At 65.0% G+C, this 450,869-nt stretch carries 439 protein-coding genes, 7 tRNA genes, 1 other RNA gene and 1 pseudogene (2 of these 448 cut by a window edge); 164 read left to right on the forward strand and 284 right to left on the reverse strand.

Features of this window, described 5'->3' with window-relative positions:
* Positions 1-888, reverse strand: the 5' portion of a protein-coding gene (locus ACX0GZ_RS00850) for an efflux RND transporter periplasmic adaptor subunit (protein WP_458812277.1). Its footprint begins 330 nt before the window's first position; 888 of the gene's 1,218 nt are visible here — the first part of the coding sequence; it begins with the start codon at positions 886-888; the stop codon falls past the left edge of the window.
* A 151-nt stretch (positions 889-1,039) separates the two neighbouring features.
* Here ACX0GZ_RS00850 and ACX0GZ_RS00855 point away from each other — a divergent pair, with 151 nt between their 5' ends.
* The gene (locus tag ACX0GZ_RS00855; protein ID WP_458812280.1) at positions 1,040-1,621 is read left to right on the forward strand and encodes a TetR/AcrR family transcriptional regulator; all 582 of its coding nucleotides are present in this window, start codon (positions 1,040-1,042) and stop codon (positions 1,619-1,621) included.
* Between the two features lie 110 nt (positions 1,622-1,731).
* On the opposite strand, the gene ACX0GZ_RS00860 is transcribed toward ACX0GZ_RS00855, so the two are convergent.
* Positions 1,732-2,214, reverse strand: coding sequence for an EF-hand domain-containing protein (locus ACX0GZ_RS00860; RefSeq protein ID WP_458812283.1), 483 nt, complete (start codon positions 2,212-2,214; stop codon positions 1,732-1,734).
* Positions 2,215-2,279: 65 nt separating this feature from the next.
* Positions 2,280-2,945 (reverse strand): squalene/phytoene synthase family protein, encoded by a 666-nt coding sequence (locus ACX0GZ_RS00865; RefSeq protein WP_458812286.1) that lies wholly within the window; start codon positions 2,943-2,945, stop codon positions 2,280-2,282.
* 131 nt (positions 2,946-3,076) lie between these two features.
* Here ACX0GZ_RS00865 and ACX0GZ_RS00870 point away from each other — a divergent pair, with 131 nt between their 5' ends.
* From ACX0GZ_RS00870 to ACX0GZ_RS00880, 3 genes are read left to right on the forward strand one after another with little or no spacing between them, the layout of a single operon-like run.
* Positions 3,077-4,936 (forward strand): pilus assembly protein TadG-related protein, encoded by a 1,860-nt coding sequence (locus ACX0GZ_RS00870; RefSeq protein WP_458812289.1) that lies wholly within the window; start codon positions 3,077-3,079, stop codon positions 4,934-4,936.
* On the forward strand, positions 4,933-5,526 hold the full coding sequence (locus tag ACX0GZ_RS00875; RefSeq protein ID WP_458812292.1) for a TadE/TadG family type IV pilus assembly protein: 594 nt from the start codon (positions 4,933-4,935) through the stop codon (positions 5,524-5,526). Before ACX0GZ_RS00870 ends, ACX0GZ_RS00875 begins: the two co-directional genes overlap by 4 nt.
* The gene (locus tag ACX0GZ_RS00880; RefSeq protein ID WP_458812294.1) at positions 5,523-6,230 is read left to right on the forward strand and encodes a TadE/TadG family type IV pilus assembly protein; all 708 of its coding nucleotides are present in this window, start codon (positions 5,523-5,525) and stop codon (positions 6,228-6,230) included. The genes ACX0GZ_RS00875 and ACX0GZ_RS00880 overlap by 4 nt, the downstream gene beginning before the upstream one ends.
* 42 nt (positions 6,231-6,272) lie before the next feature.
* Here ACX0GZ_RS00880 and ACX0GZ_RS00885 read toward each other — a convergent pair whose 3' ends face one another.
* From ACX0GZ_RS00885 to ACX0GZ_RS00895, 3 genes are all read right to left on the reverse strand, one after another.
* A complete protein-coding gene (locus tag ACX0GZ_RS00885) occupies positions 6,273-7,676 on the reverse strand; it encodes a pyruvate dehydrogenase complex E1 component subunit beta (RefSeq protein ID WP_458812296.1) in 1,404 nt (467 codons plus the stop codon).
* 1 nt (position 7,677) lies between these two features.
* On the reverse strand, positions 7,678-8,727 hold the full coding sequence (gene pdhA / locus ACX0GZ_RS00890; RefSeq protein ID WP_458812300.1) for a pyruvate dehydrogenase (acetyl-transferring) E1 component subunit alpha: 1,050 nt from the start codon (positions 8,725-8,727) through the stop codon (positions 7,678-7,680).
* A gap of 226 nt (positions 8,728-8,953) precedes the next feature.
* Complete coding sequence (locus tag ACX0GZ_RS00895) at positions 8,954-9,271, reverse strand: FtsB family cell division protein (protein ID WP_458812303.1); 318 nt, start codon at positions 9,269-9,271, stop codon at positions 8,954-8,956.
* 71 nt (positions 9,272-9,342) lie between these two features.
* Between ACX0GZ_RS00895 and ACX0GZ_RS00900 the strand changes: the two genes are divergently transcribed.
* Entirely contained in the window at positions 9,343-9,714 is a 372-nt protein-coding gene (locus ACX0GZ_RS00900; RefSeq protein ID WP_458812306.1) for a tRNA-binding protein, read from the forward strand.
* 138 nt (positions 9,715-9,852) lie between these two features.
* On the opposite strand, the gene eno is transcribed toward ACX0GZ_RS00900, so the two are convergent.
* On the reverse strand, positions 9,853-11,127 hold the full coding sequence (eno, locus tag ACX0GZ_RS00905; protein WP_458812309.1) for a phosphopyruvate hydratase: 1,275 nt from the start codon (positions 11,125-11,127) through the stop codon (positions 9,853-9,855).
* Positions 11,128-11,276: 149 nt separating this feature from the next.
* Here eno and ACX0GZ_RS00910 point away from each other — a divergent pair, with 149 nt between their 5' ends.
* From ACX0GZ_RS00910 to ACX0GZ_RS00930, 5 genes are all read left to right on the forward strand, one after another.
* Positions 11,277-11,762, forward strand: a complete 486-nt coding sequence (locus tag ACX0GZ_RS00910) for a hypothetical protein (protein WP_458812312.1) — start codon at positions 11,277-11,279, stop codon at positions 11,760-11,762.
* 20 nt (positions 11,763-11,782) lie between these two features.
* Positions 11,783-12,151, forward strand: a complete 369-nt coding sequence (locus ACX0GZ_RS00915; RefSeq protein WP_458812315.1) for a phage holin family protein — start codon at positions 11,783-11,785, stop codon at positions 12,149-12,151.
* The gene (locus tag ACX0GZ_RS00920; protein ID WP_458812318.1) at positions 12,148-12,459 is read left to right on the forward strand and encodes a DUF3618 domain-containing protein; all 312 of its coding nucleotides are present in this window, start codon (positions 12,148-12,150) and stop codon (positions 12,457-12,459) included. The genes ACX0GZ_RS00915 and ACX0GZ_RS00920 overlap by 4 nt, the downstream gene beginning before the upstream one ends.
* A 32-nt stretch (positions 12,460-12,491) precedes the next feature.
* Entirely contained in the window at positions 12,492-12,887 is a 396-nt protein-coding gene (locus ACX0GZ_RS00925) for a hypothetical protein (protein WP_458812321.1), read from the forward strand.
* Between the two features lie 85 nt (positions 12,888-12,972).
* Entirely contained in the window at positions 12,973-13,200 is a 228-nt protein-coding gene (locus ACX0GZ_RS00930) for a DUF4170 domain-containing protein (RefSeq protein WP_458812324.1), read from the forward strand.
* 246 nt (positions 13,201-13,446) lie between these two features.
* Here ACX0GZ_RS00930 and ACX0GZ_RS00935 read toward each other — a convergent pair whose 3' ends face one another.
* The 5 genes from ACX0GZ_RS00935 to carA form a co-directional block, all read right to left on the reverse strand.
* Complete coding sequence (locus tag ACX0GZ_RS00935; protein ID WP_458812327.1) at positions 13,447-14,085, reverse strand: rhomboid family intramembrane serine protease; 639 nt, start codon at positions 14,083-14,085, stop codon at positions 13,447-13,449.
* Between the two features lie 114 nt (positions 14,086-14,199).
* Positions 14,200-14,676: a transcription elongation factor GreA gene (greA, locus tag ACX0GZ_RS00940; RefSeq protein ID WP_458812329.1), complete on the reverse strand. Its 477-nt coding sequence runs from the start codon at positions 14,674-14,676 to the stop codon at positions 14,200-14,202.
* Between the two features lie 79 nt (positions 14,677-14,755).
* On the reverse strand, positions 14,756-18,115 hold the full coding sequence (gene carB, locus ACX0GZ_RS00945; RefSeq protein ID WP_458812332.1) for a carbamoyl-phosphate synthase large subunit: 3,360 nt from the start codon (positions 18,113-18,115) through the stop codon (positions 14,756-14,758).
* Positions 18,115-18,558, reverse strand: coding sequence for a hypothetical protein (locus ACX0GZ_RS00950; RefSeq protein ID WP_458812335.1), 444 nt, complete (start codon positions 18,556-18,558; stop codon positions 18,115-18,117). The genes carB and ACX0GZ_RS00950 overlap by 1 nt, the downstream gene beginning before the upstream one ends.
* Positions 18,555-19,823 carry a glutamine-hydrolyzing carbamoyl-phosphate synthase small subunit gene (carA, locus tag ACX0GZ_RS00955; RefSeq protein WP_458812338.1) on the reverse strand — a complete coding sequence of 423 codons (1,269 nt, stop codon included), beginning with the start codon at positions 19,821-19,823 and terminating at the stop codon, positions 18,555-18,557. The genes ACX0GZ_RS00950 and carA overlap by 4 nt, the downstream gene beginning before the upstream one ends.
* Before the next feature lie 139 nt (positions 19,824-19,962).
* Here carA and ACX0GZ_RS00960 point away from each other — a divergent pair, with 139 nt between their 5' ends.
* The 4 genes from ACX0GZ_RS00960 (at position 19,963) to rpoD (ending at position 24,874) form a co-directional block, all read left to right on the forward strand.
* Positions 19,963-20,415 carry a GatB/YqeY domain-containing protein gene (locus ACX0GZ_RS00960; protein WP_458812341.1) on the forward strand — a complete coding sequence of 151 codons (453 nt, stop codon included), beginning with the start codon at positions 19,963-19,965 and terminating at the stop codon, positions 20,413-20,415.
* 115 nt (positions 20,416-20,530) lie between these two features.
* A complete protein-coding gene (locus tag ACX0GZ_RS00965; protein WP_458812344.1) occupies positions 20,531-20,914 on the forward strand; it encodes a GIY-YIG nuclease family protein in 384 nt (127 codons plus the stop codon).
* Positions 20,911-22,803 (forward strand): DNA primase, encoded by a 1,893-nt coding sequence (gene dnaG, locus ACX0GZ_RS00970; protein WP_458812347.1) that lies wholly within the window; start codon positions 20,911-20,913, stop codon positions 22,801-22,803. Before ACX0GZ_RS00965 ends, dnaG begins: the two co-directional genes overlap by 4 nt.
* 31 nt (positions 22,804-22,834) lie before the next feature.
* Positions 22,835-24,874, forward strand: a complete 2,040-nt coding sequence (rpoD, locus tag ACX0GZ_RS00975) for an RNA polymerase sigma factor RpoD (RefSeq protein ID WP_458812350.1) — start codon at positions 22,835-22,837, stop codon at positions 24,872-24,874.
* Between the two features lie 58 nt (positions 24,875-24,932).
* Here rpoD and ACX0GZ_RS00980 read toward each other — a convergent pair whose 3' ends face one another.
* Positions 24,933-25,319 carry a hypothetical protein gene (locus ACX0GZ_RS00980; RefSeq protein ID WP_458812353.1) on the reverse strand — a complete coding sequence of 129 codons (387 nt, stop codon included), beginning with the start codon at positions 25,317-25,319 and terminating at the stop codon, positions 24,933-24,935.
* A gap of 337 nt (positions 25,320-25,656) precedes the next feature.
* Positions 25,657-26,787: a YadA-like family protein gene (locus ACX0GZ_RS00985; RefSeq protein WP_458812356.1), complete on the reverse strand. Its 1,131-nt coding sequence runs from the start codon at positions 26,785-26,787 to the stop codon at positions 25,657-25,659.
* A gap of 263 nt (positions 26,788-27,050) precedes the next feature.
* Here ACX0GZ_RS00985 and ACX0GZ_RS00990 point away from each other — a divergent pair, with 263 nt between their 5' ends.
* The 3 genes from ACX0GZ_RS00990 to ACX0GZ_RS01000 all read left to right on the forward strand — a co-directional run bounded on the left by ACX0GZ_RS00990 (position 27,051) and on the right by ACX0GZ_RS01000 (position 29,671).
* Positions 27,051-27,965, forward strand: coding sequence for a hypothetical protein (locus tag ACX0GZ_RS00990; protein ID WP_458812359.1), 915 nt, complete (start codon positions 27,051-27,053; stop codon positions 27,963-27,965).
* A gap of 114 nt (positions 27,966-28,079) precedes the next feature.
* Entirely contained in the window at positions 28,080-28,745 is a 666-nt protein-coding gene (locus ACX0GZ_RS00995) for a DUF6975 family protein (RefSeq protein WP_458812362.1), read from the forward strand.
* Positions 28,746-28,822: 77 nt separating this feature from the next.
* The gene (locus ACX0GZ_RS01000; protein WP_458813268.1) at positions 28,823-29,671 is read left to right on the forward strand and encodes an AAA family ATPase; all 849 of its coding nucleotides are present in this window, start codon (positions 28,823-28,825) and stop codon (positions 29,669-29,671) included.
* Between the two features lie 4 nt (positions 29,672-29,675).
* Here the strand turns inward: ACX0GZ_RS01000 and ACX0GZ_RS01005 are convergent, their stop codons facing one another.
* From ACX0GZ_RS01005 to ACX0GZ_RS01015, 3 genes are all read right to left on the reverse strand, one after another.
* Positions 29,676-29,918 (reverse strand): helix-turn-helix domain-containing protein, encoded by a 243-nt coding sequence (locus ACX0GZ_RS01005; RefSeq protein ID WP_458812365.1) that lies wholly within the window; start codon positions 29,916-29,918, stop codon positions 29,676-29,678.
* Positions 29,918-30,388, reverse strand: coding sequence for a DUF2975 domain-containing protein (locus ACX0GZ_RS01010; RefSeq protein ID WP_458812368.1), 471 nt, complete (start codon positions 30,386-30,388; stop codon positions 29,918-29,920). The genes ACX0GZ_RS01005 and ACX0GZ_RS01010 overlap by 1 nt, the downstream gene beginning before the upstream one ends.
* 109 nt (positions 30,389-30,497) lie before the next feature.
* Positions 30,498-31,781, reverse strand: a complete 1,284-nt coding sequence (locus ACX0GZ_RS01015) for a Y-family DNA polymerase (RefSeq protein WP_458812371.1) — start codon at positions 31,779-31,781, stop codon at positions 30,498-30,500.
* A gap of 156 nt (positions 31,782-31,937) precedes the next feature.
* On the opposite strand from ACX0GZ_RS01015, the gene ACX0GZ_RS01020 reads away from it, so the two are divergent.
* Both ACX0GZ_RS01020 and ACX0GZ_RS01025 read left to right on the forward strand, forming a co-directional pair.
* The gene (locus tag ACX0GZ_RS01020; RefSeq protein ID WP_458812374.1) at positions 31,938-32,501 is read left to right on the forward strand and encodes a CHAP domain-containing protein; all 564 of its coding nucleotides are present in this window, start codon (positions 31,938-31,940) and stop codon (positions 32,499-32,501) included.
* Between the two features lie 38 nt (positions 32,502-32,539).
* Entirely contained in the window at positions 32,540-33,718 is a 1,179-nt protein-coding gene (locus ACX0GZ_RS01025) for a vWA domain-containing protein (RefSeq protein ID WP_458812377.1), read from the forward strand.
* Positions 33,719-33,820: 102 nt separating this feature from the next.
* On the opposite strand, the gene ACX0GZ_RS01030 is transcribed toward ACX0GZ_RS01025, so the two are convergent.
* The gene (locus ACX0GZ_RS01030) at positions 33,821-34,114 is read right to left on the reverse strand and encodes an Hpt domain-containing protein (protein WP_458813270.1); all 294 of its coding nucleotides are present in this window, start codon (positions 34,112-34,114) and stop codon (positions 33,821-33,823) included.
* Between the two features lie 135 nt (positions 34,115-34,249).
* Between ACX0GZ_RS01030 and ACX0GZ_RS01035 the strand changes: the two genes are divergently transcribed.
* Positions 34,250-36,508, forward strand: a complete 2,259-nt coding sequence (locus ACX0GZ_RS01035; protein WP_458812380.1) for a coiled-coil domain-containing protein — start codon at positions 34,250-34,252, stop codon at positions 36,506-36,508.
* Between the two features lie 201 nt (positions 36,509-36,709).
* Here ACX0GZ_RS01035 and ACX0GZ_RS01040 read toward each other — a convergent pair whose 3' ends face one another.
* The 33 genes from ACX0GZ_RS01040 to tkt form a co-directional block, all read right to left on the reverse strand.
* Complete coding sequence (locus ACX0GZ_RS01040; RefSeq protein WP_458812383.1) at positions 36,710-36,970, reverse strand: DUF1467 family protein; 261 nt, start codon at positions 36,968-36,970, stop codon at positions 36,710-36,712.
* A gap of 4 nt (positions 36,971-36,974) precedes the next feature.
* Complete coding sequence (locus tag ACX0GZ_RS01045) at positions 36,975-38,612, reverse strand: ribonuclease J (RefSeq protein WP_458812386.1); 1,638 nt, start codon at positions 38,610-38,612, stop codon at positions 36,975-36,977.
* Between the two features lie 93 nt (positions 38,613-38,705).
* The gene (locus ACX0GZ_RS01050; protein WP_458812389.1) at positions 38,706-39,494 is read right to left on the reverse strand and encodes a type III pantothenate kinase; all 789 of its coding nucleotides are present in this window, start codon (positions 39,492-39,494) and stop codon (positions 38,706-38,708) included.
* A gap of 19 nt (positions 39,495-39,513) precedes the next feature.
* Positions 39,514-40,266 carry a biotin--[acetyl-CoA-carboxylase] ligase gene (locus ACX0GZ_RS01055; protein WP_458813272.1) on the reverse strand — a complete coding sequence of 251 codons (753 nt, stop codon included), beginning with the start codon at positions 40,264-40,266 and terminating at the stop codon, positions 39,514-39,516.
* 44 nt (positions 40,267-40,310) lie between these two features.
* Positions 40,311-41,771: an NADH-quinone oxidoreductase subunit NuoN gene (nuoN, locus tag ACX0GZ_RS01060; protein ID WP_458812392.1), complete on the reverse strand. Its 1,461-nt coding sequence runs from the start codon at positions 41,769-41,771 to the stop codon at positions 40,311-40,313.
* The gene (locus tag ACX0GZ_RS01065) at positions 41,771-43,342 is read right to left on the reverse strand and encodes an NADH-quinone oxidoreductase subunit M (RefSeq protein ID WP_458812395.1); all 1,572 of its coding nucleotides are present in this window, start codon (positions 43,340-43,342) and stop codon (positions 41,771-41,773) included. Before ACX0GZ_RS01065 ends, nuoN begins: the two co-directional genes overlap by 1 nt.
* Before the next feature lie 7 nt (positions 43,343-43,349).
* The gene (gene nuoL / locus ACX0GZ_RS01070) at positions 43,350-45,449 is read right to left on the reverse strand and encodes an NADH-quinone oxidoreductase subunit L (protein ID WP_458812398.1); all 2,100 of its coding nucleotides are present in this window, start codon (positions 45,447-45,449) and stop codon (positions 43,350-43,352) included.
* A gap of 7 nt (positions 45,450-45,456) precedes the next feature.
* Positions 45,457-45,762, reverse strand: coding sequence for an NADH-quinone oxidoreductase subunit NuoK (gene nuoK / locus ACX0GZ_RS01075; RefSeq protein ID WP_458812401.1), 306 nt, complete (start codon positions 45,760-45,762; stop codon positions 45,457-45,459).
* 109 nt (positions 45,763-45,871) lie between these two features.
* Positions 45,872-46,483 carry an NADH-quinone oxidoreductase subunit J gene (locus tag ACX0GZ_RS01080; RefSeq protein ID WP_458812404.1) on the reverse strand — a complete coding sequence of 204 codons (612 nt, stop codon included), beginning with the start codon at positions 46,481-46,483 and terminating at the stop codon, positions 45,872-45,874.
* A gap of 126 nt (positions 46,484-46,609) precedes the next feature.
* Positions 46,610-47,095 carry an NADH-quinone oxidoreductase subunit NuoI gene (nuoI, locus tag ACX0GZ_RS01085; RefSeq protein ID WP_458812407.1) on the reverse strand — a complete coding sequence of 162 codons (486 nt, stop codon included), beginning with the start codon at positions 47,093-47,095 and terminating at the stop codon, positions 46,610-46,612.
* 3 nt (positions 47,096-47,098) lie between these two features.
* Complete coding sequence (gene nuoH, locus ACX0GZ_RS01090; RefSeq protein WP_458812410.1) at positions 47,099-48,145, reverse strand: NADH-quinone oxidoreductase subunit NuoH; 1,047 nt, start codon at positions 48,143-48,145, stop codon at positions 47,099-47,101.
* 157 nt (positions 48,146-48,302) lie between these two features.
* Entirely contained in the window at positions 48,303-50,318 is a 2,016-nt protein-coding gene (gene nuoG / locus ACX0GZ_RS01095) for an NADH-quinone oxidoreductase subunit NuoG (RefSeq protein WP_458812413.1), read from the reverse strand.
* A gap of 10 nt (positions 50,319-50,328) precedes the next feature.
* On the reverse strand, positions 50,329-50,937 hold the full coding sequence (locus tag ACX0GZ_RS01100; protein WP_458812416.1) for a hypothetical protein: 609 nt from the start codon (positions 50,935-50,937) through the stop codon (positions 50,329-50,331).
* Entirely contained in the window at positions 50,934-52,241 is a 1,308-nt protein-coding gene (nuoF, locus tag ACX0GZ_RS01105; protein ID WP_458812419.1) for an NADH-quinone oxidoreductase subunit NuoF, read from the reverse strand. The genes ACX0GZ_RS01100 and nuoF overlap by 4 nt, the downstream gene beginning before the upstream one ends.
* Positions 52,238-52,411, reverse strand: coding sequence for a hypothetical protein (locus tag ACX0GZ_RS01110; RefSeq protein WP_201296390.1), 174 nt, complete (start codon positions 52,409-52,411; stop codon positions 52,238-52,240). Before ACX0GZ_RS01110 ends, nuoF begins: the two co-directional genes overlap by 4 nt.
* Positions 52,408-53,085 carry a complex I 24 kDa subunit family protein gene (locus ACX0GZ_RS01115; protein ID WP_458812423.1) on the reverse strand — a complete coding sequence of 226 codons (678 nt, stop codon included), beginning with the start codon at positions 53,083-53,085 and terminating at the stop codon, positions 52,408-52,410. Before ACX0GZ_RS01115 ends, ACX0GZ_RS01110 begins: the two co-directional genes overlap by 4 nt.
* Before the next feature lie 192 nt (positions 53,086-53,277).
* Positions 53,278-54,492 carry an NADH-quinone oxidoreductase subunit D gene (locus tag ACX0GZ_RS01120; protein ID WP_458813274.1) on the reverse strand — a complete coding sequence of 405 codons (1,215 nt, stop codon included), beginning with the start codon at positions 54,490-54,492 and terminating at the stop codon, positions 53,278-53,280.
* Between the two features lie 20 nt (positions 54,493-54,512).
* Positions 54,513-55,502: an NADH-quinone oxidoreductase subunit C gene (locus tag ACX0GZ_RS01125; RefSeq protein ID WP_458813276.1), complete on the reverse strand. Its 990-nt coding sequence runs from the start codon at positions 55,500-55,502 to the stop codon at positions 54,513-54,515.
* Positions 55,503-55,504: 2 nt separating this feature from the next.
* Positions 55,505-56,047, reverse strand: coding sequence for a NuoB/complex I 20 kDa subunit family protein (locus ACX0GZ_RS01130; protein WP_458812426.1), 543 nt, complete (start codon positions 56,045-56,047; stop codon positions 55,505-55,507).
* Between the two features lie 3 nt (positions 56,048-56,050).
* On the reverse strand, positions 56,051-56,425 hold the full coding sequence (gene ndhC, locus ACX0GZ_RS01135; protein WP_458812429.1) for an NADH-quinone oxidoreductase subunit A: 375 nt from the start codon (positions 56,423-56,425) through the stop codon (positions 56,051-56,053).
* A gap of 229 nt (positions 56,426-56,654) precedes the next feature.
* Positions 56,655-57,470 carry an inositol monophosphatase family protein gene (locus ACX0GZ_RS01140; protein WP_458812432.1) on the reverse strand — a complete coding sequence of 272 codons (816 nt, stop codon included), beginning with the start codon at positions 57,468-57,470 and terminating at the stop codon, positions 56,655-56,657.
* A gap of 116 nt (positions 57,471-57,586) precedes the next feature.
* The gene (gene efp / locus ACX0GZ_RS01145; protein WP_458812434.1) at positions 57,587-58,150 is read right to left on the reverse strand and encodes an elongation factor P; all 564 of its coding nucleotides are present in this window, start codon (positions 58,148-58,150) and stop codon (positions 57,587-57,589) included.
* A gap of 42 nt (positions 58,151-58,192) precedes the next feature.
* Entirely contained in the window at positions 58,193-58,810 is a 618-nt protein-coding gene (locus ACX0GZ_RS01150; protein WP_458812437.1) for a M23 family metallopeptidase, read from the reverse strand.
* Positions 58,811-58,813: 3 nt separating this feature from the next.
* Entirely contained in the window at positions 58,814-59,857 is a 1,044-nt protein-coding gene (locus ACX0GZ_RS01155) for a L,D-transpeptidase family protein (protein WP_458812440.1), read from the reverse strand.
* Positions 59,850-60,011 carry a hypothetical protein gene (locus ACX0GZ_RS01160; protein ID WP_458812443.1) on the reverse strand — a complete coding sequence of 54 codons (162 nt, stop codon included), beginning with the start codon at positions 60,009-60,011 and terminating at the stop codon, positions 59,850-59,852. Before ACX0GZ_RS01160 ends, ACX0GZ_RS01155 begins: the two co-directional genes overlap by 8 nt.
* A gap of 108 nt (positions 60,012-60,119) precedes the next feature.
* Positions 60,120-60,818, reverse strand: coding sequence for a thiamine phosphate synthase (gene thiE, locus ACX0GZ_RS01165; RefSeq protein ID WP_458812446.1), 699 nt, complete (start codon positions 60,816-60,818; stop codon positions 60,120-60,122).
* A gap of 142 nt (positions 60,819-60,960) precedes the next feature.
* Complete coding sequence (locus ACX0GZ_RS01170; protein WP_458813278.1) at positions 60,961-61,863, reverse strand: fructose bisphosphate aldolase; 903 nt, start codon at positions 61,861-61,863, stop codon at positions 60,961-60,963.
* A gap of 17 nt (positions 61,864-61,880) precedes the next feature.
* A complete protein-coding gene (locus ACX0GZ_RS01175; RefSeq protein ID WP_458812449.1) occupies positions 61,881-62,213 on the reverse strand; it encodes a type II toxin-antitoxin system PemK/MazF family toxin in 333 nt (110 codons plus the stop codon).
* Positions 62,204-62,440: a ribbon-helix-helix protein, CopG family gene (locus tag ACX0GZ_RS01180; RefSeq protein WP_458812452.1), complete on the reverse strand. Its 237-nt coding sequence runs from the start codon at positions 62,438-62,440 to the stop codon at positions 62,204-62,206. The genes ACX0GZ_RS01175 and ACX0GZ_RS01180 overlap by 10 nt, the downstream gene beginning before the upstream one ends.
* Positions 62,441-62,566: 126 nt before the next feature.
* On the reverse strand, positions 62,567-63,757 hold the full coding sequence (locus ACX0GZ_RS01185) for a phosphoglycerate kinase (RefSeq protein ID WP_458812455.1): 1,191 nt from the start codon (positions 63,755-63,757) through the stop codon (positions 62,567-62,569).
* Between the two features lies 1 nt (position 63,758).
* Positions 63,759-64,226: an MOSC domain-containing protein gene (locus ACX0GZ_RS01190; protein WP_458812458.1), complete on the reverse strand. Its 468-nt coding sequence runs from the start codon at positions 64,224-64,226 to the stop codon at positions 63,759-63,761.
* Positions 64,227-64,376: 150 nt separating this feature from the next.
* Complete coding sequence (gene gap / locus ACX0GZ_RS01195) at positions 64,377-65,384, reverse strand: type I glyceraldehyde-3-phosphate dehydrogenase (protein WP_458812461.1); 1,008 nt, start codon at positions 65,382-65,384, stop codon at positions 64,377-64,379.
* 103 nt (positions 65,385-65,487) lie between these two features.
* Positions 65,488-67,464, reverse strand: coding sequence for a transketolase (gene tkt / locus ACX0GZ_RS01200; protein WP_458812464.1), 1,977 nt, complete (start codon positions 67,462-67,464; stop codon positions 65,488-65,490).
* A gap of 155 nt (positions 67,465-67,619) precedes the next feature.
* On the opposite strand from tkt, the gene ACX0GZ_RS01205 reads away from it, so the two are divergent.
* The 4 genes from ACX0GZ_RS01205 (at position 67,620) to ACX0GZ_RS01220 (ending at position 69,351) form a co-directional block, all read left to right on the forward strand.
* On the forward strand, positions 67,620-67,814 hold the full coding sequence (locus tag ACX0GZ_RS01205; RefSeq protein WP_458812467.1) for a hypothetical protein: 195 nt from the start codon (positions 67,620-67,622) through the stop codon (positions 67,812-67,814).
* Positions 67,814-68,197: a cell division protein ZapA gene (locus tag ACX0GZ_RS01210; protein ID WP_458812470.1), complete on the forward strand. Its 384-nt coding sequence runs from the start codon at positions 67,814-67,816 to the stop codon at positions 68,195-68,197. Before ACX0GZ_RS01205 ends, ACX0GZ_RS01210 begins: the two co-directional genes overlap by 1 nt.
* Positions 68,198-68,584: 387 nt before the next feature.
* Positions 68,585-69,142: a 5-formyltetrahydrofolate cyclo-ligase gene (locus tag ACX0GZ_RS01215; protein WP_458812472.1), complete on the forward strand. Its 558-nt coding sequence runs from the start codon at positions 68,585-68,587 to the stop codon at positions 69,140-69,142.
* Positions 69,139-69,351 (forward strand): DUF2842 domain-containing protein, encoded by a 213-nt coding sequence (locus tag ACX0GZ_RS01220; protein WP_458812475.1) that lies wholly within the window; start codon positions 69,139-69,141, stop codon positions 69,349-69,351. Before ACX0GZ_RS01215 ends, ACX0GZ_RS01220 begins: the two co-directional genes overlap by 4 nt.
* Before the next feature lie 152 nt (positions 69,352-69,503).
* Here the strand turns inward: ACX0GZ_RS01220 and ACX0GZ_RS01225 are convergent.
* A tRNA-Asp gene (locus ACX0GZ_RS01225) sits at positions 69,504-69,580 on the reverse strand.
* Between the two features lie 67 nt (positions 69,581-69,647).
* Positions 69,648-70,817 carry an AI-2E family transporter gene (locus ACX0GZ_RS01230; RefSeq protein WP_458813280.1) on the reverse strand — a complete coding sequence of 390 codons (1,170 nt, stop codon included), beginning with the start codon at positions 70,815-70,817 and terminating at the stop codon, positions 69,648-69,650.
* Between the two features lie 175 nt (positions 70,818-70,992).
* Between ACX0GZ_RS01230 and ACX0GZ_RS01235 the strand changes: the two genes are divergently transcribed.
* Together ACX0GZ_RS01235 and ACX0GZ_RS01240 are read left to right on the forward strand one after the other, a co-directional pair.
* Positions 70,993-72,480, forward strand: coding sequence for an FGGY family carbohydrate kinase (locus ACX0GZ_RS01235; protein WP_458812478.1), 1,488 nt, complete (start codon positions 70,993-70,995; stop codon positions 72,478-72,480).
* A 138-nt stretch (positions 72,481-72,618) separates the two neighbouring features.
* Positions 72,619-73,686 carry a phytanoyl-CoA dioxygenase family protein gene (locus tag ACX0GZ_RS01240; protein WP_458812480.1) on the forward strand — a complete coding sequence of 356 codons (1,068 nt, stop codon included), beginning with the start codon at positions 72,619-72,621 and terminating at the stop codon, positions 73,684-73,686.
* Here ACX0GZ_RS01240 and tpiA read toward each other — a convergent pair.
* Complete coding sequence (tpiA, locus tag ACX0GZ_RS01245; protein ID WP_458812482.1) at positions 73,658-74,413, reverse strand: triose-phosphate isomerase; 756 nt, start codon at positions 74,411-74,413, stop codon at positions 73,658-73,660. The two genes, ACX0GZ_RS01240 and tpiA, sit on opposite strands and share 29 nt — an antisense overlap.
* A gap of 129 nt (positions 74,414-74,542) precedes the next feature.
* Between tpiA and ACX0GZ_RS01250 the strand changes: the two genes are divergently transcribed.
* Positions 74,543-76,483: a peptidylprolyl isomerase gene (locus ACX0GZ_RS01250; protein ID WP_458812485.1), complete on the forward strand. Its 1,941-nt coding sequence runs from the start codon at positions 74,543-74,545 to the stop codon at positions 76,481-76,483.
* A 7-nt stretch (positions 76,484-76,490) separates the two neighbouring features.
* A complete protein-coding gene (gene trpE, locus ACX0GZ_RS01255; RefSeq protein WP_458812488.1) occupies positions 76,491-77,987 on the forward strand; it encodes an anthranilate synthase component I in 1,497 nt (498 codons plus the stop codon).
* A gap of 136 nt (positions 77,988-78,123) precedes the next feature.
* Here trpE and ACX0GZ_RS01260 read toward each other — a convergent pair whose 3' ends face one another.
* Positions 78,124-78,522 (reverse strand): hypothetical protein, encoded by a 399-nt coding sequence (locus ACX0GZ_RS01260; protein ID WP_458812491.1) that lies wholly within the window; start codon positions 78,520-78,522, stop codon positions 78,124-78,126.
* A gap of 121 nt (positions 78,523-78,643) precedes the next feature.
* Between ACX0GZ_RS01260 and ACX0GZ_RS01265 the strand changes: the two genes are divergently transcribed.
* The 6 genes from ACX0GZ_RS01265 (at position 78,644) to lexA (ending at position 84,235) form a co-directional block, all read left to right on the forward strand.
* Entirely contained in the window at positions 78,644-79,231 is a 588-nt protein-coding gene (locus ACX0GZ_RS01265; RefSeq protein ID WP_458812494.1) for an anthranilate synthase component II, read from the forward strand.
* 154 nt (positions 79,232-79,385) lie between these two features.
* Positions 79,386-80,381 carry an anthranilate phosphoribosyltransferase gene (trpD, locus tag ACX0GZ_RS01270; protein WP_458812497.1) on the forward strand — a complete coding sequence of 332 codons (996 nt, stop codon included), beginning with the start codon at positions 79,386-79,388 and terminating at the stop codon, positions 80,379-80,381.
* Positions 80,378-81,160 (forward strand): indole-3-glycerol phosphate synthase TrpC, encoded by a 783-nt coding sequence (gene trpC / locus ACX0GZ_RS01275; protein WP_458812500.1) that lies wholly within the window; start codon positions 80,378-80,380, stop codon positions 81,158-81,160. The genes trpD and trpC overlap by 4 nt, the downstream gene beginning before the upstream one ends.
* A gap of 106 nt (positions 81,161-81,266) precedes the next feature.
* Positions 81,267-81,743: a cyclic pyranopterin monophosphate synthase MoaC gene (gene moaC / locus ACX0GZ_RS01280; protein WP_458812503.1), complete on the forward strand. Its 477-nt coding sequence runs from the start codon at positions 81,267-81,269 to the stop codon at positions 81,741-81,743.
* Between the two features lie 581 nt (positions 81,744-82,324).
* Positions 82,325-83,515 carry a molybdopterin molybdotransferase MoeA gene (locus tag ACX0GZ_RS01285; RefSeq protein ID WP_458812506.1) on the forward strand — a complete coding sequence of 397 codons (1,191 nt, stop codon included), beginning with the start codon at positions 82,325-82,327 and terminating at the stop codon, positions 83,513-83,515.
* Positions 83,516-83,572: 57 nt separating this feature from the next.
* Positions 83,573-84,235, forward strand: coding sequence for a transcriptional repressor LexA (gene lexA / locus ACX0GZ_RS01290; protein WP_458812508.1), 663 nt, complete (start codon positions 83,573-83,575; stop codon positions 84,233-84,235).
* A 377-nt stretch (positions 84,236-84,612) separates the two neighbouring features.
* On the opposite strand, the gene ACX0GZ_RS01295 is transcribed toward lexA, so the two are convergent.
* Positions 84,613-86,814, reverse strand: coding sequence for a ComEC/Rec2 family competence protein (locus ACX0GZ_RS01295; RefSeq protein ID WP_458812511.1), 2,202 nt, complete (start codon positions 86,812-86,814; stop codon positions 84,613-84,615).
* A 28-nt stretch (positions 86,815-86,842) separates the two neighbouring features.
* Between ACX0GZ_RS01295 and gltX the strand changes: the two genes are divergently transcribed.
* Genes gltX through ACX0GZ_RS01310 form a run of 3 tightly spaced genes read left to right on the forward strand, consistent with a single transcriptional unit; the run spans position 86,843 to position 89,804 of the window.
* Positions 86,843-88,273: a glutamate--tRNA ligase gene (gene gltX / locus ACX0GZ_RS01300; RefSeq protein ID WP_458812514.1), complete on the forward strand. Its 1,431-nt coding sequence runs from the start codon at positions 86,843-86,845 to the stop codon at positions 88,271-88,273.
* Between the two features lie 44 nt (positions 88,274-88,317).
* Positions 88,318-89,601, forward strand: a complete 1,284-nt coding sequence (locus ACX0GZ_RS01305) for a citrate synthase (protein ID WP_458812517.1) — start codon at positions 88,318-88,320, stop codon at positions 89,599-89,601.
* Positions 89,601-89,804: a hypothetical protein gene (locus ACX0GZ_RS01310; protein WP_458812520.1), complete on the forward strand. Its 204-nt coding sequence runs from the start codon at positions 89,601-89,603 to the stop codon at positions 89,802-89,804. Before ACX0GZ_RS01305 ends, ACX0GZ_RS01310 begins: the two co-directional genes overlap by 1 nt.
* A 65-nt stretch (positions 89,805-89,869) precedes the next feature.
* On the opposite strand, the gene ACX0GZ_RS01315 is transcribed toward ACX0GZ_RS01310, so the two are convergent.
* From ACX0GZ_RS01315 to ACX0GZ_RS01335, 5 genes are all read right to left on the reverse strand, one after another.
* Positions 89,870-91,213, reverse strand: coding sequence for a sensor histidine kinase (locus tag ACX0GZ_RS01315; protein WP_458812523.1), 1,344 nt, complete (start codon positions 91,211-91,213; stop codon positions 89,870-89,872).
* Complete coding sequence (locus tag ACX0GZ_RS01320) at positions 91,210-92,307, reverse strand: DUF2336 domain-containing protein (RefSeq protein WP_458812526.1); 1,098 nt, start codon at positions 92,305-92,307, stop codon at positions 91,210-91,212. Before ACX0GZ_RS01320 ends, ACX0GZ_RS01315 begins: the two co-directional genes overlap by 4 nt.
* Before the next feature lie 36 nt (positions 92,308-92,343).
* The gene (locus ACX0GZ_RS01325) at positions 92,344-93,522 is read right to left on the reverse strand and encodes a hypothetical protein (RefSeq protein ID WP_458812529.1); all 1,179 of its coding nucleotides are present in this window, start codon (positions 93,520-93,522) and stop codon (positions 92,344-92,346) included.
* 174 nt (positions 93,523-93,696) lie between these two features.
* Positions 93,697-94,893: an exo-beta-N-acetylmuramidase NamZ family protein gene (locus tag ACX0GZ_RS01330; protein ID WP_458812532.1), complete on the reverse strand. Its 1,197-nt coding sequence runs from the start codon at positions 94,891-94,893 to the stop codon at positions 93,697-93,699.
* Between the two features lie 3 nt (positions 94,894-94,896).
* The gene (locus ACX0GZ_RS01335; RefSeq protein WP_458812535.1) at positions 94,897-95,319 is read right to left on the reverse strand and encodes a DOMON-like domain-containing protein; all 423 of its coding nucleotides are present in this window, start codon (positions 95,317-95,319) and stop codon (positions 94,897-94,899) included.
* 214 nt (positions 95,320-95,533) lie between these two features.
* On the opposite strand from ACX0GZ_RS01335, the gene tyrS reads away from it, so the two are divergent.
* Both tyrS and ACX0GZ_RS01345 read left to right on the forward strand, forming a co-directional pair.
* Positions 95,534-96,760, forward strand: a complete 1,227-nt coding sequence (gene tyrS, locus ACX0GZ_RS01340) for a tyrosine--tRNA ligase (RefSeq protein WP_458812538.1) — start codon at positions 95,534-95,536, stop codon at positions 96,758-96,760.
* Between the two features lie 117 nt (positions 96,761-96,877).
* Positions 96,878-97,195 carry a PilZ domain-containing protein gene (locus ACX0GZ_RS01345; RefSeq protein ID WP_458812541.1) on the forward strand — a complete coding sequence of 106 codons (318 nt, stop codon included), beginning with the start codon at positions 96,878-96,880 and terminating at the stop codon, positions 97,193-97,195.
* 97 nt (positions 97,196-97,292) lie between these two features.
* On the opposite strand, the gene recG is transcribed toward ACX0GZ_RS01345, so the two are convergent.
* Positions 97,293-99,353: an ATP-dependent DNA helicase RecG gene (gene recG / locus ACX0GZ_RS01350; RefSeq protein ID WP_458812544.1), complete on the reverse strand. Its 2,061-nt coding sequence runs from the start codon at positions 99,351-99,353 to the stop codon at positions 97,293-97,295.
* Between the two features lie 192 nt (positions 99,354-99,545).
* Here recG and ACX0GZ_RS01355 point away from each other — a divergent pair, with 192 nt between their 5' ends.
* Both ACX0GZ_RS01355 and mfd read left to right on the forward strand, forming a co-directional pair.
* Positions 99,546-99,812, forward strand: coding sequence for an FAD assembly factor SdhE (locus ACX0GZ_RS01355; RefSeq protein ID WP_458812547.1), 267 nt, complete (start codon positions 99,546-99,548; stop codon positions 99,810-99,812).
* 131 nt (positions 99,813-99,943) lie between these two features.
* Positions 99,944-103,414: a transcription-repair coupling factor gene (gene mfd, locus ACX0GZ_RS01360; protein WP_458812550.1), complete on the forward strand. Its 3,471-nt coding sequence runs from the start codon at positions 99,944-99,946 to the stop codon at positions 103,412-103,414.
* Between the two features lie 129 nt (positions 103,415-103,543).
* Here the strand turns inward: mfd and ACX0GZ_RS01365 are convergent, their stop codons facing one another.
* The 3 genes from ACX0GZ_RS01365 to ACX0GZ_RS01375 all read right to left on the reverse strand — a co-directional run bounded on the left by ACX0GZ_RS01365 (position 103,544) and on the right by ACX0GZ_RS01375 (position 106,974).
* Complete coding sequence (locus ACX0GZ_RS01365) at positions 103,544-104,434, reverse strand: alpha/beta fold hydrolase (protein WP_458812553.1); 891 nt, start codon at positions 104,432-104,434, stop codon at positions 103,544-103,546.
* A 141-nt stretch (positions 104,435-104,575) separates the two neighbouring features.
* On the reverse strand, positions 104,576-104,980 hold the full coding sequence (locus tag ACX0GZ_RS01370) for a hypothetical protein (protein WP_458812556.1): 405 nt from the start codon (positions 104,978-104,980) through the stop codon (positions 104,576-104,578).
* Positions 104,977-106,974: a putative bifunctional diguanylate cyclase/phosphodiesterase gene (locus tag ACX0GZ_RS01375; protein ID WP_458812559.1), complete on the reverse strand. Its 1,998-nt coding sequence runs from the start codon at positions 106,972-106,974 to the stop codon at positions 104,977-104,979. Before ACX0GZ_RS01375 ends, ACX0GZ_RS01370 begins: the two co-directional genes overlap by 4 nt.
* A gap of 226 nt (positions 106,975-107,200) precedes the next feature.
* Between ACX0GZ_RS01375 and moaA the strand changes: the two genes are divergently transcribed.
* The 4 genes from moaA (at position 107,201) to ACX0GZ_RS01395 (ending at position 109,892) form a co-directional block, all read left to right on the forward strand.
* Positions 107,201-108,199: a GTP 3',8-cyclase MoaA gene (gene moaA, locus ACX0GZ_RS01380; protein WP_458812562.1), complete on the forward strand. Its 999-nt coding sequence runs from the start codon at positions 107,201-107,203 to the stop codon at positions 108,197-108,199.
* 14 nt (positions 108,200-108,213) lie between these two features.
* A complete protein-coding gene (locus ACX0GZ_RS01385; RefSeq protein ID WP_458812565.1) occupies positions 108,214-108,966 on the forward strand; it encodes an NAD kinase in 753 nt (250 codons plus the stop codon).
* 51 nt (positions 108,967-109,017) lie between these two features.
* A tRNA-Asn gene (locus ACX0GZ_RS01390) sits at positions 109,018-109,092 on the forward strand.
* A gap of 224 nt (positions 109,093-109,316) precedes the next feature.
* Complete coding sequence (locus tag ACX0GZ_RS01395; protein WP_458812568.1) at positions 109,317-109,892, forward strand: CC0125/CC1285 family lipoprotein; 576 nt, start codon at positions 109,317-109,319, stop codon at positions 109,890-109,892.
* 278 nt (positions 109,893-110,170) lie between these two features.
* Here ACX0GZ_RS01395 and secA read toward each other — a convergent pair whose 3' ends face one another.
* From secA to ACX0GZ_RS01415, 4 genes are all read right to left on the reverse strand, one after another.
* Positions 110,171-112,915, reverse strand: a complete 2,745-nt coding sequence (gene secA / locus ACX0GZ_RS01400; protein ID WP_458812571.1) for a preprotein translocase subunit SecA — start codon at positions 112,913-112,915, stop codon at positions 110,171-110,173.
* Between the two features lie 106 nt (positions 112,916-113,021).
* Positions 113,022-113,288: a hypothetical protein gene (locus ACX0GZ_RS01405; RefSeq protein WP_458812574.1), complete on the reverse strand. Its 267-nt coding sequence runs from the start codon at positions 113,286-113,288 to the stop codon at positions 113,022-113,024.
* Between the two features lie 243 nt (positions 113,289-113,531).
* On the reverse strand, positions 113,532-114,947 hold the full coding sequence (locus tag ACX0GZ_RS01410) for a coniferyl aldehyde dehydrogenase (RefSeq protein ID WP_458812577.1): 1,416 nt from the start codon (positions 114,945-114,947) through the stop codon (positions 113,532-113,534).
* On the reverse strand, positions 114,940-115,230 hold the full coding sequence (locus ACX0GZ_RS01415; protein ID WP_458812580.1) for a hypothetical protein: 291 nt from the start codon (positions 115,228-115,230) through the stop codon (positions 114,940-114,942). Before ACX0GZ_RS01415 ends, ACX0GZ_RS01410 begins: the two co-directional genes overlap by 8 nt.
* A 117-nt stretch (positions 115,231-115,347) precedes the next feature.
* On the opposite strand from ACX0GZ_RS01415, the gene ACX0GZ_RS01420 reads away from it, so the two are divergent.
* On the forward strand, positions 115,348-116,535 hold the full coding sequence (locus ACX0GZ_RS01420; protein ID WP_458812583.1) for an acetyl-CoA C-acyltransferase: 1,188 nt from the start codon (positions 115,348-115,350) through the stop codon (positions 116,533-116,535).
* 13 nt (positions 116,536-116,548) lie between these two features.
* A complete protein-coding gene (locus ACX0GZ_RS01425) occupies positions 116,549-118,291 on the forward strand; it encodes an SLC13 family permease (RefSeq protein ID WP_458812586.1) in 1,743 nt (580 codons plus the stop codon).
* Positions 118,292-118,399: 108 nt separating this feature from the next.
* Here ACX0GZ_RS01425 and ACX0GZ_RS01430 read toward each other — a convergent pair whose 3' ends face one another.
* The gene (locus ACX0GZ_RS01430; protein WP_458812589.1) at positions 118,400-118,888 is read right to left on the reverse strand and encodes an SH3 domain-containing protein; all 489 of its coding nucleotides are present in this window, start codon (positions 118,886-118,888) and stop codon (positions 118,400-118,402) included.
* Between the two features lie 94 nt (positions 118,889-118,982).
* Between ACX0GZ_RS01430 and ACX0GZ_RS01435 the strand changes: the two genes are divergently transcribed.
* Both ACX0GZ_RS01435 and ACX0GZ_RS01440 read left to right on the forward strand, forming a co-directional pair.
* Positions 118,983-119,981 (forward strand): 2-hydroxyacid dehydrogenase, encoded by a 999-nt coding sequence (locus ACX0GZ_RS01435; RefSeq protein WP_458812593.1) that lies wholly within the window; start codon positions 118,983-118,985, stop codon positions 119,979-119,981.
* A gap of 106 nt (positions 119,982-120,087) precedes the next feature.
* Positions 120,088-120,576, forward strand: coding sequence for a PilZ domain-containing protein (locus tag ACX0GZ_RS01440; protein ID WP_458813282.1), 489 nt, complete (start codon positions 120,088-120,090; stop codon positions 120,574-120,576).
* Between the two features lie 65 nt (positions 120,577-120,641).
* On the opposite strand, the gene ACX0GZ_RS01445 is transcribed toward ACX0GZ_RS01440, so the two are convergent.
* The 3 genes from ACX0GZ_RS01445 to ACX0GZ_RS01455 form a co-directional block, all read right to left on the reverse strand.
* Complete coding sequence (locus ACX0GZ_RS01445) at positions 120,642-122,045, reverse strand: NAD(P)H-dependent flavin oxidoreductase (protein WP_458812596.1); 1,404 nt, start codon at positions 122,043-122,045, stop codon at positions 120,642-120,644.
* A gap of 70 nt (positions 122,046-122,115) precedes the next feature.
* A complete protein-coding gene (locus ACX0GZ_RS01450) occupies positions 122,116-123,255 on the reverse strand; it encodes a glycosyltransferase family 4 protein (RefSeq protein ID WP_458812599.1) in 1,140 nt (379 codons plus the stop codon).
* Positions 123,256-123,391: 136 nt separating this feature from the next.
* Positions 123,392-124,291, reverse strand: coding sequence for an alpha/beta fold hydrolase (locus tag ACX0GZ_RS01455; protein ID WP_458812602.1), 900 nt, complete (start codon positions 124,289-124,291; stop codon positions 123,392-123,394).
* A gap of 18 nt (positions 124,292-124,309) precedes the next feature.
* Between ACX0GZ_RS01455 and ACX0GZ_RS01460 the strand changes: the two genes are divergently transcribed.
* The 8 genes from ACX0GZ_RS01460 to ACX0GZ_RS01495 all read left to right on the forward strand — a co-directional run bounded on the left by ACX0GZ_RS01460 (position 124,310) and on the right by ACX0GZ_RS01495 (position 131,472).
* Positions 124,310-125,689, forward strand: coding sequence for a protein adenylyltransferase SelO family protein (locus ACX0GZ_RS01460; RefSeq protein ID WP_458812605.1), 1,380 nt, complete (start codon positions 124,310-124,312; stop codon positions 125,687-125,689).
* A gap of 46 nt (positions 125,690-125,735) precedes the next feature.
* On the forward strand, positions 125,736-127,148 hold the full coding sequence (gene astD, locus ACX0GZ_RS01465) for a succinylglutamate-semialdehyde dehydrogenase (RefSeq protein ID WP_458812608.1): 1,413 nt from the start codon (positions 125,736-125,738) through the stop codon (positions 127,146-127,148).
* Between the two features lie 66 nt (positions 127,149-127,214).
* Positions 127,215-127,415 (forward strand): hypothetical protein, encoded by a 201-nt coding sequence (locus ACX0GZ_RS01470; protein WP_458812611.1) that lies wholly within the window; start codon positions 127,215-127,217, stop codon positions 127,413-127,415.
* A gap of 148 nt (positions 127,416-127,563) precedes the next feature.
* On the forward strand, positions 127,564-128,355 hold the full coding sequence (gene cobA, locus ACX0GZ_RS01475; protein ID WP_458812614.1) for a uroporphyrinogen-III C-methyltransferase: 792 nt from the start codon (positions 127,564-127,566) through the stop codon (positions 128,353-128,355).
* On the forward strand, positions 128,352-128,648 hold the full coding sequence (locus ACX0GZ_RS01480; RefSeq protein WP_458812617.1) for a DUF2849 domain-containing protein: 297 nt from the start codon (positions 128,352-128,354) through the stop codon (positions 128,646-128,648). Before cobA ends, ACX0GZ_RS01480 begins: the two co-directional genes overlap by 4 nt.
* Positions 128,648-130,282: a nitrite/sulfite reductase gene (locus tag ACX0GZ_RS01485; protein ID WP_458812620.1), complete on the forward strand. Its 1,635-nt coding sequence runs from the start codon at positions 128,648-128,650 to the stop codon at positions 130,280-130,282. The genes ACX0GZ_RS01480 and ACX0GZ_RS01485 overlap by 1 nt, the downstream gene beginning before the upstream one ends.
* Positions 130,275-130,700 (forward strand): DUF934 domain-containing protein, encoded by a 426-nt coding sequence (locus ACX0GZ_RS01490; RefSeq protein WP_458812623.1) that lies wholly within the window; start codon positions 130,275-130,277, stop codon positions 130,698-130,700. The genes ACX0GZ_RS01485 and ACX0GZ_RS01490 overlap by 8 nt, the downstream gene beginning before the upstream one ends.
* Entirely contained in the window at positions 130,693-131,472 is a 780-nt protein-coding gene (locus ACX0GZ_RS01495) for a phosphoadenylyl-sulfate reductase (RefSeq protein WP_458812626.1), read from the forward strand. Before ACX0GZ_RS01490 ends, ACX0GZ_RS01495 begins: the two co-directional genes overlap by 8 nt.
* A 134-nt stretch (positions 131,473-131,606) precedes the next feature.
* Here ACX0GZ_RS01495 and ACX0GZ_RS01500 read toward each other — a convergent pair whose 3' ends face one another.
* Entirely contained in the window at positions 131,607-133,118 is a 1,512-nt protein-coding gene (locus ACX0GZ_RS01500) for a replicative DNA helicase (protein ID WP_458812629.1), read from the reverse strand.
* A gap of 111 nt (positions 133,119-133,229) precedes the next feature.
* On the opposite strand from ACX0GZ_RS01500, the gene ACX0GZ_RS01505 reads away from it, so the two are divergent.
* From ACX0GZ_RS01505 to dcd, 4 genes are all read left to right on the forward strand, one after another.
* A complete protein-coding gene (locus ACX0GZ_RS01505; protein ID WP_458812632.1) occupies positions 133,230-133,709 on the forward strand; it encodes a UPF0262 family protein in 480 nt (159 codons plus the stop codon).
* A gap of 4 nt (positions 133,710-133,713) precedes the next feature.
* A complete protein-coding gene (locus ACX0GZ_RS01510; RefSeq protein ID WP_458812635.1) occupies positions 133,714-134,388 on the forward strand; it encodes a GH25 family lysozyme in 675 nt (224 codons plus the stop codon).
* Entirely contained in the window at positions 134,385-134,834 is a 450-nt protein-coding gene (locus ACX0GZ_RS01515; RefSeq protein ID WP_458812637.1) for a cytidine deaminase, read from the forward strand. Before ACX0GZ_RS01510 ends, ACX0GZ_RS01515 begins: the two co-directional genes overlap by 4 nt.
* A 66-nt stretch (positions 134,835-134,900) precedes the next feature.
* Positions 134,901-135,455, forward strand: a complete 555-nt coding sequence (gene dcd, locus ACX0GZ_RS01520) for a dCTP deaminase (RefSeq protein WP_458812639.1) — start codon at positions 134,901-134,903, stop codon at positions 135,453-135,455.
* Positions 135,456-135,471: 16 nt separating this feature from the next.
* On the opposite strand, the gene ACX0GZ_RS01525 is transcribed toward dcd, so the two are convergent.
* Entirely contained in the window at positions 135,472-136,176 is a 705-nt protein-coding gene (locus ACX0GZ_RS01525) for an anti-sigma factor family protein (protein ID WP_458812640.1), read from the reverse strand.
* On the reverse strand, positions 136,173-136,655 hold the full coding sequence (locus ACX0GZ_RS01530) for an RNA polymerase sigma factor (RefSeq protein WP_458813284.1): 483 nt from the start codon (positions 136,653-136,655) through the stop codon (positions 136,173-136,175). Before ACX0GZ_RS01530 ends, ACX0GZ_RS01525 begins: the two co-directional genes overlap by 4 nt.
* Before the next feature lie 94 nt (positions 136,656-136,749).
* Here ACX0GZ_RS01530 and ACX0GZ_RS01535 point away from each other — a divergent pair, with 94 nt between their 5' ends.
* Positions 136,750-138,015, forward strand: a complete 1,266-nt coding sequence (locus ACX0GZ_RS01535) for a S8 family serine peptidase (protein ID WP_458812642.1) — start codon at positions 136,750-136,752, stop codon at positions 138,013-138,015.
* A 328-nt stretch (positions 138,016-138,343) separates the two neighbouring features.
* The gene (locus ACX0GZ_RS01540; protein ID WP_458812644.1) at positions 138,344-139,246 is read left to right on the forward strand and encodes a hypothetical protein; all 903 of its coding nucleotides are present in this window, start codon (positions 138,344-138,346) and stop codon (positions 139,244-139,246) included.
* A gap of 167 nt (positions 139,247-139,413) precedes the next feature.
* Here ACX0GZ_RS01540 and ACX0GZ_RS01545 read toward each other — a convergent pair whose 3' ends face one another.
* The 13 genes from ACX0GZ_RS01545 to rpsB all read right to left on the reverse strand — a co-directional run bounded on the left by ACX0GZ_RS01545 (position 139,414) and on the right by rpsB (position 151,896).
* A complete protein-coding gene (locus ACX0GZ_RS01545; RefSeq protein WP_458812646.1) occupies positions 139,414-139,752 on the reverse strand; it encodes a PilZ domain-containing protein in 339 nt (112 codons plus the stop codon).
* A gap of 131 nt (positions 139,753-139,883) precedes the next feature.
* Positions 139,884-140,123, reverse strand: coding sequence for a 50S ribosomal protein L31 (gene rpmE / locus ACX0GZ_RS01550; protein WP_458812648.1), 240 nt, complete (start codon positions 140,121-140,123; stop codon positions 139,884-139,886).
* 222 nt (positions 140,124-140,345) lie between these two features.
* Complete coding sequence (gene fabZ / locus ACX0GZ_RS01555; protein WP_458812650.1) at positions 140,346-140,828, reverse strand: 3-hydroxyacyl-ACP dehydratase FabZ; 483 nt, start codon at positions 140,826-140,828, stop codon at positions 140,346-140,348.
* On the reverse strand, positions 140,828-141,481 hold the full coding sequence (locus ACX0GZ_RS01560) for an OmpH family outer membrane protein (RefSeq protein WP_458812652.1): 654 nt from the start codon (positions 141,479-141,481) through the stop codon (positions 140,828-140,830). Before ACX0GZ_RS01560 ends, fabZ begins: the two co-directional genes overlap by 1 nt.
* Positions 141,481-144,234: an outer membrane protein assembly factor BamA gene (gene bamA, locus ACX0GZ_RS01565; protein ID WP_458812654.1), complete on the reverse strand. Its 2,754-nt coding sequence runs from the start codon at positions 144,232-144,234 to the stop codon at positions 141,481-141,483. The genes ACX0GZ_RS01560 and bamA overlap by 1 nt, the downstream gene beginning before the upstream one ends.
* A 119-nt stretch (positions 144,235-144,353) precedes the next feature.
* A complete protein-coding gene (locus ACX0GZ_RS01570; RefSeq protein ID WP_458812656.1) occupies positions 144,354-145,487 on the reverse strand; it encodes a M50 family metallopeptidase in 1,134 nt (377 codons plus the stop codon).
* A 12-nt stretch (positions 145,488-145,499) separates the two neighbouring features.
* On the reverse strand, positions 145,500-146,666 hold the full coding sequence (locus ACX0GZ_RS01575; RefSeq protein ID WP_458812658.1) for a 1-deoxy-D-xylulose-5-phosphate reductoisomerase: 1,167 nt from the start codon (positions 146,664-146,666) through the stop codon (positions 145,500-145,502).
* Positions 146,663-147,469: a phosphatidate cytidylyltransferase gene (locus ACX0GZ_RS01580; RefSeq protein ID WP_458812660.1), complete on the reverse strand. Its 807-nt coding sequence runs from the start codon at positions 147,467-147,469 to the stop codon at positions 146,663-146,665. Before ACX0GZ_RS01580 ends, ACX0GZ_RS01575 begins: the two co-directional genes overlap by 4 nt.
* Positions 147,466-148,203 (reverse strand): isoprenyl transferase, encoded by a 738-nt coding sequence (locus ACX0GZ_RS01585; RefSeq protein ID WP_458812662.1) that lies wholly within the window; start codon positions 148,201-148,203, stop codon positions 147,466-147,468. The genes ACX0GZ_RS01580 and ACX0GZ_RS01585 overlap by 4 nt, the downstream gene beginning before the upstream one ends.
* 103 nt (positions 148,204-148,306) lie before the next feature.
* Positions 148,307-148,864 carry a ribosome recycling factor gene (gene frr, locus ACX0GZ_RS01590; RefSeq protein ID WP_458812664.1) on the reverse strand — a complete coding sequence of 186 codons (558 nt, stop codon included), beginning with the start codon at positions 148,862-148,864 and terminating at the stop codon, positions 148,307-148,309.
* A gap of 62 nt (positions 148,865-148,926) precedes the next feature.
* Positions 148,927-149,652, reverse strand: coding sequence for a UMP kinase (pyrH, locus tag ACX0GZ_RS01595; RefSeq protein ID WP_458812666.1), 726 nt, complete (start codon positions 149,650-149,652; stop codon positions 148,927-148,929).
* Between the two features lie 273 nt (positions 149,653-149,925).
* Positions 149,926-150,855, reverse strand: coding sequence for a translation elongation factor Ts (gene tsf / locus ACX0GZ_RS01600; protein WP_458812668.1), 930 nt, complete (start codon positions 150,853-150,855; stop codon positions 149,926-149,928).
* Positions 150,856-151,011: 156 nt separating this feature from the next.
* A complete protein-coding gene (rpsB, locus tag ACX0GZ_RS01605; RefSeq protein ID WP_458812670.1) occupies positions 151,012-151,896 on the reverse strand; it encodes a 30S ribosomal protein S2 in 885 nt (294 codons plus the stop codon).
* A gap of 259 nt (positions 151,897-152,155) precedes the next feature.
* Between rpsB and ACX0GZ_RS01610 the strand changes: the two genes are divergently transcribed.
* On the forward strand, positions 152,156-152,383 hold the full coding sequence (locus ACX0GZ_RS01610) for a hypothetical protein (RefSeq protein WP_458812672.1): 228 nt from the start codon (positions 152,156-152,158) through the stop codon (positions 152,381-152,383).
* Here ACX0GZ_RS01610 and ACX0GZ_RS01615 read toward each other — a convergent pair.
* Positions 152,310-153,113, reverse strand: a complete 804-nt coding sequence (locus ACX0GZ_RS01615) for a CDP-alcohol phosphatidyltransferase family protein (RefSeq protein WP_458812674.1) — start codon at positions 153,111-153,113, stop codon at positions 152,310-152,312. The two genes, ACX0GZ_RS01610 and ACX0GZ_RS01615, sit on opposite strands and share 74 nt — an antisense overlap.
* Positions 153,113-153,844, reverse strand: a complete 732-nt coding sequence (locus ACX0GZ_RS01620) for a phosphatidylserine decarboxylase (protein WP_458812676.1) — start codon at positions 153,842-153,844, stop codon at positions 153,113-153,115. Before ACX0GZ_RS01620 ends, ACX0GZ_RS01615 begins: the two co-directional genes overlap by 1 nt.
* A gap of 148 nt (positions 153,845-153,992) precedes the next feature.
* Between ACX0GZ_RS01620 and ACX0GZ_RS01625 the strand changes: the two genes are divergently transcribed.
* Entirely contained in the window at positions 153,993-155,213 is a 1,221-nt protein-coding gene (locus tag ACX0GZ_RS01625; protein WP_458812678.1) for an NADP-dependent isocitrate dehydrogenase, read from the forward strand.
* A 191-nt stretch (positions 155,214-155,404) separates the two neighbouring features.
* Here the strand turns inward: ACX0GZ_RS01625 and guaA are convergent, their stop codons facing one another.
* The 44 genes from guaA to ACX0GZ_RS01845 form a co-directional block, all read right to left on the reverse strand.
* Positions 155,405-156,961, reverse strand: a complete 1,557-nt coding sequence (gene guaA, locus ACX0GZ_RS01630) for a glutamine-hydrolyzing GMP synthase (RefSeq protein ID WP_458812680.1) — start codon at positions 156,959-156,961, stop codon at positions 155,405-155,407.
* A 51-nt stretch (positions 156,962-157,012) separates the two neighbouring features.
* The gene (locus tag ACX0GZ_RS01635; protein WP_458812682.1) at positions 157,013-157,594 is read right to left on the reverse strand and encodes a hypothetical protein; all 582 of its coding nucleotides are present in this window, start codon (positions 157,592-157,594) and stop codon (positions 157,013-157,015) included.
* Between the two features lie 38 nt (positions 157,595-157,632).
* The gene (locus ACX0GZ_RS01640; protein ID WP_458812684.1) at positions 157,633-159,786 is read right to left on the reverse strand and encodes a prolyl oligopeptidase family serine peptidase; all 2,154 of its coding nucleotides are present in this window, start codon (positions 159,784-159,786) and stop codon (positions 157,633-157,635) included.
* An 83-nt stretch (positions 159,787-159,869) separates the two neighbouring features.
* Positions 159,870-160,292, reverse strand: a complete 423-nt coding sequence (gene rplQ, locus ACX0GZ_RS01645; RefSeq protein ID WP_458812686.1) for a 50S ribosomal protein L17 — start codon at positions 160,290-160,292, stop codon at positions 159,870-159,872.
* A gap of 274 nt (positions 160,293-160,566) precedes the next feature.
* The gene (locus ACX0GZ_RS01650; RefSeq protein ID WP_458812688.1) at positions 160,567-161,634 is read right to left on the reverse strand and encodes a DNA-directed RNA polymerase subunit alpha; all 1,068 of its coding nucleotides are present in this window, start codon (positions 161,632-161,634) and stop codon (positions 160,567-160,569) included.
* Between the two features lie 113 nt (positions 161,635-161,747).
* Positions 161,748-162,137: a 30S ribosomal protein S11 gene (rpsK, locus tag ACX0GZ_RS01655; protein WP_458812690.1), complete on the reverse strand. Its 390-nt coding sequence runs from the start codon at positions 162,135-162,137 to the stop codon at positions 161,748-161,750.
* A 95-nt stretch (positions 162,138-162,232) separates the two neighbouring features.
* On the reverse strand, positions 162,233-162,601 hold the full coding sequence (rpsM, locus tag ACX0GZ_RS01660) for a 30S ribosomal protein S13 (RefSeq protein WP_458812692.1): 369 nt from the start codon (positions 162,599-162,601) through the stop codon (positions 162,233-162,235).
* A 175-nt stretch (positions 162,602-162,776) separates the two neighbouring features.
* Positions 162,777-163,400, reverse strand: a complete 624-nt coding sequence (locus tag ACX0GZ_RS01665; protein WP_458812694.1) for a beta/gamma crystallin-related protein — start codon at positions 163,398-163,400, stop codon at positions 162,777-162,779.
* An 87-nt stretch (positions 163,401-163,487) separates the two neighbouring features.
* On the reverse strand, positions 163,488-164,006 hold the full coding sequence (locus tag ACX0GZ_RS01670; protein ID WP_458812696.1) for an SRPBCC family protein: 519 nt from the start codon (positions 164,004-164,006) through the stop codon (positions 163,488-163,490).
* Positions 164,007-164,292: 286 nt separating this feature from the next.
* Positions 164,293-164,955: an adenylate kinase gene (locus tag ACX0GZ_RS01675; RefSeq protein ID WP_458812698.1), complete on the reverse strand. Its 663-nt coding sequence runs from the start codon at positions 164,953-164,955 to the stop codon at positions 164,293-164,295.
* A 44-nt stretch (positions 164,956-164,999) separates the two neighbouring features.
* Positions 165,000-166,367, reverse strand: coding sequence for a preprotein translocase subunit SecY (gene secY, locus ACX0GZ_RS01680; RefSeq protein ID WP_458812700.1), 1,368 nt, complete (start codon positions 166,365-166,367; stop codon positions 165,000-165,002).
* A gap of 283 nt (positions 166,368-166,650) precedes the next feature.
* Complete coding sequence (gene rplO / locus ACX0GZ_RS01685; protein WP_458812702.1) at positions 166,651-167,208, reverse strand: 50S ribosomal protein L15; 558 nt, start codon at positions 167,206-167,208, stop codon at positions 166,651-166,653.
* Positions 167,209-167,306: 98 nt separating this feature from the next.
* On the reverse strand, positions 167,307-167,501 hold the full coding sequence (rpmD, locus tag ACX0GZ_RS01690) for a 50S ribosomal protein L30 (protein WP_458812704.1): 195 nt from the start codon (positions 167,499-167,501) through the stop codon (positions 167,307-167,309).
* 6 nt (positions 167,502-167,507) lie between these two features.
* On the reverse strand, positions 167,508-168,236 hold the full coding sequence (gene rpsE / locus ACX0GZ_RS01695) for a 30S ribosomal protein S5 (RefSeq protein ID WP_458812706.1): 729 nt from the start codon (positions 168,234-168,236) through the stop codon (positions 167,508-167,510).
* Between the two features lie 3 nt (positions 168,237-168,239).
* On the reverse strand, positions 168,240-168,596 hold the full coding sequence (rplR, locus tag ACX0GZ_RS01700; RefSeq protein ID WP_458812708.1) for a 50S ribosomal protein L18: 357 nt from the start codon (positions 168,594-168,596) through the stop codon (positions 168,240-168,242).
* Entirely contained in the window at positions 168,596-169,129 is a 534-nt protein-coding gene (rplF, locus tag ACX0GZ_RS01705) for a 50S ribosomal protein L6 (protein ID WP_458812710.1), read from the reverse strand. The genes rplR and rplF overlap by 1 nt, the downstream gene beginning before the upstream one ends.
* The gene (rpsH, locus tag ACX0GZ_RS01710) at positions 169,129-169,524 is read right to left on the reverse strand and encodes a 30S ribosomal protein S8 (protein WP_159713851.1); all 396 of its coding nucleotides are present in this window, start codon (positions 169,522-169,524) and stop codon (positions 169,129-169,131) included. Before rpsH ends, rplF begins: the two co-directional genes overlap by 1 nt.
* Before the next feature lie 11 nt (positions 169,525-169,535).
* Entirely contained in the window at positions 169,536-169,841 is a 306-nt protein-coding gene (gene rpsN / locus ACX0GZ_RS01715; protein ID WP_458812713.1) for a 30S ribosomal protein S14, read from the reverse strand.
* Between the two features lie 19 nt (positions 169,842-169,860).
* Complete coding sequence (gene rplE / locus ACX0GZ_RS01720) at positions 169,861-170,448, reverse strand: 50S ribosomal protein L5 (protein WP_458812715.1); 588 nt, start codon at positions 170,446-170,448, stop codon at positions 169,861-169,863.
* On the reverse strand, positions 170,441-170,761 hold the full coding sequence (gene rplX / locus ACX0GZ_RS01725) for a 50S ribosomal protein L24 (protein WP_458812717.1): 321 nt from the start codon (positions 170,759-170,761) through the stop codon (positions 170,441-170,443). The genes rplE and rplX overlap by 8 nt, the downstream gene beginning before the upstream one ends.
* Positions 170,761-171,129 carry a 50S ribosomal protein L14 gene (gene rplN, locus ACX0GZ_RS01730; protein WP_458812719.1) on the reverse strand — a complete coding sequence of 123 codons (369 nt, stop codon included), beginning with the start codon at positions 171,127-171,129 and terminating at the stop codon, positions 170,761-170,763. The genes rplX and rplN overlap by 1 nt, the downstream gene beginning before the upstream one ends.
* An 84-nt stretch (positions 171,130-171,213) precedes the next feature.
* Positions 171,214-171,492 (reverse strand): 30S ribosomal protein S17, encoded by a 279-nt coding sequence (rpsQ, locus tag ACX0GZ_RS01735; protein WP_458812721.1) that lies wholly within the window; start codon positions 171,490-171,492, stop codon positions 171,214-171,216.
* Positions 171,493-171,504: 12 nt separating this feature from the next.
* On the reverse strand, positions 171,505-171,708 hold the full coding sequence (gene rpmC / locus ACX0GZ_RS01740) for a 50S ribosomal protein L29 (RefSeq protein WP_458812723.1): 204 nt from the start codon (positions 171,706-171,708) through the stop codon (positions 171,505-171,507).
* 4 nt (positions 171,709-171,712) lie between these two features.
* The gene (gene rplP / locus ACX0GZ_RS01745) at positions 171,713-172,144 is read right to left on the reverse strand and encodes a 50S ribosomal protein L16 (protein ID WP_458812725.1); all 432 of its coding nucleotides are present in this window, start codon (positions 172,142-172,144) and stop codon (positions 171,713-171,715) included.
* A gap of 25 nt (positions 172,145-172,169) precedes the next feature.
* Positions 172,170-172,877, reverse strand: coding sequence for a 30S ribosomal protein S3 (gene rpsC, locus ACX0GZ_RS01750; RefSeq protein ID WP_458812727.1), 708 nt, complete (start codon positions 172,875-172,877; stop codon positions 172,170-172,172).
* Between the two features lie 3 nt (positions 172,878-172,880).
* Positions 172,881-173,258: a 50S ribosomal protein L22 gene (gene rplV / locus ACX0GZ_RS01755; RefSeq protein WP_458812729.1), complete on the reverse strand. Its 378-nt coding sequence runs from the start codon at positions 173,256-173,258 to the stop codon at positions 172,881-172,883.
* Positions 173,258-173,536 (reverse strand): 30S ribosomal protein S19, encoded by a 279-nt coding sequence (gene rpsS / locus ACX0GZ_RS01760; RefSeq protein WP_458812731.1) that lies wholly within the window; start codon positions 173,534-173,536, stop codon positions 173,258-173,260. The genes rplV and rpsS overlap by 1 nt, the downstream gene beginning before the upstream one ends.
* A complete protein-coding gene (rplB, locus tag ACX0GZ_RS01765) occupies positions 173,536-174,384 on the reverse strand; it encodes a 50S ribosomal protein L2 (protein WP_458812733.1) in 849 nt (282 codons plus the stop codon). The genes rpsS and rplB overlap by 1 nt, the downstream gene beginning before the upstream one ends.
* A gap of 4 nt (positions 174,385-174,388) precedes the next feature.
* On the reverse strand, positions 174,389-174,703 hold the full coding sequence (locus ACX0GZ_RS01770; RefSeq protein WP_458812735.1) for a 50S ribosomal protein L23: 315 nt from the start codon (positions 174,701-174,703) through the stop codon (positions 174,389-174,391).
* Positions 174,696-175,322: a 50S ribosomal protein L4 gene (gene rplD / locus ACX0GZ_RS01775; RefSeq protein WP_458812737.1), complete on the reverse strand. Its 627-nt coding sequence runs from the start codon at positions 175,320-175,322 to the stop codon at positions 174,696-174,698. Before rplD ends, ACX0GZ_RS01770 begins: the two co-directional genes overlap by 8 nt.
* A 2-nt stretch (positions 175,323-175,324) precedes the next feature.
* Positions 175,325-176,182, reverse strand: coding sequence for a 50S ribosomal protein L3 (gene rplC / locus ACX0GZ_RS01780; RefSeq protein WP_458812739.1), 858 nt, complete (start codon positions 176,180-176,182; stop codon positions 175,325-175,327).
* Between the two features lie 304 nt (positions 176,183-176,486).
* A complete protein-coding gene (gene rpsJ, locus ACX0GZ_RS01785; protein ID WP_159713877.1) occupies positions 176,487-176,795 on the reverse strand; it encodes a 30S ribosomal protein S10 in 309 nt (102 codons plus the stop codon).
* 201 nt (positions 176,796-176,996) lie between these two features.
* Complete coding sequence (locus tag ACX0GZ_RS01790) at positions 176,997-177,491, reverse strand: hypothetical protein (protein ID WP_458812741.1); 495 nt, start codon at positions 177,489-177,491, stop codon at positions 176,997-176,999.
* A gap of 234 nt (positions 177,492-177,725) precedes the next feature.
* On the reverse strand, positions 177,726-178,919 hold the full coding sequence (gene tuf / locus ACX0GZ_RS01795) for an elongation factor Tu (protein WP_458812743.1): 1,194 nt from the start codon (positions 178,917-178,919) through the stop codon (positions 177,726-177,728).
* A gap of 94 nt (positions 178,920-179,013) precedes the next feature.
* Positions 179,014-181,107, reverse strand: coding sequence for an elongation factor G (gene fusA / locus ACX0GZ_RS01800; RefSeq protein ID WP_458812745.1), 2,094 nt, complete (start codon positions 181,105-181,107; stop codon positions 179,014-179,016).
* A gap of 172 nt (positions 181,108-181,279) precedes the next feature.
* On the reverse strand, positions 181,280-181,750 hold the full coding sequence (rpsG, locus tag ACX0GZ_RS01805) for a 30S ribosomal protein S7 (RefSeq protein WP_458812747.1): 471 nt from the start codon (positions 181,748-181,750) through the stop codon (positions 181,280-181,282).
* 53 nt (positions 181,751-181,803) lie between these two features.
* Positions 181,804-182,175 (reverse strand): 30S ribosomal protein S12, encoded by a 372-nt coding sequence (gene rpsL, locus ACX0GZ_RS01810; protein ID WP_066476904.1) that lies wholly within the window; start codon positions 182,173-182,175, stop codon positions 181,804-181,806.
* A gap of 288 nt (positions 182,176-182,463) precedes the next feature.
* Positions 182,464-182,667, reverse strand: coding sequence for a hypothetical protein (locus ACX0GZ_RS01815; protein WP_458812750.1), 204 nt, complete (start codon positions 182,665-182,667; stop codon positions 182,464-182,466).
* 1 nt (position 182,668) lies between these two features.
* Positions 182,669-183,223, reverse strand: coding sequence for a hypothetical protein (locus ACX0GZ_RS01820; RefSeq protein WP_458812752.1), 555 nt, complete (start codon positions 183,221-183,223; stop codon positions 182,669-182,671).
* A gap of 27 nt (positions 183,224-183,250) precedes the next feature.
* Positions 183,251-184,663 carry a dihydrolipoyl dehydrogenase gene (lpdA, locus tag ACX0GZ_RS01825; protein ID WP_458812754.1) on the reverse strand — a complete coding sequence of 471 codons (1,413 nt, stop codon included), beginning with the start codon at positions 184,661-184,663 and terminating at the stop codon, positions 183,251-183,253.
* The gene (locus ACX0GZ_RS01830) at positions 184,656-185,051 is read right to left on the reverse strand and encodes an endonuclease domain-containing protein (protein WP_458812756.1); all 396 of its coding nucleotides are present in this window, start codon (positions 185,049-185,051) and stop codon (positions 184,656-184,658) included. The genes lpdA and ACX0GZ_RS01830 overlap by 8 nt, the downstream gene beginning before the upstream one ends.
* Before the next feature lie 94 nt (positions 185,052-185,145).
* The gene (locus tag ACX0GZ_RS01835) at positions 185,146-185,541 is read right to left on the reverse strand and encodes an acyl-CoA thioesterase (RefSeq protein ID WP_458812758.1); all 396 of its coding nucleotides are present in this window, start codon (positions 185,539-185,541) and stop codon (positions 185,146-185,148) included.
* Entirely contained in the window at positions 185,534-185,755 is a 222-nt protein-coding gene (locus ACX0GZ_RS01840) for a hypothetical protein (protein ID WP_458812760.1), read from the reverse strand. Before ACX0GZ_RS01840 ends, ACX0GZ_RS01835 begins: the two co-directional genes overlap by 8 nt.
* A 5-nt stretch (positions 185,756-185,760) precedes the next feature.
* On the reverse strand, positions 185,761-187,086 hold the full coding sequence (locus tag ACX0GZ_RS01845; protein WP_458812762.1) for a pyruvate dehydrogenase complex dihydrolipoamide acetyltransferase: 1,326 nt from the start codon (positions 187,084-187,086) through the stop codon (positions 185,761-185,763).
* 132 nt (positions 187,087-187,218) lie between these two features.
* Here ACX0GZ_RS01845 and ACX0GZ_RS01850 point away from each other — a divergent pair, with 132 nt between their 5' ends.
* On the forward strand, positions 187,219-187,674 hold the full coding sequence (locus tag ACX0GZ_RS01850) for a universal stress protein (RefSeq protein ID WP_458812764.1): 456 nt from the start codon (positions 187,219-187,221) through the stop codon (positions 187,672-187,674).
* Positions 187,675-187,836: 162 nt separating this feature from the next.
* On the forward strand, positions 187,837-189,132 hold the full coding sequence (locus ACX0GZ_RS01855; RefSeq protein ID WP_458812766.1) for a M28 family metallopeptidase: 1,296 nt from the start codon (positions 187,837-187,839) through the stop codon (positions 189,130-189,132).
* A gap of 169 nt (positions 189,133-189,301) precedes the next feature.
* On the opposite strand, the gene ACX0GZ_RS01860 is transcribed toward ACX0GZ_RS01855, so the two are convergent.
* The gene (locus tag ACX0GZ_RS01860; protein ID WP_458812768.1) at positions 189,302-190,477 is read right to left on the reverse strand and encodes an RcnB family protein; all 1,176 of its coding nucleotides are present in this window, start codon (positions 190,475-190,477) and stop codon (positions 189,302-189,304) included.
* A gap of 407 nt (positions 190,478-190,884) precedes the next feature.
* Between ACX0GZ_RS01860 and ACX0GZ_RS01865 the strand changes: the two genes are divergently transcribed.
* Complete coding sequence (locus ACX0GZ_RS01865; RefSeq protein ID WP_458812770.1) at positions 190,885-191,463, forward strand: manganese efflux pump MntP; 579 nt, start codon at positions 190,885-190,887, stop codon at positions 191,461-191,463.
* Here ACX0GZ_RS01865 and ACX0GZ_RS01870 read toward each other — a convergent pair.
* From ACX0GZ_RS01870 to ACX0GZ_RS01890, 5 genes are all read right to left on the reverse strand, one after another.
* Complete coding sequence (locus ACX0GZ_RS01870; protein WP_458812772.1) at positions 191,460-191,942, reverse strand: GAF domain-containing protein; 483 nt, start codon at positions 191,940-191,942, stop codon at positions 191,460-191,462. The two genes, ACX0GZ_RS01865 and ACX0GZ_RS01870, sit on opposite strands and share 4 nt — an antisense overlap.
* Before the next feature lie 134 nt (positions 191,943-192,076).
* Positions 192,077-192,484, reverse strand: coding sequence for an alternative ribosome rescue aminoacyl-tRNA hydrolase ArfB (gene arfB, locus ACX0GZ_RS01875; protein WP_458812774.1), 408 nt, complete (start codon positions 192,482-192,484; stop codon positions 192,077-192,079).
* Positions 192,477-193,199, reverse strand: a complete 723-nt coding sequence (locus ACX0GZ_RS01880) for an RluA family pseudouridine synthase (protein ID WP_458812776.1) — start codon at positions 193,197-193,199, stop codon at positions 192,477-192,479. The genes arfB and ACX0GZ_RS01880 overlap by 8 nt, the downstream gene beginning before the upstream one ends.
* Positions 193,200-193,312: 113 nt before the next feature.
* Complete coding sequence (gene wrbA, locus ACX0GZ_RS01885) at positions 193,313-193,915, reverse strand: NAD(P)H:quinone oxidoreductase (RefSeq protein WP_458812778.1); 603 nt, start codon at positions 193,913-193,915, stop codon at positions 193,313-193,315.
* A 130-nt stretch (positions 193,916-194,045) separates the two neighbouring features.
* Complete coding sequence (locus ACX0GZ_RS01890; protein WP_458812780.1) at positions 194,046-194,744, reverse strand: pirin family protein; 699 nt, start codon at positions 194,742-194,744, stop codon at positions 194,046-194,048.
* A 210-nt stretch (positions 194,745-194,954) separates the two neighbouring features.
* On the opposite strand from ACX0GZ_RS01890, the gene ACX0GZ_RS01895 reads away from it, so the two are divergent.
* Together ACX0GZ_RS01895 and ctrA are read left to right on the forward strand one after the other, a co-directional pair.
* The gene (locus ACX0GZ_RS01895; RefSeq protein WP_458812782.1) at positions 194,955-195,866 is read left to right on the forward strand and encodes a LysR family transcriptional regulator; all 912 of its coding nucleotides are present in this window, start codon (positions 194,955-194,957) and stop codon (positions 195,864-195,866) included.
* Between the two features lie 142 nt (positions 195,867-196,008).
* Positions 196,009-196,716 (forward strand): response regulator transcription factor CtrA, encoded by a 708-nt coding sequence (gene ctrA, locus ACX0GZ_RS01900; RefSeq protein ID WP_458812784.1) that lies wholly within the window; start codon positions 196,009-196,011, stop codon positions 196,714-196,716.
* Between the two features lie 307 nt (positions 196,717-197,023).
* Here the strand turns inward: ctrA and ACX0GZ_RS01905 are convergent, their stop codons facing one another.
* Positions 197,024-198,772 (reverse strand): amidohydrolase, encoded by a 1,749-nt coding sequence (locus ACX0GZ_RS01905; RefSeq protein ID WP_458813286.1) that lies wholly within the window; start codon positions 198,770-198,772, stop codon positions 197,024-197,026.
* Positions 198,773-198,993: 221 nt separating this feature from the next.
* On the opposite strand from ACX0GZ_RS01905, the gene ACX0GZ_RS01910 reads away from it, so the two are divergent.
* From ACX0GZ_RS01910 to ACX0GZ_RS01925, 4 genes are all read left to right on the forward strand, one after another.
* Entirely contained in the window at positions 198,994-200,238 is a 1,245-nt protein-coding gene (locus tag ACX0GZ_RS01910) for a threonine ammonia-lyase (protein ID WP_458812786.1), read from the forward strand.
* Positions 200,239-200,428: 190 nt separating this feature from the next.
* Complete coding sequence (locus ACX0GZ_RS01915) at positions 200,429-201,214, forward strand: arginyltransferase (protein WP_458812788.1); 786 nt, start codon at positions 200,429-200,431, stop codon at positions 201,212-201,214.
* Positions 201,215-201,305: 91 nt separating this feature from the next.
* A complete protein-coding gene (locus tag ACX0GZ_RS01920) occupies positions 201,306-201,707 on the forward strand; it encodes a hypothetical protein (RefSeq protein WP_458812790.1) in 402 nt (133 codons plus the stop codon).
* 71 nt (positions 201,708-201,778) lie between these two features.
* Complete coding sequence (locus ACX0GZ_RS01925; protein ID WP_458812792.1) at positions 201,779-203,089, forward strand: PepSY-associated TM helix domain-containing protein; 1,311 nt, start codon at positions 201,779-201,781, stop codon at positions 203,087-203,089.
* A gap of 325 nt (positions 203,090-203,414) precedes the next feature.
* On the opposite strand, the gene rimM is transcribed toward ACX0GZ_RS01925, so the two are convergent.
* From rimM to ffh, 3 genes are all read right to left on the reverse strand, one after another.
* Positions 203,415-203,909, reverse strand: a complete 495-nt coding sequence (rimM, locus tag ACX0GZ_RS01930; protein WP_458812794.1) for a ribosome maturation factor RimM — start codon at positions 203,907-203,909, stop codon at positions 203,415-203,417.
* A 6-nt stretch (positions 203,910-203,915) separates the two neighbouring features.
* On the reverse strand, positions 203,916-204,395 hold the full coding sequence (gene rpsP, locus ACX0GZ_RS01935) for a 30S ribosomal protein S16 (RefSeq protein WP_458812796.1): 480 nt from the start codon (positions 204,393-204,395) through the stop codon (positions 203,916-203,918).
* 125 nt (positions 204,396-204,520) lie between these two features.
* The gene (ffh, locus tag ACX0GZ_RS01940) at positions 204,521-206,011 is read right to left on the reverse strand and encodes a signal recognition particle protein (protein ID WP_458812798.1); all 1,491 of its coding nucleotides are present in this window, start codon (positions 206,009-206,011) and stop codon (positions 204,521-204,523) included.
* A gap of 228 nt (positions 206,012-206,239) precedes the next feature.
* Between ffh and ACX0GZ_RS01945 the strand changes: the two genes are divergently transcribed.
* A complete protein-coding gene (locus ACX0GZ_RS01945) occupies positions 206,240-207,877 on the forward strand; it encodes a putative bifunctional diguanylate cyclase/phosphodiesterase (RefSeq protein ID WP_458812800.1) in 1,638 nt (545 codons plus the stop codon).
* Here the strand turns inward: ACX0GZ_RS01945 and ACX0GZ_RS01950 are convergent.
* Complete coding sequence (locus ACX0GZ_RS01950; protein ID WP_458812802.1) at positions 207,852-208,502, reverse strand: DUF924 family protein; 651 nt, start codon at positions 208,500-208,502, stop codon at positions 207,852-207,854. The two genes, ACX0GZ_RS01945 and ACX0GZ_RS01950, sit on opposite strands and share 26 nt — an antisense overlap.
* Between ACX0GZ_RS01950 and mtaB the strand changes: the two genes are divergently transcribed.
* From mtaB to ACX0GZ_RS01965, 3 genes are all read left to right on the forward strand, one after another.
* Entirely contained in the window at positions 208,438-209,787 is a 1,350-nt protein-coding gene (gene mtaB / locus ACX0GZ_RS01955; RefSeq protein ID WP_458812804.1) for a tRNA (N(6)-L-threonylcarbamoyladenosine(37)-C(2))-methylthiotransferase MtaB, read from the forward strand. The two genes, ACX0GZ_RS01950 and mtaB, sit on opposite strands and share 65 nt — an antisense overlap.
* A gap of 22 nt (positions 209,788-209,809) precedes the next feature.
* Positions 209,810-210,736: a signal recognition particle-docking protein FtsY gene (gene ftsY / locus ACX0GZ_RS01960; protein WP_458812806.1), complete on the forward strand. Its 927-nt coding sequence runs from the start codon at positions 209,810-209,812 to the stop codon at positions 210,734-210,736.
* Between the two features lie 167 nt (positions 210,737-210,903).
* Positions 210,904-211,539: a septation protein A gene (locus ACX0GZ_RS01965; RefSeq protein WP_458812808.1), complete on the forward strand. Its 636-nt coding sequence runs from the start codon at positions 210,904-210,906 to the stop codon at positions 211,537-211,539.
* A gap of 133 nt (positions 211,540-211,672) precedes the next feature.
* Here ACX0GZ_RS01965 and ACX0GZ_RS01970 read toward each other — a convergent pair whose 3' ends face one another.
* Both ACX0GZ_RS01970 and pspF read right to left on the reverse strand, forming a co-directional pair.
* Positions 211,673-212,293, reverse strand: coding sequence for a superoxide dismutase (locus tag ACX0GZ_RS01970; protein WP_458812810.1), 621 nt, complete (start codon positions 212,291-212,293; stop codon positions 211,673-211,675).
* Positions 212,294-212,468: 175 nt separating this feature from the next.
* Positions 212,469-213,515 (reverse strand): phage shock protein operon transcriptional activator, encoded by a 1,047-nt coding sequence (gene pspF / locus ACX0GZ_RS01975; protein WP_458812812.1) that lies wholly within the window; start codon positions 213,513-213,515, stop codon positions 212,469-212,471.
* 290 nt (positions 213,516-213,805) lie between these two features.
* Between pspF and pspA the strand changes: the two genes are divergently transcribed.
* From pspA to ACX0GZ_RS02025, 10 genes are all read left to right on the forward strand, one after another.
* Positions 213,806-214,474: a phage shock protein PspA gene (gene pspA, locus ACX0GZ_RS01980; protein WP_458812814.1), complete on the forward strand. Its 669-nt coding sequence runs from the start codon at positions 213,806-213,808 to the stop codon at positions 214,472-214,474.
* A gap of 4 nt (positions 214,475-214,478) precedes the next feature.
* Entirely contained in the window at positions 214,479-214,751 is a 273-nt protein-coding gene (gene pspB, locus ACX0GZ_RS01985; RefSeq protein ID WP_458812816.1) for an envelope stress response membrane protein PspB, read from the forward strand.
* A 1-nt stretch (position 214,752) separates the two neighbouring features.
* Positions 214,753-215,130, forward strand: coding sequence for an envelope stress response membrane protein PspC (pspC, locus tag ACX0GZ_RS01990; protein WP_458812818.1), 378 nt, complete (start codon positions 214,753-214,755; stop codon positions 215,128-215,130).
* 28 nt (positions 215,131-215,158) lie between these two features.
* Positions 215,159-215,449 carry a hypothetical protein gene (locus tag ACX0GZ_RS01995; RefSeq protein ID WP_458812820.1) on the forward strand — a complete coding sequence of 97 codons (291 nt, stop codon included), beginning with the start codon at positions 215,159-215,161 and terminating at the stop codon, positions 215,447-215,449.
* A gap of 22 nt (positions 215,450-215,471) precedes the next feature.
* A complete protein-coding gene (locus ACX0GZ_RS02000; protein ID WP_236547884.1) occupies positions 215,472-215,792 on the forward strand; it encodes a hypothetical protein in 321 nt (106 codons plus the stop codon).
* A 12-nt stretch (positions 215,793-215,804) separates the two neighbouring features.
* Positions 215,805-216,071, forward strand: coding sequence for a hypothetical protein (locus ACX0GZ_RS02005; protein WP_458812823.1), 267 nt, complete (start codon positions 215,805-215,807; stop codon positions 216,069-216,071).
* A gap of 11 nt (positions 216,072-216,082) precedes the next feature.
* Positions 216,083-216,211 (forward strand): hypothetical protein, encoded by a 129-nt coding sequence (locus ACX0GZ_RS02010; RefSeq protein ID WP_458812825.1) that lies wholly within the window; start codon positions 216,083-216,085, stop codon positions 216,209-216,211.
* Between the two features lie 29 nt (positions 216,212-216,240).
* Positions 216,241-216,513, forward strand: a complete 273-nt coding sequence (locus ACX0GZ_RS02015) for a hypothetical protein (RefSeq protein ID WP_458812827.1) — start codon at positions 216,241-216,243, stop codon at positions 216,511-216,513.
* Between the two features lie 17 nt (positions 216,514-216,530).
* The gene (locus tag ACX0GZ_RS02020; protein WP_458812829.1) at positions 216,531-216,785 is read left to right on the forward strand and encodes a hypothetical protein; all 255 of its coding nucleotides are present in this window, start codon (positions 216,531-216,533) and stop codon (positions 216,783-216,785) included.
* A gap of 110 nt (positions 216,786-216,895) precedes the next feature.
* A complete protein-coding gene (locus tag ACX0GZ_RS02025) occupies positions 216,896-217,309 on the forward strand; it encodes a SufE family protein (protein WP_458812831.1) in 414 nt (137 codons plus the stop codon).
* A gap of 124 nt (positions 217,310-217,433) precedes the next feature.
* Here ACX0GZ_RS02025 and ACX0GZ_RS02030 read toward each other — a convergent pair whose 3' ends face one another.
* The 3 genes from ACX0GZ_RS02030 to ACX0GZ_RS02040 form a co-directional block, all read right to left on the reverse strand.
* A complete protein-coding gene (locus ACX0GZ_RS02030; protein ID WP_458812833.1) occupies positions 217,434-217,757 on the reverse strand; it encodes a hypothetical protein in 324 nt (107 codons plus the stop codon).
* Positions 217,742-218,278, reverse strand: coding sequence for a J domain-containing protein (locus tag ACX0GZ_RS02035; protein ID WP_458812835.1), 537 nt, complete (start codon positions 218,276-218,278; stop codon positions 217,742-217,744). Before ACX0GZ_RS02035 ends, ACX0GZ_RS02030 begins: the two co-directional genes overlap by 16 nt.
* A gap of 187 nt (positions 218,279-218,465) precedes the next feature.
* Positions 218,466-218,903, reverse strand: coding sequence for a response regulator (locus ACX0GZ_RS02040; protein ID WP_458812837.1), 438 nt, complete (start codon positions 218,901-218,903; stop codon positions 218,466-218,468).
* Between the two features lie 126 nt (positions 218,904-219,029).
* Between ACX0GZ_RS02040 and ACX0GZ_RS02045 the strand changes: the two genes are divergently transcribed.
* The 3 genes from ACX0GZ_RS02045 (at position 219,030) to ACX0GZ_RS02055 (ending at position 222,548) form a co-directional block, all read left to right on the forward strand.
* Positions 219,030-220,541, forward strand: a complete 1,512-nt coding sequence (locus tag ACX0GZ_RS02045; RefSeq protein WP_458812839.1) for a pseudouridine synthase — start codon at positions 219,030-219,032, stop codon at positions 220,539-220,541.
* A complete protein-coding gene (gene rsmD / locus ACX0GZ_RS02050; RefSeq protein WP_458812841.1) occupies positions 220,538-221,095 on the forward strand; it encodes a 16S rRNA (guanine(966)-N(2))-methyltransferase RsmD in 558 nt (185 codons plus the stop codon). The genes ACX0GZ_RS02045 and rsmD overlap by 4 nt, the downstream gene beginning before the upstream one ends.
* 163 nt (positions 221,096-221,258) lie before the next feature.
* Complete coding sequence (locus ACX0GZ_RS02055; protein ID WP_458812843.1) at positions 221,259-222,548, forward strand: amidohydrolase family protein; 1,290 nt, start codon at positions 221,259-221,261, stop codon at positions 222,546-222,548.
* 32 nt (positions 222,549-222,580) lie between these two features.
* On the opposite strand, the gene ACX0GZ_RS02060 is transcribed toward ACX0GZ_RS02055, so the two are convergent.
* Both ACX0GZ_RS02060 and ACX0GZ_RS02065 read right to left on the reverse strand, forming a co-directional pair.
* Positions 222,581-223,873 carry an MFS transporter gene (locus ACX0GZ_RS02060; protein ID WP_458812845.1) on the reverse strand — a complete coding sequence of 431 codons (1,293 nt, stop codon included), beginning with the start codon at positions 223,871-223,873 and terminating at the stop codon, positions 222,581-222,583.
* A 217-nt stretch (positions 223,874-224,090) separates the two neighbouring features.
* Positions 224,091-225,170: a winged helix-turn-helix domain-containing protein gene (locus tag ACX0GZ_RS02065; RefSeq protein WP_458812847.1), complete on the reverse strand. Its 1,080-nt coding sequence runs from the start codon at positions 225,168-225,170 to the stop codon at positions 224,091-224,093.
* A 28-nt stretch (positions 225,171-225,198) separates the two neighbouring features.
* On the opposite strand from ACX0GZ_RS02065, the gene ACX0GZ_RS02070 reads away from it, so the two are divergent.
* Positions 225,199-225,816 (forward strand): hypothetical protein, encoded by a 618-nt coding sequence (locus ACX0GZ_RS02070; protein WP_458812849.1) that lies wholly within the window; start codon positions 225,199-225,201, stop codon positions 225,814-225,816.
* 25 nt (positions 225,817-225,841) lie between these two features.
* On the opposite strand, the gene ACX0GZ_RS02075 is transcribed toward ACX0GZ_RS02070, so the two are convergent.
* The 3 genes from ACX0GZ_RS02075 to ACX0GZ_RS02085 form a co-directional block, all read right to left on the reverse strand.
* On the reverse strand, positions 225,842-227,008 hold the full coding sequence (locus ACX0GZ_RS02075; RefSeq protein ID WP_458812851.1) for a hypothetical protein: 1,167 nt from the start codon (positions 227,006-227,008) through the stop codon (positions 225,842-225,844).
* Positions 227,009-227,016: 8 nt separating this feature from the next.
* Positions 227,017-227,343 (reverse strand): PadR family transcriptional regulator, encoded by a 327-nt coding sequence (locus tag ACX0GZ_RS02080; protein ID WP_458812853.1) that lies wholly within the window; start codon positions 227,341-227,343, stop codon positions 227,017-227,019.
* A 148-nt stretch (positions 227,344-227,491) separates the two neighbouring features.
* Complete coding sequence (locus ACX0GZ_RS02085) at positions 227,492-227,884, reverse strand: GFA family protein (protein WP_458812855.1); 393 nt, start codon at positions 227,882-227,884, stop codon at positions 227,492-227,494.
* A gap of 172 nt (positions 227,885-228,056) precedes the next feature.
* Here ACX0GZ_RS02085 and ACX0GZ_RS02090 point away from each other — a divergent pair, with 172 nt between their 5' ends.
* The 6 genes from ACX0GZ_RS02090 to ACX0GZ_RS02115 all read left to right on the forward strand — a co-directional run bounded on the left by ACX0GZ_RS02090 (position 228,057) and on the right by ACX0GZ_RS02115 (position 233,267).
* Positions 228,057-228,242, forward strand: a complete 186-nt coding sequence (locus tag ACX0GZ_RS02090; RefSeq protein ID WP_458812857.1) for a hypothetical protein — start codon at positions 228,057-228,059, stop codon at positions 228,240-228,242.
* A 61-nt stretch (positions 228,243-228,303) separates the two neighbouring features.
* Entirely contained in the window at positions 228,304-230,580 is a 2,277-nt protein-coding gene (locus ACX0GZ_RS02095; RefSeq protein WP_458812859.1) for an ATP-dependent helicase, read from the forward strand.
* A gap of 208 nt (positions 230,581-230,788) precedes the next feature.
* Entirely contained in the window at positions 230,789-231,649 is an 861-nt protein-coding gene (locus ACX0GZ_RS02100; RefSeq protein WP_458812861.1) for a hypothetical protein, read from the forward strand.
* Between the two features lie 36 nt (positions 231,650-231,685).
* The gene (locus tag ACX0GZ_RS02105; RefSeq protein WP_458812863.1) at positions 231,686-231,928 is read left to right on the forward strand and encodes a type II toxin-antitoxin system Phd/YefM family antitoxin; all 243 of its coding nucleotides are present in this window, start codon (positions 231,686-231,688) and stop codon (positions 231,926-231,928) included.
* Entirely contained in the window at positions 231,925-232,350 is a 426-nt protein-coding gene (locus ACX0GZ_RS02110) for a type II toxin-antitoxin system VapC family toxin (protein ID WP_458812865.1), read from the forward strand. Before ACX0GZ_RS02105 ends, ACX0GZ_RS02110 begins: the two co-directional genes overlap by 4 nt.
* 83 nt (positions 232,351-232,433) lie before the next feature.
* Complete coding sequence (locus ACX0GZ_RS02115; protein WP_458812867.1) at positions 232,434-233,267, forward strand: hypothetical protein; 834 nt, start codon at positions 232,434-232,436, stop codon at positions 233,265-233,267.
* Between the two features lie 4 nt (positions 233,268-233,271).
* On the opposite strand, the gene ACX0GZ_RS02120 is transcribed toward ACX0GZ_RS02115, so the two are convergent.
* Both ACX0GZ_RS02120 and ACX0GZ_RS02125 read right to left on the reverse strand, forming a co-directional pair.
* Positions 233,272-233,940 carry a hypothetical protein gene (locus ACX0GZ_RS02120; protein ID WP_458812869.1) on the reverse strand — a complete coding sequence of 223 codons (669 nt, stop codon included), beginning with the start codon at positions 233,938-233,940 and terminating at the stop codon, positions 233,272-233,274.
* Positions 233,941-234,002: 62 nt separating this feature from the next.
* Positions 234,003-234,305 carry a WYL domain-containing protein gene (locus ACX0GZ_RS02125; RefSeq protein WP_458812871.1) on the reverse strand — a complete coding sequence of 101 codons (303 nt, stop codon included), beginning with the start codon at positions 234,303-234,305 and terminating at the stop codon, positions 234,003-234,005.
* Positions 234,306-234,462: 157 nt separating this feature from the next.
* Between ACX0GZ_RS02125 and ACX0GZ_RS02130 the strand changes: the two genes are divergently transcribed.
* Positions 234,463-236,241 (forward strand): cation:proton antiporter domain-containing protein, encoded by a 1,779-nt coding sequence (locus tag ACX0GZ_RS02130; RefSeq protein WP_458812873.1) that lies wholly within the window; start codon positions 234,463-234,465, stop codon positions 236,239-236,241.
* A 68-nt stretch (positions 236,242-236,309) separates the two neighbouring features.
* Here the strand turns inward: ACX0GZ_RS02130 and alaS are convergent, their stop codons facing one another.
* From alaS to smpB, 10 genes are all read right to left on the reverse strand, one after another.
* Positions 236,310-238,967 carry an alanine--tRNA ligase gene (alaS, locus tag ACX0GZ_RS02135; protein ID WP_458812875.1) on the reverse strand — a complete coding sequence of 886 codons (2,658 nt, stop codon included), beginning with the start codon at positions 238,965-238,967 and terminating at the stop codon, positions 236,310-236,312.
* Between the two features lie 300 nt (positions 238,968-239,267).
* On the reverse strand, positions 239,268-240,515 hold the full coding sequence (locus ACX0GZ_RS02140; RefSeq protein ID WP_458812877.1) for a M24 family metallopeptidase: 1,248 nt from the start codon (positions 240,513-240,515) through the stop codon (positions 239,268-239,270).
* A complete protein-coding gene (locus ACX0GZ_RS02145) occupies positions 240,512-241,846 on the reverse strand; it encodes a dicarboxylate/amino acid:cation symporter (RefSeq protein WP_458812879.1) in 1,335 nt (444 codons plus the stop codon). The genes ACX0GZ_RS02140 and ACX0GZ_RS02145 overlap by 4 nt, the downstream gene beginning before the upstream one ends.
* A 39-nt stretch (positions 241,847-241,885) precedes the next feature.
* Positions 241,886-242,512 (reverse strand): glutathione S-transferase family protein, encoded by a 627-nt coding sequence (locus ACX0GZ_RS02150; protein ID WP_458812881.1) that lies wholly within the window; start codon positions 242,510-242,512, stop codon positions 241,886-241,888.
* A 465-nt stretch (positions 242,513-242,977) separates the two neighbouring features.
* On the reverse strand, positions 242,978-244,051 hold the full coding sequence (recA, locus tag ACX0GZ_RS02155; protein WP_458812883.1) for a recombinase RecA: 1,074 nt from the start codon (positions 244,049-244,051) through the stop codon (positions 242,978-242,980).
* A gap of 121 nt (positions 244,052-244,172) precedes the next feature.
* Positions 244,173-244,523: a response regulator gene (locus ACX0GZ_RS02160; RefSeq protein ID WP_458812885.1), complete on the reverse strand. Its 351-nt coding sequence runs from the start codon at positions 244,521-244,523 to the stop codon at positions 244,173-244,175.
* A 41-nt stretch (positions 244,524-244,564) separates the two neighbouring features.
* Positions 244,565-246,961 carry a hybrid sensor histidine kinase/response regulator gene (locus ACX0GZ_RS02165; protein WP_458812887.1) on the reverse strand — a complete coding sequence of 799 codons (2,397 nt, stop codon included), beginning with the start codon at positions 246,959-246,961 and terminating at the stop codon, positions 244,565-244,567.
* A gap of 183 nt (positions 246,962-247,144) precedes the next feature.
* On the reverse strand, positions 247,145-249,193 hold the full coding sequence (locus ACX0GZ_RS02170; protein ID WP_458812889.1) for a M13 family metallopeptidase: 2,049 nt from the start codon (positions 249,191-249,193) through the stop codon (positions 247,145-247,147).
* Positions 249,194-249,390: 197 nt separating this feature from the next.
* Positions 249,391-249,936 carry a DUF2062 domain-containing protein gene (locus ACX0GZ_RS02175; protein ID WP_458813288.1) on the reverse strand — a complete coding sequence of 182 codons (546 nt, stop codon included), beginning with the start codon at positions 249,934-249,936 and terminating at the stop codon, positions 249,391-249,393.
* A gap of 28 nt (positions 249,937-249,964) precedes the next feature.
* Positions 249,965-250,447, reverse strand: a complete 483-nt coding sequence (gene smpB / locus ACX0GZ_RS02180; protein WP_458812891.1) for an SsrA-binding protein SmpB — start codon at positions 250,445-250,447, stop codon at positions 249,965-249,967.
* Positions 250,448-250,587: 140 nt separating this feature from the next.
* Here smpB and ACX0GZ_RS02185 point away from each other — a divergent pair, with 140 nt between their 5' ends.
* Positions 250,588-252,969 (forward strand): TonB-dependent receptor, encoded by a 2,382-nt coding sequence (locus ACX0GZ_RS02185; protein WP_458813290.1) that lies wholly within the window; start codon positions 250,588-250,590, stop codon positions 252,967-252,969.
* 41 nt (positions 252,970-253,010) lie between these two features.
* On the opposite strand, the gene dapA is transcribed toward ACX0GZ_RS02185, so the two are convergent.
* Positions 253,011-253,889 carry a 4-hydroxy-tetrahydrodipicolinate synthase gene (dapA, locus tag ACX0GZ_RS02190; protein ID WP_458812893.1) on the reverse strand — a complete coding sequence of 293 codons (879 nt, stop codon included), beginning with the start codon at positions 253,887-253,889 and terminating at the stop codon, positions 253,011-253,013.
* 71 nt (positions 253,890-253,960) lie between these two features.
* Here dapA and ACX0GZ_RS02195 point away from each other — a divergent pair, with 71 nt between their 5' ends.
* The 4 genes from ACX0GZ_RS02195 (at position 253,961) to putP (ending at position 259,043) form a co-directional block, all read left to right on the forward strand.
* Complete coding sequence (locus ACX0GZ_RS02195; protein ID WP_458813292.1) at positions 253,961-255,988, forward strand: lytic transglycosylase domain-containing protein; 2,028 nt, start codon at positions 253,961-253,963, stop codon at positions 255,986-255,988.
* A gap of 162 nt (positions 255,989-256,150) precedes the next feature.
* Positions 256,151-256,633 (forward strand): transcription elongation factor GreB, encoded by a 483-nt coding sequence (gene greB, locus ACX0GZ_RS02200; protein ID WP_458813294.1) that lies wholly within the window; start codon positions 256,151-256,153, stop codon positions 256,631-256,633.
* Between the two features lie 52 nt (positions 256,634-256,685).
* The gene (locus tag ACX0GZ_RS02205; protein ID WP_458812895.1) at positions 256,686-257,432 is read left to right on the forward strand and encodes an NYN domain-containing protein; all 747 of its coding nucleotides are present in this window, start codon (positions 256,686-256,688) and stop codon (positions 257,430-257,432) included.
* A 171-nt stretch (positions 257,433-257,603) separates the two neighbouring features.
* Positions 257,604-259,043 (forward strand): sodium/proline symporter PutP, encoded by a 1,440-nt coding sequence (gene putP, locus ACX0GZ_RS02210; protein ID WP_458812897.1) that lies wholly within the window; start codon positions 257,604-257,606, stop codon positions 259,041-259,043.
* Positions 259,044-259,049: 6 nt separating this feature from the next.
* On the opposite strand, the gene ACX0GZ_RS02215 is transcribed toward putP, so the two are convergent.
* Entirely contained in the window at positions 259,050-260,228 is a 1,179-nt protein-coding gene (locus tag ACX0GZ_RS02215; RefSeq protein WP_458812899.1) for a sensor histidine kinase, read from the reverse strand.
* An 11-nt stretch (positions 260,229-260,239) separates the two neighbouring features.
* Complete coding sequence (ettA, locus tag ACX0GZ_RS02220) at positions 260,240-261,919, reverse strand: energy-dependent translational throttle protein EttA (RefSeq protein WP_458812901.1); 1,680 nt, start codon at positions 261,917-261,919, stop codon at positions 260,240-260,242.
* Positions 261,920-262,214: 295 nt separating this feature from the next.
* Here ettA and ACX0GZ_RS02225 point away from each other — a divergent pair, with 295 nt between their 5' ends.
* A complete protein-coding gene (locus tag ACX0GZ_RS02225; RefSeq protein WP_458812903.1) occupies positions 262,215-263,615 on the forward strand; it encodes a M28 family peptidase in 1,401 nt (466 codons plus the stop codon).
* Positions 263,616-263,748: 133 nt separating this feature from the next.
* The gene (locus ACX0GZ_RS02230) at positions 263,749-263,988 is read left to right on the forward strand and encodes a hypothetical protein (RefSeq protein ID WP_458812905.1); all 240 of its coding nucleotides are present in this window, start codon (positions 263,749-263,751) and stop codon (positions 263,986-263,988) included.
* An 83-nt stretch (positions 263,989-264,071) separates the two neighbouring features.
* Here the strand turns inward: ACX0GZ_RS02230 and ACX0GZ_RS02235 are convergent, their stop codons facing one another.
* Complete coding sequence (locus ACX0GZ_RS02235) at positions 264,072-264,857, reverse strand: polyphosphate kinase 2 family protein (RefSeq protein ID WP_458812907.1); 786 nt, start codon at positions 264,855-264,857, stop codon at positions 264,072-264,074.
* A 132-nt stretch (positions 264,858-264,989) separates the two neighbouring features.
* Complete coding sequence (aspS, locus tag ACX0GZ_RS02240) at positions 264,990-266,816, reverse strand: aspartate--tRNA ligase (RefSeq protein ID WP_458812908.1); 1,827 nt, start codon at positions 266,814-266,816, stop codon at positions 264,990-264,992.
* Positions 266,817-266,986: 170 nt separating this feature from the next.
* Between aspS and rnd the strand changes: the two genes are divergently transcribed.
* Together rnd and ACX0GZ_RS02250 are read left to right on the forward strand one after the other, a co-directional pair.
* On the forward strand, positions 266,987-268,162 hold the full coding sequence (gene rnd / locus ACX0GZ_RS02245; RefSeq protein ID WP_458812910.1) for a ribonuclease D: 1,176 nt from the start codon (positions 266,987-266,989) through the stop codon (positions 268,160-268,162).
* On the forward strand, positions 268,159-268,461 hold the full coding sequence (locus ACX0GZ_RS02250; protein ID WP_458812912.1) for an I78 family peptidase inhibitor: 303 nt from the start codon (positions 268,159-268,161) through the stop codon (positions 268,459-268,461). The genes rnd and ACX0GZ_RS02250 overlap by 4 nt, the downstream gene beginning before the upstream one ends.
* 91 nt (positions 268,462-268,552) lie before the next feature.
* Here ACX0GZ_RS02250 and ACX0GZ_RS02255 read toward each other — a convergent pair whose 3' ends face one another.
* The 4 genes from ACX0GZ_RS02255 to ACX0GZ_RS02270 are packed head-to-tail and all read right to left on the reverse strand — an operon-like array spanning position 268,553 to position 274,093.
* A complete protein-coding gene (locus ACX0GZ_RS02255) occupies positions 268,553-270,046 on the reverse strand; it encodes a Ppx/GppA phosphatase family protein (RefSeq protein ID WP_458812914.1) in 1,494 nt (497 codons plus the stop codon).
* Complete coding sequence (locus ACX0GZ_RS02260; RefSeq protein WP_458812916.1) at positions 270,046-272,232, reverse strand: RNA degradosome polyphosphate kinase; 2,187 nt, start codon at positions 272,230-272,232, stop codon at positions 270,046-270,048. The genes ACX0GZ_RS02255 and ACX0GZ_RS02260 overlap by 1 nt, the downstream gene beginning before the upstream one ends.
* A complete protein-coding gene (locus ACX0GZ_RS02265) occupies positions 272,229-272,843 on the reverse strand; it encodes a P-loop NTPase family protein (protein WP_458812918.1) in 615 nt (204 codons plus the stop codon). Before ACX0GZ_RS02265 ends, ACX0GZ_RS02260 begins: the two co-directional genes overlap by 4 nt.
* On the reverse strand, positions 272,840-274,093 hold the full coding sequence (locus ACX0GZ_RS02270) for a heavy-metal-associated domain-containing protein (protein WP_458812920.1): 1,254 nt from the start codon (positions 274,091-274,093) through the stop codon (positions 272,840-272,842). The genes ACX0GZ_RS02265 and ACX0GZ_RS02270 overlap by 4 nt, the downstream gene beginning before the upstream one ends.
* A 65-nt stretch (positions 274,094-274,158) precedes the next feature.
* Here ACX0GZ_RS02270 and purM point away from each other — a divergent pair, with 65 nt between their 5' ends.
* From purM to ACX0GZ_RS02290, 4 genes are read left to right on the forward strand one after another with little or no spacing between them, the layout of a single operon-like run.
* Positions 274,159-275,277, forward strand: coding sequence for a phosphoribosylformylglycinamidine cyclo-ligase (gene purM, locus ACX0GZ_RS02275; RefSeq protein ID WP_458812922.1), 1,119 nt, complete (start codon positions 274,159-274,161; stop codon positions 275,275-275,277).
* Positions 275,270-275,407: a hypothetical protein gene (locus ACX0GZ_RS02280; RefSeq protein WP_458812924.1), complete on the forward strand. Its 138-nt coding sequence runs from the start codon at positions 275,270-275,272 to the stop codon at positions 275,405-275,407. The genes purM and ACX0GZ_RS02280 overlap by 8 nt, the downstream gene beginning before the upstream one ends.
* Positions 275,408-275,442: 35 nt before the next feature.
* Positions 275,443-275,964 carry a phosphoribosylglycinamide formyltransferase gene (gene purN / locus ACX0GZ_RS02285; RefSeq protein ID WP_458813296.1) on the forward strand — a complete coding sequence of 174 codons (522 nt, stop codon included), beginning with the start codon at positions 275,443-275,445 and terminating at the stop codon, positions 275,962-275,964.
* Entirely contained in the window at positions 275,961-276,338 is a 378-nt protein-coding gene (locus tag ACX0GZ_RS02290; RefSeq protein WP_458812926.1) for an MmcQ/YjbR family DNA-binding protein, read from the forward strand. Before purN ends, ACX0GZ_RS02290 begins: the two co-directional genes overlap by 4 nt.
* A 139-nt stretch (positions 276,339-276,477) precedes the next feature.
* On the opposite strand, the gene ndk is transcribed toward ACX0GZ_RS02290, so the two are convergent.
* The 13 genes from ndk to ACX0GZ_RS02355 form a co-directional block, all read right to left on the reverse strand.
* The gene (gene ndk / locus ACX0GZ_RS02295; protein WP_458812928.1) at positions 276,478-276,900 is read right to left on the reverse strand and encodes a nucleoside-diphosphate kinase; all 423 of its coding nucleotides are present in this window, start codon (positions 276,898-276,900) and stop codon (positions 276,478-276,480) included.
* Positions 276,901-276,977: 77 nt separating this feature from the next.
* Positions 276,978-278,858 (reverse strand): XrtA/PEP-CTERM system amidotransferase, encoded by a 1,881-nt coding sequence (locus ACX0GZ_RS02300; protein WP_458812930.1) that lies wholly within the window; start codon positions 278,856-278,858, stop codon positions 276,978-276,980.
* Complete coding sequence (xrtA, locus tag ACX0GZ_RS02305) at positions 278,858-280,393, reverse strand: exosortase A (RefSeq protein WP_458812932.1); 1,536 nt, start codon at positions 280,391-280,393, stop codon at positions 278,858-278,860. The genes ACX0GZ_RS02300 and xrtA overlap by 1 nt, the downstream gene beginning before the upstream one ends.
* Positions 280,390-281,601 (reverse strand): TIGR03087 family PEP-CTERM/XrtA system glycosyltransferase, encoded by a 1,212-nt coding sequence (locus ACX0GZ_RS02310; RefSeq protein ID WP_458812934.1) that lies wholly within the window; start codon positions 281,599-281,601, stop codon positions 280,390-280,392. The genes xrtA and ACX0GZ_RS02310 overlap by 4 nt, the downstream gene beginning before the upstream one ends.
* The gene (locus tag ACX0GZ_RS02315) at positions 281,601-282,677 is read right to left on the reverse strand and encodes a FemAB family XrtA/PEP-CTERM system-associated protein (RefSeq protein WP_458812936.1); all 1,077 of its coding nucleotides are present in this window, start codon (positions 282,675-282,677) and stop codon (positions 281,601-281,603) included. Before ACX0GZ_RS02315 ends, ACX0GZ_RS02310 begins: the two co-directional genes overlap by 1 nt.
* Positions 282,674-283,564: an XrtA system polysaccharide deacetylase gene (locus tag ACX0GZ_RS02320; protein WP_458812938.1), complete on the reverse strand. Its 891-nt coding sequence runs from the start codon at positions 283,562-283,564 to the stop codon at positions 282,674-282,676. The genes ACX0GZ_RS02315 and ACX0GZ_RS02320 overlap by 4 nt, the downstream gene beginning before the upstream one ends.
* Before the next feature lie 23 nt (positions 283,565-283,587).
* Positions 283,588-284,640 carry an XrtA/PEP-CTERM system-associated ATPase gene (locus tag ACX0GZ_RS02325; protein WP_458812940.1) on the reverse strand — a complete coding sequence of 351 codons (1,053 nt, stop codon included), beginning with the start codon at positions 284,638-284,640 and terminating at the stop codon, positions 283,588-283,590.
* 34 nt (positions 284,641-284,674) lie between these two features.
* Positions 284,675-286,270, reverse strand: coding sequence for a hypothetical protein (locus tag ACX0GZ_RS02330; RefSeq protein WP_458812942.1), 1,596 nt, complete (start codon positions 286,268-286,270; stop codon positions 284,675-284,677).
* Entirely contained in the window at positions 286,267-287,199 is a 933-nt protein-coding gene (locus ACX0GZ_RS02335; protein ID WP_458812944.1) for an AAA family ATPase, read from the reverse strand. The genes ACX0GZ_RS02330 and ACX0GZ_RS02335 overlap by 4 nt, the downstream gene beginning before the upstream one ends.
* Positions 287,200-287,209: 10 nt before the next feature.
* Positions 287,210-288,730 (reverse strand): XrtA system polysaccharide chain length determinant, encoded by a 1,521-nt coding sequence (locus ACX0GZ_RS02340; protein ID WP_458812946.1) that lies wholly within the window; start codon positions 288,728-288,730, stop codon positions 287,210-287,212.
* A gap of 13 nt (positions 288,731-288,743) precedes the next feature.
* A complete protein-coding gene (locus ACX0GZ_RS02345) occupies positions 288,744-289,388 on the reverse strand; it encodes an XrtA/PEP-CTERM system exopolysaccharide export protein (RefSeq protein ID WP_458812948.1) in 645 nt (214 codons plus the stop codon).
* Positions 289,389-289,502: 114 nt separating this feature from the next.
* A complete protein-coding gene (locus ACX0GZ_RS02350; RefSeq protein WP_458812950.1) occupies positions 289,503-290,741 on the reverse strand; it encodes a pyridoxal-dependent decarboxylase, exosortase A system-associated in 1,239 nt (412 codons plus the stop codon).
* Entirely contained in the window at positions 290,738-292,243 is a 1,506-nt protein-coding gene (locus ACX0GZ_RS02355; RefSeq protein ID WP_458812952.1) for an acyl-CoA ligase (AMP-forming), exosortase A system-associated, read from the reverse strand. Before ACX0GZ_RS02355 ends, ACX0GZ_RS02350 begins: the two co-directional genes overlap by 4 nt.
* Before the next feature lie 109 nt (positions 292,244-292,352).
* On the opposite strand from ACX0GZ_RS02355, the gene ACX0GZ_RS02360 reads away from it, so the two are divergent.
* The 3 genes from ACX0GZ_RS02360 to ACX0GZ_RS02370 are packed head-to-tail and all read left to right on the forward strand — an operon-like array spanning position 292,353 to position 294,120.
* Positions 292,353-292,625: an acyl carrier protein gene (locus ACX0GZ_RS02360; protein ID WP_458812954.1), complete on the forward strand. Its 273-nt coding sequence runs from the start codon at positions 292,353-292,355 to the stop codon at positions 292,623-292,625.
* Positions 292,622-293,320, forward strand: a complete 699-nt coding sequence (locus ACX0GZ_RS02365; RefSeq protein ID WP_458812956.1) for a hypothetical protein — start codon at positions 292,622-292,624, stop codon at positions 293,318-293,320. Before ACX0GZ_RS02360 ends, ACX0GZ_RS02365 begins: the two co-directional genes overlap by 4 nt.
* The gene (locus tag ACX0GZ_RS02370) at positions 293,308-294,120 is read left to right on the forward strand and encodes a hydrolase 1, exosortase A system-associated (RefSeq protein WP_458812958.1); all 813 of its coding nucleotides are present in this window, start codon (positions 293,308-293,310) and stop codon (positions 294,118-294,120) included. The genes ACX0GZ_RS02365 and ACX0GZ_RS02370 overlap by 13 nt, the downstream gene beginning before the upstream one ends.
* Positions 294,121-294,249: 129 nt before the next feature.
* Here the strand turns inward: ACX0GZ_RS02370 and trxB are convergent, their stop codons facing one another.
* The 10 genes from trxB to ACX0GZ_RS02420 all read right to left on the reverse strand — a co-directional run bounded on the left by trxB (position 294,250) and on the right by ACX0GZ_RS02420 (position 302,783).
* The gene (gene trxB / locus ACX0GZ_RS02375; RefSeq protein WP_458812960.1) at positions 294,250-295,221 is read right to left on the reverse strand and encodes a thioredoxin-disulfide reductase; all 972 of its coding nucleotides are present in this window, start codon (positions 295,219-295,221) and stop codon (positions 294,250-294,252) included.
* A gap of 120 nt (positions 295,222-295,341) precedes the next feature.
* An RNA gene (gene rnpB / locus ACX0GZ_RS02380) (RNase P RNA component class A) lies at positions 295,342-295,707 on the reverse strand.
* 48 nt (positions 295,708-295,755) lie between these two features.
* On the reverse strand, positions 295,756-296,445 hold the full coding sequence (locus tag ACX0GZ_RS02385) for an N-acetylmuramoyl-L-alanine amidase (RefSeq protein WP_458812962.1): 690 nt from the start codon (positions 296,443-296,445) through the stop codon (positions 295,756-295,758).
* 57 nt (positions 296,446-296,502) lie between these two features.
* Positions 296,503-297,342 (reverse strand): CheR family methyltransferase, encoded by an 840-nt coding sequence (locus ACX0GZ_RS02390; RefSeq protein WP_458812964.1) that lies wholly within the window; start codon positions 297,340-297,342, stop codon positions 296,503-296,505.
* Positions 297,339-298,409 carry a chemotaxis-specific protein-glutamate methyltransferase CheB gene (cheB, locus tag ACX0GZ_RS02395; protein WP_458812966.1) on the reverse strand — a complete coding sequence of 357 codons (1,071 nt, stop codon included), beginning with the start codon at positions 298,407-298,409 and terminating at the stop codon, positions 297,339-297,341. The genes ACX0GZ_RS02390 and cheB overlap by 4 nt, the downstream gene beginning before the upstream one ends.
* 8 nt (positions 298,410-298,417) lie before the next feature.
* Complete coding sequence (locus ACX0GZ_RS02400) at positions 298,418-298,783, reverse strand: response regulator (protein ID WP_458812968.1); 366 nt, start codon at positions 298,781-298,783, stop codon at positions 298,418-298,420.
* Positions 298,784-298,849: 66 nt separating this feature from the next.
* Positions 298,850-299,281 (reverse strand): chemotaxis protein CheW, encoded by a 432-nt coding sequence (locus ACX0GZ_RS02405; RefSeq protein WP_458812970.1) that lies wholly within the window; start codon positions 299,279-299,281, stop codon positions 298,850-298,852.
* Entirely contained in the window at positions 299,281-301,611 is a 2,331-nt protein-coding gene (locus ACX0GZ_RS02410; protein WP_458812972.1) for a chemotaxis protein CheA, read from the reverse strand. The genes ACX0GZ_RS02405 and ACX0GZ_RS02410 overlap by 1 nt, the downstream gene beginning before the upstream one ends.
* Positions 301,612-301,666: 55 nt before the next feature.
* Positions 301,667-302,311, reverse strand: coding sequence for a histidine phosphotransferase family protein (locus tag ACX0GZ_RS02415; protein ID WP_458812974.1), 645 nt, complete (start codon positions 302,309-302,311; stop codon positions 301,667-301,669).
* On the reverse strand, positions 302,301-302,783 hold the full coding sequence (locus tag ACX0GZ_RS02420; RefSeq protein WP_458813298.1) for a M67 family metallopeptidase: 483 nt from the start codon (positions 302,781-302,783) through the stop codon (positions 302,301-302,303). The genes ACX0GZ_RS02415 and ACX0GZ_RS02420 overlap by 11 nt, the downstream gene beginning before the upstream one ends.
* 18 nt (positions 302,784-302,801) lie before the next feature.
* Between ACX0GZ_RS02420 and ACX0GZ_RS02425 the strand changes: the two genes are divergently transcribed.
* The 3 genes from ACX0GZ_RS02425 (at position 302,802) to ACX0GZ_RS02435 (ending at position 305,177) form a co-directional block, all read left to right on the forward strand.
* Positions 302,802-303,749: an RluA family pseudouridine synthase gene (locus tag ACX0GZ_RS02425; protein WP_458812976.1), complete on the forward strand. Its 948-nt coding sequence runs from the start codon at positions 302,802-302,804 to the stop codon at positions 303,747-303,749.
* Positions 303,750-303,804: 55 nt separating this feature from the next.
* Complete coding sequence (gene rpoH, locus ACX0GZ_RS02430) at positions 303,805-304,707, forward strand: RNA polymerase sigma factor RpoH (protein ID WP_458812978.1); 903 nt, start codon at positions 303,805-303,807, stop codon at positions 304,705-304,707.
* Between the two features lie 173 nt (positions 304,708-304,880).
* Positions 304,881-305,177 (forward strand): cupin domain-containing protein, encoded by a 297-nt coding sequence (locus ACX0GZ_RS02435; RefSeq protein WP_458812980.1) that lies wholly within the window; start codon positions 304,881-304,883, stop codon positions 305,175-305,177.
* Positions 305,178-305,277: 100 nt separating this feature from the next.
* Here ACX0GZ_RS02435 and ACX0GZ_RS02440 read toward each other — a convergent pair whose 3' ends face one another.
* Both ACX0GZ_RS02440 and ACX0GZ_RS02445 read right to left on the reverse strand, forming a co-directional pair.
* On the reverse strand, positions 305,278-305,538 hold the full coding sequence (locus tag ACX0GZ_RS02440) for a hypothetical protein (RefSeq protein ID WP_458812982.1): 261 nt from the start codon (positions 305,536-305,538) through the stop codon (positions 305,278-305,280).
* A 79-nt stretch (positions 305,539-305,617) separates the two neighbouring features.
* Complete coding sequence (locus tag ACX0GZ_RS02445; RefSeq protein WP_458812984.1) at positions 305,618-305,836, reverse strand: hypervirulence associated TUDOR domain-containing protein; 219 nt, start codon at positions 305,834-305,836, stop codon at positions 305,618-305,620.
* Positions 305,837-305,937: 101 nt separating this feature from the next.
* On the opposite strand from ACX0GZ_RS02445, the gene ACX0GZ_RS02450 reads away from it, so the two are divergent.
* Positions 305,938-307,083: a glycosyltransferase family 4 protein gene (locus ACX0GZ_RS02450; protein ID WP_458812986.1), complete on the forward strand. Its 1,146-nt coding sequence runs from the start codon at positions 305,938-305,940 to the stop codon at positions 307,081-307,083.
* A 116-nt stretch (positions 307,084-307,199) separates the two neighbouring features.
* Here the strand turns inward: ACX0GZ_RS02450 and ACX0GZ_RS02455 are convergent, their stop codons facing one another.
* Together ACX0GZ_RS02455 and ACX0GZ_RS02460 are read right to left on the reverse strand one after the other, a co-directional pair.
* Complete coding sequence (locus ACX0GZ_RS02455; RefSeq protein WP_458812988.1) at positions 307,200-307,517, reverse strand: DUF2218 domain-containing protein; 318 nt, start codon at positions 307,515-307,517, stop codon at positions 307,200-307,202.
* On the reverse strand, positions 307,514-308,107 hold the full coding sequence (locus tag ACX0GZ_RS02460) for a PadR family transcriptional regulator (protein ID WP_458812990.1): 594 nt from the start codon (positions 308,105-308,107) through the stop codon (positions 307,514-307,516). Before ACX0GZ_RS02460 ends, ACX0GZ_RS02455 begins: the two co-directional genes overlap by 4 nt.
* 246 nt (positions 308,108-308,353) lie before the next feature.
* Here ACX0GZ_RS02460 and ACX0GZ_RS02465 point away from each other — a divergent pair, with 246 nt between their 5' ends.
* The 8 genes from ACX0GZ_RS02465 (at position 308,354) to argJ (ending at position 315,465) form a co-directional block, all read left to right on the forward strand.
* Complete coding sequence (locus tag ACX0GZ_RS02465; RefSeq protein WP_458812992.1) at positions 308,354-309,670, forward strand: replication-associated recombination protein A; 1,317 nt, start codon at positions 308,354-308,356, stop codon at positions 309,668-309,670.
* A 42-nt stretch (positions 309,671-309,712) separates the two neighbouring features.
* The gene (locus ACX0GZ_RS02470) at positions 309,713-311,089 is read left to right on the forward strand and encodes a serine hydrolase domain-containing protein (RefSeq protein WP_458812994.1); all 1,377 of its coding nucleotides are present in this window, start codon (positions 309,713-309,715) and stop codon (positions 311,087-311,089) included.
* A gap of 136 nt (positions 311,090-311,225) precedes the next feature.
* Positions 311,226-312,086 carry a hypothetical protein gene (locus tag ACX0GZ_RS02475; protein WP_458813300.1) on the forward strand — a complete coding sequence of 287 codons (861 nt, stop codon included), beginning with the start codon at positions 311,226-311,228 and terminating at the stop codon, positions 312,084-312,086.
* Between the two features lie 19 nt (positions 312,087-312,105).
* A tRNA-Thr gene (locus ACX0GZ_RS02480) sits at positions 312,106-312,181 on the forward strand.
* 9 nt (positions 312,182-312,190) lie between these two features.
* The gene (locus ACX0GZ_RS02485; RefSeq protein WP_458812996.1) at positions 312,191-312,472 is read left to right on the forward strand and encodes a hypothetical protein; all 282 of its coding nucleotides are present in this window, start codon (positions 312,191-312,193) and stop codon (positions 312,470-312,472) included.
* A gap of 66 nt (positions 312,473-312,538) precedes the next feature.
* A complete protein-coding gene (locus tag ACX0GZ_RS02490) occupies positions 312,539-312,805 on the forward strand; it encodes a DUF6356 family protein (RefSeq protein ID WP_458812998.1) in 267 nt (88 codons plus the stop codon).
* A 15-nt stretch (positions 312,806-312,820) separates the two neighbouring features.
* Positions 312,821-314,179, forward strand: a complete 1,359-nt coding sequence (locus ACX0GZ_RS02495; protein ID WP_458813000.1) for an FAD/NAD(P)-binding protein — start codon at positions 312,821-312,823, stop codon at positions 314,177-314,179.
* 56 nt (positions 314,180-314,235) lie between these two features.
* Entirely contained in the window at positions 314,236-315,465 is a 1,230-nt protein-coding gene (gene argJ, locus ACX0GZ_RS02500; protein ID WP_458813002.1) for a bifunctional glutamate N-acetyltransferase/amino-acid acetyltransferase ArgJ, read from the forward strand.
* 40 nt (positions 315,466-315,505) lie between these two features.
* Here the strand turns inward: argJ and ACX0GZ_RS02505 are convergent, their stop codons facing one another.
* Positions 315,506-317,800 carry a spermidine synthase gene (locus ACX0GZ_RS02505; RefSeq protein WP_458813004.1) on the reverse strand — a complete coding sequence of 765 codons (2,295 nt, stop codon included), beginning with the start codon at positions 317,798-317,800 and terminating at the stop codon, positions 315,506-315,508.
* Between the two features lie 124 nt (positions 317,801-317,924).
* Positions 317,925-318,917, reverse strand: coding sequence for a porphobilinogen synthase (gene hemB, locus ACX0GZ_RS02510; protein WP_458813006.1), 993 nt, complete (start codon positions 318,915-318,917; stop codon positions 317,925-317,927).
* 66 nt (positions 318,918-318,983) lie between these two features.
* On the opposite strand from hemB, the gene ACX0GZ_RS02515 reads away from it, so the two are divergent.
* On the forward strand, positions 318,984-319,877 hold the full coding sequence (locus tag ACX0GZ_RS02515; RefSeq protein ID WP_458813008.1) for a diacylglycerol/lipid kinase family protein: 894 nt from the start codon (positions 318,984-318,986) through the stop codon (positions 319,875-319,877).
* A gap of 73 nt (positions 319,878-319,950) precedes the next feature.
* Here the strand turns inward: ACX0GZ_RS02515 and ACX0GZ_RS02520 are convergent, their stop codons facing one another.
* The 5 genes from ACX0GZ_RS02520 to ACX0GZ_RS02540 form a co-directional block, all read right to left on the reverse strand.
* On the reverse strand, positions 319,951-322,740 hold the full coding sequence (locus ACX0GZ_RS02520) for a valine--tRNA ligase (protein WP_458813010.1): 2,790 nt from the start codon (positions 322,738-322,740) through the stop codon (positions 319,951-319,953).
* Between the two features lie 40 nt (positions 322,741-322,780).
* The gene (locus tag ACX0GZ_RS02525) at positions 322,781-324,388 is read right to left on the reverse strand and encodes a histidine kinase famiy protein (protein WP_458813012.1); all 1,608 of its coding nucleotides are present in this window, start codon (positions 324,386-324,388) and stop codon (positions 322,781-322,783) included.
* 52 nt (positions 324,389-324,440) lie between these two features.
* Entirely contained in the window at positions 324,441-324,962 is a 522-nt protein-coding gene (locus ACX0GZ_RS02530; RefSeq protein ID WP_458813014.1) for a DUF2497 domain-containing protein, read from the reverse strand.
* Between the two features lie 79 nt (positions 324,963-325,041).
* The gene (locus tag ACX0GZ_RS02535) at positions 325,042-326,607 is read right to left on the reverse strand and encodes a TolC family outer membrane protein (RefSeq protein WP_458813016.1); all 1,566 of its coding nucleotides are present in this window, start codon (positions 326,605-326,607) and stop codon (positions 325,042-325,044) included.
* A gap of 17 nt (positions 326,608-326,624) precedes the next feature.
* Complete coding sequence (locus ACX0GZ_RS02540) at positions 326,625-327,302, reverse strand: protein-L-isoaspartate O-methyltransferase family protein (RefSeq protein ID WP_458813018.1); 678 nt, start codon at positions 327,300-327,302, stop codon at positions 326,625-326,627.
* A 159-nt stretch (positions 327,303-327,461) separates the two neighbouring features.
* Between ACX0GZ_RS02540 and ACX0GZ_RS02545 the strand changes: the two genes are divergently transcribed.
* Positions 327,462-327,535: transfer RNA gene (locus ACX0GZ_RS02545), tRNA-Cys, on the forward strand.
* A gap of 67 nt (positions 327,536-327,602) precedes the next feature.
* Here the strand turns inward: ACX0GZ_RS02545 and ACX0GZ_RS02550 are convergent.
* The 6 genes and pseudogenes from ACX0GZ_RS02550 to ACX0GZ_RS02575 all read right to left on the reverse strand — a co-directional run bounded on the left by ACX0GZ_RS02550 (position 327,603) and on the right by ACX0GZ_RS02575 (position 334,765).
* Complete coding sequence (locus tag ACX0GZ_RS02550) at positions 327,603-327,857, reverse strand: hypothetical protein (RefSeq protein ID WP_458813020.1); 255 nt, start codon at positions 327,855-327,857, stop codon at positions 327,603-327,605.
* Positions 327,858-327,917: 60 nt separating this feature from the next.
* Complete coding sequence (fghA, locus tag ACX0GZ_RS02555; RefSeq protein WP_458813022.1) at positions 327,918-328,763, reverse strand: S-formylglutathione hydrolase; 846 nt, start codon at positions 328,761-328,763, stop codon at positions 327,918-327,920.
* Positions 328,760-329,614, reverse strand: coding sequence for a formyltetrahydrofolate deformylase (gene purU, locus ACX0GZ_RS02560; protein ID WP_458813024.1), 855 nt, complete (start codon positions 329,612-329,614; stop codon positions 328,760-328,762). Before purU ends, fghA begins: the two co-directional genes overlap by 4 nt.
* On the reverse strand, positions 329,611-329,994 hold the full coding sequence (locus ACX0GZ_RS02565) for a VOC family protein (protein WP_458813026.1): 384 nt from the start codon (positions 329,992-329,994) through the stop codon (positions 329,611-329,613). The genes purU and ACX0GZ_RS02565 overlap by 4 nt, the downstream gene beginning before the upstream one ends.
* Before the next feature lie 112 nt (positions 329,995-330,106).
* The gene (locus ACX0GZ_RS02570; protein ID WP_458813028.1) at positions 330,107-331,219 is read right to left on the reverse strand and encodes an S-(hydroxymethyl)glutathione dehydrogenase/class III alcohol dehydrogenase; all 1,113 of its coding nucleotides are present in this window, start codon (positions 331,217-331,219) and stop codon (positions 330,107-330,109) included.
* A 184-nt stretch (positions 331,220-331,403) separates the two neighbouring features.
* A pseudogene (locus ACX0GZ_RS02575) lies at positions 331,404-334,765 on the reverse strand (amidohydrolase family protein).
* Positions 334,766-334,831: 66 nt separating this feature from the next.
* Between ACX0GZ_RS02575 and ACX0GZ_RS02580 the strand changes: the two are divergent.
* Complete coding sequence (locus tag ACX0GZ_RS02580; RefSeq protein WP_458813030.1) at positions 334,832-335,986, forward strand: AI-2E family transporter; 1,155 nt, start codon at positions 334,832-334,834, stop codon at positions 335,984-335,986.
* Positions 335,987-336,004: 18 nt separating this feature from the next.
* Here the strand turns inward: ACX0GZ_RS02580 and ACX0GZ_RS02585 are convergent, their stop codons facing one another.
* From ACX0GZ_RS02585 to ACX0GZ_RS02610, 6 genes are all read right to left on the reverse strand, one after another.
* Positions 336,005-337,321, reverse strand: coding sequence for a methyl-accepting chemotaxis protein (locus ACX0GZ_RS02585; RefSeq protein WP_458813032.1), 1,317 nt, complete (start codon positions 337,319-337,321; stop codon positions 336,005-336,007).
* Between the two features lie 83 nt (positions 337,322-337,404).
* Entirely contained in the window at positions 337,405-338,223 is an 819-nt protein-coding gene (locus ACX0GZ_RS02590) for an HpcH/HpaI aldolase/citrate lyase family protein (protein ID WP_458813302.1), read from the reverse strand.
* Positions 338,223-338,675 (reverse strand): MaoC family dehydratase, encoded by a 453-nt coding sequence (locus ACX0GZ_RS02595; protein WP_458813034.1) that lies wholly within the window; start codon positions 338,673-338,675, stop codon positions 338,223-338,225. The genes ACX0GZ_RS02590 and ACX0GZ_RS02595 overlap by 1 nt, the downstream gene beginning before the upstream one ends.
* 97 nt (positions 338,676-338,772) lie before the next feature.
* Positions 338,773-340,632 carry an acetyl/propionyl/methylcrotonyl-CoA carboxylase subunit alpha gene (locus tag ACX0GZ_RS02600; RefSeq protein ID WP_458813036.1) on the reverse strand — a complete coding sequence of 620 codons (1,860 nt, stop codon included), beginning with the start codon at positions 340,630-340,632 and terminating at the stop codon, positions 338,773-338,775.
* A gap of 368 nt (positions 340,633-341,000) precedes the next feature.
* Entirely contained in the window at positions 341,001-342,602 is a 1,602-nt protein-coding gene (locus ACX0GZ_RS02605; protein WP_458813038.1) for a carboxyl transferase domain-containing protein, read from the reverse strand.
* Positions 342,599-343,753 (reverse strand): isovaleryl-CoA dehydrogenase, encoded by a 1,155-nt coding sequence (locus ACX0GZ_RS02610; RefSeq protein ID WP_458813040.1) that lies wholly within the window; start codon positions 343,751-343,753, stop codon positions 342,599-342,601. The genes ACX0GZ_RS02605 and ACX0GZ_RS02610 overlap by 4 nt, the downstream gene beginning before the upstream one ends.
* A gap of 177 nt (positions 343,754-343,930) precedes the next feature.
* Here ACX0GZ_RS02610 and ACX0GZ_RS02615 point away from each other — a divergent pair, with 177 nt between their 5' ends.
* Both ACX0GZ_RS02615 and ACX0GZ_RS02620 read left to right on the forward strand, forming a co-directional pair.
* The gene (locus ACX0GZ_RS02615) at positions 343,931-345,157 is read left to right on the forward strand and encodes a GNAT family N-acetyltransferase (RefSeq protein WP_458813042.1); all 1,227 of its coding nucleotides are present in this window, start codon (positions 343,931-343,933) and stop codon (positions 345,155-345,157) included.
* Positions 345,154-346,632, forward strand: a complete 1,479-nt coding sequence (locus ACX0GZ_RS02620; protein ID WP_458813044.1) for a lipopolysaccharide biosynthesis protein — start codon at positions 345,154-345,156, stop codon at positions 346,630-346,632. Before ACX0GZ_RS02615 ends, ACX0GZ_RS02620 begins: the two co-directional genes overlap by 4 nt.
* 91 nt (positions 346,633-346,723) lie before the next feature.
* On the opposite strand, the gene ACX0GZ_RS02625 is transcribed toward ACX0GZ_RS02620, so the two are convergent.
* The 6 genes from ACX0GZ_RS02625 to ACX0GZ_RS02650 form a co-directional block, all read right to left on the reverse strand.
* Positions 346,724-348,115: an alpha,alpha-trehalose-phosphate synthase (UDP-forming) gene (locus ACX0GZ_RS02625; protein WP_458813046.1), complete on the reverse strand. Its 1,392-nt coding sequence runs from the start codon at positions 348,113-348,115 to the stop codon at positions 346,724-346,726.
* Positions 348,112-349,911, reverse strand: a complete 1,800-nt coding sequence (locus ACX0GZ_RS02630; protein WP_458813048.1) for a glycoside hydrolase family 15 protein — start codon at positions 349,909-349,911, stop codon at positions 348,112-348,114. Before ACX0GZ_RS02630 ends, ACX0GZ_RS02625 begins: the two co-directional genes overlap by 4 nt.
* Positions 349,908-350,687 carry a trehalose-phosphatase gene (gene otsB, locus ACX0GZ_RS02635; protein WP_458813050.1) on the reverse strand — a complete coding sequence of 260 codons (780 nt, stop codon included), beginning with the start codon at positions 350,685-350,687 and terminating at the stop codon, positions 349,908-349,910. The genes ACX0GZ_RS02630 and otsB overlap by 4 nt, the downstream gene beginning before the upstream one ends.
* Before the next feature lie 207 nt (positions 350,688-350,894).
* The gene (locus ACX0GZ_RS02640) at positions 350,895-352,364 is read right to left on the reverse strand and encodes a flavin-containing monooxygenase (RefSeq protein WP_458813052.1); all 1,470 of its coding nucleotides are present in this window, start codon (positions 352,362-352,364) and stop codon (positions 350,895-350,897) included.
* Between the two features lie 176 nt (positions 352,365-352,540).
* Positions 352,541-356,776: a translocation/assembly module TamB domain-containing protein gene (locus tag ACX0GZ_RS02645; protein ID WP_458813055.1), complete on the reverse strand. Its 4,236-nt coding sequence runs from the start codon at positions 356,774-356,776 to the stop codon at positions 352,541-352,543.
* Positions 356,776-358,908, reverse strand: a complete 2,133-nt coding sequence (locus ACX0GZ_RS02650; protein WP_458813057.1) for an autotransporter assembly complex protein TamA — start codon at positions 358,906-358,908, stop codon at positions 356,776-356,778. The genes ACX0GZ_RS02645 and ACX0GZ_RS02650 overlap by 1 nt, the downstream gene beginning before the upstream one ends.
* 258 nt (positions 358,909-359,166) lie before the next feature.
* Between ACX0GZ_RS02650 and ACX0GZ_RS02655 the strand changes: the two genes are divergently transcribed.
* A complete protein-coding gene (locus tag ACX0GZ_RS02655) occupies positions 359,167-360,183 on the forward strand; it encodes a YihY/virulence factor BrkB family protein (RefSeq protein WP_458813059.1) in 1,017 nt (338 codons plus the stop codon).
* Here ACX0GZ_RS02655 and ACX0GZ_RS02660 read toward each other — a convergent pair.
* Both ACX0GZ_RS02660 and ACX0GZ_RS02665 read right to left on the reverse strand, forming a co-directional pair.
* Complete coding sequence (locus tag ACX0GZ_RS02660; protein ID WP_458813061.1) at positions 360,177-360,554, reverse strand: Rap1a/Tai family immunity protein; 378 nt, start codon at positions 360,552-360,554, stop codon at positions 360,177-360,179. The genes ACX0GZ_RS02655 and ACX0GZ_RS02660 overlap by 7 nt on opposite strands.
* A gap of 38 nt (positions 360,555-360,592) precedes the next feature.
* A complete protein-coding gene (locus tag ACX0GZ_RS02665) occupies positions 360,593-361,051 on the reverse strand; it encodes a MarR family winged helix-turn-helix transcriptional regulator (protein WP_458813063.1) in 459 nt (152 codons plus the stop codon).
* A 111-nt stretch (positions 361,052-361,162) separates the two neighbouring features.
* Between ACX0GZ_RS02665 and gntA the strand changes: the two genes are divergently transcribed.
* The 7 genes from gntA to ACX0GZ_RS02700 all read left to right on the forward strand — a co-directional run bounded on the left by gntA (position 361,163) and on the right by ACX0GZ_RS02700 (position 368,291).
* Entirely contained in the window at positions 361,163-361,849 is a 687-nt protein-coding gene (gntA, locus tag ACX0GZ_RS02670; protein ID WP_458813065.1) for a guanitoxin biosynthesis heme-dependent pre-guanitoxin N-hydroxylase GntA, read from the forward strand.
* The gene (locus ACX0GZ_RS02675; protein ID WP_458813304.1) at positions 361,846-362,442 is read left to right on the forward strand and encodes a DUF1989 domain-containing protein; all 597 of its coding nucleotides are present in this window, start codon (positions 361,846-361,848) and stop codon (positions 362,440-362,442) included. Before gntA ends, ACX0GZ_RS02675 begins: the two co-directional genes overlap by 4 nt.
* Before the next feature lie 98 nt (positions 362,443-362,540).
* On the forward strand, positions 362,541-363,371 hold the full coding sequence (locus ACX0GZ_RS02680) for a CE1 family esterase (protein ID WP_458813067.1): 831 nt from the start codon (positions 362,541-362,543) through the stop codon (positions 363,369-363,371).
* A gap of 50 nt (positions 363,372-363,421) precedes the next feature.
* Positions 363,422-364,669 carry a putative DNA modification/repair radical SAM protein gene (locus ACX0GZ_RS02685; protein WP_458813069.1) on the forward strand — a complete coding sequence of 416 codons (1,248 nt, stop codon included), beginning with the start codon at positions 363,422-363,424 and terminating at the stop codon, positions 364,667-364,669.
* A 133-nt stretch (positions 364,670-364,802) separates the two neighbouring features.
* Positions 364,803-366,200, forward strand: coding sequence for a UdgX family uracil-DNA binding protein (locus tag ACX0GZ_RS02690; RefSeq protein WP_458813071.1), 1,398 nt, complete (start codon positions 364,803-364,805; stop codon positions 366,198-366,200).
* Between the two features lie 184 nt (positions 366,201-366,384).
* The gene (locus tag ACX0GZ_RS02695) at positions 366,385-367,851 is read left to right on the forward strand and encodes an ABC transporter substrate-binding protein (protein ID WP_458813073.1); all 1,467 of its coding nucleotides are present in this window, start codon (positions 366,385-366,387) and stop codon (positions 367,849-367,851) included.
* Positions 367,852-367,859: 8 nt separating this feature from the next.
* Positions 367,860-368,291 carry a DUF4112 domain-containing protein gene (locus tag ACX0GZ_RS02700; protein ID WP_458813075.1) on the forward strand — a complete coding sequence of 144 codons (432 nt, stop codon included), beginning with the start codon at positions 367,860-367,862 and terminating at the stop codon, positions 368,289-368,291.
* On the opposite strand, the gene ACX0GZ_RS02705 is transcribed toward ACX0GZ_RS02700, so the two are convergent.
* From ACX0GZ_RS02705 to ACX0GZ_RS02825, 25 genes are all read right to left on the reverse strand, one after another.
* Positions 368,292-368,993 (reverse strand): ribonuclease T2 family protein, encoded by a 702-nt coding sequence (locus ACX0GZ_RS02705; protein ID WP_458813077.1) that lies wholly within the window; start codon positions 368,991-368,993, stop codon positions 368,292-368,294. It abuts the gene before it with no gap.
* Entirely contained in the window at positions 368,990-369,415 is a 426-nt protein-coding gene (locus ACX0GZ_RS02710) for a hypothetical protein (protein WP_458813079.1), read from the reverse strand. The genes ACX0GZ_RS02705 and ACX0GZ_RS02710 overlap by 4 nt, the downstream gene beginning before the upstream one ends.
* 38 nt (positions 369,416-369,453) lie before the next feature.
* Positions 369,454-370,308 (reverse strand): carboxylating nicotinate-nucleotide diphosphorylase, encoded by an 855-nt coding sequence (gene nadC, locus ACX0GZ_RS02715; protein WP_458813081.1) that lies wholly within the window; start codon positions 370,306-370,308, stop codon positions 369,454-369,456.
* Between the two features lie 5 nt (positions 370,309-370,313).
* Positions 370,314-371,324, reverse strand: coding sequence for a quinolinate synthase NadA (nadA, locus tag ACX0GZ_RS02720; RefSeq protein ID WP_458813083.1), 1,011 nt, complete (start codon positions 371,322-371,324; stop codon positions 370,314-370,316).
* Positions 371,325-371,390: 66 nt separating this feature from the next.
* On the reverse strand, positions 371,391-372,110 hold the full coding sequence (locus ACX0GZ_RS02725) for a DUF4230 domain-containing protein (protein WP_458813085.1): 720 nt from the start codon (positions 372,108-372,110) through the stop codon (positions 371,391-371,393).
* Entirely contained in the window at positions 372,095-372,949 is an 855-nt protein-coding gene (locus ACX0GZ_RS02730) for an MBL fold metallo-hydrolase (protein WP_458813087.1), read from the reverse strand. The genes ACX0GZ_RS02725 and ACX0GZ_RS02730 overlap by 16 nt, the downstream gene beginning before the upstream one ends.
* A 273-nt stretch (positions 372,950-373,222) precedes the next feature.
* The gene (locus tag ACX0GZ_RS02735; RefSeq protein WP_458813089.1) at positions 373,223-374,809 is read right to left on the reverse strand and encodes a M56 family metallopeptidase; all 1,587 of its coding nucleotides are present in this window, start codon (positions 374,807-374,809) and stop codon (positions 373,223-373,225) included.
* Positions 374,806-375,174, reverse strand: coding sequence for a BlaI/MecI/CopY family transcriptional regulator (locus ACX0GZ_RS02740; RefSeq protein ID WP_458813091.1), 369 nt, complete (start codon positions 375,172-375,174; stop codon positions 374,806-374,808). Before ACX0GZ_RS02740 ends, ACX0GZ_RS02735 begins: the two co-directional genes overlap by 4 nt.
* Before the next feature lie 274 nt (positions 375,175-375,448).
* Positions 375,449-376,720 carry a glycosyltransferase gene (locus ACX0GZ_RS02745; RefSeq protein WP_458813093.1) on the reverse strand — a complete coding sequence of 424 codons (1,272 nt, stop codon included), beginning with the start codon at positions 376,718-376,720 and terminating at the stop codon, positions 375,449-375,451.
* 52 nt (positions 376,721-376,772) lie between these two features.
* Positions 376,773-377,096, reverse strand: coding sequence for a Grx4 family monothiol glutaredoxin (grxD, locus tag ACX0GZ_RS02750; protein ID WP_458813095.1), 324 nt, complete (start codon positions 377,094-377,096; stop codon positions 376,773-376,775).
* Positions 377,097-377,101: 5 nt separating this feature from the next.
* Entirely contained in the window at positions 377,102-377,344 is a 243-nt protein-coding gene (locus ACX0GZ_RS02755) for a BolA/IbaG family iron-sulfur metabolism protein (RefSeq protein WP_458813097.1), read from the reverse strand.
* 4 nt (positions 377,345-377,348) lie between these two features.
* Positions 377,349-377,672, reverse strand: coding sequence for a DUF1476 domain-containing protein (locus ACX0GZ_RS02760; RefSeq protein WP_458813099.1), 324 nt, complete (start codon positions 377,670-377,672; stop codon positions 377,349-377,351).
* A 230-nt stretch (positions 377,673-377,902) separates the two neighbouring features.
* On the reverse strand, positions 377,903-378,904 hold the full coding sequence (locus ACX0GZ_RS02765; protein WP_458813101.1) for an NADPH:quinone oxidoreductase family protein: 1,002 nt from the start codon (positions 378,902-378,904) through the stop codon (positions 377,903-377,905).
* The gene (gene leuD / locus ACX0GZ_RS02770) at positions 378,867-379,496 is read right to left on the reverse strand and encodes a 3-isopropylmalate dehydratase small subunit (protein ID WP_458813103.1); all 630 of its coding nucleotides are present in this window, start codon (positions 379,494-379,496) and stop codon (positions 378,867-378,869) included. Before leuD ends, ACX0GZ_RS02765 begins: the two co-directional genes overlap by 38 nt.
* Positions 379,497-379,646: 150 nt before the next feature.
* Positions 379,647-381,092, reverse strand: coding sequence for a 3-isopropylmalate dehydratase large subunit (gene leuC / locus ACX0GZ_RS02775; protein WP_458813105.1), 1,446 nt, complete (start codon positions 381,090-381,092; stop codon positions 379,647-379,649).
* Positions 381,093-381,285: 193 nt separating this feature from the next.
* Positions 381,286-381,606, reverse strand: a complete 321-nt coding sequence (gene trxA / locus ACX0GZ_RS02780) for a thioredoxin TrxA (protein ID WP_458813107.1) — start codon at positions 381,604-381,606, stop codon at positions 381,286-381,288.
* A 56-nt stretch (positions 381,607-381,662) separates the two neighbouring features.
* On the reverse strand, positions 381,663-385,112 hold the full coding sequence (gene addA, locus ACX0GZ_RS02785; RefSeq protein ID WP_458813109.1) for a double-strand break repair helicase AddA: 3,450 nt from the start codon (positions 385,110-385,112) through the stop codon (positions 381,663-381,665).
* Positions 385,099-388,041: a PD-(D/E)XK nuclease family protein gene (locus ACX0GZ_RS02790; protein ID WP_458813111.1), complete on the reverse strand. Its 2,943-nt coding sequence runs from the start codon at positions 388,039-388,041 to the stop codon at positions 385,099-385,101. The genes addA and ACX0GZ_RS02790 overlap by 14 nt, the downstream gene beginning before the upstream one ends.
* The gene (locus ACX0GZ_RS02795) at positions 388,034-388,783 is read right to left on the reverse strand and encodes a nucleotidyltransferase family protein (protein ID WP_458813113.1); all 750 of its coding nucleotides are present in this window, start codon (positions 388,781-388,783) and stop codon (positions 388,034-388,036) included. The genes ACX0GZ_RS02790 and ACX0GZ_RS02795 overlap by 8 nt, the downstream gene beginning before the upstream one ends.
* Positions 388,780-389,760, reverse strand: coding sequence for an aminoglycoside phosphotransferase family protein (locus ACX0GZ_RS02800; protein ID WP_458813115.1), 981 nt, complete (start codon positions 389,758-389,760; stop codon positions 388,780-388,782). Before ACX0GZ_RS02800 ends, ACX0GZ_RS02795 begins: the two co-directional genes overlap by 4 nt.
* Positions 389,745-390,203: a tRNA (adenosine(37)-N6)-threonylcarbamoyltransferase complex ATPase subunit type 1 TsaE gene (tsaE, locus tag ACX0GZ_RS02805; RefSeq protein ID WP_458813117.1), complete on the reverse strand. Its 459-nt coding sequence runs from the start codon at positions 390,201-390,203 to the stop codon at positions 389,745-389,747. Before tsaE ends, ACX0GZ_RS02800 begins: the two co-directional genes overlap by 16 nt.
* Positions 390,200-392,500: a PAS-domain containing protein gene (locus tag ACX0GZ_RS02810; RefSeq protein ID WP_458813119.1), complete on the reverse strand. Its 2,301-nt coding sequence runs from the start codon at positions 392,498-392,500 to the stop codon at positions 390,200-390,202. The genes tsaE and ACX0GZ_RS02810 overlap by 4 nt, the downstream gene beginning before the upstream one ends.
* A gap of 196 nt (positions 392,501-392,696) precedes the next feature.
* Positions 392,697-395,753 carry a TonB-dependent receptor domain-containing protein gene (locus tag ACX0GZ_RS02815; RefSeq protein WP_458813121.1) on the reverse strand — a complete coding sequence of 1,019 codons (3,057 nt, stop codon included), beginning with the start codon at positions 395,751-395,753 and terminating at the stop codon, positions 392,697-392,699.
* Positions 395,754-395,936: 183 nt separating this feature from the next.
* Positions 395,937-397,358, reverse strand: a complete 1,422-nt coding sequence (ahcY, locus tag ACX0GZ_RS02820; RefSeq protein WP_458813123.1) for an adenosylhomocysteinase — start codon at positions 397,356-397,358, stop codon at positions 395,937-395,939.
* A gap of 241 nt (positions 397,359-397,599) precedes the next feature.
* Positions 397,600-398,169, reverse strand: coding sequence for a YqgE/AlgH family protein (locus ACX0GZ_RS02825; RefSeq protein ID WP_458813125.1), 570 nt, complete (start codon positions 398,167-398,169; stop codon positions 397,600-397,602).
* Between the two features lie 102 nt (positions 398,170-398,271).
* Here ACX0GZ_RS02825 and ACX0GZ_RS02830 point away from each other — a divergent pair, with 102 nt between their 5' ends.
* The 3 genes from ACX0GZ_RS02830 to ACX0GZ_RS02840 all read left to right on the forward strand — a co-directional run bounded on the left by ACX0GZ_RS02830 (position 398,272) and on the right by ACX0GZ_RS02840 (position 400,775).
* Positions 398,272-398,754, forward strand: coding sequence for a redoxin family protein (locus ACX0GZ_RS02830; RefSeq protein ID WP_458813127.1), 483 nt, complete (start codon positions 398,272-398,274; stop codon positions 398,752-398,754).
* A gap of 97 nt (positions 398,755-398,851) precedes the next feature.
* Positions 398,852-399,181 (forward strand): hypothetical protein, encoded by a 330-nt coding sequence (locus ACX0GZ_RS02835; RefSeq protein ID WP_458813129.1) that lies wholly within the window; start codon positions 398,852-398,854, stop codon positions 399,179-399,181.
* A 157-nt stretch (positions 399,182-399,338) separates the two neighbouring features.
* Positions 399,339-400,775 (forward strand): AMP nucleosidase, encoded by a 1,437-nt coding sequence (locus ACX0GZ_RS02840; protein ID WP_458813131.1) that lies wholly within the window; start codon positions 399,339-399,341, stop codon positions 400,773-400,775.
* 55 nt (positions 400,776-400,830) lie between these two features.
* On the opposite strand, the gene ACX0GZ_RS02845 is transcribed toward ACX0GZ_RS02840, so the two are convergent.
* Positions 400,831-401,151, reverse strand: coding sequence for a hypothetical protein (locus ACX0GZ_RS02845; protein ID WP_458813133.1), 321 nt, complete (start codon positions 401,149-401,151; stop codon positions 400,831-400,833).
* Between the two features lie 88 nt (positions 401,152-401,239).
* Here ACX0GZ_RS02845 and ACX0GZ_RS02850 point away from each other — a divergent pair, with 88 nt between their 5' ends.
* On the forward strand, positions 401,240-401,404 hold the full coding sequence (locus ACX0GZ_RS02850) for a hypothetical protein (RefSeq protein ID WP_458813135.1): 165 nt from the start codon (positions 401,240-401,242) through the stop codon (positions 401,402-401,404).
* Between the two features lie 184 nt (positions 401,405-401,588).
* Here the strand turns inward: ACX0GZ_RS02850 and ACX0GZ_RS02855 are convergent, their stop codons facing one another.
* Positions 401,589-403,439: a M2 family metallopeptidase gene (locus tag ACX0GZ_RS02855; RefSeq protein ID WP_458813137.1), complete on the reverse strand. Its 1,851-nt coding sequence runs from the start codon at positions 403,437-403,439 to the stop codon at positions 401,589-401,591.
* 67 nt (positions 403,440-403,506) lie between these two features.
* Positions 403,507-404,283 (reverse strand): alpha/beta fold hydrolase, encoded by a 777-nt coding sequence (locus ACX0GZ_RS02860; protein ID WP_458813139.1) that lies wholly within the window; start codon positions 404,281-404,283, stop codon positions 403,507-403,509.
* Between the two features lie 178 nt (positions 404,284-404,461).
* On the opposite strand from ACX0GZ_RS02860, the gene ACX0GZ_RS02865 reads away from it, so the two are divergent.
* Positions 404,462-405,715 (forward strand): Nramp family divalent metal transporter, encoded by a 1,254-nt coding sequence (locus tag ACX0GZ_RS02865; protein WP_458813141.1) that lies wholly within the window; start codon positions 404,462-404,464, stop codon positions 405,713-405,715.
* 139 nt (positions 405,716-405,854) lie between these two features.
* Here ACX0GZ_RS02865 and ACX0GZ_RS02870 read toward each other — a convergent pair whose 3' ends face one another.
* From ACX0GZ_RS02870 to trmD, 6 genes are all read right to left on the reverse strand, one after another.
* Positions 405,855-406,883 (reverse strand): aspartate-semialdehyde dehydrogenase, encoded by a 1,029-nt coding sequence (locus tag ACX0GZ_RS02870; RefSeq protein WP_458813143.1) that lies wholly within the window; start codon positions 406,881-406,883, stop codon positions 405,855-405,857.
* 198 nt (positions 406,884-407,081) lie between these two features.
* Entirely contained in the window at positions 407,082-408,536 is a 1,455-nt protein-coding gene (locus ACX0GZ_RS02875) for a helicase HerA domain-containing protein (protein ID WP_458813145.1), read from the reverse strand.
* Positions 408,537-408,719: 183 nt separating this feature from the next.
* The gene (locus ACX0GZ_RS02880) at positions 408,720-410,999 is read right to left on the reverse strand and encodes a S9 family peptidase (protein ID WP_458813147.1); all 2,280 of its coding nucleotides are present in this window, start codon (positions 410,997-410,999) and stop codon (positions 408,720-408,722) included.
* A 201-nt stretch (positions 411,000-411,200) separates the two neighbouring features.
* Positions 411,201-412,037: an SAM-dependent methyltransferase gene (locus ACX0GZ_RS02885; RefSeq protein WP_458813149.1), complete on the reverse strand. Its 837-nt coding sequence runs from the start codon at positions 412,035-412,037 to the stop codon at positions 411,201-411,203.
* 241 nt (positions 412,038-412,278) lie between these two features.
* Positions 412,279-412,668 (reverse strand): 50S ribosomal protein L19, encoded by a 390-nt coding sequence (gene rplS, locus ACX0GZ_RS02890; protein WP_458813150.1) that lies wholly within the window; start codon positions 412,666-412,668, stop codon positions 412,279-412,281.
* Between the two features lies 1 nt (position 412,669).
* Positions 412,670-413,401, reverse strand: coding sequence for a tRNA (guanosine(37)-N1)-methyltransferase TrmD (gene trmD, locus ACX0GZ_RS02895; protein ID WP_458813152.1), 732 nt, complete (start codon positions 413,399-413,401; stop codon positions 412,670-412,672).
* A gap of 104 nt (positions 413,402-413,505) precedes the next feature.
* Here trmD and ACX0GZ_RS02900 point away from each other — a divergent pair, with 104 nt between their 5' ends.
* The gene (locus ACX0GZ_RS02900; RefSeq protein ID WP_458813306.1) at positions 413,506-414,414 is read left to right on the forward strand and encodes an NAD(P)/FAD-dependent oxidoreductase; all 909 of its coding nucleotides are present in this window, start codon (positions 413,506-413,508) and stop codon (positions 414,412-414,414) included.
* A 91-nt stretch (positions 414,415-414,505) separates the two neighbouring features.
* Here the strand turns inward: ACX0GZ_RS02900 and ACX0GZ_RS02905 are convergent.
* Positions 414,506-414,582: transfer RNA gene (locus ACX0GZ_RS02905), tRNA-Arg, on the reverse strand.
* A gap of 84 nt (positions 414,583-414,666) precedes the next feature.
* On the opposite strand from ACX0GZ_RS02905, the gene ACX0GZ_RS02910 reads away from it, so the two are divergent.
* Positions 414,667-415,170: a hypothetical protein gene (locus ACX0GZ_RS02910; protein ID WP_458813154.1), complete on the forward strand. Its 504-nt coding sequence runs from the start codon at positions 414,667-414,669 to the stop codon at positions 415,168-415,170.
* Positions 415,171-415,203: 33 nt separating this feature from the next.
* Here ACX0GZ_RS02910 and ACX0GZ_RS02915 read toward each other — a convergent pair whose 3' ends face one another.
* A complete protein-coding gene (locus tag ACX0GZ_RS02915) occupies positions 415,204-415,899 on the reverse strand; it encodes an arylesterase (RefSeq protein ID WP_458813156.1) in 696 nt (231 codons plus the stop codon).
* 17 nt (positions 415,900-415,916) lie between these two features.
* Between ACX0GZ_RS02915 and ACX0GZ_RS02920 the strand changes: the two genes are divergently transcribed.
* Both ACX0GZ_RS02920 and ACX0GZ_RS02925 read left to right on the forward strand, forming a co-directional pair.
* Complete coding sequence (locus ACX0GZ_RS02920; RefSeq protein WP_458813158.1) at positions 415,917-416,618, forward strand: ABC transporter ATP-binding protein; 702 nt, start codon at positions 415,917-415,919, stop codon at positions 416,616-416,618.
* Positions 416,619-416,761: 143 nt separating this feature from the next.
* Positions 416,762-419,278, forward strand: a complete 2,517-nt coding sequence (locus ACX0GZ_RS02925) for an ABC transporter permease (protein WP_458813160.1) — start codon at positions 416,762-416,764, stop codon at positions 419,276-419,278.
* A gap of 121 nt (positions 419,279-419,399) precedes the next feature.
* Here the strand turns inward: ACX0GZ_RS02925 and gatB are convergent, their stop codons facing one another.
* From gatB to gatC, 3 genes are read right to left on the reverse strand one after another with little or no spacing between them, the layout of a single operon-like run.
* A complete protein-coding gene (gene gatB / locus ACX0GZ_RS02930) occupies positions 419,400-420,884 on the reverse strand; it encodes an Asp-tRNA(Asn)/Glu-tRNA(Gln) amidotransferase subunit GatB (protein WP_458813162.1) in 1,485 nt (494 codons plus the stop codon).
* A gap of 11 nt (positions 420,885-420,895) precedes the next feature.
* Positions 420,896-422,380 (reverse strand): Asp-tRNA(Asn)/Glu-tRNA(Gln) amidotransferase subunit GatA, encoded by a 1,485-nt coding sequence (gene gatA / locus ACX0GZ_RS02935; RefSeq protein WP_458813164.1) that lies wholly within the window; start codon positions 422,378-422,380, stop codon positions 420,896-420,898.
* Positions 422,380-422,667 carry an Asp-tRNA(Asn)/Glu-tRNA(Gln) amidotransferase subunit GatC gene (gene gatC, locus ACX0GZ_RS02940; RefSeq protein ID WP_458813166.1) on the reverse strand — a complete coding sequence of 96 codons (288 nt, stop codon included), beginning with the start codon at positions 422,665-422,667 and terminating at the stop codon, positions 422,380-422,382. The genes gatA and gatC overlap by 1 nt, the downstream gene beginning before the upstream one ends.
* Before the next feature lie 123 nt (positions 422,668-422,790).
* On the opposite strand from gatC, the gene ACX0GZ_RS02945 reads away from it, so the two are divergent.
* The 5 genes from ACX0GZ_RS02945 to ACX0GZ_RS02965 all read left to right on the forward strand — a co-directional run bounded on the left by ACX0GZ_RS02945 (position 422,791) and on the right by ACX0GZ_RS02965 (position 427,472).
* Positions 422,791-423,894 carry a DUF3089 domain-containing protein gene (locus ACX0GZ_RS02945; protein WP_458813168.1) on the forward strand — a complete coding sequence of 368 codons (1,104 nt, stop codon included), beginning with the start codon at positions 422,791-422,793 and terminating at the stop codon, positions 423,892-423,894.
* Positions 423,891-424,352, forward strand: a complete 462-nt coding sequence (gene ruvX, locus ACX0GZ_RS02950; RefSeq protein ID WP_458813170.1) for a Holliday junction resolvase RuvX — start codon at positions 423,891-423,893, stop codon at positions 424,350-424,352. Before ACX0GZ_RS02945 ends, ruvX begins: the two co-directional genes overlap by 4 nt.
* A 49-nt stretch (positions 424,353-424,401) precedes the next feature.
* Positions 424,402-425,391 carry an aspartate carbamoyltransferase catalytic subunit gene (locus tag ACX0GZ_RS02955; protein WP_458813172.1) on the forward strand — a complete coding sequence of 330 codons (990 nt, stop codon included), beginning with the start codon at positions 424,402-424,404 and terminating at the stop codon, positions 425,389-425,391.
* Positions 425,388-426,608 carry a dihydroorotase gene (locus ACX0GZ_RS02960; RefSeq protein ID WP_458813174.1) on the forward strand — a complete coding sequence of 407 codons (1,221 nt, stop codon included), beginning with the start codon at positions 425,388-425,390 and terminating at the stop codon, positions 426,606-426,608. The genes ACX0GZ_RS02955 and ACX0GZ_RS02960 overlap by 4 nt, the downstream gene beginning before the upstream one ends.
* Positions 426,609-426,689: 81 nt before the next feature.
* The gene (locus ACX0GZ_RS02965; protein WP_458813176.1) at positions 426,690-427,472 is read left to right on the forward strand and encodes a helix-turn-helix domain-containing protein; all 783 of its coding nucleotides are present in this window, start codon (positions 426,690-426,692) and stop codon (positions 427,470-427,472) included.
* Between the two features lie 19 nt (positions 427,473-427,491).
* On the opposite strand, the gene ACX0GZ_RS02970 is transcribed toward ACX0GZ_RS02965, so the two are convergent.
* From ACX0GZ_RS02970 to ACX0GZ_RS02980, 3 genes are read right to left on the reverse strand one after another with little or no spacing between them, the layout of a single operon-like run.
* Positions 427,492-428,847 carry an SPOR domain-containing protein gene (locus ACX0GZ_RS02970; protein ID WP_458813178.1) on the reverse strand — a complete coding sequence of 452 codons (1,356 nt, stop codon included), beginning with the start codon at positions 428,845-428,847 and terminating at the stop codon, positions 427,492-427,494.
* Between the two features lie 23 nt (positions 428,848-428,870).
* Positions 428,871-429,476 carry a hypothetical protein gene (locus ACX0GZ_RS02975; protein ID WP_458813180.1) on the reverse strand — a complete coding sequence of 202 codons (606 nt, stop codon included), beginning with the start codon at positions 429,474-429,476 and terminating at the stop codon, positions 428,871-428,873.
* A gap of 14 nt (positions 429,477-429,490) precedes the next feature.
* Positions 429,491-430,204: an AAA family ATPase gene (locus ACX0GZ_RS02980; RefSeq protein WP_458813182.1), complete on the reverse strand. Its 714-nt coding sequence runs from the start codon at positions 430,202-430,204 to the stop codon at positions 429,491-429,493.
* A gap of 179 nt (positions 430,205-430,383) precedes the next feature.
* Here ACX0GZ_RS02980 and ACX0GZ_RS02985 point away from each other — a divergent pair, with 179 nt between their 5' ends.
* Complete coding sequence (locus ACX0GZ_RS02985; RefSeq protein ID WP_458813184.1) at positions 430,384-431,325, forward strand: SPOR domain-containing protein; 942 nt, start codon at positions 430,384-430,386, stop codon at positions 431,323-431,325.
* A 183-nt stretch (positions 431,326-431,508) separates the two neighbouring features.
* Here ACX0GZ_RS02985 and serB read toward each other — a convergent pair whose 3' ends face one another.
* Entirely contained in the window at positions 431,509-432,390 is an 882-nt protein-coding gene (gene serB, locus ACX0GZ_RS02990) for a phosphoserine phosphatase SerB (protein WP_458813186.1), read from the reverse strand.
* Here serB and miaA point away from each other — a divergent pair.
* The 4 genes from miaA (at position 432,383) to ilvC (ending at position 436,796) form a co-directional block, all read left to right on the forward strand.
* Positions 432,383-433,318: a tRNA (adenosine(37)-N6)-dimethylallyltransferase MiaA gene (gene miaA / locus ACX0GZ_RS02995; protein WP_458813188.1), complete on the forward strand. Its 936-nt coding sequence runs from the start codon at positions 432,383-432,385 to the stop codon at positions 433,316-433,318. The genes serB and miaA overlap by 8 nt on opposite strands.
* A gap of 78 nt (positions 433,319-433,396) precedes the next feature.
* The gene (locus tag ACX0GZ_RS03000; protein ID WP_458813190.1) at positions 433,397-435,142 is read left to right on the forward strand and encodes an acetolactate synthase 3 large subunit; all 1,746 of its coding nucleotides are present in this window, start codon (positions 433,397-433,399) and stop codon (positions 435,140-435,142) included.
* A gap of 4 nt (positions 435,143-435,146) precedes the next feature.
* A complete protein-coding gene (ilvN, locus tag ACX0GZ_RS03005; protein ID WP_458813192.1) occupies positions 435,147-435,662 on the forward strand; it encodes an acetolactate synthase small subunit in 516 nt (171 codons plus the stop codon).
* 72 nt (positions 435,663-435,734) lie between these two features.
* Positions 435,735-436,796, forward strand: coding sequence for a ketol-acid reductoisomerase (gene ilvC, locus ACX0GZ_RS03010; protein ID WP_458813308.1), 1,062 nt, complete (start codon positions 435,735-435,737; stop codon positions 436,794-436,796).
* A gap of 87 nt (positions 436,797-436,883) precedes the next feature.
* Here the strand turns inward: ilvC and murD are convergent, their stop codons facing one another.
* On the reverse strand, positions 436,884-438,248 hold the full coding sequence (murD, locus tag ACX0GZ_RS03015; RefSeq protein ID WP_458813194.1) for a UDP-N-acetylmuramoyl-L-alanine--D-glutamate ligase: 1,365 nt from the start codon (positions 438,246-438,248) through the stop codon (positions 436,884-436,886).
* Complete coding sequence (locus ACX0GZ_RS03020; protein WP_458813196.1) at positions 438,235-439,536, reverse strand: hypothetical protein; 1,302 nt, start codon at positions 439,534-439,536, stop codon at positions 438,235-438,237. The genes murD and ACX0GZ_RS03020 overlap by 14 nt, the downstream gene beginning before the upstream one ends.
* Before the next feature lie 136 nt (positions 439,537-439,672).
* Between ACX0GZ_RS03020 and ACX0GZ_RS03025 the strand changes: the two genes are divergently transcribed.
* On the forward strand, positions 439,673-440,314 hold the full coding sequence (locus ACX0GZ_RS03025) for a YceI family protein (RefSeq protein WP_458813198.1): 642 nt from the start codon (positions 439,673-439,675) through the stop codon (positions 440,312-440,314).
* Positions 440,315-440,318: 4 nt separating this feature from the next.
* Here ACX0GZ_RS03025 and ACX0GZ_RS03030 read toward each other — a convergent pair whose 3' ends face one another.
* Positions 440,319-440,717 (reverse strand): BLUF domain-containing protein, encoded by a 399-nt coding sequence (locus tag ACX0GZ_RS03030; protein ID WP_458813200.1) that lies wholly within the window; start codon positions 440,715-440,717, stop codon positions 440,319-440,321.
* Between the two features lie 292 nt (positions 440,718-441,009).
* Here ACX0GZ_RS03030 and leuA point away from each other — a divergent pair, with 292 nt between their 5' ends.
* The gene (leuA, locus tag ACX0GZ_RS03035) at positions 441,010-442,680 is read left to right on the forward strand and encodes a 2-isopropylmalate synthase (protein ID WP_458813310.1); all 1,671 of its coding nucleotides are present in this window, start codon (positions 441,010-441,012) and stop codon (positions 442,678-442,680) included.
* 123 nt (positions 442,681-442,803) lie between these two features.
* On the opposite strand, the gene ACX0GZ_RS03040 is transcribed toward leuA, so the two are convergent.
* Both ACX0GZ_RS03040 and folE read right to left on the reverse strand, forming a co-directional pair.
* Positions 442,804-443,559 carry an SDR family oxidoreductase gene (locus ACX0GZ_RS03040; RefSeq protein WP_458813202.1) on the reverse strand — a complete coding sequence of 252 codons (756 nt, stop codon included), beginning with the start codon at positions 443,557-443,559 and terminating at the stop codon, positions 442,804-442,806.
* Entirely contained in the window at positions 443,556-444,179 is a 624-nt protein-coding gene (gene folE, locus ACX0GZ_RS03045) for a GTP cyclohydrolase I FolE (RefSeq protein ID WP_458813204.1), read from the reverse strand. The genes ACX0GZ_RS03040 and folE overlap by 4 nt, the downstream gene beginning before the upstream one ends.
* A 211-nt stretch (positions 444,180-444,390) precedes the next feature.
* On the opposite strand from folE, the gene ACX0GZ_RS03050 reads away from it, so the two are divergent.
* Entirely contained in the window at positions 444,391-447,066 is a 2,676-nt protein-coding gene (locus ACX0GZ_RS03050) for a TonB-dependent receptor (protein ID WP_458813206.1), read from the forward strand.
* A 186-nt stretch (positions 447,067-447,252) separates the two neighbouring features.
* Complete coding sequence (locus ACX0GZ_RS03055) at positions 447,253-447,522, forward strand: SWIB/MDM2 domain-containing protein (protein WP_458813208.1); 270 nt, start codon at positions 447,253-447,255, stop codon at positions 447,520-447,522.
* Between the two features lie 26 nt (positions 447,523-447,548).
* Here the strand turns inward: ACX0GZ_RS03055 and ACX0GZ_RS03060 are convergent.
* From ACX0GZ_RS03060 to ACX0GZ_RS03070, 3 genes are all read right to left on the reverse strand, one after another.
* Positions 447,549-447,625, reverse strand: a tRNA-Arg gene (locus ACX0GZ_RS03060).
* A gap of 79 nt (positions 447,626-447,704) precedes the next feature.
* Positions 447,705-447,779 (reverse strand) — tRNA-Gln (locus tag ACX0GZ_RS03065).
* Positions 447,780-447,840: 61 nt separating this feature from the next.
* Entirely contained in the window at positions 447,841-448,932 is a 1,092-nt protein-coding gene (locus ACX0GZ_RS03070; protein ID WP_458813210.1) for a branched-chain amino acid aminotransferase, read from the reverse strand.
* Positions 448,933-449,011: 79 nt separating this feature from the next.
* On the opposite strand from ACX0GZ_RS03070, the gene ACX0GZ_RS03075 reads away from it, so the two are divergent.
* Entirely contained in the window at positions 449,012-449,521 is a 510-nt protein-coding gene (locus ACX0GZ_RS03075; RefSeq protein WP_458813212.1) for a MarR family winged helix-turn-helix transcriptional regulator, read from the forward strand.
* Between the two features lie 407 nt (positions 449,522-449,928).
* On the opposite strand, the gene ACX0GZ_RS03080 is transcribed toward ACX0GZ_RS03075, so the two are convergent.
* Together ACX0GZ_RS03080 and proC are read right to left on the reverse strand one after the other, a co-directional pair.
* On the reverse strand, positions 449,929-450,540 hold the full coding sequence (locus ACX0GZ_RS03080; protein WP_458813214.1) for a hemerythrin domain-containing protein: 612 nt from the start codon (positions 450,538-450,540) through the stop codon (positions 449,929-449,931).
* 111 nt (positions 450,541-450,651) lie between these two features.
* Positions 450,652-450,869, reverse strand: the end of a protein-coding gene (gene proC / locus ACX0GZ_RS03085; RefSeq protein WP_458813312.1) for a pyrroline-5-carboxylate reductase. It continues 562 nt past the right edge of the window; 218 of the gene's 780 nt are visible here — the last part of the coding sequence; the start codon falls outside the window, past its right edge; it ends in the stop codon at positions 450,652-450,654.

Here is a 450,869-nt window from a genome sequence, read left to right on the forward strand (position 1 = left end):
CGACGCGGCAAGCTGAAGCTGGCCGAACACGCCCGGCCGCAACAGATTGTCCGAATTGGGCACCACCGCACGCACCCGGATCGTCCCCGACCCGCTGCTCAGCGCATTGTCGACGAAATCGATGCGGCCCGTGTAATTATAGTCGTCGCTGCCCTGCAGCTTGATCCGCACCGGCGACCCGACCAGCGTATCGCCGCGGCGTTCATAATCGAGCAGGCTCGCTTCCGACCCCTCGAAGGTGAAATGCAGCGGGCTGACCGACACGATCGTCGTCAGGATGGTCTGGTCGGCGGTCACCGAATTGCCCGGATCGACGAGGCGCTGCGACACCCGGCCCGAAATCGGCGCGGTGACGCGGGTGAAGCCGACATTGAGTTCGGACGCGCGGATCGCGGCGCGCGCGGCGGCGACATCGGCCTCGCCTGCGCGGACCGCAGCGGTGCGGGCTTCGACCTCTTCCTGGCTCGCTGCCTGCGCTGCGGCCAGCGTGCGCGAACGGGCGAGTTCGGTGCGCGCGTTGGTCAGCGTCGCCTGAGCCCGCGCCAGCTGCGCGCGCGCCTGATCGAGCGCCGCCTGGCTGGGCCGCGCGTCGATGGTGAACAGCAATTGCCCCCGGCGCACGAACTGGCCGTCGGTGAAATGCGCGCGCTCCAGGAAACCCGATGCGCGCGGGCGCACCTCGACATTCTCGATCGCTTCGAAGCGTCCGACATAATCGTCCCATTCGGTGACTTCGCGAACCAGTGGATTGGCGACGGTCACGGGAAGCTGCGGCATCCCGCCGGGACCGCCTGCGGCCGAGTCGTCCTCGCCCCCCGAACAGGCCGCCACCATCAGCAGAGCCGCCAGCGCCAGTCCCTTGCGGACGCTTACCTTCTCAAATGCCATCTGTTTTTCGCGCTTTCGAAACCTGTGGGGACCGATGAACATGGCGTGAGCGGCCAAGTCATGCGATCGTCAGCATCGGGCTGCTAGCTGCACCGCAGCATCAAGTCAACGGCTGTTGATTTATGGCCGATTAGGTTTATTGGGGGATGACATGGCACCGGCAATTCCAGCGCGCAGGCGCGACGCAGCGGCAACGCGCGACGCGATCCTATCGGCGGCACATGACCGTTTTTTGAAAGACAGCTACGAAAGCGTCGGATTGCGCGACATTGCGGGCGACGCAGGCGTCGATGTCGCGCTCGTCAGCCGTTATTTCGGCGGCAAGGAAGGGTTGTTCCGCGAAGTGCTGACGCACGAAAAACGCCCCGACACCTTCAGCGAGCCCACCAGTCTAGAACAATTGCCCGGCTTTCTCGCGCACTTGATCGAGGAGGATCAGGACGACGACCGCGCGCGGCGGATGGAGATGTTCATCATCATGCTCCGCTCCGCCTCGTCGCCCAAGGCCGGCGAGATCATCCGCGAGTTGATCCACCGCGACGTGCTCGATCCGATGGCAAAGCTGATCGGCGGGCCAGAGGGTGAAATGCGCGCCAACGTGCTGCTCGCCGTGCTGATGGGGATCAGCGTGCTCAGGACGGTGATGCAGGTCGAGGGGATGTGCGAGGCCGAACCCTGCCAGTTCCGAACCGAACGCTTCCGCTGCCTGTTCGAAGCCGCGATCAACTGTTGAGACGGCGGAGAGCACCGCCTACCCACCCACCGTCATTGCGAGCGTAGCGAAGCAATCCAGAGATGCGCGATGTCAGCTGGATTGATTCGCTATGCTAGAAACGACGCGATCTAATCCTCCGCGTCATCGCCACCCGGCGGCGGACAGATGCACCGTGTCTTGGCGGGCGTCCGGCGCTTCGGTGCCGTCGTCAGGAACTCGGCACGGGTCAGCGCGCCCGATTTGTCGGCATCGGCGGTCGCAAAACGCGTCGTCGTGCGAATCGCCCATTCCTCGAAACTGAGCCTTCCGTCGCCGTTGGTATCGAGCTTCGCGAACGCCTTGCGCCGCGACGCCAGATATTCCTCGCGCGTGATCGCATCGTTGCGGTCCTTGTCGTAGCGATCGAACCGCCGCTCCTCGCGCGTCTTGGCCGGCGCCTTGGGCACCGCCACCTCTTCCAGCACGCCGTATTGCACCGGCTGTTCGGTCGCGAGCCGCGGCGCTGGGGCAGGCGCGATCACCGGATCGTCCGCCGCCCATCCGCGATAGACGACCAGCCCTGCGGTCACCAGCAGCAACGCCGACACCACCCCTGCAAAGAACCGCAACATCGTCGTCCCCATCCGCCGCTGTCGATGAGTGGCAGGCTAACGACTGGTCGCGGCGTGGCAACCCTCTACCGCCCGGTCAGCCGCATCCATGCCAGCCGCGCGACACGCCGGGGCGAGGCGATGGGCGGCTCGCTGCCGATCGGCAAGTCCATGTTCATGCGCGCAATCGCTGCCAGCGCGCCCAATGCGCGCGTCTGCCGCGGCCAGCGGCTGGGTTGCCCCAGATGCTCGATCGCCATTTCCCGCGCCAGCATGGCTTCTTCCTGCGTGGTCAGATGCTTGGCAAGATCGGCCAGCGCCCATCCCTCGCCCGCCCCCTGAGCGGCTTTGGCACCCAGCAATTCCGCACCGATCGCAAACAGTCTTCCCCCACGCTGTTCGGCGAACTGCGACAGCGCATCCCGATCGAGACGTTCGGCCTCGATCAAAATCTCCCACCCCTCGACGATCGCCACCAGTCGGTCGCCAGCGATGCCGCGCGCGACGATTTGTTCCGAAACCGATTGCAGCACCGGCATTGCGGGCGTTGCCGCGCGCCCCAATTCGCTCAGCCGTTCACGCCACCAGGCCAGCCGGATTTGCGCGATCGCCGGTTCGGTCGTCGAGCGAAGCAAAGCCGCCAATGCGTCGTCCAGGCCGAGCAACACCGCCAGCGATGCACGGGCCTCGACCGGCGCATAGGTCAGCGCGAGCGACCGTTCGGGGTCGTCCAGAGCGTCTGAGGGGGACATGGCCTGCCCGTATCACGGAACCGTTTCGGGCCAATGTCTAATCCGTCGTTCATCCTTCGCCTTCAACCCAATTTTATCCTTTTCCACGCATAGCTGCACGCTGGACCGGACTAATTGGCGCGAGACATCGCATGTGGAACGACGAAGCGCGCGGCAAAATGGCATCGCGGGGCACGCTGCGCAGACTGCGCAGCGATACCGGCGGCAATACGCTGGCGATCATGGCCGCCGCGATGATTCCGATGGCGGCACTGGTCGGATCGGGCGTGGATACCGCGCGAACCTATGTCGTCAAAAGCCGATTGCAGCAGGCCTGCGACGCCGGGGTGCTGGCCGGGCGAAAGGCCATGCAGCCAAGCGCGTCGACAACGCTCGAAACCGTCGCCGCCGAGCAGGCCACCGCGTTTTTCGACAATAATTTCGAACGCGGCTGGCTCGGCACGAGCAACGTTACCTTCGTGCCGAGCAAGACGGCCGATCAACAGGTGCTGGGCGTCGCATCGGCAACCGTGCCGATGACGATCATGCGGATGTTCGACGCGAACGATGTGACGCTGACCGTCACCTGCGAAGCGCGATACGACGTCGCCGACAGCGATATCATGTTCGTACTCGACGTGACCGGATCGATGGCCTGTCGTCCGGAAAGCGACTGCACGCCCGGCAATACCAGCTACAACGACAACGGCGTCACGCGCTTTGCGGCAGTCGAATTGGCCGGATCGAGGATGCAGGCATTGCGCGAGGCGGTGGTCGACTTCGAATCCACGGTCCGGACCAACGCCGATGCCTCAACGCGTATCCGATACGGGTTTGTCCCTTATGCGTCGTCGGTCAATGCGGGCGCGGCGATCCCTGCGGCGCACATGGTCCGCACCACCCATAGCTACAATTCCCGCCGGATCATCGGCGACACGCAGATCTCGTCCAGCACCGTAACGCGCAGCGGATACAACAGCACCAATTGCGCGACCAGCGCCAATGGCCGCGTTCCCGCCACCGGCTACAACAGCGACGGCACGGCAACCAGTTACACCGACGCCTTCTGGGACGCACCGAATACCCGGTGTCGTGCGACCCAACGCAACTTGCGTGCAACATGGCGGTTCGAGCCCATCGAATTCGACGTTTCCGGCTATTACGGAACGCTCGCCGCCGGTACGACGATTGCCGATCCAACCCGCCTCGATGGGCGGCGCACGGCGTGGCAGGGTTGTATCGAGGAGCGTAATACCACCACTGCGACCAGCTTCGACATTGCGAACCTGCCGCCCGATCTCAATCCCGACCTGATCCCCACAAACGACGCTACCCGCTGGCGCCCGGCCTGGCCCGACATCACCTGGGGGCGTAATGGCAATACGGCCGTGAACTCCGCCGAAACCGACGCCTGGTTCGAAGCGCGTTCGCTGTGGTCGCCCTATAACGGCGCCTTGCGCCAGCCTGGCGGCTTCGCAGCCTGCCCACCGCCAGTTCGACGCCTGTCCGCGATGACGGCGGCACAGGTATCCGCCTATGTCAACGCGCCGAGTTTCCGGCCGCATGGCGGTACCTACCACGATGCAGGGATGATCTGGGGCGTGCGGTTGCTGTCGCCCAACGGAATCTTCGCCGCCGATACCGCGCCGTTGCCGGGGCGCCCCAGCCCCCGGCGTCACATCGTCTATATGACCGACGGTCAGCTTGCCCCCAATGCCGATATCTACGGCTTGTACGGCATTCAGCGCTACGACAACCGCGTTGGCGGAGGTGCGGGCCTTGCAGCGATGGAGGCGCGCCATGCTGCCCGGTTCCGCGCGGTTTGCCAGTATGCGCGTGAACGCCTGAACATCACCATCTGGGTCGTCGCGTTCAGCACCGGGCTGAACGACGACCTGCGCGACTGCGCGACGCCGGGCAACCATGCCTTCACCGCAGGGAACAAGGCGGAATTGCAAGCCGCCTTCCGCCAGATCGCGCAACAGGTCGCCATGCTGCGGATCGATCGATGATCGGGCTGCCTCGCCTCGCATCCCTTCGCCGCGATACGCGCGGCGTCACGGTCGTCGAATTTGCGATGGTCGCGCCGGTCATGATCCTGTTGATCATGGGCCTGGGCGAGTTGATGTACACCGTCTATGCCCAGTCGGTCCTGAGCGGCGCCGTCCAGAAAGCCGCCCGCGATTCAGCCATCCAGGGCGGCAGTGACCGGGCAGTCGACATCGATGCGCTGGTGATGGAACAGGTCCACGCCGTCGCTCCCCGCGCCACGCATGTATCGTCGCGCGCATCTTATCATAATTTCGCGAGCGTCCGCCCCGAACGCTTTACCGACAGCAACGGCAACGGCGTGCGCGACCCCGGCGAGTGTTTCGACGACATCAACAATAATGGCCGCTGGGATATCGATCCCGGCATCGCCAGCCAGGGCGGCGCGAGCGACGTGACCCGGTATCGCATTCGCGTCACCTATCCCCGTCCGTTTCCGATGGCGCAATTGCTCGGTTGGGAAAAGGACGCGACGATGACGGCGGAAACGCTGATCAAGAACCAGCCCTACGCCACACAGGCTGCACAGGTCGTTCGGACGATATGCACATGACCGCTCAGCGCAACACCATCCTTCAGTCGGCTGGGGCGCTGCGCCGCGACCGCAGCGGTCTTGCTCTGATCGAATTCGCCTTCACGCTTCCCCTGGTGCTGATGCTCGGCGTGTTGGGGATCGAAACCGCCAACCTTGCCGTCACGAACATGCGAGTCAGTCAGATTGCTCTCAACCTTGCCGACAATGCCTCACGCGTCGGCGAACGAACCGCGCTGGCAACCCAGCAGTTGCGCGAAGTCGATATCAACGACGTGCTGCAAGCGGTTCGACTGCAGGGCGAAGCGCTGGAACTGACCGAGCGCGGACGGATCACGCTATCGAGTCTTGAAGCCGATAACAGCGGTACGCAACGCATCCATTGGCAGCGCTGTATCGGCAAACGATCGGGTCCCAATTACGATTCCAGCTACGGCACCGCACCGACCAATGCCGGAACTCAGCCCGGCCCATCGTTTGCGGGGACGGTCATGACCGACGGTATGGGACCGACCGGGCGCCGCGTGCGCGCGCCCAACAATTCGGGCGTCATGTTCGTGGAGATCAATTACGACTATCAGCCGATCATCGATTTTTACGGCATCGTGCCCGGTCGTATCCATTACACCGCATCGTTCATCGTGCGGGACAACCGGGATTTCAGTCAGGTGTTCAACCCGTCGCCGACCGCGCAGCGCGCAACGTGCGATCTCTACACGGCATGAGCAAATGACCGGGGACCGCCCAGACGGCCCCCGACATCTCGATCAATCCCTGTACGTCACCTTCTTCACCGCCGCGACGACGCGCGGAGCATCGACCAGCGCCAGTTTTTCGAGATTGGCGGCATAAGGCAGCGGCACGTCCTCGTTGGTGACGCGCAGCACCGGCGCGTCGAGGTCGTCGAAGCCCTTTTCCATCACCACCGCGGCGATTTCCGACGCGATCGAACAGGTCGGCCAGCCTTCCTCGACCACGACCAGGCGATTGGTCTTTTTCAGGCTTTCGAGCACCGTGTCGGTGTCGAGCGGGCGCAGCGTACGCAAGTCGATGACCTCCGCCTCGATGCCTTGCTCGGCCAGCTTGTCGGCGGCTTCCAATGAGACGCCGACGCCGATCGAATAGCTGACGATGGTCACGTCCTTGCCCTCGCGCATGATCCGCGCCTTGCCGATCGGCAGCACGAAATCGTCGAGCTTGGGCACGTCGAAGCTGCGACCGTACATCAGTTCGTTTTCGAGGAAGACCACCGGGTCTTCGCTGCGGATCGCGGCCTTGAGCAGACCCTTTGCATCCGCCGCGTCATAGGGCGCGATCACGATCAGGCCGGGGACGCTGGCATACCACGGACCGTAGTTCTGGCTGTGCTGCGCGCCGACGCGGCTTGCCGCGCCGTTCGGGCCGCGAAACACGATCGGGCAGCGCATCTGGCCGCCGGACATATAATTGGTCTTGGCCGCCGAATTGATGATGTGGTCGATCGCCTGCATCGCGAAGTTGAACGTCATGAACTCGACGATCGGACGAAGCCCGCCCATCGCCGCGCCCGTGCCGACGCCCGCAAAGCCATATTCGGTGATTGGGGTGTCGATCACGCGGCGCGCGCCGAATTCGTCGAGCAGGCCTTGGGTGACCTTGTACGCGCCCTGATATTCGGCGACTTCCTCGCCCATCACGAACACACGGTCGTCGGCGCGCATTTCCTCGGCCATCGCGTCGCGCAGCGCTTCGCGGACCGTGGTCTTCACCATTTCGGTGCCTTCGGGGATTTCGGGATCGCGCTTGCCGGTTTTCTCGGCATGCTGGGTCAGCTGGGTGGTGCCGGTTTCCTTGGCCTCGGGCTTGTCGTCCGACTTGGCTTCTGCCTTGGGCGCCGCTTCCTGCTTCGGCGCTTCTTCCTTCGCCGAAGCTGCCTCGCTCGCGTCCTCGCCTTCCTCGGCAAGCACCGCGATCACGGTGCCGACCTTCACGTTGTCGGTGCCCTCGGCGACCACGATCTTGGCGATCGTACCTTCATCGACGGCCTCGAATTCCATCGTCGCCTTGTCGGTTTCGATCTCGGCCATGATGTCGCCGGACTTGACCGTGTCGCCTTCCTTGACGAGCCACTTGGCGAGCGTGCCCTCTTCCATCGTGGGCGACAGCGCCGGCATCTTCAGTTCGATCGCCATCTCAGTACGTCTCCACCAGAACTTCGGTGTACAATTCGTTCGGCTCGGGCTCCGGCGCGCTTTCGGCGAAGTCGGCGCTGGCGTTCACGATCTTCTTGATCTCGGCGTCGATCTTCTTGATCTCGTCTTCCTTGACGCCCGCCAGGTCCAGCTCGCGCTTGACCGCCTCGATCGGGTCGGACTTGTCGCGCACGGCCTGAACCTCGTCGCGGCTGCGATATTTCGCCGGGTCGGACATCGAATGCCCGCGATAGCGATAGGTCTTCATCTCAAGGATGATCGGCCCCTTGCCGCCACGCACCCATTCGAGCGCGGTTTCGATCGCTCCGCGGCATGCAAGCACGTCCATCCCGTCGACCTGGATGCCGGGGATGCGGAACGATTCGCCGCGCTTGTAGAGCTGGTCTTCCGACGACGCGCGGTTGACCGACGTGCCCATCGCATATTGGTTGTTCTCGATGACGAAGATGCACGGCAGCTTCCACAGCTCGGCCATGTTGAACGCTTCGTACACCTGGCCCTGGTTCGCAGCACCATCGCCGAAATAGGCAAGGCAGACGCCGCCATCGCCGACATATTTGTGCTTGAAGGCAAGCCCCGCGCCCAGCGACACCTGAGCGCCGACGATGCCGTGGCCGCCATAGAATTTATGCTCGGTCGAGAACATGTGCATCGACCCGCCCTTGCCCTTCGAAATCCCGGCGGCGCGCCCCGTCAGTTCGGCCATGATGACGTTGGGATCGATGCCATAGGCAAGCATGTGGCCGTGATCGCGATAACCGGTGATGACCGAGTCCTTGCCGACCTCAAGCGCCGATTGAAGCCCGACCGCGACCGCTTCCTGACCGATATAGAGGTGGCAGAAACCGCCGATCAGGCCCAGCCCGTACAGCTGCCCCGCCTTTTCCTCGAACCGGCGGATGAGCAGCATCTGGCGATAGAATTCCAGAAGCTCCTCCTTCGATGCCTCGTAACGCTTCGGCTCGGCCGGCCGTTCACGGTTGGTCACGGGAGGTTCGCTTTGACGGCTGCGCGCCGGTGCTTTGGCCACGATATGAATGCCCTCGTCCGGGGAGTGGAAAGGAAGGTGCCTATAGGCCGGTTGGTGCGGAAACTGCAACCGGGATGGCGGAGTTCCGTAGGGGAAGCCATTGATCCCCCACCCCCGTTCGTCCCGAGCGCAGTCGAGGGGCCTTTTCGAGCGAAGCGAGGAGACCTCGGCTACGCTCGGCAATGTCCCTCGACTCCGCTCGGGAGAAACGGACTTGGTCTGACCGTCACTCGATCGGAATGATCACCTCATCGGGGTGAACCACGTTCAGCTCCTTGCGGACCAGTTCGTCCACCATGTCCGGGTTGGCCCGCCGAGGATCGAGCTGCTCCACCCGGTTGCGCAATTCCGACCGCTTCTTGTCCAGCTCGGCATATTCCTTCTGGCGCGCTTCCAGCTGCCGGTCATATTCGCGGTAGGCGAGCACGCCGTTCGGCCCCGCCAGCGCGAAATAGATGAAAAAGCCCATGAAAATGATGCCGAATGCGGGTGGCCCTGCCCGTTTGAGCATCGCGACCATGCGGGACTGGTTGTTCGGGGCCATCGCCTTGCTTAGTGCGCGGGGCATCGCCCGATCAAGCGGGCTGACGAGGATTTCGCCGCGAAAGGACAACGATGCACGTCAATCACGCCGCCAATGCGCCCGCAGGCGATACCATCGGCTTCGACGATTTCCTTAAGGTCGATATCCGGGTGGGGACGATCGTTGCGGTCGAGGGCTTTCCCGAAGCGCGCAAACCGGCCTTCAAACTGCGGATCGATTTCGGCAGCGAAATCGGGGAAAAGAAATCGAGCGCGCAAATCACCGAACATTATGCGGCGGACGAGCTTTTGGGCCGTCAGGTGGCGGCAGTGGTCAATTTCCCGCCGCGTCAGATCGGGCGATTCATGTCGGAGGTGCTGACGCTGGGCTTCCCCGATGCGGAAGGAAGGGTCGTGCTGATCGGACCGAGCGAGAATGTGCCCAATGGCGGGCGGCTGTTCTGATCGCAACAATTCCTCCCCCACCGGGGGAGGGGGACCATCCGCAGCATGGTGGGGGGGCCACGAGCGTTGCGCTTCGTGGCTTGCCCCCTCCGTCAGCACTATGTTCTGCCACCTCCCCCGATGGGGGAGGAATTTAGATTAGCGCAACACGCTCCGCCCCGCATAGCGCGCGGTCGAACCCAGTTCCTCCTCGATGCGGATCAGCTGATTGTATTTCGCCAACCGGTCCGACCGCGCAAGGCTGCCGGTCTTGATCTGGCCGCAGTTCGTAGCGACCGCCAGATCGGCGATCGTCGCATCCTCGGTCTCGCCCGAGCGGTGCGACATGACCGCGGTATAGCCCGAACGCTGCGCCAGCGTGACCGCTTCCAGCGTTTCGGTCAGCGTGCCAATCTGGTTGACCTTGACCAGCAGCGAATTGGCCAGCCCCTTCTCGATCCCCATCGCCAGGCGCTTCGGGTTGGTCACGAACAGATCGTCGCCGACCAGCTGGACCTTGTCGCCGATTGCATCGGTCAGCGCCTTCCAGCCCTCGAAATCATCCTCGCCCATGCCGTCCTCGATCGAGAAGATCGGATAACGACGCGTCAGATCGGCGAGGAACTCGGCGTTCTCAAGTGGGCTGAGCGACTTGCCCTCGCCGACCATCTCGTATTTGCCGTTCTTGAGATATTCGGTCGCCGCGCAGTCGAGCGCCAGCATCACGTCGTCGCCCGGCGTGTAGCCTGCCTTTTCGATCGCCGACATGATGAAGTCGAGCGCATCGGTGGTGCTGGCGAGCGCAGGCGCGAACCCGCCTTCGTCACCGACCGAGGTCGACAGCCCCTTCTCGCTCAGACCCTTTTTCAGTGTGTGGAAGATTTCCGATCCGCAGCGCACCGCCTCTACGATATTCTCCGCGCCGACCGGCACGATCATGAATTCCTGGAAATCGATGGGGTTGTCGGCATGTTCGCCGCCATTGATGATGTTCATCATCGGCACCGGCAGCACCTGCGCCTGAACCCCGCCGATATAGCGATACAGCGGCAGCCCGCGCGCTTCCGCCGCCGCCTTGGCCACCGCGAGGCTCACGCCAAGGATCGCGTTCGCGCCCAGGCGGCTCTTGTTGTCGGTGCCGTCGAGTTCGATCATCGCCGCGTCGATTTCGGCCTGTTCCTCGGCGTCGAGCCCCAGGATCGCTTCGGCAATGTCCGAATTGACCGCCTCGACCGCATCGTCGACGCCCTTGCCCATCCAGCGGCCCTTGTCGCCGTCGCGGCGCTCGACCGCCTCATACGCGCCGGTCGATGCGCCCGAGGGGACCGCCGCGCGACCGAAGCTGCCGTCGTCAAGCAGCACATCGACCTCGACCGTCGGATTGCCGCGACTGTCGAGAATGCGGCGGCCATGAATGTCGATGATTGCGGTCACGTAACGGTCTCCCTAGATCATGGGCGAAAGCGAATGTCGCGGCTGCCTCTAGCCCCGACGGTCGCGAACCGCAAACGAAGTGGCGCGGCGCATGGAACCGCGCGGGCATCGCTTGGTTTGTTGGGATGAGTGAGGAAAGGGCTTTACCCATGAACGATACCACCACCCCCGTCCGTCCGAAACCGATGACCGAGGCGGAGAGCAACGTCGGCGGCTTCAAGGGCGCAACCCAGACGATCCGCGACGAAGCCGGAAAGCTGGGCAAGACCGCCGCCGAGAAGGCACGGCTCTATGCCGACGACGGCAAGGCCAAGGCATCAGGCGCGCTGGGCGAAGTCGCCAAGCTGGTCGACGACGCCGCCAACACCGTCGATGAAAAGCTCGGCGAGCAATACGGCCAATACGCCCATTCGGCGGCGAAGTTCGTCGATGAGTTCGCATCGACGCTCAACACCAAGAATGTCGACGAATTGCTGGAGGATACCCGCCAGTTCGTCCGCAAGAGCCCGGCCGTCGCCGTCGGCATCGCCGCCGCGCTCGGTTTCGTGATCGCCCGCGTCGTGAAGGCCGGGATCGATGGCACCGCCGACGCCGGCGAGCGAGCATCGACGCGCAAGCCGACCAACGACGCCTGATGCCGTCGTTGCGGGAAGAATTGACCGATACACCGGAGGAAAAGCCCGGGATCGGGACGTTGATCGGTCGGCTGGTCGAGGACGGAAAAGGCTATGCCCGTGCCGAAATCGACTATGTGAAGGCACTGGCCGGGGAACGGATGCGCGCGGCAAAGAGCGGCGTCATCTTCCTCGTCGCCGGACTGGTGCTGCTCCACGGCGCGCTGATCGCGCTGTTTGTGGGACTGGTCCTGTCGCTGGCGACGATCATCGGCCCGTTCTGGTCGATGTTGATCGTCGTCGCGGTGGCGAGCGTCATCGGTGGCGTGCTGGCCAAGATCGGCGTGTCGCATTTTCAGCGGGCAAAGGCTGGACCGGACGTGGAGCCTGTGGAGGTGATCGAGCCATGAATGCATCTCCCACCCTGATCGCGGCGATCGCCACGCGGGACGCCGCGCGTTTGCGGTTCCAGTCGACGCTCGATACGCTTCAGCACCGCCTCTCGCCTGCGACGCTGCGCGACGAAGCGGTCGAAACGGTACGGGAAACCGCAGTGTCCGCCGCACGCACCGGCGCGGAAACGGTCCGCAACAATCCGGGCAAGATCGCCGCGGGCATCGGCCTCGTCGGCCTGCTGCTCGCACGCAAGCCGATTGCCCGCGCGATCCGGCAGGGCGACGATGCAACCCCCGACGATACCGACGAGTTTGGAGCATGACGGCGCGCGTTCGCGCCCAGGAAGGACATGACATGAGCGACATCAACGACACCATCGACAAGGCCCAGGCAAAGGCCAGCGACGCCTATCGGTCGAGCAAGCAGAGCGTGAAACAGGCCGCAACCCGCGCCGAAAAGGCCGCCAAGGACAATCCGCTGGCGGTCGTCGCGGGCGGCATCGCGGTCGGAGCGGTGATCGGCGCGCTGCTGCCGAAGACGCAAAAGGAGGACGAATTGCTCGGCACCGTCGGCAAGCGTCTGGCCGAAGGCGCGACTGCCGCCGCAATCGCCGCGCGCGACACCGGCAAGGCCGAATTCGCGTCGCTCAAGCCCGACACGTCGAGCGCCAAGGACAAGGCCGGCTCGATCGCCGCGCACATTTTCGACGCAGCAAAATCGGCCGCGATCGGAACGGGTGAGCGCAAATAACCCGGCGGTAGAGGCTTCACACCCCCTTGAGCGCCGGTCGTTCGGCGCTTAGGGGCGGTGCAGCATTCCTCTCCCCGGAGCCTTTATGAGCAAGCTGCACCTGGTTTTCGGCGGTCGCGTCAGCGATCCGCGTACCCTCGACTATACCGACCTCAAGAATATCGACGTGGTCGGTATCTTCCCCGACTATGAAAGCGCCGAAAAGGCGTGGCGCGCCGCTGCCCAGCGCACCGTCGACGATGCCGAGATGAAATATGTGCTGGTGCATCTGCACCGCCTGCTCGAACCGGAAATCGAAGGTCCGGCGGCTTAAAGCCCTCCCCAAAAAACCGTCCCAGCGAAAGCTGGGGCATCAGGCCATATCGCGAAACGCGAGATAGCCCAGCTTTCGCTGTGATGACGGTTTTGAGGCTGGAATGACGGTCCTTGGAGCGCCAATCGAAATCAGCACGCCCTCCGTTCGTTTCGAGCGAAGTCGAGAAACGCTAACTTGGCGCCACGCTCACGTTTCTCGACTTCGCTCGAAACGAACGGGATCAGGGTTGTCGGAGACCCCGCCTCAGGCCCCCTTCCACCGCCATACGAGCAGCGGTCGCGCCAGCGCCAGCCCCGCAACGAACCCGCCGATATGCGCCGCCGCCGCGATCGGCATCCCGGCCTGTGTGCTCAGAACCCCGATCAGCAGGTTGAGCACCGTCCACGCCGCCGCCAGCCACAGCACATGCACGGTTCGCGCCGACAGCGGCCCGATCGCCTTCGCGCGCGGGCGACCATAGAGCAGCGCATAGGCGCCCACCACCGCCGACACTGCCCCGCTCGCCCCGATCATCGGCACCTCGGACATCGGCTCGACCGCCCATTGCGCCGCCGCAGCGGCATAGGCGCCGACCAAATAAAGTACGACCACCCCGCGCCCGCCCAGCGCGCGTTCGCTCCCCGTCCCGCACACCCACAGCATCAGCATGTTGAAGCCAAGATGGATGAAACCGGCATGGATCAGCGCGGCGCTGAGCGGCGTCAGCAAGGAGGGGACGACCCACAGATCCGAGGGGATGAAGACTTCGACCGACCAGCGGACCGGCATGAAACCGGCGACCACCGCAGCCCAATTCTCGCTGGCGGTAAGCGTGAGTGCGACGCTGACCAGCACCGTCGTAACGGCAATTGCCAAGGTTACCGGCGTGTTAGTGCGCGTCATTCGCCACCAACCCGTTCGTGCTGAGCTTGTCGAAGCACTGCTTTTCTCTTCTTTGGATGAAAGAAGGACAGCGCTTCGGCAAGCTCAGCGCGAACGGATATCAAGGATGGAAAATCAAATGAACTCGATCTTCGACACCAGATAATATTTGTCGCCCGACGGCACGGTCACTTCGACCTCTTCGTCGACCTTGCGCCCGATCAGCGCGCGGCCCAACGGCGAATTATAGCTGATCCGCCCGACATTCGCGTCCGCCTCGGCCTGACCGACGATCTGGTATTTCACCGGCTTGTCGTCCTCGTCGAGCAGCGTGACGGTCGCGCCGAACACGATCTTGTCGCCCGACAGGTCCTTCGGGTCGATGATCTGGGCGCGGCTCAGCTTGTCCTCGATATCGGCAATCGACGCCTCGACCTGGCCCTGACGTTCCTTTGCGGCGTGATATTCGGCGTTTTCGGACAGGTCGCCATGCGCACGCGCTTCCTCGATCGCATCGACGATCGTCGGGCGCTCGGTTTTGAGCCGCTTCAGCTCGGCGCTGAGCTTCTCATAGCCTTCTTGCAGCATCGGCATCTTTTCGACCGTCGCCATCACATCCGTCCCTCAGTTCAAAACGCCCCACCCCGGCGGCCCTTGCCGGGCCACCCGCACATAACGCCAATGTCGGGGATCAATTGTGCGATTGCGAATAATAGGACTGCAAGGGGCGGACTTCAAGGGAGCGGCTGCCCAGCGCCTCGATCGCATACGCTGCCGCGACGCTGGCAGGCGCGGTCGTGAAATAGGGAATTTTCTGCGTCAGCGCGCACGCGCGGATCGACTGCGAATCCTTGAGCGATTGCCAGCCTTCGGTCGTGTTGAAGATCAGCTGCACATCCCCGTCCTGGATGCGATCGACGATATGCGGGCGTCCCTGCGCGACCTTGTTGACGCGCTCGACATTGATCCCCTGCCCGGCCAGGAAATCCGCCGTACCGCCGGTCGCGACGATGTGGAAACCAAGTTCGGCCAGCTTCTGCACACCGGGGAGCACCACCGCCTTGTCGCTGTCCTTGACGCTGACGAATGCGGTGCCCTTGGCGGGAAGCGTCGTGCTCGCACCAAGCTGCGCCTTGGCGAAAGCCATCGGGAAATCGCTATCGATTCCCATGACTTCGCCGGTGGACTTCATTTCGGGAGACAATACCGGATCGACACCGGGAAAGCGGTTGAACGGGAACACCGCTTCCTTGACCGCGATATGATCGATGTGGCGGTCGATCCTCGGCAGATCAGCGAGAAGTTCACCGGCCATCACCCGCGCCGCGATCTTGGCGATGGGCGCGCCGATCGCCTTGGCGACGAAGGGCACGGTGCGCGATGCGCGCGGATTGACCTCGATCAGATAGACCTGATCTTTTGGCTGTTCGGCCTCACGGCCGCTGGCCTTTACCGCGAACTGGATGTTCATCAGCCCCTCGACGCTCAGCGCACGCGCCAGCGCTTCGGTCTGGCGCTCGATTTCGGCAATGATGTCGGCGGGCAGCGAATAGGGCGGGATCGAGCACGCACTGTCGCCCGAATGGACGCCCGCTTCCTCGATATGCTGGAGCACGCCCGCGACCACGACGTCGGTGCCGTCAGCGATGGCATCGACATCGACCTCGATCGCGTCGCGTAAGTACTGGTCGATCAAAACCGGCGTATCCGCAGACACTTGCACCGACGTCCGGATATAATCGTCGAGCTGTTCGGGACCGTCGACAATCTCCATCGCGCGACCGCCCAGTACATAGCTGGGGCGCGTCAGCACCGGGTATCCGATGCGCTCGGCAATCGCGAGCGCCTCTTCGCGGCTGCGCGCCATGCCGTTGGCGGGCTGCTTCAGACCCAGCTTGGAAACGAGCGCGGCGAACCGCTCCCGGTCCTCGGCCAGGTCGATCGCGTCTGGTGAGGTACCGAGGATCGGGATGCCCGCCTCCTCCAGCGCCCGCGCCAGATTGAGCGGCGTTTGCCCACCGAACTGGACGATCACGCCGACAAGCTCACCGCTCGATCTTTCGACTTCCAGGATCTCCAGTACGTCCTCGGCGGTCAGCGGTTCGAAATAGAGCCGGTCCGACGTGTCGTAATCGGTCGACACGGTCTCCGGATTGCAGTTGACCATGATCGTCTCATAGCCTGCATCCGCCAGCGCAAAGCAGGCGTGGCAACAGCAATAATCGAACTCGATCCCCTGCCCGATCCGGTTCGGACCGCCGCCCAGAATGACGATCTTGCGCCGATCACTCGGCATCGCCTCATTCTCAGGCTCGCCGAAGCTCGGGGCTTCATAGGTGGAATACATATAGGGCGTCTTGGCGTCGAATTCCGCGGCGCAGGTGTCGATGCGTTTGAACACCGGGCGCACGCCCAGTTTATGGCGCAGCGCACGCACCTCGCCCTCGGTAACGCCGCCGGTCATCGCCTTGACCGCTTCGTGGATCAGGCCCGATCCGCGCGCAACGCCCGCCGCATTGCCACGCAGATTGGCCGATTGCAGCGCGAGATGCGCGAGCCGCTTGTCCGAAAAGCCCATCGATTTCAGGCGGCGCAACCCTGCCGCATCGCGCGGCAGGCCGTTGGTGCAGACTTCTTCCTCCGCGCGAATGATCTCGGCGATCCGTTCCAGGAACCAGGGGTCGAACTTGGCGATGGCGTGGACTTCACCGACGCTGAACCCTTCGCGCAGTGCTTGCGCCGCGACCAACAACCGGTCGGGAGTCGCCTGCGACAGTGCCGCCTCGATTTCCTCGCGCGGCGCGCCGACCAGCCGGTGCACTTCGTCGAACCCGGTCAGCCCGGTTTCCAGACCGCGCAGCGCCTTTTGCATCGATTCATGGATATTGCGCCCGATCGCCATGACTTCGCCGACCGACTTCATCGCGGTCGACAGCAACGGCTCGGCGCCCTTGAACTTTTCGAACGCGAAACGCGGGATTTTGGTCACGACATAATCGATGGTCGGCTCGAACGACGCCGGCGTCGCGCCGGTGATGTCGTTGTCGATCTCGTCCAGCGTGTATCCGACCGCCAGCTTGGCGGCGACCTTGGCGATCGGGAAGCCGGTGGCCTTGGACGCCAGCGCGGAAGAGCGTGATACGCGCGGGTTCATCTCGATGACGATCAGGCGGCCGTCCTTCGGATTGACGGCGAACTGGACGTTGGAACCGCCCGTTTCGACACCGATTTCGCGCAAGACAGCGATGCTGGCATTGCGCATGATCTGATATTCCTTGTCGGTCAGCGTCAGCGCGGGCGCGACGGTGATCGAATCGCCCGTATGGACGCCCATCGGGTCGATATTCTCAATGGAGCAGACGATGATCGCATTGTCCTTGCGGTCGCGCACCACCTCCATCTCATATTCTTTCCAGCCGAGCAGCGATTCCTCGATCAGGACTTCGGTGGTGGGCGACGCGTCGAGCCCGCCGGTGACGATGCGGACGAACTCGTCCTTGTTATAGGCGACGCCGCCGCCGGTGCCGCCCATCGTGAAGCTGGGACGGATGATCGCGGGCAGCCCGGTATGGTCGAGCGCGGCCAGCGCCTCGTCCAGCGTGTGCGCGATTGCCGAACGGGCGGACTCCAGCCCGATCTTGTCCATCGCGTCGCGGAACTTGATCCGGTCCTCGGCCTTGTCGATCGCTTCGGCATCGGCACCGATCATGATGCAGCCGAATTTTTCGAGCGTGCCGTCGTTCGCCAACGCCAGCGCGGTGTTGAGCGCGGTCTGCCCGCCCATCGTCGGCAGCACCGCGTCGGGCCGCTCCTTCTCGATAATCTTGGCAACGACCGCGGGTGTGATCGGCTCGACATAGGTCGCGTCGGCCAACTCGGGATCGGTCATGATCGTCGCCGGGTTCGAATTGACGAGGACGATCCGGTAACCCTCCTCCTTCAACGCCTTGATCGCCTGCGTGCCCGAATAATCGAACTCGCACGCCTGACCGATAACGATCGGCCCCGCGCCGATCACGAGGATGGAGGAAATGTCGGTGCGTTTGGGCATTAGGTTGTCACGTCCATGCGCGGATTGGGGAAATCGATGGTCAAGGATTGAAGCCGTCCATGGCGGGGTTCCAACGCACAACCTCGTGACACGGCCTCCGCAGCATTGGCGACGGTGCCGCTCTTAAACTTAGCTAACATCTGGTCGCCGTTGATCAGCACTTCGTCGCGATCGATCTTCTTGGCTTTCCACTCTTCGACCATTCGCCCGGATTGGCTTACCGTGGTGATGACCGGCTTCCTCTCCTCGATAACGCTTTGGCGCTCGCTCTCTTCGAGAGCCGACAGGTCAAATCCATAGGTTGCGCTCAGACTGTCGGATTGGACCTGAAGCTGAGCCGATTTTGCGAACCGTTCGGCACAACTTCCAAAAGTCGAGGTGTCGGCCTGACATCCCGCAACCGACAACAATCCGAGGATCGGCAGAGCGCGAATGGAAATCATTGCGGCTTCTCCAAAATCCCCACGAACCGCTCGAACAGATAAAGACTGTCCTGCGGTCCCGGCGAGGCTTCGGGGTGGTATTGCACGCTGAACGCCGGGCGGTCGGTCAATTCCAGCCCCGCATTCGATCCGTCGAACAGCGACACATGGGTTTCGCGGACATTGGCGGGCAGGCTGTCGCGTTCCACCGCGAAGCCGTGGTTCATGCTGGTGATCTCCACCGCGCCGTCCGACAGCCGCTTGACCGGGTGGTTGGCGCCGCGATGGCCCTGGAACATCTTGGTGGTCGTCGCGCCCACCGCGAGGCCGAGCAATTGATGGCCAAGACAGATGCCGAAGATCGGCAGCTTCGTGTCGAGCAGCTGGCGGATGACGGGCACGGCATACTCGCCGGTCGCGGCGGGATCGCCGGGACCGTTCGACAGGAACACGCCTGCGGGGTTAAGGGCCATCACCTCGTCATAAGTCGCGGTGGCGGGGAGGACGCTGACCTTTGCGCCCGCCGCAACCAGATTGCGAAAGATGTTGCGTTTGCTGCCATAGTCGATGGCGACGACATGGGGTTTCTCAAGCCCCTCCCCTTCAGGGGAGGGGTTGGGGTGGGGCTGTGCCCCAGACTCTGTTGCTTGTGGGGAGGCCCCACCCCTGAAGGGGAGGGGTGAAGCGTCGTCACCGAAGCCGAAACCCAGCCGCCAGATGCCGCCCTGCCCGCCTTCTCCCCAGCCATAATGGGTTTGGGTGGTCACATCACGCGCGAGGTCCATGCCCTCCAGCCCCGGCCACGCCCGCGCCTGTGCCAGCAATGCGTCGATGTCGAACTCGCCACTGGGCGAATGCGCGATCACCCCATTGGGCGCGCCGCCCACGCGGATGCGGCGCGTCAAAGCCCGCGTGTCGATGCCCGACAGGCCGATGCGGTTGTGCGCCTTCATCCAGTCGTCCAGCCGCTGGGCGCTGCGGAAATTGCTCGGCTCGGTCACATCCTCGCGCACGATCATGCCCAGCGCATGGGGATCGTCCGCCTCGATATCGTCGGCATTTGTGCCGACATTGCCGATATGGGGGAAAGTAAAATTGATGATCTGCCCGGCAAAGCTCGGGTCGGTCATGATTTCCTGATAGCCGGTCATGGCCGTGTGGAAGCACACCTCACCGACTGCCGAGCCTTCCGCGCCGAAGCCCCGGCCCCACACCACGTCTCCGCTCGCCAACACCAATACGCCCGTCGCACCTTCGGGCATGGGCATGGGTTTGGCGTCGGCCATGAGGCGGGCTTCCTGTCTGGTGTCTGGCGATGTCGCTAAGATGTGGCGGCTAGACCCCATGCGCGCACCCGTCAATCTGTTAATCGGCGCGGGCGCGCGCTAACGGGGTGGTTTGCACATTCAGGGTTGAGAGAAGCCGATGATTCGCGACGATATCAAGTCCGCACTGGTGACCGCGATGAAGGCGGGCGACAAGCAAAGCACCGCGGCGATCCGCCTGATCCAGTCGGCGATCAAGAATCGCGACATCGAAGCGCGTACCGGCAAGGCACCGGAGAATGACGACGATCTGGTGGTCGAGGTCTTGCAGAAAATGGTCAAGCAGCGCCGCGAATCGATCGAGATGTTCGAAAAAGGCGGCCGTCAGGAACTCGCCGACCAGGAAAAGGGCGAAGTCGCGGTCATCGAACGCTTCCTCCCCGCGCAGATGGACGATGCGCAGACGGCTGCGGCGATCGAGGTGATCAAGGTGGAACTGGGCGCAACCGGCATGAAGGACATGGGCCGCGTGATGGCAGAGCTGAAGGCGCGGCACGGGTCCGAGCTGGACATGAGCAAGGCAAGCGCGGCGGTGAAGGCGGCGTTGATCTGAGGGGAGAGAGGTTTCTCGACTTCGCTCGAAACCAACGGATTTTGGTATTATTCACATCCACATCCGTTGGTTTCGAGCGAAGTCGAGAAACGTTTAACAGGACGATCCGCAAGCGATGGCATTCTGGGCTTATCTGATCCGATGTGCCGATGGCCGCTATTATACCGGCCAGACAGATGATCTCGATCGGCGGCTCGCGGAACACAATGCAGGCGGGTTCTGTGATTGCCCCGCGCGCAGGCGACCGCTGGAACTAGTTTGGTCGGAAAGTTTCCAGACGCGTTTGGAAGCGTTGGAAGCCGAGCGCATTGTCGGTGGGTGGTCTCGCGCCAAGAAGGAAGCGCTTATCGCGGGGAATTGGTCGATGGTGTCGCATTTTGCCAAACCGCCCGGAGAACGTTTCTTGATTTCGCTCGAAACGAACGGGGAGTGGAAGGGCGAATTACGGACCACTCCGTTCGTTTTGAGCGAAGTCGAGAAACGCAGCCCCGCACGATGACCCTCACGCCGCAATTTCTCGACGAACTGCGCGCGCGGACCACGCTGTCGACGCTCATCGGACGCACCGTCAAAGTCCAGCGGGCGGGACGGGAGTTCAAGGCCTGCTGCCCGTTCCATAACGAAAAGACGCCGTCCTTCACGATTAACGACGACAAGGGTTTCTACCATTGCTTCGGTTGCGGGGCGCATGGCGACGCGATCCGTTGGATGACCGATCAGCGTGGCCTTCCGTTCATGGATGCGGTGAAGGAACTTGCGGCCGCCGCAGGAATGGACGTCCCCGCCCCCGACAAGCGCTCCGCCGAACGCGCCGAACGGGCGAAGGGGCTGCACGAGGTAATGGCGGATGCCGCCAAATGGTTCACCCAGCAGCTTGACGGGTTGGCGGGCGCGGAGGCGCGTGCCTTGCTTTCCAAGCGCGGGATCAAACCGGAGACCGCGCGCGCATTCGGTATGGGTTATTCCCCCGATGCGCGCGGCGCGTTGCGAACGGCGCTCAAACATTATGGCGACGCGCTGCTGATCGAGGCGGGGCTGCTCATCCAGGTCGAGGGCAAGGAGCCTTACGACCGGTTCCGCGGTCGGCTGATGATCCCGATCAAGGATGCGCGCGGTCGCGTCATCGCCTTTGGTGGCCGCATCATCGGCGAGGGCGAGCCGAAATACCTCAACTCCCCCGACACCCCGCTCTTCGACAAGGGGCGCACGCTCTACAACATCGACCGTGCCCAAACTGCCGCGCGCAAGGTGGGCCGCGTGATCGCGGTTGAAGGCTATATGGACGTGATCGCGCTTGCCCAGGCCGGGTTCGACGAGGTCGTCGCGCCGCTCGGCACCGCGATGACCGAGCATCAGTTGGAACGGATGTGGCGCATGGTCGATGTGCCGATCCTGTGCTTCGACGGCGACTCGGCAGGGCAGAAAGCGGCCTTGCGCGCGGCAGGCCGCGGATTCCCGATGCTGGAGCCGGGCCGCAGCCTGTCCTTCGTGACCTTGCCGGAGGGGATGGACCCCGACGACCTGGTGCGCGCCAAGGGTCCGTCGGCGTTCGAGGCGTTCCTGACCAAGCCGGAAGGGTTGGCGACCCGCGTGTGGAATGCCGAACTCGTCGCCGAGCCGCTGGAGACGCCCGAGGCCCGCGCAGGGCTTCGCAAACGCCTGACCGAACGTGCCCAAGCGATCCAGCACCCGATCGTCCGCGACGAATATATTGCCGAATATCGGCAGCGCTTCGACGAGCAGTTCGGGCGCGGGCGGCCATCGACGCGCTTCGATGGCCCCCGCGGCGGCGGTGGACGCCCCTCCCCGCGCGGCACGTTCAAGAACGGCAAATGGACGCCGCCGGATCGTCCCGTCTCCAACGAGGCGCGCGGCGTTCATACCACCGGCATCGACCCGGTGCTCGCGCGCGCCGTGCTGGCCGGGCTGATCCGTCACCCGGTCGAAATCGCTCGCCATGTGGAGGTGCTTGGATCGCTGCGCATTGGCGGCGGCGCGCTTGCCCGGCTGTTCGAGGCGGTGATCGACGTCGCGCTTGAGGATCAAGCGCTTGATAGCGCGCAAGTCCTCACCATATTGGCGCGGTCCGGGTTCGATTCCGTGGCCTCCGACCTGCTTCGTGCCGACACCTTGCCTTTTTCGTTCACGCAGATCGCGGCCGATCCGGCGCAGGCCCGTTCGGACCTGAACGAAGCGATCGCGATCCTGGCGGCGGGACCGGTGGTGGCTGGCGCGCTGGCCGAAGCGACGGCGCGGCTGGAGACGAGCGGCGAGGCCGGAGACTTTGACGCCCAACAGGCGTTGTTGAAGGAACAAATGGCGCTTCGCGCGCGACTTGCAAATCTGGTCCTTGCGGACGAAGGCGATATTGGCGACAAGGCGGTGTAAAATGCCGCCATCGGGTTATTCGAGGGTATAGATGGCGAAGGCGAATACGGCGGACGCGGCCGACACGAACGAAACCGGCGACGCACCGCTGATCGACCTGAACGAAGGGTCGATCAAGAAGCTGGTCGCGCGCGCGAAAAAGCGTGGCTACATCACCGTCGATCAGCTCAACGAAATGCTGCCGCAGGACCAGATGTCCTCCGAGCAGATCGAAGACGTCATGGCGTCATTGAACGACATGGGCGTCAATGTCGTTGAGAATGAAGAGGCGGGCGAGGACGACACGCCGGAAGAGGAAACGCCCGACGAAATCGACGGCAACGACAATTCGGACGGCTCGGCGCCTGCGTTCGAAGCGCCGAAGAAAAAGGAAACCGTTGATCGCACCGACGATCCGGTCCGCATGTATCTGCGCGAAATGGGCGCGGTCGAACTGCTCAGTCGCGAAGGCGAAATCGCCATCGCCAAGCGGATCGAGGCGGGTCGCGACACGATGATTCTGGGGCTGTGCGAATCGCCGATCACCTTCAACGCGATCATCGGCTGGTCCACCGCGCTCAACGAAGGCACGATGCAGCTGCGCGAGATTCTCGATCTCGACGCGATGCTGTCGAAGGATCCAGCGCCCGAATCGCTGACCGAGGACGGCGAAGAGGACGACGACGGCGAAATTTCGGAAAAGAATGCCGGTCCCTCCTACAAGGAAGAGGAAGAAGTCGAAGAGGAAACCGCGTCGGACGACGACGAGGATTCGATGACCGAACGCCGCGCCAAGCGTCCGTCGGACGACGAGGAAGAGGACAACACCCTCTCCCTCGCGCAGATGGAAGAAACGCTCAAGCCGATGGCGCTTGAGAAGTTCGCCAGCATCACGTCGCTCTACAAGAAATTCTCCAAGGTCCAGCAGCAGCGGCTCGACGCGATGTCGGCGGGCGGCGAGATGTCGGCGGCGGAGGAGCGCAAATATCAGAAATTGCGCGAAGACCTGACCGCAGAAGTCGAAAGCGTCCAGTTTCACAACGCCAAGATCGAATATCTGGTCGACCAGCTCTATTCGTTCAACCGTCGCCTGACGACGCTGGGCGGCCAGATGCTGCGGCTTGCCGAGCGTCACAAGGTGCCGCGCAAGGCGTTCCTCGACGCCTATGTCGGCAACGAACTCGACGAGAATTTCCTCGCCAGCGTCGAGGGCATCGACAAGAAGTGGAAGGCGTTCGCCGAAAACGAAGCCGCGGGCGTCGATCGCATCCGCGCCGAAATCGCCGAGATTTCGCAGGCGACCGGCATGGCGCTGGGCGAGTTCCGCCGCATCGTCAACACGGTGCAAAAGGCCGAACGCGAAGCGCGCATCGCCAAGAAGGAAATGGTCGAGGCGAACCTGCGCCTCGTCATCTCGATCGCCAAGAAATACACCAATCGCGGGCTGCAGTTCCTGGATTTGATCCAGGAAGGCAATATCGGCCTGATGAAGGCGGTCGATAAATTCGAATATCGCCGCGGTTACAAGTTCAGCACCTATGCGACCTGGTGGATTCGCCAGGCGATTACGCGGTCGATCGCCGATCAGGCGCGCACCATCCGCATTCCGGTGCACATGATCGAGACGATCAACAAGCTGGTCCGCACCAGCCGCCAGTTCCTGCACGAACAGGGCCGCGAACCGACGCCGGAGGAAATGGCCGAACGGCTGTCCATGCCGCTCGAAAAGGTCCGCAAGGTGATGAAAATCGCCAAGGAGCCGATCTCGCTCGAAACGCCGATCGGTGACGAGGAGGATTCGCATCTGGGCGATTTCATCGAGGACAAGAACGCGATCATCCCGGTCGATGCCGCGATCCAGGCGAACCTCAAGGAAACGGTCACCCGCGTTCTCGCAAGCCTCACCCCGCGCGAGGAACGCGTGCTGCGGATGCGCTTCGGGATCGGCATGAATACCGATCACACGCTCGAAGAGGTCGGCCAGCAATTCAGCGTGACGCGCGAACGCATCCGTCAGATCGAGGCGAAGGCGCTCCGCAAGCTGAAACACCCCAGCCGCAGCCGCAAGATGCGGTCGTTCCTCGATCAGTAAGTGGAAAGGGCCTCGCTTCGGCGGGCCCTTTTCTTTGATGGCTACGGCCTTGCGCGGTTCAGGAGACTATGCGCTCGCTCGCCTGCCTAACGCTGACTCGAAACAGCGCCGCCGAACTCAGCCACAATGTCAGTAACACGCTCGTTGCGATCACCACCCGCCTCGCGCCTTCGGGCGTGGTCGAGGGCGCGGTCAGGATCACCACCGCCAGCCAGGCCTGAACGACCGCCACCGCCAGCATCGCCCGTGCCATGTCGTGCGCGCGAAACCGCGCCACGAACGCGCACGCCGCCGCGGTCACCACCACGCCGAAAAAGCCCAGATTGGCCGGATCATCCTCTCTGACGATCCCCACCGTGACATTTACCCAGCACACCAGAAAGCCTGCCAGCAGCGCCGCTGCGCCGCCAAGACGATATGATACTGTCCCAGAATTGCTCCTCATGCCCCGCCTCCCTTGCTTGATTTGAAGGCACCACACTGCCCAGGCCAGTGGTGAGCGGCATGAGCACGTTGTGAGGAATCAGCGAGATCCAACGACGTTGGGGCATGACGCTTATCGTCACCTCGGCCCTGCAACCGGGGTGTCGCGATTATCCCCACCCCGCTCCCGCCCCCCCAAACGCAACGCTCCGGCAGTGGTGGGTCACTGCCGGAGCGCGCCGGACGACAATGGGGCGTCGCCCGCTTGGGAAGGTGCCTGTGGGTTTCGGGACGTCAGGCACCCGTTCTTTTCCGGAGGGACTGGACCGGAGCCCCCCCGGAAGAAGATCGGCACATCGTCAGAAGTGGAAGCCGACCCCGGCATTGTAGCTGACCTCGCCGCGCCGAGTGTCCATGGCGGCACCGGCGCGGAACACGGTCGGTCGGTCGCTTTCGGTCGCTTTCGAAACGCCCAGTGCAAATGCGACCTCTCCGCCATGCCCGCCGATCGCGGCACCTGCCATCCCCTTGCCCGGCAAAAAGCTCTGCGGAAGCCCCGACAGCGCCGATCCATTGGCGGCCAGCGCATTCATATCGGCACGCAATATCCGGTTGTTCTCCGCCATCAGCGTCCGGGTCGCGGCCAGGCTGGTGTCGAACATCGCCGCAACCGACTGGTCGGTATAGCCGCGAGCGGCATCCAGGGTGGCAAGCGCCAGTCGCTCGGCTTGGCCGACGCTGGCGGCATCGTTGGATGCGACGCCATCGGCGATACCGGTCAGGCGGCGGTCGCCGTCGGTCCCGGCAAGACTGACCAGCGATCCCCCCGTCTGCGCGCCGACGCTGATGGTGCCGGTTGCAGCGTCCTGACGAACCAGTCCGACGCGCCCTGCCTCGACATCGGCGCGCAGCGTGGTGCTATGGTCGAGCGCCAGTGCGGCGGTCGCCTGGGCGCCGTCGATGCGGGTCGAATGTTCGGCAAGCCGGGCATCCTGCTCGATATCCTTCGCCATCCCTGCGGCGACATCGACCTCCAGCCGTCCCACGCGCCCGTCGAGCCCCGCAATCGCACGTCCATTGGCGTCGATTCGGTTTTCATGGTCCGCCAGGATCACATCCTGTTCGCGATTGCGCTCGACGGCTGCCGCAACGTCAATTTCGACGCCGCCGACGCGCACGTCCAGATCGGCAATCGCCTGAACACTGGCGTCGATCCGCAGATTCGTGTTGGCCAACGCGTTATCAAGCAGGCTGATACGGGCATCGTCATCGACCTGTGCCGCGATCACCGCCGACAGATTGGCGTCGATATCGACCAGCCGCCCCTCGATCAGCGTCAGTCGCCCGGCATTCACCGTCACCCGCGCATCGATATCGAGCAAGGTCGCATCGATCGAGATCAGCTGCGCCGAAGCGGGCGCTGCGATGAAGCTGGCGGCGATGGCCACCAGGCTGGCGGGTATGGGTCGGAGATAGCGTCGACGGGGCATGGGCATCGGCCTTCAACTTGGGTTTCCCCGATATTAGGGATGGGCCGCTTTCGGCCCTTCCCTGCCGCCGCCGATCATCTGTTGCGTAATTCGCGCGATCCTCCGCGCCGCGCGACTTGGTCCAGTTGAGAAAAACTGCTCCGTATCGGATCAACGTAGCCCCGATCGACGCAATCCGCAGCGAATCGGACCCTTTGGTGATCGACGGGAAATGCGCGAACGCGAAAACTTGGCCGGACACGCACCATCGAAGGCGCACCGACATGGCCACGCATTCTTCCACTCCGCACGGCACCGACGATCTAGCCTGCGTCACCGCGTCGAACCTCGTTCGCAATTTCGGCGAGTGGCAGGATCGCGCGCTGGGCGAGCCCGTCTACATTCTCCACCGCGGGCGGCCCAAGCTGGCCCTCGCCTCCATCGACTTCCTCGCACGATTGACGCGAAGCGCAGGGAGCGGAGACAGCGTCGCCGCGCTGATCGACGCCTTCGACGAACCCGTGCTGCTGTTCGACGAAGATGCCCGACTGTCCCGCCGCAACCGCGCGGCCGACAGCTATTTCGGGCTGGCGGGCGGCGTCGGCGGCTTCGGCCTCAGCGCCGATCGCCCTGCGGAAAGCGCGATCCTGCAACTGGCCCGCCGCGTCACCCATCACCGCATTGCGGAGCGGCTGGACGTCGCCATCGCCGCGCAATCCGAACGCCGTGTGGAAATCAGCGCGTCCCCGCTTTCAGGGGGCGCGATGGTCGTGGTCCGCGACGTGTCGCTGCGCGAAGCCCATGCCCGCAGCGCAGCCTTGGTCGAAGCGACGACCGACGCGATCGACGGTCAGCAGGGACTGGCGACCGCGCATCTGAACCAGCGCGGCCATGTCGCATTGCCCTCGCTATCGCTGGCGCGGATGACAGGCGTTCCTGCCGATCAACTGGGCGCCACCCGCTTCGCATCGCTGTTCGCTGTCGGCACGCGTGTCGCGGTGGGCGATGCGGTCGAACGCGTGCTGCGCGGCGGCGACACCGAAAACCTGTCGGCAGAATTGCTGGTCGACGGGTCCAGTCGCTGCGCAGTCACGCTCAGCCTGTCGGCAATCGTCACGCGATTGGGCGTCGAAGGTGCCATCGCGTTGGTCACCACCGATGGCCGTGGCGCCGAAGCGTGCCGAACGAAAGGCGGTTGATGCAAGGTTAAGCGCGGATCAACCACGTCTTTACGTGCTTCGGTATAGAGGTTGGGCGCAACGTCCCTTTCGACCGGCCAATCGGGCCGTCATCGCTCAGGGATCAGGAGACCAATGGCGTTGGATCGCGCACAAACCAACCGTAATGCCGACGCCTCGCTTGCGCTGTTCGCGCTGGTCGATGCCGACGGCACGTGCGCCCATCCCCATGCCGCCGCGCTGGCGCGACAGGGCGCCGACCCGCGCGACCTGGCCGATGCGGTGCATCTCATTTGCAGTCTTCACGGGCGGCATCCCGGACTGGTCGATCATTCGGCCCAGCACCGCAACATCGACGGGGCGAATGGCTGGCTCGATTCGGTCGCGATCGCCTTTGCAGAGGAACGCGCGCGCATCGTCGCGCTCGCGGTCGCGGCGGGTCCCCTGCCATCGACGCCAGGCCAGGCCGAGTCCGAAGCGACCGTGACCGCACAACGCCATGCGCTCGACATGCTGGCAATGTCCGCACGCAGCGGCTGTTCGCTCGGCGCATCGCTTGCCTTGGTGCTCGACTGGACGGCAATCGGCCGCGTGTTGCAATCGGCGGGCGACCGGTTCGGCGTCGAAATGCCGACACCGTCTTTTCCCAGCAAGACCGACACCGAAACGCTGGTTTCCACGCTCACCGGCAATCCCGGCGTCGAACGCGCGGTCCTGTTCGGCGCCCAGCAATTGCTGGCCCAGCATCGCGGGCTGTTCGATCTTCTCCAGGCGAGGGCAGAGGCGCGCGAAGGGCTCTGATCGCCATCGGCGCTTGCGCGGCCGCAGCCTATCCTTCTATTCGCATACCCGACACTCGAAAGATGTGAAGGATGGCCATGCGCTTCGAAGGCACCCAGGACTATGTCGCCACCGACGACCTGAAAGTCGCGGTCAACGCCGCGGTGACGCTGCGCCGTCCGTTGCTGGTGAAGGGCGAGCCCGGTACCGGCAAGACCGTACTCGCGCACGAAATCGCAAAGGCGGTGGGCGCGCCGCTGATCGAATGGAACGTCAAATCGACGACCAAGGCGCAACAGGGCCTCTATGAATATGACGCGGTCGCACGGCTGCGCGACGGCCAGTTGGGCGACGAGCGCGTCCACGACATCGGCAACTACATTCGCCGTGGCAAATTGTGGGAAGCGTTTACCGCGCCCGAACTCCCCGTCCTGCTGATCGACGAGATCGACAAGGCCGACATCGAATTCCCCAACGACCTGCTCCAGGAACTCGATCGCATGGAATTCCATGTGTACGAGACGAAGCAAACGGTGCGTGCCAACGAACGCCCGATCGTCGTCATCACCTCGAACAACGAAAAGGAACTGCCCGACGCGTTCCTCCGCCGCTGTTTCTTCCACTATATCAAATTCCCCGACCGCGAGACGATGCAGGCGATCGTCGACGTTCACTTCCCCGGCATCCAGAACATCCTTGTGAGCAAGGCGATGGATGTCTTCTACGAGATCCGCGACGTGCCGGGTCTGAAGAAGAAGCCCAGCACCAGCGAGTTGCTCGACTGGCTGAAGCTCTTGTTGCACGAAGACATGCCCCTCGACGTCCTGCAATCGCGCGACCCGTCAAAGGCGATCCCTCCCTTGCACGGCGCGCTATTGAAGAACGAGCAGGACGTGATGCTCTTCGAACGCCTGGCGTTCATGTCGCGGCGGCAACCGGGGCGTTGACGACCTAAGGTTTGCCGACCTTGGCATCGGCCATATCGTCAGAGCTTGAGCAATAATCCAGCAGGTCTCCCGGCTTGCAATCGAGCACATGGCACAGCCGCGCGAGCGTGGAAAAGCGGATGCCGCGCACTTTCCCAGAGCGAAACAAAGAGAGTTGCGTCTCGCTAATGCCGACTTGTCGCGCGAGTTCCTTGCCCGTCATCCGCCGGTCGGCAAGGATGCTATCAAGCGTCACCATCATCGGCATCACATGAACTCGTCGAGTTCGGTCCGCATCTCGGCAGCGTGCAGCAGCGGTCTTGACAGCAGAAACAAGAGCAACCCGACAGTCCCAAGGGTGATTGCGGCAATATCGAAATTGGCAACAGGCCAGGGGCGCTGCAACACCAACCTTGTAAGCAACGGCTCTGCGAAAACCCGCAACAATCCACCGACGAACAGCAACGCACCCATCCGCACCAGAAGGCGGGCGACAACCTGTTCGACCGCTCGTCCTTTGGACAACGCCGAAAATGCTTGGCGGATCGTCCAGATTGCACCGAGGTAACATAGCATCGGCAGCATCGTGATCGCCTGAACCGCACGACGCGACTGGCTGAGTTCAGGCGCAACCAGACCGGTTCCATTCAGTATCATGCCAAACACGATGAGAATGATGACAAGCCCGGTCAGATGTCGGGCGACCGTCGCATAGCGCGCATAATTTCCGCGATCCATCGTGCCTCCTTAGCCTTGTAATTTATCCCTTAGTTAAATATCTATTGGTCGATTTAATCAAGAGATAAATTTTTGCGAAGCCCTGCCGCACATCTGAACATCCTATCGCTCAGCATTCGAATTCCGCAGCCTCCGGCACGCGGCTGAACGCGATCTTGACGCCGAGATAATTGAGATCGAGGCCGCGCTGCGATCCCAGCAGGATCTGCTGCCTGCCATAGCGGCGGTTGAGGTCGTCGATGCGACGCCACAGTCCCGCCTGATCGCCGTCGCGGGCATCCTCGTCGCGAGTCACGAACAGGTCGGGCGTCGGCGGATCGGCGCTCAGCTGGTGGAGATAACAGGACACCAGCTTCAGCCGCCCTCGCTCGCCCCCGTGGCACTGCATATGCGCGACCATCTGCGGCCAGAATGCATCGAGTTCGCGCAGGAAACGCCAGCTGTTCTGTGATGGACGGAACACCGCTTCATGCCCCAGCGCACCGCCGCTCTCCAGTTTGGCGCTCAGATGCATCGCGCCGGCGAACAGCCCGTAATAACGCAGCCTGCTCGCCGCTTTCAGGATCAGCGCGCGGGCAACGATGCGCGCGCCTTCGGGCCGGCGATAGGCGCCCGACAGCACCCGGCTGTGCCCGATCATTCGCTTTTCTGCGGGTTCCGCACGGCGGATATCATATCCGTGCAGCCCGTAATAAAAGCGCTCTCCCTCCACCGATCCCCAAAGCGCCCGCGCCCGTTTCGCCTCCAGGCGCCACAAATCGTTGAAATCATTCACGCCCGCTCGCATGAGCTGCCGCTCGACCCCTGCTCCGATCCCCGGTATCGCCCGGAGCGGCAGATCGGCGAGCGCGTGCGGAAGCATGGCGTTGTCGATCAGCGTCAGGCCGTCGGGCTTTTGCAATTCGCTGGCGAGCTTGGCGAGCAAGGGGCTCGCCGCAAGCCCGATCGATGATTTCAATGATACGCCGACATTGCACGCGATGCCCCGTTTGATTTCTCGCGCTTTCGCCAGTGCCGCCGCATGATCGCGTTCAGTCCGATCGAGCGCGCACAGGCACTCGTCGATCGAACAGACCTGGGTCACCGGGATGCACCGTGCAATTTCCGCCATCAGGACGCCATGCATGGCGACGTAACGGTCATGCCGGGCCGGGCGTACGGCGATATCAGGACAGATGCGCCGCGCATCCGACACCGATGTCCCCCGTGTAATACCCAGCGCCTTTGCCTCGTAACTCGCAGCGATCGCACCGCTATGTTCGGAATCGAGCGGCGTGACGATGACAGGCCGGCCTCGCAAAGCCGGATCGTCATGCTGCTCGACGCTCGCGAAGAAGGCGTTGAAGTCGATGAACAGGTAGCGCAGTTCATGCGGATCGGCGCGGCGAAACATGTGGGCGACCTTGTTCCAGGCGAATCGAAAGTTGGAACATGTATAGAACACCCGCGCGTTTCAGCCGACTTCGTTGCGATCGTTTTTCGCAACGAAACCAAATCGTAACCACGATTGCCAACCGATCGTCAGCACGCCGCATGGCATGACGTTGCTATGCGCGGGTTTCTGGCCATTTCATTGTTGGCGCTGACGGCGATGGCGCCCGGTGCGCGCGCCAATTCGATCCTCGATTATCGCGGCGAATGCGTGCCGTTTGCGCGGGCGGTATCGGGCATTCAGATCTGGGGCAATGCCTGGACGTGGTGGGATCAGGCGGCGGGGAAATACGAGCGCGGGTCGCGGCCACAGGTCGGCGCGGTACTGGTGTTCGCCAAGACCAGCCAGCTCCAGTTCGGCCATGTCTCCGTCGTCAGCCGGATCATCGACGACCGGGTCATCATGGTTACCCATGCCAACTGGTCGCGGATCGGCGGGAAGCGGGGTCAGGTCGAGCGCGACGTCACGCTTTACGACGTATCGGCAAAGGGCGACTGGAGCGCGGTCAGGACCTGGTATCACGACAATCGCGGGCTGGGCGGCAGCAGCTATCCGGTTTACGGCTTTATCTACGGAGCGCCCGCCGCAGGCGCGAAGGTGGCCCCGGCCCGTCCGTCTCCCGAGTTGACCAGTGCCGCGCCCGATTTCGTCGGCTCGCTGATCGACGCCTATTCGCGCTGAGCCGCGCTTGCGCTAAGCCGTCCTTCGAAAGGCGGCCCATGTTCCACAGCTTCATCGACGAACTGCGCGCGGCGGGCATATCGGCCAGCCTCAAAGAGCATCTGACCCTGCTCGAAGCGCTGCAACGCGACGTGATCGACCGGACGCCGGAGCAATTCTATTTCCTGGCGCGCGCGACTTTCGTGAAGGACGAAGGGCTGATCGACCGGTTCGATCAGGTGTTCGCCAAGGTGTTTCGCGGCATCGCCACCAGCCACGCCAATCCCAACGCCGAAATTCCCGAGGACTGGCTGCGCGCGGTCGCGGAGAAATATCTGACGGCAGAGGAAATGGCCGCGATCGAATCGCTGGGGTCGTGGGACGAGATCATGGAGACGCTGAAACAGCGGCTCGAGGAACAGCAGGGTCGGCATCAGGGCGGCAACAAATGGATCGGGACCGGGGGCACCTCGCCTTATGGCAACTCCGGCTACAACCCCGAAGGCGTACGGATCGGCGGCGAGTCGAAACACAAGCGCGCGCTGAAAGTCTGGGAAAACCGGGAGTTCAAGAATCTCGACAACACGCGCGAACTGGGCACCCGCAACATCAAAATCGCGCTGCGCCGTCTGCGCCGCTTCGCGCGCGAGGGCGCAGCGGAAGAACTCGATATCGACGCGACGATCGACGGGACGGCCAAACAGGGCTGGCTGGACGTGCGGATGCGGCCCGAACGGCACAATGCGGTCAAACTTCTGCTGTTCCTCGACGTCGGCGGGTCGATGGATCCGTTCGTCAAGCTGTGCGAGGAACTGTTTTCCGCCGCGACCAGCGAGTTCAAGAACCTCGAATTCTACTACTTCCACAATTGCGTTTACGAAGGCGTGTGGAAGGACAATCGGCGGCGCTTTCAGGAGCGGACGCCGACCTTCGACGTGCTCCACAAATTCGGCCATGATTATAAATTGCTGTTCGTCGGCGACGCCGCGATGTCCCCTTACGAAATCACCCATCCGGGCGGATCGGTCGAGCATTTCAACGAGGAATCGGGCGCGGTATGGATGCAGCGGATGATGCACACCTATCCGTCGGCGGCGTGGCTCAATCCGGTGCCTGAGGCGCAATGGGGCTATTCGCAATCGACTCGGATCATCCGCGAATTGATGACCGATCGCATGTATCCGCTGACGATCGCGGGACTGGACGACGCGGCGCGGGAATTGAGTCGGAAGAAATAACGGAATTTGATAGTTCGTCATTGCGAGCGCAGCGAAGCAATCCAGCGCCGCGTATGTTGCCCTGGATTGCTTCGCTGCGCTCGCAATGACGGGCGACCGGAATTAAAGCTGTTCCACCGCCCGGCGCACGCGGCGCAGCGCTTCGCCGTCGCCGAAGTGGCGGTGTGATACCGCATCCGCCGCCGCCATCAGCCGGACCGCACCGAAACTCGCCGCCAATCCTTTCAGGCGCAACGCCGCATGTTCCCATTCGCTCTGCGACTGCGCGCGTTGCAGCGACTCGAGTCCCGCCTGCGCCGAGTCGAGAAAAGCACCGCGCAATTCGGCGATCAGCGCGGGTTCGTCGCCCACTGCTGCCGCCAGCGTCGCATCGATCTGTCCGGGATCATAAGCCATGACCGGCATGATTAACGCCGAAGTGATTAAACGATGGTTTCCATCCCCTGTCCGATCCGCAATTCTCATGTTAGACCTTGACCCATGACCGGGGGACACAGGATCCGCGAGCTGCGCTCCGCGAACGATGGGGATATGGCCTTGAACGACCAGCCCCAGGACGAAACCATCGTCGAAAAGGCGGCGGAGCCCGACTGGCTGGGCGCCGAGATCGCGGACGAGGATATCCCCGCGCCGCCGTCCAACCGTGGCTGGGCGCTGCTGGCCGGATTGATCGTCGTCGCCTGGCTGGGCGGCATGCTCTATCTCGCCTTGCCGCGCCTGATGGCGCCGATCGATCCGATCCAGTTGACCCTGTTCATCGCGGCGCTGTGCGTGCCGCCGGTCCTGATCGGCATCCTCTGGTTGCTGGCGATGCGCACCAGCCAGGCCGAAGCGCGCCGGTTCGGCGCCACCGCCGCGTCGATGCGCGCCGAGGCTGCGAGCCTCGACCGCGTGGTCGAAGCCCTGTCGCGCAAGCTCGAATCGAACCGCGCGATGATCGCGGAGCAGACCAGCGCATTGATGGCGATCGGCGATTCGGCGGCCGAGCGGCTCCAGCTGATCGGCAACGGCATGTCCGAACAGTCGCGGGTGATCGACCAGAATGCGCGCCTGCTTGGCGATGCCGCCGACAGCGCCGAACGCAAATTGAGCGTCGTGCTGTCTTCGCTCCCCAGGGCGCAGGCCGAAGCCGCCGAAATGGCGACGCGGATCGAGACGACGGGCCTTGCCGCCAGCGAGCAGGCCGCCGCACTCGACGCGCAACTGTCGGCGCTGGCCGATCGCGGGCGCGATGCCGACAATATCGCGGGCGGGGCGGCGCAACGGCTCGCCGCGCATATCGCGCGCATGGAATCGACCAGCGAAGCGGCGGGCGCGCGGCTGGAAGTCGTCACCGGAGAGATGTCGGCGACGGTCGACGGCGTGCTCGAACGCGCGGCACAGGCGGTCGAACAGGCGCGTCAGGGCATCACCGCGCAGGGCGATGCGATGATGGCGATGCTCGCCACCAATCAGGCCGCCCTCAATAGCGCGGGCGACGAGGGCGCGGCTGCCCTCCAGGCCCGGATCGATACGATCGGCGCGGCGATCGACGCGCTGGCGGAACGCCTTTCGGAGCAGCAGGCAAAGGGCGATTCGCTGATCGTCAGCCTGACCGATGGCGCGGGTCAGGCCGATCAGCGATTCGAACTGCTGCACACCAATGGGATGCAGCGGTCGCAGGAACTCGCCGCTTCGATCAGCGCGCTGACCGAAACGTCGGAATCGCTGAAAGAGTCGATGGAGAACGGGCAATATAGCGCCCGCCAGGTCATCGGCACCGCCGAGGAACTGCTCACCGCGCTCGACGCCGCCGCCCGCGAGATGGACGACACCATGCCCGAGGCGCTGGCGCGGCTCGACGCGCGGATCGGCGAGAGCCGGTCGATCGTCGCGTCGGCCAAGCCCGAACTGCTCGCGTTGGTCACGGCGGCCGAAAGCACCCATGACGCGATCGAGGCGATTGCGGGCGTGGTCCGACAGCAGCGCGACACGCTGGCGATCGTATCGCAGCAATTGCTCGAAAAGCTCGACATGGGCCGCGACCAGATCAGCGGCGTGAGGGACATCGTCGACGAAACAGTCGAGGGCACCCGCCGCTTCGCCGACGAGACCGCACCGCAGCTGGTCGACGCGCTGGTCAACATCCACAACACCGCCAACGCCGCCGCGATCAAGGCCAAGGAAACGCTGACCGCGATCATCCCGGAAGCGAGCGCCACGCTGGAGCGCGATGCGGCCAAGGCGCTGGGTCGTGCCGTCGAGCGCACGATCGCGGTGCAACTGGCCGACCTGACCACCGCATCGGACGCCGCGGTCGCCGCTGCCGCCGATGCGTCGGAAAAGCTCAGCCGCCAGATGCTCCAGATTTCGGAAGCGACCGAGAGCGTCCGGCGTCAGGTCGCCGATGCGCGGGTCGAAATCGAGGAAGCCGATTCGGATAATTTCGCACGCCGCGTGTCGCTACTGATCGAAGCGCTCAATTCATCGGCGATCGACCTGACCAAGGTGTTCGCGACCGATGTGACCGACAGCGCGTGGGCGGCCTATCTGAAGGGCGATCGCGGCGTCTTCACGCGCCGCGCCGTGCGCCTGCTCGACCACGGCGAAACCCGCGAAATCGTGTCGATGTATGACAATGACGATGCGTTTCGCGATCACGTAAACCGCTACATCCACGATTTCGAAGCGATGCTTCGCCAGATCCTGACGCTGCGCGACGGGTCGCCACTGGGGGTGACGTTGCTGTCGTCGGATATGGGCAAGCTCTACGTCATTCTGGCGCAAGCCATCGAACGGCTGCGGGCCTAACCACCCAGCCCCTTTCGTTTCGAGCGAAGTCGAGAAACGTGGTTTAGGCGCTAGCCAAGCGTTTCTCGACTTCGCTCGAAACGAACGGGTTTGGGAGCGTTTGCTCTGTTTTGACCCATTTGCTCCAGTGTAAACTGGGGCGTCAGAAAAAAGCGCAATTTATACGGCCAGCGCTCCGGCTTTCGCCGGAGCACGCGGGTTTTACCCCCGAAACGCGAACATGTCTGCGGTCAGCCAGCCATAATGCCAGTTGGCGTAGAATAGCGCGAACACCACCGCCGACACGATCGTCGCCCGCCACGCCACCGCGCTCAGGCTGAATTGCGCAGGCGCGCTGTCGGCCTGGCCAGGCACCTTTTCGATCCCGGCCTCGTCCGCCGTCTTCATGCCGAACGGCAGGACGACGAACACGCTCATCACCCAGAACAGGAAATAGATGGCGAGGATCGACTGGATCTGCATCGCGTCAGGCCTCGACGATCAGCACGTCGACGATCGGCTTCTTGCCGGTCCAGCGGGTCGCGGTTCGGCGTACGGCCAGACGGATCGCCTCGCGCAGCCGCTCGTGATCCTTGCCGCCCGCAACCACCGCTTCGGTCGCCGCCTCCATCGCGTCGGCGATGAACGCCGCACGGTCCTCCTCGACAGGGATGCCCTGAATCCGCATGTCGGGATCGCCACGCAAGCCGCCATTCGGCCCCAGCGCAACGGCAATCGAAATCTGGCCGTTCGCCGCCAGCTTGCGCCGCTCGTTGATCGTGCCGCCGTCAGCGGGCAAGATCACGTCGCCGTCGAGCACGAGCCGCCCGACCGGGGCATGGCCCAGCCTCTCCGGGCGTCCCGGCGCCAGACGGATGATGTCGCCGTTCGACTGGAGCACCGCGCCGGGAACCCCGCATTCGATGCCGAAACGGGCATGTTCGGCCATGTGGCGGAACTCGCCATGCACCGGGATCAGGATTTCGGGACGGATCCAATCGTACATCGCCGCCAGTTCGGGGCGACCCGGATGGCCGGAGACGTGGATGAACGCCTGACGATCGGTGACCATCCGCACGCCCTTTTCCGACAGCGCATTCTGAATGCGACCGATCGCGATTTCGTTGCCCGGAATCTGCTTCGATGAAAAGACGACGGTGTCGCCCTGATCGAGCTTGATCTGGTGCGATCCGTCGGCAATGCGCGCCAGCGCGGCGCGCGGCTCGCCCTGCCCGCCGGTGGCGACGATCAGCACCTTGTCGCGTGGCATCCGCATGGCCGTGTCGAAATCGACCGTAGGCGGAAAATCCCGGAGATAGCCATTGGCCCGCGCGACTTTCAGGATTCGGTCGAGCGAACGTCCGGCCACGCAAATCTCGCGGCCGGTATCGCGCGCCACTTCGCCCAAGGTCTGAAGCCGCGCGGCGTTCGACGCAAAGGTCGTGACCAACACGCGACCTTTCTGCGCGCCGATCACTTCGTCAAGCCCGCGCCGCACATCGCCTTCGGACCCCGATGCTTCGGGATTGAACACATTGGTCGAATCGCACGTCATCGCCAGCACGCCCTGGTCACCGATCGCGCGAAGCTCGGGCACGCTTGCCGGTTCGCCCAGCTGCGGCGCATCGTCGAGCTTCCAATCGCCCGTATGAAAAATCCGCCCGTGCGGCGTCTCGATCAGCAACGCATTGCCTTCGGGGATCGAATGCGCAAGCGGGACATAGCGGAACCCGAACGGGCCGACATTGAAGCTGCCTTCGTTGTCGACGACGTTGAGTTTGACGCGGTCGAGAATGCCTTCCTCGTCCAGCTTGCCCGCGATCAGCCCGGCAGTGAACGGCGTGGCGAACAGCGGCACGCCCAGATCGGCGGCGAAATAAGGGAGCGCACCGATATGATCCTCATGCCCATGCGTCAGCACGATGCCGACCAGATCGTCCAGCCGCTCCTCGATGAAGCTCAGGTCGGGCAGCACCACGTCGATGCCGGGATAATAGGGATCGGCAAAGGTAATGCCGCAATCCACCATCACCCATTTGCCCTGGGTGCCATAAAGATTGACGTTCATCCCGATCTCGCCCGATCCGCCGAGCGCGAGGAAAAGCAGTTCGTTGCCTGGGGTCATTATATCTCGATTTATCCACCGCGCTCAGGCTGAGCCTGTCGAAGCCGGTTTTATGGGAAACACCCTTCGACAAGCTCAGGGTGAGCGCAGTTTCTATATATGCCCTCTCGCCCACAGCATCGCCAGCCCCTGAATGGTCAGATCGGGTTCGACATGATCGAAAAGATCGGTGTGCGCTTCGAACAATACCGCCAAACCGCCGGTGGCAATCACCTTCACCGGACGCCCGACTTCGGCCTTCAGCCGCGCGACCAGCCCCTCCATCATCGCGACATAGCCCCAGAAAATGCCGACATGCATCTGATCGACGGTGTTGCGCCCGATGACCGAGCGGTTTTCAGGCGCCTGGATCGCGATGCGCGGCAGCTTGGCGGCGGCGGTGACCAGCGCGTCCAGCGACAGGTTGATGCCCGGCGCGATGATCCCGCCCTTGTAGGCACCCGCAAAATCCACCACGTCGAACGTCGTCGCGGTGCCGAAGTCGACGATGATCAGGTCACCGCCATGATTAGCGTGCCCGGCGATGACATTGAGCGCGCGGTCGGCGCCCAGATTGTCCGGTTCCTCGACATCGAGCGCGAAGCCCCATCCGGCATTGCCCTTGCCCGCGATCACCGCCTCCGTGCCGAAATATTTGGACGACAACACCTGCAAATTGTGAAGGGCGCGCGGGACGACGGTGCCGACGATGACGCCATCGACCACCGATCGGTCGAGCCCTTCCAAGTTGAGCAACTGGCTGAGCCACACCGCATATTCGTCCGCCGTCCGCCGCGGATCGGTCGCGATCCGCCAGCGCGCGCGGATGCTATTCGCAGCCCCTGCATCCTCGATCAGCGCGAAGACGATGTTGGTATTGCCGGCGTCGATCGCGAGCAGCATGCCCGGCCCCTTCTTCAGTTCAGATCAGAAACACGTCGCCCGCGTGCATGACATGGCGACCGCCCCCCGCCAAGCGCAGGATCAGAGCGCCATTGTCGTCGAGGCCGTCGAACAAGCCGTCGATGATGGTCCCGTCGCCGGTTCGCGCGGAAAGTGCGGTGCCCTTGGGATGCGCGCGTTCGATCCAGCGGGCGCGGACGGGAGCGAGGCCTTCGTTGCGCCAGCGGGACAGCCACCGCGCGAATATTTCGGCGAGGGTTTCGAGGAAAGGCTCGGGTGCTACGGTAACGCCATATGCGGCGAGGCAGGTGGTTGGGCGGTCGAGCGCCTCGGGATGATGCGCCAGATTGACGCCCATTCCGATCACCACCGCGTCGGCGGACCGCTCCAACAGGATGCCGGTCAGCTTGGCACCTTCGATGAGCAAGTCGTTCGGCCATTTGATCGAAAGCCTTCCCCCTCCCCCGTTCGTTTCGAGCGAAGTCGAGAAACGCTCTCGCGCTCCAAGTTCGCGTTTCTCGACTTCGCTCGAAACGAACGGGAGGGACAGGTCGGGCGCAAACACCCGCACGGTTTCGTCCAATGCCACCGCCGCGACCAGCGCCAGCGTCGCCGCCTGCGGATCGCCCGGCCGCAACCGCACCAGCGTCGATGCGTATAGATTGCCGAGCGGCGATTCCCACAACCGCCCCTGCCTGCCCCGACCCGCCGTCTGGCGGTCGGCGCGGAGCCAAAGACCCTCTGTCGCGCCTTGCTGCGCCAGCGCCATCACATCGGCGTTGGTCGATCCCGTCTCGGCGACGTGTCGCAAGTCCCTCAGAACAGCGCCTGCGCTGCGAACGCCGTCCATACGCCGAGCGGCGCAAGCAACGCCCATCCGATTGGCGACACCAGGATTGCCGATGCCGTAATCAGCCCGCCTTCGACCATCGGCGTCTTGCCTGCAAAAGGCGGGGCCGGATCGTCGAAATACATCACCTTGACGATCTTGATGTAATAGAAGGCGCCGATCACCGACGCGACTACGCCCGCAACCGCCAGCGGATAGAGACCGGCGTTCACCGCCGCGGTGAACACCGCCAGCTTCGCGTTGAAGCCGAGCAGCGGCGGGATGCCTGCCAGCGAGAACATGAAGATCGCCATCGCCAGCGCGAGGCCGGGCCGCGTGCGCGACATGCCCGCCATGCTGGCGATCGTCTCGACCGGCTGCCCGTCGGCCCCGCGCATCTGAAGCACGACGATGAAGCTGCCCAGCGTCATCACGACATAGACGACGAGGTAGAACAGCACCGCCGCGACGCCTTCGGCCGTTCCCGCCGCAAGGCCGATCAGCACGAAGCCGATATTGTTGATCGACGAATAGGCGAGCAGCCGCTTGATGCTGGTCTGTCCGATTGCGGCGACCGCGCCGAGGATGATCGAGGCAAGCGCGGCGAAGATCACGATCTGGCGCCATTCGATCAGCGCCGGACCCATTGCATCGACCGCGACCCGCACCGCGAGCGCGACCGCCGCGACCTTGGGCGCCGATGCAAAGAACGCGGTTACCGGGGTCGGTGCGCCCTCGTAGACGTCCGGCGTCCACATGTGGAACGGCACCGCCGAAATCTTGAAGGCGAGGCCCGCAAACACGAACACCAGCCCGAACAGCAGGCCCAGATTGCGCTCGTCCGACGCCGCTGCTTCGCCGTAAACGGCGGCGATGGTGCGGAAGTCGGTACTCGCGCTGAACCCGTAAACCAGGCTGATGCCGTAGAGCAGGATGCCGCTGGCGAGCGCGCCCAGCACGAAATATTTGAGGCCCGCTTCCGCCGAGCGATTGTCGCGGCGCATGAAACTGGCGAGCACATAGGCCGCAAGGCTTTGCAGTTCGAGGCCCATATAGAGCGTAATCAGGTCGCCCGCCGACACCATGATCCCCATGCCCGCGGCGGACAACAGGATCAGCACGGGATATTCGGGACGCAGATTCTCGCCGGACGTCTGCTGGAAGAATCGCGGCGCGATGACGATTGCCACCGCCGCGGCGACGAAGATCAACAGCTTGGCAAAGCCCGCAAACGCGTCGGCATTATAGAGGCCATCGAACGCGACGCCCCCGGTCGATGCCGGGCCGATCAGCGCGAGGCTCGCCCCTGCCAGCACGAAGACCGAGGTGATGCTGACCGCGCGGGTCGCGGCTGCACCGCCCCACACGCCGACGATCAGCAGCACCATCGCGCCGACCGACAGAATGATCTCGGGGAGAGTCATCGCAAGATTGGCAGACCAGCTCATCAATGCGCCTCCCCGTGCGCGGCTTGGGTATTTTGGGCGGCCTCGATCCGCTGCGCCTGTGCGGCAACGGCGTCGGCGCGCGCTTCGGTGGGACGCGAATCCCCGGCGGGCTTCGCACGATCGAGCCGTTCGACCAGTGTCGCGATGTCGGCGCGCATCGGCGCCATGAAGCTTTCCGGGTACACGCCCATCCACAGCACGACGGCGGCGATCGGCGCGAGCAGCCACAATTCGCGGCGGTTGAGGTCGGGCATCGCCTTCACATCGTCATGCACCAACTCGCCCATCGCCACACGGCGATAGAGATAGAGCATGTACGCCGCGCCCAGGATAACGCCGGTGCCGCAGATCAGCGCGACCCAGGTCGATACCTGATACGCGCCCATCAGGCTCAGCAATTCGCCGACAAAGCCGGACGTGCCCGGCAGGCCGATCGACGCCATCGTGAACAGCAGGAACAGCACCGCATATTTGGGCATGTTGCTCGACAACCCGCCGTAACGCGCGATTTCGCGGGTGTGGAGCCGGTCGTAGATCACGCCGACGCACAGGAAGAGCGCACCGGAGACGAGGCCGTGCGACAACATGACGATCATCGCGCCTTCCAGCCCCTGCTGGTTGAACGCGAACAGGCCGATGGTCACGATCGCCATGTGCGCGACCGACGAATAGGCGATCAGCTTCTTCATGTCCGACTGCACCAGCGCGACGAGGCTGGTATAGACCACCGCCACCGCCGACAGCGTGAACACCAGCCAGGTAAAGTCCGCCGACGCTTCGGGGAACATCGGCAGCGAGAAACGGATGAACCCGTAACCGCCGAGCTTCAGCAACACCCCCGCCAGGATGACCGAACCTGCGGTCGGCGCCTGGACGTGCGCGTCGGGAAGCCAGGTATGAACCGGCCACATCGGCACCTTGACCGCGAAGGACGCGAAGAAGGCGAGCCACAACCAGGTCTGGACGCCGGCCGGGAAATCATACTCCATCAGCGCCGGAATGCTCGTCGTCCCCGCCGTCACCGCGATGTAGATCATCGCGATCAGCATCAGCACCGAGCCGAGCAACGTGTAGAGGAAGAATTTGTAGCTGGCGTAAATCCGGTTCGCGCCGCCCCAGATGCCGATGATCAGGTACATCGGGATCAGCCCGGCTTCGAAGAACACGTAGAACAGCAACAGGTCCTGCGCCGCGAAGGTGCCGATCATCAGCACTTCGACGATCAGGAACAGCGCCATATATTCGGGCACGCGCTTCTGGATCGCGGTCCAGCTGGCGCCGATGCAGATCGGCATCAGGAACACGCTGAGCATGATGAGCAGCAACGCGATGCCGTCGATGCCGAGCGCCCAGGCGAACTGGCCGAAGATCGGCGCATATTCGGTGAACTGCCATTGCGGCGCCGATGCGGACAGGTCGAAATTTACCCACAGCAGCACGCCCAGCGCGAGGTTCACCAGCGTCGCGCCCAGCGCGATCCAGCGTGCGCGCTCTGCCCCCGAATAGAGACACGCCACCGCCGCCAGCGCGGGCACGGCGAGCATCACGGAAAGGATGGGGAAATCGTTCATTGCCGCATCAACCCGCAATGGCCCAGGTGACCGCGGCGGTCAGCCCGATCAGCATGACAAAGGCATAGCTATAGACATATCCAGATTGCAGACGGCCCGACAGGCGACTGGTCCACCCAACCAGCTTTGCCGATCCGTTCGGCCCGAACCGGTCGATCGTCCCCTCGTCACCCGCTTTCCAGAACAGGCGGCCAAAGGCGAAAGCGGGGCGCACGAACAGCTTGTGATACAGCTCGTCGAAATACCATTTGTTGAGCACGAAGCCGTAGAGCACGCGGAACGTGTCGGTGAACTTCGCGGGCGTCTCCGGCTTGCGGATATAGGCGTACCACGCGCCGAACAGGCCCAGCAGCATGACGATCGACGCGGACAGCTTCACCCACATCGGGACTTCATGCATCGCGACGGCAAGCGGGGCGTCGAAATAGAGGCTGCCCTTCCAGAATTCGGCACCGGCCAGCGGTTCGATGAAGAAATCCTTGAACGCGAAGCCTGCGAACACCGCGCCGACCGACAACAGGATCAGCGGTATCAGGATGGTCAGCGGGCTTTCATGCGGCTTGTAGCCACCGGTGCCGTCGCCGATCTCGTGCGCCGCCGCGTGATCCTCGTGCGGGGTCTGGCCCTTGTCCTCCTGCGCAGGCGGATTGTCCGCATGTGCGACCGCATGACCGTGGGTTTCGCCATGATGGCCATGACCATGCGCGTCGTGGATCGCGTGCTGGATATGCTCGGACTGCGCCCAGCGCGGCTTGCCCCAGAAGGTCAGGAACATCAGACGCCATGAATAGAAGCTGGTGAGCAACGCCGCGAGCACGCCGACCCAGAAGGCGCCATAGCCCTGCTGCCCGGCCGCCCAGGCGCTCTCAAGAATCGCATCCTTCGAATGGAAGCCCGCAAAGCCGAAGCCCAGCCAGTAGATGCCGACCCCTGTGATCGCGAGCGTGCCCGCCATCATGCCCCAGAAGGTGATCGGGATGTGCTTCCGCAGGCCGCCATAGAAACGCATGTCCTGTTCGTGGTGCATCGCGTGGATCACCGAACCCGCGCCCAGGAACAACAGCGCCTTGAAGAAAGCGTGCGTGAACAGGTGGAACATCGCCGCACCATACGCGCCGATGCCCGCCGCGAAGAACATGTAACCGAGCTGCGAGCAGGTCGAATAGGCGATCACCCGCTTGATGTCGGTTTGCGTCGTGCCGATGGTCGCCGCGAAGATGCAGGTCGCCGCCCCGATCGCGGTGACGACCGCCAGCGCATAGGGCGCGACTTCGAACATCGGCGACATGCGGCATACCAGGAACACGCCTGCGGTGACCATCGTCGCGGCATGGATCAGCGCCGACACCGGGGTCGGCCCTTCCATCGCGTCGGGCAACCAGGTGTGAAGGCCAAGCTGCGCCGACTTGCCCATCGCGCCGATGAACAGCAACAGGCACAGGATCGTCATCGTGTCGAGGCGCATCCCCAGAAAGCCGATCGTCGATCCGGCCATGCCGGGCGCGGCCTCGAGGATTTCGGGGATCGAGACGGTGCCGAACACCAGGAAGATGCCGAAGATGCCGAGCATGAAGGCCAGATCGCCGACGCGGTTGACCACGAACGCCTTGATCGCGGCGGCGTTCGCGCTCGGCTTCTTGAACCAGAAACCGATCAGCAGATAGCTGGCGAGGCCGACGCCTTCCCAACCGAAGAACATCTGAACCAGATTGTCGGCGGTCACCAGCATCAGCATCGCAAAGGTGAACAGCGACAGATAGGCGAAGAAGCGCGGCTGATCCGGGTCTTCCTCCATATAGCCCCAGCTATACAAATGAACGAGCGCGGAAACGCTGGTGATGACCACCAGCATGACTGCGGTCAGCGCGTCGACGCGCAGCGCCCAGTCGAACGACAGCGTGCCCGACTGAATCCACAACAGCACCGGCGCGACATAGGCGGTTTCGCTGCCGGTCATGAAGCCGATGAAGATCGGCCAGGACAGTGCGCACGACACGAACAGCGCGCCGGTCGTCAGCAGCTTTGGCAGCGTAGTCCCGAACGACTTGTTCGAAAACCCCGCGACGATCGCCGCGATCAGCGGCAGGAATACGATTAGCTGGATCACCGAATGATCACCCCTTCATCCGGTTGACATCATCGACCGCGATCGACCCGCGACCACGGAAATAGATGACGAGAATGGCAAGCCCGATCGCCGCTTCGCCTGCCGCGACGGTCAGCACGAGCATCGCAAACACCTGACCCACCATGTCGCCCAGATAGGCGGAAAAGGCGACCAGGTTCAGGTTCACCGCGAGCAGAATCAATTCGATCGCCATCAGGATGACGATCAAATTCTTGCGGTTGGCGAAGATGCCGAGCACGCCCAGCGTGAACAGGATCGCCGAGACGACCAGATAGTGGTTGAGACCGATCACGCGAACAGCACTCCCCCACCGTACGTTTCGAGCGAAGTCGAGAAACGTGCGCCAGGCATAGGTTTCTCGACTTCGCTCGAAACCAACGGGATTGGGGTGAATGGAATGATCACAGTTCGACCCCCTGCCCGACCGGCGGTTTGACGTTGCGCGTCGCGTCCATCGACCGGCGCGAAATCTGGTCGGAAATGTTCTGCTTGCGCACCCCGCCACGCTGGCGATGCGTCAGCACGATCGCGCCGACCATCGCGACCAGCAGGATCAGGCCCGCAACCTCGAACGCGTAGATGTAACGCGAGAAGAGCAGCCGCCCGAGCGCCTCGATATTCGGTACGGACGGGTCGATCGGTGCGATCCGGTTGGCCATGTCGATCGCGCCGGCCTGCCATGCGCCGACCGCGATGAACAACTCGGCGACGAGTGCCACCGCGAGCGCCAATCCGATCCAGAAATAGCGCACAAACCCGGCGCGCATCTGCGCAAAATCGATGTCGAGCATCATCACGACGAACAGGAACAGCACCGCGACCGCGCCGACATAAACGATAATCAGCAGCATCGCGATGAACTCGGCGCCGACCAGCAGCATCAGCCCCGCGGCGTTGAAGAACGCCAGGATCAGCCACAGCACCGAATGCACCGGATTGCGCGACGTCACCGTCATCGCACCCGACAGGATCGCGATGGCCGCGAACAGGTAAAAGGCGAAGGTCTGGATCACGTTATTCAGCGGCCCCTGCTGCTGCGTGAACAGGCTTCGACGAGCTCAGCCTGAGCGCGGTTTGGTCTTTGCGCTCACCCTGAGCTTGTCGAAGGGTGGTGGCGGTGGATTCGAATGGCATGCCGCTTACCGATACGGCGCATCGGCGGCAAGGTTCGCGGCGATGGCGCGTTCCCAGCGGTCGCCGTTCGCGAGCAATTTATCCTTGTGATAGATCAGCTCCTCGCGCGTTTCGGTGGCGAATTCGTAATTCGGCCCCTCGACGATGGCGTCCACCGGGCACGCTTCCTGACACAGCCCGCAATAGATGCACTTGGTCATGTCGATGTCGTAGCGCGTGGTGCGGCGGCTGCCGTCCTCGCGCGGTTCGGCTTCGATCGTGATCGCCAGCGCCGGACAAACCGCTTCGCACAATTTGCACGCGATGCAGCGTTCCTCGCCATTGGGATAGCGGCGCAGTGCGTGTTCGCCGCGGAACCGCGACGACACCGGGTTACGCTCGAACGGATAGTTGATCGTCGCCTTGGGCTTGAAGAAATAACGCAGTGTCAGCGCGTGCGCCTTCACGAATTCCCATAGGGTGAACGAACGGACGAGTTGGGCGACGTTCATGACTTACAGACCCACTCTCTGGAACATCAGCCAGCCTGAAATCAGGACGACGAAGATCAGCGACAGCGGCAGGAAAATCTTCCAGCCCAGACGCATCAACTGATCGTAACGGAAGCGCGGCACCGTCGCCTTCACCCAGCTGAAGATGAAGAAGAAGATGAAAATCTTGGCGAATAGCCAGATGATACCGGGCACGGCATAGAGCGGCGCCCAGTCGACCGGGGGCAGATATCCGCCCCAGAACAGCAGCGCGTTGAGCGTCGCCATCAGCAGCACGTTGGCATATTCGCCCAGCCAGAACAGTGCGAAGGCCATCGACGAATATTCGGTCTGATAGCCCGCGACGAGTTCGCTTTCCGCTTCGGTCAGATCGAACGGCGCGCGCGCGGTTTCCGCCAGCGCGCAAATCAGGAACACCACCGCCATCGGAAAGATCAGCGGATTGAAGCCGAAGCCATTGAGAAAGCCCAGCACATGACCCTGCTGCGCCGCGACGATCGCCGACAGGTTGAACGTCCCCGCCCACAGCACGACCGAGATGAGGACGAAGCCGATCGCCACTTCGTAGGACACCATCTGCGCGGCCGCACGCAGCGCCGAATAGAATGGGTATTTCGAGTTGGACGCCCAACCCGCCATGATGACGCCGTACACCCCGAGCGACGACGCCGCGAGGATGTAGAGCAGGCCGACATTGATATCCGCCAGCACTACGCCCGCATCGAACGGGATCACCGCCCATGCGATCAGCGCGATCGTGAAGGTGATGATCGGCGCGAGCAGGAACAGCCCCTTGTTCGCGGCGGTCGGGATGATGGTTTCCTGAAGGAAAACCTTCAGACCGTCCGCGAACGACTGGAGCAGGCCGAACGGTCCGACGACGTTGGGACCGCGACGCAGCGCCATCGACGCCCAGACCTTGCGATCGACATAGATGATCATCGCCACCGCCAGCATCAGCGGCAATGCGATCAGCAGGATACCCGCGACCGTCGCGACACCCCATGCCCATTCATAGGACATGCCCAAAGATTGGAAGAAAGCGGTCATGCCACCTTACTCGTCAAAGAGGCGTTGCCCATAACGGCAAGGTCAGCAGCGCAACGCATATCGATCCCAAAACAACAGTCAGCGTGATCCTCAACCAGCGTCGGTCCGATCCGGCCAGCGAGCGCAACAATTCTTGGATGACTTGATCCATAGACCATCACTCCGCCGCCTCCGCATAATCCTGGCCGTGGACCAGTTCCGCCGAACAGCGCTGCATCGTCGGCGACGCGCGACAGATGGCGTTGGTCAGGTAGAAGTCCGCGATCGGATAGGCGACCGAACCCGACGCATCACGGCCGAGCGCGGGCGGATTCCAATCGAAGCGCACCAGTCCTTCGGTCGCCAGCGCGGGCACCTCCGCAAACATCGCCGCGCGAAGCTGTTCGAAGCTGTCGAACGGCAGCGTGTGGCCCAGCTTTTCCGACAGCGCGCGCAGGATCGTCCAGTCCTCGCGCGCGTCACCGGGCGGGAACACCGCGCGGTCGCCGCGCTGCACGCGACCTTCGAGGTTGACGTAGGTGCCGGGCTTTTCGGCATAGCTCGCACCCGGCAGGATCACGTCGGCCGCGTGCGCGCCCTTGTCGCCGTGATGGCCGATGAACACCTTGAAGCTGTTCTCGAACTTCGCGAAATCGACCTCGTCCGCGCCCAGGAAGAACGCCAGCTTGGGTGCGGCAGCGGCGATATCGGCGATGCCACCCTTTTGCGCGTAGCCCAGCATCAGCCCGCCCATCCGGCTCGCTGCCATGTGCAAGACGTTGAAGCCGTTCCAGGCACTGCCATCTTTCAGCGTGCGGACCAGATTGAGCGATTTGGCGAGCGCCAGCGCCCCGCCATGTCCATTCTTCAACGCCGCGCCGCCGACGATCACCATCGGCCGCTCGGCCTTGTCGAACGCTTTGGCCGCCGCATCGGGCAGGTTGCCGAGCAGCGACAGGTCGTCGCCCAGCCATTCGACCGGATAGGTCAGGTCGGTTTCCGGCCCTACGCCAAACACCTTCGCGCCGCGCTTCACCGCCTTGCGGATGCGCGTGTTCACCAGCGGCGCTTCGTGACGGACGTTCGCCCCGACGATCAGGATCACGTCGGCGTCCTCGGTCCCGGCGATCGTCGTATTGAAATTGACCGCGCCCAGCGCGGTCGCGTCATAATCCATGCCGGTCTGCCGCCCTTCGAGCAGCGACGAGCCCATCGCGGTGACCAGCGCCTTGGCCGCGAACAAGGTTTCGCAATCGACAAGATCGCCGTGGATCGCCGCGACGCTCGACCCGGCCTGAACGGCGGCGATGGCATCGAACGCTTCGTCCCAGCTTGCGGGCACCAGCTTGCCGTCGCGCCGGACATAGGGCTTGTCGAGGCGACGGTGCGACAGGCCGTCGACCGCGTGGCGCGTCTTGTCGTGCGCCCATTCCTCGTTCACGTCCTCGTTGATCCGCGGCAGTGCGCGCAGCACCGCACGGCCCCGGCTGTCGAGGCGGATGTTGGTGCCGACCGCGTCCATCACGTCGATCGCGAGCGTCTTCTTCAGCTCCCACGGACGCGCTTCGAACGCATAGGGTTTCGAGGTCAACGCGCCGACCGGGCACAGATCGACGACGTTACCCGAAAGCTCCGACGTGACCGCCTTTTCCAGATATGACGTGATCTGCATGTTCTCGCCGCGATAGATCGCGCCGATTTCCTCGACCCCGGCGACTTCCTCGGCAAAGCGCACGCAGCGGGTACACTGGATGCAGCGGGTCATGACCGTCTTCACGATCGGACCCATATATTTCTCGGTCACCGCGCGCTTGTTCTCGGTGTAACGCGAATGGCCGCGACCATAGGCGACCGACTGGTCCTGCAAATCGCACTCGCCGCCCTGATCGCAGATCGGGCAATCGAGCGGATGGTTGATGAGCAGAAACTCCATCACCCCTTCGCGCGCGGCCTTCACCATCTGGCTGTCGGTGCGGATTTCCTGACCGTCCGCCGCCGGAAGCGCGCACGACGCCTGCGGCTTGGGCGGCCCCGGCTTCACCTCGACCAGACACATCCGACAATTGCCCGCGATGCTCAGGCGCTCATGGTAGCAGAAACGCGGGATCTCCTTGCCCGCAAGCTCGCACGCCTGCAGCACCGTGGCGCCTTGAGGGACTTCCAGTTCGATCCCGTCGACTTTGACCTTGGGCATTCAGACGTTCCTATGCACCAGCCGCGCGCGCGGCCAGCAAGGCTTCGGCAAGATGTCCGCGCAGCGTATCGCGATTGAAGCCCAGCCGCGCGCCCGTGGGCGTGCAGCCGGAAATGACCGGCATCAGCCGTTGCAGCGCCGTTTTTTCCGCGTCCGAACGCACATCGGCACGGATCAGCATGTCGGCGGCGACCGGATCGCGCGTCGCCGCGCACCGCGCCACGTCATGCGACACGAGCTGCGCGTTGCCGCTGCCGGTAAAGGGAATCGACGTATCCGCCGGGCGGTCAGCGGGCGACTCTGGCACGTCACGCAGATAAAGCTGGCGTGCGATCGCGGCGCGAAGCGCGGGTGTCTGCATCCGCAACTGGCTCCCGCCATTGGTGCGAAGACATCCGTCACGACCCGACGCCATCGCCTTCACGGCGTTTTCCGCTTCCTTGGTTTCAGGGCTGAGCGCGATCAGGCCACGCGCTTCGGCCGGATTTCCGTTTACGACGCATTTGGCGTAATCCTGCATCAACCGATCCGCATCGCCACGGTTTTGTGCGGTCGCCGGTGTCACAGAAAAAAGAGCGGCACCGACCAGCGCGCCCGAAATGCCGAGAACCATCATCATTCCGCTGCCTCCATCATCGGCGCGTTGCCGCTGCCATTACGCTCGGTAATCCGCCGCTCGATTTCGGGACGGAAATGGCGGATCAGGCCCTGGATCGGCCAGGCGGCCGCGTCTCCGAGCGCGCAGATGGTGTGGCCTTCGACCTGTTTGGTGACTTCGTAGAGCGTGTCGATTTCGCTCACATCGGCGTCGCCGGTGCGAAGCCGTTCCATCACGCGCCACATCCAACCAGTGCCTTCGCGGCACGGGGTGCACTGGCCACAGCTTTCATGCTTGTAGAAATAGCTGATACGGCTGATCGCGCGGACGATGTCGGTGGACTTGTCCATGACGATGATCGCCGCGGTCCCCAGGCCCGAGCCCAGCTCCTTCAGCCCGTCGAAATCCATCGGCGCGTCCATAATCTGCGCCGCGGGGACGAGCGGCACCGACGATCCGCCGGGGATTACGGCGAGCAAATTGTCCCACCCGCCGCGTATGCCGCCGCAATGTTTCTCGATCAGTTCGCGGAACGGGATGCTCATCGCTTCCTCGACCACGCAGGGCTTTTCGACATGGCCGCTGATCTGGAACAGCTTGGTCCCGACATTGTTCGGGCGGCCGATACCCGCGAACCACTCCGGCGAGCGACGCAGGATGGTCGGCACCACCGCGATCGATTCGACATTGTTCACCGTCGTCGGGCAGCCATAAAGGCCCGCGCCCGCCGGGAAAGGCGGCTTCAGGCGCGGCTGGCCCTTCTTGCCCTCCAGGCTTTCGAGCATCGCGGTTTCTTCGCCGCAGATATAGGCGCCCGCGCCGCGGTGACAGAACACGTCAAAATCATAGCCCGAACCACAGGCATTCTTGCCGATCAGCCCCTTGGCATAGGCTTCGGCGATCGCCGCGAACAGCACTTCGGCTTCGCGGATATATTCTCCGCGAATGTAAATATAGGCCGCCCGTGCCCGCATCGCGAAGCCCGCGACCAGCGCGCCTTCGATCAGCTTGTGCGGATCGTGGCGGATGATCTCGCGATCCTTGCAACTACCGGGTTCGGATTCGTCGGCGTTGATGACCAGAAAGTTCGGGCGGTCGGGACGCGGCTCCTTGGGCATGAAGCTCCACTTCATGCCGGTCGGAAAGCCCGCGCCGCCGCGACCGCGCAATCCGCTCGCCTTGATCCGGTCGATGATCGTGTCCTGCCCAATGTCGAGCAGCGATTTGGTATCGTCCCAATCGCCGCGCGCTTGCGCCGCGTCCAGGCTCCAAGGCTGGAACCCGTAGAGATTGGTGAAGATGCGGTCCTTGTCAGCGAGCGTCATTGCCGCCCCTTCCCGATCATTTTTTCAGCGATGAAATAGACGCCGACGGCAATCGCCACCGCGATCAAGATGCCGACCAGCTTCAATGCGCCGATGAACAATTCCAGCAACAGCCACAGCGCGATCACGCCAATGGCGATGGCAAGGAGGAGTGAGCCGAGCGCCTTCATGCCCCCTGCCCCCATTCGCCGCGATAATCGTGATTGGCATCCACCATTTCGCGCAAGGTCGTCGGCCCGCCCTCCGGCTCCGACGTATGACGGCCGTTCTGCGGACCGGGCTTCGGCGTCTCGCCCGCTGCCAGCGCGGTCAGGATCGCGGAGGTCTTGTCGTAATCCAGATCTTCGAAATTGTCGTCGTTGATCTGGACCATCGGCGCATTGGCGCAATTGCCCATGCACTCGACCTCGGTCAGCGTGAACAGGCCGTCGGGCGTGGTCTTGCCCTTTTGCAGGCCGTGGTTCTTGCACGCCGACAGCACATCGTCGGACCCGCGCAGCATGCACGGCGTCGTCCCGCACACCTGCACATGATAGCGGCCGACGGGCGCCAGATTGTACATGGTGTAGAAGGTCGCGACCTCGAACACGCGGATATAGGGCAGGCCCAGTTCGCGCGCGACGAACTCGATCACCGGGACCGGAAGCCAGCCCTGCGTATTCGTCTCCGCCCCCACCTGACGCTGGGCGAGGTCGAGCAGCGGCAGCGTCGCCGATTGCTGGCGACCCGGTGGATAGCGCGCGATGATTTCCTTCGCCTTTTCGGCGCTGGCGTCGTTCCAGGCAAACGCGCCCCAGCGCGCGCGGACTTCGGCTTCGTCGGGCATGTTGGGTGCGTCAGCCATTGGGGACTCGCTTCGCGCTGTTTCGCGCCAATAGACCTAGAATGATCATTAGGATGACACCGGCAACAGCGACGGAAAATCCAACAATTTGTAGTGTGTCACCCTGCTCGCCAAAGTCGAATAGCCATGCGCTAGACATCAGCATTCCAACTACAAAAGTGAGCCAAGCTGACCTCTGCTTAGTGAAATACTTCACCGGTCACATTCCCCGAAAACGATATCCATCGCGCCTAGAATAGCCGTGGTATCCGCCAGCATGTGGCCGCGCGACATGAAGTCCATCGCCTGCAAATGGCTGAACGCGGTCGGACGGATCTTGCAGCGATAGGGCTTGTTCGACCCGTCAGCGACGAGATACACGCCGAATTCACCCTTGGGGCTTTCGGTCGCGACATATACGTCGCCCGCGGGGACGTGATAGCCCTCGGTATAGAGTTTGAAGTGATGGATCAGCGCTTCCATCGACTGTTTCATCTCGCCGCGGCTCGGCGGCACCACCTTGCGGTCGAGCGAGGCGATCGGGCCTTCGGGCATTTCGGCCAGGCACTGCTTCATGATGCGGATCGACTGATAGACTTCCTCGACCCGGACCATGAACCGGTCGTAGCAATCGCCCTTGGTCCCGACCGGAATTTCGAAATCCATGCGGTCATATACGTCATAGGGCTGCGATTTGCGCAGATCCCACGGGATGCCCGCCGCGCGGATCATCGGACCCGAAAATCCCCAGGCAATGGCGTCGTCCCGGCTGACCACGGCGATATCGACGTTGCGCTGTTTGAAGATGCGGTTCTCGATGACCAGGCTCATCGCGTCGCCGAACAATTTGGGCAGCCGCGTATCGAGCCAGTCGCCGATATCGGCGAGCAGCTTCAGCGGCGCATCCTGATGGACGCCGCCGACGCGGAAATAGTTGGAGTGCATCCGCGCGCCCGACACGCGCTCGAAGAAGTTGAGGCAATCCTCGCGAATTTCGAACACCCACAGGTTCGGCGTCATCGCGCCGACGTCCATCATGTGCGCGCCCAGATTGAGCATATGGTTCGAAATGCGCGTCAGTTCGGCGAAGAACACGCGCAGATATTGCGCGCGGATCGGCACTTCCAAATCGAGCAGCTTTTCGACCGCCAGCACGAAGCTATGCTCCATACACAGCGGCGAGCAGTAATCGAGCCGGTCGAAATAGGGCAGAGCCTGTTGATAGGTCTTGTATTCGATCAGCTTCTCGGTGCCGCGGTGGAGCAGGCCGACATGCGGATCGATCCGGTCGATGATCTCGCCGTCCAGCTCCATCACCAGACGCAGAACGCCGTGCGCGGCGGGATGCTGCGGTCCGAAATTGATCGTATAGTTCTGGATCTCGACATCGCCGATGGTGGGATCGGCGGCGTCCGTGCGACCCTGCATTTCTTCGATCACGTCAGCCATTATGCTTCACCGTCCTTGGGCGCAGCCTTCTTCGGCGCGGCCTTGCGCTTTGCGGGCGCTTTCTTGGCATCCACCGGCGGCGCAGGCTCGTCCGCGGTGTCGGACACCGGTTTGGCCGATTTCGCGGTCGCGCGCTTCGCCGCGCTTGCCTTGGCCGCAGGCTTCTTCTTCGGTGCGGCCTTCGGCTTGTCCTCGGGCTGGTTGCCGGGGTCCGCCTCGCCCGCGCCGGTCTGCGCCGGGCTCTCGGTCGTCTTGGGCTTGTCGACATTGGCCTTGGCATCGAGCGTCGCGTCGGCTTTTACGATCTGATCGGCCTTGAGCGGCGTCGGCGCACCCTTGGCTTCAGGCGCGGCGGGTGCGGGAGCTGCGGCAGGCGCAGCCTTCTCGTCGCCCGGCAGCACATATTGCGCGCCTTCCCAGGGGCTCATGAAGTCAAACGTGCGGAAATCCTGCGCGAGTTGCACGGGCTCGTACACCACGCGCTTGGCCTCTTCCGAATAGCGCAGCTCGACATAGCCGGTAAGCGGAAAGTCCTTGCGCTGCGGATGGCCGCGAAACCCGTAATCGGTCAGAATGCGGCGCAAGTCGGGATTGCCGTCGAACAGCACCCCGTACATGTCGTAGATCTCACGCTCCAGCCAGCCCGCGACCGGCCAGATGCCCGTCACCGATGGCACGGCCTGCACTTCATCGGTGGAGACATGCACGCGGATGCGATGATTGCGCGTCAGCGAGAGCAGGCAATAGACGATCTCGAACCGCTCGGCGCGTTCCGGGTAATCGACGCCCGCCATTTCCATCAACTGCTGATATTCGAGGCCCGGCGTATCGCGCAGCGCGGTCAGTGCAGGCACGACATCGTCGCGGCTAACGACCAGCGCGACTTCGCCGACCGCATCGCGCGCATCGACCAGCATGGAGCCGAGCGCGGCGCGCGCTGCGTCGATCACGCCGTCATTGGCGGCATAGCGGGGGGCTGCGGTCCGCACGCTCATCGCTCGATCGTCCCCATACGGCGGATTTTCCGCTGCAACTGCATCACCCCATAGAGGAGCGCTTCCGCAGTCGGCGGACAGCCGGGGACATAGATGTCGATCGGCACGATCCGGTCGCATCCGCGCACGACGCTGTAGCTATAGTGGTAATAGCCACCGCCATTGGCGCACGATCCCATCGAGATGACGTATTTCGGCTCCGACATCTGGTCGTAGACGCGGCGCAGCGCCGGGGCCATCTTGTTGCACAGCGTCCCCGCGACGATCATCACGTCCGACTGGCGCGGGGATGCGCGCGGCGCGGCACCGAACCGCTCCATGTCGTAGCGCGGCATGTTGACGTGGATCATCTCGACCGCGCAGCAGGCGAGGCCGAACGTCATCCACCACAGCGAGCCCGTGCGCGCCCATTGGAACAGATCCTCGGTCGAGGTGACGAGGAAGCCCTTGTTGTCCAGCTCCCCGTTCAGGTCGTTGAAGAACGACGGATCGGGCTGGATGATGGGCGAGCCGGGTGCGGCAGGAGAAAGCTGGTTCATGACTTATTCCCAATCCAGCGCGCCGGATTTCCATTCATAGATGAAACCGACGGTCAGGATGCCGAGGAACACCATCATCGCGATCCACGCCGACCAGCCGAGGTCGAACACGCTGACCGCCCAGGGAAACAGGAACGCAGCTTCGAGGTCGAAGATGATGAACAGGATGGCGACGAGGTAGAAGCGGACGTCGAACTGGCTGCGCGACGATTCGAACGCGGGGAAGCCGCATTCATATTCGCTGAGCTTTTCCGGGAAGGGCTGATGCGCGCCGGTCAGTCGCGACACCAGCATCGGCAGCACGACGAACGCCACCGACAGCGCGAGCGCGATGCCCAGAAAGATCAGGATGGGCAGATATTGCGAAAGATCGACCAACTGGGTTCTCGCAAGGGTTCAAGGATTATGGCGGGCTTCTAGGCCCGTCGCCCCGGTGGGGCAAGGCCGGAAACCCGTGAGAATCGCTCGCAATTACTTGCCAATTCCTCCCCCATCGGGGGAGGGGGACCAGCGAAGCTGGTGGAGGGGGTTGGCCGCAAGCGCTACGCTGTGTGGCACCCCATCCGTCAGCACTTCGTGCTGCCACCTCCCCCAATGGGGGAGGAGTTTAGCGCAGCGCGTTGGCCACCAACTTGTGCAGCCGCGAATGCAGTTGGTCGTTCGCGGCAAGGAACTCACTGCGCTCCATCGCCCGGTCGCTCCCCCGGAAATCGGTAACAAACCCGCCCGCTTCGCGCACCAGCAGCATTCCGGCGGCAACGTCCCAGGGCTGCAAATCCGCTTCCCAGAACCCGTCATACCGCCCCGCCGCGACCCAGGCGAGATCGAGCGCCGCCGATCCGAACCGGCGAATGCCCGCCACTTCGGGCGCGACCGCGCCGAAAATGCGGCTCCACTGCGCGAAATTGCCGTGGCCCATATAAGGGATGCCGGTCGCGATAAGCGATTCGGTCAGGTCGCGGCGCGACGACACGCGCAGCCGCTGGTCCTGCAACCACGCGCCGCGGCCCTTCTCGGCCCAGAAGCTCTCGTCGGTCAGCGGCTGATAGATCATGCCGTGGGTGATTTCGGGCTTGCCCTGGCTCCCGCGCGGATCCTCGACCGCGACCGAAATCGCGATGTGCGGGATGCCGTGGAGGAAGTTCGACGTGCCGTCGAGCGGATCGATGATCCAGCGCGGCTTGTCGGGATCGCCCTCGATCGCGCCTCGCTCCTCGACTAGGAACCCCCAGTCGGGTCGTGCCTTGCGCAATTCCTCGATCAGCGTGTCTTCGGCGCGCCGGTCGGCCATCGACACGAAGTCGGCTGGCCCCTTGCGGCTGACCTGCAACTGCTGGACTTCGTTGAAATCGCGGCGCAGTCGCGGTGCCGCCTTGCGGACGGCGCGCTCCATGACGCTGATGAGGCCGGAATGGGATACCATATTCTTCTCCCCCCTCCCGCTGGCGGGAGGGGTCGGGGGAGGGCTTGTCGATCTGGGAGTGCGCTTGCCCTGCACGCCCTCCCCTTAGCCCCTCCCGCAAGCGGGAGGGGAACAGGTCACTCGGCTCTCTTGACGTACTCTTGCGCATACACGTCCACCACGATCCGCGTGCCGCTGGCGATGTGCGGCGGGACCATGATGCGGACGCCGTTGTCGAGGATTGCGGGCTTGTAGGACGACGATGCGGTCTGACCCTTCACCACCGCGTCGGCCTCGACGATGGTCGCTTCGATCATGTCGGGAAGCTGGACGTTGATCGCCTCTTCCTCATACATTTCCATCACAACATCCATGCCGTCCTGAAGGAAGGCGGCGGCGTCGCCCAGCAGGTCGCGCGGCAGGTTGATCTGGTCATAGCTGTCCTTGTCCATGAAGGTCAGCATGTCGCCGTCGGCGAACAGAAACTGGAAATCCTTGGTATCCAGCCGCACGCGCTCGACCGTTTCCGCCGAACGGAAGCGGACATTGTTCTTTCGCCCGTCGCGCAGGTTCTTCATCTCGACCTGCATGTACGCCCCGCCCTTGCCGGGCTGGGTGTGCTGAATCTTCACGGCGCGCCAGATGCCGCCTTCATATTCGATGATGTTGCCGGGACGAATGTCCACGCCGCTGATCTTCATGGATCGGACCTGTCTATGCGAAAGAGCGAGAAGGCGTGGCCTTTAGCGAGCCGCCGCCTGCCCGGCAAGCACCGGATGGGGATTGACCGGCGTCCCCTGCCACCAGCGTTCGCCGCGGCCCAGATGGGTGATCCCGAAATGAAGGTGGTCGTTGCCCGCCCCCGCATTGCCGGTATCACCGACATAGCCGATATGGTCGCCCGCCGACACGCGCTGTCCTTCGCGAAGCCCCGGCGCATAGGCGGCGAGGTGCGCGTAATAGAACATCCAGCGCGGATCGCTCGATCGCTGATAGATGGTGATCCCGCCCCCGCCATTGCTGTAATAGAGCTTTTCAATCCGCCCGTCCGCCGCGGCCAGCACGGGCGTGCCATTGGCGGCCATGATGTCCAGCCCGACATGCGCACGCGTTCCCCCGCCGCGTGGGTCGCCCCAGCTGTCATGGAGCTGGTCGCGCCGCACGCCAGCGACGGGGACGATCATCCCGCGAAGCGCGCCCGGCTCGGCGATAACAGTGCGCGTTTCCGCTTCCGCCTGCGCAAGCGTTTCGGGAAGCACCTCCAGATGCTGAACGTTGTCGGGCGCTTCCCAACGCACCGCGAGCAGGAACAGCACGAGCAGCGCCGTTATCAGCCCCAACCCGCCCCAGACGACGCGCATCCCCTACTCGGTGAAGATTGCGGGTGTGCCCGGCCCGACCATCATCGCAACACGCGCGGCGTCCCAGTTGGTCAGGCGGATACACCCGTTGCTTTCGGTGCGCCCGATCTGTTGCGGCTCGGGCGTGCCGTGGATGCCGTAATGTTCCTTGGACAGGTCGATCCACACCACGCCGACGGGATTGTTCGGCCCCGGCGGCACGACCGCCTTGGTCGCATCCGCAGCCGTTCCCGCGATCAGGTCGGGATCGAATCCCCAATCCGGGTTGAACGCGGTGCCCTTCACTTCCCAGGTGCCGATCGGCAATGGATAGGTCGAACTGCCCAGCGTGGCTGTGAACTGGCCGATCAACTGGTCCTGTTCGTCCCACAATTTCAGCGTGCCTTCGGCCTTGGAAATAGTGATTTTCGCCGCCTTGGGGCTGTTGCTGCCGACGTTGAGCGCGGCGGCAGTGCGCTGCCAGTCGGCATTCCAGTTGTCGGGATAGTTGCGCTCGGCGGGCAGCGCGTTGGGCAGCGTCAGCACCGCATTCGGGCCGAACGCCACATCGCGCCCGTTCATGGCGATCAGCACCTGCGGAGTCGTGTGGAACATCTCCGCCAGCTTTTCGAGCGGGGTGCGATAGGGCAGCCCATCGAGCTTCGCCTGTTCGTTGGGATCGTCGGGGATCGGATTGAGGAACGGCCCTTCGAAGATCGCCGGGCTCAGCCGCAGCGTTTTGGTCGGGCGCCAGCCGCGATACTGGTAAAGCTGGACCAGCGTATCCTGGTCGATCTCTCCGGTGATCTCCAGCCCGCGCGCCTCCTGAAACCCTTTGAGCGCATTGGTCAGGCTAAGTCCCTCGCGTCCATCGAGAATACCGGGTCCGAAGCCCAGCTTGTCGAGGATTACCTGAACATGGAGGATGTCGCGGCTGACCGGGATCTGCTCGGGCGCGGTCGAATTCGCCATTGCCACGTTCGCGGGCGCGTCCATCGCATTGTTCTGCGCGACCACCGGCACTGCAAGCACCGCCGCACACGCAGCTCCGACCAACCACTTACGCATCGACAAAACCCCTTTCGTCAGAACCTTTTGCGTTCAACGAAAGAGAGGCGGGTTGTTTCCCAAACAAAACGATCGCCGTGGAGATTCGGATCACAAAAAGGCACGAAGCAAGAAGAGTGGGTTCGCGCAACGCCGCAAAGAGGGCGATGAGCATTTCCGCGCAGCGGCTTTGTCATCCCGCCTGTCACGGCAGGCGTGGCTGACGGGAATGCCCTTTTTTGTTTTTTCTTTGCGCCTTCGCGCCTTTGTGCGAGTAAAAATTTTACTCAGGCCCTGACCCGCTCAGCAACGCATCGAACGCCTTGATCGCCGCGACCTCGTCGCCCCCCCAGATGCTTCCCGACACCGCGAGGAAATCCGCTCCCGCCGCCACCAGCGGCGCGGCGTTGTCAGGCGTGATCCCACCGATCGCAACGCAAGGGATTTCGAACAAGGCGCTCCACCACGACAGGATCACCGGATCGGGTCGATGCGCAGTTTCCTTGGTCGCAGTTGGGTAGAAGGCACCGAACGCGACATAATCGCAACCGCCCTCGCCCGCTTCCATCGCCAGATGGCGGCTGTCGTGACAGGTCACCCCGACTTGCGCCGATGGCCCCAGCACCGAGCGTGCCTCGCGCGGGTCGCCGTCGCCCTGCCCCAGATGGACGCCATCCGCGCCCAGGCGCTTGGCCAGCGAAATGCTGTCGTTGACGATGAACGCGACGTGGCGTTCGGCGCACACGCGCTGGAGCGGTTCGGCCAGCCGCGCGGCTTCATGCTGATCCACGCCCTTGACCCGGAACTGAAACGCCGCGACCGGCCCGGCATCCAGCGCCGCCGCCAGCCGGTCGGCGAACCCTCCGGTCACGTCGAGCGGAGAAATCAGATAGAGCTGGCACGCAGGGCGTCGGTCGTCGCGCACGAACTGGCCTGCGAAATCGGGATCAAGCGGGCCGAGCGGGTCTTCGTCGAGTGTCATTCCGGCCCCCTAGCGCAACCCTGCGACCGCGGCCAGCGTCGGGGCTCCTATCCCTCCGTGTGGGGGCATTGGCGTGAAATATATCGGCAGAGGTGGAAATGCCGGGCGGCGTCGTGCGCCGCCCGGTCCCTCTCCGACTCGCTCAAGCGGCGACCGTCTTTCGGGTCGAGGCCGCGTGGATTTCGTCGATCGCACCGCCCAGCGACGCGTCGAATTCGTCGTCGCTCATCGGCGCGCGCAGATCGGACAGCAAGGCTCGGCTGAAGCTCGCGATCATGCCGCGATTCTTCGCCAGTTCCGCACACGCCTCGGCGCGCGCGAAGCCGCCCGACAGCGCCACGACGCGCAACACGCGCGGGTGATCGACCAGCGCGTCGAACAAGCCGGCTTCCGCAGGGATCGACAGTTTCAGCATCACCCGGTCGTCGCCCGGCATCGCATCCAGCGCCTTCAGGATTTCGTCACGCAGGATCGCGTCGGCCTCGGCGCGTTCGGGCGATTTGATGTTCACTTCGGGCTCGATGATCGGAACCAGACCATGCGCCAGCACCTGGCGCGCGACCTCAAATTGCTGGGCAACGACGGCAGCAATGCCTTCGCGGTTCGCCAGATTGATGACCGAGCGTTCCTTGGTGCCGAATACGCCCAGCGATTTCGCACGGGTCAGCAGCGCGTCGAGTTCGGGCATCGGCTTCATCAACTGGACGCCGTTCGCCTCTTCCTCCAGCCCCTTGTCGATCTTGATGAACGGCACGACGCCCTTGTCGATCAGCGCCTGCGGCGTCGGCTTGCCGCCGACCTCGCCGTCCATCGTGCGTTCGAACAGGATCGCGCCGATCACCTTGTCCCCGGTGAAGCAATTGGCGTTGATGATCCGGCTACGCATCGCGTGGATCAGGCCGAACATCTCCTCGTCGCCATTCCATGCGCCTTCCTCGACGCCGTATCCTTTCAGGGCCTTGGGCGTCGATCCGCCCGACTGGTCGAGCGCCGCGATGAAGCCGTTGCCATCCGCGATCTTCGCCATCATGTCCGTGGTCTGCATCTCGTCCCTCACCATTTTTACAGCGCCAGCCATCGGCGAAGCGCCTGATCCACCTGTTCCATCGACGCAGCACTCGCCTGACCCAGCACCCGGACCACGCGGCTGCGGCGAAGCGTCTTGATCTTGTCCACCTGCGCTTCGCTCTCGACCGGAATGCCGGTGGCGTCCGACGGCGCGAACGGCACGCGGAACAGCGTCTCGCCGCCGGTCAGGCTGGTCATCGGGCAGAGCGTCACGCTGGCATGCGCTTCGTTGAACAAATCCGACTGGACGACCAGGAACGGGCGGCGCTTGTCGCTCAGCCCTTCCGGCCCCTCGACCAGCACGACCATGCCGCGATTTATCTCCATCGGCCGTCCGCCGCTTCGACGCGGTCGAAAAACGCCCAATCGGCTCCGTCGTCGCGCGCGGCGGCGCGTTCGGACTGACGGCGTGCCTCCGCGCGGAATGCCTCGTCGTGGAGATCGACATAGCGACGCACGGCATCGCGGGCGATGTCGCTCTTCGATCGCCCCTGCGACCGCGCGACATTCGCCAGCCGTTCTTCGAGTTCGGTATCGAGCCTGACGCCCAGCATGAGCCATCCGTTTAACGTGTTAAACGGCGCTCTAATGCGGTGTATCGATTCGGTCAAACCCAAAGAAAAACGGCGCCCGTCCGAGTAAACGAGCGCCGCTTGCATCGATTTATCGGGTCCTAAATTTCAGGCGGTCAGCGCCTTTACACCCGGCAGTTCGCGGCCTTCCATCCATTCGAGGAATGCGCCGCCTGCCGTTGAAATAAAGGTGAAATCGTCCGACACGCCCGCCTGATTGAGCGCGGCAACGGTATCGCCACCGCCCGCGACGGATACCAGCGACCCTTCCTTGGTCAGCGCTGCCGCCGTGCGGGCGAGCGCCACCGTCGCGGTGTCGAAGGGCGGGGTCTCGAACGCCCCCATCGGGCCGTTCCACACCAGCGTCCGGCAATTCTTGAGCACATCGGCCAGCGCCTCGGTCGCGGCGGGGCCGACATCGAGGATCATCTCATCAGCGGCCACTTCATGGACGTTGACGGTGCGGGTCGCCGGATTCGGTTTGAACTCGGTCGCGACGACCACGTCATAGGGGAGGTGCACGGTGCAGTTGGCGCGATCGGCGGCGTCGAGGATTTCTTCCGCCGTGCCCGTCAGGTCATGCTCGCACAGCGACTTGCCGACATCGACGCCGCGCGCCGCGAGGAAAGTGTTGGCCATGCCGCCGCCGATGATGAGGTGATCGACCTTGGCGACCATTGCCTTGAGCACATCGAGCTTGGTGGAGACCTTGGCGCCGCCAACGACGGCGGCAACCGGGTGCTCGGGATTGCCCAGCGCCTTGTCGAGCGCGTCGAGTTCGGCCTCCATCTGGCGACCGGCGAAAGCGGGGAGCTTGTGCGCAAGCCCCTCGGTCGATGCGTGCGCGCGATGCGCGGCGGAGAAGGCGTCGTTGACGAACAGATCGCCGAGCGATGCGAAGCGGTCGACCACGGCGGGGTCGTTCCTTTCCTCGCCACCGAAGAAGCGGGTGTTTTCAAGGAGGGCGATGTCGCCGGGCTGGAGCGTGGCAACCCCATCGGCTACGCCTTCCCAGTCGATATAACGCACTTCGCGACCGAGGACCGAGGCGAAGGGCTGCGTGATCTGCGCGGTCGAAAATTCCTTGGAAGGCACGCCTTTGGGCCGACCAAAATGCGCGAGGACGAGCACGATCGCGCCCTTATCGGAAAGCTCGCTGATTGTGGGAACGGCGGCTCGCAAGCGGGTGTCATCGCTGACCTTTCCGTCCGCCATCGGCACATTCAGGTCTTCGCGGACCAGCACGCGTTTGCCTTGAAGGTCGCCGATATCGTCAAGCGTCTTGAAACCGCGCGCCATATCAATCTCCATTTTCGACAACGATCGCGTCGCCGATCGCGATCCGTCCGCCGCTCAGCACCCGCCCCAGCGCGCCGCCGCGCCAGTCGGGCGTCAGCGCCGCCTTCAACCCCGGCAGGATTTCCTCCATGCGGCTGCACGGGTCGCATTCGGTGGTGATTTCGATCACGACATCACCGCCGATCCGCACGCGTGCGCCGGGTCTCTGCGGCAAGTCCAGTCCCTCGACCAACAAGTTCGCGCGGCGTACCCACCAAGGCAGGTCGTGGCCAAGTTCGGCCATCGCCGCCGCCCAATCGCCCGCTTCGATCAGCGAGACCTGACGCTTGCCTTTGCCGCCGGGCTTGACCGCCCCGCGGAAATCGCCCGCAAGACCGGCTTCGACGGTGACATCGACTGCATCGAGGGTCTCGATCGGTCCGCGCGGTCGGGCGTGGCGGGCGATGCCGGTAAGGGTGCCGCTAGTCACTCACCCTCCTCCGTTGGTGTCGAGTAGGCTTCGAGTGCAGTCGAGAAGCCGTATCGAGACATGCCCTCCCTCGATACGCCTTCTCGATACGCGGCTTGCGCCGCTACTCGAACGCTACTCGGGACAAACGGGGATTCCAGCAACGTCCGCTTACCCCAGCTTGGCCATTGCGCCGGCGGTATCGACCATGCGGTTCGAGAAGCCCCATTCATTGTCGTACCAGGTCACGACCCGGACCAGCTTGCCGTCGAGCACGGCGGTCTCCAGGCTGTCCACCGTCGACGATGCCGGCGTGTGGACGATGTCGATCGACACAAGAGGCTCGTCCGAATAGACGAGCACGCCCTTCAGAGGCCCGCTTTCGGCGGCAGCCTTGAGCAGCGAATTGACCTCTTCCTTGGTCGTGTCGCGTTTGGGGGTGAAAGTCAGATCGACGAGGCTGCCGTCCGGCACCGGCACGCGGATCGCGGAGCCGTCGAGCTTGCCCTTCAACTCGGGCAGCACTTCGCCGACCGCGCGGGCGGCGCCGGTGGTGGTCGGGATCATGCTCATCGCCGCCGCACGCGCGCGGCGCAGGTCGGGATGGATCTGGTCGAGGATTTTCTGATCGTTGGTATAGGCGTGGACCGTGGTCATCAGCCCGCGTTCGATCCCGATCGTATCGTTCAGCACCTTGGCGACCGGCGCCAGACAATTGGTGGTGCACGATGCGTTCGAGACGATGGTGTGTCCGGCCTCCAGCTTGTCGTGATTGACGCCGTAAACGACGGTCAGGTCGACGCCTTTTGCCGGAGCCGAGATCAGCACCTTCTTGGCACCGGCGTCGATATGCTTCTGCGCGCCTTCGCGATCGGCGAAGAAGCCGGTGCATTCAAGCACCAGTTCGACGCCGTTTTCGGCGTGCGGAAGCTTGGCGGGATCGCGCTCGGCCGTGACCTTGATTCGCTTGCCGTCGATGATGAGGTCGTTGCCCTCGGCCGAGACTTCGCCCGGATAACGGCCATGCACGCTGTCGCGGCTGAACAGCCAGGCGTTCGACTTGGCGTCCGAGAGATCGTTGATCGTGACGAGTTCCAGCCCGCAATCGGGCCGTTCGAGGATCGCGCGCGCCACCAGTCGACCGATGCGTCCGAACCCGTTGATTGCAATCTTGGTCATCCAAATCCTCCGTTCGTCATCCCGGCGAACGCCGGGATATGGTGCCGCATGACGCGACGCTGATTCTTGCCGCACTAGATGCCAGCTTTCGCTGGCATGACGGTTATCGGCGGATCGCCGCCAACACCTTTGGCGCGATCGCCTCCGCCGTCAGCCCAAAATGCCTGAACAGGTCGGGTGCGGGCGCGGATGCGCCGAAGCCGTCCATGCCGAAGCGCAAGCCCTGCACCATCGTATGGCGTTCCCATCCAAACGTGCTGCCCGCCTCGATCGATACGCGCAGGATCTGCGACGGATCGACGGTCGGCAACACATCCTCGCGATAGGCTTCGTCCTGAGCGGCGAACAATTCCCAGCTCGGCATCGAAACGACATCGGCACCGACCCCTTCGGCTTCGAGCTTGTCGGCGACGCCCAACGCGACTTCGACTTCGGAGCCGGTGGCGATCAGGATCACCCGGCGGTCGCCCTTGGCGGCGCGCAACCGATACGCGCCCCTGGCCGACAGATTTTCCGATTCTTCCAGACGCATTTGCGGCAGGTTCTGACGCGTCAGCGCGAGCACCGACGGGCCGTCCTTCTTGGCCAACGCCAGCGCCCAGCATTCCGCCGTCTCGACCGCATCGGCGGGACGGAACACCTGAAGATTGGGGATCATGCGAAGCGACATGACATGCTCGACCGGCTGGTGCGTCGGACCGTCCTCGCCCAGCCCGATCGAATCATGCGTCATCACGTAGATGACCCGCGTCTGCTGCAACGCCGACAAGCGGATCGCCGGGCGGCAATAATCGCTGAACACCAGGAAGGTGCCGCCATAGGGGATGACCCCGCCGTGCAGCGCCATGCCGTTCATCGCCGCGGCCATGCCGAATTCGCGAATGCCGTAATAGACATAGCGCCCGGCATAATCGTCGCGGGTGAAGGCCGACTGGTCCTTGGTCTTGGTGTTGTTCGAGCCCGTCAGGTCGGCGGAGCCGCCAATGGTTTCGGGCAGCGCCGCGTTGATCGCACCGAGCGCGATTTCGGACGCCTTGCGCGTGGCGATCTTCTGAGGATTGGCGAGCAGCGAGGCGATGTGCGCGGACAGGCCGTCATCGTCGAAGTCTCCCGCCATGCGACGTTCGAAATCGCTGGCTTGCGAATGGCGTGCGAGCCGGTCCTTCCACGCCGCATGATCCTCAGCCCCGCGCTTGCCTGCCTTTGCCCAGGCGTCGGCGATGTCGGCGGGCACGTCGAATGCCGCATGACTCCAGCCCAGCGTCTCGCGCGCCGCCGCGACTTCCTCGGCACCCAGCGCCGCGCCGTGGGTGGCCGACGTGCCCTGCTTGTTGGGCGCGCCCTTGCCGATCACCGTCTTGCAGCGGACCAGCGACGGACGCGGATCGTTCGCCGCCGTTTCCAGCGCCTTGGCAATCGATTCGAAATCATGGCCATCGCATGTCGTGACGTGCCACCCGCTGGCGGCATAGCGCGCGGGGATATCCTCGCAGGTCGAAAGATCGGTCGAGCCGTCGATGGTGATGCGGTTATCGTCCCACAGCACATTCAGACGCCCGAGCCGCAGCTGCCCGGCCAGTCCGATGGCTTCGTGATTGACGCCTTCCATCAGGCACCCGTCGCCGGCGATCACCCAGGTCTTGTGATCGACCAGATCGTCGCCGAACACCGCGTTCAGATGCCGCTCGGCCATTGCCATGCCGACGGCCATCGCCAGCCCCTGGCCCAGCGGGCCGGTGGTGCATTCGACGCCGGGCAACTCGAAATTCTCGGGGTGGCCCGCGCACGGGCTGCCGAGTTTGCGGAAATTGCGGATGTCGTCGATCGTCGGGCGCGCATAGCCGCTCAGGTGGAGCAGGCTGTAGATCAGCATCGAGCCGTGTCCGGCCGACAGCACGAAACGGTCTCGATCGGCCCAATGCGGGTCAGCGGCGTCGTATTTCAGGAACTGTGTCCACAGCACGGTCGCGACATCGGCCATGCCCATCGGCATACCGGGGTGCCCCGAATTGGCGGCCTCCACCGCGTCCATCGACAACGCGCGGATGGCGTTGGCGAGATCGGATTGGGTAACGGCCATGTGTCTCCCCGCAGGTGGCGCGGGAAACCCCGACGGGTCGTCGGCGGCCTGGCCCGCGAATCGCTGGTGGGGAGCCTTTGGGGCGACGACCGGCCTTCGTCAACCGGCGAGCCGTGCTTGCCGAGCCGGACCGCGCGGCCTATCCCTCGGCAGCTATGGATGACCTGGCCAAACCCGCCCTCAATCGCATCGACGCCGCCATCGCGCGGATCGAACGCGCCGCCGCCGCCGCCCGCTCGAATCACGACGCGCTGTCGCGCCGCCACGAACAGCTGCGCGGAGAGATTGCCGACGCCATCGCCGCGCTGGATGCGGTGATCGACCGCAGCGAATCGGCGGAGAACGCCTGATGGCCCAGATCACCATCCATGTCGGCGGCCGCGCGCACGTCATCGCCTGTCGCGACGGCGAAGAGGATCATGTCCGCAAGCTGGGCGCGATGCTCGACGCCCACCACGCCAATGCCGACCGCGCATCGGCGGGCCAGTCGGGCGAACGCACGATGATGTTCGTCGCGCTGTTCCTGGCCGATCAGTTGAACGAGGCGAACAAGGCGCTGTCGGCGCTGCCGCCCCCACCGCCCGCCTATCCGGTCGCGCAGCCGATCGCCAAGGCGGAGGAACTGGACCTGGAGCCGGCCAAGCCCAAGGGGATCGATCCCGCAGTGCTGGACGGGATTGCCGAGCGGCTGGAGGCGTTGGCGGAAAAGCTGGAAGGCGGGATTTCCGTTTAACCCACTTCGTCACCCCGGACTTTTTCCGGCGTCCACTAAGCCGAGTGCGCCGCACGCGAACTTCGTGCGTTGAGGTTGCCGCTGGGTGGACCCCGGAACAAGTCCGGGGTGACGAAAGGATTGAGGCTACCCCTCGTCGCCCATTGCCCAACCTTCCCCCGCCCCCTAGATACATCCACGGCGGGCACTGCCCGGTACGAGCTCACGATTATCCCTGAGGCTATCCAACATCCAAGGGGGCTGTCCCTGCGCGGACCCTGGTCCGTCGTACATGGTCCCCACCTGACGTTCTGGGCGTCGGTGGATATTCGAGCAAACGGCCATGGCGGTCCCGCCACCTGAGTTTACGGTTCGGCTGATCCCGAGCGAAGGGGGACCGCGCCCGCCATGACCTTTCCCGACAAGCAGACGATCCGCCGCGAGGCCCGCGCCGCGCGCGCTGCATTCGTCGCGACCAACCCGATCGCCCTGTCGCCGCCCCCTGCCCTCACCGACCGCTTCGCGCCCGGCGTCACGGTCGCCGCCTATCTTCCCATCGGCAGCGAGGCCGATCCGGCGCCGCTGGTCGCCGCCGCGCGCGCGGCAGGCGCGACGCTCGCGCTTGCTCATGTCGAGGCGCGCAGCGCGCCGATGCGCTTCCTCGAATGGCGCGAAGGGGACGCGCTGGTCACCGGCCCGTTCGGGCTGACTCAGCCCGCCGCCGCCGCTCCAGAGGTCGCGCCCGACATCATCTTGACGCCGCTCGTCGCCTATGACCGGACCCTGCACAGGCTGGGTCAGGGGGCGGGCTTTTACGACCGGGCCTTTGCGCGCTATCCCGACGCCTGGCGAGTCGGCATCGCCTGGTCCGCGCAAGAGGTTGCGGCGGTGCCGACCGATCCGTGGGACGTGCCGCTTCAGGCATTGCTCAACGAACATGAATTTCTGGAACGAGGCGACCGATGAGCGAACCCACCTGGCGCAAGCCCGTCGGCGGCATCGCAATCCTGGTGCTCATTACCTTCTGGGTGGTGCTGATCGCGAGTTTTTCGGCGCAGATCGGGGCGCTGCACTGGGCGTTGCAGGCGGTGATCTATCTGGTCGCGGGCGTCATCTGGATCGCGCCCCTGAAGCCGCTCTTGCGCTGGATGGAACTGGGCCGCTGGCTGGCCTGAGCATCGGTCCGCGATTGCCCGCCATCGCGCTTCCTTAAGCGGGTAGCAGGGTGCAACGCATCGCCTGACAACACGGCTTCGACAGGCTCAGCCTGAGCGCGGAATTAGGGGATATCGTTGAGTGCAAATCGCCACCTTCCGTCTGGGGAAAGTGGCGCGAGTGACGGGGCTCGAACCCGCGACCTCCGGCGTGACAGGCCGGCGCTCTAACCAACTGAGCTACACCCGCGTTCTTGCGAGGAGGCGGGCTCTAGGCGACGGTCTTTGGGGTGTCAACAGCCCCGCGACCGATAATTTCAACTTTGTTTCGAAACCCCTATTTCATCGCGCGGGCGGTCATGGATCAAGGTGCCATGTTCGAACAGGAAACCGGCGATATCCGGCTTTCCCGCGGCCTTTAGCACGGTCTGGATGATGATGAGCAGCGGCACCGCGAGCAGTGCGCCCGGCGCGCCCCACACCCATCCCCAGAAGCTAAGCGAGATCAGGATCAGCACCGGGCTGATCGTCAGGCGGTGGCCGACCACCAGTGGGGTGATGACGTTCGCCTCGATCAGGTGCGCACCGGTCATGATCGCGGCGGGCAGAAGCGCGATCCAGATGTCGTCATAAGTCATCAGCCCGCCGAGCGTCAGCAACGCTGCCGCGAAGATTGGCCCGAGATAGGGGATGAAATTGAGCAGGGCGACGATCCCGCCCCACATCAGCGGCGTCGGCATGTCGATCATCCACAGGAACCCGGCGACGGTCAGGCCGAGCATCGAGTTGATGAGCGTGATCGTGCCCAAATAGGCCGAGGTGTCGTCGACCACATCCTGGATCACCCGCGCGGTCGCCATCGCACCACCGAAACTCGCGCGGTTGCTGATCGCCCCGCGCCGCAGCCGGGTCCACCCCGACAGCAGGAAATAGATGAGCAGGATGGCGAAGAACATTTCGATGACCGCTGCCGGGGCAGAGGTGGAGAACAGGTCCGCGACCGATGCCGGCGGCGCGGTCGGTGCGTCCCCGGCAGGTTGGGCGGGCTGCGACGCCAATTCGCCGAGCAACCGGCTCACAAAACGTTCGAGGTTCGAATAAAGGTCGAGCAGCGGGGCGATGTTCGCCTGAATCCGCTCGATCCGGTCGGGCAGGATGCTGATCCACGACCAGGCGGGCACCACGATCGACGCCAGCGCGACGTTGACGATCGTCAGGAACAGCAGGACGCAGAACAACGCCGCCAGCGGCGAAGGGACGCGCCGCCGTTCCAGCCATTCGAGGATCGGGACGAGCGCGATCGCAATGACCATCGCCGCCGTCGTCGGCAGGAAGAAGGATGCGCCGCCCTTCAAGGCGAAGGGCAGGCCCAGGAACAGCCCGATTCCGCCGATCAGCGCGACGCCTGCGAGCAACCGGTCGCGGCGCAGTTCTTCGTGTTGTCCGGCATCGTGCGAACCGGACGACAAAGCGCCCGTATCGGCGATCGCCACGTCGGTTGCCGGTTCCTGAGTTCGCGCCTGTTCGTCCACGTTCGTCGCCTGCTTCAAAACCGTTCCCCCCGTTGGCGCTCCGGCTGAGCGCGGAAAGGCGGAACCCCTGTCCCTCTTTTACCCCTACGCGCATTCCAACGTCGCGCAATCCCGGTTAGCCTGCCTTCGCATGAGCGAGTTCATCCTGGTCATCGACGAAGGCACCACCTCGGCCCGCGCAATGCTGTTCGCGGCGGACGGCGCGTGCATCGCCAGCCGATCCGCCGACCTGACGCAGCATTACCCCCGCCCCGGATGGGTCGAGCATGATGCGTCGGAAATCTGGACCAAGACGCGGGAATGCGCCGCCGCGATGGTGACGCGCGCAGGCGGGGCGGCGCGTATCGCCGCGATCGGCATCACCAACCAGCGCGAGACCGTGGTGTTCTGGGACAAGGCGACCGGCGAACCGCTCGCCCCCGCCATCGTCTGGCAGGACCGGCGCACTGCCGACATCTGTGCCGACCTTCGCGAACGCGGCGAGGAAGCCGCGGTGCAGGCGCGCACCGGATTGCTGCTCGACCCCTATTTTTCCGGCACCAAGATCGGCTGGGCGCTGGGGCACTGGCCGCAATTGAAGGACGCGGGCGACAATCTGGCGATCGGCACGGTCGAAAGCTGGCTGGTGTGGAAACTGACCGCTGGCGAGAATCCCTCCGGCCTTCACGTCACCGACGCCGCCAACGCGTCGCGCACGCTGCTGATGGGGCTGGGCAGCGGCCAGTGGGACGACGGGCTGATCGACCTGTTCGGCGCGCCGCGCGGCAGCCTTGCCGAAATCATCGACTGCGCGGGCGAATTCGGGCGGACGACGCTGTTCGGCGGGTCGGTCCCCATCTGCGGGATGGCCGGCGATCAGCAAGCCGCGACCATCGGTCAGGCGTGCCTGAAGCGCGGCGATGCCAAGGCGACGTTCGGCACCGGCGCGTTCATCCTCGCCAATGCCGGAACCACCCCGCCCCGCTCGAAGCATCGGCTGCTGGCCACGGTCGGCTGGCAGATCGGCGGCAAACGCACCTACGCCATCGAAGGATCGGTGTTCGTCGCGGGCAGCCTGATCCAGTGGCTGCGCGATTCGGTGGGGATGCTCGGCGATGCCGCGGAAAGCGAAGCGCTCGCCCGGTCGGTCGATGACAATGGCGGCGTCTATCTGGTCCCCGCGCTCTCCGGCATCGGCGCGCCCTGGTGGAAGCCCGAAGCGCGCGCGGCGATCAGCGGCCTCAGCTTTTCCAGTACTCGCGCGCACATCGTCCGCGCCGCGCTGGAGGCGATGGCGCATCAGGCGCATGATTTGAAGACCGCTTTCGCGGCCGACGGCGCCGATTGGGCGAGCCTGCGGATCGATGGCGGCATGGTAAGGAACGACTGGATCGCCCAGGACCTCGCCGACATGCTGGCGATCCCCGTCGAGCGCCCCGCCTTTACCGAGACGACCGCGCTGGGCGCGGCGATGCTGGCAGGCGTCGGCTGCGGCTGGTTCGCCGACCTGGAAGCCGCGAGCGCGATGCGCGGTAAGGTGGAGGCGTTCGCGCCCAACATCGCAGACGATGTTCGCAAAACACGCCTCGACGGCTGGCGCGCGGCGGTCCGGTCGGTCGTGGAAAGTGATGTTCGATGATCGCGCCGATTAACCGGGCGTAGAAATTTTCCTGTCAGTGCAATGACTGGCCCCAAATCCTCCGCTTTGCAACGCATGAACGTGACGATCAACGGCAGGCCAGTCGGAGAATGCCGGATCGTGACAGGGCAGACTGGCATGAACGAATTTCAGGTTTCCAACGACACGTCCGCGTTCGAAGTGGCTGCTGTCTTGGGTGAGGACGGCAAACTCACGAGCGATTGCGTCCGACAAGCCCGAATGATGATGGACAATCACGGTTTCGTCATTTTGACTGATCTTTTGACGGATGAGGAAGCGGATGCAGGGCTGGACCTGATCCGCCAGACGATCGACGATCCGGCTCGCAACCGGGGCGCCTTTGCCAGCGAAACGGACAATCGCTACCGGCGGCGCGACTTCTGCTCGCTTCCGTCCACCCCACCTGTCACCAGCTTTGCTGCCGCATTGTGCCAGCGTCTCGAAGGCCTGATCTCGGAATATTGCGGTCGGTCGCGCCCGCTGCTCGAAGTCACGACGCTGACCAGCTATCTCGGCTCGTCGCATCAATATATCCACCGCGATCCGGCAGGCGTGCTCAGCCTGTTTGCTGCCGTGGAGGACGTATCGGAGCAACAGGGCGGGACCGTGTTCGTTCCCGGCACGCACCTCTATGGCGGCGCCGACAGCAAATTTGACGGCAAGGCTCATGCGCTGGTGGAGCTGTTTCGGATACGGTGCAATTACCGCATCTTTCGCCATAACCTGAAAAAGCTGTGGCGCATGCGCAAGGACACGAAGGACACGCTCGCGCCCGGTGAATTCGTCGACCGGGTGTTTTCGAGCAAATGGGATCAGCACCAGCCCAATCTGATGCGCTTCCTGCTGGGGAAAAATTCCCAGTTCAGCATATATATGCTGAGCCCGGCCAAGCTGTGGAGGCTCCATCGCCACCGCGAAGCCCTCAACACGATGTTCTCGTTGGTACAGACGGCGCCGCGAAAGGGCACGATCATGCTCTACCGCAGCGATCTGCTCCATGCCGGACCCGACAACCGATCGCCGCACCCCCGCCGACTGTTCAGCATGAGCATCGCGCGTGACATCGTCGAACCGAAATTCTGGAATGACGGCTATTCGCCGCACCCCACATTGATCGCGCAGCCCCTTTGCCTTGGCGACCTGCTGGATCGCCCCCTCAATTCACCCGCGCCGCCGCCTCGATGATCGGCACGAACTTCTCGCCGGTCAGGCTCGCGCCGCCGACCAGCGCGCCGTCGACATGGTCGATCGCCAGGATGGTCGCGGCGTTCGATCCGTTGACCGATCCGCCATAAAGGATGCGGATGCCGTCGGCGGCGTCGCCGACCATCTGGCGCAGCTTGGCGCGGGCGATGGCGTGGATCGCGGCGATCTCGTCGGGGGTCGGCGTGCGGCCGGTGCCGATCGCCCAGCGCGGTTCATAGGCCAGCGTGAACCAGTCCCCGCTCGCATCGTCGGGCACCGATTTCTCGATCTGCGACTGGACGATGCGTTCGGCGCGGCCCGCATCGCGTTCGGCCTCCGTCTCGCCGACGCACAGGATCACGTTCAGCCCGCCACGATGCGCTGCTGCCGCCTTTGCCCAGGCATCATGGCTGGTTTCGTGCTGGTCGGCGCGGCGTTCGCTGTGACCGACGATGGTCAGCGTCGCGCCCGAATCGACCAGCATCGCGGCGGAAATGCAGCCGGTATGCGCGCCTTCGGCGTTTTCGTGGACATCCTGCGCGCCGATGGCGAGCGATGGTGCGGCATCGGACGCGGGCGCGATCAGCGTGAACGGCACGCACAACGCGACATCGACGGATGGGTTGCCGGCGGCGGCATCGGCGATCGCGCGCACCTCGCCCAGCGATGCGCGCGTGCCGAACATCTTCCAGTTGCCCGCGACCAGCTTGCGGCGTGAAACGGTCATGATCCCCCCGATGGCAAGTTTTTATGTCTATGCCGTCCGCTTAGCCGAAACGGGGCCGTCCGCAACCTTGAAGCGTGCGCCGCAGCCCCCTAAAGCAACGCCCAACACCCTTTCAGTGATCGGACCCAGATGCTCTCCGGAATTCGCAAGGCCATCAATTCCAAGGTCGGCCTTATTATCACCTTCATTGCGCTCGGCGTCATCGCGCTCGCCTTCGCGCTGACCGACATCAACATGATGTCGCCGGGCGGCACCACGACCCAGCCATCGGGTCAGGTCGCGCAGGTGGGCAACGTCGCGATCACCGAACAGAATCTGCAAGACCGGATGCGCAACGCCGTCGATGCGCTGCGCCGCGAAAATCCGACGCTGACGATGGCGCAGTTCATCGAACAGGGCGGTCTGAATCAGGTGCTGGAACAGATGATCAACGGCATCGCGCTCGAACAGTTCGGGCAACAGACGGGCCTCGTCGTCAGCCAGCGCTATGTCGACGGCCAGATTGCAAGCATCCCCGCCTTTCAGGGCTTTGACGGCCAGTTCAACCAGCAGCAGTTCGAACAGGCGCTGGCGCAGCAAGGCATCACGCCCGACATGCTGCGCGAGGATATCCGCCGCGAAACCATCGCCCAGTGGCTGACCGCCCCGACATTGGGCGCGCGTCAGGTGCCAGCCCAGGTCGCGCTCCCCTATGCCTCGCTCCTGCTTGAGCGTCGCGCAGGCACCGTCGCCTTCGTCCAGACCAAGTCGATGGACCCCGGACCCGCCCCGACCGATCAGCAGCTCCAGCAATATTACGCGCAGAACCGCGCGCGCTATACGGTCTCCGAACGTCGGGTCGCGCGCTATGCGACGATCTCGCCCGAAACCGTCGCCGAACGCGCGACGCCGACCGATGCGGAAATCCAGCAACTCTACCAGAAGGAACGCGCCCGCTTCGCCGCCACCGAACAGCGCACCATCCGCCAGGTCGTCGCGCTCGACCGCAACATCGCCAATCAGGTCGCAGAGAAGGTGCGCGGCGGCACCTCGATCGAGGCTGCGGCCTCCGGCGCGGGTCTGTCGGCGACCACCGTCAGCGACGTCAACCGCACCGCCTATGCCGGCCAGACCAACGCCGCCGTTGCAGAAGCCGCGTTCGGCGCGGCGCAGGGCGCGGTCGTCGGCCCGGTTCAGGGTTCGGGCAGCTTCTTCGTGCTGCAAGTCACCGGCGTCGAACAGATTGCCGGACGCAGTCTGGAACAGGTGCGCGGCGAACTGGTCGAGACGCTGACCGCGCAAAAAACCTCGCATGCGCTTGCCGAGCTTCAGGACCGCATCGACGATGCGATCAACGACGGATCGACCTTCGACGAAACCGTGGCCCAGCTCGGGCTCCAGGGTCAGCGCACACCGCCGTTGTTCGTCAACGGCCGCACGCTTGGCCAGGCCGCCGATGCCGAGGTATCGCCGCTCCTGCGCGCGGTTGCCGAAGCGGTGTTCGGCTTCGAGGAAGGCGACCAGCCGCAAATGGTGCCCGCCGGTCAGTCGGGTGCCTTCGCGCTCGTCGCACTTGAGGGCATCCAGCGCGCCGCGCCTCGTCCGCTGGCCGAAATCCGCGACGGCGTCGCGGGCGATTACCGCATCGACAATGCCAAGCGTCAGGCCCGCGAGCGCGCCGATGCGATCCTGCGCGCGGTGAACGGCGGCACCCCGCTCGCCCAGGCGGCGTCGACCGGCGGCGTCGCCGCACAGGTCCAGTCGCTCAGCGCACGGCGCGGCGAACTCGGTCAGGCTCAGGGCAACGTCCCCTTGCAGACGCTGTTCAGCCTGCGTCAGGGCGCATCGCGTGTGGTTGAGGCACCGGGCAATGCCGGGTTCTTCATCGTCCGGCTGAACGAAGTCGAACCGGGCAATGCGCGCGGCAATGCCGAACTGCTCAACGGCACCCGCGACGCGCTCGGCCAGATCGTCGGCCAGGAATATGCCCAGCAGTTCGCCCAGGCCGTGCGCCGCCGCGTCGGCACCACCCGCAACGAGGCGAGCGTGCAGAATCTGCGCAACACGCTGACCGGCAATATCGCGAACTGATCGGGGCATGAGCGGCGCGGCAGAGGGTCTGGCGGCCGCACGCGCCGCCCGTGACGCGGGGCGCCCTGCGCTGTTATGGCGGCGGCTGATCGCCGACACCGAAACCCCGGTCGCCGCCGCGCTGAAGCTGATCGAGCCGGGACGCGGCGATTTCCTGCTCGAATCGGTCGAAGGCGGCGCGGTGCGTGGGCGCCACAGCCTGATCGGCCTTGCCCCCGACCTCGTCTTTCGTGCCGAGGGGCAGAATGCGGCGATCAATCCGCATTGGCTCAGCGACCGCGATGCGTTTGCGCCGTGCGCGCAACCGACGCTGGCGGCTCTGCGCAATCTGGTCGCGCGGTGCCGGATGGACGTGCCCGATGCGCTTCCGCGCGCGCTAGCCTGTCTGGTCGGCTATTTCGGTTACGAAACGGTCGGACTGGTCGAGCAGCTGCCGCGCCCGCCCGCCAATCCGCTCGGTCTGCCCGACATGATCTTCGTGCGGCCGACGATCCTGCTGGTGTTCGACCGGCTGGCCGATGCGCTGTTCGTCATCGCACCGGTTTGGCCCGACGGGTCAATCGAGGACGCGGTCGAACGCATCGACGCCACGGTCGCGCGGCTGGCGAACGCCGCCCTGCCCGCGCCCGCGCGCGCCGAGGCAGCCGACATCGTGCCCGAACCACAGCTGCCGACGGGCCGCTATGCCGACATGGTCGCGGCGGCCAAGGACTATATCGCGGCGGGCGACATCTTTCAGGTGGTGCTCGCCCAGCGCTTCACCGCGCCGTTCGCGCTGCCGCCGTTCGAACTGTATCGCGCGCTGCGGCGGATCAACCCCTCGCCGTTCCTCTATCATCTCGACCTGCCCGGTTTCGCGCTGACCGGATCGAGCCCCGAAATCCTCGTGCGTGCGCGCGACAGAGAAGTCACCATCCGCCCGATCGCAGGTACCCGCCCGCGCGGACGCACCGCGCAGGAGGACGAGGCCAACCGCACAAGCCTGCTCGCCGATCCCAAGGAACGCGCCGAACATCTGATGCTGCTCGATCTTGGCCGCAACGATGTCGGGCGGGTGGCGACGCAGGGCAGCGTGCGCGTCACCGACAGCTATACGGTCGAACTCTACAGCCACGTCATGCACATCGTGTCGAACGTGGTCGGCGAATTGTCTCCCGACAAGGATGCGCTCGACGCGCTGTTCGCGGGCTTCCCGGCAGGCACCGTCTCTGGCGCGCCCAAGGTTCGCGCGTGCCAGATCATCGCCGAACTCGAACCGGAGACGCGCGGCGCCTATGCGGGCGGCGTCGGCTATTTCTCGCCCGACGGGTCGATGGATTCGTGCATCGTGCTGCGCACCGCCGTGGTGAAGGACGGGGTCATGCATGTGCAGGCAGGCGCGGGCATCGTCGCCGACAGCGACCCGGCGTACGAACAGCGCGAATGCGAGGCCAAAGCGGGCGCCCTGTTCGCGGCAGCGCGGGAGGCCATCGCGCGGGCATCGGAGCCGCAATACGGTCAGTGATTATTGTAAGCGCGTCACCTCCATCACACCCTCGTCATTGCGAGCGCAGCGAAGCAATCCAGAGCAACAAGTGCCCCGACTGGATTGCTTCGCTGCCCTCGCAATGACGGGATAAGTCGATATCTGGCCGCTATTTTTAGGGGATAGCCGCATCCCGTCGCTTCTGGGCGGCTTTCTCCGCCGTCCAGTTGCGCAGCATCTGCATCGTGCATCCGGTCTGCCCGCCCGATCCGATCGGCGAACAGCTGTTGGGCAGTCCGGCGCGGTTGAATTCCATGATCTGGTCGGCATGCATCGCCCAGCTGGTGGCGTCGGGCCGCTCGACCGACTGGCGAAGCTCGCTCGGGATGCGATAAGGGGAATCGTCACCTTGCGCGCAGACCACCACTTCGCCTTCCTCGGTGGGCTTGGGACATTGCTGGTCGCCATAGAGCACCACGCTGCGCACCCGTTCGGGCGGTCCGTCCTGCGCCGCATCCTTTGCGAACGCCGCACCCGGCAGCAGCAGCGCGGCAACGAGTGCATAGCGAAACATGGCAATCCCCAATAACTACCGGCCCACCAAAGGCGTGGGCGCAAGCACCTTAGCCCGACATGAACGCCTAAACATCTCCTATCGTTGCGCGCTCGGCAATCCGCGCTATGGCGGGCGGATCATGATCCTCGTCATCGACAATTACGACAGCTTCACCTGGAACCTGGTCCATTATCTCATGGAGCTGGGCGCGGACGTGCGCGTCGAACGCAACGATGCGATGACCGCAGGAGAGGCGCTGGACAGCGGGGCGCAGGCGATCCTGATCTCCCCCGGCCCCTGCACCCCCAACGAAGCGGGCATTTCGCTGGAACTGGTCGCGGCCTGTGCCGATGCGCGGATGCCGCTGTTGGGGGTATGCCTGGGGCATCAGGCGATCGGCCAGCATTTCGGCGGGCGCGTGGTGCGCGGCGGGCTGATGCACGGCAAGACCTGTCCGGTGACGCATGACGGGACGGGCCTGTTCGCCGGGCTCCCCTCGCCCTTCACCGCCACCCGTTACCACTCGCTGGTGGTCGAGGATGTGCCCGATTGCCTGATCATCAACGCCAGCTCGGACGACGCAAAGATCATGGGCTTCCGCCACCGCGACCTGCCGATCCACGGCGTCCAGTTCCACCCCGAAAGCATCGCGACCGAGCATGGCCATGCGATGCTGGCCAATTTCATGCGCGATGCCGGAGTAACGGTACGGAAGTTGGCGCAATGAAGTCGCCCATAACGAGCCGTTCGTCTCGAGCGAAGTCGAGAAACGCTCGCGCGCGCCAGGTTCACGTTTCTCGACTTCGAGCCTCTGGCTCGAAGTTTATCCTGAGCGCCTGCCTTGGCAGGCAGTCGAAGGGCTCGAAACGAACGGATTTAGGATGACTAACCTGTCCTCCCTTCCCGATCCGGCCACGCCGCTCAGCCACGAAAGCGCGCGCGAAGCCTTCGCCGCGATCCTCGACGGCACCGTATCGGACGACGCCATCGCCGCGTTCCTTATCGCGCTGACCGAACGCGGCGAGACCAGCATCGAGATCGCCGAGGCCGCGCGCTGCCTTCGCGAGCGGATGATTACCGTCCGCGCGCCCGCCAATGCGATCGACGTGTGCGGCACCGGCGGCGACGGACATCACACGCTGAACGTGTCCACCGCGGTCGCGATCGTCGTCGCGGCGTGCGGCATCCCCGTCGCCAAGCACGGCAACCGCGCCGCCTCGTCCAAGGCGGGCGCCGCCGATACGCTCGAAGCGCTGGGCCTGAACCTCGACCGCGCCGCCGAGACGGCAGAGGCGACGCTGAACGAGATCGGCATCGCCTTTCTTTTCGCCGCCAACCACCATCCGGCGATGCGCCGCATCACGCCCATTCGGAAAGCGATTGGGCGGCGCACGATCTTCAACCTGATGGGTCCGCTCGCCAATCCGGCGCGCGTCGGTCGCCAGCTGATCGGCATAGCGCGGCCCGACTATGCGCCCGTCTATGCCCAGGCGCTCGGCCTGCTCGGCACCGAAGCGGCGCTGGTCGTGTCGGGCGAGGACAATCTCGACGAACTCTCCACCGCCGGCCCCAGCGTCGCGGTCAGCGTCGGCAGCCTGAAGATGCCGCCGCGCCTCGCGCCCGAAGATGCGGGCTTGCCCCGCCACCCGCTGTCCGCGATTCGCGGTGGCGAGGCCCCCGAAAATGCCGAAGCGCTGAGGCGTCTGCTGTTGGGGGAAGTCGGCCCGTATCGCGACGCCGTCCTCCTCAACGCCGCCGCCGCGCTGATGGTCGCGGGCCGTGCCGACACGCTGGTCGATGGCGTGGAAGAAGCACGCGAGGCACTCGACAATGGTCTTGCCAAGGCGCTGCTCGATTGCTGGATCGCATACCAATGACGATGCTCGACCGGATCCTCGCGACCAAGCGCAAAGAGGTTGCGGCGGGCAAGGCCGCGCGCAGCCTGTCGGACCTCCAGGCGCTTGCCGGCGAACAGACCCCGCCGCGCGGGTTCAAAGCCGCACTCGATGCGAAAGCGCGCGACCGCTACGCCCTGATCGCCGAGATCAAGAAGGCCAGCCCGTCCAAAGGCCTGATCCGCGCCGATTTCGACCCGCCCGCCCATGCCCGCGCCTATGCGGCGGGGGGTGCCACCTGCCTCTCGGTCCTCACCGACCGCGATTATTTTCAGGGTTCACCCGATTATCTGATCGCCTCCCGCGCCGCCTGTTCGCTGCCTGTGCTCCGCAAGGATTTCATGATCGACCCTTGGCAGGTGCTGGAGGCGCGCGCGATGGGCGCCGACGCCATCCTCATCATCGTCGCCGCGCTCGAAGACGCGCAGATGGCCGAAATCGAGGACGCCGCGCTAGGCCTCGGCATGGACGTGCTGATCGAGGTGCACGGCCCCGGAGAGATGGAGCGCGCCAGCACGCTCCGGTCCAAGCTGATCGGCGTCAACAACCGCAATTTGAAGACGTTCGAGGTCGAGTTCCAGAAAACCCTAGACCTCGTCGCCAGTGCACCCAAAGACTGTACCTTCGTCGCCGAAAGCGGCATCCAGACCCGCGCCGATCTCGACGCGCTGGCCAAACACGACATCCGCTGCTTCCTGATCGGCGAGGCGCTGATGCGGCGGGACGATGTGGAAGCCGCGACGCGCGCGCTGGTAGGCTGAGTGACCCTGTAAACCGCGCTCACCCTGAGCTTGTCGAAGGGTCTTGGTCGATCGGTTGCGTGGCACCCTTCGACAAGCTCAGGGTGAGCGCGGTAAGGAATAGCCCATGCCCAACCTAACCCACCTCACCCCCGACGGCAGCGCGCACATGGTCGATGTCGGCGCCAAGCCCGCAACGCTGCGCGAAGCCACCGCCACCGGCCGCATCGCCATGACCGCCGAAGCCGCCACCGCGATCCGCCAGGCGACGCTCAAGAAAGGCGACGCGCTCGCCGTCGCCCGCATCGCCGGGATCATGGCCGCGAAGAAGACCAGCGACCTCATCCCGCTCTGCCACCCGATCCCCCTCACCAGCGTCACGATCGAACTGACCCCCGACGACACCGGCGTCACCGCAACCGCGACGGTGCGCACCACCGACCGCACCGGCGTCGAAATGGAAGCGCTGACCGCCGTCACCACCGCGCTGCTGACGGTATACGACATGACCAAGGCCATCGACCGCGGCATGACAATCGAGGGCGTGCGTTTGCTTACGAAAAGCGGCGGCAAGTCGGGCGATTGGGTGGCGGAGCCGCAATGACTGCTAACGACCCCTAAGCAGACCCTAGCTCAACCTTCTGATCGGCCATTCGGGGCACGATCCATCCTAGTATCACCGGTACCAAGCTGATGATTGAGCCGCCGATGTTGAAAGTTACATGGTCCGAAAGATGCCACGTTGGCCCTATAGCAAACTGGACGATCATAAAAAGCAGCCATGCACTGGATAGATTCGCATCGCGAAGGCGATGATACGTCATTATCGTCAGGGCAATCGAAGCAGAGACCGCGACGAGAAAAATAAGCCACGCGGGAATGCCGATTTTCACCGACAATAACGCTACGCAAGTGATTGCCTCAAGCACTGCCGAACCAACCCGGTAGCGCGACCTCTCTCCGTAGCGTGTCATATTAATCGGCATCAATGACAGCCTAAGATATGATCCGTCCGCTTACCACCCAAAAGCGGACGGGGTGCTAATCCGGGCCGATGATGCTACCCGGCATCATCATGCCGACCTCAGCCATCATATCGCCTATCTTTCCGCCGCCTGCTTCGAAATCGCCCTGCTGGATAGCGCCGACCTTTAACCGGTGTTTTCCGACTGGAGGCACCCGTCCATGAGCGCTCCCACCCTCCTCCCCGTTCGCGAGGCGCAGGATCGCCTGCTCGCGCTCGCGCCCTCGATCGCCACCGAGCATGTCACGCTGAACGCGGCCGCCAATCGCTGGGCGGCGATCGATGTGATGGCGCTTCGCACCCAGCCTGCTGCCGATCTGTCGGCGATGGATGGCTATGCGGTTCGCTTCGACGACCTGCCTGGACCGCTCGCGGTGATCGGCGAAAGCGCCGCCGGGCGGCCCTTCGCAGGAAAAGTCGATGCCGGGCAGGCCGTCCGAATCTTCACCGGCGCAGCCCTGCCCGAGGGAGCCGACACCGTGCTGATCCAGGAGGACGCGCGCCGCGACGCCGACACGATCACGCTGACCGGCGACGGCCCCGCCGCGCGCGGCGCGCATGTCCGCGAGCGCGGGCGCGACTTCCGCCAGGACGAACGGCTGATCCATGCCGGCGATCACCTCACCCCGTCGCGGATCGCACTCGCCGCGATGGCGGGTCACGGCACCGTTCCCGTCCACCGCCCGATCCGCGTCGCGATCGCCGCGACCGGCGACGAACTCGTGCCGCCGGGCGTGCCGCTGGCCGACGGGCAGCTTCCCGAAAGCAACACCGCGCTGCTCGTCGCGATGCTTGCCAATTTGCCCGCAGAGGCGATCCAGATGGGCATCCTCCCCGACGATCGCGCGATCCTGTCCTCCACCTTCGCTCAGGTCGATGCCGACATCCTGGTCACCACCGGCGGCGCATCGGTCGGCGACCACGACCTCGTCCGCCCCGCGCTTGAGGACATCGGCGCAAAGCCCGATTTCTGGCGGGTAGCGATGCGCCCCGGCAAGCCGATGATGGCCGCGCGCGTGCGCGAAACCGTGGTGCTGGGCCTCCCCGGCAATCCGGTGTCCGCCTTCGTCACCGCAACGCTGTTCCTCGCGCCGCTCGTCCGCCACATGTCGGGGGCCGCCGATCCCTGGCCGCGCACGGTCAAGGCGACGCTGGCCGACGCGATCGGCCCGACGGGCACGCGCGCCGACCATCTGCGCGCGCATCTGAAGGACGGGGTGGCGACACCGCTCGACCAGCAGGATTCGTCGATGCTACGCGCGCTTTCGCATGCCAATTGCCTGATCGTGCGTCAGGCGAACGCGCCGGGGGCCGAAACGGGCGAAACCGTGGAAGTCATACGCATCGCTTGACTTGGGCGCACGCGTTGCCCATAAGTTCCGCGTCTGTTCCGACGGAGGGCTTTGGGCATGCTGACCCGCAAGCAACACGAACTCATCTGCTTCATTTCCGACCGATTGAACGAAACCGGCGTGTCTCCCTCGTTCGAGGAGATGAAGGAGGCGCTCGACCTCAAATCGAAATCGGGCGTTCACCGCCTGATTTCCGCGCTTGAGGAACGCAAGTTCCTGCGCCGCCTGCCCAACCGCGCCCGCGCGCTGGAAGTGCTGCGCATGCCCGAGCGTGCCGAGGCCAAGAAATCGCCCAAGGAACGCACCGCCGTCGCCCGCAGCGTGCCGACGCCCGCCAACGACGTGATCGAGGTGCCTTTGCACGGCCGCATCGCCGCCGGCGTCCCGATCGAGGCGCTGGAGGGCTCGCAGATGCTCCCCGTCCCCGCCGCGCTGCTCGGCTCTGGCGATCATTATGCGCTCGAAGTCGCAGGCGATTCGATGGTCGAGGCCGGGATTCTCGACGGCGACTATGCGCTCATTCGCAAGGCCGAGACCGCGCGCGACGGCGACATCATCGTCGCCCTGATCGACGAGAATGAAGCGACCCTCAAATATTTCCGCCGCGAAGGCGCGATGGTCCGCCTCGACCCCGCCAACCGCAGCTATGACCCCCAACGCTACCGCCCCGATCAGGTGCGTGTTCAGGGCAAGCTGGCGGGGTTGCTGCGGCGCTATTGACGGCCGCATCACCGCGGAAGAGATCGCAAATAACAACCTTCGATAAAGGCGAAGCTGGCTCGCTTTATCCCGCTTCGTCATTGCGAGCGTAGCGAAGCAATCCAGTGACGCGCGTGCCAACACTGGATTGCTTCGCTACGCTCGCAATGACGACATCGGTGTGATGGGTGGCGCGGGTCGATGGCGTGGCGCCCGATCCGTAACCGACCCTCCATCCACCTTGCCAACTTCGGTTGCGTGCCAGAACGCGGGGGCGAGTTCGTCGTGAACGTCTTGGGAACTGCGAAATCAGGTTGAGCATATCGCGGGATACCCTAACCAATGACGGCCCGTTCCTGGGCAGCGACAGTCTGAGCGTCCGTTACTCTGAACCGCCGTTATCCGAAGTTCGATCGTCGCTTCTTGGCTGAGATTCCGCCGACCCCCCGCCGCTCCCGCCACGGCGGCGCGACCTTGGGCGGGTTCAGCCAAGGATGATCGGTCCCCCGCCGCACCGTCGTCACCCGCGGTCCGGCAAAGCTGATCGCGACCCCGCCGGTCTCGCGCAGCGTCCAGCGATCGAGTTTCAGCCAGCGGGGATTGCACGTCCTCGGCAACCGCCGTTCGCTCACCACGATGTCGGCTTCCCGACACACCCGCGCCATGTCGGCAATATCGAGGTGATAGCTGCTGCGCGTCGCCGCGATCCGCCACACCCGGTCGCCGCGCCGGTAATCTGCGATACAGATATCGGGCGAACACGCAGCCCCCGGCAAGGCCGACAGCGCTCCCAATTCCCCATCCCACCCCGCATTCTCGCCCAGCGTCGACCGCACATAATCGCCCGCCCGGTCGCGCAGCAGCGCCATGCCGCCCTCGGGCGACCGCAACGCCAGATGCCGCCCGTCGCCCGTCACAAGCAGATCGGGCTCAGGCGTCGCCAGAGTCCAGATCGCGCCGACAAGGACCGGCACCACCCCCCATTTGCGATGCGCGCCTTTCCACAACGCGATCCACAATCCGCCCGCGACCATGATCGCATAGGCCTCGGCGGGCATGCCGGGGATCAGTGCGATCGACCCTGGCGTGTTGGCGGTGGTGTGGGCGATCCAGATCAGGAAATCGAGGTTGACCCCGACCAGCCACCACAAAGGCGCGCCCAGCCCCGCCACGTCCAGCAGCAACGCCAGCGCCTCCAGCGGCATGATGACGAAGGTCGTCAGCGGGATCGCGACCAGATTGGCGATCACGCCGTAGATCCCGGCCTTGTGGAAATGATACATCGCGATCGGCGTCAGCACGATTTCCACCGCCAGGCTGGTCAGGAACAACGCCAGCAAACCGCGCCCGATCTTGCGCACCCAGTCTTCGTCGCGCCGCATCACCAGCGCGCGCATTCGGGGATGTTCGTTGAGCGCAATGATCGCGGTGACGGCCGCAAAGCTCATCTGGAAACTGGGGCCGAGCAGGCTTTCGGGCCACATCAGCAGCACGACGAACGCACCCGTCGCGACCAGCCTCAGCGTCAGCGCCTCGCGCCCGATGACGAGCGCGGTCAGCACCAGCAACGCGGCGATGCAGGACCGCACGGTCGGCACTTCCGCCCCCGTCAGCCAGGTATAGCCGACCGCCGCCACAGCCCCCGCGCCCGCCGCCAGCACCGGCAACCGAAATCGCAAGGCCAGCCCCGGAAACAGCGCCAGCAGGCGCAGCGTCACCACCATCGCCGCGCCGACCACCGCCGTCACATGCAGCCCGCTGATCGACAACAGATGCGCGAGGCCGGAACGCCGCATCGCCTCGGCATCCTCCTCGCTGATCGCGCCGCGGTCGCCGGTCGCCAGCGTCGCCGCGATCGCGCCTGCCGATCCGCCAACCCGTTCGCGCACATGCGCCGACAGACGCGCTCGCATCGTGCCCCCGTGCTGGTCGGCGGGGCTCAGCACCTCGATCTCTCCAAATGCGCGACCGGTTGCGCCCAGCCCGTCGAACCAGGCCACCCGCTCGAAATCATAGGCGCCGGGGACGGCAGGCGGCGCGGGCGCCATCAACCGCGCGCTCAGCCGCAGCACCGCGCCGCTGGCGATGCCGTCGACCATCGCCCCCTCGGCCACATTGACGCGCACCGTCGGCGGCAGATCGGGCGCATCGATCGGCGCGATCCGCAACCGGACCATCGCCCTCGCGGGCAACGCCTCCACCCGTTCGACCGTGCCGGTGAAATTCGCCACCACCGGGCGCGCCAGCACCGGTTCCGCGACCCGTTCGGCGCGAAACCAGATCAGCGCGCACCCGAACGCCAGCGCCAGTGCGCCGACGCCCAGCGCCCGCATCGCGCGCCCGCCGCGCGGCAGCATCAGCGCTCCGACGCCCAGCGCACATCCGATCAGGATCACCGCGCTCCACGCTGCGGCATGCGGCAATGCGAACCATAGGACCACACCGGTGCCGGTCATCACCGGCAGCCACAGGATCAGTTGATCCCGTTCGACCTCCAGCCAGCGTTCGACGCGTGCGTTCAGACGCTCGGCCCGCCCCCGCAACCCGATTTGAAGCCCCCGTTGCCCCGTGCTAGGGGCCTGACCGGCAGTCCTTGCCATCAATTGCAAATCCTGGGAGCAAAGCCGCTTGGGCGCAACCGATACCGCCGCCGACACCGCCACCGACCCTGGCGTCGTCACCCGTTTCGCGCCCTCGCCGACCGGTTTTCTGCACATCGGCGGCGCACGCACCGCACTGTTCAACTGGCTCTACGCGCGCCATCACGGCGGCAAGTTCCTGCTCAGGATCGAGGATACCGATCGCGCCCGGTCGACCCAGCCCGCCATCGACGCGATCCTCGACGGGATGCGCTGGCTCGGCCTCGACTGGGACGATGACGCGGTGTTCCAGTTCGCGCGGGCCGATCGCCATGCCGAGGTTGTCGCGGAATTGCTCGCGCGCGGCCATGCTTATCGCTGCTATCTCACCTCCGAAGAACTCGCCGACATGCGCAGCACGGCGCAGGCCGAAAAGCGCCCCTTCCGCGTCGAAAGCCCGTGGCGCGACGCCGACCCGGCAACCGCGCCCGACTTGCCGAGCGTCGTCCGCCTGAAGGCGAACCGCGACGGCGCGACCACCATTGCCGACCGGGTTCAGGGCGACGTCACCGTCCAGAATGCCGAGATCGACGATTTCGTGCTGCTGCGCTCCGATGGCACCCCCACCTATATGCTCGCGGTGGTGGTCGACGATCACGATATGGGCGTGACCCACATCATCCGCGGCGACGATCATCTGAACAACGCGTTCCGACAGCTTGGCATCATCCGCGCGATGGGCTGGCTGGTCCCGACCTATGCCCATGTCCCGCTGATCCACGGCAGCGACGGCGCGAAATTGTCGAAGCGTCACGGCGCGCTGGGGGTCGAGGCGTATCGCGACGAAATGGGCGTGCTGCCTGAAGCGCTGAACAATTACCTGCTGCGGCTGGGCTGGGGGCATGGCGACGAGGAATTCGTGCCCCGCGACCGCGCCGTCGAGCTGTTCGATCTGTCGGGCGTCGGGAAATCACCAAGCCGGTTCGATTTCAAGAAGCTCGAAAACCTAAACGGTCACTACATCCGTGAAGCCGACGACGCGCATCTGGCCGCACTCGTCTCCGCCCGGCTCGATTTCGAACCCAGCGAATCGCAAATGGATTTGCTGCGCCGCGCCATGCCCGAACTGAAACCGCGCGCCGCCAATCTGAACGAACTCGCCGACGGGTCGCGTTTTCTTTTTCACGCACGCCCGCTTGAAATGGACGCCGACGCGGCAAAACTAATGGAGGGGAACGCCCCCGCCCTGCTCGCTGCGCTGCACAGCAAACTTGACGCGCTGGACAGGTGGGATACGGAGGCACTCGAAACGGCGGTACGCGAGGTTGCGGAGCGCGAGGCGGTCAAATTGGGGGCAGTGGCACAGCCGCTGCGCGCCGCGCTGACCGGTCGCAAAACCTCACCCGGCATTTTCGACGTTCTGGTCCTCTTGGGCCGCGACGAAAGCCTGGGGCGTATCGCCGACCAGATGGCCGTCTGAACCGGCTACCGGACGAACGAAACAGGGAAAAGGACCACCGCCGCATGACCGACAGCGCGAAGCTAACCGCCGCGGGTAAGGATTTCGACTATCCGGTGCTCCAGGGCACCGTCGGCCCCGAAGTCATCGACATCCGCAAGATGTACGGCCAGACGGGGATGTTCACCTATGACCCCGGCTTCACCTCGACGGCTTCGTGCGAATCCGGGCTGACCTATATCGACGGCGACCAGGGCATCCTGCTCCACCGCGGTTATCCCATCGACCAGCTCGCGGAACAGTCGAGCTTCATGGAAGTCGCCTATCTGCTGCTCAACCACGAGCTGCCGTCGGGCGAGGAACTGGAAAAGTTCAACAACACCATCACGCGCCACACGATGCTGCATGAACAGCTTGCGCAATTCTATCGCGGCTTCCGTCGCGACGCGCATCCGATGGCGATCATGTGCGGCGTGGTCGGCGCGCTCAGCGCCTTCTATCACGATTCAACCGACATTTCGGACCCGCACCAGCGCATGGTCGCCAGCCACCGGCTGATCGCCAAGATGCCGACGATCGCGGCGATGGCGTACAAATACAGCGTCGGCCAGCCCTTCCTCTATCCCGACAATTCGCTGTCCTATACCGGCAATTTCCTGCGCATGACCTTCGGCGTTCCGGCCGAGGAATACGAAGTCGATCCGGTGATCGAATCGGCGATGGACAAGATTTTCATCCTCCACGCCGATCACGAACAGAACGCATCGACCTCGACCGTGCGGCTTGCAGGGTCTTCGGGCGCCAATCCGTTTGCGTGCATCGCAGCCGGAATCGCCTGTCTCTGGGGACCGGCGCATGGCGGCGCGAACGAGGCCGCGCTCAACATGCTGCGTGAGATCGGCACCCCCGACAAGATTCCGGAATATATCGCCCGCGCCAAGAACAAGGACGATCCGTTCCGCCTGATGGGCTTCGGCCACCGCGTGTACAAGAATTTCGACCCCCGCGCGAAGGTGCTGTCCAAGGCCGCGACCGAAGTGCTCGACAAGCTCGGTATCAGCGATCCCGTTCTCGACACCGCGCGCGAACTGGAGCGCATCGCGCTGGAGGACGATTATTTCGTCGAGAAGAAGCTCTATCCCAACGTCGATTTCTATTCGGGCGTCATCCTGTCGGCGATCGGTTTCCCCACCAGCATGTTCACCGCGCTGTTCGCGCTTGCCCGCACCGTCGGCTGGGTCGCGCAATGGAACGAGATGATCAGCGATCCCGCCCAGAAGATCGGCCGTCCGCGCCAGCTCTACACGGGTCCGACCCAGCGCGATTACGTGCCGGTGGGCGAGCGCTGATGCGCTCGCTCAGACCAATTCTGGTCTGGATCGGCATCGCGCTGTTCGCGGTCGGCAGCTTCTTCATGCTCCAGGGGCTGGGGATCATCCCCTGGCCGGCCGACAGCTTCATGGTCGGCGATCAGGTCTGGGTGATGAACGGCGCGCTTCTGGGTGTCGGCGGGCTGGTGCTGATTTTGATCGCGCGGCGGATCAGGGGTTAAACACGCAATCCCCTCTCCGTTCGTGCTGAGCTTGTCGAGGCACGAACGGAGGTTGGGAATGGGTATCAAGCCACCGGCAACGCAAAGACAAACCGAGCCCCCTCGCCCGGCACCGATTCCACCGAAATCTCGCCGCCCATCGCGCGGGCCAGTCGCTGCGATATATACAGACCCAGCCCGCTTCCACCCGGCTCGCTCGGGTCCACCCGCGCGAACTTCTCGAAAATCCGCGCCTGATCCTCGGGCGCGATCCCCTTGCCGCTGTCGGTGACCGATACGCGGACGAACCCTTCCTCGCGCTTGCCGGTCAGCACTACGCTTGATCCTTCGGGCGAATAGCGCACCGCATTGCCGATCAGGTTGACCATCACCTGCAACGCCCGACGAAACTCACCGCTCGCGGGCAGCGCGTCGCCCAGTCCGCTGCGATCGATCGTTACCTTCGCTTCCGCCGCGCGAACCGACAACAGACCGGCAGCGCGTGCCGCGACATCGGCCAGGTCGATTTCCTCGCGCCGCGCTTCGAAATCGGGGCGCTCAATCGCCTGGAGGTCGACCAAATCGTCGACCAACCCCAGCAGATGCCGTCCAGCCGCCGCGATGTCGCTCGCATAATCGGCGTACTGCTCGGCCAGCGGCCCTTCGATCCGTTCGGCGATGCTGTCGGCATTGGCGACGATCCGCCCCAGCGGCAGCCGCAACGCCTTGTCCAGCCGCGCGCCGAAGATGTCGCCGAATCCGTCCACCGGTCGCGCATCCTTCGGCTCGGCCCGGTTATCGCGCGCCGCCCCCAGAAACCCTGCAAAGCGCCCGCCAGCATCGACGATCGGGCTGCCCGACAGCATCACGCGCTGCCCGCCGGGTCGCACCGTCGCCGCCTGTCCCTCGAACCGCGACTGGCTGGCCAGCGCCTCCAGCATCGGCACGTCGCCCGCGTCGTTCTCGGCCAGCGCAAACAACCGGGTGACCGGCGCGCCGATCAGCGCCGCCGCATCCATCCCCTCGACCGGAGACACGAAGCGCAGGCGAAGCTGGGCATCGACTTCCCACAACCAGTCGGCATCGGCGCGCACGAAATCGGCATCGCGCCGCGCGCGCGTCACCAATGCATCGCCGGTCGCGTGCAGCCGCCATCCGGCGACGCTCAGGCGAACCCCGTCGCCTTCCGGCTCGGCGCGTACCAGCAATTCGGCATCCTCGTCGCCGTCGCCGATCGTCACCCGCCGCGCGATGGCAATCCCCAGCCGGTGCGTCAGCCGCACGATCGCGGCAATCGCGGGGACCGCAAAGAGCGCACCCGGCGCGCCCCCGGCCTCCGCGTTCAGCGCGGCCAGCCGGTCGTCGGCATCGATCAGACGCCCCTCGGCGTCGAACCGCGCGGTCGATATCGGAACGGCGTTCGCGCTCATGCAATCCCCCGCTGGCGGAGCAGGTGGATGGCATCGCGATACGCATGCGGCAGCCGCAGCTCGGCGATCGCCGCCGCCGCGTCCGCATGATCCACCGCCATCAGCGCGTCGATCTGGTCGGCAAAACCCTCGACCGAACGCCGCGCATCGGCTTCGCACAGCAGCCACCCGATCCGCGCGATGGTCGGCTTGTCGAAATCGAGCGCCCTCAGCACCAGCCATAGTCGCTCGCCTTCGGGATCCAGCACCGCCTCGCGCACCGCCGAATAATCGGTGCCCAGCGCCCGCGCGATCAGCGCCATCGCCAGCGACAGCCGCCGGTCGCTAAACGCCTCAACGACCAGCAACGGCAATTCCTCTGCATCGGGTGCCAGCGACTTGGCCAGCCGCATCGCGGTCGCCTCCAGCGGATGCACCTCGCCGATCGATCCCACGACCTGAGCCGCGGCATGCGCCAGCGCGGCGTCGCTCATCGCGTCCTGTGGCAATGCCGCGCGCAGGATCGCCACCATCGGCCAGGCAAGATGCGCCCTCAGCGCCGACGGCAGATCGCCGGTCGAGGGTTCGCCATCAATTTCCGCCCGCCGCGCCGCATCGGCCACGAGAAAGGCATGGGCTGCGCCCGACACCTTGGCATCGCGCGACGCCGTCAGCCTCAGCACCAGCCCGCCCGCGCCTTCGTCGCCGGCAAGATCGATCGGCAGCCGTTCAGCGAGCAGCGCTTCGCCGACGCGCCCCAGCACTTCCTCGATCAGCGCGGTTTCGGACAGGATACCGCCATCGGCCAGCTTCGCCGTCATGTCGACCGACAGCGCGGCCAGCGCCGCGCTCGCGTGCTGCGCGCCATGTTCGTCAAGCCAGATCGCGGCGCGCGCCCGGATCATCCGGTCGAGCGCGCCGACGATCGCGTCCAGACAGGCCCCCGTCGCGGTGCGCGTGCGTTCGTCGAGCCGCGCTTCGCTATCCGACAACAGGTCGCGCACCTCCGCCGCCCGCCGCCGCCGCACACGCGACGACGCGCTCGCAGCGCGCGCGAAGATCGGGTTGGCGAACGGATCGTCCCCGTTCGTCCGCTGGGCCGTTGGACCGGACATGGCCCAATTCCTAACGCCGATAGCGTTAAGAACGCGCTAAGCAGCCGGGCGCCGCAACGATTCCACCAGCGTCGCCAATGTCGCGGCGGCATAGGCGGCGGCAACCGCCAGCCCAGCACTGGCATAGCCTGCGGCAACCGGCACCGCGAGCAGCAACAGATACGCCGCCGCCCCGCCATGCCAGCCCTTTCGCGCTACCGGCACCCGCTCGCCGATCGCGGCGAACGCGACCAGCGCGCCGGCGAGGGCCAGCGCCGTCGGGTGCCCGTCGACCAGCGTCACCGCGACTCCCGTCACCAGCACCACAGCTGCCGCAAGCCATGCCACCGCCTGTTCCTGCATCCGCGCGCGGCGATCCTCCCCGCGCAGCCAGCTGAGCAACGCGCCCGTGGAAAAAAGCGCGACGGACAACAGTGAAAACGGAAAGGCGATCTGGACATGCCCCAGCGCGGTGGCGACGATGCTCGCCGCACCAATGACCCCGCCGCCCGCGATCAGCGCCCAATCGGGCACCCCGCGCGACACCAATTTGGGCAGCAGCAACCGGCTGACGGGGGTAAAGAAGAAGCGGTCAGCCCAGCCGCGCCTTTGCCCCGCCAGATTGGCGATTACGGCATTCGACCGGGTGGCCAGCGCCGTTGCCGCACGCTCGATGCCATGCCCGGATTTCAGGGCATCGGCGTGCAACCGCATCTGGCGCGCGCCCGACTGCACCGCGATCCGCAACAGCGTCGACTGGAAATCATATTCTCGCGGCATTGCGGCAATCTCGCCCAGCCGCCCCGCGCCGATCTTGGCAATCCCCGCCCAGCAATGCGCGGCATCGATGCGTTCGACCGCAGGCGCCGATCCGTCATCCTCGGTAATCAGCAGCGTATCCGACGCCGCGCCCGCCATCCGCGCCGCAACCTCGTCGGTCGTCACCAGCGAATCGGCGAAGACGACGACCTCGGCCAGCGGATGCGCCTTGGCCGCAGCCTCTTGCGCGGATCGCACCATATCGACGGTCACCCCGCGCCGCTTGATCCGGCTGACCGCGCCCAGCAAGGCAGGCGTCACCCGCGACACCGCGACCAATATATGCTGCGCGCCCGCCGCAATCAGCAGCCGTGCCTGATATTCGACCAGCGACATGCCCCCGAACGGCAACGTCGCCGCCAGCGTATCGGGGCGGTCGTCGGCATCCTCGGTCGCGAAAATCAGGCCTGCTAGCATGGGCTTGGCGATAGTGGGTTGCGGGTGGGCAGGCAATCGCGGGCACAGCTTCCGATAAAAATACCGCGCAGTGCTCCTGCGAAAGCAGGAGCGTTGGCCACCGCGCTAGCTATTCGCCAACACTCCTGATTTCGCAGGAGCGCGTCGCTTCGTTCGCGAACGAGCCGCGCCAAATCAATACCGCAGATAGGGCGCGCGCGCCGCAACCCACGCCGCCTCATCCGGCACCGTCCGCGCATCCAGATCGGAAGGCGTCGCCCCCGCATCGTCCACCCACTCGCGCAAGCCGGGACCGCCATTGATGACGTCGATCGCCAGCTTGCCGAACTCATATTCATATTCGAAATCGCGCCACAGCGGATAATCGGGATAGAGCGAGCGGATCGCCTTGAACGCCAGCGCCTGCAATCGCCACGGACGGAACGCCTGATGGTCGTAGAATCCGCCCTCGGCATGGATATGCACGCCCGAACACAGCTGATGGACGTGCTTGTGAAAGGTCGGCTCGAAACTGATCTCGCGCAGCGCGCACCCGGTTAGCCATTCGGGCGCGATCCGTCGCATCTCGGCGATCACGTCACGCGCCACGATGTCGGGCGCGCCGAACAACTCCAATGGCCGGGTCGTCCCGCGCCCTTCGGACAGCGTCGTCCCCTCCAGCATCACCGTGCCCGCATAGGCGCGCGCCATGTTGAGGTTCGCCGCATTGGGGCTGGGATTGATCCACACCCGCTCGCTCGGCCAGCCGAATCCCGGCGCGGCATCGGGCGCATATCCGCTCATCTCGACCACCCGGTAATCGACGTCGAGGTTGAACTGATCGACGAACCAGCTTCCCAATTCGCCCAGCGTCAGCCCATGCCGCATCGGCATCGGCCCTGCGCCGACGAAACTCTCCCAACCGGGGATCAGCGTCATCCCCTCGACCGGGCGCCCCGCCGGGTTGGGGCGGTCGAGCACCCAGACGGACTTGCCGTGTTCGGCCGACGCCTCCAGCATGTAGAGCAAAGTCGTGATGAAGGTGTAGATGCGACACCCCAGATCCTGGAGGTCGATCAGCACCACGTCGAACGTGCCCATCGACTGACCCGTCGGACGGCGGACTTCGCCATAGAGGCTGAACACGGGCACGCCGTGAATCGGATCGTCGAAATCCGGCGACTCCATCATGTTGTCCTGCTTGTCGCCGCGCAGCCCGTGCTGCGGCCCGAACGCCGCGGTCACGTTGACGCCTGCGGCGATCAGCGCGTCCAGGCTGTGCGTCAGGTCGGCGGTCACCGACGCCGGATGCGCGACCAGCGCGACGCGCTTGCCCTTGAGTTCCGCCAATAGCTCCGGGCTGGCGAGCAGCCGATCGATACCGAATTGCATGGATCAGGGCGTTGCCGGGAGTTCCAGCACGAAGCAAGCCGCATCATGGAAATCCAGCGCACCCTCGGGGTGTTTCAGCGCCCAATAGGATTTGGTGCCGTCCTTTTCCTCGATCACCGCGCTCAACCCGACATGCCAGTCGGCGTGGGCGAGGTCGGGATAGGCCGACAGGTCCACCGTCACCGACACCCCGTCGTCAGTCCGCTCGATCACCGGCTCGCCCGCCGCCTCCCGCATCCCCGCCCGATGCGAGTCGAAGCTGTAGGACGCCCAATCACCGGACGGCGCGAAATTGAACTCGTGATACCCGATCGCGCTATAGCCGCGCACGAACGCCTCGAAACAGGTCGTCTGCCACAGCCCGTCGCGGCGCTCGCCGTTGCTCGGCGCGGACCATCGTACGTTGTCGATTTCTCCCGTCACCATAAACCGGACGATCAGAAGCGCACCGGAGCGTTTAGCAGTCGCAGAGATGCACAAGGCCGCTCCGGCCAAAGCGTTGGGATGGGGGCGCAGTGCGGACATCGCATCATCCTACGTCATTCCCGCGAAAGCGGAAATCCATTCGCGCCGTCACCGAAATGGATCCCCGCCTTCGCGGGGATGACGTGGGATGCGAGGGGCGATATGGGGAGCCCCCATGACCCAATACACCTCCGACCTGCTCCGCCTGCTCGACAGCCGCGGCTACATCCATCAGATGACCGACGCCGCCGCGCTCGATGCGCTTGCGGCAAAGCAGATCGTGCCCGGCTATATCGGTTTCGACCCCACCGCACCGTCGCTGCATGTCGGCAGCCTCGTGCAGATCATGATGCTGCGCCGGATGCAGCAGTCGGGGCACAAGCCGATCGTGCTGATGGGCGGCGGCACCGGCAAGGTGGGCGACCCCAGCTTCAAGGACGAAGCGCGCCGGCTGATGACCGGCGACACCATCGCGGCGAACATCGCATCGATCAAGACGGTGTTCGAACGCTTCCTGACCTTTGGGGACGGGCCGACCGATGCGGTGATGCTCGACAATGCCGATTGGCTCGACAAGCTCGAATATATCCCCTTCCTGCGCGACATCGGCCAGCATTTCTCGGTCAACCGGATGCTCAGCTTCGACTCGGTGAAGCTGCGGCTCGACCGCGAACAGTCGCTCAGCTTCCTCGAATTCAACTACATGATCCTTCAGGCCTACGACTTCCTGGAACTGTCGCGGCGCAATGGCTGCCGGCTTCAGATGGGCGGGTCGGACCAGTGGGGAAATATCGTCAACGGCGTCGAACTGTCGCGCCGGGTCGACGGGACGGAGGTTTACGGCCTGACCACCCCGCTCATCACCACCGCAGACGGCAACAAGATGGGCAAGACGATGGCGGGCGCGGTGTGGCTCAATGCCGATCAGCTATCGGCTTATGATTACTGGCAATTCTGGCGCAACACCGACGACCGCGATGTCGGGCGCTTCATGCGGCTGTTCACCGATCTGCCGCTGGAAGAGATCGCGCGGCTCGAATCGCTCGAAGGCGCCGAGATCAACGAGGCGAAGAAAATCCTCGCCGACGCCGCGACCGCCCTGTGCCGCGGCGAGGATGCCGCCCGCGAAGCCGCGGAGACCGCGCGCAAGACTTTCGAGGAAGGCACCGGCGGCGATGCCCTGCCCACACACAACGTTGGCGCGGAGTCGATCGGCATCGTCGATGCGCTGATCGCGCTCGGCCTCGCCGCGTCGAAGGGCGAGGCACGCCGCCTCATCACCGGCGGCGGCGCGCGGATCGACGGCGAAAAGGTCGACAGCGACGCCGCGACGGTTAAGCTCGGCGCACATCCGGTAAAGATTTCGGCGGGCAAGAAGAACCACGGCCTGCTGACCCGCTGATATGGTTTCGGCCGCGTAAACCGCCTTGTCTCATAAGGCGTTAGCCGCATTGATTGGCGATCGCTTCACGCAATACCGATTACCATCGCTGCGACTGAAAAGTTTTTCGGGGACGGCATGGCGCATAATCTTGCCCTTGCGGCACAGGAACGACGCGAAGCGGACCGCGACGAGGTCCATTTCCGCGCGCGTGCCTATGGCCCCGATGGGCAGACGCTCGAACTGCTGATCGTCAACATGTCACCGCACGGCCTGATGGCGCGGTGTGAAGCGGAATTGAGCGAAGGCCAGCGGCTGCGCTTGGGCCTGCCGGGCGCAGGCATGCTGACGGCCGAAATCCGCTGGGCGCTGGGCGGGCGGATCGGCTGTCACTTTGCGACCGCGATCGACCGTGCGACTTACTACGAGACGCTGGCCGCGATGCTCCGGCGGTAAAGCAAAAATACCCGTTTGTTTCGAGCGAAGTCGAGAAACGTGGCTTGGCGCCTATGTCGCGTTTCTCGACTTCGCTCGAAACGAACGGGGAGATGAGTTACCCCGCCCGCAACAACCCCACCGCCGCATCCCGCTCGAACAGATAGAGCGCCAGCCGCGCCGCCTGCCCCCGCTCCCCCTGCAACCCGCCGTCGCGGTCGATCAGCAACCGCGCATCGTCGTTCGCCGACTGGAGCAGCGCCGCAAGCGCCTCGGCATCGGCGAGTCGAAACTGCGCCTCCCCCGATTGCCGCGTGCCCAGCAACTCGCCAGCCCCGCGCAGCCGCAGATCCTCCTCGGCGATGCGAAATCCGTCGTTGGTTTCGCGCATCAGCGCCAGCCGCGCCCGCGACGTCTCGCTCAGGTGATTGCCGCGCAGCAACAGACAGATCGACTTGCCCCCGCCCCGCCCCACGCGCCCGCGCAACTGGTGCAACTGGGCCAGCCCGAACCGGTCGGCATGTTCGATCACGATCAGCCGCGCGTTCGGCACGTCCACCCCCACCTCGATCACGGTCGTCGCGACCAGCACGCCGATCGCGCCGCTGGCGAAGCGCGCCATCACCGCGTCCTTCTCCGGCCCCTTCATCCGGCCATGCACCAGCCCCACCCGATCGCCGAACCGCGCGCGCAAGGCCTCGGCGCGAAATTCCGCAGCGGCCAGGTCGCTCTTCTCGCTCTCCTCGACCAGCGGGCATACCCAGTAAGCCTGGCCGTTGTCGGACAGGTGGCGGGCAAGGCCATCGACCACCTCGTCCAGCCGCTCCTCCGACACCACCCGCGTTTCGATCGGCTCGCGACCCGGCGGCATTTCGTCCAGTCGGCTGACATCCATCTCGCCATATTGGGCCAGCGTCAGCGTGCGCGGGATCGGCGTCGCGGTCATCACCAACAGATGCGGCGGCAGCTTCGCCTTGGCTTGCAGCATCATCCGCTGGGCGACGCCGAAGCGGTGCTGTTCATCGACCACCACTAACCCCAGGTCGCGATACTCGACCCCGGCCTGAAAGATCGCATGGGTGCCGATCAGGATATGGATGCTGCCCGCTGCCAGCCCCATCAGCGTGGCCTCACGCGCGCGGCCCTTGTCGCGCCCGGTCAGGATCGCGACCTCGACCCCTGTGCCCGCCAGCTGCCTGGACAACGTGTCGTAATGCTGCCGCGCGAGGATTTCGGTCGGCGCCAGCAACGCGCCCTGCGCCCCGCCCTCTACCGCGACGAGAAGCGCCATCAGCGCCACCAGCGTCTTGCCCGACCCGACATCGCCCTGAAGCAGCCGCAGCATCGGACGCGTCTGTGCCATATCGCCCTCGATCTCGCGCATCGTACGGCTCTGCGCGCCGGTCGGCGAATAGGGCAGCTTCAGCCGACCGCGCAGCCGCCCGTCGCCGGTCAGCGGACGCCCGCGTTTCGACCGCGCCTCTCCCCGTACCAGCAGCAGCGCAAGCTGGTTGGCGAACACTTCGTCATAGGACAATCGCTCGCGTGCCTTGGCGTCCGCCGGATCGGCATGGATGCGGGCAAGCGCATCGCGCCAGTCCGGCCAATCGTGGCGCGCCTTCAATCCCGGCTCGATCCATTCGGGCAAGACCGGTGCTCGTTCGATCGCCTGTGCAGCAAGCTGGGCGACTCGCTTCGACGTGATGCCTTCGGACAGCGGATAGATCGCCTCGCGCTCCGCCTGCCCGCCCGCCTCATCCGGCGGCAATACCTCGGGATGCACGATCTGGAGTTCCTGACCGTACAGGTCGAGCCGCCCCGATACCCAGCGCGTTTCGCCGATCGGCAGCTGTTTGCGCGCCCAGCCCGAATTGCCGCCGAAAAACACGAGGCTGACGATGTTGCCATGCTTATCCGCGGCATGGACGCGCGTGGGTGCGGCGCGGGTGCGGCCGGTCCGAACCTCGGTCGGCGTCAGCAGGATCGCGATGGTGCGCCCGGCATCCGCCATGTCGAGTTCGTCGCGCGGCAACCGGTCGATCCAGCCGCTGGGCAGATGAAACGCCACGTCCACCGCGCGCGACAGCCGCAATTTCTCCAGCGGCTTGGCCAATGCCGGGCCGACGCCTTTCAGCGCGGTGACTTCAGCGAACAGCGGGTTGAGGATTTCGGGGCGCATCGCGAACGGGGTTAGGACATCCCGTGCTCCTGCGAAAGCTGGAGCGTTGGCCGCTGGCGACGGGTTTCATCGCCAACACTCCTGCTTTCGCAGGAGCACTGGCGTTTTGGGGCATCGCCCCTTATCTCGCCCACAGCCTTTCACCGACGGCCGCAAATCCGCGCCCGGCGGCATTTCGCTATGGGAGCCGATATGGACCGCGACATTCGCCTGAAACGCCTGCGCTTTCGCGCCTGGCATCGCGGCACCAAGGAAGCCGACCTGCTGATCGGCGGTTTCTTCGACGCGCATTCGGCCCGCTGGGACGAAGCACAGATCGAATTGTTCGAGCGGCTGCTGGAGGAGCAGGATGTCGACATCATGGCCTGGGCAATGGGCATGCAGCCCGTCCCGCCGCACTATCGCGGCCCGCTGATGGAGGCGCTAGAAGCGCTGAACTACGTGCCCATCGCGCGTTAGCCACAGACAAGCCGTCACCCCGGACTTGTTCCGGGGTCCACCAAGCCACACGCTGAACGCCTGAAAATCATCGACCAACCCCGCCGCACGGTGGACCCCGGCACTTCGGCCGGGGCGACGAAGAGACGGAAATGCCCGACCTGCAGACCATCCTCCGCGCGGAACGCCCGCTGACGCTGTCCGGTGTCCCCACCGGCTTCCTGCCGTCGCTGCTCGCCGATCTGGCGCGCGCTTGCGGCTCGGGCGCGGTCTATATCGCACCGGACGAAGCGGCGATGCGGTCGGTCGGGTCCACCGCGCCTTTCTTCGCGCCCGAACTCGAAATCGTCCAGATACCCGCTTGGGACTGCCTCCCCTACGACCGCGCCTCGCCCACGCTCCGCGTCATGTCCGAACGGCTGGCCGCGCTGCACCAGTTACAGACCCCGGCCAAAAACCCCCGCCTGATCCTTACCACCGTCAACGCCGCGACCCAGCGCACGCTGACCCGGTTCCGTGTGCGGCAACTGGTCGCGCGGCTGGAGCCCGGCGCACGGATCGGCCTCGACAAGCTCGCGAACCTGCTCGCCTCCAACGGCTATGTCCGGGTGAACACGGTCAACGACGCAGGCGAGTTCGCGATTCGCGGCGGGCTGGTCGACCTGTTCCCCAGCGGCTCGGAAAGCGGGCTGCGCCTCGATTTCTTCGGCGACGAGATCGAAAGCGTCCGCACCTTCGACCCCGCCGACCAGCGCACCACCGGGCGCGTGCCCGGCTTCACCCTGCTCCCCGCGTCCGAAGCGCTGCTCGACGAGGAATCGATCAAACGATTCCGCACGCGTTACCGCGAGAAGTTCGGCGCAACCGCCACCGGAGACCCGCTCTATCAGGCGATATCCGACGGCCGCCGCATCGCAGGGATGGAACACTGGCTACCCTTGTTCGAGGAGAAGCTGGAAACGCTGTTCGACCACCTGCCCGACGACGCCGTGGTGATCCGCGACGCGGGCGTCCCCGCCGCGTCCGATGGGCGGTTCGAATCGATCGCCGATTATCAGGCCAATCGCGTCCGCGCGCAGTCGAGCGATCCGGGCAGCTATCGTCCGCTGGGGCAGGACCAGCTTTATCTGCTCGCCGACGAATGGACCAAGCGGCTGGGCGAAGCGGCCGCGCATCTGACCACGCCGTTCCATCAACCCGATGGCGCCGACACGATCGAATTCGGCGTCGAAGGCCCGCGCGATTTCGCGCCCGAACGCGCCTCGGGCGTCAACCTCTACGAAGCCGTCGTCGCGCACATCGCCAGGCTGCGAAAGGACGGCAAGAAGCCGGTCCTCGCCAGCTATTCGTTCGGCGCGCGCGAACGGCTGCTCGGGCTGCTCGCCGATCACGGCCTGCCCGGCGGCAAGGTCGCCGATGACTGGCAGGAAGCGCTGGGCATCGCCGACACCGGCAAATCCGCCGGGACCGCGCTGATCGTCCTGCCGCTCGAACACGGCTTCACCGCGCCCGGCGTCGCGGTGCTGACCGAACAGGACATGCTGGGCGACCGGCTGATCCGCCGGACCAAGCGACGCAAGTCCGCCGACGCCTTCCTGTCCGAACTCGCCACCCTGTCGCCCGGCGATCTGGTGGTCCATTCCGATCACGGCATCGGTCGCTACGAAGGGCTGACCCAGATCCCGGTTGGCCAGAGCCCGCATGATTGCGTCGCGCTGACCTATCTGGGCGGCGACAAGCTCTACGTGCCGGTCGAAAATCTCGAAGTCCTCTCGCGCTACGGATCGGCGGAGGACACGGCGCAACTCGACAAACTGGGCGGCGAGGCGTGGCAGCGGCGCAAGAGCCGGATGAAGGAGCGCATCCGCGAAATCGCGGGCGAACTGATGGCCACCGCCGCCGCACGCGCGCTCCGCCAGGCCGACGTCGCCGAGCCCGATCACGGCGGCTACCCCGCCTTCGTCGATCGCTTCCCCTACAACGAAACCGACGATCAGGATCGCGCGATCGGCGAAGCGCTTGAGGATCTGGCGGCGGGCAAGCCGATGGACCGTCTGATCGTCGGCGATGTCGGCTTCGGCAAGACCGAGGTCGCGCTGCGCGCCGCCTTTGTCGCGGCGATGGCCGGGATGCAGGTCGCGGTGGTGTGCCCCACCACGCTGCTCGCGCGCCAGCATCATATGAATTTCTCGGCACGGTTCGAGGGCTTCCCCCTGAAGGTCGGGCGGCTGTCGCGCCTCGTCCCCGCCAACGAAGCCAAGGCCACCAAGGAAGCCATCGCCGACGGCACGCTCGACATCGTCGTCGGCACCCATGCGCTCTTGTCCAAGGGCATCGACTTCAAACGGCTGGGGCTAGTGATCGTCGACGAGGAACAGCGCTTCGGCGTCACCCACAAGGAACGGCTGAAGGCGCTCAAATCCGACGTCCATGTCCTGACGCTGACCGCGACGCCGATCCCGCGCACGCTTCAGATGGCGATGTCGGGCCTGCGCGAATTGTCGGTGATCCAGACGCCGCCGGTCGATCGGCTGGCGGTCCGCACCTATGTCATGCCCTGGGATCCCGTCGTCCTGCGCGAAGCGTTGCTGCGCGAACATTATCGCGGCGGCCAGAGCTTCGTCGTCACGCCGCGGATCGCCGACCTGCCCGATATCGAGGAGTTTCTGAGGGCTGAAGTCCCCGAAATCCGCTACGTCATCGCCCACGGTCAGATGGCACCGGCGCAAGTCGAGGAGCGGATGAGCGCCTTTTACGACAAGAAGTTCGAGGTGCTGGTCTCCACCTCGATCATCGAATCGGGCATCGACATCCCCAGCGCCAACACGATGATCGTCAACCGCGCCGACCGCTTCGGCCTCGCCCAGCTCTATCAGCTGCGCGGGCGCGTCGGCCGGGCCAAGACACGCGCCTATGCCTATATGGTCACCCCGCCCGAACGGATGATGACCGATGCCGCGGAAAAACGACTGCGGGTGCTGTCCGACCTCGATTCGCTGGGCGCGGGGTTTCAGCTTGCCAGCCACGATCTCGACATTCGCGGGGCGGGCAATCTGCTCGGCGACGAACAGTCGGGGCATATCCGCGAGGTCGGCTACGAACTCTATCAGTCGATGCTCGAAGAGGCGATAATGGACGCCAAGTCGGGCGGGCTGGCGGAGGCGCGCGCCAAGGATTTCTCACCGCAGATCACCGTCGACGCGCCGATCCTGATCCCGGAGGATTACGTCCCCGATCTCGACCTGCGCATGGGCCTCTATCGCCGCCTGAACGAAGTCGAGGACCGCCGCGCGATCGAGGGTTTTGCGGCGGAACTGATCGACCGATTCGGCAAGCTACCCGAACCGACCCAGAATCTGCTGACGCTGATCGAAGCGAAGCTGAACGCGAAGAAAGCCTGCATCGCCAAGCTCGACGTGGGACCAAAGGGCGCGCTCGTCACCTTCCACGACGACAAGTTCCCGAACGTCGAAGGGCTGCTCGCCTATGTCGCCCGCCTCGACGGCACCGCGCGCCTGCGCCCCGACATGAAACTGGTGGTGACCCGCACCTGGGGCGATCCGCAAACGCGGTTGAATGCAGCGCTTCAGATTTCGAGAGGGCTGGCGAAAGCGGCAGGCTGATCCTCCCCGCACGCGGGGAGGTGGCAGTGCGCCAGCGACTTACGGAGGGGGCGGGCCACAAAGCGAAGCGCTTGCGGCCAACCCCCTCCACCATCCTGCGGATGGTCCCCCTCCCCGTGCCGGGGAGGATTATTTCGCCAGAAACGCCTTCACCTCCTGCTGGAACCGCACCGGCTGGTCCCACATGATGAAGTGCGCGGCATCCGGGATTCGCGTCAGCGTCGCGCCCTTCAGCGTCGCATAGGATGCCTGATAATATCCATCCATCTGCGCGTCGCTCAGCGGCACGCCCTTGGGCGTCACGTACAGCACCGTCGTCGGCGCGGTGATCCGCGACAATTCGGGGCGCAGGTCGGTCACCACCAGTTCGCGATACGCGCGCGCCGATACGTCCGTGTCCGACTTCGCCGAATCCTCGAGCGCGCCCGCACGCATCGATTCGGTGTTGATCATGCCCGCGATGGTCGCGTCGCGCTGGGCCTTGCGCGTTGCTTCGTCCGCCTTGGTCATCTGGGCAAAGATATTGTCGGCCATCGGCTTCACGCTTTCCGCCGTCGCGTTCGGCCCGCCGAACATCGCACCGATGAACGGAAACATATCGACCACCATCAGCTTCGACACCGAAGCCGGATGGCGCGCCGCGACCATCATGCCCATCGTCCCGCCCATCGAATGGCCGATCACCGCGGGCGCCTTCAGCTTGTTGACCGCGATATAGCGCGCGATTTCCTCGGCCACGGGTGCTGCGACCGTATCGCCCGTGGCGTTGCCGCCCGCGGGCGCCCCCGCAAAGCCCGCCACCTGCACCAGATGATAGCGATAGCCGGGCACCGCGGCGATCATCTCCTTCCAGACGCGCGGGGAAGACGACAGGCCGGGGATCAGGATCACGTCCCTGCCCTGCCCGGTCGTCGTCACGCTGATCCGGTCCGATGCGAACGCCTGCGCGCTCGCCACGCCGGGCATCAGCGCGGCGGCGGACACCGCCGCCACCAACGAAAGCATCTGCCGTCGAATCATCAATCCCTCCCCAATCCGTCCGCGTGGACTAGCGTGCCCGCCGCGCGAAACCAAAATCCGTCATTGCGAGCGCAGCGAAGCAATCCAGTCCAGCGCTCGCGGCAATGGATTGCTTCGCTGCGCTCGCAATGACGAATCGATTCACCGCGCGTGCACCCCTGCATCCAGCGCAATTCCGCGTTCTTCCGCAAGCAGTTCCTCGTCGAACCGCTCGCGGCGCATCACGAATTGTCCGGCATAGGTCGCGAAACGCCACGCTCCGCTGATCTCGCCGCCCTCGGCGTCGATTGTGCCGCTGTAATCGACCGCGTGGACGCTGTGCGCCGCGCCGTCATATTGTTTTACGAACCAAACCGCCGCCCCTTCGCGCGTGCCGCTCACATAAGCGTGGATCAGATCGACCTCGCCAAGTTCGTCGGGTTCGCTGGTCGTCCCGCTGATCCGCCCGCCGCTTTCATCAAACATCGCGATGAAGCGGTTGGGCGCCACCCCCGGTCCGGCGAAGCTCCCGTACCACACGCCGCTAACGTCGCGCTTGTCGATCATGCCCGCTCGACGAACGCCGCCAGCCCGGCGCTGTCCATCGGCTCCGCGCACAGATAGCCTTGATAATATTGACACCCCTCGGCGGCGAGCAGGTCGAGCTGCACGTCGCTTTCCACCCCCTCGGCGATCACCGCCAGCCCCAGCGAGCGCGCCATTTCGATCACCCCGCGCACCACCACCCGGTCGCGCGGGGATCCGGCGATGTCCTGCGACAATTGCCGGTCGATCTTGAGGTAATCGAGCGGCAGCGCCTTGAGATAGGCGAGGCTGGAATAGCCCGTGCCGAAATCGTCGATCGCGACCCGGCATCCGGCCTGGCGCAGTTCGGACAGCAGCCGCGCGGCGACACCCAGTTCCTCCATCAACCCGCTTTCGGTCACCTCGAACGTCAGGCGGCTGCGCGGAAAACCGCTGGCATCGACCATGTCGAGCAACAGGTCGGCGAACGACGGCCGCGCGATATCCTCCGCGGTGATGTTCACCGACACCCGCAGATGCGCGCAGGATGCGGGCCAGCGCGCCGCCTCGGCCAGCGCGATCCGCTGAATGTGGTCGGACAGCGCGATCGACAGTTCGGCGCGCTCGGCCGCAGCGAGCAGCGTCTGCGCGCCCAGCTCGCCCAGCGCCGGGTGCCGCCAGCGCGCCAGCGCCTCGACTCCGACGATCCGCCCGGTCGCAATCTCGACCTGCGGCTGGAACCGAATCTCGACTTCGCCGGCATCGAGCGCGGCGCGCAGATCGACCGCCAGCTGGTCGAGCGATTGTTCGGCAACGTCTGCGGCATGCGCCGTCCCGCCGGGCGCGCCGCCCGCGGCGGCATCGGCCAGGCTGGCGCTGGCACGGCGCATCAGCGCGGCGGCATCCTCGCCCGTTCGGCTCCACGCGATGGCGAGCGGCGCGCCCACCGGTACGATCCGGCCTTCGATCGCGAAGGGTCGCGCCATCGCTTCCCTCAGCGCCGCCGCCGCCAGTTCGATGCGCGCGGCGTCGCCATCGCCGCTCACCAGAAACTCCGCTCCGCCCAGCCGCGCGATCACCGCCCCGCGTCCGAATGCGCCGCGCGCCACTTCCTCGATCCGCCGCGTCACCGCGCGCAAAAGCGCGTCGCCGGTCGCGCGTCCATAAGCGGTGTTGATCATCTCGAACCGCCGCACGCCGATCAGGATCACGCCGATCGTCGCCTCCAGCCGCACGATCCTGTCGTCGATCCAGCGCCGCGCCGACGCCGCATCGCGCGCGCCGGTCAGCGCGTCGCGCACCGCCACGCCCGCATCGGGCACATCGCCCAACGGCTCGATCAGGGCATGGAGCCGACCGTTATGCGGATCGCGCTGGATATGCTGCACCACGCGCCCCAGCCCCGCGACGTCATGCGCAAAGGCAGTGGACGGCGCCCCGTCGCGCAGCCGCGCGAGCGCCCCGCGCGCCTGAACCCGGTCGCCCCGCCCCAACGCGCGCAGCGCCGCCGTCGGGTGCGGCGCCTCGTCCAGCGCCAGCGCATCGGCCAGCCCCGGCGTCAGTTGCAGCGACCGGGTGCGGTGGTCGTATCGCCAGCCCAGCGGTTCGATCGCCTCGCGTTTCGCGGGCGCGCGATTTTCGTGCCGGTCGGCCTGACGCTGGGCATAGCGTAGCGCCATTGCCAGTTCGGCTTCGCTGACCGGGCTGACCATGAAATGCGTCGCCCCGGCATCGAGCAGGTCGCCCAGCCGCCCGACATCGCCGCGCGACACCATCGCCATCAGCGCCATGCCGTTCGTAGCAGCGGCAGCGCCCAGCAAGCGGACGGCATTCAGCCCTTCCTCGATCGCACCGCGCGCATCGACGATGCCGACCGCGGCGCCGCTCGCCAGCATCCGGCGTTCGGCCCCCTCGGCACGCCGCGCCGCGACTACGCGCCAGCCTGCGGCGGTGGCCGCGCTCGCCAGTTCGTCGCGCTGCCGGAACGACAGGATGAACAGCATCGGATCGCTCGGTGTCGCTGCCTGTGCCGTCATCACCCGAAGCGCCCCTCCCCTACTCCGCAAACGGACAACCCCAATCCGTTCGTGCTGAGCCTGTCGAAGCACTGTCCTTTCTTGCCCAGCCGGGAAGAACAGCATTTCGACACGCTCGATGCGAACGGTTTTAGCGATCGCCAACGGGATGACGATAGCCGTGCCGCTGCTTTCCGCCAACTCCCTGCACTTGTGCCAAAACGACTCAACGCCTAGCTGTTGACGCATGGCCAGCGCCCCCGCCCTGATCGACGGCCAAGGCCGGGCTATCACCTATCTTCGGATATCGGTCACAGATCGCTGCGACCTGCGTTGCCGCTACTGCATGGGCGAGGACATGCGGTTCATGGCGCGCGAGCGGTTGCTGTCGGTGGACGAGATTGCCGGCATCGCCGATGCCTTCATCGCGCGCGGTGTGCGCCGTATCCGACTGACGGGTGGCGAACCGCTGGTGCGCAAGGAAACGATGGCGATCGTCCGTGCGCTGGGCACCCGGATCGGGCACGGCCTCGACGAAGTGACGATGACCACCAACGCCACGCGGCTGGCCGACTATGCGCAGTTTCTCGCGGCGGCGGGCGTGCGGCGGATCAACGTCAGCCTCGACAGCCTTGTTCCCGACACCTTCCGCCACATCACCCGACACGGCGATCTGATGCGGGTCCTGAACGGCATCGCCGCCGCACAGGCGGCTGGAATATCGGTGAAGATCAACATGGTGGCGCTTGCGGGTCTCAACGAAGCCGAAATCCCCGACATGCTTGCCTGGTGCGTCGATCAGGGCCACGACCTCAGCCTGATCGAAACGATGCCGCTGGGCGCCATCTCGGAGGACCGCGCCGACCGGTTCGTGCCGCTGACTCGTGTCTTGGACTCACTTTCCACTCACTTTCCGCTGGTCCGCGACACCCACCGCACCGGCGGTCCGGCGCGCTATTGGCGCGTCGGCGACAGTGGCACGCGGCTGGGGCTCATCTCTCCGCTCACCGCCAATTTCTGCGACGGCTGCAACCGCGTGCGCCTCGATGCCGAAGGACGCTTGCACCTGTGCCTGGGCAATGAAGGCCATGTCGACCTGAAGGCCGCGTGGCGCACCGGCGGCGCGCCTGCGCTCGACGACGCACTCGACGCGGCTATGATCGCCAAGCCTGCCGCCCATGATTTTCACATCGAGCGGGGATCGCGCCCCGCCGTCGCGCGCCACATGAGCGTCACCGGGGGATAGACTTGCGCCGCGCCTTGCTTGCATCACCGACCGGACCGGCCCAGGCCGCCGAACGCGATCTGCGCGATGCCTATCCGTGGGTGCCGCTGGATCAGGCCGAACAGGTCGTCGCGCTGGGCGGCGACGGCTTCATGCTGCAAACGCTCCACACCATGATCGAAGCGCGCAGCAGCGTGCCCGTATTCGGCATGAATCTCGGCACCATCGGCTTCCTGATGAACGACTGGCGGCTGGCCGGCCTCGACGACCGCCTCGCCCGCGCCAAGCCGTTCCGCGTATCTCCGCTTGAAGCGACGATCGAGACGATCGACGGCGAACGCCGCGTCCTTCCCGCGATCAACGAAGTGTCGATGCTGCGCGAAACCCGCCAGACTGCGAAGCTTGAGGTGACCGTCAACGACCGCGTCGTCCTGCCCGAACTGGTGTGCGATGGCATTCTCGTCGCGACCCCAGCCGGATCGACTGCGTATAACCTGTCAGCGCACGGCCCGATCCTGCCGCTTGGCTCGAACCTTCTGGCGCTGACCCCGATCAGCCCGTTTCGCCCCCGCCGGTGGCGCGGGGCAATCCTGCCCGAAAAGGCCCGCATCGGCCTGCGCGTGCTGGAGGCCGACAAGCGCCCGGTCAGCGCGGTCGCCGACCAGCGCGAGATCCGCGACGTTGCCCGCGTCGACATCGCCATCGACCGGATGCGCGCGCTCACCTTATTGTTCGATCCCGAACACGCACTCGACGAACGGATCACGATGGAGCAATTCATCGCGTGAAGGGTATTGCATCGCAGATTTGAGCGGTTATAGACCCGCGCACGGCATCATTCCCTGATAGCTCAGCGGTAGAGCTCTCGACTGTTAATCGAGCGGCCGTAGGTTCGAATCCTACTCAGGGAGCCACTTTTGTGGCCGAAATCGCATCCGTAGCGCGCGAAACGCCGTATTTCCAAACCCGTATCAATCCGAACCTCCGCTTTGTTCATTGGCGGGCAATCGGATTTGTGGCACCTTCCGTCTCAAATGGATCGGTGGCACGATTACGGTCGCCGGACGTTGAATTCGTCATGAGACTATGAAAGCCGGACCGCCGCATTTCCGCCGCGCCCGGCGATGGAGGTAACGACATGCGTACCCATCGCGCCAAGGCATTTGCAGTCGCGCTGCTCGGCAGCGCCGTGCTTGCCGCTTGCGCCACCCCGACGCCGTACCGCCCGCTATCGGGCAGCGGCGCCTATGCCACCGGATATTCGGACACCCGGATCGAATCGAACCGCTACCGCGTCAGCTTCGCGGGTAACAGCCTGACCCAGCGCGAGACGGTCGAGCGTTATCTGCTGTTCCGCGCAGCGCAATTGACGCTCGAACAGGGCGGCGACCATTTCGTGCTGGTCGATCGCGACACCGAACCGCGGACCGACGTCTACACCACGCCATCGGCGTTCGGCGGCGGTCCGTGGGGCGGATGGAGCCCTTACTGGAGCTATTACCGCCCCAGCTTCGGCTGGCGCCGGTGGAGCCCGTTCTGGGGTGACCCCTTCTGGGATCGCGGCGTCGATGTCCGCACCGTGACGCGTTATGACGCGACGGCGGAGATCGTCGTCGGTCGCGGGCCGAAGCCCGCTGGCAACGTCCGCGCCTTCGACGCGCGCGAGGTGATCGAGAATCTGGGGCCGGGAGTCGTGACGCCGCAACCGCGGTAAAACGACCGACCGTTGTGAAATGAAAACCCTCCGTCGGGATGCCGATGGAGGGTTTTTCTTTGTGGCGTAAGTTTTGGCCATCAAACCCGCGCGATCACCCTGAGCTTGTCGAAGGGTGACGAAACCGACCCGGCTTCGACAGGCTCAGCCTGAGCGCGGCAGTTTCGTCAGACCCGCAATGGCTCGGATAACGACCCACAAAACTCTTTCATTCCGTCATTCCCGCGAAGGCGGGAATGACGCAACAGGAGGGGGCGACCCCGCCTCCAAAACGCGGCTCAAGCCCCCTGCAATGCCCCGTGGCAGTGCTTGTATTTGCGCCCCGAACCACACGGACACGGCGCATTGCGTTGAACCCGACCTTCCCACGCCGCCGGGTCTTCGCCCAGATCTTCCGCGCCTTGCGGAATGACCTGCATCGGCGGCAGGCGCGTGCCGATCATGCCGCTGCCACCGTCGAGATCGTCGCTGTTATCCTCGCCCGTGAACGGATCGATATGCGTGGTGATGAAATCGGGCAGCTCGGGCAGCGGGGGCGGTGCCGCCATGCGGAACTGAGCCAGCGCCATCACCCGCGTCACATCCTCGCGGATCGACGACAGCATCCGTTCGAACAGCGCGAATGCCTCGTGCTTATATTCGTTGATCGGCGTCTTCTGGGCATAGGCGCGCAGATGGATGACCGCGCGCAACGCGTCCAGCGTTGCCAGATGCTCCTTCCACTGATGGTCCAGATTCTGGAGCAGGATCGACTTTTCGGTCGCGCGGCGGCTGTCTTCGGGCAGTTCGGACATCTTGCCCTCGACCAGCGCATCGGCCTGTTCCTGAAGGCGCAGTTCGATCGTTTCCGGCTCGATCGCCTCTTCCTGTTCGATCCATTGTTCGATCGGCGCGTCGATGTTGAGCACGTCGAGCGCCTTTTGCTTCAGCGCCGGCACATCCCATTGTTCGGGATAGGTCTCAGGCGGACAGTGATCGGCGACGATCGCGTTGACCGTTTCGTGCCGCATGTCGACCACCACGTCGCTGACGGTATCGGCGTCCATGATCTCGGCGCGTTGTTCGTAGATCACCTTGCGCTGATCGTTCATCACGTCATCATATTCGACGACCTGCTTGCGCGCTTCGTAGTTGCGCGCCTCGACCTTTTTCTGCGCGGTTTCGATCGCCTTGGTCAGCCATTTGCTGCCAATCGCCTCGCCATCGGCGATGTTGTTGCGCATCATCTTGGCGAACAATGTGTCGGGTCCGAAGATGCGAAGCAGATCGTCGTCGAGACTCAGATAGAATCGCGACAGGCCGGGATCGCCCTGACGCCCCGAACGGCCGCGGAGCTGGTTGTCGATACGCCGCGATTCATGGCGTTCGGTGCCCAGCACGAACAGGCCGCCCGCCGCCAGCACCCGCTCGCGTTCCTCGGCGATCTCGCCGCGAATGCGTTCGATCGCGGCGTCGCGTTCCGGCCCTTCCTCCATGTCGCGCAACTCGTCCTCGACCCGGAATTCGAGGTTGCCGCCAAGCTGAATATCGGTGCCGCGCCCGGCCATGTTGGTCGCGATCGTCACCGCGCCCGCACGGCCCGCCTGCGCGACAATATGGGCTTCCTGCTCGTGGAAGCGCGCGTTTAGCACCGCGTGCGGCACGCCTTCCTGTTGCAGATATTCGGACAGCATTTCCGATTTCTCGATCGACACCGTGCCGACCAGCACGGGCTGGCCCTTTTCAGCATGGACCTTGATCGACCGCGCGATGGCGATGAACTTGTCCTGGATCGTCTTGTAGAACTCGTCGTCCTCGTCGATCCGCTTGACCGGCAGGTTGGTCGGGATGGTGACGACGTTCAATTTGTAGATGCTGTGAAATTCGCCCGCTTCGGTCGCCGCCGTGCCGGTCATGCCCGACAGCTTGGGATACATGCGGAAATAATTCTGGAAGGTGATCGACGCGAGCGTCTGGTTCTCGGGCTCGATCTTGACGCCTTCCTTGGCCTCGACCGCCTGATGAAGCCCGTCCGACCAGCGCCGCCCGTCCATCATGCGGCCGGTAAATTCGTCGATGATGACGACCTTGTCGTCCTTGATGATGTAATCGATGTCGCGGCGGAACATCTTGGTTGCACGCAGCGCGTTGTTCACATGGTGAACGACCTGGGTGTTTTCGAAATCATAGAGGTTCGAACCCTGGAGCAGCCCTGCGCCTTCCAGCAGGCGTTCCACCTTTTCAGTGCCGTCTTCGGTCAGGATGATCGATTTGGACTTTTCGTCCTTTTCGTAATCCTCGTCCACCAGTTGCGCGACCAGCGCGTTGACCGACACGTAAAGCTCGCTGCGATCCTCGGTCGGGCCTGAGATAATGAGCGGCGTGCGCGCCTCGTCGATCAGGATCGAATCGATTTCGTCGACGATCGCGAAGTTGAACGGCCGCTGGACCATCGACGCGCGGTCGTACTTCATATTGTCGCGCAGATAGTCGAAGCCGAATTCGTTGTTCGTGCCATAGGTGATGTCGGAGTGATAGGCTTCGCGGCGTTCGTGATCCGATAGGTCAGGGACGATCACGCCGACGGTCATGCCCAAGAACCGGTACACCTGGCCCATCCATTCGGCGTCGCGGCGAGCGAGATAGTCGTTGACGGTGACGACGTGCACGCCCTTGCCCGGCAGCGCGTTCAGATAGACGGCAAGCGTCGCCATCAGCGTCTTGCCCTCACCCGTGCGCATTTCGGCAATTTCGCCGCGCTGGAGGACGAGGCCGCCGATCAGCTGGACGTCGTAATGCCGCTGGCCGAGCACGCGCTTCGAGGTTTCGCGGACCGTGGCGAACGCTTCGGGAATCAACGAGTCCAGCTTCTCGCCATTGGCGAGCCGTTCGCGGAAACGCGCCGTCTGCGCGGCGAGGTCTTCGTTCGACAGGGCAGCGACCTGATCCTCGAACCCGTTGATCTTGTCGACGATCTTTCCGAGCGAAGCGACGTAGCGGTCGTTGGCCGACCCGAACATGGATTTGGCAATGGCGCCGAACATTGGGCGTTTTCCTGATGATATGAGAATATGGACGTGCGACCGCGCCGATGGGGCGGTATGCGACAGAAAATCGGGACGCGCGCGCAGTCAAGCGCGCGCGGGATAGCTATTCGAGCGCGGATTCGACGATCGAACGCACCGGCAGCGTGGGCGCGATGGCGACCAGCGGTGCGGCGAGCGACATCTGCGCCAACGACGGCAACGGGTTGGCGAGCACGCGGTGTCCGATGACCACGGCGGCGGCGGCGCGCTGGACGGCGGCTTCGATGACCGACTGGCTCTGCTGGACTTCCGTCGCCTGAACCCCGCGCGCACCCGCCATCGCGCCGGGCAGGCCCGACAACATGGCTAGCAGGATCAGCAACAGGTTCACGGGTCGATTTCGTCCAGTTCGCAACGCGGCTCGCGCCGGTAACGCCCGACATAGGAAGTCGTTGCCGCCGCGTCCAATGCTAATGCGCGGGAGAAGGCCGTTCGGATACTGCCTTTCGCTAACCCTCCCTCGTTTCGAGCGAAGTCGAGAAACGTGACCGACTCGCCGAGATCGCGTTTCTCGACTTCGCTCGAAACGAACGGTTTGGGCGTGGGACTGATGTCTCGATATTCCGACACCCCCCTATTTCATCAACCGGGCGATCGCCTTTTTGGTCGCGGGACCATAAGGCGGTTTCAGCCCGCCCAGATTGGCCACATCCAGTCTCGATTGCTGGAACACGCTCTTCGCATGGCTGAACGTGCGAAACCCGTCAGCCCCATGATAGCTTCCCATCCCCGAAGGCCCGATCCCGCCGAACGGCAGTTCCTCCTGGCTGACATGGAAAATCACATCGTCCAGCGTCACCCCGCCTGAAATCGTCCGGTCGAGCACGCGGCGGCGCTCGTCCCCATCCGGCCCGAAATAATAAAGCGCGAGCGGGCGGTCGCGGCGGTTCACTTCTCCGATCGCGTCGTCGATCCCGGCATAGGTCCGCACCGGCAGGATGGGGCCGAAGATTTCCTCCTGCATCACCGTCATCTCGTCGGTCGCGCCGCGAACGATCGTCAGCGGCATCTTGCGGCTGTTCGAGCCGGAGAAATCTTCGTTTGCGGGGTTGACGGTGATGACCTCCGCGCCCTTGTTGCGGGCATCGTCGATCCAGTCGGACAGGCGCTGGTGGTGCCGGTCATTGATGATCGCGGTATAGTCGGGATTGCTCAGCAAGGTCGGATACATGGCCGACGCCGCCGATTTCAGCCCCTCGACCGTCGCCGCTTCCTGATCTTCGCGGACCAACATGTAATCAGGGGCGAGGCAGATTTGCCCGGCGTTCAGCATCTTGCCCATCGCCACCCGCTCGGTCGCCTTGGCGATATCCGCGCCTTTGCCGAGAATGACCGGCGATTTGCCGCCCAACTCCAGCGTCACGGGGACCAGATTGTCGGCAGCGGCGTGAAGGATGTGCTTGGCGATCCCGGTCGCACCGGTGAAGATCAGGTGATCGAAGGGCAAAGAGGCGAACGCCTTTCCCACCTCCGGCCCGCCGCTGAAGAAGGCGAGTTCGGTGTCGTCGAAAAATTGCGGCGCGACCTCTTCGAACAAGGCGGCGACCGTCGGGGTAAACTCGCTGGTCTTGACCATCGCCCGGTTGCCCGCAGCGAAGATGCCGGCGAGCGGTCCCATCACCAGATTGACCGGGAAATTCCACGGCGAGATCACGCCCACCACGCCCTTCGGCTGATATTCGACGCGTCCCTTCGCGCCGAGCAGGCCGAGCGGGAACAGCACCGGCCGTTTGTCGGCGCGCATCCATTTGTCGACATGGGCTCGCGCATGTTTGAGCGGGGTGATCGACGCGGCAATGTCGGTAATCATCGACTGTTCGCGGCTGCGGTGGCCGAAATCCTCCGACAGCGCGTCGCAGAAGCGTCCGCCATTGGCCTCGATCATCGCGATCGCGCGGCTGAGGCGATCCTTGCGCGTCGCGGCGGCGACGGGAAGCTCATCCATGAACGCCGAGCGATGGCGTTCCAATATCGCATCAAGATCAGCCATTCGCACTTCTCCCCTGCCCGCCTTCGCCGGGTTCGACCTTGCGGATCAGATACCGGTATACCCCGAAAATATTGATCGCGAACAGCACCGCGTTCTGCGTGCCCAATGCACCGTCGCCCGCCATGATCGACGCCGCGATCCACGCGATCGACGATCCGACGAAGATCACGAACCCCCACCCCGTCACGCGCCGTCCGCTGTCGAGCGACACCATGAATGCCGCGACGACGCCACTAATCGTCGCCGCCCATTTGATACTCTGAACCAGCGGATCGTCTTCCATGTGCCATTCCGTATCGTGGTTGGAACGACCCCAACGCCGCCTTCGTTCGAAGGGTCCGCTTGCAAAACCATGCGCGCTTGGTGAAAGCGGACGAAACATATTCTTGGGGAGCCCGTCATGTCCGCCGATCCGATCGTCATCCTGTCCTATGCCCGCACACCGATGGGCAGCTTCCAGGGATGCCTGTCGGGCGCAAGCGCGACCGAATTGGGCGCAGCGGCGGTCAAGGGCGCGGTAGAGCGTGCGGGCGTCAGCGGCGAGCAGGTCGAGCGCATCTATATGGGCTGCGTCCTTCCCGCCGGTCTCGGCCAGGCTCCTGCGCGGCAGGCCGCACTCGGCGCGGGCCTGCCGCAGCATGTCGAGGCGACCACGCTCAACAAGATGTGCGGTTCGGGCATGCAGGCCGCGATCATGGCGGCAGAAGCGCTGGGTTCCGGCTCGATCGACCTGCTGGTCGCTGGCGGGATGGAGAGCATGACCAACGCGCCCTATCTGTCGATGCGCCACCGTGCGGGCGCGCGGATCGGGCATGACCGGTTGATGGACCACATGTTCCTCGACGGGCTGGAGGACGCCTACGAACCCGGCCGCGCAATGGGCAGCTTCGCCGAGGAAACCGCGGCGGAATATCAGTTCACCCGCGCACAGCAGGACGACTACGCCGTCGCCAGCCTGGAACGTGCGCAAAAGGCGCAGAAATTGGGCGGCTTCGATCGCGAGATCGTCGCGGTCGAGGTGAAGGGCCGCAAGGGCACCGACACCATCACCCTCGACGAACAGCCGCTCAAGGGCGATGTCGCCAAGATCCCGACGCTGAAACCCGCTTTTTCCAAGGACGGCACGATCACTGCCGCCAACGCCTCGTCGATTTCGGACGGCGCGGCGGCGCTGGTGATGACGCGCCAATCAGTCGCCGACCGTCTGGGAATTCAGCCTGTCGCGCGGATCGTGTCGCACGCCGCCCACGCCCACGCCCCCGCCCGCTTCACCACCGCGCCGGTCGCGGCGATGCAAAAGGCGCTGGACAAGGCCAACTGGCAGACCGGCGATGTCGACCTGTTCGAGGTCAACGAGGCCTTTGCCTGCGTCGCGATGATCGCGATGCGCGACCTGTCGCTCGGCCATGACGTGGTCAACGTCCACGGCGGTGCCTGCGCGCTCGGCCACCCCATCGGCGCGTCGGGCGCGCGGATCATGGCGACATTGCTGTCGGCACTGGAGACAAACGGCCAGAAACGCGGGCTCGCCTCCTTGTGCATCGGCGGCGGCGAGGCGACCGCCGTCGCCGTTGAGATGATGCGCTAAAGGCGCGCGGGGGGTGCCGCTTCTTATCGATCCAGCGCTTGCCAGCACATTGATCCTGGTTGGCGCGCTGGCGTTGTTCGTATCCGACCGCGTCCGCCACGATCTGGTCGCGTTGCTCGCGCTCGTCGCGACCATCGCGCTGGGCCTCGTCGCGCCGCGCGATGCCTTTCTGGGCTTTGCTGACCCCGCCGTCATCACGGTCGCCGCAGTTCTCGTGATCGGCCGCGCCATCGAACTGTCGGGGATCGCGGCGGCCGTCGCCCAGCGAATCATTCCAGAACGCGCAGGCTTCACGCTCAGTCTGACCATGTTGCTGGTCGTCGCTGCGTTCCTGTCGGCGTTCATGAACAACATCGCCGCGCTGGTCATCACCATGCCGATCGCGACCGGTATCGCGAGGCGTGCGAAGCTGACGCCTGCTGCGACGCTGATGCCGCTGGCCTTTGCCACGATTCTGGGCGGCACCACGACGCTGATCGGCACGCCCGCCAACCTCATCATCTCGTCCGCCCGGCGAGAGGAACTCGGCGATCCGCTGGGGTTCTTTACGATGACGCCCGTTGCCGCGATCGTCTGCGCGGTCGGCATCCTTTACGTCGTGCTGATCGGCTGGCGTCTTCTTCCGGGTCGCCGGACCGAAGAAAAGGAGATCAAGCCGCCCTGGCGCGTGTTCGAACTGACGGTGCCGGTCGCTGCCAGCGGACGGTCGCTCGGCTATTGGAAGGACGAATTCCGCCTGTTGCCCGCACGGCTGCTGGCGTTTTTCCGATATGGTCGGCGGTTGCCGATGAACCGCGACATGATCTTGGAAACCGGCGACCGGTTGCTGATGCTTTCCCGGCTTCCACAACGGGTTGTCGCCCAGAAGACGGAGCTCGAAGCACCCTTTGCGACCGACAGCGATAGCGAAGTCACCGCGCGCGTCGCCGTCGCCCACGGCTCGTTCCTGATCGGGATCAGCCATGAAGACGTGCGCCTGCGCAGCGATGGCAAGGTCCGCGTGGTCGCGGTCGGTCCCCGCGCCGCGCGGGAAAAGGTGCCGCTGGCGATGATGCGGATCCAGGCCGGGGATCAGTTGTTTGTGCGTGGCGAGCCGAACGATATCGCCGAATTCATCGGCCGCGCGCGGCTGCTCGAAATCGACCGGCTGGACCAGCGATCCTTGTTGTTCGGCAAGGCCGCGCCGATCGTCGGCATTTTCGCTTTCTCGATCGGGCTGGTGGTTGCGGGAATCGTGCCTGCTGCCGTCGCTTTCGTCGGGGCGGCGGTCTTGCTTGCCCTTCTTCGCCTGATTCCGTCCGAGGAAAGCTATTCCGCGATCGACTGGCCGGTTATCATCCTGCTCGGCGCAATGATCCCGGTCGGCCAGAGCTTCGACACCAGCGGCGCGGCAGATATTGTCGCGCGCTGGCTCAGCGATAACATGGTAGGGCAGACCATGTTCGTCGTCCTGGCTGCAATGACGGCGCTTACGATTTTGTTGTCAATGTTCATCAACAACGTCGCGACCGCCGTTATCGTCGCACCTCTGGGTATCGCCGTTGCCCGGACATTGGGGATCGACATCGATGCGATGCTGATCGCGATCCTGATCGGGACCTCGGCCGATTTCCTGACCCCGATCGGCCACCAGAACAACGTGCTGGTGATGGGACCGGGCGGGTACAAGTTCACCGACTATGCCCGAATGGGCGCGCCGCTGGTGGTCATCGTCGTGGCGGGATCCGCGGCGCTGCTCACCGCGTTTTATGGCTAGACCACCACTTCGTCATTGCGAGCGTAGCGAAGCAATCCAGCGACGCACTTGCAGCCCTGGATTGCTTCGCTACGCTCGCAATGACGAGGAAGAACCTCCGTCGTCCCACTAAAACCGCTCGCCCGGATCGACGCCCCACAACCGCGCCTGCTGGACATATCCGGTGCGCCCCTTCACGTCGAACCGGCACCAGCCGCGATCGCATTCGGTGATCCGCCCGACCACGCCGGGCGCGGCGCGCCAGTTGACGCGCGCACCGGTCGCGGGCGAGGCGCGCAGTTCGACGATCTGGCCGACGACGATCGCGGTGCGGCGGTCGGCGAGCAGCCCGACCTGCATCCAGCCTTGCGTCCCGCCGGGATCCTCGACCTTGCGCCAGTCCTTGTAGATATCCACCACCTTGATCGGCAGGTCGGCGCGGCGATATTCCCAGCTGACCGGATAATTCTTGCCCGGCCCGGTGCGCATCCGCGCTTCGCTGGCGGATACCGACGCGTAATAGGGCGGCTTGCGACGCTGGGCATCGGCGGCGTCGATCGCGACCAGCGACAGACAGGCGACCCCGCCCATAATTGCCGTCCACCCGATCGTCCGCATCAAAATCCACTCCCTGTCGTGACTTAGCCCTAACGCCGAACGCGCACGCGGTTCAACCGTTGACTGGGGCGCGGCCACGCCGCATCGATGCGAAATGGAACAGCGTTCGCCCATCGCCCGCCCGAAGGTCGTCGTGACGCGCGGCCTGCCCGACCGGATCGAGGCGCGGATGGCCGAACTGTTCGACGCGACTCTGAACTCGGGCGATACCAGGCTCGACCGCGATGCGCTGCTCGCCGCCGTCTGGGGCTGCGACGTGCTGGTCCCCACCGTCACAGATGCGATCGACGCCGCCCTGATCGCAGCGGCGGGCGACGGGTTGAAGCTGATCGCCAATTACGGCGCGGGCGTGAACCATATCGACCTGAAGGCCGCACGCGCTCGCGGGATCGTCGTCACCAATACGCCCGGCGTCCTGACCGAGGATACCGCCGACATGACCATGGCGCTGATCCTGTCGGTCCCGCGGCGACTGGCCGAGGGCGAAAAGCTGGTCCGATCGGGCGACTGGAAAGGCTGGTCGCCGGGCGGGATGCTGGGCCACCGGATCGGCGGCAAGGCGCTGGGCATCGTCGGCATGGGGCGGATCGGCCAGGCGGTGGCGATGCGCGCCCGCGCCTTCGGTCTGTCGATCCATTACCACAATCGCCACCGCCTGCCCGCGGTGCTCGAGGGCCAGCTCGCCGCGACGTGGCACGAACATCTGGACGAGATGCTGGGCGTCGCCGACATCGTCACCATCCACACGCCGCTCAACGCCGACAGCCGGAACATGATCGACGCCCGCCGCATCGCACTGATGCGACCCCATGTGTTCGTCATCAACGCATCGCGCGGCGGCATCGTCGACGAGGACGCGTTGGTCGCGGCACTGGAAGGCGGACGACTGGCGGGGGCGGGGCTGGACGTGTGGGAGCACGAACCGGCCATCGACCCGCGCCTACTCGCGCTGCCCAATGTCGTCATGACCCCGCATATGGGATCGGCGACGTATGAGGGACGCGAGGCGACCGGCGAAAAGGTGATTGCCAATATCCGCATCTGGGCCGATGGCCACCGCCCGCCCGATCAGGTGCTGGAGGGCTGGGCCTGACTTGACGGTTACCGGCAATTTAACCCTGTCGCGCAACCCCCTGAGATGATTGTCCTGATACCGGTATCGCCAAGCGACCTGTCGTCGCTGGGTTGGAGTAGCGGTCATCCTCAGGAAGCGCGAAGAACGGCGAAAGGTTCTGGTGAACGCGCGGATGCGGGTCGGCAGCGACTGGCGCGACGTGTCGATTCGCAACGTGTCGTCGCGCGGGTTGATGCTGGTGTCTGACGAACCGCCGCCGCCGGGTGCCTATATCGAAATCCGCAAGACCTTCATGACGATCGTCGCGCGCGCCGTCTGGTCGCAGGGCGGGTTCTTCGGCGTCCGCACCCAGGACAAGGTCGACTTCGACGAACTGATGGAAAATGCCAAGGGGCCGCCCGCAGGCTGGAAACCCGGCATGGACCGTCGCACCGCCGACCGCGTGGCACAGCATCGTCCCGCGGATACGGCAGAACGCGGTCGCCAGTTCGCGCGGGCGTTTCAGTTCGTGGCGATCACCGGCGCGGCGGTCGGGGTTGCAGCGCTGCTGGCGCACAGCCTGTGGGAAACGCTGATGCGCTTCGTCGAGCCGGTCACCCGCGCGCTGGGATAACCCCACGCCCGCATTCCGTCCGACCAGCCTGACCCGTTCGTTTCGGGCGAAGTCGGGGCGAATCCTCAGTCCCCGGTCAAAATCCGATCGACCAGCTGCTTCACCGTCGGCACGAACCCGTTCGAATAGAAAGGATCGCGCTGGAAATTATACGCGGAATGGCCCGCGAACATCAGGTTCTGGTCGGTATCGCCGCCATGCGCGATGTCCTGCAACGTCTTTTGAATGCAGAAGCTGCGCGGGTCGGCAAGACGCCCGGTCGAGTTGGTTTCACTGTCCTTCCACGACGAAAACGCACAGTGCGACAGACAGCCCATGCAATCGGCCTGGTCCTTGCGGATTTCGGCCTTTTCTTCCGGCGTGACGAACACGACGGTGTTGTCCGGCGTTTTCAGCGCATCGGTGAAGCCGTGGCCAAACCATTCGCGCGCGCGCAGCAGGTCGCCCTTGGTCACCCAGAAATTCTTGCCCTTCACGCCTACGTCGAGCTGAAACACGTGATCGCCCGCTTCCTGCGTCGAAAAGGCGATCTGGCGCTCCGAACGCGCTTCGAGCGAGCGCAGAAACGGATTGCGGACGGCGGACGAATAGAAACCGGTCGGCGAAAACTGGTGCAGCAGCACATCGCCTTCCTCGATTTCCATCAGCTTCTGTTTCCAGCCATCGGGGATCGGGCTTTCCTGCGTCAGCAACGGCCGGGTGCCGTACTGGAACGCGATCTGGCCGAGTTCGGGGTTGTCGATCCAGTTTTCCCAGTCGCGTAAGTACCAGACGCCGCCCGCCATCACGATCGGCACGTCGTCGGCGATACCGCCTTCGCGCATTGTCTCGCGCAGCGCCTTGACGCGCGGATAGGGGTCTTGCGGTGCGCGCGGATCTTCGGCGTTGGACAGGCCGTTATGACCGCCCGCGAGCCAGGGGTCTTCGTACACCACCGCCGACAGGAACTCCGCCGCCTTCGAATAGGCGCGCTTCCACAGCGCACGAAACGCGCGTCCCGAACTGACGATCGGCAGATAGCTGACATTATACTGCGCGGCGATTTCGCTCAGTTTGTACGGCATCCCCGCACCGCAGGTAACGCCCGCCACCAGCCCGCGAGTGCGTTCCAGCACGCCGTGCAGGATCGGCTGCGCGCCGCCCATTTCCCACAGCACGTTGATGTTGATCGCGCCCTTGCCGCTCGCGATGTCGTAAGCGCGCTTGACCTGTTCGACCGCGCCCTCGATCGCATAGGCGATCAGTTCCTCGTGGCGTTCGCGCCGGGTCAGCGCCTTGTACACCTGGGGGATGATCTTGCCCTCGGCGTCATAGCTGTCGGCGTTGACCGCGCTGACCGTACCGATGCCGCCGGCGGCTGCCCATGCGCCTGCGGACGCGTGGTTGCTGGCCGACACGCCCTTCCCGCCTTCGACGAGGGGCCACACTTCCTGGCCGTTATAGACGATGGGCTTCAGGCCTTTGAACACGCAACCTCCGAACGAACTTTGTTTGAATGGGACCCTAGCGCGATTGCCGGGTCGAATCGAGTTTATTGGCTCAGCCGAGCGCGCCGGGCTTCCCTGCTATATTCGCATAAAGCGCGGCATAGGATGCAATCATCGTCTTTTCGTCGAACAGTGCCGCCGCACGCGCCCGGTTCGCGTCGCCGATGCGGGTTCGCAAATCGGCATTCTTCGCCAGCGCATCGAGCCGATCGCGCAGCCGGACCGCCGTCCAGTCGTTGGACACGAAGGGCCGGTTGTCCTCGGCCACCATCTCGGCGATGTCGCCAACGGCGGGGGCGACGATCGGCAGCCCCGCGGCCATCGCTTCCATCACCGCGATCGGCTGCTGCTCCGATTTGGAGGTCAGCGCGAAAATATCAAAATTGCCGATATAGCGATGCGGTTCGGGCAGGAATCCGGGCATCAGCAATTCGTCCTCGAACCCCATCAACTCCGCTGCCTCGACGATGTTGTCGCGTTCCGGCCCTTCGCCGACAATGACGACGCGCACCTTGGCATTCATGCCTGCCGCGCCGCGCACCAGCATCGGCAAGTCCTTGACCGCGCGAAGACCCGCCACGGTGCCGATCACGATTTCGCCGGGCTTCCGCTTGAAACCGGGGATCGCCTTCGGATCGGCACGCTTGGCATAGAGCCCGGTCGGGATGCCGTTGGAAATCCGGTGAAGCTTTCCCGGTGGCTGTTTCCAGTAACGGGTGGCGATCGCCTCCAGCCGATGGGAGGGCACCACCAGCGCATCCGCCGCGCCCAGCGCCATGCGGCGATAGAGGTTGCGGACATGGCTGAGCCGCACCGCCTCGTCGGCATTGAACCCGTCTTCATGGTGGATCACCGGAGGCAGCGCGCCGGGCTTCGATCCGAATACGCGCTTGGCCATCACCCCGTCGATCGCGCCCCAATTATAGGTCAGCACCAGATCGAAGCGCCGCATGTAGCGTGCGATCGCCTCGTACCGCTTGACCGATGGCTTGCCGGTCAGCGGCGGCGGGTCCATCTCGACTTCCCACTTGATGCCCTTGGCGATCAGGCTGGTCGCGCCGGTTTCCTCGGGAACGCCGGATACGATGGTGTGCCGCGCCTTGTTGCCGAACGCGTTCATCAGCCGGGCGGCACGCGCTTCCTTGCCGCCGCGACCGAAGCTCGAATGAAGGTGGAGGATGTTTAGCGCCATGTTGGCGGCTGCCCTTAACGGGTGATTGGGCGTTCGTCACCTGTCTAGCTGGATGTGCTCCAGCGAAAGCAGGAGCGTTTGCCGCTGGTACACCGCCTGTTGCCAAAGCTCCTGCTTCCGCAGGAGCACGGGGCATTTATCGCGGGTCGGACAACACCTTCCCCAGCAACCGGTCGATCGCCGCGACCGCTTCCGGTTCCTCCAGCGTCGGGGCGTGTCCGACGCGCGGGATCGTCACCAGTTCGGCGTGCGGCGCCCGCGCGATCATCGCCGCGGCGCCCGATGGGTTCAAGATATCCGATGTCTCACCACGCACCACCAGCATGGGCGCGTCGCCGATCGCGTCGAAGGCGCGCCACATGTCCGGCCCGGCCTCGTTCCCCGGCAGACGGAACGGCTCGGCGATCTTCATGTCGTAATCGAGCACGATGCGCCCGGCCGAATTGAGGCGGTGCAGCCGTTTCGCCATCACCAGCCAATCCTCGATTCTGTAGTCGGGATAGATGGCGGCGTTCGCCTCCTGCACCCCGCGTGCGGCGTGCATCCAGGTGGGATAGGTGGCGGGCTTGCCGACATAGGTGCGGATGCGCGCCAGCCCGGCGGGGTCGAGATCGGGTCCGACATCGTTGAGCAGCACGCCCGCAAACCGTTTTTGCGCTGTGCCCGCGAGCAGCATCGTCAGGATACCGCCCAGCGAGGTGCCGAACGCGACGATGCCCGGCAATGCCAGTTCGGCAAGCAGCGCCTCGATATCCTGAAGATAGGTCAGCGGAACATAGGTCATCGGATCCTTGGCGAACGCGCTTTCGCCGCGCCCGCGCAGTTCGACGACGATCACCCGCCACTCGCCCGCCAGCCGTGCCGCCACGCCTTCGTAATCGCGGACGTTGCGCGTCAGACCGGGCAGGCACAGGATCGCGGGGCGATCGGCAGGCCCGGCATAGTCGCGGTAATGCAGCCTCAGCCCATCATTGGACCACCAATAACCATCGTTATGGGCGGAGGCGGAAGCGGGCGGGTTGCGCGTGGACAGCATCGGCACCCATATCGCCGGATGGCCGATATCCCGCAAGCGTTGCCTTCATCCCCGCCCTACACCCCCGAAACGCCGATCCTGTCGCTGGGCGACGGTTTTTACGACGCGGTCGAGGCGGCGGATTTCCCGCAAACGACCTTGCGCTTCCGGAACCAGCGCTGGGCAGAAAAGATCGGCCTTGGCCACTTGTCCGATGCCGACTGGCTTCGTCATTTCGGGCGGTTCGATCCCTTGCCCGGCAACCTGCCGCAACCGCTCGCGCTGCGCTATCACGGGCACCAGTTCCGGGTTTACAATCCCGATATCGGCGACGGACGCGGGTTCCTGTTCGCGCAGATGCGCGACGCGCGCGGTCGGTTGCTCGATCTCGGCACCAAGGGGTCGGGGCAGACGCCCTACAGCCGCTTCGGCGACGGCCGCCTGACGCTGAAGGGCGGCGTCCGGGAGGTGCTGGCGACCGAAATGCTGGAGGCGCTGGGCGTCAACACCTCCAAGAGCTTTTCGCTGATCGAAACCGGCGAAGCGCTGGAGCGGAACGACGAACCCTCCCCCACAAGGTCCGCCGTGCTAGTGCGCCTCAGCCACAGTCATATCCGCATCGGCATGTTCCAACGTCTGGCCTATTTCCGCGACGAGGACGGCTTGCGCAAACTGGTCGATTACACGCTGACGCATCTGTTCGACGAGACGCCCGGCGACGACGCGCCTGTGCGATTGCTGTCGCTGGTGGTCGAGCGAACGGCGAAGCTCGCCGCGTCTTACATGGCCGCAGGGTTTGTCCACGGCGTGCTCAACAGCGACAACATCAACGTTACCGGCGAGAGTTTCGATTACGGGCCGTGGCGCTTCGCCAGGACCTGGGATCCGGCCTTCACCGCCGCTTATTTCGACCATGCCGGGCTGTATGCGTTCGGGCGCCAGCCAGAGGCGATCCATTGGGATGCGATGCAACTGGCGGTCAGCTTGCGCCAGTTGGTCGAGGCCGAACCGCTGATCGCCGCGCTCGATAATTTCGGCGACCATTACCAGCCCGCCATCGCCGACGCGCTGCTCTGGCGGCTTGGCGTCATTCCGCGAGAAATCGAGCAAAACCGCGCACTTGTTCAGGCGATCGAACGCGGCCTCAGAACCAGCGGCTTCACCCTCGACCGCTTCTTTCACGACAGTTTCGGCGGACAAGTTCCCGATAGTTTGGAAGGGTTCGACGAGGCCCGATCGATCCTGACCGACTATCAACCGCGCAAGGGCCGCGCGCACCCTCACTGGGCGGGCGAGCCCTGTGATCTCCACATCGAGACCGTCGAATCCATCTGGGCAGCGATCGACGCGCACGACGACTGGGGACCGTTCGAGGCAAAGATCGCGCAAATCCGCGCGCTGGGAGAGGCGCTGGCATGACGCCAGTGCTTTCATCGCCCCGAATTTCGTGCAATTGCGGGGATCTATGAGCGGACAGGAACTGATCTCCACCGAACCGGCGACCGGCGCGATCCTCTGGCGCGGTGTCGCGGGCAATCCCGATGCCGAAGTTGCCGCCGCGCGGGCGGGATGGGTCGAATGGGCTGCCAAGCCGCTGGCCTTCCGCATCGAAACGCTGCGCCGCTTCGCCAATGTCGTCCGCTCCAGGACCGACGCCTTCGCCGACCTCATCGCCCGCGAAACCGGCAAGCCGTTATGGGAAGCGCGCACCGAGGTCGAAACGGTGATCGCCAAGGTCGACATCTCGGTCACCGCCTATTCCGAACGCACCGGACAGCGGCGGCAGGAAGCCGCGGGCGGTCGCCTGTCGCTGCGGCACAAGCCGCACGGCGTGCTTGCGGTGCTCGGCCCCTATAATTTCCCCGCGCATCTGCCCAACGGCCACATCGTCCCCGCCCTGCTCGCAGGCAACGCGGTGGTGTTCAAACCGAGCGAGAAAACACCTGCAAGTGGCCAATTTCTGGTCGAATGCTATCGTCAGGCGGGGGTGCCTGACAATTGCGTCCGGCTGCTGCTCGGCGGAGTCGAGCAGGGCAAGGGGCTGGCCGCGCACCCCGATATCGACGGGCTGCTGTTCACCGGATCGGCACGCACCGGTATCGCGCTCAACCGCCAGTTCGCGGCCCAGCCCGAAAAAATCCTCGCGCTGGAGATGGGCGGCAACAACCCGATCCTGGTGTGGGACACGCCCGATCTTTACACCGCCGCGGTGCTGGTGGTCCAATCGGCCTTCACCTCGGCGGGCCAGCGCTGCACTGCCGCCAGCCGCTTGATCGTCGATCAGAAGCTCGCCGATCCCTTGCTCGCCGAGATCGACAAGATCGTCTCGCGCATCATCATCGGTGAGCCCCATGCCGATCCTCAGCCCTTCATGGGCCCGGTGATCGACAACGACACCGCCGACATGCTGACCGAAAGTTTCCTGACGCTTTCGACGCGTGGCGGACGACCGATCAGGCACATGCGCCGCCTGATCGACGATCGCCCGTTTCTGACCCCCGGCCTGATCGACATGACCGACGCCAGCGAGCGCCCGGACATCGAACTGTTCGGCCCGCTGCTCCAGGTGATCCGCACCGACGATTTCGACGAAGCCATCGCGATCGCCAACGATACCCGCTACGGCCTGTCGGCAAGCCTCATCAGCCAGACGCCGCAGCTCTACGACCGGTTCTGGGCGAACATCCGCGCGGGCATCGTCAACTGGAACAAGCCGACCAACGGGGCGTCCTCCTCCGCGCCGTTCGGCGGCATCGGCTGGTCGGGCAACCACCGGCCCAGCGCTTATTACGCCGCCGATTACTGCGCCTATCCGGTGGTGTCGTCGGAAGCCGAACAGGCGCGCGCGGCGATCGGCATCGGCCTGCGCGACGCGTGATCGGTCTTCGCACGGAATTTGCGATGAGCGGCGGAACGGATTGAGGTCGCAGGCTTTATCGGCGGCGTGAAACAGATTTTGAGAAATCGTGCCGCCGTCCGATCCGCCCGCCTCCAGCAAGAAGCCAGCAATTGCATCGCCATCGCCGTCGGGAAAACCGGCGGCTTTACCGCCGACCTGATCGACGAGGCCGTGCGACTGAATGCGCGTGCCCGCGAACTTGCGCGGGGCGATGAACGCAAATCGCGCGTGTCCGCCGACGCTTAGTCAGAGATACTTCTGGGTACGAAACGGAGCGGCATACGCCAATCTGAACCCCTCCCACCTGGTTTTTCATCCATCACCCAAGTTTGCCTAGTCCGACCCCAAGCAACCATCATTTGAGGTTGCGAGCGGTAGAGCCCATTTCCCCGCAATGGCTAGTCTCCTCGATCCCGACGCGCGTGGTCGCGTCATTCTGGTCGGTGCCGGTCCCGGCGATCCCGGCCTGCTCACCGTCCGCGCCGTCGAAGCGCTCAAATCCGCAGACGTCGTCGTCCATGACGGGCTGGTCGATCCGCGCGTGCTCGATCTCGCCCCCGCCGATGCGCTGCGCATTTCGGTCGCCAAGAAGCGTGCGCGCCACACCGTGCCGCAGGACGGCATCAACGCGCTGATCGTCGCGCATGTGAAGCTGGGCCAGCGCGTCATCCGGCTGAAGGGCGGCGATCCGTTCATCTTCGGGCGCGGCGGCGAGGAAGTCGAGGCGGTGCGCGCGGCGGGCCTTCCGGTCGAAGTCGTTCCCGGCGTGTCGGCAGCACTCGGTTGCGCGGCACAGGCGATGCTTCCCCTCACTCACCGCGACTGGTCGAGTGCGGTCAGCTTCGTCGCGGGCCAGTGCAAGGGCTTGTCCGACCAGGACTGGTCGGGGCTCGCGGGCAAGGGACGCACGCTCGTCATCTATATGGGCGTCGCGACCGCATCCGAGATCGCCGACAAGTTGATCGCCGACGGCGTCGCGCCCGACATGCCGGTCGCGGTGCTGGAAAAGGGCACTTGCGAAGGCGCGCGCGCCTTGCGAACTTTGCTTGCCGATCTTGGCCCGATGGTGGCACGCGAAGCGGTCGAAAGCCCCGCGATCATCGTCGTCGGCGAGGTGGCGATGCTGGCGGATGCCGAAAACAAGCTCGCTCGCTGGGCACACGCAGCCGAGGCGATGGCATCATGAAAATCCTGACCGGAAACGATCTGGGCACCGGTGACGTCGTGTGGTGGACCGGCCAGGGCTGGTCGCGCCATGTCGAGGACGCGGTAGATGTCGGTGAAGGCGGCGAACGCATTGCCCGCGCCGAGGAAGGCGCGCGCCGCGTCAACGTGCCTTACGTGATCGATGCGACCGACACGCCCGAGGGGCCGCGACCCGCGCATATCAAGGATCGCGTGCGGGCGCTTGGTCCGACCGTGCGCCCCGACCTGACGCTGAAACCTGCCGACCCCACCGCAGGCACCTGGGTGATTTGATGTATAAATACGACCAGTACGACCAGAGCATCGTCGATGCCCGCGTCGCCGAATTTCGCGATCAGGTGGAACGCCGCCTGTCGGGCGCGCTGTCCGAGGATCAGTTCAAGCCGCTGCGGCTGATGAACGGCCTCTATTTGCAACTCCATGCCTATATGCTGCGCGTCGCGGTCCCCTATGGCACGCTCGACAGCCGACAGATGCGGATGCTCGGCCATATCGCCCGCAAGTACGACCGTGGATACGGGCATTTCACCACGCGCCAGAATATCCAGTACAACTGGATCAAGCTGGACGACGCGCCCGATATTCTCGCCGATCTGGCGAGCGTCGAGATGCACGCGATTCAAACCAGCGGCAATTGCATCCGCAACATCTCGTCCGACCAATATGCAGGCGCGGCCGCCGACGAGATCACCGACCCGCGCCCCTGGGCCGAACTGATCCGCCAATGGAGCAGCTTTCACCCGGAATTCAGCTATTTGCCGCGCAAGTTCAAGATCGCCGTGATCGCCAGCGCAGAGGATCGCGCGGCGATGCGGCTCCACGATATCGGCATCGAGATCGTGCGAAACGCAAATGGCGAGCACGGCGCACGAATCTTCGTGGGCGGCGGCATGGGTCGCACGCCGATGATAGCACCCGAAATCAACGGCTTCGTGCCACTTGCTGATTTGCTGTCTTATCTCGAGGCCTGCCTGCGCGTCTATAATCGCCACGGTCGCCGCGACAATATCTACAAGGCGCGGATCAAGATTCTGGTCGGCGATCTGGGGCCGGAGGAATATGCTCGTCAGGTCGCTGAGGAGTTTGCCGCGGTAACGGCGCTCGGAATCGACCCGCCAAAGGCCGAGTTCGACCGAATCGCCGCCTATTTCGCCGATCCGGCGTTCGAGGCGGATGCACCGATCGATATCGACCGCAGCGACCCCGATTTCGCGGTGTGGGTCGACCAGAATGTCGTCGAGCACAAGGCGCCCGGCTATTCGATCGTCAACATCTCGCTCAAGCCAGTCGGCGGGATTCCGGGCGACGCGTCTGCCGATCAGATCGACGTGATGGCGGACCTGGCGGAGCGATACAGCTTCGACGAACTGCGCGTGACGCACGCCCAGAACATCGTCCTGCCGCATGTCCGCACCGCCGATCTCCACGCGCTATGGCAGGCGCTGCGCGAGGCCGAACTGGCCGACGCCAATCTCGACCTGATCAGCGACATCATCGCCTGCCCCGGCCTCGATTATTGCAGCCTGGCCAATGCGCGTTCGATCCCCGTCGCGCAGAAGATCGCGACGCGCTTCGCCGATCTCGGCCGCCAGCGCGAACTTGGCGAGCTGAAGCTCAAGATCTCGGGCTGCATCAACGCCTGCGGCCACCATCATGCCGGGCATATCGGCATCTTGGGCGTCGATCGGAAAGGCGTCGAGAATTACCAGCTGCTGCTCGGCGGATCGGGCGCGGAGGATGTCAGCCTTGCCAAGATCACCGGGCCGGGCTTCTCCGAGGAGGGGATCGTCGATGCCGTCGAAAAGGCGACCGACGTTTACCTGCGCGAGCGCGCCGATGGCGAGCGCTTCGTCGATACCTATCGCCGGGTCGGGATGCAGCCATTCAAGGAGGCGATTTATGGGTGATTTCCTCCGCTATCGCGACGATGCCCCGCATGAAGAGCCCGCGGTCACGCTCGATGCGTTTCTCACCCAGGACGACGCCCGCGCGGTTCGGCTTGAGGCGGGCGAGGATGCGCGGGCGTTGCTCCCGCATCTGGACCGGCTCGAACTGATCGAGGTCGCCTTTCCCGTTTATCGTGACGGGCGTGGGTATACCGCGGCGCGCTTGCTGCGCGAGGCGGGCTACGCCGGCGAACTGCGCGCGCAGGGCGATGTGCTGGTCGACCAGATCCCGTTCATGCGCCGCTGTGGCTTCGACAGTTTCGCGCCCGAGGCCCCGATCGACGAAACCGTGCTGGCGCGCGCACTCCAGCGATACGAATACGCCTATCAGCCCGCCGCGGACGGCGTCGTGCCGGTATGGAAGCTGCGGCATGGCTGACACCACCGCGCGCCGCATCGATGTGATCGACACGCGTCCCCGCTTCACCGCGGCGGACGCGCACCGGCTGAACAACATGTTTCGCGGGGTCGATACGCAGGAGATGCTGCGCGCGGTGCTGGGGGACAATATGCTCGGTGATGTGGCGGTGGTGTCGTCCTTCGGAGTCGAATCGGCGGTGCTCCTCCACCTGATCGCATCGGTCGATCCCAGCGTGCCGGTGCTGTTCCTGGAAACCGGCAAGCATTTCCCGGAAACGCTTGCGTATCGCGATGTGCTGGTCGATCGGCTGGGACTGACGGCGTTGCGTAACCTCTATCCCGACCCGGCATTGCTGGCGAAGAAGGACGAAAGCGGCCTGCGCTGGTCCTATGATCCCGATGGCTGCTGCGAAATCCGCAAGGTGCTGCCGCTGGAGGCGGCGCTTGCCGGGTTCGACGCGACCTTCACCGGACGCAAGGCATTTCAGGCCGCGACCCGCGCAACCTTGCCCCGGTTCGAACTCGATAGCTCGGATGCCGCCGGGCGGCTGAAGGTCAATCCGATCGTCACCTGGTCGCGCGAACAGCTCGACGCCTATTTCACCGAACACGACCTGCCCCGCCATCCGCTGGAGGCGATGGGATACCCCTCGGTCGGCTGCGCGCCATGCACCAGCAAGGTTGCACCGGGTGAGGATCCCCGCTCAGGCCGTTGGCGCGGCTGGGAAAAAACCGAATGCGGCATTCATGCGCCGGTCGCGGATGGTGATCCAGAGCAGCCCGGTTTTTGATTGCCGATCCCCCCGGGCGGGGAGGTGGCAGCGCGCAGCGCTGACGGAGGGGGAGCGCCACGAAGCGCAACGGCTCGCGGCCAGCCCCCTCCACCACCGCTTCGCGGCGGTCCCCCTCCCCGTGCCGGGGAGGATTATTCGTAACTCGGGCTCTGATAATCCCCGACATAATCGCTGAACCGCGTGATTTCCGGCTCGAAGCGCAGCGTCACCTTGCCCGTAGCGCCGTGGCGCTGTTTGGCGACGATCAGTTCGGCGAGTCCGAACACCCGCTCCATTTCCATCGCCCATTTGGCGTGGTCTTCGAACACCTTGGCGTCGTCGCCTTCTGTCGCGCGCTTTGGCTCCTTGGCGGCGATGTAATAATCCTCGCGATACACGAACAGCACCATGTCGGCGTCCTGCTCGATCGACCCCGATTCGCGAAGGTCGGAGAGCTGCGGGCGCTTGTCCTCACGCTGTTCGACCGCGCGGCTCAGCTGCGACAGCGCCAGCACGGGGACGTTCATATCCTTTGCCAATGTCTTCAACCCGCGCGAGATTTCGGAAATTTCCTGAACGCGGCCGTCGCCCGACGATTTGGCCGACCCTGACAGCAATTGCAGGTAATCGACGACGACGAAGCCCAGCTGGTTTCCAAGCCGCCGCTGCAAGCGACGCACGCGCGTGTGCAGCGCGCTGATCGAAAGCCCCGCCGTGTCGTCGATATAGAGCGGCAAATTCTGGAGGTCCGACGCGGCCTCCGCCAACTGGCGAAACTCCTGCTTGCTGATCTTGCCCATGCGGAGCGCTTCGGAACTGATCCGTGACTGTTCGGCCAGGATACGCGTCGCGAGCTGATCCGCGGACATTTCGAGGCTGAAGAACGCGACCTTCGCGCCCACCGACTTTTCGGGCGCGATCCCCGCGTTCATGTCATCCATCCAGCGCCGCGCGGCGTTGAACGCGATGTTGGTCGCCAGCGACGTCTTGCCCATGCCGGGACGCCCGGCGAGGATCAGCAAATCGGACCGGTGAAGCCCGCCGATCTTGGCGTTGACCGAATCGAGTCCCGTGGTGATCCCCGACAAATGTCCGCCCGAATTGAGCGCGCGGTCGGCCATCTGGATCGCCAGCGTCGTGGCTTCGCCAAAGGATTTGACCGCGTTTTCGCTGTCGCCGTCGGCGGCGACGCGAAACAATTCTTCCTCGGCAATCTCGATCTGCTTGCGCGGGTCGATCGCCTCACTCGTGTCGGTCGCGCGTTCGACCAGCGTTCGGCCGACCGTGACCAACGAGCGGAGCATGGCGAGGTCGTAGATCTGCTGCGCGAACTGCTTCGCCCCGATCAGACCCGCGCCCGATCCGGTCAACTGCGCGAGATAGGCGGGACCGCCCAGCTCCTTCATCCCCGCATCCTCGACGAACATCGGACGCAGCGTCACCGGGTTTGCGAGCATGTCCTGCGCGCGCAGGATGCGGATCTTCTCGAAAATGCGGCCATGCACCGGTTCGTAGAAATGATCGGGCTCCAGCCGTTCAAGCATGTCGTCGGCGAGCCGGTTGTCGATCATCATCGCGCCCAGCAGCGCGGCCTCCGCCTCGATATTCTGGGGCAGGCGGACTTCGCCCTCGACAGGCGGCGAGAAATTGATCTGGGTGGCCATCACGGCCTTGTCCCAGAGCCGACCGATTCCGGCAAGGTGCGATGCTGTGGATTACGGGCACGGCGCGCCCGGTTGCATTTGGCGACCGAAAGCCGCATCGCAGGCGCCGAAATGTCCGATCCCCGCATCATCGACGTCGCGCTCGACGAACGCACGATCCTGTGGCGATCGGCGGACATCGAACAGGAACGGCGCATCGCCATTTACGACCTGGTCGAGGACAATTATTTCGAGCCCCAACGGCTCGCCGCCGCCGATCCCGGTCCGTACCGCGTCAAATTGCGGGTAGAGGAAGGGCGGCTCGCGATCGACATCGCCAACGAAGGCGACGTACATCTCGAAACGCTGGTACTGGGGCTTGCCAGGCTGAGGCGTCCGATCCGCGATTATTTCGCGATCTGCGACAGTTACTATCAGGCGATCCGGTCGGCCACACCGCAACAGATCGAGACGATCGACATGGCCCGGCGCGGCATCCACAACCAGGCCGCCGAACTGCTCAAGGAGCGGCTGGAGGGCAAGGTGGAGATCGATTTCGACACCGCACGGCGGCTGTTCACGCTGATCTGCGTGCTGCATATCAAGGGCTGACGGCATGAGGATCTGGCACGTCATTGCACTTGTCGCCATCGCCTGCGCGCTGATCGCTACGGCGGGCTGGACCTATGCCAGCGGATGGGAGCCCGATCGCACCCGCTTTCCGGTGCAGGGGGTCGATGTGTCGGCGACGAACGGCGCGGTCGCATGGGATGCGGTGCGCGCGGGCGGCGCGACCTTTGCCTATATCGCTGCGACCAGCGGTGCGAAGAAACGCGACGCGGCGTTTCAGGCCAATTGGGACGGCGCCTATATGGCGCGGCTGCGGCGCGGTGCGATCCACCGCTATGCGCTGTGCGATCATCCGCGCGGGCAGGCGACCAATTTCATCGCGACCGTGCCGCGCACCACCGACCAGCTGCCCGCCATCGTCGAGTTCGATTTCGACGCGACATGCGCCGCGCGCCCGGATCGTGAGACGCTTCTCGATGGCGTCGCCGCGTTCCTGAGCGCGGCCGAAGCGCATCTGGGCAAGCCGATGCTGATCGCCCCGTCGAGCGCGTTCGAGGATCATTACGCGCTAAGCGAGGGCATCGCGCGACCGATCCGCGCGTCATCGACCTGGCTGGAACCCGACTATCTTCCGCGCGCCTGGACATTATGGCGCGCATCCACTCTGCGGCGTATCGACGGTGTCGACGGCCCGCTCAACTGGAATGCCGTCGCGCAATGACCGATCCCGACCAAGCCCGCCTGCTCATCGACCGCGCCCGCGAAGCCGCCCGCAACGCGCACGCGCCTTATTCCAATTTCGCGGTCGGCGCGGCGGTGCTGCTGACCGACGGGACGATCGTTACGGGCGCGAATTTCGAGAATGCGAGCTATGGCCTGTCGCTCTGCGCGGAGACGGTCGCGATCGCCAGCCTGTCGGCGGCGGGGCGCTTGCGCGACGTGGTCGCGATCGGGGTCATCGGCGGCATGATGGCGGATGGCGTGGCACAAGGCGACACGCCCGTACGCCCCTGCGGCCGTTGTCGCCAGGTGCTGAACGAAGCCGCCCAGATGGGCCGCCGCGACCTGACCGTCCATTGCGGCGGCGCGGAGGGCGACAGGGTCGAAACGCACCGGCTCTCCGACCTGCTACCCCATGCCTTCGGCCCAGCCGATCTGGGGCTATAGCGTCATCCCCCTTGCCGCCGCGGCCATTCCCCGCGAAAGCTGTCGCTGACCAAACAAGGGGGAATCATGGCCATCCTGTCCGACATCTGGATTCGCGACGCCGCGCTCAATCAGAATATGATCGAGCCGTTCGTCGAGGGGCAGCGTCGTGAGGGCTGCATCAGCTACGGCCTGTCGTCCTACGGCTATGACGCGCGCGTGGCGGACGAGTTCAAGATTTTCACCAATGTCGATTCGGCGGTGGTGGACCCCAAGGATTTCGCCGCGAACAGTTTTGTCGATCGGAAGACGGACGTATGCATCATCCCGCCCAACAGCTTCGCGCTCGCCCGCACGGTCGAATATTTCCGCATCCCGCGCGACGTGCTGACGATCTGTCTGGGCAAATCGACCTATGCCCGGTGCGGGATCATCGTCAACGTGACCCCGCTTGAGCCCGAATGGGAAGGGCATGTCACGCTCGAATTTTCGAACACCACGCCGCTTCCGGCCAAGATCTACGCCAACGAAGGCGCGTGCCAGTTCCTGTTCCTAAAGGGCGACCAGCCTTGCGAGACGAGCTACGCCGACCGCGCGGGCAAATATATGGGCCAGCGCGGGGTCACCTTGCCTCGGCTTTGACCTGAGGAGCGCCTGGTTACCGCACGGCGAGCGCCGCCGCTTCCCCGGCCGCGTCCAGCGGCTCGCCCACCATCATCGCCTGAGCATCCGCCATCATCGCGGCACCTGCCGATCCGGCCTGGCGGAACTCGGTCGATTGTGCCTCGCCCCCGCCGTACAGCCGCGCCATACGCCAGTCCCCACCGTCCGAACAGGCGATGCCGCCGACCGCGCCGTGCTCGAAGGTCCGGCACAGATCGCCGCCCACAGCGCGGAACGTCACCCCGACCCGCACCGGCGCATCGGCGGCTTGGGTCGAGGCCAGTTGCGTGTCGAGCGCGCGCGCCACGTCGCCGCGCGCGATCATCTGCCCCGCATCCATCGCGATCCCGCTTTCGCTCGCCATGCGTGGCAGGGTCTGACCGACGACCAGACCGATCACCAGACTGGCGGCGATCGCGCCCAGCCATTTGGGGCTCACCGACACACGACGCGGTGCAAGCGGCGTGACCTGAGCGGCATTGCGCAACAGCGTCTCGACTTCCGACGGCACGCCTGCATCGGCGATCGGCGCGTACGCCCCGCGCAAACGCGCGCCAAACGCCCAGTGTCGCTCGACCACCGCCGCCAGCGTCGGATCCGCCGCCACCGCGCGTTCGACGCGCTTCGCCTCGATCGGTCCCAGCTCGCCATCGGCAAAGGCCATCAGCGTTTCGGGCCGTATTTCGGACGTGCCAGTCATGCCGCTTCTCCCAGTTTCGCCATCAGCGCCTCGCGCCCGCGCACCAGCCGCGACGTCAGCGTGCCGATCGGCACGTCGAGGATTTCGGCGGCTTCCTTATAGGCGAACCCCTCAATCACCACGAGCGCGACCGCTTCGCGCTGTTCGGGCGGCAGCGCCTGCATCGCGCGCCCGACATTGCCGAGTTCGACCGCGGCCTCCTGCTCGCCCGCCATGCCGATGCGCTCGCCTTCGTCGGGCGCGACGAAGGTTTCGCCGCGTCGCTGTTCGCTCCTGACTGTGTCGATCCACAGATTTCGCATAAGCCGATACATCCAACTGTCGAGCCGGGTTCCCGGCTGCCACTGGTCGCGGCGCAGCAGTGCGCGCTCGACCGACGCCTGGAGCAGATCGTCCGCGTCCGCCGAATGCCGGGCAAGCGCATGCGCGAACCGGCGCAGGCGCGGCACATGGCCCAGCAATTCGTCCTCGAAACGCAAAACGTCGTTCGCTCCCTTGTGATGGATGAAACGGGTGCCGCCGCCCGTTTCATCCAGCATGACAGAAAAAAATCGCCTGTATAGAAACCGGCAGATGACCGCCGCCCGTTCGCGCCACCTTCTTGCCCGCCTTGCGATCGGCTTGCTCGGATTGCTGGCCGCTTTGGTGGCCCCCGTGGCGGCACGCGCGCAGCTGGTGCCGTCGTTGCCCGGCACGATCGACCGGACGCTGGGCGGGGTGCGCGATACGCTCCAGCCACTCGATCGCACGGTCGATGACGTTCGCGCACTTGCCCGCGACCAGCTGCGACGGACGCGCGATCTGGCGCGGCAATATCCCGAGCGAATCGCGATCGATCCCGACGGCAATGCGGTGCGCGCGGGTGAGGTCACCGTGCTCGACGCCGACGCCGCGGTCATCCGCGCGGCGGAAGCACGCGGGTTCCGGCTGATCGAGACGGTCGATCTGGATGGGCTCAGCATTGGCTATGCGCGATTTTCGGCACCGCAGGGCATGTCGATCGGACGCGCGCTGTCGCGGATGCGCCGCGTATCGGGAGGACGCGACGTCAGCGCCGATCCGCTGCATTTCGCCAGCGGCACCCTGGGCGACGAAGCGGTGGCGACCGGCGCGCCCGCCGCTCAGCGGGCACGCGGCCGCATTGGCATCATCGACGGCGGCGTGCCGCGCGGGACGGCGGGGCTGGCGCAGCAACAGGGTTTTGCGACCGGCGGCCCGCGCCCGCACGATCACGCCGCGGCCATCGCATCGCTGCTGACCGGCGGCGGCGGGATTCGCGCAAGCGCGGGCGAGTCATCGCTCTATGTCGCCGATGTCTATGGGACCGATCCGGCAGGCGGCAACGCCACCGCGATCGCCAAGGCATTGGCATGGATGACGCGCGAGCGCGTTCCGGTCGTCGTCGTCAGCCTCGTCGGCCCCTCCAACCCGCTGCTCGCGCGCGTGGTCGCGGCGGCGCGGCAACGCGGGACGCTGGTCGTCGCGGCAGTCGGCAATGACGGCCCCGCCGCCCCGCCCGCCTATCCGGCCTCCTATCCGCAGGCGATTGCAGTAACCGGCGTCGATGGACGCGGGCGACCGCTGATCGAAGCGGGGCGCGCGCGGCACCTCCATTATGCGGCACCGGGCGCCGACATGCTGGCGCTGGGCGCCAACGGCCGCACGCGATCCGTACGCGGCACCTCCTTCGCCGCGCCGTTCGTCGCGGCACGACTTTCGGCGCACATGGCAGGCGGAAATGACAAGGCGATCGCGGCGGTCGATGACGAAGCGAAGCGCGGGCCGCGTGGCACGGGTCGGGGGATCGTCTGCGGGGACTGTCGGACGGCGGTGCGCTGACGGAAATTCGTTCACACGAAGGCGCAAAGGCACAAAGAGATTGGTTCACGCGGAGACGCGGAGGATGTCATATTCTGCTGCCGCGTAGCGTCTTTCAAACTAGACGAACTTTCATGATCCGGGGTGAATGCCAGCCGCTTCGCGGCAAGCACCTCCGCGTCTCCGCGCCTCCGCGTGGGCCCCTTATTCCTTTTTCTTCGCGCCTTGGCGCATTTGCATGAACCCGCTTCCTCCTCCCCCAAAAAATCATGGATTAAACCAGAACCCGCATCCGTTCCCCATCCGAAGCACGCTGCAACCGGCGTGCGACACGAAGAGGAGAAGTGAGATGAAGGCTCTATTCCTGGCGAGCGCCACCTTGGCGATGATCGCGGCGACCCCGGCTTCGGCGCAGCTGCTCGGCGGCAGCGGCGGCGGTGGATTGACCGGCGGACTGGGTGGCACTCTTGGGGGCGGCAGCATCGGCGGATCGTCGCTCGGCAGCCCGCTCGGCTCCAGCCTCGACCGCGTGCGCGACATGACGCGCAGCACCAGCCGGATCGACCGCGACCTGCGCGGCGATGTCCGCACCGAACGCAATGTCGATCGCCGTCGCGGTCGGGTCAGCGCAGGCGGTGACGCCAATGGCAGCGCAGCAGGCGGCATCGCCAACGAAACTAACGTACTGGGCGTGCCGCTTTCGGGATCGGGCAATGCGCAAGGATCGGGCAGCGCATCGGGCAATGTCGACGCGCAACTGATCGGCACCGACGCGGTGCGCGACACCACCGGCCGGGTCCGCGAACAGGCACGCGGCGCGATCGATAACACCCGCGACCGCGCGGGCAACGCCGTGGGCCGCGTCCGCGATACGGCAGGCAATGCCGTCGACACCGCGCGCGGAGCCGCCGGATCGGCGACCGCAAGCGGCGAAGGCAACGGATCGGCCAGCGGTTCGATCGGCGGCGGCAATGCCTCCGGTTCGGCAGGTGGTTCGGGATCGGGCATGGTGTCGCTAGACGGCGCAGCGCTCCCCGCGCTCGATCCCGGCGCCCGCATCGAGGATGCCCGTGGCCGTCTGGTCGGGCGCGTCCAGGATGTCCAGCGCAACGCACAGGGACAGGTCGAATCGGTTCGCGTCGCGGTCGGACGGCGCGTCGCCACCCTTCCCGCCAGCAATTTCAGCGCCGACGGCGACGTGCTGGTGTCGGCAATGGGCCGCGGCGACGTGAAAGACGCGGCGGGCGAGTAACGTCCATACCCCCTGTCCCGCTGCGTCTCAGAGGGGCGTTCGACCGATGGTCGGGCGCCCCTCGCTCGTTGGGAGCAGTACAGGAACGGGATTGTGATGCACCCGCTCCCCCACCTTAATCTTGTAGGTTTCGTTCAAACCGAACGGGATAGGGTGCAAAGCGCCCCTTAACGCTCGACCAGATTGTCGAAATCATCCTCAGTGATCGGGGTTTCGAACTCCACCCCGGCCTCGAACTCGTCGACGCGCATCACGCGGGCGATACGCGGGCCGACTTCGGGCAGCGTCAGCCAGATTTCCTGACCGCGCTTCAGCGGTGAATAGGTAATCAGCCGCGCGCCATGCAGCGACAGGTCGGTCACGCGGCACAAGGCGCGGTCCAGCCCGCCACGCCCCACGCGCGCATCGAACGACACCGGCGCGCGCCGCGATTTGCGATGCGTCGCGGGGATGGCAGGTTCGAACTCTGCCGAAAAGGACGGAGCCGAAAACGAACGAGGCTGCACGTAATTCATACGCGCAGCCTACGATTCGATGCCTAACAGCGCGTTAACGCTGTGTAGCTTACAGATGCCGAAGCGGGCATCTTCAAAAACGGTTCCGGAATGCGCGCCGGCGCATTCTCGAAAGAAAGCCCTCAGCCTTCCTTCTTGCGAAGCGAAATGCCGCCACCGAAACGCTTGTTGAAGCGGGCGACCTGACCCCCTGCGTCGAGCAGGCGCTGGTTGCCGCCGGTCCATGCCGGATGCGCCAGCGGATCGATTTCCAGCGTCATCGTGTCGCCTTCCTTGCCCCAGGTGGAGCGGGTTTCGTACACGGTGCCGTCGGTCATCTGGACCTTGATCATGTGGTAATCGGGGTGGGTATCGGCTTTCACGGTCTATGCTCCTTGCGCGGCTGGTTCCGACCAGCCTGGAATCGGGAAGGCGCGCGCCTAGCAGAGCGCGGGGGGCGGTGCAAGATTCGCAGCACCACCCATGTTCGTCACCCCCGCGAAGGCGGGGGCCCATCTCCTGCTCTATCCAATCCCTCGACAGTCGAGATCATGGCACGTCCGGGAGATGGGCTACCGCCTGCGCGGAACCGACGTAAATTTCGGTCAGGCGCTCGGCGGATCGGCGATCATCGCGGTGAATTCGCATTCCGCCGCCAGTTCGCCGTCGATCTTCGCCTTGCCGGCAAACTTGCAGACGCGCGCGCGTTTCTGGACGAATTCGACCTCAAGGCTCAGCAACACGCCGGGTTCGACGGGCTTTCTGAACTTCACCCCGTCGATCGACATGAAATAGACGAGCTTGCCGCTGCCCGCCAGGTCCAGGCTTTCGACCGCGAGCACGCCCGCGGCCTGCGCCAGCGCCTCGACGATCAGCACGCCCGGCATGATCGGGCGACCGGGGAAATGCCCCTGGAAGAACTGCTCGTTGATCGTCACGGCCTTGATGGCGCGGATCGACCGGTCGGGGATCAGTTCCTCGACCCGGTCGACCAGCAGCATCGGGTAACGATGCGGGAGCGCCGCCATGACGCGTCCGATGTCGAACGGGCCGATATTGGCCGCCCCCGTGTCGCTGGCGTCCGTCATTAACGGCCCGTCGGTGCCGGGGTCGGCGTCGCGGCAGGAGCAGCGGCGGGCGCTGCGCCAGCCTGCTGCTGGCCGGGCTGCCAGCCTGCGGGCGGCGTGGTGGTGACGCTGGGGACCAGACGGTTCAGCTCGGTGGTGATCGCCGCGGTCACGTCGGTCGCCTGACCTGCGTAGAGCAATGCTTCGGGACGCAACAGAAGCTGGAGCTTGCGCGAGGTGATCACCGCCTGCGACGCCGGGCCGAGCTGGCGGTTGATCTGTTCGAACGCATAGGCGCGCGCGAGCTGTGCAGGCTGGGTCAGCCGTGCGATTTCGGCCTGGGCTGCCTGTTCCTTCTGCTGGATGGCAGCCGCCTGAGTCTGGAGCTGCTGCTGGTTGGCGTTCGGCTGCTGGCTGGCGGTCTGGAGCTGCTGAACGAGCGGGTTCAGTTCGGCCTGAACCGCCTGTGCGCGTGCGTTGGCCTGATCGAGTGCCGCCTTGTGCGTGGTCTGGATCTGCGAAATCGCGGTCTTCCACGCGTTGCTGTTCTGGATCGCGGCTTCGGGATCGGCGACGGCGACGCCGGCCACCTGTGCGCTCGCCGGAACGGCAGTCGCAGCGACGATCGGGGTAGCGGCGACAGCCGCCAGCATAAGCGATTTGAAAATGGTCATCAGAATGCGGTTCCTACGTTGAAAGTGAAGAGCTTGGTATCGTCGCCCTCTTCGCGCAGCAGTGCGCGCGCCAGGTCGATGCGAAGCGGGCCGAACGGCGAGTTCCAGTTGACGCCGACGCCGACCGAAAGACGCGGCTTGGCCGAATTGCCCAGGAATCGTTCGAAGAAGGGCGGCGTCGACAGGATCGACGGAGCGTTCGTTTCCGTCCCCACACAGGGATCGCCGATATTGGCGGCGAAGCCGACCGCGCAGGTGGTGCGGCGCGTGGCCGGATCCGTCTGTCCTTCAGGGACGAACGTGTTGAGGAACACCGGCGTCCCGTCCGCCAGCAATTCGGGGGTCTGCAACGGCAGCAGCGACAGAGACCCATCGGCGTTGCGCAGCGGTTGTCCGTTCGCGTCGGTGCCCGCAATCGGGAATGTCCGGTTGATCAGCGGCGCCTTCAGCCCGAACAGCGCGCCTGCCTGAATGAAGATCGAGGGGCGCAGGCCGAGTTCACGCGCGCCTTCGCCCAGCGGGATTTCGAGTTCGAGCTTGCCGAGATAATAGGCCTTGCCGCCCAACGGGTCGTCGACGATCTGGTCGCGTTCGGTGATGACCGCCTGATTGCCCTCTGCCACCGTGCCGGTGTAGGTCAGCCGCTGCACGCGCGGGCCGACCCCGCGAATGTCGAAGCCGCGGAATTGCGGTTCACCGAGGAAGAAGCGGTCGGTGATGCGGACGCTGTCGATCCCCTCGCCGCGATCGGCCTCCAGCGAGTGGATATAGCCACCCTCGGCCTGGGCCGAGAGGATGAAGCCGCTGCCCACGCTCCAGAACTTGCGCGCATCGCCGCGCGCCCGAACATAGCGGACATCGCCGCCAAGCCCGGCAAAATCGACGCCGAGTTGCAGACGCTCGCCGCGCGTCGGACGCAGGTTGCTGTTGAGCGTGCTGTAGTTGAGCGTCAGGCCCACCAGCGACGTCAGGCGGTTGCCGATCGAATCGCACAGATAGCGACCGGCCTTGAGCGGGTCGCAGACGCCGTTGGTGAAGAACTGGTTTTCATCCAGCGACACGTCGTCCTGCGTCAGGCTGTAGCGGCCCGACAGCGACCAATATTCGGTCAGCGGCACGGCGGCGACGACCTGACCACCGGTCGACACCTGTTCGTAAGTCGTGTTGCGTTCGTTGTTCAGGCCGAAGCGGAACGAGTTATAGTCGCGGCGGAAGATCGTCGCACCCAGCGCGACGTTTTGGTTGAACAGATACGGCTCGGTAAAGCCCAGTTCGATCGACTTGCTGAAGGTCGAATAATCGACCTGCGCGCGCAGGTCCTGACCCTTGCCGCGGAAGTTGCGCTGGCGGATCGCCGCCTGCACCAGGAAGCGTTCGAGGCTGGAGAAGCCCGCCGACAAAGACAGTTCGCCGGTCGCGCGTTCCTCGACATTGGCGTTCAGGATGACGCGGTCGGGAGCGGAGCCCTGAACCTGTTCGATCTCGAACTTCTCGCCGAAATAACCGAGCGAATTGATGCGGTCCTGCGAACGGCGCACCAGCAGCGTGTTGAACGCGTCCCCTTCGGCCACGCGCATTTCGCGGCGGATGACCTTGTCCTGGGTCTGGGTGTTGCCGGTGATGTTGATCCGCTCGACATAGCTGCGCTGCGCCTCGGAGATGACGAAGTCGATCGACATCGACAGGTCTTCGCGGCTGCGACGGAATTGGGGGCTCACATCGGCAAAGGCATAGCCGAACAGCCCCGCCGTCTGGCTGAGCGATTCGATCGAATCCTCGACCATCTTGGCGTTGTACCAGTCGCCTTCCTTGAACGGCAGGCTGGCGGCCAGCTGCTCGTTGTTGAAATCGCGAATGCCCGAATCGACCGTGACGGGCCCGAATTTGTAGCGCTGCCCTTCTTCCACCACATAGGTGATAATGAAGTCTTCGCGGTCGGGCGTCAGTTCGGCGACGGCGGACACGACGCGGAAATCGGCATAGCCCTGGGTCAGATAGAATTGACGCAGCAACTGCTGGTCGTAGGCCAGACGATCCTGGTCATAGGTCGTGTTCGACGACAGGATGCGGAACCAGCGCGACTGTTTGGTCGCCATTTCGCTGCGCAGGTCATCGTCGGAAAACTGCTCGTTGCCGATGATGTTGATCTGGCGAACGCTCGACTTCGGGCCTTCGCTGATTTCGAACACCACATCGACCCGGTTCTGGTCGAGCGTGACCATCTGCGGGTTGACCACGGCGGCAAAGCGCCCCTGGCGGCGATACAGCTCGACGATGCGCGCAACGTCGGCGCGAACCGCGGTGCGCGTGAAAATCTGGCGCGGGGCGAGTTTGACCTCGGGCTGGATCTTGTCGGTCTTGAGCCGGCGATTGCCTTCGAAGATCACCCGATTGATGACCGGGTTTTCGGTTACCCGAATGATGATGTCGCCGGTCTCGACGCCCTCGATCTGCACGTCCGCCAGAAAATCGCTGGCAAGCAAGTCGCGCAGCGCCTGGTCGATCGTCGCGTTGGTATAGGTGCCACCCGCGCGCAGCTGGGTATAGGCGATGATCGTTTCCGCCTCGATCCGCTGGTTGCCCGCGACACGGATCGATTTGATCGTGCGTTCGGCCTGAGGCGCAATGACCGGCACGATCGGTTGCGGCGCGGCTTGCGCTGCGGGCGCCGCTGGCGGCTGCGCGGGCGGCTGTTGCGCCGGAGCAGGCGCGCCCTGGGCATGGGCAACGCCCGCCAGCACAGTGGTCGCCATCAGCGCCACGGCTGCCTTCGAGCCGATCTTGGAAAGCTTGTTCGCCGTCACATCCCACCCCAATCGAGGAAAAATCAAATACTGGTGCCAAAGGGCCGTACGCCCCTGCCCCAACCGCGTCAGCCGATCAACCCGGCCAGATTGCTCCACAGCCCGAACGCGCCGAGATCGTTGACCGTGACGAGCAGCATCAGCGCAAGCAACGCCGCCAGCCCACCGCGAAATGCCCAGTCGAGCACCTTGGGGTCGACCGGCTTCCGCCGCACCGCTTCGATCGCATAGAAAAACAAATGTCCGCCATCCAGCATCGGAACTGGCAACAGGTTGATGAACCCCAAATTAATCGAGACGAGCGCGATCAGCGTGATAAAGGCGGGCCAGCCCAACGTCATCGTCTCGCCCGACACTTTGGCGATCCGCAAGGGGCCACCCAATTCATCGAGCGGACGCCGCCCGGTGACGATCTGGCCGATCGTCGCGACCATCATCTTGACGATATCGACCGTGCGCTCGACCCCGACGACCGGTGCGCGAAACAGGCTGACGGGCTCGAACACCGCCGACGCATTGCCGATCCCGACGAGGCCAGTGCGGTATTCGTTGCCGAAGCGGTCGACTTCTCGCTGAGTGGCGATCGTCAGGTCGGCGGTCTGGATTGCCCCTGCACGGTCATAGGTGACGCGCACCCGCTCATTGGGGCGGATCTGGGCATAATTGCGGATGTCGTCGAACGTATCGATCCGGGTGCCGCCCATCGCGACGATGCGGTCGCCGGGCTGCAATCCCGCGCCCGCCGCAGCGCCGCCCGCGACCACGCTCTCGACCAGCGGCGGGGTGCGGCTTTCGCCATAGACGACCGCAAACCCACCCAGGATCAGGATGGCGAGCAGGAAATTGGTGATCGGCCCCGCCGCGACGATGATCGCGCGTTGCCATAGCTTCTTGGCTTGGAAGGTCTGCGCGCGCTCTTCGGGCGGGAGCGACAGCCATTGTGCATCAGGCTGACTGGCCGGGTTCATGTCGCCCGCAAAGCGCACATAGCCGCCCAGCGGCATCCAGCCGAATTTCCACCGGGTCCCGCGCCGATCGGTGAAGCCTGCGATTTCGCGACCGAATCCGACCGAAAACGCCTCCGCCTTCACCCCGAACCAGCGTCCGGCGAGATAATGTCCCATTTCGTGAAGGAACACGAGCGGACCGATCACCAGCGCAAACGCCAGGACCGTCAGCAGAAACCCAGGACTTTCGATCAATCCAAGCCGTCCTCAAACCGGGCCTAAACGCAAGGCCTTTACACGCTCGCCCGCGATTCGTCGCGCTTCGGCATCGATCGCCAATACGGCATCGAGGCTGTCGGGCGCCAGCGGATCATAGCGCTCAAGCGTATCGGCGACGATTGCGGCGATTTCGAGGAAGCCCGCGCGTCCCGCCAGAAACGCCGCGACCGCGACTTCGTTGGCCGCATTCAGGATCGCGGGCCGCGCGCCCCCTGCGCGCAACGCCTCGCACGCCAGCCCGATCGCCGGGAAGCGCACCGGGTCCGCCACCTCGAAATCGAGCCGTGCGACCTTGGCCAGGTCCAGCCGCTCGCACGGCGTCGCCATCCGCTCGGGCCAGGCCAGCGCATAGGCGATGGGCGTGCGCATATCGGGCGACCCCATCTGCGCCAGCACCGATCCGTCGATATATTCGACCATCGAATGCACCACCGACTGGCGGTGAACGAGGATGTCGAGCTGATCGGCGGCGACGGGGAACAGGTGAAACGCCTCGATCAGTTCCAAACCCTTGTTCATCATCGTCGCCGAATCGACCGAGATCTTGGCACCCATCGACCAGTTGGGATGCGCGACCGCCTGTTCGGGCGTGATCCCGCGCATCTCGTCGAGCGTCCGTGTCCGAAACGGCCCGCCACTCGCGGTCAGGATGATCCGCGCGACGCCCTTCGGCGCGGTGCGGTCGAGGCATTGGAACACCGCATTATGTTCCGAATCGACCGGCAGCAGCGTGATTCCGTGCGCTTCGACCGCGCGGGTCATCACCTCGCCAGCGGACACCAGTGATTCCTTGTTGGCAAGCGCCAGCGTGCCGCCATTCTCGATCGCGGCCATCACGGGTTTCAGCCCCGCGCAGCCGACGATCGCCGCCATCGTCCAGTCCGCCCCCATCCGCGCGGCGTCGCACACCGCATCCGCCCCGGCGGCAGCTTCGATCCCCGATCCGGCAAGCGCGTCTTTCAGCGCGTCATGGCGGCTGGCATCGGCCACGACCGCGCGCTTCGCCCCGACGCGCTTGGCCGCCGCGGCCAGCCCATCGACATCGCTGTTGGCGGTCAGCGCCAGCACCTCGAATCCGTCGGGATCGCGTTGGATCAGGTCGAGGGTCGAGGTGCCGATCGACCCGGTCGCGCCAAGGATGGTGATCCGCTTCACAACAGCCTCGGCAATGCGATCAGGAACGCGATGACGGGCGCGACCGGCACCAGCCCGTCGAGCCGGTCGAGCACGCCCCCATGCCCCGGCAGGATCGATCCCGAATCCTTGACGCCCGCGCGGCGTTTCAGCCCGCTTTCATACAGGTCACCCAGTTGCGCCAGCACCGCCAGCGCGGGCGTGGCGATAACGAACGTCGTGGGGATGCCCCAGCGCATCATGACGCCGCTGTAAATCGTCGCCAGCACCACCCCGCCGATCAGCCCGGCCCAGGTCTTGTTGGGGCTGAGCGCAGGCGCGAGCTTCGGCCCGCCGATCGTCCGCCCGGCAAAGAACGCGCCGATATCGGTCGCCCAGACCAGACCCATCGCCCACAAGGTGATGACGAAACCGTTCGGCTGGTCGCGCAGCAGGATCAGCGCCAGCGCGGGCAGTCCGACATAGAGGATACCGCGCAGCAGCGACGTGCGGCGCGTGACGATGACGATGAAGAATGCCGCGCCTGCGATCAGCCCCAGTGCAAAGAATCCCGGCCCGGCGGCAAGCGGCGACAGGATCGCCAGCGGCACCGAAATCGCGAACATCGCCAGCCGCTTCTGCCGGGCATCGACCTTATGCAGATCGGCCCACTCCGCCATCATCAACAGCGCGATCACCGACACCAGCACCCAGAATGCCAGTTCGCCGAACCACAGGGCGGCGGTCGCGATCGCGATCATGCCGATGCTGGCGAATATCCGCAGCCGAACGTCCGAAGCCGATTTCGGGCCGTCGCGCGGGGGAATCGGGGGGGCGTCGGTCACAGCCCGCCGAACCGGCGCTGGCGACGGCCGTAATCGGCAATGGCGTCGCGGATCACACCCTCATCCACATCGGGCCAGAGCGTGTCGATGAACATCAGCTCCGCATAGGCCGCCTGCCACAGCAGGAAATTCGACAGCCGCACTTCGCCCGAGGTGCGGATCATCAGGTCGAGCGGCGGCAAGTCGCGCGTCGCCAGTTCGCGTTCGATCGCCGCTTCGTCGATCGCGTCTGCGGTCATGGCGCCGTTCGCGACCTTCACCGCCAGCGCGCGCGCCGCGCCGACCAGTTCGGCCTGGGCACCGTAATTGAGCGCGATCACCAGAATCGGCCCCGTATTGCCCGCGGTCCGTGCGATCGCGTCGTCGATCATCGCGACGATATCGGATTTGAGCACCCGGTAATCGCCGATCACCCGCAACCGCACATTCTCGGCAATCAGGTCGTTGACCTCCGACGACAGGAAATGCCGCAGCAGCCCCATCAGATCGGCGACTTCATCCTCGGGCCGCCGCCAGTTCTCGGACGAAAAGGCATAGAGCGTCAGGACCTCGATGCCCAGATCGCGCGCCGCACGCGTCGCCTTGCGAACTGCCTCGACGCCCTTCTTGTGCCCGGCGATGCGCGGCAACCGCCGGGCCTTCGCCCAGCGACCGTTGCCGTCCATGATGATGGCGACGTGACGCGGGATGGTGGTCTCGCCCGCATTTTCGACAGGCACAGGTTCGCTTGCCATGATCTGGCCCCTCAGCGCTCGCACTGAGCCTGTCGAAGGGCGTCGAGACACCCCTCGACAGGCTCAGGGTGAGCGCGGACGGAACCGAAAGCTGGGCGATGAATCACTGACCCAGGATTTCCTTTTCCTTCGACGCCGCCGCCGCGTCGATGTCGGCAATGGTCGAATCGGTCAGCTTCTGGACTTCGGTTTCGAGCTTCTTGCGCTCGTCCTCCGAAATCTCGCCCTTCTTCTCGTCGGTCTTCAGCATGTCCATCCCGTCGCGGCGCACGTTGCGCGCGGCGATGCGGGCTTTTTCCGCATATTGACCGGCGAGCTTCGCCAGTTCCTTGCGGCGCTCTTCGGTCAGGTCGGGGATCGGCAGGCGGATATTCTGCCCGTCGACGATCGGGTTGAGGCCAAGCCCCGCCGAACGGATCGCCTTGTCCACGGGACCGACATTCGACTTGTCCCACACCTGCACCGACAGCATTCGCGGCTCGGGCGCCGACACCGTCGCGACCTGGTTCAGCGGCATGTTCGCACCGTAAACCTCGACCGTTACCGGATCGAGCAGGCTGACCGACGCGCGCCCGGTGCGCAGCCCGCTCAGATCGCCTTTCAACGATTCGACCGAACCCGCCATGCGGCGTTCCAGATCGGCCTTGTTGTAAGCGGCCATGATGCAATCCTCTCTGTCTTCAAATTAGCTTACTGCGCTCAGCCTGAGCGCAAGGAATGGGTTCAACTCGCGTCGTTCCGCACGATCGTCGAAATGCCCTCGCCACGCAGGACGGCGGTCAGATTGCCCTCGTCGCGAATATTGAACACCACGATCGGAATGTCGTTGTCGCGGCACAGCGCCACCGCGCTCGCGTCCATCACCTTCAGGTCGTCGGCAAGCACCCGGTTGAACGACAATTCGTAGTAACGGGTGGCGGTCGGCACCTTTTTCGGGTCGGCATCGTACACGCCATCGACGCTGGTGCCCTTGAACAGCGCGTCGCAATTCATCTCCGCCGCGCGCAGCGCCGCGGTGGTGTCGGTGGTGAAGAACGGCAGGCCGGTGCCCGCCGCGAACAGCACCACGCGCCCCTTCTGCATATGCCGTTCCGCCTTGCGCCGGATATAGGGTTCGCAGACGCTCGCCATCGGGATCGCCGACTGGACGCGGGTTTCGACCCCCGCCTTTTCCAGCGCGTTCTGCATGGCAAGCGCGTTCATCACGGTTGCGAGCATGCCCATATAATCGGCGCTCGCCCGGTCGAAGCCCTGTGCGGCGCCAGCCAGCCCGCGAAAGATATTGCCGCCGCCGACGACCATGCAGATCTCAAGCCCCGCCTCCTTCGCCGCCTTCACCTCGCGCGCCACGCGTTCGCAGGTTGCGGGATCGATGCCGAACTGGCCCGACCCCATCAGGACTTCGCCCGAGAGTTTCAGAAGGATGCGTTTGAATTTCGTGGCGGGCATGGAGTCACTTGTGTTGCGGGCGGGAGATTGAAGCGCGCGGACCTTAGAAGCGGCGCGCGGCGATGCCAAGCGGGGATGCGCGCGACTCTCTCTCCAAACCGTCGCCCCAGCGAACGCTGTAGCATCCGGTCGCAAGGTTGATGCATCCGGCACGATATCCCAGCTTTCGCTGGGATGACGGATTTTTTTACGGAGGCGGATAGCGCGTCAACGAAAAAGGGCGGCCCCAATGGAGCCACCCTTTCCTGTCTCACGAACCAATCCGCAATCGGATCAGTTCTTGATCCCTGCGGTCGCCGCCACTTCGGCTGCGAAGTCGCTTTCTTCCTTCTCGATGCCTTCGCCAAGCTGGAAGCGGACATAGTCCTTGAGCACGATGGTCGTGCCCGCGTCCTTCGCTGCCTTCGCGACGACGTCGGCGACCGGGGTCTTGCCGTCCATCACGATCGGCTGGCTGAGCAGCGCGTTTTCCTTGGCGAATTTCTTCACCGATCCTTCGACCATCTTGGCGATGATGTCGGCGGGCTTGCCCGATTCAGCTGCCTTTTCGGTCGCGATCTGGCGCTCGCGCTCCAGCACGTCCTGGTCGAGACCGGTTTCGTCGAGCGCCAGCGGGAAGGCCGCCGCGATGTGCATCGCCAGCTGCTTGCCGAGCGGTTCGAGCACATCGACGCCCGCATCCGATTCAAGCGCGACGAGCACGCCGATCTTGCCGAGACCGGGCGATGCCGCATTGTGGACGTAGGGGATCACCGCGCCCTTCGACACTTCGAGGCGCTTTGCACGGCGCAGCGACTGGTTTTCACCGATCGTCGCGACATTGTTGGTCAGCGCTTCCTCGACGGTCTTGCCCGACGGCATCGCCTGGCCCTTGAGCGCTTCGATATCGTCGCCCGATTCGAGCGCGATCGCGGTTACCTCGCGGACGAACGACTGGAACTGGTCGTTCTTGGCGACGAAATCGGTTTCGGAATTCACCTCGACCGCCGCACCCTTGGTGCCGGCGACGGCGACGCCGACCAGACCTTCGGCGGCAGTCCGGCTCGACTTCTTCGCAGCGGCCGCAAGGCCCTTGGTGCGCAGCCAGTCCATCGCCGCTTCCATGTCGCCGCCATTTTCGCTCAGCGCCTTCTTGCAGTCCATCATGCCGGCGCCCGAACGCTCGCGCAGTTCCTTCACCGCTGCTGCCGTGATCTCGGCCATGTTCAATTCCTTTGTCTAACGGCCCGAAGGCCCTGAATATCAAAACCCGCTCGCACTGAGCTTGTCGAAGTGCCGTCCTTCTTCCTTGTGACAAGGGAAAGACAGTGCTTCGACAGGCTCAGCACGAACGGGAAAGAACGTGTCGAAGCGGACGCCTTACGCGTCGATCTGGCGCTCGCCCTCGGCGGCCGTTTCCGGCTCGGTCGATGCGGCGGGTGCTTCCGGCTCGGCGGCAGCGGGTGCTGCTTCCGCTTCGGCAGGCGCTGCTTCGGCAGCGGGCGCTTCCGGCTCGCTCAGCGCCTCTTCCTTCGGCGGCTCGACCATCGCGCCCAGATCCTTGCCGGACTTCTGCATGGCTTCCTGGCCACCGCGGGTCGCGGCGATCGCCACGGCTTCGCAATACAGGCGGATCGCGCGCGCCGCGTCGTCATTCGCCGGAACCGGAAAGGCGATGCCGTCGGGCGAGACGTTCGAATCGAGGATCGCGACGACGGGAATGCCCAGCGTGTTGGCTTCCTTGATCGCCAGTTCTTCCTTGTTCGCGTCGATCACGAACATGATGTCGGGAATGCCGTTCAGGTCGCGGATACCGCCCAGCGACAGCTCGAGCTTGTCGCGCTCGCGGGTCAGGTTCAGCACTTCCTTCTTGGTCAGGCCGTGGGTGTCGCCCGACAGCTGTTCTTCCAGCGTCTTGAGGCGCTTGATCGAACCCGAAATCGTCTTCCAGTTGGTGAGCATCCCGCCCAGCCAGCGATGGTTGACGAAATGCTGGCCCGAACGGCGTGCGGCGTCCGCGATCGGCTCCTGCGCCTGGCGCTTGGTGCCGACGAACAGCACCTTGCCGCCCGATGCGACCGACGAGCTGATGAATTCGAGCGCGCGCGCGAACAGCGGCACGGTCTGCGACAGGTCGATGATGTGGACGCCGTTGCGATCGCCGAAAATGTACGGCTTCATCTTCGGGTTCCAGCGGTGCGTCTGGTGGCCGAAATGGGCGCCAGCTTCGAGCAGCTGGTGCATGGAGACGACGGGTGCCGCCATAGGATCAGTTCCTTTTCCGGTTATGCCTCTGGGAAGCGGGAACCGAAATCAGGCTTCCAAAGCCCTGTCCGGCACCGGTCTATGTGCTTCCCATGCGGGGTTGAGGGCGCGCCAATAGCCGAGCGGCGCCACGAAATCAACCGTTGACACGAGGAACGAATATAGAACATACCATGTTCAACAGCGGTTCGTGGAACCAGATGGTTACCGGACTGTTACCCGCCCCGACTCTCCGGGGCGGGAATCGATGGAGCCGAACATGGCAGTCACGGTCGCAATTCTGGTTTTCGCAGGCGCACTGGCCTTCACGCTGTGGGCGATCCACGCCACGCTTTCCGAGAAAAGCGCCGTCATCGTCGCGCTGTTGCGCGGCCAGCCCGATCCCCGTTTCGTGACGCAGCCCGTGCCGCGAGTCAGCCTTCGCCCGTCCCCGGTTCGGGTGCGCTACGCGACGCCGCAGGCGACGCACTGGCGCGCTGCCGCTTGATCCGACCATAAGCCCGGATCGAGAACGGGATCGACAGCAGGTACAGGATCGCGATTACCGACAGCGCGGGCCAGGGCGCGGAAATCACCGCCGCCGCAATCGCCGCGACGATCACGATCGCCTCGAACCGGATATTCTGGCGCAGTTTCACCGACGATGGCGACCAGGTGGCGATGCTTGAGACCAGCAATATCGCACAGAGCAGCAGCCACGGGCCGACCAGATAGGGCGACTGGAAGATCGGCTCGCCGGTCCAGATCCACAGATAAAGCGGCAGGAACGCGAGGATCGCACCCGCTGGTGCCGGAACCCCGGTCAGAAAGCCCGCCGATTTGTGCGGCTGTTCCGCCAGATCGATCCGCGCGTTGAAGCGTGCAAGGCGAAGCGCAGCGAACACCGCATAGACCAGCGCGATCGCCCACCCCCAGCGCGGCACGGTGACCAGCGACCAGAGATAGATGATCAGCGCAGGCGCGACCCCGAACGCCAGGCTGTCCGACAGCGAATCGAGTTCCGCACCGAATTTGCTCTCGCCGCGTAATGCCCGCGCTACGCGACCATCGAGACCATCGAGCAGCCCCGCGATCAGGATCATGACGATCGAGCGCTCCCATTCGCCCGAAATCGCAAAGCGGATGCCGGAAAGCCCGAAACACATCGCCGCCGCGGTAATCGCGTTGGGGGCAAGCGCCCGCAGCGGAATACCGCGGCTTGGCCGGGGCGCACGCATTATTGCGCGACGCCGGTAGCGGGCGTTGCACCGCGACGACCGATGACCGTTTCACCCGCGATCGCGCGCTGGCCGAGCGCGACTTGCGGCGCGACATCATCGGGCAACCACACATCGACACGGCTGCCGAAGCGGATGAGGCCGAAGCGCTGGCCCGCAACCACCATGTCGCCGGGTTTAACGAAGGTCAGGATGCGCCGCGCAAGCAGGCCCGCGATCTGGGTCACGCCGATCCGTTCGCCGCGAACGCCCTCGATCACCATGTGCTGGCGCTCATTCTCTTCGCTCGCCTTGTCGAGTTCGGCGTTCAGGAACTTGCCCGAAATATAGACGACGTCGCGCACGGTGCCGGGGATCGGCGCGCGGTTGATGTGGACGTCGAACACCGACATGAAGATCGACACGCGCACCAGCGGCTTGCTGCCCAAGGCGTTATCGCCTGCGAGTTCGGGCGGCAGCGGCACCCGCTCGATCATCGATACCAGCCCGTCGGCGGGCGATACGATCAGGTCGTCGCCCTGCGGCGTGGTCCGCACCGGATCGCGAAAGAACGCCGCGACCCATAAAGTGAAACCGGCGAGCGGCCACGCCACGAACCATCCGCCCAGCCACAGGCCGAGCAGCGTCGCGGCACCGGAAATCGCCAGATATTTGCGTCCTTCGGGATGGACGCCGGGGAAACGCCACTTTGCGGTCACGGTGCCGACCGGCGGCTTTTCGAGTGATGTCATGGTCGCGGTCTAACTACGGGGTTCCCGCAATACAATGCCGCTTTGGTCGAAGCGTTCCTCGAGGTGCCCCGTCCACGCCGGTTGATCCCGGCCACGCCTGCCCCTAGGACGCCTGCCAAACCTCCCTCAGACAAGAAGCGAGAGATAGATGGCGAAGATCAAGGTAAAGAATCCGGTCGTCGAGATCGACGGCGACGAAATGACCCGGATCATTTGGGAATGGATCCGCGAACGGCTGATCCTCCCCTATCTCGACATCGACCTCAAATATTACGATCTCGGCGTCGAAAAGCGCGACGAGACGAACGACCAGATCACGATCGACAGCGCCAACGCGATCCGCGAGCACGGCGTCGGCGTCAAATGCGCGACCATCACCCCCGACGAAGCGCGGGTCGAGGAATTCGGCCTGAAGAAGATGTGGCGGTCGCCCAACGGCACGATCCGCAACATCCTGGGCGGCGTCGTGTTTCGCGAACCGATCGTCATCAACAACGTGCCGCGCCTGATCCCCGGCTGGACCAAGCCGATCGTCGTCGGCCGTCATGCGTTCGGCGACCAGTATAAGGCGACCGATTTCAAGGTGCCCGGCGCGGGCAAGCTGACCATGAAGTGGGAAGGCGAAAACGGCGAAAAGATCGAAGAGGAAGTGTTCAACTTCCCCGCCGCCGGCGTCGCGATGGGCATGTACAATCTCGACGATTCGATCCGTGATTTCGCGCGCGCGTCGATGAATTACGGCCTCAACCGCAACTGGCCGGTCTATCTCTCGACCAAGAACACGATTCTCAAGGCTTATGACGGGCGCTTCAAGGACATCTTCCAGGAAGTGTTCGAAACCGAGTTCGAAGCGAAGTTCAAGGAAGCGAACATCGTCTACGAACACCGCCTGATCGACGACATGGTCGCATCGGCACTCAAATGGCACGGCGAATTCGTCTGGGCCTGCAAGAATTACGACGGCGACGTGCAGTCGGATCAGGTCGCGCAGGGCTTCGGCTCGCTCGGCCTGATGACCTCGGTGCTGATGACGCCCGACGGCAAGACGGTCGAGGCGGAAGCTGCGCACGGCACCGTCACGCGCCACTATCGCCAGCACCAGCAGGGCAAGGCGACCTCTACCAACCCGATCGCGTCGATCTTTGCCTGGACCGGCGGCCTGAAATATCGCGGCAAATTCGACGAGACGCCCGAGGTCGTGCGCTTCGCCGAAACGCTGGAAGCGGTCTGCGTCAAGACCGTCGAAAGCGGCGCGATGACCAAGGATCTCGCGATCCTGATCGGACCGGACCAGCCCTGGATGACCACCGAACAGTTCTTCGAAGCGATCCGTGCCAACCTCGAAACCGAAATGGGCAGCTGGCAGTAAGCCGCTCGCTCTAGCTCAAAGAAAGCCGCCGGAAGTCCATGCTTCCGGCGGCTTTTTTATTGTCCCTCACCCACCACAACCCCGTCATTCCCGCGAAGGCGGGAATGACGGGGATCAACTTACTTACTGCCGCCCCGGCGCGTTGCCGCGCCGGATAAATCGGGTGAACGCGCCCCACGCGTTCACCCGATTTATTCCCACTCGATCGTTCCGGGCGGCTTCGACGTATAGTCATAAGTCACCCGGTTCACGCCGCGCACCTCGTTGACGATCCGCGTCGCCACCCGCGGTAGGAAATCGCCCGGAAACCCAAACACTTCTGCCGTCATCCCGTCAGTCGACGTCACCGCGCGCAATGCCAGCACGCTGTCATAGGTGCGGCCGTCGCCCATCACCCCGACGCTGCGCACCGGCAGCAGCACCGCAAATGCCTGCCAGATCGCGTCGTACAGCCCGGCATTCCTAATTTCTTCCAGATAGATGGCGTCGGCTTTTCGCAGGATATCGCAGCGTTCCTTGGTCACCTCGCCCGGAATGCGGATTGCCAGGCCCGGCCCCGGAAACGGATGCCGCCCGACGAAAATCTCCGGCAAACCAAGCTCGCGGCCCAGCGCACGGACCTCGTCCTTGAACAATTCGCGCAAGGGTTCGACGAGTTGCATATTCATGCGCTCAGGCAGGCCGCCGACATTGTGGTGGCTCTTGATCGTGACACTCGGCCCGCCGGTAAAGCTGACGCTTTCGATCACGTCCGGGTAGAGCGTCCCTTGCGCGAGGAAGGCCGCACCGCCGATCTTTTTGGCTTCGTCCTCAAACACATCGATGAAGGTCTTGCCGATGAATTTGCGCTTCGCTTCGGGGTCGGTCAGACCGGCCAGTCCGTTCAGGAACAGCGCCTCGGCGTTCACATGGACGAGCGGGATGTTGTACGCCCCACGAAACAGGCTGACGACCTGATCGGCCTCCCCTGCCCGCATCAGTCCGTGATCGACGAACACGCAGGTCAGCTGGTCGCCGATCGCCTCATGGATAAGAACCGCGGCTACGGCCGAATCGACTCCGCCCGACAGACCGCAAATGACTTTTCCGTCGCCCACCTGCGCGCGGATTTCGGCGATCTTGGCGTCGCGAAACTCGGCCATCGTCCAGTCGCCCGCCAGGCCGCAGACATGCCGCGCGAAATTGGCGATCAGCCGTCCGCCATCGGGGGTGTGGACGACCTCGGGATGGAACTGCATCGCGTAATAGCGCTTCGCATCGTTCGCGATCACGGCATAGGGTGCGCCGGGGCTGGATGCGACCGGGCGGAATCCTTCGGCCAGCGCCGTCACCTTGTCGCCGTGGCTCATCCACACCTGATGCGTTTCGCCTTCGGCCCACAGCCCGTCGAACAGCTCGCAACCATCGGCGATCTCGATAAAGGCCCGCCCGAACTCGCCCGAATCGCCCAGCGTCACCTGGCCGCCCAACTGGTGCATCATCACCTGTTGCCCGTAACAGATGCCCAGCACCGGCAAACCGCTATCGAAGATGGCGTCGGGCACCCGCGGCGACCCGTCGTCCAGCACCGATGCGGGGCTGCCCGACAGGATGACGCCCGCCGGCTTCAACCGCTCGAACGCCTCGGCGGCAGTCGTGAACGGCGCAATTTCGGAATAGACCCCCGCTTCGCGCACGCGGCGCGCGATCAGCTGGGTGACCTGGCTGCCGAAATCGACGATGAGGATGTTCTGCGTGGGGCTGTCCATGCGCGCCCGCTTAGCCAGAAGCGCGCCGAGGGGAAAGGGGCGATCCCCAGATCAGGGTCCGCAGGTCCATAACCCCTGATAGCGCCGCTCGGCCCCGTCGGCACGCTGGGCCAGCAAGGTCGCGGCATAGTCGGGCGATTCGCCGCCCGACCTGCGTTCGCCGCGATCGATCGTTACGGTCATGCCGCGCCCGCCGAATGTAATGCCAGGCTCCATCGCGCCGAAGCCCCCATCGGATCGCGCCATCAGCCGTTCGGCATAACCGCCATTGCGGATCACCGCGACGCCGCGTGCGTCATCGCCGACATCGGCGCGCGCGATCATCAAGGACTGTCGCGCGTCTGCGAGCCGGAAGCTACACGCAAGTTCGCCAGGCAAGTCGGCTGCGTCGTCGGGCTGAAGCGGGGCGAGCGCGATGTCCGACCCGTCCCCGCCCCGGGTTTCGCCGATCGCGGGTTCTGCGGCGTCGGCGACCGGATCTTCGGCTGGCGGCGGCGGTGCTTCCGTCGGCATTTCCTCAGGCGCACCCACGTTCGTCGATGCCACCACATTGTTATCGGCATCGTTCGATACCGGCGCGTCCGAACAGGCGATCAGCGCCAGCGGCGCGGCAAACAGGAGCATGGTTTTCATACCCCTGCCAACGACCGCGCCGCTCCGCGCGTTCCCGCTTACTCGACGTTGGTCACCGTCATCCCCGTCCATTTGGCCGCAAAGGCCCACAGGTCGGCGGTTTCCTCGATCACCTTGTCGGTCGGTTTGCCCGACCCGTGCCCGGCGCGGGTTTCAATCCGCACCAGGTGCGGCTTCGGGCCAATATCCGCCGCCTGGATCGCGGCGGTATATTTGAAGGTGTGGCCCGGCACCACGCGGTCGTCGGTGTCCGCCGTCGTCGCCAGGATCGCCGGATAGACTTTACCGCTCGCGATGTTGTGATAGGGCGAATAGGCATAGAGCGTCCTGAAATCGGCTTCCTTCGACGGATAGCCGTAATCGTCGACCCAGTAGCGCCCGGCTGTGAACTTGTCGAAACGCGTCATGTCCATCACGCCGACCGCGGGCAGCGCCGCCGCGAACAGCTCGGGGCGCTGGTTGACCACCGCGCCGACCAGCAACCCGCCGTTCGATCCGCCCTGGATCGCCAGCCTGTCGGCCGTCGTCACGCCTTGCGCGATCAGGTCCTCGGCCGCGCCGATGAAATCGTCGAACACGTTCTGCTTGTTCTGGAGGCGTCCGCCATCGTGCCACGCCTTGCCATATTCGCCGCCGCCGCGAATGTTGGCGACCGCAAGCACGCCGCCCTGCTCCATCCACGCGACGCGCGACGAAGCGAAGCTCGGCAGCACCGAAATGTTGAACCCGCCATAGGCATAGAGTAACGTCGGCGCCGGGCCGGTCGCGCCCTTTTTCCGGACGATGAACATCGGCACCCGCGTTCCGTCCTTCGAACTGTAGAAACGCTGGGTCACATCATATTGCGCGGGGTCGAAATCGACCTTGGGCTGTGCCCACACCTCCGCCTTTCCGCTCGCCACGTCATAGCGATAGATGGTCGCGGGCGTGGCATAGCTGGTGAAGACGTAAAAGGTTTCGTTCTGGTCCTGCGCGCCGCCAAAGCCGCCCGCCGTGCCGATGCCGGGCAGGGTGACGGTGCCGTCGGGCTTGCCGTCGAGGGTAAAGCGCCGCACCTCGGTCTTGGCATCGACCAGATAGGACAGGATCAACCGGTTGCCGACCACCGACGCACCCGACAACACGGCGTCGTCCTGCGCCACCAGATCGCTGATCCGCACCTGATTGCCCGACACGTCGATCTTCACGACCTTTTCGCGCGGCGCGTCCTTGTTGGTGGTGAAGAAGAAGGTTTCGCCGACATTGCCGATCGCGGTCCAGTCATTCTCCAGACCCTTGATGATCGTGCGCGGCTGGAGCCTGGCGGCGCTCAGGTCGACCAGCGTGATCTCGTAACGGTTGTCGGTGCCTTCGGTGGTGGTGATGACCAGCCAGCGTCCGTCATCCGTCACCTGCGCCGAATGGCCCAGCGTCGGGCGATCGGGGGTCGCATAGACCAGCGTGTCCGCGGATTGCGGCGTGCCGAGGCGGTGGAAATAGACTTTCTGGTTTTCGTTCAGCGCCTGGAATTCCTGCCCCGCGGCGGGCTGTTCGAAGCGCGAATAATAGAAACCCGATCCGTCCTTCGCCCAGGCGAGGTTGGAGAACTTCACCCATTCCACCGTGTCGCTCGTTTCCTTGCCGGTCGCGACATCCAGCACCTTGACCGTGCGCCAGTCCGAGCCGCCGTCCTGAATGGTATAGAGCAGCTTGCTGCCATCTTCGCTGGGCACCCATTCGCCAAGCGCGGTCGCGCCATCGGCCGACCAGCTGTTGGGATCGATCAGTACCCTTCCCTGCCCGTTAAGCTGCTCACGGACGTAGAGCACCTCCTGGTTCTGCAAGCCCGAATTATGGCTGTAGAAATAGCGATGGCCCTTGTGCGTCGGGATGCCGAACCGCTCATAATCGAACAAGGCGGTCAGCCGCTGTTTGAACACGTCGCGGCCCGGCAGCGTCGCCAGATAGGCATCGGTCACCTTGTTCTGCGCGGCGACCCAGCTTGCGACCTCCTTGTCCTCGCGCACGTCGTTTTCCAGCCAGCGATACGGATCGGCGACCTTCACCCCGAATTGTTCGTCGACCACGTTCACGCGGCGCGTTTCGGGATAGTTGATGGGCGCGGTCATGCCGGTGGTGGTCTCCGATGCGGGTTGGGAAAAAGCGGGGGCTGCGAACAGCAGCGGCAGGGCAAGCAGCGACGCGCGGCGCATGAAACAATGTCTCCGATACGAGAAAGAGGCCGCACCCTAGAAAGGGGCGACCTCTTGCTCAAGTATCGAATGATACGGACGAATTACGCCGCTTCGTCAAAATCCTCGTCGCCCATTACCGGACCCGAATCCTGGCCCTTGGCCGACACGTCGCGATCGACGAATTCGATGATCGCCATCGGCGATGCGTCCGACATGCGCGGCCCCATCTTGATGACGCGGGTATAGCCGCCGTTGCGGTCCTTGTAGCGCTCGGCCAGAACGTCGAACAGCTTGCTGAGCTGAGCATCGTCGAGCAGCCGCGCGTGCGCAAGACGGCGGTTCGAAAGACCGCCCTTCTTCGCCAGCGTCACCAGCTTTTCGATATACGGGCGCAGTTCCTTCGCCTTGGCGACGGTGGTGGTGATCTGTTCGTGCTTGATCAGCGCTGCCGACATGTTGCGGAACAGGGCAATGCGGTGGGCCGAGGTCCGCTGAAGCTTACGGCCGCCTACGCGATGACGCATGGTATTTCCTTCTTCGTTCGTTAAGGGGCCGTTTTACGGAACCCCAGACCAGGTGGGGACGGATAGCCCACCAAATATTTCCGTCATTCCCGCCCTTCGACTGCCTGCCAAGGCAGGCGCTCAGGATAAACTTCGACAAAGTCGAAGGCGGGAATCCATATTCTCCGAAGCAGGCCCGACGCGGCAAAGCCGGGTCGTCGGACGGAGCCTTGCGGCTCCGCCGGCCGACGTAATCGCCAAGGCGTCGGATAGCGCGAACGCTATCCGCCTGCGATTACCCCAAAATCTCCTGCTCGAGCTTCTTCGCCATTTCCTCGATATTCTCCGGCGGCCATCCCGGGATTTCCATCCCCAGACGCAGGCCCATCGACGACAGCACTTCCTTGATTTCATTGAGCGACTTGCGCCCGAAATTGGGGGTGCGCAACATTTCGGCTTCGGTCTTCTGAACCAGATCGCCGATATAGATGATGTTGTCGTTCTTCAGGCAGTTGGCCGAACGCACCGACAGTTCCAGCTCGTCGACCTTCTTCAGAAGGTAACGGTTGATCTGCGCGGTATCGCCTGCCGTCTCGCCACCGGCTGCCGCCGCAGGTGCGCCGCTGACCGGAGCCGAACGCGCAACCGCCGAATCGTCGAAGTGGACGAACAGCGCCAGCTGGTCCTGAAGGATGCGCGCCGCGTACGCGATCGCGTCTTCGGGGGCGACGGTGCCGTCGGTTTCGACCGAGAGCGTCAGCTTGTCGTAATCGAGGTCCTGGCCGACGCGGGTCGGATCGACCTTGTAGCTGACCTGACGGACCGGCGAATAGAGCGCATCGACCGGGATCAGGCCGATCGGCGCATCGGCCGGACGGTTTTGAACCGCGGGGACATAACCCTTGCCGGTGTCGGCGGTCAGTTCCATGTTCAGCGTCGCGCCATCGTCGAGGTGACAGATGACCAGATCGGGGTTCATCACCTCGATATCGCCCGACACCGCGATGTCGCCCGCCTTGACTTCCGCCGGGCCGGTTGCCGACAGCTGGAGCCGCTTGGGGCCTTCGCCCTGCATCTTCAGCGCGATCTGCTTCACGTTCAGGACGATGTCGGTGACGTCTTCACGCACACCGGCCAGCGACGAGAATTCGTGCAGCACGTTTTCGATCTTGATCGACGTGACGGCCGCGCCCTGAAGCGACGACAACAGCACGCGACGCAGCGCATTGCCGAGCGTCAGGCCGAAACCACGCTCCAGCGGCTCGGCGACGAACGTCGACTTGCGCTTGGGATCCCCGCCAGCCTTCTTTTCGAGACCGTTGGGCTTCTTGAGTTCCTGCCAGTTCTTAGCATTGACAGACACGGGCTTCCCCTAGGTTGGGCAGGATTTAGGGGCCATCCTGCCGGAAACAGCCAAACCGGCCCGCGCAACACCCCGTCCATTGGGCATGCGCGCGCCGGCTTCGAAGACGAAAATCAGACGCGGCGACGCTTGGACGGGCGAACGCCGTTGTGCGGGATCGAGGTGACGTCGCGGATCGACGTGATCTGAAAACCGACCGCCTGAAGCGCGCGGAGCGCCGATTCGCGGCCCGAACCCGGACCCTTCACTTCGACTTCCAGCGTGCGGACGCCGTGCTCGGCGGCCTTCTTGCCGGCGTCTTCGGCGGCGACCTGAGCGGCATAAGGCGTCGACTTGCGCGAACCCTTGAAGCCCATCATGCCGGCCGACGACCACGAAATGGCGTTGCCCTGGGCGTCGGTGATCGTGATCATCGTATTGTTGAAGCTGGCGTTCACATGCGCGACGCCAGAGGTGATGTTCTTGCGTTCGCGACGGCGAAGACGCTGCGGTGCTTGTGCCATTGGATTCTATCCTGACCTGAAATCTCGTTGACGGAGAGCGGCGGGCTGTCAGCCTCAAGCCTGTCTCCGACGGAGTAATTAGCGCCCCGCGCTAATTACTTCTTCTTGCCTGCGATCGGCTTCGCCTTGCCCTTGCGGGTGCGCGCATTGGTGTGCGTGCGCTGGCCGCGAACCGGCAGGCCCTTGCGATGACGCAGGCCGCGATAGCTGGCGAGGTCCATCAGACGCTTGATGTTCATCGCGGTCTGGCGACGCAGATCGCCTTCCACGGTGTGGTCCGAATCGATGGTTTCGCGGATCTGGAGGACTTCCTGGTCCGTCAGGTCCTGGACGCGGGCAGTGTCCGCGATCCCCAGCTTCGTGATGATTTCCTTGGCTTTGGTCTGGCCGATGCCGTGGATATACTGAAGCGCGATCAATACGCGCTTGTTGGTCGGGATGTTTACACCCGCAATACGTGCCATGAGCTATGTTTCTCCCAGCTCCACGGGGCGGCATGGCAGCACACCCCATCTCGTCGCGTTGAACTTCCGAAACGCACGACACCGGCGCGCGCGAAAACAGCGCCGCCGGCCAACCGGGTTTCGGAATAAGGGGCAGATAGGCCCGCGAGCGGGGCGAGTCAAGCGGTGCGCGGGCTTAATAGCCCGATCGCACGCACAACGTATCTGCAAGATAGACACGCTGCCCCACCGTCTCAAGCGCCTGTCGCGCCGAACCGTTCCAACCGGCCTGGCGGCAGAACTGGTCAGCGCTCTGCTTCGCACAAGCCGAAGTCGGCGATCCACGCCGACACCCGAGCACCCGCCCCTCACCGCGCATCGACGGCGCCGGGTAGAATTCCGACGCCATCCCGCGCAGCGACCGGAAATCGCCCGGTGCCTGGCCACCACCGCCGCCGCTCCCGCCCAGCGGCCGCATCGACTGAAGCCGCCTCAGCAACCCCAGACGCAGGCCCAGATCGGGGGTGTCGCGATCGACGATGATGCAGTTGCCGCGATAATTGGCCTCCGGGCATAATTGCCAGGTGCCGCTGCGCACGCGGATCGACCGCACGCCCCAGGCCAGCCGCAGATCGGGCTGCTCGCGCTCCACCGCGACTGCCGGGCCGCGATAGTTGCTGTCGCGATAGATGGTTGCTTCGGCCCGCTGACCCCCCGTAGGCCAGCGGCGCTCGTCCTGATCCTGCGCGACCGCAGCACCCGCCGCCAGCACCACGCCGCCCGCCACAACCAACGCCCACCGTGCAGAAGCCGAAACCATCCTCGCCTCCCTTGCCAGCACGAGACCGGCTGGTCCCCCGCCTATATCGCGCGAAGGGTCTACCGATCGGGCGAGTCGGTCAAGCGATCAATCCCCCGCCTCTGCGGCACGCTTCAACCCCGCCGCCTGCTCGCCGATGACGCCGTCGACCAGCGGCGCGAGCTTGGCCGCATCCATGCCGGTATAGCCGCTGACGACATAGCGCACGACCAGCGCGGTGCCCTGTCCTGCGCCCATCATCTCGAAACTCAGCGTGCCCGTCACCGCCCCCTGTTGCAGCGGTCCCAGCGCACCCGACAGCCGGAGCAGCCGGTTCGGCGCGGCATGGATCACCCGCGCATGCTCCGCCCCGCCCCCATCGGGCAACGCCTCGCAGAAACATCCGCCGGGCAGCATCGCCATCGACAGATTGGCCGCATCCCCCGACCAGCTGTGCGCCTTAGACCACCAGCGCGAAGGTTCCGACAGCGCCCGCCACACCGCATCGGGAGTGGTGGCCACGGTCAGCTTGTGTTCGACGACGAAGGTCGATCCCTCGACCTTGACGACCTCGGCGGACGCCGGTGCGGTTGCGAGCAATGCCGGGATCAGGAGTGCAAGGCGCATGGGAACCTCTCGAACGAAATGCCGCGATCCTATCACCGGCGCGCTGCCCCGACACCCGTTCGTTTCGAACGCCGTCGAGAAACCTGTTCCGGTCAGTGGGATACGTTTCTCGACTACGCTCGAAACGAACGGGATTTGGATTCTTACAGGCAGAGCCTTCTCGCGCTCCGTGCTCCCGCGCAGGCGGAGTCCACAGCAATCGAGCGCCGACATCCGCCACCCTGGGCTCCCGCCGTCGCGGGAGCACTATCCCTCTCTCAGCGATATATGCTTTTCGCGAAGCCCCTTAAGCCGGGCGGGGTTCGCGTTCCAGGATCGCTTCGATCGCGCCCGATACATGGTCGATGTCCGCCATGCCGTCGACATGCTGGACGATTCCGCGCGCTTCGTAGATCGGCAGGATCGGCGCGGTCTTGGCACGATATTCGGCCATGCGCGTGCGGACGGTTTCGGCATTGTCGTCGGGCCGGCGCTTGAATTCGCCATGCCCGCATTTATCGCACACGCCCTCGACCTTGGGCAGCTTGTAGCGATCGTGATAGCCCGCGCCGCAATGGGCGCAGGTGAAGCGCCCGGTCACGCGATCGACCAGCGCCTCCTCATCGACCACCAGTTCGATGACGTGATGCAGGCTGCGTCCGCGCTCGGACAGCAGGCCGTCGAGCGATACCGCTTGCGCTTCGGTGCGCGGATAGCCGTCGAAGATCACGCCGGTCTCCGGCCCCAGCGCGTCGAGCGCTTCGCCGATGATCCCCGACACGATCTCGTCGGACACGAGTTGCCCCGCCTCCATCACCGCCTTGGCCTTTTGCCCGGTCGGCGTGCCTGCCTTCACCGCCGCGCGCAGCATGTCGCCGGTGGACAGCTGCACCATGCCGCGTTCGCTGACCAGACGGCTGGCCTGGGTGCCCTTGCCCGCACCCGGCGGTCCCAGCAGGATGATGTTCAAAGCACAGCCCCTCTTCGCCCTGGCCGATCGTACGACCGCTCAAATCAGCGGACGCGACCGCCCTTCAGCTTCGCCTTCTTGATCAGGTCGCCATACTGGTGCGCCAGCAGATGCGACTGGATCTGCGTCACGGTGTCCATCGTTACGTTCACCACGATCAGAAGGCTAGTGCCGCCGAGGTAGAACGGGATCGACATCGCCGACACCAGATATTCGGGCAGCAGACAGATCAGCGTCAGATAGGCCGCACCGACGACGGTGATCCGCGTCAGTACGTAATCGAGATAATTTTCGGTATTCTTGCCCGGACGGATGCCGGGGATGAACCCGCCATGCTTTTTCAGGTTTTCCGCGGTTTCTTCCGGGTTGAACACGACCGCGGTGTAGAAGAAGCAGAAGAAGATGATGCCCGCGCCATAGAGCGCCATGTAGAGCGGCTGGCCGTGCGCCAGATACTGGTTCATCCCGATCAGGAAGCTGCCCCAGGTCGAATCCGCCTGGCTGGCGTCCTGTCCGGCGAACTGGCTGATCGTCAGCGGCATCAGCAGCAGCGAGGATGCGAAGATCGGCGGAATCACGCCAGCGGTATTGATCTTGAGCGGCAGATGGCTGCGCTCGGCCTGTACCCCGCGCTGGGTCTGGCGCTTGGGATACTGGATCAGGATGCGGCGCTGGGCGCGCTCCATGAAGCAGATGAACAGGATCAGGCCGACCACCGCAACGCCGATCAGCGCCAGGCTGATCGCGCTGATGCCGCCCGAACGGCCACTTTCGAACAACTGCACCAGCGTCGTCGGCAGATGCGCGACGATACCCGCCATGATGATGAGGCTGATCCCGTTGCCGACGCCGCGGCTGGTGATCTGCTCGCCCAGCCACATCAGGAACATCGTGCCGCCGACGAGCGAAATGACGCAGCCGATGCGGAACAGCATCCCCGGCTGGATCACCGCCTGCGCACCTGCGGATGCGCCGAACGCTTCGAGGCCGACGGCGATGAAATAACCCTGGATCGCGGTCAGCCCGACCGTGCCGTAGCGGGTATATTGGTTGAGCTTCTTGCGCCCCGCTTCGCCTTCCTTCTTGATGGCGGCAAGCTGGGGGGACAGGCTGGTCGCGAGCTGAACCACGATCGACGCGGTGATGTACGGCATCACGCCCAGCGCGATCACCGACATCCGCTCGAGCGCACCGCCCGAGAAGGTGTTGAAGAAATCGAGGACGCCGCCCTGCGTCTGCTGCGCGAGCAGGTTCAGCTGGGTCGGATCGATGCCGGGCAGCGGCACATAGCTGAGCAACCGGAAGATAACGAGCGCGCCCAGCGTGAACCAAAGGCGCTTTTTCAGCTCGGTCGCCTTGCCGAATTTCGACAAGTTGAGGTTGGTTGCCATATTATCGGCTGCGGATGCCATGTGCGTAATCGTCCCGGAAACAAAAGCGGCGGAGATGCGTTACCCGCGCCCCCCGCCGCCCATATAGGGGTCTTGCCCAGCTTGTCTAAGGGGCTTTTGAACAAAGCCCCTCCCGTCCCCCAAATCCGTTCGTGTCGAGTAGGGTTCGAGCTTGTCGAGAACCCGTATCGAGACAGACCCCCTTTGGGGCGCTCCCTCGATATGCCTTCTCGATACGCGGCTGACGCCGCTACTCGAAAGCTACTCGGGACGAACGGTTAGGATCGGGCGCGAAGCCTCAGCCTCAGGCCTTCTTGGCGGCCTTCTGCTTGGCTTCCTTGTCGGCGATGCGCGCTTCGCGGGTCTTGCCCTTCTTGGCTGCCGCCTTTTCAGCCGCCGGGGTCACCTTGATGACCTCGACCGAACCGCCGGCCTTTTCGACCGCCTCGATCGCGCCCTTCGACGCGCCGGCCACGACGAACTTCAGCTTGGCCGAAATCTCACCCTTGCCGAGCAGACGGACGCCGTCCTTGCCGCCGCGTGCGACGCCAGCAGCCTTCAGCGCCGCGTGATCGATCGTCGCGCCCTTGTCGAGCGTGCCGGCATCGACCAGCTTCTGGATCGCGCCGAGATTTACTTCGGCATAATCCTTGGCAAAGATGTTGTTGAAGCCGCGCTTCGGCAGCCGCATGTGGAGCGGCATCTGGCCGCCTTCGAAGCCGTTGATGGCGACGCCGCCACGGCTCTTTTGACCCTTTTGGCCGCGCCCTGCGGTCTTGCCCAGGCCCGAGCCGATGCCGCGTCCGACGCGCACCCGGCCTTTGCGGGCGCCATCATTGTCGCGGATTTCGTTGAGTTTCATGGTCTGCACTCGCTTTCGCTTTGTTCGCGCTGATAAAATGAGGAAGGGGGCCGCATAGCCCCCTCCCCCGTGTCTGTCACCTGATAAGTCGAAAGGGCTTAACCCTCGACCGATACCATGTGTGCAACCTTACGGATCATGCCGCGCACCTCGGGGGTGTCCTTCAGCTCGACCGTCTTGTGCATCTTGTTGAGGCCCAGGCCGATCAGCGTCGCGCGCTGATCTTCGGTGCGGCGAATGGGCGAACCCGTCTGGGTCACCTTCACCGTGCCGGCTGCTTCTTTCTTAGCCATTGTCGCTTACTCCGCAATCGCAGCCGCATCCGCCTCGGCGGTCTGCGAACCACCGCGGCCGAGCAGATCGGCGATCTTCTTGCCACGACGCTGCGCGACCGACTTGGGCGAGGTCTGCTCGCCCAGCGCTTCGAAGGTCGCACGGATCATGTTGTAGGGGTTCGAGGTACCGACCGACTTGGTCACCACGTCCGCGACGCCCAGCGATTCGAAGATGGCGCGCATCGGGCCGCCCGCGATGATGCCGGTGCCGGGAGGCGCCGTGCGGACGGTCACGCGACCCGCACCGAAATGGCCGTTGCCATCGTGATGCAGCGTGCGGCCTTCCTTCAGGGGAATGCGGACCATCGCCTTCTTGGCAGCCGCCGTCGCCTTCGAAATGGCTTCCGGCACTTCGCGCGCCTTGCCATGACCGAAGCCTGCACGGCCCTTGCCGTCGCCCACGACGACCAGAGCTGCAAAGCCGAAGCGCTTGCCGCCCTTCACCGTCTTCGAAACGCGGTTGATGTGGACCAGCTTTTCGATCAGCTCTTCGCCGCCATCGTCCGGGCCGCCGCGACGATTGTCGCGTCCGCCACGATTGTCGCGACCGCCGCGACCGCGATTGTCGCCGCCGGGGCCGCCACGACCGCGGCCACCACGCGGGCCACGGCCCTGTGGAGCGCCCGCATCGGGTGCGCCCGCTGCTGCACCGGTGTTTTCCGCAGGCGCGGTCTGGTTGTTTTCGTCAGCCATGCCTTAAAACTCCAATCCGCCTTCGCGCGCGGCATCCGCCAGCGCCTTGACGCGTCCGTGGAACAGGAAACCGCCACGATCGAACACGACCTGCGTCACGCCGGCCTTCTTCGCGGCTTCCGCCACGCGCTTGCCGACTTCGGCGGCTGCTTCCTTGTTCGCGCCCGCCTTGCCGCGCACGTCCTTGTCCAGCGTCGATGCGGCGGCAAGCGTCTTGCCTTCCGCGTCGTCGATCACCTGGGCATAGATGTGCTGGCCCGAACGGTGCACCGAAAGCCGCGGACGGCCCGATCCACGCGCACGCAGCGCGGTACGATTGCGGCGACGCCGCTTCTCGAAGAGTGAGAGACCCTTGGTCATTACTTCTTCTTCCCTTCCTTACGGAAGATGAACTCGCCGTCATACTTGATGCCCTTGCCCTTATAGGGTTCGGGCTTGCGCCAACGACGGATCTCCGCGGCCATCTGGCCGACCTTCTGCTTGTCCATGCCCGAGATTTCGACCGTGGTCTGGTCGGGCGTCTTCACGTCGATGCCTTCCGGCACGTCCATATCGACATCATGGCTGTAACCGAGCTGCAGCTTCAGCTTGCGACCCTGTGCGCTGGCACGATAGCCGACGCCGGTGATCAGCAGCTTCTTGGAAAAGCCTTCGGTCACCCCGGTCACGAGGTTCTGAACCATCGTGCGCTGCATGCCCCAGAACGCGCGAGCGCGCTTGGTGTCGTTTGCTGGCGTCACCAGGATTCCACCATCGACGGTTTCATATTTGATGTCGTCGAACACCGGCATGGTCAGCGTGCCCTTGGGGCCTTTTACGCTGACGATCCCGTTTTCGATCGTCGCCGTCACGTTCGCGGGAACGGTGACCGGCTTCTTACCGATGCGGCTCATCAGAACACCTCCGCGAGCACTTCGCCACCGACATTCTGTTCGCGCGCTTCGGCGTCGGACAGAACGCCACGCGGCGTCGATACGATGGTGATGCCGAGGCCGTTGCGGACGATCGGCAGCTCTTTCGAAGCCGAATAGACGCGACGACCAGGCTTCGAGACGCGCGCGACATGCTTGATCGCAGGCTGGCCTTCGAAATACTTAAGCTCGATGCGGATGCCGGCGGCGGGTCCCATCTGCTCTTCGGAATAACCGCGGATATAGCCTTCGCGCTGCAACACGTCGAGGACGCGGGCACGCAGCTTCGACGCGGGCGTCAGGACACTGTCCTTGCGCGCGCGCTGGCCGTTGCGGATGCGGGTGAGCATATCACCCAGGGGATCGGTCAAAGCCATCTATCAGATCCTTACCAGCTCGACTTCACGACACCGGGGATCATGCCGCGATTGGCAAGATCGCGCAGCATCACGCGTGCGAGACGGAATTTGCGATAATAACCGCGCGGACGCCCGGTCAGTTCGCAACGGTTGCGGATGCGCGTCGGATTGCCGTTGCGTGGCAGTTCCGCCATCTTCAGACGAGCGATCAGACGCTCGGTCTCATCCAGGCTTTCGTCGTTCGCGATCGCCTTCAGCTTCGCATATTTGGGCGCGTATTTCGCGACCATCTTGCGACGCTTCTCGTTCTTGTTGATCGAACTCAGTTTCGCCATGACTTAAGTTCTTCCTTCCTTACGCAGCTTGCTTCGCTTCACCGTCCGCAGTTTCCTGCGGGAACGGGAAGCCGAAGAGACGCAGAAGCTCGCGGGCTTCCTCGTCGGTCTTAGCCGAAGTGGTGACGATCACGTCCATGCCGCGCACCTGATCGATGCGGTCATAATTGATCTCGGGGAAAATCAGCTGTTCCTTGATGCCGCACGCATAGTTGCCACGGCCATCGAACGACTTGGGGTTCAGGCCACGAAAGTCGCGAACGCGGGGAAGCGCGATCGTGATGAACCGGTCGAGGAATTCGTACATGCGTTCGCGGCGCAGGGTGACCTTGCAACCGATCGCCATGCCTTCGCGCAGCTTGAACTGTGCGATCGACTTCTTCGCCTTGGTCACGACAGGCTTCTGGCCGGCGATCAGCTCCATTTCGGACGCTGCCTGGTCGACCTTCTTCTTGTCCTGCGTTGCCTCGCCGACGCCCATGTTCAGGACGATCTTTTCGATGCGCGGCACTTCCATGACGTTCTTGTAACCGAACTTCTCGGTCATCGCCTTGGCGATCTTGTCGTCATAAAGCGACTTCATCCGCGGCGTGTATTGATCAGCCATTGATGACCTCCCCCGACTTCACGGCCACACGGACCTTCTTGCCGTCGCGCTCTTCGAAGCGGACGCGAGTGGGCTTGCCGTCCTTGGGATCGGCGAGTGCCACCTTCGAGATGTGCAGCGGCGCTTCCGAGCGCTCCAGGCCACCCTGCGGGTTCGCTTGGCTCGGCTTGCGGTGACGTACGGCAACGTTGACGCCGGCGACGAGGACCTTGCCGTCCTTCGGCATGGCCTTGGTGACTTCACCGGTGCGGCCCTTGTCCTTGCCGGACAGGACGACGACCGTGTCACCCTTCTTGATACGAGCGGACGCCATTACAGCACCTCCGGCGCAAGGCTGATGATCTTCATATAGCCGCGGCCACGCAGTTCGCGGACCACCGGGCCAAAGATACGGGTGCCGATCGGCTCCTCGTTCTTGTTGACGAGAACGGCGGCGTTGCCGTCAAACCGGATCACCGAACCGTCGGCGCGACGGATGTCCTTGCGCGTACGGACGATGACGGCGCGGTGCACGTCGCCCTTCTTGACCTTGCCACGGGGTGCCGCTTCCTTGATGCTGACGACGATGACGTCGCCCACACCGGCCGTGCGACGCTTCGAGCCGCCCAGCACCTTGATGCACTGCACCCGCTTCGCGCCGCTGTTGTCAGCGACGTCGAGATTGGATTGCATCTGGATCATCGATCCAATTCCTTCTCATATGGGTCCGATTTCTGACCGGAACCCGCCTTCTACACCCCCGCGAACGGAGGCCGTTCGGATGGCTCAGGCTTCCGCCGCGGCCGCAACCTCTTCGGGCGTCGCATGGGTGTTGACCCGTGCGATGACCTTCCAGGTCTTCAGCTTGGAGATCGGCGCGGTCTCTTCGATCCGCACGGTTTCGCCAGCCTTGTACTCGTTACCCTCGTCATGGGCATGATATTTCTTCGAACGACGGATGATCTTGCCATAGAGCGGATGTTTAACCTTCCGCTCCACCAGCACGACCACGGTCTTGTCGCCCTTGTCGGAAACCACGTTCCCGGTCAGCACGCGCTTCGGCATGGTTTCGTCCTCTTACTTTGCTTCCGAGCGCGAACGCTCGGCTTGCAGCGTCTTGATACGGGCGATGTCGCGACGGACTTCCTTTACCCGGCTCGACTTTTCGAGCTGGCTGGTCGCCGCCTGAAAACGCAGGTTGAATGCCTCGCGCTTCAGGTTGCCCAGGTCTTCCGACAACTGGTCGTCCGACTTGACCCGCAGATCACTTGCTTTGGTCATCGCTTTAACCCTCCAGGTGCGTCGTATCGCCGAGGCGAGCGACGACCTTGACCTTGATCGGCAGCTTCATCGCCGCACGCTCGAACGCTTCCGCCGCGAGCGGACCGGCAACGCCGTCCAGCTCGAACAGGATGCGGCCGGGCTTGACGCGGGCTGCCCAATATTCGGGCGAGCCCTTGCCCTTGCCCATGCGGACTTCGGCGGGCTTCGACGACACCGGCACGTCCGGGAACACGCGGATCCACAACCGCCCCTGACGCTTGATGTGACGCGTGATCGCGCGGCGGGCCGCCTCGATCTGGCGTGCGGTGATCCGGTCCGGCTCCATCGCCTTCAGGCCGTACGACCCGAAGTTCAGGCTGGTGCCACCCTTGGCTTCGCCATGGATGCGGCCTTTGAAGGCCTTGCGGAATTTGGTGCGCTTCGGTTGCAGCATTTCTCTATTTCCTTAGCGGCGCCAATTAACGGCGGTCTTCGCGCGCGGGACGCACGCCGGAGGTCTGAGCCTCCATCATCAGCCGGTCCTGCGCCATCGGATCATGACCCAGGATCTCACCCTTGAAGATCCAGACCTTGATGCCGCAGACGCCATAGGCGGTGTGCGCTTCGGCTTCGGCATAATCGACGTTGGCGCGCAGCGTGTGCAGCGGCACGCGGCCTTCGCGATACCATTCGGTACGCGCGATTTCCGCACCGCCCAAACGACCGGCGCAGGTGATCCGGATGCCTTCGGCACCCAGACGGAGCGCCGACTGGACCGCACGCTTCATCGCCCGGCGGAACGCGATGCGGCGTTCCAGCTGGTCCGCGATGCCCTGGGCGACGAGCTTGGCGTCGACTTCGGGCTTGCGGATTTCGACGATGTTCAGCGACACGTCCGACGAGGTCATCGACGCCAGCTTCTTGCGAAGCTTTTCGATGTCCGCGCCCTTCTTGCCGATGATGACGCCCGGACGGGCGGCATAGATCGAGATGCGGCACAGCTTGGCCGGACGCTCGATCACGACCTTCGAGATCGCGGCCTGCTTTAGCGTTTCGGTGATGAACTTGCGGATCTTCAGATCCTCAAGCAGCAGACGGCCATAGTCCGCGCCTTCGGCGAACCAGCGGCTGTCCCAGGTGCGGTTGATCTGGAGACGCAGACCGATCGGATTGCTCTTCTGACCCATGACTTACGCCTCTTCCTGCTCGCGAACGACGATCCGAAGGCGCGAGAACGGCTTCAGGATGCGAGTCGATTTGCCGCGACCGCGCGTTGCGAACCGCTTCATCGTGATCGACTTGCCGACCGACGCCTCGGCGACGACGAGCGCGTCGACGTCGAGATTGTGGTTGTTTTCCGCGTTGGCGATGGCCGAAGCCAGAACCTTGCGCGCGTCGATTGCCATCGCCTTCGTCGAAAACGACAGGATGTTCATCGCGTCGCCCGCCTTCTTGCCACGGATCAGGCCCGCGACCAGATTCAGCTTCTGGGCCGAACCACGGATCTGGGTGCCGACCGACAGCGCCTCGTTATCGGCGACGCGGCGCGGAGCTTTCTGCTTGCTCATCAGCGCTTGCCCTTCTTGTCGGCGGCGTGACCGGGGAAGTAGCGCGTGGGCGCGAATTCACCGAGCTTCATGCCGACCATTTCCTCGTTCACCGACACCGGCACGAACTTGCGGCCGTTATAGACGTTGAACGTCAGACCAACGAACTGCGGCAGGATCGTCGAGCGGCGCGACCAGGTCTTGATCGGTCCTGCGCGGTTGCCCGCATCCTGAGCGACTTCTGCCTTCTTCAGAAGGTGCAGGTCCACGAACGGACCCTTCCATACCGAGCGAGCCATTACTTCTTCCTCGCGTGACGGCTACGGATGATCATCTTGTCCGTCGCCTTGTTGTGGCGGGTGCGCGCACCCTTGGTCGGCTTGCCCCAGGGGGTGACCGGATGACGGCCGCCCGAGGTCCGGCCTTCGCCACCGCCGTGCGGATGGTCGACCGGGTTCTTGGCGACGCCGCGGGTCAGCGGACGCTTGCCCAGCCAGCGGTTGCGACCGGCCTTGCCCAGATTCTGGTTCTGGTTGTCCGGGTTCGACACCGCGCCGACCGTGCCCATGCAATTGGCATGGATATAACGCTGCTCGCCCGAGTTCAGTCGAACGATGACCATGCCGCGATCGCGGCCGACGACCTGCACATAAGTGCCTGCCGAACGTGCGATCTGACCGCCCTTGCCCGGCTTCATCTCCACATTGTGGACGATCGTGCCGACGGGCACCTGGCCCAGTTCCATCGCGTTGCCCGGCTTCACGTCGGTCTTCTTCGCCGCGATCACCTTGTCGCCGACGCCCAGACGCTGCGGCGCGATGATGTAGGCCAGACGATCCTTGCCAGCATCATCGGCGCCATAGTTGACGAGCGCGATGAACGCGGTGCGGTTGGGATCATATTCGATCCGCTCAACCGTGCCCTCGACATCCCACAGGCGGCGCTTGAAATCGACGATGCGATAACGCTGCTTGTGGCCACCCGCGATACCGCGGCTGGTGACGTGGCCCTTGTTGTTGCGGCCGCCGGTCTTGCGCTTGCCTTCGGTCAGCGCCTTGACGGGGCCTCCCTTGTGCAGGCCCGAGCGGTCGATGAGGACGAGCGCGCGGCGGGCCGGCGACGTCGGATTAAAATGCTTGAGTGCCATTGCCTCAGACCCCCGTCGTGACGTCGATCGAATCGCCGTCCTTCAGCGTCACGATCGCTTTCTTCATGTCCGAACGCTTGTAGGGAGCACCCTTCCAGCGCTTGGTCTTGCCCTTCTGGACGATCGTGTTCACGCCCGTGACCGAGACGTTGAACAGCGCTTCGACGGCTGCCTTGATCTCGGGCTTGGTCGCGGTGTTCGCGACCCTGAACACCACCGCGTTCTGCTCGCTGACGAGCGTCGACTTTTCGGTGATGTGGGGCGCGAGCACCACGTCGTAATGGCGGATATCGACCGCCTTGGTCGGCTTTTTAGCCATTGAAACGCGCCTCCAGCTTTTCGACAGCGGCGCGGGTCAGCACCAGCGTGTCATGCTTCAGGATATCATAGACGTTGGCGCCGACGACCGGCATCACGCTGATTTCCGACAGATTGCCGGCGGCCAGTGCGAAGCTGTTTTCGACCATGTCGCCATCGATGACGAGCGCTGTCTTGCCGAAGCCCAGCTTGGCCAGATCGCCCTTCAGCGCCTTGGTCTTGGCGTCCTTCAGCGTCAGCGAGTCCATGACGATCAGCGAACCCGCCTTGGCATGGCTCGACAGCGCCATCTTCAGGCCCAGCGCGCGAATCTTCTTGTTCAGCGACGGGTTGAAGTCACGGACGCGGGCGCCGTGCGCCTTACCACCGCCGATGAACACCGGAGCGCGACGATCGCCGTGACGCGCCGTGCCTCCGCCCTTCTGGCGACCGAACTTCTTGCCGGTGCGCGCAACGTCCGAACGCTCGCGGGTGCCGCGTGCGGTCGCACGACGCTTCTCAAGCTGCCAGGTGACGACGCGGTGCAGGATGTCCGCACGCGGGTCGAGACCGAAGACGTCATCGTTCAATTCGATGTCGCCCTTGCCCTTAGCGTCGAGGGTTTGAACCTTGATCTTCACGCTCAGCCCTCCTTGCCGGTTTCGGTGGCGCCATCGGCTTCACCCGCATCGGGATCGACCTTGCCTGCACCTGCATCATCGGCAGCGACGACGCCTGCAGCGACTTCTTCATCGCTCGGCAGCGCCGGAATTTCATGAACCGCACCTTCGTCCACCGAAGCGACGACGGGTTCGAGTTCCACGTTACGGTCGAGCAGACCCGCCGGATACGGCGCGTCGGCGTGACGATCGACCTTCACCGCGTCCTTGACGATCAGCCAGCCACCCTTCGAGCCGGGCACCGAGCCCTTGACGAAGATCAGGCCGCGCGCGGCGTCGGTCGACACGATTTCCAGGTTCTGCTGGGTGCGATTGCGTGCGCCCATGTGACCGGCCATCTTCTTGTTCTTGAAGACGCGACCCGGATCCTGGCGCTGACCGGTCGAACCATGCGCACGGTGCGAAACCGAAACGCCGTGGGTCGCACGCATACCGCCGAAGCCCCAGCGCTTCATGGCACCGGCAAAGCCCTTACCCTGGGTCACGCCCTGGATATCGACCATCTGGCCAGCGACATAATGGTCGGCGGCGATTTCCGCGCCAACCTCAAGCACCGCATCGTCGGCGACGCGGAATTCCACCAGCTTCGCCTTGGGCTCCACTTCGGCCTTGCCGAACTGGCCCCGCTGCGGCTTGGCGACATTCTTGGACTTGGCCGATCCAGCACCGAGCTGGACGGCGACATAGCCATCACGATCTTTTTCGCGAACCGAGACGACCTGCAACCCGTCCAACTGAAGCACGGTAACCGGCACATGCCGACCATCGTCCTGGAACAGGCGGGTCATCCCCATCTTCTTCGCGATCACGCCAGTACGCATGATCCATTCACTCCTATAACAGAGGCCCACGAGAACCCCATGTCCCCGCGGGCGTGACCGGGACCCCATCGAAGCATTACTTCAATGGGAACCCACCAACCCTGATTTCGTTACGAGCCCCCGTCCGGGCTGAATGTCCCGGCCAAAGCCGGAACAAGACGGGGGACGCAGGCCCGAGGCGAACCCCGGCGGTATCCCTAACTTGTCTCTGAGGTGTTACCCTCGCGGCTCACCCGGTTCGGGGAGCCTGTTTCCGGCCAAGCGGCGCGAAAACGAATCTCGTCGTGTTCGAGAAGCGGCGTCCTTACGCCAGCTTGATCTCAACATCAACACCCGCTGCGAGATCGAGCTTCATCAGCGCATCGACCGTCTGCGGAGTCGGCTGAACGATGTCGAGCATCCGCTTGTAGGTGCGGGTCTCGAACTGCTCGCGCGACTTCTTGTCGATGTGCGGGCCACGATTGACCGTGAATTTGTCGATATGGGTCGGCAGCGGAATGGGGCCACGGATCAAAGCGCCGGTGCGGCGCGCGGTGTCGGCGATGTCGCCGGCAGCCTGGTCGAGCACGCGATGGTCGAACGCCTTCAGGCGAATGCGGATATTGTTGTCCATGTCCCTACCGATGCGAAAGAGCGGGGCTGCTCTTCATTCGTCAACCCGGCGAATACCGGGGTGACGGCCGAAGGCCGCCTCTTGCTGGTTCAAACGAAAACTGAAGGCGGGCCATTACAGCGGTGGACCGCGGGGATCAACCCTGGATTTCGGATTTTCTTCGGAAACGGGGATATTCTACGCCGAACCAGTCCGGCAGGCTTACCAGCAATGCCCGGTCGCCTGCCCCCGCTCCGGAATGATCCGCAAGCGACGGTTGCCCCAATAGGTGATGTCGATCGAGATTCGCACCGGCGAGCCCGCCCTGGTCAGGATGCGCTGGTCGCCGCGATCCTCCTCGCCGGTCCGGCATTCCTGCCATCCGTCAGCCACCATCGCATTTCCGACCCGCGACAGCGCCGACTGGTCGGTCTCGCTCCACAGGCTCAATTCGTGGAACCCGCTCGCGCCGTCGCGCCCAATTGCATCCACCGCGGCGTGATAGGGTCCCCCTCCCCCAAACTCCACGCCCTCCCGTCGACAGCGCAGATACCGGCCCAGCTCCATGCAGCGCGCAAATCCGGCGCTGCGGGCGAAATCCAGATCGCCGGTGACGGGCAGGCCTTCGAACGACAGGTTGGCGGGCGGAGGCGCGTCCGGTTCACGGTCACAGGCGGTGAGCAGACCCAACGCCAGAAAGATCATCAGATATCGCATTGGCCTCACCCTACCCCTTCGTTTCGAGCGAAGTCGAGAAACACATCACGACCGCCAGGATCGCGTTTCTCGCCTTCGCTTGAAACGAACGGATGATGTTGTGACATGCCCGATGGCGAGCGTCGCTGAACCCGGTACAGTTCCAAACCAGTCCATATCGTCAACGAAAAAGCCCGGCCTCCCTCACGGGAAGCCGGGCCTTCTTGTCTCCAACCCCTAAGCGGGGTCGAATACTTACTTGTCGATCGCGCTCACGACGCCCGCGCCGACGGTACGACCGCCTTCACGGATGGTGAAGCGCTGGCCGACGTCCATTGCGATCGGCGCGATCAGCTTGATGCCGAGCGCGACGTTGTCGCCGGGCATGACCATTTCCGTGCCCTCGGGCAGTTCGACGGTGCCGGTCACGTCGGTCGTGCGGAAGTAGAACTGCGGACGATAGTTCGCGAAGAACGGCGTGTGACGGCCGCCTTCTTCCTTCGACAGCACATACACTTCCGACTTGAATTCGGTGTGCGGCTTGATCGAACCGGGCTTGCAGAGCACCTGACCACGCTCGACTTCGTCGCGAGCGACGCCGCGGATCAGCGCGCCGACGTTATCGCCAGCCTGGCCCTGGTCGAGCAGCTTACGGAACATTTCGACGCCCGTAACGGTGGTCTTGCGGACTTCCGGGTGGATGCCGACGATTTCGACTTCTTCGCCAACCTTGACGATGCCGGTTTCGACGCGGCCGGTGACGACCGTGCCGCGACCCGAGATCGAGAACACGTCTTCGATCGGCATCATGAACGGCTTGTCGAGCGGACGCTCGGGCTGCGGGATATATTCGTCGACGGCCTTCATCAGTTCCAGAACCGCGTCCTGGCCCAGCTTCTGGTCCGAACCCGACAGCGCGCAGGTTGCCGAACCCTTGATGATCGGAATGTCGTCACCGGGGAATTCGTACGCGCTCAGCAGCTCGCGGACTTCCATTTCGACGAGTTCGAGGATTTCCTCGTCATCGACCAGATCGACCTTGTTCAGGAACACGACCATTGCGGGCACGCCGACCTGGCGCGCGAGCAGGATGTGCTCGCGGGTCTGCGGCATCGGGCCGTCGGTTGCCGACACGACCAAGATCGCGCCGTCCATCTGCGCCGCGCCGGTGATCATGTTCTTCACATAGTCGGCGTGGCCGGGGCAGTCGACGTGCGCATAGTGGCGGTTTTCGGTTTCATATTCGACGTGTGCGGTCGAAATGGTGATGCCGCGCTCACGCTCTTCCGGTGCCTTGTCGATGTTGGCGAAATCAACAGCGGTGCCGCCCGAAGTTTCTGCCAGCACCTTGGTGATCGCTGCGGTCAGCGAGGTCTTGCCGTGGTCGACGTGACCGATGGTGCCGATGTTGAGATGCGGTTTGGTCCGCTCGAATTTTGCCTTGGCCATTGTTTCCTACCTTCTCAAGTCTTGATCCGCGCCGCATGGGGAATCGCTGGAACGCGGCCCCATAGCGGTTGGGTTTCGATAATGCCAGCCCTGGTTAAGCCAGCTTAGCCTTCACTTCGTCGGCCACATTCTGCGGCACTTCGTCATAGTGCGAGAACTGCATCGAGTATTGCGCGCGGCCCTGGGTGAAGGACCGAAGCGAGTTCACGTAACCGAACATGTTCGCCAGCGGGACCATCGCTTCGACAACCTGTGCGTTGCCGCGGCTGTCGGTGCCCTGGATCTGGCCGCGACGGCTGTTCATGTCGCCGATGACGTCGCCCAGATAGTCTTCCGGGGTGACGACTTCCACCTTCATGATCGGCTCGAGCAGCGTGATGCCCGACTTCTGGGCCGCTTCGCGCATGGCGCCGCGGGCACAGATTTCGAACGCCAGGGCCGACGAGTCGACGTCGTGATACGCGCCGTCATACAACAGGATTTCGAAATCGATGATCGGGAAGCCGACCAGCGAGCCCGTTGCCGCCGTTTCGCGGAAGCCCTTTTCGATCGCCGGGATATATTCCTTCGGAATGTTACCGCCCTTGATCTCGTCCTTGAAGATGATGCCCGCGCCGCGCTCGCCCGGCGTCAGCTTCACCTTCACGCGGCCGAACTGGCCGGTGCCGCCCGACTGCTTCTTGTGGGTGTAGTCGAGGTCGACCGGCTTCTTCAGATACTCGCGATACGCCACCTGCGGCGCGCCGACATTGGCCTCGACCTTGAACTCGCGCTTCATGCGATCGACCAGGATTTCCAGGTGAAGTTCACCCATGCCCTTGATGATCGTCTGGCCCGATTCATGGTCGGTGGTCACGCGGAACGAGGGATCCTCGGCAGCCAGACGATTGAGCGCGACGCCCATCTTTTCCTGGTCGGCCTTGGTCTTGGGTTCCACCGACAGCTCGATCACGGGTTCCGGGAACTCCATGCGTTCCAGGATGATCGGCTTGGCGGTGTCGCACAGCGTGTCGCCGGTCGTCGTTTCCTTCAGACCCGCAATCGCGACGATGTCGCCCGCGCGCGCTTCCTCGATGTCCTCACGGCTGTTCGCATGCATCAGGAGCATACGGCCGATCTTTTCCTTCTTGTCCTTCACCGAGTTCAGATACTGACCCTTGGTGAGCGTGCCCGAATAGATGCGCGCGAAGGTGAGCGAACCGACGAACGGATCGTTCATGATCTTGAACGCGAGCAGCGACATCGGCGCATCGTCGGCGGGCGGACGCGAATCCGGGGTTTCGCCGTCGAGCTTCACGCCCTGAACGTCGGGAATGTCGAGCGGCGAGGGCAGATAGTCGACCACCGCGTCGAGCAGCGGCTGAACGCCCTTGTTCTTGAACGCCGAGCCGCACAGGATCGGCACGAACGCCATCTCAAGCGTGCCCTTGCGGATCAGCTTCTTCAGGTCGGCGACCGAAGGCTCGTTGCCTTCGAGATACGCTTCCATCAGCGCGTCGTCCTGCTCGACGGCCATTTCGATCAGGTCGCTGCGATATTTGGCGGCCTTTTCCTTCAGGTCGTCGGGGATGTCCTGATATTCGAACTTCGCGCCCAGCGACTCTTCGAGCCAGATGATCGCGCGGTTCTCGACCAGATCGACCAGGCCCTTGAAGCCGCCTTCCATGCCGATCGGCAGATACAGGACCGCCGGACGCGCGCCCAGGCGCTCGACGATCGTGTCGACGCAGTAATAGAAGTCCGCACCGGTGCGATCGAGCTTGTTGACGAAGCACATCCGCGGCACGCCGTACTTGTCGGCCTGACGCCACACGGTTTCCGACTGCGGCTCGACGCCGGCAACGCCGTCGAAACACGCGACCGCACCGTCGAGCACGCGCAGCGAACGCTCGACTTCGATCGTGAAGTCGACGTGGCCGGGGGTGTCGATGATGTTGATCAGATGCTCTTCACCCTTGCCCTCTTCGGCGCGCCACTTGCAGGTGGTTGCTGCCGAGGTGATGGTGATGCCGCGCTCCTGCTCCTGCTCCATCCAGTCCATCGTCGCGGTGCCTTCGTGCACTTCGCCGATCTTGTACGACTTGCCGGTGTAGTAGAGGATGCGCTCGGTGGTCGTGGTCTTACCGGCGTCGATATGCGCCATGATGCCGATATTGCGATAGCGCTCGAGCGGATGGCTGCGGGCCATGATCGTAACTCCTGTGCCTTGCGGCGTTCGAAAAAGAGACTGCACTCAATTCCGTTCGGGCTGAGCTTGTCGAAGCCCTGTCCTTTCTTCCGAGGAAGAAGTGCAGCCCTTCGACAAGCTCAGGGCGAACGGTGATTGGAGGTGGGCCGCACGGCCCACCCCCATATAGGTCTTACCAGCGATAATGCGAGAATGCGCGGTTCGCTTCCGCCATGCGGTGCGTGTCTTCGCGCTTCTTCACGGCATTGCCGCGGTTGTTGGCCGCATCCATCAGCTCGCCCGACAGGCGCGCGGCCATCGTGTTCTCGCTGCGCGCGCGCGCGGCGGTGATCAGCCAGCGGATCGCCAGTGCCTGGGCGCGCTCGGGGCGCACTTCGACCGGAACCTGATAGGTCGCACCGCCGACGCGCCGCGAACGGACTTCGATGCCCGGCGCGATGTTGTTCAGCGCGTCATGGAACACGCCCACCGGCTCGCGCTTCGCGCGCTGCTCGACGGTTTCGAGCGCGCCATAGACGATCTTTTCGGCAACGGCCTTCTTGCCGTCCAGCATGACCGAATTCATGAACTTCGAAAGGACCACATCCCCGAACTTGGGATCCGGCAGAATTTCCCGCTTCTCGGGACGACGACGACGAGCCATCAGATATTCCTTCTTAAAACTTCAGCCCTTGAATGATCGCAACAGCGATCGGCTTACTTCGGACGCTTGGCGCCGTACTTCGAACGGGACTGCTTGCGGTCCTTGACACCCTGGGTATCGAGAACGCCGCGCAGGACGTGATAGCGCACGCCGGGAAGATCGCGCACACGACCGCCACGGATCAGCACGACGCTGTGTTCCTGGAGGTTGTGGCCTTCGCCCGGAATGTAGCTGATGACTTCGCGCTGGTTCGTCAGGCGAACCTTGGCGACCTTGCGAAGCGCCGAGTTCGGCTTCTTCGGGGTCGTCGTATAGACGCGGGTGCAGACGCCGCGCTTTTGCGGGTTCTGGTCCATCGCAGGGACCTTCGACTTGGCCTTCTGCGGGTCGCGGCCCTTGCGGACCAACTGGTTGATCGTTGGCATGAAGCCCTTCACCTTTTTGTTGCCGGAAAACCCGGCGGTTACTCTGCTGGAGCCCCTGGTCGTGCAATACAAGAAGGCCTGGCAGGCAACGCCCCCCGGCCCTCGTCTCCAACAACGTTCAGCTCTTGCGCCCCAAACGCACGACCGGAAGGTCGCGGGAATCGGCATCGCCGACCGCTTGGGAACGGCGGGCCTATACGCGCGAGGGGTGAGAGCGTCAACAGCGCGGGAGGTGAGTACGGGCGGCGGGGAGGACGATTGCCGCACCGCCAGTTCGGCACCGTCCGGTCAGTCTGTTGTGTTCAGCCCAAACAACCTGGCGAGCGCATCCGACACGGTTTTGGCGTCACGCTCGCCCAGCCGCGTGGCACACCAAGCAACATCAAGCCGCCCCTGCCCGACAATCAGCATGAGCATTCGGTCGGCATCGGCTAGCCAGCCCCTCTGCACGCCGATGGCAACACGCACGAACAGCAGCAGCAGCGCCGCCACGTCAAAACGGCGATACGTAGCGGTTGATTGATACCGCAGGCAAATAGCGGGCAACGTAGACCATAAACCGTTCGTCGGCACCGTCAGCGACATCGACCGGTTCAACCCGAACTAGTGGCCTGCGCCAGAACCCGCGGCCTTGATGCAGGCGAATCTCCAATCGCTTTCCAAGCTGAAGGCCGCTCGATCGCATTGGGACTATACTGATCGATTCGATCTGATCCCAGTCGATCCGACCCCGCAAAATTGCCGGATGAACGCCGATCCCGCGCGGCCCGGCAACAGCGGCGACCGGATCCATCACCCGCCTAAACATCGCGAACGCCAGCAGTCCAAAAGCCAGCGTTGCCAATGCCGCTCCGAGCGAGATGCCAAACATCACCGTGTCCTGCACAAAGCTCTTGAACAAATGTGCGTTACGTAGGCCCGATGGCGGCAATTCCTCATGATTGACGGCAAGATAGAGCATCCAGGACGTAAGCGGCACGGCGAAAATGCCGACGCAGCCGAGCGGAACCGTTGCGAAGCGAAGTTCGGCGATCACCGGTTCGCTCAAGGCCCTATCTCCGCTCACCGCTCACGCTCAGATATGCAACGCCCGCCCATAAGCCGCGAGGACGCTTTCGTGCATCATCTCGCTCAGCGTCGGGTGCGGGAAGACCGTGTTCATCAACTCGGCCTCGGTCGTCTCCAGCGTCTTGCCGACGGTATAGCCCTGAATCAGTTCGGTCACTTCCGCGCCGACCATGTGCGCGCCAAGCAATTCGCCGGTCTTGGCGTCGAACACCGTCTTGATGAAGCCTTCCGCCTCTCCGAGCGCGATTGCCTTGCCGTTGCCGATAAACGGGAAGGTGCCAGCCTTGACCTCATAACCCGCTTCCTTGGCCTTGGCTTCGGTAAGCCCGACCGAGGCGACCTGCGGGTGGCAATAGGTGCAGCCGGGAATGTTGAGAACGTCCATCGCGTGCGGGTTCACATCCTTGTTGCCCAACGCCTGAGCGATGGCCTCCGCCGCGATTACCCCTTCGTGGCTGGCCTTGTGCGCGAGCCAGGGCGGCGCGGTGACATCACCGATCGCCCACAGGCCATCGACATTGGTGCGGCACCGCCCATCGGTCTTGATATGCCCGCGCTCGGTTTCGACCTTCAGCGCCTCCAGGCCGATATTCTCGGTATTGGGGACGATACCGATCGCGACGATGACGTGGCTGAACTCTGAGGGGGTGACCTTGCCGTCCTTGGCCTTGATCGCCGCCTTCACGCCCTTGTCGGTCACGTCGATCTTGTCCACGCCCGCGCCGGTCAGGATCGTCATGCCCTGCTTCTTGAACGATTTCTCCAGGAATGCCGACACGTCCGCATCCTCGACCGGCACGATCCGGTCGAGCATTTCCACCACGGTCACGTCCGCGCCCATGTCGTTGTAGAAGCTGGCGAACTCGATGCCGATCGCGCCCGATCCGATGACCAGCAGCTTGCTCGGCATTTCGGTCGGCACCATCGCATGGCGGTACGTCCAGACGCGCTTGCCGTCGGCCTTGGCGAACGGCAGGTCGCGGGCACGGGCACCGGTCGCGACGATGATGTGCTTGGCGGTCAGCGTCTCGCTGCCCTTTTCGCCCTTCACCTCAAGCTTGCCTTTGCCGACCAGCTTCCCCTCGCCCATATGCACGGCGATCTTGTTCTTCTTCATCAGGTGGCCGATGCCCTGATTGAGCTGCTTGGCCACCCCGCGCGACCGCTTCACCACCGCGTCCAGATCGGCGCTGATCTTCTCGGCAGCGAGGCCATAATCCTTGGCGTGCTGCATATAGTGGAAGATTTCCGCCGATCGCAGCAGCGCCTTGGTCGGAATGCACCCCCAGTTGAGGCAGATGCCCCCCAGATTCTCGCGCTCGACGATCGCGGTCTTCAGCCCCAGCTGCGCCGCGCGGATCGCCGCGACATAGCCGCCAGGTCCGGAGCCGAGGACGATGAGGTCGTAGGTGTCAGCCATTCAAAGATGCTCCATCTTCTCCCTCCCCCCTTGCGGGGGAGGGCCGGGGAGAGGGGTGCGGCGGGGTCGGCTCGATGCCGACACCGTCGCTTTCAAGCGCAGCGAGAATCGCCATCGCAACACCCTCGGGGTTGCTCAAAATATCGTTGTTCCAGAATCGCAGCAGCCGAAAGCCTTGCGACTTTAGCCAGGCATCCCGCGCCGCGTCATAATCGCTGTTCGCATGTTGCGAGCCGTCTGCCTCGACGATCAGGCGCGCGCCGAAGCAGACGAAATCCGGAATGTATTCGCCAAGTTTCTGCTGCCGTTTCCATTTCCAGCCTGCAAGGCGTTTGGCGCGAAGGATATGCCACAATGCGCGTTCGGCTTCGGTGGGGGCTTTCCGCATCGCGCGTGCTCTGGGGAGCGCGCGCCCTCTCCCTCCCACCGCTTCGCGGCGGGCCCCTCCCTCTCCCGCAAGGGGAGAGGGGTTGGAAAGCGCGTCAGCCCGCATCGATCACCCGCGGCTTTCGCGTCTCGTCGATCGCGACGAATACAAAGCGCGCCTTGGTCACCCGGCATTGCTCCTCGACATGGCGGTCGCGGCGCCATGCTTCGACCTCGATCGTCATCGACGTGCGCCCGGTCTTGACCAGTTCGGCATAGACCGACACTTCGTCGCCCACCGCGACCGGGGCCAGGAACTGCATCGCATCGACCGCGATCGTCACCGCGCGGCCTTTCGAATGACGCGACGCGACCAGCCCGGCAGCCATGTCCATCTGGCTCATCAGCCAGCCGCCGAAAATGTCGCCATAGGGATTGGCGTCGGCGGGCATGGTCGTCACCCGGATCGCGGGCGCGCCCGAAGGCGGGGTTTCGGCGAGCGTGTCAGCCATGCGCGCCATCGACTGGCGCGCGATCGGCAGCCATCGCCCGCCGGATCTGCCCGGCATTCAGCACGACCACGACCCCCATCGAAACCCAGGTCACCAGCCAGATATTGTCGCGCCCGAGCGGATAGGCCCAGGCCGAGATCGAACCGATCATGAACGCCGCCGCCAGCCCCGTCGCACAAGCGAGCAGTTCGACCGCGGTTCGCTTGCCGATCATCGCGTTCAGGCCAGCAGCCCCATCGGGCTTTCGATCAGTTCCTTGAGCAGCTTCATCAGTTCCGCCCCGTCCGCGCCGTCGATCGCGCGGTGGTCGAAGCTGCCGGTCGCCGACATGACGGTGGCGACGCCCAGCGCGTCATCGACGATATAGGGCCGTTTCTCGCCCGCGCCGATCGCGAGGATCATGCCCTGCGGCGGGTTGATGACCGCATCGAACTGCTTGATCCCGAACATGCCCATATTCGAGATGCTGGCGGTGCCGCCCTGATATTGCTCGGGCTTCAGCTTGTTGTCCTTGGCCAGCCCGGCCAGTTCCTTCATCTCGGTCGAAATCTTGGCCAGACCCTTGTTCGCGGCATCGCGGATGATCGGCGTGATCAGGCCAGACGGCGTCGATACCGCCACAGAAACATCGGCGCGGCTGTAGCTGACCAGCGTATCGCCCGCGAAGGTCACGTTGCACTTGGGCGTCGCCTCCAGCGCCACGCCCAGCGCCTTGATCAGCATATCGTTGACCGACAGTTTCACGCCGCGCGATTCGAGCGACTTGTTGAGGTCGCCGCGCAGCTTGAGCAGGGCGTCGAGGCGGATATCGACGGTCAGATAGATGTGCGGGATCGTCTGCTTCGCCTCGGTCAGGCGGCGGGCAATCGTCTTGCGGATGTTCGACAGCTTGTCGACCGAATGCGGGATGCTCTCGTCGTACCAGACCGCCTTGGCTTCGGTCGGCGCGGCGGCAGGTGCGGGCGCGGCGGACGGGGCTGCCGAAGCGGTCGATGCGGAAGCAACGGCACCCGGCTTGGCACCCTCGACATCGGCCTTCACCACGCGACCATTCGGCCCCGAACCCGACAGCGACGCCAGGTCGATCTTCTTTTCCGCAGCGATGCGGCGCGCCAGCGGGCTGGCCTTCACCCGATCGCCCGACGAAGCAGACGCGGGCGCGGGTGCCGCGGCCTTGGGCGCTTCTGCCCCGGATTGATCCTTCGGCGCCTCGTCCTTGGGCGCTTCGGCCTTCGCCGATTCCTTCGGCGCCTCGGCCTTTGCCTCGCTACCCGACGATGCGGCGGCATCGGACGCATCCTCGCCCTCTTCAGCCAGGATCGCGATCACGGTCCCGACCTTCACATTGTCCGTCCCCTCGGCGACCAGGATCTTGACGATCGTGCCTTCGTCCACCGCCTCGAATTCCATCGTCGCCTTGTCGGTCTCGATCTCCGCCATCAGGTCGCCCGACGACACGGTGTCGCCTTCCTTGACCAGCCATTTGGCGAGCGTGCCCTCTTCCATCGTCGGCGACAGCGCGGGCATCTTGATTTCGATCGGCATGCGATTCCTGCTCTGGTATCCCTGGGGACGCCCTCTCTCGCCGCCCCTTTCCCCTAGGTCAAGGGTGCGACGACTTGCGCAAAGCGTGCTTCCGCGCCACCTACACATAAGGTCTTGGGGGATTGGACGGGGATGCGCACTTATCTGGTCGTGATCGACGAAAGCCCGGAAGCGGAAATCGCCCTCCGCTTCGCCGCACGCCGCGCGGTAAAGACCGGCGGCAATGTCGAAATCCTGGCGCTGATCCCCAAGCCCGATTTTGTCCAGTGGGGCGGCGTCCAGGCGACGATCGAGGAAGAAGCCCGCACCCGCGCGGAGGCTCTGGTTACGGGGGCTGCTGGCACATTGCTCCAGGAATCGGGCATCAAGCCCTCGCTCACCGTCCGCGAAGGCGATGGCGCCAAGATCGTGCGCGAGATGATCGAGGCGAACCCCGAAATCGCCGCGCTGGTGCTGGGCGCGGCCGCCACCGGCGCGCCGGGCCCGCTGGTCACGCATTTCTCCGGCACCGATGCGGGCAAGCTGAGCGTGCCGGTGATGATCATCCCTGGCAGCCTGGACCGCGAAGGCATCGACCGGTTGAGTTGAAGGCTCTCCCGTCATTCCCGCGAAGGCGGGAATCCATAACCTCAACCCCATTGATAGAATCGCGCGCTATCGGAGTTTATGGATCCCGGCCTTCGCGGGAATGACGGGAGAGCCTATGCACCCCCTTGCCAACCGCACGCCCGCCCGCCAGCATCCGCGCCCATGAAGCATCTCCTCGCGCTCGCCGCCCTCCCGCTCCTCTTCGCAACGCCGGCAAAGGCCCAGGACAGGATCGACCCCGCCGCGCTCAAGGCTACGGTCGAAAAGCTGGTCAGCTTCGGCACGCGCCACACCCTGTCGGACCCCGATCACCCGACCCGCGGCATCGGCGCCGCCCGCCGCTGGACCGCAAATGAGTTCGAACGGATCAGCGTAGCCTGTGGCGGCTGCATCCAGGTCGCGAACCTCGCGCGCACCTTCGAAGGGCCGCGCGCCCCGAATGGCGTCAACGTCGTCAACGTGCTGGGCTTTCAGAAGGGCCGTGATCCGAACCGTGTTGTCATCGTCATGGGCCATATCGACAGCCGCGTGTCCGACGTGATGAACTTCACCGCGGATTCGCCCGGCGCGAACGACGACGCATCGGGCGTGGCGCTGGTGATCGAGGCCGCCCGCATCCTGTCGAAAGAGCAGTTCGACGCGACCATCGTCTATGCCGCGCTGTCGGGCGAGGAACAGGGTTTGTGGGGCGCGACGCTGCTGGCGGAAACCGCGAAGGAACGCGGCTGGGTCGTCTCCGCCGCGCTGAACAACGACATGGTCGGCAACACTGTCGGCCAGAACGGCAAGCGCATTTCCGACCGCGTCCGCGTCTTTTCCGAAGGCATCCGCGCGGTCGAAACGCTGGAGCAACACAGGAAGCGCCGCGGTGACGGCGGCGAGGATGACGGCCCCAGCCGCGCGCTGGCCAAGGCGATCGCAAAGGTGTCCCGCGACACCAAGGGTATCGAGGTCTTCGTCAACCGCCGCCCCGACCGATTCGGCCGTGGCGGCGATCACGAAGCGTTTCTCCGGCTCGGCTATCCCGCCGTTCGCTTCACGGTCGCGGCGGAGAATTACGACCAACAGCATCAGGATCTGCGGACCGAGAATGGCCGGGTTTACGGCGACACGGTCGACAAGATGGACTTCCCCTACATGGCGCGGATCGTCCAGCTGAACCTCAACGCCATCCGTCGCTTCGCGAACGCGCCTGCGGTGCCGAACAATGTGCGGATGGACGGTGCGGTATCGACCGATACCACCGTCAAATGGGAAGCCGCCCCGGGTGCGGCGGGATACCGCATCCACTGGCGCCGCAACGACGCACAAAACTGGACCGACCACCGCGACGTGCCCGCGGGCACGACCGAACTGGTGCTGAAGGACATCGTCGTCGACGATCATTTCGTCGGCGTGTCGTCGCTGTCGAAGGACGGCGCGGAATCGATCGTCGCGTTCGCGGGACGGGGGCAGTAACGACCGTCCTTTCCTGCCGTTCGTTTTGAGCGACGTCGAGAAACGTCACCGGGCGCATACTTCGCGTTTTTTCTCGACTACGCTCGAAACGAACGGGGAAGATGGAAGCCAGTCACTCGAACGGCAAGGCTCCCCCCAGAGCCCTGCCGTCCGCCCCCCGGTCAACCGCTCAGCAGTTGCACTTCTTCGTCAGCACCCGGCGATAGGGTTTCCCGCCCTTGCCGCGCGTCGTCACCACTTCTTCGGTGACATAGGTTCGGCTGGTCACCACCGGTTCGCTGTCGATGCGGATGGTGTGGGTGACGGCGGGCGGATAATAATATCCGTTCGCGATATATCCGCCCGCAGGGTAGCCGGGCGGGGCGTAATCCGCGCCGTATTCCCCGGCATAATCGTCACGATAGCCGTCGCGGTCGTCGGCATGGTAAGTTCCGCCCGCCACGTTCCAGTCGACGCCCTCGACCCAGTCGATCACGTCGCCGTGCCGGTCGACCAGCACCGCATCGTCATAATAGCGGACCCAGCGATCGCCCTGCATCGGCGGCGCAAGATCATAGGTCCAGTAATCGACCACGACGAACTCCGGCGCCCACCAGTAGCGCGGCAGGCTCCAGCCCTGGGCCGGGCGACGATACGCGCCCCAGCCGCCGGGCGCGTTCCAGCCGCCCTCCCATCGCCCCTCGCGATGCGCGCCCCAGCGATGTTTGGGCGCGCGATGCGGCCTGGCATCGGTATGAGCGGCACGCGCATGATGCGGCATCGGGTGCGCGTCGGCAGGGTGGCCGGGCTTGTGATGCGCGCGTGGCGGCGGCGGCGGTGCGTCCGCGCGGCGTGCCGGCGCGCGCTGCGGCTTGGGCGGTGGCGGGGGTGCGTCGGCCCGGCGCACCGGCGGCAGCGGCTTGGCGGGCGGCGCATAGGTCGCGCCCGGCGGGGGCGGCACTGGCGCTTCGGCGCGAGCGACTGGGGCGGCGGGGGGCGGAGGAGGCATGGCCCCCGCTTCGCCCGGCGCGGGCGCTGGCGGTGGCGGCGGTGCGGCTGCGGCTGCGGCACGCGCCATCGGCGGCTTGGGCGCTGGTGGCAAGGGCTGCACCACCTCGGCGCGCGGCGCGAATTGCGGCGCGGGGGCGGCGGGCGGTGCCGCGATCGGCGCATCGGGAACGGTGGCCGGCGCAGGCGCGACCGGCGCGGCTTGCTCGACCGGAGCAGGCGGTGGCGGGGGGGGAGTCGGCGCGGGCTTCGGCTTGCCGGTTACCCAGCGGCCGTCCTGAATGACGCTCTGGGCATCGGCGGGTGCGGCAAGCGCCAGCGGCGAGGCTGCCAGCGTTAGGACGATCACGGCGCGCATTGTCTTTTGCTCCTCGGCGAAACCGGGCCGCGAACGGCACGGGCGGTCTCTGGTTCACAACAGCTTAACGCACCCGCCCTCGATTCGCCGACGGCGCTCTATGGTTAAACGATGTCCCGATTTGACGCACGCGGTCCCGGACCTCTTGCTTTCGTCCTGTGCAGGTACGCACCTTGCGTCGCAGCATCTTGCTCGCTAGTGCTCCGAATGTTGGGGAGTAGCCTCCGGCGACTTGATACAAGTCGGGACCGCGTCAACACACTCGCAACGCCGCCAGGAACGCCTGTCGGCACGCGTGGCGCGATCAGCGGATCATCCGCTTGGCGAGACCAGCGCACTTTGCACGGGGCACCACCGGCCACCCCGTCTGCGAAGGCGCTAGGTCTTGGGTCCGGTGGAGTGTTGCAATGTCCCCCGTTTCGATCGCCATCCTGTCGCTGTCGATGTCCGCCGACGCCTTTGCCGCGTCGGTCGGGCGCGGCGCGGCGGAGCGCCCCAATTGGTCGAGCGCGCTGAAAGGCGGTGCCGTCTTCGGCATTATCGAGGCGATCACCCCGGTCATCGGCTGGAGTTTAGGACTCGTCGCGGCGAGCGCGGTGGAAAAGGTCGATCACTGGATTGCCTTCATCTTGCTCGTCGCTGTCGGCGGGCGGATGATCTGGGAAGCGGCGCGTCGCGACACGGACGAAATCCCCAAACCGGGATCAACGACGCGCAAAGCGGGGATCGTTGCGCTTGTCGCCACCGCGATCGGCACCAGCATCGACGCCGCGGCCGTCGGAGTGGGTTTGGCATTTATCGGCGTGGATATCTGGCTGATCGCCGCTGCGATCGGTTTTACCACCTTCGTGCTGACCACCATTGGCCTCGGAATTGGCCGTTATGTCGGCGTGCGCTTCGGCTCTGCGGTCGAAGTAGTCGGCGGCTTGCTGTTAATCGGTATCGGGAGTGCGATCCTTGCCGACCACACCGGCATTTTCGGTTAGATCCGGTCCGACAGCAACGCGGCAATCGCCTCGACCCCGCGCGCATCCTCGGCATCGAACCGTGCCGGGCTTGGGCTGTCGAGATCGATCACCGCGATCACGGCGCCTTCGCGCACCACCGGCACGACCAGTTCGGAACGGCTGTCGGCATCGCAGGCAATGTGTACGGGAAAGGCGTGGACATCCTCGACCAACTGCGTCTCACCGCTCGCCGCCGCCGCGCCGCAGACGCCGCGCCCGAACGGGATGCGGATGCACGCCGCCTTGCCCTGAAACGGGCCGAGCACCAGCTCGTCCGCGCCGACCGTACGATAGAAACCCGCCCAGTTCAGGTCGGGCAGGAATTGCCACAGGAGCGCGGCGACATTGGCCATGTTGGCGATGCCATCGGGTTCGCCCGTGGTGATGGCGTCCACCGCTTCCGTCAGGTTGCGATAGAGCGTCGGCTTGTCGTCGGTGGCGATATCGAACGCGTACATGGGGTGACCTCAAGGCTTATCCGATGCCGCCCTTACCCGTTCGTTTCGAGCAAAGTCGAGAAACCTGATCTTGGGGCGCCAAAGCGTTTCTCGACTACGCTCGAAACGAACGGGAGAAGGGCAATGATAATCCCTCAATCGAACGAAACCCTGCCCCGCCCCGCCTTCACCGCCGACCGGCTCTTTTTCGCATCCACCCGTCGCGCTTTCGCCGCCTTGCTCACCTTGGTCTTCACCCGCCGCGCGTCGCGTTCATGGGCCTTGGCGACAAGGTCGCCTGCCCGCGCGCGCGCATCGCTGCGGTTGGCGTCCTGGGTGCGAAACCGTCGCGCGGTGATGATGAGTTCGCCCGCCGCCGTCATCCGGCTGCCCGCAAGCTCTTTCAACTTGGCGTAGGCATAGGGTGCCAGCCCCAACCGATAGACATCGATCCGCAACTGCACCGCGGTCGCCACCTTATTGACGTTCTGCCCCCCCGGTCCCGATGCGGCGAGGAAACGTTCCTCGACGATCGCCGCGTCCGGAATGACGTAATCAGCCATCGCTCGGTTCGGGTGCCGCAGGAACCTTAGTGTCGACCGCATCCTCAGATGGGAAAATTTTGGCTTCCGCCTCGGTAAAGCCCGCCTCGACAAACCGGCGCGGCAGGGGCGCAATCGCCTCGACCGGCGGCTTGCCCGCGCGCGGCACCGACAGGAATGCCGAATGCAGCAGCATCGGTCGCCCACCGCGACCATAGACGGGATCGCCCACCACCGGCACGCCCAGCCCCTCGGCGGCATGAACCCGGATCTGATGCGTGCGCCCGGTCTCGGGATAGAAGGCGACCAGCGCCCCGCCGTCGCGCTCCGCCAGTTTTTCCCAACGGGTCACCGCCGACTTGCCGTGCGGGTCGCCGGTCATCCGCCAGCCTTCCTCGCGACTGCTGATCTTCGACAGCGCGAGTTCGATCGTGCCGGCCTCGCCCTCGGGAATCCCGTCGAGCACCGCGACATAGCGTTTGGAGACCTGCCCGGCCTCGAACACTTGCTGGAATTTCTTGTGCGCCTTGGGATTGCGCGCGAGCAGCAGGCATCCCGACGTGTCGCGGTCCAGTCGGTGAACCGGCAGCGGCTCGCGCATGAATCCGAAGGTCAGATCGCCCAGCATATCCTCGGCGCTGCGCGACCCGTCGCGCGGACGATCGACCGGCAGCCCCGAAGGCTTGTCGATGATGATGGCCTCGCCATCGATGAACAGGACCAGATCGGTGAGCATGGCGGGTCCATGCCATCCGCGCGCAGCTTTTGCCAGCATCCCCCTCCGTTCGGTCGATATGAGTTGCGCCGCCGCCCCTTTGAGGGAGGGGACAGGAGCGGCGGCGCGCCGCGTCAGCCATGAAGCTTGGCGGCAACCTCTGCAACGCGCTTGCCCTGATAGCGCGCACCGTCGAGATCGGTCTGCGACGGCATCCGGCTACCATCGCCATCGGCGATCGTGGTCGCGCCATAGGGCGACCCGCCTTTGACCTCATCGACGCCCATCTGCCCGGCAAAGCCATAGTCGAGCCCGACGATCGTCATACCGAAATGCAGCAAATTGGTGATGACCGAGAACAGGGTCGTCTCCTGTCCGCCATGCTGGCTGGCAGTCGAGGTAAAGGCCGCGCCAACCTTGCCGTTCAGCGCGCCTCGGAACCACAGCCCGCCCGCCTGGTCGAGGAAGCTCGCCATCTGGCTCGGCATCCGCCCGAACCGGGTCGGCGCACCGATAACGATCGCGTCGTAATCGGCCAGCGCCTCGACGCCGGAGATCAGCGCGTGGGTGTGATCCGACTTGAACCCGGCCGCCGCAGCGACCTCGGCAGGCGCGGTTTCGGGCACGCGCAGCACATCGACCTCGGCACCCGCAGACCGCGCGCCGTCGGCGACGGCATCGGCCATCTGCGAGAGGTGCCCATAGGAGGAGTAATAGAGGACAAGCACTTTGGTCATGAGGGAACTCCAGTCGAAAAGAGAGACCGTCACCCCTGCGAAAGCAGGGGTCTCAGGCGGCATATAAATCCGGCATGAGATGCCAGCCTGCGCTGGCATGACGATATTGGGGGAAGCAGGCGGTCGGGCGTTACTCCGAATCCACCAGCACGATTTCGGCTTCGTCGATCGCGGTAATCGTCACCGTCTGACCGCCCGAGAGCGCCGCACCATCACGCGCGTCGAAACGGACGCCGTCGATGTCGAGCGCACCGGTCGCTGGGACAAGATAGACATGCCGCCCCTCGCCCACCGCATAATCGACGCTTTCGCCCGCTTTCAGCGTCGCGCCCATCACCCGCGCATCGGCACGAATGGGCAGCGCATCGCTGTCTTCGGCAAAGCCGCTGGCCAGCGTCACGAACTTGCCCGACCGCTCGCCCTTGGGGAACGGCTTGGCGCCCCAGGACGGCGAACCGCCAGTCCGCTTGGGCTCGATCCAGATCTGGAACAGCGTCGTCTGCTCCGCTTCCAGATTATATTCGGCGTGGCGCACGCCGGTCCCCGCCGATATCACCTGAACGTCGCCCGCGCCGGTGCGGCCCTGATTGCCCATCGAATCCTGATGGGTGATCGCGCCCGAACGGACATAGGTGATGATCTCCATGTCGCGGTGCGGATGCGGCGGGAAACCGCTGTTCGCGGCGATCTCGTCGTCGTTCCACACCCGGATCGCGCCCCAGCCCATGCGGGCCGGATCATAATAATTGGCAAAGCTGAAATGATGCCGCGCGTTCAGCCACCCATGATCGGCATGGCCCAGCGATTCAAATGCACGTTTCTCGATCATGTCCGAGAACTCCTATTTGGTGTTGTCGCCAAGATAGGAAATCGAGGGCACTCGTAAACGGAAACGTTGGAAACGGATTGTTTCGCGAACAGCATGAAGCTAAACCATTTCCGCCATTGCGAGCGCAGCGAAGCAATCCAGTCGGGACAGTCATCGCATTCTGGATTGCTTCGCTCCGCTCGCGATGACGCCTGATCCCGGAGGCCGCGCATGAACCTTCCCGATTTCGAAGCCTGGGCCTTGTTCGCCCGCGTCGTCGAGCACCGCTCGTTCAGCGAAGCCGCCACCGCGACCGGCGTGTCCAAGGCCACCGTATCCAAAGCGATCAAGCGGCTGGAGGAGCGGCTTGGCACCGATCTGTTCCACCGTACCTCGCGCCGCATCTCCCTGACCGAAGCGGGGCAGAGCCTGCACGAACGCGCCCAGCGCATTCTCGCCGAGGCGGAAGCCGCGGAGGAAGCCGCGCGCGACAGCGCGGGCGCATTGTCGGGCCGCATCCGCGTCGCCGCCCCGCTCACCTTTGGCATCCGCCATGTCGGCGTCGCCGTCGCCGACTTCCTCACCGCCAATCCCGATGTCGAGATCGACCTGACCCTGTCGGACGCAAAGGTCGATATCGTCGCCGATCGCATCGACATCGCGCTGCGCATCGCCGACCTGCCTGACAGCAGCCTGCGCGCGCGCACCCTGTCGCCGGTCCGCGCGCATCTGGTCGCATCGCCCGCCTATCTCGACGCGCACGGCCGCCCGCGACACCCGGCGGACCTCGGCCACCATCGCTGCTTCGCCTACACCAACCTCGCCAATCCCGACCTGTGGCGATTCACCGGACCGGGTGGCGAGGAAGCCGCGGTGCGCCTGTCGGGACCGCTTCGCGCCGACAATGGCGACGCGATGGTGCCTGCGCTCGTCGCCGGTCTCGGCATCGCCTATCTGCCCGACTTCATCATCGACCGCGAACTCGCCAATGGCTCGCTGGAGGCGATCCTGCCCGACTGGACCGCGCGCCCGGTCTCGCTCCACCTGCTGACCCCGCCGGGCACGCTCCGTCCCGCCCGCGTCGAGGCGCTGATCGACCATTTCGCGAAAGCGTTCCGATCGATCTGTCCGACTTCGGTCTGACCCGTAATCGCGCGACTCGTGGAGTCAGGCCGGTTAGGAAGAAATTAACCTTTTGCCTTCAGACGGGGTTAGGTTAATGAATCGTCCATAAGCAGGCAGGCCATAGGGGGCCAGGGGCTGCTAAGGGGGACAGGGGACTGCCATGCGCGTGCTGCTGATCGAAGACGAACCGACGACTGCCAAGGCGATCGAGCTGATGCTCTCGACCGAGGGGTTCAATGTTTACACCACCGATTTGGGCGAAGAGGGCTTGGACCTCGGCAAGCTCTATGATTACGACATCATCTGCCTCGACCTGAACCTGCCGGACATGCACGGCTATGACGTGCTGAAAAAGCTCCGCACCGCCCGCGTCCAGACGCCGGTGCTGATCCTCAGCGGCATTTCGGAAATGGATTCGAAGGTCCGCTCGTTCGGCTTCGGTGCCGACGATTACGTGACCAAGCCGTTCCACCGCGAGGAACTGGTCGCGCGCATCCACGCCGTCGTCCGCCGTTCGAAGGGCCACAGCCAGTCGGTCATCAAGACCGGCAAGCTCGCGGTCAATCTCGACGCAAAGACGGTCGAAGTCGACGGCGCACGCGTGCATCTGACCGGCAAGGAATATGCGATGCTCGAGCTGCTCAGCTTGCGCAAGGGCACCACGCTGACCAAGGAAATGTTCCTCAACCACCTCTATGGCGGGATGGACGAACCCGAACTCAAGATCATCGACGTGTTCATCTGCAAGCTCCGCAAGAAGCTGTCGATGGCAACCGATGGCGAAAACTATATCGAAACCGTCTGGGGCCGCGGCTATGTGCTGCGCGATCCCGACGAAGTGACGCTGCCAGAGGCGGCAGTCGCCTGACGAACTTCTACGCGGGGGCGTAACAGGCCGCGGTTTCCGACGAGGAAGCCGCGGCCTTTTCTTTTTTTACGTCGCCCCTGCGAAAGCAGGGGCATCAGGCGGCATTCAATCCGGCTTGAGATGCCAGTCTTCGCTGGCATGACGAGAGACTGGGCGGGCGAAACGCAACCACCTCCACTCGTCACCCCGGACTTGTTCCGGGGTCCACTAAGCCGCGCGCGCAGCGCATGATGCTTCATTGAAACGCCAGCCGCCCGGTGGACCCCGGAACAAGTCCGGGGTGACGAGAACAGCGCGCAACCCGGTCCTACCGCCCCCGTTCCTGCGTAGCCTCCCGCGCCGCCGGATCGACCTGCTGCTTGCCCCGCTGGAACATCGGCCGCCCGCCGATCCAGGTTTCCAGCACCTGAGTCTGCCGCAACTGCTCCGGCGTCGCGGCCAGCGGATCGCGGTCGATGATGATGAAATCGGCCTGCATTCCGACCGCCAGCGTCCCAAATTTCTTCTCCGCAAACCCGGCATAGGCCGCATCCGTCGTGAACGCCTTCCACGCCTGCTCCCGCGTCAGTGCTTCCTGCGGACGCCAGCCGCCGACCGGCTGGCCGGTCGCGTCGGTGCGGGTGAACGCCGCGGCCCAGCCGACAAACGGATTGGGGCTTTCGACCGGATAGTCGCTGCCGAACGCCAGTTTCGTCCCCTGTCCCAGCAAGGTCCGCCACGCATAGGCACCGCCCAGCCGGTTCGGTCCCAGTCGCGCCTCCGCCATTTCGCGGTCCGACGTCTGGTGCACCGGCTGCATCGACGCGATGATGCCGAAGCTGCGGAAAGCGGGCAGGTCGGTGGTGTCGATGATCTGCGCATGTTCGATCCGCCAGCGCCGGTCTCCGGTATAGGTTTCCGACATCTGCGCGATCGCGTCGATCGCCTGGCGGTTGGCGCGGTCGCCGATCGCGTGGATCGCGAACTGGAAGCCGTCCATCGACCCCCGGCTCATCAGATTCCACAGCCGTTCGTCCTGCAGGAAACCCAGTCCGGTTTCCTGCGGCGCATCGGCGTATGGCGCCTTCAGCCACGCGCCGCGCGATCCCAGCGCACCGTCGAGATACATCTTGATCCCACCCATCCTGAGCTTGTCCCAGTAGAGCCACGGCGTCGGCCCGTGCCCCCCTACGGCAAGCGCGGTATCGACGCTGTTGGCATAGGACATGATGCGGATCTTGAGCAGGTTAAGGTCCGCCATCCGGCGATAGGTGTTCCAGTCCTCAAGCGTGGTGCCCATGTCGGCGGTCGCGGTGATGCCCTGTTCGAGCAGCATGTCCTGCGCGCGCAGGAACGCGGAATTGCGGTCGCGCGGTGTCGGTTTGGGCACGCTGTTCTCGACCAGCGCCATCGCCGCGTCGATGAACACGCCCGAAGGCTGGCCGTTCGGCAGCGTCTCGATGCGTCCACCGGCAGGCGATTTGGACGCCGCGGTCACCCCTGCCGCCTTTAGCGCCGCGCTGTTCGCCCAGGCGGCATGCCCGTCGGCGCGCTGCAGCCACACCGGCTGGTTGGGAATGATCGCGTCGAGATCGGCGGCGGTCGGAAACCGCCCCAGCCCCCAGGCTTCGTGATTCCACCCGCCGCCCACGATCCACGGACGGTTGGGATTGGCGCGCGCATATTCCGCGATCTTGGCCTGCGCTTCCTGAAGGCTGCGCGTGTCCGACAGGTCGAGCGTCAGCGTGCGGAAGCCCAGATCCATGACATGGCCATGCCCGTCGACCATGCCGGGGATCAGCACGCGTCCCTGCATGTCCGCGCGCCAGGTCGGACGCCGCGGCCGCCGGTCGCGTTCGCCCAGCAACTGCGTCACCTTGCCCTGTTCGTCGACGAGGATACCGGTGAAGCGCACCACCTGGCCGTTGGCGTCGAGCGCCATGCCCTTCACATTATCGACCACGCCCTGCGCGAGGGCGGAGGTGGACACGAGCAGCGCCGCCGTAATTGCCAGGGTGCGCGCCAAAGGACGCCGAAACGCAGACTTCACTCGCCATTCTCCCGATACGCGAAGCATTTGTGCGGCTGGCATAGGCGGCGCGGGGCGCGGCGGCAACACACCCCCCGTTCGTTTCGAGCGACGTCGAGAAACGCTTTCGCTCGCTCCGGTCACGTTTCTCGACGTCGCTCGAAACGAACGGCTGGAATGGATGCGCGCGCCCACACAATCCGGTTCCCCCCCGCCCCCCGATCCGCTAGGCGGTCACGCTTCCGTGCAATTCAGGAAAGCGTGCACTCATGGCCTCCCCGGCAACCGACATCACCCCCGCCCTTCCCGTCTCGATTGACGATGTGCGCGCGGCGGCGATGCGGATCGAGGGTGCGGTGGTCCGCACGCCGACGCTGATTTCGAAAACGCTGTCCGACCTGACCGGCGCGACCGTCTATCTCAAGTTCGAAAATCTTCAGTTCACCGCCGCCTATAAGGAGCGCGGCGCGCTCAACACGCTGCTCCAGCTCGACGAGGCGGCACGCAGCAAGGGCGTGATCGCCGCCTCCGCCGGCAACCATGCCCAGGGCCTCGCCTATCACGCGACCCGGCTCGGCATCCCCTCGACCATCGTGATGCCCAAGCACACACCGACCATCAAGGTCACCCAGACGATGGGCCACGGGGCGAACGTGGTGCTTGAGGGCGAGACCTTCGACGACGCCTATGCCCATGCGAGGAAGCTTGAGGGCGAATGCGGCTATACCTTCGTCCATCCGTTCGACGACCCCCGCGTGGTCGCGGGACAGGGCACGGTCGCGCTCGAAATGCTGGCCGACGCGCCCGACATCGACACGCTGGTGGTGCCGCTGGGCGGCGGCGGTCTGATCTCCGGCATCGCCACCGTCGCCAAGGCGCAGGATCGCGACATCGAAGTGATCGGCGTCGAGGCCGAGCTTTACCCCTCCATGTACAACCGCATCAACGGCACCGACCTGCCCTGTCAGGGCGACACGCTGGCGGAAGGGATCGCGGTCAAGGAACCCGGCGTCATCACCGCCGACATCGTCCGCGCGCTGGTCGACGACATCGTGCTGGTCAGCGAACGGCGGCTGGAGGAAGCGGTCAGCCTGCTCCTCCAAATCGAAAAGACCGTGGTCGAGGGTGCCGGTTCTGCAGGTCTCGCCGCGCTGCTCGCGCATCCCGAAAAGTTCAAAGGCAAGGTGGTCGGCACGGTGCTGTGCGGCGGCAATATCGACACCCGCCTGCTCGCCAACGTGCTGCTGCGCGACCTTGCCCGTTCGGGCCGCCTCGCACGCCTGCGCATCCGCCTCCAGGACCGCCCCGGCGCGCTGTTCAATGTCGCCAAGATCTTCCACGAACAGGGCGTCAACATCATCGAGGTCTATCACCAGCGCGTGTTCACCACTCTGCCTGCCAAGGGCCTGATCACCGACATCGAATGCGAAACCCGCGACCGCGACCATCTCGACCGCCTGATCGCGGCGCTGAAGGAAGCGCAGTACGAAGTCGGCCTGGTGGAGCTGGCCTAAGCGCAACGGGTATCGCGACTGTTCGTGCCGGGAGTTTGGCTTCCGCCGCGAAACGCAGGCGTCCCCCACCCCACCACAAATCCTTACCCGTTAACTTTCTTTGTTGGTAAACGCCCTTTTCACGACGGACCTTTGGATTCATAGTCGGCGTCAAGACATTCACGCCGCGTCTGAAGAGGACCACCCCCAGGTGACCGCACCGTTCCGCTTTCCCCGCTTCTTCGTGACCTCGCCGTCACCCTGCCCCTATTTGCCCGGACGGCAGGAGCGGAAGGTGTTTACCGAACTCAACGGGCCGCATGCGGGCGAACTGAACGACGCGCTGGGCCGCATCGGTTTCCGTCGCAGCCAGTCGGTCGCCTATCGCCCCAGTTGCGCGGGGTGCAACGCGTGCATGTCGGTGCGCGTCGTCACCGACGAATTCAAACCCAATGCCAGCCAGCGCAAATTGCTCAAACGCTACGGCGATCTCGACATCACCGCGTGCCGTCCCTGGGCCACCGACGAGCAATATCGCCTGCTACGCCGCTATCTTTCGACCCGGCATCCGACCGGCGGCATGTCGAACATGGACGATGCCGATTACGCCGACATGGTCGAACAATCGCCTGTCTCCTCCTATGTCATCGAATATCGCGAACCGCGCGATGCGAGTGGAAAGCTCGGCAAGCTGATCGGCGCGTGCATCACCGACCAGCAGCTCGACGGCTTGTCGATGATCTACAGCTTCTTCGCCGCCGACGACGCGACGCGGCCCGGCCTCGGCAACTTCATCATCCTCGACCATATCCGGCGCGCCCACCGCGCCGGCCTCCCTTATGTCTATCTGGGTTATTGGGTGAAGGGGTCCGCGCGGATGGAATACAAGACCCGCTATCGCCCGATCGAGGCGCTCGGCCCCAATGGCTGGATGCGGCTGGGCGACGACGACGAGCCGACCGTGGTCATGACCCCGCGCGAGACGGTCGAGGCCTGATTCCGCCGCCGTTCTTTTCGAACGATATGGTGATGTGAAAGCGTAGCTGTCGCTTCCTTTTGCCCCCAACCCTCGCTATTCCCACCCGCAAATGGGGACGCTTCGCACTTTCATCGGCAACCGCCGCGCCGCAATCGCGCTGCTGCTGGCTTGCGTCCTCGCGCTCAAACTGCTTGTCCCTGCGGGTTACATGCCCGCGCCCGGCCAGTTTTCGATCCAGCTCTGCACCGGCGAAGGCGTACGCACCGTCCTGATCGACCGTGACGGCCAGCGGATTCCCGATGGCCAACCGCATCAGGCGTCGAAAGCGATGCCGTGCGCCTATGCCGGTCTCGTTACACCGATATTGTCGGCCACGCCGCCGTCGCTGCTGGTCGTCGCCATCCTGTTCGTGCTGGCGAACGGAGTCCGCCCGGCCACCGCGGCGACGCGCCAGCGCCCCGTCCCTCCGCGCCCGCCCGGCCGCGCACCGCCCGTTGCCCTCCTGACCTGATTCGACGGACGCAGCCGCGTCCCCGCTTCCCGGCGCGCAAGTTCGTGCGCCCACAGGACAAGACTTTCGACATGCATGCTCCCTCGACCGGAGGCGCCGCGCAGCGCGCGTCGCTTCTCCACCGCGCCGTATGGCGTTGGCACTTTTTCGCCGGGCTGGTGATTCTGCCCTTTCTCGCCTGGCTCGCGATCACCGGCGGGCTCTACCTCTACAAGCCCGAGATCGAGCGCGCGGTTTATGCCGACTGGATTGCCGCATCGCCCGGCGAACCACTCGCTCCCACCCGATTGATCGCGCAAGCCGAACGCCAGACGGGCGCGCGCGTGCTTGACCTGACCAGCGCTCCGCAGGGCGATAGCTGGCGCATGACCATCGACCGCTCGGGCGAACGGCGCACCGCCTTTATCGATCCCGCCACCGGTCGCGTGCTCGGCACCACGGCGCAAGGCGGCGTAATGGAAACGGTCAAGACGCTCCACAGCCTGTCGATCACCGGGCCCGTCGGCAACGCGATGATCGAAATCGTCGCGGGCTGGGCGATCGTGCTGGTGCTGACCGGCTTCGTCCTGTGGTTGCCGCGCCGCGCGACCGCCGCATTCCGCAACAATGGCGCACGCGGCAAATGGCGGCGCGTTCACGCCTGGACCGGCGCGACCGTCGGGATCGTTTTGCTATTCCTCGCGGCGAGCGGATTGTCCTGGTCGGTGGTCTGGGGCGCGGCGATGCAGACCGTTATCGCCAAAACCGAAAGCGGTCGCCCGCGCCCGCCCGGCGTCGCGCCGGTCGATCACCACGCCCCCGATCGTGCGGCGGGGAAAGACGACCCCGCCCTCCCCTGGTCGATGCAACGCGCCGCGATACCTCACGCCGGTCATGCCAAGCTGATCGACGCCGACGCAGCACTTGCCATCGCCCAGTCGCGCGGACTGGCAGCACCCTACACCCTGCGTCCGCCGAGCGAACCCGGTCGCCCCTGGCTGATCTCCGCCGCCGTCACCAACGCGAGCGACGCGCATGTCGTCTATGTCGATCCGCAGGACGGCGCGGTGCTGCTCGACGCGCGATCGAAGGACTTCGGCGTCGGCGCGCGGATATTCGAATGGGGGCTCTACACCCATATGGGCCAGCAATATGGCGAGCCGAACCGCCTGCTCATGCTGGCGGGCGCGATCGGCACGCTGATCCTGTGCGTCACCGCGCCTGTGCTTTGGTGGAAACGTCGCGGCAGCCGTCGACTGGCCCCCGCGCCGCTCGCCCCCCCCTCATCGTCGCGGCGCGTGGCGATGGTGATGCTGGTCGTGGGACTGGCGCTGCCGCTGACCGGGCTGACGATGCTCGCCGCGCTCGTGGGCGAATGGTTATGGGGGAAGCGCCAAACCTAACCCATCGTCACCCCGGCCAACGTGCCGGCGGTCCACCGGGCGGCAAACGGCAGCGCAAGAGACTTTAGATTGACGCTATCGGCTTAATGGCCCCCGGCACGTTGGCCGGGGTGACCATGGGGTCCGGATGCTAGGGTCCAAACTCAATCAGGAGATCGACGTGACGGAGCCGATTATGGTGTCAGGCAAGGCGCGAGGAAGGCGCGATGCTTGAGCATTGTGCCCGACGAGCAACGCTGCCTGGCGCCAAAATCGGCCCGCCGCAAAGCGGTCGCCCGGAGCGGCGGGTGGGCGATCACGTCGACCTCCTGATTGAGTTTGGACCCTAAGCCTCGACATACCCCGCGGCGACGACCAGCCGCTCGGCATCCCACTCCGGCACCGCTTCGGCCCGCATCGGCACCATGAAGCGCTTGCCGCGCTTGCCGTCATCGGACGCGGGGCGCTCGATTTCGATCACGTCGCCCGCGCCGAAATTCTCGACGGCGACGACGTGGCCGACCTCGAGCCCAGCCTCGTCGACGACGCGCAGGCCGATCAGGTCGGCGTGATAATATTCGCCGTCGTCCAGCGGCGGCAATTCGGAGCGCGCGACCGTCAATTCGGTCCCGCGCATTGCCTCTGCCGCGTTGCGGTCAGCAATCTCGGCGAAGCGGGCGATCGCGCCGTTATTCCCGGCGCGCAGCGATTTCAGCGTCAGCTTGCCGCCGTTGAACGAACGATAATTCGCCAGATCGTCGGCAAAGCTCTTCAAGCGAACTTCGCCCGCCACGCCATGCGCGCCGATGATGACGGCAAGGGTGACGGGCGTTTCGCGCATTCGGCTTTACTCGGCCTTGGCTTCTTCGGTCGCAGCTTCTTCCGCCGGTGCTTCGGCAGCCGCTTCCTCAGCAGGCGCTTCTTCAGCCGCCGGTTCTTCCTTCGCTGCCGCGGCAGCTGCCTTGGCTTCCGCTTCGGCTTCTTCTGCTGCCTTCAGCTTCTCGGCGCGTTCCTCGGCGCGTTCGGTGGCCTTTTCGCCCGGCTTCGCCTTGTTCGGATTGTTGCGCGCCGCACGTTCGCGAACGCCTGCCGCGTCGAGGAAGCGCGCGACGCGGTCGGTCGGCTGCGCACCGACGCTCAGCCAATGCTTGGCGCGGTCGCTGTCGAGCACGACGCGCTTTTCGTCGTCCTTGCCCAGCAGCGGGTTATAGGTGCCGATTTTCTCGATGAACTTACCGTCACGAGGGCTCCGCACGTCGGCGACGACGATGCGGTAATAAGGGCGCTTCTTCGAGCCGCCACGCGACAGGCGAATGCTGGTTGCCATAGTAATCTAGTCCTTTTTTCTTCAAATTATCATCCCGGCGAAAGCCCGGATATCGTGGTTTCAAATTCCGCCCCTGCCGACTGATACCCCTGCTTTCGCATGGGTGACGGACGTAGGCGGCTGGCTCACTTCTTCTTCAACATATCCTCGAGGCCCGGCGGCAGTTGCGGCATCCCGCCCTTGCCGCCCGGTCCGCCAAGTCCGGGAAGCCCGCCCCCGGCCTGTTTCATCATCTCGCCCATTTGCGGACCGCCCAGCGCATTGCCCAGGCCACCCATGCCGCCCTTGCCAAGCATACCGAGCATGCCCTTGAGGCCGCCCATCTTCTTGATCTTCTTCATGGCGTTCTGCATTTCGAGATGCATCTTCATCAGCTTGTTTACGTCCTGAACGGTCGTGCCCGAGCCCTTGGCGATGCGGATCTTGCGCTTGGCGTTGATGAGCGCGGGGTTGGCGCGCTCCTTGGGCGTCATCGACGTGATCATCGCGTCCATGCGCAGCAGGATGCGTTCATCGACATTGCCGGCCGCCATTGCCGCCTGCGCCTTTTTCATGCCCGGCATCATCCCGGCGAGCGCACCGATACCGCCCATCCGGCGCATCTGCGACAATTGCCCGCGCAGGTCGTTCATGTCGAACTTGCCCTTGGACAGCCGCTCGGCCATCCGTTCGGCATCGTCGGCCTCGATCGCCTGCGCGGCCTTCTCGACCAGCGACACGACGTCGCCCATGCCCAATATGCGCCCCGCGACGCGCTTGGGATGGAAGGGTTCGATCTGATCGAGCTTTTCGCCCATCCCAGCGAACTTGATCGGCTTGCCGGTGACTTCGCGCATCGACAGCGCCGCACCGCCGCGCGCATCGCCGTCCATCCGCGTCAGGATCACGCCGGTCAGCGGCACCTGATCCGAGAAGTTCTGCGCGACGTTGACCGCGTCCTGGCCGGTCAGCGAGTCGACGACGAGCAGGATTTCCTGCGGCGTCGCGATGTCGGCCACCGCCTTCATCTCGTCCATCAACGCCTGATCGACGTGCAGACGACCGGCGGTGTCGAGCATCAGGACATCATGGCCCTGCAACTTGGCGGACTGGAGCGCACGCCGCGCGATATCGACCGGCGCCTGACCCTTGACGATCGGCAGCGTCGCGACCTCGGTCTGGGTGCCCAGCACCGCCAGCTGTTCCTGCGCCGCCGGGCGATTGACGTCGAGCGACGCCATCATCACCTTCTTGCCCTGCTTCTTGAGCAGCTTGGCGAGTTTTGCGGTGGTCGTGGTCTTGCCCGACCCTTGCAGACCGACGAGCATGATGACTGCGGGCGGCGTCGTGTCGATCTCAAGCTCGGCGGTGTCGGGGCCAAGCATGTCGACCAGCGCGTCGTGGACGATCTTGACGACCTGCTGCCCCGGCGTGATCGACCGCAGCACTTCGTGCCCGACCGCTTTTTCGGTGACGCGATCGACGAACGCGCGCGCCACCGGCAGCGCGACATCGGCTTCCAGCAGCGCGATGCGGACTTCGCGCATCGCAGTCCGCACATCGGCTTCGTTCAGTGCGCCGCGACCGCGCAGGCGATCGAATACGCCGCCCAACCGATCGCTAAGAGACTCGAACATCGTCACTCCAATTCTCGTTGCCCAGGCCAAACGCAAAACGAGCCGGCGGACGAAACCTCGTCGGCCGGCCTACCCCGTGGGGCTTTGCCTTTGTCGTTCGTCGGGAACGAATATGGGCGCGCGTTAGCCGTATCCCAGCCCGAAGGCAAGGCATTCGCGCCTTAACCTATCGGCAACCGCGTTCGTGCGACCATCGGCGAAGCAGTTTTGCCAGCGAAAGACGCGACCATGCCAGCCGACCTACTGAACGATTTGCCCGAACAAGGCAGCGTCGCGCCCCGCAGCCTGTTGACCGCGGGCATCAGCGCAGCCGCCATCCTGCTGTTCATCGGCACCGCAGGGGCAGTGATGATCGGGATGTCCGACTGGTGGCGCCACGGCGCAACACCGGTCGAACCGCTGCTGGTCACCGCCCTCCTGCTCAATATCGCGCTCATCCTGCTCGGCTGGCGGCGTCACCACGCGCTGCGCCACGAAATCTCCGTCCGAACCGCCGCCGAAGCACGCGCGCACCTGCTCGCCAGCCGCGACTCGCTGACCGGCTTCCTCAACCGCCGCTCGATCGCCGACGAAGGCGGCGCCATGTATGCGCACGCCGAACGCCGGGGCAAGGCGATGGCGCTGATGCTGATCGACCTCGATCACTTCAAGACGGTCAACGACATGCACGGCCATGCCGTCGGCGATGCGCTGCTCCGCGCCGCCGCGCAGAAGATCGCGACCGCGCTTCCCGACAATGCGGTTATCGCCCGGCTTGGCGGTGACGAATTCGCGTGCGGCATGACGTTCGCCCCCGAGCACCCGGAAACCGTCGAATGGGTCGCCCAGGCCCTCGTCTCGCACCTCGCCCAGCCCCTCGACGCCGAAGGAGTGCGCTGTCACGTCAGCGCGTCGATCGGCATCGCACGCTCCGATTTCGAATGCCCGTCGATGGACGCGCTGCTGCGTTCGGCCGACATCGCCATGTATGCCGCCAAGAAAGCGGGGAAGAACCGCTATGCCTGGTTCGACGCGTCGATGGAGCGCGAGTTGAAGGCGCGCAACGACCTCGAACTCGGCCTGCGCACCGCGATCCCCAAGGGCCAGATCGTTCCCTATTTCGAACAACAGGTCGATCTCGACACCGGCAGGCTGACCGGGTTCGAGGTGCTCGCCCGCTGGGAACATCCCTTGCGCGGTCTGATTCAGCCCGACGCCTTTATCGGCATTGCCGAGGATTCGGGCATGATCGGCGACCTGTCGCTCTCGATCATGCGCCAGTCCTTTGCCGCCGCGCGCGACTGGGATCCGTCGCTGTCGCTGTCGATCAACATCTCGCCGACCCAGCTTCGCGATCCGTGGCTCGCACAAAAGATCATCAAGGCGCTGGTCGAGACCGGCTTCCCCGCCAACCGGCTGGAGATCGAGATCACCGAAAGCGCGCTTTTCGAAAATCTCGCGCTCGCACAATCGATCGTCGGCAGCCTCAAGAATCAGGGCATCGCCGTCGCGCTCGACGATTTCGGCACCGGCTATTCCAGCCTCGCGCATCTGCGCGCGCTGCCGTTCGACCGGATCAAGGTCGACAAGAGCTTCATCACCTCGATCAACGACAGCGCCGACTCGGCCGCGATCGTCACCGCCATCGTCCGGCTGGGCGAGAGCCTGAACCTTCCCGTCACCGCAGAGGGCGTCGAGGATGCAGAAGTTCAGGAGCGGCTGCGCTCGATCGGCTGCATGAAAGGTCAAGGCTGGTATTACGGCAAGCCCGTCTCGGTCGCAGGCGCTCGCCGCATGCTTGCCGAACGCGGGCTCATCCGCGTCGGCGCGCCCGATGCGCCACGCCCGCAGGCCGACGACCTCACCAGCCAGCGTCAGGTCGGCTGAGATATTCCTTTTCGGCCGGGGTGCTTTTGCGCCCGAGCGCCTTGTTGCGTGACGGGAACCGGCCATGGTCCGCGATGACGGCGGCATGGTCGCGCGCGAATTTGACCTGCACGTCGAGCCCCGCCTCAGCAAACAGCGCGATCGCATAGTTCTGCAGCCCCATATTCTCGGCGTGCATCAACGGCATGTAGAAAAAGGCGCGCTTCTCCGGCGTCACTTCCAGATCGAACCCGGCGCGAATGCCCTCCAGCGTCAACTGCACGGCCAGCGGATCGGCGGCATAGGCTTCCGCCGAGCCTCGGTTCAAATTGCGCGAAAACTGGTCGAGCACGATGATCGCCGCCAGCATCCGTTCGGCATCGCCGCGCCACCCATCGGCATCGGTCGCCAACAGATGATCGCGCAAGGCACCGAAGCGCTTGGCGATCTTGGCGTCCAGTTTGTCGTCCTTGGCGAATTGCTGTTCGGTGGTCAGCGCGAACCAGAATTCGATCACCTCGCGTGCGCTCGCCACCGGGCTTGCGTGGACTTCGCGCTCGCTCGCCCCTAAGTCAGCCGCCATGTCGTCCCCCTCTTCGTCCTTGCCAGCGGCCGAAATCGTCAGCCTGGGCTGTCGATTGAACATCGCCGAAAGCGAAACGATCCGTGCGCTGGTTGGACACCGTGACATGGTGGTCGTCAATAGCTGTGCGGTGACCAACGAAGCGGTGCGCTCGACGCGCCAGGCGATCCGCCGCGCCAAACGCGCGCGTCCGGGTGCGGAGATCGTCGTGACGGGTTGCGCCGCACAAATCGACCCCGCCAGCTTCGCCGCCATGCCAGAGGTTGCGCGCGTCGTCGGCAATGCCGAAAAACTCGACCCCGCCGTCTGGGCCGCAAGCGACCGGATGGCGGTGAGCGACATCATGGCCGTCCGCGAGACCGCCCCGCACCTTGCCCATGTCTTTACCGGACATGCCCGCGCATTTGTCGAAGTCCAGAATGGCTGCGACCATCGCTGCACCTTCTGCGCGATTCCCTATGGCCGCGGCAACAGCCGCTCGGTTCCCGCAGGTGCGGTGATCGACCATATCGCGGCGGTCGTCGCGCAGGGGCATAGCGAAGTCGTGCTGACCGGCGTCGACCTCACCAGCTATGGCCACGACTTGCCCGGCAAGCCCGATCTCGGCGCGCTGGTCGAACGCATCCTGCGCCATGTCCCGGACCTGAAGCGCCTGCGCCTGTCGTCGCTCGATTCGATCGAGATCGACGACCGCCTGTTCGCGCTGCTGACCCAGGAACCGCGCGTCATGCCACACGTCCACCTGTCGCTTCAGGCAGGTGACGACATGATCCTGAAACGGATGAAACGCCGCCACGCGCGCGCCGAAGCGGTGGCATTGGTGGAACGCCTGAAGACGGCTCGCCCTGAAATCGCGATCGGTGCCGACATCATCGCTGGGTTCCCGACGGAAACGCACGAAATGTTCGCCAACAGCCTCGCGCTCATCGCCGATTGCGACATCGTCCACGCCCATATCTTCCCCTTCAGCCCCCGCACCGGCACCCCGGCTGCCCGCATGCCGCAAGTCGCGCCTCCTGAGGTGAAAGCCCGCGCCGCTACCTTGCGCACCCGCGCCGCCGAACACCGCACCGCATGGCTGCAATCGCTAGTCGGGACCGAGCAGGACATTTTGGTCGAACGCCCCGGCGACCGCGGCCACGCAGGCAACTTCGCGGAGGTGCGGCTGGCGGACACGCACGCCGTCGGCAGCGTCGTCCGCACCACCATCACCGGCGTAGAGGGCAACACACTAACCTCTTCCATCCGTCACCCCGGACCTGTTCCGGGGTCCACTCCTCACCTCGCGCAACTCCATCGGTCGGGCGTCATCCGCCGCCCGGTGGATGCAGGAACAAGTCCGGCATGACGAACAGAGAAACGACCTCCGCATGACCTCCTGGCACGACCGCCTCCTCGGCGGCTTCAAGAAAACCTCCGACCGCCTGATCGGCAACCTCGCCGGGCTCGGCGCGGCGCGGCTCGACGACGATCAGCTCGACGAGATCGAGGAAGCGCTGATCGCCTCCGACCTTGGCCCCGACACCGCCGCGCGCGTCCGCAAGCGCCTGTCCGAAGGCCAGTATGAGCGCAACATGGAGGAACTCGGCATCCGCCTGGTGGTCGCCGAGGAAATCGAAAAGAGCCTCGCCAAAGTCGCCAAACCGCTCGAGATCGAAGCCTTTCCGCGCCCCCAGGTCATCCTCGTCATCGGCGTCAACGGATCGGGCAAGACGACAACGATCGCCAAGCTCGCGCACTTGCTGGTCGAGCAGGATTACGGCGTGATGCTGGCCGCGGGCGACACGTTCCGCGCCGCGGCGATCGGTCAGCTCAAGACCTGGGCGGAACGCATCGGCGTGCCCATCGTCACCGGTCCCGAAGGCGGCGACGCGGCGGGCATCGTCTATGAAGCTGTCAAACAGGCGACCGCGACCGGCATCGACGTGCTGATCGTCGACACCGCCGGACGCCTCCAGAACAAGCGCGAACTGATGGACGAACTGGCGAAGATCCGCCGCGTCCTCGGCCGCATCAACCCCGCCAGCCCGCATGACGTGGTCCTCGTCCTCGACGCGACCACCGGCCAGAATGCGCTGTCACAGATCGAGGTGTTCAAGGAAGTCGCAGGCGTGACCGGCCTCGTCATGACCAAGCTCGACGGCACCGCGCGCGGCGGCGTACTGGTCGCGGCGGCGGAAAAATTCGCCCTCCCCATCCACGCGATCGGCGTCGGCGAACAGGTCGACGACCTCCGTCCCTTCGACGCCAACGAAGTTTCGCGCATCATCGCGGGGGTTGAGACGGTGCGGAAATAAGCGAGTTCGTCCCCCACCCTCTCTCCGTTCGTCCCGAGTAGCCTTCGAGCTTGTCGAGAAGGCATATCGAGGGAGCACCTATCTCGATACTGGTTCTCGACAAGCTCGAACCCTACTCGATACCAACGGTTGGGATGAGATGGGCCAGTAGAAAATTTGGAAATGATATGACCGAAGCCCACCCCGCCCCGCCATCAAAACCCGCCACTGGCCCGGGTTTCCGCATGCTGGTCGATTTCGGCCCGCTCGCCGTCTTCTTCCTGGTCAACACCTTCGCCCCCGGTCCGCAGCTAAGCAGAGTGCTCGCCGCGACCGCCGCGTTCATGGTCGCCATCGCCGTCGCGATGGTCGCCTCGCGGGTCAAGAGCGGTCACATCTCCCCGATGTTGTGGGTGTCGGGCGTGCTGGTTCTCGTGTTCGGCGCGCTGACGCTCTATTTCCACAACGACACCTTCATCAAGGTCAAGCCGACCATCGTCTATTCGATGTTCGCCGCCGTCCTTGCCTTCGGCCTCATCACCAAACGCCCGATGCTGCAAATGGTGCTGGAAACCGCGTATCCGGGCTTGTCCCCGCGCGGCTGGCACCTGCTGACCATCAACTGGACGATCTTCTTCGTCGCGATGGCGGTGCTCAACGAAGTCGTCTGGCGCACGCAGAGCTGGGATTTCTGGGTCGGGTTCAAACTGTGGGGCGTGGTGCCCCTGACCTTCGTCTTCGCGATGCTCAACGTCCCGATGCTGATGAAGCACGGCCTGAACGCCGAAAAGCCGACCGACGCGCCCCTGCCGCCGGAGGGCTGAAATTCCTCCCCCGCCGGGGGAGGTGACAGCGCGAAGCACTGACGTAGGGGGTGCCAAACAGCGTAGCGCTCACGGCCAACCCCCTCCACCAGCTTCGCTGGCCCCCTCCCCCGGCGGGGGAGGAATTAGTGGGTTATCCCTGATCGGCGCGGCTGACGCCATCACCGTCAAGATTCTGCGCGACGAAATCCCAGTTGATCAGGTTCGCCGTGACCGCGTCGAGATAGCTCGGCCGCGCGTTGCGGTAATCGATGTAATAGGCGTGCTCCCACACGTCGATCGTCAGCAGCGGGCGCATCCCTTCATACACCACCGGCGTGTCGGCATCGTGCAGCGACGTCACCTTCAGCTTGCCGCCGTCGAGCACCAGCCAGCCCCAGCCGTTGGAGAAATGCGCCGTCGATTCCTCGACGAGCTTCTTGATCAGCGCATCGGCCGAGCCGAATTCCTCGGAAATCATGTCGGCCAGCTTGCCGCCCGGCTTCTGGTTGTCGGGCGACAGCCCCTGCCAGAAAAAGCTGTGGTTCCAGATCTGCGCGGAATTGTTGAACAGCCCCTTGTCGCCCTTGTCCTTGGCGGACTGGATCACCTCGGTCAGCTTGCGCCCTTCGAGGCCCTTCTCGGCGAGCATGCCATTGGTCTTGTCGACATAGGCCTTGTGATGCTTGCCATGATGGAATTCGAGCGTCTCTGCCGACATATGCGGCGCCAGCGCGTTCTTGTCGAAAGGAAGGGCGGGAAGTTCGAAAGCCATGACGGCGTCCTCCTGTTTGGGTGATCGGATACGCTGCGCCTAACGCATCACCCGCGGAAAAGCGCCATGAGAATCGTTCGCGTAACGAGTCGAGGGAAGCGATCAGTGGGTGCGTCCTCCCTGCGTCACCCCGGACCGACAAGTCCGGCATGACGATTGGGTTGGGGGTTGGGCCTTATCCCCCCAGCATCCCATGCCGCCGCAGCGCATGCCGCAACTGGTCGTACGTCAGCCCCAGCCCTTCCGCCGTCGCGCGCTGGTTGAAGCGGTGTTCGGCCATTGCACGCTGGAGCAGCGTCTTTTCGAACTGCGACACCCGCGTCTTGAAATCCGCGCCGTCGAATACCGGGGCCGCCTCCTCGGCGCGCGGCTCGTGCGCCTCCGGTTCCGCCACCGACTGCGCTGCGTTCGGCTGCGCGTTCATCGACCCCGCGCCCTTGCCCCTTGGCCGGAACGGCGAATCGAACGGGTCGATCTGGATCGCTTCGATCGGCCCGTCGCGTTCCCAGCGATACACGGCGCGCTCCACCACGTTGCGCAACTCGCGCACATTGCCCGGCCAGCGATATTGGGTCAGCGCGTCGGTCGCCTCAGGTCCGAAGCCCGGCCAGTCGTCCCAGCCGATCTCGGACGCCATCCGCCGCCCGAAATGCTCGGCCAGCACCATCACGTCGCCCGGTCGCGCGCGCAAGGGGGGTAGCGTCACCACTTCGAAGCTCAGCCGGTCGAGCAAATCGGCGCGAAACTGATGCCGGTCGACCTTGTCGGGCAGATGCTCGTTGGTCGCCGCCACGATCCGCACATCGACGCGGATCGGTCGCGACGAACCGATCCGCGTGATCTCGCCATATTCGACCGCGCGCAGCAGCCGGTCCTGCGCCGCCATCGACAGCGTGCCGAGTTCGTCGAGGAACAACGTCCCCTTGTCCGCTTCCTCAAACCTGCCTGCCCGCGCCCGCGTCGCGCCGGTGAACGCGCCCGCTTCGTGCCCGAACAATTCGGCCTCGATCAGCGTCTCGGGCAGCGCCGCGCAGTTCATGATGACCAACGGCTGGTCCCAGCGAGGGGAGAGCCGGTGGAGGCGCTCCGCAACCAGTTCCTTGCCCGTCCCACGCTCGCCGATCACCAGCACCGGACGGTCGAGCGCGGCTGCGCGACTGGCGCGTTCCAGCGTGTCGAGAAAGGCCGAGGACTGGCCGATAACCTGGGTCGTGCGTTCCATGCGCAAGGGTTGGCGCATTTTCCCAACACTTGGCAAGTCACATTTCTGCGCGATGAACGAAAGCCCCGCGACATGGGCGAAACGCAAATTGGCACGCCCCCTGCAATGCTAAGCGCAACCACCCGACAAGCGGTGGAAAGACAAGGGTTCAGGGAGGACCCGCGTTGACGAACTTGACCGCCGGACCGTCTTTCAGACGCGATGGCATCGACCGGGGCGGGACGCCCCATCCTGCCCCGGCCGCCTTATTGTTCAGTAATCTGCGTTTCGCACGAAGGAGTTGACTTCAAATGGGCATTTTCTCGCGAACCCGCGACATCATCGCCGCCAACATGACCGACTTGCTCGACAAGGCGGAAGACCCGGCAAAGATGATCCGTATGATCATCCTCGAAATGGAGGAAACCCTGGTCGAAGTCCGCGCATCCGCCGCGCGCACCATCGCCGACCAGAAGGAAATGCGTCGCCACATCGCGAAGCTCGAAAAACTTCAGGAAAGCTGGACCGAAAAGGCCGAACTGGCGCTGTCGAAGGACCGCGAGGATCTGGCCAAGGCTGCGCTGGTCGAACGCCAGAAGGCCGCCGATATGGCCGATCAACTGAGCGCGGAGATCACGGTCCTCGACGATGCGCTGCGCGCGTCGGAAGGCGACATCGCCAAGCTCCAGAAGAAGCTGTCGGAAGCCCGCACCCGCCAGAATTCGATCAACACTCGGCTCGAATCGGCGAACAACCGCTTCCGGATGCGCGAAGTGCTGGGGGGCGCGAAAACCGAAGACGCGTTCAGCCGCTTCGATGTCCTCGAACGCCGCGTCGATTTCGCCGAAGGCCGCGCCGACGCGCTGTCGCTGGGCGCCCCGCCCAAGACGCTGGAAGAGGAAATCGCCGAGCTGAAATCGTCCGAAAAGGTCGATGCCGAACTCGAAGCGCTAAAGGCGCGGATGAACAAGGAGGGCTGACGCGATGGAAGACGTCTTTCTCCCCATCGTCATCGTCGGGATGCTGTTCATCGGCCTCCCCTGGGTGATCTTCCACTATATCACCAAGTGGAAGCAGGCGCCCTCGATGACCGGCGAAGACGAGCAATTGCTCGATGAGCTGCACCACATGGCCCGTCGTCTCGACGACCGGCTCGACACGATCGAACGCATCGTCGCCGCCGACAACCCCGATTACCGCGCACAGGTCAGCCAGACCCCCGTCCGCGGCGAACTCGACTATACCCGGAGGAGCTGACATGTCCGCGACCCGCACCAAATTCTACCTCGACAAGCAGAACGCCAAATGGATGGGCGTGTGTTCGGGGATCGCCGATTATACCGGCATCGACACGACCTGGGTCCGCGTGGGCATGGTCGTCCTGGCCTTTGCCACCAGCGGTTGGGCAGCGCTCGCCTATGTTGCCACCGGTCTGATCGCGCCGAAAAAGCCGATCGGCCTGTACGACAGCGAAGAGGACGAGAAATTCTGGCAGCGCACCCGGTCGAACCCGAAGCGCACGACGGCGGAAGTCCGCTCGAAACTGCGCGACATCGACCGCCGCCTGGCCAACATGGAAACCTTCTACACCAGCCGCAACACCCAGCTCGCCGACGAGATCGAGCGCCTGCGCTGAGCGCAGAGAATAAAGGGAGGAATTTGAGATGAATTTCGGTGGACCCGCTTTCGTCATCGCCATCGTCGCGGTCTGCATGGGTGGCTGGCTGATCAGCACCTGGATCCGCGCCAAGCACGGCTATCCGATCGAAAACGAATGGGGCGGCACCGTCGCCCGCGCCGATCCGGACGCCGATCGCAAGGTCAACCTGCTGGCCAGCGAAAACGAAAAGCTCCACGGCAAGGTGTCGCGGCTCGAAGAACGCATCGCCGTGCTCGAACGCATCGCCACCGACCCGGCGACCCGTACCGCGCGCGAAATCGACGAACTGCGCTGAGCCGCAAGAAGGAACCGAGACGATGGAAAAAGTCGCAATCCTCCAGGTGATCGGACCGATGGTCGCGATCGTCGGCGTCGCCGGGATGGTCGGCTGGGTGCTTACCACCTGGATGCGGATCAAGAACGGCTATCCGCTCGACGGCGCCTGGGGCCAGGCGGTCTATCCCAAGAACAGCGGCGAAACGCTGGAACGCGTCAAACTGCTCAGCCAGGAAAACGCCCAGCTCCGCGCCGAACTCGGCTCGGTCAAGGATCGCCTTGCAAACGTCGAACGCATCGTCACCGACAGCAGCCACCTGCTCGATCGCGAGATCGAACAGCTGCGCGGCCCGGCCAACTGAGGAGCGCCCGCCATGCCCGGTTACATCTGGTTTTTTCTGATCGTCGTCGGCATCCCGGTTATCGCCGGTGTCCTCGGCGACGCCTACAAACGGCACATCAAGTTCAAGGAAAAGCAGCTTGAACTGATGAGCGCCCAGACCGCCGAAAAGGCCGCACAATACGCGGCGCATACCGAACGCCTCGAACAGCGCATGCAAGTGCTGGAGCGTATCATCACCGACCGCGGCCTCGAACTCTCCGACGAGATCGAACGGCTGCGCGACCGCCCGCTCAACTAAGGACCAGGCCCATGTTCATCGGTTTCCTCGTCGTCATGACCGTCCTCACCGCCGGCGGCGTGTTCATCGCCGAAAAGCGCGACCGCCCGGTTCGCCGCGCCGAACGCCTGGCGCGCGACGCCGAAAACGCCGCCGCCTGACTCGCCACTCGTAATCAGGGAGCCGCCCCATGAACCCCTTCGAAATGGTCGTCGCGATCGTCTTCCTCGTCACCATCGGCAGCGTGTTGCGCGCCAAATACGGGATGCGGAAGGACAAGCACGGCAACGAATTTTTCGACCGTCAGGATGCCGCCGTCGCCGCCGACAACAAGCGGCTGACCGACGAGGTCCGCACATTGAAGGACCGCGTCGCCGTGCTCGAACGCGTCGTTACCGACAATGAAGGCAGCCTGCGCCTCGACCATGAGATCGAGCGGCTGCGCGACAAGAACCGCAGCTGATGCCGGGAGTAGAGATGATGAACAGCCCCGATTTCTACATGATCATGGCAGCGGCCGGATTGGCGGCGCTGGGCATGGTAATCGCCGCCGCCCTCGCCGGATGGCGCGGATGGCTCGCCCTCAAACGCCAGCAATTGTCGCTGGTCGGCCCCTCGCACGACGGCCACGCCGACCCGGTCCCGACCGGCAACGCCAGCGCCCGGATCGAGATCGCCGACCTCAAGGAACGCATCCGCAAGCTGGAAGCGATCGCAGCGGGCGTGGACCTTTAAGCGGCCACGCCCGCTCCAGGGAGCGTCATCCCTGTTTTCGCAGGGATGACGATGAAAGCGGGCAAGGCGCAAAGCCTTCCCTTCACTCGCCACCGCGCTATAGCGCCGCCATGCAGACCATCGCGACCCTTGCCGACGAATACGCGTTCCTCGAACCCGACGATCGCTATCGCCTGCTGATCGATCTGGGCCGCGCGCTTGAGGACATGCCCGATCCGCTGAAGACCGATGCGACGCTGGTGCGGGGATGTTCGGCCGCCGTATGGGTCTATCCGACCGTCACCGACGACGGACGCCTGCATTTCCTCGCCGACAGCAACGCCGCGATCACCAAGGGGATCATCGCGCTGGTGCTGCTGACCGTGCAGGACAAGTCGCCGGAAGAGATCCTCGCCACCGACATCGAAGGCGAACTGGCGCCGTTCGACCTCAAGAACCAGCTCAGTTCCAACCGGACCCAGGGCATCCCCAACATGATCGCCCTGATCCGTGCCACCGCGGAACGATATGCGGCCGCGGGATAACGCGGGCTCCCGCGACACACCATCCTAGCGTCATTGCGAGCGCAGCGAAGCAATCCAGTACGGCGCGCGCTGACCTGGATTGCTTCGCTGCGCTCGCAATGACAGTCGGACTACCCGATCATCCTCATCTGCATCCCTGCACCAACCCCAATTCCACGGCCACCGCGCCGACATCCGCCCCCTCCGGCACCAGCACCCACTCGCGGGGGCGCGCGCCGTCAATGACGGTAACCGCGCGCTTCGGGCATACGCCCAGGCATTTGACCTCGACGATCCCGACCGGCGACTTGCGACCGTTCTTCGCGCCGACTTGCTTACGCAGCGCCTTGGCAAGCGCCGTCTTGCCCTTCGGCCCGAAGCCGCCGCCCATCTTTTTCGAACATTTCGCGCAGACCAAGACTGTTTGCGCCCAGTCCGACCGCACCCGCGTCTTCAATCGGGCCGCCATTCGCGGCGATCCTCGGCCGCCTTCAGCACGTCATAGGCCGCCTGGATCGCGTGGAAGCGCTTGGCCGCTTCGGCATCGCCGGGGCGAACATCGGGGTGGTTGGCCTTGGCCTGACGCCGATAGGCCGCCTTCACGCTTTCAAAATCGGCGTCGACCTCAAGTTCCAGCACATCAAGCGCACGCATCTCGTCGCGCGACCGCGTTCCGTCGCCGGGGCCAGCCCAGGCCTGATGCTTCGACTGGGCGAAACCACCCGCATCGCGCCGCTCCTCCGCTTCGCGTTGCGCCGCTTCTTCCGCCGACAGGCCCTCGAAATAATTCCAGCCCTTATTGTATTCGGCGGCGTGCGCTTCGCAGAAATACCAGCGATCGGGGCTGTTGGGCGATTTGGGCGCAGGCCGGTCGCCGACTTCCTCGCAGCCATGCCGGTCGCACAGCCGCACCGTCGTCGCCGCGCGCTCGGATTCATAGCCCCGCCAGCGGGGAAATCCCCAGTCATTCGATCGTGTGGAACGCGCCATGTTCAGCCAGATAGGCGGGGAAAGCGGGGGATGCCAGCCTCTGCCGCGCGCGAATTTCCGATCACCGCGATCGGCTCCGATCGCCAACCCCCGTTCGTTTCGAGCGAAGTCGAGAAACGTGACACCAGCGCCTGGCCCGCGTTTCTCGACTTCGCTCGAAACGAACGGGCGGGGGTTGGATCGCTACTCAAGCAGCAGCAGGCGCGAACAAGGTGAAACTTGCGGGCAGCCGCTTGACGGTCTTGCCCTCGGTCACTTTTTCGACCGCGTTGATGACGGCGATCAGGTCGCGCTGCTGATAGGGTTTGGACAGGCACCCCAGCGCCAGCCCCTCGATATTGCCCGGACACGCGCCGGTCACGAACACGACATGGATGCCCTTTTCGTTCGCGGCTCGCGCCACGTCGATGCCGTTGCCGTCGGCCAGTCCGATATCGACCAGCAACAGGTGGATCGCCTCCTCGACTTCCTCGATACAACGCAGCGCATCGGCGACGCTGTCGACCGTCGCGACGATGTCGAAGCCTTCGCCTTGCAGAAAATGCTCGTTGTCGAACGCGACCAGCGGCTCGTCCTCGACGATCAGGATGCGTTCGATCCGCCGCTTTTTCTTCCCGAACAACATGCCCGCAATCCGCTCACTTTCACGGGCAGCCAAACCGCCCTATAGCCCTGCACCACTGAACCGCCGACCGCGTGCTTTGTTGCATGACCGGCCGATCCTTTCGCATTCGAAAAGAACCATAGCATCGTGTCCGACCCCACGTCCAAGCCCGCCGACGGCCAACGCATCGCCAAATTGCTCGCCCGTGCCGGAATCGCGTCGCGGCGAGAAATCGAGCGCATGATCGCCGACGGTCGTATTGCGCTGAACGGCGTGGTGCTCGACACGCCCGCCACGATCCTGACCTCGCTCACCGGCGTCACCGTCGATGGCCAGCCGGTCGCCGCACCCGCACCCACCCGCCTGTTCGCGTTCCACAAGCCGCCGGGCTGCCTGACCACCGAATACGACCCCGATGGCCGCAAGACGATCTACGATCACCTCCCCAGCGAATTGCCGCGGGTGATCCCGGTCGGGCGGCTCGACATGAATACCGAAGGGCTGTTGCTGCTGACCACCGACGGCGAATTGAAGCGCCAGCTCGAACTCCCCGCCACCGGGGTCGAGCGCAGCTACCGCGCGCGCGCCTACGGCGACGTGACGCAGGAGCAGCTCGAAGAATTGATGATGGGCGTCGAGATCGAGGGGATGCGCTACGGCCCGATCAACGCCAATCTGGAACGCCGCACCGGCGCCAATGCGTGGATCGAACTGACGCTGACCGAGGGCAAGAACCGCGAGGTCCGCCGCGTGCTCGAACATCTGGGGCTGGAGGTCAGCCGCCTGATCCGCACCCGATACGGCCCGTTCATGCTCGACGATCTGCCCGTCGGCCAGGTCACCGAAATCCGCGCGCACGACCTGATCGCGTTCCGCAAGTCGCTCGACCTCCCCGCCGACAAGCGCCGTGAACTGCGCGCCGAACCGGGCATTGCGGTTGCGAAACCGCGCCCGGCGGCGGCGGTCGAACCGGAGGGCAATCTGCGCAAGAATCCGCGCGCGCCTCGCCCCACTCCCGTCCGCACCGACACCGCGCCACCGCGTCAGCCGCGCGCCGCGCCAAACCCTGCCGATCCGAAAAAGCCGATCGGCTTCGGCGCTCGCCAGCGCGCCCGCTTCAAACCCCGCGAGGATCGCCCCGCCGATCCCAGCGCCGAACCGTTCCAGCGCAACGCTCGCCCCGGCCCGGTCGCGCGCGCCGGTGCCCGCGTCCGCCCCAGGGGCGAGGAACTCGAAACGCGCCGCCCCGCCCGCGATGAACGAAAGCCCGGTGCTCGTGCAGAGCGAACCGACCGCCGCCCGCCCCCGCGCGCCATCGGCCGTCAGCAAAGCGGCGATCACCCCGATTACGACCCGCGAACCGCGCGCGGCGACCACCGCTCGCCTTGGGAAGGTCCAGGCCGTGACAAGCACCCCGCGCGCACGCCCGACACCGATCGCCCGGCCAAGTCCTACGGCGCAAAGCCGTTCGCGCGAACCGACCGCGCAGCGCGACCGGTTGGCGACGATCGTCCGCACCGCCCCGACTCTCACCGCTCGGACTCCGCCCGCCCCGACTCAAGCCGCCCCGAACGCCCGACGCGCGGCAAGGGTTGGGCCAAACCCAAACCACCCGGCTCCAGACCCGGCGGTCCCCGCAAGGGAGGCCCCCGCAAATGAGGATCGTCGCCGGACAGTGGCGCGGTCGCCCGCTGGTCACGCCGAAGGGCGACGCCACCCGCCCCACCGCCGACCGCACCCGCGAAGGCCTGTTCTCGATGCTGGTCAGCCGCGTCGGCAGCTTCGACGGATTGAGCGTCGGCGATTTCTTCGCAGGCTCGGGCGCGCTGGGCTTCGAAGCCCTGTCGCGCGGTGCCGCGAGTTGCCTGTTCGTCGAACAGGACCGCGCCGCGACCGACGCCATCAAAGCCAACGCCGACAAACTCGGCATCCGCCCCGACATCCGCGCCACCTCGGTCATGGCCCTCGGCCCGGCACGCGAACCGCTCGACCTGATCCTGATGGACCCCCCCTACGCCACCGGCGCCGGCATCGTCGCCCTCGACAAACTCGCGCGCCTGGGCTGGACCGGCCCCGCCACCATCGTCTCGATCGAAACCGGCGCGAAGGAAGTGGTCGCGGCCAAGGGCTTCGAGATCGACGCGGAGCGGGTGTACGGAAAGGCGAAAATTACGCTGCTGCGGCCGATCGCAAGCGCGATCGACGAGGAGTGATCCCTCGACACGCCATGCCAGACTGATCAACCCCTCCGACATCGGTCAGTGCCTGCGCAAAAATTCGGCGTCGGCGCCACCGACCCCCAACCATCTTGACCACCACCTCCACCACTGTATTGCATCGGCAACACAGCAGGAGAATGTTCTGAAACACCATGTCTTGATCGCCGGCGCATTCGCACTGTCTCTTGGCGGTTGCGCCACACTTCCCCCCACCACCGCGCCCGCCACAGCCACGCCGCTCCCGGCTGCCGAAAACGCCGAACAGCGCAGCCTGCACCTTGTCGGCGGACGCTGGTTCGATGGCGAGCGGTTCGTCACCGGCGACTGGTATGTGGTCGATGGCCGCTTCACCGCCGCTCGCCCGGCGCGAATCGACGCGACGCTGAACCTCGCCGATCGCTACATCCTCCCCCCCTTCGCGGAGGCACATAACCACGACCTTCAAAACGCCTTCACCGCCTCGATGAACGCACAGGCCTATCTCGACCGCGGTGTCTTCTACAGCGCCCAGCTCTGCTCGATGCCCGAGGAAACGCGCGGTTATCGCGGCCTGCTGGCGAACACCGCCAATGTTGATGTGCTGTTCGCGGGCGGCTGCATCTCGGCATCGGACGGGCATCCGCTCGGCATCGCGCTCGCCAGTTACAAGGCCGAAGGCATGCCGGTCGAACCCGACGCGATCCGCAACAAGGGTTATTGGTCGATCGATACCCGCGCCGAACTCGACGCGCGCTGGGACGCCATCGCTGCCGACAAGCCGAAACTGATCAAGATCATCCTGATCGATTCCGCCAACCACGCTGCCAATCGCAAGCGCCCCGAACTGTTCGGCTATAACGGCCTCGACCCCGCGCTCGTCCCCGAACTCGTCGCGCGCGCAAAGGCGATCGGCGCGCGCGTCGCCGCCCATGTCGATACCGCGCCCGATTTCGACGCGGCGATGCGCGGCGGGGTCGACATCATCGCCCACCTCCCCGGCTACCGCATCGCAAAAGGTCATGTGATCGCCGAGTATCGGCTGAGCGACGCCGCCATCGCGGAGGCCGCTCGGCGCGGCGTGTTCGTCACGCCGACGGTCGCGGTCGCGCGACATCATCTGCGCGCCAATCCCGGCGACAGCGACGCGATCATGGCCAACCACGCCGACAATATCCGCCGCCTGCGCGCGGCGGGCGTAAAGCTGATCCTCGGCTCAGACCTGTTCGGCGGATCGGTGCTCGACGAGGTCGAGGCGATCGACGCGCTCGGCATCATGCCGCGCGCCGAATTGCTCCGCATCGCCACGCGCGATACCGCCCGCGCGATCTTTCCCGACCGCCGTATCGGCTTGATCGAGGAGGGCGCGGAGGCCAGCTTCATCGCGCTAGACGGCGATCCGCTGACCGACCTCACCGCCATCCGCCGCATCCGCGCGGCGGTGAAACAGGGGAATGTGCTGGCGCGCTGACTTTCGCCGGGGGGAAGTGCCCGCGCCTCCCCCTAACGCGCCCGCGGCACCAGCCACAAGCCGCCCAGGCTCAACACGCCCGCCACCGCCAGATACACCCCGACATAGCCGATCCCGCCGATATCGGTCAGCGCCTGCGCAAAGATTGGCGTCAGCGCGCCGCCGATCACCCCGCCGACATTGAACGCCATCGACGCACCGGTGTAGCGCACCCGCGCCGGAAACAGCCCCGGCAACCACGCCCCGAGAGGCCCATAGACGAAGCCCATCGCCAGCAGCGCGACGCCCAGCCACAGGCCGATCATCGTCAGGTCGCCGCCGCCCATCATCGGCAGCATCAGCGCTCCGCTCGCGATCACCATCGCGCATCCCCAGGCCAGCACATGGCCCGGCGTGGTTCGATCCGCCCACCACCCGGACAATATGATCCCCAGCGCCATGAACAGGATCGCGACCAGTTGGACCGACAGAAACGCCGACCGCGAAAAGCCGAGCGTCGTCGTTCCGTATCCCAGCACGAACGCGGTCGCGATGTAATAGAGCGCGAAGCACGCCACCACGCCGAACGTCCCCGCCAGCGTCGCGCGCAGATGGGCGCGGAACAGCTCCGCGATCGGCACCGAAGCCGGCGGATCGCGCTCCATCGCCTCTCGAAACGCGGGCGTCTCGTGCAGCTTCAACCGCACCCACAGCCCCAGCACGACCAGAATCGCCGACAGCAGAAACGGCACCCGCCAGCCCCAGGACACGAACTGCGCGTCGGAAAGCACCAATGCCAATATCAAAAACAATCCGTTGGCGGCGATGAACCCGATCGGCGCGCCAAGCTGCGGCACCATGCCGAACCGTCCGGCCCAGCCCTTTGGCGCATTCTCCATCGCCAATAGGGCCGCGCCGCCCCATTCGCCGCCCAGCCCCAGCCCCTGGCTGAACCGCAGGATGCACAGCAGCAGCGGCGCGATCCACCCGACCATCGCATAGGTCGGCAGGAATGCGATCAGGAACGTCGCGCCGCCCATCAGCATCAGCGACGCGACCAGCGTCGATTTGCGCCCCACCCGGTCGCCGAAATGCCCGAACACCAGCGCGCCCAGCGGTCGCGCGACGAACGCCAGCCCCAGCGACGCATACGCCGCCATCAACTGCGCCGACGCGCTTTCGGCCGGAAAGAATAACGGCCCGAACACGAGTGCCGCGGCGGTCGCATAGATATAGAAATCGTAAAACTCGACCGACGTCCCGACCAGGCTCGCCCCCAGCACCCGCCGGTTCGCCACCATCGGATGCCGCGTGTCCGCCGTCCCGATCACGTGTTCGCCCGCCATGCGCGCTCTCCCCAGAAACCTGACGCTTCCTTGCCCCTCGGAACGGGACTGGCAAGCGGGCAATTGTTCAGGATGATGACGGGCAGTCCCGGCGGAACTGTTTTGGGAAAACGCCCTCACCCCGTTCGTTTCGAGCGAAGTCGAGAAACGCGCACGAGCACCAAGTTCACGTTTATCGACTTCGCTCGAACGAAAATGGCTGTACTGCGGTCGCAGTTCATTTCCCCACCAACACGCCCTTCCGCGCCAGCCACATTCCCCCGATGATGCACGCCGCAAACAATCCGCCCTCGACGGCGCCGGTCGCGACCCGACTGATCGCCCCGAACCCGGCTTCACCGAACGCTCCCCCGATCGCATCCAGCCGCAAGCGTGATCCCGGCATCGACCGCACGAGCAGGTCCAGGCTCCCGCCCATCAACCGCCCGCCGAGCAGCGCAATCGCGACCCCGCTTGCCGCGCCGCACGAGGCCGCGACCGCCACCGCGCGCCTCAGCGAAGTCGCCCGCCCGCCGAGCCAGCTCCCCAGCCCGACCGCCGCGCCCAGCGCAATGCCCTCCGCCGCGCCGGTCATGTCGCCCGGCGACTGGCCCAGCAGCAATTCGAACGCATCCATCCCGAACAGTTTGACCACCGCCCCGACCAGCATCCCGCCCGCCGCACCGCCCGCAATCGTCCAGGCCGATCCGCGCCCGGCCACTAAACCGACGCCCGCGATTCCCGTCGCCACGCCTGCACCGCCCAGCACCGCAACCAACGCCGTCACTACGGTCATCACCAGCAGCATCGATAGCGCGCTCGCCCCCGCCCCGGCCGTCGCGGCAAAGCCGTAGGCTACGCCGCCGATCGCGCCCGCCACCCCGGCCCCCAACGTGCCCGCCATCGCCAGTCGCCAGATATCGTCGCGCGCATGCCGTTCGACCGGCCCGGAAATTGCAGCAGGGTCAACAGCACCGCTATCGGCCACCGACCGCTCCTCCGCTCCCTCCACGGCGGCGACGAAGCGATAGCCATATTTGGGCACCGTCTCGATGAACCGGGGCCGCGTGGCATCGTCGCCCAGCAGCCGGCGAAGCGTACGGATGCACTGGGTCAGCGCCTCGTCGGTCACCGGCACGCCGCGCCACACCTGATCCATGAACGCGTCCTTCGACACCAGCGCGCCGCGCCCGCGCACCAGCAGCAGCAGCGCGTCGAGATAGCGCGCATTGACCGCCACCCCCTCGCCCCCGCGCATCAGCCGCCGGTCGCCCGCGTCGAGCACGAAGTCGCCGAACCGATACCGCCCCTCGTCCATCGTTTCAGCGAAGCCTCAGTTTTTGCTCATGCCGATCACGGGTCGGCTGCGTCACATCGCTGTTTCCCGCAATCGCAAAGGCAAGGCAATGGCAGCAGCATCGACCCCGACCGGAACACCGTCCCCCACTCCACCCCCGGCCTTCTGGAACGGCTGGCGCATCGCGCGCTGGACCGTGGTCGCCGGACTGCTCCTGCTCCCGGCCGTCGCGATGCGGTTCACGAGCGAGGTGAACTGGACCCCACGCGATTTCATATTCGCAAGCGTCATGATCGGCGGCACCGCCCTGCTCTACGACATCGCCGTGCTGACCCGCACGACCTTCGCCTATCGCGGCGGCGTGGCCCTCGCGCTCGCCGCATCGTTCCTGCTCATCTGGATCAACGGCGCGGTCGGCATCATCGGCAACGAAGACAACCCCGCCAACCTGATGTTCGGCGGCCCGCTCGCCATCGCGTTTTTGGGCGCCCTCCTAAGCCGCTTCCGCCCCCGCGGCATGGCCTGCACCATGACCACCGCCGCCATCGCCCAGATCGCGGTCGGCGTGGCCGCGCTGGCAATGGGCATCCTCATCCCCTTCGTGACGCTGTTCTTCACGGCGCTATGGTGGACGAGCAGCATGCTGTTTCGGAGGGCCTTGATGTGACAGCGGCAGGCGGGCCGGGCGCGAGTCAGACGAGTTTGGGAATATGCGACCCGACAATGTCCTGTTCGGCACGGACTCTAGCAGCAGACACCGTCCCACCTTCGTCTGCGCCGACAGCCGATCGTCCAGCGTTCGGCAACAAGGCGACGCCGAGCAGGTAACCAAGGACCGCGCTTCCGCTGTAGCCAACCAGCGGTGTGGGATAATTGCCAAGCGCGGCTGCAGCCACCACGCCCGCCCAGGAGGCGCCGAACGCCATCATCACGGACCGCTGATCGCCGCTGTGCATCGCCCCGGCCAGCGCGGGCAAGACAAGAATAAGGCATCCCGTGACAACGGCCAGACCGGCCAGCACATGGACGCCGAACGCCGTGTAGAGGATCCGATCGACAAAGGGCACCGCCGGAGATGCATCAGCTCGGATGAGCGTCGCGGCAAATGCCGCAATGGCGATTGCGAGGCCCAACGCGGGAAGGCGCTCGCGCTTTGCCAGCGCGATTGCGCCCAGTCCGGCTGCCAGCACGCCAGCCATTGCGCGGTCGGGCTGAATCGCCAGAGCAATCGCGGCGATTGCCATGCCGATCGTTCCGATCGCATCCGCTCGCCTCGCATACAGAACGACCATCGCCGGCAGGACGATCAGGCTGACCTGGATGCTCAGCGGACCGACAATGACCCAGCGAGATACCCCATCGGCCGCTGCGCCGAACACAGCGGTCGCGAGCAGCAGCAATGCCAAAGCGAGCGCCGCATTCCCGCTCTCCACTAGCCGCACCGTTGCCGTCCGCCTGAGCGCCAGCCACGCCGATGCGCCCAGCACGAGTGCCGCCACGTTGACCAGCAGATAATTTGCCGGAGCGCCCGCTGCGGTCATATATGCCAAGCCGAGGCAGACAGCCGTAACGGCGCATATCAGGCCAAGATTTCGCGGACGATCGACCAAGCGGTTCATTATCGGGGTGCTCCTGGATGAAGTTATGGCGGTATCGACAAAGCGGCTTCGTAGCGTCGCAATCCATGTGCCCACCGCCAGCATGATCGCAGCCCGAAGACAGCCGACGGCAAACGCCAGAGCTGCGCGATCATGCCGGATTTCCGCAAGCTCGCGCGCCATCGCGCGGGACCAGCAGGAAAGATGGTCAGGAAACACATTTTCCGCCGCCCACATGATCCGTTGCGCGGCCCGACGCATCAACCCACTCACGACATCGCCTCGCCGTTGCGCCACGCGACGGTCAGTGTCGCGGTTTCAGACATATTTGCCTCCAGATGCGCCAGCCTTACCCCCGCGGCGGTCAAACGATAGGCGTGACGTGGCGGGCGACCACGGGCGGCAGGCGGCTGCCATTCCGCTTCGAGATAGCCTTGCGACTCCAGACGGATCAGCAGCGGGTATAACGTGCCCGACTTCAAACCGGTCAGCGCTGCCAAGTCATAACCATGACGCCATTGGCCCTGCGCATCCAACAGGATTCTCAGCAGCGCGCGGGCATGGCTGGACAGGGCGCGTTTCCGGGTCACACCCATTAACTCTACCTATATAGAATATTCGTCAAGTGGAATTCCGTTCTGAGCCGGCGACGCGCTAGGCTCGTCAATAATTTGGCCCCATGCTTTCGATTTCGGTTCAGCACGCATCAACGATCGCGCTGTTTCCGTCAGCGGGCCTCGGACCCTACCCCGGATACCGCTCGAACACCGGCAATTCATGCGCCGTCTCCATCCAGCGTACCCGCTCGGCCACGTGAATGTTCGCCTCCGGCGGCATCGCATCGGGATCGTCCAGCGTCCCGGTCTGCACGTCGATCAGCCCCGGCAGCATGTCCTCATTCACATAGAACAGCCCCGTCCCGCACTCACCGCAGAAATGCCGTCGCCCATGCTCCGAAGACGCATAGACCTTCACCTCTCCCGATACCGTCAACTGTCCTGCGGGCACCATCGCCCATCCGACCATCGGCGCGCCGGAATGCCGCCTGCAATCGCTGCAATGGCACAGCGCATGGTGCAGCACCGGCAATTCAAGCTCATAGGAAATCGCCCCGCAGTGGCATCGACCCGCAACCATCGCATCCTCCCGACTCGACTGTTCGTGGGATGTTCTCACGCCTTGTGGTCGCGTACAACCGGGCGCGGCCATTGCGCACCGCCACCCGGCACGCCATATCGGCCCTTCAACCAGCGCCACAGGATGGCGCGCTGAGCGCCCTTCGGCTCCCAGTCCGAATGGAGCCGCCCTTATGGACCGCCAGACTCTCGCCTATGTTCTGCTCGCCGCCCTGATCGTCGCGGTCGTCGCGATCGCTTTCTACCGCCGTCATCACGGCCATACCCAGACCTACAAGCGCCAGGAAGCGCGCCAGCGCGAGAAATATCGCGCCGCCTCCGCCAAGCGCGCAGAGGCCCGCGACCAGTCCGTCCTCTAACCCACAGCACCGGGCGAACCCGTGCTTGCCCCGCGCGCCCACGTTCCCTAACTGTTCACGCGTGACTCTCCCCGCCCCCTCTCCCAACGATCCGCCCTATCTGCGCGGCCTGAACACGCCCCAGCGCGAAGCCGTGCTTACTACCGACGGCCCCGTGCTCGTGCTGGCAGGCGCAGGCACCGGAAAGACCGCCGCGCTCACCGCCCGCCTGGCGCATCTGCTGTTCACGCGGAAAGCATGGCCGAGCGAAATCCTCAGCGTGACCTTCACCAACAAGGCCGCCCGCGAAATGCGCGAGCGTGTCGGGCGACTGGTCGGCGATGTGGTGGAGGGGATGCCCTGGCTCGGCACTTTCCACGCGATCGGCGCCAAGATGCTGCGCCGCCACGCCGAACTGGTCGGCCTGCAATCCAACTTCACCATCCTCGACACCGACGACCAGCTCCGCCTGCTCAAACAGCTCATCTCGGCGGCCGATCTGGACGAGAAACGCTGGCCCGCCCGGTCGCTCGCCGGACTGATCGATGGGTGGAAGAACAAGGGGCTGACCCCGTCCGACCTCGATGCCGGGGAATCCGAACTCTACGCCAATGGCCGCGGCCAGGAACTCTACGCGGCTTACCAGACCCGCCTCAAAGCCCTCAACGCCTGCGATTTCGGCGATCTGCTGCTCCACATGCTGGTCATTCTGAAGACCCACCGCGACGTGCTGGAACACTATCAGCAACGCTTCAAATACATCATGGTGGACGAATATCAGGACACCAACAGCGTCCAGTATCTCTGGCTCCGCCTGCTGGCGCAGGAGCGCAAGAACATCGCCTGTGTCGGCGACGACGACCAGTCGATCTATTCCTGGCGCGGCGCTCAGGTCGAGAACATCCTGAAATTCGAGCGCGACTTTCCGGGCGCAAAGGTCATCCGCCTCGAACAGAATTACCGCTCCACCCCCCACATCCTCGGCGCGGCGAGCGGGGTCATCGCCAATAATGGCGGCCGCCTGGGCAAGACGCTGTGGACCGAACTCGACGCCGGAGAGAAAGTCCGCGTCATCGGCGTGTGGGACGGCCCGGAAGAAGCCCGCCGCGTCAGCGACGAAATCGAAACCGCACGCGCCCGCGGCAAATCCTACGACGAAATCGCCATCCTGGTGCGCGCCCAGCACCAGACGCGCGAGTTCGAGGATCGCTTCATTTCGATCGGCCTTCCCTACCGCATCGTCGGCGGTTTCCGCTTCTACGAACGCGCCGAAATCCGCGACGCGCTCGCGTATCTGCGCATCGTCCACCAGCCCGCCGACGACCTGGCGTTCGAACGTATCGTCAACACTCCCAAGCGCGGGCTGGGGGACAAGGCGGTGGCAAAGCTCCACATGCTCGCCCGGGCGACCGGCACCCCTTTGTCGATCGCCGCCGCCCGCATCCTCGATACCGACGAACTGACCCCGCAGGCCCGCCGCGCGCTCGGCAATTTCGTCGGCGACCTCGCTCGCTGGCGCGACATGGCGAGCACGCTGCCCCATCCCGAACTCGCGCGGCAATTGCTCGACGAAAGCGGCTACACCGCGATGTGGCAGAACGAGAAGTCGGCGGAGGCCGCCGGTCGCCTCGAAAACCTGTCCGAACTCGTCCGCGCGATGGAGGAATATGAAACGCTCGGTGCGTTTCTCGAACATGTCAGCCTGGTGATGGACAATGACGCCAACGCCGACGAGGCAAAGGTCACCATCATGACCATCCACGCGGCGAAAGGCCTGGAATACGACACCGTCTTTCTGGTCGGTTGGGAAGAAGGGCTGTTCCCCTCGCAACGCGCGCTGGACGAAGGCGGCAATGCCAGCCTGGAGGAGGAACGCCGCCTGGCCTATGTCGCGATCACGCGCGCGCGGGCGAGCGCGACCATCCTCCACGCCGCCAACCGCCGCATTTACGGCCAATGGACCAGCAGCCTGCCCAGCCGCTTCGTCGCCGAATTGCCGGGCGATCATGTCGAGGCGGAAACCACCATGTCGGGCGGCGAAAGCCTGTGGCGCGCCAACTGGACCGACCGCGCCGATCCCTTCGCCGATGTCGCCAGAGGCACCGGCAGAGGCCCCGGCTGGCAACGCGCCGCAGGCAGCGGCAGCTTCACCCGCGAACCCGCCCGCGTGGTGGAGGCTCGCACCAGCGCCGTCAGCCTGGGCAACAAGGGCCGCGACGACCTGAGCGTCGGCCTACGCGTCTTCCACCAGAAGTTCGGCTACGGTCGCATCGAGGAAATCGAAGGCAACAAGCTGGAGATCGAATTCGAACAGGCCGGGCGGAAAAGGGTGATGGATAGCTTTGTGACGTTGGGGTGAGTAAGCTTAACTGTATTTTTTTTCGGTACACGCTATCGTTCAGAAATGTCTGGCACCCAACCCGTCGATAAGGCGCTCGACGCCGCTGTTCGCCGCGCGTCACGCGCGATTGGCCGATCCCGGATTATAGCGGGAAGCCTTGACGACACGCTAAAAAAAATTGATGAGGTTAAATCAAGAACAGAAAGCGCCCGAAAGGAAATCAAGGATGGAGTTAGAGCTCGAGAAGGCCGATTCCGTCTTTGATATTCTGTATGCGGACGAACGAAGGATCGCATCGCTACTTTCACAAATGGGAAGTGATGGGGTTCTACGTGAATTGACCAGGCTCACCGAAGTCACCTCAGGCGCCAGCCGTGGGTTGGACGCCAAGCTTCTCAAGCTAGATTCGAATGATGGGGAAAAGACAAGCCTCAGCCGCACGTTCGATCCTAGATGGCTTATACCGTTGTTGTTCCTGGATGAGGCAGCGGATCGCATCGTACGAAATGCCGACGATGCAGTTGTCGGCGGCCTAATTCTGGTCAAGGGCCGACTTGTCGTTACCGACGTGAAGCTTTTACAGGAGCTCTGGAAAGCACCTGCCATGAAGAAGGTTATGCTCAACTCGATTGCTGACGGGGAGAGTGACGCCACTCAAAGCAATCGACAGGAACGACGATCCTCCCAACGTGCTCATAAAAAGAGAGATACGACGCAGCAGGAAGCCTTGTTGGAATTCATTCCCCACATGCCTCATTCACCTCAAATAAATATTGTGAGCGGTGACGAAGCTTTTTGGGCAACTATAGACCCCAGCAATCTTGTAGGTTCAGTTCAGGACTTAATTTTGAAGCATGGTGCTCGAGTTGCGGGTGACTGGTCTATGGTTGGAATTTATGACGCTCGACCCTTTTCAGATGAGGATCACGGGCTCCTTGATACTAACGATTACATCTCGATCGGTGCGTTGCAAGACAGCATCTGGAAAGTTGCGTTAGATTTAGCAACACCTATCAGGCAAGCAATGGGCCGACCGTTTCTATCGCATGGGGTAACCCCTCTTATAATTTTCCGGGAAGTCGCGTAATTTCGAGTTGTTGCTCATGTTTTGAAGGAGCCACGCATGGAACGCATCACTCTCGACGACGCCCGAGCGCATTTGCACGAGATCATTGACCGCGTCGAGGCGGGCGAGACGGTGGAGATCACCCGCGAAGGAAAGCTCGCCGCGCGGCTCGTTCCTGCCACTTCCACACCGAAACGCAAGGTCGATATCGAGGCATTGCAGGCACTCGACAAGATCATTCCCTATCAGCAGGAATCGTCAGCCGATCTGGTGCGCCGGATGCGCGATAGCGGCTATTGAGCCACTATCTCGACACCTCCGTGCTGGTAGCGGCACTGGTTCACGAACCCCACAGCGCAGCCATTCGCGAATGGCTGCGCGATCGACCAGCAAACAGCCTCTTCATCGGCTATTGGGCCGTCACCGAAGTCCATAGTGCGCTCTCGGTCCGGGTTCGCACCGGCACGCTGACGGAAGCAGATAAATCGCAAGTGTTGGATGCGTGGCAAACGCTCCTGTCGGACAGCCTGACCATTATCGCCATCGATCCGTTTCATTTCGATCGTGCTGCAATGATGGCCGACCATCATTCGCTGGGTATTCGCGCCGGAGACGCGTTGCATCTGGCCGTCGCCGAGCACGCCGCACTGACACTCGTCACGTTCGACAAGACTATGTCCAAGGCCGCTGGTCACTTCTCGATCGCGGTAGAGCCAATCTAACTCGACACGCCCGCCACCCCGCAACCTTCCGTCCCTCCCCGCGTTTCGGCCACGGCGCACCCAGCGCCGATGGAGGGTGTATCATGATCGTCCGCCTACCTGTCCTGCTCGCCACGTCGAGCCTTGCATTTGCAACCCCCGCCTTTGCCCAATCCGCCCCCGATGTCGCCGATCTGGTCGGCGCGCGCGCGGCGGGTGGGGAGACTCAGTTGGAGGCGCGCGGTTATCGCAACGTGCCCGCGTCCACCTCCACCGTGCGCGACTCGCGCTTTACCTTCTGGTGGCATCCCGAACGCCGCCAATGCCTGTCGGTCGCGACCAATGAGGGGCGCTATGCCACGCTGAACATCGTCCCCCCCGGCAATTGCGGCCCCGCCGCCACTGCCGACAACCGCCCGGCGATCCGCGACGACCGCTATGACCGCAACCCCGCCTTCGGTCGCCCGCCGCCGCCGCGCCCCGGCGATGACGAACGCCCCTCGACCCTGCCCGGCAACGCACCTTCCGACACGATGGTGCTGGTCTGTTATGGAGAGGGCAACAAGCCGACGCTGCGCAACGAACCGCGCTACGAATGGAACCGCGATCGCAACCGCTACGAATGGGCGCCGGGGCTGGTGTCCGGCAATCAGCGGTTCAGCGCCGATGTTCAGGTCGAACTCTACGGCGATCACGGCCGCATCCACCTGTCCCGCGAAATGATTCCGCCCATCAATTCGGGCGGCAGCAACGGCTGGTGGGACATTACCGACCTGCGCGTCACCCGCGACCGCATCACCGGGCGCTATCGCCTCAACGGGATGAACAGGCCGACGATCGACATCGATCGCCGATCGGGCCGCATCTTCCTCGACGGGATAGAGGATTTCCGCGGCACCTGTGACAGCGGCAATTGGGGCGGCGGTCGGCGCTTCTGACGGTTCAGGACACCAGCGGCGTCACCAGTGCCAGCGCGCCCAGCGACAGGAGATAGGATATCAGCGCCACGGCAAAGGCCTTGCCCAGTCCCGATTCCAGGTGACGCCGGAACCAGAGGGTCTGCACGACCAGATAGACGGGGATCGCGGTCAGCACGATCACGGACCCCACCAGCGTGGTCGCATCCCAATGCAGGCGGATCAGCGTTGCCGAAAAGCTGAATACCAGCGCGAACGCCGCCGCCGCATAGCATTGTGCGTAGAACGGCATTTTCAGCGAGCTGCGGTTGATCTTGGTCCCTTTCGCGACCAGCAGCGCGGTTGCCGTCACCAGCGGAAACGCCGCGAAGCACACCAGCCGGAACAGCACCAGATTGGTATCGGTCTGCAACAGCCGCGACAGGCCGTTATCCGCCGGGATCGGCGGCGCGCTGCCGAACACCGCCAGCTCGATTCCGTGCGCCAGCAGCACCGACAGCAACAGGAACAGCGGTGGGCTGAGCACATCGGGATATTGCTGCTCGGGCGCGTCCGACAATTCGCTGTCGGCATAATCCATCATCCTGACCGGATGCCGCACCACCCGCCCCAGCGTGACCGGATAAAACACGCCCCAGCTCATCACTTCATAGAGCAGGTCGTCCAACTGCCGGAAGAATTGCAGAAATATCATGCCGCCCCCCGCTTCGAAGCCCGAAGCCTAACCCGACGGCGGATAAAGTATAGGGGGGTGCTTCAGTCCTCGACCGCCATCAGCACCTGGCCCGCAAAGCGTTCGTCGCCGGGGTTCCACACGCTGCTGGTGAAGAAATCCTGCTCGGTCGGCGCCAGATCGACCAGTCCGTCGAGCTTGAACGCCCCGATCTTTTCCTCGCGCGGCTTTACGCCGTCGCGGGTGATGGTCGCCGCCGCGACATAATAGGATTCGTGCCGCTGGAACAGCGCATGCGGGGCAAGCACCACCGTTCCGCCATTGTAGGTCGCGGTCACACAGCGCTTCTTGACGATGGCTTCCAGAACAATCGGGGCGGCGCTCATGGTTCGGGTCGATGCTTTCGGTCTGGCGGAATGTCTGCCAATATAGCGCCGATGCTGCATCGCAACAAGCGAGAGCCGCTCGGCGTCCGCCGCATCGCTCATTTTTCTCCGCCGCACCGCATGACAAGTTCGCGCGGCTGTGCCTATGCTCGCCGTCATGGCGCTCGACATCACCAATACGGCCCTCAGCGACACGCTCGTCATCCTCGGCGCGGCGGGGCTCGTCATCCCCGCCTTTGCCCGGTTCAAGATTTCGCCGGTGATCGGGTTCATCCTTGTCGGCGCGCTGGTCGGGCCGTTCGGATTGGGTGCCATGATCGACGAGCTTCCCTGGCTCTATTACGTGACCATCACCGAGCCGGAATCGATCGCGCCCTTCGCCGAATTCGGCATCGTCCTGCTGCTGTTCACGGTCGGGCTCGAATTGTCGTTCCGGCGATTATGGACGATGCGAACCCTGGTGTTCGGGGTAGGCGCGGCGCAACTTATAAGCGGTGCGGTGTTGCTGGCACTAGGATTGTGGGCGATCGGCCAGCCGCTTGCAGGCGCGGTCGGGCTCGGCCTCGCGCTTACCCTGTCCTCTACCGGACTGGTGCTGCCGATGACCGGTACGACCAGCGCAATCGGACGCCCGACCTTTGCGATGCTGCTGGCGGAGGATCTTGCGCTGGTGCCTATCATCATCCTGCTCGGCGCACTGGCCCCGTCGGCCAGCGATGCGGGGTGGGAGGGGCTGGCCGGCATCCTGTTGCGCGGCGGCATCGTCATCGCCCTGCTGCTGGTGGCGGGCCGGTTCGTGCTGCCCCGCCTGTTCGCCCAGGCCGCGCGGACCAAGAGCCCGGAGCTGTTCATGGCCGCCGCGCTGCTGGTGGTGATCGTCGCCAGCCTCGCCACCGCCGCTGCGGGCCTGTCGCCGATCGTCGGCGCGCTGATCGCGGGCATCGTCATCGCCGAAACCGAATATGGCAGCGAGGTCGAAGCGACGATCGAACCGTTCAAGGGGCTGGCGCTCGGCATCTTCCTGTTGTCGGTCGGCATGATGCTCGATCTGCGCATGATCCTCGAATATTGGCCGCAATTGCTGGGCGCGGTGCTGGCCGTCATCGCGATCAAGACCCTGGTGGTGTTCCTGCTGCTGCGCGCGACCGGCGTGCGGCGCGGTATGGCGGCGGAAATCGGCGTGCTGATGTCCAGTCCGTCCGAACTGACCATCGTCGTGCTGGGCACCGCCGCTGCCGCGCAGCTCATCATGCCGTCGACCGCCGCCTTCTGGACGACCGTCACCGCGATCGGCCTGACGATCACCCCGCTGCTTGCCAAGGCCGGCCGGATCATCGCCCGCCGGATCGAGGGACAGGCGATGGCGGACGACCATCACGCGCTCCCCGACAGCGACGGCCCCGGCACGGTCATCATCGGCTTTGGCCGGGTCGGGCGGCTGGTCGCCGACATGCTGCGCGCGCACGACAAGCCGTTCGTGGCGGTCGATGCCGATCCCGATACCGTGGCAGAGGCGCGGGCACAGGGCTATCCGATCCGCTTCGGCGACATCGCGCGGCCCGACGTGATCGACCATCTGCGGCTGGGCCACGCCGATGCGCTGATCCTGACGATGGACGATCCGGTGCTGAGCATTCGCGTCACCCGCCGCGTCCGCAACTGGGTGCCCGCACTGCCCATCGTCGCGCGCGCCCGCGACAGTCGCCACGCCGCCGAACTCTATCGCGCGGGCGCGACCGATGCCGTCCCCGAAACACTCGAAAGCTCGCTGCAATTGTCGGAGGCCGTGCTGGTCGATCTAGGCGTCGCGATGGGTCCGGTCATCGCCTCGATCCACGAAAAGCGCGACGAAATGCGCCGGCAGATCAAGGCGGACGCCGAAATGGAACGCGAACCGAGATTGCGGCGGTTGAGGAAAGCGGAAGCGGAGGGGTAAAGCCGAGCGTTAGGGTTGGGCAGCTTCCTGCCTTGCCCAAAAACCGTCATCCCCTCATCGGGGAAGGCTCAGGCCTCTGCCGTCACCCCCGCCAGCACCCCACGAACCGCGTCGATCGCCGCGGCACCCTGGTCACCATCCGGCCCGCCGCCCTGCGCCATGTCCGGCCGACCGCCGCCGCCCTGCCCGCCAAGCGCGGCTACGCCGGCCTTGACCAGATCGACCGCGCTCACCCGCTCGACCAGATCGCCGGTCACGCCGACCGCCACCGAAGCGCGACCTTCGTTGACCGCGACCAACGCCGCAACCCCCGACCCGACCCGCTGCTTCATCTCGTCGACCGCACCGCGCAGCCCCTTGGGGTCCAGCCCGTCCACGACCTGCCCCAGAAACGCGACGCCGCCGACATCCTCCGGCCCGGCGGCAGGCGCAGAACCTCCGCCGCCCATCGCCAGTGCCTTCTTCGCCTCGGCCAGTTCGCGCTCCAGCCGACGCCGTTCTTCGACCAGTTGGATCACACGAGCAGGCACTTCGTCCGGCGCCGATTTCAGCGCCGCCGCCGCCTCGCGCAGCCGTTCGTCGCGCTGGTTCAGCCATTGCCGCGCCGCCTCTCCGGTCAGCGCCTCGATCCGGCGCACGCCCGACGACACTGCGCTTTCCGACACGATCTTGAACAGCGCAATGTCGCCCAGCGCGTTGACATGGGTGCCGCCGCACAGTTCGACCGAGTAATGCTTGTCGGTCAGCGCGCCCATCGACAGCACGCGGACCTCATCGCCATATTTCTCGCCGAACAGCGCCAGCGCGCCCGCCGCGACCGCATCGTCGGGCGTCATCAGCCGTGTCGTCACATCCTCGTTGCCGCGGATTTCGCGGTTCACATCGGCCTCGATTCCGGCGATCTCGTCGGCGGTCAGCGCCGACGGATGCGAGAAGTCGAACCGCAAGCGGTCGGGTGCGACCAGGCTGCCCTTCTGGCTGACATGCGCGCCCAGCCGCTCGCGCAGCGCCGCGTGCAGCAAGTGCGTGGCGCTATGGTTGGCGCGCACTTGGTCGCGCCGCGCGACGTCGATCGCCAGATGCACGGTATCGCCCACCGCAATCGAGCCGCTCTCGATCCGGGCATGGTGCGCGTGCAGCCGCCCCAGCGGCTTCGACGTATCTTCGACGGCCGCGCGCAGCCCCTTGTCGGTGGAAATCACGCCCGCGTCGCCCATCTGGCCGCCGCTTTCGCCGTAGAAGGGCGTCTGGTTGGTCAGCACGATCACCTCGCCGCCGTCCACGCTGTCGACCCGCACGCCGTCCTTGACCAAAGCGACCACCTGGCCCTCGCCCTCGGACGCGGTATAGCCGGTGAATTCGGTGCCGCCGACCGCATCGGCGATGTCGAACCACACATCGTCGGACGCCTTCGCCCCCGACCCTTTCCACGCCGCGCGCGCCGCCGCCTTCTGCTCGGCCATCGCCGCGTCGAAGCCTTCGCGATCGACCGACAGGCCCTGCGCCCGCAACGCATCCTCGGTCAGGTCATAGGGAAAGCCGAACGTGTCATAGAGTTTGAACGCGGTCGCACCCGGCAGGGTCGCGCCCTCGCCCATCCCCGCCGTCGCTTCGTCCAGCAGGCGAAGCCCGTTCGACAGCGTCTGGCGGAACCGCGTTTCCTCTTGCAGCAACGTCGCCTCGATCAGCGGCTGCGCGCGGACCAGATCGGGATAGGCCCCGCCCATCTCGGCGACCAGTGCAGGCACCATCCGGTGCATCAACGGGTCTTTCGCCCCCAGCAGATGCGCGTGCCGCATCGCCCGGCGCATGATCCGCCGCAGCACGTAACCGCGCCCTTCATTGGCGGGCAGCACGCCGTCGGCGACCAGAAACCCTGCCGAACGCAGATGGTCGGCGATCACGCGGTGGCTCGCCTGATTGTCGCCTGTGGTCGCCGATCCGGTCAGCGCGCCGCTTTCGGCAATCAGCGCCTTGAACGTATCGGTATCGTAATTGTCGTGCACGCCCTGCAGCACCGCCGCGACCCGCTCCAGTCCCATGCCGGTGTCGATGCTGGGGCGCGGCAGGTCGCCGACGATCTCGTCCGCTTCCTGCAGGAACTGCATGAAGACGAGGTTCCAGATCTCGACGAAACGGTCGCCATCCTCGTCCGGCGAACCCGGCGGGCCACCAAAGATGTGGTCGCCATGATCGTAGAAGATTTCCGAACATGGTCCGCACGGTCCGTCCGACCCCATCGCCCAGAAATTGTCCTTGGTCGCGATGCGGATGATGCGCGCTTCGGGCAGCCCGGCAATCTTCTTCCACAGATCGAACGCCTGATCGTCGGTGTGATAGACCGTCGCGGTCAGCTTGTTCGGGTCGAGCCCCCATTCCCTGGTCAGCAGCGTCCAGGCATGGGTGATCGCCTGTTCCTTGAAATAATCGCCGAACGAGAAATTGCCGAGCATCTCGAAAAAGGTATGATGCCGCGCGGTATAGCCGACATTGTCGAGATCGTTGTGCTTGCCCCCGGCGCGCACGCATTTCTGGCTCGATGTCGCGGTGGTATAGGGACGGCTTTCGAGCCCGGTGAAGACGTTCTTGAACGGCACCATCCCCGCATTGACGAACATCAGCGTCGGATCATTGTGCGGCACCAGCGGCGCGGACGGCACGCGCGCATGGCCCTGGCCTTCGAAATAATCGAGGAAGCTGCGGCGAATGTCGTTGGTCGATGTCATATCCGCGATCTAGTGCGGCGGCGGCGCTGGCTCAAGCGGAATGGCGTGGATGGGGCGTTGAAGAAGACTTGCTCGCACGAAGGCGCAAAGGCGCGAAGCAGAGTCGGTTCACGCGGAGGCGCGTAAACGCGGTCGTTTCGCTTTTTGCCGCGTAGCGGCTGAACATACTCCGAGCATTTTGCGCGCGATATGAAGGCCGCTATCGCGGCAGAACAAACTTCCTCCGCTTCTCCGCGCGGCCGCATGAACTGCAACTTTCGTCTACTGTCTCTTTGTGCCTTTGTGCGAGCGAATCCATCTTCAAACCGCATCCATCGCGGGCTGCGGCTGCGAGAAATAGCGCGCCCCCGCGTCGGTCATGTAGAAACAATCCTCGATCCGCACCCCGAACTTGCCCGGCAGATACAGCCCCGGTTCGTTGGAAAAACACATGCCCGGCGCCAGCGGCGTCGTCTCTCCGCGCACCAGGTTGATCGGCTCATGCCCGTCTAGGCCGATGCCGTGGCCGGTGCGGTGCGACAGGCCGGGCAAATCATAGTCGGGGCCATAGCCGATCGATTCGTAATAGGCGCGCACCGCATCATCCACCGCCCCCGCCGGCATCCCGACCTTCGCCGCCGCGAAGGCCACCGCCTGCCCCTGCCTCATCTGCTGCCAGACGCGCGCGACTTCGGGCTTCGGTCGCCCGACGACGAAGGTCCGCGACACATCGGCCTGATACCCCTCGACCGTGCAGCCGCAGTCCATCAGCACCACCCCGCCCTCGACCACCTTTTGCGGCTGGTCGCTGCCATGCGGGTAAGCGGCGGCCTCGTTCAGCAGCACCAGCGCGAACTGCGGAACGCCGCCCAGCGTCCGCGTCGCGTCGTTCATGATGCCCTGGATTTCGTTCGCCTCCATCCCGACGCGTATCCGCGACAGGGTGTGGCGATAGGCGGCGATCGTCACGTCGGTCGCATGTTGCATCAGCGCGATTTCGGACGCCGACTTGATCATGCGTTGCGCGCGGACGACGGGATCGGCGGAGACGATCTGCGCGCCCGGCATCGCCTGGCGCAGGCCATCGGCGATGAAAAAGCGGACGGTTTCCTCGATGCCGATGCGCCCCCCGGTGATGCCCCGCTCTTTCAGGAAAGCCGCAACAACGGCGAAGGGATTTTCATGTTCCTGCCAGACGCGGACCTCGGCCTTGATCCCCAGCCGTTCGAGCGCGGTGGGCCGCTCGAAGAACGGGGTGATGACGGCGGGCGCGCCGGTCGCCGGGATGACCAGCCCGGTCAGTCGCTCGCTGCGGCCCCAGCGCATCCCGGCATAATAGATCAGGCTGGTCCCCGCCTCGACCAGCACCGCGGCGATGCCGTTCGCCCGCATCAGCGCCTGCGCACGGGTGATGCGGGCCAGACGCTCGGCAGGCGTGATCGGCACCGCATCGCCGGTGATGCGGCGTAGCGGCACGTCCTGCGCCACCGCCGCTACCGACTTGGCCAGCAACGGCAGCGCGACGCCCGCGCCGAGCCCCGCACCGATCAGGGTCCGTCTTGCGATCATGCCCGCGGCGGCGGTCCTTCGACCGCAACCGCCTCTGCCGTGCGATATTCGGGCTCGCCCGCCGACACGACGGTCGCCAGCACAAGGTCGCCACTGACGTTCAGCGTCGTGCGGCACATATCGAGAAAGCGGTCGACGCCCAGCACCAGGCCGATGGCCTCCGGCGGCACCCCCACCATGCCCAGGATCAGTGCGACCACCGGCAGCGACCCGGCTGGCACGCCAGCGGTGCCGATGCCCCCCAGGATGCAGACCAGCATCACCGTGAACTGCTGCGCCAGCGTCAATTCGATTCCGAAGAACTGCGCCAGGAACAGCACCGTCACCCCTTCGAACATCGCAGTACCGTTCTGGTTCGCAGTCGCGCCGATGGTGAGCACAAAGCGCGCGACCTTCGGCGGCAGCTTCAGCTCGCGGTCGGCGACGCGCAGCGCGGTCGGCAATGTGGCGTTCGACGACGCGGTCGAAAACGCCATCACGGTCGCTTCCTGCGTCTGGCGGAAAAACGCGATCGGCGATTTCTTCGCAAAGAAAATGAGCATCAGCGGAAAGATGATGAACATCTGCGCACCCAGCGCCGCCAGCACCACCCCGACAAAGGCCGACAGCCGGATCAGCAGATCCCAGCCGAACAGCGCCGACAGGTTGAACATGAAACAGAATACCGCGACCGGCGCCATTTTGATGACGATGCCGATCAGCTTCATCGACACTTCGAACACGCCTTCGATCCCGCGCTTCAACAGGTCGACCTCGGGGCGGTCGGTCAGGACGATGCCGATGCCGAAGAACAGGGCGAAGAACATGACGGCGAGAATGTCGTTGTTCGACATCGCCGCGAACACATTGTTGGGGACGATCGCGAGCAGCGCGTCCATGCCGCTCGGCGTATCGGCGCTGCGCGACAGGATCGCACCCGCGCCTTCGCGCGCGTCGGCCAGCATCGCCTGAGCCATTGCCGGATCGACCCCATCGCCGGGCCGCAGGATGTTCACGAAGAACAGCGAGATCGCGACCGCGATGGTGGAGGCAAAGATGGTGAGCGCCAGCGTGCGAAGCCCGACGCGCTTCAACGACCGGATTTCGCCCATCTCGGCGATGCCCACGACCAGCGCGGAGAACAGCAGCGGGATCACCAGCATGAACAGCAGGCGCAGGAACAGCTGACCGATGGGGCCGGTGACGTTGGAGGTCACCCATTCGACCCAGGGCGCATCGGCGACGCTGGCATGAACGATAAGCCCTGCGATCAGCCCTAGCGCGAAGCCGATCAGCATCTGCATTTGCAGCGTCAGACCGCGCCTTTCCGTCGCCTTTTCAATCCCGTCCATTCACGTCCCCCGACTCGCGCTCACCGGCGCTTCGACCCCTCACGCATAGGCATAGGGCCCACCCTTGGCGAGGGCCGCCTGATAGGCTGCGCGCGCATGGATTTTCTCCAGCCAGGCGATGGTCGCGGGACGTGTTTCGTCGAGGCCGCCACGCGCGCACGCGGCCTCGAGCGGAAAGCTCATCATGATGTCGGCCGCCGTCATCTCGTCGCCAGCGAACCACGGGCGCTGCGACAATTCGGATTCGATATAGTCGAGATGGACGTCGATCATCGGTTGCAGCTTTTTTTGCGCCGCCTTGCCCAGAATCGGGATGCGCGCGAGCACCAGCTTCACCAGCAACGGCGGCATCAGCGATCCTTCGGCATAATGCAGCCAGAAGCGCCAGCGCCGGGCATTGTCGCGGTGCGACGGGGGGCCGAGGCGTCCATTGCCGCGCTCGACCAGATATTCGACGATCGCGCCCGTCTCGGCGATCACCGCGCCGTCATCCTCGATCACCGGCGATTTGCCGAGCGGATGGACGCGGCGAAGTTCGGACGGCGCGAGCATCGTGACCTTGTTCCGCTCATAGCGCTTGACCGTATAGGGCAGCCCCAGTTCCTCGAGCATCCACAGCACGCGCTGCGACCGCGAATTTTCGAGATGGTGGACGGTGATCGTCATGCGAATGCTCCCCAAAGGCGTCGTTGTTGCCGGGATGACATATTCGTGCGCGGCGGGCGAGTGGGTTGGTGAGGCGAAAGGCAGGAAGATAGTTCGCGCAAAGACGCGAAGGCGCGAAGCGGGTGGTTCATGCGGAGGTGCTGCGCGCGGACGAGGAGCAGGAGGGGTTTTCACATAGAGGCGCAGAGAGAAGAATGCTGTCGTGAAACGGCTTTCCCGATGCGAGTCCTGTGCTGGTGAGCGAAGATTCTCGAAGCCGCTCCGCGCTCCGCGCTCCGCAGCAACATAATCAACTTTCTCTGCGCCTCATTCATGTCCTGCGCCTCCGCGCAAAAACCCCTTCCCCTTACTCTTCGCGCCTTCGCGTGAACGACGCTTTTCCTATCCCGAAAAACAAGAAAGGCGGGAAGAGCCGTCGCTCTCCCCGCCTGTTCCAACTTCTTCGCTTCGAACGACGACCAGCGCTTACGCGTCGTCGTCCTCCGCATCCGGTCCGGTCATCATTTCCTCGGCGACCTTCTCGGTGCGTGCGCGGATCGCCTTTTCGAGCTTGTCGCACAGCTCGGTATTTTCCTTGAGGAACGTCTTGGCGTTCTCGCGGCCCTGACCGATGCGGATGCTGTCATAGGAGAACCAGGCGCCGGCCTTTTCGACCAGGCCAGCCTTGACGCCCAGGTCGAGGATTTCGCCGATCTTCGACACGCCTTCGCCGTACATGATGTCGAATTCGACCTGTTTGAACGGCGGGGCGACCTTGTTCTTCACCACCTTCACGCGCGTCGAATTGCCGACCACATCGTCGCGGTCCTTGATCGCGCCGGTGCGACGGATGTCGAGGCGAACCGAGGCGTAGAATTTGAGCGCGTTCCCACCGGTCGTGGTTTCCGGATTGCCATACATCACGCCGATCTTCATGCGGAGCTGGTTGATGAAGATCACCATGCAGCGCGAGCGGCTGATCGACCCGGTCAGCTTGCGCAAGCTCTGCGACATCAGGCGCGCCTGCAAGCCCACATGGCTGTCGCCCATTTCACCCTCGATTTCGGCGCGGGGCACGAGGGCGGCGACCGAATCGACGACCAGCACGTCGATCGCGTTCGAGCGCACCAGCGTATCGACGATCTCCAGCGCCTGTTCGCCGGTATCGGGCTGCGACACGATCAGCTCGTCGATGTTGACGCCCAGTTTCTTGGCATAGACGGGATCGAGCGCATGTTCGGCATCGACGAACGCCGCCGTGCCGCCGGTCTTTTGCGCCTCGGCGATGACGTGCAGCGCCAGCGTCGTCTTGCCCGAGCTTTCGGGGCCGTAGATTTCGATCACGCGACCGCGCGGCAGACCGCCGACCCCGAGCGCGATGTCGAGCCCGAGCGAGCCGGTCGAGATCGCCTCGACCTGCATGGTTTCCTTCGAACCCAGCTTCATCGCCGAGCCCTTGCCGAACGCGCGGTCGATCTGCGCGAGTGCGGCGTCGAGCGCCTTTTGCCGGTCGGTGGTCGCTGCCATTTGTCCGTCGATTACCTTTAGGGATGCCGCCATTTTGTGTCTCCGGATGCGTAGAGGAAGACGATCACGCGTTCAACGTGATTGGCGGTGTATATGATTTGTTCTTGCGGAACAAGAGGGGAACTTTACGCCCGCTCTTTTCCTCTTCGGGAGCCTAAAGCGACCCGAGCGCCTTTTCGACCGCGTCCATCGTGAACGGCTTGGCGAGCGTCGGGCGGTCGCGGTGATCGGCGGCGATGGTGTCGCCCGATCCGCCGGTCGCGAACACGAACGGCACACCTGCCTCGGCCAGCTTGTCGGCGATCGGGAAGCTCTGCTCGCCGCCGCGCAGATTGACGTCGAGGATCGCGGCATCGATGCCGCCGGCCTCGATCACTGACAATGCGCCATCGACGCTGTCGGCGGAGCCGGCAACCTTGTGGCCGAGGATGTCGATGAAATCTTCGAGCATCATCGCGATCAGGGGTTCGTCCTCAACGATGAGGATATTCTGCTGGTTACTCATGCGCGGCGGTATTTGGCACGAAGCGGAACCTTCGCCAAGCCTCATTTCGCGTTCAGAACGTCTCGCGCGGCTTCGGCAAGTTGCTGGACCGAAAAGGGTTTCGGCAGAAATTCGACATTGTCGAGGTCGATCGAGCGGCGCAACTGCTCCTCGGCATAGCCCGACATGAACAGGACCGGCAGGTCGGGATAGCGTTTCCTTACCTGCGCGACCATCGTCGGGCCGTCCATGATCGGCATGACCACGTCCGAAATGAGCAGGTCGGGCCGCGTCCCCTGCTCCAGCCATTCGAGTGCGGCCTCGCCATGTTCGGCGGTGACTACGCTATACCCCTGACGCGACAGCGCGCGTTCGGCAACGGCACGCACCATATCCTCGTCCTCGACCAGCAGGATCGTGCCGGTGCCCCAGACCGCACCCGTCGCCACGCGAACGGTGTGGACGGGCTTTACCGGGGTGTCGACCGCCGAATGGACGGGGAAATAGATGGTGAAGCGCGCGCCGCCCCCGTTCACGTTTTCGGCAAAGATGTATCCGCCCGACTGTTTGACGATGCCATAGACGGTGGAAAGCCCCAACCCGGTGCCCTTTCCGACTTCCTTGGTGGTATAGAAGGGCTCGAAAATCTTGGGCAGCGCGTCGGGCGGAATGCCGGTGCCGGTGTCGGTCACGATCAGCGCGGTGTAATCGCCCAGCGGCAGCACGTCGTCGGCCATGTCGCGCACCGTGGTCGCTGCCAGCGAACAGGTTTCGATCGTCAGCGTGCCGCCGCCGCTGGGGTTCTTGGTCAGCATCGCATCGCGCGCATTGACCGACAGATTGACGATCACCTGTTCGAGCTGCCCCGGATCGGCGCGAACCGACCCCAGCCCGCGGCCATGCTTGACCTCCAGCTTGACGGTTTCGCCGAGCAGGCGTTTCAGCAGGTTCGACACTTCGGAAATCACGTCGGGCAATTGCAGCACTTGCGGGCGCAAGGTCTGTTGCCGCGAAAAGGCGAGCAATTGCCGGGTCAGGCTGGCGGCGCGATTCGAATTGGCGCGGATCTGCTGGATGTCGTCATAATCGCTGTCGCCGGGCGAATGGCGCATCAGCATCAGGTCGCAATGCCCGATGATCGCGGTCAGGATGTTGTTGAAGTCGTGCGCGACCCCGCCCGCAAGCTGGCCGACCGCCTGCATCTTGGTGGCCTGCGCGACCTGGCGCTTCAGTCGGGTTTCCTCGCCCTTGTCATGGATCGACAGCAGCACGGCGGCTTCGCCCAAGCCCCGCGCGCCCGCGATCGTCACGTTGACGGTCTCGTCCGGGTGATGCTTCAGCCGGATCGCCATGTCGGCGGCATGCGCGGCGCCATTGGCGAAGCGGCGGATCGCATCGCTCAACGCCGCCTTGTCCTCGCGCACCACCAGATCGCCGGGATAGAGCGGCGGACGCTTCGCATCGATCGTCGCCGCGCGGAAGAACGCGTCGTTCATGTGCAGGAACCGGCCTTCGCGATCGACCAGCGCGAGCGGCGCGGGCAGCAGCGAGATCAGCCCGCGGACATGCGCGGCGGCATCGCTGTCCAGCACCGGGGCGGCGACGCGTTCCTCGTCGTCGATCAGCGCGACCAGCATCGGCGCGGTGTCGCCCGCGACGAACGGAAGTTGCAGCAGGCGCAGCGGATTGCCCGCATCGCCTTCGCGATCGAAGCGGATCAGCCCGGCGCTGTCGGTGCGCAGGAACTGGCCGAACTCGCGGCCCTCCATCGCCGCTTCGCTGTGGCCCATCGCGCGCGTGCGGAACACGCGATTGGCGGCGCGGATGCGTCCGTCGGGGGTCAGCGTCACCGCCATCACCCCCGCGCCGCCCAGCCGGTCGCCGGTCTCCGCGCCGATCAGCCGCTCGACCTCGGCCGCGACATCGACCGTCTCGCGCGTCTCGAATCGCCAGACGAGCATCTCGTCGCCCGCGCGCGCGATCGTCACGGCCAGCGTACGGCCATTATGGTCGATGCTCCCGGCGTCCCCCTCACCGTCGCGCCACGCCGCGCGGCCCGCACGCGCCAGCGCCGCCGCCGCGACATCGCCGACCGGCAGGCCGGGCGGCGCGGGATAGCCCGGAAACAGCCGCGCGAACGCATCGTTGGCGCACACGAACCGCCCGGCGCGGTCGGTCACCGCCAGCGCGTGCGGGCTCGCCTGCGCCAGCGCGCGGGCGACCGACCAGTCGACCTCGACCGGTTCGGCATCGCGGGCAGCGCCGATCCGCGCATAGAGAAAGAACGCCACCCCAATCAGCAGCCCCGCGCCGACGAACCCGGTCGCCACCGCCCGGTCGCCGATCAGCAGCAACACCGCCAGCGCGACCGCCAGCCCCACCGACCCGGCGATCATCACCGGCGCATGGGCGTTGGTCCGTGCAAGGCGCGTCAGCGTTGAATCGGGAGCGGAAGCCATCGCGCGGTGGTGGAACCCGGCGCGGGCGGCGTCAAGGCGGAGGGGATGTCATGCACCTCAAGCTGCGCCATCAAGCCGTCCGTCCTGAAGAGGGGCTTCGGCTTCGCCAAATGGCTACTCAGGACAAACGGATGCGATTAAAACAGGAGCGAGCAGCCCGACCGGACCGCCCGCCCCCATGCCTTACCAGATGCGGATGCGGTCCGCGGGCGCGAGGTACAGCGGCGCGCCCTGTTCGATGTCGAAGCCTTCATACCAGGGATCGAGGTTGCGAACGATCCACGCACGCTGGCGCGACGGCGAGTGCGGCGCGGTCAGCATCCGCTGGCGCAAATCCGCCTCGCGATAGTTGCGGCGCCAGATCTGCGCCCAGCCGAGGTAGAAACGCTGCTGCGCGTTGAAGCCATCGATCACCGGCGCCGGACGCCCGCCGAGCGAGGTCTGATACGCATCCCACGCCGCGGTCAGCCCGGCAAGGTCGGCGATGTTTTCACCCAGCGCGCGCTGGCCATCGACGTTCAGACCCGGCAGGCCTTCATAGGCGTTATACTGATCCACAAGCTGCTTGGTGCGGGCGTTGAACCGCTCCATGTCCTGCGGCGTCCACCAGTCGGCCAGCCGCCCGGTGGGATCGTATTTGCTGCCTTGATCGTCGAAATGATGGCTGATCTCGTGTCCGATCACCGCGCCGATGCCGCCATAGTTGATCGCATCGTCGGCATTGGGATCGAAGAAGGGCGGCTGCAGGATCGCCGCCGGGAACACGATTTCGTTCGCGGGCGGATAGGCATAGGCGTTGACCGTCATCGGGGTCATCAGCCATTCCCATTGGTAGATGGGCTTGCCGAGCTTGGCGAGGTTGTAGGCATGTTCCCACTGGTTGGCGCGCAGCGCGTTTCCAAACGCATCGTCGCGGCGCATTTCCAGCGTCGAATAATCGCGCCACTGGTCGGGATAGCCGATCTTGGCGGTAAAGGCGGCGAGCTTGGTGCGCGCCTTCGCCTTGGTTTCCGGCGCCATCCAGTCGAGATTATCGATCCGCCGGCCCATCGCGTCGGTGACGTTCTTGACCAGCCGGTCGGCCGCCGCCTTGGTTTCGGGCGGGAAATATTTGGCGACGTAGCGCTTCGACACTTCGTCGGCGACCGCGCCCGAGGTGAAGTTCGCGGCGCGCTTCCAGCGTTCCTCCTGCTGCGGGGTGCCCGACAGGGTGGTGCCGTAGAAGGCGAAATTCTCCTGGTCGAACGCAGTCGGCAGGACCGAGGCATAGCTGCGCAGCGAACGCAGCAGCATCTGGTCGCGCAGCACCGCGACGGGTGCGGCCTGAATCGCGGCCGCGGTGCCGGTGAAGGCGGACGGCTGGGCGACGATCACGTCGGTCACATTCGCGCCCGACGCGCGCAGCATCGTCGCGAAGTCGAAGCCGGGGGCGAGCTTCTGGAGCTGCGCCACCGTCATCTTGTTATAGGTCTTGTTGGCGTCGCGGCTTTCGGTGCGAGTCCAGTGCGCACGGGCAATCCGGGTTTCGTAATCGAGAACGGCTCTGGCCCGCGCTTCGGCATTGGGTTCGCCCGCCAGCGTCAGCATCCGCGCCATGTGCGCGACATAGGCGTTCTTGGTCTCGACCATCTTGGCGTCGGTCGACAGATAATAATCGCGGTCGGGCAGGCCCAGCCCCGACTGGCCCATCTGCAACGCATATTGATCGGGCTGCTTGTCGTCGATCGAGACATAGGCGCCGAACGGCCCGCCGACGCCATTCTTCGCCGCTTCGGCGACCAGCGCGGCATAGCCGGACTTGTCGTTCAGCCCCTTCACGCGGTTCAGCCAGGGCTGGACGGGCGCAAGCCCCTTCGCCTCGATCGCCGCCGTGTCGAGATAGGCGGCATAGGCGTTGCCGATCTGCGAATTGGGGTTGGCGCGTTCGGCCTCAAGGATGCCGCGCGTGCGTTCCAGCGACAGGTCGGCGAGCACGGTGAACATGCCGTAATTCGACTTGTCGTCGGGGATCGGCGTGTTCCGTTCCCACGCGCCGTTGGCGTAATTGTAGAAATCGGTGCCCGGCGCGACCGATTTGTCCATGCCGGCCGTGTCGAAGCCGAAGCTGCCGATTTCCGGCGTGCCACGGCTGGCGGGCGCTTCGGCGGTTTCGGTGCCCATCGGTGCCGTCGCGCACCCGGCGACCAGCCCGGTGCCCGCCAGCAAGGCGGATAGAAGGATCGAACGACGCATGTTTGCCCACTCCTGAAACGATTGATCGCCGCTGTCTTAGCGCGATCATACGCCGGATCAAGGCCGGGCGACACGGTATCGGCTCACGACGAACGACAAACAACACTCGTCCCGCTGATCCCGCGAAGGCGGGAATGACGAGATTCGTGGCTCAAGCGCGTTTCCACGCGCCTATGGAGGCCCACAAGCCGCCGCCATCAGCCCTTCGGTCGGTGCATTCGCTTGTTTCGGCGCCGCCATTTGTTGGCGATAAACAGCCGCCAGCCGATCGCGCTGACCGCATAGCCGAGCGCCGCGCCGACGACCGCCAGGAACAGCAGCCCGACGATGGTCGCCGGACCGGCTTCGGCCATGAACCAGTGGACCCAGTTGGGGTCGCTCGCGACCTGGGTCATCGGCTGGCCGGGGATTTCCGCATCCCAGCGCAGCAGCCACCGCCCGACCCGATAGGCGATCACCCAGACGATCGGCGTCGTCGCCGGATTGGTGATGAAGGTGGTCGCCGCCGCCGCCGGAATATTGGCGCGCAGCGGCAGCGCAAAGGCGGCGGCTGCCGGAATCTGTGCGATCGGGATGATGACGCCCGCCACCATGCCAAGCGCGACGCCGCGCGGCACCGAGCGGCGGGTAAAGCGCCATAATTCGGGCGCGAGCACGCGGTGCGCGATCGGGCGGAGCCATTTGTTCCGCTCCATCTGCTCGCGCGTCGGCATCTGCCGCTGGATCCAGCGGATGACGCGCATGCCGAATTGCTTGTCGTCCGCCACGCGCTCAGCCGCGATCGCGCAGGAGCCGCTGCTTGTCGCGGTTCCAGTCGCGTTCCTTGATCGTGTCGCGCTTGTCATGGACCTTCTTGCCCTTGGCGAGTGCGAGTTCGACCTTGGCCCGCCCGCGACCGTTGAAATAAATCGACAGCGGCACCAGCGTCATCCCCTCGCGCGCGACCGCACCGTGGAGCTTGTTTATCTCACGCGCATGAAGGAGCAGTTTACGCGGCCTTTTGGGTTCGTGGTTGAACCGGTTGCCGTGGCTGAATTCGGGTATGTTGGCATTGACCAGCCACACCGCCTCGTCGCGCACCTCGGCATAGGCCTCGGCGATCGACCCTTCGCCGAAGCGCAGCGACTTCACTTCGGTCCCCGACAACGCGATCCCCGCTTCGAATTTCTGTTCGATGAAATAATCGAAACGCGCGCGCCGGTTTTCGGCGACGGTCTTCACTTTGTCGAAGGTTTCGGGGCGCGGACGGGACATTGTTCCGCGCGAGATAGGGGTTGCGGGCGCGAAAGGGAAGCACCCGCCTTTGTCATACCTCCGCAATATTTTTGCAGCGCGGCAGACTTTTGTGCGGCGCATTGGCCGTGCGACTCGAACCGGGGACAACGACAATGAAGATGACACCGATCGCCGCCGCCCTGCTAGCCAGCACCGCCTTTGCCGCCCCCGCCCTCGCCCAGTCTGCGGCGCAGGAAAACGATCAGGGCGCCGGCGTCGCCGACGTCACCGAAATCGTCGTGACCGCGCAGAAGATCGAACAGCGCCTGGTCGATGTGCCGATCACCATTTCGGCGGTCACGGGTGCGCGCATTGCCGAACTCGGCGTGTCCGATCTGGACGAGCTGTCCAACTATATCCCCGGCCTCAACATCCAGGAACAGAGCGCCAACAACCCCGGCGTCGTCATTCGCGGCATCACGTCGGATTCGGGATCGGCCCAGCAAGGCGCGCGCGTCTCGCTCTATTATAACGGCGTCGACATCTCGCGCTCGCGTGGTTCCTATCAGGCGATCTACGATCTGGAACGCGTCGAGGTCATCAAGGGGCCGCAGGCGACCCTGTTCGGCACCGCAAGCGCCGTCGGCGCGATCAGCCTGACCTCGGCCCGCCCGCGCGAAGGCTTTTCGGGCGCGCTCACCGGTGGCTACGGCAATTTCGACCAGACGCTTGTATCGGGTTTCCTGAACGCAGGCAGCGACACGCTGGCAGGCCGCGTCGCATTCGAATGGCGCCAGCGCGACGGCTATGTCGAGAATCTCTCGAACGTTCAGGACGACCTCTACGCACAGGACCAGTTGGGCGTGCGCGCGTCGCTTCGCTGGACGCCCACCGACGCGATCATGGTCGATCTGATCGGCACCTATGACCGCCAGCGCAACAGCGGCACGCCGTTCATCTCGCGCGCGCTGGGCACCGAGGATGGCCCCGGCAATCCGTTCGGGCGCGCGCATCTGGGCGGGTCGCCGCTCTCGGCCAGCGTGTTGGGCAAGGAAAAACTCGGGCTGGACCGCGACGTTTACGACATCAACCTGACCGCATCCTATGAATTCGCGCCGGGCCTGACCTTCACCACCGTCAACGGCTATCGCGAGTTCGACAGTCTGGAGACGTTCGACGCCGACGGGTCGGCCGCCTGGTATCTGGAATTCGCCGAACTCGCGACCGGCTGGCAGGCCAGCCACGAAGGCCGTTTTGACTATTCCGACCCCAATTGGCGCGCGTCGTTCGGGTGGAACGTGTTCGTCGAAGAGGGCAGGCAGAACGTGCCCTTCTCCTCGGAGGAAGGCATTTTCATCCAGTGCCTGACCAATGCCTTCGCGGGAGCTGGAATCGTTCCCCCCGGCTGCATCAATGCCGCCGGGGTGGTCACCGCGGCACAGGTCACGCCCGCCATCACTGGCGGCGCGCTCGCCGCAATCCCGTATCAATCGGTGTTCGAGAATCAGGGCGAGAATGACAGCTATTCGATGTTCGCCGACGCGACCTGGATTCCGACGCCTGCGGTCGAAATCACCGGCGGCGTTCGCTTCCTGATCGAACAGCGCAAATCGGGCTATTTTGCCGACGTCCCGGTGCCCGTTCTGCCGGGCCTGCTGCCCGCCGAGTTCCGGGCACCGTTGCTGGCCGCCCTCCCCAACCTCGCGTTATCGCTGATTCCCGGCCAGATCGACACCGGCGGTCGTACCTTCACGGCGCAGCGCAGCTATCAGGCGATACTGCCACGCTTCAACATCCTCTATCGCCTAACCCCTTCGACCAACGTCTTCGCGACCGTCTCCAAGGGCCGCCGCTCGCCGGTCGTATCGCTCAACGCCGCGCGCGTCGGCGGGGTGACGGTGCCCAACCGCAGCCTGATCGACGAGGAAACCGTCTGGAACTACGAAGTCGGACTGAAGGGCGCGACCGGCATCCTGTCGGGGTCGCTGGGTGTCTATTACCAGAAATATGACGGGTTTCAGGTAACGGTGGTCGGATCGGACGGCGTCGCCCGCACCCAGAGCGCGGGCACCGCCAGCAATCTGGGCGTCGAGGCCGAACTGACACTGCGCCCGACCGACTGGCTGAGCATCTTCGGCAATGTCGGCTATATCGACGGCGGCATCGACGAAGACAACAGCTTCGCCCCGCAATTCTCGGGCGCGCGCTTCCGTCTGCAACCCGAATGGCAGGCGGCGGCAGGCTTCACCATCGACGCGCCGCTGGGTGGCGGCGCGCGCTTCTTCGCCACCCCCAGCGTCACGCATCGCAGCCGCATCTTCTTCGAAGTGCCCAACAACAACGCGATCTCGCAAGGCCCGGTGACCTTGGTCAACGCCCGCGCGGGCGTCAGCTTCGCCGACGAGGCGTTCGAAGTCGCAGGCTTCATCCGCAACGCCTTCGACGAGGATTATTTGCTGGACGCAGGCAATACCGGCGGCGGCTTCGGCATCCCGACCTTCATCCCCGGCGAACCGCGTTTCTACGGCGTGACCGCGACGATGCGCTTCGGGAACCGGTAAGGGGCACCGGGCGGGCGTGGCGCTTGCCACGCCCACCGACCTCAGATCAGAGTCGCCCGCCCCATCGCCGCATCCACCGCAGCCCGGCTGGGCTCCCCCGCCGCCGTCATCGGCAAACGTAGGTCGGTCGGGAAACCCTCAAGCACCTTGCCCACCGCATATTTGACCGGCCCCGGCGAGGCGTCGGTGAACAGCGCGATGTGCAGCGCGAACAGGCGATCATGGAGGTCGAGCGCCTTTGCCCAGTCGCCACTCGCGCACGCCGCCTGGAAATCGGCGCACAGACGCGGCGCGACGTTCGCGGTGACCGAGATGCACCCCACCCCGCCGGTCGCGTTGAAGGCGAGCGCCAGTTCGTCATTGCCCGATAGCTGCACGAAATCCGGCCCGCATTCGGCGCGCGTGGCGGACACGCGGTGGATCTGGCCGGTTGCGTCCTTGATGCCGATGACGCTGGGGAATGCCTTGGCGATGCGGGCTACCGTCTCCACCGCCATGTCGGTGACCGTGCGGCCGGGGACGTTGTAGAGGACGATCGGCAAGTCGCTCGCGGCGACCACGGCTTCGAAATGGCGGAAGATGCCTTCCTGATTGGGTCGGTTGTAATAGGGCGGGACCATCAGCGCGGCCGACGCCCCGGCATCCTTGGCCGCACGGATGTTGTCGCACGCGACGCGCGTATCGTTCGACCCTGCCCCCGCGATCACCGGCACGCGGCCCTCGGCCTGTTCGACGGCGACCCGCACGACACGGAAATGCTCGTCCGCCGACAGCGTCGCCGCCTCCCCGGTCGTGCCGCACGCGACCAATGCCGACGATCCCTGTTCGATCTGCCAGTCGACGAATTTGCGGAAATCGCTCTCCGCAAACGCGCCGTTACGGAACGGCGTAATCAGCGCCGGGATCGAACCAGAGAACATGCCCTTAAAAAACTCCAGAAAAGCCGCAATCGGGACTAGCAGATAGGGGGGGATTCCGTATCATGTCCAGCATGGCAGTCTCCACGATCAAAATCGGCCTGTTGTTCGCCGGCGTATCCGGACTCGCGGTACTTACGCCCCCAGGACAGCAGACAGTCGCAACCCTTGCGACGGCAATGCCCGCCTTGACGCCCGCGCCGCAGGAGGTGGTTCAGGCCATCCCGCAAGCGTCGAGCGACTATGCGATCGGCAATGCCGTCACCGAATGGCGGCGCATCCGCCAGTCGGACAACCTGCCTTTCTCCGCTTACGCCAATTTCCTGCTCGCCAATCCCGGCTGGCCTGGGGAGACCGGACGGCGATCGGCAGCGGAGACGTCGCTTGGCTCGGGCGCGGAGAACCCCGCACTGGTGGCGCGCTTCTTCGGACAATTCCCGCCGCTGACCGCCGCGGGCAAGCTGCGCTATGCCGAGGCGCTGATGGCGACCGGCCGACGCAACGAAGCCGTCACCCAGGCGCGCGCCGCCTGGACGATGGGAGCGCTGCGCCCGCAGGACGAAGCGACGCTCATTAGCTTTTACGGCCCCAGCCTGACGCCTGCCGATCATGACGAGCGGATGGACGCGCTGTTGTGGCAGGGCGGGACGACGGCGGCCAGCCGCCAGCTCTCCTATGTGTCGTCCGCGCGCCGTCCGGTATTCGCGGCGCGCCTCGCGATGCGGACGCGCGCCCCCGACGCCGCGAGCCTTGCCGCTTCGGCAGAGGCGATGGGTCGCGGCGACGCGGGCTATATCGCCGACCGCGCCAGCTGGCTGCGCGACACCGGCAACAGCATCGCCGCGCGCAACTATCTCGCCCAGCCGCGCAGCGGGCTAACCCATCGCCCGAGCGACCCCGAGAAATGGTATGAAGTGCTGCTCGCCAACGCGCGCGGCGCGGCCAACGACCGGCAATATGCTGTCGCCTATAACATCGCGCGTCAGGTCGACGACGCGTTTCCGGCCGGCGCCGACATCTCGGCGATGTCGCTGGGCATCCGCGACGATTATACCAGCCTGACCTGGCTCGCGGGCCAGATGGCGCATCGTCATATGGGCCGCCCGGCCGATGCGATCGGCATGTATTCGCGCTATGGCAACGGATCGCGCACCGCCCAGACCCGGTCGAAGGGGCTGTATTGGGCGGGCCGCGCGGCGGAACTCGCCGGGCAGCGCGACGTCGCCGCAAATTATTACCGCCAGGCGAGCGAATATCCGCAGCTATTCTACGGCATGTTGGCGATGGAGCAGAGCGGCCAGCCGCTGCGTCCACCCCCGCCCACGCCCGCGCTGAACGTCGCGCCCAATCTGCGCCAGGCTTATTTCCAGCAGGGCGTGGTCCGCGCCGCGCAATATCTCGGGGCGCAGGGCGATCGACGCGATCAGGCGCTGTTCCTGCGCCAGATCGCCGCCGACGCCACCAGCGAAGCCGATCATGCGCTGGGCATCGAATTGTCGCGGATGATGGGTCGCCCCGAAATGGCGGTCTGGGTCGGCAAGTCGGCGCTCAACAACCGGTTGCAGCAATTTGTCGGCGCGGGCTTCCCGACCGTCCCGGTGCCCACCCAATATGCCAGCAGCTGGACGATGATCCATTCGATCGCGCGTCAGGAAAGCGAATTTGATCGCGGCGCGGTCAGCCATGCGGGTGCGCGCGGCCTGATGCAGCTGATGCCCGGCACCGCGCGCGACGTCGCACGGACACTGGGCATGAGCTACCAGCCCGCCTCGCTCACCAGCGATACCAATTACAACATCCAGCTGGGGTCGAGCTACTTCCAGCGGCGGCTGGACCAGAACGGCAACCATGTGCTCGCGCTTGCCGCCTATAATGCGGGCCAGGGCAACATGAACAAATGGCTGGCGTCGAACGGCGACCCGCGCAGCGGCAATGTCGATATGCTCAACTGGATCGAGGATATTCCGTTCTTCGAAACCAAGAATTACGTCCAGCGCGTGGTCGAGAATGCGGTGGTGTACGACTTGATGAACCCGACGCGCGCCAAATCGCGCGGGCCGTATCACGTCAGCTGGTATCTGGGGCGGCGCCCGCCGCGGTAAGGGCAGAACACGCCCAATCAACCGTCACCCCGGACTTGTTCCGGGGTCCACCAAGCCGCCCGCGCATCGCACAAACCTCTTGCGCTTTAGCCTGCCGCCCGGTGGACCCCGGAACAAGTCCGGGGTGACGAAATGAGTGAGGTTGGGTTAGAACTCAACCTGATGGACCGCCCGAACTACATCACCCCAACAGGCTATGCCGCGCTGCGCCGCGAATATGAATCGCTGTTCGCAACCGAACGCCCTGCTCTGGTCGAGGTGATTTCCTGGGCGGCGGGCAATGGCGACCGGTCGGAAAACGGCGATTACATCTATGGTCGCAAGCGGCTGCGCGAGATCGACCGTCGGCTGGGCTGGCTGTCGCGGCGGATGAAGGCGGCCAGGATCGTCGATCCGGCTGCGCAGCCCGATACGTCCAAAATCTGGTTCGGCGCGACCGTCACCATCGCCGACGAAGACGACCATCACCGCACGCTGAGCCTGGTCGGCGACGACGAGGCCGATGCGGGCGCAGGGCGCGTCGGGTGGAACTCCCCCATCGCGCGCGCGCTGCGTGGCGCGGCGGTGGGCGATGTGCGGCGGGTCGAACTGCCCGCAGGCGCGATTTACTATGAGGTCATGGCGATAGACTATCCGGCGTCCTGACGCCCGGTTAAGGGAGGGACAGACGAACGACGCGACATTCGAAAGGCCCATCATGAACGGCGAAAACGGCTCCACCCGCCCCGGCAACATCGCGCTGCTGATCGACGCCGACAATGCGTCGCCCGCCGCGATCGATCCGGCGCTGACGGTTCTCGCCGAACTGGGCACGGTCAATATCCGGCGCGTGTACGGCAACTGGAAGAAACCGGCGCTAAAAGGCTGGGCCGACCTTGCGCTCAAACACGCGCTCGAACCCTTCCAGCAATTCGACATCACGAAGGGGAAGAACGCGACCGACATGCGGATGACCATCGACGCGATGGACCTGCTGTTTCGCGGTCGCGTCACCGGGTTCGGCCTCATGTCGTCGGACAGCGATTTCATGCCGCTCGCGATGCGGATTCGCCAGGAAGGCGTGCCCGTCTATGGCTTCGGCACCGACCGCACGCCCGAGGGGTTTCGCGAAGCCTGCACCCGCTTCATCGACGTCGGCGCGCTGGTAAAGGCGCATGAAAGCGAGCGCGTTGAAACCAAGGCCGCTGCGGCCGAGACAAAGGCCAGCGGATCGCCGCTCGACCCCGATGTGCTGGCGGTGCTGATCGACGCCTACAACGCATCGAAGCGCGACGAGAAAGGCTATGCCAGCGTCTCCGAAGTCGGCCAGCGCGCGGGCAATCGGTCGAGCTTCGACGCGCGCAATTACGGCGTGCGGCGATTGTCCGACCTGATCGAGAAGATTCCGAATTTCCAGACCGAACGTCGCGAAGGCGGGCGGCTATACGTGAAGCGGTTGCGGTAGGACCAGCCCAAGCCAAAACCTCTCCGTTCGTTTCGAGCGAAGTCGAGGAACGCTCGCGAGCGCCAAGTTCGCGTTTCTCGACTTCGCTCGAAACGAACGGATGGGGATTGTTTGCAGTGATCCGGGGCACGGGGTGGCCAGCCCCCTCCCCGATTGTTACACCCCCGCGCCATGAGAACCGGCGAAATCGTAGCGCTCACCCTTTATTTCATCCTGATGCTGGGCATCGGCGTCTATGCCTGGCGCAAATCGACCAGCGATATCGATGGCTATGTGCTCGGCGGCCGGTCGCTCGGCCCCGGCGTCACGGCGCTTAGCGCGGGCGCCTCCGATATGTCCGGCTGGCTGATGCTGGGGTTGCCGGGGGCGATGTTCGCCAGCGGCTTGTCTGCCGCGTGGATCGGGATCGGGCTGGCGCTGGGCGCATTTGCAAACTGGATGCTGGTCGCGCCGCGCCTGCGCGAACGCACCGTCGCGGTGGGCGACGCGCTGACCATCCCCGATTATCTCGGCAAGCGTTTTCCCAAGGGCGACGTGCTGCGTGTCGTTTCCTCCGCCGTCATCATCGTGTTTTTCACCGTCTATACCGCCTCGGGCCTCGTCGCCGGCGGCAAGCTGTTCGATTCCGCGCTCGGCCAGTCCTACACACTTGGTCTGTGGGTCACGGCGGGGGTGGTCGTCGCCTACACGCTGTTCGGCGGGTTTCTGGCGGTCAGCCTGACCGATTTCGTCCAGGGCTGCGTCATGTTCGTCGCGATGATTATCGTGCCGATCGTGGCGCTTCAGATGGCGGGCGGCTGGGACGTGTCGATGGACCTGGTCCGCTCGGTCGATCCCAGCCGGCTCGACTGGTTCGAAGGAGTCGGCCTGCTCGGCCTGATCTCCGCACTCGCATGGGGTCTGGGCTATTTCGGCCAGCCGCATATCATCGTCCGCTTCATGGCGATCCGCTCGGTCGCCGACGTACCCACCGCGCGCAACATCGGCATGGGCTGGATGCTGGTGACGCTGGTCGGCGCGCTGGGGACGGGCTTTGCGGGCCTCGCCTACATGACCGCGCAGGGCCAGACGCTCTCCGATCCCGAGACGATCTTCATTGTCCTGACCAAGATACTGTTCAACGACTGGGTCTCGGGCTTCCTGCTCGCGGCGATCCTGGCCGCGATCATGTCGACGATCAGTTCGCAGCTGCTGGTGTCGTCCAGCTCAATCACCGAGGATTATTACCGCCGCTTCTTCCGCCGCGAGGCGAGCCAGAGCGAACTGGTTCTGACCGGGCGCCTGTCGGTGCTGGCGGTGGCGCTCGTCGCGATCTTCATGGCGCGCGATCCCGACAGTTCGGTGCTGTCGATCGTCTCCAACGCCTGGGCCGGGTTCGGCGCCGCGTTCGGCCCGCTGATCCTGCTCAGCCTGATGTGGGAGAAAACCACGCGCAACGGAGCGCTCGCAGGCATCCTCTCGGGCGCGGCGACCGTCGGCGTCTGGATTTTCGCAGGTCTCAGCGAAACGCTCTACGAAATCGTGCCGGGCTTTGCGGTGTCCTTCGCCGCGATCGTCATTGTCAGCTTGATGGAGAGCGGGAAAGACAGGCTGGCAAACACGCCCGCCTGATGCCGCTCACCCCTCGCGCGGGTCGGGCATCGTCACGCGCGCGCGGGTGCCGGGGGCGGCGTCTTCGTATGCGACCTCGCCGCGCAGCTGGCGAGTGAGGCTGGTAATCATCCGCGTGCCCAGGCTGGTGCGCGCCGCCGCCTTGGGATCGAAATCGGCGGGGATGCCGTGGCCATGGTCGGTGACGGTCAGGATCAGTTGGCCGTCCTTCGCTTCGATCCGCACCTCGATCTCGCCGCCGGCCTCATCATAGGCGTATTTGATGGCGTTGGTCAGCAGCTCGGTCAGGATCAGGCCGATCGGGATTGCCGCGTCGGCGCTGATGACCACCGGATCGGCATGGCAATGCACGGCGTGGGCAGGCGCGGTTTCGGCCAGCGTTTCCGCAAGGCCACATGCCAGATCGCTCAGATCGACCAGCCCGACCTGTTCGCCGCGCCACAGCCGGTCGTGCGTCTGCGCGATCGCGGTGATGCGCGCCTGCGCGTCGCCCAGCAGCCGCTGGATGCGCGGATCGTCGTCCTCGCGCATCTGAAGCTCCAGCATCGACGACACCATCGCCAGGCTGTTCTTGACCCGGTGCGACGCCTCGCGCGTCAGCATTTCCTGATATTCGATCGCCGCAGACAGCTTCGCCTCGGCCTGCTGCCGCTCGATCGCGACACCGATCAGATTGGCGAAGCCCTGCATGAAGGCCAGGTCGTCCTCGTCGAACTTGCCGTCATTGGGGCTGTCGACTTCCAGTACGCCATAGCGTTTGCCGTCGGCGTCGACGAGCACGTTGATCGCGCGGCGGATCGAATGCTCGGCCATCAGATCCGGCGTGCGGAAGCGTTCTTCCTGCTCCAGATGGTTTGAAATCACCGCTTCGCCGGTCTTGAACGCAAAGCCTGCGGGCGACGCCGCATCCGCGCCAAGTGTCGCGGTGCCGACCATGCCCGGTTCCCAGCCCACGCCCGCAACCATTTTCATCCGCTCGTCGTCATCGGGCGCGTCGAGGAATTTGCAGTGGGTCGCCGCCATGCCCTGCGCGCACAATTCGGTCGCACGTTGCAGGAGCGCGCCGATATCGCGCGACCGCAGCGCGACCATGCCGAATTCGGCAAGGATGCGCTGCTGTCTCAGGCGATATTCGATCGCATCCCCGCCGGGTGGCGGTGCGTCGCTGGGTGCTTCCTCGACCACGGCCACCCGCGTTACCGGGTCAGCTTCTTGTAGGCGAGGCGCGTCGGGCGATCGGCGGCGTCGCCCAGACGGCGGCGCTTGTCCTCTTCATAGGCTTCGAAATTGCCTTCGAACCATTCGACATGGCTGTCGCCCTCGAACGCCAGGATGTGGGTCGCCAGACGATCGAGAAAGAAGCGATCGTGGCTGATGATGACCGCGCAGCCCGCGAAATTCTCGATCGCCTCTTCCAGCGCACCCAGCGTTTCGACGTCCAGATCGTTGGTCGGTTCGTCGAGCAGCAGGACGTTGCCGCCCTTTTTCAGCATCTTGGCGATGTGGACGCGGTTGCGCTCGCCGCCCGACAGCTTGCCGACATTCTTCTGCTGGTCCTGGCCCTTGAAATTGAACGCGCCGACATAAGCGCGCGTCGACATGTCGTGGCCGTTGACCTTCACGAAATCGAGCCCGTCCGAGATTTCGGCCCAGACATTGTTGGCGGGATTCAGGTGGTCGCGGCTCTGATCGACATAGCCCAGCCGCACGGTCGATCCGATGTCGATCGTGCCTTCATCGGGCTGTTCCTGACCCGTCAGCAGCTTGAACAGCGTCGACTTGCCCGCGCCGTTCGGGCCGATCACCCCGACGATGCCGCCCGCGGGCAGCGAGAAGGACAGGTTTTCGAACAGCAATTTGTCGCCATACGCCTTGGTGACGTTTTCGACCTCGATCACCTTGCCGCCCAGGCGCTCGGGCACCTGGATGACGATCTGGGCCTTGCCGGGGGTGCGGTTTTCCTGTGCGGCGACCAGCTGGTCGAACTTGGCGATACGCGCCTTGGACTTGGTCTGGCGCGCCTTGGCGCCCTGCCGGATCCATTCCAGCTCGTTGCGGATCGCGGTCTGGCGGCCCGATTCCTCGCGCTCTTCCTGTTCCAGACGCTTCGCCTTCTTTTCCAGATAGGTCGAATAATTGCCTTCGTACGGGAAATATTTGCCGCGATCGATTTCGAGGATCCAGCCGACCACATTGTCGAGGAAATAGCGGTCGTGGGTGATCATCAGCACCGCGCCGGGATATTCCTTCAGATGGTTTTCCAGCCAGTTGACGCTTTCGGCGTCGAGATGGTTGGTCGGTTCGTCGAGCAGCAGGATCGACGGTTTTTGCAGCAGCAAGCGGGTCAGCGCGATGCGGCGCTTTTCACCGCCCGACAGATTCTCGACCGACCAGTCGGACGGCGGGCAGCGCAACGCCTCCATCGCGACTTCGAGCTGATTGTCGAGCGTCCAGCCGTCGACCGCGTCGATCTTGCCCTGAAGCTCGCCCATTTCCTCCATCAGCGCGTCGAAATCGGTATCCTCCTTGGGATCGCCCATTTCGGCCGAGATCGCGTTGAACCGGTCGACCATATCGGCGACTTCGCGCGCGCCGTCCTTGACGTTTTCGAGCACGTTCTTGGTCGGATCGAGCTGCGGTTCCTGCGGCAGATAGCCGACGGTGATGTTCTCGCCCGGCCAGGCTTCGCCAGTGATGTCGGTGTCGATTCCCGCCATGATCTTCATCAGCGTCGACTTGCCCGCGCCGTTGGGGCCGACAATGCCGATCTTGGCGCCGTGATAGAATTGCAGGTTGATGTTCGACAGCACCGGCTTCGGCGCGCCGGGGAAGGTCTTGGTCATGTCCTTCATGACATAGGCGTATGAGGCGGCCACGCGGGTCTCCGTTGGATTGCGAAAAGTCTGGAAAGGGTCGTGCGCGCATGTAGCGACGCGGGCGCGCGAAGGCAATGTCGGCGGGGTGGGATGCGGATCGCACCCTCGCCAACACCACCCGTCACCCCGGACGTGTTCCGGGGTCCACTAAGCCGCTTGCGCCAGCGTCGGTCACTTAAGGATGCATTCGCCACCCGGTGGACCCCGGAACACGTCCGGGGTGACAGCTGAGAGCGACCGCTTGCTCGCGGCTCATCCCCTGCCTATCCCGCCCCCAAGAAACGGGAGGAAATTCATGCGTCTGTTCGCCACCGCGCTGCTTTGTGCCACTGCCCTGCCCCTGACCAGCCTTCCCCTCCCCGCAATGGCCCAGGACACAACCGACGCCGCCCGCGTCGCCGCGCTGCGCGATGCGGCGCTGACCGACACCATCGCCTGGGACATTACCGAGGGGCTGACCACCGAAGTCGGCCCGCGCATGGCGGGCACCGAGGCCGAGGCGCGCGCCCGCGCCTGGAGCGTCGCCAAGCTCAAGGCGATGGGCTTTTCCAATGTCCGCATCGAACCCTTCACCATGCCCGTCTGGGAACGCGGCGAAGAAAAGGCAGAGATCGTCGCCCCCTTTCCCCAACCGCTGATGCTGACTGCACTCGGCAATTCGGGCGCGACGCCTGCTCGCGGGCTCACTGCGGAGGTAATCCGGTTCGCGAATGTCGCCGACCTCGAGGCCGCCCCAGACAGCGCGGTGCGCGGCAAGATCGTCTATGTCACCCATAATATGACCGCGACGCAGGACGGCTCGCAATATGGCCAGTTCGGCGCGGCGCGGCGTCAGGGACCGACCATCGCCAGCCGCAAGGGCGCGGCGGCCATCGTCATCCGCTCGATCGGCACCGACTATAACCGCAACCCGCATACCGGTGTGCAGAGCTTCGCTCAGGGCGTGAAGCCGATCCCGGCCGCCGCGCTCTCGATCCCCGACGCCGAACAGCTCGACCGCATCTTCCTGCGCGGCCTGCCGGTGCGGATCAAGCTGACGCTCACTCCGCGCCAGACCGGCAACCACGAATCGGGCAACGTCATCGCCGAAGTGCCAGGCAGCGATCCGAACGCGGGCATGGTGCTGATCGCCTGCCACCTCGACAGCTGGGACCAGGGCACCGGCGCGTTCGACGATGCGGCAGGCTGCGGCATCGTTGCCGCTGCCGCCAAGCGGATCATGGACGCCGGCCAGCCCCGCCGCACCATCCGCATCTTGTGGGCGGGCGCCGAGGAAGTCGGCATCTTCGGCGGCGAGGATTATGCCCGGCGCCATGCCGGCGAACGCCATGCGGTGGCGGCCGAATCGGATTTCGGCGCAGACCGCATCTGGCGATTCTCGACCAGCTTCGATGCGGCGTCGAAGCCGGTCGCCGACCGGCTCGCGGTCGCGCTCGCCCCCCTGGGCATCGGCTACAGCCCGGCACGCGCGGGCGGCGGCGCGGACATTGGCCCCGTCATCCGCGCGAGCAACGTCGCCGCGATCGACCTGTCGCAGGACGGCACCCGATATTTCGATCTGCACCACACGCCCAACGATACGCTCGACAAGGTTGACCCCGTCCAATTGCGGCAAAATGTGGCAGCCTGGACCGCGATGCTCGCCATAACTACCGCCGCACCCGAGGAAATGCGGGCCTCACCCCGCCCCAATTAATGGCAAAAATGTGGCCGGATCGTTGCCAGGCGGTGAAGTTTGCGGTTGACGTGGCCGCTCCGGGCGCTATTGCGGCAACTTCGCGACGGCAATTTGTCCGGCGCGACCATGAATTATGCTTGGGAGCATCCACATGAAGAAGATCGTTTTCGCAGCGGCAGCCGCTGGCCTGATGTCGCTCGCAGCCTGCAACAACGCAGCAGTCGAAGAAAACGCCGTCGTCCAGAACCTGGAAGACACCGCGGACAACTATGACGCGATGGCGGACATGACCTCGAACGAAGTCGCTTCGGACATGTATGAAAACATGGCCGACAACGCAGAAGCAATGGCCGAAAACGACGAAGACGCGATCGTCGCCAACCAGATGTAATCTGGTCCCGGTCGCCCCAGGGCGACCGGACTACCGGTTATCCGGTTACGAAGGGCATTCCGAGCGATCGGGGTGCCCTTTTGCTATGCTTGACGCGCGGGCGATAGCGTTCGACGCGCCTCCGCCTCCAGCGCGGGATCGAGTTCGGGCATCGTCATGTCGACGTTGCGTTCGAGCGCATCGGCAATGACGGTCAGCGCCGCGATCCGCGCCGCCTTGCGATCGTTGCCGTCGATCGCGATCCAGGGGGCATGCGGCGTGTCGGTACGCGCGAACATATCGTGCATCGCGTCCAGATACTCGGCCCGCCGCGCGCGGTTGCGCAGATCGTCGGCCGCAAATTTCCAGCGCTTGTGCGGGGTATCGACGCGCTCCAGCAATTCGCGGTCCTGCACCTCCTGCGTTACATGGACGAACAGTTTGAGGACGGTCGCGCCATTCGCGACCTGCTCCGCCTCGAACGCGTTGATCTCGTCATAGGAGCGCTGCCATTCGGGCGTGGTCGCAAAGCCTTCGACACGCTCGACCAGCACGCGCCCGTACCAGCTCCGGTCGAAGATCGCGATTTCACCCGCTGCGGGCAGGCGCGTCCAGAAACGCCACAGATAATGCCGCGCCTGTTCCTCCGCGTTCGGGGCTGCGATCGGGTGGACGTTGAACCAGCGCGGATCCCAATCGGCGGTCAGCCGCTTGATAATCCCGCCCTTCCCGGCCGCATCCCAGCCTTCGAAGACCAGGATCGCGGGACGTTTGTGGACGATATGCGCGACCTGAATGCGCTCCAGCCGCGACTGGAGTTTTTCGATGGCCTTGCGATAATCGCCGTCGAACGGCTGGCCGCGTTCATAGTCGCCGAGGTTAATCGTCACCGCATCACTCCCACTCGTCACCCCGGCCGGAGTGCCGGGGTCCGGTCCACCTGGCGGCAGGCGCCGCAGATGCAGGGTGTGCGGCACAGTGGACCCCGGAACAAGTCCGGGACGACGGGTGTGGGCGCGTGGTTACTCCGGCGCGGCCACCTGCGCTGGCGCTTCCTTCGTCATTCCCGGCCCGTCGATGATGCGGATCGACAATTCGCGAAGCTGCTTCATCGACACGGTCGATGGCGCGCCCATCATCAGGTCTTCGGCCTTCTGGTTCATCGGGAACAGCACGACCTCGCGGATATTGGGTTCGCCCGCCAGCAGCATGACCATCCGGTCGATGCCGGGGGCCGAGCCGCCATGCGGCGGCGCGCCGCATTTAAACGCGTTGATCATGCCGGCGAAATTCTCGTCGACGTCGGCCTGCGAATAGCCGGCGATCTCGAACGCCTTGTACATGATCTCGGGCTTGTGGTTTCGGATCGCGCCCGACGACAGCTCGACGCCGTTGCAGACGATGTCGTATTGATAGGCGAGAATATCGAGCGGGTCCTTCGTTTCCAGCGCGTCCATCTCGCCCTGCGGCATCGAGAAGGGATTGTGGCTGAAATCGATCTTCTTGGCGTCCTCGTCATATTCGAACATCGGGAAATCGACGATCCAGCAGAACTCGAAGCGGTTCTCGTCGATCAGGCCGAGTTGCTCCCCGACCCGCGTACGCGCCGCGCCCGCCAGCTTGGCTGCCGCCAGTTCCTTGCCCGCCGCGAAGAAGATACCATCGTCCGGACCAAGGCCGAGTTCGGCGATCAGCTTGCGGGTCGCTTCCTCGCCGTGGTTCTTGGCGATCGGGCCGCCCAGTTCGCCGCCCTTCTGGGTGATGTAGCCCAGTCCCGCATGGCCTTCGCCGCGTGCCCAGTCGTTCATTTCGTCGAAGAATTTGCGGCTCTTTTCCGCGGTCTTGGGCGCGGGGATCGCGCGGACCACGCCGCCGCCTTCGACAATGCGGTCGAACAGGCCGAAGCCCGAACCCCGGAAATGCTCGCTCACGTCCGAAATCAGGATCGGGTTGCGAAGGTCGGGCTTGTCCGACCCGTATTTCAGCATCGATTCGCGGTAGGGGATGCGCTTGAACGGCAGCGGCGACACCTGACGCCCGCGACCCTGCCAGTCGGCGAACTCCTCGAACACGCCGTGCAGCACCGGCTCGATCGCCTGGAACACGTCCTCCTGGGTGACGAAGCTCATTTCGAAATCGAGCTGATAAAACTCACCCGGCGACCGATCGGCGCGCGCATCCTCGTCGCGGAAACAGGGCGCGATCTGGAAATATTTGTCGAAACCCGCGACCATCAGCAGCTGCTTGAACATCTGAGGCGCCTGCGGCAGCGCGTAGAATTTGCCGGGATGGACGCGGCTGGGGACCAGATAGTCGCGCGCGCCCTCAGGGCTGCTCGCGGTCAGGATCGGGGTCTGGAATTCGGTGAAGCCCTGATCGTTCATCCGGCGACGCAAGCTCGCGATCACGTTGGAGCGCAGCATGATGTTCTGGTGGATGCGCTCGCGTCGGAGATCGACGAAACGGTAACGCAGACGCACATCCTCGGGGTAGTCGGCCTCGGCCGCGACGGGCAACGGCAAGTCGCCCGCCATGCTTTGCACGGTCGCCTCCAGCGCGCGGATTTCGACGTCGCCGGTCGGCAAATTGGCGTTCTTCGCCTCCGCCGATCGCGCGACGACCTTGCCGGTGATCGTCACGACCGATTCGTTACGCAACGATTCGATCACCTTGAACACCGGGCCGTCGACTTCGGTGACGATCTGGGTGATGCCATAATGGTCGCGCAGGTCGATGAAGACCAGGTCGCCATGGTCGCGCTTTTTATGCACCCAGCCCGATACGCGGACGGTGTTGCCGACATCGCTTTCGCGAAGCGCGGCGCAGTTGTGGGTGCGATAGGCGTGCATTCTCGTATCCCTATAACGTCGTCATCCCCGCAGAGGCGGGGATCCATAACCTCGAACGTCAGAGAATATGGATTCCCGCCTACGCGGGAATGACGCCTTAAATTCAGGCCCGCGCGAATCCGCGTCACGGAGCGCTTTGTCAAGGCGCGCGGGCGCGTTATGGGGGCGCGATGAAGATTCATCCGCTGATCGAGGACTCGAAAAGCCTCGCCGAGTTGTGCGCCCGCCTGTCCACCGCCGATTTCGTCACGGTCGACACCGAATTCATGCGCGAGAACAGCTATTATCCCGAACTCTGCCTGATCCAGATTGCCGACGCGCACGAAGCCGCCGCGATCGACCCGATGGCACCGGGCATCGACCTGAAACCCCTGCTCGATCTGCTGACCGAGAATGAGGATGTGCTGAAGGTCATCCACGCCGGCGGGCAGGATCTGGAGATCATCTATAATCTGACCGGCAAGACGCCGCACCCGATGTTCGATACCCAGATCGCGGCGATGGCGCTGGGTCAGGGCGAACAGGTCGGTTATTCAAACCTCGTCGAGAGCTATCTGGGGATCGCGGTCGACAAGGGCGCGCGCTTTACCGACTGGTCGCGGCGTCCGCTCGACACGCGTCAGATCGATTACGCCATCACCGATGTCACTCATCTGGCGACGATTTTCCCGCGGATGCTTGAAAAGCTCCGCAAGACCGGGCGCGGGCTGTGGCTGAACGAGGAGATGGAGCGGATCGGCAATGCCGACAATTACCGCGTCGATCTCGATCAGGTATGGCAGCGCATCCGCATCAACAGCCGCAAGGCCGACGTGCTGGGTCGGCTGAAATCGCTTGCCCGCTGGCGCGAACTGGAGGCGCAGAACAAGAATCTGCCGCGCGGGCGCATCGTCAAGGACGAAACGCTGGCCGATATCGCGTCGCACCCGCCCAAAAAGCAGAGCGACTTGTCCAAGGTACGCGGGCTGTCCGCAGCCTGGGCGGGGAACGATATCGGCGGCCGGATGATGGCCGCCCTGGAGGCGGCGACGCCAATGCCGTCGTCGGAAATGCCGGGCCGCGACGAACGCAAGCCGTCGCTGGGCAAGGACGGCGCGCTGGTCGCCGATCTGTTGAAATTGCTGCTGAAAATCCGTGCCAAGGAAATCAACGTCGCGTCTAAACTGCTGGCACGCACCGACGATCTGGAAGCGCTGGCGGCGGGCGTCAGGGATCAAATGCCCATCCTTGAGGGTTGGCGCTACGAACAGTTCGGACGCGACGCATTGGCCCTGGTCGAAGGGCGCATGGCGTTCGCGGTGCTGGACGGCAAGTTGAAGATGACCCGAACGGAGGAAACCGCATGATCCGCCTAGCCCCCGCCCTGTCGGCAATGGTCGCCCTGCCGCTCGTCGCCTGTGCACAGGTGCCGCCCGTCGACGAAACCCCCGTGATGGGCGCGGGTGACTGCGATGCGTCGAAGCTGTCCGACATCATCGGCAAGACCGCGACCGATACGCTGGTCGCCGATGCACAGAAGCGCGCCGGCGCCCGCACCACCCGCGTCATCAAGCCGGGGCAGCCGGTGACGATGGATTATCGTACCGACCGCCTGAACATCGAGGTGACGGAGCGCAATGTCGTGACCGCGACGCGCTGCGGCTAAGCCCCTGTCCGCTATCCCAGTGAAAGCTGGGATATCAGGCCGTATCGCGCAAACGCATGATATCCCGGCTTTCGCCGGAATGACGATTGGGTCACGCCCGCTCCGGCTTCAACCCCATCGCGCCCGCCAGCGTCTTGTGCCGCTTGGCCACCGCTTCGCCGTACAGCGCGGCGTCGCGCGGCTCCAGGTTCAGCGCGAGTCCCTCGCCTTCGATCCCTACGCTCGACCGCTTGAGCGGTCCGGCAACGCCACCGCTAAGTCGTTGGCCCAGCCGGATCGCCAGTCCCCACTGCGCGGCGCGCGCCAGTTCGCTCCAGTCGGCCAGCGCGGTCAGCGGTTCGGGCGCATCCATGTCGCCGCCCAGCGCCGTGTGCAGCGCCTGCGCCACCATCGCCCGCCCGCGCGCGTCGATCGCCACCCAGTTGCCGTGGAGCGCAATCTCCCGCCCCCGTTCGTCGCGAAATTCGGGATTGGCCTGCCACCCGACATCGGCGAGCAGGCAGGCCGCGTGGCGCAGCCGCTCGTCCCCTGGCGGATCGTCGAACAACGGCGCGATCCAGCGCGCGATCAGGTCGCCATGTTCGGTGAACCGGCCCAGTCGCGCGCCCTCGTCGCGCGCCGCCTCGATCAGCGGGTCGAGCGCGCGTTCCTCCGCCGACAGGCGTTCGTAGAGCAGCCCTTCGCGCAAGCCGTAAGCCGATGCGATGGTGGTCGAACAGCCGAGTTGCCGCAGGAGGATCGACAGCAGCGCCGATGCATCGACCAAAGTCGGGATACGCCCGCCCGACAGATTGGGCACCGCCTTCAGCCGACCGCGCGACATGCGCCCGACGCTGCGCGCGATGCGCGACACGGCGGCGGGGTCCATCGGATAGGCATGAATGACCGGCAGCGGATAACCCGACAAATGCATTTCCAGCCGCGCAAGCGCGCGCCACGAGCCGCCGACCATGTACAGCGGCAGGCCCTTGCCGCGTCCGCTCCATCCGGCATCGCGGATCAGCTTGGCCACGCGGCGTTCGAACGTCGCCTTGCCCGCGCCGCGCATCTGCGGGATGCGCAGCACGCCCAAGGGAAAGGATGCGCGGTCGAGCACCTCGCCGCCCTTCACCCGCACCAGTTCCAGGCTCCCGCCGCCCAGATCGCCGACGATGCCGTCGGCATCGGGAATGGCGGACAGCACGCCCAGCCCTGCGCCGATCGCCTCGTCCTCGCCCGACAATAGTTCGACGTCGAGGCCCAGCAGCCGTGCCGTTTCGATCAGTTCGTGCCCGTTCGACGCATCGCGGACGGCTGCGGTGGCGACGGTGCGCAGCTCGCTCACCTCCATCTCGCGCGCGAGCAGCGCGAAGCGGGCCAGCGCGGTGCGCGCGACGGCCAGCGCTTCGGGATCGATGCTGCCGTTTTTCGCCAGCGACTTGCCGAGCCCCGCCAGCACCTTTTCGTTGAACAGCGGCGCGGGCAGGCGACGCGGGCCTTCATAGACGACCAGCCGGATCGAGTTCGACCCGATATCGATGATCGCGCTGCGGTTTTTGCCCGCTGGCGTCGCCTCGGGCCGGCGCTTGAACAGGCGCGTTGCCATCAGGGTTCGCGGTGGATCGCGCGTCGCCTGCGCAGCGACAGTTTCTGCGGCATCGATTCGCGCGATTCGAGCGCCGCACCGCGCCCGGACAGCGACGGATTGGTCATGAAATAGCGGTGCAGGTTGAACGGGTTCGATCCCGGCTCGATCCGGGTGTAGCTGCCGTCCGGCTGCAATTCCCAGCTTTGTTCGCTGTCGATCAGATTGGCGACCATGACCTGATCCAGAATCTGGTCATGTACCGTCGGGTTCAGGATCGGCAGCATATATTCGACCCGCCGGTCCAGGTTGCGCGGCATCCAGTCCGCAGACGAGATGAAGACGTGCGCGCCGTCATTGGGCAGCGCCTTGCCATTGCCGAAGCACCAGATGCGACTGTGCTCCAGAAACCGCCCGACGACCGACTTGACGCGGATATTCTCCGACATGCCCGGAATACCGGGGCGCAGACAACAGATGCCGCGAATGATCAGCTCGACCTCGACACCCGCTTCGCTTGCCTCGTAAAGCTTTTCGATCAGTGCCGGATCGACCAGCGAATTCATCTTCGCCCAGACCGCAGCCGGTCGACCGGCCTTGGCATGCGCCATTTCCGCATCGATCGACTTCAGAATGTCATCACGCAGGTCGCGCGGTGAGAGCGAGAGCAGTTCCAGCGCCTCGGGCTGAACATAGCCGGTGATGTAATTGAACAGCTGTGCCGCATCGCGCCCCAGCCGCGGGTCGGCGGTGAAGAAGCTGAGGTCGGTATAGATGCGTGCGGTGACCGGATGGTAATTGCCGGTCCCGAAGTGGCAGTAGGTGCGGTACTGGCCGCCTTCGCGACGCACCACCATCGATACCTTGGCGTGCGTCTTCCAGTCGATGAAGCCATAGACGACCTGCACGCCCGCCCGCTCCAGCGCGGAGGCCCAGAGCAGATTCTGCTCCTCGTCGAACCGCGCCTTCAGCTCGACCACCGCAGTCACCGACTTGCCCGCCTCGGCCGCGGCGATCAGCGCATTGACGACGGCGGACTGCTTGCCGGCGCGGTATAGCGTCTGTTTGATCGCGACCACATCGGGGTCGGCGGCGGCCTGCTTCAGAAACGCCAGCACGACGTCGAACGTCTCATACGGATGATGAACGACGATGTCCTTGGCGCGGATCGCTGCGAAGCAATCGCCGCCATATTCGCGAACCCGCTCCGGGAAACGCGGGCTAAACGAGGTGAATTTCAGGTCGGGTCGATCCTCTTCGACCATGAACGCCAGGTCCGCGATCCCGATCAGTCCGCCTCGTTCGGACAGCACCGCGTCGCCGCCGCCCAGTTCCTCCTGCAATACCGCTTCCAGTTCGGCGAAGATGTCGTCCTCAACTTCCATGCGGATGACCCGGCCCCGGCGGCGGCGTTTGATCGCCGAGCGGAAATAGAGGACGAGATCCTCGGCCTCCTCCTCGATCTCGATATCGCTGTCGCGCAGCACCCGGAATGCCGATGCGCCGCGCACGCGGTAGCCAGGGAACAGGATCGCCGAGAATCGCTCGATCAGCCGTTCGACCGCGACATAGCGTGCGGGTTCGCCGGGCATCCGCACGAACCGCGGCAAGGACGGCGGCAGCAACACCAGCTCGCGAATGCGCTCGCCGTCCGATTCGCGCACCAGATCGAAGATGACGCTCAACCCCCGGTTGGGGATGAACGGAAACGGATGCGCGGGGTCGAGCGCCTGGGGGGTGAGCACGGGATAAAGCTGCTCGCGGAAATATTGCGACAGCCAGTCCTCGATCTCGCCGGTGATGTCGCTTTCGACCAGCACCTCGATCCGTTCGGCGGCGAGTTCGCGGCGCAGATCGTTCCACACCGCCTGCTGATCGTCGACCAGCGCGGCTGCTTCGCGCACGATGGCCGCAAGCTGCTGGCCGGGGGTCAGCCCGTCCGACGAGCGCTGCTCGACATCCTGGAGCTGCTGCCCCTTCAGCCCGGCAACGCGCACCATGAAAAATTCGTCGAGGTTAGACGCCGAAATCGACAGGAAGCGCACGCGCTCCAACAGGGGATGCGCGGCGTTGCACGCCTCTTCCAGCACCCGGCGGTTGAAGGCCAGCCACGACAATTCGCGGTTGAACAGCCGCACCGAGCCGCTGTTGGATACGAAAGGATCGTCGTCTTCGTCGTTCAGATTGGCGGCGGGTCGGGTGGTCATGGAACCTCGATAAGCAGCTTGTGTGCCATTAATGTGGCTTTTGCGACGGGAATCGACAATCGACCCGAACCCCTGCGCCAGCTTTCCTGTTCCAAAGCCTCGACCACCATCAGGATCGCGACATAGCTGCGCTCGATCCTTCGCGCGAGCCAGCGGATGACCTCTGGTCGCGCATCCAGTCGGCGACGCTCGAGCAAATGTGCGAGCAGGTCATGCACCAACACATCGTCGGGAAGGTCGATCCGAAGCACGGGCGTCGCCCCCAGCCGCGACCGGAGATCGGGCAGCCGCACCGGCCATTCGGGCGGGGCAGCGTCCGCGACGATCACCAGCGGCTTGTGCAGCGCCTGCGCCTGGTTCCACGCGTGGAATATCTCGGCTTCGGCGACGCTTTCGGCATTGTCGATGATCGCGGCGCGGGTCTTGGCCGAGAAGACGCGCGCCAGCAACGTGCGTCCCGATTTGCGCGGACCGACGATCAGCGCGGCCATGACCGGCCAGGTTGCCCAGCGCTCCAGTTGCTGGACCGCCTGCGCATTGGCGGAGGACACCAGAAAATCGTCGTCGCCCAATTCTTCCGGCCAGCCGAGCGGCAGGTCGAATTGGGTCATTCGCCGTTGGGCTCCGTGTCCTCCGCCGGCGCGGCGGGAGCCGCAGCGGCGCGGCGGATGCGCAGCGTCCCCGGCCCTTCCTGAACCTGCCAGCCGCGCGCCTCAAGCTGTTGGCGCAGCGCCGACAACGATCCCGAATAGGTCACGCTCATCACCGACACGCCGCCCAGCGCCAGGCTGCTGGTATTGGCCGCCGACACGCCGGGGATCGCGCGCAGCGCCGCTTCGGACGACGACACCGCGCCGACGCCGGGGCTGTCATACTGGATCGCAAAGCTTTGTCCCGGCGTGGTCGTCGGGCTTGGCGTAACCGCGACCGGCACGTCTTCGGTGGGAAGTTCGACGGGCACGACCTCCTCGGGCTGTTCGGACGGCGGCACGAAGCTGAGCAGCGCGTCGGGACGGAGGATGCCGCTCGCGAGGCCGCGCTGATAGGCCGCGTCGATACGGCGTATGCCTTCGTCGAGCAGCGCAGGGATGCCGTCGGCGTCGCGAACGCGCAGCGAGAAGCGCTCCAGCTCGATATTGTCGGGGCCGTATCCGGCGGTGAACACGCCCACCACCGGACCGCCAGGCCATTGGCGATACAGCTCCACCTGCGGGATCACCATGTCGCGCGCGCCATATTGGTTCAGGATCTGCCGCCACCATCCGCGCCCGCGCCGCCCGGTCTGCCCCTGATTGAGCAACAGCGCATCGGGGCCGGTGCCGGTCAGCCGGACATAATCGATCGTGGAGCCCGCGGTGCGATAGCGATTCCACGCCTGATTCCATTCGGTATCGCGCTCGTAAACGGTCGCCGCGCCGCCCGAAATCTGCACCGGCACGACCAGCATCGGCGGCGAGCGCGGCACGGTCACGGCAACGCCCAGAAGCTGCCCGGCGCGCGCGCGGCTGAAATTGACGCCCAGCCGCGCCACGTAGCGGTTCGGGCCGATCTGTTCGTTTTCGACGACGATGCCGGTGACGAGGCCATTCAATGCCGAATCGGGCAGCGACGACGGGCTGCCGCGCAGCCGCTGCGACAATTGCTGCCAGCCCTTGCGCTGCGCCAGCCGCCAGCCATTCTGGCGCGCCTGATCCGCGGTTTCGCCGCGCACATCGACGACGATGCCGGTGACCTCGAAGCTGCCCGACGAATCGACGCGGTCGCCTGCTTCGTCCATCTGCGCGACAACGGCCGTGCCGGTCGCGACCAGCGCGAGCGCGGACAGGGAAGCGGCGATGCGGAAAATGTTACGACTGGCCATGTGCGCCGCCCTTTTGACGCGGTGTGAGTGGAAATCCAAGCACGATGTGGCTAACGCGCATGGCCATGAGCGACGAAGCGAAGGGTTCAGCCCCACAGTCCGGCCCCTACACCTATGCCCAGGCGGGTGTTTCGATCGATGCGGGCAACGCATTGGTCCGTGCGATCGGGCCATTGGCGCGGTCCACGCGGCGTCCGGGCGCAGATGCCGATCTGGGCGGGTTCGGCGGCGTGTTCGATCCGAAAGCCGCCGGATACAGCGATCCGCTGCTGGTCGCGGCCAATGACGGCGTCGGCACCAAGCTGAAACTGGCGATCGAACATGACGCGCATGACGGGGTGGGCATCGATCTGGTCGCCATGTGCGCCAACGACCTGATCGTCCAGGCGGCCGAGCCGCTGTTCTTCCTCGATTATTACGCCAGCGGAAAGCTCGACAACGCGGTCGCGACGCGCGTGATCGCGGGAATCGCGGAAGGGTGTCGCCAGGCGGGCTGCGCGCTGATCGGTGGCGAGACGGCGGAGATGCCCGGCATGTACGCCGATGCGGATTACGACTTGGCGGGCTTCTGCGTCGGCGCGGTCGAACGCGACCGGTTGCTCACCGGAGACAAGGTAGCCGCTGGCGACGTGATCCTCGGTCTGGCGTCGAACGGCGTCCATTCCAACGGCTTCTCGCTGGTTCGTCGGCTGGCGGCAGACAAGGGCTGGGCGCTGGACGCCCCTGCCCCCTTCGACGGCTCGCAAAGCCTGCTCGATGCGCTGATGGCGCCGACGCGGATTTACGTGAAGGCGCTGCTGCCGCTGGTGCAGGCCGGTCGCATCCACGCACTGGCGCACATCACCGGCGGCGGTCTGCTGGAGAATATCCCCCGCGTGATGCCCGCCGGATGCCACGCGGTGGTCGACGCCGGGACGTGGGAATTGCCCGCGCTGATGGGCTTCCTGCAATCCGAAGGCGCGATCGTGCCCGAGGAAATGGCGCGCACCTTCAACTGCGGGATCGGCATGGTCGTGGTGCTGGCCGAGGACGTGGTTGCGGGCGTGACGCAGGCTCTGGAAGCAGCGGGCGAACGCGTGTTCCGCATCGGCCAAGTCGAGGCCGGAGAGAAGGGCTGCACGGTTCGCGGACCGGCTGGTTCTTTCGCGAGCGCCGCCGACTGGACCGCCACGCACCATGCATAACCCCACCCCGTTCGTTTCGAGCGAAGTCGAGAAACGTGAGCCGGGCGCGCGCGAGCGTTTTTCGACTTCGCTCGAAACGACCGGAGGGGTATGGTCCGAACGAACGGATGATGTGTGGCGGATCGCGTAAAAGTCGGCATCCTGATCTCAGGTCGCGGCTCCAACATGATGGCGCTGGTGGAGGCTTCCCGCGATCCCATCTGCCCCTATGAGATCGCTGTGGTCGCATCCGACAAGCCGGACGCCCCCGGCCTAACCTTCGCGCGCGACCACAGTATCTCGACCTTCGCGCTATCGCCCAAGGGCATCGGCAAACCAGCCTACGAAGCCGAAATCGACCGCGCGCTCCGAGAGGCAGGCGTCGAGCTGATCGCCCTCGCCGGCTACATGCGCCTGCTCTCCGACGATTTCGTCGGAAAATGGCGCGGGCGGATCGTCAACATCCATCCCTCGCTGCTCCCCAAATACAAGGGCCTGGACACGCACGCGCGCGCGATCGAAGCAGGTGACGCAGAGGCAGGCTGTTCGGTCCATCTCGTGACCGAGGAACTCGATGGCGGCGAGGTACTGGGTCAGGCACGCGTGCCGATTTTGCCGGGCGACACGCCGGAAAGCCTTGCCGCCCGCGTGCTGGTGGAGGAACATCGCCTCTATCCCAAGACCCTTGCGGAGTTCGTGCAGCGATGAGTCCAGACCCCGAAGCCGATATCGCCAAATTGCGCGCCATCGCGCTCGCGCTGCCCGAGACAGCGGAGAAAATCTCGCACGGCGCGCCGATGTTCTACATCGAAAAGGGCAAGGCCTTCGCCTATTTCAGCCACGATCGCCATGCGAACGGCGAAACCGCGGTGCTGGTAAAGACCAGCGGCGTCGAGGAACAGGCGATGCTGATCGAACGCGACCCCGATCTTTATTACAAGCCGCCCTATCTCGGCCCATCGGGCTGGGTCGCGATCCGCGTGGGCGGGCCGGATACCGACTGGGATCATATCGGCGACCGCGTGGCGATCAGCTGGGAACTGGTCGCGCCGCGCCGCTTGCTGGAGGCGGGCGGCAGATAATTCCTCCCCCATCGGGGGAGGTGGCAGTCGCGAATGCGACTGACGGAGGGGGCGCCACGCATCGCTGCGCTCGCGGCTTTCCCCCTCCACCATCCTGCGGATGGTCCCCCTCCCCCGATGGGGGAGGGGTTAATCAGGTTCAGCCGACGATTTCTTCGGGCTTGAAGAAGTAATCGATCTCGATCTTCGCATTCTCTTCCGAATCCGAACCGTGGACCGAATTGGCTTCGATCGATTCGGCCAGTTCCTTGCGGATCGTGCCGGCATCTGCGTTTTCAGGGTTGGTCGCGCCCATGATGTCGCGGTTGCGCTGCACGGCGTTTTCGCCTTCCAGCACCTGCACGACGACCGGCCCCGAAATCATGAACGACACCAGGTCGTTGAAGAACGGGCGCTCCTTGTGGACCGCATAGAAGCCTTCGGCCTGTTCCTTGGTCATCTGGATACGCTTGGACGCGACGACGCGCAGGCCGGCTTCCTCGAGCATTTTGGTGACCGCACCGGTCAGGTTGCGGCGGGTGGCATCGGGCTTGATGATCGAAAAGGTACGGGTGGCGGCCATGTCGGTCGCAGCTCCTGAAATAGGGGTTGGGAAAGTGGCGCTCCCCTAGTCGGCGAGCCGCCCAAAGGCAAGCGCGGTCAGCCGAACAGCCGCTTGGCGGCGCGTTCGAGCATCAGCAATTGCCACAGCGTCCGGCCATGTTCGGCGCGGCCCGACTGGTGATCGGCGGCGATCGTCTGGATCGCGTGCGGATCGAACCACACGCCCAGCACGGGCGATTTGGCGAGCGCCATCGCCTCACCGGCAAGACTCCCCCGAAACCACGCGCTGATCGGCGTCACGAAGCCCATTTTGGGGCGATACAGGATCGATTTGGGCAGATAGGGCTCCATACCCTTCTTCATCAACCATTTGCCCTCGCCGCCGCTGATCCGCATCGACGGCGGCAGCGTGGCGGCGAATTCGATCAGCCGGTGGTCGAGCAGCGGCTCGCGCGCTTCCAGGCTGACGGCCATGCTGGTCCGATCGACCTTGGTCAGGATGTCGCCGGGCAGCCAATGCTTGAAATCGGCATATTGCGCCCGGTCCAGCCAATCGCGCGCAGGCGCGTCGCGCATCGTCTCGATGATCCGCGTCTCGCCGCGATGGTCGCCCAGCGCGCGGCGCATCGCGTCGGAATAGAGACGCTGGCGGTTGGCGAAGGTCGTCACCCCGACCGCATCGGCATAGGCCTGACCACTGGTCGCCGCGAGCGCCAGCAACGTCGATTTGGCGCGCAACGGACGCGGCGCCCAGTCGGCTTTCGGGTATAGAGCGCCCAACTTGCCGAACCATTTCGCGCGCTGGGCATCGGGGATCAGCCCGCGCACGCGTTCTTCGGCTGCGAAGAATTTATGGCGACGGTATCCGGCCATCGCCTCGTCCGCACCATCCCCCGACAGCGCCACCGTCACCTGCTCGCGCGCCAACTGGCAAACGCGATAGGTGGCAAGCGCCGAGGCATCGGCGAACGGCTCGTCGAACGCGGTCGTCAGCGTATCGATCAGTCCGAAATCGTCGGCGTCCACCGTCCGCGTGCGGTGATCGGTGGCGAAGCGTTCGGCGACCAGCGCGGCATGCGCGCGTTCGTCATGCCCCGCTTCGTCGAAACCGATGGTGCAGGTCTTGACCGGCGACCGGCTCGCCTCCGCCATCAGCGCGACGACGGCAGAGCTATCGACGCCCCCAGACAGAAACGCGCCCAGCGGTACGTCCGCCACCATCCGCGACCGCACCCCCGCGCGCAGATGCTCGGTCAACTCCGCCATCAGGTCGGCCGCCGATCCCTTGGCCCGTCTCGAAAAATCGATGTCCCACCACTGCGTCGGGCGCGGCACCGGCTTGCCGCGTTCGATCATCAGGAAATGCCCGGCGGGCAGCTTCTCGACGCCCGCGACGATGCACGCATCGTCGGGGACATAGCCCAGCGTCAGATAATCCTCGATCGCGCTGACATCGGGCGAGCGCCGCACCAACGGATGCGCGAGCAGCCCTTTCAGTTCCGACGCAAAGGCGATGCCGCCATCCGACAGGGTAACGAGGTGAAGCGGCTTCACCCCCATCCGGTCGCGCGCAAGGAACAGGGTCTGACGCTCGCCGTCGTAGAGCGCAAAGGCGAACATGCCGTTCAGCCGCGCCAGCAAATCCGGGCCCCAGGCGCGCCAGCCGTGGAGCAGCACTTCGGTATCGCTCTTGGTGCGGAACCGCGCGCCCTTGGCCTTCAATTCGTCGCGGACTTCGCGGAAATTATAGATTTCGCCGTTATAGCTGACCGCCAGCGCATCGTCGGTCATCGGCTGCGCGCCGCCGCCCAGATCGATGATCGACAGGCGGCGATGACCAAGGCCGATGCCCGGCGCGGTCCACACCCCCGACCCGTCGGGGCCGCGATGCTCCATCGCGTCGGTCATCATGGCGATGCGCGCAGGGTCGACCGGCTTGGGAGTGGCGGGGTAGAAAATCCCCGCGATGCCGCACATCAGTCGGCACGTCCGGCAGCGGTGTCGGCAAGCGTATCGAGTGGTCCGAGCGCGGCCAGAAACGCCTCGATCTCATCACGCGCGCTCCCGTCGGTCCGCTCGGCGGAGACGAGGATCGCGACGCCCGACTGGGGGCCGCCCAACATGCGGTTTTTCAGGGTTTCGAGCTTCACGGCGTTTGCGCTACTGGAGAGGACATTGCCGACGCGATACCACGTCACCGCGTCGCGCTCCACCAGTCCCGGTCGTGTCATCCGCACCGCCGATCCGCCCGCGATGTCGGCCAAGTCCTGAACGCGGATCCACTCGCCTTCCTCGCGGATCGCGCCCTGACCGAAGGCGATCAGTTCCTTGCCCTCGCGCTGGCTGTCATAGACGGCGATGGCGAGGTCGACTGCCCTGCCCTGACCGTCGCCATAGCGTCCGATCAGGAAATGGTCGGCATTGGGATAATAGGGTGTCCACGGCGCGCGCGCGTTCATCGGCACCCGCTGCCATCCCGGCACGTCGGGAAGCGCGATTTGCGAAGGCAGCGTATCCGCGCGCGCGGCGATCACGCTCGCCCAGATCGCGAACAGCACCGGAATGCCAAGGATCGCACCGGTTGCCGTCACCGCATCGATCCGCCGCGTTACGGGCTTGTCAAGCGCAGCCGCATCGAACCACGGCGCGTCGGGATCGCGATCGAACCAGCGCCAGCCGATCGCCAGCACCGCCGCCATGACAAGGGCGAAGAACACCCAGCCATAGACGATATGATCCATCCCCGTGGCCTGCTCGATTGAGGTCCACCACGCGGCATAGATCGTCCCCCAGGCGCGCAAGCCATTGGCGATCATCGGCACAACGAACGCCATCGCCAGAAACGCTGCGCGACGGCGCCACGACACATAGCAGACGTTGGCGACGAGCGCGCCGTACGCGATCATCGCAATCACGAACTTCGACCCCGAACACGCCTCCGCCACCTCGAACACGCCGCTGGGGGTGTAGATCAGCACGCCGTCCACCGTCGCAGGCACGCCGAATGCATGGAGCAACGGCATAATCATTGCGACCGTCAGGTCTTGCAGCGGTTTTTCAAGGAAATCGCCGAACGGCACGAGAAAACTCAGATAGAACAGCGGGAACAACATGCCCCGTGCGACCTGCGGCCCCAGCAGCGTCACCACCGCGCCCTGCAGCATCAGCACCAGCCCGGCATGGCGGAACAGCCCGACCGCCGCCGCGTCGCCGATCAGCCAGCCGAATCCGCCCGCACCGACCAGCGCCAGTCCCGGCCACCACGCCGTCGGCGTCAGCTTCGCCAGGTCGTCCCTGCGCTGCCACACCAGCCAGCCGACCACCGGCAGCACGAACAGACAATGGCCATAGGTCGTGCTGTTCCAGTAGATGCCCGCCAGATCGGCGACGTCGCCGTGGAAGATCGCAAGCAACGCCGCCCAGCTCGCCGCCAGCAGGATCAGGTGCCGACGCCAGCGCATCGCGTGCGCGTCGTCTTTCGCCGCGAACTCGGGGTGGAATGCGACCGTCACGCCGCGTCGCGCAAGCGTGCCGATTGCGGTCGCCCCTGCCCCACCAGATCGTCGAGCGCCGCCAGCCGCGCATCCCAGCCATAGCGGGCAATCACCCGCTCGCGCGCCGCCTTGCCCCTGGCACGCGCGCCCTTGCGGTCGGACAGCAACGCCGCGACCTGTTCGGCGAAGTCGCCTGCGTCACCGCCGACCAGGATCGTGCCGTCATGGTCGATCCCTTCCGCCGCCGATGGCGTCGCAACCACCGGCAAGGCCATCGCCATCGCCTCCAGCACCTTGTTCTGGATGCCGCGCGCCAGTTTCAGCGGCGCGACCGCCACGCTGGCCGCGGCCAGCCACCCGCGCACGTCATCGACCTCGCCGGTGACGATCACGCTGTCGGACGCGAGTGCCTTCACCGCCTCGGTCGGGTTGCGCCCGACGATCGCGAAGCGCGCCTTCTTATGGCGTTCGCGGATGCGCGGCAAAATGTCGTTCGCGAACCAGCACACCGCCTCCACATTCGGCGGATAATCCATCTGGCCGGTGAAGACGATCAGCGGCTCCGCCTCCTCCACCGGCTGAAACGCCGCGCGCGGATCGAAATGGCCGGTGTCGATGCCGTTTTCCACCGCCATCACCCGCTCAGCGCCGCTGCGACGACGAAACAGCTCTGCCTCCGCTTCGCTGACGAATAGGCTGGCGCGAGCGCGGCTGGCGATGCCACGCTCATAGGCAGCGAGCAGCCGCGCCTCGCGCTTCATCATCAGCTTTTTGGGGAGCGCTTCAGTCCTGGCATAGTCGGCGAACTTGGCCGAATCGACATCGCAGAAATCCATGATGAACCGTCCGCGCGGTCTGAACGGCACATATTGCGCCATCTGGCCGGAGAAGCAGTAGATGGTGTCGATGTCCGAATGCTCGAACAGCCGGTCGACCGCCGATTGCAGCGCGCGATTTTCGAACGCGGTCAGCGACACCGGCTTGCGGCGAATGAGCGCCTCCAGCGCCGCCGCTTCGTCGCTCTTGCCGCGCCAGACGACCGACTGGCTGGCGGTGTAGCGGGCAAGTGCCGCCTTATGCTCCATATCCCGGCATTCGTCGGCAAAGGTGACGAGGTGAACACGGCGCTTTTTCGACAGATATTTCAGGATGTTGAACGCGCGGATCTTGTCGCCGCGATTGGGCGGATACGGCATCCGGTGGCAGAGAAAGAGGATGTCGCCCATCAGCCGAGCCCCTTTGCGATCCAGGGGCCGATGCGGTTGGCGAGTGGCAGCGGCAGTTTCTGCCAGGCGGCGACCTGCAACCGGTATTTCGGGTCGAGCGGGTTGATCTCGCGCGGGGCCGCACCATCAGCGGCGCGCTTGGCATAGGCGAGCGGTTCGCCAGTGAACCCCCAATTGCGTTTGAAGGCGGCGGCCCCCGTGCCGACCTTCGAACGCCCGAAATCGAACCGCGTGCAGCCGCGCGCGCGGGCATCGCACATCAGCGCATAATACATCCGGTCGTTGGCGCGCAGCGCGCGTGCTTGCGCCGTGCCGCCGCCCCAATAGGGATAGACGGTGCCGCGCCAGTAAAGGCTCAGCACGCTCGCCACTGCGCGGCCCTGATGCCGGACCGTCAGAATGTCGGCACGGTCGCCGAACGCGTCGAGCACTTCGGCGAACAGCCGCTTGGGAAATACCGGCGTCCCCAGATTGCGAACCGATTCGGCATAGACAGCGTAGTGCGCATCACGTTGTGTCTGATCGCTGCCGGTTTCGACCGTCAAGTCGAAGCCCAGCGACCGTCGCACTTCCGCCCGCTGCTTGCGCGGGATCGCCAGAAGCTCGGCCTCGTCATCCCCGGCCAGGTCGCGCGCAAAGCCCAGATAGCTGGTCGTATCGCGGTGCCAGCCCTCACCTTGCGGCAAGGCCCCGCCGCGCAACTCCAGCGTGGGGCAGGACAGCCGCTCCGCCAGCACCCATGCCGCATCGACCAGTGGCGCAACCGCGCCCGGATCGGTCGACAGCACACCGCCTCCGACCGCAAAACCGCTCGATACCAGCGCGCTGCCGAACAGCGGCGAATGCACCTCGGTCAGCGGCAGCACACCGGCCAGTTCGCCATCGCCGCGCTCGGCGATCAGGGAATGCGCCACCTGCCCGCAACCGCGGGCCACCGCCACTCCCCATTCTGGCAAGTGGAATGGCGTTGCTGCGTCATGCGCATCGACGAACGCGGCAATGCGCGCGCGTTCGCTCGCGTCGCCCGGATCGACGGCGCGGACCGTCACGGTGGACAGGGCAAAGGGCGCGTTCACGGCGTCCGCGCGGCCTCGATCGCGGCAACCCGGTCGGTGCGCCCCCACGCATGGTCGCGCATCAGCGCCTCCAGCCTGCCTTCCATCGCGCCCAGTCGCGGATAGTGACGCAGCTTCGACCGCAGCGGCGCATTGGCGACCCTCGGCTGATCGGGGTCCATGTCCCAAGGGTGGAAATAGAAGATTGCGGGCCGCTGGTCGGCATTGACCGTCCGTACCGCATGGGTGGTGAGCGCACGTGGCAGCAGGCGAAAAAAGCCGCCGCCCGTCGCGATCCGTTTCGGCCCGATCGCGGTCACCGTCACCGGCAGCTCGATCATCGCCGCGCCCTTTACCGGACGCCAGGCGAAGCGCGGGCTATCCGCCCAGCCATAATGGTCGTGCCTGAGGGGGGCGACGCTTGAGGAATAGGCATAGCCCTCCGCCGCCAATGTCTCGTGCGCCCAGGGGGTGCGCTGGTCGATCGAAAAACTCGGCGCGCGGTATCCCGTCACCGCCTGCCCGCTGGCGTCTTCCAGGATTGCGCGCGTGCGGGCGATGTCGGCGCGGAACGCTTGCGGGCTCATCGTAAACACGCGCACGTGATCGTAACCGTGGCTCGCCAGCTCATGCCCCGCCTCGACGATCCGGCGCATCAGCTTGGGATAGCGTTCGCCAACCCAGCCAAGCGTGAAAAACGTCGCTTTCACACCGCACCGCTCGAACAGCGCGATCACCGCGTCGGCGTTCGCCTCGACCCGGTGTTCCAGCCCGTCCCAATCGGCGCGGCGGATGGTGTTTTCGAACGCCCCGACCTGAAACCAGTCCTCGACATCGACCGACATGGCGTTGAGCACAGGCGCGTTTACAGAGGCGTCACCCTCGGTCGCGATCCGCGAATGAAACATGCCGTGCCCCCTTGCCCGCCGCGTCAGGCCGCGTCGGACTGATAATCGTGGCGACGCTGGTCGTTTTCCACCCAGTCGACAAGCAGCGTCAGCACGCGGCGCAGCGCGCGGTCCTGCTCGGTCAATCGCGCTTCGATCTCGGCAAGTTGCTCGGCGAAGGCGGTCAGGTCCGGCTGAGGCGTGGCGACGGTTTCCGCGACCGGTTCGACGGGCGCGCTGTCATCGACCCAGTTCGGCATCGTGCCGTCGCGCGCGGCGCTGTGCATGTCGCCGTCGATGTCGGAGACGACCTGCGCGACATCCTCGCCGGTGAATTCCTCGATCCCCTCGATCGCGCCGAACAGCATTACCCGGTTGGCGATCTGGTTCAGCTTGCGCGGGATGCCACCCGACCAACGGTGCATTTCCGCAATCGCCTCCGCCCCGAAGCGCGGCTGCCCGTTCCAGCCGACAACCGTAAGGCGATGCGCCAGATACGCCTCGACCTCCTCGACTGCCATCGGGTCGAGGTGATGCATGGCGATGACGCGCTGGCGCAACTGCTCCAGCTTGTCGCTGCCCTGAAGCAGCACGCGAAACTCCGGCTGGCCCAGCAGGAAAATCTGAAGCAGCGGATGCCCGCCCAGCTGGAAGTTCGACAGCATCCGCAGCTCTTCCAGGCTGCCGACCAGCAACGACTGCGCCTCATCGACGATCAGCAGCGTGCGCTTGCCCGTCCGTGCGATCGCGTGCAGCCCGCGTTCGATCGCGGCGAGCAGGTCGGCCTTGGCCAGCCCCGTCGCGTTCACGCCCAGCCCCTGCGCGACCATACGGATCAGGTCGTCGGCGGCAACCTGCGTGGTCACGATCTTGATGACGTGCAGCCGCTCGGCATCGATCTGGCCCATGACATGGCCGACCAACGTCGTCTTGCCCGCACCGGGTTCGCCGGTGATGACGATGAAGCCTTCGCCCTGGCTCAATCCATAGCCCAGATAGGCCATCGCCTTGCGATGCGTCGCGGTTTCGAACCAGAATTCGGGATCGGGGGTCAGCTGGAACGGGCGACCCGTCAGCCCGTAATGGCTGTCATACATTCATCGTCTCCACGCGGATTCTCTTGGATCCGGTTCAGAAGCGGTATCCCAGGCCCAGAAAGGCCTGGAACGAAGCGTCGTTGGCGATATTTTCGATCTCGGACCCGTAAATGCCCGCCGAAGCCTGGGCGCGCAGGCGTCCGAAACTGCGGTTATAGCTGCCCTGCGCGCCCCAGTTCCACACATCGGGCGACAGCGGCAGGCTGGTCGCATAGCGGTTCAGGAACAGCGTGCCGTTGACCGCCGACACCCGGTCGATCTGGTACGAGCCGAAGGCCTGGGCATAGAATGCCTCGTCATCCAGGCCCGTCACGACGATGCCGGGGATGTTGTCGGGGGCGTAGAAGCTGCGATTGGCATAGCCCGCACCAACGCCAAGCCGCGTCGGACCATAGCTGACGGCATAGACCGCATCGACGCCGCGCGCGCGAAAGCTGCTGGTGGTCGCGGCTTGCAACACCCCGTTCAGGCAGCCGCCGACGCCGGTCGAGCCGGTCGAAAACACGCAGCCGTTGAAATTGTCGCTGAACGGATCGCTCGATCCGCCATCGAATTCGAGCGGGATTTGACGCAGGCCGTTGAGCAGCGACCGGCCGTAAGTCTGCACCGCGTCGTACACGCCGACCTGAACACCCGAACCGGGACCGGTCTGGTGGCTGGCCGATCCGATATAGGTCCAGCTGTCGTAACGCCGCCCGACCCGTGCCTCGACCGTGGTGCGGGGCGATGGCCGCCACAGCACGCCTGCGTCCCAGAACACGCCGTCGGTCTCGAACGCGTTTCGCCGCGGCGAAGCCGGATCGGTGACGAAGCGGCCATTTTCATCGCGGACGATGTTGCCGACGCCATCGACCAGTGCATCGCGCTGCGAAATCTCGATTCTCTCGTAACCGACACCCGCGACCGCCGCGAGTTCGGGGGTCAGCGGCTGGACGATGTCGAACCGCACGAACTGCCCTTCGTACCGCTGGTCCAGCTGTCCGGCATATTCGCGGGCGATGGCCCCCGACAGCGTCATCCCGAACGGCGCGTAAGTCCCGGCGCGCGTTCCCACGCTGGCGGTCGCGAGATGCGAGGTCGCATCGTCATAATAATCGAGCGGTTGCTGCCCTGGCAGAAAGCCGGGCACGTCGGGCACCTCGACCTTAACATAGCCCAGGCCGTAACTCGCCTTCACGTCCAGATCGCCGAAGCGGCGCGCATAGCTGGGGCCGACATAGGCGGCGTAAAGCTGGCTGACATTGGCCGCGTTGCCACCCAGCAGGCCGGGCGCGTCGCCGCGAATGTCGGCGCGGGTGCGGGTCGCGAGCGCGCCGCCTTCGACCGACAGGCCGGGCGCGACCAGCGCGGTGCCGCGGACGATGCCGCTCACCACGTCGCTGTCGGCCAAATCGTCGTTCCACGCGATGCGGCGTTCATATTCGGCGCTGGCGCTGACGGTCACGCGGCGCGTCGACACGCTTGCATCGACGCCGACCGCCGCGCTGGAATAGGTCAGCGTGTCGCCGTCGTTCAGATCGACGGTCAGCACCTGGCCGAGTTCGATATAGGGTGAGATCTGCACGCGCTGGGCGTGCGCGGGCGATGCCAGCGCGACCGCAGCCGCGGCGATTAGGGTTCGGCGCATCATGCCGCCTGTCCTTCCTGATAATAGCTGCCGAACCGGTCCTTGCCGGTGTCGAGCGATACGGCGTTCAGCATCAGTTGCAGATGCTCGCACGCATCGAGCAAGGCGACCGCACCGCGCAGATCGCCCTCGGTCGTCTTGTCGGCGCGCACCACCATCAGCACCTGTCCGACCAGACCGGCGAGCACCGAAGCGGGCGACGCGGCGAGCGCGGGCGGCGTGTCGAAAATCACGATCCGGTTCGGATTGTCGGCGACCAGTGCGGCGATCAGGTCGCGGGCGCGCTGACTGGCGAGCAATTCGGTGTCGGCATGGGTGCGCGCCCCCGCCGACAGCACGGTCAGATGCGGCACGTCGGTCTCGACGATCAGCGATTCGACATCGATCGAACCATCCGCCAGCGCATCGAGCAGGCCGGGTCCGTCGGCGATGCCCAATGTCGCCAGCACATCGGGCTTGGCGAAATCGGCATCGACCAGCAGGACTTCGTAATCGCGTTCCGCCGCCAGCGACAGCGCCAGGTTTATCGCACAGAATGTCTTGCCGTCATTGGGCCGCGCGGAGCCGACCAATATGGTGCGCGCGCGATTCGCATCGTCGCTGGCGATGTCGCGCATCGTCCCCAGCAGCGCGCGCTTCACCAGCCGGAATTCCTCGGCAAGGATGGTGATCGCGCCGCCGGGCTGGATCATGCCCCGTTCGGCCAGCGCCTCGCGATCGACCGACGCATGGCGGCGAACCGGCACGAAGCGCGGTACAGGTGCTTGCCCGACCGGCGCGCCATCGGCCACCGGCGTTTCCACGACCGGAGCGGGCGCCGGTCCGGCGGCCCGCGGCGGTGACGGCGCATAGGCGTAGAAATCGACCGCGCGTTCGAGCAGCGATCCTGAGAATTTGCGGCCGGAAAAGGCATTGGGCGTGTGATCGTTCATCGTCTCTTCCTCACGCCACCATGCCGCGCTGGACCATTTCGACGGCCAGCAGGATCAGCCATGCGCCGCCCAATGCCCCGGCCGCTCCAGCGAATTGCTTGAGCCGCTGGCGGCGCAGCGCACGCGTCGCGTCGTTCACGATTTCGCCGATCGACCCGATCACCGGGATACCCGCCGCCTTTTCGAGCTTGCCCGCGCTGGCAAAGGTCGATTGCAACTGGCTGAGCGCAAACGCCGCACCGATCCCCGCTGCGAGCCCCACGAACAGCACCCCCGACAGCAGCAGCGGACGGCTGGGCGCAGCGGGCGCGGTCGGTTGTGCGGGCGGATCGATGACGCTGAACTTCACAGCGTCCGTCTCGGTCTGCACCTGCGATTGCAGGCGCGCGCCCTCACGGCTGGTCAGCAGCTTGGCATATTCGTCCTTCATGACCTGCAAGTCGCGGTCGATCCGCGCCTGTTCGGCGGCCGCCGCCGGATCGGCGTTAATCTGCGCCTGAAGCGTGGACAGGTCCGCCTGCAACTGCACGCGGCGCTGGTTGAGTTCGGCGACGCGCGCAGACCGTTCGGCCTGCATCGAACGCAACTGAAGATAGAGCGGATTGTTCGCACCCGCCGCTCCCCCGCCATAGGTCGGCTCGCCCTGCGCGGCGGCGCGGGCCTGCGACAACTGGCTTTGCAGCGCCTGCACATCGGGATGCGAATCGGTCCAGCCGCGACCGCGTGCCTCCGCCAACTGCCCCTCGATCGTCGCGACGCGTGCCCGCGCCGGGCCTGCCACGGGTGCTCCCGCCATGCCGGGAACGGTCGCGGGCGTGCCCGCCATCTGGCTGTTCACCGCCGACAGGCTGCTTTGCGCGGCGAGCAATTCGCCCTCGATCTGGCTCAACTGGGTGCGCGCGGTGCCGACGCGCTCGTCGAGCGACCCGGTGCCGGGCAGCGATCCCAGAAACCGCGCGTAGAATGCCGCGCTGCGCGCCTCGGCCTCTTGCAGCGCCCGCTGGCGCGTCTCGATTTGCTGGTCGAGGAAACGGAGCGATTGCCCCGATTCGTCGCGCTGGTTGGCGATATTGTCCTCAACGAAGATGTCGATCAGCTTCTGGACGATCTGCTGCGACTGGCGCGGGCTGTCGGTCGTCGCCGAAATTTCGAACAGGTTTTCCTGGGTTGCGACCACGGTGATCCTGGATGCCAGCCCCGCGGCACGCGCCGCGACCTGCGCGTCGGTCGTCGCGGTCTGGGCAAGATCGGTGCCGCGCACCACCTTTTGCAGATTGACCTGGCTGGTCAGCGTCTGGCGCACGCGCTCGATATCCTTGGCGCGTTCCATCTGCTGGAAACTCGAATCCTGGCTGGGCAGGATGGTGCGGAGTTGCACGAACACCCGCGCTGTCGAGACATATTGATTGGGGATCAGCGACACGACCAGCCAGCCGAGCACGCACACGCCCCATGCCACCGCCAGCGCGATCCAGCGCCGCTGCCACACCTGATGCGCGATGCCGCGCGCTTCCTCGTAAAGACTACCCATCGATCCGCGCCCCTCAGAACATGCTGGTCGGGATGATGATGACGTCGCCCGGCTCCAGCCGCACGTTGGCGCGGGTGTCGCCGTCCTTCAGCAGGCTGGACAGGCGCAGCGCATATTCGACCTGTTTCCCGCTCTCTCGGTCGAAACGAACCAGCCGCGCGCGGTTGCCTGCGGCAAATTCGTTCAATCCCCCGACCGAGATCATGGCATCGAGCAGGGTCATGTTGGCGCGAAACGGGATCGCGGCGGGTTTTTCGGTCGCCCCCACGATCCGCACCTGCTGGTTGAACGTGCCGGAGAAATTCTCGACGATCACCGACACCAGCGGGTTCTGGATATATTCGGTCAGCGCGATCTTGATGTCGTCGGCCAGCATCGCCGGGGTTTTCCCCACGGCGGGCATGTCGCTGATCAGCGGCGTGGTGATGCGGCCGTCGGGGCGCACCTGGACCTTTGCCGACAGTTCCGGGTTTCGCCAGACGAAGATCTGAAGCGAATCGAGCGGGCCGATCAGATATTGTTCGGTGGTCGCGTCCTTGGTCGATGTCATCGACGCCGGCGGCAATTCGGGCCGTCCGCCACTCGAGGCGCAGGACGCAAGCACGACCCCCAGCCCCAGCGGCAACAGGACTCGGATACCGGAATTGACCACGCGCATTGCCTTGAACCTCCCGATCGGTGCGGGGTCTCACGCGGCGTGACGCCACATTTCCCGCACAGATTGGGCAAAGCTATGCCAATCAGAGGTTAAGTTAGGGTTAGGGCTGATGGCTCAGCGCAAACCTGGGGCACCGATCAGCAATTCCGTTGGCGCCGGGTGGCCCAGAAAGGCCTCGGGGCTGGCGGTGCGGCCATAGGCGCCCGCCAGGAACACCGCGATGACGTCACCCACCTCGGCATGCGGCAGCGCCACCCTGTCCGCCAGCCGGTCGAGCGGCGTGCACAGGCACCCGACCACACTGACCGTCTCGACCGCGGCCTCGCCCATCGCGCCCGCAACTGCGACCGGATAGTTGCGGCGAACCACCGTCCCGAAATTGCCGCTGGCGGCCAACTGATGGTGCAGCCCGCCATCGACGATCAGAAACACCTCCCCCTGGCTGATCTTGCGATCGATCACGCGGGTCAGATAGACGCCGCTTTCGCCCACCAGCCAGCGCCCCAGCTCGATCGCGAATTTGCTGTCTGCCAGACTGTCGGGACGCGTTAGCATCGCGTGCGACAACGCTTCACCGATATGCTCAAGATCGACCGGCAAATCATTGGCGAAATACGGTATTCCGAACCCACCACCCAGATTGACGAGTGAAGGCGATGCCCCCGTCTCGTCCGCCAGTCGCGCGGCAAGCGCCAGTGTCTGCGCCTGCGTCTCGATGATTGCGTCGCTGTCCAATGCCTGCGATCCGGCAAAGATGTGAAAGCCGCGCCATTCCGCGCCCTCGCTCAACACCCGCCGGACCAGTGCCGCCGCCTCGCCTGCATCGACGCCGAAGGGGCTGGCGCGTCCGCCCATCTTCATCCCCGACCCCCGCAGCTCGAAATCGGGGTTCACCCGCACCGCCAGCCGCGGGGTGAAGCCGATGCGGTGACCGATCGCGAAAGCGCGGGTCGCTTCGCCGTCGGATTCCAGATTGATCGTCGCCCCCTCGCGGATCGCGCGTTCGAGTTCGGCGTCGCGCTTCCCCGGCCCGGCAAAGCTGATATGCGCCGCGTCCATCGCCTCGCGCGCCTTTGCCAACTCCCCCGCCGATGCCACGTCCAGTCCATCGACCAGCGGCGCGATCGCCGCAATCAGCGCAGGCATCGGATTGGCCTTGATCGCATAATGCAGCGCGATCTCGGGTCCGAACGCCTCACGAAACCGCCGAACGCGCGCCACGATCACAGTGAAGTCATAGACGAATACGGGCGTTCCACCCGCCTTCTCGATCAGCGCTTCGGCGTCGATGCCGCCGATCGTCAACGCATCCCGCCCGGCAAATTCCGGCGGGATCGGCCCCATCGGCTTCATGACGTCACTTCCTCTTTCAACCGCGCACGATCGAGCTTTCCGTTCGCATTACGCGGCAATTCATCTCGCCAGACATAATCCCTGGGTTGCATGAAGGCGGGCAAGTCGCGGCGCAAGCGCGTGCGCAGCGCTTCCTCCGCCGCTTGCCGGTCGGCGGCGCTGGCGATCACCAGGATCGCCTGCCCCAGCCGTGCGTCGGCCACCCCGAACACCGCCGCCTCGCGAACCTCGCCGCCCGCCAAAACCGCTTCCTCGATCTCGGTGGGACTGATGCGGTTTCCGGAAGATTTGATCATCTCGTCATCGCGCCCGACGAAGCGGAGCAGGCCGTCCGCACCTGCGACCACGGTGTCGCCCGACCACACCGCCATGCCACCATATTCGGAGAAAGCGGGCGCGGTGCGGAAGCGCTCGGCGGTCCGCTCGGCATCCTGCCAATAGCCTTGCGCGACCAGCGGCCCGGCATGGACCAGCTCGCCCGGCTCCCCGGCATCGGCGCGGCTGCCATCAGGCCGCACCACCATGACCTCGGCAAAAGGGATTGCCCGCCCCATCGAATCGGGATGCGCATCGACCAGTCCGGGCGGCAGATAGGTCGAACGGAACGCCTCGGTCAGCCCGTACATCGGATAGAGATCGGCGTTCGGGAACCGCTCACGCAGCGCCCGCACCATGCGCGGGGTCAGCGCACCGCCGGAATTGGTGAGCCGCCGCAACCGCGCGGCGACATCATCCGGCCACGCCGCTTCCAGCACTTGCGTCCACATCGGCGGCACCCCCGCCAGCGTGGTGATGTCATGCCGCTCAACCGCGCGCACCACATCTTTCGCGGTCAGGTAATCGAGCGGCCATACGCTCGCCCCCGCCGCCCAGGTCGAGAAGAGCTGGTTTTGCCCGTAATCGAAGCTCAGCGGCAGCACGCCGAGCACCCGATCGCCGGGCGCGAGGTTCAGATAATGCGCGACGCTGATCGCCCCGAGCCAGAGATTGGCGTGGCTGAGCATCACCCCCTTCGGCCGCCCGGTCGAACCCGATGTGTAAAGAATCGCCGCCAAGGTATTTGGATCACAGGATGATTTGGCAAGTTCTGCGCCATCGCGAACTTCGCGCTCGTCGGCGGTCGCACAGTCTGTCGGGACGTCGCCCGGCGCCAGCGTCGCCAACCGCGCCGCCTGAGTCAGCAGCAGCGACGCAGCGCTATCGGCCAGGATATGCGCCACCTGTGCGCGTTTCAGCGCCGGGTTGACCGGCACATGCACCAGCCCGGAGCGCGCCGCGGCCAGCGGCATCAGGCAGGCGATTCGCGTCTTGGGCAACCAGCTCGCCACCCGCGCGCCGTGTTCGAAGCCGAACCCGGCCAGCCACCCCGCCAGCCGCGCGACTTCGCCCTCCAGTTCGGCATAGGTCATGACGCCATGCCGGTCGCCCCATGCGACGGCATCGGGCGCGCCAAAGCCGGTCAGATGGTCGAGTGGACGGGGAACTGGGTCGAGCGGCTCCATAGCCTCTCTGATAGCCGCGCTTGATGCGCCGCACAAAGCCGCTCTTGGCAGCGCCCGTCCCAATGGCTAACGCCGTTTCCCTGTCACGGACGGGTCATTGGGGGTCGCGTTGGTTCCGGAAGGTGTCGATCAGGTCGAATTGGCGGTCCGCGCGGTGTTGCGCGACGCGCTGGGCATCAGCGCCGAACGCGTGGCGGCATTCGATGCGACGACGCCCCTGTTCGGATCGCTGCCCGAACTCGATTCGATGGCAGTCGCGGGGCTGCTGACCGAACTTGAAGACCGGCTGGGCATCCTGATCGAGGACGACGATATCGACGGGGAAACGCTGGAGACGTTCGGCGCGCTCGTCCGCTTCGCCAGCGACAAGGCGCTGCGTTGAACGGTCACTACGCCTGGGCCGGTGGGACCGAGGCGTGGGTTAGACATGGCAAGGCAGGGCAACCGCTGGCAATCGCCGCGCTGCCGCCATTCGAGGAAGCCAACCGCACCCGCGCGCTGATGATGCGCGTCCTGATGCAACTTACCGTCCACGGCATATCGGTGGCGCTCCCCGACCTGCCCGGCACCGGCGAGAGCTTGGTCGCGACCGAGGACGCCCGGCTGGCCGACTGGCAGGCCGCCTACGCCGCCGCCGCCTGGGAAGCGCGCCGCGATCATCCGGAAATTCACGGTATCGCCATCCGGGGCGGTGCACTGATCGACGCCCAGGCCGATGTCGCCAGCCGCTGGTGGTTGAGCCCGCAGGACGGCCCCTCGCTGCACCGCGAACTCGGTCGCATCGCCAAGGCGGCAGCGCTGGAGGATGGCGAGCCGATCGTGTGGCCGCCAACATCGGTGACGTCCGAAATTGCGGGTAATAATATTTCCAATAACTTGCTGGCCCAACTTCATGGCGCCACTCTGACGCCGCGCGATCCCATTCGCGTCGTTCGCTTGACCGGCGACGCCGCCTCCGCCGATCGCTACCTCGATGGCGCGCCACTGTGGCGACGCGCCGAGCCCACTCAGGATCTCGACCTAGCCGACGCGCTTGCCGACGACATCGCCGACTGGATTGCGCGATGCGCGAAGTGATCGGCTTCGATTGCGGCGGCGACCGGCTCGCCGCAACGCTCGATCATGCGAAGGGTCGCTCCGGCTTGCTGATCGTGTCGGGCGGCAACGAAATCCGCGTCGGCGCGCATCGCGGCATGGCCCGCCTTGCCCAGCGGATCGCGGCGGCGGGCTATCCGGTGCTCCGCTACGACCGACGCGGCATCGGCGATTCCGACGGCGACAATCGTGGCTTTCTGAACGGCGCGGACGATATGGCGGCGGCGGCACGCATGTTTCGCCAGGCATTGCCAGTCGAACGCATCGTCGGTTTCGGCAATTGCGACGCCGCCACCGCGCTGGCGCTGTTTCACCAGCGCGCCGGGATCGACGCCCTGCTGCTCGCCAACCCTTGGGTAGTCGAGGGCGACACCGACCTCCCCCCACCCGCCGCCATCCGCGCCCGCTATGCTGAACGACTGCGCGACCCACGCCAATGGCTGAGGTTGGCGCGCGGCGGCGTGAATATCGGCAAAATTGTCAAAGGATTGGCGAAGTCAGTTAAACCGTCGGGCGAGAGCGGTTCGCTTGCCGACGACCTGGCCAGGGCACTAGCATCCTCGAATATACCTACGACGATCCTGCTCGCCAAACGCGACAACACCGCGATCGCCTTTCGCGCAGCGTTTCAGCAATCCGGTTTTGCGGCACTTCATGGGCGCGCCGAAACAGCAGTCCGCGATACCGCCAGCCACAGCTTCGCGCGTGAAGGCGATGCCGATTGGCTGTTCGATCGGGTGATCGAAACGCTCGCGGCAACATCCGAACGTATCCGTCGATAGGCCTCCGCGACGCTGTCGCAGCCCCTTACGCCATTGCGAGCGCTGCGAAGCAATCCAGTGCAGGATGCAGAGAGGCTGGATTGCTTCGCTTCGCTCGCAATGACGAGCGCGCGAGAGCCCGCCACCAACCTACTCCGCCGCCTCGGCGACCTGCTCGAAGTCCACTTCCGCCAGAAACCGCTCGGCGTCCAGCGCCGCCATGCAGCCGGTACCCGCTGCGGTCACGGCCTGACGGTAGATCTTGTCCATCACGTCGCCGCACGCAAATACGCCGGGGACATTGGTCCGGGTCGTGCCGGTTTCGACCTTGATGTAATGATCCTCGTCCAGTTCGACATGGCCTCGGAACAATTCGGTCGCGGGGTGGTGGCCGATCGCGACGAAGCCGCCTTCGACGTCCAGCGTGGATGTTTCGCCCGTCACCGTGTCGCGCAGTTCGAGCGCGACGAGGCCCTCGGGCTGGCCGCCGCCGACGAACTTGTCGACTGCCTTGTTCCATAGAACCGTGATGCGCTCGTTGGCGAACAAACGATCCTGCAGGATCTTTTCGGCGCGCAGCGAATCGCGGCGGTGGATCAGCGTCACGTCATGGCTGTGGTTGGTCAGGTACAGTGCTTCCTCGACCGCCGTATTGCCGCCGCCGATCACCGCGACCTTCTTTCCGCGATAGAAGAAACCGTCGCAAGTGGCGCAGGCGGAAACGCCTTTTCCCTTCAACGCCTCTTCTGACTCCATCCCCAGCCACTTGGCCTGCGCGCCGGTCGCGATCACCAGCACATCGCCATAGTAAACGGTGCCACCGTCGCCGGTCAGCTTGAACGGGCGCTGCGACAGATCAACGTCGACGATGGTGTCGTACATCATCGTCGTCCCGACATGCTCTGCCTGCGCGGTCATTTCCTCCATCAACCACGGGCCCTGGATAACGTCGCGGAAGCCCGGATAATTCTCGACATCGGTCGTTGTGGTCAGCTGGCCGCCCGGCTGGATGCCCTGCACGACGATCGGCGCCATCCCGGCGCGCGCGCCGTAAATCGCGGCGGACAGCCCGGCAGGGCCGGAGCCGAGGATCAGCATACGGGTGGAATGGGTGGCGGTCATGAAGGGTGCTTCTCGTCGAAATGAAAGTGGCGGTGCCACATCTAGGGGAACGGCACCGCCTGACGCAACATGGGGTGCTTTCGCGCGAGAGGGAAGCCAAGCGAAACTTGTGGAAGGAATAGTGCCAGAGGGTCTGTAAGCCGGGTTCTGTCCACCCCGAAGGGCTGTGCGACCATTCCTCTAGGACGACGCTCGCACGCCGCCTCAAGCAACCAACCCGGACGACGGACCGAAACCAGCCCATGCGCCGTCCCTATTCGGTCTTGCTCCCGGTGGGGTTTGCCATGCCGCGCCTGTTACCAGCCGCGCGGTGCGCTCTTACCGCACCCTTTCACCGTAACCGGGCATGAAGCCAGGCCGTCTGCTCTCTGTGGCACTTTCCCTGAGGTCACCCTCGCCGGGCGTTACCCGGCACCGTTATTTCGTGGAGCCCGGACTTTCCTCGGTGCGAGCACAAACTCGCAACGCGGTCGCCCGACCCTCTGGCGTCGCTGCCTTAGCGCGCGGACAAGCGGCGCGATAGCCCGCACCGGATCAATCTTCGCCCTGAGGTTTGGGGAGCAGCAGCGCGAGCAGCAGCATCCGGCATTCGGCGTCAATGATCCCGTCCACCATTTCGGGCCGGAACCGGCGCTGAAATGCGGTCACCGCCGCCGGACCGTCCTCGACATCATAGCCGAAGCGTTCGAGCGCGAGCAGGAAACCGCTATCGGTCCAGCCGGGGTCCATCAGATTTTTCGTTGGGCGTGGCAGTGCCAGTCGCAACCGCGCCAGCTTCCCCCAGGGGAACAGCTCGCCGGGGTCCTGTTTGCGGGCAGGCGCGATGTCCGAATGGCCGACGACGTTGCCGCGGGTGATGTCGTAGCGGTCCTTGATGTCATGGACCAGCCGGATCACCGCCGCGACCTGTTCGTCGGGGAAGGGGCGATAGCCCCATTCATGGCCGGGATTGACGATCTCGATCCCGACGCTGGCCGAATTGATGTCCTTGACGCCCCGCCAGTGCGAGCGTCCGGCGTGCCAGGCGCGCTTGTCCTCCTCGACCAGCCGCAGCACGGTGCCGTCCTCGGCGACCAGATAATGCGACGACACCCTGGCGGCGGGATCGCGCAGCCGCTCGATCGCCGCCTCGCCGGTTTCCATGCCCGTGTAATGCAGCACAATCATCGAGATCGGCAGCGACCGGTCGTCGAAATTGGGCGAAGGCGCGTCGATCACTTGCATAAGCGGTCCCGAACATCAGGTCCGCCCAGCTTTGCGGGTTTCCGAGAATGATTTCAATCAGTCCGCGCGTTCGTAGAATCCACGGTGCGCCGCCGACGGCTTGAGCAGCCGGGTCTGGCCGATCACCGTCTCCCCGGCGCCCAGCGCCAGCAGCCCGCCGGGACGGAGCACCTCGGCGATCCTGCCAAAAGCCCGCGCCCGCACCTCGGCGGAAAAATAGAACAGCACGTTGCGGCACAGGATCAGGTCGAACTGACCGATCGGCGGATCGTCGAGCAGGCTTGCACGGCGATAGGTGATGCGACGGATCAGCTCGGCCTTTGCGCTCCATACCTCGTCATTGCCGTCGAACCAGGTAATCATGCGGCGGATCGGCATGCCGCGCTGGATCTCGAATTGCGAATAACGCCCGGCCTGCGCGCGCGCGATCGCCGATTCGGACACGTCGGTCGCCTGAATCTCGGGAAACACGCCCGATTTCTGCGACAGCCGTTCGGACAACAGGATGGCAAGCGACAGCGGCTCCTGTCCCGTGGAACAGCCCGCGGACCAGATGCGTGCACGCCGCCGCATGGTGCCGAAATCCATCGCCAGCACCGCATCGACGGCCTCTTCGAGAACGCCGCCATCGCGAAAGAAGCTGGTTTCCTGGTTGAGCAGCGCGTCGATCACTTGGCCGATCAGTCGCGCGTCGCGCCCCTCGGCCAGCCGGTTCGCCAGGGCGTCGAGCGAGCACAGCCCGTGTTCCCTCAGCAACGGCTTCAACGATGTTTCCACCCGCCACATCCTGTTCTGGGCGATGCGCTGGCCGGTATGCGCCTCCAGCGTCGCCGCGATCACCTCGATCGAGCGGCTGGCAGGCTCGGCGGCGGGCGCGATCGGTGCCTGATAGCTCACAGGCTGCGTCCCGTCGCCAGCAGGCGACCGATCACGTCGGGCGGCAGGATCGCGCGCGCAATGCCCGCCTGCGCAACCGCGCCGGGCATTCCCCAGACCACCGATGTCGCCTTGTCCTGAGCCACCACGGCGCCTCCTGCATTCGAAAGTATACGTGCGCCATCGAGCCCGTCCCGGCCCATGCCGCTCAACACCACGCCGCACGCACGTTCGCCGAAGATCTGCGCAACCGATTCGAACATCGGATCGACCGACGGCATGCAGCCGCTTGCCGCGCGCGCGCGGTCCAGCCGGATCGCGGTGCCGTCGCTGGTCCTGACCACGCGGATATGGGCATCGCCCGGTGCGATGATGACCCGCCCCGCGCGAACCCGCATGCTGTCGGCGGCAACGTCGCACGGACGCCCGGCAAGCACCGCCACCTGGGCCGCGAAATAGGGCATGAACGTGCCCGGCAAGTGCTGGGTGATCAGGATCGGCGCGTCAAAGCTGCCCGGCAAGGCCCTGAGCAATTGCCCCAGGGCGTGGATGCCGCCGGTCGAGGCGCCGATCGCGAGCAGGTCGATCTTTCCGAACGGCTGGGCGTTGGTAACGGGACTGCGCTCGCCACGCACTTCGACGGCGTCGCCATCGCCGGTCAGTCGCGCCAGCCGATCGGCGAGCGCATGGGTGAACTGGCCCGCCAGGCTTCCCGCCACCGGCTTGACGAGCGTATCGGCGGCGCCCAGCGCCAGCGCCTGCACGCTGGTCGATGCCCCGTCCTGCGCGGACGACGACACCACCAGGATGCGCGCGCCCCGTGCCGCCGCGATCAGGTCGGGCAGCGCGGTCAGGCCATCCACGCCCGGCATTTCGATATCGAGCAGGATCACATCAACGCGCTCGCGCGACAGCCAGTCCAGCGCGGTCGCCGCATCGGGCAGCGCGGCAGCGACCTCGAACCGGCCGGTATCGCCGATGATCCGTTCGATCACGGCGCGCGCCACCGAACTGTCGTCGACGATCAGGACGCGCGGACGTTCAGCCGCGACGACCGGTTCGTTCAGGGATCGCGCCAGCGCCGACATCGGAAGCGTTACGCCATGCCGACGATTTGCAGCTTGCTCTCGATCGTTTCGCGGTCGAACGGCTTCATCACATATTCGTCCGCCCCCGCCTCGATCGCGGCGCGGATATAGGCCATGCCGTTCTCCGTGGTGCAGAACACGACCTTTGGCCGGGTCGGCAGATCGGTCTCACGCAGCGCGCGCAGGAAATCCATGCCGTTCATGACGGGCATGTTCCAGTCGAGCAGGATCACGTCGGGCGCGGATGCCAAGCATGCATCGAGCGCCTCCTTCCCGTCGGCGGCTTCGCGGACTTCGAAATCGAGCGTTTCGAGGATGTGCCGCGCAACCTTGCGGATGACTTTCGAATCGTCGACGACCAGACAGGATTTCATGTGTTGTACGCCCCCAAAGGCACTGGACCCAGCCATCATGCCTGACAGAATTTCGTAAGCGTCGCGTTAATTGAGTGCCGCATTCGCACCCGGCACCAGCGCGGCGGGATGCAGCACCGGGATCGGCTCGCCATCGCGCTCGACCAGCCCGCACACCGCGCGCTGCCAGGCGGGGTCGAGCGCGACGCCGCCGCCGACACTCTGGCATTCGAGCGGCGTCACATCGTCGAGCGAATCGACCAGCAACGCATAGCTGTGCCCTTCGACCGCAGCGACGACCGCGCGTTTGCGCACCCGCGTGTCGCGCGCCATCCCCAGCGCGACGCGGCTGTCGATCACCGTCACCACCCGGCTGCGCAGGGCAGCGACCCCGCCGACCGCTGGCGCGACGCGCGGCACCGGCACGATCTCCCCGACATCGACCACCGATTCGACATGGCTGGACGGAAACGCCACGCGCCGTCCGGCGAGTTCGGCGATCAGAAACAACTCGGTCATCACGCGGCTCCCTTCGCGGCAACCGCGGGCAGGGCGGACAAGGCCGCCGCCAGCGTCGCCCGGTCATAGCGATAGATGCAGTCGCCCCGCCCCGGCCTGGTCGCCAGCCGGATCACCGGAACGCCGATATCGGGAACCTCGGTCGCCTCGTCGGTGGCCAGCACCAGTGCGGGCAGTTCGCCCGGCGCCGCGCGGTTCGCGACCCGGTAGCCCGCCCGCTCGATCAGCGGACGCAGGAACATCCGCGCCCAGCCCTCATCCTCGCCCGCGATCAGGCACAGCGGCGCAACTCCGGTATCGGCGATGGTATGCGGCAGGTCGGACAAGATCCACAACGGGTCGATCACCTCGACCGGGTCGCTCCCGATCAGCGCCACGCCCGCAATCGGCCCGTCGCCGTCGGCGGTGACGATATCGCCCCGATGATCGACGATATCGACCGCCGATGCGACGGCATAGGCGCATTCGGCGGTGCCGTCGCTCAGTCGCAACACCGACACTTGGCTGCGATCGGCGCTCAGTTCGCCCGTGGCGAACAGCGGGATCAGCCGCCCGTCGATCGACAGCCGCAGCCGCCCGCCCGACCGCTGAACCTGTTCGCATCCGACCTGTTCGATCCGGTCGACCGCCACCAGCGGCACCGCGCGTCGTCGGCGATCGAGATCGTCGAACAGCAGCATCGGCACGGCGGGTTCCTCGGGCTCCCCCGCCTCTGCGTCTTCGGCGACGAAGATGTCGCGGTCGAACCGCAGTCCCGCCGCACTCGCCACGCCCGCACAATCGAGCAGCAGCATCGGCAACCCGCTGTCGGGCAGCGTCTGCCCGGCATAGACGCCCGCTGCCATCACCGAAGGCGCGGCGGGCTTGATGACCAGTTCCTCATTGTCGATCACGCCGTCGACTCCCAGCGCGCAACTGCCATTGCCCAGATTGACGATCACCAGCATCGGCGACGCGTCGCCGGGTCCGCTTTTGGCCAGCCCCAGCAATCCCGCCAGATCGATCAGCGGCAGGCGACGGTCGCGCACGGTGGCGACGGTCGCGCTGCCCAGCCGGTCGATGCGGATCGCCTCTCCGCCCGTCGATACGATTTCCTCGATCGCCTGGCGCGCGATGGCGAAACGGTGGCCACGCACCTCGACGACGATGGTCGACATGATCGACAGCGTCAGGGGGACATGGATCGCGATCGACAGCCCCTGGCCGGGCCGGTTGTCGAGGTCGAGCCGCCCGCCGATCTGGTCGATCGACGATCGCACCACGTCCATGCCGACGCCGCGACCCGAAATCGCGGTGACCGCGTCCTTGGTCGTCAAACCGGGTTCGAAAATCAGCCCGAGCCGCGCCTTTTCCGGCAGAGCGCGCAATGCCGCCGCATCGCGACCCTGGCTGGCCAGCTTGGCGATAACGCGGTCGACGTCGATGCCCCGACCGTCATCGGCGACCTCGATGATGATCTGGTTGCCCGACTGGCGCGCGCTGACGACAAGCCGCCCGTTGGGGCGTTTCCCCGCGGCCGCGCGTTCGTCGGGCGTTTCCAGCCCGTGATCGATCGCGTTGCGGATGATATGAACCAGCGGATCGCGCATCACCTCGATCATCTCGCGATCGAGTTCGACATCGGCACCCTCGACCGCCAGCGTTACCGACTTGCCGAGTTCGGCCGCGGTGTCGCGGACCATGCGGGGAAGCGCGGAAAACAGCGCGTCGAGTTTCTGCATCCGCGTGCGGGTCACCGTGTCGCGCAGATCGGATACGGTCGCCGACATGCGCTCCAGCGCCGCCTCGACCGCCGGATCGACATTCTGCTCGCGCAGACGCCGGGAGAGTTCGTTGCGCGCGAGCACCATGTCGGACATGCCGCCCATCATCCGGTCGAGCAGGTCGACCGACAGGCGCACGCTTCGCGACGGTGCGCGCTGGGCGACCGCCATTGCGTGCGGCGCAGGGGCCGGACCGGCAGCGCCCTCCGCCAGTGCAGCGATCAGCAATTCCTCGCCCGAATCGTCGAGCGCGGCACCGGTGTCGATCGCCTCGACGATCTCGCCGATCCGGTCGACGATCGCGAGCACGGCGTTGACCAGTGCACGGTCGGGGCGACGTTCGCCGTCGCGCACCTGCGCCAGCACGTCTTCGGCCGCGTGGGAGAGTTTTTCGAGGCGCGGCAGGTCGAGGAAGCCGCAGCTGCCCTTCACAGTATGGACGAAGCGGAAAATCGCATCGAGCCGCGCACGATCGTCGGGCGCGGCTTCCCACGCGACGATCTCGCCCGACAACGCCTCCAGCGTCTCGCGCGTCTCGGCAATGAATTCCTGTAGCAGATCGTCCATCTGGTCCCAGCGCTCCCCGGCTGCGGACTTTGGCGATCAAGGGTTAAGGCGGAGTTTACTGCGCCTTCAGCGTGGCACCGAACAGCAGCACTTCGCTGTCGGGCGGCGATACCTGAAGCGATCCCCCGCCCTGCTGCACCAGCGCGTGGACCAGATGCGCCGCCGCCGCGCGGGGCGTCATGCCCGCATCGCCGCGTGCGCCCGACAGCGCATCGCGCAATTCGGAATCGAGCACGATGCGCGGTCCGTCCGCGCGGATCACGATTTCGATCCCTCCTTCGACGCTTTCCGCACCGATATCGAGCTGCCCGCCGCGCACCAGCGCATCGCCGCCGATCAGCGCGAGGTTGAGCAGCACCTTGATCGCCTGTTTGGGCAGCACCGGCTCGGCGACCATCCAGCCGATGGTCAGGCGGCTATTGTCCGAAAACAGCCCCTCGATCGCGTTCTTCGCCTCGCGGGTGTCGACCGTTTCGCCGAAACCGCCCGCCGCGCCGAATGCCAGGCGAAAGAATTTCAACTTGTTCGCCGACGCCCGCGCGCTGTCCGCCAGCAATTCCAGGCAGCGTTTGCGCATTTCGGGGTCTTGTTCGTCGGCCAGCAATTCCAGCCCGTTGTTCAGCGCGCCCACCGGGCTCAACAGATCGTGGCACAGGCGCGAGCATAGCAGGCTGGCGAAATCGGTCGGTTCAATCGTCAAAAGTCAGGCTCCAGGCTTGCGACCCCTCCACCCGCGACACGCATCGCACGCCGGGCTCCACCCGATTAACAGTCGCGCACTCGAAAGCAACCGCATCGAACCGGCCATGCACCTGTCCGTGCGGCACGGCGCGCCATAGCCGTGCCCGGTCGCGCGTCAGGATCAGCCACAGCGACCCATCGGGCGCGGCATCGGCGGCGTCTCGCGGCGACGGATCGGGATCGCCCGAGGGATGCGAGTGGTAATGGCCGAGGATCGCCGGGCCGCCGTCCCGCGCAGCCCGGTGCGCGGCGATCAGGACTGCGGGATCGATCTCGAAAAACCGCGACGGGTCGCGCGCGACGTTCCGCGCGGGTCGAGCCACCATCTCCCCGTCTTCCGCCAGCAGAAGCCCACAAATCTCCGCACCCGGCGACGCATTCGCAGCCGCAAAAAGATCGATCAGGGTCTTGCTTGAAAGCCGGGGCGTCATCCCCATTTGTGTTAGCCAATGAACCGGGGGGTTTCCACCATCGAGGCGCAGGTCGCCGACACGGCCAGGGGCTGGCGGCTGGACCGTGCGCTCGCCGACGCCGTGCCGACCCTGTCGCGCGAGCGGTTGAAGGCGCTGATCTCGACCGGACAGGTCACGGGGCCGGACGGGCTGATCCGCGATCCGTCGAAGAAACTGACGGGCGGCGGCACCTATCAGGTGGTCGTTCCCGATCCCACGCCCGCGCATAACGTGCCTCAGGATATCCCGCTCGTCATCGCGTATGAGGACGAGCATCTGATCGTCGTTGACAAGCCCGCCGGGCTGGTCGTCCATCCCGCTGCGGGCAATCTCGACGGTACGCTGGTCAACGCGTTGCTCCACCATTGTCAGGGGTCGCTGTCGGGGATCGGCGGCGTTGCGCGGCCCGGCATCGTGCACCGGATCGACAAGGATACGTCCGGGCTGCTGGTCGTCGCCAAGACCGACCGCGCGCACGAAGGGCTGGCGCGCCAGTTCAAGGCGCATAGCGTGGATCGGCGATATCAGGCGATCGTATCGGGCCGAGTGCTGACCGGCGGCGGCACCGTCGATGCACCGCTCGCGCGCAGCCCGCACAATCGCAAGAAGGTGGCGATCGTCGCGTCCGGCAAGCGTGCCGTGACGCACTGGACGCTGACCAAGGTGTTGAAGGACGCCGCACTCGTCGAATGTCGGCTGGAGACGGGCCGCACGCATCAGGTGCGCGTGCACATGGCCTCGATCGGCCATCCGCTGGTCGGCGATCCGGTTTACGGCAAGGCGCGCCCGTCGCACCGCCAGATGCTGGAAACGATCGGTTTCCTGCGCCAGGCCTTGCACGCGGCGCGGCTGGGGTTCATCCATCCGATAAATAGCAACGCTTTGTCGTTCGATAGCGAAATGCCGGACGACATGCAGGAACTGTTCAAGCAGCTTGACGTATAGATTTCGATGCTGCGTCCGCTAAGGGCGCGCGCATCCAAGCAAGGGAGTGAAGATCATGGCCAGCGGCAGCAACGTCCCCGCGACGATCCCCGCCCTCGGCAACGAGGCTAGCCTCAACCGCTATCTGGCGGAGATCAAGAAATTCCCGATCCTCGCGCCCGAGCAGGAATATATGCTCGCCAAGCGGTTTCAGGAACATGGCGATCCCGATGCCGCCGCGCAGCTGGTGACCTCGCACCTGCGGCTCGTCGCCAAGATCGCGATGGGCTATCGCGGATACGGCCTGCCGGTCAGCGAGCTGATCTCCGAAGGCAATATCGGCCTGATGCAGGGCGTGAAGAAATTCGAGCCCGACCGGGGCTTCCGCCTCGCCACCTATGCGATGTGGTGGATCAGGGCGTCGATCCAGGAGTTCATTCTGCGCAGCTGGTCGCTGGTGAAGATGGGCACTACCGCGGCGCAGAAGAAGCTGTTCTTCAACCTGCGCCGGATGAAGGCCAAGCTCGACGCGTTCGAGGACGGCGACCTGAAACCCGAAGACCTGACCAAGATCGCCACCGACCTGGGCGTGACCGAGGCCGAAGTGACCAGCATGAACCGTCGCATGGCGATGGGCGGCGACACGTCGCTCAACGTCTCGATGCGAGAGGATGGTGAAGGTCAATGGCAGGACTGGTTGCAGGACGACGCGCCCCTGCAGGATCAAGTGGTTGCAGAGGAACAGGAGGCCGATGTCCGCCACGGCATGCTGGTCGAGGCGATGGACGACCTGAATGATCGCGAACGCCACATACTGACCGAACGCCGCCTGACCGACGATCCCAAGACGCTTGAGGAATTGTCGCAGGTGTACGGCGTGTCGCGCGAACGCGTCCGCCAGATCGAGGTGCGCGCGTTCGAAAAGCTGCAAAAGGCGATGATGCGGCTGGCGGGCGACCGGCGGCTGCTTCCGGCTTGAGGCTGAGCTTCGCTCGTTTTCCTGTATTGAACCCATTTCATCATCATTCCCTCGCAGGCGGGAATCCATCTCCCGACCTCTCACCCGTGGTTTGATTGGCGAGGACAGAAGATGGATTCCCGCCGTCGCGGGAATGACGATAATTGCTTCGTTTGTGCGACGAGGGGGCGAGTTTGACCGCAATCGAAACCGGCGAAACCGTCACCACGCTGCTTACCCGGCCGGGCGTCCGGGTCGAGCGCATCGAATCCTGCGGCCATGTCACCCCGGACAGTGAAACCTACGATCAGGCCGAGGACGAATGGGTGTACATCGCGCAGGGCGCCGCGCGGTTATGGCTTGAGGATCGCGGCGAAGTCTCGCTCTCGACCGGCGATCATCTGTTCATTCCCGCCCATTGCCGCCACCGCGTGACCTGGAACGACCCCGAGCAAACGACCGTCTGGATCGCGATGTTCCTCAGTGCATAATCTGGACTTTAATCGTCATTGCGAGCGTAGCGAAGCAATCCAGGGTCGCGCGCGGGGAGGTGGATTGCTTCGCTACGCTCGCAATGGATGATTCCGCGTCCTACCCACTCACCGGCCCGCGCCCGCGCAGCGCCATTAGCACCGCTTTCACCACTGTCCGCAACCGCTCGTCGCCTTGCGCGCGGAGAGCGATCCCTTCCAGGTCCATTTCCGCGGACAGGTCGAGCATCAGCCGGGTGATATCGGCATCCAGCGTATCGTGATTGTCGGCGTCGAACGTCGCCGCCAGAATCTCCGCGATCCGTGCCGTGTCCTCATCCTGCCCGGTCCGGGCGGTGTCGATGCTCCGCGCTTCGGTCATGGTCGCATACGTAACGACCGAAAGCGTTAGGAAGACTGAACCAATCTGGCAGGCTACGTTCAGGCGAGCGGCGCGCGCGTCAGGCCGACGACAATTCGGACCCGCGCTTCAGCACCTTTGCCCCGTCCTCCTGCTCGATCAGATAGGCGGGATTGTCCGCCGTGCCGTTCTTGACGACCTTCGATCCTTTCAGCGTGCGCTGGACGCGTCGCTCGAACCGCTCCTCGATCGTGCCGGTCGCGGTGCCGTTGCCCCAGTTCCAGCGCACCTTCGCGCCCTTGCGATAGCCATTCGACATCGGAAATCATCGCTCCCAATCGTTACGTTTTCCGACAACCGGAATCGCGCCCGCTTCGTTCCGTTGGCGTTTGGCGAACGCGTCGGCTATGGCCGCGCCCCATGAAGCCGACCGACCTCCGCGTGGCCATGTTCAGCGGCAACTATAATTATGTCCGCGACGGCGCCAACCAGGCGCTCAACATGCTGGCGCGGCATCTGCTCGATGCGGGCGTGACCCTGCGCGTCTATTCGCCGACCGTGCCCGAACCGGCCTTTCCGCCGACCGGCGATCTGGTCGATGTGCCCGCCTATGCGCTGCCCGGCGGGCGCGGCGAGTATCGGCTGGGCAAGGGACTTCCGCAGATCGTCCGCGACGATCTGGCGACGTACAAGCCCAACCTGATCCATGTCTCCGCCCCCGACGTCACCGGCCACCGTGCCGTCAGCTATGCGCGCGACAACGGCATCCCGTGCCTTGCGTCGCTACACACGCGGTTCGAAACCTATCCGCGTTATTACGGGATCGGCTTTCTGGAGCCGCTGGCGGTCTATCTGTCGAAGCGCTTCTACAACCGCGTCGACCATGTCGTCGTGCCGGGGCGCGGGATGCAGGAACTGGTGCGCGAATGGGGGGTGACGACGCCGATCAGCATCTGGTCGCGCGGGGTGAACCACGACCGGTTCAGTCCGACGCGCCGCAGCCTGGAATGGCGGCGCTCGCTGGGGATCGCCGACGATGAAGTCGCGGTGGCGTTCCTCGGCCGACTGGTGCTGGAAAAAGGCCTCGATATCTTTTCCGAAGTCGCCGCCGAATTGAAGGCGCGCGGGGTTCGTCACAAGATTCTGGTGATCGGCGACGGCCCTGCCCGCCCCTGGTTCGCCGAGCGCGTGCCCGATGCGGTGTTCGCGGGGTTCCAGACCGGCGACGATCTGGGCCGTGCGGTGGCGTCGATGGATATCTTCTTCAACCCGTCGGTCACCGAGACCTTCGGCAATGTCACGCTGGAGGCAATGGCGTGCGGCGTTCCCGTCGTGGCGGCCCATGCCAGCGGCGCGGTGGGGCTGGTCGATGAAGGCGAGACCGGATTCCTGGTCCCCCCGCGCGACGTAAAGGCCTATGCCGACGCGATCCAGCGGCTTTGCGAGGATGACGCGCTGCGTCAGCGACTGGGTGCGAGCGGCCATACCAAGGCGCAGGGCTTTGTCTGGGATCGGATCAACCAGGCGGTGCTCGACTCGTATCTGGGGATTGTGAAGCCCAAATAACCGTCACTCCGGCCGAAGTGCCGGAGTCCACTGGGCGGCAATCGATTCGGCCCGTTGGTGGCGTTGCGCAAGCGGCTTAGTGGACCCCGGCACTTCGGCCGGAGTGACGATCGGGACTAGCGCCATTCAAACGTCAGCGGCGCTTCGCGAAACGCAAACCGGTCGAGGTGCCGCTCGAGTACGCCCTTCAACCCCTCCAGTTGCTCCGCCGAGGTCGCGTCGATCCGCACGATCAGCGTATCGCCGCCCGCGGTCATCGTCGCAACGCCGTCGCCGGGATGATCCGCCCCGCGAGCGTCCTTCGGAAACACCACTCGGCCCTGCCCGGCATCGAATTCGACGCTCAGATTGTGCGCCCAATGCTTGCAGAGCTGCTGGAGATACCGGCCGCCATTCGCCGTCGGCACCGCCGCCGTCGCGGTGAAGCCACTCACAGCCGCTCGATCCGCTGCGCCGCTTCGTCGAGGATCGCCGCGATGTCGTGCAGGCGGTCGGCATCGTCGCCCCCTTCGCCCATCCGGTGATGCAGCACGGTTTTCAGATTGTGCATCGCGCGGCGGACGGGCCGTGCTTCGTGGCGGTCGCGGTGCGCGCCAAGGGAAGCGAGCCGGGCCATCAGCGCTTCGACTTCTTCGACCCGTTCGGCAAGATGCGCCGTTCCGTCCGAGGTGATCGCATAGACCTTCTTCGCTCCGTCAGCCTGGGTTTCGGCGATCAGCCCCATCTCGTCGAGCAGGGTCAGCGTCGGATAGACAACGCCCGGCGACGGCGCATAGCCGCCGCTGGTCCGCGTTTCGATTTCGCGGATCAGGTCGTATCCGTGGCGCGGGCTTTCCGAAATCAGCTTCAGCAGCACCAGTCGCAATTCGCCGCCGTCGAACATCCGCCGCCGCCCGCGACCGCGCGGGCCGGATGTGGCGTCGCCCTCGATTTCCCAGCGCACCTCAAACGGTCCCCAGCGCCGCGAACCGCTGGTCGCGCCAAAGTGCCGATGCCTGCGGTGATTGCCATGCATTCCGAACATAAATCTCATCCTGTGCGAGTCGCGATGCCTCTAAGATATATCTTGAACGAGTTTTGGCAAGAGATGTGCGATGCGGGCGTTACCCCTTCTCCTTTCGTCACCCCGGACTTGCTCAGGGTTCACAAGCCCGCTTGGCGCCGTGCTGTTGGAGAATGATGTGCCGGCCGCCCGGTGGCCCCCCCGGCACTTCGGCCGGGGTGACGGAGGGGTTTGGCACCGGCCCCCACGCCCCCTATCTATCGTCGCATGGCCGATCTCTTCGCCGGACACGAACCGCCGCCCCCGCCCGAAACCCCTGCCGACGGCCCGCTCGCCGACCGGCTGCGCCCGCGTGCGCTGGGCGAGGTCGTCGGGCAGGAACATCTGACCGGTGCCGAAGGCGCGATCGGGCGGATGGTCGCGGCGGGCAAGCTGACTTCGATCATCCTGTGGGGACCGCCGGGCACGGGCAAGACCACCGTCGCGCGGCTGCTCGCCGATGCGGTGGGGCTTCGATACGCGCAGATTTCGGCGGTGTTCTCGGGCGTTGCCGACCTGAAAAAGGTGTTCGCCGAAGCCAGGGAACACGCGCGGATCGGCAAGAAGACGCTGCTGTTCGTGGACGAAATCCATCGCTTCAATCGCGCGCAGCAGGACGGGTTTCTGCCCTTCGTCGAGGATGGCACGGTGACCTTGGTCGGGGCGACGACCGAAAACCCGTCGTTCGAGTTGAACGCCGCGTTGCTCAGCCGCGCACAGGTGCTCATTCTCCACCGTCTCGATGCGCGCGCATTGGAGACATTGCTGGCACGCGGAGAGGAAGCGGAGGGCCGCCCCCTCCCGCTCGACGAAGCGGCGCGCGCGGCGCTGATCGCCAGCGCCGACGGCGACGGGCGGTTCCTGCTCAACCAGGCGGAGACACTGTTTTCGGTCGGGCTCGACGCGCCACTCGATCCTGCGGGCCTCTCCGCGCTGCTCCAGCGCCGCGTCGCGGTGTACGACAAGGATCGCGAGGGGCATTACAATCTGATCTCCGCGCTGCATAAGTCGCTCCGCGGGTCCGATCCGCAGGCCTCGCTCTATTATCTCGCGCGGATGCTGACCGCGGGCGAGCAGCCGCTTTACGTGCTGCGCCGGCTGGTGCGGTTCGCGAGCGAGGATATCGGCCTCGCCGATCCGCAGGCGCTGGTGCAGTGCCTTGCCGCCAAGGATGCCTATGATTTTCTCGGCAGTCCCGAAGGCGAACTGGCGATTGTCCAAGCCTGCCTCTACTGCGCGACCGCACCCAAATCGAATGCCGCGTACAAGGCGCAAAAGGCTGCGTTCCGCACCGCGAAGGAAACCGGGTCGCTGATGCCGCCACAGAACATTCTGAACGCGCCGACCAAGCTGATGAAGGAAATCGGCTATGGCAGCGGCTACACCTATGACCATGACGCCGAGGGCGGGTTCAGCGGCGACAATTACTGGCCGGACGAGATGACGCCGCAGAATTTCTACACGCCCACCGATCGCGGGCTGGAAAAGCGCATCGCCGAGCGCATGGCGTGGTGGGACGAACGCCGGGGTGGCCGGGGGGAATAACCGGCCCTTTCCATCCGTCGATCCGTCTGCTTAGCTTCGCCAATGCCCAGCACGCTGACCGTCGCGCTCGCCTCCGTGGCTCTCGCAACCTCCCTTTCTGCCGCTCAGACCATTCCCTTGCCCGACAGGACCGCCCATGACCGCGCGATCGCCGCGGGATACAAGGCGCTGATGCTGTGCGGCGCGCTCAACAGCGCGCAGGTTGCAGGCGGGAAACGCAGTGTCGCGAGTGTCGAGGCCAACGAGCTTCGCGGCACATACGCCGATTACGACGCGCTGCTGCCCATGTTGACGGCCGAGGTCAGCGATGCGGGTGTCGCAGTCCCCTACGATCCCGCCATGCCGCCGCGCTTTGCGCGCGATGCTGCGGCCAACGGCTGCGTGCTGGCTCCGATCGGCACCGCGACCATGCCGCGGGGGAACGTCAGCGTGCGCACCGGGCCGCGGCGCGAACGCCCGTGGCCGGCCGGCAATCCGGATCGCGTTACCCCGCCCTCGCGCGCGCTGGCACCCGTCACCAACGCCGCGTTCAACGGCAGCTATGGCAAGGGCAGCAACACGACCGCCGTACTGATCCTCGACGCACAGGGGGCAATCGCCGCCGAACGCTATGCCGAGGGTTTCGGTCCCGACACCCCCAACCGCACCTGGTCGGTAGCCAAGAGCATCGCCGGCACGATGATCGGTGCGGCGGTCAACAAGGGGCTGATCGATCCGCAGGCCCCCGCGCCGGTCCCCGAATGGCAGACTCCTGGCGATCCGCGCGCCGCGATCACGCTCGACCAGCTCCTCCGTATGGCGAGCGGGTTACACAGCGACACTGCAGGCAATCGCACCGACGCGATCTATTTCGGCGGCACCGCCGTCACCGAAGAGACCGTCGCCTGGCCGCTGGCGGTCAAACCCGGCAGCCGGTTCCGCTATGCCAACAACGATACGCTGCTCGCGGTCCGCGCGATGAGGGCCAAAATCGGCAACGATGATTTCGCGCGCGAATTGCTGTTCGGACCTGTCGGCATGTCCGCGACGATCGCCGAGCGGGACTGGCAGGGCAATTACATCCTCTCCAGCCAGGTCTGGTCGACGCCGCGCGATTTCGCCCGGCTGGGGCTGTTTTGGCTGAACGATGGGGTGTGGCAGGGAAAACGCCTGCTGCCCGATGGCTGGATGCGGTACATGACCACCCCCAGCGGACCGCAACCTGCCAGCGGCCCCGGCTATGGCGCGACGCTGTGGCTGTTCGGCCCCGATCAGGGGCTACCCGCCGGTAGCTATGCCGCGCAGGGCAATCGCGGCCAGTACATCATGGTGATCCCGTCGCGCCGCATCGTCGTGGTGCGTCGCGGCGAAGACCCGGCGGGGGCGCGGTTCGACATCGCGAAGTTCGCGGCCGATGTGCTGAAGGCGATGCCGAATTGATCCTCCCCGACAGAGGGAGGTGGCGGACGCGCGAGCGACTGATGGAGGGGGCTGACCCCGCAGCGCACCGCTTGCGGCATTCCCCCTCTGTCAGCGCTGCGCGCGCCCACCTCCCCCGACGGGGGAGAAATTGGTGATGCGTTTCCGCCATTTCGCGGCGATCGACTGGTCGGGGGCGAAGGGTGAACGCCATGCGGGACTGGCGCTTGCACTCTGTGCGCCGGGCGCCGCCGCGCCCGAGCTTGTCCGCCCCGGCCATCGCTGGTCGCGCGGTGAAATCCTTGATTGGCTGGTGAACGACATGCCGACCGATACACTGGTCGGTCTTGATCTCGGCACATCGTTGCCCTTCGTCGATCGTGGCGCTTATTTTCCCGGCTGGGATGACAGCCCGCCCGATGCACGCCGCCTGTGGGCGCTGGTCGATGCGATGTGCGACGATAATCCGCATCTGGCGGCCTGCGATTTCGTCGATCATCGCCACGCGTCGGAGCATTTTCGCCGCCACGGGGGGCGAAAGGGCGCGCAGTTCGAAGGACGCGGACGGTTGCGCGTGACCGAGCAGGCACAGCGCGGACAGGGGCTCAATCCCTACAGCAACCTCAACCTCGTCGGCGCGGCGCAGGTCGGCAAGTCGAGCCTGACGGGGATGCGCGTGCTCCACCGACTGGCCGGGCGCGTTCCCGTCTGGCCGTTCGATCCGCTGCCCCCGCGCGGCTCCGTCGTGGTCGAAATCTATACCAGCCTGGCCGCGATCGCCGCGGGCCGCGCCAAGGGGCGGACCAAGATACGCTCCCACGCCGAACTGGACGCGGGCCTCGAAGCACTCGGCAGTTCGCCGTTCGGCGGTTCCGGCCCGATCGACGATCACAGGAGCGACGCGCTACTGACCGCCGCCTGGCTGCGTGCCAATGCCGATCGCGCGGAAATCTGGCACCCCCGCGCGCTCACCCCCGAAATCGCCGCAACCGAGGGCTGGACCTTTGGCATCGTCTGACGCAATAGGCGCAGCCAGTGCCGGTTTAGCTCAGCTGGTAGAGCAGCGGTTTTGTAAACCGAAGGTCGCGGGTTCGATTCCTGCAACCGGCACCACAACGTCCGATGCATGATCGTCAGACCCTGACCGCGCAGCTGAATATGCTTGGACTGCCGACCGACCGGCCGGTGATGGTCCATGCCGGGCTACGCTCGATCGCGCCGATTTCCGACGACAGCGACGGCATCGCGGTGTGGCCGCATGGCGATTGTTTCCCGCAAATCCTGATCGACTTTCTGGACGATGGAGGCGCACGCACCGGTCCCGTCGACGACTGCATCGCCGAATTGATCGACGACGCCACATTCAGCGCCTTCGCTCTTTGGATGGAACGCGAGTTGCGCTGAGCTTGCCTCCGCCGCGCGCGCGGGCCATCGTCGCTGGATGCCCCTACTCAGTCTGAGCCCCGCGCCATGATCGACCGCCTGTTCCGCGCCCATCCCCGTACCGTCGGGGAAAGCTATGTCGAGCACGCCGCGACCGCAGGGCGGTTCGGAATGGAAATGGTGGTGGGCGGCGTCGCCTGCGTGGTCCATGCCGTCGTCCCGGCTCTGTTCGAGCGGACGGCGAGCGAGACGGTCAAGCGGCTCTATGGCCGGATGAAAGCGCGCCAACCTGCCTTTTCACAGCAACGCCCGGCGTTCGAGGAACCGCAATGGCAACTCGAATATGAAATCTGAGTCTGAAGCGACTGCGTGACGCACCATGTAGCCATCGTCGGAGCGGGCTTTTCGGGCACGCTCCAGGCGATCAACCTGCTTCGCCATGATGGACCTCGCGCGACTCTGATCGAGCGTGCCGAGCAGCCGGGCCTGGGCCTGGCGTACGGCGCGGCGCGACCCGACCATATCCTGAACGTACGCGCCGGAAACATGAGCGCGCTGCCCGACGATCCGGGCCATTTCGTGCGCTGGCTCGAAGGCGAAGGCGTTGCCGACGCCGCGCGACAGTTCGCGCCGCGGCGGACGTTCGGACGCTATCTGAAATCGATGCTCGACGATGCGGTGGCGACTTGCGGCGGGCGGCTGAGGATCGTGCGCGGCGAGGTGACGCAAGTCGAACGCTCGACGAACGGCGGGGCGCGGATCGCGCTGGCCGACGGCGATGCGATCGAGGCCGATGCGGCGGTGCTCGCGGTCGGCAACCTGCCGCCGCATACCCCGCCGGGGTTCGATCCCGACACGCTGTCGCCGCCACGCTATTTCGGTGACCCCTGGGCTGCGGACGTGACCGACGGGTTGACGCAAGACGCAACCGTGCTGGTGATCGGCACCGGGCTGACAATGATCGACACGGTGTTGAGCCTCGACGCCTGCGGGTTTCGCGGGCGCATCGTCGCGCTGTCGCGGCGCGGGCTGATCCCGCGCGCGCATGAAGCGCCGGGGGCTGGCTGGGACAGGATCGGCGAGCGGCCCGAGACGGTGGCGTCCGCCTTGGTCGCGTCGCTCCGCCAGCGCGCGAAGACAATCGGCTGGCGCAACGCGGTCGACGAGCTGCGCCCTTTCACTCAGTTCATGTGGGGCAATGCAAGCGAGGCCGAACGCAGCCGCTTTCTGCGGCACCTTCGCCCGTGGTGGGACGTGCATCGCCATCGACTAGCGCCGGAAGTCGCGGCGAGGATCGACGCGCTGATCGCGAGCGGACGGCTGACCATCCTGTCGGGCAAGACGCAGACGGCACGCGAGACGGCGACGGGTGTCGATGTCGACTGGCGACCACGCGGGGCCGATGCGGCGGAGACACTGACCGTCCAGCGCGTCATCAACTGCACCGGGCCGCTCGGCGATCTGGGGCGCACCGCCGATCCGCTGCTGCGCGACCTGACCGCGCGCGGTCTGATCCGCGCCGACCCGCACCGGATCGGGATCGATGTCGACAATCAGGCGCGGACGATCGCCGCCAATGGCCAGCCCAACGACTGGCTCTATGCGCTGGGGCCGATGACGCGCGGCGCATTCTGGGAAATCGTCGCGGTGCCCGACATAAGGCAGCAGACCTGGGCGCTGGCGCGGCGGCTGTCGAACGCGCATTGGGTGGGCGGCGAAGGGCTGTGATTGCGCGAGGCGCAGCTTTGCGCGAAGGGGCGGTTCGGACCGAGAGGATTTAGTCGATGTCGATTGCGCGTTCGCCGCTGGCCCCCGCCATCTTTCCCGCGCTGCCCCGCGTCGATGGGGTGACGTTGCGCACCGCGCGCGCGCGCTACAAGAGCTGGGATCGCTGCGACCTGACCTATGTCGAGCTGTCGCCCGGAACCACCGTCGCGGGCGTCACCACGCAGAGCAAATGCCCCTCGCCCGAGGTCGAATGGTGCCGCAAGGCGCTGGTGCTGGGCGAGGCGCGCGCGCTGGTCGTCAATGCCGGCAATTCGAACGCCTTCACCGGCAATCGCGGGCGCGAGGCGGTCGAGGCGATGGTGGCGAAGGTCGCGCGCCATCTGGACTGCAAGCCGTCCGATGTATTCGCCGCATCGACCGGCGTGATCGGCGTGCCGCTGCCGGTCGACAAGGCCGAGGCGGGGCTCGACGCCGCCTTTGCCGCCGCGCCCTGCGGCTGGGAGGAAGCCGCCGAGACGATCATGACCACCGACACCTTTGCCAAGGCGGCGGTGACGAACGCGGTGGTCGACGGGCGCACCGTGCAACTGGTCGGCATCATCAAGGGGTCGGGGATGATCGCGCCCGACATGGCGACGATGCTGGGGTTCATCTTTACCGATTGCGCGGTCGACCCCACCATCCTGCACGGCGCGCTGGCCGATGCGAACCGTGCAAGCTTTTCGTGCATCACGGTCGATAGCGACACTTCGACCAGCGACACGGTGCTAGCCTTTGCGACCGGCAAAGCCGGGAATGCGCCGATCGTCGATGCCGACAGTATCGGCGCGGACGCCTTCCGCGCGGCGATGGCGGACCTGTGCCTGCAACTGGCGCATCTGGTGGTGCGCGACGGCGAAGGCGCGACCAAGTTCATCCGCATCGACGTCGAGGGTGCTGAGGATGACGGCAGCGCAAGGCGGATCGGGCTGTCGATCGCGAATTCGCCGCTGGTCAAGACCGCCATCGCGGGCGAGGACGCCAATTGGGGCCGGGTGGTGATGGCCGTCGGCAAGGCAGGCGAACCCGCCGAGCGCGACAAATTGTGCATCCGCTTCGGCACGACTCAGGTCGCGCGAAACGGGCTGGCGGTCGAGGGCTATGACGAAGCGCCTGTGGCAGCGCATCTGAAAGGCAGCGAGATCGAGATCGGCGTCGAACTGGGAATCGGCGAAGGCCGCGCCACCGTGTGGACCTGCGACCTGACGCACGGCTACATCTCGATCAACGCCGATTACCGGAGCTGAACCGAAGGGGCGGAGCGTCGCGATGCGATCGCCCCGCCCCTCAGTCCTCCGCGGGCAGATCCTTGTTCAGCGCGCGCAGCAGCGGCACGATGGTCGCGAAATCGTCGGTCCAGGGCGTGAACCCCGAATAGGCGCGCAGCGTCCGCCAGCGCAGGTCGTTCGCGGTCAGCCGCGCGAGCGTCGCGCCGTCCTTCGACATCACCACCCAGTCCGACGTGCTGCCGCCCATGATTCCGGTGTCGCTGGCATAATCGGTCAGCAGCGCCGCGCTCCATCCGCCCAGTCGCGCCGCCGCCTCCACCACCGGCTCCAGCGCGAGATAGCGGTTGGAGATGTGGACGACGAGCACGCCATCGGGCGCAAGCGCGCGGGCATAGGTGTCGAACGCCTCGCGGGTCATCAGGTGCATCGGCACCGCGTCGGACGAAAAGGCGTCGAGCACCAGCACGTCCAGGCTCCCCGCCGGTTGATCGGCGATGGTAATCCGCGCGTCGCCGAGCGCCAGATCGACGCCCTGCGGCAGGCACTGCTGGAGGAAGGTGAAGCGATTGCGCGCGATGTCGAGCACCGCGGGATCGATTTCGTAGAAGGTCCATTGCTGGTTGGGCAGCGCGTAACAGGCGAGGGTCCCGGTCCCCAGACCGACCACGCCGACCCGTGCGCCCTGCGGATAGAGGGCGGGCGCGGCCTGCATCACCTGGCCCACCGCCGATCCGGGGAGGTAATAGCTGGTCGGGGTGCGTTCGAGTTCGGGCGCGCCCTTCAGCTGGACGCCGTGCAGCGTCGTGCCGTGCGCCAGCGTCCGCATGTCGGCATATTCGCGGATCGTATAGACGCCGAAATAGCTGCGGGTGCGGGCATCGGTGGTGAAGCTCAACTCCAGCGCGCGATAGCCGCCGAACAGGAACAGCGAGGCGACCAGCGCGAAGACGTAGAGCGGTCGCTGGCCGATGACCAGCACGCCGACGACCGCCATGCCGAGAAACGCGATCGATTCGGCCCGCGCGCCCAATATCTGCCCCGGATTGGCAATGCCCAGCACCACCAGCACGCCGACGACCAGCACGGCGGCGACCCCGGCGATGTTGGCGCGGCGTTCACTCCCCTCCCAGAATCGTTCGAACGCGGGGAGGAGATAGGGCTGCGCCGCAAGCAGCCCGGCGGCGATGATCAGGATCGGAAATTCATAGGTCCAGTCGAAGATCACCGGCGCGATCACCGCCGCGAACACACCGCCCAGCGCGCCGCCGACCGACATGGCGAGATAGAATCCGGTCAGTCGGTCGGGATCGGGGCGCAGGTCGTACATCCGCGCATGCATGGTGATCGCGACGACGAACAGCAGCAGGAGCGCCATCAGCGCGCTCAAGAACGCTTCGGACTGGGCGCCCGCCATCAGCGTGCCGCCGAACAGAAGGATGGTGACCGGCGCGAGTTTCTGGATCAGGTTCGCCGCCGTTCTTTGAGTGGCGAAGGCGATGGTGAAGCTCAACAGATAGAGGCCGAGCGGGAGCACCCACAGCATCGGCACCGCGACGATATCGGTGGTCAGGAAGGTGGTGGTGGCAAGCATCAGCCCCGACGGCACAATGGCAAGCGCGATCCAGTGGAGGACGCGGCGTGTCGATGGTTTCGGACTGGTCGGGTGGTGCTCGGTCGGGGCCGATGCGCTGGCCTTGGGCAGGCGGAGCGCACAGATCAGGATCAACACGAACACCAGCGCATAGCCGATGCTCCACACCATGCTCTGATTGTGCAGGGCAAGCGTCGGCTCGACGATCAGCGGATAGGCAATCAGCCCGCCGAAACTGCCGATGTTCGAGGCGGCATAAAGCGCATAGGGGTCGCGCCCGCCCGATGCGGCCGCAAACCAGCGCTGGAGCAGCGGCGCCTGAGCCGAAATCGCGAAGAACAGCGGGCCGATCGACGCGGCGAGGAACAATGGCACCCACAGCACCGCGTCGAGCCCGGCAGGCTGGCGGATCGCGAGCAGCCCGATCGGCAACCACAGCGCCGCGACCGCGAGCACGCCGAGATGGATCGCCGCCTGGCGCCGGAGCGGCACCCGCCCCAGCCAATGGGCATAGGCATAGCCGCCGAGCAGCAACGCCTGATAGACGAGCATTGCCGAGTTCCACACCGCCGGTGCGCCGCCGATCCGCGGCAGCGCCATCCGCGCGATCATCGGCTGAACGAGAAACAGCAGGAACGACCCCGACAGGATCGCAACGACGAACAGGATGCCGATGCCGCTCTTGGGTGCGGGATCGTCGGTATAGACGCCATCCACCGGCGGCTTGTCGGCAGGGACGCTCGTTTCGCTGTCTGCGGTCATGGGTTCACATATCCATAATGACCGTCACCCCCGCGCGGGCGGGGGGCCATTTCCGGCCGTGGTACGGGGGGCGACGGTTGAAAGATGGCTTCCCGCCTTCGCGGGAATGACGAAGAAGATGAGATCACGCGCCGAGCAACCGTGCGGCGAGCGGCGCGTGATAGGTGAGCACGCCCGAGCAGCCGGCGCGTTTGAACGCCATCAGCGTTTCCAGCACCAGCGCGTCGCGGTCGCCCGCTCCGGCGGCGGCGGCAGCCTCGATCATCGCGTATTCGCCGGACACTTGATAAGCGAATACAGGGACTTCGAAGCGTTGCTTCACATCGCGGATGATGTCGAGATAGGGCAGGCCCGGCTTCACCATCACGCTGTCTGCACCTTCCGCCAGGTCGGCGGCAACCTCGCGCAGCGCTTCCTGCCGGTTGGCGGGGTCCATCTGATAGCTCTTCTTGTCGCCCTTCAGCAGCCCGCGGCTGCCCACCGCGTCGCGGAACGGGCCGTAAAAGGCGCTCGCATATTTTGCGGCATAGGACATGATCTGGACATTGGGATGCCCCCCGGCCTCCAGCGCGTCGCGGATCAGGCCGATGCGGCCGTCCATCATGTCCGACGGGGCGACGATATCCGCGCCCGCCTCTGCCTGAACCAGCGCCTGCCGCACCAGTGCCTCCGCCGTCGCGTCGTTCAGGACGTAACCCGAGCCATCCACCAGCCCGTCATGGCCGTGGCTGGTATAGGGATCGAGCGCGACGTCGGTCAGCACGCCGACCTCGGGCACCGCATCCTTCAATGCGCGGATCGCGCGGCACATCAGATTGTCGGGATTGTGCGCCTCCGCCCCGTCGTCGCTGCGAAGATCGGCAGGCGTGTTGGGGAACAGCGCGATGCAGGCGATGCCCACCGCGCGAGCCTCCCTTGCCCGCTCCACCAACCGGTCCACCGACCAGCGCGATACACCGGGCAGGCTGGAGATCGGCTGCTCTTCGCCCCGTCCCTCACAGACGAACAACGGCCAGATCAGATCGGCGGCGGTCAGGACGGTTTCGGCATGAAGCCTGCGGCTCCACTCGGATGCGCGGGTGCGGCGCAGGCGGAGCGCGGGGTAACGGGCGGACATGGCGCGCTTTGTGCGGGATCGCCGACAATCGCGCAAGTCATGGGACCTTAATCGACAGCGTGCGTTATGGCGGCCATGATCCAGATCAAATCCGCAGCCCTGATCGTCAACGCGATGTCGCGTACCGGCGAAGCCATGTTCGAACAGGCGCGCGACGCAATGCGCGGGCTGCCCTATCCGGTCGATGCCCATGCCGTCCATGACCCGGAAGAACTGGACGATATGATGGCCGCGATCCTGGCGAAAAAGCCCGATCTGGTGGTGCTGGGCGGCGGTGACGGAACGATCAGCGGGCTGGTCGATCACCTGGTCGGCAAGGGCGTGGCGCTGGGCGTCCTGCCACTGGGCACCGCCAACAGTTTCGCGCGGACGCTGGGCATCCCGCTGGAGGTCGAGGGCGCGGTCGAGGTTCTGCGGACTGGCGAGCCCAAGCGCATCGACCTGGGCATGATCGACCATGATTATTTCGCCAATTGCGCCGCGATCGGCCTGTCGCCGCAAATCGCGGAGACGGTGCCGCACAAGCTGAAACGCTGGTTCGGGCGGGCGGGCTATCTGGGCTGGGCGGCGGTCCAGTATATGCGGTTCGAACCGTTCACGCTGATCGTCACCAATGGCGGAAAGGAACGCCGCGTCCGAACCGTCGAGGTGCGGATATCGAACGGCTCCTATCATGGCGGCACCGAACTGGTCGAGGAAGCGACCCTCGATTCGGGAGAGATCGTGATCCAGGCGGTCACGGGACGGGTGAAGCGCCGCCTGATCGCCAATTGGGGCGCGAACATCCTGCGGCTCGAATCGCGCAAGAAGGGCACGGTGTCGTTCCGCGGGAAGGCGCTGGAGGTGCGGACCGACCCGCCAATGGCGATTTCGATCGACGGCGAAGTACTGGCGAAGACGCCGGTCACCGCGAAGGTCGCAGCGGGGGTGATTTATGTGATGGCGCCGGTGGGGCGGTGAAGCGGCGCTGCTCGGGCCGAATGATGGGGCATTGAGCCGCTGTCAGGCCCACAAAACGGTCATTGCGAGCGGATTACCCCAGCCGCCCCAACGCCGCGTGCAGCCGCGCCGCTTCTTCCGACTTCTCCGCATGATCGGCGCGCGCCTTTTCCACCGCTTCGGGCTTGGCGCGTTCGACGAAGCTCGGGTTCGACAACCGCCCCGACAGCGAATCGCGTTCCTTCTCCGCCGCTGCGATCGCCTTGGCCAGCCGTGCGCGCTCGGCGTCGAGGTCGATGACGCCTTCGAGCGGGAGGACGAAGGTTGCCTCGTCAACCACGACCTGCGCCGCACCGCCAGCCGGCGCCTCCGCATCGTTCAGATCGACTCGCGCCATCCGCGCCAGCGCCGCACCCTGACGCTCAAGCCGCGCCATCGTTTCCGCCGATGCGTCGCGAACGTGCAACGGCAGGCGCGCGCCCGGCGGCACGTTGAGTTCGGTGCGGCTGGAGCGGATGTCGCTCACCAGCCGGATCAGCCAGTCGATTTCCTTCTGCGCGGCGACATCGAGCGATTTCGCATCCGCCATCGGCCACTTGGCGGTGATGATCGGATAATCTCGATCTCCCATCGCGTGCCACAGCTCTTCGGTGATGAACGGCATGAACGGGTGGAGCATCACCAGAATCTGGTCGAGCACCCAGCCCGCAACCGCCTTGGTCTCGTCGTCGATCTGACCTTTGATCAGTTCCAGATACCAGTCGCAGAAGCGGCTCCACGCGAACTGATAGATCGCGTTGGCCGCGCCGTCGAACCGGTATTCGGCAAGCGCGAGATCGACCGCCTGCACCGCCGACACCGTTTCCGCGATGATCCAGCGATTGACCGCGCGGGTCGCCTCGGGCGGGGACAGCGTGGTCGATGCGCCGATGCCGTTCGCCTGGCAGAAACGCGCGGCATTCCACAGCTTGGTCGCGAAGTTGCGATACCCCTCGACCCGCTTTTCATCCATCTTGATGTCGCGGCCCTGGCTTTCCATCGCCGCCATGAAGAAGCGCAACGCGTCCGCGCCATAGCGGTCGATCAGGCCGAGCGGATCGACGGTATTGCCCTTCGACTTCGACATTTTCGAGCCGTCGGCGGCGCGGACCAGCCCGTGGAGATACAGCGTCTTGAACGGCACATCGCCCATGAAGTGCAACCCCTGCATCATCATCCGCGCGTCCCAGAAGAACAGGATGTCGAAGCCGGAGATCAACACGTCGTTGGGATAGCGGCCACCGAGCTTGGGTGCCTTAAGCCCCTCCCCTTCAGGGGAGGGGTTGGGGTGGGGCGTTTCCCCACGCGCGTCGGTCTCTGTGAGACGGGCAGGCCCCACCCCCGGCCCCTCCCCTGAAGGGGAGGGGTGAGGGGTATCGGGCCAGCCCATCGTTGCGAACGGCCAAAGCGCGGAGGAGAACCAGGTGTCGAGAACGTCTTCATCCTGACGAAGCACCACGCCTTCACCTGCAAGCGCCTGAGCTTCCTCGGCGGTTTCGGCCACATAGACCTTTCCGTCCGCGTCGAACCAAACTGGAATCCTGTGCCCCCACCACAGTTGCCGCGAGACGCACCAGGGCTGGATATTCTCCATCCAGTTGAAATAGGTCTTTTCCCACGACTTCGGCACGATCTGCACCGCGCCCGATCGCACCGCCTCGATCGCGGGCTTGGCCAGCGTCGCGGCATCGACATACCATTGGTCGGTCAGCCACGGCTCGATCACCGCATTCGACCGGTCGCCATAGGGGGTCTGGATCGTGCGCGGTTCGGCATCGTGTTCGACGCCATCCTTGTCGACATACGGGACCAGGAAGCCGCCGTCCTTCAGTTGCTGCACCACCAGCGCACGCGCATCGAAGCGGTCGAGGCCGATGAGATCAGCCGGGATCAGTCCGTCCGCCGTCTGCTGAACCCGCGCCTTGGCATCCAGCATGTTGAGCATGTCCGACGCCTTGATCCCCGCGCGCTTGCCGACCTCGAAATCGTTGAAGTCATGCCCCGGCGTGATCTTCACCGCGCCCGACCCCAGTTCGGGATCGGCATGCTCGTCGGCAACGATCGGGATCAGTCGTCCCGTAATCGGCAGGCGCACCTGCTTTCCGACCAGCGTCGTGTAACGCTCGTCGTTCGGATTTACAGCGACCGCCATGTCGGCCAGCATTGTCTCCGGCCGCGTCGTCGCGACGTGAATGAAGCCCGATCCATCCTCCAGCGGATAGCGCAGGTGCCAGAAGCTGCCCTTGACCTCGCGCGTTTCGACCTCAAGGTCGCTGATCGCGGTGCCGAGGCCGGGGTCCCAGTTCACCAGCCTTTTGTCGCGGTAGAGCAGGCGCGATCCGTCAGGTTTCACCGTGTTGTAGAGATCGACAAAGACCTTGAGCACGGCTTTCGAAAAGCCTTCGTCCATCGTGAAGCGTTCGTTGGCCCAGTCCATCGAACAGCCCAGACGGCGGAGCTGGCCGGTGATCTCGCCGCCGCTTTCTTCCTTCCACTCCCACACCTTCGCCACGAATTCGTCCCGGGTAAAATCGGTGCGGTTCTGCTGTTTGAGCGCCATCTGGCGTTCGACCACCATCTGCGTCGCGATGCCGGCATGGTCGGTGCCGACCACCCACAGCGCATCCTTGCCCTGCAACCGGGCGTGGCGGACCAGGATGTCCTGCAAGGTATTGTCGAGCGCATGGCCGATGTGCAGGCTGCCGGTGACATTGGGCGGCGGGTTGACGATCGTCCAGGGCTCCGCACCGGGCCGGTCGGGCCGGAACAGGCCATTCTCTTCCCAATAGGGATACCAGCGCTGCTCGATGGCCGCAGGGTCGAACGTCTTGGAAAGCTCGGTCATAGCCGCCCGCATTACCCGCGCGAGCGTGTGGCGCAAGGGTTCAGCTTACCCCCGTCGGGCCTTCGAGCAGGGTGCGGATGCGCTGGGCGAGTTCGGCGCGGCGCCAGGGTTTGCGGACCAGCGGGAAGTTACGGCTTTCCGCATCGAGCGCGCGGTCGGAATAGCCGGTCGTCAGCAAAATCTCGATTCCCGGATATTCGCCGCGCACGCTGGTCGCCAGTTCGACGCCATTCATGTCGCCGGGCATGACAATGTCGGTGAAAAGCAGCGCGAAATCGCTGTTGCCTTCGAGCAGCTTCAGCGCCTTCGGGGGGCTGTCGACATGGACGACGGCATAGCCGAGATCCTCGAGGATCGCCTGGCCCAGTTCGGCGACCTGGGGCTGATCCTCGACCATCAGGATGCGCTCACCCTCGCCCATCATTTGTGGGCTCTGCACCGTCGCCGGATCGATGATGCCGCGCGCACGGGGGAAATAGAGCGCGAATCGCGCGCCGCGCTCGGGCAGGTTTTCCGCCGACACGCCGCCGCCCGACTGGCGCATGAAGCCATAGACCATCGACAGGCCGAGGCCCGTCCCCTTGCCCACCGCCTTGGTCGAGAAGAAGGGATCAAAAATCTGCGCCATCGCCTGATCGTCGATGCCGGTGCCAGTGTCGGTCACCGACACGCACACATATTCGCCGGGCTCGAGGCCGGGCGCGAGCGGCGCATCGACGGTGGAGACGGCATTGGCGGTGGCGATGGTGAGGTCGCCCGCGCCCCCCATCGCATCGCGCGCGTTGGAGACGATGTTGAGCAGCGCCATTTCGGCCTGAACCGGATCGATCCGCGCATTCCACAGATCGTCGGAGAAATCGTAGCGGACGCGCACCTTGTCGCCCGCAGCCCGTCCGACAATGCCTTCGAAATCGCCGATCAGCGTGTTGATGTTGAGCAGCCGGTCGCGCAATTCCTGCTTGCGCGCGAACGCCAGCAATTGCTGGGTAAGCTGCGCGCCGCGCGACGCCGCGGTCGAAATCGCCTCCAACGAGCGGCGAGCGATGCGATCGTCCTTGTCCAGCCGCGCGTCGAGCATGTCGGTATAGCCGGTGATGACTTGCAGCAGATTGTTGAAATCATGCGCAATCCCGCCGGTCAGCTTGCCCACGGCCTCCATCTTCTGCGCCTGGCTCAACGCCTCTTCAGCTTCCTTGCGGCGCGAAATGTCGAGTTGGCTGGCGAAGAAATAGCGAAGCTCGCCATTGGCGTCGTTGACCGGAGAAACGAACAGCGCGTTCCAGAAAGTCGATCCGTTCTTGCGGTAATTGAGGATCTCGACCGCCACGTCCTCCCGTCGGCGAATCCCCTCGCGAACCTGGGACACAGTGTCCTGATCGGTCTCCGGCCCCTGAAGAAAGCGGCAATTACGGCCGACAATCTCTTCCTGCCGGTATCCCGTCATCTTTTCGAATGCGCGGTTGCAGAAAATGATGGGATTGTCGTCGCGGTGCGGATCGGTGACGATCATCGGCATCCGCGTGGTCTCTACCGCCGCGAAAAAAATGTCGTGCCGTTCGTCCGCCTCGATCGCGGCGTTCGACACCTCCCCCCGCAATCGGGCATAGAGCGCGTCGCTATCGCCGGGAAGGTCGCGACCATCGTTCATGCCGCCAAAAACCCAATGGCTCGAGACAAGTTCCCATTACCCACGCGAACCATTACCGCTTTGTCAGGCGCTCGACTTCGCGCTGGACGATTCGTTCAACGATCTCCGGCAGATGCGCATCGAGCCAGTCGCTGAGCATCGGGCGCAGCATGTCGCGCACCAGCCCCTCAAGCGTGTCCGTTCCCGAAACCGGTGGCCGCACGATCAGTTTCGACAGTGCATCGAGCGATCCGCGAGTCGCCTGAGCGGCGCGTTCGGACAGGATCGCCTCGTCCGATCGCGCGTGGGAGGGCGCGGGTTCGTTCAGCGGTTCGGGGTCGGACTGGGGCGTGGTTTCGGCCTCGGATGAAGGAGCGATTGCCGCCTCGGGTTCGACCGGTCCGGGTTCGTCGGCATAAGTAGCGAGTTCGAGCACCGCCTCGTCGCTGTCCGCGTCTTCGTCACGGGCCGAAAGCTCCGGCGCGGGCACGCGCGGGCGGCGCGGGCGCTGTCCCACATCGCCTTCTTCGGCGATGATGCGTTTGATCGACGAGAGGATGTCCTCCATCGATCGTTCGGAGCTGATATCCCCCATATCCGGCACCCTGTCGCCCGATGGTCTTAACAAGCGGCCGGTTTCGGTCAGAAGGCGGGCGCTGTCAACCGCGCCGGGATCAATCGCCGATCGGCGTTTCCGGCGGGCGGGCGATCGTCGACGGATCGGGCTGGTTGATGACGGTCGCGTTCTGCGCGGGCGTGGCGATGGTCGGCGTGCTGACCGACACCGGCTCGGGATCGTCCGCCCAGTCCGAAATCCGCCCGCGCACGCGGTTGTAATTGACCGTCGGATCGTAAAGCGGCCCGCCGTCGAGGCCCAGGTCGCGCGCCTCCGCCTGCCCCATCGCCGCAAGCAGCGCGAAGCCGGCGACATAGGCATCGCGCTGCGCCGCAACCAGCGTCACCTGAGCGTTAAGCAATTCGCGTTCGGCATCGAGGATGTCGAGAATGGTGCGGGTGCCGACGCTGTTTTCGGCGCGCACACCCTCCAGCGACAGGCGGTTGGCATCGACCGCGACTTGCGCGGTTTCGATCACGCGCTGCGACGATTGCCACACCGCGAATGCCGAGCGCGTCTGCGCGACGACGCCGCGTTCGACTTCGGTCGCGATCTCCAGCGTCTGCGAGCGGCGTGCCTGCGCCTGACGCACGCGGGCGGCGGGCAGCCCGCCCTGGAACAGTGGCATCGACAGCGACAGCCCGGCCTGAGCCGAGCTACTGTCCTGGCGAATATCGACGCCGGTGCCCGATCCCAAAGAGCCGAGAAAATTATTGTAATCGCCGCCGACAAATGCCGACACGCGCGGCAGTCGCGCGGCGCGGGCGACATCGATATCGTAATCGCTCGCCTCTGCCGCCAGCCGGATCGAATCGAGATTGGGATTCTGGTCGAGCGCGACGCGCGTCGCATCCTCGACCGCGACGGGCAGCCCCGGCAGCGGCGGCGGCGGCGCGAGCACGCCGGGCGCCTCGCCGACGATGCGGATATAGTTTTCGCGCGTCGAGATCAGCTGCGCTTCCGCGCTGCGCAACTGGCCTTCCGAAATCGCCAGCCGCGCTTCGGACTGGGCAACGTCGGTGCGGGTCAGGTCGCCCAGCTCGAACCGGTCGCGCGACGCCTGAAGATTGACGCCCAGCGCACGGACATTCTGCTGGTTGAGCGCAACGATCGCCTCGTCCCGGATCACGTCCATATAGGCCGCGACGACATTCGTGAACGTCTGCGCTTCGACGCTCCGCAAATCCGCGCGGCCCACACGAACGCGGGTTTCCGCCGCACGCACCGAATTGCGCACCGCGCCGCCCGAATAGATCGGCACCGACAGATCGACGCCCGCCGTCACCTGGCGCGCGGGGTTGCCGAAGCTGTTCTGACCCGATCCGTTCGACGAATTGTGAAGGTTTTCCAGATAGGTCGCCGAACTCGTCACCTGCGGCAGCCCGGCCGAGCGTGCGATCGGCACGTTTTCGTCATTGGCACGCAGGTTGGCGCGCTCCGCCGCCAGCGTCGGATTGGTGCGATAGGCGGTCGCCAGCGCCTGTCCCAGCGTGCTTTGTCCGATGGTCGTGACCGGTTGCGGCGCAGGGCGCGTCGGCAGCGGCTGAACCGTCTGCGCGGCGGAGATCATCGGCGCGGACAGTGCGACGATGCTCGCGCTCAGGATCAACAGCCGACAACGCATAAGGAAAGTTCCTTGGCTCAAAACTGAAACGAACGAGGCTTGTCGAAGCCGGGCAGGACCGCACAATCGATATCGACGAAATCGAACAGGCCGAACCCGCCGGCGGTCCGCCGCCCCGCCGCCAGCCGCGTGACGCCGCGATCGACCAGGCCGGTGACGATTCGCGCACCGTCCTTGGCCTGTTCGACCAGCGCATCGGGCAACGCCTCGACCGCGCCGTCGATCATAAGCACGTCAAACGGGTCATGGTCGGGCGCGCCATCGGACAGCTTGCCTTCGACCACCTCGACATTGCGCAACCCGGCCAGCGCCGCGCGCGCATCGGCGGCAAGCGGCGCTTCCTCGACCGCGACGACGCTGTGCGCCAGTCCCGACAGGAGCGCAGCCGCGTAACCGCCCGCCGCCCCGATCAGCAGCACCCGGTCGCCCGGCTCGATCCCCGCCTCGTTCAGCAACCGCGCGGTCGCGAGCGGCGTGTTGTGCATCCGCCTGCCGCCCAGCGGCAATTGCGTGTCACGATAAACGAGCGATTTGACCGCATCCGGCACGAAATCCTCGCGCGGCACGCGGGCCATCGCCTCGATCAGGCGCCGGTCGTCCACGCCGCTGGTGCGCAGCTGGCTGACCACCATCGCATCGCGCATGGTCGCGAACGGGGCGGCGGGCCGGGTGGAATCGGTGGCAGTGCTCATCATCGACAACCCCTGTCGCATAACTGTGTTAGTATTGCAATACACATTGCGGATTAGTGCTTGTATCCGCGCGGCTCTTCCGCGCCAAGCCGGTCTGTCCGCCTTTTATCGCTTTCCGGGAGTTGACACCGGCCCCTCGCCTGCCCCATCTGCGCCGCTCTCGGCCCGATGGCGGAGTGGTGACGCAGCGGATTGCAAATCCGTGCACGCCGGTTCGATTCCGGCTCGGGCCTCCAAATCCACTCCCCGCCCCCTTCCTGCTCTTTGGTTCGGCCGTGTCGCGAGAGTTGCTCCCGGTCCTGTTCAGTCAAGTCTCGTCCGACATCGCGAACAGGTCGATTCCGGGAAGAACCGCCGCACCATGACCGGCTCTCCGGTAAGGGGATTGCCGCTGGTCAATTCGCGCGCAAAAATCGATTTGTCGCAGGCACCGCAGCGGAACCGAAATGCCAGCAACAAGCTCGCCACCACCATGATCGCATGGAGCGTCAACCACAGTGCGATCCGGTAGCCCATGGCGAAGAAAAGAACGGTCGCAACGAACGAAATGGCCGCCATCGCCCAACTTGCAAGGCTGGCCAATCGCCAATCGACCCCGTCTTTCAGCATAGCCTCAATTTATCCGCGGTTCAGCCGCTCAGCGTGCCAGGCAATATGATCGGCCATGAAGGTGGCGATGGAATAATAGCTGTGGTTGTAGCCGGGCTGCATTCGGAGCGTCAGGTCGATGCCCGCGTCCTCGCACGCCGCCTCCAGCAATTCGGGCTTCAATTGCTCGGCCAGAAACTGGTCGGCATCGCCCTGATCGACCAGCAGTTCTGCGACGCGCGCGCCATCCTCGATCATCGCGCAGGCATCGTGCCGCCGCCAGACCGCGCGATCGTCGCCCAGATAGCCGCCCAGCGCCTTCTCACCCCACGGCACCTGCGACGGCGCAACGATGGGGGCGAAGGCGGAGACGGATTTGAACCGGTCGGGATTGCGCAGGGCGATGGTCAGCGCACCATGCCCGCCCATCGAATGGCCGGTGATCGCCTGACGCGTCATGTCGGCAGAGGGAAACTCCGCGGCGATCAGCGCGGGCAATTCGTCCTCGATATAGCGGCGCATCTGGAAATGCTCCGCCCAGGGTTCTTGCGTCGCATCGACGTAGAAGCCTGCCCCCTGGCCAAAATCATAGGCGTCGTCGTCGGGCACAGCGTCACCGCGTGGCGACGTGTCCGGCGCGACGAAGATCACGCCATGCTCGGCACAAGCCGCGCGAAACTCGCCCTTGTCGGTCACGTTGGCATGGGTGCAGGTCAGGCCGGACAGATACCACAGCACGGGCAGCTTCGCGCCGTCTTCGTGCGGGGGGACATAGACCGAGAAGGTCATGTCGGTGCCGGTCGCGGTCGATGCGTGGCGATAAACGCCCTGCACCCCGTCATGCGCCTTGTTGGTCGAAACCGTCTTCATGCTCATCGAAATACCACCGTCCGGTTGCCGTTCAGGAACAGGCGCCGCTCGCCCAGCGCATTCACCGCGCGCGCCAGCACCTGCGCCTCGATATCGCGACCGATGCGGATCAGGTCATCGACCGACGCGCGGTGATCGACGCGATCGACCGCTTGCTCGACAATGGGGCCTTCGTCGAGATCGCTGGTGACGAAATGGGCGGTCGCGCCGATCAGCTTTACGCCGCGCTCATGCGCCCGGTGATAGGGTCTCGCCCCCTTGAAGCCGGGCAGGAAGCTGTGATGGATGTTGATGCATTTGCCCGTCAGTCGGCCCGCAAAATCGGGCGACAGGATTTGCATGTAGCGCGCCAGCACCAGAAAATCGGCGTCCGCATCCGCCATCACCGCGTCGATTGCCGCTTCCTGCACGGCCTTGTCGCCGTCCAGCAAATGATAGGGAAGTCCGTGCCACTCGGTCAGCCCGCGCAACTTGTCGTGGTTGGACACGATCGCGACGATTTCTGCCGACAGCGCGCCCGATTGCTGGCGGTGGAGCAGATCGTTCAGGCAGTGCGAGCCCTTCGACACCGCGACGACGATGCGTGGGCGGGCATCCGCGCGCGTTAATGACCAGTCGAGTTCGAATTCCGCCGCGACGCCGCCGAGCGCCTGACGCAGCTTGTCGGCACTGGCAGGAAAGCGCGGCCCGCCGCCGGTGAAGACGACGCGCATGAAAAAGCGCCCCGTCTCCAGATCGGCATATTGCTGGCTGTCGAGGATGAAGCCGTCATGCCGTGCCAGCAGCCCGGTCACCCCCGCCACGACGCCAACCCGGTCGTGACAGGTCAGCGTCAATATCCAGCCGGCTTCGCTCACTGGGCGGGGCGGTGCATCGCGCAAACCTTGTTACCCGCCGGATCGCGCAGATAGGCGAGATAAAGGCTGCCGAACGCGTTGGAGCGGATGCCGGGCGGGTCTTCGATCGCGGTGCCGCCATTGGCGAGGCCCGCTGCGTGCCACGCATCGGCCTCTTCCTTCGACGCGGCGGCGAAGCCCACGGTGCCGCCATTGGCGTGGCAGGCGGGATTGCCGTCGATCGGTTTGGTCAACATGAAGATGCCGCCATTGTGCATGTAAAGCACGCGGCCCTTGTCGTCGGTGCGGCCGGGACGAACGCCGAGTGCGCCGAGCGTGGCGTCGTAAAATGCCTTGGACGCCTCGGTATCGTTGGCGCCGAGCATGACATGGCTGAACATTTTTTCTCTCCCTATTGTCCCTACCACCGTTCGCTTCGAGCGAAGTCGAGAAACGCATCCCGAGCGCCTGGCTCACGTTTCTCGACTTCGCTCGAAATGAACGGGGGGGACTTCAATACACCACCACCGACCGGATGCTCTCGCCCGCGTGCATCAGGTCGAAGCCCTTGTTGATCTCGTCCAGCGTCAGGACGTGGGTGATCATCGGATCGATCGCGATCTTTCCGTTCATGTACCAGTCGACGATTTTCGGCACATCGGTCCGCCCCTTCGCGCCGCCGAACGCGGTGCCTTTCCAGACCCGGCCAGTGACGAGCTGAAACGGCCGCGTCGCGATTTCCTTGCCTGCTTCGGCGACGCCGATAACGATCGATTCGCCCCAGCCGCGGTGGCAGCATTCGAGCGCGGTGCGCATCACCTCGGTATTGCCGGTGCAGTCGAAGCTGTAATCCGCGCCGCCCTCGGTCATCTCGACGATCTTGGCGACGATGTCTTCGCGGCTCATGCCCTTGGTGTTCAGGAAATGCGTCATGCCGAACTGGCGGCCCCAGTCTTCGCGGTCCGGATTGACGTCAATGCCGATGATGATCGATGCGCCCGCCAGCCGTGCGCCCTGAATGACGTTCAGGCCGATGCCGCCCAGCCCGAACACCACGACGGTTTCGCCGACCTGCACCTTGGCGGTATTCACAACCGCACCGACGCCCGTCGTCACGCCGCAGCCGATGTAGCAACTCGTCTGGAACGGCGCGTCCTCGCGGATTTTCGCGACGGCGATTTCGGGCAGCACGGTGAAGTTCGAAAAGGTCGAGCAGCCCATATAATGGAAGATCGGCTTCCCCTTGTGGCTGAACCGCGTCGTGCCGTCGGGCATCAGCCCTTTGCCTTGCGTGGCGCGGATCGCGGTGCACAAATTAGTCTTGCCCGACAGGCACGATTTACACTGGCGGCATTCGGGCGTGTAGAGCGGGATGACGTGATCGCCGACCGCGACGCTGGTGACGCCCGCGCCGACTTCGCGCACGATCCCTGCCCCTTCATGCCCCAGTATCGACGGGAAGATGCCTTCCGAATCTAGCCCGTCGAGCGTGTAGGCATCGGTATGGCAGATGCCGGTCGCCATGATTTCGACCAGCACTTCGCCTGGCCGAGGGCCTTCGAGGTCGAGTTCGACGATTTCAAGCGGGCGTTTCGCTTCGAACGCGACGGCGGCGCGGGTTTTCATGGGATGTCTCCTGTGTTGAGGGCAGCAGTCGCTGAATGGTGCGTGCCCCGTCAAGCGTTACCGCCCACCGAAACGCTCGTTTTCCTTACGCCCGCTCTCCCGTTCGTACTGAGCATGTCGAAGCACTGTCCTTGGCACCAAGAAGGACAATGTTTCGACAAGCTCAGCAAGAACGGTTTTGGGTTTATTGGTTCTCCCACCAATAGGCACCGCGCCCGCCGTTCCCCGTCTCGACCTCCCGCATGGTGGCCGCATCGTAGAGTCGCCCGCCGAGCATCACCCGCGACACGCGTTCGGTGTTGCGGATATTCTCGATCGGGTCGCCGTCGAGCACCACCAGATCGGCGAGCTTGCCGACCTCCAGCGTGCCGATGTCGCGCGCCATGCCCAGCGAACGCGCGGCTTCGCTGGTGCCGGTGGCAAGCGCCTCCAGCGGCGTCATGCCGCCGCGCACGAACGACCAGAGTTCCCAGTGCATCGCGATGCCCGCCTGCTGACCGTGACCGCCCGCCGCAACGGGCACGCCCGCCTGCATCAATTTACGGGCTTCGCGTGCCGAATCATCATCACGAAATTGCTGTCGGGCGCCTTCGTCCGCCGCGCATTGTCGGCGAGCAGCCGTGCGGGCGGGGTATGCGCTTTCAGCAGCGGCTGGGCATAGACATCGGTCGCCTGCCGCCAATAGGGGTCGCCCGCCAGACCGCCATAGGTCACGCCCAATGTCGGCGTGTAGGCGACCTTGGTCTGGCGATACATCTGCACCACATCGTCGTAGAATATCTCCAGCGGAATGTTGTGCTCCAGCGTGTTGTTGCCGTCGGCGACCAGGTTCATGTCCATGCCGTAGAGCGACCCGCCCTCGGCCACGACCTGCATATTCTCCAGCCGTGCGGCCTCCACCACCTGTTGCCGCTGTTCGCGGCGCGGCTGGTTGTAGTTCTTGACCGAATGCCCGCCCTGCGCCTTCAGGCGGCGGACATGCGCGAGCGCATCATCGAGGCTGTTGATCTCGGCATAGACGTCGGCTGCGCGCGCGCCATAGACGATCTCGCCGGTCGAAAAGATGCGAGGCGCAAGGATCAGCCCGGCCCGCTGCATTTCCGAGGCGGCAAAGATTTCGCTCGCGCGGTTCGACGGGTCGTGGATCGTCGTGGTGCCGAGCGCGAGGTTCTGGACCATCGCCCAGTTGGTCTGCGGAATCAGCTCGCCGGTTCCCGCCGGACCATGCGCATGCGCGTCGATCAGGCCCGGGATGATCGTCTTGCCCGCGAGATCGACGGTGCGTGCACCTGCGGGAATTTGGACGCTCGCACGCGGGCCGATCGCGGCGATACGGTTGTCGCGCACAACGATCACGCCGTCGTCGATCACGCCGCCGCCCTGCCCTGCCATCGTAACGATGCGCGCGCCGGTCAGCACGGTGGTCCCGCGATGGATCGCCGCATCCTGCTGCATCGCAAGCGATACACCCGATGTTGGCGCGACGAAGCCCGGTGCGCCTTCAGGCCGCGGTGCTGCCGGGAAGATCTGCGCGGTTTCGGCGGTATAGACCGTGGGCCCAAGGCTCCAGTGCAGCCGGTTCCCGTTCGATGCCCAGTGGATGTAATCGCCGCCCGAACCCGACACCTTGGTCACCGGCAGCGCCGTCGACGTCGCCGACAGTTCGACCGTCTGGTTGCCGGGCATCAATGGCACGACGAACGCTTCGTAATTCTGGCGAAACGCTACATATTCGCCGGTCGGCGACACGACATAATCCGTGACGAGTTCGCCCGCTGCATGGACGCGCTTCGCCTCGCCAGTCAGGTTCGTGCTGACCAGCTGGCGCTTGCCCGCATCCTGACCGATCATGAACACGCGGTCGCTGTCGCGACCGAAATGCGGCGCGCCCATGCCGCGCGCGACCATTTCTGGCGCGCCACCCGACGCTGCGACGCGATACACGCCGGGGTCTTCGGACCAGCGCGGGCTGGTCAGGTTGCCGCCCGCATTGCGCTCGAACACGATGGTCCGACCGTCGGGCGAGAAATGCGGCCGCGCATAATGGCCGGGCCGCGTCGTCACGTCACGCGCGTTGCCGCCGCCCGCCGCCACGGTGCGGATAGTGCCCAGCCCGGTATCGGTCCAGCCGACGAACACGATCTGCCGCCCGTCGCGCGACCAGCTGGGGAACAGTTCGAACCCATCACCGGCGCGCGTCAGTCGCCGGGCCGCGCCGCCACCCATCGGCTTGACGTACAGCTTTCCCAGGCTTTCGAACACGACCTGACGTCCGTCGGGCGAGACGCTGGCGAAACGCGGCATTTTCGTCGTGAATTGCTCCGGCGCGACCTCCACCGCGAATTGCGGCGGATCGATCACGTCGCGGGTGTCGTCGATGGTGAAGGGAATCTCGCGCGCGTTCGCCCCGTCGGCATCGACGCGGTTGATCTTGCCCTTGGCCCAGAACACGATCGAGCGGCTGTCGGGTGTCCAGCCCATGTTCGGATAGACGCCGGTCACCGCCCAGGTTTCCTGAACGTCCTGATCGAGATCGTCGTAGATCTTGCGCTCGACGCCCGATTCCAAGTCCTTGACATAGAGCTTCGACCGCGTCGCCTCGCGCCGGACGAACGCGATCTTCTTGCCATCGGGCGAAGGCTGCGGACGCACCGATCCGCCGAGCCCCGTCACCGCCTTGGTGACTTCCCCGGTGCCGAGGTCATAGCGTTCGATATCGAACAGCCCGGTGTTTGAATCCTGAGCATATTCGAAGATCGGACCCGGCGTGACGTTGCGCGTGTAGTAAACGCTGTTGCCGTCGGGCGCGTAAACCGGCTCGCCCAGTTCCTTCTGATGCTGTTCGTTGGGCCGCTTGACCAGCAGCACGCCCGCGCCGCCCGAGACGTGATACATCCACACCTCGCCGGTGCCGAGCGAGCGGCCGGTCGTGAAATGCTTCTTTGCGACGATGTAGCGTCCGTCCGGCGACCAGCTCGGCTGGTTCAAGAGGCGGAAATCCTCTTTCGTCACCTGACGCTTGTCCGACCCATCGACGTTCATCACCCAGATATTGTCGCCGCCCCCGCGGTCCGAGGTGAAGGCGATGCGGCGACCGTCAGGCGAAAAGCGCGGATGGACTTCCCAGGCCAGCCCTTCGGAAATCCGTGTCGGCGTGCCGCCCGAAATCGGCAAGGTGTAGATATCGCCGAGCAGCGTGAACGCGATCGTCCGCCCGTCAGGCGATACGTCGACATCCATCCAGCTGCCTTCCGACACGCGGATCGGCACCTGGCGAATCGGCGCGCCGGTCGGGCGATTGACGTCCCATTTGGCGGCCTTGGCCGGAGTGGTCGCGGCGGCCTGTGCCGGCTGAGCGGCAGGCGCGACGGCAACGGCGGGCGCGGGCTGGGGCAATGGCTGGGGTTCTTCGCCTTCGCGCAGCGTCTCGTCCTCGGGTGCTTCGGTCGCCTCTACCGGCGGGGCGGGCTGTGGTGCGACCTGCGCCTGCACATCGGCAGCGGCAAGCGCGGTAAGCGAGACGAGCGCAAGCGCGAGCGATTTCATGGAGTTCCCCTTGTTCAATCTCTGGTTGATTGGGCGCGACTATTGCGGCGCGAAGCGCCAAGCGCAATGCGGGAACGATTGCCGACCCCGCGCTTTGTCGCGTATCAGACGGCTAAGACAGTCGCGGGGGAACGGAATTATATGCAGGAACAGGACAGGGGCTGGCTGAGCCCGAGTGCCGCCACCTTTGCGGGCCGCGTCGTCATCCTGATCGCGCTGGTCGGTGTCGCGGCGCTGTTGCTTCAGTTGACCGGCCTGTTCCTGCTGCTGTTCGCCGCGATCGTTCTGGCCGTGGTGTTCGACGCGATGGCGCGTCTGATCCGCCGGATCACCCGCCTGCCGCGCGGCTGGTCGCTGACGCTCGGCATCCTGTTGCTGCTCGGCGCCTTCGCAGGCGTCTTCGTGCTGTTCGGCACGCAATTGGCGCAGGAGTTCGAAACGATCCGCGAGCAATTCCCCAAAGCGCTTGCCGCGATCGAAGCCCAGCTCAACACCTGGGGCCTGGGCGAGCGGCTGCGCAGCGTGATCTCCAGCGGCACCAGCGACCTGTCCTCGATCGTCGGACGCGCAGGCGGCTATGTCGTGTCGGTGGGCAGCGGATTGGCGGATTTCGCACTGGTGCTGGTCGGTGCGATCTTCCTCGCGACGCAACCCGACGTCTATCGTCGCGGCTTCCTCTATCTGATCCCCGAACGCGCCGAGCCGACGGCGGAAAAGGCGATGGACGATGCGACCGCCGCGCTGCGCGGCTGGATGGTGGGGCAACTCATGTCGATGTCGGTGGTCGCCGCGCTCACCTGGGTCGGACTGTTGCTGCTCGGCGTGCCTGCGGCCGGTGGCCTGGGCCTGATCGCCGGCTTGCTCGACATCATTCCGTTCGTCGGCCCGATCATCGCCGCCGTTCCCGCCGTGATCCTGGCCTTTACCGTATCGCCGATGACCGCGGTTTGGACGATCGGCCTGTTCCTGCTGGTCCAGCAGATTCAGGGCAACATCCTGCAACCGCTGATCCAGAAGCACGCGGTCGACGTTCCGCCTGCCGTCCTGCTGTTCGCGGTCGTCGGCGCTGGCACGCTGTTCGGATTCCTGGGCGTGCTGCTCGCCGCGCCGATCACGGTCGTCACCTTCGTGCTGATCCAGCGGGTTTACGTGAAGACCATCCTGGGCAAGCCCATCCGCATCGCGGTCGAGGACGATCTGGTCGAGGAAAAGATCGGCTAGCGACAAAGCCGGGCAGGATCAGATCGAACGCATCTGATCGATCAGTTCCTTTGTTTCGCGTGCAATCGTATCGGCGCTGATGTGCAGGCGCTCGGCGGACACCCGCATCGTCAACGCACGTTCGGCTGCCGTTCGCGCATTTGCCGCGATGGCTCCTGCATCCCGATCGACGCCCGATGCCGCCTGCGCAGCCTCCCCCACATTGGCGGCGATTGACCGGGTAAGCGCCTCCTGATCGGCGACTGCTGCTTCGATGGCGACCGAGCGTTGATCAATCCGGGCGATCGCCGTTTCCACCGCGCGATGCGCCAGACGCACCTCACCGACCGCCTCTGTGATATCGGCGACATGCCCGTCGACACGCGACGCGGCGGCCGATGTCTGGTGCGACAGCAGCTTGATCTCGTTCGCCACGACGGCGAAACCGCGCCCGGCCTCGCCCGATCGCGCCGCTTCGATCCCGGCATTGAGGGCGAGCAGACTGACCTTGCTCGCAATCTCGCCGATTACCGCAATGACGTGATCGACCGAGGCGACCGAACGTTCCAGATCGTCGGTCCGACGGCTGCCTTCGGCCACCAGCGACACGGTTGTCTCGACCAGATCGCGCGCATCGCCGCTGCTACGGCGAACCTGCTCCAGCGACGCGACAAGTCCCCGGCTTTGCTCCTCGATCGCCGATAGGTTTTCACTGCCTTGCGTGACCGCCGCCGCTACGGCACCGGCATGGGCACCGGTGCGGACCGATCGCTCGGCGGTGGTCGCGGCATTTTCATGAACCGTGCGCGCCAGTTCGGTCATGTCCGCCAACAGGGTCTCGACATGGCGTTCGAAGGTTTCGGTGGCAGCCGCGATCCTTCGGCTGCGTTCCAACTGTCTCCTGGCGCGCGCGACTTCATGCTCGGCTGCCAGATTGACGAGCCGCCGGTTGGTTATCACCGCGACCAGTTTCCCCCGCTCGGTCAGGATCATCCCTTCGGACCCTTGCGCCGTTCGATAGATATCGATCAGGCGCGGCACCGAATGGCTGATTTCGGCAATCGGCATCGGCAGGATGAACGCGCCCAGATTGCCGCCGAAGCTGGGGTTGCGAAGCAGCGCGTGACCGAATGGATTGAGCAGCAACTGCCGCACATCGCGATCGAACACGCCACCCAGGGGGCGATCGTCGGCATCGACCACAGGCAACACGCGCATGTCCGGCTGGTTACGAAACATTTCCATCACGTCGCCGAACGGCGCGTCGTGGCGAACGCGCTGCGGACGACGTTCCTCGGGCGTGAGCCACGCCGGCGAAGCCGATTGCCGATCGGCAGAATCAGGAAGAGCGACCATGCAAGGCGGCTAACCCGCCGCTGGTAAATTTCACCTTAGGATTTGATGACAGATCGATGACAAATGGCGGTTTTCTGCGCCTTTCAGACGCGGGCCAGCAGAGCCCTCGCCTGTTTCAGATGCGGGGCGTCGATCATCCGGCCATCCAGTTGCAGCGCGCCCGCATTCGGGTTCGCGGCAAATGCATCGACCACCGCGCGCGCGTGTGCGATTGCGGTTTCGTCCGGCGTGAAAGCCGCGTTGATCGCGACGACCTGTGCCGGGTGAATCGCCATCATGCCGCTGAACCCGTCGCGATTGCCCCGCGCGGCATAGGCGGCCAGGCCGTCCAGATCCCTGATGTCGGGATAGACGGTTTCGATCGCGGGCACGCCCGCAGCATGGGCACCGAACAGGGTGAGCGCACGGACGACCCGGTAGGGATCGGTATAGCCGCCATCCTCCTCACGGCTCGATACGGCGCCGATCGCGGCGGGCAGGTCTTCGGCGCCCCAGGTCAGCCCGCACAAGCGGTCCGCGACCGACCCGTAATCGCCGAGCGCGAACACCGCGCGCGGGGTTTCGGTCGCGACCGGCAGGATCGGCACATCGCCCAGCATCGCCGCCGCGCGCTCGATATCGGTCGCGCCTTCCGCCTTGGGCAGCACCGCGCCATCCGCCTGGCGCGCGATGTCGCAGTCGCCGGCATTCCATTCGCTGCCCAGCGGATTGACGCGGACGAAGATGTGCGCGTCGTGCTTGCGTTGTAGAAACGCCGCCACCGCCGCGCGCGCTTCGGGCTTCTTCGTGGGCACCACCGAATCCTCGAGATCGAGGATCAGCGCATCCGCCCCCGACGCCAGCGCCTTGTCGAACCGCTCCGGTCGGTCGCCGGGCACGAACAGCAGCGAGCGCAGCCGCATCATGCCGCCGTTCGCTTGAGCAAAGCGGTGCGGAGACACTCGCACACCACCTCGTCGCGCTGGTTGATCAGGCGGTGGCGAAAGGTGACGAGTCCCGCCTCGGGCCGCGACTTGCTGTCGCGCAATTCGACGACTTCACTCGTCGCGCGCATCGTGTCGCCGATGAACACCGGCTTCGGCATCACCACCTTGTCGTATCCCAGATTGGCGACGAGCGTGCCGAGCGTCGTGTCGCCCACCGACAGCCCGACCATCAGCGCGAAGGTAAAGGTGCCGTTGACGAGGATCTGCCCGAACTCGCTCATCCGCGCGGCTTCGGCGTCGAGGTGCAGCGGCTGCGGATTATGCGTCATGGCGGAGAACAATAGATTGTCGGTCTCGGTCACCGTGCGGCGCAGATCGTGTGCGATCGTGTCGCCGACCCGCCATTCGTCATAATGCTTACCGGCCATATGCCACCCCAAGTCCGTACGTTTCGAACGAAGTCGAGAAACCTGTTCCAGCCGCTGCGTTTCTCGACTTCGCTCGAAACGAACGGGAGTGAGAGGGTTATTCCGCCCGCTCGACCATCGCCAGCAGCGCACCTTCGCTGACCTGCCCGCCAATGCTCGCATTCAACTCCGCCACGACTCCGTCGAACGGTGCCGTCAGCGAATGCTCCATCTTCATCGCCTCGAGCGTCAGCAATTTCTGCCCCGCGACCACGGCATCACCCGCGGCGACCTCGACCGCGATCACCTTGCCCGGCATCGGCGACAGGATCGCGCCGTCGGATGCGCCGCCACCCCCTGCGCCGTCGGTGCGGGCGAGCACGATCGCAAAGGTCTGGCCGCCCTCGTCAAGCCGCACCTGATCGCCGTCGCTACGCACCCAAGCGCCCTCGTCGTCCGAGGGCTCCACCTCGTGCGTTTGCCCGGCAACCGACACCCGCACGCGGCGGACCGGGTCGGCGTTCAGTCGAAATCCGCCAACCGCGGGGTGCGACGCGAACGCTTCCGCAAACTGTGCCGCCGCCGCCGCCAGCGCGAAGCGCGACGGCTGTGCATCGGGCATCAGCGCCTCGCCGCGTCGTTCGATCAGGCCGGTGTCGATGCGCGCGCTGACGAAATCGTCGTCCGCCAGCGCCTTCAGCAGGAACGCGCCGTTCGTCTTGACCGGCCACACGATGCTCGATGCCACCGCGTCGGCCAGCAAGTCGATCGTTTCGGCGCGGTCGGGCGAATGCGCGATCAGCTTGGCGATCATCGGGTCGTAATGCGGCGTGACCTCGCCGCCCTCCTCTACGCCCGTATCGACGCGGATGCCGTGGTCGGCGAGATAGCACTCGGTCAGCGGCCCGGTGCTTGGGAGAAACCCCTTCGCCGGGTCTTCGGCATAAAGCCGCGCTTCCATCGCCCAACCGTCGATCGCCAGTTCGTCCTGCCGCTTGGGGATCGGTTCTCCGCTCGCGACCCGCAACTGCCATTCGACCAGATCGACGCCGGTGATTTCCTCGGTCACCGGATGTTCGACCTGAAGCCGGGTGTTCATTTCCATGAACCAGATGCGGTCGGCGCGAAGGCCTTCGGACGCGTCGGCGATGAACTCGATCGTGCCCGCGCCGACATAATCGACCGCCTGCGCCGCGCGCACGGCAGCAGCGCAGATGCTCTTGCGCGTCGCCTCGTCCATACCCGGTGCAGGCGCTTCCTCGATCACCTTCTGGTGGCGGCGCTGGAGCGAACAGTCGCGTTCGAACAGGTGGACGACATTGCCATGCTTGTCGCCGAACACCTGCACTTCGATATGGCGCGGCGACAGGATGTATTTCTCGATCAGCACGCGATTGTCGCCGAACGACGATGCCGCTTCGCGCTGGCACGACAGCAGCATGTCGAGGAAATCGGACGCAGCGTCGACGCGCCGCATCCCCTTGCCGCCGCCGCCCGCGACCGCCTTGATCAGCACGGGATAGCCGATCGCGTCGGCTTCGCTGCGCAACCGCTCAGGCGATTGGTCCTCGCCCAGATAGCCCGGCGTCACCGGCACGCCCGCCGCGATCATCCGCTCCTTGGCGGCGTCCTTCAGCCCCATCGCCCGGATGCTGTCGGGATTGGGGCCGACCCAGATCAGCCCGGCGTCGATCACCGCCTGCGCGAAATCCGCGTTCTCGGACAGGAAGCCATAACCGGGATGGATCGCCTCCGCGCCGGTCGCCTTGGCCGCCGCGATGATCTTGTCACCGACCAGATAGCTTTCGCGCGCGGGCGAAGGCCCGATATGCACCGCCTCGTCCGCCTGACGCACATGCAACGCCTGCGCATCCGCATCCGAATAGACCGCGACGGTGCGAACGCCCATCTCCCGCGCAGTGCGGATGATGCGGCAAGCGATCTCGCCGCGATTGGCGATGAGGAGGGAGGTAATCATTTACTTCACGACCTTCGAGCCAAGAGCAACCCATCGCATCAATCTCAGAACTGCGCCGATCGCAATCGGACCAATCAAGAGAAAAAATATCGACCAATTACGTTTTGAGTCTGATTCGTTCTTAAGTTCTCTTAGCTCGTCAAGTCGGCCCTCAGTTTCATCTGCGGCGCCTGCGTATGACCCAACGCCTCGACTCTCAAAGAAGTTTTCTGCCCACGCATCCGCGCGAACGTCCTCGTACCGATTAGTCATCAAATTGGCTTCGGACCATGCATCCCAAGCCGAAAGACCGAATACAACTAGCCATAACGCGGAGAGGACGAGCCAGATTCTCGAAAACAAACCTAAGTTGTTCATATTAATGTCCATCACATCCGGAACACGCCGAACGCCGGGCGCTCGGGGATCGGCGCGTTGAGCGTTGCGGCGAATGCCAGTCCCAATACGTCGCGGGTCTGGGCCGGATCGATGATGCCGTCATCCCACAGCCGCGCGGTGGCGTGCCAGGGGTTGCCCTCATCCTCATATTTCTGGCGGACGGGAGCCTTGAACGCTTCGGTCTGCGCCTCATCCCAAGTCTCTGCATCGCGGTGGACCGTCGCCAGCACACTCGCCGCCTGCTCCCCGCCCATTACGCTGATCCGGCTGTTGGGCCAGGTGAACAGGAAGCGCGGGTCGTATGCCCGCCCACACATGCCGTAATTGCCCGCGCCGAAACTGCCGCCGATCAGCACCGTGATCTTGGGCACGGTCGCCGTGGCGACGGCGGTGACGAGCTTCGCGCCGTGCTTCGCGATCCCCTCCGCCTCATATTTGCCGCCGACCATGAAGCCCGAGATGTTCTGGAGGAACAGCAGCGGAATGCGCCGCTGGCACGCCAGCTCGATGAAATGCGCGCCCTTCTGCGCGCTTTCGCTGAACAGCACGCCGTTATTGGCGATGATCCCGACCGGCATCCCCCAGAGATGCGCGAAACCGCACACCAGCGTGGTGCCGTACAGCGCCTTGAACTCGTGAAACTCGGAGCCATCGACCAGCCGCGCGATCACCTCGCGCACGTCATAGGGCGCGCGCACGTCCTGCGGGATGAGGCCGTAGAGTTCCTCGCTCGCATATTTCGGTGCGCGCGGGTCTTTCAGCGCCAGATCGACCGCACGATCGGCGGGCAAATGGCTGACGATATCGCGCACGATGGTCAGCGCATGTTCGTCGTTTTCGGCGACGTGATCGACCACGCCTGACTTGCGCCCGTGCAGGTCGCCGCCGCCCAGATCCTCGGCAGTGATGACCTCGCCCGTGGCCGCCTTCACCAGCGGCGGACCGGCGAGGAAGATCGTCCCCTGATTGCGGACGATCACCGTCTCATCCGACATGGCGGGGACATAGGCGCCGCCCGCGGTGCAGCTCCCCATTACGCAGGCGATTTGCGGAATGCCCTTGGCGGACATGTTTGCCTGATTGAAGAAAATCCGCCCAAAATGGTCGCGGTCGGGAAACACTTCTGCCTGATGTGGCAGGTTCGCGCCGCCGCTGTCGACCAGATAGATGCACGGCAACCGATTGGCCGTGGCAATCTCCTGCGCGCGGAGATGCTTCTTTACCGTCATCGGGTAATAGGTGCCGCCCTTTACCGTGGCGTCATTGCAGACGATCATCACCTGCCGCCCCGACACGCGCCCGATCCCGGCGATCAAACCCGCGCCCGGCACCTCGCCGCCATACATATCGCACGCGGCAAGCTGACCAATCTCCAGAAACGGCGAACCGGGATCGAGCAGCCGCTCGACCCGCTCGCGCGGCAGTAATTTGCCGCGCGCGACATGCTTCTCGCGCGCCTTTTCGCTGCCGCCTAACGCGGCCTGCGCGACATCGCCGCGCAGCCGCTGCGCCAGCGAGCGATTATGCGCGGCATTGGCGCGGAAATCGTCGCTGTCGGGTGCAACCTTGCTCTGGAGAACCGGCGCGCTCACCCCGCCGCCCCGATCAGTTCGCGGCCGATCAGCATACGGCGGACTTCGTTGGTGCCGGCGCCGATGTCGAGCAGCTTGGCGTCGCGCAGGAACCGTTCGACCGGCCAGTCCTTGGTATAACCCGCCCCGCCCAGCGCCTGGATGGCCTCGCCCGCCACCTTGAACGCGTTTTCGCTGGCCAGCAGGATCGCGCCCGCGGCATCGAACCGTGTCGTCCGGCCTGCGTCGCACGACTTTGCCACCGCATAGACATAGGCGCGCGCCGAATTGAGCGCGACATACATGTCGGCGATCTTGGCCTGCATCAGTTGAAACCCGCCGATCGGCTGGCCGAACTGCTTGCGCTCGCGGACATAGGGCAGCACCACGTCGAGGCACGCCTGCATGATGCCGAGCTGGATGCCCGCCAGCACGGTGCGCTCGTAATCAAGCCCCGACATCAGCACGCCGACGCCGCCATTCACCGGCCCCATGACGTTCTCCTCCGGCACGAAGCAATCGTCGAACACCAGCTCTGCCGTCGGCGAACCGCGCATCCCCATCTTGTCGATCTTCTGACCGATCGAGAATCCCTTGAACGACTTTTCGATCAGGAAAGTGGTGATGCCGCGCGAACCCTCGCCGGTCTTGGCATAGACGACCAGCACATCGGCATAGGCGGCGTTTGTGATCCAGAATTTGGTGCCGTTCAGGACATAGCCGCCGTCTGCGGCTTCGGCGCGCAGCTTCATGCCGACGACATCGGACCCCGCCCCCGCCTCCGACATCGCCAGGCTGCCGACATGCTCGCCCGAAATCAGCTTGGGCAGGTATTTCGCCTTTTGCTCGGGCGATGCCCAGCGCGCGATCTGGTTGACGCACAGGTTCGAATGCGCGCCATAGGACAGCCCGATCGAGGCGGAAGCACGGCTGACTTCCTCGCACGCGATCACATGCTCGAGATAACCGAGCCCCAGCCCGCCATCGGCCTCCGCCACGGTAATCCCGTGCAGGCCCAGTTCCCCCATCTGGGTCCACAGATCGTCGCGCGGGAACCAGTCTTCGGCATCGATCTTCGCGGCGAGCGGCGCGATCTTGTCGGCGGCGAAGCGCCGCGTCACGTCGCGAATCATGTCCGCATTGTCGCCCAACGCGAAATCGAAATCGTGCATGTGTCTCTCCTTGCCGCGGGCTTCTAATCGAAATTCCGCATTTTTGAAGAACTGTTTACGAACGCACGACACCGCACCGAACGATCCAGCATGGGCGCGCGCTTTTACGATTCTTAGGATTTTGGCGCTAATCCGCCAAAGGATGCAGCAACGCGTGTTTCCCTGGGACAGCAAACCGTGACCGCGATCGACCGGATCACCACGATCGGCGCGCGCCGGACGAGCGCGGTCGACGTCGATCTCTACGCCGGGTTCCCCGCAGCGATCGACGCGCTGGCGGCGCGCGCGAATGACGGCCAGCAATTCCTGCGCGCCGCCTGGTTCGCGGCGGCGGCGACCGAGGGTGGGTCGACGCTGGTCGGGCGCAGGCTAGACGGATCGCCCATCGCCGCGATCCCGATCGCCCCGGTCGGACCGATGATGATCGGCCTCGGCAACGTACCGGGCAGCTATTGGCCATTCCGTTCGGCCGTCGTGGCAGCGGACGCAAGCTGGTCCGAACTCGCGGCGATGCTGGCCCATGCCGGTGCCCGCGCGTCGCTGTCGCCGATGTGGCGGATGGGGCCGGTCTATGCCGACCAACCGGCGACGGTGGCACTGGTCCGCGCGGCGAAACGCGCGCGCTGGACGGTCCTGACCCGCAGCGCCGGACGCAGCTTCACGCTCGATCTGACGAAGCCGGACTGGCCGCGCAAATCGACGCTGAAACGGCTGAGCGGATACCGCCGCAAGCTGGAGGCGCTGGGCGAGGTCCGGCTGGAAACGGCGCGTGGTACGGGCTGGACGACCAGCGTGTTCCAGTCACTTGCCGAAATCGAAGCTGCGAGCTGGGTCGGCACCGGCACCGACGGCAGCGGCGCGAAATTCCTGCGCGCCGACCAACGGGACATCTGGCAGCGGGTGGTGGCCGATCCGGTACTCGCGGACGCACTCTCGGCGACGATCCTGTGGCTGGACGAAAAGCCCATCGCGTTCAGCTTCGACCTGGTCTCCGGCGACCGCCAATATGCCATCGCATCGAGCTTCGACGCCGCATTCGGTGACTACCGCGTGGGCAAGATCGTGACCTATCACCAGCTTGCCGACGCCCGCGCAGCCGGCATCGCGCACGTCGATTTCGGCACCGGCGACAGCGGCTACAAGCGCGAGATCGGCGCCGAGCCGTCTTCCGAAATCCACGATTATCTGTTCGTCCGCAACCGCTCCGCCGCCGCATTGCTGCGCCTGAAATGGGAAAGCGGACAGCGCGCCGACACCGACGACGATTCGCCCCACGAACCCTGGAACAACGAACTGATCGCGGCGGCGGCCGAAGGCGCGAGGAAGCGCGACCCCGTCGGCAATCTCGAACAGATCTTGCTGGCCGGCATGATCGCCGCGACCTCGATCGCGCTGGTCGAATGACGATCCAGACGCCCATCGAGGCCGCGCCCGAGGACCGCGCGAGCGGCCTGATCGCGCGCGTGCGGTCGGCGGTATTCTGGCGATCGGGCAGCCAGTTTGCGGCGCAGCTTGTGATGTGGGCATCGACTTTCCTCGTCATCCGCCTGCTGGAGCCCGAAGATTACGGCCTGTTCGCGATGACTCAGGTCGTGCTGGTGCTCCTCAACCTGATGAACGGCTGGGGCTTTGCCTCGGCCCTGGTGCGCGACGAAGCCTGCACCCACCACCAGCAGCGCCAGGTGTTCGGGATGCTGGTGCTGCTCAATTTCAGTCTGGGTGCCGCGCAATTCCTGCTCGCCCCGCTGGCGGCCGATTATTTCGACGAACCGGTGGTGGCGACGCTGCTCAGGGTGCAGGCGATCCTCTACATCGCCAACCCGTTCATGGCCTTGTCCAGCGCGCTGCTCGCTCGGCGGATGGATTTCAAGCGGCAGGCTCAGGTGCGGATGGTGTCGGCGACGCTGAGCGCGCTCACCGCCTTCGCCTGCGCATCGACCGGCTGGGGCGTGTGGACTTTGGTCGCCGCCCCTGCGGTTTATTTCTTTGCCGAGGGAATCGGGATGAGCTGGGCGGCACGCGCCTGGATGTGGCCCAGCTTCGATTTTCGCGGGTCCACTCATCTGTTCCGCTTCGGCGGGGCAATGATGCTCGTCCAGTTTTTCTGGTTCGTGCAGAGCCAGTCGGACGTGTTCATCGGCGGGCGGTATCTCTCGGCGCACGATCTCGGCATCTACACCACCGCCTTGTTCCTCACCCAGATCCTCGCGTCCAAATTCGTGCCTGCGCTGAACGAGGTTGCGTTTGCGGCATACGCGCAGATTCAGGACGACCGGGCGATGCTGGCGCAGGGCTTCATCAAGACGGTGCGGTTGATCCTGCTGGTCACCATGCCCGCCTATGTCGGCATGGCCGCGACCGCAGAACCTATGGTGCTGACGTTCCTGGGCGAGAAATGGGTGGAGACGGCGGCGATCATCCCGATCCTGGCGCTCGCCATGCCGTTCCTGACGCTGCAAATTCTGTTCGCGCCTGCGACCAATGCGCTGGGCAAGCCGGGGATTGCGCTCGGCAATTCGATCGCGGGGGGGTTGCTGCTGCCGGTGTCGTTCGCCGTGGGAATCGCGTGGGGAATTGCCGGACTGTCGATGGCGTGGATGACGGGGATGGCGGCGTTGACATTGGTGACGGCGATCCGGTCGATGCCGGTGATCGGAGCATCGTGGCGAGTCTTGGGGGCGGCGGTCGCGCCGGGGGGGCTGGCGGCACTGGCGATGGGGTTGGTGGTGGTCGGGGTGGACGAACTATTACCGGTGCTTTCCCCCCTGCTGCACCTGCTGGTGCTCGCGAGCGCGGGCGCGGTCGCTTATGCCGCACTGCTCTGGCTGTTCGCGCGCAATACCGTGACCGAGGCCTGGCTGCTCCTTCGCAATCGCTAACCGCAGTCGTCATTGCGAGCGCAGCGAAGCAATCCAGGGTCCCGCAACTGGATTGCTTCGCTGCGCTCGCAATGACGGCAGGATAAAGCGCCTAAACCTCGGCGGTCGCCCGCTCACCCATCAACGCATCGGTGAAGCGTTTGCGCCACCAGATCACGTCTTCCTGTTCCACATTGTCCATCATCGCTCGCCAGCGCTTTTTGCGTTCGCGCAGCGGCATTTTCAGCGCCTTGATGATCGCGTCGGACATTTCCTCCGCGCTGTACGGATTGATGAGAACAGCGCCGCCCTCAAGCTGCTTTGCCGCCCCTGCAAAGCGCGACAGGATCAGCACGCCGGGGTCTTCGGGATCCTGCGCCGCCACATATTCCTTGGCGACCAGATTCATCCCGTCGCGAAGCGGGGTCACCAGGCCGATCTTCGCCGCGCGGTAAATACCGGCGAGTTGCGCGCGCGGATAACCCTGGTTGACGTAGCGGATCGGCACCCAGTCGGTGTCGGCGAACGCGCCGTTGATCCGTCCCGACATGCCCTCCAGCGAGGCACGGATTTTCTTGTAGCTTTCGACCTCGCCGCGCGACGGTGGCGCGATCTGGAGCAAAAACACTTCCTTGCGCTCCTCGGGATGCTCGGCGAGAAAGCGTTCGTATCCCAGGAAGCGCTCTTCCAGTCCCTTCGAATAGTCGAGCCGATCGACCCCGACCATCATGTCGCGCCCGTCGGCGCTGTCGCGCATTCGGCGATTGGCGAGCCGGGCAATCGGGGTCTTGGATGCTTCGACGAATTCCTCGGTGTCGATCCCGATCGGCGCCGCGATCACCCGCAGCGCACGTCCATCGAGCAGCAGCACGTCGTCCTCGCTTTCGACCGCGCCAAGATCCTTGATCGCATAGTCGCGGAAACTGTCGAGCCACTCTTCGGTATGAAAGCCGACCAGATCATAGGCGAACAGGCTTTTGACCAGATCGGCCGCCTCGGGCAGCGTGCCGAGCAGGCGGCGCGGCGGCCAGGGAATGTGGAGGAAGAAACCGATCCGGTTCTGGCACCCGCGCGCGCGGAGTTCATGGCCCAGCGGGAACAGATGATAATCCTGCACCCACACTACGTCGTCGGGCTCTATCAGCGGCCGAACCGTATCGGCGAAGCGTTCGTTGACCCGCTCATAGCCCCCCGCAAAGCCGCGCTCATATTCGGCAAGGTCGATGCGGTAGTGGAAGAGCGGCCAGAGCGTGCGGTTGGCATAGCCGTTGTAATATTCCTCGACATCCTGCTGTTCCAGGTCGATCGTCGCGGTCGTCACGCCCTGGACGCGTTCGAAATTGATCTGGCCGGTGAATTTGCGGGTGACGTCGCCCGACCACCCGAACCACAATCCGCGATATTCGCGCAGCGCCGCCGACAGCGCGACCGCGAGTCCCCCTTGCGCGCCGGATTTCTCCTTGGGCGCGGACACCCGGTTCGAAATGATGATCAGGCGGCTCAACGGATCGCGCTCCAGGGCTTGCTCAGCAGTACGGCGCAATTGATCATGCCGACCAACGAGTAGGTCTGGGGATAATTGCCCCACAATTCCCCGGTGACAGGGTCGATATCTTCTGAAAGCAGCCCAGCGGGGGTGCGGCGCGACAGCATTTCTTCGAACAGTTCGCGCGCGTCCTTGTCGCGGCCGGTGAAGTGCAGCGCCTCGATCAGCCAGAAGGTACAGACGTTGAACGCGGTTTCCGGCAGTCCGAAATCATCCTCCGTGTCATAGCGCAGCATGTGGCTGCCCCGCCTTAACCCATGTTCGACCGCCTCCAATGTGCCCAGAAACTTGGGATCGTCGGGTGCGATGAAGCGCAGGTCGAGCAGCTGGATCAGGCTGGCGTCGAGATCGTCGCCAGAGAAGGTCGCCGACAGCCGGTTGGTGTCGGGCCGCCATGCCTTGTCCAGGATCGTCGCCTTGATCCGGTCGGCGCGGTCCTGCCAGAAATCGCGGCGATCCTCGCGCCCAAGCCGCTCGGCAGCGTTGGCGAGCCGGTCGCACGCCGCCCAGCACATCGCGGTCGAATAGGTATGGACCGATTGCCGCGTGCGCAGTTCCCACAGCCCCGCATCGGGTTTGTCGTGCAATTCCCACGCGCGCTCGCCGACGCGTTCCAGGCTTTCGAAATCTTCCTCGCCCGCCATGCGGAACAGGCGCTCGTCGAAAAAGGCCTGGACGTTCGACAGCACGATCTGGCCGTACGCGTCGTGCTGGACCTGAACATAGGCCTCGTTGCCCACACGCACCGGTCCCATGCCGCGATACCCGGCCAGCCGCGGCGCCTGAACCTCGGTCAATTCGGCTTCGCCAAGCACCGAATAGAGCGGCTGGATATAACCGCCCTTCGCTTCGTCGACGATGTTGCGGAGGTAACCCAGATAGCCCTCCAGCACGTCGAGCGCGCCGACGCGGTTCAGCGCCTGGACGGTGTAATAGGCGTCGCGGATCCAGCAGTAGCGATAGTCCCAGTTCCGCTCGGACCCGGCATGTTCGGGGATCGAGGAGGTCAGCGCGGCGACAATCGCACCGCTTTCCTCATGCTGGCACAGCTTCAGCGTGATCGCCGAGCGGATCACCACATCCTGCCACATGAACGGCGTGGCAAGGCCGCGCGACCAGTTCTGCCAGTGACGCGTGGTGTAGGTCAGCATCTCCTCGATCGTGATCGCAATGTCGCCGCCGAAACTCTCGTCGGGGCCGAGGAAGAAGTGCAGCGGCTTTTCGAGCCGGAACACCCGCTCGTCGGTCAGCGCACCGACCGGCGCGGTCGTGGTCAGCCGCAGCTGCAACCCTTCGAGCAGATAGCGGATATGGTTCGACCCGCTGGTGGTCTGCACCGCCGGATCGCCCCAGCCGCGCGTCGGGCGCAGCCGTACCTTGATTCGCGGGCTGCCGCGCAATGGGCGAACGATCCGCGCGAATGCGACCGGGCGGTACATCCGCCCCAGCCGTTCGAAGCGCGGGCAGAAATCGATGATCTCGATCGCGCCGCCATGCGCGTCGGTCAGCGTCGATACCAGGATCGGCGTGTTGCGCCGATATTCCTGCGTCACCGACACGCGGTCGATCATGTCGATCGCCCACAACCCGACCGCGCCGTTCTTTTCCGGGTCGTGCCCGTCGAGCAGCGAAGAAAAGAGCGGATCGCCGTCCACTCGCGGGACGCAGCCCCAGACGAAGCGCGCGCTCGTGTCGATCAATGCCGACACCTGGCAATTGCCGATCGGCCACAGGTCGAGGGTGGGCTGGGTCATGCCGCCTCCGCCGCTTGAGCGAGCCAGTCGAGCACCTCGCCGACATCGTCCAACCGATAGGTCGCCGCCGTATCGCGCGGCGGCCCCACCAGAATGCCCGCGCCGCCGCGTTCGGCGACCGCCGCAAAGCCCGGTTCGTCGGTCAGGTCGTCGCCCATGAACACCGGTCGCGCGCCCGCGAACGGCGCGTCGTCCAGAAACCGTGCGATCGCAGCGCCCTTGTCGCCGGGAACACGCACCTCGAACACCATCTTGCCCTCCTGACGGGATAGCTCGGCGGCGTCGGCAAGTTCGCGGGTCAGCGCGTCCGCCGCATCGCGCATATGCGGCGCGCCGCGATAATGGAGGCCGATGCCGAAGCTCTTGACCTCGACCTCGGTCCCCGGATTGGCGTCGGCAAACCGCTGGAGCGTCAGGGCAATCGTGTCGAGCGACCCCGGCCGGTCGGGAACATCCCCCGTCCCGCCTGCCGCGCGCAGCTCGGCGCCGTGGCTGCCGCTGGTCGCCAGCGTCAGCCCGCCGAACAGCGCGTCGAGTTGATCGATCGACCGCCCACTGACGATCGCCACCCGCCCGTCGAGCCGGTCGGCCAGCGTCGCAATCAGATCGTGCAGCCGGTCATCGACCGACACCGCATCGGGACGCGGCTGAATATCGACCAACGTGCCGTCGAAATCGAGGAACAGCGCCGCCCCCCTCAACAGGTCGAGCGGCGGGCGTAAAAGAGGGTCGCCCATCGGGGCGCACGGGTTCTCGGTCTGCGCCGAAGCGGTCATTGCGATTGCTTGCCTCCCAGGATGAAGGGCCAATGCAGCCGCGCCCCAAAGGGTTCCCGATTATTTGTTGCGATAGCGAAAAAAGTGGCGGCATCGCGTGCCTAGCTTCGTCATTGCGCGCATAGCGAAGCAATCCAGCGAGTCACACGCGGGGCTCTGGATTGCTTCGCTGCGCTCGCGATGACGGGGGCTGGAACAGTCCGCGCTTTAAGCCGCGCGCTTTGCCTTGTCCGGCTCGGGATTCGAAAATTCCATGTGATCGTCGATCGATCCGTGGCGCAGCGCGAATACGTCTTTCAGATAATTCTGGTGCAGCCGCCACGGCGCCTTGCTCCCCTGTTTGGGAAACTTGTCCATCGCGCGGGTAACATAGCCCGAGGTGAAGTCGAGGAACGGCACGACCTCCAAGGGCTCGTCGCCCAGTCGCGGCGTCGCCTGGCGAAGCCCCCGCTCGCGCATCGTGTTGAGCAACCGGCACAGATAGCCTGCGGTCAGATCGGCCTTCAGCGTCCAGCTGGCGTTGGTATAACCGAACGACAGCGCGAGATTGGGGATGTCGCTGAACATCATTCCCTTGTAATTGAGCGACTTGGCCGGATCGACGCGAGTCCCGTCGATCGCCAGTTCGATCCCCGCCATCAATTGCAGTTCCAGCCCGGTCGCGGTGACGATGATGTCGGCAGGCAGTGTTTCACCGGATTCGAGCAGGATGCCGTCCGCCGTGAAGCGGTCGATCCGGTCGGTCACTACCGACGCGTCGCCTTTCTTGAGCGCGGCGAACAGGTCGGCGTCGGGGACCAGACACAGCCTCTGATCCCACGGATTGTAGGTCGGCGTGAAATGCTTCGCGACCATCTCTTCGCCGACATGCTCGCGCGCCCAGCCGAGCAGCCGCTCCTTCGCCTTGGCCGGGTATTTGCGCGCGCGGCTGAAGAAGAACTGGCCGAGCAGCACGTTCTTCCATCGGACCGCTGCATAGGCGGCCTTGGGTGGCAGACGCCGCTTGAGCCATTCCGCGACCGCATCCTCCGACGGGCGCGACACGACATAGGTGGGCGAGCGCTGGAGCATGGTGACGTGCGCCGCCTGCTTCGCCATTTCGGGGACCAGCGTTACCGCAGTCGCGCCGCTGCCGATCACCACGACGCGCTTGTCGGCATAGACCAGGTCGTCGGGCCAGAATTGCGGGTGGACGATGCGCCCGGAGAAATCGTCCGCGCCGACAAATTCGGGGGAATGGCCGCGCTGGTAATTATAATAGCCCGAGCAGAGGTGGAGGAAATTGCAGGTGAACCGCGTTCGTTCGCCCGCGCGATCGACCTCCACCGTCCAGCGGGCATCCGGCGTGGACCATTCGGCGGACACGACCCGGTGCGACAGCCGGACGTGCCGATCGATGTCGTTCTCGCGGACCGTCTCGTTCAGATAGGACAGGATCGCCGGGCCGTCGGCGATGGCCTTGGCCGCGGTCCAGGGTTTGAAGCCGAACCCCAGCGTGTACATGTCCGAATCCGACCGGATGCCGGGATAGCGGAACAGGTCCCATGTCCCGCCGATCGCCTCGCGCCCTTCGAGAAGGACGAAGCTGCGGTCGGGACAGCGGTTTTGCAGATGCCACGCCGCGCCGATGCCGGAGATACCGGCACCCACGATCACCACGTCGAAATGCTCGACCATCCGCCCAAATCCCATACCGCGCGTTCGAATCGCATGGCATCGCAAAAGCGGGATCAGGTCAACCGTTAACTGACATGAGTGTGAGTATCGCCGCCGCCTTCGTCATTGCGAACGTAGCGAAGCAATCCAGTTGTGCACGATGGATTGCTTCGCTCCGCTCGCAGCGACGGCGGTCTTTAATAGTCCCGGCGATACCGCACGTTCAGGCTGGACCCACCAAACGACCCGGTCTGGGTCAGGATGCTCAGCGCCCGGCTCAGCGCGACCTCCAATTGGGTGGCGGTGAAGCCGCGGGCGTCGGTGATGATCTCGATATAGATATCGTCGGTCAGATACTGGCCCGCTGCCAGCGCCGTGCCGCGCCCGCTGGCCTCGTCGGCGCCCAGGATGCGCAACCGGTCGATGCCCGCTGCCGAACGCAACGAACCCAGCGGGTTCAGTCCGCCGCCAGAGCCGCGCAACCCGTTGAGGGCGGAAGCCAATTGGATCGCCTGTGTCGCCGACAGGTTCGTCACCGAACTTCCGAACAACAGCCGCGACAGCACTTCGTCCTGCGCCAGCGCAGGTGTCGAGGTGAAGGCGATCTGCGGGTTCTGGCCGCTGCCGGTGATGGCGATGCTGGCCGTGATCCCTTCGGCCTCGGTCGTCGCGAGAATGTCAAGCACGGGATTGCCGATCGGTCCGCCCTCAAACCGCACCCGCCCGCGTTCAAGCTCGAACCGCTTGCCGGCAAAGCTGTAGGTGCCGCGGATCACGTCGGCGCGACCGGTAACGCTGGGGTTGGCGGAGGTGCCGCGGATGCGGATGTCCGCCGACCATTCGGATTCGAGACCCATGCCGCTGACGAACAGGCGGTTGTCGGCGCGCACGCGGATATTGAGCGCGAACAGGCCCGGCGGTCCGGCGCGTTCTTCCGCTTCCTGACGGTTACGCGCGTCGCTGCGGCGGCGCACGCCGGTCAGCGTCGGGACTTCGGCCGCTCCCTGGCGGATCACGACATAGCGTGCCTCGGGGATCACCAGATCGCCAACGACCCGCGCGCCTTCGCCGTCGTTGACGACTTGGATCGTGCCGGTCGCATCCGCGCCCAGCGCATCGCTTTCGGCAAGCTGCGCATTGTCGAGCTTGGCGACGATGTTGATCGGGAAGCCCGCATCCGACCCCAGCCCGACGCGGCCCTGTGCCTGAACCGTGCCCTGCCCGGCACGCGCGGTCATGTTGGTCAGTTCGAACCGGTCGTTGGTGAACCGCCCGTCGAGCCGCATGTTGGTCAGACGCGTGCCATAGGTTTCGTTGGTATAGGTCAGGTTCGACGCACGCACGATGCCGGTCAGCTGCGGCGCCTGAACCCGGCCGGAGAAATCGGCGGCGACCCCGATCGGCCCCGACAATTGCTGATCGGGGAGGCCTGCGAACGAGAACAGCACGGCGGAAGGCCCGTTATAGCGGATGCCGCCCGACAAGGGCGCGGCGAGCAACCGCGTCGTCCAGCTGCCCGCGCCCGGCGGCAACGGGTTGAGGCCGATATTCATCCGGCCGATGGTGGTCGTGCCGCGCTTGATGAGCGCCCGGGCGCTGCCGCCTTCGGGTTCGAGCGCGCCGACGAAGGCGATGTTCACCGCATCCGATACCGCCGCCAGGCTGGTGCGGCGGAAATTGGTGATGTTGAGCTGCGCATTCGCATCGGGAAACGCGCTCGGGTTCGGCTGGGTGAAGTCCAGGCTGCCGGTCGCGTTGCCCTGCAATCCCAGACCGGGGACGAAGCCGTTGATGACGGCGAGGTCCATCTTGTCGAGGCGTGCCTGCATCGCGAGACCGTCGCCGTACAGCCCGGCGATCCGCATCGTCCCCTGATCGAAATCGATGCGAGTCGGCAGCAAACGGTATCCGGCGCTTTCGGGGCGGATACGCATCGGCGTGCCGGTGCGGAAATTGACGCGGTCGCCGCGGCCTTGCAACGCGATCGTATAGAGTTCGGGCGTCAATTGCGCGTTGGCGGCGACGCGGAATGGCACACCGGTCGATCCTTCGGCCAGCAGCTGCGCGGTGCCGCGACCGCCGCGATAATCGACCTTCGCGCGGCCGCGCTGGACGACGAACTGGCCCGAGCGGAAATTGGCAAGTTGCGCATCGGCGACGATCGCGGGCGCGTCGTCATAGAGCACCACGCGCGCATCGATGATCGCGCGACCGATGGTCATCTCCGCCTGGCCCGGAATGCGAGCGTTATAGGCGCGTGCTTGCACGTTGGCGGCCTGATATTGCCCTTGCGCGCCCAGCGTCGCGAGGCCGTTGACGCCAGAACCCGCAAAGCGCACCTGCCCCGCAAACGGCCCGGCAGCGGTCTGCTGCACCCGGCCCGACAGGTCCATGCCCGCAAACGTCCCCGACCGGATGTCGACGGTCAGCGTCGGCGCGGTGGCGATCAGCAGATCGGCATCGAACGGCCCGTAATTGGTGCCACCCGATGCGACGACGGCATAGCCATTGCCCTGTCCGCGCAAGGTCGCGTCGAGATCAACCAGGCCGATGCCGACACCGGGGCGCGCCGCGCGCAGCCGTACTACCGGCGCGGTCAGCGTGCCCGATGCGGTCGCGGTCAGCGGGCCATATTGATTCGACACAGCGCTCAGGTTGAAAGCGATCGGCCCCGCCGGATCGTAGCGTCCCGACCCATCGGTAATGCGGAATTGCGGCGCGTTCATGCGGATGCGCGACACGTTGACGATGAAGTCGGGGTCTAGCGCGACCTGTGCCGACAGATAGGCATTGCCGCCCAGAAACTCGCGGGCGCCGTCATTGAAGATTTGCTGCGTCCGCGCCGACACCCGACCGCGGATCCCGAACCCGCCCTGCGGCGCGGTATAGAGATCGGCATCGGTTTCGAGATCGACGATGCCGATCCCGTCGATCATGTAATTGTTGACCCGCCCCTTGAGCGCGCCGGTGTAGCGCCCGGTCGCCATATCGGCGACGACGATCGCGGTCGCGTTCACCCGGTCGGACCGGATCGCCAGATTGTCGGACAGGATCTGGCTGCCGCTGATCGCCAGGTCGCCCTGGATACGGACATTGGTGACCAGCCCGCCGACCGCCGCGTTCAGCCCGCTGACGCGGAGCGCGCGCGCGTTGACCGGGATCAGGATGCGGTCGGCATCGATCGTCGCGCGGCCCTCTGCATAGAGCCGCTCGACCACCGTATCGCCGAAGCCGATCGACGCGGCCTGCAATTTGTAATCGACCGTCGGCGTCGCGAACTGGCCGTCGAGTACGACCGCCGCCTGCACCGACCGACCATTGAGATTTTCCGCGATCGCACCCGGCGTCAGCAGCATGACTTCGGTGCGGAAATTTTCGAACCGGCTGTTGCCGAGGTCGAGCCCTCCATTGGCGCGCACCATCAGCGCATCAGACCTCAGCGCGATCCGCGTATCCGCGCGTCGCTCGTCCAGCGTCGCGTCGATCCCGACCTGCATGAACGGCGCCGTCAGCCGCTCGACCGGACCTTCGAGATAGAGGCCGGGCCGCACGCCGCCGCGCACCTGAATCGCGCCGTCGCGCGCCGTCAGGTTCAGGTTGGCAAGCTGCGCGCCGCCCAGCGTGCCGACCGCCTTGCCCTGCCAGTTCGACCACGCCCCGCGCCCGCCGATCGCGACCGCCAGCGGCGCTTCGAGCGACGCCATGCGGCCGATGAAACCGGTCTGCGGCGCATCGATGCGCAGCGCGAGGTCGAGTTTGTCGTCGTCGGGCACCGCGTCGAGGCGCAGGCTGATCCGGTCGCCCCCCGCCGCATCCGCCAGATCGAGTGTGCGCGCATCTGCGACCAGCTGCGCGCGCCGGTCGGCAATCCGCGCACGCCCGTTGATCTGTGCGACATGCCGCTCACCGCTGACCGCCGCGCCGATATCGAGTCGATCGATGCGCAGTTCGCCGATGTCGATATCGAGATCGGGGAGCAGCGGCGCATCGGGATCGGTCGGCGTGGTCGAGGGGCGGAGTTCGGGAAGACGGTCGAGCCGGATCAGCGGGCTGGTCAGCGACCGAACGTCGACATGGTTGTTGATGAACTTGAACGGCCGCCAGTCGAGATTGATTTCGGGCGACGCCGCGAACATGCCGCGCTGGTCATAGACCTGCACGTCGCGCAGCGTCATCGCGCCATAGAGCGACCCGTCGATCCGACCGATGCGGACATTAAGGCCGTTTTCCAGCTCGTATCCGGCAATCTGTTCGACCACGAACCGCTTGCCGGGTCCGGTATTGATGACGAAGATCGTCGCGACGATCAGCAGCGCCAGGCTGCCGATGACGATGCCGGTCCATTTGGCGATCGTCTGCCACAGCGGACGGCGCACCACGACGCGCTCTTCATGGATGGGCTGGTCTGCGACCGGGGGCGTATCCTCGACCATCAGAAGGCCTGCCCGATCGAGAGGTAGAGCGCGACGCGCGGTTCGCCTTCGCGACGACCGATCGGGGTGGCGACGTCGATGCGAAACGGTCCGAAATTGGTGTAGAAACGCCCACCAATGCCTGCGCCGAACCGCAAGCCGCTCGCGTCGGGGAACTCGCTTTCATAGACATTGCCCGCGTCGAGGAACGGCACGATCCCGAAATTGCCGAAGCGATAGCGCGCCTCGATCGAAAATTCGTTGAACGACCGCCCGCCAATGGGCCTCGGCGCAGGCTCGCCGTCCTCGTTCAGCTCGGGCGTCTGCGGACCCAGTTGCTGGAAGCCGAAGCCGCGCACCGACCCGCCACCGCCCGCATAGAAGCGCCGAGACGGGGCCAATGCATCGCGCTCGATCCCCTGGATCGTGCCCGCGCGTGCGCGGCCCGCGATCACCAGACTGTCGCTCAACGGGTAATAGGCCGTCCCCTCGACGATCGCCCGCACATAGGGCCGCGTCCCGTCATTCATCGAGGCTTCGGGGCTGAGGTTCAGTTTGAGCCGATAGCCGCTCGTTGGATTGAGCAGATCGTCCGACGTGTCGAACCCGGCGAACAGTGGGACTGCCCCGACGAAATAGGTGTCGCGGACCCGCTCGGCGAGGTCGAAATCATAACGATCCTCGTTGGTCGCGATCAGTTCGAGACCATAGGCATAGGTAAAACGCTTCTGCCAAATCGGCGTCGAATCATAGGACACGCGCCCCGACAAGACGCCGGTGAACGCCTCATAGGCCTCGTAATCCTGGCGGCTGGCCGAGGCTCGGAGTTGCAGCGTGCGATCGCGCTGCTTCCAGTTCGATTTGCGGAACGTGATGCCCAGCCCCTGTTCCTGCGTGCCTGCGACGCCCGATGCGATCAGCGCGCCTTCGGGCGGGAACAGGTTGCGGTGCGTCCAGCTTCCCTCCAGCCGGAAGCCCTGGCCGGTCGAAAAGCCAGCCTCGCCCGCCAATGTGCGCGGTGGCCCGGCGTCCTGCCGCACCAGCATCGTCACATATTCGGTGCCGTCGGGGGCCGTCTCGCCGGTCCGTTCCGGCTCGACCGAAACGGTGGAGAACAGGCTGGTCGCGACAAGCGCCTGCCGCAGATCGTCGACCATCCGGCTATCATAGAGTTCGCCGCGCTCGAACCGGCTGAGCACTTCGATATGATCGACGTCGAATACGGTGTTGCCCTCGGTTCGAATGCCGCCGAACGACGCGCGGGGACCGGTATCGACCGGCAGCGTATAGGCGCCGGTGAAAGTCGTTTCGTCCAGCAGGATGTCGCGCTGGCCGACTTGGGCGAAGGGATATCCGTTTTCGGGCAGCTTCAGGCTGACATTGGCTTCCGCCCCCTGAATCCGGTCGGCCTCGATCGGATCGCCGACATTTAGCGGCAGGTTCGCGGTGATGAGGTCGGGCGGCGTCACCGGGTTCGCCCTGATGTCGATCGAACCGAGATCATAGCGCCTGCCCGGCGTCGCGGTGATGACGGCGCGGAGCCGCTGCTGCTCGGTCGCAGGCTCGATCACCGACAGCGCGGTCGCGTCATAATAGCCGAGCGACTGGAGCAGCCGTACCGCCAGCCCTTCGTCCTCGCGTGCGCGCGCCGCGACCATCGTCGCATTCGCCGCGCGCCCGTCGCCTTCCTCCAGCGCCGACAATTCGCGGAACCGCCCGTCGAGGTCGAGTTCGTCGAGGCCGTTGACCACCACGTCGTACCGCAGTTCGGTCGCCGTTTCGGCTTCCACCCCCGCCACCTCGACCGGCGTCGTGTCGAAACTGTCGATCGGCGGCAGCGGCTGGCTCAGTTCCGCCGCGTCCTGTGCAGGCACGGCGGGCGCCAGCGTTTCGGGATCGTTGAGCGGCGCATCGGGATCGGGCGGCGCAATCGGCTGCACGGTCTGCGCGGACGGCGAAATCGGCTCCATCGGCGCGTCGATATCGTCGGTGATCTCGGGCACCGCTTCCTCGAATTCGGCATCGGGGATCACCGGCGCATCGCCATCGGGATCGGCCTCCGCCACCGGCGGCGGCGTGGTCTGCGGCGCGGGGGTCGGGCTGGGCGTGTTTTGGGCCGCCGTTTGCGCGAATGCGGGCGCGCCGATAGCCAAGGCTGGAATGAAGGCGACGCCGAGCAACGCGCTCAAGACGACACGATCACGACCCGATGAAATCACGCAGTTCCCCCTTCGCCCGCGCGGAGAGTTTCCCAAATGAACCCCGCACGAACATGGCCCGAACGATCCTCGTCGTTATTCGATCCATAACTATTTTCCCATCCGCTTAGATTCATTGGCGAAAGTTTCTGCCGCACTGCATCCAAATGGCCACAGGGCGCGTTGGCGAAACGAAAAAGGGGAACAGGGCCGATGACCGATACGACCGACGCGACCGGACAAAGCGACGAGAACAAGCCGATTCCGGGCATCGAATCGACGCGGCCTTGGCAGCATCCCTGGCCCGCCTGGCGCGCGATCCTGCTGCGCGTCTATGCGATGAACGGTTTTCACAACCTGACGCTGATGGCCGCGGGCGTCGCCTTCTATGCGTTTCTGTCGTTCGTGCCTTTGCTGGGCGCGATCGTCATGACCTATGGCCTGATCGCCGATCCCTCGACCGTCGGGCGGCACATGGACACGATCTTCGAAATCGTCCCCGTCGATGCGGCGCGGCTGATCGAGGATCAGTTGATCGCGGTCGTCACCACCGCTGCCGAACAGGCCGGGCTGGGCCTGGTCGTCGCGCTGGCCATCTCGATCTTCGGCGCGATGCGCGCGGCGAGCGCCATGATCCAGGCGCTTAACGTCGTCTATGAGGAAGAGGATGAGCGGAACTTCTTTCAAACCACCTTGCTCGCCGCACTGTTGACGGTCGGCGCGGTGCTGGCGGCGATCGTCGGGCTGCTTGCGGCGGGGGCGCTCGGTTATCTCGGCACATTTGTTGAAGTGCTTGGCCCGACCGGGGTCGTGCTGATCCAGACCGTGACGTGGCTGGTGGCAGGTGCCATCGCGAGCGCCGGGTTCGCCTTCGTCTATCGCTACGGCCCCGATCGCGCGCGGGCGCGGTGGCAGTGGCTGTCGGTCGGTTCGGTGGCGGCGACCTTGTTATGGCTGGTCGCGACACTGGGATTCGGCGTCTATGCGGCCAATTTCGCCAACTATAACGCGACCTATGGTGCGCTGGGCGCGGTGGTCGTGCTGCTGATGTGGCTGTTCGTGTCGAGCTATGCGGTGCTGATCGGCGCGGAAATCAATGCCGAGGCCGAACGCCAGACCGGCATCGACACCACCATCGGACACGAACGCCCACTGGGCAAACGCGGTGCGACGATGGCCGACACCTTGCCCAGCAAGCGTCAGGTGAAGCCGCGCCGCGACCGTTACTGATCGGCCTTGCACGCCCCCGGATAGGCAGCGGTGATCGCGTTCAGTGCCGCGCTGACCGCCGAATATCGGCGGCTGTCGGCGTTATCGCGCCACAATTCGACCGCCAGCCCGCGAAGCCGGACGATGTCGACATCGCGCGGCATGCAGAAATTGTCCCGGTCGATCCAGCCCAGATCGCGCGCCATCGCCGCCATGTCGTGCGCGCCCATCAGATACCAGTCGCACGCCTTCACGTCGCTCGCCACGGCGGAAATGCAGGATTGATACAGCTGCTCGCCGGTCTTGAACACGCCGGGCGCCCTGGCTTCCTGCGCGATGGCGGGGGCGGCGTGGAGCGCCAATGCGGTGAACGCGAGGAACAGGGTTTTCATGGCGGCAGGGGATAGCGGATCACGATGCCTGCGCAAACTCACTCCGTCGCGGTTTCGCGCCCAAGCGTTTCCGCTGCTGCTTCCAATCGTTCGAGCATCGCGGCCAATCGCTCGACTTCGTCCGGCGCAAATCCCGCGAACAGCCGCTTTTCGGTCTCGATCGCCAGCGGTGCGATCTCCTCGTACAGCGCCCGCCCCTCAGCACTCAGCGCCAGCAGGTGCGACCGCTGGTCGGCGGCGTTGGGCAGGCGTTCGATCAGACCGCGGTCAGCAAGCGCAATCGCCGCGCGGCTGACGGTCACCTTGTCCATCCGCGTCCGGTGCGTCAGCGCCTGCTGCGTCATGCCCCCGCTTTCGGCGAGCACCGCGATCATCCGCCATTCGGGGATTCGCAACCCGAACCGTGCGCGATAGCTGCGCGCGATCATGTCCGACACGCGGTTGGAGGCCACCGACAGGCGATAGGGCAGGAAATTGTCGAGGCGCAATGTCGTCATCGCCCGCATCATGTAGCATCGCTCCGAAACCGTCCAGCGAACGGAACCTTTGCACCGGCGGAATCGTAATGGGGGCGATACAACCCACGGAAATCCTAGGAATCTTGATCCATGTTTGCCTGGAGGCACGACGCGCAGGAAAAATTGGAAGCGCTGCTGTTCGCGCATGTGAAGGCGGACGAGTTTCCCTGCGTGGGTGCAAAGGCGGCGCTCGCCAGGGGTACGCTGGCCGTACTTGCCTGCGATCGGATCGACAGCGCGTGGGACGATCTGCGCATTCATGACGGCCTGCTGAAATGGGCCGAGGATTATCGCCGCGATCCGGGGCTGTTCCGCAGCTTTGCGGTGGTGTTCGACGGCCCCGGCGATTTGACCGAGGCCGAGTTCGAAGCGGCGCTGTGGAAGCGTGTCCAGTCGCTGTCGGACAAGGATGTATGGCGCGGCCAGGCCTATGACGCCGCGGTCAGCCCCGATCCCGCCAACCCGCATTTTTCGTTGAGCTTCGGCGGCTCGGCATTCTTCCTCGTCGGCCTCCATCCCAACGCCAGCCGCCCGGCGCGCCGGTTCGATCGACCCGCGATCATCTTCAACCTCCACGACCAGTTCGAAACGCTACGCGCGGAGGGTAAATATGAAGGGATGCGCGAAAAGATTCTGGTGCGCGACGAGGGGCTGGCGGGCAGCCGCAACCCGATGCTCGCGCGCCACGGCGAAGCAAGCGAAGCCCGGCAGTATAGCGGGCGCATGGTCGATCCCGACTGGCAGGCGCCATTCGAATATCGCGGAGAAAAGCCATAGAGACCTGTCACATTCCCGAACGATCGGGCACCGCGTTCAAACTGAAGGCGGGCGAATTGCTGCACGTCATCGACCCGCGCGGCGAACAGGTCGCCGACCTGCTGGCGTTCAACGCCGCCGACATCGACGAGGTGATCTCGTCGGGCCGCACCTTCGATTATGCGGAGACGATCTATCTGACGACCGGGCACAAGCTCTATTCGAACCGTTCGAACGTGCTGCTGGAAATCGTCGCCGATAGCGTCGGGCGTCACGATTTCCTGCTGACCCCGTGCAGCGTCGATACCTTCGATCATTTCTATCCCAAGCTGGACCGCCATCGCGGCTGTTTCGGCAATCTGGCCGAGGCGCTGGCCCCTTACGGGGTGACGCCCGATCGCATTCCGACCGCGTTCAATTGCTTCATGAACGTGCCCGTTGATGGCGAGACGGGAAGGCTGCGCGTGCTGCCGCCGATCAGCAAGGCGGGCGACAGCATCGTTTTTCGCGCCGCGATCGATCTGGTAATCGGCCTGACCGCCTGCTCCGCTCCCGATTCGAACGGCGGCAGTTTCAAGCCCATTCATTACCGGATTGAGCCGTGTTCCGATTGACGACTTCGCGACTGCCCTTCCTTGCCCTTCCCCTGCTCGCGATCGCTGCTCCCGCCGCGGCGCAGGGGTGCGGGCCGGGTTTGCAGCCGGGAGAGAATATGATCCCCGTCACCTCGGGTGGAACGACGCGACAGGTGCTGGTGCATCTGCCGACCGGCTATGACGGCCGGACGCGGATGCCGCTGGTGCTCAACCTTCACGGCAGCGGATCGCGCGGCGCCGAACAGCTGAAAAGTTCGGGCATGGCCGCGACCGCCGACAAGCACGGCTTCATCGTCGCCGCGCCCGATGCGGGCATCCCGGTCAATGACGGCAAGGGGTTTGTCTGGAACATCCCCGGCGTGCCCACCATCACTGGCGACGTGCCGGGGCCGGACGATGCCGACGACGTCGCCTTTACCGCCGCGCTGATCGATACGCTTGCCGCGCGCGCCTGCGTGGACAAGACGCGCGTCTATTCGACCGGCCTGTCGGGCGGCGGTCGCATGAGTTCGTGGCTGGGCTGCGCGCTGTCCGGCCGGATCGCCGCGATCGCGCCGGTCGTGGGCCTGCGCGCCGGCCGCGCCCGCCCGGAAGATCTGACCCAGGTAGACGAAGCCAATTGCACGCCAACCAACCCAATGCCGGTCATGGCGTTTTCGGGCGGCGCGGATCGCACCAACCCCAATGCAGGCGGCGAAGGCGCGCGCTGGGGCTACAGCCTCGACACTGCGGTCGCGCGTTGGGCGACGATCAACCGCTGCGGCCCCGCCCTTCCCCGCTACCACCGCGCTGCCGACGTGATCGTCGACGCGCGCGGCGGATGCACCGCGCGCTCCGAGGTCGTATCGGTGATCGATACCGATGGCGGCCACAACTGGACCGTGGCCGACAATGACGCGATGTGGGCGTTCTTCGCACGACATCGCCGGGGCGGAACAAGCCACTGAAACGAACCGCGAACTGGACATTGCGGGCGAAGAACATTATTAGAACATAAATGTCCCGCCTCGATACCCGCGCAAAGCTCTCTATCCTGGCGGACGCCGCCAAATATGATGCGTCGTGCGCGTCGTCAGGCACGTCCAAGCGCGATTCGAGTGGCAAGAAAGGCGGCCTCGGTTCGACCGAGGGCAGCGGCATCTGTCACAGCTACGCCCCCGATGGCCGCTGTATCTCGCTTCTGAAAATTCTGCTGACCAATTCGTGCGTGTTCGATTGTCATTACTGCATCAATCGCAAGAGTTCGAACGTTCAGCGCGCTCGTTTTACGGTCGAGGAGGTCGTCGACCTCACCCTCTCCTTCTATCGCCGCAATTATATCGAGGGGTTGTTCCTGTCGTCGGGCATCATCCGCAGTCCCGACTACACGATGGAGCAATTGGTGGAGGTCGCGCGGCGGCTGCGCGAGGATCATCAGTTCCGCGGCTATATCCATCTGAAAACCATTCCCGACGCCGATCCGGCGCTCGTGCACGCCGCCGGGCTGCATGCCGACCGCGTGTCGATCAATGTCGAATTGCCTACGGTTTCCGGCCTGTCTCGGCTCGCACCCGAAAAGTCGGCACCGCGGATCGAAGGCGCGATGCGGCACATGAAGGGCTCGATCGAGGACGGGCATGATGCGCGCAAGCGGTTCAAGTCCGCGCCCAACTTCGCGCCCGCAGGCCAATCGACTCAGATGATCGTCGGCGCCGACAGCGCCAACGATACCGATATCGTCACCACCGCCAGCGGTCTTTATGGCAAATTCGGCCTGCGCCGCGTCTATTATTCGGCATTCAGTCCGATCCCCGACGCCAGCAGCGTGTTGCCGCTGCAACGCCCGCCGCTGATGCGCGAACACCGGCTGTATCAGTCCGATTGGTTGATGCGATTCTACGGTTATTCCCCGCAGGAAGTCGGCGCGGCGACGGATGCGTCGGGGATGCTCCGGCTCGATATCGACCCCAAGCTCGCCTGGGCGCTGAAGCATCGCCAGCATTTTCCCGTCGATGTGAACCGCGCCCCGCGCGAAATGCTGCTTCGCGTGCCGGGCTTGGGGGTTAAGGCGGTTAATGGCATCTTGTCCGCGCGCCGCTGGCGGCGGCTGCGAATCGAGGATGTCGCACGGCTGACCGTATCGATCGCCAAGCTGCGCCCGTTCCTGATCGCTGACGGATGGCGGCCGACTCTGCTCGGCGACCGCGCCAACCTTGAGCCGATCGTGGCGCCGAAACGCGAGCAACTCGAACTTTTTGCCGCCTGATCGGTTGGTGCCGAAATGCATGCCCCCCCGCTCGTTTCGAGCGAAGTCGAGAAACGCGATCTTGGCGCTTGCCCCACGTTTCTCGACTTCGCTCGAAACGACCGGGGGTTAAAGTGACGGGCGCGTCCCCCTGATGCACATCGCCTATCTTGCCGATGAGGATGATTTCGACGGGTGGCGCGACGCCGCGCGTCGCTTTGCCTTGGCGAAGGTCGCGCCTGCCGATATCGTCTGGCAAGTGGGCGACGTGCCGGGCGACCTGTTTGCCGCCGATGCCGATGCGCCCGACGATGCTCCCGAGGGCGCGTTCTCGGTACCGCGCGATTTCGTGACGCTGGCAAAATCGGCGATCTGCCACAGCGATCCCGAACGCTTCGCCCTGCTCTATACGCTGCTGCTGCAACTCCGCGCGCGGCCCGGCAGCATGGGCGACCGCGCCGACCCGCTGCTCCGCCGGATCGAGGACATGGCAAAGTCGGTGCGACGTGACATCCACAAGATGCGCGCCTTCGTCCGCTTCCGCGAAATCGCCGCCGAGCCGGGTGCCGAACCCCGCTTCGTCGCCTGGTTCGAGCCCGATCATCATATCGTGCGGACCAATGCAGGGTTCTTCGTCCGGCGCTTCGCGTCGATGCACTGGTCGATCCTGACCCCCGAATTGTCGATCCACTGGGATGGCGAGCGGCTGACCGAAGGCCCCGGCGCGACGCAGGCGGATGCACCGCAGGGCGATCCGCTGGAGGAGATGTGGCGCACCTATTACGCATCAATCTTCAATCCCGCCCGCGTGAAGATCGGCGCGATGACCAAGGAAATGCCGCGCAAATACTGGAAGAACATGCCCGAAACTGCGCTGATCCCGGCGCTGATCGCGGGCGCACAGGCGCGCGAGGTTGGCATGGTCGAAGCGTCGCGCCGCAGGCCCGGCGGCAACAGCCTGGTCGCATGGGAAAAGCTGCGCGACGAGGCGGCGCATTGCACGCGCTGCCCATTGCACCGACACGCGACGCAGACCGTGTTTGGCGAAGGCCCGGTCGATGCCGCGCTGATGCTGGTCGGCGAACAGCCCGGCGATCAGGAAGATCTGGCCGGACGCCCGTTCGTCGGACCCGCCGGACAGAAACTCGATGAGGCACTGGCGGCAGCCGGGGTCGATCGATCGACGATCTACCTGACCAACGCGGTCAAGCATTTCAAATTCGAACCGCGCGGCAAGCGCCGCATCCATTCGAAACCCGATACCGGCGAGATCGAGGCATGCCGATGGTGGATCGATCAGGAACGCCTGCTGGTCCGCCCGCAAATCACGCTGGCGCTTGGCGCGACTGCGGCCCGCTCGCTGTTCGGCAAGGCGGTGACGATCAAGGCGATGCGCGGCCAGCCTCACGCGTTACCCGATGGCGGCGAGGTTTGGGTGACGATCCACCCCAGCTATCTCCTTCGCCTGCCCGACGCGGTGCAGGCAGACGAGGAATATCACCGCTTTGTCGAGGAAATCGGCATGGCGGCTGCGCGGGTGGGTGCGGGATAGCGATGCGGCTCAGCGCACCGCTTTGCTGATTGCTACCCCTTAGCCGTTCGTTTCGAGCGAAGTCGAGAAACGCTTACGCACGCCTCGCCAACCTTTCTCGACTTCGCTCGAAACGAGCGGTTGCATTGGGGCCGATCAAGCGCGGGGTTGGCAGCGCGCCGGGCGGGCCATAGAGCTTGCTGCCGTGATCCGCATCCCGGCCCTTTCCACGCTGCTCGCCGCATCCCTGTTAACCACCGGGTGCGAGCGCCGACCCGACGACGTGCCGGTGGTGGCGAGCTTGATCGGCGGCGAAGCGTCGCTCGCCAACCCCAATGCGCGCTGGCTGGAACCCGCCGAACGCGCGTTGCTGGGCGCGACCGCGCAAGGGCTGGTGCGGTTCGATGCGGCGGGCGGAATCGAGCCGGGCATTGCCGAACGCTGGATCGTGATCGATGACGGGCGCAGCTATATCTTTCGCATCGGCGATGTGCGCTGGCCGGACGGGACGCAGGTCAGCGCGCAGGATGTCGTCACCGCGTTGAAGCGCGTGACCGCCGGTGGCAGCCGCAATGCCCTTGCCCCCTATCTGACCGCGATCGACCAGATCGTGGTGATGACGCCGCAAGTCATCGAAATCCGGCTGTCGGCACCGCGCCCCGACCTGTTGTCGGTCCTTGCCCAGCCCGAACTCGCCATCTTTCAGGCGCGCGGGCTGGCGGGGTCGGGGCCGTTCCGTATCATCGAGGATGAAGGGTCGAGCGTGCTGCTGCGGCCCGACCGCGATCCGCAGGCGATTGCCGACGAAAGCGCCAATCCGCCCACGCCCGCCGAACATGTCCGGTTGCGCGGCGAGCGGGCGTCGCTGGCGATCGCGCGCTTCGTCAAACGGCAAAGCGATCTGGTGACGGGCGGAGGGTTCGACGACTGGCTGATCGTCCGCGCCGCCGATATTCCGCCGCCCGCGATCCGCATCGATCCGGCATCCGGGTTGTTCGGGCTGGCGATCGTCAGTCGCGACGGCTTTCTGGCCGAACCGGTGAATCGCGCGGCGATCGCCGGAATTTTCGAGCGCACGCGATTCACCTCTGCGCTGCGCGCCGACTGGGCGGCGGCGGAGACGTTGCTGCCCGATCAGCTCGATTCGGCGGCGGCACCCGCAGTCCCCGAATGGGCGATACTGGACCTTGCCACGCGGCGACTGGCGGCGCGGGCGCGGGTGTCGATCTGGCGTGCACAGAGCGACAACCCCGCAGCGCTTCGTGTCGCGCTCCCCGACGGTCCGGGGTCGGACGTGCTGTGGGCGTTCCTCGCCAACAGCTTCGCCAGCATCGGCCTGCCCGTCAGCCGCGTGCCGCTCGATGCCGATGCCGATTTGCGGCTGGTCGACCGGGTCGCGCCCTATGACAGCGGTCGATGGTATCTGGCGATGGCGTGCAATCCCTGTTCGCCCGAGGCGCAGGAGGCGGTGGATGCCGCGCGCACCGCCGCGACGCTGGCCGATCGGCGCGCCGCGATTGCCGCCGCCGACATTGCGGTTGCGGCCGACACCCCGTTCATTCCGATCGCGCGGCCCTTGCGCTGGTCGCTCGCCGCGCAACGCCTCCAGCGGTTCCAGCCGAACGTGCGTGCCATCCATCCATTGAACCACCTTCGCGGCGACCCCAATTAAGGCGCATCATGGTCAAACCAACCCCGATGAATTCAGGCGGTATCGGCGCCTATGCCAAGACTCTTCCGATCGGCAGCGATGCCGCATCGATCCGCAAGCGCGTCGTCGCGCTCGAACGGCTGCTCGAACGCAGTTTCGTCGTCCCCGGCACCAATCAGCCTTTCGGTCTCGATGTGATCCTGAACGCCGTTCCGGTGCTCGGCTCGTTCATCGGTGCGGGACTGTCGAGCTACATGATCTGGGAGGCGCGCAATCTGGGCATGAGCAAGCTCGCGATGTCGCGGATGGCGGGCAATGTCGCGATCGACTGGGCGTTGGGCGCGATCCCGCTGATCGGCGCGATCCCGGACTTTTTCTTCCGGTCGAACACCCGCAATCTGCGGATCATCAAGAAGCATCTCGACAAGCATCACCCGGCGACGGTGACGATCGACGGGTAATCAGCGCGACCCTCGCCAGATTTTGAGGGGCGCGCTGTTAGCGACCCCCTGACGGAGTGGACAGATGCGATAGCGATAGCGTGTGTCCACGCACACGCGCACCTCTTCCAGCCAGCCGCCCTTCGTCGTCGCGACCTTGACCATCTGGGGCGTCATGCCGCGATTGGCGCGCGCAAAGGCCGCCGCGAACTGCCCCACGGTCAGCCCACGCCGCCGCGACAGCGCGTCCATGTCCGGATAACGTACCGACGCATAGAGCCGCGACGCGTCGGCAAAATAGCGCGCGGGGGAAATCCCCATGCACGTCCCATGCTTGGCATATTCATGCTGGAGCAGTTGCACCGACGGCGTCATGCACAGATTGGCGCGAATCACGGGTTCCGAAAGCAATGCGGCGGGGCGGCAATATTGCGGCCAATCGCGCCCCTTTCCGTCAGGCCACAACCCGTGCAGCGTAAATCCGAAGCGATTGCCGCTGTTGCACGCGAGGCGGTCGTCGCGCCCGGCATTGCGGCATCGTTGCGGCTGCCAACTGATCGCCAGCGTATAGCTGCCAATGGGAATATCACGCTTGGGCTGGCTCTGGGTCGGACCATCGGGGCGCGGGCGCGGGAGTTCGGTTGGCAAGGCGCAGAGATAGGCCTGCGCGACGGCGGGTGCGGGCAGTGCGACCAGCCCGATCGCCAGCCCCATCCGGATCATGCGCCGGGTAACTCGTCCTCCTCGTCGTCATAGGCGAACCAAGGCTTCGCGTCGGCGCGGAACAGCATCGCGATCGCGGCGAGTTCGACGATGCGCGCGGCGATCGTCAGCACCGACGGCAGCGAACCGTTCATCGCCAGTTGCACCGTCGCGCCGATCCCCCACAGGTTGAGCAGGAAGAACAGGACGGCCGCCCATTTCGCGACGCTGCTTCCCCGCTTGGCGACGAAATACCACAGGATCAGCTGGACCAGCACGACGACGCCGATGGCGACACCCGCGACGGCGGCGGCCCCGCCCTCCGCACCCGGAATCGTCGCGTTGCGCACAAGCGCATCCCAACCGAGCGCCGTCGCGATCAGCGTCAGCGCGATCGACGCGAGATAGAGCCGTTCGAACAGCTGGATCGACTTCGGACGCATGCTTCCCCCTTCGGATTTCACGGGGCGCAGATGTGCCGTCAGATGCTGCGGAAGTCGAGCCCGATATCGACCGCCGGTGCCGACTGGGTCAACCGCCCGACGCTGATGAAATCGACACCGCTTTCCGCAATTGCGCGGATCGTGTCGAGCCGAACGCCGCCGGACGCTTCGGTGGGAACGCGCCCGCCGACCAGCGCAACCGCCTCGCGCAAGGTCTCTACGCCCATATTGTCGAGCAACAGGTGAGTCGCGCCCGCCGCCAGCGCAGGCTCGATCTGGTCGATCCGGTCCACCTCGACGATGATCCGCGCAATCCCCGCTGCCACTGCCCGCCGCACCGCTTCGCCGACCGAACCGGCGACCGCGACATGATTGTCCTTGATCATCGCGGCGTCCCACAGGCCCATACGGTGATTGGTCGCGCCGCCCATCCGGGTCGCATATTTCTCCAGCAAGCGCAGTCCAGGAATCGTCTTGCGCGTATCGAGCAACGTCGCACCGGTCCCGTCGATCGCATCGACATAGCTTCGCGTCAGCGTCGCGATGCCCGACAGATGCTGCACGGTGTTGAGCGCGGACCGCTCCGCCGTCAGCATCGCGCGGGCATTGCCGGTCAGCCGCATCAGGTCGCTTCCCGGCGCTGCGCTTTCGCCATCCGCCACCAGCCGCTCGATCACCACATCGGGGTCAAGATGCCGGAAAAAAGCCTCGGCAATCTCAAGTCCCGCGACGGTAATCGCGTCGCGGCTGTCCATCACCCCCGCGAACCGCGCATCGGCGGGTATCACGGCTTCGGAAGTGATGTCCCCGCCGCCCCGAACCTTCGGGCCCATATCCTCGGCAAGCGTCGCGGAAACGAAAGCGTCGAGGTCGAACCCCTCTGGCAGCGCCATTGCGATCAATCGCCCGTGACGGGCGCGGGGCCAAGGTCGCCCATGCCGACCGTACCGCTCGCCATCGCCAGCATCCGGTCGAGCGATTTTTTCGCGCGGACGCGCAAGCCCTCTTCGATCTCGATCCGCGGTTCCAGATCGCGCAGTGCGATGTAGAGTTTCTCGACGGTGTTGAGCGCCATATAGGGGCAGATGTTGCAGTTGCAGTTGCCGTCCGCACCCGGCGCGCCGATGAAGGTCTTTTCGGGCACCGCCTTTTCCATCTGGTGAATGATGTGCGGTTCGGTCGCGACGATCACCGTCTCGGCACGCGTCGTCTTGGCATATTCCAGGATGCCGCTGGTCGAACCGACATAATCGGCATGGTCCAGCACATGCGGCGGGCATTCGGGATGCGCGAGCACCGGTGCGTCGGGATGCTGCGCCTTGAGCTTGAGCAGCTCGGTTTCGCTGAACGCCTCGTGGACGATGCACACGCCGGGCCACAGCAGCATGTCGCGCCCGGTCTTGCGCGAGAGATACCCGCCCAGATGCTTGTCGGGACCGAAGATGATCTTCTGGCTGGCCGGGATCTGCGACAGGATCTTTTCCGCCGACGAAGACGTCACGATGATATCGCTCAGCCCTTTCACCTCGGCGGAACAGTTGATGTAGGTCAGCGCGATGTGATCGGGATGATCGGCACGGAATTTCGCGAACTGGTCGGGCGGGCAGCTGTCCTCCAGGCTGCATCCGGCATCCATGTCGGGCAGGATCACGGTCTTGTCGGGCGACAGGATCTTGGCGGTCTCGGCCATGAAGCGAACGCCGCAGAAGGCGATGACATCGGCATCGGTCTCCGCCGCCTTGCGCGACAGGTCCAGGCTGTCGCCGACGAAATCGGCCAGGTCCTGAATTTCGGGCTTCTGGTAATAATGCGCCAGGATGACCGCGTTGCGCTCCTTGCGCAGCCGGTCGATTTCGGCGAGCAGATCGACGCCGGTCAGCGATCCCCCGATACCGTTACGTGCGTCCATCGAAACTGCCCCTAAATCATTGATGCTGCGCCGGTTGCCGCAAAGCGCCCGTCGGCACAAGCCGGGTCATTGCCGGTTCGTCAGAACCTCATCCACCGATTTGGTGACGTCCCATTGCTCGCGCAAGCGGTTCGGCCGGTCATAGGGAAAGCTGACGACCACCTGGGCATCGCCGTAACCCAGCGATTCGAGCGGCGCGCCGAGCAGTTCGGCAAGCGCCCGCCGCCCATTCTCGCGCGCCTGAGCCATCCGCTCGGGCGACTGCGCCTCAGCCCGTGCGCGCGCATTGGCGCGCTGCGACACCTGCCGCGCCAACGCCTCGCCGGCTTCGCGCGTCACGTACAGCCCCTGGGTTCGGACCAGGCTGCGCTGGTCTTCCATGACGTTGGGGGTGCCGACCGAAACGTCGGGCGCGTCGACGATCAGCGTACGTGCTTCGGGCACCCAGCGGATGTCGTCGGGACCGATCCGCGAGGCATCGACGAAATAATCGACCGCAAACGGCATTTTCACCACCTGATCGGTCTTGAGCATCCCGAAGCCGCGCACGTCCTCCGCGGTCGATTGCACCGTGCCGTTCAACTGCGCGACGCGGAGCGAACTGGTCGCCGACAGTCGCGCGGCGATGATCTGGGTCACGGTATCGCCCGTCTCGGTCTCGGTGACGGTATAGCGCTCGCGATAATGGTCCCACGCGAAATAGCCTGCGACGGCGACCGCCACCGCGAGCAATCCGGTTAGCGCGGGAACCAGCCAGCGAGGTTGGGAGGTCAGACCTTGAACCATCTGTCCCCATCAACCCGCGCCAGCCCGCGGCGTTCCAGATCAATCAGATGCGCCAGCACCGACCGTTCCGCCGCGCCGTGCAATCGCGGGTCGAGCCCGACATACATTTCGTCCACCATCGCGGGCGTCGCATGAACGTCGCGCGCCAGCAGCCGCAGGATCTGACCCTCGCGCTGCTTGCGGTGCCCCAGCATGCCCCGGACCAGCCGCTGCGGACGATCGACCGCGGGGCCGTGGGCGGGGTAATAGATGCGATCCTCGCGCGCCTGCAATTTCGCCAGGCTCGCCATGTAATCGGTCATGTCGCCATCGGGCGGAGAAATGACGCTGGTCGACCATCCCATGACGTGATCGCCGGTGAACAGCGCACCGTTTTCGATCAGCGCGAAACACAGGTGATTGGACGTGTGCCCCGGCGTCGCCACCGCTTCGATCGTCCAGCCTTCGCCTGCGATCCATTCGCCATCCGCCAGCACGCGGTCGGGCGCATAGCCGCGGTCGAACGCAGCATCCGCGCGCGGCCCCGCATCCTCCAGCGCCAGTGCCGCGCAGCCGATGATCGGCGCGCCCGTCGCCTTCGCCAGCGGTCCGGCCAGCGGACTATGGTCGCGGTGGGTATGGGTGCACAGAATGGCGCGGACCGGACGGCCTGCGACGGCGGCCAGCAGGGCGTCCAGATGTTCGGGCAGGTCCGGCCCCGGATCAATCACAGCGACATCGCTCGTGCCCACCAGATAGGTCTGGGTTCCGGTGTAGGTATAGGGGGACGGATTTCCCGCCAGCACCCGCGCGACTAGCGGTTCGATCTGCTCGATCGTGTCGGAGGGTGCGTCGGTCATGGGATTCAGATGGCGGGTGCGGGGGTGCTAGGCAAGGGTTGGGGATTCCCATTTCCCCCACCGTTCGTTTCGAGCGGAGTCGAGAAACGTGAGCCTCGCGCTTGGGACGCGTTTCTCGACTTCGCTCGAAACGAACGGGAATGGAATATGAGAAACTGATCCGCAAAAAAAACGGGGCCGGTCCCACGAAGGAAGAACCGGCCCCGTTTCGAAGGGCGTCATTCGTGCAAAGGGGCAAACACGAATACCGACGCCCTTCCCCTCCCCAGGGGCTCAGTCGTCCTTTTGCGAGTCCAGTTCGGCCATCGCCTGATCGACCCCGGCCAATGCCTGCGCGCGCTGTTCGGCGGACAGGTTGCGGTCGATCTCGATCGCCTTGCGGGCGTGGCGCAGGCTCATCCGCGCCATGTCGGTGCCCATCCGTGCCGATGACATGGCGAGCACCTGGGCCCGCGCGCCGCGTTCGGACGCTTCGGCGGCCAGTTTCTCGATCCGGTCCTTGCAGATGATGGTGACCCGCCTGCCATTGTCGGCTTCGGGCTTGCCGAGGTGGATGGTGCCTTCGCCGGGACCGCAATTACCCTCGACGAAGTGCATCTGCTTCTGAAGGTCGGCGGCAAGCTTTTGACCGTCGATGCGCGATCGTTCGGCCCGCTCCAGCATGCGTTCGAATTCGGCAGGGTCCATGCTATCCCTGCTATGAATGACGATTTTTCGTCCGTCCCGCTCCGCGCGATAGATGCGCGTGCCGTCCTTTTCGATGAGAACTCTCGGCTCGCTCGGCGCTGCGGCTTCCCCTGGTTCGCGAGACTCAGGTACCTCGACCGGCGCGGGTGCGGCAGGTGCCTCCTGCTCGACGGTCGGTGCCAGCGACGGCAGCTTCACATCCTCCAGCTTGACGCCGATCCGATCCTCCACCGTGGCGCGCACCGTCTCTGCGGCATGTGTTCCCGATGCGGTTAGGCCCAGCGCGATCAGGCCGATCGCGGCGCTGGCGGCGGTTCCGCCCCATACCCGGCTCCGCGAGCGTTTCTGATTGTCGAGCAACATCTTCAGCCTCCCCTTCAAATCGTTGATCGTGTGCAGATGGCACGCCGCCGACACCGCTCCGCCATGCGCGGATTTGACGATGGCGAGCCCGTAGGCGTGACGAAGCGAGGGCTCCCGGCCCGACAGGACCAGCGCGTCGCACGCCATTTCCTGGTCGGCGCGGAAGGCGCGAAACGCCTTCCAGGCAATGGGATTGAACCAGTGGAACGCCAGCATCACCAGCGCGACCCAGTTGGCGATCAGGTCGCCGCGGGCGTGGTGACCCAGTTCGTGCGCGAGTGCCAGATCGCGTTCGGTGTCGTCGTAACGCTCGGCGAAATCGCGCGGAAAGGCGACGGTCTTGCGAATGATGCCGAACGCCAGCGGCCCGTGGGCGACGTCGCTTTCGATCACCTCGACCCGGCCATCGGCCATCCAGTCGGTGGCGCGTGCCTGTCGGCGAATGTTGGCGCAAAACCGCCGATGGGAAATCAGGTGATAGGCGATGAACCCACCCGCCCCGATCGCCCAGCTGGTCAGCAGGATCAGCGCCCAGGGCACGCCCTCGCCGGTGACATAGACGGCCGGCGTCTCGGCCAACGGTTCGACGACATAATAAAGCATCTGCTGGCTGGCGTCCGACAGCGGCGCAATGCCGTGATCGCGCACCGTCGCGGGCAGCGGCGGCATCATCATGCGCAGCACCGGTAGCAGCCACAGCGCATAGGCGACGTTCGGCCCGAACGCGCGGCGGATGGGGGTTCGGATGGCGAGCACCAGCAGCATGAGCAAGGTGGTCGCGACCAGCGTTTCGATGGCCCAGGCGATCATTGCTTCAACGCCTGCAGAAGCGCTTCGATCTCTTCGATTTCCTGCGCACTCAGCGCATCGCGCTCTGCCAGATGCGCAACCAGCGGCGACAATTTGCCCCCGAACAACCGGTCCATCAGCCGTCGCGATTCGCCCTCGACATAATCGTCGCGCTGGACGAGCGGACGGTACAGGTAACGCCGCCCGTCCTCTTCATGCGCGATGATGTTCTTGGCGAGCAGGCGGCCAAGCAGCGTCTTGACGGTGTTGGCGCTCCATCCGCGGTCGGGCGCGGCGCGTTCCGATACATCCTGGGCGGACAAGGGCGACTCGTCCCAGAGCACCTCCATCACCGCATGTTCGGCGTCGCTGATCCGTTCGCTCATGTCACCCTCTCAAGACTACGCATGTAATCAACCTGATTACGTCTGTAGTCAAGCGGCTGAACACTGGCTGAACGATCATCAGCCGTAACGACTTCTCCGGGTGTCGGCGGCGCTTACACTCGATACTGGCTGTTCGGTGCCATTAACCAAAAAATCGACGGAATTGCCTGGGGTTCCCAGAACTGGCACGTGCCCTGCTTATCGTCGGACAGCTCGAACTTCTCGATGCTTCCAGGCGGGCCGATGCTCTTCACCGGCTCTCGCGTCGGCCCGCCTACCCGGTCACCATTGTCATATCGCGACGCTTCCCGGCGTCCGAATCGCTCGCATTGCGCGCGGCGGCGTGCGCCGATGCCTTTGGATAGATTTCGTCGAAGAGGCGGCGGAACGTCCGGTCCCAACCATAATGCTCCGCGACCATTGCCCGCGCGCGCGCGCCGATCGCGGCGGCTCCGTCGTGCCAGATCGCCGTGACATTGCGCGCCATCGCCGCAATATCGTCGATCGGGCCCAGCCGCCCCAATGCGGGCGGCACCCGATCGGGCATCGCCCCGCCTTCGACACCGACCACCGGCAACCCGCACGCCTGCGCTTCGAGCACCGAAATCCCGAATGTCTCGTCCGCCATTGCCGAGACATAAATGTCCGAGGAAGCGAGCGACCGTGCCAGTCCCGCACGGTCCTTCTCGAACCCCGGAAAGGCGATGTTCAGGCCAGCAGCACGCGCCATCAGCGGCTCGCGCAACTTGCCGTCGCCGATCATCACCATCGCCGCGTTCAGTTCGGCGGGCAATTGGCGGAACATCTCGATCAGCCGGTCGGCGCGCTTTTCATTGTCGATCCGGCCGGCATAGACCAGCAGCGGACCATCGCCCGCCAAACCCAGTTCGGACCGATAACCGGGATCGCGCTTGTCGGGAGAGAACATCGCGGTATCGACCCCCAAAGGCAGGATGTCGGTCCGCGTGATCCCGCGCTCCGCCAGCCGCTCGCGCGCATCCTGGCCGAGGGTATAGACCCAGTCGAACTCGCGATACGTGATCTCCGCATAGCCATAGATCAGCCAGCGCAGCGCACGCCCTGCCCTCTCGCCGAACTTGTCGCGGCCGACGCGATAGACATGCGCGTTGGGGAAATCGGTGCGGTATCCGGCGACCAGCGCCGTCCGGGGATGCGCGCGGCGATGATGGATCGCGGTCCAGGGCAGCACCCAGGGACATAGCGATTCGATCACATCGGGCCGATATTCGGCGAGCAACGCGCGCACCGCCCCCGTGCGCAGTATGAAACGATAGTTCGGGCTACCGCGCACCGGCTTCGCGCCGATCTCGGCAAAGATATGCCGCCCGTTGACCGTCACCCGGTCTTCGGGACCGGGCACGATCTGGAGCAGGTGGTGCGGCGTATGCGCCAGCACATAATCGCGCTTTTCGCGCAGATAGGTGCTGATCCCGCCGCCGCCATGCGGCGTATAGCTCTGCGTCAGGTCGCAGATCAGCATGGGTTTCCCGCCGGGCGCGACGGGATCGTCGGCATGCCTAAGCATATCCTGCTGCCGTTTCGCGATCCTGGGGGTAGTCCCAATTTGGTGTCTGCACTCAGTCGGCCTTCTCGCCACCCAGCAATTCGGCCAACTCGCCGCTTTCGTACATTTCCATCATGATGTCCGAACCGCCGATGAACTCGCCGTTCACATAGAGCTGCGGAATGGTCGGCCAGTCCGAATAGGCCTTGATCCCCTGACGGATGCCCTGATCCTGAAGCACGTCGACGCTTTCGAATTCGGCGCCCAGATGGTTGAGGATCGCGATCGCGCGGCTGGAAAATCCGCATTGTGGAAACAGCGGGCTGCCCTTCATGAACAGCACGATGTCATTGGATTTGACGAGGCCGTCGATGCGGGCCTGAACGTCGTCGGTCATGGTCGTCACTCCTTTGCGGCCGGAACCGCAGTGGTCAGTTGCAGCGCGTGCAGCTCGCCGCCCATCCGCCCGCCAAGCGCGGCATAGACCGCGCGGGTCTGGGCAACACGGGTCATCCCGCGAAAGCTCTCCGCCGTCACGCGCGCGGCATAATGGTCGCCGTCGCCCGCCAGGTCGGTGATCTCGACCTCGGCATCGGGAATGCCGGTGCGGATCAGCGTTTCGATCTCTTCGGCAGCCATCGGCATCGGATCAGATCGCCTCGATGATTTGACGACGCGCTTCGACGGTCAGGTCGGAAATCGCCTTCTCGACTTCGGCCTCGTCGGTGTCGACGCCCGCCGCGGTCAGGTCGCCGACGATCTTACGCACCACGTCCGCGTCGCCGGCTTCCTCGAAATCGGCCTGGACCACCGCCTTGGCATAGGCGTCGGTCTCCTCCGGCGTCAGATTCATCTTGGCCGCTGCCCATTGGCCGACCAGCCGGTTCCGGCGCGCGGTGACGCGAAACGCCACTTCCTCGTCGCGGGCATACTTTGCCTCGAACGCCTTTTCGCGATCATCAAATGTCGTCATTTCAGTCACCGTCCCCTGGAAGCTGTGAACTGCCGAGATAGGGGCGGTGGGGCGCACTGGCAACGGGCTGCCGACCAGATGGCCAACCCATTCGTGCTCAGGCTGAGCTTCGATGGTTCATCAGCAACCGGTGCTCCTGCGAATGCAGGAGCGTTGGCCATTTTGCGATTCGCCTGCGGCCACGACCCCTGCTTTCGCAGAAGCACTCAAGAGCACTGAAGAGGGTTGGGCTACGCCGCCACCGTCACCACCAGCTTCCCGATCGCACCACGATCGCCCATCTTGGCGATCGCCTGACCGCCATCGGCAAAGGCATAGGTTTCGGTGACGCGCGGATTGATCTTGCCTTCTTCCCACAAGCGGAACAGCGTCTCGCTATGCGCCGCGTTCGCCTTGGGATCGCGCGCGGCAAAGGCGCCCCAGAACACGCCGCAGACGTCGCAGCTCTTGAGCAAGGTGAGGTTGAGCGGCAGACGGGGAATGCCCGCAGGAAAACCAACGACCAGATAGCGGCCTTCCCAGGCGATCGATCGCAGTGCGGGTTCGGCATAGTCGCCGCCGACCGGATCGTAGATCACGTCCGCGCCGTTCGGGCCGACGGCGGCCTTGAACTGCTCCGCCAGTGCCTTCGACGCGTCCTTGTCGAACGGCGCCCGACCATAGAGGATCGTCTCGTCCGCGCCCGCCGCGCGGGCGGCTTCGGCCTTTTCCTCGCTCGACACGGCGGCGACGACGCGCGCGCCGTACGCCTTGCCGAGTTCGATCGCGGCCAGTCCGACGCCGCCTGCCGCGCCCAGCACCAGCAGGGTCTGCCCGGCCTGCAACTTGCCCCGGTCGAGTAACGCATGGATCGTGGTCGCATAGGTCAGCAACAGCGCCGATCCTTCGGCGAAGCTGCGGCCTTCGGGCAGGCGTTGCAGCTTGACCGCATCGACCGCGACCTTTTCGGCAAGACCGTTCCAGCCGGTCATCGCGATCACCCGGTCGCCGACCGACCAGCCCTCAACGCCTTCGCCGAGGCTATCGATCAGGCCCGACACCTCGCCGCCGGGCGCAAAGGGCCGTTCGGGTTTGAACTGGTATTTGTCCTGGATGATGAGGACGTCGGGATAGTTGATCGCGCAGGCCTTTACCGCGACCACCACCTGTCCCTTGCTCGCCACCGGATCCGGCGCATCGGCCAGTTCTAGAGTTTCAGGTCCGCCCGGCGCTTTCGACAGCAATGCGCGCATGTCCGCTCTCCCTCGATATCCATGGACGCGCACGCGACGTGCCGTCCTCGAATTTCGAAATCGCGGTATCCTTGGCCAAGGTCAACCCTATCTCGTCCAATCCCTGCATCAGGCAGTCGCGGCGAAAGGGATCGAGGTCGAAGGAAAACCGGTCCTGAAGCGGCGTCGTGACGGTCATCGTGTCGAGATCGACGGTGACCGGATGATCGCGCGCCACCTCCACCAGCCGGTCCACCGCCTCCTGCGGCAGCACGACGGGGACGATGCCGTTCTTGAACGCATTGCCCGAGAAGATGTCGGAGAAGCTGGGCGCGATCACCGCCGCCACGCCCATATCGGCCAACGCCCAGGCGGCATGCTCACGGCTCGATCCGCAGCCGAAATTCTCGCCCGCGATCAGGATGGGCGCACCCTGATAGGTCGGATCGTCGAACAGGTTGCCGGTTTCGGCGCGCACCGTCTCGAACGCGCCCTTTGCCAGCCCCTCGCGCGTGGTCGTCTTCAACCAGTGGGCGGGGATGATGATGTCCGTGTCGACATTCTTCGCGCCCCACGGATAGGCGCGGCCCGATACGGTCACGACGGGTTGCATCTTGTCACTCCCCCCGGCGCGAATCCGCGCGGGTTTAGTTGGTGGCGCGAACCGGCGCGTCGGCGGCTTCGGCCTTCATCGAACCTGTGGAATAAATGGCGGCAGCGCCGGTCAACAGCGTGCCGGCAATCAGCAGATACATTACGCGCTTCATGATACTCGACCCCCCAACAGTTCGCGAACGTCGGTCAACCGCCCCGTGACGGCTGCTGCCGCGGCCATTGCCGGCGACATGAGGTGCGTTCGCGCACCCGGACCCTGCCTCCCTACGAAATTCCGATTCGAAGTGGAAGCACATCTCTGGCCGGGTGGCACTTTATCCGGGTTCATCGCCAGGCACATCGAACAGCCGGGTTCGCGCCATTCGAAACCGGCCTCGGTAAAGATGCGGTCGAGCCCTTCGGATTCGGCCTGTCGTTTGACGAGGCCTGAGCCGGGGACGATCAGCGCCTGATGGACCCCGTCCGCGACGCGGCGGCCCTTCACCACTTCGGCGGCGGCGCGAAGATCCTCAATCCGGCTGTTGGTGCAACTGCCGATGAAGATGTTGTCGACCGCCACGTCCTGCATCCGCGTGCCGGGCGCGAGCCCCATATAATCGAGCGATTTACGCGCGGCGACGCGCTTTGACGGGTCGGCGAAGCTGTCGGGATCGGGGACGATACCCGTGATCGGGACAACGTCTTCGGGGCTGGTGCCCCAGGTCAGCGATGGCGCGATGTCGGTCGCGTCGAGTTTGACGACTGCGTCATAAGTCGCCGCCGCGTCGGTTGGCAGCGTCCGCCAATAGGCGAGCGCGCGGTCCCATGCGTCGCCGGACGGCGCCATCGGCCGGTCCTTCAGATAGGCATAGGTCGTCTCGTCCGGCGCGATGAGGCCAGCGCGTGCCCCGCCCTCGATCGACATGTTGCTGATCGTCAGCCGCCCCTCGATCGACAGCGCACGGATTACCTCGCCCGTAAACTCGATGACGTGCCCGGTTCCGCCCGCCGCGCCGATCTTGCCGATGATCGCGAGCACCACGTCCTTGGCCGACACGCCGAAGCCCAATGTCCCGTCGACGCGGATTTCCATCGTCTTCGACTGGCGCAGCAGCAAGGTTTGCGTCGCCAGCACATGCTCGACCTCGCTGGTGCCGATGCCGAAGGCGAGCGCGCCGAGCGCGCCGTGGGCGGAGGTGTGACTGTCGCCGCACACCAGCGTGGTGCCGGGCAGCGTGAAACCCTGTTCGGGGCCGACGACATGGACGATGCCCTGCTCGGCGGCGGTCGCATCGATGTAATCGATGCCAAATTCGGCGGTGTTGCGCTCAAGCGCGACGAGTTGTTCGGCCGACGCGGGATCGGCGATCGGCAGGCGCGCACCATCCGCCCCGACGCGCGGCGTGGTCGGCAGGTTATGGTCGGGGACCGCCAGCGTCAGGTCGGGGCGGCGGACGCGGCGCCCATTCGCTCGAAGCCCCGAAAATGCCTGAGGACTCGTGACTTCGTGCACCAGATGCCGGTCGATATAGATCAGGCAGGTGCCGTCCTCGCGCCGTTCGACGACATGATCGGCCCAGATTTTTTCATAGAGCGTGAGCGGGCGTGTGGCCATGCGGTGCGCCTTAACCGAAAACTGCGCGTATGCAATGGCGGGCTATGCGATAATTTCGTGCGCTGACTCACATCTTTTCCATCATCCCGCACGTTCCGGGGTCCGCTAAGCCGCCTGCATACGCTCACATATCGAACGTTGCGTCAGCCGCTCGGTGGACCCGGAGCATGTCCGGGGTAACGGTCATCAGCGCTTAAAGCTCGCTTTCCAGCCACGCCTTCAACTGGCTTTTCGGCGCCGCACCGACCTTGGTCGCGGCGGGCTGACCGTTCTTGAACAGAATCATCGTCGGGATACCACGAACACCGTATTTGCCCGGCGCATCGGGATTTTCGTCGATGTTGAGCTTGGTGATCGTCACCTGTTCGCCCAGTTCCTCGGACAGTTCCTCAAGGCTGGGGCCGATCATCTTGCACGGCCCGCACCATTCCGCCCAGAAATCGACCAGCACGGGCTTGTCGGCATTGATGACGTCGGTGTCGAAGCTGGTGTCGCTGATCGCCTTGGTCGGCATGGGGAAATCTCCTGAAAATCGAATTGAGACGTATCTATGAAGCGCGGGCGCCGGGCTCAAGCGCCATCGACGAAGCTTTGTTCGGCCGCGCCATAGCCGGGCTTGTAGCGCGTGATCAGTTCGGCGGGCACCTCGATCGCGACCGGCCCCGCAGTATAGACCAGCGCCGCATCGATCGCGCGGCCCGAAAACACCACCGACAGCGCCGCGACATAGGCTGCCATCTGGCGGACATGCGCGTCGGGCACCGCCTCGATGCCGGCAGGCGCGTGGCGTGAGGTCTTGAAATCGACGACGCGAATGCGGGTTTCGGTAACGAGCAATCGATCGACCGTGCCCGCCACCACCGCGCCGTCCACCACCGCGGCGATCGGCGCTTCCGCCAGCGCATCGGGTCCAAACAGATCGGCGAAGCGCGGATCGTCGATCACGCCCAGCGCGTTGTTGGCCAGGCCTTCGCGTTCGGATTCGTCATCGATCCCGCACGCGCGCTCCAGCCAGCGCAATGCGGCGGCGCGGCGATCGGCGGGGGCGACTGCGGGCAGCCGTTCGAACAAGCGGTGGAGGATAAGCCCGCGTTCGGCCGCCGCACGCAGCGCCGGGCCGGGCGGCGGATCGGCGGCATCGTCCGCGCCGATCGATGATGGCGCGAGCGGACGCGGCGGGCGCGCTTCTTGCGGAGCGGGTGCGCGCAGCCAGACGGGAAGCGGCGTGGGATCGCTCGGCGTAGCGGTCGCCTGCCCGCGCATCGCCACCGGCGGTTGCGGCGCAAAGCCTTCGAACCGGCGCTCGCCATCCTCGTCGCCATCCGCGATCCCCAGCGCATCGAACGCCGCCGCCGATACGGCATACCAGCTGCGTTCGGGCACCTCGCCACCCGTCCCCGGAGTCAGCGCGCCGGTGACGATCAATTCTTCCTCTGCGCGTGTCGCGGCGACATAGAATAGCCGCCAATGCTCCTCCATCTCGCGGCGCTCGGCATCCGCGACCAGCCCCTCCAGCGCGTCCGATTTCTCGGCCCCGCGCGGACGGAAGATCGGGAAGGCTGGGCCGTCATGGTCCTTGGGTTGCCACGCCAGATGCGCGCGTTCGACATTGTCGGGGTCGGCGGCAGCGTCAGCCAGCATGACGAGCGGCGCCTGCAATCCCTTGGCGCCATGCGCGGTCATCACCCGCACGGCATCCGCGCCTTGCGACGGATCGCGCTTGATCTCGACATCGCCGCGATCGAACCAGTCGAGGAAACGTTGCAGCGACGGAGTCGCGATCTGCTCGAAATTGAGCGCGGCGCTCAGCAGTTCCTCGATCGGGTCGCGCGCCTCCTCGCCCAGTCGGGCGACCAGCTTGCGCCGGCCGTCGAGATTGCCCGACAGCATCGCCTCAAGGAAACGGTAGGGCGTCTCGAAATCGGCGCGCGCGAGAATGTCGAGAAGCGGGCGCAGCGTCTCCGTCGGCTGGGTGTTGCGCAGATGCCGCCACAGGCTTCCCCGTTCGCGGGGTGCGGCCCGCATCAATTGATCCTGGCTCCAGCCGATCAGAGGCGAGACGAGCAGGCTGGCGAGCGACAGATCGTCCTCCGGCTGAAGCGCGAAGCGAATCGCGGCGAGCAGGTCCTGCACCGCAAGCGGCGCGTTCAGCCGCAACCGGTCGACGCCTGCGACCGGCACGCCCTCCGCATAGAGCCGGGCGACGATCAACGACGCGAGTTCGCCGCGCCGTTTGACCAGCACCATGATGTCGCCGGGGGTCAACGCCCTGCCCTTCGCGCCCAAAGTCGCGCCCGACCGGATCAGCCCGGCGATATGCCGCGCGATGCGTTTGGCATGCGCGCGGACGGCGTCGTCGATCCAGCCTTCCTCCTCGGCATCCTCGGATACCGCCAGCGTCGGCGACCACAGCGTCACCCGCCCCGGTCCCTTCACTTCGCTGGCGTGCGGCTCGGCGTCTGAATGGCTGCCCATGCCGCCCTCCGGCATCGCCGCAATCGCGGCATCGACGAATTCGAGGATGGGGCGCGTCGAGCGAAAGCTGTGGGTGAGCGACAGGGTGCTGAGCCGTGCCGGATCGGCATCCGCACCCGCCAGTCCGGCATCGAGCGTTTCATATTTGCGGTGTGCGAGCGCATAGAAAAACGGGTCGGTGCCCTGAAAACCGAAGATCGCCTGTTTGTAATCGCCGACGGTGAACAGGGTGCGGTGGCGCGCGCCGCCGGTGCCTTCGCCCGCGAAATATTCCTCGGCCATTGCCGAGATGATCGTCCACTGGTCCCAGTTCGTGTCCTGCGCCTCGTCGATCAGGACATGGTCGGTGACCTGGTCGAGTTTGAAGCGGACCCATTCGCCGATTCCCGGCTGACGCAGCAAGTTGACCGTCTCGCGGATCAGGTCTCCGAAATCGACCGCGCCCGACCGGCGCTTGGCGCGGCCATAGGCATCGGCATAGGCGCGCCCGGCGTCGAGCGACGAGGCGAGCAAGTCGGCGAAGGCGGCACGCGCGCGGATCGAGGCGAGCTTGGCGCACGCCTCTCCCAATTCGACGGCCAGCTCGACATAATCGGCATCGGCGGCGGACAGTTTCGCGGAATATTTGCGCGGCTCGCCCTTCGCGGTGTGGGCAATGCTGCGCAGGTCGTCGATCAGGCGCGCGCGTTCGGCGGGGGCCGCCTCAAGCCAATAATCGCCGATCTCGGCATGGTCGCTGCCGGTCGCCGTGCCCCAGGCGCGATTGGCGTCGATAATCCGGCGCAGCGAAGCGACATCGAACGCATCGTCCGAACACGCCGCCTCCAGCGCCGCCTCGACATCACCCGACGGCAAGTCGAGCGCGCGGCGCAAGAAAGGCTGAATGCCGCTCGGCAGCCCCGCCATCGCATCGGGCGCGCGGGCGCAGGCGAGCAGGAACGCCTCTGCCGCCCCCTCGCCCAGCCGCAGACTCAGCGCCCCGATCGCGTCGGCATGGGTCGATCGCCCGATCGCGGCTTCGTCGGTCAGGAGTTCGGCCAGCGCCTCGCGCGCCATCACGCTTTCCTCGCGCGCTTCCAATGGGCGGAAGCCAGGGACCAGCCCCGCCTCGATCGGAAAGGCGGACAGCAAGGTCTGGCAGAAGCCGTGAATCGTCTGGATGCGGATGCCGCCGCCCGGCGCGTCCAGCACCTGCGCGAACAACCTCCGCGCCCGCGCGATCCGCTTCGCATCGGGCTCCTCGCCCAGCGCGATCAGGTCCAGCTTCAGATCGGGTTCGCCCATCCGCACCCATCGCGCCAGTCGATCATTGATGCGGTCGGCCATTTCGGCGGCGCCTGCCTTGGTAAAGGTCAGGCACAGGATCGCGCCAGGATCGACGCCGCGCAGCAACAGCCGATAGACGCGCGCCGACAACACCTGCGTCTTGCCCGTGCCCGCCGAGGCGGCGAGCCAGACGTGCAGGCGCGGATCGCTGGCCGCGGCCTGATTGCCGAGCAGCGTGGGGAGCGGCTTTGCCGATTTCTGGGGATCACTCACGGCCATACCATTCGTCGCGGCGCATCAACTGATCGTAATCGGCCCAGGGTGCATATTCGGGATTGAGCTTGGCCTTGAACGGCTCGCTACCCGTCAGCCACAGCGCCGTCGCGTCCGAGAAATGCTGCGCGGCATTCGGGACGAACTCGGCAGGCAGCATCTTGTCGCGCTTGCCTTCGGGATCGACGGGGGAGGCGATACGGCCGAACTTGCCCTGATATTTGGCGAGCGACCAATATTCGAACGCGCTGGCCTTGCCCGACACGCCATCGAACCCTCCGCGCTCGGCAATCAGGCCGAGCAGCCCCAGTTGCAACGTGAACCCTGCGCGCGCCGCCTTGGGCGATGGCGGCTGGCCGGTCTTGTAATCGACGATCCCCAGGCTGCCGTCGGGCATCCGATCGATCCGGTCGTATTTGCCGCGCAATTCCACCCCGGCAATCTCGATCCGTCCTTCACGCTCGACATCGATCACCGCGCGGCCACGCTGTTGCTGCGCGGCAATCTCGGTCGCGATCCAGTCGGTCGCCTCGATCAGTCGCGGTCCCCACAGCGCGCGCAGCATCGGATGGGTGCGTTCGTCGCGCAGCATCGCCTCTGCACGCGGGCGTAGCTTTTCGGGATCACACCCATCCTCGCGCGCCCAATGTTCGAGCACGTCGTGCACCGCCGTGCCGCGCCATGCCGCGCTGGCGTCGGCATCGACCGGGTCGATCGACATCAGCCCCAGATAACGCCGCGCGTAGAAGGCATAGGGGTCGGCCTTCAGCCGGTCGACTTCGGTCACCGAAATCCGACGCGGGCGAAGCGCGACGGGCGGCGACGGTTCGGGTCGTTTGGCGGGGGTGTATTCGCAAGGCCGGTCGATCGCATCGGCAAGCCGCGCGACCTCGCCCGCGCGCTCCAGCCCGCCCGACAGCGCGGTCATCCGCAACAGGAAGCGCGAGGCGATGGTCGGTGCGGTCGCGTCGCGATGCGCGCGCGTCAGCACCACCTCTCGCGCGCCCATCGCGCCCGCGAAATCATGCGCCGACAGGCCGATGCGTCGCTCCAGTCCGGGAAGGCCAAGTTCGGCGCGAATGCGCGGGGCGAGCCACGGGTCGGGCGCAGGCAGCGGCGGCCATATGCCTTCGTTGAGGCCGCCCAGGATCATCCGGTCGGCGGTCTGCAATCGCGCTTCGAGCAAGCCGTAAATGGCAAGCCGCGGATGTCCGCCCTGGGGCGGGCGCACCGCGACCTCGTCCATCAGCGTGCGCAGCATCGCGGGCAGGCTTGCCGGATCGATCGATGACGGGCCATGGGCGCCTTCACGTTCCAGCGCATCGATCAGGTCCGCCGCCGCGCGTCCCTCTGGCCGTGCCCACGCCGCATCGCCCGCCAGCGCATTCGCCGCCTCGCGCAGCATCGCCACCATCGCGGGCAACGGCTGCGCACCGCTCGCCGCCGCCGCCTCGACCGGCTTCAGCAGCACGCGGGCCGTCGGCCACCACCCGGCGGCGCGCGGAAATTCGCTCAGGTGCCGATCCACCCCAACCAGCCCCGCCGCCGGACGCGGGCCGCGCAGCGCCTTGTCGAGCAGCCGCACGCCATCCAGCCAGTCGGCGCGGCGATTCCCCGCCATCACCAACGGGTGTTTGAGCAGGTTGAGCAACGCGACCGGCGCGAAATCCTGCGCCGCCGCCTCGGCAATGCCCAGCAGCAACGTCCCCGGCGGCATCAACGACAGCGGCTGTCCGGCGGTGTCGTCGATCTCGATCCCCCAGCGTCGGCAGTGCGCGGCCACGCGCCGCGCGAGCATCCGATCGGGCGTCACCAATGCGGCGGTCCGCCCCGGCGTCTCCAGCGTCTCGCGCAGTACGATAGCAATTGCCTGGGCTTCGGCAGCCGGGGTCGGCGCTTCGATCAGCGACACGTCGGGCAACCGCCGCTGCGCCGATGGCAAGTCGGTCCAGCCATGCGTGAATTCGGCCGGGGCCAGCGCATGCGCAACCGCGCGGCCGCGCTGCGGCGGTGCGTCATGCTCGCTGCCGTCGCGCCAGCGCATGACCTCTCCGCGGGCGATGCCCATGCGATCGAGCAGCAGCTTCAGGTGATATTGCCCATGCGTCTCGATCGGTCGCCGCCGCGTGCCCGTTACGGGGTCGGGTTCGTGCGGCCCCAGCGCTTCCCACTGATCGTCAGGCATGTCGGTCGCCAGTCCCGGCAGCACCACCATGCCGTGCGTCATTTCCGAAATGCTGCGCAGCATTCGCGCAACCGCAGGCGACGAGGTGGCGATCCCGGCGGCGCACACAAAGCCCTCAGGCGGCGTCTCGCGCCAGCGCCGGGCAACCTTGTGGAGCAGTAACGAGCGCCGCGTCGCCAGATCGATCCGGCCAAGCCGTTCCAGTGCGCGCGGCCAGGCGTCGAATACGATCCCGAACAGTTCGAGCGCGCGCTGCCAGTGCTCGGACAATTCGGGGGCCAGTTCGATGTCGCGTAGCTTCGCGGGCGGCACCTCTTCGGCCAGCAACTGGTCGAGCGTGCGCGACAGATCGCCCGCCAGCCGCACCGCTTCGCCTGCATCGACCGGCTGGCCGCTGCGCACGCGCGCTTCGCTGACCAGCCGCGCGAGGATCATGCGGCGCCGGAGCGGATCGATAGCGGGCGGGACCGGATCGCTGTCGTCGGCGGCGTCGAGCATCGCGCCGACGCTCTCGTCGAGTTCGGGATCGCCGATCGCAACGAGACGCGGCAGCAGCAGGCCGCCCTGGCTCGCGCGTACGAAGGCGTCGCGCACGCTCAACTTGGCGCGGTTGTTGGTGACGAGGATCGTGCCGCGTGCCAGCGCCATCGGATCGCTGCCGAAGCGGCGAATCAGCCCGTTCGCCAGCGCGTCGCCGAACGCCCGGTGGCTCGGGATGGTATAAAGCGACGGTTTCCCGCGCTCACCCATCGGCGAGCATCGCTTCGGTCGTGGCGATGGCAGGCGGCGATCCGACATCGAACCACAGTCCCGAGTGGACGACGCCGAACATCCGCCCCGCTTCGATCGCCCGCTGCCAGAACAGATTGGTCGAGAACGGTCCTTCCGGCCAGTCGGCGATCACTCGAGGCGACAGGATCTGAACCCCGGTGAACACGAACGGCGCAAGCCGTCCCGGCGCGCGGCGTTTGGTAATCCGCCCATGCGGATCGAGGTGGAAATCGCCCTGCCCGCCGTGACAATGCGCGCGCGCCAGCGGCACCAGCAGCAGCAGCGCGTCCATCGTCTCGTCGTCCCAGTGCTGCGCCAGCTGGACGATCGCATCGATCGGGCCATCGACCCACAGATTGTCGCTGTTGACGCACAGAAACGGCGCATCGCCGATCATCGCGCGCGCCTGGACCAGCCCGCCGCCCGTCTCCATCAGTTTTGCGCGTTCGTCGGAGATGGCGACGTCGATATCCTTCACCCGCGCGCGCAGATGGGCTTCCATCGCGTCGGCCAGATAATGAACATTGACGATGGCACGGCGGACGCCCGCCGAACGCAATCGGTCGAATACATGGTCGATCAGCGGTTTACCCGCGACCTCCACCAGCGGCTTGGGCCGGGTCGCGGTCAGGGGGCGCATCCGCTTGCCCAGTCCCGCCGCCATCACCATCGCCGTTTCGGGCACGGCGACGTCGGGATTGGGGCGCAGTCTGCGGATCATCGGCCCGCGATCGCCATCGGATCGCCGCGCAGTTCGGCGGGGATATTGGCGTCGAACCACGCCCTGACCGGCGCAAGCGCCGGGTGCGCAAGGTCGCGTTCCAGATATCCCCAGACGCGCGGACACAGCGTCGGGTAACGCGGCTTGCCATCGCGCTTCCACAGGCGCGTAAAGATACCGACGATCTTCGCATTCCGCTGCGCGCCCAGCACATGATAGGCCGCGTCGAACGCATCGCCCTCGCCGGTCGCGTTCTTGTATCGCGCCAGCATTTCCGCCTCCACGCTGGCGGGCACCTCGCGCCGCGCATCCTGAAGCAGCGAAACCAGGTCATAGGCCGGATGCCCCGCCAGCGCGTCCTGAAAATCGAGCAGGCCGAGCGCCCCTTCTTCGAGAAGCATGATGTTCTCGGCATGATAATCGCGCAGCACCATCACGTCGCGAACCGAATCCACGCCCTCCAGCACCGCGTCCCACGCCGCCTCATAACCCGCAACATCGACATCGTGTCCGATCGCCGGGCAATACCATTCGGTCAGCAGCCCCGCTTCGCGCTGACACGTCGCGCGGTCATAGGGATCGACATCGGCCGCCGGATGCGCGCGCAATGCGACGAGCAGGTCGATCGCCTGGGCATAAAGCGCATCTTCGCGCGCGGGATCGGCATCCACCGTCTCGCGCATGCGCGCGTCACCGAAATCCTCCAGCAGGACCAGGCCGTGCGACAGATCCTCGGCATGAATGGTCGGCGCGCGAAAACCGCGCTCGCCCAGCCAGCGCGCGACCGCGATAAAGGGTCGCGGGTCCTCGTGCGGGGGCGGTGCGTCCATCAGGATCGCGTGTCGGTCGCCCTGTCTCACCCGGAAATAGCGCCGGAACGAGGCATCGCCCGCCACCGGTTCGATCACCGCATCGCGCCAGCCGTTGCTGTCGAGGAAATCGCGCGCCGCAATCGGCGGAATCATGTCGGAGGCCATCGGTCCTTCCATGACGCGGGCACCTGCGCTGTCAAGGCGCGGCGACCGTCGCCTGTCACCGCCAGCGACAGGATGAGCGCATCGGGCCACCGGTCGACGCCACCCAGTTCTGGCCACTCGACGACGAGCAGCGAATCCTCGCGCGCTTCGTCCAACGCGAATTGCGCAAGTTCGGAAGGGTCCTCGATCCGATAGAGATCGACGTGCAGCACCGGAAACGCGACCTCCGGCGGATCATAAGGTTGGACGATCGCAAACGAAGGCGACGGCGCTTCCTCCTCCAGCCCCAGCGCCGCGAGCAGCCCGCGCGCGATGCTGGTCTTGCCCGCGCCCAGGGGGCCGATCAGCGCGATCAAATCACCGGGCGCCGCGACCGCGGCCAGCTTCGCGCCGAACGCCAGCGACGCCTCAGGCCCGTCGAGCAGCATGGATTCTCCGCTCATTCGCGCGGCAGGATGATCGTGACCATCGTCCCCTGTCCCGGCTCCGACACCATTTCGATGCTGCCGCCATGCGCGACGACGAACCGCTTGGCGAGCGGCATGCCCAGCCCCAGCGGCCGTTCGTCGTCGCGCGATATGTCGTGCCGCGCAAACCGGTCGAACGCGCGCTCGATCTCCGCCTTCGACATGCCGGGGCCATTGTCGGATACGACGATCCGCGCCGATCGCTCGTCGCCGTCGATGTGCAGCAACACGCGCCCGCCGGACGGGGTGTGGCCGATCGCGTGGCTCAGCACATGCTCGATGACCTGGCGCAATCGCCGCTGTTCGCCCGCGACCGATCCGGCGCTCCCGGCAATCTCGACCGCGAAATCGATCTGCTTCGCCCTGATCCGGTCGGCGTGCGATTCGGCCGCAGCATGGGCGAGCAATTCCAGATCGACGGGCTTGCGTGCCGGTTCGAAATCCTCATTCTGGGTCAGGTCGAGCACGTCATCGACCAGCACCGACAGCCGCGCGACCGAATTGAGGATCGCCTCGACATAATCGCGTCCACCCTCGGTCAAGGGACCGGCATAGCCGCCGTGCAGCATTTCGGCGAAACCCTGGATCGAGGTAAGCGGCGTGCGCAATTCGTAGCTCATGCTGGCGACGAAGCCGGTCTTGACCCGGTCGGCGGCCTCCAGCGCTTCGTTGCGGTCTCGCAGCGCGCGCTCCATCCGGCGGCTGTCGGTGACGTCGAGCATCGTGAACAGCGCGTTGCCGTCCGGCAGCGGCACCGCAGCGAAATCGAAATGGCGGCCATCGGCAAATTGCACGCGCCCGCCGCGCTGCATCCGCTCGGCCGTCGCGAACCGAACCAGCTCGCCGATCACCGACGCGCGTTTGGGGTCGGCCAGGCGCGGCGCGGCCTTTTGCGCCAGGCTGTCGACGCGCGGATGGCCGGCCAGAAATTCTTCCTCAAATCCCCAGATCGCACGAAACTTGTTGTTCCACAGCTGCAACCGGCCATCGGCGGCGAACACCCCGATCGCCTCCGACAGATTGTCGAACGTCGCAGTGCGCGTCCGCAGCAGCGTATCGCGCGCCGATGCCAGTTGCACCTGTTCGGTCCGATCCTCGAAGATCAGCAGCAACCCGCCTTCGGGCAACGGTTGGGCGACGACGCGCAGATGGATGCCGCCGGGCAGGTTCCACGCCTCTTCGGTGGCACTTTCGGCCGCGGTGAACCATTCGCGCCGCTCCGCCTTCCAGCCGGGAAAGTCGCGCACTTCGGGGACGCGCTTGGCTTCGCGCATCCGTTCCAGCACGCGGTCGAATTCGGGGCGGTCGGACAGCCATTCGGTACGCATCGCGAACATGCGGCGAAACGGCTGGTTGCAGAATGTCAGCGTGCGTTCGGGGCTGAACTGCGCGACGCCTGCCGACAACAGGTCGAGCATCGACCGCTGCGCCATCGCAAAGCGCTTGATGCCTGCGCGCGCTTGTTCCAGCTCGTCGATATCGACCGCGAACCCGGCAGTACCGCCGCTCGGCAACGGTACGTCGTGAACGCGCAACATTCGCCGTTCGCCGCCGATCGTCGCGGGCAGGTGGCTGACCAGCGGCTTGCCCGTCTCCCGCGCGCTGGCGGGCTGGGCCAGCGGACCGCCGGTGCCCTGTCCCTCGATCAGTTCGACCTGGCGGCGCACCACGTCGCCCGCCCCCTCGGCCTCCACCGCGTTGACATAGGCCGAGTTGACCATCGCCAGATTGAGGTCGCGGTCGCGATACCACATCGGCAGCGGCGCTACTTCGATCAGCCCGGCAAGGGCGTCGAATGCTGCGTGCAGCTCGCGCAATTCGCTGTCCAGGCGGATCACCTCTCCCTGCACTTCGGTCGCGTCGAAGAACCAGACCAGCACCCCGCCGGGCGCGTTGAGCGCCGCGGGCGCACGATCGCCGACCGCCAGCAATGCCCGCCGCGCGTCTTGCACGCGGATCTGCCGCCGAAACGGTCGTGCCGCTCGCTGTGCGGCGATGATGTCGCCCCGCAGAGCGGCGGCGTCGTCATGCTCGATCCCGCTGTCCGCATGCGACAGATCGCTCAAGGTTTCCGGCGGAAACGCCAGGCCGAGCCAGCCGACCACCGCCGAGCCCACCTCGACCCGTCCATCGGCCCGCACCAGCATCGGTCGCGCAGGCGACGCGTCGCTCTGCACCCTGAGCTGGAGCGCAGTTTCGCGGATTTCCGCGGCAGACCGCATTGCGCCAAGGCCTTTCGCCAGCGCCCATACCGCACACGCAATCATTGTCATCAGTAGGATACCGACGACCAGCAAAATAGAGGTCGAAACCTCAACCGTTGTCATGAACGCCGAACCGATGTCGACGCAGGATACACACTGTCCATGTGCGTCTCTTTAGGCGAGTTGCGCGTTAGGTGAACCACCCAAACAAAAAAGGGGCGGCAACCCGGGTCAGGTCGCCGCCCCTTTCATCCGACATTACAAATTAGAACCGGACGTTCGCCCCAACCTTGAAGCTGCGTCCGAAAAATGCATCGAAGTAGGTGCCAGTTCCGCCAAAAGCAGGAACGGGGAAGGGAGCACCTTGATCGAAGAGGTTGTTCACGATGAAGCGAAGCGAGAAGTCTTCAGCAACCTTCACCTGCGCGGTCGTGTTGAAGAAACTCACCGCTCCGACGTTCGGGAATTCGTAAGTCGAGTCCGGTGCGTCCGGATCCAGCTTGGTTTTGCCGTAATAAAGCCACTGAACCGACAAGCTGAATTCGTCGTTACTGAGCGCGACGTTTGCCTGACCCTTGTGCGGCGAATATCCGATCGAGTTGCGCAAAGTCGTCTGGTCGCCTTCGCCGACACGAACGACAAGCTCATCTGTGTACTGATACTGGCCGGACAGATTGATCGCCCCGCCATTGCCAAGGAAGGTGGCGGGAATCTGATATCCGACCTGCGCCACAAGACCACGGAACTTGCGCTCGGCAGCATTCGCGAAACCGGTCTGAATGAAGGTGACTTGTCCGTCGGCATCACGAGTGAAGCTCGAACACAAATCACCCGGGAAGGAAGGGCTGTCATAGCACCCCTCAAGCACCTGCGTAGCGTTCAGACTCTCGATTGCGTTGGACAGACGGATATCCACCCAATCCACCGAGGCATTGAAGCCGGGCAAGAAGGTCGGTGTCAGGATGGCGCCGACCGTAATGGCCTTTGCCGTTTCGTTTTGAAGGTTGGTATTGCCCGACAACGAACCGCGCGACGTGAAATCGACGATGTTCGACTGGAAGTCGGCAGGTAGGCCGTCGGCGGCACAATTGGCTGCACGCGCCGCTGCATTAGGACCGTTGTTGATGAAACGCGAATCGCAAGGATCGCTTGCCGTGGTAAAGATCTGGCTTTCCGGATTGAACAACTCGGTGATTGCGGGTGCCCGTACCGACCGCGTGTAGTTACCGCGGAATGCAAAGCCCTGAATCGGCTCCCAGCGCACATCGCCGGTGTAAGTCCAGTCGCTTCCGGCCAGCGAGTTGTCAATGTAGCGCGCGGCGCCGTGGAGTTCCAGCGCGTGAACGAACGGGATGTCGTTGGCCGAGCCGATCAACGGCAGAGTGACTTCGCCGAAGAATTCATCGGTGTTGAAGCCGCCAGCGATTGAATCGATCGGAACCGATCGACCGAATTGCGCCCGCGTGCCGTCAGCTTGGAGCTCGCCGCGATAAAATGCCCCAGGGTCGAAATCGGCCGATTCATCCCTATGCTCATAGCCGAGCGCAAAGCCCACATTACCGCCTGGCAGCGTAAATAGGGACCCGGAAACCGACGCGGTCACCAGCCATTGCTCATTAACCGCCCGCGGATCGGCGATCGCCGTAACATAATCGCGCGCTGCCTGGGAAATCTGCTGCCCAAACGGATTGATCGGTGAGCAGGTGCTGCTGAGCGTCGGGATATTCGCATTAACCGCGCCGGGCGCGCAGACGATGTTGCCGCTTGCGTCCCGAACGGCGTTGAGCGCGTTCTCGAAATTCTGCTGGACCAAAACACGCTCGTTGCCTTCAGTCACTGAGCGACCATAGTTCCCGACCAGCTCGAAGCGCATGTCGCGGCCTAGCGCCCGGAAATTGCCATCGACGCCACCGACGAAACGGTAAAGTTCGACTGTCGATGAACCAGCGCCAGATACGAGATCGGTGTTTGCGCGACCAAGCTGGAACGTGGTCAGCGAATCCGACGCCGGATTGGTGGCCAGATTAGCCACGATGGTCTGACGCGCTTCAGGCGAGAGAAACGGATTGTCGATGCTCAGGACCAAATTACCATCCGGCGCGCCTGCGACATCAAACAGACCGGTGTTGTAAACCGGCTGGTCACGAAGCTGCTCACCACGACTGTTTGCGTACCAGCCTTCACCGAACAACCGAATGCCGTCGCTGATCTCATACTCAGCAAGAACGGTACCGAGGTAACGGCGAACTGGCGAAAGCAGATTGCCCGGCAGGACGAACCCGTTCCCCCCGTTGAAGTTGATCAGATTGCCCGTCCGCTCGCCAAAATCGATCGGAACGAGATTACCCGCCGCGTCAAATGCCAGCGGGTTTCCGGCGGCATCGACGACCGAAGGCTGAAACCCGAACTCCGCGGCCTGTTCCGGAGAAAGCGGAATGAAGTCGGTTACCACCGGTGCACCGAACTCGTTCAGCGCGGGGATGCGGCGATCACCGATCAAGACATTGGAAAATGGCGAATCGCCAAGTGGCGTCGTGAAGAAGCTGTTAAGCCGTTTACCGGGCCGAGCGGCATTCGTCAGACCGTTCTCTTCGCTGTATTCGCCAGCGACCATGATGCTTCCTCGACCGTCACCGAACCGCGTACCGGCCAATCCACGGATACGAAACTCGGCGCCGTCACCTGCTTCCGAAATACCATACTGTGCGTCGAGTTCGACGCCTTCAAACTGTCGTTTGGTGATAACGTTGATGGTTCCAGCAATGGCGTCAGATCCATATATCGGTGCACCGCCGACGGCGATTGTTTCGACGCGATCGAGAAGAAGAGTCGGAATAACGTTAAAATCGACCTGCGAACCAGAGCCGGTCGGGCCAAAGATGGATGCCGTATTGGAACTAACAAACCGACGACCATTGACCACCGTCAGGGTCCGCTGATCGCCTAGGCCGAAGAAATTGACAAAGTTCTGGCCCGAACCAAACGATCCGGCCTGTCCGCCGACGCGTGAGCTTCCCGGCACGCCAAAGGACGGAAGATCGTTCAGCGCATCGCCGACGTTGGTGTAGCCGCGCTGTTCGACCAGATCGCTTCCAAGCACAAGCGTAGGCTGGCCGGTATCAAGGTTGGGCCGCGGAATGCGCGATCCGGTGACAATGATCTCGCCACCCTGAACATCATCGGCTTCCTGCTCCACCGGGTCTGCAACTGCGGTGCCTACCGGAGCAACTTCCTGAGCGAGGGCAGGCGATGTCGCTAAAACTCCGGCGATAAGCGCAGTAGTGGCGGCGCCGACACGAAGGCGCACGGAAAGATCAGTCATTTATAAAGCCTCACGCTTACAATTACGGTTTGAAGAATGCCCCCTTCCCACCGAAAACGGCGAGAAGGCAACCCGTAGCGAGCGACTTTTATCAACCGGTGTTGACTTTCTGCCACACGAAAAAGGCCGCGCTCGCCGGATGGCGGGCGCGGCCCGGATGACGTTACGGAAACCTAACTAAAATCAGTAACGATAATGATCCGGCTTGAACGGGCCTTCGGCCGGCACGCCGATATAGTCGGCCTGTTTCGGCGTCAGTTTCGACAGTTGCACGCCCAGCTTTTCGAGGTGAAGCGCTGCGACCTTTTCGTCGAGATGCTTGGGCAGGACGTACACTTCATTCTTATACGCATCGCCGTTCGTCCACAGCTCGATCTGCGCCAGCGTCTGGTTGGTGAAGCTGGCGGACATCACGAACGACGGGTGGCCGGTCGCGCAACCCAGGTTCACCAGGCGGCCTTTCGCGAGAATGATGATCTGCTTGCCGTCAGGGAACTTCACCAGGTCGGTGCCGGGCTTCACTTCGTCCCACTCATAGTTCGACAGCGCAGCGATCTGAATTTCGCTGTCGAAATGGCCGATGTTGCAGACGATCGACATGGGCTTCATCGCCTTCATGTGATCGGCGGTGATGACGTCGGCATTGCCGGTCGCGGTGCAGAAGATGTCGGCGCGCTTGACCGCCTCTTCCATCGTCACGACTTCGAACCCTTCCATCGCCGCCTGCAATGCGCAGATCGGATCCACTTCGGTGACGAGAACGCGAGCGCCGCCGTTGCGCAAGCTCTGGGCCGAACCCTTGCCGACATCGCCGAAGCCGGCGACGCAGGCGACCTTGCCCGCCAGCATCACGTCGGTTGCGCGACGGATCGCGTCGACCAGCGATTCCTTGCAGCCATAGAGGTTATCGAACTTGGACTTGGTCACCGAATCGTTCACGTTGATCGCCGGGAACGGCAGTTCGCCCTTCTTCGAGATTTCGTAGAGGCGGTGGACGCCGGTGGTCGTTTCCTCCGACACGCCCTTCAGATTCTTGACGGTTTCGGTCAGATAGCCGGGCTTCTTGGCGATGAACGCCTTGAGCGCGCGCTGCATTTCGACTTCTTCTTCATTCTCGGGCTCGGGCATGGTGTGGCCGGCCTCGAGCTTGGCGCCCCACAGCGCGAACATCGTCGCGTCGCCGCCATCGTCGAGGATGATGTTGGCGGTCTGGCCGTCCACGTCATGATCCCAGGAGAAGATGTCGCCGACATAGTTCCAGTAATCGGCCAGGCTTTCACCCTTTACCGCGAACACCGGCACGCCGGTCGCGGCGATCGCGGCGGCGGCATGATCCTGGGTCGAGAAGATGTTGCAGGTCGCCCAGCGCACGTCGGCGCCGAGTGCGGTCAGCGTTTCGATCAGCACCGCGGTCTGGATGGTCATGTGCAGCGATCCGGTGATGCGCGCGCCCTTCAGCGGCTGCTTCGCCCCATATTCCTCGCGCAGCGCCATCAGGCCCGGCATTTCGGTCTCGGCGATGTCGATTTCCTTACGGCCGAAATCGGCGAGGCCGATGTCGCGGATGACATAGTCCTGCGTATCGATGGCGGGTGCGGTTGCCACGGGCAAACTCCTGGATGCTTTGAATGTTGGCGGCGGGCCGTATGCCCAGCCGGATGACCGGCGCTTTACAGAAGGGGCGGGCGGAATGCAAATTCGATATAAAGATATCTTTATATGGAGGTTCGGGAGCGCCCACCTGATCGATGACTCGTCATTGCGAGCGCAGCGAAGCAATCCAGCGTCTGAACGCGATCTAGCTGGATTGCTTCGCTGCGCTCGCAATGACGAAGGGGAAACGAGTTCAGGCCGTCCCCGCGCTGACCGCCAGCAACCGGGGATCGATCCCCGCTCCTTCGAACCCGGCCTCCCAACGCGCCCCTACCGGCGTGTCGAAGATCATGCTCTCCGCCCCGTGGACGTTGAACCAGCCGTGCCGGGTCATTTCCTCGTCGAGCTGCTTCTCCCCCCAGCCGGTATAGCCCAGCGCCACCATCCACCGTGTCGGCCCGCTGCCGTCGGCAATCGCCTTCAACACGTCGAGCGTCCCCGACAACGCCCAGCGTCCCGCGACCTCCACCGTGTCCTGCCCGCTCCAGTCGAGCGAGTGGAGGACGAAACCGCGCTGAGGTTCGACCGGTCCGCCGATATGGATGGCGACATTGGCGGCGACGCCGGGTTCGATATCGAGCTGGCCGAGCAGGTCGTGAAAGGTCAGCCCGTCGAACGTCTTGCCGATGCCGATCCCCAGCGCGCCCTCCACGTCGTGCGCGCAGATCGCGATCACCGCGCGTTCGAACCGCGGGTCGCCGATGCCGGGCATCGCCAGCAGGAATTGTCCGGTAAGAAAATTCGGCTCCATTGCCTTCAGCATAGGGAGCGATTTCGGCGTGCGCCATGCTTGAAAAGCAGGGTCGAGCGTCCAAGTTGCACAGCGACCCGCGCCACCCCGGCGCCAGCAAGGGAGACAATAGGCATGACGATCAAGGTAGGCGACAAGCTGCCGAGCGCAACGCTCGTCAAGGCGACCGAAAACGGCCCGGACCAGGTTTCGACCGACGATTTCTTCGCCGGTCGCAAGGTCGCGCTGTTCGCCGTTCCCGGCGCCTTCACTCCGACCTGCTCGGCCAAGCACATGCCCGGCTATATCGACAATGCCGAAGCGCTGAAGGCCAAGGGCGTGGACGAAATCGCCTGCGTATCGGTCAACGACGCGTTCGTGATGGACGCGTGGGGCAAGGCGTCGAACGCGGGCGACAAGATCACGCTGCTCGCCGATGGCAACGGCCAGTTCGCCAAAGAACTGGGCTTGGAGATGGACGGCTCAAAATTCGGCATGGGCACGCGCAGCCAGCGTTATTCGATGGTCGTCAATGACGGCGTGGTCGAATCGCTGAACGTCGAGGCGCCCGGCGAGTTCAAGGTAAGCTCGGCGGAACACCTGCTCGGCACGCTGTAATTGGGTTTCCGCTCGCGCGACTGTAACGCGGGCGGAACCACCCCTTGGGGTTGGCGTTGTCACCGCAACGCAATATCCGTGAAAGGGAGTATATTACATGGCCGACATCAAGAACACCGCCGATACGATCAAGCAGCAGGCTTCCGATTTGACGAATGATCTGGCGAAGTCGGCAAAGGAAACCTTTGATACGGCCTCGAAGAAGACGTCGTCGGCTACCAAGACGGCCGTGGATGCGGCCAAGAAAAATCCGAAAACGGCGGCCGCGATCGCCGCGGGTGCGGCCGCCGCAATCGCTGGCGTCGCCGTCGCCGCGACCAAATTGTCCAAGGACACGACCAAGAAACCAGCCCCCGCGCGCAAGCCGGCCACTCGTAAGCCTGCTGCAAAGACAACGGCGGCAAAATCGACCACTGCCAAGAAATAACTCGGCAAGAAATACTCGGCGAACAGCCGCGCTCAGGATGAGCACGGTCTGCCGTATGTCGCATGATCGCCATCGCGTCGGAGCCCCGCTCCGGCGCGATTGTCGTTTCTCACGCCCCTGTCTTGCCAGCGTCACTTGCGCTCGTTAGCGACAGCAGATGACAAGAGCACAGGAAATCGTAAAGGAACTCGACCGTCTCTACACCGGATCGGTCGACCGGCTGAAGGCAGCCCTCACCACCTATCTCGAAGGCGGCGGACCGCCCGCTCCCGAAGCGCGGCACGACGGGTCGTTCGCCTATCCCGAAATCCGCGTCCGCTATCGCGGCGGCGATGAAAAAGCCGCGCCGCTGCGCTCGTTCGGGCGGCTGGTCACTCCGGGCGAATACCGGATCAGCGTGACCAAACCCGCGATCTTCGCCGACTATCTGACCGAACAGCTCACCTTCCTGATCGAGGATTACGAGGTCGAAGTGGAGGCCGTCGCCGGTCGGCAGGAAATCCCCTTCCCCTATGTGCTCGACCCCGGCCATGCGCTTAGCCTGGACGAGGTGTCCGCGCTCGAACTCGCGCGCTTCTTCCCCGCGACCGAGTTGGCGCATATCGGCGACGAGATTGCAGACGGCAGTTTCGTCGATCCCGACGGCACCCGTCCGCTTGCGCTGTTCGATGGCTTGCGCACCGATTTCAGCCTGGCGCGGCTGCGGCACTATACCGGCACGCCGCCCGAACATTGCCAGCAGTACGTGCTGTTCACCAACTATCACCGTTATGTCGACGAATTCGTCCGCTGGGGCATCCAGATGCTGGGCGAGGACAATCGTTTCACCGCGCTGTCGGGCGCGGGCGGCATCGTCATCAAGGCGGGCGACGATCCCGACAAGCTGGTCACCGACAGCGCGTGGCGGCGGCACCAGATGCCGGCCTATCACCTGATGGCCGACGACCGGACGGGCATCACGCTGGTCAATATCGGCGTTGGTCCGTCGAACGCGAAGACGATCTGCGATCATCTGGCGGTGACTCGTCCCGAGGCGTGGCTGATGATCGGCCATTGCGGCGGGCTGCGCCCCAGCCAGCGGATCGGCGATTATGTGCTCGCGCACGCCTATCTGCGCGACGACCATATCCTCGACGACGTGCTGCCGCCCGAAATTCCGATCCCCGCGATTGCAGAGATTCAGGTGGCGATGGCGCGCGCAGCAGAAACGGTGTCCGGCCAGTCGGGAGAGGAACTGAAGCGCCGCCTGCGCACGGGCACGATCGTTACCACCGACGACCGCAACTGGGAACTGCGCTTCTCGACTTCGGCACTGCGCTTCTCGCTCAGCCGCGCGGTCGGCATCGACATGGAATCGGCGACGATCGCGGCACAGGGCTATCGCTTCCGCGTGCCCTATGGAACGCTGCTGTGCGTGTCGGACAAGCCGCTGCACGGCGAACTGAAATTGCCGGGCCAAGCCAACCGCTTCTATGAACGCGCGATCAACGAGCATATGCGGATCGGCATCGAGACGGTCGAAGAGCTGCGGCGCGAAGGGCCGAAACTCCACAGCCGCAAATTGCGGGCGTTCAACGAACCGCCATTCCGGTGATGCTGGCGGGTGGCGGAACATTTGCCGCTGCCCGCGCTTGATGCGGTGAGAAACATCACGGGGCCGATATGACCGACGAAACCACGCCGCCACCCCCTCCCCCTTCGCCGCCGAGCAGCGCCACGCCGCCACCGCCAAAGACGCCAGCACGGCGCGGCGCCGGTTCGACACGCAACCCGTCGGCGACGCGCAAGCCTGCCGCACCGCGCAAGACCGCGGCGACGCGCAAGGCTCCGACCAAGTCCGCCGGAGCCAGCAAGGCTGCGACGGCGAAATCGACCTCTGGCAAAACGGCACCTGCGAAGCCGACCGCGCCGAAGCCGCGCGCGGCCCCTGCCCGCAATCCCGCGCCGCCCAAGCCCGCCGCACCGCTCAAACCCGCGGCGACAAAGCGCGCGCCCGCTGCGAAGCCCGCGGGCGGAACAGCGGTCGGTCGGGGTTTCCGAAATGGCGGACTGGTAGCAATGGCCGCGACCGCGCTCGCGGGCATGACCTTCGGCTTCCTGAAATTCCGCAAGCAGGATGCGGGGCCGAAGGGCAGCGCGCACCAGGCCGACGGCACCGATTCCAGCGCCTCGTTCGAGGCAGGGATCGCCGACGAAGGGACGATTCCCGACACCAAGGGATGAAGCACCGCCACCTCGTCACCCCAGCCGCAGTCACGGGGTCCACTTTGCAGCTTGCGCGCCTGATCTGACTTTAACGGACAAGGTTGCCGCCCGGTGGACCCCCGCACTGCGTCCGGGGTGACGGAGGGATGGTGGCAACCGGCCTAATTCTCGCGACCGGTCATCAATCCACCGACCCAATACCTCACCAGCCGGTCGGCTTGCCCTTGTTCTGTTCGTCGAGCCATGCTTTGAGCGGCGCGAAATATTCGACCAGCGCGCGGCCCGACATGTCGCGCGTCCCCGTGAACGCCTCCAGCGCATCGGGCCACGGCTTTGAACGGCCCATTTCCAGCATCGCGTTGAAGCGCGCGCCGACTTCCTTGTTGCCCGCGAACGAACAACGATGCAGCGGCCCGGTCCATCCGGCCTGCTTGCACGCAGCCTCATAGAACTGGAACTGCAGGATGTGCGCCAGGAAATAGCGCGTATACGGCACATTGCCGGGGATATGATATTTGGCGCCCGGGTCGAACTTGGTCTCGTCGCGCGCGACCGGCGGCTTCACGCCCTGATAGCGCAGGCGCAGATCGTCCCAGCCCTTCTGATACGCCCCCGGCGCGATCTGGCCCGAATAGACGCCCCAGCGCCAGCGATCGACCATCAGCCCGAACGGCAGGAACGCGACCTTGTCCATCGCCTGACGCAGCAACAGGCCGATATCCTTGTCGGCGCTGGGCACGCGGTTCTTGGGCAACAGGCCGGTCTGGACCAGATAATCGGGCGTGATGGCCAGTGCGACCATGTCGCCGATCGCTTCGTGGAAACCGTCATTGGCGCCGTCGCGGTACAGCAGCGGCTGCGCCTTGTATGCCCGCTGATAATAATTGTGGCCGAGTTCGTGGTGAATGGTGATGAAATCGTCGGCATTCACCTGAATGCACATCTTGATCCGCAGATCGTCCTTGTCGTCCAGATTCCACGCCGACGCATGGCATTGCACCTCGCGGTCGGCGGGCTTCACGAACAGCGAGCGTTCCCAGAAGGTCTGCGGCAGCGGCGCAAAGCCGAGCGAGGAAAAGAATTGCTCGCCGCTCCTGGTCATGCGCAGCGCGTCGTAATTTTGCGCCTTGAGCAGATCGCCGATATCGTACCCGACATCACCCACCCCCGCGGGTGCGGCGATGTCATAGATGCCGCTCCACCCCTGGGCCCACATATTGCCGAGCAGATGCGAGTTGATCGGGCCGGTCGCGGGCTGGACCGCGGTGCCGTATTTCTCGTTCAGCTTGGTCCGCATATAGGTGTGGAGCGCGATGTAGAGCGGCTCCACTTCCTTCCAGAGCTTGTCGGTTTCGGCGGCGAATTCGTCGGCGGGCATGTCGTATCCCGACCGCCACATCGCGCCGACATCGGTGAAGCCCAGTTCCTTCGCACCCTCATTGGCGATGGTCACCGCCTTGGCATAATCGTCGCGCATCGGAGCGCCGACATTGTCATGCCAGCTCGTCCACATCTCAAGGAGTTCCTTGGGGTTGCGGTTGGTGCCCATTGCCGCTTCGATGTCGCTGCCGCTGATCGGCTTGCCGTTCAGCGTGCCGCGCCCGCGCCCATAGGCCGACGCCATGCTGGTCGACAGTTGCGCCAGTTCGCCCGCCGCGCCCTCACGCGTCGGCGCAGGGAGCGTGATGCCCTGACGCATGATGTCCAGCTTGCGCGCGGTATCCGCCGACAGGCCGGGCACCTCGGCATATTTCGCGGCTTCAAGGGCGAGTTCGACGCGCAGCTTGGTGCCGCGTTCGGCATATTCGGCGGACAACGCATCGGTATCGTCGTTGATATAGGTCGCGTTGACCCAATCGACGCGCGCGGCGGTCAGGTTGTGAGCGTAGAGGCGATCCTCGGCCGATTTGACGAAGGCATCGGCGGCGGCAGGCGTCATCGCTGCGGCGGGCGACGCGGCTTGCGGCCCGGCGGTGGTGGCGTTGGAAGCGGCGCAGCCCGCGACGGCAAGCGCACAGGCCAGCGCCAGGCTGGAAGCGGCAAAACGGTTCATGAAATGCGTCCCTGGATGAAAGATGGTCACGTTTGATACCGGTTCTGCGCCCGGGCGGGGGTGGTGGTCAAGCAGCCAGAAAATCCGCGATCGCTTGCCCCAATTCGGGCTTGGTCACCGCGCTCATATGCCCGCCAGGCGTCTCGACCAGCGTCGCGTCGGGGAGCAGGTCGGCCAGCGCCTGATGGCTGCCATTGTCGTCATCCTCTTCGCCCGCCAGCACCAGTACCGGCTGATCGATCGCGGCGATGTCCTCGCGCGGGGTATCGACGAAGGTGTCGAGGATGCCGAGCAACGCTTTCGGATCGCCCTTGGTGGTCTTGAGGAACGCCTCCGCCATCCATTCGGGCGATCCGCGCTCGAAACTGCCGAGATTGGTCAGGATGCGGCGAAAATGCCCGGCGCGTTTGCCGGTGTCGGTCAGGCCCTCGTAACCCATGCCGGAAATCACGACCTTGCCGGGGGCCGGAATGTTTCCGCGCGCCAGCATCCGCACCGTCGTCCGAGCACCGAGCGAATAGCCGCCGAGATCGTAGTCGGTAAGCCCGAGTTGCTCGACCAACGCCTCCCCGTCCATCGCCAGTGCATCCGCCGGATAGGCGGCGGCGTCATGCGGCCGGGCGCTTTGCCCATGCGCGCGCAGGTCGGGCATGATCACGCGAAAGCCCTTGGCGGCAATGGCGGCGGCATGGCCGTAGCGAATCCAGTTGGTATAGGCGTCTGAGAAATAGCCGTGGATCAGGACCACGTCGCGCCCCTCGCCCATTTCGTGCCAGGCAAGGTCCGCATCGTGGAAACCGTTGTAGCGATGGGTGGTGAAATCTGCGGACGCGGCGTCGGGCATTGGGGCGATCTCCTGCTGCGCTTCTCCATGCCGTTGGTTTCGAGCGAAGTCGAGAAAGCGTGCGGCAAGCGCGCTCGCTTAATCTTGTCATTCCCGCCTTCGCGGGAATGCCGGGAGGGATGGTTGCGCGGCCCGGCTCCGTCGCCCAAGGTGCGCCAAACAAAAGGGGCCGCGCCGGGTGAACGAGACGAACGCAACCACACCCCCGACCCGCAACCGCTGGCGGCAGCTGGGCCCCGGCATCGTCGTCGCCGCCACCGGCGTCGGCGCGGGCGATCTGGTCGCGACGCTGATCGCGGGGTCGCGCTACGGCTATGCGTTGCTGTGGGCGGCGATCCTGGGGTGCATCGTCAAGATCGCGCTGTCGGAAGGATCGGCGCGCTATCACCTCGCCACGGGATCGACGATTCTTGCCGGATGGCGGTCGCTGGGCACATGGACGAGCTGGTATTTCGGCATCTATGTCCTGATCTGGGGCTTCATCTACGGCGCCACCGCGATGAGTGCGACGGCGTTGCCGCTGACCGCGTTGTTCCCGATCCTGCCGCTCTGGGGATGGGCGGTCATCACCGGGCTCACCGGCTTGGTCTTCGTCTGGTTCAACCGCTATTCGACGTTCGAGCTGGTGATGAAGATCATGGTCGGCGTGATGTTCGTCATCATGGTCGGCCTCGCCATCCTCGTCGCGCCCACCCTGCCCGAACTGGCGTCCGGTCTGACCTTCGCGCTGCCCGATGGCGCGTTGTTCTATACGCTGGGCCTGATCGGCGGCGTCGGCGGCACGATCACCACCGCGGCCTATGGCTATTGGGTGCAGACCAAGGGCTGGCGCGGCCTTGGCTGGTTGCCGCTGATGCGGATCGACAATGCGCTGGCCTATACGATTACCGGCGTGTTCGTGATCGCGATGCTGATCGTCGGCGCGGAACTGCTGTTTTCGGCCGGGATCGCCTTGCAGTCGAGCGACCGGGGATTGCTGGGGCTGTCCGACGTGCTGGCGGAGCGGTTCGGGCGCACCATCGCGACCCTGTTCCTGGTGGGGTTTGCAGCGACCGCGCTGTCTTCGGTGTTCGGCGTGTGGCACGGCATGAGCCTGTTCTTCGCCGACTGGTATCGGCAAGTGCGCGGGGTCGAGGCAGAGGTCGGGGTAGAAACCGAAAAGAGCCTGCCGTTCCGTGCGTATCTGGCGTGGCTGACCTTCCCGCCGATGCTGCTGCTGTTCGCGCAGCAACCGTTCCTGCTCGCGGTCATTTACGGCGCGTTCGGGGCGCTGTTCATGCCGTTCCTGGCGATCACGCTGCTCCTGCTGCTCAACCGCAAGGACTTGCCGGAGGGAGCGCGCAACGGGTGGCTGGCGAATGTGACGCTGGCGGGGTCGGCGCTGTTGTTCGTGGCGCTGGCGGGGCAGCAATTATGGGGGTTGGTCGGCTAAGCTGAGAATCCCTCTTCCACGTCACCCCGGACTTGTTCCGGGGTCCACTAAGCGGCTTGCGCTGCACGCGGTCTGGCAAGATGTCGTTCGCCGCGCGGTGGCCCCCGGAACAAGTCCGGGGTGACGGAGGAAGGATGATTTAATCCGCCTTCTGCAAATGCCGCCGCCCCAACAGCTCCGCAATCTGCACAGCATTGAGCGCCGCGCCTTTCCGCAGATTGTCGCTGACGCACCACAGCGCCAACCCGTTCTCCACGGTCGAATCGTCGCGCACGCGGCTGACGAAGGTCGCATATTCGCCGACGCATTCTACGGGCGTGACGTAGCCGCCATCCTCGCGCTTATCGACCAGCATGATGCCGGGGGCTTCGCGCAGGATTTTCTGCGCGTCCTCGGCCGACAATTCGTTTTCCATCTCGATGTTGATCGCTTCCGAATGGCCGACGAACACCGGCACGCGGACGCAGGTCGCGACGACCTTGATCTTTGGATCGAGGATCTTCTTCGTCTCCACGACCATCTTCCATTCTTCCTTGGTCGATCCATCGTCGAGGAAGCTGTCGATGTGCGGGATCACGTTGAACGCGATCTGCTTGGTGAATTTCGTCGGCGTCGCCTGGTCACCGACGAAGATGTTGCGCGATTGTTCGAACAGCTCGTCCATGCCGTCCTTCCCCGCGCCCGACACCGATTGATAGGTGGCGACGACGACGCGAGTGATCTTCGCGGCGTCGTGGATGGGCTTCAGCGCGACGACCATCTGCGCGGTCGAGCAATTGGGATTGGCGATGATGTTGCGTGCCCTGTACCCGTCGATCGCCTCCGGGTTCACCTCGGGCACGATCAGCGGCACGTCGGGGTCCATGCGGTAGAGCGACGAATTGTCGATCACCGTGCAGCCCGCGGCGGCAAATTTGGGCGCATAGGTCTTGGTCGCCTCCGACCCGATCGCGAACAACGCCATGTCCCAGCCGCTGGGATCGAAATGCTCGATATTCTGGATCTTGTACTTGCGCCCGGTCTCGCCGAAATCGACTTCCTCGCCGGTCGAGCGCGACGATGCGAGCACCGCCAGGTCATCGATCGGAAATTCGCGCTCGGCCAGAATGTTGAGCATTTCGCGCCCGACATTGCCCGTGGCTCCTGCGACGACGACCCGATACCCCATGATGCGCTCCGATGGTGAGATGTGCGGCTGGCGCTAGGCCGGATGCGACGGACAAGCAAGCAAGCGGTGTATTGGGTGACGCAAAGCTGAAGTTCGAACTAATCCGTCATTGCGAGCGCAACGAAGCAATTCAGCGCCATGCGAACAACTCTGGATTGCTTCGCTGCGCTCGCAATGACGATCTTTACCTGCTCACTCTCAGCCCGCCTCGGCAGGCCGCGTCGTCCATCCCAATCGCGGGATCGCGATCGAGCGCTTGCCCGAAAGATCGGTGCGCATCACGATCAGCTCGCGCCCCTCGATATAGCTGATCAGGCGGCGGACGCGGCCGAGCGAGCTGGTCCCGTACACCGCCGCGATCTCGGCATCGGTCGGTGTCGGTTCGCATTCCTTGGCCGCGCGGGCGACCAGCAGGAACGGTCCGAGCATATCATCGGGCAATTCCTTCGCCACATCGAACGCGGGCGCCCACTCATCGTCGATGCCGTCAATGATTCCGGCGCGCGCCGCCGACAGCCGCCGCACGAATTTGGCGAGATCGAGCGGCGGGCGGGCGAGGCCCTGCATCCGGCAACGAACCTGAAAATCCTGAAACAGCACCGCCGATTGCCGCATCGCCGAATCGGGTTCCTCGACGATCGCGCGCATCACGTCGGCGACGATCGGCTCGGCGTCGATCGCGTCGAACAACTCCGGCGGCGGCGCTGTCGCGTCCTCGGGCGGGCGGATGTCCGACAACAATTCCTCGACCGGACGGGGCGGTGGAGGTGGTGGCGGCACATAGAGTGGCGTCGTGTCGGCGATGGGCGCGAGCAAAATGTCCTTGAAATCGCCGCCGGGTGCATCGGGCAGCGGTACGAGTTTGGGGCTGCCGCTGCGCGCCGAGGTCTCCACCGTGCCGATGGTCACGCCGATCGGACGGCGCGACACGGCAGGACCGAGCGCCAGGAACGTGCCGCGCTGAAGGTCGCGGATCTGCTCCGCCTGCCGCCGCTCCATGCCGAGCAGGTCGGCCGCGCGCGCCATGTCGATGTCGAGGAAGGTGCGGCCCATCAGGAAATTCGACGCCTCCGCCGCGACGTTTTTGGCGAGCTTCGCCAGCCGCTGGGTCGCGATCACGCCCGCAAGGCCCCGCTTGCGCCCGCGACACATCAGGTTGGTCATGGCGGACAGCGAGGCGCGGCGAACCTCTTCGGCAACCTCGCCGCCGGTGGTGGGCGCGAACAATTGCGCTTCATCGACTACCACCAGCGCGGGATACCAATGCTCGCGAGGCGCATCGAACATCGCCGACAGGAACACCGCCGCACAGCGCATCTGGCCTTCGGCTTCCAGTCCTTCGAGGCTGAGCACCACCGACGCACGATGTTCGCGAATGCGGCGGGCGAAGGCGATGATCTCGCGTTCCGAATAATCGACTGCGTCGATCGAGACATGGCCGTAGGCGTCCGACAGCGTGACGAAATCGCCTTCGGGATCGATGATAACCTGCTGCACGCGGCCCGCGCTTTTCTCAAGCAGGCGACGCAGCAGATGCGACTTGCCCGATCCCGAATTGCCCTGGACGAGCAACCGGGTCGCGAGCAATTCCTCTAAGTCCATCGCCACCGTCCGCCCGGCGGAATCGACCCCCATATCCACTTGCACCGTCATGGGCCCAGCCTGTGCCGGATGGGGGGTGGCGGGCGCAAGGGGAATGCGTTCGCCGCCTGCCCCTTCGTCACCCCGGCCGAAGTGCCGGGGTCCACCAAGCCGCTTGAGCAACACGTGAAACTCCAGCCTTATTCCCTGCCGCCCGGTGGACCCCGGCACTTCGACCGGGGTAACGGGTTTTGGTTATTCGGTGGCAGCGGTCGCTGTGGCCGCAGCCCCCGCCCCCTCGCCCGCATGGCGATCGAGGAAATCGAAAATCGTTTTCCACAGATGCTGGCTGACCCCCGCCCCGCCGACGCGGTGGGTCTGGCCGGGGTAGAGCATCAGTTCGAACGGCACCGCCTGGCGCTGCATTTCGGACATCATCACCGTCGAATGTTCGAGCACGACATTATCGTCGGCCATGCCGTGGATCAGCAGCAACGGATCGCTGATCTTCGCGGCGTCGGCAACGGTGTTGGCGGTGGTATAGGCATCGGCGACCTTGTTCGGATCGCCCATATAGCGCTCGGTATAATGGGTGTCGTAGAGTTCCCATTTGGTCACCGGCGCGCCCGACACGCCTGCGGCGAACATGCCGGGGGCGGCCTGGAGCATCTTCAGCGTCATATAGCCGCCGTAGGACCAGCCATAGGTGGTGATGCGGTTGGGATCGACGAAATCCTGGGTCTTCAGCCATTCGGCGCCTTCGATCTGATCGCGGACCTCGATCCCGCCCATCGCGTGATAGATGGGGTCTTCGAACGCCTTGCCGCGATTGGCGGAGCCGCGATTGTCGATCTGAAACCAGATATAGCCGCGATCGACGATATGTTGCTGGAGCGCACCGCCCCATTGCCGCGCGACGGTCTGGACGTGCGGGCCGCCATAATGCTGGAAGAAGACGGGGTATTTCTTGCCCGGCTCCATCCGCGGCTTGATCATTTCCCAGTGCAGCGTCGCGCCGTCCCTGGTCTTGAGCGTCCCGAACGTCCGCTCCTGATGGCTGGCGAGATAGGGCGCATAGGGATGGCTGGCGTCGAGCCTGTTCTCGTTCACCCAGCGCAGGCGCTTGGCGTTCGCATCGGCCAGATAGGTTTGCGGCGGCTGGTTGGGGTTGGACCGCGTCACGATCAGCCGCCCGCCCGAACCGCTGGCACCGTGGAACCAGCCGGGTTCGGTCAGGCGTGTGACCTGTCCGGGCCGGTCGATCGATGTACGATAGAGATGCCGTTCGAGCACGCCGTCCTTGTTGCCGAGAAAGGTGATGGTACGCGCCTTTTCATCGACCGCGACGGTCGAGAAGACTTCCCACGGCCCGCTGGTCAATTGCGTCCAGTTGCCGTCCCGGTAGCGATAGAGATGGCCGTGCCCGTCGCGTTCGGACCACCAGATCAGGCTGCCATCGGCGAGCGGATGCAGCGCGTCGTGGAGGTTAATCCACGACCGTTCGCCCGACCGCTCGGTAAACAGCACCCGCGAACGGCCCGTGGCCGGATCGACGCTCAGCATGTCGAGCGTCTTCTGGTCGCGGCTCTGGCGCTGGACCAGCAGCGTCCTGCCATCGGGCGTCCAGTTGACGCGCGAAAGGTAAATGTCGGGGTTCTCGCCCAGATCGACCTTCACCGAATTGGACCCATCGGGGTTCATCACATGAAGCTCGACCAGAACATTGGGCGTGCCCGCCTTGGGATAGCGTTGCTCGAACACGCGGGTATCCTCCGCGCCGATCGCGGTGCGGGTAACGACGCCCACGGGTGCTTCGTCAAAGCGCTGGACGGCGACGCGCTGGTCGTTCGGCGACCACCAGTAACCGGTGGAACGCGACATTTCCTCTTGCGCGACGAATTCCGCTTCGCCCCAGAAAACCGTGCCCGCGCCATCCTTGGTCACGCGCTGCGCCTCGCCACCGGCCAGCGGCTGGACGTAGAGATTCTGATCGCGGACGAAGCTGACGAACGTGCCCGCCGGCGAGATGACCGGGTTCAACTCGCCCGCTTCGGTTTCGGTCAGGCGACGGACATTGCCGTCGAGTGTCGCAAGGTAGAGATCGCCGTCCAATGGCACCAGGATCGACTGGCCGTCCGCCGCCCAGTCATAGGTGACGATGCCCGTCAGCCCGCCGATCCGCGCGCGTTCGCGCTGCATCTTTTCGGCTTCGGACAATTCTGCGCCGCTGCCGATCTTCTTCGAATCGACGAGCATCCGCCATTCGCCGCTGGTCGTATCCATCGCCCACAAATCGAAGCGATTGCCCTCGTCCGCGCGGCCACGCAGCAATGTCAGCAGCCGTCCGTCGGGCGACAGGCGCGCCGCTCGCGGCGGCGACCCGGCCAAGTCGGGACCGGAGAATACGCGCTCCAGTGTCAGGTCGCTCGCCTGCGTCTGCGCGGCCTGCGTGCCCTGGGCGTAAGCCGTCATCGGTTGCGCCGTCATCGCCACCATCGCCGCCGCCAGTGCGGTCCCGCACGCCCAGTTCCACATGTAATCGCTCTCCGCATCGCGTTCGCCCCGTCGGGGATGTACGCGGTTTATCGCGGGGGAATGAGCGGGGGTAAAGGGTAGGTGGTACGAAAACCCAAAACCTCCCAAACCATGTTTCCGTCATTCCCGCGAACACGGGAATCCATAACACATGCCCGCGCGTATGGATTCCCGCCTTCGCGGGAATGACGGGTTGGCTGGTTATGGCGTCGGGTCCGAACGAGCCGCGCTCCATTCGCCCGGAGCAGTTCCGATGATCGTGGTGCCTTCCACGCGCCCCTCATATCGCACCGACCGGTCGCCCTCGCGCAGCGTGAACGCGACCCGCTCGCCGTCCACGCGCCCGTCGAATACCGCGTTTTCACCCGACGTGCCGGTGAAAGTCTGGAAAGTCTGATCGAGCACCAGCGGTCGCTCGCCACGCGCATCGCGGAGCCGCCACGCGCCCGAGACATCCGCCGGGATCACCCACAGATAGAGCCGCGACCCCCCTACCCGATCGGCCCGATCGGGTCGCCAGTCGCCCATCGTGAACGCATGGCTGACCACGCGCGCGCCGGGGCGGAGTTCGCGGAGCAGACGCGGGCGCAGCTTCAGGTTGATGTCGGGCAGCAGGAACATCGTCACCACGTCGGCGTCGGCGATCGGCGTGTCGAACAGATCCTGGGTGCGGAACGTCACGCGATCGGCGACGCCCTGACGCTCGGCGCTCGCATTGGCGCTCGAAACCAGCACCGGATCGATATCGACGCCCAGCCCGCCCGCGCCGCGTGCCGCCGCCCGGAGCAGCATCCGTCCGTCGCCGGTGCCTAGATCGATCACCCGGTCGCCCGGCGCGATCTGGGCCATGTCGAGCATCTTTTCGACCGCTTCGGTCCGCGTCTCCGCATAGGGCACATCGAGGGCGGGACCGCCGCCGAACAAGGTCGATGGCGTGCAGCGTGCACTGGTGGCCGACAGGCACCGCGCGCCGACACCGATGCTGCCGACCACCAGCAGGGTGAGGAGCAATGCGACGATGCGGGTTCGGGCGGTCATGGGCGTGGTTTAGACCAACAAACAATTGAACGATCCACCCGTTTGTTTCGAGCGAAGTCGAGAAACGTGATTGCGGCGCTCGCGGACGTTTCTCGACTTCGCTCGAAACAAACGGGACGGAGGTCGTGCGCGCATGAGGCCCAGCGCCAAAACGCCAGCCCCAAACGCAAAGCGGGGCGCGGGTGGCCTTCGCCTCCTCGCGCCCCGCCGGCAGTCCCCTCCAAGGGAGCTGGGTAATGGCTTACTCGGCCGTGGCCTTGTCGCTCGTGCGCACGTCGCGGCGTTCGGCGATACGCGCCGACTTGCCGGTGCGGCCACGCAGATAATAGAGCTTCGCACGGCGCACGACACCGCGGCGCACGACCTCGATCGAATCGAGGTTGGGCGAATAAAGCGGGAAAACGCGCTCGACGCCTTCGCCGAACGACATTTTGCGAACCGTGAAGTTCGAACCCATGCCCTTGTTCGAACGCGCGATGCACACGCCTTCGAAATTCTGGACGCGGGTGCGTTCGCCTTCGACGACGCGCACGCCGACGCGCAGCGTGTCACCGGCGCGGAATTCGGGCACCTTCTTCGATTCTGCGAACTTTGCGATCTGTTCTGCTTCGATCGTCTGGATGAGGTTCATCTCATTCGTTCCTGTCTCGTCGCCGCGCACCAGAGGGAGACTGGACCCGAGCGCCCTCATGGCGCTCCCAAAGATCCGGCCTCCTTAGCCGTGTATCGCTCTCTGCCTGTGCTCGTCGCCAGGCGTCGATCTTCGCATGATCCCCCGATCGCAGCACTTCGGGGATCGTGCGCCCTTCCCATATTTGAGGTCGGGTATAGTGCGGATATTCGAGAAGGCCGCTTTCGAAGCTTTCATCGACACCGCTGGAAGCCGCGCCCATTACGCCGGGAATGAGGCGAATGCAAGCATCGAGCAGCACCAGCGCGCCCATCTCTCCGCCCGACAGAATATAGTCGCCGATCGACACCGGTTCGATGTCGCGCGCCTCGAACACCCGCTCGTCGAACCCTTCGAACCGCCCGCACAGGATGATGGCGCCCGGCCCCGCCGCCAGTTCGCGCACGCGCGGCTGGGTCAGCGGCTGGCCGCGCGGGGTCATCGCCAGGATCGGGCGGTCGTCGGCGACGCTGTCGATCGCGGCGGCCAGCACATCGGCGCGCAGCACCATCCCCGCCCCGCCGCCCGCAGGCGTATCGTCGACCGAACGGTGCTTGTCGGTCGCAAAGTCGCGAATCTGCACGGTATCGAGCATGTATTTCCCCTCGCGAAGCGCCCGCCCGGCAAGCGACATGCCGAGCGGTCCGGGAAACATCTCCGGGTAAAGGGTGAGAATGGTGGCGGCGAAGGTCATCGCGCAAACCCTTTGCCCGGCAAGCGGCGCTTTGCAAGGCGCGGGAACAATCCCTCGCCCAAGCGTTGAGCCTCCGAAACGAAAGGGGCATCGACGTGGCGCAAATCGACGACTGCATCATCATCGGCGCGGGACCTGCCGGGCTGACGGCGGCGATCTATCTGGCGCGCTATCACCTGTCGATCCGGCTGTTCGACAACGGATCGAGCCGCGCGGCGCTGATCCCGCGGACGCACAATCATGCGGGCTATCCCGGCGGCGTCGAGGGCAAGGAATTGCTGCGGCTGATGCGCGAACAGGCGCTGGAATTCGGCGCGATCCGCGAGGAGGCGGAGGTGACGCGACTAGTGCCGGACGATGACGGCTTTTCAGTATGCATCGGACCCAGGGAATATCGCGCGCGCAGTGTGTTGCTGGCGACCGGGGTGGTGAACCACCGACCGGAGGGGATGCCGGACGATCTGCATGACGAAGCGTTGGCGCGCGGCCTGCTGCGCTATTGTCCGGTCTGCGACGGATATGAGATTACCGACAAGCACGTGGGCGTCATCGGCACCGGCGAGCGGGGACGCGGCGAAGCGCTGTTCCTGCGCGGCTATACGCGCGACGTGACGCTGATCGCACCCGGAGCGACCCATGCGCTGGCCGACGACTGCATCGCCGCGCTTGACGATGCGGGCGTGGTGCGGGTGGACGGGCCGTGCGGCGACTATGCCATCGAGGGCGATCGGCTGATGGTCGCAACCGCGCAAGGGCCGATGGCGTTCGACAGCATCTATCCCGCGCTTGGCTCGCGCATCCGTTCCGATCTGGCGATCGCGGCGGGCGCACGCGGCAATGACGAAGGCTGTCTGGAGGTAGATTCGCACCAGCGAACCTCGATCCCCGGCCTGTTCGCGGCAGGCGACGTGGTGCTTGGCCTCGACCAGATATCGAATGCGATGGGCCAGGCCGGGGTCGCGGCGACGACGATCCGCAACGCGCTGAACGAGAGCCGCCCGATCCGGCGATGATAGTCGGAATTCCGACTTGGAAAAAGTCGTAACGCCCCACCGCCGCCCAAACAAAAACCCCGCCAAGTCGTTGGACTGGCGGGGTTTTCATTGGCGCGCCCGGAACGATTCGAACGTCCGACCCTCAGATTCGTAGTCTGATGCTCTATCCAGCTGAGCTACGGGCGCGCATTGGAGGTGGCGACATAGAAGCGGTTTTCGGGGATGGCAAGCCCGTTGCGCGACCTTTTTCGTGGCCCTACACGATGCCGTATGAACCGCACCGGACTTTGCCTGTTGATTGCGGCGCTTGGCAGCGGCTGCGCGCCGATGCCCGACAGCAGCCGTTTCCCCTCGCTCCTCCCCCGCCCGATCGAATCACGCAGCGATGCGGTGGAGACGCCGCCGGTCGCGGTCGCGACCCCCGATCCGGCGCTCGACGCGAGCATGGCGGAATTGCGCCAGGCCCTCGACCGGGCCGGTCGAGCGTTCGATACCGGCTATGCCCGTGCCGACCGCTTGGCGAACGCGGCACGCGGCAGCCGGGCCGGGACCGATGCGTGGCTCGACGCCCAGATCGCGCTGGCCGAACTCGACGTGCTGCGCACCGACACGCGGCTGGCGATCGCCGATCTCGAACAACTGGAAGCCGACCGCGCGCTTGAACTCGCGCCCGACTATCCAGGCCTCGCCGCGCTGATCGGCGAGGCCAAGGCGCTGGAGACGCGCCAGAACGAACGCATCGCCAGCATCGAGCGGCGGCTGGCCCCCGCCTGATCGCTCTCGGCGAGTTGCGCGTCAGTCAGTCAGTCAGTCCCGCAGCGCCCCCGCCACCACCGGCGCGACCTTTGCCACCACCGCATCGACGCCCGCTTCGTTCGGGTGGATGCCGTCGGGCAGCATCAGGGTCGAATCGGTAATCACGCCGTCGAGGAAAAACGGGTAGAGCGGCGCATCATATTCCGCCGAAAGTTCGGGGAAGATCGCGTTGAAATCGCGGGCGAAGTCCGCGCCCATATTGGGGGAGGCGATCATGCCGGTCAGCACGGCGGGGATTTCCCGCCGCCGCAGTTCGTCGAGGATCGCGACCATGTTTTTGCGCGTTTCCGCCGGGCTCAGTCCGCGCAGCATGTCGTTGCCGCCCAGCCCCAGCACCACGAGGTCGGGCTTGCGGTCATAGCCGTCGAGCGTGAAATTCAGCCGCGCAAGACCCGCTGCGGTCGTGTCGCCCGACACCCCGGCATTGCGAACGTCCGCCGCAATCCCCTGCGCGATCAGCGCGCGTTGCAGCTCGGGCGCGAAGCCCTGATCCTGCGGCAGCTGGTATCCTGCATATAAACTGTCGCCGAACGCCACGACCAGCTTGGCATTTTGCGTGCTCGCCCCCACATTGCCGCCTGCGGAGGGCGTGGGGACAGCTTCGTTCGCGATTATAGTGTCGGGCGCGTCCGAACAGGCCGCGAACGCGGCGGCAATCGCGATGACCGCATGACGAAGATAACCCAACGGAGCCTTCCTTTCCGATGCACGATATGACCAGCCCCGCGACTATCGCGATCAAGGCGCGCAATGTCACCCTTTCGCTCGGCAGCAAGGCGGCGCGGGTGGAAATCCTGCGCGGGGTCGACCTGAATGTGGGGCAAGGCGAGAGTCTGGCGATCCTGGGCGCATCGGGATCGGGCAAGTCGTCGCTGATGGCCGTGCTTTCCGGGCTGGAACGCGCGAGCGGCGGCGAAATTCTGGTCGCGGGCGTCGATCAGGGGAAGCTGGACGAAGACGGGCTGGCGCGCGCGCGTCGCGGGCGGGTCGGAATCGTGCTCCAGTCGTTTCACTTGCTGCCCACAATGTCCGCGCTGGAGAATGTCGCGGTGCCAATGGAGCTGGACGGCGTGGCCGACGCGTTCGATCGCGCGCGCGCCGAGCTGGAGGCGGTCGGCCTGGGTCACCGGATCGACCATTATCCCAGCCAGTTGTCGGGCGGCGAACAGCAGCGCGTTGCCATTGCCCGCGCGGTCGCGCCGCGTCCGGCGATCCTCTTTGCCGACGAGCCGACGGGGAATCTGGATGCTTCGACCGGTGCGGCGATCATCGAATTGCTGTTCGACCGGCGGGCGGCGAGCGACGCGACCTTGGTGATGATTACGCATGATCCGGGGCTGGCCGAACGCTGCGACCGGATCGTGGAGATGCGCGACGGGAACATCGTGTCGGAGCGGCGACCGTGAGTTCGGATGCTGGCGCGCCCACCTCCCCGATTGCCTCCCAAGACCCGTTCTTTTCGAGCGAAGTCGAGAAACGTGAACCGGGCGCGCGTGAGCGTTTCTCGACTTCGCTCGAAAAGAACGGTGGGGGGGATGGCCGAGGCGGCTTGGGCTGGGGCGCTGTCTGGCGCATTGCCCGTCGCGACCTGTCCGGCCGGTTCCGCGGCCTTCGCCTGCTGTTCCTCTGCCTGTTTCTCGGCGTCGCCACACTCGCGGCGATCGGCAGTCTGACCTCGGCGATCACGGGCGAACTCGCCGATCGCGGGCAGGTAATCCTGGGCGGCGATATCGAGGTGGAGACGTCGCAACGCGAAATCCCTGCGACCGATCTCGCCCGGCTTCGCGAATACGGCACGCTGTCCGAAACGCTGAGGATGCGGGCAATGGCCAATCGCGTCGTGCCCGCGAGCGATGGCGGGCCGGATGCGGTGCTGACCGAACTCAAGGGCGTGGACGGCGCCTATCCGCTTTATGGTACGCTGACCGTCACGCGCGGACGGGTCGAGGGCGGGATTCCCGCCGATGCGGTGGTGATCGGCCAGTCGCTGGCCGACCGGTTGCAGGTCGGGATCGGCGACCGGCTGCGCTATGGCAGCGCGACGTTCCGCATCGCCGACCTGATCGTCGACGAGCCCGACCGGGTGGGCGAGGGCTTCACGCTAGGCCCCGTCGCGATCACATCGGTCGAAGGCGTGCGGCGCACCGGGCTGATCCAGCCGGGCAGCCTCTATCAGGCCAAATACCGCATCCGCCTGCCCGCCGGGGCCGACGCGTCCGACGCCCGCGAGGGCATGGAAGAACGCTTTGCCGCACAGACCTACGAATACAAGGACCGCGACCGCGCCGCGCCGGGGGCCAATCGCTTCTTCGAACGCATGGGCCAGTTCCTGACTTTGATCGGACTGACCGCGCTCATCATCGCCGGGATCGGGGTGTCGAACGGGGTGTCGTCCTATCTGGGCGGCAAACGGTCGAGCATCGCGACGCTGAAGGTGCTGGGGGCGAGCAGTCGCGACATTCAGCGGATATACATGGCGCAGATCGGCGCGGTGGCGGCGTTTGCGATCATTGTCGGGCTGACGGTGGGGGCGCTGATCCCGCCGCTGCTGGTCGCCGCCGCGCGCGACGTCCTGCCGATCCAGCCGGGGTTCAGCCTGCATCCAATGCCGCTGCTCACCAGCGCGATCTATGGCTTGCTGATCGCGCTGATCTTCACCCTGCCCCCGCTGGCGCGTGCGCGCACCGAACCGGCCGCTGCGCTGTTTCGCGGAGCGGTGGAGACGCGCGGGCGCTATGACCGGCGCACTGTCGGGCTGGTCGCACTGGCGGGCGCAGGCGTGGTCGCGCTGGCGCTGGTGACCGCGCGCGAGCCTTTATTCTCCGCTGCCGTGCTGGGAGCGACGGCGGCGGTGCTCGCGCTGTTGTTCGCGATCGGCTGGGGCGTGCGCGTCCTGTCGCGCCGGGTGCCGCGCCCCAGGAGCCCGTTGTGGCGGCTGGCGATCGCCAATCTCCACCGGCCCGGTGCGCAGACCGCGCCTTTGGTGGTGGCGCTCGGGCTGGCGCTGACGCTGTTCGTGACGCTGGCCGCGATCCAGACCAGCCTGAATGCCGAAATCGCCCGCACCGTGCCAGCCAAGGCGCCCAACCATTTCGTGCTCGACATCCCCGTCGCCGAACAGGAGCGGTTCCGTCAGATCGTGACCGCGCAAGCCCCCGAGGCGGAACTGAACGTCGTCCCGTCGCTGCGCGGCACGATCACCGCCTATGGCGACACGCGGGTCGCCGATCTCGACGAACTGCCCGATGGCGCGTGGTTCCTGCGCGGCGAGCGCGGGGTGACCTATTCGGACGTGCTGCCCGAGGGAAGCGACCTGACCGCAGGCGACTGGTGGGCGGCGGATTATGACGGCCCGCCGCTCGTCTCGCTCGATCAGGAAGCGGCGAAAACGCTGGGCGTCGGCATCGGCGACACGCTGACCGTGAGCATCCTGGGGCGCGAGATCGTCGCACGGATCGCATCGCTGCGTCAGGTCAATTGGGACACGATGGGCTTCAACTACATCATGGTGTTCTCGCCCAACACGCTGGCCGCCGCGCCCCACAGCCTGACCGCGACGATCAGCATGAACCCGGCGAACGATGCCGCGGTATCGCGCGCGGTGCTGGCGGCGTTTCCCAACGCGACGCTGATCGCGGTGGGCGAGGTGATCGAACAGGTCAGCGGGCTGCTCGGCCAGATGTCGGGCGCAATCGTCGCGGCGGCGTCGATTGCTATTCTTGCGGGCATCGCGGTGCTGATCGGCGCGATCGCGGCTTCGCGCGCGGCGCGCAGTTACGACAGCGTGATCCTGAAAACACTGGGCGCGACGCGGTGGCAGGTGCTGGGGGCGCAGGCGGTCGAATATGCGTTGCTGGCGAGCGTCTTGGCGCTGGTCAGCCTGGCGCTGGGGATGACCGCAGCGTGGTTCGTGATCGTGCAGGTGTTCGATTTCGGCTGGTCGCCCGATTGGGGCGTGGTGCTGGCGACCTTGCTGGGCGGTGCGGCGCTGACGCTGGGGATCAGCCTGGCGGGCTCGATCCCGCTGATGTCGGTGAGGCCGGCGCAGGCGTTGCGGGCGCTTTAGTAATCGCCGTCACCCCGGCCGAAGTGCCGGGGTCCACCAAGCCGCTTGCGCAGCGAATAATCGTTAGCGGTGCGATTGCCGCCCGGTGGACCCCGGCACTTCGGCCGGGGTGACGGGTGGGTTAGCCCAGCGCCTTTTTTAGCAGCTCGTTCACAACCGCGGGATTGGCCTTGCCCGCCATCGCCTTCATCGTCTGACCGACAAAGAAGCCGAATAATTTGTCCTTGCCGCCGCGATATTCGGCGACCTTGTCTTCGTTGGCGGCCATCACCTTGGCGATTTCGGCTTCGATCGCGCCGGTATCGCTGGTCTGTTTCAGCCCGCGTTCCTCGACGATCGCGCCCGCGTCCTGACCGGTTTCCAGCATGATTTCAAACACCTGCTTGCCCAGCGTGTTCGAGATCGTGCCGTCGGCGACCAGCGCCAGCAGTTCCGCGCCCTGCTTGGGTGAAACGGGCGAATCGGAAATGTCCTTGCCCAGCCGGTTGAGCGCGCCGAACAGGTCGGACAGCAGCCAGTTGGCCGCGGCCTTTGCCGTCACCTTGTCGCCGCCTGCCGCCACCAGTTCCTCGAACCAGAGCGCGGCTTCATGCTCGGCAGTCAGGACGGCGGCGTTATAGGCCGACAGCCCCAGTTCGCCTTCGTAGCGCGCGCGCTTGGCATCAGGCAGTTCGGGCAGGCTCGCGCGGCATTCGTCGAGAAACGCGTCGTCGAGTTCGAGCGGCAGCAGATCGGGATCGGGAAAATAGCGATAGTCGTGCGCGTCTTCCTTCGACCGCATCGAGCGCGTTTCGTTGCGATCGGGATCGTAGAGCCGCGTTTCCTGAACGATCTTGCCGCCCGCCTCCAGCACATCGACCTGACGCTGGGCTTCCTGTTCGATCACCGCCATCACGAACCGGACGGAGTTCACATTCTTGGTTTCGGTCCGCGTGCCGAATTCATCGCCCGGCTTGCGGACCGACACGTTCACATCGGCGCGCATCGAGCCTTCTTCCATATTGCCGTCGCACGACCCGACATAGCGCAGGATCGAGCGCAGCTTGCGCACATAGGCGCCCGCTTCCTGCGGCGAGCGCATGTCGGGACGGCTGACGATTTCCATCAGCGCGACGCCCGAACGGTTGAGGTCGACATAAGAGCGCGTCGGATGCTGATCGTGCATCAGCTTGCCGGCATCCTGTTCGATATGAATGCGCTCGACCCCGATTTCCTTGGTCGCGGAGTTCGGGTCCTTTTCGTCGAGCGTGACCGTGATCACGCCTTCGCCGACGATCGGATGATAGAGCTGGCTGATCTGATAGCCCTGCGGCAGATCGGCGTAGAAATAATTCTTCCGATCGAACCGCGACCATTTGTTGATCTGCGCGTCGATCGCCATGCCGGTGCGTACGGCCTGCCGCACGCATTCGCGGTTCGGCACCGGCAGCATCCCCGGCATCGCCGCATCGACCAGGCTGACCTGGCTGTTGGGCTCCGCGCCGAATGCGGTGGAGGCGCCGGAGAACAGCTTGGCCTTGGACGTGATCTGCGCATGAACTTCGAGGCCAATCACGACCTCCCATTCGCCGGTCGCGCCCTGGATGCGGTATGTGGATTCGGTCATCGTCATCTCGCTCACCACCACGCCTCGGGCCGCGCAACGAACCCGGCGCGCTGTTCGAGCGCGAGGCTCGCGTTCAGCACGCCCTGTTCGTCCAGCGCCTTGCCGATCACCTGCAGGCCAAGCGGCAGACCCTGTTTGTCGAGCCCGCCGGGCACGCTCATCGCGGGCAGTCCCGCCAACGAAGAGGGCACGGTGAAGACGTCGTTCAGATACATTGCCAGCGGATCGGCCGATTTCTCACCCAGCGCGAATGCCGCCGATGGTGCGGTCGGGGTCAGCAGATAATCGCACTGCTCCCATGCCCGGTCGAAATCCTGCGCGATCAGGGTGCGGACCTTAGACGCCTGAGTGAAATAGGCATCGTAGAAACCGGCCGAGAGCACATAGGTGCCGATCAGGATGCGGCGCTTGACCTCTGGCCCGAAGCCAGCGGCGCGAGTTGCGGCGTACATGTCCTGAAGGCTCGCGCCCTCGGGCAATTCGCGCTGGCCGAACCGCACGCCGTCATAGCGCGCCAGGTTCGACGACGCCTCGGCGGGCGCGATGATGTAATAAGCGGGCAGCGCATATTTGGTGTGGGGCAGCGAAACCTCGACGATTTCGGCACCTGCGTCGCGCATCCATTCGATGCCCTGGTGCCACAGTGCGTCGATCTCGGCGGGCATGTTGTCGACGCGGTATTCCTTGGGGATGCCGATCTTCTTGCCCGCGAGGCTGGGGTTCAGCGCGGCTTCCCAATTGGGCACCGGCAGATCGAGCGAGGTCGCGTCCTTGGGATCGAAGCCGGCCATCGCCTGCAGCATGATCGCGCAGTCGCGCACGTCGCGCGCCATCGGCCCGGCCTGGTCCAGCGACGAGGCGAACGCCACCGTTCCCCAGCGCGAACAGCGGCCATAGGTCGGCTTGATCCCCGAAATGCCGACGAATGCCGCGGGCTGGCGGATCGAGCCGCCGGTGTCGGTGCCGGTCGCCCCGGGGCACAGGCGCGCGGCGACCGCCGCCGACGACCCGCCCGACGACCCGCCGGGCGCGAGCGGTGCGTTACCGCCATCGCTGCGCCGCCACGGCGAAATCACATTTCCGAACGCGCTCGTCTCGTTGGACGAACCCATCGCGAACTGGTCCATGTTGAGCTTGCCCAACATCCCTGCGCCCGCATCCCACAGATTCTGCGAGACGGTGGACTCATAGGTCGGCGTGAAGCCTTCGAGGATGTGGCTTGCGGCGGTGGTCTGCACGCCCTTCGTGCAGAACAGGTCCTTCATGCCGATGGGGACGCCCGCGAGCGGCTTCAGCGTCTCTCCCGCCGCGCGGGCATCGTCCGCGGCCTTGGCGGCGGCGAGCGCGTGGTCGGGGGTTTCGACGATGAAGGCATTGAGCGGCTTCGCGGCGGCCACCTTGACGATGAACGCGTCGGCGACTTCGCGCGCGGAGAAGCTGCCCTCGCGCACGCCGTCGCGAATGGCGGCGATGCCGAGATCGGTCAGGTCGGTCATTATTCGATCACCTTCGGCACGGCGAAGAAGCCGTGTTCGGCCTGGGGCGCGTTGGCGAGCACATCGTCGCGCACATCGCCATCGGTCACGACATCGTCGCGCAGCCGCAGCGTGTTGGGGATGACGGCGGTCATCGGCTGCACGGACGCGGTATCGACCTCGCCCAGTTGCTCGATCCAGCCGAGGATGTTGCTGAGTTCGGGGGCCAGGCGCTGGGCATCGTCATCGCTGATCGCGATGCGCGCGAGACTCGCCACTTTCTTGACGGTTTGGGTATCGACGGACATGAAGCGCGGCTAGCAGAGCGCGGCCTTTCCCTGCAATGCAAAACGCGCCGGGCTTCGCAAACTCGGCCTCGCGCGCTAAGGGCTGGCGCACTTCCCTTCCCTTTTCCGTCGCCGGAGCGCCTGTTGGCTCGCAAATTCCTTTACGTCATCGCTGTCCTGATCGTGCTGGCGATCGTCGCGCTGTTCGCGCTTCGCATGTTCAGCACCGAATTGAGCCGCATCGCCTTCGTGCCGACGACCGAGTTCACGCCCGAACCGGCAATGGCGAAAAACGCCTATGCCGATCCAGACATGTGGCTGGCGCGGCCCGATCTGGGGAATAATCCGGCGCTGTGGACGCCGCCGGGCATGGCCCCGGTCGCGGACGGCGAAGTCGCGACCTTCTTCATCCACCCAACCTCCTATCTGGGCAAGGAGCGATGGAACGCAGCACTCGATGACGCAGAGACCAACGATCGCGCAGGGCTGTTCCTGCGCGGGCAGGCATCGGCGTTCAACGGTGTCGGCGCGGTGTGGGCGCCACGCTATCGTCAGGCGACGTTCGGGGCGTTCCTGACCAGCGTGGAGAGCGCCAATCAGGCGCTCGACCTCGCCTACCGCGACGTCGCGCAAGCGTTCGACCAGTTTCTGGCGGAAGTCGGCGATCGTCCGATCGTACTGGCCGGACACAGCCAGGGCGGGCTTCACCTGACGCGGCTGCTCGCCGAACGGGTGGCGAATACACCGCTCGCCGAGCGTGTGGTGGTCGCCTATGTCGTCGGCTGGCCGGTGTCGGAAACTGCCGACCTGCCCGCGCTGGGGCTGGCAGAATGCCGCAGCGAGAATCAGGCGAACTGCATCGCGTCGTGGCAGAGCTTTGGCGAGCCCGCGGACCCGTCGCTGATCTACGAGAATTTCGACGGCACCACCGGCTTTGCGGGAAGACCACGCGCGGGGACGCAATTGATCTGCACCAATCCGCTGACAGGCCGCGCCGACGATGCCGCGCCGGCCGAGGCCAATCTGGGCGGGCAGAAGCCGTCGAGCGACCTGACCAGCGCGGAAATCGTCGCCGGCCTGGCGCCCGCGCGCTGCGACAGTCGCGGTTTGCTGCTGATCGGCGAAGGGCCGGAAATGGGGCCGTATGTGCTGCCGGGCAATAATTACCACGTCTATGACTATAGCCTGTTCTGGTCGAACATCCGCGCCGATGTCGCCCGCCGCGTAGCGGCGTTTGGCGCGCGATGATTACCGCCAGCGCCGTCGATTATCGCGAGATATTGCCGGGTGGCGGGCGGTTGCTGGGGCTGGATGTCGGGACCAAGACGATCGGCACCGCGCTGTGCGATGCGGGCTGGGCGTTCGCGTCGCCCGCCGAATTGATCCGGCGGACCAAGTTTTCGAAGGACAAGGTCGCGATCCAGGCGCTGATCGCGGCGCAGAGCGTCAAGGGACTGGTCATCGGCCTTCCCCTCAACATGGACGGCAGCGATTCGCCACGGACGCAATCGACGCGGGCATTCGCGCGCAATGTCGAGGATCTGGGCCTGCCGATCCTGCTGTGGGACGAACGCTGGTCGACGGTCGCGGTCGAACGCGTAATGATCGAACAGGATATGAGCCGGGCCAAGCGCGCAGAAAAGATCGACAACATGGCCGCCGCCCACATCCTGCAAGCCGCGATCGACGCGCTATGTGCGGGGTGAGCGGACACCGCTTGCCACCCGCCCACACGCGGTCTAGGCCGCGACTTTAATGCAAGCCTCCGATCACAGCCCCGCTGCGCAGCTACCTGGTCGCGCCGCGTTTCCGCACCGGCATCTGACCGGGATTTCGGGACTCGAACCGCATCAGATCATGTTCCTGCTCGACGAAGCGGAGCGTTGGATCGAACCGATGCGCGAACGCCGACCCAGCGATCACCGGCTGGACGGGCTCACGCAGATCAACGCGTTCTTCGAGAATTCGACACGCACACTGTTGAGCTTCGAGATCGCGGGCAAACGACTGGGTGCCGACGTCGTCAACATGCATGCCGCGCAATCGAGCGTGAAGAAGGGCGAAACGCTGATCGACACGGCGATGACGCTCAACGCGATGCGCGCCGACGTGATCGTCATCCGCCACGGATCGTCGGGCGCGGTGCAGTTGATCGCGGACAAGGTGGACTGTCCGGTGCTGAACGCGGGCGATGGCTGGCACGAGCATCCGACGCAAGCCTTGCTCGACGCACTGACCATACGCCGCCGTCGCGGTTCGATCGCGGGGCAGCGCGTGGTGATTTGCGGCGACCTGATGCACAGTCGGGTCGCGCGGTCGAACATCCTGGCGCTCACGGCACTGGCCGCCGAGGTGCGCGTGGTCGCGCCCGCAACGCTGATGCCCGAGGGCACCGACCGGATGGGGATCGAGGCGTTTTCGGACTTCGATGCCGCGCTGGAGGGCGCGGACGTGGTGATGATGCTGCGGCTCCAGAACGAACGCATGTCGGGGGCGTTCATCCCTTCCACGCGGGAATATCATTTGCGTTACGGGCTCACTGCCGAGCGATTGAAGCGCGCCAAACCCGACGCTCTGGTCATGCATCCCGGGCCGATGAACCGAGGGATCGAGATTACCTCCGAAGTCGCCGACATGGCCGGACGCTCGGCCATCAACGAACAGGTCGCCAATGGTGTCGCGGTACGGATGGCGTGCCTGGACGTGCTGACCCGCGCCGAACGTGGCGTGGAGGGCTGGGCATGAGGACCCTCGTCACCCATGCGCGGCTGGTGTGCCCGGCGAACGGCGTGTCGCAGGGATCGCTGCTGATCGAGGACGGCAGGATCGCGGCGATCGGAGACATCGGCGCGGATGGCGATGCGCAGACCATCGACGCGCGCGGGCATATCGTCGCGCCTGCGATCCTCGATCTGGGCGTGTTCAAGGCGGATGCGGCGGCATGCCGGGCGGGCGGGATCGTGCGCGTCGGGCTGATGCCCGACCAGTCGCCGGTGCTGGACGATCCCGGCATCGTCCAGCGCGCGGCGGCGAGTGGAAAACCTGATCTGTGGATTCACCCGATCGCGGCGGCGACGCGCGGGCTGGCGGGCGTCGACCTTGCCGAAATGGCGATCCTGCAAGATGCGGGCGCGCGCGCGGTGTCCACCGGGCGCAGCCGGATCGCCGACGCGACCGTAATGCGCAAGGTCCTGGCCTATGCCCGCGATCTGAACCTGACGGTCATCGCCCATGCTGAGGATTGCGGGCTGGCGGCAGGCGCGGTGGCGACGGCAGGCGAAGCGGCGACCCGGCTGGGGCTGCCCTCCGCGCCGCCGGTGGCCGAGGCGCTGGCGGTCGCACGCGACCTGATGCTAGCCGAGGATGTGGGCGCGGCAATCCATTTCCGCATCGTATCGACCGCGCAGGCCATCGACCTGATCCGCAAGGCCAAGGCACGCGGCGTGCGCGTCACCTGCGGCACGACGCCCGCGCACCTCTATCTATCCGACATTGCGATGAGCGATTTCCGCACCTTCGCGCATCTGTCGCCGCCGCTCCGCTCGGAAGGCGACCGCCAAGCAACGCGCGCCGGGGTCGCGGACGGGACGATCGACGTGATTGCGTCGTCGCACGATCCGCGCGGGCCGGAGGAAAAGCGCCTGCCGTTCGCCGATTCGCTGCCCGGCGCGGCGGGGGCCGCGACACTGCTCGCGCTGTCGCTGGGGCTGGTGCGCGACGAATTGGTCTCGATCGAACAGCTGATGGCGATGCTGTCGGCCAATCCGGCAAAGCTGCTGGGGCTCGATTACGGAACGCTCGCCATCGGCAGCCCGGCAGATCTGATGGTCGTCGATGTCGGCGCGCCGTGGAAGATCGATGGCGACACGCTGGCGGGACTGGCGGCGAACACGCCGTTCGACGGGCTGCCGGTGCAGGGCAAGGTCATGCATCTGTTGAAGGGCGGCGTGTTGCAGCGTTGATAGCGACGCCCGCGCTTATGGTTCGACATACGAATTTTTCGGGGTAGCTGGGAACAGCACAGCCGCCATAATCGGGACGATATGAACGTCGCGATCAACGAAGCGGTCGATACGCTGAGCGAGAAGGAAAAGCAGACGCTTCGCCTGATCGTGCGCGGCCATGATGCCAAATCGACGGCGCGCACGCTGGGTCTGTCGGTCCACACCATCAACGAACGGCTGCGCGATGCACGGCGCAAGATGGCGGTGTCGAGCAGCCGCGAGGCCGCCCGCCTGTTGCTCGAAGCCGAAGGCGGATTGACGCCTGCGCCGCCCCCCCAATCGTTCGGGGACACGCCAATCGGGGAAGACGCGAACGGTGCTGAGATCGATGGAGGGAGCGCGCCGTCAGACGGCGTGGGGCGGGCACATCGCCAGCCCCGAATCCTGATTGGAGCGTTCGTCATGACCTTCGCGCTTGGACTGTTGATCCTGACCACCCTGCCCCAGACCGGCTCGACCCCGTCGTCCACGCCGGTCGCCGCGGACGCGACGGCGATGTCCGAGGTGGTCGATACGGCCCGCGAGTGGCTGGTGCTTGTGGACGCGGGGCAATGGGATGACAGCTATCGCGCGACCGGCTCCGCGTTCCGAAAGCTCAATACCGCGCAAGTGTGGGCGTCGGTATCCCAGAAGGTGCGGGTGCCGCTGGGCAAGGTGATCTCGCGCAGCTTCCTGAGCCAGCAGAACCTGCCTGCCCCGCCCCAGGGCTATGAGGTCGTCAAGTTCCGCACCAGCTTTACCAACAAGACCGATGCGGTGGAGACGGTCACGCTGGAACGCGAATCCGGTCAGTGGCGCGTGGTGGGCGTGACGATCGAATGATCGCCTGTCCTCGCGGGCGTTACCGCGAGGCGACCTGCACGCCGCGCGCCCAGCTGGCGAGCCGATCGCCCGCATGGGTGCGGACGAAACAGCGGGTGCCGCTCGCCTGCACCTGGCGGCACAGCGCGCCGGCATCGGCGCGGGCGAGGCCGCCCACCGCCAGGCGGTGATATTCGACGCCGCCGACATTGGCTTGCGCGGTGTGGGGCTTGAGCTTGCCGAGCGCCGACACGCGACGGCTCATCCGGCCCCAGGCGTCCTGCGCGACGCCGACGCTGTCATAGGCGCCGAGCTGGACATAATAGTCGCCGCTGTCGAAGTCGCGCTCGACCGCGCGCGCCGGTGCAGGTGTGTTTGCGGCCATGCGAACGGGCGATGCGGCGCGTTCGCGGTAATTTGCGGGAAGTGCCTGAACGATTTCGCGGCGCTCGGCGAACATGATGCGCGCGACCGCGAATACCGGGTTGGCGGCGACTGCGGGCGCTTCGACCGCCGCGACCGCGACGGGTGCTGGCACCTGCGGTTCGGCGACTGGAGTGGCTTCGGCCACGGCAATCGGCGCTTCCGCCGTGATGTCCATGAAATTGGGCTGTTCGGGCGCCGGGGCGGCCTCCGCCATCACCGGCGCGCTGCCGCGAAGGGCGAGCTGGACCGGCTGGCCGACATCGTCGACTGCCTTGACGCCCAGCAGCGACGCGACCTGATCGGATGCCGCGCTGGGCCGCGAAAAGGCCGCCCAGTGCATGATCCGCGCATCGACATCGGCAGGCGACAGGTCGATCGCGGCGACCGCGCGCGCTTCCTGCCAGCGATCCGACAGCGCAAGAGCAAGCGCCAGATTCTGCCGCACCGTCGGCGTCGCATTTTCGTCGCGTGCCACTTCGCCCAGAATCTGCACCGCGCCGTTCGGATCGCCCGCCAGCGCGAGCGCAAGGCCCCGGTCGCCGGGCGCGATCACGGCTTCGAATTTGTCGAGCGTGCGCCGTGCGCCCGCCCAGTCGCCAAGTGCCGTCTTTGCCAGCGCCAGGTTGAGCGCGGCGCGGCCATGCGCGGGATCGATCGTCAGCGCATCGTCGAACGCCTGCCCCGCCGACAGGAACCGTCCCGCCGACAGATAGGCCTGACCCAGCAGCACGCGGTGTTCCGCCTCGCCCGGCATCGCCAGCACGGCGTCCTCGGCATGGCCGATCGCGCGTTCCGCCTGCCCCTTTGCCAGCGCCTTGCGCGCGGCGTCGGCGGCTTTGTCGGCGCGCTTGGTCAATTCCGATTCCTCGCGCGCATTGGCGATAGCGGAGACGCTGGTGAAGCCGCCGATCGCGACGCCGCACATGGCGAGGGTCGACAGACCGGCGATCAGGATGGTGCGGCTAGCCATAGGATATTCCCCTGAAAAAATGCTCAGCGCGCGCGCCGGCCGGGCACGCGTTCGACCAGCCCGTCGAGATCGACGAGCGCCGACAGATACGCATCGAGCGCATCGGACACGATATTCTGTGCCGAGCGATTGGTGACCGCGGACGCCAGCCGCAAACGAAGATGCCGATCGGTGTCGAGCCGCAGCGTGAAAGCGGCTTTCGCGCCCTTCTTTGCCTTGGCCTCACGACCGATCCGCTTCAGCGTGCCGTCGCTGACCGGGCGAATGGCGACCGGCGGAGCGACCTCGGCAACCGGTCCCGACGCGACCGGTTCGGGTCGATCGGCTTGCTCGACCGGTTCGGCCGGATAACGCTCGCCCAGCATTTCGCGCTGGCGGACGACATGCGGCACTTCGGTTTGAACCGGGGGCTGAGCGGGTGTCTGGACGGGAGTGGCGACCGCTTCCATCGGCGGCATCTCGTCATAGCCCGTGTCGTAGCCCATGTCGTTCCAGCCGAGATCGTCGGTCGACACCGGCGACATGCCCAGAAATCCTTGTGGCCGCATGGCGGGTTTCGCCTGACCCTTGCGGGCAAGCAGCCCGGAGGACAGCGAGGCGAACGGTTTGGCGTTGCCCATGATGCTCATGTCGCGCCCTCCCCTCAGCTTACCACGCGGCGGCCGAAGCCACCGGCGGGACGGACCTGGCCGTAACCGGGCATCGCGGCGGGCGCGGCGAAGACGGTACGGCGGAAATTCTTCTCCAGACGGTCGGAGATATAGCCCCAGAGCTGGGTCACCTCGCCCGCCGACTTGCCGTTCGGATCGACCTCCATCACCGTGCGACCGTCGATCATCGACGCAGCGAAATCGGTGCGGTGGTGGAGCGTGACGGGAGCGACCGTGCCGTGCTGCGACAGCGCGACGGCGGCTTCGCTGGTGATCTTTGCCTTGGGCGTCGCGCCGTTGACCACGAAGATCAGCGGCTTGCCCGCGCGTTCGCACAGATCGACCGTGGCGCCGACGGCGCGCAGGTCGTGCGGCGACGGGCGTGTGGGCACGACGATCAGCTCGGCGACCGCGATCACGCTCTGGATCGCCATCGTGATTGCGGGCGGGGTGTCGAGCACCGCCAGCCGGAAGCCCTGCTGGCGCAAAACCTCAAGATCGGCGGCGAGCCGCGCGACCGTGGTCTGGGCAAAGGCCGGATAATCGGCCTCGCGTTCGTTCCACCAATCGGCCAGCGACCCTTGCGGATCGATGTCGATGAGGACGACCGGCCCGGCGCCTGCGCGCTGGGCCTGTACGGCCAGATGCCCGGAAAGCGTGGTCTTTCCCGAACCACCTTTCTGTGATGCCATCGCCAGAACGCGCATTGATCCCCCGAATTCGTGGTCCCTCTTGGCAACGGGATGACATGGGGGGTGATAAGAAATGGTAAATCGGGCGGATCGCATCCATTTCGGTGGCATCCGCGCCCCCGCTAATCATTTCTTTGCAATCGGATGGTTAATGCGGCTTTATGACCTTTCGCTCGGACAAGGGGATGATCCGAATGACCACGCCACGCCCGGCGGCATTGGCCGCCTTTGCCCTGTTCCTTGCCGCACCGGCGCTCGCGCAGAGCGGAAGCGACGTCAAAGCGGGCGTCGATGCCTGGTCCAAGGGCGACTACGACCGCGCGGTCGCGCAGTGGAAGGGACCGGCCGAAGCGGGCGACGCCGACGCGCAGTTCAATCTGGCGCAGGCGTACAAGCTGGGTCGCGGCGTGCCGACCGATCTGGCGCGCGCCGCCGATCTATACGGACGCGCCGCGAAACAGGGCCATCCGCAGGCCGCCGACAATTACGGTCTCGCCCTGTTCGAGCTGGGGAAAAAGATCGAGGCCGCCGAATGGCTCGACAAATCGGCGATGCGCGGCGAGCCGCGCGCGCAGTTTGTGCTGGGGACGATGTTCTTCAACGGCGATGGGGTCGGCAAGGACTGGATCCGCGCCTATGCGCTGGTCAGCCGCGCGGCATCGGCCGGATTGCCGCAGGCGTCGAAAACGCTGACCCAGATGGACCAGTATATCGGCGTGGCCGACAAGCAGAAGGGCATCGCGCTCGCGCGACGCTATGAAGCGGGCAAGGCCGAGCCGTCGCTGATCGCCATCCGCGAAACGCCGGCGCCGACGACACCCGCGCGTACTGCTTCGCCTGCCGCACCGGTGGCGACTGCCGCCGCCAAGCCCGCCCCCGGACCGAAACCCGCCGCGCAACCCGCCGCGCAACCGACGATCCGCGATGGCGGCTGGCGGGTCCAGCTCGGCGCGTTCGGCGATGCGGGCAATGCGCGCAATCTGTGGGCGAAGCTCGGCGGGCGCTTCCCCGGTCGCCAGCCCTATTATGTGAAGGCGGGGAATGTCACCCGGTTACAAGTCGGGCCGTTCGAATCGCAGGGCGAGGCGGCGAAGGCCTGCGGCGCCGTCAAGCCGTGCATCGCGGTTCGGAGATGAGCGAATGCGCTAGAATCCTTGTCATTCCGACATGCAAATAATCTAAAAAAAGGGCTGCTCCACTAACCCGTCACCCCGGCCGCAGTGCCGGGGTCCACTAAGCCCCTTGCGCATCGCTTGATTTTGGGCGTCGTGCTTTCCGCCCGGTGGATCCCGGCACTGCGGCCGGGGTGACGGAATTAACTAAGCTTTCACCCATTCCCGGCGCGCAATCCCCTGCGCGTGGAGCAGCGCCGACAACGGCGCGTGGTCGAGCCGCGCGCCCGCCGCCACTGCCACCACCGGCTTGGCGCGATAGGCCACCCCCAGCCCGGCTTCGCGGATCATCGCCAGATCGTTGGCGCCGTCGCCGATCGCCATCGTCGCCGACAGCGGAATCCCGAGCGCGGCGGCTTCGGCCAGCAATGTCGCCTGCTTGGTCGTGGCATCGACGATCGGCTTGCCGACCGCGCCCGCAAGCCGCGCCGCGTCCACCAGCAAAGTGTTGGCGATCACCCGGTCGAATCCGATCCGCGCACCCACCGGATCGGCAAAACGGGTGAAGCCGCCCGACACCAGCACCGATTTCGCACCGCGCGCGCGCATCGTGCCGATCAGCGTCGCCGCTCCGTCCGAATCGCGGACCCGTTCGGCAAGACACCGGTCGATCGCCGCTTCCTCCAGCCCCTTGAGCAGCGCGACCCGCGCATGGAGCGCGGCGGCGAAATCGAGTTCGCCGCGCATGGCCGCTTCGGTCACCTCGGCGATCTGCGGCTTGATCCCGGCATAATCGGCGAGTTCGTCGATGCATTCGACGGTGATCATCGTCGAATCCATGTCGGCGACGACCAGCTTCTTCTCGCGCCCCTCGGCAGGCTGGACGATGGCATCGGTGCGCGCAAACACCCCTTCCAGTGCATTGCGGGCCACCACGGGATCGCCGTCGAAGCGAAGATCGGCGGCCTCGCCTTCGTCGATCCACGTCCAGTCGCCGACCCCCAGCCCCGCCGCCGCCAGCCGGTCGCGCGCGTCCGAAATATCTCCCGCACGCAGGGTTTCGGCTGCTAACAGCGTGGCGATGAACATGATCGGCTCTCCCGCGGCTCCAAGGGTGGCGCTCATCGCAGGCCCGACCGCAAGCGGCAAGTCCGCGCTCGCGCTGACGCTGGCCGAACGTCACAACGGCACGATCATCAATGCCGACAGCGCGCAGGTCTATCGCGACCTGCGCGTGCTATCGGCTCGTCCTTCACGGGAAGAGGAAGCCCGCGCGCCACACCGGCTGTTCGGCCATATCGATGCGACCGACGATCATAACGCCGCGCGCTGGGCGAGCGAAGCGCGTGCGGAGATTGCAGCGGCGCATGAAACAGGCCGGTTGCCGATCCTGGTCGGCGGCACCGGGCTCTATCTGCGGACATTGCTCGACGGGATTGCGCCGGTGCCCGACATCGACCCGGCGATCCGCGCAGAGATTCGCGCGCTGACGGTCGGCGAAGCGCATGCCGCGTTAAGGATCGCCGACCCCGTCGCTGCCGCGCGCCTCAACCCCGCCGACACCACCCGCGTCGCCCGCGCGCTGGAGGTGGTGCGATCGACCGGCCGTATCCTTGCCGACTGGCAGGCGACGCGCACCGGGGGCATCGGCGGCGACATCGCCCTGTTGCCGACGATCCTGCTGCCGCCGCGCGACTGGCTCCAGGAACGCTGTGACCGGCGACTGGCGGCGATGTTCGACGAAGGCGCGATCGACGAGGTGCGCGCGCTGACCGCCCGCGGGGATGTGCCGCCCGACGCGCCCGTAATGCGGGCAATCGGCGTGCGCGAGATCGCGGCGATGCTCGGCGGCGATCTCGACCGCGAAGCCGCGCTTGAGGCTGCGCGCATCGCGACCCGCCAATATGCCAAACGCCAATATACATGGTTTCGTAACCAGCCACCCGCCGACTGGCGGCGCACCCAAGAGAAACAAACAGACAAGATTCTATATAATATTGAAACAAGATTCCTCTAGTGGCGGTTGACGCGCAGTTTTTATACGGTTAGGCGCGCTCTTCCCGTTCTGATATTGCATATGCGAAAGGAGCACGCCGTGACCGAGAAAAGCGGAGCAGACATCCTGATCGAGGCCTTGTGCGACCTCGGTGTGGAAGTCGTGTTCGGCTATCCGGGCGGCGCGGTGCTTCCGATCTATGACGCGCTGTTCAAGCAGCAGCGCATCCGCCACATCCTCGTCCGTCACGAACAAGCGGCGACCCATGCGGCGGAGGGTTATGCGCGTTCGACCGGAAAACCCGGCGTGGTGCTGGTCACTTCCGGCCCCGGCGCGACCAACGCGGTCACCGGCATCGCCGACGCGCTGATGGATTCGATCCCGATGGTGGTCATCACCGGTCAGGTGCCGACCAGCCTGATCGGAACCGACGCGTTTCAGGAAGCCGACACCGTCGGCATCACCCGCCACGTCACCAAGCATAATTATCTGGTGAAAGACCCCGCGCGGCTGGGTGCCACGATCCATGAGGCGTTCCACATCGCGACCTCGGGCCGCCCCGGTCCGGTGGTCGTCGATATCCCCAAGGACGTTCAGGTCGCCACCGCGAAATCGGTCAAATACGGCACGATCGAACACAAGACCTATCGCCCGCAGGTCAAGGCCGAACCCTCGCGGATCGAAGCGGCGGTCGATATGATCGCGGCCGCCGAACGTCCGATCCTTTACACCGGCGGCGGCATCATCAATTCAGGACCCGGCGCGTCGCAATTGCTGCGCGAGCTGGCGCGGATCACCGGCGCGCCGGTCACCTCGACGCTGATGGGCCTGGGCGCGCTTCCCGCCTCCTCGCCGCAGTGGCTGGGAATGCTGGGGATGCACGGCACGTTCGAGGCCAATATGGCGATGAACAAGGCCGACCTGATCGTCTGCCTGGGCGCGCGGTTCGACGACCGGGTGACGGGGCGGCTCGACGCCTTCAGCCCGCACAGCCGCAAGATCCATGTCGATATCGACCGGAGTTCGGTGAACAAGAATGTCCGCGTCGACCTGCCGATCGTCGCCGATTGCGGGCGCGCGATCGAGGATATGGTCCGGGTGTGGAAAAGCCGCCAATATCCGAAGCCCGACCTCAGCGAATGGTGGAACCGGATCGAAGGCTGGCGCGCGACCAGATGCCTGGAATTCCCGGAAACCGGAACGGAAATCATGCCGCAACGCGCGATCCGTTCGCTGTGGCAGGCAACGAAGGACCGCGCGCCGATCATCACCACCGAGGTCGGACAGCATCAGATGTGGGCCGCCCAGCATTTCGATTTCGAAAGCCCCAACAAATGGCTGACGAGCGGCGGGCTCGGCACGATGGGCTATGGCCTGCCCGCCGCGATCGGCGCGCAGCTCGGCAACCCCAGAGCGCTGGTGATCGACATCGCCGGCGAAGCGTCGATCCAGATGAACATCCAGGAACTGGCGACCGCGACCCAGTACCGGCTGCCGGTCAAGATCTTCATCCTCAATAATCAATATATGGGCATGGTCCGCCAGTGGCAGGAACTCACTTATGAAAGCCGCTATTCGGAGAGTTATTCGGACAGTCTTCCCGATTTCGTGAAGCTGGCCGAAGCCTATGGCTGGAAAGGCATTCGGATCGAGCGCCCGGACCAGCTCGACGCCGGGATCGCCGACATGCTTGCCTATGATGGCCCGGTGATGGTCGATTGCATGGTGGCGCAACTCGCCAATTGCTTCCCGATGATCCCGTCCGGCGCGGCGCATACCGACATGATCCTTCAGGCGAACGAAGTCTCCGGCACGATGGACGACGAAGCGAAGGCGCTGGTCTAAGAACATGCACATCACCCAGGAAACCGCAGAGCGGCACACGCTCGCCATTCTCGTCGACAACGAACCCGGCATCCTCGCGCGGATCGCCGGGTTGTTCACCGCGCGCGGCTACAATATCGAATCGCTGACCGTGACCGACATCAGCGAGGACGACCGGATCAGCCGGATCACCATCGTCACCTCTGCGTCCGCGCACGTGATGGAACAGATCATCGCCCAGCTCGACCGGCTCGTGCCGGTGCACAAGGTGACCGACCTGACGGTGCTTGGCCCGCATGTCGAACGCGAACTCGCGCTCGTCAAAGTGGCGGGCAAGGGCGAAACGCGGATCGAGGCGCTGCGACTGGCCGATGTCTATCGCGCCCGCGTGGTCGATGCGACCACCGCCAGCTTCGTGTTCGAAGTGACCGGGGGCTCGGAAAAGATCGACAAGTTCGTCGAACTGATGCGCGAAGTCGGCCTGGTCGAAGTCGCGCGTACCGGTATCGTCGCCATTTCTCGCGGGAGCGAGGCGGCGTAGCAATTCACACACCGTGCTCCTGCGGAAGCAGGAGCCCTGGCAATCAGCGGCATCGCCCGCCACTCAGCGCTTCTGCCTCCGCAGGAGCACAGACATTTTCGAAGGGGACAAACCATGCGTGTCTATTACGATTCCGACGCCGACCTGAACCTGATCTCCGACAGGAAGATCGCGATCGTCGGCTATGGCAGCCAGGGTCATGCCCATGCCCAGAATTTGCGCGATTCGGGCGTGAAGGACGTCGCGATCGCACTGCGCGCAGGTTCCGCCAGCGCGGTAAAGGCCGAGGATGCGGGCTTTCAGGTCATGTCGAACTCGGAAGCGGCTGGGTGGGCCGATATCCTGATGATCCTCGCGCCCGACGAGCATCAGGCGGCGATCTGGAACGACGATCTGAAGGGCAATATGAAGCCCGGCGCGGCGCTCGCCTTCGCCCACGGCCTGAACGTCCATTTCGGGCTGATCGAACCCGGCGCCGACATCGACGTCATCATGATCGCGCCCAAGGGTCCGGGCCACACCGTCCGCAGCGAATATAAGCGCGGCGGCGGCGTCCCCTGCCTGATCGCCGTCCACCAGGACGCGACGGGCAATGCTCACGACGTGGCGCTCGCCTATGCCAGCGGCGTCGGCGGCGGGCGTTCGGGAATCATCGAAACCAATTTCCGCGAGGAATGCGAAACCGATCTGTTCGGCGAACAGGCGGTGCTGTGCGGCGGCATCACCCACCTGATCCAGGCCGGGTTCGAGACGTTGGTCGAGGCGGGATATGCGCCCGAAATGGCCTATTTCGAATGCCTGCATGAAACCAAGCTGATCGTCGATCTGCTCTACGAAGGCGGCATCGCCAACATGCGCTATTCGATCAGCAACACCGCCGAATATGGCGATATCGTCACCGGCCCGCGGATTATCACCGACGAGACGAAGAAGGAAATGAAGCGCGTGCTCGACGATATCCAGTCGGGCCGGTTCGTGCGCGATTTCGTCCTCGATAACCGCGCAGGCCAGCCGCAGCTAAAGGCCGCGCGCAAAAGAGCGGAGGCGCATCCGATCGAGAAGACCGGCGCGGAACTGCGCGCGATGATGCCGTGGATCGGCGCGAACAAGCTGGTGGACAAGGCACTCAACTGACCCGATCCCCCCGGCACGGGGGGGCCATGCAAAGCATGGTGGAAGGGGCTGGCCGCGAGCGTTGCGCGTTGTGGTCCGCCCCCTCCGTCAGTCGCTATCGCGACTGCCACCCCCCAGTGCCGTGGAGGAACTGGCAGCGTATTTCTCGCACAACGCCCGAAACCGCTCCCCGCGTTCCTCGAAACTTTTGAACTGCACGAAGCTCGGCGCGGCGGGCGACAGCAGCAGCACATCCCCCTCGCCCGCCATCTCGCACGCACCGCGCACGGCGGACTCCAGATCGGCAACCGGAGTCACGACAACGCCGTCCAGCCGTCCAGCAAACTCCGCCTCCATCCGCCGCCCGGTTTCCGGCAGCAGCCACAGGCTCGCCACCCCCGCCGCGCGGATCGCGTCGGGGAGCGCGGCGTGATCCTGCCCCCGCTCGCTGCCCCCCAGGATCAGGTGGATCGGACGCCCCGCATAGACCGACAGCGCCGCCATCGTCGCCTGAGGCACGGTCGAGATGCTGTCGTCGACACAGGTCAGCCCGCCGACCGCGAACTCCTCCATTCGGTGCGGCAAGGTCGCGAACCCGCCGAGGTCGATCGCCCACGGATCCTCCAGCGCGTCGAGCATCGACGCAACCGTGGCCGCCGCCGCGACGTTAGACAGGTTGTGTTCGCCCTTCGGCACCGAGCCGGTCAGCGAAACGGCGCGCCCCTGATAGCTGAGCGATCCACCGACTGCAGTATAGCCCTCCCCGTCGTTGAACCAGGTCACGTTCGCACGATCGCCCAACCGTTTCCTGATCTCGGCATCGCGGTAATTGAGGATCGCAGGCACGCCCGGATCGATCGTCGCCAGCCGCAGCTTGTCGGCGTAATAGGCCTCGACCGATCCGTGCCACGGCACATGTTCGGGGTAGAGGTTGTTGACCACCACCAGCGCAGGCGCACGGTCGAGGTCGGCGGTCTGATAGCTCGACAGCTCCAGGATGGTGTGGTCCACCGCGGGCGCTTCACCGATCGCCGCAGTCCCGGCATTGCCCAGCAGCTTCGCATCGCGCCCGGCGGCACGCAGCATGTGGAGGATCAGGGTGGAGGTCGTGCTCTTGCCCTTGGTCCCGGTGACGCCGATCGTACCGGCGGTGCCGTTTGCCTCCAGCCAGATGTTGGTCGATGATGTGACGCGCGTTCCCGCCGCCTTTGCTTCGGTTATGTCCGGGCGTTTCAGGCTGATGCCGGGGCTTTTGACGATCACGTCGAACTCACCCGCCATAATCGCCGCCTTGGCGGTATCGCCTGCCAGCAACGCGACCCCAGCGGGCAGATCGAGCCCGTATGCCATCTCGTCGAGCAGCACCGTCACCGCCGCGCGTGGATGCTGGGCGCGGACGAAGCGCGTCACCGCCTGCCCCTCGCGGCCATAGCCCCAGATGCCGACCCGGCGCGCGCCGTCAAAGATAGCCATCAAGCGCCTTTCGAAAGCGGGCGGGCACCCGGCCCTGCCATTGCGGCGTCAGGAAATCGGCATAGGCCGCGACCGCATCGGGCGGCGTCGCGGCAATCCGGGGGGCGAGGGCGCGAACGATCGCGGTGTCGCGCCAGTCGGGATGATCGGCGATCCGCATCAGCGCCGCGCGCGATTCGAGGAACTCGCCCACGCAATCCCAGGGCTTGTGGGCACCGTCGAGCGCGGTCAGTTCCTCATAGCCGCCAAGCTGTTCGGGCATGTCGAGCAGGTTCGCACCGAACACGCGCGCAAGCCGTTCGGGCGACATCGCGGTCGCCATCATCAGGAAGGTGAAGCGGCACTTGGCGCAATCGAGGCACCAGCGTTCGCCGGTGCGTTCGAGAATACGAAACGCCTTGTTACAACTCGTGAACACGCGGTCGTAACGATCGGTTTTCGCGAACAATTGCGCGATGTGCAGCTCGGACAGCGGCCGCAGCAGCGAGAAATAGTTCAAGCTCGGCGAGAGGTGCATCGCGACATGCTCGGCAAAGCGCGCTTCGAACGCGCTGCTTTTGGAATATTGGTGGTTCACATCGTCCACCGTGGGCTCGTCGGCGGAGCGCTCGTTCGACAGGACGATGTTCGACCAGCCGTGCACAAAGGCGGCGGCGACCGCGATCAGGCTGACGATCGCGGTGATCGGAACATGGCCGTTATAGACCGCACCGGTCGCGTTCAGTTCGAACAGATACGGGTCCAGGCTGCGCTTGACGGTCGCCATCGGCACGCCGCTGGCGGCGGCGCTGTCGATCATCGGCTCGCGCGGATTGACGCAGAAGAGTTCGATGTCGTCGCCCGACGCGCGGAGAACTTCGAGGCTGACCAGCGAATCCTTGCCGCCGCCGATCAGCACCGCCGAACGATCGGGCAGATCTACCGTCGCGGCAGGTTCGTCATCCGGGACACCGGCATTTTCGAACCGGAGCCGTTCGTCGAGCGACAATCCGTTGCGCATCGCGAATTCGCCCAACCCCTCGCGGTAAACCTCCGCGAAGAACGCGATTTCGTCCTCGGCCAGATTCAGGCCACCCAGGTCGAGCACCGGCGGCAGCCACGCCTTGTAGTAGCTGACGCCCGCCATCACGAACAGCGACCGGATCGCCGCGTCGAACGCACGCCGCGCAGGGCTGCCGGACGCGGGCAATGGCGTGCCGAAATCGATCGTCTCGGTAAACGCTGTGCCGTTATCGAAGGCATAGTCCAGCAAAACGCGGCCGGCGTCGTCGTCGAAACGCTGTTTCACGAAACGGAATGTTTCGGCTGCGGCGGGCTGTGCGTAAGGGGCGGCTTCTGTCATGGTCGCGCCTGCTTTGCCCCCGGCGGCACGCGCTGCGCAAGTGTTCTGCGCGCTCGCCCCGGTCAAACGAAAAGGAATTGCCATGCGCCTGACCCGTCCCGTCGTAATTGCTGCCCTCGCCACCGCCGCGATCGCCGCCCCCGTTATCGCTCAGCAGGCGACGACCGCGCCAGCCGGCCTGCCCGGCACCGCCGATCCATCGCGCGTGACCGCGGGCAGCTATGCCGTCGACCCTTCGCACACCCAGGTGATGTGGCGAGTCAGCCATTTCGGCTTCAACGACTATTTCGGCCTGTTCGGCGATGTGACGGGGACGCTGCGGATCGATCCCGCCAATCTCCAAGCCGCGTCCGTCGACATTACGATCCCGATGCGGTCGCTGAAAACCAACAGTGACGGCCTGACCAAGCATCTGTCGGGCACCGATTTCTTCGAATTCGACCGGTTCGAGAATGCGAACTTCAAATCGACCGCCATCACGCTCGACCCCGACGGGGTGCGTGCGCGGATCGACGGCAATCTGACGCTGAAGGGTCAGACCCGGCCAGTGTCGATCACCGCACGCTTCGAAGGCGCGGGCACCAATCCGATGAACAAGAAGGAAACGGTCGGCTTTCACGGGCTCGCCACGATCCAGCGCAGCGCGTTCGGCATCAGCTATGCGTTGCCGAACGTGCCCGACGACGTGAACCTGGCGATCAGCGTCGCATTCGAGAAACAATAGGCCGTTAGGCCGCCGCGCTGCGAACCCGGGCGAAGCTCTGGAACGTGGCGCGGACATTGTCCGAAGCACGCGCAACCAGGCGCTCGACTCGGCCCATCACTTCGCCTGCTTCCACACCGGGGGTAAGCGACGCCATCGCCCAATCGCCAAATTCAGGCGCGTCGATCGTTCGACGAGAAAGGATAACGACGGCGCGGTGCCGAGGATCGGCCTTGATCCGCGCGAAGGCGGCATCGACCTTTTCGGGCGGCCCCTCAAGCACCTGGAGAAAGCGCACGCCGTCGTCATATAGCAGCCCGGTGATTCCATCGCGCTCGTTGTTGCGGCGCGACGTGAGCAGGATATGCCCGCGCTCCTGATGCGTGTCGCCACGCGCGGTGCTGATATAGACGATTTGAATCACGCGGAGATGCCTTTCGCTTCGGGATATGCCCTCGAAAAACGGTCTAGCGCCAAAAGGTTACGACTTTCTCGCCAGCGCCCAAGCGGGCCTAGACACCCGTATGGCGAATTCTTTCTGGACAAAAACTGCGCGATTCGCGAACAGGGCGCATGATGATTGCGCGCAACGACCTAATCCTGCGACTTATCCGCCCTTAGGGACGGGCGTGCGGCTGCGCATCCATCCCTAAGGGGACTTCACCGGCACCTTGTTCCAGCGGCCCCGCCGCCAGCCCATGAAGGTCATCAAACAGATGCTCCGCAACCCATCGACCAAATACCGCTCCTTTCCGCCCGTCGACCTGCGCGACCGCCAATGGCCGTCGCGCACCATCACGCGGCCCCCGCGCTGGCTGTCGACCGATCTGCGCGACGGCAACCAGGCGCTGATCGACCCGATGGACGGCGAGAAGAAGCGCCGCTTCTTCGACCTGTTGGTCAAGGTCGGGCTGAAGGAAATCGAGGTCGGTTTCCCCAGCGCGGGCGCGACCGAATTCGACTTCATCTCCGGCCTCGTCCGCTCGGGCGCGGTGCCCGGCGATGTGATGGTGCAGGTGCTGACCCAATCGCGCCGCGACCTGATCGAGACCAGCTTTGCGAGCCTGGAAGGCGCGCGTGCTGCGATCGTTCATCTCTACAACGCGGTGTCGCCCGCCTGGCGGCGCATCGTGTTCGGCATGAGCCGCGACGAGGTGCGCGAGATCGCGGTGGCGGGCGCCAAGGTGATGCGCGACGAGGCCGCCAAGCGCCCCGCCACCGATTGGCATTTCCAATATTCGCCCGAAACCTTCTCGACCGCCGAACTCGATTTCAGTTTGGAGGTGTGCTCGGCGGTGATGGAGGTGCTGCGCCCGACGCCCGAACGCCCGATCATCTTCAACCTGCCCGCGACGGTCGAATGCGCGACGCCCAACGTCTATGCCGACCAGATCGAATATTTCTGCCGCAACGTGCCCAACCGGCAGAGCGTCGTGGTCAGCCTGCACACGCACAACGATCGCGGCACCGGCGTCGCGGCGGCGGAACTGGGGATGATGGCGGGCGCCGACCGGGTCGAGGGATGCCTGCTCGGCAATGGCGAACGCACCGGCAATTGCGACCTCGTAACCGTCGCGCTCAATCTGTACACGCAGGGGATCGACCCGAAGCTCGACCTGTCCGACATCGACGCGGTGGTGAACACCGTCACCTATTGCACCAACCTGCCCGTCCATCCGCGCACGCCTTATGCCGGCGATCTGGTGTTCACCGCTTTTTCCGGCAGTCATCAGGATGCGATCAAGAAGGGGTTCGCAGCTCAAGCCGCACGCAACGACGATGTGTGGGAGGTGCCCTACCTGCCCATTGACCCCGCCGATCTCGGGCGCAGCTACGAAGCGGTGATCCGCGTGAACTCGCAGTCCGGCAAGGGTGGCGTCGCCTGGGTGATCGAACAGGACAAGGGGCTGAAACTGCCCAAGCGGATGCAGGCAGATTTCAGCCGTCACGTCCAGGCGCTCGCCGACCGCACAAGCCGCGAACTGGATGCGGGGGACATCTGGCGCTGCTTTGCCGATACCTATGCGCTCGAAGGCCCGCAGCGTTTCGTGCTTGAGGCCTATGACGAGAACCGCGCACCGAACGGCGAACGCATCTTTGCCGGGCGTGTCTGTGTCGATGGCGCGGCGCAAAGCGTGTCGGGGCGCGGCAATGGCCTCATCTCCAGCGTCATCGACGGGCTGGGCCAGGCGTGCGGGATCGAGATCGACGTCACCGATTACCACGAACACGCGATCGGGGCGGGTTCGGACGCGCAAGCGGCGGCTTATGTGGAATGCCGCACGGGTGATGGGCGGACGGTGTGGGGCGTGGGGATCGACGCCGATGTCGCCACGGCGAGCGTGCGTGCGGTGCTGAGCGCGGCGAACGGGGTTGGGTCGGGATAACCCGAAACGAACTCGTCATTGCGAGCGCAGCGAAGCAATCCAGGGCGGAAAGCGCAGCGCTGGATTGCCTCGCGGTGCTCGCAATGACGAAAAGCCCTCTCCCGTCATCCCTGCGTTGGTCCCTTACCGCTCCAAATTGACGAAATCCGCCTCGAAGCTCGTCATATGCGCGCCGCCGTCGATGAAGATCGTCTGCCCGGTGGTCGCCTTTGCCCGCGCCACGAACAGCACCGCTTCCGCGACCTCCTCGGCCTGCGGCAGGCGTGCGAGCGGCATCCGCGCGGCCAGCCGCTCGGTCTGCGCGGCGTCGTAATCCTCGGTTACGATGGTCAGCCCCGGGGCCACCGCATTCACCCGGATCGCGGGCGCCAGGTCGCGCGCGGCGATGCGGGTGAGCCCCGCCAGCGCGTGTTTCGACAGGCTATAGGCGAGCTGATCGCCATGCGGCTGGGCGATGCGCTGATCGAGGATGTTGACGATGCTCCGCCCTGCCCCGCCACTTGCCGCAAAAGCCTGAATCAGCAGGGCGGGCGCGGCGCAATTGACCGCATAATGATCCATCAGCGCGGCATGGGTGGTGTCCGACAGCCGGTCCTGGCCGAAGATCGACGCGCTGTTGACCAACAGGTCCGGTGCGCGACCGAAATGCGCCGTCACCGACGCCATCAAGCGCCCGGGTGCATTCACGTCGCCGAAATCGGCGGCGAAGCCCGCCCACTGCGCCCCAGCGGCCTCGAACGCTTGCGACAGGCCGGTTTCGGGTTCGGCATCCTGACTGCCGTGGATCGCCACGTCATAACCCGACCCCGCCAGCGTTCGCGCGATCGCCGCGCCCAGCCGCCGGTGGCCACCGGTCACCAGCGCCAGCGGACGCGTCACGCCAGCCCCATCAGCTTCATGACTTCCAACCGGCTGCGTTCGTCGTCGCGAAACGCGCCCATCATCCGGCTGGTCCGCATCGTCACGCCTGGCGTCCGCACTCCGCGTGCGGTCATGCAGGCATGGGTAGCGTCGATCACCACCGCCACGCCTTGCGGGCGCAGATGTTCCCAGATGCAGTCGGCAACCTCTGCCGTCAGCCGCTCCTGAACCTGCAACCGCCGTGCGAAGCCGTGGAGCACCCGCGCCAATTTCGAAATGCCGACGACATGGTTCCTGGGCAGATAGGCGATGTGCGCGCGCCCGATGATCGGCGCCATATGATGTTCGCAATGCGACTGGAACGGAATGTCCTTTAGCAGAACGATTTCGTCATAGCCGCCAACCTCCTCGAACACACGCGACAGGTGCGCTGCGGGATCGTCCTGATAACCCTGACAATATTCGCGCCACGCCTTTGCCACCCGGCGCGGCGTGTCGACCAGACCTTCACGAGTCGGATCGTCGCCGGTCCAGCGGATGAGCGTGCGGATCGCGTCGGTCACCTCATCGGGAATTGCGTCGGGCGCGGCGGGCGGCACCGTTTCGGTCACTGTGGTTCCGGGCAGAATTTCCGACATCGATCATCCCCTGGCCGCAAGCCGCGCCTCTTGACGCTACGGCATGCTCAATTCGCTGTGGCGCACCATCCAACATCGGGTCGATGCAAGCGCGCCACAAGTCCCGATAATCGGCGGCAATCCTAGCTTTATGCGATTGACGCAAGCGGAAACGGCGGCTTAATCCATCAATAAATCCGCGCAATAAGCGGATCATGGGGAGGATATTGGCATGAAGAAATTCAACCTGCTTGCGGCGACCGCATTGACGATGGCAATCGCGACGCCGGCTTTCGCACAGGACGCAACGGTTCCTGCTGAGCCGCAGGAAAGCGAGTTCACCAGCGCCAACAACATCGTCGTCACCGCGACGCGCCGCGACGAAACGGTGCAGGACGTGCCGATCGCGATCACCGCCGTCGGCACCGAATTGCTTGAAAATGCCGGCGTCACCGATATTCGCGGCCTCGAACAGCTGGCCCCGTCGCTGCAAAGCTCGACCGGCCAGTCGTCCGCGACCGGCACCACCCTCTATCTGCGCGGCATTACCACTGCGGGCGACAATCCCGGTTTCGAACCGGCCGTCGGCGTGTTCATCGACGGCGTCTATCGCGCCCGTGCCGGTGTCGCCGTATCCGAACTTCCCGAGCTGGAACGCGTCGAAATCCTGCGCGGACCCCAGGGCACGCTGTTCGGCCGCAATACCTCGGCCGGTGCGCTATCGATTTTCACCGCGCGTCCCTCGTTCGAGACCGCCGGCTATGTCGAGGGCAGCTACGGCAATTATGACGCCTGGGAATTGAAAGGCGCGATCACCGGCCCGGTCAGCGAACAGATCGCGCTGCGCCTCGACGCGGGCATGCGCAAGCGTGATGGCTATATCGAGGATGTGAACGCCGACCGCGCGTTCAACGATGTCGATCGTTGGTACGTTCGCGGCCAGGCGTTGATCGACACCGGCGACCTCACCTTTCGCCTGATCGGCGATTATTACGAAACCGACGAACAATGCTGCGGCGCGGTCAGCGCGGTCCGCGGCGCACTCGCGCCCGCGATCGAGGCGATTGCGGCGGCGCAGGGACTGGACGGTCTCTATCAGGGTGAAAACCGCAACATCATCTTCCCGACCGGCTCGGGCATGACGCTCAACGCCAGCACGCTGCCGCTGGAGCGGCGCATGGCGGCGTCGCCCAACCGCGATTTCGGTGAAGCGGTGCGCGACTGGGGTGTGTCGGGCGAACTTAACTATGATTTCGGCGATGTCTCGCTGACCTCGATCACCGCCTATCGCAACTGGCGCGTGCTCCGGAACCAGGACGTCGATTTCTCAGGCATCGATCGCGCCTATCGTGACGGGTATCGCAACGGGCTGGAAAACTTCACCCAGGAACTGCGCTTCCAGGGCTCGGCGTTCGGCGGCGTGCTCGACTGGCTGGTCGGTGGCTTCTATCTCAACGAAAAGAACTCGCTGTTCGACACGGTTCGGATCGGCAACGACGGCAACCGCTATGTCGATACCGTGCTGAACGGTGCGACCCGTTCGGCATTGCTGCCGACCGGCGCGCAGTTCTTCGGCTCGCTTGGCCCGACCGTGCCACTGTTCGGTCAGGTCTTGCTCGCGCAGAACCCGATCGTCGCGCCCCCGCCAGCGCCGGGACTTCCGCCGATCACGCTGCAACAGATCGCGCCTCCGGGATCGCCGCTGTTCGCGCTGCTCAACAGTCCGCTTCCCGGTGCCCAGCCCGGCCAAGGCAACAGCAACGATTATCGCGTACAAACCAACGCCTTCGCGCTGTTCACGCACAACATCATCAACATCACCGAAAATCTGTCGCTGACGTTGGGTGCGCGCCTGAACCACGAAAAGAAGGAGATGAACACTACCATCAGTAACAACCTGGGTAGTTGCGCATTCTTCGAGCAGGTGCGCGCAGGCAACGCCGCGGCGGTCACCTATGCCAATCTGCTGCGCGGTGCGGCACCGGGCGGCGCGCTGTTCAACAACCTGTTCCTGCTCAGCTGCAACCCGGCGGTAAACACCGAATTTAACGGCAATTACACCGACGAATTTGACGAGACCAAGGTGACCGGCACGGCCAAGCTCGCCTACAAGGTCAATCGCGACATCATGATCTATGGCGGCTATGATCGCGGCTATAAATCGGGCGGCTACAACATGGACCAGGCGACGTTCCAGTCGGTCCTGTTGGGCGGCACCCCGGCGACGGGATCGGACCTGCGCTTCGGTTCGGAAAGCGTCGACGCCTATGAAATCGGCATCAAGACCAGCATCACGCCGCAGTTCACGCTGAACGTCGCGGGCTTCTATCAGAAGTTCAAGGACCTTCAGTCGCTGGTGTTCAGCGGCAACAACTTCGTCGTCCAGAATGTCGACAGCACCACCAGCAAGGGGATCGAGGTCGAATCGATCATCCAGCCGGTGCGCGAGCTGATCTTCCGCCTGGGCTACAGCTATATCGACGCGAAATACGACGACAGCAACAATTTCACCGGCACCCCGCTTCAGGGTCAGGAAGGGCTGCGGCTTCAGAACCAGCCGCTGCACACCATCGGCATCGCCGGCACCTGGACCCCGCCGCTCACCTCGACGCTGAACGGGCTGATCCATGTCGATATGCGCTACAACAGCGAAGTGAACATCCCGTCGAGCAACCCCGATCCCGTCACGGGCCGGACGGTGCTTTTCAACCAGGGCTATCCGTTAGTTGGCGCACGCGTGGGCGTCCAGACCAGCGATCGGTCGAAGAGCCTGGAGTTCTTCGTCGAGAACCTGACCAACCAATATTACCACGTCACCGGCTTTGCAGTACCCGAACAGACCGGCAATTTCGCCGCCTATCCGGGCCAGCCGCGCTTCTACGGCGTGAAGGCCAAGTTCGGCTTCTAACCAAGACCAACAAGGTCGGGTCGCGACAAGGGCGCCGTCGGGGAATACCCCGGCGGCGCTTTTGCGTGTGGTTCTTTTTCCCAACCCTTGATCCTGTTGATCGACAGGATTCCAAAGATCGGTGATGATGCGTAACGAATCGCACGCCTCGGGGAAGCGTTGCGACCGGCCTATGGGGGGCCATCCATGTTGCGGTCGAACGGCAATGACGAACCGACGCGCGGATCCGCGACGCCCGTGCGCGCATCCGAGGCTCTGGCGGCGATCGTCGGCGACGCGCCGATGACCCGGGCAGAGGCCACCAGCCGCGTTTGGGACTATATCCGCACCAACGGGCTTCAGGACCCAAACGACAAGCGCCGGATCATCGCGGACGAGGCATTGGCAAAGGTGTTCGGCGCAGACCGCGTCAGCATGTTCGACATTCCGCGCCATCTGAACGCGCACCTGCGCTGATCGCCGCCCGCGCGGGCGGTCTTGCGTGGTGACCCCGACTGGATTCGAACCAGTGGCCCCCGGATTAGGAATCCGATGCTCTATCCTGCTGAGCTACGGGGCCGCGCACGCGCGTCCTGCATCGTCGCAGCGGCGCACAGGGTCAAGAGGCTGCGCGCGCGGACCGATGGCGAAAAAGAAGTTGGCTGGGGCGGCAGGGATCGAACCTGCGAATGGCGGCATCAAAAGCCGCTGCCTTACCGCTTGGCGACGCCCCAGCAGGGTCCGGCGCTTATAGCGACCCCTTCGTACGATGGAAGGGGTCGCGTGGGCCTTTTTCTAGAACAGGCGTTCGACCCAGCCGTGCGGGTCAGGTGCTTCGCCGCGCTGGATGGCGACGAGCTGGTCGCGCAGCCGCGTCGTGACCTCGCCGGGGCCACCATTGCCGACCGCGAAGCTCCAGCCGGGGGCCGACACCTTGCCGACCGGGGTCACGACTGCCGCAGTGCCGCAGGCAAAGGTCTCGCGAAGCGCGCCGCTTTCGGCATCCGCCTTCCACTGATCGATCGCATAGCGTTCCTCGCGCACCGTCATGCCCGCATCGCGCGCGAGCTGGATCACCGAATCGCGGGTGATGCCTGGCAGGATCGTTCCCGACAGCGGGGGTGTGACCATCGATCCGTCGTCCATCACGAAGAACAGGTTCATGCCGCCCAGTTCCTCGACCCAGCGGCGTTCGGCGGCATCAAGGAAGACGACCTGGTCGTATCCGCCCGCAATCGCTTCCGACTGGGGAAGCAGGCTTGCGGCGTAATTGCCGCCGCATTTGGCTGCCCCCGTGCCGCCGGGTGCGGCGCGGCTGTAATCCTGTGACACCCAGAGCGAGATTGAGGGCGCGCCGCCCTTGAAATACGCGCCGACCGGCGACGCGATCACCATGTAGAGATATTCCGAAGCGGGCTTCACGCCCAGGAACACTTCGCTGGCGAACATGAAGGGGCGAAGATAGAGCGCGCCGCCTTCGACATGCGGAATCCAGTCGGCATCGGCCTTTACCAGCGCGCGCACCGATTCGAGGAACAGGTCTTCGGGGAGTTCGGCCATCGCCATCCGGCGGGCGGACTCCTGAAACCGGCGCGCATTGGCATCGGCACGGAACAGCGCCGCGCCGCCGTCAGGCAGGCGATAGGCCTTCATCCCTTCGAAGATTTCCTGCGCGTAATGCAGCACCGCGCAAGCCGGATCGATCTCGATCGGGCCGCGCGCGGTGACCTTGGCGTCGTGCCACCCTTTGTCTGCCGAATAGCGGATCATCACCATATGATCGGTGAAGATCTTGCCGAAGCCGGGATTGGCGAGCAGCCCATCGCGCTCCGCGTCCGAACGCGGGTTCGGATGGGTTTCGATCGCGAAGGCGGGCGCGGCAGTCATGGACGGTCCTCTCATGGTGCCCGGATGCGCCGGGCCGTGGCTTGCGGTGGCTTAGGGGGAGTGCCAGAACCGGTCAACAATGGCCTCCCCTCCCCCTTCCGGTCCCATCCGTGCCGCATCCCCCCTGTTCCTGCGCGAAGCCGAAATCCGGCGCGGGATCGAGCTGCTGTTCTTCGGATCGGCGCATCTGTTCCGGGCGATCGACGACGAACTGGACGCGCAGGGGCTGGGCCGGGCGCATCAGCGGGCGCTGTATTTCATCGCGCGCAAGCCCGACCTGACGGTGGGCGAGTTGCTGCACATGCTGGCGATTACCAAACAGTCGCTAGGGCGGGTGCTGAACGATCTGGCGAAGCGCGGACTGGTGGAGAGCCAGCCGGGCCTGCGCGACCGGCGACAGAAATTGCTGCGGCTGACGGCGAGCGGCGCGGAACTTGAGGCGCGGCTGTACGACCGGCTGCGCGAAAAACTGTCGAGCGCCTACGCCAGCGCGGGGCAAGGGTCGGTGACGGGTTTCTGGGGCGTGCTCGAAGGGCTTGTGCCGGTCGAGGAGCGCGTGAGGATCGCCAATCTGGGGCGCGCGCAATGAGGAGAGAGGATATGTCGCGGCGGGACCAGCTGATGCGCGGATTTCGCGATTGCGTTGCCGAAACGAAGCATGATCGGCTCGCTCATCGAGCGGGGATCGTCGTCGGCCTTGTCGTTGCGTGGCAGTGGTCGGTTGGCTGATGTGGGGCTGAAATCCTCGCCGTCGGGGATGTGGCAGCGCCTCACGCTAACGGAGGGGGTAGGCCGCGAACGCTACGTTGGCGGCTAAACGCGCGTCTATCGCGAGCACCAGGAAATGCCAATCGGCACCACGGGCGCAGCAATTGTCGTTGTGAGCGCAGCGAAACAATCCATCTTGGATCGCGTGGCGCTGGATTGCTTCGCTGCGCTCGCAATGACGGTAGGGTTTGCGGCTCCGGCGAACCAGCGCGAAAGCCGCAATCCCGGTCAGGCCACTTTGAACCCTTCGCGGTTCATTGCATTGCGCAGCTTCCGGTTTTCCTCGTCCGAAAGTCGCGCTTTCAGCGCGGGGAACAGATGCTGTTCCTCTTCCTTCATATGCTTTTCGATGTCGGCGCGGAATTGGCGCACGGTGGCGATCCACTGGCCCGATTCGCGCGGCGTGTTTTCGAGCTGGAACAAATAGCGTTTCACGTCGCCATGTTCCTCGTTCAGCCGGTGCGCGGACGCCTCATCGCTGTCGGCCAGCTTGGCGTAGATCACGTTCTCCTCTTCGACCGCATGCTTCATCAGCGCATGTTTGAGCTGCGTCAGCAGCACGGTGCGCTTGGTGGTGTTGCGCTCGTCGGTCGCCTCCAGCGCGTCGAAGATCTTGAGAACGGCGCTGTGTTCGGCGGCCAGCGCCTCGTCCCAGTCGCCAGCCATCAAGGTCGGTGCCTGTACCGCAGCCTTGCGGCCCAGCATCGCCATGATGCCCAGCGCTGCGCCGCCCGCGACGGCACCGGCCAACACCTTGAAATTGGGAAGTCCGCGGTCGTCGTCGGCGACGAACTTGCCGTCTTCGTCGCGGTCGGGAAGTCGTTGCTTGGTGGTCGCCATCATGTCCTCCTGAGGTTCGTTCTCGGTTCAACGAGCGAACGACGAAGGACGTTCCGGGACGAGGTCGTGATCATTCTACAGCAGCCCCGTCACGGATAGGATCGTGATGACCTACCGCGCGGCCTCTGCCATTTCGACATTGCGGCGGCGCGACGCCTCCAGCGTCGCGCGCATCAGCGACTTGAGCGCATCGTCCTTGTCGAGGACGTTCATCCCTTCCCGCGTCGAACCGCCCGGGCTGGCGACGCGGTCCGCGAGCTGCGCAGGGGTCGCATCATCGTTGCTGGCGAGCGTCGCCGCCCCCTCGACCGTTGCGGTTGCCAGCCGCA

The organism is Sphingomonas aestuarii (assembly GCF_054457155.1).

What these genes read in the sequence shown, in the direction of transcription:
- ACX0GZ_RS01790 (WP_458812741.1), bottom strand. Translation starts at nt 177,491, where the DNA reads ATGCGATATCTGATGATCTTTCTGGCGTTGGGTCTGCTCACCGCCTGT.
- ACX0GZ_RS01295 (WP_458812511.1), bottom strand. Translation starts at nt 86,814, where the DNA reads ATGGCAAGGACTGCCGGTCAGGCCCCTAGCACGGGGCAACGGGGGCTT.
- frr (WP_458812664.1), bottom strand. Translation starts at nt 148,864, where the DNA reads ATGGCCGCTTACAACAAGGCCGATCTGGAACGCCGCATGGCGGGTTCG.
- guaA (WP_458812680.1), bottom strand. Translation starts at nt 156,961, where the DNA reads ATGGACAGCCCCACGCAGAACATCCTCATCGTCGATTTCGGCAGCCAG.
- ACX0GZ_RS01140 (WP_458812432.1), bottom strand. Translation starts at nt 57,470, where the DNA reads ATGGTATCCCATTCCGGCCTCATCAGCGTCATGGAGCGCGCCGTCCGC.
- ACX0GZ_RS01640 (WP_458812684.1), bottom strand. Translation starts at nt 159,786, where the DNA reads ATGCGCCGCGCGTCGCTGCTTGCCCTGCCGCTGCTGTTCGCAGCCCCC.
- ACX0GZ_RS01850 (WP_458812764.1), top strand. Translation starts at nt 187,219, where the DNA reads ATGCGCACTTATCTGGTCGTGATCGACGAAAGCCCGGAAGCGGAAATC.
- ACX0GZ_RS01455 (WP_458812602.1), bottom strand. Translation starts at nt 124,291, where the DNA reads ATGCTGTCCACGCGCAACCCGCCCGCTTCCGCCTCCGCCCATAACGAT.
- ACX0GZ_RS02810 (WP_458813119.1), bottom strand. Translation starts at nt 392,500, where the DNA reads ATGACAATGATTGCGTGTGCGGTATGGGCGCTGGCGAAAGGCCTTGGC.
- alaS (WP_458812875.1), bottom strand. Translation starts at nt 238,967, where the DNA reads ATGACATCGACCAACGACATTCGCCGCAGCTTCCTCGATTATTTCGAA.
- ACX0GZ_RS02685 (WP_458813069.1), top strand. Translation starts at nt 363,422, where the DNA reads ATGTCCCGCCTCGATACCCGCGCAAAGCTCTCTATCCTGGCGGACGCC.
- ACX0GZ_RS02655 (WP_458813059.1), top strand. Translation starts at nt 359,167, where the DNA reads ATGACCGATACGACCGACGCGACCGGACAAAGCGACGAGAACAAGCCG.
- ACX0GZ_RS00960 (WP_458812341.1), top strand. Translation starts at nt 19,963, where the DNA reads ATGATTCGCGACGATATCAAGTCCGCACTGGTGACCGCGATGAAGGCG.
- dcd (WP_458812639.1), top strand. Translation starts at nt 134,901, where the DNA reads ATGGCCATCCTGTCCGACATCTGGATTCGCGACGCCGCGCTCAATCAG.
- ACX0GZ_RS00965 (WP_458812344.1), top strand. Translation starts at nt 20,531, where the DNA reads ATGGCATTCTGGGCTTATCTGATCCGATGTGCCGATGGCCGCTATTAT.
- ACX0GZ_RS02680 (WP_458813067.1), top strand. Translation starts at nt 362,541, where the DNA reads ATGATCCCCGTCACCTCGGGTGGAACGACGCGACAGGTGCTGGTGCAT.
- ACX0GZ_RS02505 (WP_458813004.1), bottom strand. Translation starts at nt 317,800, where the DNA reads ATGACCGCAGACAGCGAAACGAGCGTCCCTGCCGACAAGCCGCCGGTG.
- ACX0GZ_RS01305 (WP_458812517.1), top strand. Translation starts at nt 88,318, where the DNA reads ATGACCGACAGCGCGAAGCTAACCGCCGCGGGTAAGGATTTCGACTAT.
- ACX0GZ_RS01845 (WP_458812762.1), bottom strand. Translation starts at nt 187,086, where the DNA reads ATGCCGATCGAAATCAAGATGCCCGCGCTGTCGCCGACGATGGAAGAG.
- trxB (WP_458812960.1), bottom strand. Translation starts at nt 295,221, where the DNA reads ATGACCGCCACCCATTCCACCCGTATGCTGATCCTCGGCTCCGGCCCT.
- secY (WP_458812700.1), bottom strand. Translation starts at nt 166,367, where the DNA reads ATGGCATCCGCAGCCGATAATATGGCAACCAACCTCAACTTGTCGAAA.
- ACX0GZ_RS00895 (WP_458812303.1), bottom strand. Translation starts at nt 9,271, where the DNA reads ATGGCCCCGAACAACCAGTCCCGCATGGTCGCGATGCTCAAACGGGCA.
- ACX0GZ_RS02140 (WP_458812877.1), bottom strand. Translation starts at nt 240,515, where the DNA reads ATGATCGCAAGACGGACCCTGATCGGTGCGGGGCTCGGCGCGGGCGTC.
- gatB (WP_458813162.1), bottom strand. Translation starts at nt 420,884, where the DNA reads ATGACCGAATCCACATACCGCATCCAGGGCGCGACCGGCGAATGGGAG.
- ACX0GZ_RS02885 (WP_458813149.1), bottom strand. Translation starts at nt 412,037, where the DNA reads ATGACCGCCCGAACCCGCATCGTCGCATTGCTCCTCACCCTGCTGGTG.
- nuoG (WP_458812413.1), bottom strand. Translation starts at nt 50,318, where the DNA reads ATGCCCAAGGTCAAAGTCGACGGGATCGAACTGGAAGTCCCTCAAGGC.
- ACX0GZ_RS02325 (WP_458812940.1), bottom strand. Translation starts at nt 284,640, where the DNA reads ATGTATGACAGCCATTACGGGCTGACGGGTCGCCCGTTCCAGCTGACC.
- ACX0GZ_RS01375 (WP_458812559.1), bottom strand. Translation starts at nt 106,974, where the DNA reads ATGACGGCACAGGCAGCGACACCGAGCGATCCGATGCTGTTCATCCTG.
- ACX0GZ_RS02875 (WP_458813145.1), bottom strand. Translation starts at nt 408,536, where the DNA reads ATGACGGTGCAAGTGGATATGGGGGTCGATTCCGCCGGGCGGACGGTG.
- ACX0GZ_RS02040 (WP_458812837.1), bottom strand. Translation starts at nt 218,903, where the DNA reads ATGTTGTTCGGGAAGAAAAAGCGGCGGATCGAACGCATCCTGATCGTC.
- ACX0GZ_RS01460 (WP_458812605.1), top strand. Translation starts at nt 124,310, where the DNA reads ATGGCCGATATCCCGCAAGCGTTGCCTTCATCCCCGCCCTACACCCCC.
- rpoH (WP_458812978.1), top strand. Translation starts at nt 303,805, where the DNA reads ATGGCCAGCGGCAGCAACGTCCCCGCGACGATCCCCGCCCTCGGCAAC.
- ACX0GZ_RS02725 (WP_458813085.1), bottom strand. Translation starts at nt 372,110, where the DNA reads ATGGTTCAAGGTCTGACCTCCCAACCTCGCTGGCTGGTTCCCGCGCTA.
- pspA (WP_458812814.1), top strand. Translation starts at nt 213,806, where the DNA reads ATGGGCATTTTCTCGCGAACCCGCGACATCATCGCCGCCAACATGACC.
- ACX0GZ_RS02590 (WP_458813302.1), bottom strand. Translation starts at nt 338,223, where the DNA reads ATGCGGCTGCGCTCGCTGCTGTTCGTGCCCGGCGACCGACCGGAGCGG.
- pspC (WP_458812818.1), top strand. Translation starts at nt 214,753, where the DNA reads ATGTCCGCGACCCGCACCAAATTCTACCTCGACAAGCAGAACGCCAAA.
- ACX0GZ_RS02620 (WP_458813044.1), top strand. Translation starts at nt 345,154, where the DNA reads ATGACGATCCAGACGCCCATCGAGGCCGCGCCCGAGGACCGCGCGAGC.
- tkt (WP_458812464.1), bottom strand. Translation starts at nt 67,464, where the DNA reads ATGGCCGTTACCCAATCCGATCTCGCCAACGCCATCCGCGCGTTGTCG.
- mtaB (WP_458812804.1), top strand. Translation starts at nt 208,438, where the DNA reads ATGTCGTCCCCCTCTTCGTCCTTGCCAGCGGCCGAAATCGTCAGCCTG.
- ACX0GZ_RS02225 (WP_458812903.1), top strand. Translation starts at nt 262,215, where the DNA reads ATGCGTCTGTTCGCCACCGCGCTGCTTTGTGCCACTGCCCTGCCCCTG.
- grxD (WP_458813095.1), bottom strand. Translation starts at nt 377,096, where the DNA reads ATGACCGACGACGTTCAGGCCCGCATCGACGGCCTCGTCAAATCCAAT.
- ACX0GZ_RS00990 (WP_458812359.1), top strand. Translation starts at nt 27,051, where the DNA reads ATGGCCACGCATTCTTCCACTCCGCACGGCACCGACGATCTAGCCTGC.
- ACX0GZ_RS00880 (WP_458812294.1), top strand. Translation starts at nt 5,523, where the DNA reads ATGACCGCTCAGCGCAACACCATCCTTCAGTCGGCTGGGGCGCTGCGC.
- carA (WP_458812338.1), bottom strand. Translation starts at nt 19,823, where the DNA reads ATGGCCGACGCCAAACCCATGCCCATGCCCGAAGGTGCGACGGGCGTA.
- ACX0GZ_RS01415 (WP_458812580.1), bottom strand. Translation starts at nt 115,230, where the DNA reads ATGGAAGACGATCCGCTGGTTCAGAGTATCAAATGGGCGGCGACGATT.
- rplF (WP_458812710.1), bottom strand. Translation starts at nt 169,129, where the DNA reads ATGAGCCGCATCGGTAAGAAGCCGGTCACCGTTCCCGCGAACGTGACG.
- ACX0GZ_RS02330 (WP_458812942.1), bottom strand. Translation starts at nt 286,270, where the DNA reads ATGATGCGCCGAACCCTAATCGCCGCGGCTGCGGTCGCGCTGGCATCG.
- nuoN (WP_458812392.1), bottom strand. Translation starts at nt 41,771, where the DNA reads ATGAGCTGGTCTGCCAATCTTGCGATGACTCTCCCCGAGATCATTCTG.
- ACX0GZ_RS01485 (WP_458812620.1), top strand. Translation starts at nt 128,648, where the DNA reads ATGTATAAATACGACCAGTACGACCAGAGCATCGTCGATGCCCGCGTC.
- ACX0GZ_RS01430 (WP_458812589.1), bottom strand. Translation starts at nt 118,888, where the DNA reads ATGCGGACGATCGGGTGGACGGCAATTATGGGCGGGGTCGCCTGTCTG.
- leuD (WP_458813103.1), bottom strand. Translation starts at nt 379,496, where the DNA reads ATGCAACCCGTCGTGACCGTATCGGGCCGCGCCTATCCGTGGGGCGCG.
- arfB (WP_458812774.1), bottom strand. Translation starts at nt 192,484, where the DNA reads ATGGCTGATTACGTCATTCCGGACGCGGCGATCGTCGAGGAACGTTTC.
- ACX0GZ_RS01000 (WP_458813268.1), top strand. Translation starts at nt 28,823, where the DNA reads ATGCGCTTCGAAGGCACCCAGGACTATGTCGCCACCGACGACCTGAAA.
- ACX0GZ_RS02530 (WP_458813014.1), bottom strand. Translation starts at nt 324,962, where the DNA reads ATGGGGGATATCAGCTCCGAACGATCGATGGAGGACATCCTCTCGTCG.
- ACX0GZ_RS00875 (WP_458812292.1), top strand. Translation starts at nt 4,933, where the DNA reads ATGATCGGGCTGCCTCGCCTCGCATCCCTTCGCCGCGATACGCGCGGC.
- ACX0GZ_RS02160 (WP_458812885.1), bottom strand. Translation starts at nt 244,523, where the DNA reads ATGAGTAACCAGCAGAATATCCTCATCGTTGAGGACGAACCCCTGATC.
- gatA (WP_458813164.1), bottom strand. Translation starts at nt 422,380, where the DNA reads ATGACCGACCTGACCGATCTCGGCATCGCCGCCATTCGCGACGGCGTG.
- ACX0GZ_RS02425 (WP_458812976.1), top strand. Translation starts at nt 302,802, where the DNA reads ATGAACCGGGGGGTTTCCACCATCGAGGCGCAGGTCGCCGACACGGCC.
- ACX0GZ_RS01005 (WP_458812365.1), bottom strand. Translation starts at nt 29,918, where the DNA reads ATGCCGATGATGGTGACGCTTGATAGCATCCTTGCCGACCGGCGGATG.
- ACX0GZ_RS02765 (WP_458813101.1), bottom strand. Translation starts at nt 378,904, where the DNA reads ATGCGCGCATTGCTGTCGAAAGCGCCGGGCGGACCTGAAACTCTAGAA.
- greB (WP_458813294.1), top strand. Translation starts at nt 256,151, where the DNA reads ATGGACCGCCCGAACTACATCACCCCAACAGGCTATGCCGCGCTGCGC.
- miaA (WP_458813188.1), top strand. Translation starts at nt 432,383, where the DNA reads ATGAACATGATCGGCTCTCCCGCGGCTCCAAGGGTGGCGCTCATCGCA.
- ACX0GZ_RS02490 (WP_458812998.1), top strand. Translation starts at nt 312,539, where the DNA reads ATGATCGACCGCCTGTTCCGCGCCCATCCCCGTACCGTCGGGGAAAGC.
- ACX0GZ_RS02920 (WP_458813158.1), top strand. Translation starts at nt 415,917, where the DNA reads ATGCACGATATGACCAGCCCCGCGACTATCGCGATCAAGGCGCGCAAT.
- folE (WP_458813204.1), bottom strand. Translation starts at nt 444,179, where the DNA reads ATGTCGGAAATTCTGCCCGGAACCACAGTGACCGAAACGGTGCCGCCC.
- ACX0GZ_RS01315 (WP_458812523.1), bottom strand. Translation starts at nt 91,213, where the DNA reads ATGAGCGCGAACGCCGTTCCGATATCGACCGCGCGGTTCGACGCCGAG.
- ACX0GZ_RS01115 (WP_458812423.1), bottom strand. Translation starts at nt 53,085, where the DNA reads ATGGCTGACGCACCCAACATGCCCGACGAAGCCGAAGTCCGCGCGCGC.
- ACX0GZ_RS00925 (WP_458812321.1), top strand. Translation starts at nt 12,492, where the DNA reads ATGAGCGACATCAACGACACCATCGACAAGGCCCAGGCAAAGGCCAGC.
- aspS (WP_458812908.1), bottom strand. Translation starts at nt 266,816, where the DNA reads ATGCACGCCTATCGCACCCACAACTGCGCCGCGCTTCGCGAAAGCGAT.
- gntA (WP_458813065.1), top strand. Translation starts at nt 361,163, where the DNA reads ATGTTTGCCTGGAGGCACGACGCGCAGGAAAAATTGGAAGCGCTGCTG.
- ACX0GZ_RS02465 (WP_458812992.1), top strand. Translation starts at nt 308,354, where the DNA reads ATGGCCGATCTCTTCGCCGGACACGAACCGCCGCCCCCGCCCGAAACC.
- ACX0GZ_RS02735 (WP_458813089.1), bottom strand. Translation starts at nt 374,809, where the DNA reads ATGATCGCCTGGGCCATCGAAACGCTGGTCGCGACCACCTTGCTCATG.
- ACX0GZ_RS00900 (WP_458812306.1), top strand. Translation starts at nt 9,343, where the DNA reads ATGCACGTCAATCACGCCGCCAATGCGCCCGCAGGCGATACCATCGGC.
- rpsC (WP_458812727.1), bottom strand. Translation starts at nt 172,877, where the DNA reads ATGGGTCAGAAGAGCAATCCGATCGGTCTGCGTCTCCAGATCAACCGC.
- astD (WP_458812608.1), top strand. Translation starts at nt 125,736, where the DNA reads ATGAGCGGACAGGAACTGATCTCCACCGAACCGGCGACCGGCGCGATC.
- ACX0GZ_RS01635 (WP_458812682.1), bottom strand. Translation starts at nt 157,594, where the DNA reads ATGAAAACCATGCTCCTGTTTGCCGCGCCGCTGGCGCTGATCGCCTGT.
- leuC (WP_458813105.1), bottom strand. Translation starts at nt 381,092, where the DNA reads ATGGCCACACGCCCGCTCACGCTCTATGAAAAAATCTGGGCCGATCAT.
- ACX0GZ_RS01320 (WP_458812526.1), bottom strand. Translation starts at nt 92,307, where the DNA reads ATGTCCGGTCCAACGGCCCAGCGGACGAACGGGGACGATCCGTTCGCC.
- ACX0GZ_RS00885 (WP_458812296.1), bottom strand. Translation starts at nt 7,676, where the DNA reads ATGGCGATCGAACTGAAGATGCCGGCGCTGTCGCCCACGATGGAAGAG.
- rplV (WP_458812729.1), bottom strand. Translation starts at nt 173,258, where the DNA reads ATGAGCAAGCAGAAAGCTCCGCGCCGCGTCGCCGATAACGAGGCGCTG.
- tsf (WP_458812668.1), bottom strand. Translation starts at nt 150,855, where the DNA reads ATGGCCGAGATCACGGCAGCAGCGGTGAAGGAACTGCGCGAGCGTTCG.
- ACX0GZ_RS02985 (WP_458813184.1), top strand. Translation starts at nt 430,384, where the DNA reads ATGACCACGCCACGCCCGGCGGCATTGGCCGCCTTTGCCCTGTTCCTT.
- ACX0GZ_RS01330 (WP_458812532.1), bottom strand. Translation starts at nt 94,893, where the DNA reads ATGCAATTCGGTATCGATCGGCTGCTCGCCAGCCCGGAGCTATTGGCG.
- nuoI (WP_458812407.1), bottom strand. Translation starts at nt 47,095, where the DNA reads ATGAACGTCGCCCAACTCGTCCGTTCGTTCACCCTATGGGAATTCGTG.
- ACX0GZ_RS02115 (WP_458812867.1), top strand. Translation starts at nt 232,434, where the DNA reads ATGATCGTCCGCCTACCTGTCCTGCTCGCCACGTCGAGCCTTGCATTT.
- ACX0GZ_RS01035 (WP_458812380.1), top strand. Translation starts at nt 34,250, where the DNA reads ATGGCCTTGAACGACCAGCCCCAGGACGAAACCATCGTCGAAAAGGCG.
- trpE (WP_458812488.1), top strand. Translation starts at nt 76,491, where the DNA reads ATGAGCGGCGCGGCAGAGGGTCTGGCGGCCGCACGCGCCGCCCGTGAC.
- ACX0GZ_RS01205 (WP_458812467.1), top strand. Translation starts at nt 67,620, where the DNA reads ATGGATGACCTGGCCAAACCCGCCCTCAATCGCATCGACGCCGCCATC.
- ACX0GZ_RS02730 (WP_458813087.1), bottom strand. Translation starts at nt 372,949, where the DNA reads ATGACCGACGCACCCTCCGACACGATCGAGCAGATCGAACCGCTAGTC.
- ACX0GZ_RS02600 (WP_458813036.1), bottom strand. Translation starts at nt 340,632, where the DNA reads ATGATTACCTCCCTCCTCATCGCCAATCGCGGCGAGATCGCTTGCCGC.
- ACX0GZ_RS02100 (WP_458812861.1), top strand. Translation starts at nt 230,789, where the DNA reads ATGGAGTTAGAGCTCGAGAAGGCCGATTCCGTCTTTGATATTCTGTAT.
- ACX0GZ_RS01260 (WP_458812491.1), bottom strand. Translation starts at nt 78,522, where the DNA reads ATGTTTCGCTATGCACTCGTTGCCGCGCTGCTGCTGCCGGGTGCGGCG.
- ACX0GZ_RS02825 (WP_458813125.1), bottom strand. Translation starts at nt 398,169, where the DNA reads ATGCTGAAGGCAATGGAGCCGAATTTTCTTACCGGACAATTCCTGCTG.
- ACX0GZ_RS01030 (WP_458813270.1), bottom strand. Translation starts at nt 34,114, where the DNA reads ATGGCTTATGATCCCGGACAGATCGATGCGACGCTGGCGGCAGCAGTG.
- mfd (WP_458812550.1), top strand. Translation starts at nt 99,944, where the DNA reads ATGCCCGACCTGCAGACCATCCTCCGCGCGGAACGCCCGCTGACGCTG.
- recA (WP_458812883.1), bottom strand. Translation starts at nt 244,051, where the DNA reads ATGGCGGCATCCCTAAAGGTAATCGACGGACAAATGGCAGCGACCACC.
- ACX0GZ_RS02250 (WP_458812912.1), top strand. Translation starts at nt 268,159, where the DNA reads ATGATCCGCCTAGCCCCCGCCCTGTCGGCAATGGTCGCCCTGCCGCTC.
- ACX0GZ_RS02125 (WP_458812871.1), bottom strand. Translation starts at nt 234,305, where the DNA reads ATGAGCGCCGCCCCGATTGTTCTGGAAGCCATCGTCAAGAAGCGCTGT.
- ACX0GZ_RS02440 (WP_458812982.1), bottom strand. Translation starts at nt 305,538, where the DNA reads ATGACCGAAGCGCGGAGCATCGACACCGCCCGGACCGGGCAGGATGAG.
- rplQ (WP_458812686.1), bottom strand. Translation starts at nt 160,292, where the DNA reads ATGCGTCATCGCGTAGGCGGCCGTAAGCTTCAGCGGACCTCGGCCCAC.
- ACX0GZ_RS02310 (WP_458812934.1), bottom strand. Translation starts at nt 281,601, where the DNA reads ATGGGCGACATCCTCTTTCTCTGCCACCGGATGCCGTATCCGCCCAAT.
- ACX0GZ_RS02065 (WP_458812847.1), bottom strand. Translation starts at nt 225,170, where the DNA reads ATGGACGAGGGGCGGTATCGGTTCGGCGACTTCGTGCTCGACGCGGGC.
- ACX0GZ_RS02515 (WP_458813008.1), top strand. Translation starts at nt 318,984, where the DNA reads ATGGCGGCCATGATCCAGATCAAATCCGCAGCCCTGATCGTCAACGCG.
- ACX0GZ_RS02705 (WP_458813077.1), bottom strand. Translation starts at nt 368,993, where the DNA reads ATGATCCGGATGGGGCTGGCGATCGGGCTGGTCGCACTGCCCGCACCC.
- ACX0GZ_RS02175 (WP_458813288.1), bottom strand. Translation starts at nt 249,936, where the DNA reads ATGCGCGTCATCCGCTGGATCCAGCGGCAGATGCCGACGCGCGAGCAG.
- nadA (WP_458813083.1), bottom strand. Translation starts at nt 371,324, where the DNA reads ATGGACGCACGTAACGGTATCGGGGGATCGCTGACCGGCGTCGATCTG.
- moaC (WP_458812503.1), top strand. Translation starts at nt 81,267, where the DNA reads ATGCCCAACCTAACCCACCTCACCCCCGACGGCAGCGCGCACATGGTC.
- ACX0GZ_RS02645 (WP_458813055.1), bottom strand. Translation starts at nt 356,776, where the DNA reads ATGGTCGAGGATACGCCCCCGGTCGCAGACCAGCCCATCCATGAAGAG.
- ACX0GZ_RS02355 (WP_458812952.1), bottom strand. Translation starts at nt 292,243, where the DNA reads ATGGAGCCGCTCGACCCAGTTCCCCGTCCACTCGACCATCTGACCGGC.
- ACX0GZ_RS02910 (WP_458813154.1), top strand. Translation starts at nt 414,667, where the DNA reads ATGAACCGCACCGGACTTTGCCTGTTGATTGCGGCGCTTGGCAGCGGC.
- ACX0GZ_RS02230 (WP_458812905.1), top strand. Translation starts at nt 263,749, where the DNA reads ATGAAGAAGATCGTTTTCGCAGCGGCAGCCGCTGGCCTGATGTCGCTC.
- recG (WP_458812544.1), bottom strand. Translation starts at nt 99,353, where the DNA reads ATGCGCCCCGAAATCCTCAACCCGCTGTTCGCTGAAGTCACCGCGCTG.
- purN (WP_458813296.1), top strand. Translation starts at nt 275,443, where the DNA reads ATGATGGCGCTGGTGGAGGCTTCCCGCGATCCCATCTGCCCCTATGAG.
- ACX0GZ_RS01510 (WP_458812635.1), top strand. Translation starts at nt 133,714, where the DNA reads ATGAGGATCTGGCACGTCATTGCACTTGTCGCCATCGCCTGCGCGCTG.
- ACX0GZ_RS02405 (WP_458812970.1), bottom strand. Translation starts at nt 299,281, where the DNA reads ATGACCGAGTTGTTTCTGATCGCCGAACTCGCCGGACGGCGCGTGGCG.
- rplE (WP_458812715.1), bottom strand. Translation starts at nt 170,448, where the DNA reads ATGGCTGATCAATACACGCCGCGGATGAAGTCGCTTTATGACGACAAG.
- ACX0GZ_RS01310 (WP_458812520.1), top strand. Translation starts at nt 89,601, where the DNA reads ATGCGCTCGCTCAGACCAATTCTGGTCTGGATCGGCATCGCGCTGTTC.
- ACX0GZ_RS02410 (WP_458812972.1), bottom strand. Translation starts at nt 301,611, where the DNA reads ATGGACGATCTGCTACAGGAATTCATTGCCGAGACGCGCGAGACGCTG.
- cobA (WP_458812614.1), top strand. Translation starts at nt 127,564, where the DNA reads ATGGCTAGTCTCCTCGATCCCGACGCGCGTGGTCGCGTCATTCTGGTC.
- ACX0GZ_RS01770 (WP_458812735.1), bottom strand. Translation starts at nt 174,703, where the DNA reads ATGGCTAAAAAGCCGACCAAGGCGGTCGATATCCGCCATTACGACGTG.
- ACX0GZ_RS02475 (WP_458813300.1), top strand. Translation starts at nt 311,226, where the DNA reads ATGCGTTTCCGCCATTTCGCGGCGATCGACTGGTCGGGGGCGAAGGGT.
- ACX0GZ_RS03050 (WP_458813206.1), top strand. Translation starts at nt 444,391, where the DNA reads ATGAAGAAATTCAACCTGCTTGCGGCGACCGCATTGACGATGGCAATC.
- ACX0GZ_RS02595 (WP_458813034.1), bottom strand. Translation starts at nt 338,675, where the DNA reads ATGGCCGGTAAGCATTATGACGAATGGCGGGTCGGCGACACGATCGCA.
- ACX0GZ_RS02975 (WP_458813180.1), bottom strand. Translation starts at nt 429,476, where the DNA reads ATGAGCATCATGGGCAACGCCAAACCGTTCGCCTCGCTGTCCTCCGGG.
- ACX0GZ_RS01325 (WP_458812529.1), bottom strand. Translation starts at nt 93,522, where the DNA reads ATGCTAGCAGGCCTGATTTTCGCGACCGAGGATGCCGACGACCGCCCC.
- ACX0GZ_RS02860 (WP_458813139.1), bottom strand. Translation starts at nt 404,283, where the DNA reads ATGCCCGACGCCGCGTCCGCAGATTTCACCACCCATCGCTACAACGGT.
- rplN (WP_458812719.1), bottom strand. Translation starts at nt 171,129, where the DNA reads ATGATCCAGATGCAATCCAATCTCGACGTCGCTGACAACAGCGGCGCG.
- otsB (WP_458813050.1), bottom strand. Translation starts at nt 350,687, where the DNA reads ATGACCGCTTCGGCGCAGACCGAGAACCCGTGCGCCCCGATGGGCGAC.
- ACX0GZ_RS02840 (WP_458813131.1), top strand. Translation starts at nt 399,339, where the DNA reads ATGACAAGAGCACAGGAAATCGTAAAGGAACTCGACCGTCTCTACACC.
- ACX0GZ_RS01155 (WP_458812440.1), bottom strand. Translation starts at nt 59,857, where the DNA reads ATGCGTAAGTGGTTGGTCGGAGCTGCGTGTGCGGCGGTGCTTGCAGTG.
- argJ (WP_458813002.1), top strand. Translation starts at nt 314,236, where the DNA reads ATGTCGATTGCGCGTTCGCCGCTGGCCCCCGCCATCTTTCCCGCGCTG.
- ACX0GZ_RS01495 (WP_458812626.1), top strand. Translation starts at nt 130,693, where the DNA reads ATGGCTGACACCACCGCGCGCCGCATCGATGTGATCGACACGCGTCCC.
- ACX0GZ_RS02565 (WP_458813026.1), bottom strand. Translation starts at nt 329,994, where the DNA reads ATGTTCAGCCATGTCATGCTCGGCGCCAACGATACCGAGGCGTCCAAG.
- ACX0GZ_RS02710 (WP_458813079.1), bottom strand. Translation starts at nt 369,415, where the DNA reads ATGCGTCCGAAGTCGATCCAGCTGTTCGAACGGCTCTATCTCGCGTCG.
- ACX0GZ_RS02030 (WP_458812833.1), bottom strand. Translation starts at nt 217,757, where the DNA reads ATGGCGGCCCGATTGAAGACGCGGGTGCGGTCGGACTGGGCGCAAACA.
- ACX0GZ_RS02660 (WP_458813061.1), bottom strand. Translation starts at nt 360,554, where the DNA reads ATGAAAACCCTGTTCCTCGCGTTCACCGCATTGGCGCTCCACGCCGCC.
- ACX0GZ_RS02470 (WP_458812994.1), top strand. Translation starts at nt 309,713, where the DNA reads ATGCCCAGCACGCTGACCGTCGCGCTCGCCTCCGTGGCTCTCGCAACC.
- ACX0GZ_RS02585 (WP_458813032.1), bottom strand. Translation starts at nt 337,321, where the DNA reads ATGGTCGCTCTTCCTGATTCTGCCGATCGGCAATCGGCTTCGCCGGCG.
- ACX0GZ_RS01420 (WP_458812583.1), top strand. Translation starts at nt 115,348, where the DNA reads ATGTCCGCCGATCCGATCGTCATCCTGTCCTATGCCCGCACACCGATG.
- ACX0GZ_RS01880 (WP_458812776.1), bottom strand. Translation starts at nt 193,199, where the DNA reads ATGCTCACCGATCTGGTCCTGTTCATCGATGGCGAGGCCATCATCATC.
- bamA (WP_458812654.1), bottom strand. Translation starts at nt 144,234, where the DNA reads ATGGCGACCACTGTGCTGGCGGGCGTTGCCCATGCCCAGGGCGCGCCT.
- ACX0GZ_RS01220 (WP_458812475.1), top strand. Translation starts at nt 69,139, where the DNA reads ATGAGCGAACCCACCTGGCGCAAGCCCGTCGGCGGCATCGCAATCCTG.
- ruvX (WP_458813170.1), top strand. Translation starts at nt 423,891, where the DNA reads ATGATTACCGCCAGCGCCGTCGATTATCGCGAGATATTGCCGGGTGGC.
- rpsE (WP_458812706.1), bottom strand. Translation starts at nt 168,236, where the DNA reads ATGGCTGACGAAAACAACCAGACCGCGCCTGCGGAAAACACCGGTGCA.
- ACX0GZ_RS01265 (WP_458812494.1), top strand. Translation starts at nt 78,644, where the DNA reads ATGATCCTCGTCATCGACAATTACGACAGCTTCACCTGGAACCTGGTC.
- ACX0GZ_RS02185 (WP_458813290.1), top strand. Translation starts at nt 250,588, where the DNA reads ATGACACCGATCGCCGCCGCCCTGCTAGCCAGCACCGCCTTTGCCGCC.
- ACX0GZ_RS01480 (WP_458812617.1), top strand. Translation starts at nt 128,352, where the DNA reads ATGAAAATCCTGACCGGAAACGATCTGGGCACCGGTGACGTCGTGTGG.
- ACX0GZ_RS00855 (WP_458812280.1), top strand. Translation starts at nt 1,040, where the DNA reads ATGGCACCGGCAATTCCAGCGCGCAGGCGCGACGCAGCGGCAACGCGC.
- ACX0GZ_RS02080 (WP_458812853.1), bottom strand. Translation starts at nt 227,343, where the DNA reads ATGGGTGTGACCCGGAAACGCGCCCTGTCCAGCCATGCCCGCGCGCTG.
- ACX0GZ_RS01050 (WP_458812389.1), bottom strand. Translation starts at nt 39,494, where the DNA reads ATGCTGCTCGCGATCGACGCCGGCAATACCAACATCGTCTTCGCGCTG.
- ACX0GZ_RS01185 (WP_458812455.1), bottom strand. Translation starts at nt 63,757, where the DNA reads ATGGCGCGCGGTTTCAAGACGCTTGACGATATCGGCGACCTTCAAGGC.
- ACX0GZ_RS02105 (WP_458812863.1), top strand. Translation starts at nt 231,686, where the DNA reads ATGGAACGCATCACTCTCGACGACGCCCGAGCGCATTTGCACGAGATC.
- ACX0GZ_RS01285 (WP_458812506.1), top strand. Translation starts at nt 82,325, where the DNA reads ATGAGCGCTCCCACCCTCCTCCCCGTTCGCGAGGCGCAGGATCGCCTG.
- ACX0GZ_RS01995 (WP_458812820.1), top strand. Translation starts at nt 215,159, where the DNA reads ATGAATTTCGGTGGACCCGCTTTCGTCATCGCCATCGTCGCGGTCTGC.
- ACX0GZ_RS01515 (WP_458812637.1), top strand. Translation starts at nt 134,385, where the DNA reads ATGACCGATCCCGACCAAGCCCGCCTGCTCATCGACCGCGCCCGCGAA.
- ACX0GZ_RS02145 (WP_458812879.1), bottom strand. Translation starts at nt 241,846, where the DNA reads ATGGACGGGATTGAAAAGGCGACGGAAAGGCGCGGTCTGACGCTGCAA.
- ACX0GZ_RS02265 (WP_458812918.1), bottom strand. Translation starts at nt 272,843, where the DNA reads ATGACCCAATTCGACCTGCCGCTCGGCTGGCCGGAAGAATTGGGCGAC.
- ACX0GZ_RS02970 (WP_458813178.1), bottom strand. Translation starts at nt 428,847, where the DNA reads ATGGCTAGCCGCACCATCCTGATCGCCGGTCTGTCGACCCTCGCCATG.
- ACX0GZ_RS02205 (WP_458812895.1), top strand. Translation starts at nt 256,686, where the DNA reads ATGAACGGCGAAAACGGCTCCACCCGCCCCGGCAACATCGCGCTGCTG.
- ACX0GZ_RS02060 (WP_458812845.1), bottom strand. Translation starts at nt 223,873, where the DNA reads ATGGCGGGCGAACACGTGATCGGGACGGCGGACACGCGGCATCCGATG.
- ACX0GZ_RS02270 (WP_458812920.1), bottom strand. Translation starts at nt 274,093, where the DNA reads ATGGCCAGTCGTAACATTTTCCGCATCGCCGCTTCCCTGTCCGCGCTC.
- ACX0GZ_RS01395 (WP_458812568.1), top strand. Translation starts at nt 109,317, where the DNA reads ATGCGTACCCATCGCGCCAAGGCATTTGCAGTCGCGCTGCTCGGCAGC.
- ACX0GZ_RS01625 (WP_458812678.1), top strand. Translation starts at nt 153,993, where the DNA reads ATGGCGAAGATCAAGGTAAAGAATCCGGTCGTCGAGATCGACGGCGAC.
- ACX0GZ_RS01830 (WP_458812756.1), bottom strand. Translation starts at nt 185,051, where the DNA reads ATGCGGAAAGCCCCCACCGAAGCCGAACGCGCATTGTGGCATATCCTT.
- ACX0GZ_RS02790 (WP_458813111.1), bottom strand. Translation starts at nt 388,041, where the DNA reads ATGGGTGAGCGCGGGAAACCGTCGCTTTATACCATCCCGAGCCACCGG.
- ACX0GZ_RS01870 (WP_458812772.1), bottom strand. Translation starts at nt 191,942, where the DNA reads ATGTACGCGTTCGATATCGCCACCGACGACAAGCCGACGCTCTATCGC.
- pspB (WP_458812816.1), top strand. Translation starts at nt 214,479, where the DNA reads ATGGAAGACGTCTTTCTCCCCATCGTCATCGTCGGGATGCTGTTCATC.
- tyrS (WP_458812538.1), top strand. Translation starts at nt 95,534, where the DNA reads ATGACCCAATACACCTCCGACCTGCTCCGCCTGCTCGACAGCCGCGGC.
- gap (WP_458812461.1), bottom strand. Translation starts at nt 65,384, where the DNA reads ATGACCAAGATTGCAATCAACGGGTTCGGACGCATCGGTCGACTGGTG.
- ACX0GZ_RS01335 (WP_458812535.1), bottom strand. Translation starts at nt 95,319, where the DNA reads ATGGTGACGGGAGAAATCGACAACGTACGATGGTCCGCGCCGAGCAAC.
- ACX0GZ_RS02570 (WP_458813028.1), bottom strand. Translation starts at nt 331,219, where the DNA reads ATGAAAACCCGCGCCGCCGTCGCGTTCGAAGCGAAACGCCCGCTTGAA.
- ACX0GZ_RS02255 (WP_458812914.1), bottom strand. Translation starts at nt 270,046, where the DNA reads ATGGCAACGCGCCTGTTCAAGCGCCGGCCCGAGGCGACGCCAGCGGGC.
- rsmD (WP_458812841.1), top strand. Translation starts at nt 220,538, where the DNA reads ATGAGGATCGTCGCCGGACAGTGGCGCGGTCGCCCGCTGGTCACGCCG.
- trmD (WP_458813152.1), bottom strand. Translation starts at nt 413,401, where the DNA reads ATGACCTTCGCCGCCACCATTCTCACCCTTTACCCGGAGATGTTTCCC.
- ACX0GZ_RS01860 (WP_458812768.1), bottom strand. Translation starts at nt 190,477, where the DNA reads ATGCGCGCCGTGATCGTCCTAACGCTGGCAGCCTCGCCGCTGGCGCTT.
- ACX0GZ_RS03075 (WP_458813212.1), top strand. Translation starts at nt 449,012, where the DNA reads ATGGCCTCCCCTCCCCCTTCCGGTCCCATCCGTGCCGCATCCCCCCTG.
- ACX0GZ_RS02535 (WP_458813016.1), bottom strand. Translation starts at nt 326,607, where the DNA reads ATGCGTTGTCGGCTGTTGATCCTGAGCGCGAGCATCGTCGCACTGTCC.
- ACX0GZ_RS02700 (WP_458813075.1), top strand. Translation starts at nt 367,860, where the DNA reads ATGGTCAAACCAACCCCGATGAATTCAGGCGGTATCGGCGCCTATGCC.
- ACX0GZ_RS02445 (WP_458812984.1), bottom strand. Translation starts at nt 305,836, where the DNA reads ATGTCGAATGGCTATCGCAAGGGCGCGAAGGTGCGCTGGAACTGGGGC.
- ACX0GZ_RS02960 (WP_458813174.1), top strand. Translation starts at nt 425,388, where the DNA reads ATGAGGACCCTCGTCACCCATGCGCGGCTGGTGTGCCCGGCGAACGGC.
- ACX0GZ_RS01890 (WP_458812780.1), bottom strand. Translation starts at nt 194,744, where the DNA reads ATGATCGAGAAACGTGCATTTGAATCGCTGGGCCATGCCGATCATGGG.
- ACX0GZ_RS01345 (WP_458812541.1), top strand. Translation starts at nt 96,878, where the DNA reads ATGGCGCATAATCTTGCCCTTGCGGCACAGGAACGACGCGAAGCGGAC.
- ACX0GZ_RS01410 (WP_458812577.1), bottom strand. Translation starts at nt 114,947, where the DNA reads ATGGCTGATCTTGATGCGATATTGGAACGCCATCGCTCGGCGTTCATG.
- leuA (WP_458813310.1), top strand. Translation starts at nt 441,010, where the DNA reads ATGCTCCGCAACCCATCGACCAAATACCGCTCCTTTCCGCCCGTCGAC.
- ACX0GZ_RS02370 (WP_458812958.1), top strand. Translation starts at nt 293,308, where the DNA reads ATGCGCGAAGTGATCGGCTTCGATTGCGGCGGCGACCGGCTCGCCGCA.
- ACX0GZ_RS01540 (WP_458812644.1), top strand. Translation starts at nt 138,344, where the DNA reads ATGAAGGCTCTATTCCTGGCGAGCGCCACCTTGGCGATGATCGCGGCG.
- ACX0GZ_RS02010 (WP_458812825.1), top strand. Translation starts at nt 216,083, where the DNA reads ATGTTCATCGGTTTCCTCGTCGTCATGACCGTCCTCACCGCCGGCGGC.
- ACX0GZ_RS02195 (WP_458813292.1), top strand. Translation starts at nt 253,961, where the DNA reads ATGGCAGTCTCCACGATCAAAATCGGCCTGTTGTTCGCCGGCGTATCC.
- rpsQ (WP_458812721.1), bottom strand. Translation starts at nt 171,492, where the DNA reads ATGCCGAAGCGCGTGCTGACCGGGAACGTGGTTTCCGACAAGGGCGAC.
- rplO (WP_458812702.1), bottom strand. Translation starts at nt 167,208, where the DNA reads ATGAAACTCAACGAAATCCGCGACAATGATGGCGCCCGCAAAGGCCGG.
- ACX0GZ_RS02520 (WP_458813010.1), bottom strand. Translation starts at nt 322,740, where the DNA reads ATGACCGAGCTTTCCAAGACGTTCGACCCTGCGGCCATCGAGCAGCGC.
- ACX0GZ_RS02665 (WP_458813063.1), bottom strand. Translation starts at nt 361,051, where the DNA reads ATGACGACATTGCGCCTCGACAATTTCCTGCCCTATCGCCTGTCGGTG.
- ACX0GZ_RS02260 (WP_458812916.1), bottom strand. Translation starts at nt 272,232, where the DNA reads ATGACCACCCGACCCGCCGCCAATCTGAACGACGAAGACGACGATCCT.
- ACX0GZ_RS01535 (WP_458812642.1), top strand. Translation starts at nt 136,750, where the DNA reads ATGACCGCCGCCCGTTCGCGCCACCTTCTTGCCCGCCTTGCGATCGGC.
- ACX0GZ_RS02800 (WP_458813115.1), bottom strand. Translation starts at nt 389,760, where the DNA reads ATGGCCTCCGACATGATTCCGCCGATTGCGGCGCGCGATTTCCTCGAC.
- ACX0GZ_RS02965 (WP_458813176.1), top strand. Translation starts at nt 426,690, where the DNA reads ATGAACGTCGCGATCAACGAAGCGGTCGATACGCTGAGCGAGAAGGAA.
- ACX0GZ_RS01965 (WP_458812808.1), top strand. Translation starts at nt 210,904, where the DNA reads ATGACCGAAGCCCACCCCGCCCCGCCATCAAAACCCGCCACTGGCCCG.
- ACX0GZ_RS01365 (WP_458812553.1), bottom strand. Translation starts at nt 104,434, where the DNA reads ATGATTCGACGGCAGATGCTTTCGTTGGTGGCGGCGGTGTCCGCCGCC.
- ACX0GZ_RS02580 (WP_458813030.1), top strand. Translation starts at nt 334,832, where the DNA reads ATGCGGGAACGATTGCCGACCCCGCGCTTTGTCGCGTATCAGACGGCT.
- ACX0GZ_RS02025 (WP_458812831.1), top strand. Translation starts at nt 216,896, where the DNA reads ATGCAGACCATCGCGACCCTTGCCGACGAATACGCGTTCCTCGAACCC.
- ACX0GZ_RS01015 (WP_458812371.1), bottom strand. Translation starts at nt 31,781, where the DNA reads ATGTTTCGCCGCGCCGATCCGCATGAACTGCGCTACCTGTTCATCGAC.
- ACX0GZ_RS01025 (WP_458812377.1), top strand. Translation starts at nt 32,540, where the DNA reads ATGTTCCACAGCTTCATCGACGAACTGCGCGCGGCGGGCATATCGGCC.
- fusA (WP_458812745.1), bottom strand. Translation starts at nt 181,107, where the DNA reads ATGGCCCGCAGCCATCCGCTCGAGCGCTATCGCAATATCGGCATCATG.
- ACX0GZ_RS02760 (WP_458813099.1), bottom strand. Translation starts at nt 377,672, where the DNA reads ATGACGACATTTGATGATCGCGAAAAGGCGTTCGAGGCAAAGTATGCC.
- ctrA (WP_458812784.1), top strand. Translation starts at nt 196,009, where the DNA reads ATGCGCGTGCTGCTGATCGAAGACGAACCGACGACTGCCAAGGCGATC.
- ACX0GZ_RS01925 (WP_458812792.1), top strand. Translation starts at nt 201,779, where the DNA reads ATGCATGCTCCCTCGACCGGAGGCGCCGCGCAGCGCGCGTCGCTTCTC.
- ACX0GZ_RS01505 (WP_458812632.1), top strand. Translation starts at nt 133,230, where the DNA reads ATGTCCGATCCCCGCATCATCGACGTCGCGCTCGACGAACGCACGATC.
- ACX0GZ_RS00910 (WP_458812312.1), top strand. Translation starts at nt 11,277, where the DNA reads ATGAACGATACCACCACCCCCGTCCGTCCGAAACCGATGACCGAGGCG.
- wrbA (WP_458812778.1), bottom strand. Translation starts at nt 193,915, where the DNA reads ATGACCAAAGTGCTTGTCCTCTATTACTCCTCCTATGGGCACCTCTCG.
- ACX0GZ_RS00995 (WP_458812362.1), top strand. Translation starts at nt 28,080, where the DNA reads ATGGCGTTGGATCGCGCACAAACCAACCGTAATGCCGACGCCTCGCTT.
- ACX0GZ_RS00920 (WP_458812318.1), top strand. Translation starts at nt 12,148, where the DNA reads ATGAATGCATCTCCCACCCTGATCGCGGCGATCGCCACGCGGGACGCC.
- moaA (WP_458812562.1), top strand. Translation starts at nt 107,201, where the DNA reads ATGGCCAGCGCCCCCGCCCTGATCGACGGCCAAGGCCGGGCTATCACC.
- gatC (WP_458813166.1), bottom strand. Translation starts at nt 422,667, where the DNA reads ATGTCCGTCGATACCCAAACCGTCAAGAAAGTGGCGAGTCTCGCGCGC.
- ACX0GZ_RS02980 (WP_458813182.1), bottom strand. Translation starts at nt 430,204, where the DNA reads ATGCGCGTTCTGGCGATGGCATCACAGAAAGGTGGTTCGGGAAAGACC.
- putP (WP_458812897.1), top strand. Translation starts at nt 257,604, where the DNA reads ATGAGAACCGGCGAAATCGTAGCGCTCACCCTTTATTTCATCCTGATG.
- dnaG (WP_458812347.1), top strand. Translation starts at nt 20,911, where the DNA reads ATGACCCTCACGCCGCAATTTCTCGACGAACTGCGCGCGCGGACCACG.
- ACX0GZ_RS01895 (WP_458812782.1), top strand. Translation starts at nt 194,955, where the DNA reads ATGAACCTTCCCGATTTCGAAGCCTGGGCCTTGTTCGCCCGCGTCGTC.
- ACX0GZ_RS02280 (WP_458812924.1), top strand. Translation starts at nt 275,270, where the DNA reads ATGCATAACCCCACCCCGTTCGTTTCGAGCGAAGTCGAGAAACGTGAG.
- ACX0GZ_RS01110 (WP_201296390.1), bottom strand. Translation starts at nt 52,411, where the DNA reads ATGAAGGCGCTCGGCTCACTCCTCCTTGCCATCGCCATTGGCGTGATC.
- rpsL (WP_066476904.1), bottom strand. Translation starts at nt 182,175, where the DNA reads ATGCCAACGATCAACCAGTTGGTCCGCAAGGGCCGCGACCCGCAGAAG.
- trpC (WP_458812500.1), top strand. Translation starts at nt 80,378, where the DNA reads ATGACGATGCTCGACCGGATCCTCGCGACCAAGCGCAAAGAGGTTGCG.
- ACX0GZ_RS00980 (WP_458812353.1), bottom strand. Translation starts at nt 25,319, where the DNA reads ATGAGGAGCAATTCTGGGACAGTATCATATCGTCTTGGCGGCGCAGCG.
- ACX0GZ_RS01040 (WP_458812383.1), bottom strand. Translation starts at nt 36,970, where the DNA reads ATGCAGATCCAGTCGATCCTCGCCATCTATTTCCTGTTCTGGGTGATG.
- ACX0GZ_RS02880 (WP_458813147.1), bottom strand. Translation starts at nt 410,999, where the DNA reads ATGTGGAACTGGGCGTGCGGGACCGCACTGGCGGCGGCGATGGTGGCG.
- rpsK (WP_458812690.1), bottom strand. Translation starts at nt 162,137, where the DNA reads ATGGCACAAGCACCGCAGCGTCTTCGCCGTCGCGAACGCAAGAACATC.
- rplS (WP_458813150.1), bottom strand. Translation starts at nt 412,668, where the DNA reads ATGAACCTCATCCAGACGATCGAAGCAGAACAGATCGCAAAGTTCGCA.
- ACX0GZ_RS03070 (WP_458813210.1), bottom strand. Translation starts at nt 448,932, where the DNA reads ATGACTGCCGCGCCCGCCTTCGCGATCGAAACCCATCCGAACCCGCGT.
- ACX0GZ_RS02335 (WP_458812944.1), bottom strand. Translation starts at nt 287,199, where the DNA reads ATGAACGATCACACGCCCAATGCCTTTTCCGGCCGCAAATTCTCAGGA.
- tpiA (WP_458812482.1), bottom strand. Translation starts at nt 74,413, where the DNA reads ATGACCGTTTCACGCCGCAAGCTGGTCGCGGGCAACTGGAAGATGTTC.
- ACX0GZ_RS01450 (WP_458812599.1), bottom strand. Translation starts at nt 123,255, where the DNA reads ATGGCGCTAAACATCCTCCACCTTCATTCGAGCTTCGGTCGCGGCGGC.
- rpsS (WP_458812731.1), bottom strand. Translation starts at nt 173,536, where the DNA reads ATGGCTCGCTCGGTATGGAAGGGTCCGTTCGTGGACCTGCACCTTCTG.
- ACX0GZ_RS01250 (WP_458812485.1), top strand. Translation starts at nt 74,543, where the DNA reads ATGCTCTCCGGAATTCGCAAGGCCATCAATTCCAAGGTCGGCCTTATT.
- nuoH (WP_458812410.1), bottom strand. Translation starts at nt 48,145, where the DNA reads ATGACCGCTTTCTTCCAATCTTTGGGCATGTCCTATGAATGGGCATGG.
- nadC (WP_458813081.1), bottom strand. Translation starts at nt 370,308, where the DNA reads ATGGCGCTGCCAGAGGGGTTCGACCTCGACGCTTTCGTTTCCGCGACG.
- ACX0GZ_RS01170 (WP_458813278.1), bottom strand. Translation starts at nt 61,863, where the DNA reads ATGCAGACCACGGACATGATGGCGAAGATCGCGGATGGCAACGGCTTC.
- rpsG (WP_458812747.1), bottom strand. Translation starts at nt 181,750, where the DNA reads ATGGCTCGTCGTCGTCGTCCCGAGAAGCGGGAAATTCTGCCGGATCCC.
- ACX0GZ_RS02450 (WP_458812986.1), top strand. Translation starts at nt 305,938, where the DNA reads ATGAAGCCGACCGACCTCCGCGTGGCCATGTTCAGCGGCAACTATAAT.
- ACX0GZ_RS01945 (WP_458812800.1), top strand. Translation starts at nt 206,240, where the DNA reads ATGCCAGCCGACCTACTGAACGATTTGCCCGAACAAGGCAGCGTCGCG.
- ACX0GZ_RS01585 (WP_458812662.1), bottom strand. Translation starts at nt 148,203, where the DNA reads ATGGCAAGCGAACCTGTGCCTGTCGAAAATGCGGGCGAGACCACCATC.
- ACX0GZ_RS02075 (WP_458812851.1), bottom strand. Translation starts at nt 227,008, where the DNA reads ATGCGTCGGGCCGCGCAACGGATCATGTGGGCGGCGGAAAATGTGTTT.
- addA (WP_458813109.1), bottom strand. Translation starts at nt 385,112, where the DNA reads ATGGCCGTGAGTGATCCCCAGAAATCGGCAAAGCCGCTCCCCACGCTG.
- ACX0GZ_RS01835 (WP_458812758.1), bottom strand. Translation starts at nt 185,541, where the DNA reads ATGGCTGACACGCTCGCCGAAACCCCGCCTTCGGGCGCGCCCGCGATC.
- ilvN (WP_458813192.1), top strand. Translation starts at nt 435,147, where the DNA reads ATGCACATCACCCAGGAAACCGCAGAGCGGCACACGCTCGCCATTCTC.
- ACX0GZ_RS02070 (WP_458812849.1), top strand. Translation starts at nt 225,199, where the DNA reads ATGCCGATCACGGGTCGGCTGCGTCACATCGCTGTTTCCCGCAATCGC.
- ACX0GZ_RS01370 (WP_458812556.1), bottom strand. Translation starts at nt 104,980, where the DNA reads ATGATCGACAAGCGCGACGTTAGCGGCGTGTGGTACGGGAGCTTCGCC.
- ACX0GZ_RS02540 (WP_458813018.1), bottom strand. Translation starts at nt 327,302, where the DNA reads ATGATGAGCACTGCCACCGATTCCACCCGGCCCGCCGCCCCGTTCGCG.
- ACX0GZ_RS01620 (WP_458812676.1), bottom strand. Translation starts at nt 153,844, where the DNA reads ATGACATCACTCGAAAAGCCGCCGGTCGGCACCGTGACCGCAAAGTGG.
- ACX0GZ_RS01670 (WP_458812696.1), bottom strand. Translation starts at nt 164,006, where the DNA reads ATGCGCCTTGCACTCCTGATCCCGGCATTGCTCGCAACCGCACCGGCG.
- ACX0GZ_RS02170 (WP_458812889.1), bottom strand. Translation starts at nt 249,193, where the DNA reads ATGCGTCGTTCGATCCTTCTATCCGCCTTGCTGGCGGGCACCGGGCTG.
- ACX0GZ_RS01150 (WP_458812437.1), bottom strand. Translation starts at nt 58,810, where the DNA reads ATGCGCGTCGTCTGGGGCGGGTTGGGGCTGATAACGGCGCTGCTCGTG.
- ACX0GZ_RS01215 (WP_458812472.1), top strand. Translation starts at nt 68,585, where the DNA reads ATGACCTTTCCCGACAAGCAGACGATCCGCCGCGAGGCCCGCGCCGCG.
- ACX0GZ_RS03055 (WP_458813208.1), top strand. Translation starts at nt 447,253, where the DNA reads ATGTTGCGGTCGAACGGCAATGACGAACCGACGCGCGGATCCGCGACG.
- ACX0GZ_RS02830 (WP_458813127.1), top strand. Translation starts at nt 398,272, where the DNA reads ATGACGATCAAGGTAGGCGACAAGCTGCCGAGCGCAACGCTCGTCAAG.
- ACX0GZ_RS01020 (WP_458812374.1), top strand. Translation starts at nt 31,938, where the DNA reads ATGCGCGGGTTTCTGGCCATTTCATTGTTGGCGCTGACGGCGATGGCG.
- ACX0GZ_RS02090 (WP_458812857.1), top strand. Translation starts at nt 228,057, where the DNA reads ATGGACCGCCAGACTCTCGCCTATGTTCTGCTCGCCGCCCTGATCGTC.
- nuoF (WP_458812419.1), bottom strand. Translation starts at nt 52,241, where the DNA reads ATGACGCTCGCTGACAAGGACCGCATCTTCACCAATCTCTACGGGTTC.
- ACX0GZ_RS02850 (WP_458813135.1), top strand. Translation starts at nt 401,240, where the DNA reads ATGGCCGCGACCGCGCTCGCGGGCATGACCTTCGGCTTCCTGAAATTC.
- ACX0GZ_RS01180 (WP_458812452.1), bottom strand. Translation starts at nt 62,440, where the DNA reads ATGCTGGGCGTCAGGCTCGATACCGAACTCGAAGAACGGCTGGCGAAT.
- ACX0GZ_RS01355 (WP_458812547.1), top strand. Translation starts at nt 99,546, where the DNA reads ATGGACCGCGACATTCGCCTGAAACGCCTGCGCTTTCGCGCCTGGCAT.
- rnd (WP_458812910.1), top strand. Translation starts at nt 266,987, where the DNA reads ATGAAGATTCATCCGCTGATCGAGGACTCGAAAAGCCTCGCCGAGTTG.
- ACX0GZ_RS01905 (WP_458813286.1), bottom strand. Translation starts at nt 198,772, where the DNA reads ATGCTTCGCGTATCGGGAGAATGGCGAGTGAAGTCTGCGTTTCGGCGT.
- ACX0GZ_RS02640 (WP_458813052.1), bottom strand. Translation starts at nt 352,364, where the DNA reads ATGGTCGAGCATTTCGACGTGGTGATCGTGGGTGCCGGTATCTCCGGC.
- rpsN (WP_458812713.1), bottom strand. Translation starts at nt 169,841, where the DNA reads ATGGCGAAACTGAGTTCGATCAACAAGAACGAGAAGCGTCGCAAGATG.
- ACX0GZ_RS02745 (WP_458813093.1), bottom strand. Translation starts at nt 376,720, where the DNA reads ATGCTTAGGCATGCCGACGATCCCGTCGCGCCCGGCGGGAAACCCATG.
- lpdA (WP_458812754.1), bottom strand. Translation starts at nt 184,663, where the DNA reads ATGGCTGACACCTACGACCTCATCGTCCTCGGCTCCGGACCTGGCGGC.
- ACX0GZ_RS00930 (WP_458812324.1), top strand. Translation starts at nt 12,973, where the DNA reads ATGAGCAAGCTGCACCTGGTTTTCGGCGGTCGCGTCAGCGATCCGCGT.
- trxA (WP_458813107.1), bottom strand. Translation starts at nt 381,606, where the DNA reads ATGCCGACCAAGGCGATCAGCGACACCAGCTTCGACACCGACGTCATC.
- ftsY (WP_458812806.1), top strand. Translation starts at nt 209,810, where the DNA reads ATGACCTCCTGGCACGACCGCCTCCTCGGCGGCTTCAAGAAAACCTCC.
- ACX0GZ_RS01950 (WP_458812802.1), bottom strand. Translation starts at nt 208,502, where the DNA reads ATGTTCAATCGACAGCCCAGGCTGACGATTTCGGCCGCTGGCAAGGAC.
- ACX0GZ_RS01865 (WP_458812770.1), top strand. Translation starts at nt 190,885, where the DNA reads ATGTCCCCCGTTTCGATCGCCATCCTGTCGCTGTCGATGTCCGCCGAC.
- ACX0GZ_RS02835 (WP_458813129.1), top strand. Translation starts at nt 398,852, where the DNA reads ATGGCCGACATCAAGAACACCGCCGATACGATCAAGCAGCAGGCTTCC.
- ACX0GZ_RS01010 (WP_458812368.1), bottom strand. Translation starts at nt 30,388, where the DNA reads ATGGATCGCGGAAATTATGCGCGCTATGCGACGGTCGCCCGACATCTG.
- ACX0GZ_RS02795 (WP_458813113.1), bottom strand. Translation starts at nt 388,783, where the DNA reads ATGATCCGCAGACTGCGCCCCAATCCCGACGTCGCCGTGCCCGAAACG.
- ACX0GZ_RS02320 (WP_458812938.1), bottom strand. Translation starts at nt 283,564, where the DNA reads ATGTTTCATTCGCGGATCGCGACCGAGGGTGACGCCTCTGTAAACGCG.
- ACX0GZ_RS02755 (WP_458813097.1), bottom strand. Translation starts at nt 377,344, where the DNA reads ATGCCGATGGCTGCCGAAGAGATCGAAACGCTGATCCGCACCGGCATT.
- ACX0GZ_RS02150 (WP_458812881.1), bottom strand. Translation starts at nt 242,512, where the DNA reads ATGACGATCACCGTCCACCATCTCGAAAATTCGCGGTCGCAGCGCGTG.
- rplB (WP_458812733.1), bottom strand. Translation starts at nt 174,384, where the DNA reads ATGGCACTCAAGCATTTTAATCCGACGTCGCCGGCCCGCCGCGCGCTC.
- ACX0GZ_RS02120 (WP_458812869.1), bottom strand. Translation starts at nt 233,940, where the DNA reads ATGATATTTCTGCAATTCTTCCGGCAGTTGGACGACCTGCTCTATGAA.
- ACX0GZ_RS02870 (WP_458813143.1), bottom strand. Translation starts at nt 406,883, where the DNA reads ATGGGGTATCGGGTCGTCGTCGCAGGAGCCACGGGCAATGTCGGGCGC.
- ACX0GZ_RS02015 (WP_458812827.1), top strand. Translation starts at nt 216,241, where the DNA reads ATGAACCCCTTCGAAATGGTCGTCGCGATCGTCTTCCTCGTCACCATC.
- ACX0GZ_RS02345 (WP_458812948.1), bottom strand. Translation starts at nt 289,388, where the DNA reads ATGCGCGTGGTCAATTCCGGTATCCGAGTCCTGTTGCCGCTGGGGCTG.
- pspF (WP_458812812.1), bottom strand. Translation starts at nt 213,515, where the DNA reads ATGGAACGCACGACCCAGGTTATCGGCCAGTCCTCGGCCTTTCTCGAC.
- rplX (WP_458812717.1), bottom strand. Translation starts at nt 170,761, where the DNA reads ATGGCGTCCGCTCGTATCAAGAAGGGTGACACGGTCGTCGTCCTGTCC.
- rpsB (WP_458812670.1), bottom strand. Translation starts at nt 151,896, where the DNA reads ATGGCGGCACCCGTCGTCTCCATGCACCAGCTGCTCGAAGCTGGCGCC.
- ACX0GZ_RS02460 (WP_458812990.1), bottom strand. Translation starts at nt 308,107, where the DNA reads ATGTTCGGAATGCATGGCAATCACCGCAGGCATCGGCACTTTGGCGCG.
- ACX0GZ_RS02815 (WP_458813121.1), bottom strand. Translation starts at nt 395,753, where the DNA reads ATGACTGATCTTTCCGTGCGCCTTCGTGTCGGCGCCGCCACTACTGCG.
- ACX0GZ_RS00870 (WP_458812289.1), top strand. Translation starts at nt 3,077, where the DNA reads ATGTGGAACGACGAAGCGCGCGGCAAAATGGCATCGCGGGGCACGCTG.
- greA (WP_458812329.1), bottom strand. Translation starts at nt 14,676, where the DNA reads ATGGCGACGGTCGAAAAGATGCCGATGCTGCAAGAAGGCTATGAGAAG.
- ACX0GZ_RS00935 (WP_458812327.1), bottom strand. Translation starts at nt 14,085, where the DNA reads ATGACGCGCACTAACACGCCGGTAACCTTGGCAATTGCCGTTACGACG.
- ACX0GZ_RS01525 (WP_458812640.1), bottom strand. Translation starts at nt 136,176, where the DNA reads ATGACTGGCACGTCCGAAATACGGCCCGAAACGCTGATGGCCTTTGCC.
- rpsM (WP_458812692.1), bottom strand. Translation starts at nt 162,601, where the DNA reads ATGGCACGTATTGCGGGTGTAAACATCCCGACCAACAAGCGCGTATTG.
- ACX0GZ_RS01920 (WP_458812790.1), top strand. Translation starts at nt 201,306, where the DNA reads ATGGGGACGCTTCGCACTTTCATCGGCAACCGCCGCGCCGCAATCGCG.
- ffh (WP_458812798.1), bottom strand. Translation starts at nt 206,011, where the DNA reads ATGTTCGAGTCTCTTAGCGATCGGTTGGGCGGCGTATTCGATCGCCTG.
- serB (WP_458813186.1), bottom strand. Translation starts at nt 432,390, where the DNA reads ATGTTCATCGCCACGCTGTTAGCAGCCGAAACCCTGCGTGCGGGAGAT.
- pyrH (WP_458812666.1), bottom strand. Translation starts at nt 149,652, where the DNA reads ATGCCCGCCACGAAATTCAAACGCATCCTTCTGAAACTCTCGGGCGAA.
- ACX0GZ_RS02005 (WP_458812823.1), top strand. Translation starts at nt 215,805, where the DNA reads ATGCCCGGTTACATCTGGTTTTTTCTGATCGTCGTCGGCATCCCGGTT.
- cheB (WP_458812966.1), bottom strand. Translation starts at nt 298,409, where the DNA reads ATGTCGGCGCTGGCGCGATCCCTGAACGAACCGGTCGTCGCGGCTGAA.
- ACX0GZ_RS01970 (WP_458812810.1), bottom strand. Translation starts at nt 212,293, where the DNA reads ATGGCTTTCGAACTTCCCGCCCTTCCTTTCGACAAGAACGCGCTGGCG.
- ACX0GZ_RS00865 (WP_458812286.1), bottom strand. Translation starts at nt 2,945, where the DNA reads ATGTCCCCCTCAGACGCTCTGGACGACCCCGAACGGTCGCTCGCGCTG.
- purM (WP_458812922.1), top strand. Translation starts at nt 274,159, where the DNA reads ATGAGCGACGAAGCGAAGGGTTCAGCCCCACAGTCCGGCCCCTACACC.
- tsaE (WP_458813117.1), bottom strand. Translation starts at nt 390,203, where the DNA reads ATGAGCGGAGAATCCATGCTGCTCGACGGGCCTGAGGCGTCGCTGGCG.
- ACX0GZ_RS02385 (WP_458812962.1), bottom strand. Translation starts at nt 296,445, where the DNA reads ATGCAAGTGATCGACGCGCCTTCGCCCAATTTCGACGACCGGTCGCTG.
- ACX0GZ_RS02485 (WP_458812996.1), top strand. Translation starts at nt 312,191, where the DNA reads ATGCATGATCGTCAGACCCTGACCGCGCAGCTGAATATGCTTGGACTG.
- ACX0GZ_RS01130 (WP_458812426.1), bottom strand. Translation starts at nt 56,047, where the DNA reads ATGAACCAGCTTTCTCCTGCCGCACCCGGCTCGCCCATCATCCAGCCC.
- tuf (WP_458812743.1), bottom strand. Translation starts at nt 178,919, where the DNA reads ATGGCCAAGGCAAAATTCGAGCGGACCAAACCGCATCTCAACATCGGC.
- ACX0GZ_RS01175 (WP_458812449.1), bottom strand. Translation starts at nt 62,213, where the DNA reads ATGGAGATAAATCGCGGCATGGTCGTGCTGGTCGAGGGGCCGGAAGGG.
- ACX0GZ_RS01560 (WP_458812652.1), bottom strand. Translation starts at nt 141,481, where the DNA reads ATGACCATTTTCAAATCGCTTATGCTGGCGGCTGTCGCCGCTACCCCG.
- ACX0GZ_RS02290 (WP_458812926.1), top strand. Translation starts at nt 275,961, where the DNA reads ATGAGTCCAGACCCCGAAGCCGATATCGCCAAATTGCGCGCCATCGCG.
- ACX0GZ_RS02035 (WP_458812835.1), bottom strand. Translation starts at nt 218,278, where the DNA reads ATGGCGCGTTCCACACGATCGAATGACTGGGGATTTCCCCGCTGGCGG.
- ACX0GZ_RS00985 (WP_458812356.1), bottom strand. Translation starts at nt 26,787, where the DNA reads ATGCCCCGTCGACGCTATCTCCGACCCATACCCGCCAGCCTGGTGGCC.
- ACX0GZ_RS00950 (WP_458812335.1), bottom strand. Translation starts at nt 18,558, where the DNA reads ATGATTTCCATTCGCGCTCTGCCGATCCTCGGATTGTTGTCGGTTGCG.
- ACX0GZ_RS03080 (WP_458813214.1), bottom strand. Translation starts at nt 450,540, where the DNA reads ATGGCGACCACCAAGCAACGACTTCCCGACCGCGACGAAGACGGCAAG.
- ACX0GZ_RS01100 (WP_458812416.1), bottom strand. Translation starts at nt 50,937, where the DNA reads ATGATGATGGTTCTCGGCATTTCGGGCGCGCTGGTCGGTGCCGCTCTT.
- ACX0GZ_RS01435 (WP_458812593.1), top strand. Translation starts at nt 118,983, where the DNA reads ATGGAACAGCGTTCGCCCATCGCCCGCCCGAAGGTCGTCGTGACGCGC.
- secA (WP_458812571.1), bottom strand. Translation starts at nt 112,915, where the DNA reads ATGTTCGGCGCCATTGCCAAATCCATGTTCGGGTCGGCCAACGACCGC.
- thiE (WP_458812446.1), bottom strand. Translation starts at nt 60,818, where the DNA reads ATGACACTCGACGAAGACCCGCTCGGCCCGCTTGATCCCGATTTCGCA.
- rpsH (WP_159713851.1), bottom strand. Translation starts at nt 169,524, where the DNA reads ATGGCTTTGACCGATCCCCTGGGTGATATGCTCACCCGCATCCGCAAC.
- ACX0GZ_RS02630 (WP_458813048.1), bottom strand. Translation starts at nt 349,911, where the DNA reads ATGACCCAGCCCACCCTCGACCTGTGGCCGATCGGCAATTGCCAGGTG.
- ACX0GZ_RS02955 (WP_458813172.1), top strand. Translation starts at nt 424,402, where the DNA reads ATGCAAGCCTCCGATCACAGCCCCGCTGCGCAGCTACCTGGTCGCGCC.
- ACX0GZ_RS01910 (WP_458812786.1), top strand. Translation starts at nt 198,994, where the DNA reads ATGGCCTCCCCGGCAACCGACATCACCCCCGCCCTTCCCGTCTCGATT.
- fabZ (WP_458812650.1), bottom strand. Translation starts at nt 140,828, where the DNA reads ATGACGGACGCCAGCGACACGGGGGCGGCCAATATCGGCCCGTTCGAC.
- ACX0GZ_RS01610 (WP_458812672.1), top strand. Translation starts at nt 152,156, where the DNA reads ATGGCAGTCACGGTCGCAATTCTGGTTTTCGCAGGCGCACTGGCCTTC.
- ACX0GZ_RS02020 (WP_458812829.1), top strand. Translation starts at nt 216,531, where the DNA reads ATGAACAGCCCCGATTTCTACATGATCATGGCAGCGGCCGGATTGGCG.
- rplP (WP_458812725.1), bottom strand. Translation starts at nt 172,144, where the DNA reads ATGCTGCAACCGAAGCGCACCAAATTCCGCAAGGCCTTCAAAGGCCGC.
- murD (WP_458813194.1), bottom strand. Translation starts at nt 438,248, where the DNA reads ATGGCTATCTTTGACGGCGCGCGCCGGGTCGGCATCTGGGGCTATGGC.
- ACX0GZ_RS02525 (WP_458813012.1), bottom strand. Translation starts at nt 324,388, where the DNA reads ATGAACGATGGTCGCGACCTTCCCGGCGATAGCGACGCGCTCTATGCC.
- lexA (WP_458812508.1), top strand. Translation starts at nt 83,573, where the DNA reads ATGCTGACCCGCAAGCAACACGAACTCATCTGCTTCATTTCCGACCGA.
- rimM (WP_458812794.1), bottom strand. Translation starts at nt 203,909, where the DNA reads ATGCGCGAAACGCCCGTCACCCTTGCCGTCATCATCGGCGCGCATGGC.
- dapA (WP_458812893.1), bottom strand. Translation starts at nt 253,889, where the DNA reads ATGTTCTCTGGTTCGATCCCGGCGCTGATTACGCCGTTCCGTAACGGC.
- ACX0GZ_RS02165 (WP_458812887.1), bottom strand. Translation starts at nt 246,961, where the DNA reads ATGGCTTCCGCTCCCGATTCAACGCTGACGCGCCTTGCACGGACCAAC.
- rpoD (WP_458812350.1), top strand. Translation starts at nt 22,835, where the DNA reads ATGGCGAAGGCGAATACGGCGGACGCGGCCGACACGAACGAAACCGGC.
- rpsP (WP_458812796.1), bottom strand. Translation starts at nt 204,395, where the DNA reads ATGGCAACCAGCATTCGCCTGTCGCGTGGCGGCTCGAAGAAGCGCCCT.
- ACX0GZ_RS01840 (WP_458812760.1), bottom strand. Translation starts at nt 185,755, where the DNA reads ATGATCGGCAAGCGAACCGCGGTCGAACTGCTCGCTTGTGCGACGGGG.
- ACX0GZ_RS01500 (WP_458812629.1), bottom strand. Translation starts at nt 133,118, where the DNA reads ATGGCCACCCAGATCAATTTCTCGCCGCCTGTCGAGGGCGAAGTCCGC.
- ACX0GZ_RS01615 (WP_458812674.1), bottom strand. Translation starts at nt 153,113, where the DNA reads ATGCGTGCGCCCCGGCCAAGCCGCGGTATTCCGCTGCGGGCGCTTGCC.
- ACX0GZ_RS01665 (WP_458812694.1), bottom strand. Translation starts at nt 163,400, where the DNA reads ATGGTTTCGGCTTCTGCACGGTGGGCGTTGGTTGTGGCGGGCGGCGTG.
- ACX0GZ_RS01160 (WP_458812443.1), bottom strand. Translation starts at nt 60,011, where the DNA reads ATGCTCATCGCCCTCTTTGCGGCGTTGCGCGAACCCACTCTTCTTGCT.
- ACX0GZ_RS02550 (WP_458813020.1), bottom strand. Translation starts at nt 327,857, where the DNA reads ATGGCGGCCATTTCGTTCGTTGCGACCGTTCTTTTCTTCGCCATGGGC.
- ACX0GZ_RS01045 (WP_458812386.1), bottom strand. Translation starts at nt 38,612, where the DNA reads ATGACCCCAGGCAACGAACTGCTTTTCCTCGCGCTCGGCGGATCGGGC.
- ACX0GZ_RS02350 (WP_458812950.1), bottom strand. Translation starts at nt 290,741, where the DNA reads ATGAAGCCGATGGGGCCGATCCCGCCGGAATTTGCCGGGCGGGATGCG.
- rpsJ (WP_159713877.1), bottom strand. Translation starts at nt 176,795, where the DNA reads ATGGACAACAATATCCGCATTCGCCTGAAGGCGTTCGACCATCGCGTG.
- fghA (WP_458813022.1), bottom strand. Translation starts at nt 328,763, where the DNA reads ATGAGCATGAAGACGGTTTCGACCAACAAGGCGCATGACGGGGTGCAG.
- ACX0GZ_RS01490 (WP_458812623.1), top strand. Translation starts at nt 130,275, where the DNA reads ATGGGTGATTTCCTCCGCTATCGCGACGATGCCCCGCATGAAGAGCCC.
- ACX0GZ_RS02085 (WP_458812855.1), bottom strand. Translation starts at nt 227,884, where the DNA reads ATGGTTGCGGGTCGATGCCACTGCGGGGCGATTTCCTATGAGCTTGAA.
- carB (WP_458812332.1), bottom strand. Translation starts at nt 18,115, where the DNA reads ATGCCCAAACGCACCGACATTTCCTCCATCCTCGTGATCGGCGCGGGG.
- rplC (WP_458812739.1), bottom strand. Translation starts at nt 176,182, where the DNA reads ATGCGTACTGGCGTGATCGCGAAGAAGATGGGGATGACCCGCCTGTTC.
- ACX0GZ_RS01240 (WP_458812480.1), top strand. Translation starts at nt 72,619, where the DNA reads ATGAACGAATTTCAGGTTTCCAACGACACGTCCGCGTTCGAAGTGGCT.
- ACX0GZ_RS02300 (WP_458812930.1), bottom strand. Translation starts at nt 278,858, where the DNA reads ATGTGCGGCATCGCGGGGATTTTCTACCCCGCCACTCCCAAGCCGGTC.
- ACX0GZ_RS01120 (WP_458813274.1), bottom strand. Translation starts at nt 54,492, where the DNA reads ATGCAGGGTCGCACGGACGCCGCCGATCCCACCATCGGCGATGTCGAG.
- ACX0GZ_RS02690 (WP_458813071.1), top strand. Translation starts at nt 364,803, where the DNA reads ATGCACATCGCCTATCTTGCCGATGAGGATGATTTCGACGGGTGGCGC.
- ACX0GZ_RS02740 (WP_458813091.1), bottom strand. Translation starts at nt 375,174, where the DNA reads ATGAGCGAACGGATCAGCGACGCCGAACATGCGGTGATGGAGGTGCTC.
- ACX0GZ_RS02000 (WP_236547884.1), top strand. Translation starts at nt 215,472, where the DNA reads ATGGAAAAAGTCGCAATCCTCCAGGTGATCGGACCGATGGTCGCGATC.
- ACX0GZ_RS01210 (WP_458812470.1), top strand. Translation starts at nt 67,814, where the DNA reads ATGGCCCAGATCACCATCCATGTCGGCGGCCGCGCGCACGTCATCGCC.
- ACX0GZ_RS02340 (WP_458812946.1), bottom strand. Translation starts at nt 288,730, where the DNA reads ATGGGTAGTCTTTACGAGGAAGCGCGCGGCATCGCGCATCAGGTGTGG.
- ACX0GZ_RS02420 (WP_458813298.1), bottom strand. Translation starts at nt 302,783, where the DNA reads ATGACGCCCCGGCTTTCAAGCAAGACCCTGATCGATCTTTTTGCGGCT.
- ACX0GZ_RS00860 (WP_458812283.1), bottom strand. Translation starts at nt 2,214, where the DNA reads ATGTTGCGGTTCTTTGCAGGGGTGGTGTCGGCGTTGCTGCTGGTGACC.
- hemB (WP_458813006.1), bottom strand. Translation starts at nt 318,917, where the DNA reads ATGTCCGCCCGTTACCCCGCGCTCCGCCTGCGCCGCACCCGCGCATCC.
- rpmC (WP_458812723.1), bottom strand. Translation starts at nt 171,708, where the DNA reads ATGACCAAAGCAAGTGATCTGCGGGTCAAGTCGGACGACCAGTTGTCG.
- ndk (WP_458812928.1), bottom strand. Translation starts at nt 276,900, where the DNA reads ATGGCCGCCACCCGTACCTTTTCGATCATCAAGCCCGATGCCACCCGC.
- ACX0GZ_RS02400 (WP_458812968.1), bottom strand. Translation starts at nt 298,783, where the DNA reads ATGAAATCCTGTCTGGTCGTCGACGATTCGAAAGTCATCCGCAAGGTT.
- ACX0GZ_RS01235 (WP_458812478.1), top strand. Translation starts at nt 70,993, where the DNA reads ATGAGCGAGTTCATCCTGGTCATCGACGAAGGCACCACCTCGGCCCGC.
- ACX0GZ_RS02130 (WP_458812873.1), top strand. Translation starts at nt 234,463, where the DNA reads ATGGCGCTCGACATCACCAATACGGCCCTCAGCGACACGCTCGTCATC.
- rplR (WP_458812708.1), bottom strand. Translation starts at nt 168,596, where the DNA reads ATGACCAAGGGTCTCTCACTCTTCGAGAAGCGGCGTCGCCGCAATCGT.
- smpB (WP_458812891.1), bottom strand. Translation starts at nt 250,447, where the DNA reads ATGTCCCGTCCGCGCCCCGAAACCTTCGACAAAGTGAAGACCGTCGCC.
- ACX0GZ_RS01065 (WP_458812395.1), bottom strand. Translation starts at nt 43,342, where the DNA reads ATGAACGATTTCCCCATCCTTTCCGTGATGCTCGCCGTGCCCGCGCTG.
- ACX0GZ_RS02855 (WP_458813137.1), bottom strand. Translation starts at nt 403,439, where the DNA reads ATGAACCGTTTTGCCGCTTCCAGCCTGGCGCTGGCCTGTGCGCTTGCC.
- ACX0GZ_RS02610 (WP_458813040.1), bottom strand. Translation starts at nt 343,753, where the DNA reads ATGCACGATTTCGATTTCGCGTTGGGCGACAATGCGGACATGATTCGC.
- rpmD (WP_458812704.1), bottom strand. Translation starts at nt 167,501, where the DNA reads ATGGCTAAGAAAGAAGCAGCCGGCACGGTGAAGGTGACCCAGACGGGT.
- trpD (WP_458812497.1), top strand. Translation starts at nt 79,386, where the DNA reads ATGACTAACCTGTCCTCCCTTCCCGATCCGGCCACGCCGCTCAGCCAC.
- ACX0GZ_RS03025 (WP_458813198.1), top strand. Translation starts at nt 439,673, where the DNA reads ATGCGCCTGACCCGTCCCGTCGTAATTGCTGCCCTCGCCACCGCCGCG.
- ACX0GZ_RS01855 (WP_458812766.1), top strand. Translation starts at nt 187,837, where the DNA reads ATGAAGCATCTCCTCGCGCTCGCCGCCCTCCCGCTCCTCTTCGCAACG.
- efp (WP_458812434.1), bottom strand. Translation starts at nt 58,150, where the DNA reads ATGAAGATCAGCGGCGTGGACATTCGTCCCGGCAACATCATCGAATAT.